General features: G+C 74.1%; 373 protein-coding genes, 8 pseudogenes and 1 riboswitch (2 of these 382 running past the window's edge). Of the genes and pseudogenes, 224 read left to right on the top strand and 157 right to left on the bottom strand.

Annotation, left to right across the window (positions count from 1 at the left end; all coding sequences use genetic code 11):
- The 13 genes and pseudogenes from DMB38_RS03405 to DMB38_RS03345 form a co-directional block, all read left to right on the top strand.
- Positions 1–211, top strand: the final stretch of a protein-coding gene (locus DMB38_RS03405) for a glycosyltransferase family 4 protein (RefSeq protein WP_125933890.1). Its footprint begins 962 nt before the window's first position; the window shows 211 of its 1173 coding nt (coding positions 963–1173); its start codon lies off the left edge, out of view; the stop codon is at positions 209–211.
- A 1-nt stretch (position 212) separates the two neighbouring features.
- Entirely contained in the window at positions 213–767 is a 555-nt protein-coding gene (locus DMB38_RS03400) for a membrane protein (protein ID WP_047014730.1), read from the top strand.
- Between the two features lie 183 nt (positions 768–950).
- Positions 951–1871: a pyridoxal 5'-phosphate synthase lyase subunit PdxS gene (gene pdxS, locus DMB38_RS03395; RefSeq protein WP_101425516.1), complete on the top strand. Its 921-nt coding sequence runs from the start codon at positions 951–953 to the stop codon at positions 1869–1871.
- An 11-nt stretch (positions 1872–1882) separates the two neighbouring features.
- Positions 1883–2476 (top strand): pyridoxal 5'-phosphate synthase glutaminase subunit PdxT, encoded by a 594-nt coding sequence (pdxT, locus tag DMB38_RS03390; protein WP_125933889.1) that lies wholly within the window; start codon positions 1883–1885, stop codon positions 2474–2476.
- 71 nt (positions 2477–2547) lie between these two features.
- Positions 2548–3299, top strand: a pseudogene (locus DMB38_RS03385) (YebC/PmpR family DNA-binding transcriptional regulator).
- Between the two features lie 123 nt (positions 3300–3422).
- Positions 3423–4097: a crossover junction endodeoxyribonuclease RuvC gene (gene ruvC, locus DMB38_RS03380; protein ID WP_125933888.1), complete on the top strand. Its 675-nt coding sequence runs from the start codon at positions 3423–3425 to the stop codon at positions 4095–4097.
- Positions 4094–4717 carry a Holliday junction branch migration protein RuvA gene (gene ruvA, locus DMB38_RS03375; RefSeq protein WP_125933887.1) on the top strand — a complete coding sequence of 208 codons (624 nt, stop codon included), beginning with the start codon at positions 4094–4096 and terminating at the stop codon, positions 4715–4717. The genes ruvC and ruvA overlap by 4 nt, the downstream gene beginning before the upstream one ends.
- A gap of 67 nt (positions 4718–4784) precedes the next feature.
- Entirely contained in the window at positions 4785–5828 is a 1044-nt protein-coding gene (gene ruvB, locus DMB38_RS03370) for a Holliday junction branch migration DNA helicase RuvB (protein WP_125933886.1), read from the top strand.
- 233 nt (positions 5829–6061) lie between these two features.
- The gene (yajC, locus tag DMB38_RS03365; protein ID WP_206337634.1) at positions 6062–6568 is read left to right on the top strand and encodes a preprotein translocase subunit YajC; all 507 of its coding nucleotides are present in this window, start codon (positions 6062–6064) and stop codon (positions 6566–6568) included.
- 160 nt (positions 6569–6728) lie between these two features.
- Positions 6729–8516, top strand: a complete 1788-nt coding sequence (secD, locus tag DMB38_RS03360; protein ID WP_164715916.1) for a protein translocase subunit SecD — start codon at positions 6729–6731, stop codon at positions 8514–8516.
- A gap of 1 nt (position 8517) precedes the next feature.
- Entirely contained in the window at positions 8518–9720 is a 1203-nt protein-coding gene (gene secF / locus DMB38_RS03355) for a protein translocase subunit SecF (RefSeq protein ID WP_125933885.1), read from the top strand.
- The gene (locus DMB38_RS03350; protein ID WP_125933884.1) at positions 9717–10265 is read left to right on the top strand and encodes an adenine phosphoribosyltransferase; all 549 of its coding nucleotides are present in this window, start codon (positions 9717–9719) and stop codon (positions 10263–10265) included. Before secF ends, DMB38_RS03350 begins: the two co-directional genes overlap by 4 nt.
- Positions 10266–10438: 173 nt before the next feature.
- Positions 10439–12937 (top strand): bifunctional (p)ppGpp synthetase/guanosine-3',5'-bis(diphosphate) 3'-pyrophosphohydrolase, encoded by a 2499-nt coding sequence (locus tag DMB38_RS03345; RefSeq protein WP_125933883.1) that lies wholly within the window; start codon positions 10439–10441, stop codon positions 12935–12937.
- Positions 12938–13019: 82 nt separating this feature from the next.
- On the opposite strand, the gene DMB38_RS03340 is transcribed toward DMB38_RS03345, so the two are convergent.
- Both DMB38_RS03340 and DMB38_RS03335 read right to left on the bottom strand, forming a co-directional pair.
- Positions 13020–14249, bottom strand: a complete 1230-nt coding sequence (locus DMB38_RS03340; protein ID WP_125933882.1) for a DUF349 domain-containing protein — start codon at positions 14247–14249, stop codon at positions 13020–13022.
- Positions 14250–14479: 230 nt separating this feature from the next.
- Positions 14480–15334, bottom strand: a complete 855-nt coding sequence (locus tag DMB38_RS03335; protein ID WP_125933881.1) for a peptidylprolyl isomerase — start codon at positions 15332–15334, stop codon at positions 14480–14482.
- A 193-nt stretch (positions 15335–15527) separates the two neighbouring features.
- On the opposite strand from DMB38_RS03335, the gene DMB38_RS03330 reads away from it, so the two are divergent.
- From DMB38_RS03330 to aroQ, 15 genes are all read left to right on the top strand, one after another.
- Positions 15528–16247: an MBL fold metallo-hydrolase gene (locus DMB38_RS03330; protein WP_125933880.1), complete on the top strand. Its 720-nt coding sequence runs from the start codon at positions 15528–15530 to the stop codon at positions 16245–16247.
- The gene (hisS, locus tag DMB38_RS03325; protein WP_125933879.1) at positions 16244–17530 is read left to right on the top strand and encodes a histidine--tRNA ligase; all 1287 of its coding nucleotides are present in this window, start codon (positions 16244–16246) and stop codon (positions 17528–17530) included. The genes DMB38_RS03330 and hisS overlap by 4 nt, the downstream gene beginning before the upstream one ends.
- A gap of 182 nt (positions 17531–17712) precedes the next feature.
- Positions 17713–18354, top strand: a complete 642-nt coding sequence (locus DMB38_RS03320; RefSeq protein WP_125933878.1) for a vitamin K epoxide reductase family protein — start codon at positions 17713–17715, stop codon at positions 18352–18354.
- Between the two features lie 33 nt (positions 18355–18387).
- On the top strand, positions 18388–19776 hold the full coding sequence (locus DMB38_RS03315; protein WP_125933877.1) for a replication-associated recombination protein A: 1389 nt from the start codon (positions 18388–18390) through the stop codon (positions 19774–19776).
- A gap of 162 nt (positions 19777–19938) precedes the next feature.
- Positions 19939–20550, top strand: coding sequence for a 30S ribosomal protein S4 (gene rpsD, locus DMB38_RS03310; protein ID WP_047014713.1), 612 nt, complete (start codon positions 19939–19941; stop codon positions 20548–20550).
- 197 nt (positions 20551–20747) lie between these two features.
- A complete protein-coding gene (locus DMB38_RS03305; RefSeq protein WP_125933876.1) occupies positions 20748–21206 on the top strand; it encodes a DUF948 domain-containing protein in 459 nt (152 codons plus the stop codon).
- Between the two features lie 5 nt (positions 21207–21211).
- Positions 21212–21562, top strand: a complete 351-nt coding sequence (locus tag DMB38_RS03300) for a DUF6167 family protein (protein WP_125933875.1) — start codon at positions 21212–21214, stop codon at positions 21560–21562.
- Entirely contained in the window at positions 21562–24231 is a 2670-nt protein-coding gene (alaS, locus tag DMB38_RS03295) for an alanine--tRNA ligase (protein WP_125933874.1), read from the top strand. The genes DMB38_RS03300 and alaS overlap by 1 nt, the downstream gene beginning before the upstream one ends.
- A gap of 1 nt (position 24232) precedes the next feature.
- Positions 24233–24724: a Holliday junction resolvase RuvX gene (gene ruvX, locus DMB38_RS03290; protein WP_206337633.1), complete on the top strand. Its 492-nt coding sequence runs from the start codon at positions 24233–24235 to the stop codon at positions 24722–24724.
- Positions 24725–24802: 78 nt separating this feature from the next.
- Complete coding sequence (gene mltG / locus DMB38_RS03285) at positions 24803–26446, top strand: endolytic transglycosylase MltG (protein WP_125933873.1); 1644 nt, start codon at positions 24803–24805, stop codon at positions 26444–26446.
- On the top strand, positions 26446–27282 hold the full coding sequence (locus DMB38_RS03280) for a shikimate dehydrogenase (protein WP_125938787.1): 837 nt from the start codon (positions 26446–26448) through the stop codon (positions 27280–27282). The genes mltG and DMB38_RS03280 overlap by 1 nt, the downstream gene beginning before the upstream one ends.
- A gap of 141 nt (positions 27283–27423) precedes the next feature.
- Positions 27424–28608, top strand: coding sequence for a chorismate synthase (gene aroC / locus DMB38_RS03275; RefSeq protein WP_125933872.1), 1185 nt, complete (start codon positions 27424–27426; stop codon positions 28606–28608).
- Positions 28605–29186, top strand: a complete 582-nt coding sequence (locus tag DMB38_RS03270; protein WP_125933871.1) for a shikimate kinase — start codon at positions 28605–28607, stop codon at positions 29184–29186. The genes aroC and DMB38_RS03270 overlap by 4 nt, the downstream gene beginning before the upstream one ends.
- Positions 29183–30310 carry a 3-dehydroquinate synthase gene (aroB, locus tag DMB38_RS03265; RefSeq protein ID WP_125933870.1) on the top strand — a complete coding sequence of 376 codons (1128 nt, stop codon included), beginning with the start codon at positions 29183–29185 and terminating at the stop codon, positions 30308–30310. The genes DMB38_RS03270 and aroB overlap by 4 nt, the downstream gene beginning before the upstream one ends.
- Complete coding sequence (aroQ, locus tag DMB38_RS03260; protein WP_125933869.1) at positions 30307–30747, top strand: type II 3-dehydroquinate dehydratase; 441 nt, start codon at positions 30307–30309, stop codon at positions 30745–30747. Before aroB ends, aroQ begins: the two co-directional genes overlap by 4 nt.
- A gap of 55 nt (positions 30748–30802) precedes the next feature.
- Here the strand turns inward: aroQ and DMB38_RS03255 are convergent, their stop codons facing one another.
- Positions 30803–33175 (bottom strand): protein kinase, encoded by a 2373-nt coding sequence (locus DMB38_RS03255; protein ID WP_125933868.1) that lies wholly within the window; start codon positions 33173–33175, stop codon positions 30803–30805.
- Positions 33172–35751: a serine/threonine-protein kinase gene (locus tag DMB38_RS03250; RefSeq protein WP_125933867.1), complete on the bottom strand. Its 2580-nt coding sequence runs from the start codon at positions 35749–35751 to the stop codon at positions 33172–33174. The genes DMB38_RS03255 and DMB38_RS03250 overlap by 4 nt, the downstream gene beginning before the upstream one ends.
- A gap of 190 nt (positions 35752–35941) precedes the next feature.
- Here DMB38_RS03250 and DMB38_RS03245 point away from each other — a divergent pair, with 190 nt between their 5' ends.
- From DMB38_RS03245 to nusB, 5 genes and pseudogenes are all read left to right on the top strand, one after another.
- A complete protein-coding gene (locus DMB38_RS03245) occupies positions 35942–36157 on the top strand; it encodes a hypothetical protein (RefSeq protein ID WP_240661954.1) in 216 nt (71 codons plus the stop codon).
- Between the two features lie 146 nt (positions 36158–36303).
- Positions 36304–37041, top strand: a complete 738-nt coding sequence (locus tag DMB38_RS03240; RefSeq protein ID WP_078898136.1) for an AAA family ATPase — start codon at positions 36304–36306, stop codon at positions 37039–37041.
- A 133-nt stretch (positions 37042–37174) separates the two neighbouring features.
- Positions 37175–38281, top strand: coding sequence for an aminopeptidase P family protein (locus DMB38_RS03235; RefSeq protein ID WP_125933866.1), 1107 nt, complete (start codon positions 37175–37177; stop codon positions 38279–38281).
- Positions 38282–38347: 66 nt separating this feature from the next.
- Positions 38348–38914, top strand: coding sequence for an elongation factor P (efp, locus tag DMB38_RS03230; RefSeq protein WP_047014700.1), 567 nt, complete (start codon positions 38348–38350; stop codon positions 38912–38914).
- A 1-nt stretch (position 38915) separates the two neighbouring features.
- A pseudogene (nusB, locus tag DMB38_RS36580) lies at positions 38916–39341 on the top strand (transcription antitermination factor NusB); the annotation flags it as partial.
- 364 nt (positions 39342–39705) lie between these two features.
- On the opposite strand, the gene DMB38_RS03220 reads toward nusB, so the two are convergent.
- A complete protein-coding gene (locus tag DMB38_RS03220) occupies positions 39706–40209 on the bottom strand; it encodes a transcriptional regulator (RefSeq protein ID WP_018836716.1) in 504 nt (167 codons plus the stop codon).
- A 227-nt stretch (positions 40210–40436) separates the two neighbouring features.
- Between DMB38_RS03220 and pyrR the strand changes: the two genes are divergently transcribed.
- The 14 genes and pseudogenes from pyrR (at position 40437) to DMB38_RS03150 (ending at position 57132) form a co-directional block, all read left to right on the top strand.
- Positions 40437–40997 carry a bifunctional pyr operon transcriptional regulator/uracil phosphoribosyltransferase PyrR gene (gene pyrR, locus DMB38_RS03215; RefSeq protein WP_047014698.1) on the top strand — a complete coding sequence of 187 codons (561 nt, stop codon included), beginning with the start codon at positions 40437–40439 and terminating at the stop codon, positions 40995–40997.
- A gap of 93 nt (positions 40998–41090) precedes the next feature.
- The gene (locus tag DMB38_RS03210; RefSeq protein WP_125933864.1) at positions 41091–42110 is read left to right on the top strand and encodes an aspartate carbamoyltransferase catalytic subunit; all 1020 of its coding nucleotides are present in this window, start codon (positions 41091–41093) and stop codon (positions 42108–42110) included.
- A complete protein-coding gene (locus tag DMB38_RS03205; protein WP_125933863.1) occupies positions 42107–43402 on the top strand; it encodes a dihydroorotase in 1296 nt (431 codons plus the stop codon). The genes DMB38_RS03210 and DMB38_RS03205 overlap by 4 nt, the downstream gene beginning before the upstream one ends.
- Positions 43399–44004: a hypothetical protein gene (locus DMB38_RS03200; protein ID WP_047014695.1), complete on the top strand. Its 606-nt coding sequence runs from the start codon at positions 43399–43401 to the stop codon at positions 44002–44004. Before DMB38_RS03205 ends, DMB38_RS03200 begins: the two co-directional genes overlap by 4 nt.
- Entirely contained in the window at positions 44001–45170 is a 1170-nt protein-coding gene (gene carA / locus DMB38_RS03195) for a glutamine-hydrolyzing carbamoyl-phosphate synthase small subunit (RefSeq protein WP_125933862.1), read from the top strand. The genes DMB38_RS03200 and carA overlap by 4 nt, the downstream gene beginning before the upstream one ends.
- Positions 45163–48483 (top strand): carbamoyl-phosphate synthase large subunit, encoded by a 3321-nt coding sequence (carB, locus tag DMB38_RS03190; protein WP_047014693.1) that lies wholly within the window; start codon positions 45163–45165, stop codon positions 48481–48483. The genes carA and carB overlap by 8 nt, the downstream gene beginning before the upstream one ends.
- 84 nt (positions 48484–48567) lie before the next feature.
- Positions 48568–49737, top strand: a complete 1170-nt coding sequence (locus tag DMB38_RS03185) for a quinone-dependent dihydroorotate dehydrogenase (protein ID WP_125933861.1) — start codon at positions 48568–48570, stop codon at positions 49735–49737.
- Positions 49734–50585 (top strand): orotidine-5'-phosphate decarboxylase, encoded by an 852-nt coding sequence (gene pyrF, locus DMB38_RS03180; protein WP_125933860.1) that lies wholly within the window; start codon positions 49734–49736, stop codon positions 50583–50585. Before DMB38_RS03185 ends, pyrF begins: the two co-directional genes overlap by 4 nt.
- A gap of 207 nt (positions 50586–50792) precedes the next feature.
- Positions 50793–51116: an integration host factor gene (locus tag DMB38_RS03175; protein ID WP_018836707.1), complete on the top strand. Its 324-nt coding sequence runs from the start codon at positions 50793–50795 to the stop codon at positions 51114–51116.
- A 38-nt stretch (positions 51117–51154) separates the two neighbouring features.
- Entirely contained in the window at positions 51155–51748 is a 594-nt protein-coding gene (gmk, locus tag DMB38_RS03170; protein WP_047014690.1) for a guanylate kinase, read from the top strand.
- Between the two features lie 31 nt (positions 51749–51779).
- On the top strand, positions 51780–52052 hold the full coding sequence (gene rpoZ / locus DMB38_RS03165) for a DNA-directed RNA polymerase subunit omega (protein WP_018836705.1): 273 nt from the start codon (positions 51780–51782) through the stop codon (positions 52050–52052).
- A gap of 90 nt (positions 52053–52142) precedes the next feature.
- A complete protein-coding gene (gene coaBC / locus DMB38_RS03160; protein ID WP_125933859.1) occupies positions 52143–53372 on the top strand; it encodes a bifunctional phosphopantothenoylcysteine decarboxylase/phosphopantothenate--cysteine ligase CoaBC in 1230 nt (409 codons plus the stop codon).
- A gap of 218 nt (positions 53373–53590) precedes the next feature.
- The gene (gene metK / locus DMB38_RS03155; protein ID WP_018836703.1) at positions 53591–54802 is read left to right on the top strand and encodes a methionine adenosyltransferase; all 1212 of its coding nucleotides are present in this window, start codon (positions 53591–53593) and stop codon (positions 54800–54802) included.
- Between the two features lie 198 nt (positions 54803–55000).
- Positions 55001–57132 (top strand): annotated as a pseudogene (locus DMB38_RS03150) (primosomal protein N').
- 329 nt (positions 57133–57461) lie between these two features.
- Here DMB38_RS03150 and DMB38_RS03145 read toward each other — a convergent pair.
- Positions 57462–57974, bottom strand: coding sequence for a hypothetical protein (locus DMB38_RS03145; RefSeq protein WP_047014687.1), 513 nt, complete (start codon positions 57972–57974; stop codon positions 57462–57464).
- Positions 57975–58275: 301 nt separating this feature from the next.
- On the opposite strand from DMB38_RS03145, the gene fmt reads away from it, so the two are divergent.
- From fmt to DMB38_RS03125, 4 genes are all read left to right on the top strand, one after another.
- A complete protein-coding gene (fmt, locus tag DMB38_RS03140) occupies positions 58276–59229 on the top strand; it encodes a methionyl-tRNA formyltransferase (protein ID WP_125933858.1) in 954 nt (317 codons plus the stop codon).
- A 42-nt stretch (positions 59230–59271) separates the two neighbouring features.
- Entirely contained in the window at positions 59272–60690 is a 1419-nt protein-coding gene (locus tag DMB38_RS03135; RefSeq protein WP_125933857.1) for a transcription antitermination factor NusB, read from the top strand.
- Between the two features lie 161 nt (positions 60691–60851).
- Complete coding sequence (gene rpe, locus DMB38_RS03130; protein ID WP_047014684.1) at positions 60852–61541, top strand: ribulose-phosphate 3-epimerase; 690 nt, start codon at positions 60852–60854, stop codon at positions 61539–61541.
- A 167-nt stretch (positions 61542–61708) separates the two neighbouring features.
- A complete protein-coding gene (locus DMB38_RS03125) occupies positions 61709–62698 on the top strand; it encodes a sugar-binding domain-containing protein (protein ID WP_047014683.1) in 990 nt (329 codons plus the stop codon).
- Positions 62699–62791: 93 nt separating this feature from the next.
- Here the strand turns inward: DMB38_RS03125 and DMB38_RS03120 are convergent, their stop codons facing one another.
- Together DMB38_RS03120 and DMB38_RS03115 are read right to left on the bottom strand one after the other, a co-directional pair.
- Entirely contained in the window at positions 62792–65107 is a 2316-nt protein-coding gene (locus tag DMB38_RS03120; protein WP_125933856.1) for a LuxR C-terminal-related transcriptional regulator, read from the bottom strand.
- A complete protein-coding gene (locus DMB38_RS03115) occupies positions 65085–66269 on the bottom strand; it encodes an acyltransferase family protein (RefSeq protein WP_125933855.1) in 1185 nt (394 codons plus the stop codon). The genes DMB38_RS03120 and DMB38_RS03115 overlap by 23 nt, the downstream gene beginning before the upstream one ends.
- Positions 66270–66416: 147 nt before the next feature.
- Here DMB38_RS03115 and DMB38_RS03110 point away from each other — a divergent pair, with 147 nt between their 5' ends.
- Positions 66417–67715: an MFS transporter gene (locus tag DMB38_RS03110; RefSeq protein WP_125933854.1), complete on the top strand. Its 1299-nt coding sequence runs from the start codon at positions 66417–66419 to the stop codon at positions 67713–67715.
- Positions 67716–67771: 56 nt separating this feature from the next.
- Here DMB38_RS03110 and dgoD read toward each other — a convergent pair whose 3' ends face one another.
- The 5 genes from dgoD to DMB38_RS03085 are packed head-to-tail and all read right to left on the bottom strand — an operon-like array spanning position 67772 to position 74130.
- Complete coding sequence (dgoD, locus tag DMB38_RS03105) at positions 67772–68920, bottom strand: galactonate dehydratase (RefSeq protein WP_125933853.1); 1149 nt, start codon at positions 68918–68920, stop codon at positions 67772–67774.
- Between the two features lie 4 nt (positions 68921–68924).
- Entirely contained in the window at positions 68925–69845 is a 921-nt protein-coding gene (locus DMB38_RS03100; protein ID WP_125933852.1) for a carbohydrate ABC transporter permease, read from the bottom strand.
- Complete coding sequence (locus tag DMB38_RS03095; RefSeq protein WP_125933851.1) at positions 69842–70792, bottom strand: sugar ABC transporter permease; 951 nt, start codon at positions 70790–70792, stop codon at positions 69842–69844. The genes DMB38_RS03100 and DMB38_RS03095 overlap by 4 nt, the downstream gene beginning before the upstream one ends.
- Positions 70789–72111 carry an extracellular solute-binding protein gene (locus tag DMB38_RS03090; protein ID WP_125933850.1) on the bottom strand — a complete coding sequence of 441 codons (1323 nt, stop codon included), beginning with the start codon at positions 72109–72111 and terminating at the stop codon, positions 70789–70791. The genes DMB38_RS03095 and DMB38_RS03090 overlap by 4 nt, the downstream gene beginning before the upstream one ends.
- A 24-nt stretch (positions 72112–72135) precedes the next feature.
- The gene (locus tag DMB38_RS03085; RefSeq protein ID WP_125933849.1) at positions 72136–74130 is read right to left on the bottom strand and encodes a beta-galactosidase; all 1995 of its coding nucleotides are present in this window, start codon (positions 74128–74130) and stop codon (positions 72136–72138) included.
- A gap of 100 nt (positions 74131–74230) precedes the next feature.
- On the opposite strand from DMB38_RS03085, the gene DMB38_RS03080 reads away from it, so the two are divergent.
- Complete coding sequence (locus tag DMB38_RS03080; RefSeq protein ID WP_125933848.1) at positions 74231–75022, top strand: SDR family oxidoreductase; 792 nt, start codon at positions 74231–74233, stop codon at positions 75020–75022.
- 64 nt (positions 75023–75086) lie between these two features.
- Positions 75087–75911 carry an FCD domain-containing protein gene (locus tag DMB38_RS03075; protein WP_125933847.1) on the top strand — a complete coding sequence of 275 codons (825 nt, stop codon included), beginning with the start codon at positions 75087–75089 and terminating at the stop codon, positions 75909–75911.
- An 82-nt stretch (positions 75912–75993) separates the two neighbouring features.
- Here DMB38_RS03075 and DMB38_RS03070 read toward each other — a convergent pair whose 3' ends face one another.
- The 4 genes from DMB38_RS03070 to DMB38_RS03055 all read right to left on the bottom strand — a co-directional run bounded on the left by DMB38_RS03070 (position 75994) and on the right by DMB38_RS03055 (position 79264).
- Positions 75994–76893 (bottom strand): LysM peptidoglycan-binding domain-containing protein, encoded by a 900-nt coding sequence (locus DMB38_RS03070; RefSeq protein WP_125933846.1) that lies wholly within the window; start codon positions 76891–76893, stop codon positions 75994–75996.
- Positions 76894–76899: 6 nt separating this feature from the next.
- A riboswitch (cyclic di-AMP (ydaO/yuaA leader) is annotated at positions 76900–77074 on the bottom strand.
- Positions 77075–77177: 103 nt separating this feature from the next.
- On the bottom strand, positions 77178–77822 hold the full coding sequence (locus tag DMB38_RS03065; RefSeq protein WP_125933845.1) for an LLM class flavin-dependent oxidoreductase: 645 nt from the start codon (positions 77820–77822) through the stop codon (positions 77178–77180).
- 332 nt (positions 77823–78154) lie between these two features.
- A complete protein-coding gene (locus tag DMB38_RS03060) occupies positions 78155–78403 on the bottom strand; it encodes a DUF397 domain-containing protein (protein WP_047014672.1) in 249 nt (82 codons plus the stop codon).
- Positions 78404–79264: a helix-turn-helix transcriptional regulator gene (locus DMB38_RS03055; protein ID WP_125933844.1), complete on the bottom strand. Its 861-nt coding sequence runs from the start codon at positions 79262–79264 to the stop codon at positions 78404–78406. It abuts the gene before it with no gap.
- Positions 79265–79499: 235 nt separating this feature from the next.
- Here DMB38_RS03055 and DMB38_RS03050 point away from each other — a divergent pair, with 235 nt between their 5' ends.
- Both DMB38_RS03050 and DMB38_RS03045 read left to right on the top strand, forming a co-directional pair.
- Positions 79500–79952, top strand: a complete 453-nt coding sequence (locus DMB38_RS03050) for an ATP-binding protein (protein WP_240661952.1) — start codon at positions 79500–79502, stop codon at positions 79950–79952.
- Positions 79949–80374, top strand: coding sequence for a hypothetical protein (locus tag DMB38_RS03045; RefSeq protein WP_125933843.1), 426 nt, complete (start codon positions 79949–79951; stop codon positions 80372–80374). Before DMB38_RS03050 ends, DMB38_RS03045 begins: the two co-directional genes overlap by 4 nt.
- A 174-nt stretch (positions 80375–80548) precedes the next feature.
- Here the strand turns inward: DMB38_RS03045 and DMB38_RS03040 are convergent, their stop codons facing one another.
- From DMB38_RS03040 to DMB38_RS03005, 8 genes and pseudogenes are all read right to left on the bottom strand, one after another.
- Complete coding sequence (locus DMB38_RS03040; protein ID WP_125933842.1) at positions 80549–81505, bottom strand: sugar phosphate isomerase/epimerase; 957 nt, start codon at positions 81503–81505, stop codon at positions 80549–80551.
- 91 nt (positions 81506–81596) lie between these two features.
- On the bottom strand, positions 81597–83696 hold the full coding sequence (locus tag DMB38_RS03035) for a PQQ-dependent sugar dehydrogenase (RefSeq protein ID WP_125933841.1): 2100 nt from the start codon (positions 83694–83696) through the stop codon (positions 81597–81599).
- A 323-nt stretch (positions 83697–84019) separates the two neighbouring features.
- Positions 84020–85104, bottom strand: a pseudogene (locus tag DMB38_RS03030) (mechanosensitive ion channel family protein).
- Positions 85105–85514: 410 nt separating this feature from the next.
- Positions 85515–86153 (bottom strand): response regulator transcription factor, encoded by a 639-nt coding sequence (locus tag DMB38_RS03025; protein ID WP_125938784.1) that lies wholly within the window; start codon positions 86151–86153, stop codon positions 85515–85517.
- Positions 86150–87898, bottom strand: coding sequence for a histidine kinase (locus tag DMB38_RS03020; protein WP_240661950.1), 1749 nt, complete (start codon positions 87896–87898; stop codon positions 86150–86152). Before DMB38_RS03020 ends, DMB38_RS03025 begins: the two co-directional genes overlap by 4 nt.
- Positions 87899–88163: 265 nt before the next feature.
- The gene (locus tag DMB38_RS03015) at positions 88164–88793 is read right to left on the bottom strand and encodes a transglycosylase SLT domain-containing protein (RefSeq protein ID WP_125933840.1); all 630 of its coding nucleotides are present in this window, start codon (positions 88791–88793) and stop codon (positions 88164–88166) included.
- 322 nt (positions 88794–89115) lie between these two features.
- Complete coding sequence (locus tag DMB38_RS03010; RefSeq protein ID WP_125933839.1) at positions 89116–90273, bottom strand: winged helix DNA-binding domain-containing protein; 1158 nt, start codon at positions 90271–90273, stop codon at positions 89116–89118.
- Between the two features lie 169 nt (positions 90274–90442).
- On the bottom strand, positions 90443–91336 hold the full coding sequence (locus DMB38_RS03005; RefSeq protein WP_125933838.1) for a universal stress protein: 894 nt from the start codon (positions 91334–91336) through the stop codon (positions 90443–90445).
- A gap of 435 nt (positions 91337–91771) precedes the next feature.
- Here DMB38_RS03005 and DMB38_RS03000 point away from each other — a divergent pair, with 435 nt between their 5' ends.
- Positions 91772–92848 carry a S1 family peptidase gene (locus DMB38_RS03000; protein ID WP_125933837.1) on the top strand — a complete coding sequence of 359 codons (1077 nt, stop codon included), beginning with the start codon at positions 91772–91774 and terminating at the stop codon, positions 92846–92848.
- Positions 92849–92923: 75 nt separating this feature from the next.
- Here DMB38_RS03000 and DMB38_RS02995 read toward each other — a convergent pair whose 3' ends face one another.
- Both DMB38_RS02995 and DMB38_RS02990 read right to left on the bottom strand, forming a co-directional pair.
- The gene (locus DMB38_RS02995) at positions 92924–93715 is read right to left on the bottom strand and encodes a diacylglycerol kinase family protein (RefSeq protein ID WP_125933836.1); all 792 of its coding nucleotides are present in this window, start codon (positions 93713–93715) and stop codon (positions 92924–92926) included.
- Between the two features lie 126 nt (positions 93716–93841).
- The gene (locus DMB38_RS02990) at positions 93842–95449 is read right to left on the bottom strand and encodes an FAD-binding oxidoreductase (protein ID WP_240662666.1); all 1608 of its coding nucleotides are present in this window, start codon (positions 95447–95449) and stop codon (positions 93842–93844) included.
- An 82-nt stretch (positions 95450–95531) separates the two neighbouring features.
- On the opposite strand from DMB38_RS02990, the gene DMB38_RS02985 reads away from it, so the two are divergent.
- Together DMB38_RS02985 and DMB38_RS02980 are read left to right on the top strand one after the other, a co-directional pair.
- Positions 95532–96131, top strand: a complete 600-nt coding sequence (locus DMB38_RS02985; RefSeq protein WP_125933835.1) for a TetR/AcrR family transcriptional regulator — start codon at positions 95532–95534, stop codon at positions 96129–96131.
- Positions 96128–97747 carry a glycerol-3-phosphate dehydrogenase/oxidase gene (locus DMB38_RS02980; RefSeq protein WP_164715914.1) on the top strand — a complete coding sequence of 540 codons (1620 nt, stop codon included), beginning with the start codon at positions 96128–96130 and terminating at the stop codon, positions 97745–97747. The genes DMB38_RS02985 and DMB38_RS02980 overlap by 4 nt, the downstream gene beginning before the upstream one ends.
- Here the strand turns inward: DMB38_RS02980 and DMB38_RS02975 are convergent.
- From DMB38_RS02975 to sucC, 5 genes are all read right to left on the bottom strand, one after another.
- Complete coding sequence (locus tag DMB38_RS02975; protein ID WP_206337629.1) at positions 97731–98552, bottom strand: SGNH/GDSL hydrolase family protein; 822 nt, start codon at positions 98550–98552, stop codon at positions 97731–97733. The genes DMB38_RS02980 and DMB38_RS02975 overlap by 17 nt on opposite strands.
- A 124-nt stretch (positions 98553–98676) precedes the next feature.
- Positions 98677–100212, bottom strand: coding sequence for an aldehyde dehydrogenase family protein (locus DMB38_RS02970; protein WP_125933834.1), 1536 nt, complete (start codon positions 100210–100212; stop codon positions 98677–98679).
- The gene (locus tag DMB38_RS02965; RefSeq protein WP_125933833.1) at positions 100209–100643 is read right to left on the bottom strand and encodes a carbonic anhydrase; all 435 of its coding nucleotides are present in this window, start codon (positions 100641–100643) and stop codon (positions 100209–100211) included. The genes DMB38_RS02970 and DMB38_RS02965 overlap by 4 nt, the downstream gene beginning before the upstream one ends.
- Positions 100640–101515: a succinate--CoA ligase subunit alpha gene (gene sucD, locus DMB38_RS02960; protein WP_125933832.1), complete on the bottom strand. Its 876-nt coding sequence runs from the start codon at positions 101513–101515 to the stop codon at positions 100640–100642. Before sucD ends, DMB38_RS02965 begins: the two co-directional genes overlap by 4 nt.
- A 5-nt stretch (positions 101516–101520) precedes the next feature.
- The gene (gene sucC, locus DMB38_RS02955; protein ID WP_125933831.1) at positions 101521–102654 is read right to left on the bottom strand and encodes an ADP-forming succinate--CoA ligase subunit beta; all 1134 of its coding nucleotides are present in this window, start codon (positions 102652–102654) and stop codon (positions 101521–101523) included.
- Positions 102655–102818: 164 nt separating this feature from the next.
- On the opposite strand from sucC, the gene DMB38_RS02950 reads away from it, so the two are divergent.
- The 4 genes from DMB38_RS02950 (at position 102819) to DMB38_RS02935 (ending at position 109365) form a co-directional block, all read left to right on the top strand.
- A complete protein-coding gene (locus tag DMB38_RS02950) occupies positions 102819–104528 on the top strand; it encodes a thiamine pyrophosphate-binding protein (RefSeq protein ID WP_125933830.1) in 1710 nt (569 codons plus the stop codon).
- Between the two features lie 9 nt (positions 104529–104537).
- Positions 104538–105767, top strand: a complete 1230-nt coding sequence (frc, locus tag DMB38_RS02945; protein ID WP_125933829.1) for a formyl-CoA transferase — start codon at positions 104538–104540, stop codon at positions 105765–105767.
- A gap of 3 nt (positions 105768–105770) precedes the next feature.
- Positions 105771–107909, top strand: a complete 2139-nt coding sequence (locus DMB38_RS02940; RefSeq protein WP_125933828.1) for an acetate--CoA ligase family protein — start codon at positions 105771–105773, stop codon at positions 107907–107909.
- A gap of 70 nt (positions 107910–107979) precedes the next feature.
- The gene (locus tag DMB38_RS02935) at positions 107980–109365 is read left to right on the top strand and encodes an OFA family MFS transporter (protein WP_125933827.1); all 1386 of its coding nucleotides are present in this window, start codon (positions 107980–107982) and stop codon (positions 109363–109365) included.
- Positions 109366–109514: 149 nt separating this feature from the next.
- Here DMB38_RS02935 and DMB38_RS02930 read toward each other — a convergent pair whose 3' ends face one another.
- Positions 109515–110204: a GntR family transcriptional regulator gene (locus DMB38_RS02930; protein ID WP_125933826.1), complete on the bottom strand. Its 690-nt coding sequence runs from the start codon at positions 110202–110204 to the stop codon at positions 109515–109517.
- 127 nt (positions 110205–110331) lie between these two features.
- Entirely contained in the window at positions 110332–111543 is a 1212-nt protein-coding gene (locus DMB38_RS02925) for a molybdopterin molybdotransferase MoeA (protein WP_125933825.1), read from the bottom strand.
- Positions 111544–111694: 151 nt separating this feature from the next.
- On the opposite strand from DMB38_RS02925, the gene DMB38_RS02920 reads away from it, so the two are divergent.
- The 16 genes and pseudogenes from DMB38_RS02920 to DMB38_RS02845 all read left to right on the top strand — a co-directional run bounded on the left by DMB38_RS02920 (position 111695) and on the right by DMB38_RS02845 (position 133051).
- Positions 111695–112744 carry a 2-dehydropantoate 2-reductase gene (locus DMB38_RS02920; RefSeq protein ID WP_125933824.1) on the top strand — a complete coding sequence of 350 codons (1050 nt, stop codon included), beginning with the start codon at positions 111695–111697 and terminating at the stop codon, positions 112742–112744.
- The gene (locus DMB38_RS02915) at positions 112741–114687 is read left to right on the top strand and encodes a molybdopterin-dependent oxidoreductase (RefSeq protein ID WP_125933823.1); all 1947 of its coding nucleotides are present in this window, start codon (positions 112741–112743) and stop codon (positions 114685–114687) included. The genes DMB38_RS02920 and DMB38_RS02915 overlap by 4 nt, the downstream gene beginning before the upstream one ends.
- Positions 114678–116740, top strand: a pseudogene (locus DMB38_RS02910) (NAD(P)H-dependent oxidoreductase subunit E). The gene DMB38_RS02915 and the pseudogene DMB38_RS02910 overlap by 10 nt, the downstream one beginning before the upstream one ends.
- Positions 116737–117609 carry a 2Fe-2S iron-sulfur cluster-binding protein gene (locus DMB38_RS02905; RefSeq protein WP_125933822.1) on the top strand — a complete coding sequence of 291 codons (873 nt, stop codon included), beginning with the start codon at positions 116737–116739 and terminating at the stop codon, positions 117607–117609. Before DMB38_RS02910 ends, DMB38_RS02905 begins: the two are co-directional and overlap by 4 nt.
- 6 nt (positions 117610–117615) lie before the next feature.
- On the top strand, positions 117616–118467 hold the full coding sequence (gene fdhD / locus DMB38_RS02900) for a formate dehydrogenase accessory sulfurtransferase FdhD (RefSeq protein ID WP_125933821.1): 852 nt from the start codon (positions 117616–117618) through the stop codon (positions 118465–118467).
- Between the two features lie 218 nt (positions 118468–118685).
- Positions 118686–119312, top strand: a complete 627-nt coding sequence (locus DMB38_RS02895) for a TetR family transcriptional regulator (RefSeq protein WP_240661948.1) — start codon at positions 118686–118688, stop codon at positions 119310–119312.
- Between the two features lie 164 nt (positions 119313–119476).
- Positions 119477–120397 (top strand): ferritin-like domain-containing protein, encoded by a 921-nt coding sequence (locus DMB38_RS02890; RefSeq protein ID WP_125933820.1) that lies wholly within the window; start codon positions 119477–119479, stop codon positions 120395–120397.
- Positions 120394–121392 carry a TIGR00268 family protein gene (locus tag DMB38_RS02885; RefSeq protein WP_125933819.1) on the top strand — a complete coding sequence of 333 codons (999 nt, stop codon included), beginning with the start codon at positions 120394–120396 and terminating at the stop codon, positions 121390–121392. The genes DMB38_RS02890 and DMB38_RS02885 overlap by 4 nt, the downstream gene beginning before the upstream one ends.
- Entirely contained in the window at positions 121389–122138 is a 750-nt protein-coding gene (gene larB, locus DMB38_RS02880; RefSeq protein WP_125933818.1) for a nickel pincer cofactor biosynthesis protein LarB, read from the top strand. The genes DMB38_RS02885 and larB overlap by 4 nt, the downstream gene beginning before the upstream one ends.
- A 140-nt stretch (positions 122139–122278) precedes the next feature.
- Entirely contained in the window at positions 122279–123535 is a 1257-nt protein-coding gene (gene larC, locus DMB38_RS02875) for a nickel pincer cofactor biosynthesis protein LarC (RefSeq protein WP_240661946.1), read from the top strand.
- 61 nt (positions 123536–123596) lie between these two features.
- Positions 123597–125963, top strand: coding sequence for an HAD-IB family hydrolase (locus tag DMB38_RS02870; RefSeq protein WP_125933817.1), 2367 nt, complete (start codon positions 123597–123599; stop codon positions 125961–125963).
- Positions 125960–127198, top strand: coding sequence for an alcohol dehydrogenase catalytic domain-containing protein (locus DMB38_RS02865; RefSeq protein WP_125933816.1), 1239 nt, complete (start codon positions 125960–125962; stop codon positions 127196–127198). Before DMB38_RS02870 ends, DMB38_RS02865 begins: the two co-directional genes overlap by 4 nt.
- A gap of 131 nt (positions 127199–127329) precedes the next feature.
- On the top strand, positions 127330–128907 hold the full coding sequence (locus tag DMB38_RS02860; RefSeq protein WP_225795263.1) for a lactate racemase domain-containing protein: 1578 nt from the start codon (positions 127330–127332) through the stop codon (positions 128905–128907).
- Complete coding sequence (locus DMB38_RS02855; protein WP_125933815.1) at positions 128904–129932, top strand: lysophospholipid acyltransferase family protein; 1029 nt, start codon at positions 128904–128906, stop codon at positions 129930–129932. The genes DMB38_RS02860 and DMB38_RS02855 overlap by 4 nt, the downstream gene beginning before the upstream one ends.
- Positions 129933–130404: 472 nt before the next feature.
- A complete protein-coding gene (locus DMB38_RS02850) occupies positions 130405–132075 on the top strand; it encodes a bifunctional 3'-5' exonuclease/DNA polymerase (protein WP_125933814.1) in 1671 nt (556 codons plus the stop codon).
- Positions 132076–132232: 157 nt separating this feature from the next.
- On the top strand, positions 132233–133051 hold the full coding sequence (locus DMB38_RS02845; protein ID WP_125938778.1) for a putative protein N(5)-glutamine methyltransferase: 819 nt from the start codon (positions 132233–132235) through the stop codon (positions 133049–133051).
- On the opposite strand, the gene DMB38_RS02840 is transcribed toward DMB38_RS02845, so the two are convergent.
- Positions 133020–134126 (bottom strand): DUF4185 domain-containing protein, encoded by a 1107-nt coding sequence (locus DMB38_RS02840; protein WP_125933813.1) that lies wholly within the window; start codon positions 134124–134126, stop codon positions 133020–133022. The two genes, DMB38_RS02845 and DMB38_RS02840, sit on opposite strands and share 32 nt — an antisense overlap.
- Positions 134127–134368: 242 nt before the next feature.
- Between DMB38_RS02840 and DMB38_RS02835 the strand changes: the two genes are divergently transcribed.
- Positions 134369–134923, top strand: a complete 555-nt coding sequence (locus tag DMB38_RS02835) for a pyridoxamine 5'-phosphate oxidase family protein (protein WP_125933812.1) — start codon at positions 134369–134371, stop codon at positions 134921–134923.
- A 39-nt stretch (positions 134924–134962) separates the two neighbouring features.
- Here DMB38_RS02835 and DMB38_RS02830 read toward each other — a convergent pair whose 3' ends face one another.
- The gene (locus DMB38_RS02830; RefSeq protein WP_125933811.1) at positions 134963–135784 is read right to left on the bottom strand and encodes an SAM-dependent methyltransferase; all 822 of its coding nucleotides are present in this window, start codon (positions 135782–135784) and stop codon (positions 134963–134965) included.
- A gap of 166 nt (positions 135785–135950) precedes the next feature.
- Here DMB38_RS02830 and DMB38_RS02825 point away from each other — a divergent pair, with 166 nt between their 5' ends.
- Entirely contained in the window at positions 135951–136373 is a 423-nt protein-coding gene (locus tag DMB38_RS02825; RefSeq protein WP_240661944.1) for a limonene-1,2-epoxide hydrolase family protein, read from the top strand.
- Positions 136370–137158 carry an SDR family oxidoreductase gene (locus DMB38_RS02820; RefSeq protein WP_125933810.1) on the top strand — a complete coding sequence of 263 codons (789 nt, stop codon included), beginning with the start codon at positions 136370–136372 and terminating at the stop codon, positions 137156–137158. The genes DMB38_RS02825 and DMB38_RS02820 overlap by 4 nt, the downstream gene beginning before the upstream one ends.
- Positions 137159–137261: 103 nt before the next feature.
- Here the strand turns inward: DMB38_RS02820 and DMB38_RS02815 are convergent, their stop codons facing one another.
- Positions 137262–138233 carry an ArsR family transcriptional regulator gene (locus DMB38_RS02815; RefSeq protein ID WP_125933809.1) on the bottom strand — a complete coding sequence of 324 codons (972 nt, stop codon included), beginning with the start codon at positions 138231–138233 and terminating at the stop codon, positions 137262–137264.
- 61 nt (positions 138234–138294) lie between these two features.
- On the opposite strand from DMB38_RS02815, the gene DMB38_RS02810 reads away from it, so the two are divergent.
- Positions 138295–139599: an MFS transporter gene (locus tag DMB38_RS02810; RefSeq protein WP_125933808.1), complete on the top strand. Its 1305-nt coding sequence runs from the start codon at positions 138295–138297 to the stop codon at positions 139597–139599.
- An 82-nt stretch (positions 139600–139681) separates the two neighbouring features.
- Here DMB38_RS02810 and DMB38_RS02805 read toward each other — a convergent pair whose 3' ends face one another.
- Genes DMB38_RS02805 through DMB38_RS02790 form a run of 4 tightly spaced genes read right to left on the bottom strand, consistent with a single transcriptional unit; the run spans position 139682 to position 144245 of the window.
- Positions 139682–141043 (bottom strand): GH1 family beta-glucosidase, encoded by a 1362-nt coding sequence (locus DMB38_RS02805; RefSeq protein ID WP_125938776.1) that lies wholly within the window; start codon positions 141041–141043, stop codon positions 139682–139684.
- 20 nt (positions 141044–141063) lie between these two features.
- The gene (locus DMB38_RS02800; RefSeq protein WP_125933807.1) at positions 141064–141918 is read right to left on the bottom strand and encodes a carbohydrate ABC transporter permease; all 855 of its coding nucleotides are present in this window, start codon (positions 141916–141918) and stop codon (positions 141064–141066) included.
- On the bottom strand, positions 141911–142918 hold the full coding sequence (locus DMB38_RS02795; protein ID WP_125933806.1) for a sugar ABC transporter permease: 1008 nt from the start codon (positions 142916–142918) through the stop codon (positions 141911–141913). Before DMB38_RS02795 ends, DMB38_RS02800 begins: the two co-directional genes overlap by 8 nt.
- A gap of 10 nt (positions 142919–142928) precedes the next feature.
- Positions 142929–144245 carry a sugar ABC transporter substrate-binding protein gene (locus tag DMB38_RS02790; protein ID WP_125933805.1) on the bottom strand — a complete coding sequence of 439 codons (1317 nt, stop codon included), beginning with the start codon at positions 144243–144245 and terminating at the stop codon, positions 142929–142931.
- Positions 144246–144394: 149 nt separating this feature from the next.
- On the opposite strand from DMB38_RS02790, the gene DMB38_RS02785 reads away from it, so the two are divergent.
- Positions 144395–145645, top strand: coding sequence for an ROK family protein (locus DMB38_RS02785; protein WP_125933804.1), 1251 nt, complete (start codon positions 144395–144397; stop codon positions 145643–145645).
- A gap of 93 nt (positions 145646–145738) precedes the next feature.
- Here DMB38_RS02785 and DMB38_RS02780 read toward each other — a convergent pair whose 3' ends face one another.
- A complete protein-coding gene (locus DMB38_RS02780) occupies positions 145739–149194 on the bottom strand; it encodes a ThuA domain-containing protein (protein WP_125933803.1) in 3456 nt (1151 codons plus the stop codon).
- Between the two features lie 279 nt (positions 149195–149473).
- On the opposite strand from DMB38_RS02780, the gene DMB38_RS02775 reads away from it, so the two are divergent.
- Positions 149474–150241, top strand: coding sequence for a class I SAM-dependent methyltransferase (locus DMB38_RS02775; RefSeq protein WP_125933802.1), 768 nt, complete (start codon positions 149474–149476; stop codon positions 150239–150241).
- Between the two features lie 146 nt (positions 150242–150387).
- Here the strand turns inward: DMB38_RS02775 and DMB38_RS02770 are convergent, their stop codons facing one another.
- The 6 genes from DMB38_RS02770 to DMB38_RS02745 form a co-directional block, all read right to left on the bottom strand.
- The gene (locus DMB38_RS02770) at positions 150388–150594 is read right to left on the bottom strand and encodes a DUF5999 family protein (protein WP_101425633.1); all 207 of its coding nucleotides are present in this window, start codon (positions 150592–150594) and stop codon (positions 150388–150390) included.
- Between the two features lie 232 nt (positions 150595–150826).
- On the bottom strand, positions 150827–152293 hold the full coding sequence (locus tag DMB38_RS02765) for an amino acid permease (RefSeq protein WP_125933801.1): 1467 nt from the start codon (positions 152291–152293) through the stop codon (positions 150827–150829).
- A gap of 63 nt (positions 152294–152356) precedes the next feature.
- Positions 152357–154729 carry an alpha-L-fucosidase gene (locus tag DMB38_RS02760; RefSeq protein WP_240661942.1) on the bottom strand — a complete coding sequence of 791 codons (2373 nt, stop codon included), beginning with the start codon at positions 154727–154729 and terminating at the stop codon, positions 152357–152359.
- 254 nt (positions 154730–154983) lie between these two features.
- The gene (locus DMB38_RS02755; RefSeq protein ID WP_125933800.1) at positions 154984–157227 is read right to left on the bottom strand and encodes an MMPL family transporter; all 2244 of its coding nucleotides are present in this window, start codon (positions 157225–157227) and stop codon (positions 154984–154986) included.
- Positions 157228–157335: 108 nt separating this feature from the next.
- The gene (locus DMB38_RS02750; protein ID WP_125933799.1) at positions 157336–157935 is read right to left on the bottom strand and encodes a TetR/AcrR family transcriptional regulator; all 600 of its coding nucleotides are present in this window, start codon (positions 157933–157935) and stop codon (positions 157336–157338) included.
- 98 nt (positions 157936–158033) lie between these two features.
- The gene (locus DMB38_RS02745) at positions 158034–159020 is read right to left on the bottom strand and encodes a DUF3048 domain-containing protein (protein WP_125933798.1); all 987 of its coding nucleotides are present in this window, start codon (positions 159018–159020) and stop codon (positions 158034–158036) included.
- 287 nt (positions 159021–159307) lie between these two features.
- Between DMB38_RS02745 and DMB38_RS02740 the strand changes: the two genes are divergently transcribed.
- The gene (locus tag DMB38_RS02740; protein ID WP_125933797.1) at positions 159308–159496 is read left to right on the top strand and encodes a hypothetical protein; all 189 of its coding nucleotides are present in this window, start codon (positions 159308–159310) and stop codon (positions 159494–159496) included.
- A gap of 37 nt (positions 159497–159533) precedes the next feature.
- On the opposite strand, the gene DMB38_RS02735 is transcribed toward DMB38_RS02740, so the two are convergent.
- The 4 genes from DMB38_RS02735 to DMB38_RS02720 all read right to left on the bottom strand — a co-directional run bounded on the left by DMB38_RS02735 (position 159534) and on the right by DMB38_RS02720 (position 163061).
- On the bottom strand, positions 159534–160946 hold the full coding sequence (locus tag DMB38_RS02735) for an NAD(P)(+) transhydrogenase (Re/Si-specific) subunit beta (RefSeq protein WP_125933796.1): 1413 nt from the start codon (positions 160944–160946) through the stop codon (positions 159534–159536).
- On the bottom strand, positions 160943–161260 hold the full coding sequence (locus tag DMB38_RS02730; protein ID WP_047014626.1) for an NAD(P) transhydrogenase subunit alpha: 318 nt from the start codon (positions 161258–161260) through the stop codon (positions 160943–160945). The genes DMB38_RS02735 and DMB38_RS02730 overlap by 4 nt, the downstream gene beginning before the upstream one ends.
- Positions 161257–162414, bottom strand: a complete 1158-nt coding sequence (locus DMB38_RS02725) for an NAD(P) transhydrogenase subunit alpha (RefSeq protein WP_125933795.1) — start codon at positions 162412–162414, stop codon at positions 161257–161259. The genes DMB38_RS02730 and DMB38_RS02725 overlap by 4 nt, the downstream gene beginning before the upstream one ends.
- A gap of 149 nt (positions 162415–162563) precedes the next feature.
- Positions 162564–163061: a MerR family transcriptional regulator gene (locus tag DMB38_RS02720; RefSeq protein ID WP_240661940.1), complete on the bottom strand. Its 498-nt coding sequence runs from the start codon at positions 163059–163061 to the stop codon at positions 162564–162566.
- 157 nt (positions 163062–163218) lie between these two features.
- Here DMB38_RS02720 and DMB38_RS02715 point away from each other — a divergent pair, with 157 nt between their 5' ends.
- Complete coding sequence (locus tag DMB38_RS02715; RefSeq protein ID WP_206337627.1) at positions 163219–163611, top strand: VOC family protein; 393 nt, start codon at positions 163219–163221, stop codon at positions 163609–163611.
- Between the two features lie 50 nt (positions 163612–163661).
- Here the strand turns inward: DMB38_RS02715 and DMB38_RS02710 are convergent, their stop codons facing one another.
- Positions 163662–164342 carry a helix-turn-helix domain-containing protein gene (locus DMB38_RS02710; protein WP_125933794.1) on the bottom strand — a complete coding sequence of 227 codons (681 nt, stop codon included), beginning with the start codon at positions 164340–164342 and terminating at the stop codon, positions 163662–163664.
- Positions 164343–164370: 28 nt separating this feature from the next.
- Here DMB38_RS02710 and DMB38_RS02705 point away from each other — a divergent pair, with 28 nt between their 5' ends.
- Positions 164371–165240, top strand: coding sequence for a DNA-formamidopyrimidine glycosylase family protein (locus DMB38_RS02705; RefSeq protein WP_125933793.1), 870 nt, complete (start codon positions 164371–164373; stop codon positions 165238–165240).
- 53 nt (positions 165241–165293) lie between these two features.
- On the opposite strand, the gene DMB38_RS02700 is transcribed toward DMB38_RS02705, so the two are convergent.
- Both DMB38_RS02700 and DMB38_RS02695 read right to left on the bottom strand, forming a co-directional pair.
- Positions 165294–165515, bottom strand: coding sequence for a dodecin (locus DMB38_RS02700; RefSeq protein ID WP_125933792.1), 222 nt, complete (start codon positions 165513–165515; stop codon positions 165294–165296).
- Between the two features lie 61 nt (positions 165516–165576).
- Positions 165577–165987: a universal stress protein gene (locus DMB38_RS02695; protein ID WP_240662665.1), complete on the bottom strand. Its 411-nt coding sequence runs from the start codon at positions 165985–165987 to the stop codon at positions 165577–165579.
- Between the two features lie 239 nt (positions 165988–166226).
- Here DMB38_RS02695 and DMB38_RS02690 point away from each other — a divergent pair, with 239 nt between their 5' ends.
- Positions 166227–167771: an MFS transporter gene (locus tag DMB38_RS02690; RefSeq protein ID WP_125933790.1), complete on the top strand. Its 1545-nt coding sequence runs from the start codon at positions 166227–166229 to the stop codon at positions 167769–167771.
- Positions 167772–167834: 63 nt separating this feature from the next.
- Here the strand turns inward: DMB38_RS02690 and DMB38_RS02685 are convergent, their stop codons facing one another.
- Together DMB38_RS02685 and DMB38_RS02680 are read right to left on the bottom strand one after the other, a co-directional pair.
- On the bottom strand, positions 167835–168386 hold the full coding sequence (locus tag DMB38_RS02685) for a dihydrofolate reductase family protein (RefSeq protein WP_125933789.1): 552 nt from the start codon (positions 168384–168386) through the stop codon (positions 167835–167837).
- Positions 168387–168454: 68 nt separating this feature from the next.
- Positions 168455–169159 carry a helix-turn-helix domain-containing protein gene (locus tag DMB38_RS02680; RefSeq protein ID WP_125933788.1) on the bottom strand — a complete coding sequence of 235 codons (705 nt, stop codon included), beginning with the start codon at positions 169157–169159 and terminating at the stop codon, positions 168455–168457.
- Positions 169160–169434: 275 nt separating this feature from the next.
- Here DMB38_RS02680 and DMB38_RS02675 point away from each other — a divergent pair, with 275 nt between their 5' ends.
- Positions 169435–170205 carry a hypothetical protein gene (locus DMB38_RS02675; protein ID WP_125933787.1) on the top strand — a complete coding sequence of 257 codons (771 nt, stop codon included), beginning with the start codon at positions 169435–169437 and terminating at the stop codon, positions 170203–170205.
- A 326-nt stretch (positions 170206–170531) separates the two neighbouring features.
- Entirely contained in the window at positions 170532–174602 is a 4071-nt protein-coding gene (locus DMB38_RS02670) for a discoidin domain-containing protein (RefSeq protein WP_125933786.1), read from the top strand.
- Between the two features lie 450 nt (positions 174603–175052).
- Here the strand turns inward: DMB38_RS02670 and DMB38_RS02665 are convergent, their stop codons facing one another.
- The 5 genes from DMB38_RS02665 to DMB38_RS02645 all read right to left on the bottom strand — a co-directional run bounded on the left by DMB38_RS02665 (position 175053) and on the right by DMB38_RS02645 (position 183755).
- Positions 175053–176006, bottom strand: a complete 954-nt coding sequence (locus DMB38_RS02665) for a pirin family protein (protein ID WP_125933785.1) — start codon at positions 176004–176006, stop codon at positions 175053–175055.
- 169 nt (positions 176007–176175) lie between these two features.
- Positions 176176–177906, bottom strand: a complete 1731-nt coding sequence (locus tag DMB38_RS02660) for a caspase family protein (protein ID WP_125933784.1) — start codon at positions 177904–177906, stop codon at positions 176176–176178.
- Entirely contained in the window at positions 177899–178342 is a 444-nt protein-coding gene (locus tag DMB38_RS02655; RefSeq protein WP_125933783.1) for a hypothetical protein, read from the bottom strand. The genes DMB38_RS02660 and DMB38_RS02655 overlap by 8 nt, the downstream gene beginning before the upstream one ends.
- A gap of 248 nt (positions 178343–178590) precedes the next feature.
- On the bottom strand, positions 178591–181020 hold the full coding sequence (locus tag DMB38_RS02650; protein WP_125933782.1) for an RICIN domain-containing protein: 2430 nt from the start codon (positions 181018–181020) through the stop codon (positions 178591–178593).
- Positions 181021–181169: 149 nt separating this feature from the next.
- Positions 181170–183755, bottom strand: a complete 2586-nt coding sequence (locus DMB38_RS02645; RefSeq protein WP_125938772.1) for a PA14 domain-containing protein — start codon at positions 183753–183755, stop codon at positions 181170–181172.
- Positions 183756–183983: 228 nt separating this feature from the next.
- Here DMB38_RS02645 and DMB38_RS02640 point away from each other — a divergent pair, with 228 nt between their 5' ends.
- From DMB38_RS02640 to DMB38_RS02615, 6 genes are all read left to right on the top strand, one after another.
- Positions 183984–185015: a LacI family DNA-binding transcriptional regulator gene (locus DMB38_RS02640; RefSeq protein ID WP_125933781.1), complete on the top strand. Its 1032-nt coding sequence runs from the start codon at positions 183984–183986 to the stop codon at positions 185013–185015.
- A gap of 242 nt (positions 185016–185257) precedes the next feature.
- On the top strand, positions 185258–186349 hold the full coding sequence (locus DMB38_RS02635) for an ABC transporter substrate-binding protein (protein ID WP_125933780.1): 1092 nt from the start codon (positions 185258–185260) through the stop codon (positions 186347–186349).
- Positions 186350–186354: 5 nt separating this feature from the next.
- A complete protein-coding gene (locus tag DMB38_RS02630) occupies positions 186355–188079 on the top strand; it encodes a sugar ABC transporter ATP-binding protein (protein WP_125933779.1) in 1725 nt (574 codons plus the stop codon).
- On the top strand, positions 188072–189037 hold the full coding sequence (locus DMB38_RS02625; RefSeq protein WP_047014608.1) for an ABC transporter permease: 966 nt from the start codon (positions 188072–188074) through the stop codon (positions 189035–189037). The genes DMB38_RS02630 and DMB38_RS02625 overlap by 8 nt, the downstream gene beginning before the upstream one ends.
- A 118-nt stretch (positions 189038–189155) precedes the next feature.
- Entirely contained in the window at positions 189156–190175 is a 1020-nt protein-coding gene (locus DMB38_RS02620) for an ABC transporter permease (RefSeq protein ID WP_125933778.1), read from the top strand.
- Positions 190176–190413: 238 nt separating this feature from the next.
- Positions 190414–192405, top strand: coding sequence for an N-acetylmuramoyl-L-alanine amidase (locus DMB38_RS02615; RefSeq protein ID WP_125933777.1), 1992 nt, complete (start codon positions 190414–190416; stop codon positions 192403–192405).
- Between the two features lie 93 nt (positions 192406–192498).
- Here the strand turns inward: DMB38_RS02615 and DMB38_RS02610 are convergent, their stop codons facing one another.
- The gene (locus DMB38_RS02610; RefSeq protein ID WP_125933776.1) at positions 192499–193509 is read right to left on the bottom strand and encodes an LCP family protein; all 1011 of its coding nucleotides are present in this window, start codon (positions 193507–193509) and stop codon (positions 192499–192501) included.
- A gap of 268 nt (positions 193510–193777) precedes the next feature.
- Here DMB38_RS02610 and DMB38_RS02605 point away from each other — a divergent pair, with 268 nt between their 5' ends.
- The 5 genes from DMB38_RS02605 (at position 193778) to DMB38_RS02585 (ending at position 199195) form a co-directional block, all read left to right on the top strand.
- Entirely contained in the window at positions 193778–195382 is a 1605-nt protein-coding gene (locus tag DMB38_RS02605; RefSeq protein WP_125933775.1) for an ABC transporter substrate-binding protein, read from the top strand.
- Positions 195383–195402: 20 nt separating this feature from the next.
- Entirely contained in the window at positions 195403–196368 is a 966-nt protein-coding gene (locus tag DMB38_RS02600) for an ABC transporter permease (RefSeq protein ID WP_206337795.1), read from the top strand.
- On the top strand, positions 196361–197308 hold the full coding sequence (locus tag DMB38_RS02595; protein ID WP_125933774.1) for an ABC transporter permease: 948 nt from the start codon (positions 196361–196363) through the stop codon (positions 197306–197308). Before DMB38_RS02600 ends, DMB38_RS02595 begins: the two co-directional genes overlap by 8 nt.
- A 110-nt stretch (positions 197309–197418) precedes the next feature.
- Positions 197419–198432: an ABC transporter ATP-binding protein gene (locus tag DMB38_RS02590; RefSeq protein ID WP_125938770.1), complete on the top strand. Its 1014-nt coding sequence runs from the start codon at positions 197419–197421 to the stop codon at positions 198430–198432.
- A complete protein-coding gene (locus DMB38_RS02585; RefSeq protein ID WP_125933773.1) occupies positions 198422–199195 on the top strand; it encodes an ATP-binding cassette domain-containing protein in 774 nt (257 codons plus the stop codon). The genes DMB38_RS02590 and DMB38_RS02585 overlap by 11 nt, the downstream gene beginning before the upstream one ends.
- Here the strand turns inward: DMB38_RS02585 and DMB38_RS02580 are convergent.
- Both DMB38_RS02580 and DMB38_RS02575 read right to left on the bottom strand, forming a co-directional pair.
- Positions 199161–199889: a haloacid dehalogenase type II gene (locus tag DMB38_RS02580; RefSeq protein WP_125933772.1), complete on the bottom strand. Its 729-nt coding sequence runs from the start codon at positions 199887–199889 to the stop codon at positions 199161–199163. The genes DMB38_RS02585 and DMB38_RS02580 overlap by 35 nt on opposite strands.
- On the bottom strand, positions 199886–200698 hold the full coding sequence (locus tag DMB38_RS02575; RefSeq protein WP_164715913.1) for an SAM-dependent methyltransferase: 813 nt from the start codon (positions 200696–200698) through the stop codon (positions 199886–199888). Before DMB38_RS02575 ends, DMB38_RS02580 begins: the two co-directional genes overlap by 4 nt.
- A gap of 135 nt (positions 200699–200833) precedes the next feature.
- On the opposite strand from DMB38_RS02575, the gene DMB38_RS02570 reads away from it, so the two are divergent.
- The gene (locus tag DMB38_RS02570; RefSeq protein WP_206337625.1) at positions 200834–201682 is read left to right on the top strand and encodes an ATP-binding cassette domain-containing protein; all 849 of its coding nucleotides are present in this window, start codon (positions 200834–200836) and stop codon (positions 201680–201682) included.
- Entirely contained in the window at positions 201679–202350 is a 672-nt protein-coding gene (locus DMB38_RS02565) for an ABC transporter (RefSeq protein ID WP_125933771.1), read from the top strand. Before DMB38_RS02570 ends, DMB38_RS02565 begins: the two co-directional genes overlap by 4 nt.
- A gap of 14 nt (positions 202351–202364) precedes the next feature.
- Here DMB38_RS02565 and DMB38_RS02560 read toward each other — a convergent pair whose 3' ends face one another.
- A complete protein-coding gene (locus DMB38_RS02560; protein ID WP_125933770.1) occupies positions 202365–203567 on the bottom strand; it encodes an anhydro-N-acetylmuramic acid kinase in 1203 nt (400 codons plus the stop codon).
- Positions 203568–203863: 296 nt separating this feature from the next.
- Here DMB38_RS02560 and DMB38_RS02555 point away from each other — a divergent pair, with 296 nt between their 5' ends.
- The 8 genes from DMB38_RS02555 to DMB38_RS02520 all read left to right on the top strand — a co-directional run bounded on the left by DMB38_RS02555 (position 203864) and on the right by DMB38_RS02520 (position 215285).
- Entirely contained in the window at positions 203864–205213 is a 1350-nt protein-coding gene (locus tag DMB38_RS02555) for an extracellular solute-binding protein (RefSeq protein ID WP_125933769.1), read from the top strand.
- Positions 205210–206178 carry a sugar ABC transporter permease gene (locus DMB38_RS02550; protein ID WP_047014596.1) on the top strand — a complete coding sequence of 323 codons (969 nt, stop codon included), beginning with the start codon at positions 205210–205212 and terminating at the stop codon, positions 206176–206178. Before DMB38_RS02555 ends, DMB38_RS02550 begins: the two co-directional genes overlap by 4 nt.
- Positions 206179–206192: 14 nt before the next feature.
- Positions 206193–207005: a carbohydrate ABC transporter permease gene (locus tag DMB38_RS02545; RefSeq protein WP_047014595.1), complete on the top strand. Its 813-nt coding sequence runs from the start codon at positions 206193–206195 to the stop codon at positions 207003–207005.
- A gap of 101 nt (positions 207006–207106) precedes the next feature.
- A complete protein-coding gene (locus DMB38_RS02540; protein WP_125933768.1) occupies positions 207107–210349 on the top strand; it encodes a glycoside hydrolase family 38 C-terminal domain-containing protein in 3243 nt (1080 codons plus the stop codon).
- A gap of 21 nt (positions 210350–210370) precedes the next feature.
- Positions 210371–212083, top strand: coding sequence for a class I mannose-6-phosphate isomerase (locus tag DMB38_RS02535; RefSeq protein WP_125933767.1), 1713 nt, complete (start codon positions 210371–210373; stop codon positions 212081–212083).
- Positions 212080–213321: an ROK family protein gene (locus DMB38_RS02530; protein ID WP_125933766.1), complete on the top strand. Its 1242-nt coding sequence runs from the start codon at positions 212080–212082 to the stop codon at positions 213319–213321. Before DMB38_RS02535 ends, DMB38_RS02530 begins: the two co-directional genes overlap by 4 nt.
- Positions 213318–214379 carry a LacI family DNA-binding transcriptional regulator gene (locus DMB38_RS02525; protein ID WP_125933765.1) on the top strand — a complete coding sequence of 354 codons (1062 nt, stop codon included), beginning with the start codon at positions 213318–213320 and terminating at the stop codon, positions 214377–214379. Before DMB38_RS02530 ends, DMB38_RS02525 begins: the two co-directional genes overlap by 4 nt.
- A gap of 105 nt (positions 214380–214484) precedes the next feature.
- Positions 214485–215285: an IclR family transcriptional regulator gene (locus tag DMB38_RS02520; protein ID WP_047014590.1), complete on the top strand. Its 801-nt coding sequence runs from the start codon at positions 214485–214487 to the stop codon at positions 215283–215285.
- A gap of 145 nt (positions 215286–215430) precedes the next feature.
- Here the strand turns inward: DMB38_RS02520 and DMB38_RS02515 are convergent, their stop codons facing one another.
- Genes DMB38_RS02515 through DMB38_RS02495 form a run of 5 tightly spaced genes read right to left on the bottom strand, consistent with a single transcriptional unit; the run spans position 215431 to position 222072 of the window.
- Positions 215431–217899: a TIM-barrel domain-containing protein gene (locus DMB38_RS02515; RefSeq protein WP_240661938.1), complete on the bottom strand. Its 2469-nt coding sequence runs from the start codon at positions 217897–217899 to the stop codon at positions 215431–215433.
- Between the two features lie 2 nt (positions 217900–217901).
- Positions 217902–219200 carry an extracellular solute-binding protein gene (locus DMB38_RS02510; protein WP_125933764.1) on the bottom strand — a complete coding sequence of 433 codons (1299 nt, stop codon included), beginning with the start codon at positions 219198–219200 and terminating at the stop codon, positions 217902–217904.
- Between the two features lie 60 nt (positions 219201–219260).
- Positions 219261–220202 carry a carbohydrate ABC transporter permease gene (locus DMB38_RS02505; RefSeq protein WP_125933763.1) on the bottom strand — a complete coding sequence of 314 codons (942 nt, stop codon included), beginning with the start codon at positions 220200–220202 and terminating at the stop codon, positions 219261–219263.
- Positions 220199–221173: a sugar ABC transporter permease gene (locus DMB38_RS02500; protein WP_125933762.1), complete on the bottom strand. Its 975-nt coding sequence runs from the start codon at positions 221171–221173 to the stop codon at positions 220199–220201. Before DMB38_RS02500 ends, DMB38_RS02505 begins: the two co-directional genes overlap by 4 nt.
- The gene (locus tag DMB38_RS02495) at positions 221170–222072 is read right to left on the bottom strand and encodes an IclR family transcriptional regulator (RefSeq protein WP_125933761.1); all 903 of its coding nucleotides are present in this window, start codon (positions 222070–222072) and stop codon (positions 221170–221172) included. The genes DMB38_RS02500 and DMB38_RS02495 overlap by 4 nt, the downstream gene beginning before the upstream one ends.
- 263 nt (positions 222073–222335) lie before the next feature.
- Here DMB38_RS02495 and DMB38_RS02490 point away from each other — a divergent pair, with 263 nt between their 5' ends.
- The 4 genes from DMB38_RS02490 (at position 222336) to DMB38_RS02475 (ending at position 231760) form a co-directional block, all read left to right on the top strand.
- Positions 222336–224852, top strand: a complete 2517-nt coding sequence (locus DMB38_RS02490; protein ID WP_240661936.1) for a hypothetical protein — start codon at positions 222336–222338, stop codon at positions 224850–224852.
- A 36-nt stretch (positions 224853–224888) separates the two neighbouring features.
- The gene (locus DMB38_RS02485; protein ID WP_125933759.1) at positions 224889–226109 is read left to right on the top strand and encodes a glycoside hydrolase family 16 protein; all 1221 of its coding nucleotides are present in this window, start codon (positions 224889–224891) and stop codon (positions 226107–226109) included.
- The gene (locus DMB38_RS02480; RefSeq protein ID WP_125933758.1) at positions 226106–228997 is read left to right on the top strand and encodes a glycoside hydrolase family 97 catalytic domain-containing protein; all 2892 of its coding nucleotides are present in this window, start codon (positions 226106–226108) and stop codon (positions 228995–228997) included. The genes DMB38_RS02485 and DMB38_RS02480 overlap by 4 nt, the downstream gene beginning before the upstream one ends.
- Before the next feature lie 147 nt (positions 228998–229144).
- A complete protein-coding gene (locus DMB38_RS02475; protein WP_125933757.1) occupies positions 229145–231760 on the top strand; it encodes a glycoside hydrolase family 2 TIM barrel-domain containing protein in 2616 nt (871 codons plus the stop codon).
- A 216-nt stretch (positions 231761–231976) separates the two neighbouring features.
- Here the strand turns inward: DMB38_RS02475 and DMB38_RS02470 are convergent, their stop codons facing one another.
- The 5 genes from DMB38_RS02470 to DMB38_RS02450 all read right to left on the bottom strand — a co-directional run bounded on the left by DMB38_RS02470 (position 231977) and on the right by DMB38_RS02450 (position 237235).
- A complete protein-coding gene (locus tag DMB38_RS02470; RefSeq protein ID WP_125933756.1) occupies positions 231977–232774 on the bottom strand; it encodes an SDR family oxidoreductase in 798 nt (265 codons plus the stop codon).
- Entirely contained in the window at positions 232771–233685 is a 915-nt protein-coding gene (locus tag DMB38_RS02465) for a dihydrodipicolinate synthase family protein (RefSeq protein ID WP_125933755.1), read from the bottom strand. Before DMB38_RS02465 ends, DMB38_RS02470 begins: the two co-directional genes overlap by 4 nt.
- Positions 233686–233824: 139 nt before the next feature.
- The gene (locus tag DMB38_RS02460; protein ID WP_125933754.1) at positions 233825–235006 is read right to left on the bottom strand and encodes a mandelate racemase/muconate lactonizing enzyme family protein; all 1182 of its coding nucleotides are present in this window, start codon (positions 235004–235006) and stop codon (positions 233825–233827) included.
- Between the two features lie 161 nt (positions 235007–235167).
- The gene (locus DMB38_RS02455) at positions 235168–235755 is read right to left on the bottom strand and encodes a peptidoglycan recognition family protein (RefSeq protein ID WP_047014589.1); all 588 of its coding nucleotides are present in this window, start codon (positions 235753–235755) and stop codon (positions 235168–235170) included.
- A gap of 163 nt (positions 235756–235918) precedes the next feature.
- On the bottom strand, positions 235919–237235 hold the full coding sequence (locus tag DMB38_RS02450; protein ID WP_125933753.1) for an ROK family protein: 1317 nt from the start codon (positions 237233–237235) through the stop codon (positions 235919–235921).
- 241 nt (positions 237236–237476) lie between these two features.
- Between DMB38_RS02450 and DMB38_RS02445 the strand changes: the two genes are divergently transcribed.
- The 4 genes from DMB38_RS02445 (at position 237477) to DMB38_RS02430 (ending at position 242338) form a co-directional block, all read left to right on the top strand.
- The gene (locus DMB38_RS02445) at positions 237477–238964 is read left to right on the top strand and encodes an SLC13 family permease (RefSeq protein ID WP_240661934.1); all 1488 of its coding nucleotides are present in this window, start codon (positions 237477–237479) and stop codon (positions 238962–238964) included.
- Between the two features lie 8 nt (positions 238965–238972).
- Entirely contained in the window at positions 238973–240310 is a 1338-nt protein-coding gene (locus tag DMB38_RS02440; protein WP_240661932.1) for a four-carbon acid sugar kinase family protein, read from the top strand.
- Positions 240311–240449: 139 nt separating this feature from the next.
- Positions 240450–241487 (top strand): 4-hydroxythreonine-4-phosphate dehydrogenase PdxA, encoded by a 1038-nt coding sequence (gene pdxA / locus DMB38_RS02435; protein WP_125933751.1) that lies wholly within the window; start codon positions 240450–240452, stop codon positions 241485–241487.
- Positions 241488–241546: 59 nt separating this feature from the next.
- Positions 241547–242338: a DeoR/GlpR family DNA-binding transcription regulator gene (locus DMB38_RS02430; RefSeq protein WP_125933750.1), complete on the top strand. Its 792-nt coding sequence runs from the start codon at positions 241547–241549 to the stop codon at positions 242336–242338.
- Between the two features lie 99 nt (positions 242339–242437).
- On the opposite strand, the gene xylB is transcribed toward DMB38_RS02430, so the two are convergent.
- The gene (gene xylB, locus DMB38_RS02425; protein WP_125933749.1) at positions 242438–243859 is read right to left on the bottom strand and encodes a xylulokinase; all 1422 of its coding nucleotides are present in this window, start codon (positions 243857–243859) and stop codon (positions 242438–242440) included.
- Between the two features lie 102 nt (positions 243860–243961).
- On the opposite strand from xylB, the gene xylA reads away from it, so the two are divergent.
- The 3 genes from xylA to DMB38_RS02410 all read left to right on the top strand — a co-directional run bounded on the left by xylA (position 243962) and on the right by DMB38_RS02410 (position 246877).
- Positions 243962–245125, top strand: coding sequence for a xylose isomerase (gene xylA, locus DMB38_RS02420; RefSeq protein ID WP_125933748.1), 1164 nt, complete (start codon positions 243962–243964; stop codon positions 245123–245125).
- 355 nt (positions 245126–245480) lie between these two features.
- Positions 245481–245933 carry a hypothetical protein gene (locus tag DMB38_RS02415; RefSeq protein ID WP_240661930.1) on the top strand — a complete coding sequence of 151 codons (453 nt, stop codon included), beginning with the start codon at positions 245481–245483 and terminating at the stop codon, positions 245931–245933.
- 68 nt (positions 245934–246001) lie between these two features.
- Positions 246002–246877 (top strand): hypothetical protein, encoded by an 876-nt coding sequence (locus DMB38_RS02410; RefSeq protein WP_125933747.1) that lies wholly within the window; start codon positions 246002–246004, stop codon positions 246875–246877.
- Between the two features lie 11 nt (positions 246878–246888).
- Here the strand turns inward: DMB38_RS02410 and DMB38_RS02405 are convergent, their stop codons facing one another.
- The 4 genes from DMB38_RS02405 to DMB38_RS02390 all read right to left on the bottom strand — a co-directional run bounded on the left by DMB38_RS02405 (position 246889) and on the right by DMB38_RS02390 (position 250699).
- Positions 246889–247680 (bottom strand): amino acid ABC transporter ATP-binding protein, encoded by a 792-nt coding sequence (locus DMB38_RS02405; protein ID WP_125938764.1) that lies wholly within the window; start codon positions 247678–247680, stop codon positions 246889–246891.
- Between the two features lie 5 nt (positions 247681–247685).
- Positions 247686–248513, bottom strand: coding sequence for an amino acid ABC transporter permease (locus DMB38_RS02400; protein ID WP_125933746.1), 828 nt, complete (start codon positions 248511–248513; stop codon positions 247686–247688).
- Positions 248510–249304, bottom strand: a complete 795-nt coding sequence (locus tag DMB38_RS02395; RefSeq protein ID WP_125933745.1) for a basic amino acid ABC transporter substrate-binding protein — start codon at positions 249302–249304, stop codon at positions 248510–248512. The genes DMB38_RS02400 and DMB38_RS02395 overlap by 4 nt, the downstream gene beginning before the upstream one ends.
- A gap of 132 nt (positions 249305–249436) precedes the next feature.
- Complete coding sequence (locus tag DMB38_RS02390; protein WP_125933744.1) at positions 249437–250699, bottom strand: citrate synthase; 1263 nt, start codon at positions 250697–250699, stop codon at positions 249437–249439.
- 95 nt (positions 250700–250794) lie between these two features.
- On the opposite strand from DMB38_RS02390, the gene DMB38_RS02385 reads away from it, so the two are divergent.
- Positions 250795–251958: a citrate synthase/methylcitrate synthase gene (locus DMB38_RS02385; protein WP_125933743.1), complete on the top strand. Its 1164-nt coding sequence runs from the start codon at positions 250795–250797 to the stop codon at positions 251956–251958.
- 73 nt (positions 251959–252031) lie between these two features.
- Here DMB38_RS02385 and DMB38_RS02380 read toward each other — a convergent pair whose 3' ends face one another.
- A complete protein-coding gene (locus DMB38_RS02380; RefSeq protein ID WP_125933742.1) occupies positions 252032–253180 on the bottom strand; it encodes an alpha/beta hydrolase in 1149 nt (382 codons plus the stop codon).
- Between the two features lie 83 nt (positions 253181–253263).
- On the opposite strand from DMB38_RS02380, the gene DMB38_RS02375 reads away from it, so the two are divergent.
- Positions 253264–254160 carry a LysR family transcriptional regulator gene (locus tag DMB38_RS02375; protein WP_125933741.1) on the top strand — a complete coding sequence of 299 codons (897 nt, stop codon included), beginning with the start codon at positions 253264–253266 and terminating at the stop codon, positions 254158–254160.
- A gap of 214 nt (positions 254161–254374) precedes the next feature.
- Here the strand turns inward: DMB38_RS02375 and DMB38_RS02370 are convergent, their stop codons facing one another.
- Together DMB38_RS02370 and DMB38_RS02365 are read right to left on the bottom strand one after the other, a co-directional pair.
- Positions 254375–255688 carry an SWF or SNF family helicase gene (locus tag DMB38_RS02370; RefSeq protein ID WP_125933740.1) on the bottom strand — a complete coding sequence of 438 codons (1314 nt, stop codon included), beginning with the start codon at positions 255686–255688 and terminating at the stop codon, positions 254375–254377.
- Positions 255685–258585, bottom strand: a complete 2901-nt coding sequence (locus DMB38_RS02365) for a DEAD/DEAH box helicase (RefSeq protein ID WP_125933739.1) — start codon at positions 258583–258585, stop codon at positions 255685–255687. Before DMB38_RS02365 ends, DMB38_RS02370 begins: the two co-directional genes overlap by 4 nt.
- A 241-nt stretch (positions 258586–258826) precedes the next feature.
- On the opposite strand from DMB38_RS02365, the gene DMB38_RS02360 reads away from it, so the two are divergent.
- From DMB38_RS02360 to DMB38_RS02330, 7 genes are all read left to right on the top strand, one after another.
- Complete coding sequence (locus DMB38_RS02360) at positions 258827–259879, top strand: acyl-CoA desaturase (RefSeq protein WP_125933738.1); 1053 nt, start codon at positions 258827–258829, stop codon at positions 259877–259879.
- A 222-nt stretch (positions 259880–260101) separates the two neighbouring features.
- Positions 260102–260284, top strand: coding sequence for a hypothetical protein (locus tag DMB38_RS02355; RefSeq protein ID WP_026276228.1), 183 nt, complete (start codon positions 260102–260104; stop codon positions 260282–260284).
- A gap of 178 nt (positions 260285–260462) precedes the next feature.
- Positions 260463–261242 (top strand): MHYT domain-containing protein, encoded by a 780-nt coding sequence (locus tag DMB38_RS02350; RefSeq protein ID WP_125933737.1) that lies wholly within the window; start codon positions 260463–260465, stop codon positions 261240–261242.
- A 74-nt stretch (positions 261243–261316) separates the two neighbouring features.
- Positions 261317–264400: a nitrate- and nitrite sensing domain-containing protein gene (locus tag DMB38_RS02345; RefSeq protein WP_240661928.1), complete on the top strand. Its 3084-nt coding sequence runs from the start codon at positions 261317–261319 to the stop codon at positions 264398–264400.
- Positions 264397–264834: a roadblock/LC7 domain-containing protein gene (locus DMB38_RS02340; RefSeq protein WP_125933736.1), complete on the top strand. Its 438-nt coding sequence runs from the start codon at positions 264397–264399 to the stop codon at positions 264832–264834. Before DMB38_RS02345 ends, DMB38_RS02340 begins: the two co-directional genes overlap by 4 nt.
- An 18-nt stretch (positions 264835–264852) precedes the next feature.
- On the top strand, positions 264853–265272 hold the full coding sequence (locus tag DMB38_RS02335) for a DUF742 domain-containing protein (RefSeq protein ID WP_101425705.1): 420 nt from the start codon (positions 264853–264855) through the stop codon (positions 265270–265272).
- A complete protein-coding gene (locus DMB38_RS02330) occupies positions 265253–265867 on the top strand; it encodes an ATP/GTP-binding protein (RefSeq protein ID WP_125933735.1) in 615 nt (204 codons plus the stop codon). Before DMB38_RS02335 ends, DMB38_RS02330 begins: the two co-directional genes overlap by 20 nt.
- 21 nt (positions 265868–265888) lie before the next feature.
- Here DMB38_RS02330 and DMB38_RS02325 read toward each other — a convergent pair whose 3' ends face one another.
- Positions 265889–266317 (bottom strand): PPOX class F420-dependent oxidoreductase, encoded by a 429-nt coding sequence (locus tag DMB38_RS02325; protein ID WP_125933734.1) that lies wholly within the window; start codon positions 266315–266317, stop codon positions 265889–265891.
- A 106-nt stretch (positions 266318–266423) separates the two neighbouring features.
- Between DMB38_RS02325 and DMB38_RS02320 the strand changes: the two genes are divergently transcribed.
- Positions 266424–267419, top strand: coding sequence for a DUF6397 family protein (locus DMB38_RS02320; protein WP_125933733.1), 996 nt, complete (start codon positions 266424–266426; stop codon positions 267417–267419).
- 7 nt (positions 267420–267426) lie between these two features.
- Here DMB38_RS02320 and DMB38_RS02315 read toward each other — a convergent pair whose 3' ends face one another.
- The gene (locus DMB38_RS02315; protein WP_125933732.1) at positions 267427–269955 is read right to left on the bottom strand and encodes a DEAD/DEAH box helicase; all 2529 of its coding nucleotides are present in this window, start codon (positions 269953–269955) and stop codon (positions 267427–267429) included.
- Between the two features lie 148 nt (positions 269956–270103).
- Between DMB38_RS02315 and DMB38_RS02310 the strand changes: the two genes are divergently transcribed.
- Positions 270104–270898: a metal-dependent hydrolase gene (locus DMB38_RS02310; RefSeq protein ID WP_125933731.1), complete on the top strand. Its 795-nt coding sequence runs from the start codon at positions 270104–270106 to the stop codon at positions 270896–270898.
- 117 nt (positions 270899–271015) lie between these two features.
- Here the strand turns inward: DMB38_RS02310 and DMB38_RS02305 are convergent, their stop codons facing one another.
- Positions 271016–272797 (bottom strand): ABC transporter ATP-binding protein, encoded by a 1782-nt coding sequence (locus DMB38_RS02305; protein WP_125933730.1) that lies wholly within the window; start codon positions 272795–272797, stop codon positions 271016–271018.
- Entirely contained in the window at positions 272794–274629 is a 1836-nt protein-coding gene (locus DMB38_RS02300; protein WP_125933729.1) for an ABC transporter ATP-binding protein, read from the bottom strand. The genes DMB38_RS02305 and DMB38_RS02300 overlap by 4 nt, the downstream gene beginning before the upstream one ends.
- Positions 274630–274789: 160 nt before the next feature.
- On the opposite strand from DMB38_RS02300, the gene DMB38_RS02295 reads away from it, so the two are divergent.
- Entirely contained in the window at positions 274790–275548 is a 759-nt protein-coding gene (locus tag DMB38_RS02295; protein WP_125933728.1) for a L,D-transpeptidase family protein, read from the top strand.
- A 32-nt stretch (positions 275549–275580) separates the two neighbouring features.
- Here the strand turns inward: DMB38_RS02295 and DMB38_RS02290 are convergent, their stop codons facing one another.
- The 3 genes from DMB38_RS02290 to DMB38_RS02280 form a co-directional block, all read right to left on the bottom strand.
- A complete protein-coding gene (locus tag DMB38_RS02290) occupies positions 275581–277017 on the bottom strand; it encodes a Gfo/Idh/MocA family oxidoreductase (RefSeq protein ID WP_125933727.1) in 1437 nt (478 codons plus the stop codon).
- A gap of 113 nt (positions 277018–277130) precedes the next feature.
- Positions 277131–280094, bottom strand: a complete 2964-nt coding sequence (locus DMB38_RS02285; protein ID WP_125933726.1) for an FAD-binding and (Fe-S)-binding domain-containing protein — start codon at positions 280092–280094, stop codon at positions 277131–277133.
- 12 nt (positions 280095–280106) lie between these two features.
- A complete protein-coding gene (locus tag DMB38_RS02280; protein ID WP_125933725.1) occupies positions 280107–280562 on the bottom strand; it encodes a MarR family transcriptional regulator in 456 nt (151 codons plus the stop codon).
- A 90-nt stretch (positions 280563–280652) separates the two neighbouring features.
- On the opposite strand from DMB38_RS02280, the gene DMB38_RS02275 reads away from it, so the two are divergent.
- The 3 genes from DMB38_RS02275 to DMB38_RS02265 are packed head-to-tail and all read left to right on the top strand — an operon-like array spanning position 280653 to position 283868.
- Entirely contained in the window at positions 280653–282497 is a 1845-nt protein-coding gene (locus DMB38_RS02275; RefSeq protein ID WP_125933724.1) for an ABC transporter ATP-binding protein, read from the top strand.
- A gap of 59 nt (positions 282498–282556) precedes the next feature.
- Complete coding sequence (locus tag DMB38_RS02270) at positions 282557–283072, top strand: O-acetyl-ADP-ribose deacetylase (protein ID WP_125933723.1); 516 nt, start codon at positions 282557–282559, stop codon at positions 283070–283072.
- A gap of 58 nt (positions 283073–283130) precedes the next feature.
- The gene (locus DMB38_RS02265; protein ID WP_125933722.1) at positions 283131–283868 is read left to right on the top strand and encodes a DUF2071 domain-containing protein; all 738 of its coding nucleotides are present in this window, start codon (positions 283131–283133) and stop codon (positions 283866–283868) included.
- 22 nt (positions 283869–283890) lie between these two features.
- On the opposite strand, the gene DMB38_RS02260 is transcribed toward DMB38_RS02265, so the two are convergent.
- A complete protein-coding gene (locus tag DMB38_RS02260; RefSeq protein ID WP_240661926.1) occupies positions 283891–284646 on the bottom strand; it encodes a trypsin-like serine protease in 756 nt (251 codons plus the stop codon).
- Positions 284647–284895: 249 nt separating this feature from the next.
- Positions 284896–285870 carry a helix-turn-helix domain-containing protein gene (locus tag DMB38_RS02255; RefSeq protein ID WP_125933721.1) on the bottom strand — a complete coding sequence of 325 codons (975 nt, stop codon included), beginning with the start codon at positions 285868–285870 and terminating at the stop codon, positions 284896–284898.
- Between the two features lie 89 nt (positions 285871–285959).
- Here DMB38_RS02255 and DMB38_RS02250 point away from each other — a divergent pair, with 89 nt between their 5' ends.
- A complete protein-coding gene (locus DMB38_RS02250; RefSeq protein ID WP_125933720.1) occupies positions 285960–289349 on the top strand; it encodes a S8 family serine peptidase in 3390 nt (1129 codons plus the stop codon).
- A gap of 117 nt (positions 289350–289466) precedes the next feature.
- Positions 289467–290333 (top strand): alpha/beta hydrolase, encoded by an 867-nt coding sequence (locus DMB38_RS02245; RefSeq protein WP_125933719.1) that lies wholly within the window; start codon positions 289467–289469, stop codon positions 290331–290333.
- On the opposite strand, the gene DMB38_RS02240 is transcribed toward DMB38_RS02245, so the two are convergent.
- Positions 290307–290957 (bottom strand): TetR/AcrR family transcriptional regulator, encoded by a 651-nt coding sequence (locus DMB38_RS02240; RefSeq protein WP_125933718.1) that lies wholly within the window; start codon positions 290955–290957, stop codon positions 290307–290309. The two genes, DMB38_RS02245 and DMB38_RS02240, sit on opposite strands and share 27 nt — an antisense overlap.
- Before the next feature lie 107 nt (positions 290958–291064).
- Between DMB38_RS02240 and DMB38_RS36575 the strand changes: the two genes are divergently transcribed.
- Both DMB38_RS36575 and DMB38_RS02235 read left to right on the top strand, forming a co-directional pair.
- A complete protein-coding gene (locus DMB38_RS36575; RefSeq protein WP_240661924.1) occupies positions 291065–291217 on the top strand; it encodes a hypothetical protein in 153 nt (50 codons plus the stop codon).
- Positions 291218–291234: 17 nt separating this feature from the next.
- Positions 291235–291717, top strand: coding sequence for a hypothetical protein (locus DMB38_RS02235; RefSeq protein ID WP_240661922.1), 483 nt, complete (start codon positions 291235–291237; stop codon positions 291715–291717).
- 16 nt (positions 291718–291733) lie between these two features.
- On the opposite strand, the gene DMB38_RS02230 is transcribed toward DMB38_RS02235, so the two are convergent.
- From DMB38_RS02230 to DMB38_RS02185, 10 genes are all read right to left on the bottom strand, one after another.
- Positions 291734–292549: an APH(3') family aminoglycoside O-phosphotransferase gene (locus tag DMB38_RS02230; protein WP_125933716.1), complete on the bottom strand. Its 816-nt coding sequence runs from the start codon at positions 292547–292549 to the stop codon at positions 291734–291736.
- On the bottom strand, positions 292546–292899 hold the full coding sequence (locus tag DMB38_RS02225) for a VOC family protein (protein ID WP_125933715.1): 354 nt from the start codon (positions 292897–292899) through the stop codon (positions 292546–292548). The genes DMB38_RS02230 and DMB38_RS02225 overlap by 4 nt, the downstream gene beginning before the upstream one ends.
- A 75-nt stretch (positions 292900–292974) precedes the next feature.
- Positions 292975–294276 carry a DUF1343 domain-containing protein gene (locus tag DMB38_RS02220; RefSeq protein ID WP_125933714.1) on the bottom strand — a complete coding sequence of 434 codons (1302 nt, stop codon included), beginning with the start codon at positions 294274–294276 and terminating at the stop codon, positions 292975–292977.
- A gap of 96 nt (positions 294277–294372) precedes the next feature.
- Entirely contained in the window at positions 294373–294990 is a 618-nt protein-coding gene (locus DMB38_RS02215; protein WP_240662663.1) for an LUD domain-containing protein, read from the bottom strand.
- 73 nt (positions 294991–295063) lie between these two features.
- On the bottom strand, positions 295064–296527 hold the full coding sequence (locus DMB38_RS02210) for a lactate utilization protein B (protein ID WP_125938761.1): 1464 nt from the start codon (positions 296525–296527) through the stop codon (positions 295064–295066).
- 32 nt (positions 296528–296559) lie between these two features.
- Positions 296560–297276, bottom strand: coding sequence for a (Fe-S)-binding protein (locus DMB38_RS02205; RefSeq protein WP_125933712.1), 717 nt, complete (start codon positions 297274–297276; stop codon positions 296560–296562).
- Positions 297255–298772, bottom strand: a complete 1518-nt coding sequence (locus tag DMB38_RS02200) for a rhamnulokinase family protein (RefSeq protein WP_125933711.1) — start codon at positions 298770–298772, stop codon at positions 297255–297257. Before DMB38_RS02200 ends, DMB38_RS02205 begins: the two co-directional genes overlap by 22 nt.
- The gene (locus DMB38_RS02195; protein ID WP_125933710.1) at positions 298769–300829 is read right to left on the bottom strand and encodes a bifunctional aldolase/short-chain dehydrogenase; all 2061 of its coding nucleotides are present in this window, start codon (positions 300827–300829) and stop codon (positions 298769–298771) included. The genes DMB38_RS02200 and DMB38_RS02195 overlap by 4 nt, the downstream gene beginning before the upstream one ends.
- Entirely contained in the window at positions 300817–301974 is a 1158-nt protein-coding gene (rhaI, locus tag DMB38_RS02190) for an L-rhamnose isomerase (RefSeq protein WP_125933709.1), read from the bottom strand. Before rhaI ends, DMB38_RS02195 begins: the two co-directional genes overlap by 13 nt.
- A 45-nt stretch (positions 301975–302019) precedes the next feature.
- Complete coding sequence (locus DMB38_RS02185) at positions 302020–305205, bottom strand: alpha-L-rhamnosidase (protein ID WP_125933708.1); 3186 nt, start codon at positions 305203–305205, stop codon at positions 302020–302022.
- A gap of 207 nt (positions 305206–305412) precedes the next feature.
- Here DMB38_RS02185 and DMB38_RS02180 point away from each other — a divergent pair, with 207 nt between their 5' ends.
- The 8 genes from DMB38_RS02180 to DMB38_RS02145 all read left to right on the top strand — a co-directional run bounded on the left by DMB38_RS02180 (position 305413) and on the right by DMB38_RS02145 (position 314480).
- A complete protein-coding gene (locus DMB38_RS02180; RefSeq protein WP_125933707.1) occupies positions 305413–306924 on the top strand; it encodes a sugar ABC transporter ATP-binding protein in 1512 nt (503 codons plus the stop codon).
- Positions 306921–307961 carry an ABC transporter permease gene (locus DMB38_RS02175; protein ID WP_125933706.1) on the top strand — a complete coding sequence of 347 codons (1041 nt, stop codon included), beginning with the start codon at positions 306921–306923 and terminating at the stop codon, positions 307959–307961. The genes DMB38_RS02180 and DMB38_RS02175 overlap by 4 nt, the downstream gene beginning before the upstream one ends.
- Positions 307958–308941: an ABC transporter permease gene (locus tag DMB38_RS02170; RefSeq protein WP_125933705.1), complete on the top strand. Its 984-nt coding sequence runs from the start codon at positions 307958–307960 to the stop codon at positions 308939–308941. The genes DMB38_RS02175 and DMB38_RS02170 overlap by 4 nt, the downstream gene beginning before the upstream one ends.
- 97 nt (positions 308942–309038) lie before the next feature.
- Positions 309039–310112: a rhamnose ABC transporter substrate-binding protein gene (gene rhaS, locus DMB38_RS02165; RefSeq protein ID WP_125933704.1), complete on the top strand. Its 1074-nt coding sequence runs from the start codon at positions 309039–309041 to the stop codon at positions 310110–310112.
- The gene (locus DMB38_RS02160) at positions 310112–310447 is read left to right on the top strand and encodes an L-rhamnose mutarotase (protein ID WP_125933703.1); all 336 of its coding nucleotides are present in this window, start codon (positions 310112–310114) and stop codon (positions 310445–310447) included. The genes rhaS and DMB38_RS02160 overlap by 1 nt, the downstream gene beginning before the upstream one ends.
- 9 nt (positions 310448–310456) lie before the next feature.
- Positions 310457–311923 carry a BNR repeat-containing protein gene (locus tag DMB38_RS02155; RefSeq protein ID WP_125933702.1) on the top strand — a complete coding sequence of 489 codons (1467 nt, stop codon included), beginning with the start codon at positions 310457–310459 and terminating at the stop codon, positions 311921–311923.
- A gap of 21 nt (positions 311924–311944) precedes the next feature.
- Entirely contained in the window at positions 311945–313390 is a 1446-nt protein-coding gene (locus tag DMB38_RS02150) for an L-fucose/L-arabinose isomerase family protein (RefSeq protein WP_125933701.1), read from the top strand.
- Between the two features lie 76 nt (positions 313391–313466).
- Complete coding sequence (locus DMB38_RS02145) at positions 313467–314480, top strand: LacI family DNA-binding transcriptional regulator (RefSeq protein WP_047014536.1); 1014 nt, start codon at positions 313467–313469, stop codon at positions 314478–314480.
- Here the strand turns inward: DMB38_RS02145 and DMB38_RS02140 are convergent.
- Positions 314464–315588 carry an NAD(P)-binding domain-containing protein gene (locus DMB38_RS02140; protein ID WP_125933700.1) on the bottom strand — a complete coding sequence of 375 codons (1125 nt, stop codon included), beginning with the start codon at positions 315586–315588 and terminating at the stop codon, positions 314464–314466. The genes DMB38_RS02145 and DMB38_RS02140 overlap by 17 nt on opposite strands.
- A 55-nt stretch (positions 315589–315643) precedes the next feature.
- Here DMB38_RS02140 and DMB38_RS02135 point away from each other — a divergent pair, with 55 nt between their 5' ends.
- From DMB38_RS02135 to DMB38_RS02120, 4 genes are all read left to right on the top strand, one after another.
- Entirely contained in the window at positions 315644–316066 is a 423-nt protein-coding gene (locus tag DMB38_RS02135; protein ID WP_047014534.1) for a secondary thiamine-phosphate synthase enzyme YjbQ, read from the top strand.
- 152 nt (positions 316067–316218) lie between these two features.
- On the top strand, positions 316219–317274 hold the full coding sequence (locus DMB38_RS02130; RefSeq protein WP_240661920.1) for an endonuclease/exonuclease/phosphatase family protein: 1056 nt from the start codon (positions 316219–316221) through the stop codon (positions 317272–317274).
- Positions 317275–317497: 223 nt separating this feature from the next.
- A complete protein-coding gene (locus DMB38_RS02125; RefSeq protein WP_240661919.1) occupies positions 317498–319744 on the top strand; it encodes a PEP/pyruvate-binding domain-containing protein in 2247 nt (748 codons plus the stop codon).
- Positions 319745–319811: 67 nt separating this feature from the next.
- Entirely contained in the window at positions 319812–320699 is an 888-nt protein-coding gene (locus tag DMB38_RS02120) for a hypothetical protein (protein WP_125933698.1), read from the top strand.
- 434 nt (positions 320700–321133) lie between these two features.
- Here the strand turns inward: DMB38_RS02120 and DMB38_RS02115 are convergent, their stop codons facing one another.
- Entirely contained in the window at positions 321134–321820 is a 687-nt protein-coding gene (locus tag DMB38_RS02115) for an HAD family phosphatase (protein WP_125933697.1), read from the bottom strand.
- Between the two features lie 62 nt (positions 321821–321882).
- Complete coding sequence (locus tag DMB38_RS02110; RefSeq protein WP_125933696.1) at positions 321883–322866, bottom strand: right-handed parallel beta-helix repeat-containing protein; 984 nt, start codon at positions 322864–322866, stop codon at positions 321883–321885.
- A 204-nt stretch (positions 322867–323070) separates the two neighbouring features.
- Between DMB38_RS02110 and DMB38_RS02105 the strand changes: the two genes are divergently transcribed.
- On the top strand, positions 323071–324117 hold the full coding sequence (locus tag DMB38_RS02105) for a lactonase family protein (protein ID WP_125933695.1): 1047 nt from the start codon (positions 323071–323073) through the stop codon (positions 324115–324117).
- A 105-nt stretch (positions 324118–324222) separates the two neighbouring features.
- Here the strand turns inward: DMB38_RS02105 and DMB38_RS02100 are convergent, their stop codons facing one another.
- The 5 genes from DMB38_RS02100 to DMB38_RS02080 all read right to left on the bottom strand — a co-directional run bounded on the left by DMB38_RS02100 (position 324223) and on the right by DMB38_RS02080 (position 328879).
- Positions 324223–325128: a hypothetical protein gene (locus DMB38_RS02100; protein WP_206337620.1), complete on the bottom strand. Its 906-nt coding sequence runs from the start codon at positions 325126–325128 to the stop codon at positions 324223–324225.
- A gap of 177 nt (positions 325129–325305) precedes the next feature.
- Positions 325306–326298 (bottom strand): BadF/BadG/BcrA/BcrD ATPase family protein, encoded by a 993-nt coding sequence (locus DMB38_RS02095; protein WP_206337619.1) that lies wholly within the window; start codon positions 326296–326298, stop codon positions 325306–325308.
- A 5-nt stretch (positions 326299–326303) separates the two neighbouring features.
- Positions 326304–326990 (bottom strand): uracil-DNA glycosylase, encoded by a 687-nt coding sequence (locus DMB38_RS02090; RefSeq protein WP_125933694.1) that lies wholly within the window; start codon positions 326988–326990, stop codon positions 326304–326306.
- A 43-nt stretch (positions 326991–327033) separates the two neighbouring features.
- A complete protein-coding gene (locus tag DMB38_RS02085; RefSeq protein WP_125933693.1) occupies positions 327034–328116 on the bottom strand; it encodes an exo-alpha-sialidase in 1083 nt (360 codons plus the stop codon).
- Between the two features lie 106 nt (positions 328117–328222).
- Positions 328223–328879 (bottom strand): DUF305 domain-containing protein, encoded by a 657-nt coding sequence (locus DMB38_RS02080; protein ID WP_125933692.1) that lies wholly within the window; start codon positions 328877–328879, stop codon positions 328223–328225.
- Between the two features lie 184 nt (positions 328880–329063).
- On the opposite strand from DMB38_RS02080, the gene DMB38_RS02075 reads away from it, so the two are divergent.
- Entirely contained in the window at positions 329064–330533 is a 1470-nt protein-coding gene (locus DMB38_RS02075) for a hypothetical protein (RefSeq protein WP_164716179.1), read from the top strand.
- A 90-nt stretch (positions 330534–330623) separates the two neighbouring features.
- Here DMB38_RS02075 and DMB38_RS02070 read toward each other — a convergent pair whose 3' ends face one another.
- Entirely contained in the window at positions 330624–331265 is a 642-nt protein-coding gene (locus DMB38_RS02070) for a TetR/AcrR family transcriptional regulator (protein ID WP_125933691.1), read from the bottom strand.
- Positions 331266–331558: 293 nt separating this feature from the next.
- On the opposite strand from DMB38_RS02070, the gene DMB38_RS02065 reads away from it, so the two are divergent.
- Genes DMB38_RS02065 through DMB38_RS02055 form a run of 3 tightly spaced genes read left to right on the top strand, consistent with a single transcriptional unit; the run spans position 331559 to position 333378 of the window.
- Entirely contained in the window at positions 331559–332047 is a 489-nt protein-coding gene (locus DMB38_RS02065) for a DUF402 domain-containing protein (RefSeq protein ID WP_125933690.1), read from the top strand.
- Position 332048: 1 nt separating this feature from the next.
- Positions 332049–332822, top strand: coding sequence for a nucleotidyltransferase domain-containing protein (locus DMB38_RS02060; protein WP_125933689.1), 774 nt, complete (start codon positions 332049–332051; stop codon positions 332820–332822).
- A 58-nt stretch (positions 332823–332880) separates the two neighbouring features.
- Positions 332881–333378, top strand: coding sequence for a hypothetical protein (locus DMB38_RS02055; RefSeq protein ID WP_125933688.1), 498 nt, complete (start codon positions 332881–332883; stop codon positions 333376–333378).
- 31 nt (positions 333379–333409) lie between these two features.
- Here DMB38_RS02055 and DMB38_RS02050 read toward each other — a convergent pair whose 3' ends face one another.
- From DMB38_RS02050 to DMB38_RS02030, 5 genes are all read right to left on the bottom strand, one after another.
- On the bottom strand, positions 333410–334108 hold the full coding sequence (locus DMB38_RS02050) for an HAD family hydrolase (RefSeq protein ID WP_125933687.1): 699 nt from the start codon (positions 334106–334108) through the stop codon (positions 333410–333412).
- Positions 334105–334794 carry a phosphatase PAP2 family protein gene (locus DMB38_RS02045; protein WP_125933686.1) on the bottom strand — a complete coding sequence of 230 codons (690 nt, stop codon included), beginning with the start codon at positions 334792–334794 and terminating at the stop codon, positions 334105–334107. The genes DMB38_RS02050 and DMB38_RS02045 overlap by 4 nt, the downstream gene beginning before the upstream one ends.
- 10 nt (positions 334795–334804) lie before the next feature.
- Complete coding sequence (locus DMB38_RS02040) at positions 334805–335746, bottom strand: M56 family metallopeptidase (RefSeq protein ID WP_125933685.1); 942 nt, start codon at positions 335744–335746, stop codon at positions 334805–334807.
- A gap of 72 nt (positions 335747–335818) precedes the next feature.
- The gene (locus tag DMB38_RS02035) at positions 335819–336385 is read right to left on the bottom strand and encodes a DUF5134 domain-containing protein (RefSeq protein ID WP_125933684.1); all 567 of its coding nucleotides are present in this window, start codon (positions 336383–336385) and stop codon (positions 335819–335821) included.
- A gap of 168 nt (positions 336386–336553) precedes the next feature.
- On the bottom strand, positions 336554–337237 hold the full coding sequence (locus tag DMB38_RS02030; protein WP_125933683.1) for a glycerophosphodiester phosphodiesterase family protein: 684 nt from the start codon (positions 337235–337237) through the stop codon (positions 336554–336556).
- A gap of 324 nt (positions 337238–337561) precedes the next feature.
- On the opposite strand from DMB38_RS02030, the gene DMB38_RS02025 reads away from it, so the two are divergent.
- The 5 genes from DMB38_RS02025 (at position 337562) to DMB38_RS02005 (ending at position 342349) form a co-directional block, all read left to right on the top strand.
- A complete protein-coding gene (locus DMB38_RS02025; RefSeq protein ID WP_125933682.1) occupies positions 337562–338971 on the top strand; it encodes a DUF6421 family protein in 1410 nt (469 codons plus the stop codon).
- A 41-nt stretch (positions 338972–339012) separates the two neighbouring features.
- The gene (locus tag DMB38_RS02020) at positions 339013–339798 is read left to right on the top strand and encodes an SDR family NAD(P)-dependent oxidoreductase (RefSeq protein WP_164715912.1); all 786 of its coding nucleotides are present in this window, start codon (positions 339013–339015) and stop codon (positions 339796–339798) included.
- On the top strand, positions 339795–340895 hold the full coding sequence (locus DMB38_RS02015) for a low specificity L-threonine aldolase (protein ID WP_125933680.1): 1101 nt from the start codon (positions 339795–339797) through the stop codon (positions 340893–340895). The genes DMB38_RS02020 and DMB38_RS02015 overlap by 4 nt, the downstream gene beginning before the upstream one ends.
- 27 nt (positions 340896–340922) lie before the next feature.
- Entirely contained in the window at positions 340923–341498 is a 576-nt protein-coding gene (locus DMB38_RS02010) for a transglutaminase family protein (RefSeq protein ID WP_125933679.1), read from the top strand.
- Positions 341499–341680: 182 nt separating this feature from the next.
- Positions 341681–342349, top strand: a complete 669-nt coding sequence (locus tag DMB38_RS02005) for a phenylalanine--tRNA ligase beta subunit-related protein (protein WP_125933678.1) — start codon at positions 341681–341683, stop codon at positions 342347–342349.
- A 92-nt stretch (positions 342350–342441) separates the two neighbouring features.
- Here the strand turns inward: DMB38_RS02005 and DMB38_RS02000 are convergent, their stop codons facing one another.
- Positions 342442–343179, bottom strand: a complete 738-nt coding sequence (locus tag DMB38_RS02000) for a lysophospholipid acyltransferase family protein (protein ID WP_125933677.1) — start codon at positions 343177–343179, stop codon at positions 342442–342444.
- Between the two features lie 174 nt (positions 343180–343353).
- Here DMB38_RS02000 and DMB38_RS01995 point away from each other — a divergent pair, with 174 nt between their 5' ends.
- The 4 genes from DMB38_RS01995 to DMB38_RS01980 all read left to right on the top strand — a co-directional run bounded on the left by DMB38_RS01995 (position 343354) and on the right by DMB38_RS01980 (position 346793).
- Positions 343354–343776 (top strand): thioredoxin family protein, encoded by a 423-nt coding sequence (locus DMB38_RS01995; RefSeq protein WP_125933676.1) that lies wholly within the window; start codon positions 343354–343356, stop codon positions 343774–343776.
- Positions 343777–343913: 137 nt separating this feature from the next.
- Positions 343914–344699 (top strand): electron transfer flavoprotein subunit beta/FixA family protein, encoded by a 786-nt coding sequence (locus tag DMB38_RS01990; RefSeq protein WP_047014509.1) that lies wholly within the window; start codon positions 343914–343916, stop codon positions 344697–344699.
- Positions 344700–344759: 60 nt separating this feature from the next.
- Positions 344760–345722: an electron transfer flavoprotein subunit alpha/FixB family protein gene (locus DMB38_RS01985; RefSeq protein WP_125933675.1), complete on the top strand. Its 963-nt coding sequence runs from the start codon at positions 344760–344762 to the stop codon at positions 345720–345722.
- A gap of 162 nt (positions 345723–345884) precedes the next feature.
- Positions 345885–346793, top strand: a complete 909-nt coding sequence (locus DMB38_RS01980) for a hypothetical protein (RefSeq protein ID WP_125933674.1) — start codon at positions 345885–345887, stop codon at positions 346791–346793.
- A 27-nt stretch (positions 346794–346820) separates the two neighbouring features.
- Here DMB38_RS01980 and DMB38_RS01975 read toward each other — a convergent pair whose 3' ends face one another.
- Positions 346821–347273 carry a helix-turn-helix domain-containing protein gene (locus tag DMB38_RS01975; protein ID WP_047014506.1) on the bottom strand — a complete coding sequence of 151 codons (453 nt, stop codon included), beginning with the start codon at positions 347271–347273 and terminating at the stop codon, positions 346821–346823.
- A gap of 92 nt (positions 347274–347365) precedes the next feature.
- Here DMB38_RS01975 and DMB38_RS01970 point away from each other — a divergent pair, with 92 nt between their 5' ends.
- Both DMB38_RS01970 and DMB38_RS01965 read left to right on the top strand, forming a co-directional pair.
- Positions 347366–348604: an MFS transporter gene (locus DMB38_RS01970; RefSeq protein ID WP_206337618.1), complete on the top strand. Its 1239-nt coding sequence runs from the start codon at positions 347366–347368 to the stop codon at positions 348602–348604.
- A gap of 74 nt (positions 348605–348678) precedes the next feature.
- The gene (locus DMB38_RS01965; RefSeq protein WP_125933673.1) at positions 348679–350004 is read left to right on the top strand and encodes an aldolase/citrate lyase family protein; all 1326 of its coding nucleotides are present in this window, start codon (positions 348679–348681) and stop codon (positions 350002–350004) included.
- 192 nt (positions 350005–350196) lie between these two features.
- Here the strand turns inward: DMB38_RS01965 and DMB38_RS01960 are convergent, their stop codons facing one another.
- Positions 350197–351390: a fumarylacetoacetate hydrolase family protein gene (locus DMB38_RS01960; RefSeq protein WP_125933672.1), complete on the bottom strand. Its 1194-nt coding sequence runs from the start codon at positions 351388–351390 to the stop codon at positions 350197–350199.
- A 203-nt stretch (positions 351391–351593) separates the two neighbouring features.
- Positions 351594–352580, bottom strand: coding sequence for a LacI family DNA-binding transcriptional regulator (locus DMB38_RS01955; protein ID WP_164716177.1), 987 nt, complete (start codon positions 352578–352580; stop codon positions 351594–351596).
- Positions 352581–352731: 151 nt separating this feature from the next.
- Between DMB38_RS01955 and DMB38_RS01950 the strand changes: the two genes are divergently transcribed.
- Positions 352732–353706, top strand: a complete 975-nt coding sequence (locus tag DMB38_RS01950; RefSeq protein WP_125933670.1) for an ROK family protein — start codon at positions 352732–352734, stop codon at positions 353704–353706.
- Between the two features lie 143 nt (positions 353707–353849).
- On the opposite strand, the gene DMB38_RS01945 is transcribed toward DMB38_RS01950, so the two are convergent.
- On the bottom strand, positions 353850–355970 hold the full coding sequence (locus DMB38_RS01945; RefSeq protein WP_125933669.1) for an NPCBM/NEW2 domain-containing protein: 2121 nt from the start codon (positions 355968–355970) through the stop codon (positions 353850–353852).
- Between the two features lie 273 nt (positions 355971–356243).
- Here DMB38_RS01945 and DMB38_RS01940 point away from each other — a divergent pair.
- The 6 genes and pseudogenes from DMB38_RS01940 to DMB38_RS01915 all read left to right on the top strand — a co-directional run bounded on the left by DMB38_RS01940 (position 356244) and on the right by DMB38_RS01915 (position 362507).
- Positions 356244–357517: pseudogene (locus DMB38_RS01940) on the top strand (ABC transporter substrate-binding protein).
- Positions 357518–357523: 6 nt separating this feature from the next.
- Positions 357524–358444 carry a sugar ABC transporter permease gene (locus tag DMB38_RS01935; RefSeq protein WP_047014501.1) on the top strand — a complete coding sequence of 307 codons (921 nt, stop codon included), beginning with the start codon at positions 357524–357526 and terminating at the stop codon, positions 358442–358444.
- Positions 358441–359376 carry a carbohydrate ABC transporter permease gene (locus DMB38_RS01930; protein WP_047014500.1) on the top strand — a complete coding sequence of 312 codons (936 nt, stop codon included), beginning with the start codon at positions 358441–358443 and terminating at the stop codon, positions 359374–359376. The genes DMB38_RS01935 and DMB38_RS01930 overlap by 4 nt, the downstream gene beginning before the upstream one ends.
- Before the next feature lie 375 nt (positions 359377–359751).
- Positions 359752–360708, top strand: a complete 957-nt coding sequence (locus DMB38_RS01925; protein WP_125933668.1) for an NUDIX hydrolase — start codon at positions 359752–359754, stop codon at positions 360706–360708.
- A gap of 195 nt (positions 360709–360903) precedes the next feature.
- Positions 360904–361557 (top strand): hypothetical protein, encoded by a 654-nt coding sequence (locus DMB38_RS01920; protein WP_125933667.1) that lies wholly within the window; start codon positions 360904–360906, stop codon positions 361555–361557.
- Positions 361558–361715: 158 nt separating this feature from the next.
- Positions 361716–362507, top strand: a complete 792-nt coding sequence (locus tag DMB38_RS01915) for a class F sortase (protein WP_125933666.1) — start codon at positions 361716–361718, stop codon at positions 362505–362507.
- Positions 362508–362528: 21 nt separating this feature from the next.
- Here the strand turns inward: DMB38_RS01915 and DMB38_RS01910 are convergent, their stop codons facing one another.
- On the bottom strand, positions 362529–363899 hold the full coding sequence (locus tag DMB38_RS01910) for a dipeptidase (protein WP_125933665.1): 1371 nt from the start codon (positions 363897–363899) through the stop codon (positions 362529–362531).
- 158 nt (positions 363900–364057) lie between these two features.
- On the opposite strand from DMB38_RS01910, the gene DMB38_RS01905 reads away from it, so the two are divergent.
- The 3 genes from DMB38_RS01905 to DMB38_RS01895 all read left to right on the top strand — a co-directional run bounded on the left by DMB38_RS01905 (position 364058) and on the right by DMB38_RS01895 (position 367720).
- Positions 364058–365431 carry a geranylgeranyl reductase family protein gene (locus DMB38_RS01905; protein WP_206337617.1) on the top strand — a complete coding sequence of 458 codons (1374 nt, stop codon included), beginning with the start codon at positions 364058–364060 and terminating at the stop codon, positions 365429–365431.
- 280 nt (positions 365432–365711) lie between these two features.
- A complete protein-coding gene (locus DMB38_RS01900) occupies positions 365712–367058 on the top strand; it encodes a sensor histidine kinase (protein ID WP_125933664.1) in 1347 nt (448 codons plus the stop codon).
- Positions 367055–367720, top strand: a complete 666-nt coding sequence (locus DMB38_RS01895; RefSeq protein ID WP_125933663.1) for a response regulator transcription factor — start codon at positions 367055–367057, stop codon at positions 367718–367720. The genes DMB38_RS01900 and DMB38_RS01895 overlap by 4 nt, the downstream gene beginning before the upstream one ends.
- Positions 367721–367777: 57 nt before the next feature.
- Here the strand turns inward: DMB38_RS01895 and DMB38_RS01890 are convergent, their stop codons facing one another.
- Complete coding sequence (locus DMB38_RS01890) at positions 367778–370000, bottom strand: germacradienol/geosmin synthase (protein WP_240661918.1); 2223 nt, start codon at positions 369998–370000, stop codon at positions 367778–367780.
- A 202-nt stretch (positions 370001–370202) separates the two neighbouring features.
- Entirely contained in the window at positions 370203–370883 is a 681-nt protein-coding gene (locus tag DMB38_RS01885) for a response regulator (protein ID WP_125933661.1), read from the bottom strand.
- A gap of 181 nt (positions 370884–371064) precedes the next feature.
- Here DMB38_RS01885 and DMB38_RS01880 point away from each other — a divergent pair, with 181 nt between their 5' ends.
- From DMB38_RS01880 to DMB38_RS01870, 3 genes are read left to right on the top strand one after another with little or no spacing between them, the layout of a single operon-like run.
- A complete protein-coding gene (locus DMB38_RS01880) occupies positions 371065–372060 on the top strand; it encodes a tripartite tricarboxylate transporter substrate binding protein (protein WP_125938754.1) in 996 nt (331 codons plus the stop codon).
- Complete coding sequence (locus tag DMB38_RS01875; RefSeq protein ID WP_125933660.1) at positions 372057–372671, top strand: tripartite tricarboxylate transporter TctB family protein; 615 nt, start codon at positions 372057–372059, stop codon at positions 372669–372671. The genes DMB38_RS01880 and DMB38_RS01875 overlap by 4 nt, the downstream gene beginning before the upstream one ends.
- Before the next feature lies 1 nt (position 372672).
- Positions 372673–374187, top strand: coding sequence for a tripartite tricarboxylate transporter permease (locus DMB38_RS01870; RefSeq protein WP_125933659.1), 1515 nt, complete (start codon positions 372673–372675; stop codon positions 374185–374187).
- Here DMB38_RS01870 and DMB38_RS01865 read toward each other — a convergent pair.
- Positions 374141–374386: a DUF6332 family protein gene (locus DMB38_RS01865; protein ID WP_240661917.1), complete on the bottom strand. Its 246-nt coding sequence runs from the start codon at positions 374384–374386 to the stop codon at positions 374141–374143. The two genes, DMB38_RS01870 and DMB38_RS01865, sit on opposite strands and share 47 nt — an antisense overlap.
- 88 nt (positions 374387–374474) lie before the next feature.
- On the opposite strand from DMB38_RS01865, the gene DMB38_RS01860 reads away from it, so the two are divergent.
- Entirely contained in the window at positions 374475–374870 is a 396-nt protein-coding gene (locus DMB38_RS01860; RefSeq protein ID WP_125933658.1) for a MarR family transcriptional regulator, read from the top strand.
- A gap of 30 nt (positions 374871–374900) precedes the next feature.
- Here the strand turns inward: DMB38_RS01860 and DMB38_RS01855 are convergent, their stop codons facing one another.
- Positions 374901–376148: an MFS transporter gene (locus DMB38_RS01855; RefSeq protein WP_125933657.1), complete on the bottom strand. Its 1248-nt coding sequence runs from the start codon at positions 376146–376148 to the stop codon at positions 374901–374903.
- A gap of 74 nt (positions 376149–376222) precedes the next feature.
- Here DMB38_RS01855 and DMB38_RS01850 point away from each other — a divergent pair, with 74 nt between their 5' ends.
- The 4 genes from DMB38_RS01850 (at position 376223) to DMB38_RS01835 (ending at position 380323) form a co-directional block, all read left to right on the top strand.
- Positions 376223–377449: an ROK family protein gene (locus DMB38_RS01850; RefSeq protein ID WP_125933656.1), complete on the top strand. Its 1227-nt coding sequence runs from the start codon at positions 376223–376225 to the stop codon at positions 377447–377449.
- Between the two features lie 104 nt (positions 377450–377553).
- On the top strand, positions 377554–378096 hold the full coding sequence (locus DMB38_RS01845) for a dihydrofolate reductase family protein (RefSeq protein ID WP_125933655.1): 543 nt from the start codon (positions 377554–377556) through the stop codon (positions 378094–378096).
- 314 nt (positions 378097–378410) lie between these two features.
- Positions 378411–379745, top strand: coding sequence for a transcriptional regulator (locus DMB38_RS01840; protein WP_125933654.1), 1335 nt, complete (start codon positions 378411–378413; stop codon positions 379743–379745).
- 44 nt (positions 379746–379789) lie between these two features.
- A complete protein-coding gene (locus DMB38_RS01835) occupies positions 379790–380323 on the top strand; it encodes an NUDIX hydrolase (protein WP_078898122.1) in 534 nt (177 codons plus the stop codon).
- Between the two features lie 104 nt (positions 380324–380427).
- Here DMB38_RS01835 and DMB38_RS01830 read toward each other — a convergent pair whose 3' ends face one another.
- The gene (locus DMB38_RS01830) at positions 380428–380685 is read right to left on the bottom strand and encodes a hypothetical protein (protein WP_047014484.1); all 258 of its coding nucleotides are present in this window, start codon (positions 380683–380685) and stop codon (positions 380428–380430) included.
- A 321-nt stretch (positions 380686–381006) separates the two neighbouring features.
- Here DMB38_RS01830 and DMB38_RS01825 point away from each other — a divergent pair, with 321 nt between their 5' ends.
- Genes DMB38_RS01825 through DMB38_RS01815 form a run of 3 tightly spaced genes read left to right on the top strand, consistent with a single transcriptional unit; the run spans position 381007 to position 384703 of the window.
- Positions 381007–381327, top strand: a complete 321-nt coding sequence (locus DMB38_RS01825) for an SHOCT domain-containing protein (RefSeq protein WP_125933653.1) — start codon at positions 381007–381009, stop codon at positions 381325–381327.
- Positions 381324–382136, top strand: a complete 813-nt coding sequence (locus DMB38_RS01820) for an ABC transporter ATP-binding protein (protein ID WP_125933652.1) — start codon at positions 381324–381326, stop codon at positions 382134–382136. The genes DMB38_RS01825 and DMB38_RS01820 overlap by 4 nt, the downstream gene beginning before the upstream one ends.
- Positions 382133–384703, top strand: coding sequence for an FtsX-like permease family protein (locus DMB38_RS01815; protein ID WP_125933651.1), 2571 nt, complete (start codon positions 382133–382135; stop codon positions 384701–384703). The genes DMB38_RS01820 and DMB38_RS01815 overlap by 4 nt, the downstream gene beginning before the upstream one ends.
- A gap of 65 nt (positions 384704–384768) precedes the next feature.
- Here DMB38_RS01815 and DMB38_RS01810 read toward each other — a convergent pair whose 3' ends face one another.
- A complete protein-coding gene (locus DMB38_RS01810; protein WP_125933650.1) occupies positions 384769–385098 on the bottom strand; it encodes a hypothetical protein in 330 nt (109 codons plus the stop codon).
- A gap of 152 nt (positions 385099–385250) precedes the next feature.
- On the opposite strand from DMB38_RS01810, the gene DMB38_RS01805 reads away from it, so the two are divergent.
- Positions 385251–386393, top strand: coding sequence for a PLP-dependent cysteine synthase family protein (locus tag DMB38_RS01805; protein ID WP_125933649.1), 1143 nt, complete (start codon positions 385251–385253; stop codon positions 386391–386393).
- Positions 386394–386421: 28 nt separating this feature from the next.
- Here the strand turns inward: DMB38_RS01805 and DMB38_RS01800 are convergent, their stop codons facing one another.
- Positions 386422–387243 (bottom strand): DeoR/GlpR family DNA-binding transcription regulator, encoded by an 822-nt coding sequence (locus DMB38_RS01800; RefSeq protein ID WP_125933648.1) that lies wholly within the window; start codon positions 387241–387243, stop codon positions 386422–386424.
- Positions 387244–387454: 211 nt separating this feature from the next.
- Here DMB38_RS01800 and DMB38_RS01795 point away from each other — a divergent pair, with 211 nt between their 5' ends.
- Positions 387455–389920 (top strand): hypothetical protein, encoded by a 2466-nt coding sequence (locus DMB38_RS01795; protein ID WP_125933647.1) that lies wholly within the window; start codon positions 387455–387457, stop codon positions 389918–389920.
- Here the strand turns inward: DMB38_RS01795 and DMB38_RS01790 are convergent.
- From DMB38_RS01790 to DMB38_RS01780, 3 genes are all read right to left on the bottom strand, one after another.
- Entirely contained in the window at positions 389890–392343 is a 2454-nt protein-coding gene (locus tag DMB38_RS01790; RefSeq protein ID WP_125933646.1) for a right-handed parallel beta-helix repeat-containing protein, read from the bottom strand. The genes DMB38_RS01795 and DMB38_RS01790 overlap by 31 nt on opposite strands.
- A 98-nt stretch (positions 392344–392441) precedes the next feature.
- Entirely contained in the window at positions 392442–393011 is a 570-nt protein-coding gene (locus DMB38_RS01785; protein ID WP_125933645.1) for a DUF6643 family protein, read from the bottom strand.
- 191 nt (positions 393012–393202) lie between these two features.
- A complete protein-coding gene (locus DMB38_RS01780) occupies positions 393203–394357 on the bottom strand; it encodes a glycosyltransferase (protein WP_125933644.1) in 1155 nt (384 codons plus the stop codon).
- A 300-nt stretch (positions 394358–394657) separates the two neighbouring features.
- Between DMB38_RS01780 and DMB38_RS01775 the strand changes: the two are divergent.
- The 3 genes and pseudogenes from DMB38_RS01775 (at position 394658) to DMB38_RS01765 (ending at position 396578) form a co-directional block, all read left to right on the top strand.
- Positions 394658–395457, top strand: a pseudogene (locus DMB38_RS01775) (aspartate/glutamate racemase family protein).
- 44 nt (positions 395458–395501) lie between these two features.
- On the top strand, positions 395502–396032 hold the full coding sequence (locus DMB38_RS01770) for a hypothetical protein (protein ID WP_125933643.1): 531 nt from the start codon (positions 395502–395504) through the stop codon (positions 396030–396032).
- A 57-nt stretch (positions 396033–396089) separates the two neighbouring features.
- Entirely contained in the window at positions 396090–396578 is a 489-nt protein-coding gene (locus DMB38_RS01765) for an NUDIX domain-containing protein (RefSeq protein ID WP_125933642.1), read from the top strand.
- A 79-nt stretch (positions 396579–396657) separates the two neighbouring features.
- Here the strand turns inward: DMB38_RS01765 and DMB38_RS01760 are convergent, their stop codons facing one another.
- The 4 genes from DMB38_RS01760 to dhaK all read right to left on the bottom strand — a co-directional run bounded on the left by DMB38_RS01760 (position 396658) and on the right by dhaK (position 399956).
- Positions 396658–397686 (bottom strand): 2-dehydropantoate 2-reductase, encoded by a 1029-nt coding sequence (locus DMB38_RS01760; protein ID WP_240661916.1) that lies wholly within the window; start codon positions 397684–397686, stop codon positions 396658–396660.
- 179 nt (positions 397687–397865) lie between these two features.
- Positions 397866–398270 (bottom strand): PTS fructose transporter subunit IIA, encoded by a 405-nt coding sequence (locus DMB38_RS01755; RefSeq protein WP_125933641.1) that lies wholly within the window; start codon positions 398268–398270, stop codon positions 397866–397868.
- Positions 398263–398874 carry a dihydroxyacetone kinase subunit DhaL gene (gene dhaL / locus DMB38_RS01750; protein ID WP_206337616.1) on the bottom strand — a complete coding sequence of 204 codons (612 nt, stop codon included), beginning with the start codon at positions 398872–398874 and terminating at the stop codon, positions 398263–398265. Before dhaL ends, DMB38_RS01755 begins: the two co-directional genes overlap by 8 nt.
- Before the next feature lie 89 nt (positions 398875–398963).
- Positions 398964–399956: a dihydroxyacetone kinase subunit DhaK gene (gene dhaK / locus DMB38_RS01745; protein WP_125933639.1), complete on the bottom strand. Its 993-nt coding sequence runs from the start codon at positions 399954–399956 to the stop codon at positions 398964–398966.
- Positions 399957–400228: 272 nt separating this feature from the next.
- Here dhaK and DMB38_RS01740 point away from each other — a divergent pair, with 272 nt between their 5' ends.
- From DMB38_RS01740 to DMB38_RS01725, 4 genes and pseudogenes are all read left to right on the top strand, one after another.
- The gene (locus DMB38_RS01740) at positions 400229–401014 is read left to right on the top strand and encodes a class I SAM-dependent methyltransferase (RefSeq protein ID WP_125933638.1); all 786 of its coding nucleotides are present in this window, start codon (positions 400229–400231) and stop codon (positions 401012–401014) included.
- Between the two features lie 123 nt (positions 401015–401137).
- On the top strand, positions 401138–402052 hold the full coding sequence (locus tag DMB38_RS01735) for an oxygenase MpaB family protein (RefSeq protein WP_125933637.1): 915 nt from the start codon (positions 401138–401140) through the stop codon (positions 402050–402052).
- Positions 402053–402093: 41 nt separating this feature from the next.
- A pseudogene (locus DMB38_RS37425) lies at positions 402094–404810 on the top strand (serine/threonine-protein kinase).
- 453 nt (positions 404811–405263) lie between these two features.
- Complete coding sequence (locus DMB38_RS01725) at positions 405264–406820, top strand: NAD(P)/FAD-dependent oxidoreductase (protein ID WP_125933636.1); 1557 nt, start codon at positions 405264–405266, stop codon at positions 406818–406820.
- 77 nt (positions 406821–406897) lie between these two features.
- Here DMB38_RS01725 and DMB38_RS01720 read toward each other — a convergent pair whose 3' ends face one another.
- The 4 genes from DMB38_RS01720 to DMB38_RS01700 form a co-directional block, all read right to left on the bottom strand.
- Positions 406898–408673 carry a serine hydrolase domain-containing protein gene (locus DMB38_RS01720; protein WP_164715911.1) on the bottom strand — a complete coding sequence of 592 codons (1776 nt, stop codon included), beginning with the start codon at positions 408671–408673 and terminating at the stop codon, positions 406898–406900.
- A gap of 212 nt (positions 408674–408885) precedes the next feature.
- On the bottom strand, positions 408886–409254 hold the full coding sequence (locus tag DMB38_RS01715; protein WP_125933635.1) for a VOC family protein: 369 nt from the start codon (positions 409252–409254) through the stop codon (positions 408886–408888).
- A 23-nt stretch (positions 409255–409277) separates the two neighbouring features.
- The gene (locus DMB38_RS01710; RefSeq protein WP_240661914.1) at positions 409278–409970 is read right to left on the bottom strand and encodes a cytidylate kinase family protein; all 693 of its coding nucleotides are present in this window, start codon (positions 409968–409970) and stop codon (positions 409278–409280) included.
- A 305-nt stretch (positions 409971–410275) separates the two neighbouring features.
- Positions 410276–410680, bottom strand: coding sequence for a type II toxin-antitoxin system PemK/MazF family toxin (locus tag DMB38_RS01700; RefSeq protein ID WP_125933634.1), 405 nt, complete (start codon positions 410678–410680; stop codon positions 410276–410278).
- A gap of 510 nt (positions 410681–411190) precedes the next feature.
- Here DMB38_RS01700 and DMB38_RS01690 point away from each other — a divergent pair.
- A complete protein-coding gene (locus DMB38_RS01690) occupies positions 411191–411457 on the top strand; it encodes a hypothetical protein (RefSeq protein ID WP_125933633.1) in 267 nt (88 codons plus the stop codon).
- A 402-nt stretch (positions 411458–411859) separates the two neighbouring features.
- Entirely contained in the window at positions 411860–412666 is an 807-nt protein-coding gene (locus DMB38_RS01685; RefSeq protein WP_125933632.1) for a hypothetical protein, read from the top strand.
- Positions 412667–412765: 99 nt separating this feature from the next.
- On the opposite strand, the gene DMB38_RS01680 is transcribed toward DMB38_RS01685, so the two are convergent.
- Positions 412766–413416, bottom strand: coding sequence for a phosphotransferase (locus DMB38_RS01680; protein WP_125933631.1), 651 nt, complete (start codon positions 413414–413416; stop codon positions 412766–412768).
- Between the two features lie 82 nt (positions 413417–413498).
- Between DMB38_RS01680 and DMB38_RS01675 the strand changes: the two genes are divergently transcribed.
- Both DMB38_RS01675 and DMB38_RS01670 read left to right on the top strand, forming a co-directional pair.
- Positions 413499–414341 (top strand): endonuclease/exonuclease/phosphatase family protein, encoded by an 843-nt coding sequence (locus DMB38_RS01675; protein ID WP_125933630.1) that lies wholly within the window; start codon positions 413499–413501, stop codon positions 414339–414341.
- Positions 414342–414457: 116 nt separating this feature from the next.
- On the top strand, positions 414458–414697 hold the full coding sequence (locus tag DMB38_RS01670) for a DUF397 domain-containing protein (protein ID WP_027757485.1): 240 nt from the start codon (positions 414458–414460) through the stop codon (positions 414695–414697).
- 75 nt (positions 414698–414772) lie between these two features.
- Here the strand turns inward: DMB38_RS01670 and DMB38_RS01665 are convergent, their stop codons facing one another.
- Both DMB38_RS01665 and DMB38_RS01660 read right to left on the bottom strand, forming a co-directional pair.
- On the bottom strand, positions 414773–415489 hold the full coding sequence (locus DMB38_RS01665) for a leucine-rich repeat domain-containing protein (RefSeq protein WP_125938749.1): 717 nt from the start codon (positions 415487–415489) through the stop codon (positions 414773–414775).
- Positions 415490–415497: 8 nt separating this feature from the next.
- The gene (locus tag DMB38_RS01660; protein WP_125933629.1) at positions 415498–416226 is read right to left on the bottom strand and encodes a maleylpyruvate isomerase family mycothiol-dependent enzyme; all 729 of its coding nucleotides are present in this window, start codon (positions 416224–416226) and stop codon (positions 415498–415500) included.
- A gap of 140 nt (positions 416227–416366) precedes the next feature.
- On the opposite strand from DMB38_RS01660, the gene DMB38_RS01655 reads away from it, so the two are divergent.
- Together DMB38_RS01655 and DMB38_RS01650 are read left to right on the top strand one after the other, a co-directional pair.
- Positions 416367–416870, top strand: coding sequence for a hypothetical protein (locus tag DMB38_RS01655; protein ID WP_047014457.1), 504 nt, complete (start codon positions 416367–416369; stop codon positions 416868–416870).
- A 96-nt stretch (positions 416871–416966) separates the two neighbouring features.
- Positions 416967–419315, top strand: a complete 2349-nt coding sequence (locus DMB38_RS01650) for a glycoside hydrolase family 95 protein (protein ID WP_125933628.1) — start codon at positions 416967–416969, stop codon at positions 419313–419315.
- Here DMB38_RS01650 and DMB38_RS01645 read toward each other — a convergent pair.
- Positions 419300–421186, bottom strand: a complete 1887-nt coding sequence (locus DMB38_RS01645; protein ID WP_125933627.1) for an N-acetylmuramoyl-L-alanine amidase — start codon at positions 421184–421186, stop codon at positions 419300–419302. The two genes, DMB38_RS01650 and DMB38_RS01645, sit on opposite strands and share 16 nt — an antisense overlap.
- A 181-nt stretch (positions 421187–421367) precedes the next feature.
- A complete protein-coding gene (locus tag DMB38_RS01640; protein ID WP_125933626.1) occupies positions 421368–422489 on the bottom strand; it encodes an aminoglycoside phosphotransferase family protein in 1122 nt (373 codons plus the stop codon).
- A gap of 309 nt (positions 422490–422798) precedes the next feature.
- Between DMB38_RS01640 and DMB38_RS01635 the strand changes: the two genes are divergently transcribed.
- Positions 422799–424271, top strand: coding sequence for a hypothetical protein (locus DMB38_RS01635; RefSeq protein ID WP_125933625.1), 1473 nt, complete (start codon positions 422799–422801; stop codon positions 424269–424271).
- A 79-nt stretch (positions 424272–424350) separates the two neighbouring features.
- On the opposite strand, the gene DMB38_RS01630 is transcribed toward DMB38_RS01635, so the two are convergent.
- Positions 424351–425796, bottom strand: coding sequence for a SpoIIE family protein phosphatase (locus DMB38_RS01630; protein WP_125933624.1), 1446 nt, complete (start codon positions 425794–425796; stop codon positions 424351–424353).
- Between the two features lie 287 nt (positions 425797–426083).
- On the opposite strand from DMB38_RS01630, the gene DMB38_RS01625 reads away from it, so the two are divergent.
- The 5 genes from DMB38_RS01625 to DMB38_RS01605 all read left to right on the top strand — a co-directional run bounded on the left by DMB38_RS01625 (position 426084) and on the right by DMB38_RS01605 (position 438492).
- Complete coding sequence (locus tag DMB38_RS01625) at positions 426084–427502, top strand: HEAT repeat domain-containing protein (RefSeq protein WP_125933623.1); 1419 nt, start codon at positions 426084–426086, stop codon at positions 427500–427502.
- Positions 427503–427550: 48 nt separating this feature from the next.
- Complete coding sequence (locus tag DMB38_RS01620; RefSeq protein ID WP_125933622.1) at positions 427551–431171, top strand: hydantoinase B/oxoprolinase family protein; 3621 nt, start codon at positions 427551–427553, stop codon at positions 431169–431171.
- A gap of 87 nt (positions 431172–431258) precedes the next feature.
- Positions 431259–432806 carry a hypothetical protein gene (locus DMB38_RS01615; RefSeq protein ID WP_240661912.1) on the top strand — a complete coding sequence of 516 codons (1548 nt, stop codon included), beginning with the start codon at positions 431259–431261 and terminating at the stop codon, positions 432804–432806.
- On the top strand, positions 432803–433702 hold the full coding sequence (locus DMB38_RS01610; RefSeq protein ID WP_125933620.1) for a hypothetical protein: 900 nt from the start codon (positions 432803–432805) through the stop codon (positions 433700–433702). The genes DMB38_RS01615 and DMB38_RS01610 overlap by 4 nt, the downstream gene beginning before the upstream one ends.
- 38 nt (positions 433703–433740) lie before the next feature.
- Positions 433741–438492, top strand: a complete 4752-nt coding sequence (locus DMB38_RS01605; RefSeq protein WP_125933619.1) for a hypothetical protein — start codon at positions 433741–433743, stop codon at positions 438490–438492.
- Between the two features lie 172 nt (positions 438493–438664).
- Here the strand turns inward: DMB38_RS01605 and DMB38_RS01600 are convergent, their stop codons facing one another.
- Positions 438665–439054: a hypothetical protein gene (locus DMB38_RS01600; RefSeq protein ID WP_047014446.1), complete on the bottom strand. Its 390-nt coding sequence runs from the start codon at positions 439052–439054 to the stop codon at positions 438665–438667.
- A 173-nt stretch (positions 439055–439227) separates the two neighbouring features.
- On the opposite strand from DMB38_RS01600, the gene DMB38_RS01595 reads away from it, so the two are divergent.
- Complete coding sequence (locus DMB38_RS01595) at positions 439228–439650, top strand: roadblock/LC7 domain-containing protein (RefSeq protein WP_047014445.1); 423 nt, start codon at positions 439228–439230, stop codon at positions 439648–439650.
- Between the two features lie 31 nt (positions 439651–439681).
- Here the strand turns inward: DMB38_RS01595 and glpK are convergent, their stop codons facing one another.
- From glpK to DMB38_RS01565, 6 genes are all read right to left on the bottom strand, one after another.
- The gene (glpK, locus tag DMB38_RS01590) at positions 439682–441202 is read right to left on the bottom strand and encodes a glycerol kinase GlpK (RefSeq protein WP_125933618.1); all 1521 of its coding nucleotides are present in this window, start codon (positions 441200–441202) and stop codon (positions 439682–439684) included.
- A 15-nt stretch (positions 441203–441217) separates the two neighbouring features.
- Positions 441218–441952, bottom strand: coding sequence for an MIP/aquaporin family protein (locus tag DMB38_RS01585; protein ID WP_125933617.1), 735 nt, complete (start codon positions 441950–441952; stop codon positions 441218–441220).
- A 305-nt stretch (positions 441953–442257) separates the two neighbouring features.
- Positions 442258–443055 (bottom strand): RNA pseudouridine synthase, encoded by a 798-nt coding sequence (locus DMB38_RS01580; protein WP_240661910.1) that lies wholly within the window; start codon positions 443053–443055, stop codon positions 442258–442260.
- A 30-nt stretch (positions 443056–443085) separates the two neighbouring features.
- Positions 443086–443580 (bottom strand): RNA methyltransferase, encoded by a 495-nt coding sequence (locus DMB38_RS01575; protein ID WP_125933616.1) that lies wholly within the window; start codon positions 443578–443580, stop codon positions 443086–443088.
- A gap of 55 nt (positions 443581–443635) precedes the next feature.
- The gene (locus DMB38_RS01570) at positions 443636–444463 is read right to left on the bottom strand and encodes a M15 family metallopeptidase (RefSeq protein ID WP_125933615.1); all 828 of its coding nucleotides are present in this window, start codon (positions 444461–444463) and stop codon (positions 443636–443638) included.
- A gap of 95 nt (positions 444464–444558) precedes the next feature.
- The gene (locus DMB38_RS01565) at positions 444559–446892 is read right to left on the bottom strand and encodes a TIM-barrel domain-containing protein (RefSeq protein ID WP_125933614.1); all 2334 of its coding nucleotides are present in this window, start codon (positions 446890–446892) and stop codon (positions 444559–444561) included.
- 257 nt (positions 446893–447149) lie between these two features.
- Here DMB38_RS01565 and DMB38_RS01560 point away from each other — a divergent pair, with 257 nt between their 5' ends.
- Entirely contained in the window at positions 447150–449219 is a 2070-nt protein-coding gene (locus DMB38_RS01560) for an acetoacetate--CoA ligase (RefSeq protein WP_125933613.1), read from the top strand.
- Positions 449220–449289: 70 nt separating this feature from the next.
- A complete protein-coding gene (locus DMB38_RS01555) occupies positions 449290–450168 on the top strand; it encodes a hypothetical protein (RefSeq protein ID WP_125933612.1) in 879 nt (292 codons plus the stop codon).
- 116 nt (positions 450169–450284) lie between these two features.
- On the opposite strand, the gene ptsP is transcribed toward DMB38_RS01555, so the two are convergent.
- The gene (gene ptsP / locus DMB38_RS01550) at positions 450285–451955 is read right to left on the bottom strand and encodes a phosphoenolpyruvate--protein phosphotransferase (protein WP_125933611.1); all 1671 of its coding nucleotides are present in this window, start codon (positions 451953–451955) and stop codon (positions 450285–450287) included.
- A gap of 100 nt (positions 451956–452055) precedes the next feature.
- Positions 452056–452505 (bottom strand): PTS glucose transporter subunit IIA, encoded by a 450-nt coding sequence (locus DMB38_RS01545; RefSeq protein ID WP_125933610.1) that lies wholly within the window; start codon positions 452503–452505, stop codon positions 452056–452058.
- Between the two features lie 289 nt (positions 452506–452794).
- Between DMB38_RS01545 and DMB38_RS01540 the strand changes: the two genes are divergently transcribed.
- The 9 genes from DMB38_RS01540 to DMB38_RS01500 form a co-directional block, all read left to right on the top strand.
- Positions 452795–453415: a CDP-alcohol phosphatidyltransferase family protein gene (locus DMB38_RS01540; protein ID WP_125933609.1), complete on the top strand. Its 621-nt coding sequence runs from the start codon at positions 452795–452797 to the stop codon at positions 453413–453415.
- 46 nt (positions 453416–453461) lie between these two features.
- Positions 453462–455969, top strand: coding sequence for a mannose-1-phosphate guanyltransferase (locus tag DMB38_RS01535; RefSeq protein ID WP_125933608.1), 2508 nt, complete (start codon positions 453462–453464; stop codon positions 455967–455969).
- Between the two features lie 81 nt (positions 455970–456050).
- Entirely contained in the window at positions 456051–456944 is an 894-nt protein-coding gene (locus tag DMB38_RS01530) for a DUF881 domain-containing protein (RefSeq protein ID WP_240661908.1), read from the top strand.
- Positions 456941–457273 (top strand): small basic family protein, encoded by a 333-nt coding sequence (locus tag DMB38_RS01525; protein WP_027744874.1) that lies wholly within the window; start codon positions 456941–456943, stop codon positions 457271–457273. The genes DMB38_RS01530 and DMB38_RS01525 overlap by 4 nt, the downstream gene beginning before the upstream one ends.
- A gap of 386 nt (positions 457274–457659) precedes the next feature.
- Positions 457660–458496: a DUF881 domain-containing protein gene (locus DMB38_RS01520; protein ID WP_125933607.1), complete on the top strand. Its 837-nt coding sequence runs from the start codon at positions 457660–457662 to the stop codon at positions 458494–458496.
- 162 nt (positions 458497–458658) lie between these two features.
- On the top strand, positions 458659–459477 hold the full coding sequence (locus tag DMB38_RS01515; RefSeq protein WP_234380846.1) for an FHA domain-containing protein: 819 nt from the start codon (positions 458659–458661) through the stop codon (positions 459475–459477).
- Positions 459478–459510: 33 nt separating this feature from the next.
- A complete protein-coding gene (locus DMB38_RS01510) occupies positions 459511–460233 on the top strand; it encodes a MerR family transcriptional regulator (RefSeq protein WP_125933606.1) in 723 nt (240 codons plus the stop codon).
- Between the two features lie 53 nt (positions 460234–460286).
- Positions 460287–460760: a bifunctional nuclease family protein gene (locus DMB38_RS01505; protein ID WP_026276413.1), complete on the top strand. Its 474-nt coding sequence runs from the start codon at positions 460287–460289 to the stop codon at positions 460758–460760.
- A gap of 210 nt (positions 460761–460970) precedes the next feature.
- On the top strand, positions 460971–461373 hold the 5' portion of the coding sequence (locus DMB38_RS01500; RefSeq protein ID WP_125938746.1) for a MerR family transcriptional regulator. 143 nt of this gene lie beyond the right edge of the window; 403 of the gene's 546 nt are visible here — the first part of the coding sequence; its start codon is at positions 460971–460973; the stop codon falls past the right edge of the window.

Genomic DNA, 461373 nt, shown 5'->3' with positions numbered 1-461373 from the left:
GGCGGCCGGGCTGCTGCTGGACGACACCCGCCGGGCCGAGCTGCGCGAGCGCGGCAGCAGGCACGTACAGCGCTTCGACTGGTCGACGGTCGGCGCGGACGTTCTGGCGGTCTACGAGACGGTGACCCAGGGCGCCGCGTCGGTGGCGGAGGACGAGCGCGCCGGCCGCTGGGCGGCCCGCTTCGGCCCCGCCCGCGACCGGGAGGTATGACGTGTCGACCGCCCTCACCCTGCTGCTCGTCGCCGTCGGGCTCTGCCTGATCGGCGTCTACCTGAGCTGGACCGCCGGCCGGCTCGACCGGCTGCACACCCGCATCGACGCCGCCAAGGCGGCCCTCGACGCCCAACTGCTGCGCCGCGCCTCGGTGGCGCAGGAGCTGGCCACCAGCGGCGTGCTCGACCCGGCCGCCTCGATCGTGCTCTACGAGGCCGCGCACGCCGCCCGGCAGGCGGAGGAGGACCAGCGGGAAGTCGCGGAGAGCGAGCTGAGCCAGGCGCTGCGGGCGGTCTTCGAGGCGCCGGAGCAGGTGGAGGCGGTACGCGGGGCGCCGGGCGGCGAGGAGGCCGTACACGAGCTGGCGGAGGCCGCGCGGCGGGTCCCGATGGCGCGGCGCTTCCACAACGACGCGGTACGGGCGGCGCGGGCGCTGCGCCGGCACCGCAAGGTGCGCTGGTTCCGGCTGGCCGGGCACGCGCCGTTCCCGCTGGCGGTCGAGATGGACGACGAGCCGCCGCCGGCGCTCACCGACCGCGCCCCCGCGGGCTGACCGCCGCCGCCCGCCGGGCGGCCACAGCTTGCCGATTGGCTCTTTCCCGACCCCTCCCGCCTGGGGTTTCCTTGTCGGTGGCGCGCGTTCGGGCCCGGCGTCCGAACGTGTTTACGATGGAAGCAGCGCACCGTACGCCACCCACACACCCACACCGCACCCATCACCGAGCGAGGTTCCACCGTGTCCAGCACGCCCAGCTCCGCCCCCCAGTCGTCGGCTCCCGAGACCGGCACCGCACGCGTCAAGCGCGGCATGGCCGAGCAGCTCAAGGGCGGTGTGATCATGGACGTCGTCACCCCCGAGCAGGCGAAGATCGCCGAGGACGCGGGTGCCGTCGCGGTGATGGCCCTGGAACGGGTGCCCGCCGACATCCGCAAGGACGGCGGCGTGGCGCGGATGTCCGACCCCGACATGATCGAGGGCATCATCGAGGCCGTCTCCATCCCCGTGATGGCCAAGTCCCGCATCGGCCACTTCGTGGAGGCGCAGATCCTCCAGGCGCTCGGCGTGGACTACATCGACGAGTCCGAGGTGCTCACCCCCGCCGACGAGGTCAACCACTCCGACAAGTGGGCCTTCACCACCCCCTTCGTCTGCGGCGCCACCAACCTCGGCGAGGCCCTGCGCCGGATCGCCGAGGGCGCCGCCATGATCCGCTCCAAGGGCGAGGCCGGCACCGGGAACGTCGTCGAGGCCGTCCGCCACCTGCGCCAGATCAAGAACGAGATCGGCGCCCTGCGCGGCCTGGACAGCCACGAGCTGTACGCCGCCGCCAAGGAGCTGCGGGCGCCGTACGAGGTGGTCGCCGAGGTCGCGAAGCTCGGCAAGCTGCCCGTCGTGCTCTTCTCCGCGGGCGGCGTCGCCACCCCCGCCGACGCCGCGCTGATGCGCCAGCTCGGCGCCGAGGGCGTCTTCGTCGGCTCGGGCATCTTCAAGTCCGGCGACCCCGCCAAGCGCGCCGCCGCCATCGTGAAGGCCACCACCTTCTACGACGACCCGAAGGTCGTCGCGGACGCCTCCCGCAACCTCGGCGAGGCCATGGTCGGCATCAACCTCGACACCCTGGACGACGCCGAGCGCTACGCCGGCCGGGGCTGGTGAGGTCGGCAGCCATGGGCACCGCCCCCGCCATCGGCGTCCTCGCCCTCCAGGGCGACGTACGCGAGCACCTGGCCGCCCTCGAAGCGGCCGGCGCGAGCGCCGTGCCGGTCCGCAGGCCGGCGGAGCTGGCGGAGGTCTCCGGCCTGGTCATCCCCGGTGGGGAGTCCACCACGATCTCCAAGCTCGCCGTCGCCTTCGGGCTCCTGGAGCCGCTGCGCGAGCGGGTACGGGCGGGGATGCCCGCGTACGGCTCCTGCGCCGGCATGATCATGCTGGCCGACAAGATCCTCGACCCGCGCTCCGGGCAGGAGACCGTCGGCGGGATCGACATGATCGTGCGCCGCAACGCCTTCGGCAGGCAGAACGAGTCGTTCGAGGTGCCGCTGGAGGTGGCCGGCGTCCCCGGCGGCCCCGTGCACGGCGTCTTCATCCGGGCGCCGTGGGTGGAGTCCACCGGCGCCCGGGTGGAGCGGCTGGCGGAGGTCGGCGGGCATCCCGTCGCGGTCCGGCAGGGTCCGCTGCTGGCGACGTCGTTCCATCCCGAACTCACCGGCGACCACCGCGTGCACGCCCTCTTCGCGGATATGGTGCGCCGGGCGGCCTGACCGGCACCGGTAGGATCGACGAGTTCGTTGCCGGTTAGTCGAATGCGCGGAACGCGGAATGGAGCGGGGCTGTGTCCGGCCACTCTAAGTGGGCAACCACCAAGCACAAGAAGGCCGTGATCGATGCCAAGCGAGGAAAGCTCTTCGCCAAGCTGATCAAGAACGTCGAGGTCGCGGCGCGGCAGGGGGAGCCGACCCCGACGGAAATCCCACGCTGTACGACGCGATCCAGAAGGCCAAGAAGCAGTCCGTCCCGAACAAGAACATCGACAGCGCCGTCAAGCGCGGCGCCGGTCTCGAAGCGGGCGGCGCCGAGTACGAGACGATCATGTACGAGGGCTACGGCCCCAACGGCGTGGCCGTGCTCATCGAGTGCCTGACGGACAACCGCAACCGCGCGGCCTCCGACGTCCGGGTCGCCATGACGCGCAACGGCGGCTCCATGGCCGACCCCGGCTCCGTGTCGTACCTGTTCAACCGCAAGGGCGTGGTGATCGTCCCCAAGGGCGAGCTGAGCGAGGACGACGTGCTGGCCGCGGTGCTGGACGCCGGCGCCGAGGAGGTCAACGACCTGGGCGAGTCCTTCGAGGTGCTCAGCGAGGCCGGCGACATGGTCGCGGTCCGCACCGCGCTGCAGGACGCCGGGATCGACTACGACTCGGCCGAGGCCAACTTCGTCCCCACCATGCAGGTGGAGCTGGACGAGGAGGGCGCCCGCAAGATCTTCCGGCTCATCGACGCCCTGGAGGACAGCGACGACGTCCAGAACGTCTTCGCCAACTTCGACGTCTCCGACGAGGTCATGGAGAAGGCCTCCGCCTGAGCCGCACGCGCACACCGTGAGGGGCCCGCAGGATGGCGACATCCGGCGGGCCCTTCGGCCGCGCTGTCGGTGCCGGCCGGTAGCCTGCACACACGTACGCGGGCAGACGAGAGGGGGCGGCCGGTGCGGGTGCTCGGAGTGGACCCGGGGCTCACGCGGTGCGGCGTGGGCGTCGTGGACGGAGCGGCCGGCCGGGCGCTGCGGATGGTCGCCGTCGGGGTCGTACGGACCCCGTCCGACGCCCCGGCTCCCGAGCGGCTGCTGCTCATCGAGCGCGGCATCGAGGAGTGGCTGGACGCGCAGCGGCCCGACGCCGTCGCCGTCGAGCGGGTCTTCAGCCAGCACAACGTACGCACGGTGATGGGCACCGCCCAGGCCAGCGCCGTCGCCATCCTTTGCGCCGCCCGCCGCGGCCTGCCCGTCGCGCTGCACACCCCCAGCGAAGTCAAGGCCGCCGTCACCGGCTCGGGCCGCGCCGACAAGGCACAGGTCGGCGCCATGGTCACCCGGCTGCTGCGGCTCGACGCCCCGCCCAAGCCGGCCGACGCCGCCGACGCCCTGGCGCTCGCCATCTGCCACCTGTGGCGCGCCCCCGCCCAGGACCGCCTGCTGCGCGCGCGTGCCGCCGGCGCGCCCGCGCGCGCCGCGACGGCCGCCCGCGCCGCCGCCCCCGGCGTGCGGCGCACCGCCCGCCCGGCCGGCCAGAGCGCCGCCGGCCGGGGCGCCCCGCGTACGGACCGCGCGGGCCAGGACCTCCCGGAGCCCCGGGACCGCGAGATCCGGAGAGACCCCGCATGATCGCCTTCGTCAGCGGCCCCGTCGCCGCCCTCGCCCCCGACGCCGCGGTCATCGAGGTGGGCGGCATCGGCATGGCCGTGCAGTGCACGCCCGACACCCTCTCCACGCTGCGCGTCGGCAAGGACGCCCGGCTGGCCACCTCCCTCGTCGTCCGGGAGGACTCCCTCACCCTCTACGGCTTCGCAGACGACGACGAGCGCCAGGTCTTCGAGCTGCTGCAGACCGCCAGCGGCGTCGGCCCCCGGCTGGCCCAGGCCATGCTCGCCGTGCACCGCCCCGACGCGCTCCGCCTCGCCGTCTCCACCGGCGACGAGAAGGCGCTGACGGCCGTCCCCGGCATCGGCAAGAAGGGCGCACAGAAGCTGCTGCTGGAGCTGAAGGACCGGCTCGGCGAGCCGCTGGGCAGCAGCGGCCTCGTCGGCAGGCAGGCGGGCGCCGCCCCGGCCGCCGGCTGGCGCGAGCAGTTGCACGCCGCGCTCACCGGCCTGGGGTACGCGCCACGCGAGGCCGACGAGGCCGTCACCGCCGTCGCCCCGCAGGCGGAGGAGAACGGCGCCGCGCCCCCGCCGCTGCCGCAGTTGCTGCGCGCCGCCCTGCAGACCCTGAACCGCGCCCGATGACGGCGCCCGGCCCCCGGCGCGTACGACACCTCGCACCGGCACCCGAACCACGACGGACGGATCCACGATGACCTGGGAGGACGCCGACCCGCGGCTGGTGGACTCGGCCGCCGACGCCGACGACCGGGCGGTGGAGACCGCACTGCGCCCCAAGGACCTGGCCGAGTTCGTCGGCCAGGAGCGGGTCCGCGAGCAGCTCGACCTGGTGCTGCGCGCCGCCCGCCAGCGCGGCGGCGCCGCCGACCACGTGCTGCTCTCCGGCGCCCCCGGCCTCGGCAAGACCACCCTCGCGATGATCGTCGCCGCCGAGATGGCCGCCCCGATCCGCATCACCTCGGGCCCCGCCATCCAGCACGCCGGCGACCTCGCCGCGATCCTCTCCTCCCTCCAGGAGGGCGAGGTGCTCTTCCTCGACGAGCTGCACCGCATGTCCCGCCCTGCCGAGGAGATGCTCTACATGGCGATGGAGGACCTGCGCGTCGACGTCATCGTCGGCAAGGGCCCCGGCGCCACCGCTATCCCGCTGGAGCTGCCCCCCTTCACCCTGGTCGGCGCCACCACCCGGGCCGGGCTGCTGCCCCCTCCGCTGCGCGACCGCTTCGGCTTCACCGGGCACATGGAGTTCTACTCGCCGGCCGAGCTGGAGCGCGTCCTGCACCGCTCCGCCCACCTCCTCGACGTCGCCGTGGACGCCGCGGGCGCCGCCGAGATCGCCGGCCGCTCCCGCGGCACCCCCCGCATCGCGAACCGCCTGCTGCGCCGGGTGCGGGACTACGCCCAGGTCAAGGCCGACGGCGTGATCACGCGCGAGATCGCCGCCCGCGGCCTGGAGGTCTACGAGGTCGATGACCGCGGCCTCGACCGCCTCGACCGGGCGGTGCTCGGCGCCCTGCTCAAGCTCTTCTCCGGCGGCCCCGTCGGGCTCTCCACGCTGGCCGTGGCGGTGGGGGAGGAGCGGGAGACCGTCGAGGAGGTCGCCGAGCCCTTCCTCGTACGCGAAGGGCTGCTGGCGCGTACGCCCCGCGGCCGCGTCGCCACCCCCGCGGCCTGGGCCCACCTGGGCCTCTCGCCCCCGCAGCCCGGCGGCGGCGTGCAGCAGACCGCGTTCTGAGGGCCGCGCCGCGCCCGCCGCGGCGTGGCGGGGGCCGGCGGCGCGGGCCCCCCGGCGGGTACCCGCGGCGGCGCGGGGAGTCGCCGGTTACGGAACCCGGGTGACATGCTGGGCGTTGTTCACACGGCGGAACTCGCTTAGACTCCGCCGACGCCTTCCGGAATCGGAGGGTACCCCCGCCCCCCAGAACGAGGCCGTGGCGAACGCGGTCCTACGAAGGAAACCCGGACACCGTGGATATCACGATTCTCTTGCCGTTCATCGTGCTCATCGGGGCGATGTTCCTGATGACCCGCTCGGCAAAGAACAAGCAGCGCCAGATGATGAACATGCGGGACCAATTGCAGCCGGGCAGCGGCGTGCGGACCATCGGCGGCATGTACGCCACGGTCAAGGAGGTCCACGAGGACACCATCCTTCTGGAGGTGGCCCCCGGAGTACACGCGATCTACGCGAAGAACTCCATCGGCGCCGTCCTGGACGACGCCGAATACAACCGCATCGTGCACGGCGCTCCGGAGTTCGACGACGAGGACATCACGGCGCCCGACGACGCCTCCTCGCTCACCGGGTCCGCCGACGGCGACGCCGGTGACGAGGACGCCGAGGACCGCAAGGAGACCTCGGACCGCATCGACCTCGACAAGAAGGACGCGGCCGACGACGCCGAAGGCGACGCCGGGACCGCGGACGCGAAGGACGAGGACGAAAAGAAGAACGGCGGCTCCGCCGCGAAGTGACCGCGGCCCTTCGGCGGCGGCCCCGCACCTGGTGCGGCGGCGCCGCCGGCCGCGGTGAACGGGGGACCGGTCACTTTTCGCCTCGCGGCACCGCGGGGCTACACTTCGTGACCGCGCGACGAGCCCCGCCGCGCGGTGTCTGGACAGGAGAATCGAGAAGGTGGCAGCACCCAAGACGGGCCGCAGGTCCCAGGGATCTCACGGCAGGCCCTGGCGCCCCCTGCTGCTGATCCTGACCGCGATCGCCGCGCTCACCGGTGGGATGTTCCTCTCCGGGCACACCACCCCGCGCCTCGGCATCGACCTGGCCGGCGGCACCAGCATCACGCTGGAGGCCAAGCCCCAGCCGGGCGGCGAGAACGCGATCAACTCCACCAACATGGAAACCGCCGTCAACATCATCGAGCGCCGCGTCAACGGCCTCGGGGTGCAGGAGGCGGAGGTCCAGACCCAGGGCGACCGGCACATCATCGTCAACATCCCCAAGGGCACCGACCAGAAGACGGCGCGCGAGCAGGTGGGCACCACCGCGCGGCTCTTCTTCCGCCCCGTGCTGTCGTACGAGGTGAACGAGGCCCCGAAGCCGTCGCCCAGCGCCTCGGAGTCCGGGGACAAGGACAAGGAGAAGGACGCCGACAAGGAGAAGGACGCCTCCTCCTCGCCGTCCCCGTCCGAGAGCGCCTCCGACGAGGCGAGCGACGGCGCGAGCCCGAGCGACGGCGCCACCGAGCAGGGCCGCGCCCTCTCCGAGGGCCTCGCCCAGGCCGACGACTCGCCCAGCCCGACCGAGTCGCAGGCGCCGCCCGCCGAGACGCCCCCGGCCGAGCAGGCGCCCACCGGTCAGATCCCGGCCGACGTGCAGAAGAAGCTGGACGCGCTGGACTGCTCCGACGCCGAGGAGCGCACCAAGATCGGCGAGAACGCCAAGCCGACCGACACCGTCGTCGCGTGCGACAGCGAGGGCGCGTACAAGTACGCGCTCGGCCCGGCCGAGGTCGAGGGCACGGACGTCGACGACGCCTCCGCCACCTACGACGCCCAGCAGGGCTCCGGCTGGATCGTGCAGCTCGAGTTCAACGGCAAGGGCTCCGACAAGTTCGCCGACGTCACCGGCACCCTCGCCGGCCAGGCCCCGCCGAACAACCAGTTCGCGATCGAGCTCGACGGCGAGGTCGTCTCCGCGCCCTCCGTCGACGAGTCGATCACCGGCGGCCGGGCGCAGATCTCCGGCAGCTTCAACCAGGAGTCGGCCGAGGAACTGGCCAACGTCCTGTCGTACGGTGCCCTGCCGCTGTCCTTCGAGGAGTCCGAGGTCACCACCGTCTCGCCGGCCCTCGGCAACGAGCAGCTCCAGGCGGGCCTCATCGCCGGCGCCGTCGGGCTGGGGCTGGTGATCATCTACCTCGTCGCGTACTACCGCGGGCTGGCCCTGGTGGCCGTGGTCAGCCTCATGGTCTCCGCCGCCCTCACGTACACGATCATGGCCCTCCTCGGCCCCGGCATCGGCTTCGCGCTGAATCTCCCGGCGGTCTGCGGCGCGATCGTCGCGATCGGCATCACGGCGGACTCGTTCATCGTCTACTTCGAGCGCATCCGCGACGAGATCCGCGAGGGGCGCACGCTGCGCCCCGCGGTGGAGCGCGGCTGGCCGCGGGCCCGGCGCACCATCCTGGTGTCCGACTTCGTGTCCTTCCTGGCGGCGGCCGTGCTCTTCGCGGTCACCGTCGGCAAGGTGCAGGGCTTCGCCTTCACCCTGGGCCTCACCACGCTCCTCGACGTCGTCGTGGTCTTCCTCTTCACCAAGCCGGTCATGACCATCCTGGCCCGCAAGCGGTTCTTCGCCAGCGGCCATCCCTGGTCCGGGCTCGATCCCAAACGGCTGGGAGCCAGGCCACCGCTGCGCGGGCGCCCGCGCACCGCCGGTCCCGTCAACCCGAAGGAGGTCTGAGATGTCGCGCCTCGGCACCCTCGGCGCCCGCCTCTACCGCGGTGAGGCCGGCTACGACTTCGTCGCCAAGCGGTTCCTCTGGTACGGCGTCTCCGTCCTCATCACGATCATCGCGATCGCGGGCTTCTTCATCCGCGGCCTGAACATGGGCATCGAGTTCGAGGGCGGTGCGGTCTTCACCACCCCGAAGACCGAGACCTCGGTCTCGCAGGCCCAGGAGGTCGCCGAGGAGGCATCGGGGCACCAGGCGATCGTCCAGGAGCTGGGCAGCGGGAAGCTCCGCATCCAGGTCAGCAGCATCGAGACGCAGCAGTCCGACAAGGTCAAGACGGCGCTCGCCGAAGAGCTGAACGTCTCCGCCGAGGACATCAACGACCAGCTCGTCGGGCCCAGTTGGGGCGAGCAGATCGCGAACAAGGCGTGGCAGGGCCTGGCGATCTTCATGGTCCTGGTGGTGATCTACCTCGCCATCGCCTTCGAGTGGCGCATGGCGCTCGCGGCGCTCGTCGCGCTCATCCACGACCTGACGATCACGGTCGGCGTCTACACCATCGTCGGCTTCGAAGTCACCCCGGGCACGGTCATCGGTCTGCTGACCATCCTCGGTTACTCGCTGTACGACACGGTGGTGGTCTTCGACGGGCTCAAGGAGAGCACGAAGGACATCACCAAACAGACGGGCTTCACCTACCGCGAGGCGGCCAACCGCAGCCTCAACGGCACGCTCGTCCGCTCCATCAACACCTCCGTCGTGGCCCTGTTGCCGGTCGCCGGCCTCCTCTTCATCGGCGGCGGCGTGCTCGGCGGCGGGATGCTCAACGACATCGCGCTGTCGCTCTTCGTCGGCCTCGCGGCCGGCGCGTACTCCTCGATCTTCATCGCCACCCCGCTGGTGGTCGACTTCAAGGAGCGCGACCCCGCCATACAGTCCCACAACAAGCGGGTCGCCGCCCGGCGCGCCTCCGACGCCCGCTCCGCCGCCCGCGGCGAGAAGGGGACGGCCGGGCGCGAGGACGGCCCGGGCGCGGCGGCCGTCGAGGACGACGTGCCCGAGGACGACCCCCGCGCCCCCCAGCCCGCGGGCCAGGGCGTCGTCGGGCCCCCGCGGGCCGAGGGCCGCAGGCAGCAGCCGGTGTCCCGGCAGCGCGGCCGTGGCCGCCCCTCCGGCAGCCGCGGCGGCCGGTCGGGGGGCAAGCGGCGGTGAGCGTGCCGGAGGGGACCAGGGAGCTGCTGCTCAGCCGGATCCAGGACGTGCCGGACTACCCGCAGCCAGGCGTGATGTTCAAGGACATCACCCCGCTGCTGGCCGACGCGAAGGCGTTCGCCGTGCTCACGGACGCGCTGACGGAGGTCTGCCGGGAGCAGGGTGCGCAGAAGGTCGTGGGCCTGGAGGCGCGCGGCTTCATCCTGGGCGCGCCGGTCGCGGTGCGCGCGGGGATCGGCTTCGTGCCCGTACGCAAGGCGGGCAAGCTCCCGGGCGCCACCCTCGGGCAGGCGTACGACCTGGAGTACGGCACGGCGGAGATCGAGATACACGCCGACGCCGTGCGGCCCGGCGACCGCGTGCTCGTCATCGACGACGTGCTGGCCACCGGCGGCACCGCGGAGGCGTCGGTGCAGCTCATCCGGCGGGCCGGCGGCTCCGTCACCGGCGTGGCCGTGCTGCTGGAGCTGGGCTTCCTGGCCGGCCGGGCGCGGGTCGAGCAGGCGCTCGCCGGGGCTCCGCTGGACGCGCTCGTCACCGTCTGACCGGCCTGGGACCGGCCCCCGGGAGCCGGGGCCGGTCCTGAAAGCCCGCCCGGCCGGTGTTCTGCCTGGTCGGGGGCCTGGTCAGGCGGTTGCCGGGTGGTGAGGGCGGGACGCCAGATACCATGGCAGTTCCGGGGATCTCCCCGTGGGCCTTCCACCGTCAAGGAGTGCTCTTGCCAGACGAGGCTCATCGGTCCACCGCCGCGCCGCCCGAGAAGCAGCGGCAGCCGGGCGCGGCGGACCGCCCGCTGCCCGCGCGGGCCGCCGAGAACGGCTCGGGACGCCGGACCGCGCCGCCGGAAGGGCGGACGCAGCCGGCCGCCCCGGCGCGCGTCGAGCCCGCCTCGGGGCACGGCGGCGGGCAGGCGGGCCGCGGCGGCTCCCCGAGCCGCGTGCGGGCCCGGCTGGCGCGCCTCGGAGTGCAGCGGCAGAGCCCGTACAACCCGGTGCTGGAGCCGCTGCTGCGGATAGTGCGCGGGAACGACCCCAAGGCCGACACCTCGACGCTGCGCCAGATAGAGCGCGCCTACCAGGTCGCGGAGCGCTGGCACCGCGGCCAGAAGCGCAAGAGCGGCGACCCGTACATCACCCACCCCCTTGCCGTCACCACGATCCTGGCCGAGCTGGGCATGGACCCGGCCACGCTGATGGCCGGCCTGCTGCACGACACGGTCGAGGACACCGAGTACGGCCTCGAGGACCTGCGCCGCGACTTCGGCGACCAGGTGACGCTGCTCGTGGACGGCGTCACCAAGCTGGACAAGGTGAAGTTCGGCGAGGCCGCGCAGGCGGAGACCGTGCGCAAGATGGTCGTCGCCATGGCCAAGGACCCCCGGGTCCTGGTGATCAAGCTCGCCGACCGGCTGCACAACATGCGCACGATGCGCTACCTGCGCCGCGAGAAGCAGGAGCAGAAGGCGCGCGAGACGCTGGAGATCTACGCGCCGCTGGCCCACCGCCTGGGCATGAACACCATCAAGTGGGAGCTGGAGGACCTCGCCTTCGCGATCCTCTACCCGAAGATGTACGACGAGATCGTCCGCCTGGTCGCCGAGCGCGCCCCGAAGCGGGACGAGTACCTGGCCGTCGTCATCGACGAGGTGCAGCAGGACCTGCGCAGCGCCCGGATCAAGGCGACCGTCACCGGCCGCCCGAAGCACTACTACAGCGTCTACCAGAAGATGATCGTGCGCGGCCGCGACTTCGCCGAGATCTACGACCTGGTGGGCATCCGCGTCCTCGTCGACTCCGTCCGCGACTGCTACGCGGCGCTGGGCACCATCCACGCGCGGTGGAACCCCGTCCCCGGACGGTTCAAGGACTACATCGCGATGCCCAAGTTCAACATGTACCAGTCGCTGCACACGACGGTCATCGGGCCCGAGGGCAAGCCCGTCGAGCTGCAGATCCGCACGTTCGACATGCACCGCCGCGCCGAGTACGGCATCGCCGCGCACTGGAAGTACAAGCAGGAGGCCACCGGCGGCGCCGCCCGCCAGCAGGGCGCCGGCACCCGCAGGGGCAGCAAGTCCGAGCAGGTCAACGACATGGCCTGGCTCCGCCAGTTGATCGACTGGCAGAAGGAGACCGAGGACCCCGGCGAGTTCCTGGACGCGCTGCGCTTCGACCTCTCCCGCAACGAGGTCTTCGTCTTCACGCCCAAGGGCGACGTGATCGCCCTGCCCGCCGGCGCCACGCCCGTCGACTTCGCGTACGCGGTGCACACCGAGGTCGGGCACAAGACCATAGGGGCGCGGGTCGGCGGCCGGCTCGTACCGCTGGAGTCCGCGCTCGACAACGGCGACACCGTCGAGGTCTTCACCTCCAAGGCGGCCGGTGCGGGCCCCTCCCGGGACTGGCTGAACTTCGTCAAGTCGCCGCGCGCGCGCAACAAGATCCGCGCCTGGTTCTCCAAGGAGCGCCGGGACGAGGCCATCGAGCAGGGCAAGGACGCCATCGCGCGGGCGATGCGCAAGCAGAACCTGCCGATCCAGCGCATCCTCACCGGCGACTCGCTGGTCACCATCGCGCACGAGATGCGCTACCCCGACATCTCCGCGCTCTACGCGGCGATCGGCGAGGGCCACGTCTCCGCGCAGAACGTGGTGCAGAAGCTGGTCCAGGCGCTCGGCGGCGAGGAGGCGGCCACCGAGGACATCGAGGAGACCGCGCCGCCGCTGCCCGGCAAGACCCGCAAGCGCCGGGCGGTCAACGACCCCGGCGTGATCGTCAAGGGCGTCGACGACGTCTGGGTCAAGCTCTCCCGCTGCTGTACGCCGGTGCCCGGAGACCCGATCATCGGCTTCGTCACCCGCGGCAAGGGCGTCTCCGTGCACCGTGCCGACTGCGTCAACGTCGAGTCGCTGTCGCAGCAGCCCGAGCGGATCATCGAGGTGGAGTGGGCGCCGACGCAGTCGTCGGTCTTCCTCGTCGCCATCCAGGTGGAGGCGCTGGACCGCTCCCGGCTGCTCTCGGACGTCACCCGGGTGCTGTCCGACCAGCACGTGAACATCCTGTCCGCCGCCGTGCAGACCTCCCGCGACCGGGTGGCCACCTCGCGCTTCACGTTCGAGATGGGCGACCCGAAGCACCTGGGGCACGTACTGAAGGCGGTACGGAAGGTGGAGGGCGTCTACGACGTGTACCGCGTCACCTCCGCCCGGAACAACTGAGCGAGCGCACCCGCCGCCGTCCCCGTACGTACGACCGGGGCCCCGCCGTACGGCGGGGCCCCGGTCGTATGCACGGCTCGACTCAGCCGCCGAACTCCCGCAGGCCCTTGAGCGCCTGGTCGAGCAGCGCCTGCCGGCCCTCGAGCTCACGGGCCAGCTTGTCGGCCTTGGCCGTGTTGCCCTGCGCCCGCGCCTGCTCGATCTGCCGGTGCAGCTTGTCGACGGCGTCCTGCAACTGCCCCGTCAGACCCTCGGCGCGCGCCCGCGCCTCCGGGTTCGTACGGCGCCACTCGGCCTCCTCCGCCTCGCCGATGGACCGCTCCACGGCGTGCATCCGGGCCTCGATCTTCGTCCGGGCGTCCCGCGGCACGTGCCCGATGGCCTCCCACCGCTCGTTGATCGAGCGGAAGGCGGCCCTGGCGGCCTTGAGGTCGGTGACCGGCAGCAGCTTCTCCGCCTCCGCGACCAGCTCCTCCTTGCGCGTCAGGTTCTCGCGCTGCTCGTGGTCGCGCTCGGCGAAGACCTCGCTGCGGGCCTGGAAGAAGACGTCCTGCGCGCCGCGGAAGCGGGACCACAGGTCCTCCTCCTGGTCGCGCTGGGCGCGGCCCGCGGCCTTCCAGTCCGCCATCAGCTCGCGGTAGCGGGCGGCCGTCGGCCCCCACTCGCGGGAGCCGGAGAGCGCCTCCGCCTCCTCCACCAGCTTCTCCTTGCGCCGCCTGGCCTCCTCGCGCTGGGCGTCGAGCGAGGCGAAGTGCGCCTTGCGGCGCTTGGAGAACGCCGAGCGCGCGTGGCTGAAGCGGTGCCACAGCTCGTCGTCGCTCCTGCGGTCCAGCCGCGGCAGACCCTTCCAGGTCTCCACCAGCTCCCGCAGCCGCTCACCCGCCGCGCGCCACTGCTCGCTCTGCGCCAGCTCCTCCGCCTCGGCGACCACCGCCTCCTTGGACTCGCGTACTTCCTGCTGGTGCTTGACCTTGGCCGCCTTGCGCTCCTCCTGACGGGCGCCCACGGCCTCCACCAGCCGGTCGAGGCGCGCCGTCAGCGCGTCCAGGTCACCGACCGCGTGCGCGTCCGAGACCTGCGCCCGCAGGTGCTCGATGGCGGTGGTGGCGTCCTTCGTGGACAGGTCGGTGGTCTGCACCCGGCGCTCGAGGAGGCCGATCTCCACGACCAGGCCCTCGTACTTGCGCTTGAAGTAGGCGAGCGCCTCCTCGGCCGAGCCCGCCTGCCAGGAGCCGACGACGCGCTCGCCGTCGGCGGTACGCACGTACACGGTGCCCGTCTCGTCGACCCGGCCCCATGGGTCGCTGCTCACAGCGCCTCCTCACATGACGCCCCGCGGGCCCGGCAGCCCGGCGGCGTCTTCCACAGTTGTCTGCGGCCGGAAAGGGGATGGGGTACCGGATCCGGCCGATCCGGCGGCGGGCGAAAGCGACTGCCGCCGGCACCCCCGCACCTGCACAACGCCAACATAGGCGAACGGCGGGCCGGCTGTCCGCATCCCGCGCGAGACCAATCCCGTAACGACGCGGGGCCGGCCGTGGCTCAGTGGTCGGTCTCCTGCGCCTTGGTGCCCTTGGTGACGGTCGCCTTGTCGATGACCACCGTCGCGTTCGGGGCGGTGTTGCCCGTCTGCGGGTCCTGCGGCTGCGCGCCGGCCTCGGCGATGGTCTTGACCGTGGCCGTGCCCTCGTCGGTGAGCTGACCGAACGGCGTGTAGTTCGGGGGCAGCGGGCTGTCCTGGTAGACGAGGAAGAACTGGCTGCCGCCGGAGTCCTTCTGACCGGTGTTGGCCATCGCCACGGTGCCCGCGGGGTACGTCCCGCCCTTCACCGCCTTGTCCTTGAGGTTCTCGTCCGGGATCGTGTAGCCGGGGCCGCCCTGGCCGGTGCCGGCCGGGTCGCCGCACTGCAGCACGAAGATGCCGGACTCCTGACCGGTCAGCCGGTGGCACGGGCTGTGGTCGAAGTAGCCCTCGTCGGCGAGGAAGCGCATGTTGTTCACGGTGTGCGGCGCCTTGCCCGCGTCCATCTCGATGCCGATGTCGCCACAGGTGGTCGAGAGCGTCATCGTGTAGGTCGCCGAGTCGTCGATGTCGAGCTTCGGCTCCTTCTTCCACGTCTTCTCCGACGGCTTGCCCTTCTCCGGCTTGCCGCAGGGGTCGTGCGCCTTCTCCGGACTCGCGCTGGGCGCCGCGGCGTCGTCCTTCTTCTTGTCGTCGTCGTCCGACCCGAAGCCCGTGGCCGCCGCGACCGTGACGGCGGTGATCACCACCACGAGCGGGGCGGCGATGATCGCCGCGATCTTCCGGTTGTGCTTTCTGCGGTCGGCGCGCCTGCGCTGCTGCCGCTCGTACTTGTCCCGGGCGAGCTGCCGCCTCCGCTGGTCCCTGCTGACCACCGCGTCTTCTCCCTCGAGTCGCTGCCACACGCGTTCGTGGACCGGAATTCCGTGTGCCGTACCGTATATCGATTCGCTGCCGGATGAGGAGCGCCGGTAGTCTCGGTACGGCCGCAATTCCGGGGCCGCCGCCGGCCGCGCGGATCCCGGCGGCGGCACACATCCGACGAGATCCGACAGGTGAAGGACGATCGTGCTCATTGCCGGGTTCCCCGCGGGCGCATGGGGCACCAACTGTTATCTCCTCGCCCCGGCCGCCGGAGAGGAGTGCGTGATCGTCGACCCCGGGCACCGGGCGGCGGACGGCGTCGCGGAGGCCGTCGCCAAGCACCGGCTGAAGCCGGTCGCGGTGGTGCTCACCCACGGGCACCTCGACCACGTCGCCTCGGTGATCCCCGTCTGCGGCGCCCACGACGTGCCCGCCTGGATCCACCCCGCCGACCGGTACATGCTCGCCGACCCGGAGAAGGCGCTCGGCATGGCCGTCGGGGCGCCGCTCCTCGGCGACCTGACCGTGGGGGAGCCGGACGACGTGGCCGAGCTCGCCGACGGCGCCGAGCTGGAGCTGGCCGGGCTGAGCCTCACCGTCGCGCACGCGCCGGGCCATACCAAGGGGTCGGTGACCTTCCGGCTGCCCGAGCAGCAGGATGTGCCGCAGGTCCTCTTCTCGGGCGACCTGCTCTTCGCCGGCTCCATCGGACGCACCGACCTGCCCGGCGGCGACGGCGCCGAGATCCTGGAGTCGCTGGCCCGCGTGTGCCTGCCGCTCGACGACTCGACCGTGGTGCTCCCCGGGCACGGCCCCCAGACGACCATCGGCCGCGAGCGCGCCGGCAACCCCTTCCTGCGGGAGCTGGCCGCCGGCCGGGCGGGCGGCTCTGCCGCCCCGCTCCGCCACCGACGAGGAATGTGACGACACCCTCCGTGAGCACTTCACCGGCCTTCAAGGCCCCCAAGGGCACCTACGACCTCATCCCGCCGCGCTCCGCGGCCTACCTCGCCGTCCGCGAGGCGTTCGCCGCGCCCGTACGCCGCGCCGGCTACGGCTACGTCGAGACCCCCGGCTTCGAGGACGTGCGGCTCTTCGCCCGCGGCGTCGGCGAGTCCACCGACATCGTGACCAAGGAGATGTACACCCTCACCACCAAGGGCGGCGACGAGCTGGCGCTCCGCCCCGAGGGCACCGCCTCCGTGCTGCGCGCGGCGCTGGAGAGCAATCTGCACAAGCAGGGCAACCTGCCGGTGAAGCTCTGGTACTCCGGCTCCTACTACCGCTACGAGCGCCCGCAGAAGGGCCGCTACCGGCACTTCTCCCAGGTCGGCGCGGAGGCCATCGGCGCCGAGGACCCGGCGCTCGACGCCGAGTTGATCGTCCTGGCCGTCGACGGCTACCGCGCGCTGGGGCTGACCGGCTTCCGGCTGCTGCTCAACTCGCTCGGCGACCAGGAGTGCCGGCCCGCGTACCGCACCGCGCTCCAGGACTTCCTCCGCGGTCTCGACCTCGACGAGCCCACCCGCGAGCGGATCGAGATCAACCCGCTGCGGGTGCTCGACGACAAGCGCCCGGAGGTCAGGGCCCAGCTCGACGCCGCGCCGCTCATGCGCGACCACCTGTGCGAGGCGTGCAAGGCGTACCACGAGCAGGTCCGCGAGCTCCTGACCGCCGCGGGCGTCGCGTACGAGGACGACCCCCGGCTGGTCCGCGGCCTCGACTACTACACCCGCACCACCTTCGAGTTCGTCCACGACGGCCTCGGCGCGCAGTCCGCCATCGGCGGCGGCGGCCGGTACGACGGGCTGTCGGAGATGATCGGCGGCCCCGCGCTGCCCTCGGTGGGCTGGGCGCTGGGCGTGGACCGCACGGTGCTGGCGCTGGAGGCCGAGGGCGTGGTGCTGGACCTGCCCGCGACGACCGACGTGTACGCGGCGGCGCTCGGCGAGCAGGCCCGCAGGACGCTCTTCGGGGTGGTCACCGAGCTGCGCAGGGCCGGGATCGCGGCGGACTTCGCGTTCGGCGGCAAGGGGCTGAAGAACGCGATGAAGTCCGCCGACCGCTCCGGCGCGCGCTTCGCGCTGGTGGCGGGGGAGCGGGACCTCGGCGAGGGCGTGGTGCAGCTCAAGGACCTCGGCAGCGGCGAGCAGCGGGCGGTCGGGCTGGCCGAGGTCGTCGGCGAGCTGCGGAAGCTGCTGGCCTGACCCCTGCGGGTGGCGCGGTGACGGGTGGATTTACGCCGGTCGAATGCGCGGTCGGGCATCGTTGACCCCTGCCGGTGGATGGCCGGAGGGTCACCGGCCGATCACCGGTGCACCGGTGCCCGATCGCCCTGCGTTGCGGCACAATGAGGTGCCGCCACCGAGCCGAGCCCACGGAAGCAGAGATGACCACGACCGCAACGAGAACGGCCCCGTCCCAGCACGAGGACCCGCCCGATTCCGGACTGATCGGATCGGGCCGACCGTTCGCCTGGCTGCTGGTGGTCGGCGGCGTGCTGGGTCTGGTCGCGTCCGCGGTGATCACGCACGACAAGATGAAGCTGCTGGAAGACCCGGGCTATGTCTCGGCCTGCAGCCTGAACCCCGTCCTGTCGTGCAACAACATCATGAAGAGCTGGCAGGCGTCGGTGTTCGGGTTCCCGAACCCGTTCGTCGGCTGGATCGCCTTCCCGATGCTCGTCGTGATCGGCGTCGGCCTGCTGTCCGGCGCCACGCACCGCCGCTGGTGGTGGACCGGGCTGTGGGCGGGCTCCCTCTTCGGGGTCGGCTTCGTCACCTTCCTCCAGTACTCGTCGCTCTACAAGATCGGCTCGCTCTGCCTCTGGTGCTCGCTGGTCTGGGCCGTGACGATCCTCATCTTCTGGTACACCACCGTGCACAACGTCAAGACCGGCGTCTTCCCGGTCTCGGCGCGGGTGCGCGAGACGGTGCTGGAGTTCAACTGGGTGGTGCCCGTCCTGTGGTACGGGATCCTGCTCATCCTGATCGGCATCCGCTGGTGGTCGTACTGGAAGACGCTCCTCTGAGCGCTGTCAGTCCCGTGGCATAGGGTCGGAAGCGTGGAGCCCGACCTGTTCACCGCAGCGGCCGAGGAGCGCCAGGAGAAGGATCCCGGCAGCTCCCCGCTGGCCGTCCGGATGCGCCCGCGCAGCCTCGACGAGGTGGTGGGCCAGCAGCATCTGCTCAAGCCCGGCGCGCCGCTGCGCCGGCTCGTCGGCGAGGGCGCCGGGGGCCCGGCGGGCCCGGCGTCCGTGCTGCTGTGGGGTCCGCCGGGCACCGGCAAGACGACCCTGGCGTACGTGGTCAGCCAGGCCACCCAGAAGCGCTTCGTGGAGCTTTCCGCGATCACCGCGGGGGTCAAGGAGGTCCGCGCGGTCATCGAGGGAGCCCGCCGCGCCGCCGGGGGGTACGGCAAGGAGACCGTCCTCTTCCTCGACGAGATCCACCGCTTCAGCAAGGCCCAGCAGGACTCGCTCCTGCCCGCGGTGGAGAACCGCTGGGTGACGCTGATCGCGGCCACCACGGAGAATCCGTACTTCTCGGTGATCTCCCCGCTCCTCTCCCGCTCGCTGCTGCTCACGCTGGAGCCCCTCACCGACGACGACGTGCGCGGGCTGCTGCGCCGGGCGGTCGCCGCCGAGCGCGGGCTGGGCGGCGCGGTGACGCTGCCCGAGGAGTCCGAGGAGCATCTGCTGCGCATCGCCGGCGGCGACGCGCGCCGGGCGCTCACGGCGCTGGAGGCGGCGGCCGGGGCGGCGCTGGCGCAGGGCGAGGCAGAGGTGTCGCTGCCGACGCTGGAGGCGGCCGTGGACCGCGCCGCGGTGGCGTACGACCGGGACGGAGACCAGCACTACGACGTGGCGAGCGCCCTGATCAAGTCCGTGCGCGGCTCGGACGTGGACGCGTCGCTGCACTATCTGGCGCGCATGATCGAGGCGGGCGAGGACCCGCGGTTCATCGCCCGCCGGCTGATGATCTCCGCCAGCGAGGACATCGGCCTCGCCGACTCCTCGGCGCTGCAGACGGCGGTCGCGGCGGCCCAGGCGGTGGCGATGATCGGCTTCCCGGAGGCGGCGCTGACGCTGGCGCACGCCACGGTGGCGCTCGCGCTGGCCCCGAAGTCCAACGCGGTGACGAAGGCCATCGGCGCCGCCATGGACGACGTACGGGCCGGGAAGGCGGGCCCCGTGCCGGCGCATCTGCGGGACGGGCACTACAAGGGCGCGGAGAAGCTGGGGCACGCGCAGGGGTACGTGTATCCGCACGACATACCGGGCGCCATCGCCGCCCAGCAGTACGCCCCCGACGCCCTCGCCGGCCGCAGGTACTACGAGCCGACGCGGTACGGCGCCGAGGCCCGGTACGCCGAGGTGGTCGAGCGGGTGCGGGAGCGGCTGGCGGGCGGGGGCCAGGACGGTCCCGGCCGGGGCGGCGACGGGCGCGACTGACCCGCGGCGCACGGGCGCCCGGCCGTCTGGTGACGCGGATCACGGCGCCCGGTCGCCGGGAATGCCCGAAATCGCGGGCGCGTTTTTCAAGGTGAGAGCGCGAGAGCGCCGGCATCGCTTAAGGTAAGCCTTGCCTAACTTCCTCAAGGAGGACGGAACCACGTGAACCAGCCGCGCCCCAAGGTCCGCAAGTCGCGGGCCCTCGGCATCCCGCTCACCCCGAAGGCCGCCAAGTACTTCGAGAGCCGCCCGTACCCGCCCGGCATGCACGGCCGCGGCCGGAAGCAGACCAGCGACTACAAGGTACGGCTGCTCGAGAAGCAGCGCCTGCGCGCGCAGTACGACATCAGCGAGCGCCAGCTCGTCCGGGCGTACGAGCGCGCCAGCAAGGTGCAGGCCAAGACCGGTGAGGCGCTGATCGTCGAGCTGGAGCGCCGGCTGGACGCGCTGGTCCTCCGCGCGGGCCTGGCCAGGACCGTCTACCAGTCCCGGCAGATGGTCGTCCACGGCCACATCGAGGTCAACGGCCGCAAGGTCGACAAGCCGTCCTTCCGCGTCCGCCCCGACGACGTGGTGAAGGTCCGCGAGCGCAGCCGCGAGAAGTACCCGTTCCAGGTCGCGCGCGAAGGCGGTTACGCGACGGACGGCGAGACCCCCCGCTACCTGGAGGTGAACCTGCCGGCGCTCGCCTTCCGGCTCGACCGGGAACCCAACCGCCGCGAGATCCCGGTCATCTGCGACGAGCAGCTCGTCGTCGAGTACTACGCCCGCTGACGGCCCCGCCCGCCGCGGGGCGCACGGAACGTACGCGGAAGTATGCGCAACGTACAATCCGCTCGCGCAACTCCCCAGTGCACGGGGGCTAATCCGGTACGGGCCTGTCGGTCCGGCGCGATAGGGTCGGAGCCTGCCCTGGCAGCGCAACACCCCGTCGACTCGCCCGGCGAGCAGCCCTGAAGGAGCGGTGCATCGTGTCCGGTGGAGAGGTGGCCGGCATCCTCGTGGCCGTCTTCTGGGCCATCCTGGTCTCGTTCCTGGCCGTGGCCCTCTTCCGGCTCGCCCGCACGCTCCGCGCGGCGGGCGAGTTGGTCACGCGCGTGACCGAGGAGGCCGTCCCGCTGCTCGCGGAGGCAGGCGCCACGGTCCGCTCGGCCAACACGCAGCTCGCCCGGGTCGACGCCATCGCCTCCGACGTGCAGGAGGTCACGGCCAACGCCTCGGCACTCTCCTCCACCGTCTCCACCGCCTTCGGCGGCCCCCTGGTGAAGGTGGCCGCGTTCGGGTACGGGGTGCGCCGCGCGCTCGGCCGGAACCGCGGCCCGGCCGGGGACGACGGCGACGTGATCGTCGGCCGCCCGGTCGGCGGCCCCGCGGGCGCCCGGGTGCCCGCCGCCCGCCGGGGCTTTTCCGCCAGGCGCAGAAAGGGCTGAGCAGCATGTTCCGTCGGACCTTCTGGTTCACGACCGGTGCGGCCACCGGGGTCTGGGCCACCGTCAGGGCGCAGCGCGCGATGCGCCGCGTCTCGCCGGAGGGCATCGCCGCCACGGCGGCCAACCGCGCCGTCGACACCGGCCGCCGCGCCCTGCTCTTCGCCCAGGACGTGCGCGCCGCGATGGCGGAGCGCGAGGACCAGCTCAACGACGCCCTCGGGCTCAGCCCCCGCAGCCGCCCCGCCGAGCTGCCGGGACAGCGGGCCAAGGCACAGCTCGAACGGAAGGCCGCGCGCCGCCGCCCCGGCGACCGCGGCCCGTACCACCGCAATCGCAACCTGAAAGAGGACCACTGATGGAGTCGGCCGAAATCCGCCGCCGCTGGCTGCGCTTCTTCGAAGAGCGTGGGCACACCGTCGTGCCGTCGGCGTCGCTGATCGCCGACGACCCCACGCTGCTCCTCATCAACGCGGGCATGGTCCCCTTCAAGCCGTACTTCCTCGGTGAGGCCACCCCGCCGTACAAGCGCGCCACGAGCGTGCAGAAGTGCATCCGCACCCCGGACATCGACGAGGTCGGCAAGACCACCCGGCACGGCACGTTCTTCCAGATGTGCGGCAACTTCTCCTTCGGCGACTACTTCAAGGAAGGCGCCGCCACCCTCGCCTGGGAGCTGCTCACCAGCTCGCAGGACGCGGGGGGTTACGGTCTCGACCCCGAGCGCCTGTGGATCACGGTCTACGAGGACGACGACGAGGCCGAGCGCATCTGGCGCGACGTCGTCGGCGTGCCCCCGGAGCGCATCCAGCGCCTGGGCAAGGAGGAGAACTACTGGGACATGGGCGTGCCCGGTCCCTGCGGCCCGTGCTCCGAGGTCAACTACGACCGCGGCCCCGAGTTCGGCGAGGCCGGCGGCCCCGCCGTCAACGGCGAGCGCTACGTGGAGATCTGGAACCTGGTCTTCATGCAGTACGTGCGCGGCCCCGGCAAGGGCAAGGACTACCCGATCCTCGGCGACCTGCCCCAGCAGAACATCGACACCGGCCTCGGCCTCGAGCGCCTGGCGATGATCCTGCAGGACGTGCAGAACATGTACGAGATCGACACCTCGCGCGCCGTCATCGACAAGGCCGAGGAGCTGACCGGCGTGCGCTACGGCGCCGCCGGCCACTCGGACGTCTCGCTGCGCGTCGTCTCCGACCACATGCGCGCCTCCGTCATGCTCATCGGCGACGGCGTCACCCCCGGCAACGAGGGCCGGGGCTACGTGCTGCGCCGCATCATGCGCCGCGCCGTGCGCAACATGAAGCTCCTCGGCGCCGACCGCCCCGTCGTCGGCGAGCTGGTCGACGTCGTCATCAGCACCATGGGCGAGCAGTACCCGGAGCTGGTCGCCGACCGCAAGCGCATCGAGTCCGTCGCGCTCGCCGAGGAGGCCCGCTTCCTCAAGACCCTCAAGGCCGGCACCAACGTGCTGGACACCGCCGTCACCGAGGCCAAGTCCGCCGGCTCCGGCGTGCTCCCCGGCGACAAGGCGTTCCTGCTCCACGACACCTGGGGCTTCCCGATCGACCTCACGCTGGAGATGGCCGGCGAGCAGGGCCTGACGGTCGACGAGGACGGCTTCCGCCGGCTGATGAAGGAGCAGCGGGACCGGGCCAAGGCCGACGCCGCTGCCAAGAAGACGGGCCACGCCGACCTGTCCGCGTACCGCGAGGTCGCCGACTCCGCCGGCGCCACCGAGTTCACGGGCTACACGCAGACCGCCGCCGAGTCCACCGTCGTCGGCCTGCTGGTCGGCGGCGTGGCCTCGCCCGCCGCCACCGAGGGCGACGAGGTCGAGGTCATCCTCGACCGCACCCCCTTCTACGCGGAGGGCGGCGGCCAGCTCGCCGACACCGGCCGGATCCGGCTCGGCTCCGGCGCCGTGGTCGAGGTGCGCGACGTGCAGCAGCCGGTGCCCGGCGTCAGCGTTCACAAGGGCGTCGTCCAGGTCGGCGAGGTCACCGTCGGCGAGCCCGCCCAGGCCGCCATCGACGTGAGCCGCCGCCGCGCCATCGCCCGCGCCCACAGCGCCACCCACCTGACCCACCAGGCGCTGCGCGACGCCCTCGGCCCGACCGCCGCCCAGGCGGGCTCGGAGAACGCCCCGGGCCGCTTCCGCTTCGACTTCGGCGCGCCCGCGGCCGTACCGGGCGGCGTCCTCGGCGACGTCGAGCAGAAGATCAACGAGGTGCTCGCCCGCGAACTCGACGTGCACGCCGAGGTCATGTCGATGGAGGACGCCAAGAAGCAGGGCGCGCTGGCCGAGTTCGGCGAGAAGTACGGCGACCGGGTGCGCGTCGTCACCATCGGCGACTTCTCCAAGGAGCTGTGCGGCGGCACCCACGTGCACAACACCGCCCAGCTCGGCCTGGTCAAGCTGCTCGGCGAGTCCTCCATCGGCGCCGGCGTGCGCCGGGTGGAGGCCCTGGTCGGCGTGGACGCGTACAACTTCCTGGCCCGCGAGCACACCGTGGTCCACCAGCTCACCGAGCTGCTGAAGGGCCGCCCGGAGGAGCTGCCCGAGCGGATCTCCGGCATGCTGGCCCGGCTGAAGGACGCGGAGAAGGAGATCGAGAAGTTCCGCGCCGAGAAGGTGCTGCAGGCCGCCGCGGGGCTCGCCGAGGGCGCCAGGGACGTCGGCGGCGTCGCGCTGGTCGCCGCCCGGGTGCCGGACGGCACGGCCGCCGAGGACCTGCGCAAGCTCGTCCTGGACGTACGCGGCCGGATCCCCGGCGACCGTCCGGCCGTCGTGGCCCTCTTCTCCGTCGCGAGCGGCCGTCCGGTCACCGTGATCGCCACCAACGAGGCGGCCCGCGAGCGCGGTCTGAAGGCCGGCGACCTGGTGCGTACGGCCGCCAAGACGCTCGGCGGCGGCGGCGGTGGCAAGCCCGACATCGCCCAGGGCGGCGGGCAGGACCCGCAGGCCGTCGGCGAGGCCGTGGCCGCGGTGGAGCGGGGCGTCGCCCAGGCGGCCGCCTGAGATGGAACCGCCGCCGGAGGGCCGGGTGATCCGCCGCGGGCGCAGGCTCGCGGTGGACGTCGGCGACGCCCGCATCGGGGTCGCGTCCTGCGACCCCGACGGGATCCTCGCCACGCCCGTGGAGACCGTGCCGGGCCGCGACCTGCCGGCGGCGTTCCGCAGGCTGGCCGCGCTCACCGAGGAGTACGAGCCGCTGGAGGTGCTCGTCGGGCTGCCGCGCTCGCTGCACGGTGGCGAGGGCCCGGCGGCCGCCAAGGTCCGCGGTTTCGCGGAGAAGCTGGCGCGCCGCGTCCACCCCGTGCCCGTGCGGCTCGTCGACGAACGCATGTCCACGGTGACGGCCGCGCAGAACCTGCGTGCGGCCGGGAGGTCGAGCCGCAAGGGCCGATCGGTGGTCGACCAGGTGGCGGCCGTCGTCATTCTCCAGAGTGCGCTCGAAGCCGAACGGGCGTCGGGGGTGGCGCCGGGTGAGAGCGTCGAGGCGGCCCTGTGATCGCGATACGGTAACGTTCCGCGCGGACACGGCACCCGTCGTATAAAAGCACCGGCGGCCACGCGGCATAGGGGACTGATGACTGACTACGGCCAAAACCCCGGCTCCCAACCCTGGCAGCCCGACGACGGCCTTTACGGCGGGCAGCAGGAGTGGCCGGGCGGGCAGCCCGGCGCCGGGCACCACCACTACGGGGGACAGCAGCCGCAGCAGCACTACCCGCACCAGCAGCAGTCCTCCTGGGACTCGGGCCAGCACCAGCAGTACCCCGGCGGCTGGGACACCACCGGCGGCGCCGGGATGCCGCTGGCCGACCCCTACGCCGCCCCCGCGCCGCAACCCGACTACTACGGCACGCCGGACGCCTACCCGCCGCCGAACCCGCACCCGCGCCGTCCGCACCCGCAGCAGCAACCGGGCCCGCCGCACCAGCAGCAGGGACCCCCGCAGCACGGGCACCACCAGCCCCCGCAGCACCAGCAGCCCCCGCACCCGGGGCAGGGCGCCCGCCGCAACGGCGGCCGCGAGGACTGGGACCCCGCCTCCCGCCCGCCCGAGCGCGACGACCACCCCTTCTTCGACGGCGACGGAGACGACGACTTCGACGACGGCCCCCGCGAGGGCCGCGGCGGCGGCCGGAGCGCCGGCCGCGGTACGGGCCGCGATCGCCGCGGCGCCAAGCGCCGCAACGGCTGCGCGTGCCTCGTCATCGCCCTCGTGCTGGCCGCGGGCCTCGGCGGCCTCGGCTACCTCGGCTACAACTTCTGGAACGACCGCTTCGGCGCCGCCCCCGACTACGCGGGCGAAGGCCAGGGCACCGTGAACGTCGAGATCCCCGAGGGCGCGAGCATCACGCAGATGGGGAACATCCTCAAGGACAAGGGCGTGGTCAAGAGCGTCCAGGCGTTCGTCGACGCCGCGGGCGACGAGATGCTCCACCCCGGCTCGTACACGCTGCACAAGGGCATGTCGGGCGAGGCCGCGGTGAAGATGATGCTGAACCCGGAGGCCGCCAACCAGCTCGTCATCCCCGAGGGCCGGCGCGCCACCGCCGTCTACGCGATGATCGACGAGCACCTCGGGCTCAAGGAGGACACCACCGCCAAGATCGCCGAGAAGGGCGACCTCGGCCTGCCCGACTGGGCGGAAGGCAACCCCGAGGGCTTCCTGTGGCCGTCGAGCTACTCCGCCGCCGAGGGCACGGACCCCAAGAAGCTGCTGCGCGAGATGGTCAAGCGGGCAAACGCCAAGTACACCGAGCTGGGTCTGGAGGAGAAGGCGGAGAAGGCGGGGCAGACCCCGTACGAGATCGTCACCATCGCCAGCCTCATCGAGGCGGAGGGGCAGTCGAAGGAGGAGTTCGGCAAGGTCTCGCGGGTCATCTACAACCGCATGAAGCCGGACAACACCGCCACCAACGGCATGCTCCAGTTCGACTCCACCATCAACTACGCCAAGGGCGAGTCGAACCTCGACATCTCCAACCAGGACACGCAGTTCGACTCCCCGTACAACACCTACCTCCACGCCGGACTGCCGCCCGGCCCCATCGACAACCCCAGCGAGCGGGCCATCGTGGCGGCCCTGGAGCCGACCCCCGGCGACTGGCTGTACTTCGTCACCGTCAAGCCGGGCGACACGCGCTTCACCGCCAGCAAGGAGAAGCACGACCGCAACGTCGAGGAGTTCAACGAGAACCAGCGCAAGAAGGAGGACGAGTGATCGCGCAGACCCGGCGAGCGGCCGTCCTCGGCTCGCCCATCACCCACTCCCTCTCGCCGGTGCTGCACCGCGCCGCGTACGGCGCACTGGGCCTGACCGGCTGGACGTACGGCCGCTACGAGGTGGACGAGCGGCGGCTCGCCGGCTTCCTCGACAGCCTGGAGGCGGGGGAGTGGGCCGGGCTCTCGCTCACCATGCCGCTCAAGCGCGCGGCGATCCCGCTGCTCGACGAGGTGAGCGCCACGGCCCGGTCGGTCGAGGCGGTCAACACCGTCGTGCTGCACGACGACGGCCGCCGCTTCGGCGACAACACCGACATCCCCGGCATCACCGCGGCGCTGCGCGAACGCGGCATCGAGAAGGTCGAGCGCGCCGCCGTCCTCGGCGCCGGCGCCACCGCCTCCTCCGCGCTCGCCGCCCTCGCCTCCGTCTGCACCGGGGAGGTCACCGCGTACGTGCGCTCCGCCGCCCGCGCGACGGAGATGGAGCAGTGGGGCGAGCGCCTCGGCGTCTCGGTGCGCTGTACGGACTGGTCCCAGGCCGCCGCCGCCTTCGACGCCCCGCTGGTCGTCGCCACCACCCCGGCCGGTGCCACCGACGCCCTCGCGGCCGCGGTCCCGGAGCATCCGGGCGCCCTCTTCGACGTGCTGTACGAGCCGTGGCCCACCCCGCTCGCCGGGGCGTGGGCCGCGCGCGGCGGGACAGTCGTCGGAGGTCTCGACCTGCTGGTGCACCAGGCGGTGCTGCAGGTGGAGCAGATGACGGGCGCCGCGCGCGCTCCGCTGGCGGCCATGCGCGAGGCCGGCGAGGCCGCGCTGCGCGCCCGTACGCCCTGAGGCCCGGCACCGCCTGCGGGCCGGCCGCCGGGGGCGCAAGTGTTTGCCTGTCCAGCCGTCCATTCCGTGGACCTGGACGAGTGCGGGGCCCGGAGCGTGCGAGGATCGGGGCGAGGACTTCGCACTCGTAAGGGAGCACCGTTGAGCAGGTTGCGCTGGCTCACCGCAGGGGAATCGCACGGCCCGGCACTCGTGGCGACACTGGAGGGCCTCCCCGCGGGGGTGCCCGTCACCACCGACCTGGTCGCCGACCACCTCGCCCGCCGCCGGCTGGGGTACGGCCGCGGGGCGCGGATGAAGTTCGAGCGCGACGAGGTCACCTTCATCGGCGGCGTACGCCACGGGCTCACCCTCGGCTCCCCGGTCGCGGTCATGATCGGGAACACCGAGTGGCCCAAGTGGGAGAAGGTCATGGCCGCCGACCCGGTGGACCCGGCCGAGCTGGCGGGCATCGCCCGCAACGCCCCGCTGACCCGCCCGCGCCCCGGCCACGCCGACCTGGCCGGCATGCAGAAGTACGGCTTCGACGAGGCCCGGCCGGTGCTGGAGCGCGCCTCCGCCCGCGAGACCGCGGCCCGGGTGGCACTGGGGGCCGTGGCCCGCTCGTACCTGAAGGAGACCGCCGGCATCGAGGTCGTCTCGCACGTCGTGGAGCTGGGCGGCGCCAAGGCCCCGTACGGCAGCGTCCCCGTCCCGGCCGACGTGGCGCGGCTCGACGCCGACCCGGTGCGCTGCCTGGACGCCGACGCGAGCAAGGCGATGGTCGAGGTGATCGACCAGGCCCACAAGGACGGCGACACCCTGGGCGGCGTCGTCGAGGTCGTCGCGTACGACGTGCCGGTCGGCCTCGGCTCGCACGTGCACTGGGACCGCCGTCTCGACTCCCGGCTGGCCGGGGCGCTCATGGGCATCCAGGCCATCAAGGGCGTCGAGCTGGGCGACGGGTTCGCGCTGGCCCGCGTGCCGGGGTCGCAGGCACACGACGAGATCGTCGGCACCGACGACGGCATCCGCCGCTCCTCCGGCCGTTCCGGCGGCACCGAGGGCGGGCTGAGCACCGGCGAGCTGCTCCGGGTACGCGCCGCGATGAAGCCCATCGCGACCGTGCCGCGGGCGCTGGCGACGGTGGACGTCGCCACCGGCGAGGCCACCAAGGCGCACCACCAGCGCTCCGACGTCTGCGCCGTACCCGCCGCGGGCATCGTGGCGGAGGCGATGGTGGCGCTGGTGCTGGCCGACGCGGTGGCGGAGAAGTTCGGCGGCGACAGCGTCACGGAGACCGCCCGCAACGTCCGCGGCTACCTGGAGAACCTGGCGATCCGATGACCAGCAGCACCGAGGGCCGTGAGCGCCCCGACACCGCATCCGAGCCGGCCGCCGCGGGCGGTACGGACGGCCCCGCCGTCGTGCTCGTCGGCCCGCCCGGCGCCGGCAAGTCCACCGTCGGCGCCGTGCTCGCCGCCCGCCTCGGCACCACCGTCCGCGACACCGACGAGGACATCGAGAAGGCCGCGGGCAAGCCGATCCCCGACATCTTCTACGACGACGGCGAGCCCGCCTTCCGCGCCCTGGAGCGCGCCGCCGTGCGCGCCGCGCTCGCCGAGCACCCCGGCGTGCTGGCCCTCGGCGGCGGCGCCGTCATGGACCCCGGCACCCGGGAGCTGCTCGCCGCGCACCGCGTCGTCTTCCTCGACGTCGAGATGGCCGACGCCGTCAAGCGCGTCGGCCTCGACGCTCCCCGCCCGCTGCTCGCCGTCAACCCGCGCCAGCAGTGGCGCACCCTGATGGAAGAGCGCCGCCCGCACTACACCGAGGTCGCCCGCGCGACCGTCACCACCGCCGGCCGCACGCCGGACGAGGTCGCAGAGCTCGTACTCGCCGCATTGGAGAGCCACCCCGCATGACACCGAGCGCCGAAGGGGCCGAGGTCACCCGCATCCACATCGGCGGCACCGCCGGCACGGAGCCGTACGAGGCCGTCGTCGGCAGGCAGTTGCTCGGCGAGCTGCCGCGGCTGATCGGCGAGCGGGCCAAGCGCGTCGCCGTCCTGGTGCCGGAGGCACTGGCCGAGACCGGCGAGGCACTGCGCGAAGACCTGGCGGGGCAGGGGTACGAGGCCGTCGTCATCCAGGTGCCGAACGCGGAGGAGGCCAAGACCGCCGAGGTCGCCGCGTACTGCTGGCGGGCCCTGGGCCAGTCCGGCTTCACCCGCAGCGACGCCGTGGTCGGCGTCGGCGGCGGCGCCACCACGGACCTCGCCGGGTTCGTGGCCGCGACCTGGCTGCGTGGCGTGCGCTGGGTCGCGGTGCCGACGACCGTGCTGGGCATGGTGGACGCGGCGGTCGGCGGCAAGACCGGCATCAACACCGCGGAGGGCAAGAACCTCGTCGGCGCGTTCCACCCGCCGGCCGGGGTGCTGTGCGACCTCGCCGCGCTGGACTCCCTCGGCGTCCACGACTACGTCTCCGGCCTCGCCGAGGTCATCAAGGCCGGCTTCATCGCCGACCCGGCGATCCTGGAGCTGGTCGAGGCCGACCCGGAGGGCGCCCGCAGCCCCGCGGGCCCGCACACCGCCGAGCTCGTCGAGCGCGCGATCCGGGTCAAGGCCGAGGTGGTCTCGGCGGATCTGAAGGAGTCGGGGCTGCGCGAGATCCTCAACTACGGGCACACCCTCGGCCACGCCATCGAGAAGAACGAGCGCTACAAGTGGCGGCACGGCGCCGCCGTCTCCGTCGGCATGGTCTTCGCCGCCGAGCTGGGCCGGATCGCCGGCCGCCTCGACGACGCCACCGCCGACCGGCACCGCGCGGTGCTGAGCGCCGTCGGGCTGCCCGTGACGTACCGCGGCGACCAGTGGCCCAAGCTGCTGCAGACGATGAAGGTGGACAAGAAGACCCGCGGCGACCTGCTGCGCTTCATCGTCCTCGACGGGCTGGCGAAGCCCGCCGTGCTGGAGGGCCCCGACCCGGCAATGCTGCTCGCCGCGCACGCCGAGATCGCGGCGGACGCGGGGGAGGCGGCCCGATGACGCGCGTGCTGGTGCTCAACGGGCCGAACCTCGGCCGTCTCGGCTCCCGCGAGCCCGACGTCTACGGCGCCACGTCCTACGCCGGGCTCGTCGAGCAGTGCACCGCGCTCGGCAAGGAACTGGGCTTCGAGGTCGAGGTGCGGGAGACCAACGACGAGGGCGAGATGATCCGCTGGCTGCACGAGGCCGCGGACGGCCGGCTGCCCGTGGTGATCAACCCGGGCGCCTTCACGCACTATTCGTACGGGATGCGCGACGCGGCGGCGCAGCGCACGGCGCCGCTGATCGAGGTGCACATCTCCAACCCGCACGCCCGCGAGGCGTTCCGGCACACCTCGGTGATCGCCGCCGTCGCCTCCGGCACGATCGCGGGCTTCGGCATCGGCTCGTACCGGCTGGCGCTGCGCGCGCTGGCGGAGGACCTGGCCGCGTCCTGACCTCCGGCGGTCCGTACGGTACGGGCCGCCGTGCCGGTCCGTACCGTACGGACCGTCAGCCGCCGTCCGGGACGGCGTAACCCTCCGCGCCCGTCGCCCGCCGGCCGACGAACGACACCACGCGGTCGCCGGCCGCGGCCACCCGCCGGTCCGTCGGATCCTCGAACGCGGCGGGCAGCGTGCCGTCGCCCACGACCTCGCCGTCGGCCAGCGCGTACTCCACCAGGTGCACCTCGTCCTCGTCGCTGAACTCGGCCCGCACGGTGACCGTTTCGCCGTCCATCGCCAGGACCGAAGGCGCGCCGAAGGCCACCCCCACGTCCCACCGGACCTTGCCGGTCACGGCGTCCACGGCCGCCAGCCGGTACGGCGCGACCACGCTCGGCGCTTCGGCGGCGACGACCACGGTGTCGCCGTGTGCGCCGATCCACGGGATGTCGGTGTTCTCGTCGCCGCTCAGGCTCAGCTCGCCGAAGGGCGCGGCCACCGGGATCTCGTGGTGGTTCCTGCCGGTCCGGTCGATGACCAGCAGCGCGTTCGCGCTGCCGTCGCCGCCGCGGCCCAGCTCGACCGAGACCGGCTCCGCGGTGAGCGGCCACGACTCCGTGGCGTTGCGGGGGAGTTCGAAGCGCCAGCGCTCCTCGCCGGTGGCCGAGTCCAGCTCCACGACCGTGTTGGGGTTGCCGGCCCGGCCGCAGGTCTCCATCAGCACCGTCGTGCGCGGCCCGGTCAGCGCGTCGGACAGATGGCAGCCGTCGATGCCCTCGGTGCGCTGCCAGCGCTCGTCCCCCGTGCGCGGATCGAAGCCCAGCACCCCCTCCTCGGCGGCGACGACCAGCCGCCCGCCGGACATGCCGAGCGCCGGGCCGCGGGTCGAGGAGCCGCCGGTCTCGCGGTGCCACAGCAGCCGGCCGGTGGCGGTGTCGACGGCGCCGACCACGCCGCAGTCGTCCAGGTCGTCGTCCTCGTCGCCGTAGACGACCGCGCCGATCCCGTCGTACGTGGCGGTGCGGCCGCGGGACGTCTGGCACGCCACCGCCGAGCCCCGCGGCGGCGGCACGGACCAGAGCCGGTCGCCGCTGCCGGGGTCGAGTCCGACGGTGCCGCGGGCGTCGGTGCGGGCGGCGGCGTGCCCGGTGAGCCAGCCGCCGACCAGGGCGGTCCGGTCGCCGGTTCCGCTGACCGGGGCGCGCCAGTCGCGGACCCGGTCGCCCGCGGCGGTGACGTCGGCGGGGGAGTCGGCGGCGGGACCGGAGGGCTCGGGCGCGGCGGTACGGCCGTCGTCCCCGTCGCCGCCGGGGGTACGGGACGAGGAGGAGCCCTGCCCGGCGGCGCCCTGCCCGCCGTCGCTCTCCGGGAGCAGGAGGAACCCGGCGGCCAGCAGCGCGGCCGCCGTCGTCGCCGCCGTGGCGGCGAGGGCCGCGGGCCGGGCCGCCAGCCGGCGTAACCTGCCCGCCCTGCCCGCGCTGCCTCTGGCCGGGGGCGCGGCTGACGCGGGGGAGCGGGGTGGCGCCAGCGGGTACGACGTGGTGGCACCGCTGACCGCCGGCGACTGCTCCGGCGCCGCGCGCTCCGCCGTCCGCTCCGCCGGCTCCGGTTCCGGCGGCTCCGCCGCGCGCGCCGCCGCGATCACCTGTGCCGGCGTCGGCCGGTCCGCCGGCTCGCGGGCCAGGCAGGCCCGTACGAGATCCGCCAACTCGGCCGGCACCCCGGTCAGATCGGGCGTGCCGTGCACCGTCCAGTACGCCAGCGTCGCCGCGGGCGCGTCGCCGTACGGGGGCCGCCCGGTGGCGGCGTACAGCAGCACCGCGCCCAGCGAGTACACGTCGCCCGCCGGGCCCACCGGGCCGTCGCCGACGAGTTGTTCCGGCGACGCGTAGCCGAGGGTGCCGATGGCCATGCCGGTGCCGGTGAGGGCGGTGGCGTCGGCGGCGCGGGCGATGCCGAAGTCGATGACGCGCGGCCCGTCGTCGGCGAGGAGGACGTTCGACGGCTTCAGGTCGCGGTGCACGATCCCGGCGGCGTGCACCACGACGAGCGCTTCGCCGAGCGCCGCCGCCAGCGAGCACAGCCGGCGCGGCGGGAGCGGCCCGTCCGCCGCCACCGCCTGCGCCAGCGAGGGGCCGGGCACGTACTGCGTGGCCAGCCAGGGCGTCGGGTCGTCGGGCCCGGCCGCGACGAGCGGCACGGTGAAGAAGCTCAGCACCCGGCGCGCGGCTTCGGCCTCCTGGCGGAAGCGCGCCCGGAACTCGGGGTCGGCGGCCAGTTCCTCGTGCACCAGCTTGAGCGCCACGTGCCTGCCGTCGTCGGCGCGCGCGAGGTGCACCTCGCCCATGCCGCCCGCGCCGAGGAGCCGCACCAGCCGGTACGGGCCGACGCGCGCGCCGGCGTCCCGCGCGCCCGGCTCCGCCCCCCGCGGCGTACTCATGCGCCCGGCGCGGACAGCAGCGCCATGCCCTCGGTGTCGGTCGGCGAGTCGAAGATGATCACGGTGTCCTCTCGCGCCAGCAGGGCGTCGACGTGGGGAATCTGCAGGGGGAGGGTGCCGCCGGTGTCCGCGGCCCCGTCCGCCAGGGCCAGCCGCAGCAGCGGGATGCGGCCGAGGACCTTCTCCGAGCTGCCCAGGAGCACGCCGTCGTCGCCCACGCCGTAGACGGCGCCGAGGGCGTCGCCCGGCAGGGTGCGGTGCCAGCGCCACGTGCCGGTGCGCGCGTCGTACGCCGCGACGCCGAAGACCGGCCGCGTCTCGGGTCCCGCGGAGTAGGTGGTGACGAGGGTGTCGCGCCACCCGAGCAGTTCCGGGGCGAGCGTCTCGCCGTAGTTGCTCGTGAGGACGGAGCCGAACGGCTGTGTGCCCGCGAGCGGTGCGTGCGCCGTCCCGTCCGGGGCGAAGACCTGGAGCGGCAGCTCGTCGGAGTCCTCCAGGTAGGTCCGTACGGCGACGGGCTCGACCGTCTCGATGTTGCCCCCGGTGACACCCGCGCCCAGCTCGGTCGACCAGCGCACGGTGCCGTCCGCCGCGTTGAGCTGCGCGACGCGCATCCGGCCTGTGCTCGGCTGGTCGGCGCGCCGCCGGTCGTCGCCGCCGCCGTCGCAGAAGGTGATCATGGCGACGCTCGTCCGCCCGGCGGCGGCGTCGCCGAGCGCGCACCCGTCGCCGTCCTCCGGGGTACGCAGCCACACGGGCCTGCCGTCGCCGAGGGCGTAGCCGACGAGGCCGGAGTACGAGCGGACGACGACCCGTTCGCCCACGATGCCGACCGTCGTGCTCACCGCGTCGTCGCCGCCTTTCGGGGGCCGCAGCCCGGTGCGCCAGACGGTCGCGCCGGTGCCGGTGTCGAGGACGGCGAGCCGGTCGCAGCCCTCGCCGGCCTCGGCGGAGGTGCCGTACGCCACGGCGCCCCGGCCGCCGCTCGTGGCCGGCGACATGGCGCACGGCACCAGCCCCTCGGCCGGTGGCGTCGCGGTCCACCGCAGGTCGCCGTCGTCGCGGTCGTAGCCGCGGACGTCGTGCTCGTCGGCCCGCACGACGGTGTCGCCGGCGAGCCAGACGCCGAGCAGGCCGCGGCTCCTGGTCTCGTTGACGCCCTCGCCCGCCGCGGGCTCTTCCGGCCGGTTGTCCCAGGCCACGGACCACTCGCCGGTGGCGAGGGAGACGCCGTCGACGGGGCTGGCGGGCGCGGGCAGGGCGCGATCGCCCCCGGGCCCGGCGGGGTTGGTGACGGGCGACCCGGACGCCGCGGGCCGGCCGCGGCCGTCGGCGCCCGGCGGCGGTCCGCCGCCCGGGTCGTCGCCGTCGCCGCCGCGCAGCAGGGCGGCGGTGAGCACGGCGGTGGCGGCGAGTACCACGGCGCCGGCGAGCACCACGCGCCGCCGCCGGGGGCGGCGGGCGTACCGGAGCGCGTCGGCCGTGGCGGGCGGCCCCGGCAGGGCACGGCTCCCGCCGCCGAGGCCGGGCGGCGGCCCGAAGACTCCCGCGGGCCCGGCGGCTTCCGGCGATGCGGGCACGTGGCGGGGGCGGCCCACGGGCGGCCCGGAGCCGCCGCCGGGCCCGGCGGCATCCCGTACGGTCGCGGCCCCGCCCGCACCGCCGTCCGGCGGCGGCAGGTCCCCGCGGCCGGCCCCCGCGGTGGCCTCGTCCGGTACGGACCCCGCCCCCCGGTCCCGTACCGCGTCCGCCGCGAACGCCCACGACACCCCGCCCGCCGGCCCCGCCTCCGCCGCGACCGCCGCCACCGCAGGACGTCCGCCCGGGTCCTTCGCCAGGCACCCGGCCACCAACTCCCGCAGTCCCTCCGGCACTCCGGCGAGATCCGGCTCCCCGTGCACCGTCCGATAGGCCACCGCGTGCGCCGGACCGTCGCCGAACGGCCGCCGCCCTGTCGCCGCCGTCGCCAGCACCGCGCCCAGCGCGAACACGTCGCAGGCAGGCGTCGAGACGCCCTCCGTCAGGTGCTCGGGCGCCGCGTACCCGGCCGTGCCCATCAGCACGCCGGTCCCCGTCAGCCGCGTGGCGTCCGCCGCCCGGGCCACGCCGAAGTCGATGACGCACGGCCCCGCCGCGCCCACGATCACGTTCGCCGGCTTGAGGTCCCGGTGCACGATCCCCGCCGCGTGGATCGCCCCCAGCGCCGTCGCCAGCGCCGCGGCCAGGGCCCGCAACCGCCCCTCGGCCAGCGGCCCGTGGGCCCGCAGCAGCGCGGCCAGCGTCGGCCCCTCGACGTACGCGGAGGCCAGCCACGGCCGTTCCGCGTCCGGGTCCGCCGCCAGCAGCGCCGCCGTGCAGGGGCTCGCCACCGCCCCCGCCGCGGCCACCTCGCGGGCGAACCGGACGCGGAACTCGGGGTCGCGGGCGAGGAAGGAGTGCACGACCTTCACGGCCGCGGGGCGTCCGGCGGCGTCGCGGGCGAGGAACACCTGTCCCATGCCGCCGCGGCCCAAGGGCCGCACGACACGGTACGGGCCGAACCACCGCCCGCCGTCCGCCTCCTGCCCAGCACCCATGCGCCGCCCCCTTCGCCGGTCCCCGAGTCTCCCCGGATGACTAGAGACGCCCCGTACCGCCATTGGAGTTCCGGATCTTCTTTTCGCCGCGAAGGCGTAACCTCCCGGCGCCCGCCGCGGATAGGAAGTCCGGGACATCTGAGTCCCCGTCAGAAACACTCGTACACACCGACGACGAGGAGAGACAGGAATGCGCGTATGGGCGCGGGTGGCGGTCGCGATGGTCGCGGCGCCGGCGGGAGTGGGACTGCAGGCCGGGGTCGCGACCGCCGACGAGCACTACAACGGCGGCAGCGTCTCGAACGGGTCGAGCTTCGCCCTCCTCCGCACGGGGCAGATCGACGACCCGATGGAGGACGTGCTGGAGCACTTCCTCCTGGTCGGCGGAAAGCACACCTGGGACTAGGCCGGCACGGGGCTCCTGGCAGGATCGTTCCCACCATGGCGGGTCGTGCGGGTACCGTGCGGGGCTAAGGCAGCCCCGGACCGCGGTACGGCCATGACCAGCCGGGCGTCGGTACGTGACGGGTCACAGAGCAGAGGGTGCACGGGATGCAGCACGCAGTGGGGGTTCCGCAGCCGCCCCAGGGCAGACCTGGCCCTGCCGGTCCGCCGCCGCCGGCGGCCGGGCCGCATGACGCGGTGGAGACGACCGGCCACATCAAGCTCCCGGTCGGCGGCCCCGTGGCCCTGCCCAGCCCGCCGCCCGCACCCATGCCGCACGGCGCACCGCCACCGACGGTGGCGGTGCTGCTCATCGGCCCGGCCGGGGCCGGCAAGACCACCGTCGCGCGCTACTGGGCGGACACCCGCAGGGCGCCGACCGCCCACATCAGCCTCGACGACGTACGCGAGTGGGTGCGCGCCGGCTTCGCCGACCCGCAGGCCGGCTGGACCGACCACTCCGAGGCGCAGTACCGTCTCGCCCGCCGCACCTGCGGCTTCGCCGCCCGCAACTACCTGGCCAACGGCATCTCCTGCATCCTCGACGACGCCGTCTTCCCCGACCGCCCCGTGGTCGGCCTCGGCGGCTGGAAGCGGCACGTCGGCCCCGGGCTGCTGCCCGTGGTGCTGCTGCCGGGACTGGAGTCCGTCCTCGCCCGCAACGCCGCGCGCACCGGCAACCGGCGGCTCGCGGACGAGGAGGTGGCCCGCATCCACGGCCGGATGGCCGGCTGGTACGGGTCCGGCCTGCCGATCATCGACAACTCCCACCACGACGTGCCCGCGACCGTACGGATGCTCGACGACGTCGTCGGGCGCAGCCTGGCGAGCCCCCCGGCCTGGTAGCCGGGGCACCCGGCGCGAGGCCCGCCGGGGCCGGCGGACCCCGTACCGACGGCGTGGCGTGCCGCGCCGGGCCCCGTGCCCGTACGGACGCGCTCCGGCGGCCCGGGACCCCGGGCCGCCCTAGGCTCGGATCATGCCCGAGGTACACGCTGCCCGCCGTACCCGGCTGCGCTCCCACTGCGAGGCGGCCGGCGGCGACGCCGTGCTCGTCTCCCGGCCGGCGAACATCACCTACCTCACCGGCTGCGCCCCGCCGGGGGCCGTCCTGCTGCTCGGCGCCGGCGAGGACATCCTCGTACGCCCCGGCGACCCCGCACTGGACCCGGCCGGCGCTCCGCAGCCGGACGACCTGCGGATCCACGCCCTCGGCGGCCCCGAAGGGGACGCCGCCGTCGCGGCCACCGGGCTCGCCGCCGCGAGCGGGGCCACGACGCTGGCCGTCGAGGAGCACCACCTGACCGTGGCCCGGCACCGCGCCCTGGCCTCCGTCGCGCCCCGGCTGGCGCTGATGGACCTCTCCCGCGCCGTGGAGCAGCAGCGCCTCGTCAAGGACGACGAGGAGATCGCCTGCCTGCGGATCGCCGCCGAGATCGGCGACCAGGCGCTGGGCGAGCTGCTGGAGTCCATCCTCGTCGGCCGTACGGAACGGCACCTGGCGCTGGAGCTGGAGCGGCGGCTGGTCGACCACGGCGCCGAGGGGCCGGCGTTCCCCACCGCCGTCGGCACCGGGCCGCACGCCGGCCGCGCCGGGCACGTACCGACCGACCGGCGGGTGGAGGAGGGCGACTTCCTCACCGTCTGCCTGGGCGCGCGCTACCGCGGCTACCGCTGCGAGATCGGCCGCACCTTCGTCGTCGGCACCGCCCCCGACGACTGGCAGATCGAGCTGTACGACCTGGTCTTCGCCGCGCAGCGGGCCGGCCGGGAGGCGCTGACGCCGGGCGCGGAGTACCGCGAGGTGGACCGGGCGGCGCGCCAGGTGCTCACCGCGGCCGGACACGGCGACGGCGTCGGTCCCTTCACCGGCCACGGGGTGGGACTCGAAATCGACGAGGACCCGCGGCTGGCCCCGGGGGCGATGGGTAAACTGGACGCTCGTGTGCCGGTCACCGTCGAGCCGGGAGTCCATCTCCCCGGCCGGGGCGGGGTCCGGATCGACGACACGCTCGTCGTCCGCTCGCCGGCGGACGGCGGTCCCGAGCTACTCACCATCACGACGAAGGAACTGCTCGCGCTCTGACCCCGGCCGGGTCCCGGGCGAACCGGGCCTCCTTCGTCGTCCACGCAGTCCAGGAGATTTCGCGACGTGGCCACCACGAACGACCTCAAGAACGGCTTGGTGCTCAAGCTCGACGGCGACCAGCTCTGGTCCGTCGTCGAGTTCCAGCACGTGAAGCCCGGCAAAGGCCCTGCCTTCGTCCGTACGAAGCTGAAGAACGTGCTCTCCGGCAAGACCGTCGACAAGACGTTCAACGCCGGAGTGAAGGTCGAGACGGCCAACGTCGACCGCAGGGACATGCAGTTCTCGTACAAGGACGGCGAGTACTTCGTCTTCATGGACATGGAGACGTACGACCAGGTCCACATCGACCCCAAGACCGTCGGGGACACCGCCAACTACCTGCTGGAGGGCTTCGACACCACCGTGGCGCTGCACGAGGGCACGCCGCTCTACGTCGAGCTGCCCGCGGCCGTCGAGCTGACCATCGCGCAGACCGACCCGGGGGTGCAGGGTGACCGCTCCACCGGCGGCACCAAGCCGGCCGAGCTGGAGACCGGGTTCTCCATCCAGGTCCCGCTCTTCATCACCACGGGCGAGAAGATCAAGGTCGACACCCGCTCCGGCGAGTACCTCGGCCGCGTGAGCGGCTGACGTGGCCGCACGGAACACGGCGCGCAAGCGCGCGTTCCAGATCATCTTCGAGTCCGACCAGCGCGGCGCGCCCGCGGGGCAGGTGCTGGAGGACTGGATCCGGCTGGGGCGGACCGATCCCCGGCAGCCGCCGGTCGGCGACTTCACCCGGCGGCTGGTCGAGGGCTACGCGGAGCACGCCGCCCGGATCGACGAGCTGCTGAGCTCGTACTCGGTCGGCTGGACCCTGGACCGGATGCCGGTGGTGGACCGCAGCATCCTGCGTCTGGGGGCGTACGAGCTGATCTGGGAGGACGAGACGCCGGACGCGGTGGTGATCGACGAGGCGGTGCAGCTCACCAAGGAGTTCTCCACGGACGACTCCCCGGGCTTCGTCAACGGCCTGCTGGGCCGGCTCCAGGAGCTGAAGCCGCGGCTGCGCAGGGACACGGACGAGGGCCCGGCGGCGGCAGCGGAGGCGGTCCCGGAGCCGGGAGCGGACGCGCTCGGCGCGTCGGCGCCCCGGGCGGACCGGGATGCCGCTGCGGACCCGGGCCGTGACACCGCAGCCGACGGGAGCCGGAGCGCGGCGCGGGACGAGAGCGGCGACGGTACGGCCACCGGGGACTCCGGCGACGCCGCGGCGGAGCAGGTGCCCGGAGCCGCCCCGGCGGAGGACGTGCCGGACGGCGCACGGTCCGACGCCGGCTAGCGCCCCGCGCGCCTCTTACGCGGACTGCCGCCGTCGGCGGACCGGGCCCGGACGGGCCCGGTCCGCCGACGGCGGCACGTTTCTGCAGGTGAGGCGCGGGTCAGGCGTCTTCGTGCACCACGACGGCGCGGCGGGCGTCGGCGTCCAGGACGCCCCAGCCGATGAGCTGCTCGGTCAGCACCGAGGGGGACTGGTCGTAGATCACGGCGAGCGTGCGCAGGTCGTCCTGGCGGATGGAGAGGACCTTGCCGTTGTAGTCCCCGCGCTGGCTCTGGATCGTCGCCGCATAGCGCTGCAGCGGGCCCGCCTTCTCCGCGGGGATCTGGGCCAGGCGCTCCAGGTCCAGCACGAGCTTCGGCGGCGGCTCCGCGGCCCCGCCGGGCGCCGAACCCGGGAGAAGCTCCTGCACCGGCACCCCGTAGAAGTCCGCCAGCTCGGCCAGGCGCTGCACGGTGACCGCACGGTCCCCGCGCTCGTACGACCCGACGACGACGGCCTTCCAGCGCCCCTGGGACTTCTCCTCCACGCCGTGCAGTGAGAGGCCCTGCTGGGTACGGATGCCCCGGAGCTTGGCCCCGAGCTGTTTGGCGTATTCGCTGGACATATGGCTCCCCGGACGACAGTCTGGTAACTCACTGTGAGGTTACGCAGCGTAACTTGGCTTCGTCAAGCGGAAGATTCATCCGGTCGCCACCCATCGGGGTGGTGCGCGCGCGGCGGTGGAGCGGCGGAGCCCCGGCGTCGGTGGTGTCCGGCCGCGCTGTTACGGTAGAGGGGACCTGACGTCCTTTAACGCCCGTCCTGTGAGGCGGGGAAGGGGGTCCTTTTCGTATGGACACGCACAGCCCTGAACCGGCGCGGCCCGTCCTGGAGGCGCCGGACATCCAGCGGGTGCTGACCCGCATCGCGCACGAGATCGTGGAGCGCACCAAAGGCGCCCACGACGTGGTGCTCCTGGGCATCCCGACCCGCGGCGTGTGGCTCGGCCACCGGCTCGCCGCGAAGCTCGAAGAGATCACCGGCAGCAAGTTCGGCCAGTCGGGCGTCGGCTCGCTCGACATCACGATGTACCGCGACGATCTGCGCATGGGCCCGCCCCGCGCGCTCGCCCGCACCGACATCCCCGCGGAGGGGATCGACGGCCGGCTGGTGGTGCTCGTGGACGACGTGCTCTTCTCCGGACGCACGATCCGCGCCGCGCTCGACGCCCTGAACGACATCGGCAGGCCGCGGGCGGTCCAGCTCGCCGTCCTCGTCGACCGGGGCCACCGCGAGCTGCCCATCCGCGCCGACTACGTCGGCAAGAACCTCCCCACGTCGCTGCGGGAGACGGTCCGCGTCCAGCTCACCGAGGAAGACGGCCGCGACGCCGTGCTGCTCGGCTCCAAGTAGGACGCCCGCCCCGCCCGCCGGCCGGCGGGGGCGTACGCCCCCGTGAGCCGCGGCGCGCGACCCGCCGTACCCACGACACCCCGGAGCATCCCAGTGAAGCGCCATCTCATCTCGGCCGCCGACCTGTCCCGCGACGACGCCGTGCTGATCCTCGACACCGCCGAGGAGCTGGCCCGGATCGCGGACCGGCCCATCAAGAAGCTGCCCACCCTGCGCGGCCGCACCGTGGTCAACCTCTTCTACGAGGACTCCACGCGCACCCGCATCTCCTTCGAAGCCGCCGCCAAGCGGCTCTCCGCCGACGTCATCAACTTCTCCGCCAAGGGCTCGTCGGTCTCCAAGGGCGAGTCCCTGAAGGACACCGCCCTGACCCTGGAGGCCATGGGCGCCGACGCCGTCGTCATCCGCCACCACGACTCCGGCGCCCCGCACCGGCTGGCCACCTCCGGCTGGATCAACGGCTCCGTCGTCAACGCGGGCGACGGCACCCACGAGCACCCCACGCAGGCGCTCCTCGACGCCTTCACCATGCGCCGCCACCTGGCGCCCGGCACCGGCGGCGGCCTCGACGGCCGCCGGATCACGGTCGTCGGCGACATCCTGCACAGCCGGGTCGCCCGCTCGAACGTGCTGCTGCTGCACACCCTCGGCGCCGAGGTCACCCTGGTCGCGCCGCCCACGCTGGTGCCGGTCGGCGTGGAGAACTGGCCGTGCGAGGTCTCGTACGACCTGGACGCCGTGCTGCCGAAGTCCGACGGCGTGATGATGCTGCGGGTGCAGCGGGAGCGGATGAACGCCGCGTTCTTCCCCACCGAGCGCGAGTACGCCCGCCGCTACGGCCTCGACGGCGACCGGATGGCGCGCATGCCCGAGCACGCCCTCGTCATGCACCCGGGCCCGATGAACCGCGGCATGGAGATCACCGCCGAGGTCGCCGACTCGCCCCGCTGCACCGCCGTCGAGCAGGTCGCCAACGGCGTCTCCATCCGCATGGCCGTGCTCTACCTGCTGCTCGGCGGCGCGCCGGGCGAGGCCCCCGCCGCAGCCCCGGCCGCCACCCCCGCCGCCACCCCCGCCCCGACCACCGCACGCACCGAGGAGACCGACCGATGAGCAAGACCCTGATCCGCGGCGCGAAGATCCTCGGCGGCGAGGCCCGGGACGTCCTGATCGACGGCGAGACCGTCGCCGAGGTCGCCGAGCCCGGCGTGGCGCTGCCGGCCGGCGGCGCCGAGGTGGTCGAGGCCGCCGGGCACATCCTGCTGCCCGGCCTGGTCGACCTCCACACCCACCTGCGCGAGCCCGGCCGCGAGGACTCCGAGACCGTCCTGACCGGCACCCGCGCCGCCGCGAAGGGCGGCTTCACCGCCGTCCACGCGATGGCCAACACCTTCCCCGTCGCCGACACCGCGGGCGTCGTGGAGCAGGTCTGGCGGCTCGGCCGCGAGTCCGGCTACTGCGACGTGCAGCCGGTCGGCGCCGTCACCGTGGGCCTGGAGGGCAAGCAGCTCGCCGAGCTGGGTGCCATGCACGAGTCCGCGGCCGGCGTCGTGGTCTTCTCCGACGACGGCAAGTGCGTGGACGACGCCGTGATCATGCGCAGGGCGCTGGAGTACGTGAAGGCGTTCGACGGCGTCGTCGCGCAGCACGCGCAGGAGCCGCGGCTGACCGAGGGCGCCCAGATGAACGAGGGCGTCGTCTCCGCCGAGCTGGGCCTCGGCGGCTGGCCCGCCGCGGCCGAGGAGTCGGTCATCGCCCGGGACGTGCTGCTCGCCGCCCACGTCGACTCCCGCGTGCACGTCTGCCACCTGTCCACCGCCGGCTCGGTGGAGATCGTGCGCTGGGCGAAGTCCAAGGGCTGGCGGGTCACCGCCGAGGTCACGCCGCACCACCTGCTCCTCACCGACGAGCTGGTCCGCTCCTACGACCCCGTCTACAAGGTCAACCCGCCGCTGCGCACCGAGACCGACGTACGCGCCCTGCGCGAGGCGCTGGCCGACGGCACCATCGACTGCGTCGCCACCGACCACGCCCCCCACCCGCAGGAGGACAAGGACTGCGAGTGGGCCGCCGCCGCCATGGGCATGGTCGGCCTGGAGACGGCGCTCTCCGTCGTGCAGCAGACGATGGTCGACACCGGGCTGCTCGACTGGCCGGGCGTCGCCGACCGGATGTCCTTCCGCCCCGCCGCCATCGGCCGCCTCGACGGCCACGGCCGCCCCGTCGCCCCCGGCGAGCCCGCCAACCTCACCCTGCTCGATCCGGCCTACCGTGGTCGGGTGGATCCGCACAGCTTCGTCTCCCGCAGCCGCAACACCCCGTACGCGGGCCGCGAGCTGCCCGGCCGGGTCACGCACACCTTCCTGCGCGGCCGGGCCACCCTCGCCGGAGGTGAGCCCGTATGAGGCTCGCCACCCTCCTCGCCGAGGAGCCGCGGTCGCAGCCGGTGACCGACTGGGCGGCGCGCATCGGCTGGGTCGTCGGCCTGATCCTCTTCATCGCGCTCGTCTACTGGCTGATGCGCGAGGGCTGGAAGTGGCGCGGCCAGCTCCAGTCCGGCATTCCGGACCTGCCCGCGATCCCCGAGGAGACCGGGGAGGTACGGCTGGAGCTCACCGGCCGCTACCACGGCACGACCGCCGCCGGGCAGTGGCTCGACCGCATCGTCGCCCACGGCCTGGGCGTACGCAGCCGCGTCGAGCTGACCCTCACCGAGCAGGGCCTGGCGGTCGTACGCCCGGGGGCCGCGGACTTCTTCGTCCCCGCCGCGCACCTGCGCGGCGCCCGGCTCGACAAGGCCATCGCGGGCAAGGTCCTCACCGAGGGCGGCCTGCTGGTGGTCACCTGGGCCCACGGCGGCGCGGAGTACGACTCCGGGTTCCGCTCAGACCACGCCGCCGAGCACGCCGCCTGGGTGGCGGCGCTCGGCGCCCGGACGACCGAGAACGCTCCCGCCGACGCCGCCGCGAGCACCGCAGACAGCACCACCACGGAAGGCACACGATGACCGCAGCCCACCGCGGCCAGGAGAGCCCCGCCGTACTCGTCCTCGAAGACGGCCGCAGCTTCCGCGGCCGCGCCTACGGAGCGACGGGGGAGACCTTCGGCGAAGCCGTGTTCTCCACCGGCATGACCGGCTACCAGGAGACCCTGACCGACCCCTCGTACCACCGCCAGGTCGTCGTCATGACCGCCCCGCACGTCGGCAACACCGGCGTCAACGACGAGGACGCCGAGTCCGCCCGCATCTGGGTCTCCGGCTACGTCGTGCGCGACCCCGCCCGCGTCCCCTCGAGCTGGCGCGCCACCCGCTCCCTCGACGAGGAGCTGCGCCGCCAGGGCGTCGTCGGGATCTCCGGCGTCGACACCCGGGCGATCACCCGGCACCTGCGCGAGCGCGGCGCCATGCGCGTCGGGATCTTCTCCGGCGACCGGATCGCGGACCCGGACGCGATGCTCGCCAGGGTGCGGGTGCAGGAGCAGATGAAGGGCGCGGACCTCGCGCCCGAGGTCGCCACCGACGAGCCGTACGTCGTCCCCGCGATCGGCGCGAAGCGCTTCACCGTCGCCGCCCTCGACCTCGGCATCAAGGGCATGACGCCCCGGCGCATGGCCGAGCGCGGCATCGAGGTGCACGTGCTGCCCGCCACCGCCACGGTCGAGGAGGTCTACGCGACCGGGCCCGACGGCGTGTTCCTCTCCAACGGCCCCGGCGACCCGGCCGCCGCCGACCTCACCGTGGTCCGCGCGGTGCTGGAGCGCGGCACGCCGCTCTTCGGCATCTGCTTCGGCAACCAGCTCCTCGGCCGCGCCCTGGGCTTCGGCACGTACAAGCTGAAGTACGGCCACCGCGGCATCAACCAGCCCGTCCAGGACCGCACCACGGGCCGGGTCGAGGTCACCGCGCACAACCACGGCTTCGCCGTGGACGCCCCCCTGGACGAGATCACCGAGACCCCGTACGGGCGCGCCGAGGTGAGCCACGTGTGCCTCAACGACCGGGTGGTCGAGGGCCTGCGGCTGCTGGACCGGCCGGCGTTCTCCGTCCAGTACCACCCCGAGGCGGCCGCCGGGCCGCACGACGCCGCCTACCTCTTCGACCGCTTCGTCCAGCTCATGGCCGCTCAGCCGGCCCGGACAGCACCGCCAGCACAGGGAGCCCAGCGTGCCTAAGCGCACCGATATCCGGTCCGTCCTGGTCATCGGCTCGGGCCCGATCGTCATCGGCCAGGCCGCCGAGTTCGACTACTCCGGCACCCAGGCGTGCCGCGTGCTCAGGGCCGAGGGCCTGCGCGTCATCCTGGTCAACTCCAACCCGGCGACGATCATGACCGACCCGGAGATCGCCGACGCCACGTACGTCGAGCCGATCACCCCCGAGTTCGTCGAGAAGATCATCGCCCGCGAGCGCCCCGACGCCCTGCTGCCCACCCTCGGCGGGCAGACCGCGCTCAACACCGCGGTCTCGCTGCACGATTCCGGGGTGCTGGAGAAGTACGGCGTGGAGCTGATCGGCGCCAACGTCGAGGCCATCCAGAAGGGCGAGGACCGCGACCAGTTCAAGGAGGTCGTCGCCGAGGTCCGGCGCAAGACCGGGCACGGCGAGTCCGCGCGCTCGGTGATCTGCCACACGATGGACGAGGTGCTGGCGGGCGTCGACGGGCTCGGCGGCTACCCCGTGGTCGTCCGGCCCTCCTTCACCATGGGCGGCGCCGGCTCCGGCTTCGCCCACGACGAGGAGGAACTGCGCCGTATCGCGGGCCAGGGGCTCGCGCTCTCGCCGACGACCGAGGTGCTGCTGGAGGAGTCCATCCTCGGGTGGAAGGAGTACGAGCTGGAGCTGATGCGCGACAAGCACGACAACGTCGTGGTCGTCTGCTCCATCGAGAACCTCGACCCCATGGGCGTGCACACCGGCGACTCCGTGACCGTCGCCCCGTCGATGACGCTCACCGACCGTGAGTACCAGATCCTGCGCGACATCGGCATCGCCGTCATCCGCGAGGTCGGCGTCGACACCGGCGGCTGCAACATCCAGTTCGCGGTCGACCCGGCGGACGGCCGGGTCGTCGTCATCGAGATGAACCCGCGCGTCTCCCGCTCCTCGGCGCTCGCCTCCAAGGCCACCGGCTTCCCGATCGCCAAGATCGCCGCGAAGCTGGCCGTGGGCTACACCCTGGACGAGATCCCCAACGACATCACCCGCGAGACCCCCGCGTCCTTCGAGCCCACGCTCGACTACGTGGTGGTGAAGGTGCCCCGCTTCGCCTTCGAGAAGTTCCCCGCCGCCGACGCGACGCTCACCACCACGATGAAGTCCGTCGGCGAGGCCATGGCCATCGGCCGCAACTTCACCGAGGCGCTGAACAAGGCGCTGCGCTCGGTCGAGAAGAAGGACGCACCCTTCGACTTCGCCGGCCCGCCGCCGGGTCCCGGGGAGAAGGCCGCGCTGCTGGAGAAGGCCGCCGTGCCCACGGACGGCCGGCTGAACACCGTGATGGCCGCGATCCGGGCCGGCGCCACCGAGGCGGAGGTGCACGAGGCGACGCGGATCGACCCGTGGTTCGTCGACCAGTTCTTCCTCATCAAGGAGGTCGCCGACGAACTGGCCGCCGCGGACCACCTCGGCCCGGACCTCCTCGCGTACGCCAAGCGCCACGGCTTCTCCGACGCCCAGATCGCCGGCGTCCGGGGGCTGCGCGAGGACGTGGTGCGCGAGGTGCGGCACGCGCTGGGCGTACGCCCGGTGTACAAGACCGTCGACACCTGCGCCGCCGAGTTCGCGGCCCGTACCCCGTACCTCTACTCCTCGTACGACGAGGAGACCGAGGTCGCCCCGCGCGAGCGGCCCGCGGTGATCATCCTCGGCTCCGGGCCCAACCGCATCGGCCAGGGCATCGAGTTCGACTACTCCTGCGTCCACGCCTCCTTCGCCCTCGGCGAGGCGGGCTACGAGACCGTGATGGTCAACTGCAACCCGGAGACCGTCTCCACCGACTACGACACCTCCGACCGGCTGTACTTCGAGCCGCTGACGCTCGAGGACGTGCTGGAGGTCGTGCACGCCGAGACCCAGGCGGGCCCGGTCGCCGGCGTTCTCGTGCAGTTGGGCGGGCAGACCCCGCTGGGGCTGGCGCAGGCGTTGAAGGACAACGGCGTGCCCGTCGTGGGCACGTCGCCGGAGGCGATCCACGCCGCCGAGGACCGCGGCGTGTTCGGCCGCGTGCTCGCCGAGGCGGGGCTGCCGGCGCCCAAGTACGGCACCGCGTTCTCCTTCGCCGAGGCCAAGAAGATCGCCGCCGGGATCGGCTACCCGGTCATGGTGCGGCCGTCGTACGTGCTCGGCGGGCGCGGCATGGAGATCGTCTACGACGAGCCGTCGCTGGCCGCGTACCTGGAGCGGCACGCCGGGCTCATCTCCGAACACCCCGTCCTCGTCGACCGGTTCCTCGACGACACCATCGAGATCGACGTCGACGCGCTCTACGACGGCCACGAGCTGTACCTCGGGGGCGTCATGGAGCACATCGAGGAAGCCGGCATCCACTCCGGCGACTCCGCCTGCGCGCTGCCCCCCATCACCCTCGGCGGGCACGACATCAAGCGGCTGCGCGCCTCCACCGAGGCCATCGCGCGCGGTGTCGGCGTCCGCGGGCTGATCAACATCCAGTTCGCGCTGGCCGGGGACATCCTCTACGTCCTGGAGGCCAACCCGCGCGCCTCGCGCACCGTCCCCTTCACCTCCAAGGCCACGGCCGTCCCGCTGGCCAAGGCCGCCGCCCGCATCTCCCTCGGCGCCACCGTCGCCGAGCTGCGCGCGGAGGGCATGCTCCCGGCCACCGGCGACGGCGGCACGCTGCCGCTGGACGCGCCGATCTCGGTGAAGGAGGCCGTGCTGCCGTGGACCCGCTTCCGCGACATCCGCGGCCGCGGCGTCGACACCGTGCTCGGCCCGGAGATGCGCTCCACCGGCGAGGTCATGGGCATCGACAGCGTCTTCGGCACGGCGTACGCCAAGTCGCAGGCCGCCGCCTACGGCGCGCTGCCCACCCGGGGCCGCGCGTTCGTCTCGGTCGCCAACCGGGACAAGCGCTCGATGGTCTTCCCGGCCCGCGAGCTGGTCCAGCACGGCTTCGAGCTGCTGGCCACCTCCGGCACCGCGGAGGTGCTCAGGCGCAACGGCATCGCCGCGACCGTCGTACGCAAGCACTCGCAGGGCCCGGGGCCCGACGGCGAGCGCACGATCGTGCAGTTGATCCACGACGGCGCCGTCGACCTCATCGTCAACACGCCGTACGGCACCGGCGGCAGGCTCGACGGGTACGACATCCGTACCGCCGCCGTCGCCCGCGGCGTGCCGTGCCTGACGACCGTCCAGGCGCTGGCCGCCGCCGTCCAGGGCATCGAGGCGCTCACCCGCGGCGAGGTGGGGGTGCGCTCCCTGCAGGAGCACGCCGGGCACCTCACCGAGGCCCGCGCCCGCTAGCCGCCGCCCCCGAGTCGTCCCGTGCCCCCGCCGGTCCGCCACCGGCCGGCGGGGGCACGGCACCCGAAGCAGCCGAAGGTCCTCATGTATCCCTTGCTCTTCCACAGCGTCCTCTCCCGGCTGGACTCCGAGCGGGCCCACCGCCTGGCGTTCGCGGCCATCCGCGCCGCCGCCGCCGCACCCGGCGTGCGCAGCGCGGTCCGCGTCACCGCGGCCCCCCGCCACCCCGAACTCCGCGTCCACGCGCTCGGCATCGACTTCCCCGGCCCCTTCGGGCTCGCCGCGGGCTTCGACAAGAACGCCGTCGGCATCGACGGACTGACCATGCTCGGTTTCGACTTCGTCGAGGTCGGCACCGTCACCGCGCGCGCCCAGCCGGGCAACGAGCCGACCCGGCTCTTCCGGCTGATCCCGGACCGGGCCCTGGTCAACCGGATGGGCTTCAACAACGACGGCTCGGCCGCCGTCGCCGCCCGGCTGGCCCGCCGCCGGTACGGGCAGCGCACCCCGTACCGGCCCAACGCCGTCGTCGGCGTCAACATCGGCAAGACCAAGGCCGTCCCCGAATCGGGTGCCGTCGCCGACTACGTCACCTCCGCGGAACGGCTCGCGGGACACGCCGACTACCTCGTCGTCAACGTCTCTTCGCCGAACACCCCGGGACTGCGCGACCTCCAGGCCGTCGACCACCTGCGCCCGCTGCTCGAAGCGGTCCGCGCCGCCGCCGACCGCGTCGCGGGCGGCACCGCCAGGGCCGCCGCGCCGGGCACCCCCGGGCGCGTACCGCTGCTGGTCAAGATCGCCCCCGACCTCGCGGACGAGGACGTCGACGCGGTCGCAGACCTGGCCGTGGAACTGGGCCTCGACGGCATCATCGCCACCAACACCACCATCGCCCGCGAAGGGCTCGTCACCGCGCGCTCCCGGGTCGAGTCCATCGGCGTCGGCGGCCTGTCGGGGGCGCCGCTGCGGCGCCGCTCCCTGGAGGTGCTGCGCCGCCTCTACGCGCGCGTGGGCGCGCCCGCCGAGCACGGGATCGTGCTCGTCGGCGCCGGCGGCATCGAGACCGCCGAGCACGCCTGGGAACGGATCCTCGCCGGCGCCACCCTCGTCCAGGGCTACAGCGCCTTCGTCTACGAGGGCCCGCTGTGGCCCCGCAGGATCCACCGCGGCCTGGCGGAGCTGCTGGCCGCGTCCCCGTACGCCACTCTCGCCGACGCCGTCGGCGCCGACGCCAGGAAGGCGACCGCATGAGCCCCGAGCCCGCCGAGCCCTTCGGCCGCCGCCTGCACCGGGCGACGGCCGCCCGCGGCCCGCTCTGCGTCGGCATCGACCCGCACGCCGCCCTGCTGGCCCGCTGGGAGCTGCCGGACGATCCGGCGGGTCTGGAGCGGTTCGCGATGACCGCCGTCGAGGCGCTGGCCGACCGCGTCGCCGTGCTCAAGCCGCAGTCCGCGTTCTTCGAGCGCTTCGGCTCCCGCGGCGTCGCCGTGCTGGAGAAGGCGGTCGCGGCGGCGCGGGCGGCCGGGGCGCTGGTCCTCATGGACGCCAAGCGCGGCGACATCGGCTCGACGATGGGCGGCTACGCCGCCGCGTACCTCGGCGAGGACGCCCCGCTGCGCTCCGACGCGCTGACCGTCACCCCTTATCTCGGGTACGAGTCGCTGCGCCCCGCGCTGGACGCCGCCCACGCCGCGGGCGCCGGCCTCTTCGTCGTCACGCTCACCTCCAACCCGGAGGGCGCCGAGGTGCAGCGCGCCGCCGTCCACGGCGCGCACGGCGCACGAACCGTCGCGCAGACGATGCTGGACCACATCGCCGCCGAGAACCGCGGTGCCGAGCCGCTCGGTTCGGTCGGCGCCGTCGTCGGCGCCACTCTCGCCGAAGCCGGCGCCGACCTGGCCGTGGGCGGCCCGCTGCTGGCCCCCGGGATCGGCGCCCAGGGCGCCGCGCCCGCCGACCTTCCGCGGGTCTTCGGGGCCGCGCTGCCCCAAGTCCTGCCCAGCGCAAGCCGGTCGGTGCTGGCGCACGGACCGGATATCCGGAGGCTGCGGTCGGCGGCCGAACAATTGGCCGATGACGTACGGAACATATACCCATAAACCGGGTCATATACCCAGAACTTGCCGCGGAACTTGAGTCTGACCAGGACTTTTCGTCTGTTCTCGCTGACTGGCGCGTTCTCGGCCGCTAGTCTCCGTCATCAGAGCGCGGGCGCCAGCGCGTTGCTCGTTGCTCCGCAGGTGCGGGGCCACTAGGTTCCACACCGTTCCATATCCGATTAGTTCGACATCCGAGGTGACGTAGGCGTGGCTCTTCCGCCCCTTACCCCTGAACAGCGCGCAGCCGCGCTCGAGAAGGCCGCAGCGGCTCGCCGGGAGCGCGCCGAGGTCAAGAATCGGCTGAAGCACTCCGGCGCTTCCCTGCACGACGTCATCAAGCAGGGCCAGGAGAACGACGTCATCGGCAAGATGAAGGTCTCCGCCCTGCTTGAGTCCATGCCCGGCGTGGGCAAGGTGCGTGCCAAGCAGATCATGGAGCGTCTCGGCATCTCCGAGAGCCGTCGGGTGCGCGGTCTGGGCTCCAACCAGATCGCCTCGCTGGAGCGCGAGTTCGGCAGCACCGGTTCCTGACGTTCCGAGGCACTTCCGGAAACCGGGATAATCGCTGCATGAGTACAGCCTTCTCCCGGGGGGCGGCCCCCGTCCCGCCGGCAGATCGTCCGCGGCTGACCGTGCTCTCCGGCCCCTCGGGGGTCGGCAAGAGCACGGTCGTCGCGCATCTGCGCAAGGTCCATCCCGAGGTGTGGCTCTCGGTCTCCGCGACGACCCGCAGACCCCGCCCCGGCGAGCGGCACGGCGTCCAGTACTTCTTCGTCAGCGACGACGAGTTCGACAAGCTCGTCGCCAACGGCGAGCTGCTGGAGTGGGCGGAGTTCTCCGGCAACCGGTACGGGACCCCGCGCGGGCCCGTGCTGGAGCGGCTGGACGCCGGCGAGCCCGTGCTGCTGGAGATCGACCTCCAGGGGGCGCGGCTGGTCCGGGAGAGCATGCCCGACGCGATGCTGGTCTTCCTCGCCCCGCCGAGCTGGGACGAGCTGGTCCGCCGGCTCACCGGGCGCGGCACGGAGCCGCCGGAGGTCATCGAGCGCCGGCTGGCCGCGGCGCGGACCGAGCTGGCGGCCGAGGAGGAGTTCGACACGACCCTTGTCAACACCTCCGTCGAGGACGTCTCCGCCGAGCTGCTAGCCTTGATGCAGGTTTGATTCGTGAAGTTCCACTGGAAGGCTGGATAGGTTGTCCTCTCCCATCACCGCGCCCGAGGGCATCATCAACCCGCCGATCGACGAGCTGCTTGAGGCGACCGACTCCAAGTACAGCCTCGTGATCTACGCGGCGAAGCGCGCGCGGCAGATCAATGCGTACTACTCTCAGCTCGGCGAGGGCCTGCTGGAGTACGTCGGCCCGCTGGTGGACACCCACGTGCACGAGAAGCCGCTGTCCATCGCGCTCCGCGAGATCAACGCGGGTCTGCTGACCTCCGAGGCCACCGAGGGCCCCGCGCAGTAGGCATCCCTCATCCACCGGGCCCGGCAGCGCGGCTGCCGGGCCCGTGGTGTGTCATGGGGGGTGGAGACGACGAGCGGCGGGGAGCGGAGCATGGCGGAAGCGGCGAAGGAAGCGGCACCGGCCGAGGTGGTGCTGGGCGTCAGCGGTGGCATCGCGGCGTACAAGGCGTGCGAGCTGCTGCGGCTCCTCACCGAGTCGGGCCACGCGGTACGGGCCGTGCCCACGGCCGCCGCGCTCCATTTCGTCGGCGAGGCCACCTGGGCGGCGCTCTCCGGCCGCCCCGCCGCCACCGAGACCTGGGCGGACGTGCACGAGGTCCCGCACGTGCGGATCGGCCGCCGGGCCGACCTCGTGGTCGTCGCCCCCGCCACCGCCGACGTGCTCGCCAGGGCCGCCCACGGCCTGGCCGACGACCTGCTGACGAACACCCTGCTCACCGCCTCCTGCCCGGTCGTCTTCGCGCCGGCCATGCACACCGAGATGTGGGAGCACCCCGCCACCCAGGCCAACGTGGCCACGCTGCGCGCCCGCGGCGCCGTCGTCATCGAGCCCGCCGTCGGCCGGCTCACCGGCGCCGACACCGGCAAGGGCCGGCTGCCGGAGCCGGCGGAGATCTTCGAGGTCTGCCGCCGCGCGCTCGCCCGCGGCGCCGGGGGCCTGGCCCCCGACCTCGCCGGCCGGCACGTCGTCGTCAGCGCCGGCGGCACCCGCGAGCCGCTGGACCCCGTGCGCTTCCTCGGCAACCGCTCGTCCGGCCGCCAGGGCTACGCCCTGGCCCGTACCGCCGTGGCCCGCGGCGCCCGGGTCACGCTGCTGGCGGCGAACACCGCGTTGCCCGATCCCGCGGGCGCCGACATCGTGCGCGTGGGCACCACCGTGGAACTCCAGGAGGCCGTGGTGAAGGCCGCGGCCGACGCCGACGCCGTCGTCATGGCCGCGGCCGTCGCCGACTTCCGCCCGGTCGCGTACGCCACCGGCAAGATCAAGAAGAAGGACGACCGCGAGCCGGACCCGATCACCCTCACCCGCAACCCCGACATCCTCGCCGGGATCTCCGCCGCCAGGCCGCGCCCCGGGCAGGTCGTCGTCGGCTTCGCCGCCGAGACCGACGACGTGCTCGCCAACGGCCGCGCCAAGCTCGCCCGCAAGGGCTGCGACCTGCTCGTCGTCAACGAGGTGGGGGAGACCAAGGCGTTCGGCTCCGACGGCAACGAGGCCGTGGTGCTCACCGCCGACGGGCGCGAGGTGCCGGTGCCGTTCGGGCCCAAGGAAGCGCTGGCCGACGTGGTGTGGGACCTCGTGGCGGAACGGTTCGGCTGAGCCGCCCCCGGCCGACACTCCGGCAGATTATTGCTGCTTTCCGGGGGAACTCCTGCGGGAACCTGCTGTTCCCCAGGTCAACGGGCATCCAGGGACCGAGACGGGTTGTCCCTGGAGCGAGACTCCCGGATAAAATGGCCCGCGGGCCCGTCCCGGAAGTGCCCGGCCCGGGTTCCGCAACCGATCAGCCAGCAGCCGCTGCAACCGTGGGGAGCGATGTGTCCCGCCGTCTTTTCACCTCGGAGTCCGTTACCGAGGGCCACCCCGACAAGATCGCTGACCAGATCAGCGACGCCATCCTCGACGCCCTGCTCAAGGACGACCCGCACTCGCGCGTCGCGGTCGAGACGCTGATCACCACCGGCCAGGTGCACGTGGCCGGCGAGGTGACCACCTCCGGTTACGCCGACATCGCGACCCTCGTGCGGAACAAGATCCTGGAGATCGGGTACGACTCGTCGAAGAAGGGTTTCGACGGCGCCTCCTGCGGTGTCTCCGTGTCCATCGGCGCCCAGTCGCCGGACATCGCCCAGGGTGTGGACACCGCGTACGAGAGCCGGGTCGAGGGATCCGGCGGCGACGACCTCGACCTCCAGGGCGCCGGCGACCAGGGCCTGATGTTCGGCTACGCCTGCGACGAGACGCCCGAGCTGATGCCGCTGCCCATCCACCTGGCGCACCGGCTCTCCGCCCGGCTCAGCGAGGTCCGCAAGAACGGGACCATCCCCTACCTGCGCCCCGACGGCAAGACGCAGGTCACCATCGAGTACAACGGCGACAAGGCGGCCCGGCTCGACACCGTCGTCGTCTCCTCGCAGCACGCCTCCGACATCGACCTGGACTCGCTGCTGACGCCCGACATCCGCGAGTTCGTCGTGGAGCCGGAGCTGAAGGCGCTCCTCGACGACGGCATCAAGCTGGACACCGAGGGCTACCGCCTGCTGGTGAACCCCACCGGCCGGTTCGAGATCGGCGGCCCGATGGGCGACGCCGGGCTCACCGGGCGCAAGATCATCATCGACACCTACGGCGGCATGGCCCGCCACGGCGGCGGCGCCTTCTCCGGCAAGGACCCGTCCAAGGTCGACCGCTCCGCCGCGTACGCCATGCGCTGGGTCGCGAAGAACGTCGTGGCCGCAGGGCTGGCTTCGCGCTGCGAGGTGCAGGTGGCGTACGCGATCGGCAAGGCCGAGCCGGTCGGGCTCTTCGTCGAGACCTTCGGCACCGCGACGGTCGACGTCGAGAAGATCGAGAACGCGATCTCCGAGGTCTTCGACCTCCGCCCGGCGGCGCTCATCCGCGACCTGGACCTGCTGCGCCCGATCTACTCCCAGACCGCCGCGTACGGCCACTTCGGCCGCCCGCTGGCCGACTTCACCTGGGAGCGGACCGACCGCGTCGACGCGCTGCGCAAGGCCGCCGGCATCTGAGCGCCCATCCCGCTTCCCCGCGGAGCGCCGTCCGCGCACCGGGCCGCGGTACGCGGACGGCGCGACGACGCATCGAGGTCCCGCGCCGCGCACCGCGGGCCCGTAGGTGATCCGCCGGACGATCCCGGGGCCCCGGACCGCGGTCCGGGGCCTCTGGCCGTCCGGCGGGGTGTCCGCCGCGTCTGGTAGGACGGAGGGGTGAGCAGCGACGACGGCCGGGAGGCGGCACCCGAGGGCGCGGAGCAGCTCGCCCTCATCCGGGAGACCGTGCGCAAGGCCAAGGGCCCCCGCGCCCGCCCGCGCACCTGGCGCGGCGCCGCGCTGGCCCGGGAACTGCCCGTCGCCCGCGTCCTGGTCGACAAGGGCCTGCTCCACCTCGACCGCCTCTTCGACTACGCCGTGCCCGCCGCGATGGACGCCGAGGCGCGCCCCGGCGTCCGCGTCCGCGTCCGCTTCGGCGCCGGCGAGCGCGAGGGGCGCCGCGAGGGCGGCGGGCTGATCAACGGGTACGTGGTCGAGCGCCGCGCCGACAGCGACTTCCCCGGCACCCTCGCGCCCCTCGCCCAGGTCCTCTCGCCCGAGCCCGTCCTGGGGGCGCAGCTCCTGGACCTGTGCCAAGCGGTCGCCGACCGGTACGCCGGAGCCCTCGCCGACGTCGTCCAGCTCGCGCTGCCGCCGCGGATGGCCCGTGCCGAGAAGAAGCCCTCGCCGGAGCCGCTCCCGCCGCCCCCGCCCCCGACGCCGGGAGCTGGGCGCGCTACGCCAACGGACCCGGGCTCCTCGCCGCACTGGCCGGCGGCGGCGCCCCGCGGGCGGTGTGGACGGCGCTGCCGGGACCCGACTGGCCCGACGAGCTGGCCCGCGCGCTCGCCGCCGCCCTCGCCGCCGGCCGCGGCGCCCTCGCCGTGCTGCCCGACGGCCGCGCCGCCGCCCGCGTCGACGAGGCGCTGACCGCCCTCGTCGGGCGCGGCCGGCACGTGCTGCTCACCGCCGACGCCGGGCCCGAGGCCCGCTACCGCCGCTGGCTCGCGGTGAACCGCGGCGCCGTCCGCGGCGTCGTCGGCACCCGGGCCGCCGCCTTCGCGCCCGTACGGGACCTCGGGCTCGCCGCCATCTGGGACGACGCCGACACCTCGCACGCCGACGACCGCGCCCCGCAGCCGCACGCCCGCGAGATCCTGGCCCTGCGCGCCGCCCGCGAGCACACCGGGCTCCTCGTCGGCGGCCACGCGTGCAGCGTCGAGGCCGCCCGCTACGTGGAGAGCGGCTGGGCCCAGCCCGTCGCCGCCGCCCGCGAGACGGTACGGGCCGCCGCGCCGCTCGTCCGCACGGTCGGCGACAGCGAGCAGGCCCGCGACGCGGCGGCCCGCGCCGCCCGGCTGCCGACGCTCGCGTGGCAGGTCGCGCGGGAGGGGCTGCGGGCCGGTCCCGTGCTGGTGCAGGTGCCGCGCCGCGGCTACGCGCCCCGGCTGGCCTGCGCCCGCTGCCGCGCACCCGCGCGCTGCGCCCGCTGCGCGGGCCCGCTGGTCGGCGAGGGCCGCGGGGAGGCGCTGGTGTGCGGCTGGTGCGCGACCCGGGAGCACGCCTGGCGGTGCCCCGAATGCGGCGGCACGCGGCTGCGCGCGCAGGTCGTCGGCGCCCGGCGGACGGCGGAGGAGCTGGGGCGGGCGTTCCCGTCCGTGCCGGTGCGCACGTCGGGGCGCGACCATGTGCTGGCGCGGGTGCCGGACGCCCCGGCGCTGGTCGTCAGCACGCCGGGCGCGGAGCCCGTCGCGGAGGGCGGGTACGCGGCGGCGCTGCTCCTCGACGGCTGGGCGCTGCTGAACCGCCCGGACCTGCGGGCCGGGGAGGAGGCGCTGCGGCGCTGGCTGACCGCCGCGGCGCTGGTCCGCGGCTCCGCCGCGGGCGGGGTCGCGGCGGTCGTCGCGGACCCGGCGCAGCGTCCGGTGCAGGCCCTGGTGCGCTGGGACCCGGCGGGCTTCGCCGGCACCGAGCTGGCGGAGCGCGCGGAGCTGGGCTTCCCGCCGGTGTCCCGGATGGCGGCGGTCTGGGGACCGAAGGAGGCGGTCACGGCGTTCGTCGGCGACGCGGGGCTGCCGCCGTCGACGGAGGTGCTGGGCCCGGTGCCGGTGCCGGAGCCGCCGGGCGGGCGGGGTGCGCCGGGCGGCGGCCCGGCGCCGGGGGAGTCGTGGGAGCGGGTGCTGCTACGTGTCCCGCCGGGCCACGGCGCCGCCCTGGCGGCGGCCCTGAAGGCGGCGCAGGCGTCCCGCATGGCCCGCCGTACGGGCCCGCCCCTGCGCATCCGCATCGACCCCCCGGACATCGGCTGAGCCGGTCCCCGCGGGGGCGGCGGGGTCCGGGAGGATCGGCTGAGCCGGTCCCCGCGGGGGCGGCGGGGTCCGGGAGGAGTGCCGGAAAAGCCGTGCGAGCCGCAGAGGCGCAGGAGGGCACGGGACGCCCGCCGGTGCCACGGGTGGGCCCGCGGCGGCGCGCGGGTCAGGAGTGCGCGCTGCCGGCGCCGCGCCGGACTCCGGGAGCGCGGCGCGGCACTCGACGGGACGCACGAGTGCGGGTCGGCCCCCGTGGCACAGGACGGCAGGGGACTGGCGCGCGCATACGGAGGGGGCAGCCGCCGGCCGCGGGCCCCGGGCGGCCGCGGTCAGGACTGCGTGATCGCCACCGCGTCCGTCTGCTGCGTCGGCGTCGTCGTGCCCGGGGCCGGGCGGGCGGCCGGGACGACCGGGAGCGTGCCCGACGGCAGCCGGGACTCGCCGGTGGGAGCGCCCGCGGCCTCGGCGGAGCCGGCCTCGCGGGGCGCCTGCTGGGCGCGGCGGGTGCCGTAGCGGCGGTGGACCGCCTGCTTGGTGACGCCCAGCGCCGAGCCCACCGCGTCCCAGGAGAAGCCGAGCGAGCGGTCGAAGTCGACGGCCGCGGTCACCAGCGTCTCGACGCTGTCCCGCAGCTCCTGGGCGAGCCGCACCGTGGGCGCCGGGGCCCGCCCGTACACGACGAAGCCCGCGGACGGGCCCGTCCGCCGGGGGCGGTAGACGTTGCCAAGCTGGGCGGTGAGGGTGCGCAGCGCGTCGACCTGCCTGCGCACCCGCTCGATGTCCCGCACCAGGAGCTGCAGGCTCGCCCGCGCCTGGGCGTCGTGGCTTGCGTGGTCGGCCATGGAGAAGCCTCTCGAACCGGCGTCGTTCGGATCGGGCCGCGGAGCGGCCCGTTTCGGTCGTTTTTCACTTTCCTGACTGATGCAACGCGACACTTACTCGGCGGTCACGGGTCGGGGGCGCGCGCTCCGTGCCCGGGAGCGTGCGGCCGACCGCACGCCCCTGGCGTATCCGGACCACGGCGTTCCGCCCGCGCCCGCCCCCGGCCCCGCCTGCACGGGTCCTAGACTTGGCGGCCCCGACGTGGTGCCGCCTACCGCCCCATGTCGCCCCACGCAGCAGCCGAGAGGACCCGCACCGCCCATGAGGCTCGTTTTCGCCGGTACGCCGGAAGTCGCCGTACCCGCCCTCGACGCTCTCCTCGCGTCGGACCGGCACGAGGTCGTCGCCGTCGTCACCCGGCCCGACGCGCCCGCCGGGCGGGGCCGTCGGCTGGTGGCCAGCCCCGTCGCACAGCGCGCCGAGGAGGCCGGCATCGAGGTGCTGAAGCCCGGGCGGCCCAAGGAGCCGGAGTTCCTCGACCGGTTGCGCGCCATCGGCCCCGACTGCTGCCCCGTCGTCGCGTACGGCGCCCTGCTGCCCAAGCCCGCGCTCGACATCCCGGTGCACGGCTGGGTCAACCTGCACTTCTCGCTGCTGCCCGCCTGGCGCGGCGCCGCGCCCGTGCAGCACGCGATCCTCGCCGGCGACGAGGTGACCGGCGCGACCACGTTCCGGATCGAGGAAGGGCTCGACTCCGGGCCGGTGTTCGGGGTCGTCACCGAGCAGGTGCGGCCCACCGACACCAGCGGCGACCTGCTGACCCGGCTGGCCATGGCCGGCTCGGGGCTCCTCGCCGCCACCATGGACGGGATCGAGGACGGCAGCCTCGAGGCCGTGCCGCAGCCCGCCGAGGGCGTGACGTCGGCCCCGAAGATCCAGGTGGCGGACGCGCGGCTGGACTTCGCCGCCCCGGCGCTGCGCGTCGACCGCGTGGTCCGCGGCTGCTCCCCGGCACCCGGCGCCTGGACGACGTTCCGCGGCGAGCGGCTGAAGGTCCGCTCGGTCGCCCCCCTCCCCGAGCGCACCGACCTGGCGCCCGGCGAGCTGGCCGTGGGGAAGTCCGCGGTGCACGTCGGCACCGGTTCGTACGCCGTGGAGCTGCAGTGGGTGCAGCCTCAGGGCAAGCGCCCGATGGCGGCGGCGGACTGGGCGCGCGGGGTGCGCATCGCCTCCGGTGAATGCCTCGGCGACGGGCCGGAGCCCGCCGGGGCGTAGGCTTCCGGTGTACGCAACTGCCAGCCCCGGAGCACATTTCACGTGAGCGACCAGCCGCGCCGTCGCCGGCCCGCCAAGCCCTACCGCAGGCCGCAGAAGGATCCCGTACGGATCCTCGCCTACGACGCGCTCCGCGCGGTCGACGAGCGCGACGCCTACGCCAACCTCGTGCTGCCGCCCATGCTCAGGCAGGCCCGGCAGCGCGACGGCTTCGACGCCAGGGACGCGGCCCTGGCGACCGAGCTGGTCTACGGCACGCTGCGCCGCCAGGGCACGTACGACCGGATCATCGCCGCCTGCGTCGACCGCCCGCTGCGCGAGGTCGACCCCGAGGTGCTCGACGTCCTCAGCCTCGGCGCCCACCAGCTCCTCGGCACCCGCATCCCGCCGCACGCCGCCGTCTCGGCGACGGTCGAGCTGGCGCGCGTCGTCCTGGGCGACGGGCGGGCGCGGTTCGTCAACGCCGTGCTGCGCAAGATCGCCGCCCGCGACCTGGACGGCTGGCTGGCCGAGGTGGCACCGCCCTACGCCGACGACCCCGAGGAACACCTCGCCGTCGTCCACTCCCACCCCCGCTGGATCGTCTCCGCGCTCTGGGACGCGCTCGGCGGCGGCAGGGCCGGGATGGAGGAGCTGCTCACCGCCGACAACGAGCGGCCCGAGGTCACCCTCGTCGCCCGCCCGGGACGGGCCACGCCGGCGGAGCTGAGCGGGCCGGACACGCTGCCGGGGCGCTGGTCCCCGTACGCCGTGCGGCTGGCCGAGGGCGGCGACCCGGGCGCGCTGGACGAGGTGCGCGACGGCCGGGCAGGCGTGCAGGACGAGGGCAGCCAGCTCGTCGCGCTGGCGCTCGCGAACGCCCCGCTGGAGGGCCCCGACACCCGCTGGCTCGACGGCTGCGCGGGCCCCGGCGGCAAGGCGGCGCTGCTCGGGGCGCTGGCCGCGGAGCGCGGCGCGGCGCTGGTGGCGGCCGAGAAGCAGCCGCACCGGGCCCGGCTGGTCGCCCGCGCGCTTGTCGGCAACCCGGGCCCGTACCAGGTCGTCGTCGCCGACGGCACCCGCCCGGCCTGGCGCCCCGGCGGCTTCGACCGCGTCCTCGTGGACGTCCCCTGTACGGGCCTGGGTGCCCTGCGCCGCCGCCCCGAGGCCCGCTGGCGCCGCCGCCCCGAGGACCTGGAGGGCTTCGCGCCGCTCCAGCGGGCGCTGCTGGAGGACGCGCTGCGGGCGGTACGCACCGGGGGCGTCGTCGGCTACGTCACCTGCTCCCCGCACCCCGCCGAGACCCGCGCCGTCGTCGACGACGTGCTGAAGGCGGCCGGCGCCCCCGCCGCCGAGCTGGTCGACGCCCGCCCGCTGCTGCCCGGCGTACCGGAGCTCGGCGAAGGACCCGACATCCAGCTCTGGCCGCACCGCCACGGCACCGACGCGATGTACCTCGCGCTGCTGCGCCGCACCGGCTGACCTTCCGCCCGCGGCTGACCCCCCGCCCGCGTCCGGCCCCCGGCCCCCGGCGGAAGGGCCGGGCGCCGAACCCGACATTCCGGCCCACGCACGGTGAACGGGGAGTGGCAGCACGGGTACCGCGGCCCCGGCCCCGGCGCGGGCATGGCAGGCTGGGGGGCATGGCAGTCCAGATCAACCCCAGCATCCTCTCCGCCGACTTCGCCCGCCTCGCCGAGGAGGCGGACGCGGTGTCGGGCGCCGACTGGCTCCACGTCGACGTCATGGACAACCACTTCGTGCCCAACCTGACGCTCGGCGTCCCGGTCGTCGAGTCGCTGCGCCGGGCCACCGACACCCCGCTGGACTGCCACCTGATGATCGACGAGCCGGACCGCTGGGCCCCCGCGTTCGTGGACGCGGGCGCCGGCTCCGTGACCTTCCACGCCGAGGCGGCCGCGGCGCCGGTGCGCCTGGCGCGCGAGCTGCGCGCCAAGGGGGCGCGGGCCGCGATGGCCCTCAAGCCCGCCACCCCCATCGAGCCGTACGAGGACCTGCTGCCCGAGCTGGACATGCTGCTGGTCATGACCGTGGAGCCGGGCTTCGGCGGCCAGGCGTTCCTGGACATCATGCTGCCCAAGGTGCGCCGCACCCGGGAGCTGATCGCCAAGCACGGCCTGGAGATGTGGCTGCAGGTCGACGGCGGCGTCTCCGCGGAGACCATCGAGCGCTGCGCCGAGGCGGGCGCGGACGTGTTCGTCGCCGGTTCCGCGGTGTACGGGGCCGAGGATCCGGCCGCCGCGGTGCGGGCGCTGCGCGCTCAGGCGCAGGCGGCCGGCGAGGGGGCTCCCTGGGCGACGGGCTGCCACTAGCGCCCGCGCACACCGGCACAAGCCCCGCGCCCGCGGCCCGCGCCCCTTCGGAGCCGACGCCTCCGGGCCCGGATCGTGAAAGTATTGAAGACGGAGCAGCGCCTTCGAGCAGCTCCGCCGGGGAGAGCAAAGGAGATCTCGTGTCGACGGGCCGGACGGCTGCGCGGATGGGACCCGCGGAGCTGGTACAGGCGGCGGCGATGGCCCGCCGCTTCTACCTGGAGGGCAAGTCCAAGATCCAGATCGCCGACGAGTTCGGCGTCAGCCGCTTCAAGGTCGCCCGGGTGCTGGAGACCGCGCTCGAGCGCGACCTCGTACGGATCGAGATCCGCGTCCCCGCCGAGCTCGACGCCGAGCGCTCCGACGCCCTGCGCGCCCGCTTCGGCCTCAGGCACGCCGTCGTCGTGGAGGCGCCGGCCGACGCGGTGCCCGACACCCGCGACCCGGAGAACCTCGGCAGCGTCGCCGCCGACCTCCTCGCCGAGCTGGTCACCGAGGGTGACGTGCTGGGTCTGGCCTGGGGCCGGTCCACGATCAACATGGCGCAGGCGCTGCACCGGCTGCCCCCGTGCACCGTCGTGCAGCTCACCGGCGTCTACGACGCGGGCACCGCGGAGCGCGGCTCCGTGGAGGCCGTGCGCCGCGCCGCGGAGGTCGCCGGCGGCGAGGCCCACCCGATCTACGCGCCGATGCTGCTGCCCGACGCCGCGACCGCCACCGCGCTGCGCAGCCAGACCGGGGTGGCCCGCGCCTTCGAGTACTTCGACAAGGTGACCGTCGCCGCCGTCTCCATCGGCTCCTGGGAGGAGGGCATCTCCGCCATGCACGACATGCTCTCCGAGGAGGAGCGCGCGCACTACGCCTCGCTGGGCGCCGCCGCCGAGATGTCCGCGCACCTCTTCGACGCCGAGGGGCGGCGCATCGGCCGCGACCTGGGGGAGCGGTGCATCACCGTCGAGGCGGACCGGCTGCGCCGGATCCCCGAGGTGGTCGCCATCGCGGGCGGCGCGCGCAAGCGCGAGGCGATCGTGGCGGTGCTGCGCTCGGGGCTGGTCACGAGCCTGGTCACGGACACCGTGGCCGCGGACTACCTGCTGGACGAGGTGGCGCCGGGCCCGCGCCCCGCGCTGGAGCGCGCCGACCCGGACGAGCTGTAGCGCCGCGGAGGCCGTGGCGTACGAGCCGCGCCGCAGGGAGGCCGGCCCGTTCCGTACGACCGGCGCACCTTTCCCGTACGAACCGGGCCGCGGTCATCCGTCCACGGGCGCGTGCAGCGGGCCGGAGAGGACGCCCGGGATCTGCGAGCGCGAGGTGAAGCCGAACTTCGCCAGGATGTGCTCCACGTGCGCGTCCACCGTGCGTTTGGAGATCACCAGCTTCTCGGCGATCTCCCGGTTCGTCAGCCCCCTGGCCACCAGCCCCGCCACCTGCCGCTGCCGCGGCGTGAGCCCGTCGCCCGCGCCCGGCGGCTGCGCCGGTACCGCGGGCGCGGGCGGCGCCGCCTCGTCGGCGAGCGCCAGCGCCACCGCCGCGTTGGTGGGCAGCCGGCCGCCCTCGCGGAACGCGGTGTCGTAGCCGTCGTTGCCCAGCGCCTCGCGGGCCGCGTCCGCCGCGCCGCCGTGCAGGTCGTGCAGGACGCGGATGCCGAACCTGGCCTCCTTCACCGCCCGGCGCCACAGCGCGTCCGCCGCGCCCTGCAGCACGGCCACCCGCTCGAAGTGCCGCAGCTCCGCCGCCCGCCAGGCGAAGCCCTCCAGGAAGTGCGCGACGCCCATCAGGTCGTGCAGCACCGCCTTGGCGCGGATGCCCTGCCTGGCGCACTCGATGCTCTCCAGGTGCTCGCCCTTGAGCCACAGGCCGATGCTCTTGACCCACAGCGCCCAGCCGCGCGACCAGAGCTCGGCCGGGGTGGCCGCGTTGCGCCGGAGGGAGTCCTCGCTGAGCGCGATGCCCTCGCCCGTACCGCCGTTGAGGACGTGGAAGAAGCCCACGATGAACCCGCTCATGAGCAGCCCGGTCTCGTCGCCCTGCTCCGCAAGCTCCCGCCGGGCGGCCTCGAAGCCCTCGGCGACGCCGTCTGTCCGGCCGCGGAAGTAGCGGGAGTGGTGGCGGAAGGTACGGGTCCAGGCGAGGCCCGTGCGGTCGCCGATGCGCAGGGCGATGGCCTCGGCCTCGTCCAGCAGCGCGAAGGTGTCGCCGCGCTCGCCCTGCATGTCCATGAACCAGCAGGTCAGCCAGAGCGCCTTCACCCGCTCCGGGCGGTCCTCGGGGCAGCGGTCCAGGGCGCGGCGGAGCCAGTAGCGGCCCTCGGTGAGCAGCCCGGTGCAGTGCCAGTAGCCCCACAGCAGCGTGGCCATCCGCAGGCCCGCGGAGGGGTCGTCCGGGTCGGCGACGCAGAACTCCAGCGCGACCCGTACGTCCGCCTGGTCGCGGACCATCTCCCGCAGCAGCACCGCCTGCCGGTCGCCGGTCCACTCGGCGTCGAAGAACCGGGCCCGGCGCAGAAAGTGGTCGCGGTGCCGGCGCCGGGTGCGCTCCGCCTCGGCGCCGGGGCCGAGCTGTTCCAGGCCGAACTCCCTGATGGTGTCCAGCATCCGGTAGCGGGTGCCGTGCTCCGACTCCACCCGCAGCACCACGGACTTCTCCACCAGCCCGATCAGCGCGTCGAGCACCCCCTCGACGGGCAGCGCCCCCTCCGCGCCGACCGCCTCGGCGACGTCCAGGCTGAACTCCCCGGCGCACACCGCGAGCCGCGCCCACAGCAGCCGCTCGGGCTCGGTGGACAGCTCGTAGCTCCAGCCGATGGTGGTACGGAGCGTCTGGTGCCGCGGCACGGCGGTGCGCCGGCCGCCGGTGAGCAGTTGGAAGCGGTGGTCGAGCCGGTTGAGCATCTCCTCGGGGGAGAGCACCCGCAGCCGGCTGACGGCCAGTTCGATGGCGAGCGGGATGCCGTCGAGGCGGCGGCAGAGGGCGAGGACGTCGGCGCGGTTGTCGTCGTCGACGGTGAAGCCGGGCACGGCCGCGGCGGCCCGGTCGGTGAACAACTGCAGCGCGTCGTCCGCGGGCCCGGAGTCCGGGACGGCCAGCGGCGGGATCGGCAGGATGTGCTCGCCCGCCACGTCCAGGGGCTGCCTGCTGGTGGCGACGACGTGCAACTGCGGAGCGGCGCGCAGCAGTTCCTCGGTGAGCACGGCGCAGGCGTCGACCAGGTGCTCGCAGGTGTCGAGGATGAGCAGCGCCGTCTTGTCCTTGAGGTACGCGGCGAGCGCGTCCTGCGCCGGCAGCGCGGTCTGCTCCGGCAGGTCGAGCGCGGCGGCGACGGTGTTGGGCAGCAGCCGCGGGTCGGCGAGGGCGGAGAGCGGGACGAGGGTGACGCCGTCGGGGAAGCGGGAGCGCAGCCGGTGCGCGCCGCGCACGGCGGTGCGGGTCTTGCCCACCCCGCCGGGTCCGGTGAGCGTGACCAGGCGGGCCTGCCGCAGACAGGCGTCGAGCAGCGCGAGTTCCTGCCGGCGGCCGACGAAGCTGGTGGCTTCGGCGGGCAGCTCACCGGCGCTGCGGTTCCTCATCGTGGCCCCCCGGAGGTCGGTGACCGGCTGGCGAGGTACAACCGACGGTCGTACAACCGACGACCGTAAGGGGCGCGTGGGCGGGCGTCGGAGCGAGTCCGCGGGATTCAACCGAACGGGGGGCGCGAGAGGGCACACTGCCCGCCGGCCGGAACAGCGGCGCGAGCCGTGGCTCGACCGCCCAGCGCAGCGCCCGGCGTACCGGCGGGGTGCACAGCAGCGCCATGCCCGCGGCGGCGGCGAGGGTGACGGCCACCGGCCCGGCGGGCGTCGAGAGCCACGCGGGCTCGTACCAGCCGCCGTAGCGGGCCCCTTGGGTGGCGAAGGCGTGCAGCAGGTAGCCGTAGAGGGTGCCCGCGCCCAGCACGGTCCACCACAGCCGCCGTCCGGGCACCCAGGCGAGGAAGGCCGCGGCCAGCAGCAGCGAGCAGCAGAAGAGCACGGGTGCGGCGAGCAGTCCGGTGGTCCCGGAGTAGCCGATCTCCTGGGCGGCGGTGCTGCGGTAGAGCCAGCGCCGGTCGGTGTGCGGGCCGAGGAGGTAGGCGGCCACCGGTGCGGCGAGGAGCACCGGGGCGGCCAGGATCCGCGCCTCGCGCCGCCGCAGCAGCCGCAGCCGCTCCGGTGCGCAGGTGAGGCCGAGGACGAAGAACGGCAGGAGCTGGAGGACTCGTTGCAGCTCCAGGTCGTTGCCGATGTCGGGGGTGGCGGTGGCCAGCGCCGCGACCGCCAGCGCCACCGGCAGCGGGTGGCGGAGCACCGTCCACAGCGGCACGGACAGCCGCCAGACGAAGAGCGCGAGCAGGAACCACGTCACGCCCCAGGGGTCGAGCAGGCTGAAGGGGCTCGCGTTGTCGCCGGCGTGGCGGCCGAAGAGCGTGTACGCCGTTTCGAAGACCAGGTACGGCACGGCCAGCCCGGTGATCAGGCCCCGGGCCCGGCGGGGCGAGCCGTCCTGGCCGCGGGAGAAGTAGCCGGAGACGAGGACGAAGAGGGGCATATGGAACGCGTAGACGGTCTCGTAGGCCGCGGCGACCGCCCGGCTGCCGTCCACCAGCGGCTCCCAGGCGTGCCCGCACGCGACGAGCACCACCGCCAGGAACTTGACGTTGTCGAAGTACGGGTCCCGCGGGGTGCCGGGGCTGCCCTTGTCGTTGCCGCTCACCACTCTTCCCTATCATGCCGATAGGAATGCTAGGGAAACTGCCGCGGCCGGTGCCGCGGGCTCCCCCGGACTCCCCGGCCGCCACCCGCACTTCAGGGCGCGCGGACGATCTCGTACAGTGTCGGCCGACCCTGCCGAGGAGCGCGCATGACGGCCGACGCCCGCCGCACGGACCGCGCCCTCGGCGCCCCCGCACCCGTTCCCGGCGGCCCGCCGGGCGGCTCGCGGCGGTGGATGTGGCTCGCCGCCTGGCCCGTCGTGGCCGCGCTCGCCCTGTCCAACGAGCCCGCGCCGCTGTACGTGCTGTGGCAGGGCCGGTTCGGCTTCTCCGCCGCCACGATCACGCTGATCTACGCCGCCTACATCGCCGGCCTGCTGATCACCCTGACGTTCGCCGGCACCCTCGCCGACCGGTACGGCCGCCGGCCGGTGCTGCTGCCGGGGCTGGCGCTGTCGCTCACCGCCACGGTGCTCTTCGCCACCGCGGAGTCGGTCGCCGTGCTGGGCGTGGCGCGGCTGCTCAGCGGCTTCGCGGTGGGCGCGGTGCTGGCGGCGGGGATGGCGGCGGTGGCGGACCTGGCGCCGGCGGGGCAGAAGCAGTTCGGCGGGCTGGTCGCGTCCGCGTCGATGGTCGGCGGGGCGGCGCTGGGGCCGATGCTCGCCGGGGTGCTGGCGGAGACGCTGCCGCACCCCACGAGGCTGGTCTTCGTGGTGCAGACGGGGTTGCTGCTCGTCGCGCTCGCGGTCGTGCTGCGGATGCCGCTGTCCCGGCCGGGGGAGCGGCGCGGGGAGCGGCCGGGCGGGGGAGCGGAGGCCGGGACCGGTGAAGGGAGCGCGGCGGACCCCGCGGCCCGGCGCGCGCGCCGGCTCGTACGCATCCCGTCCGTGCCCCGCCCGCACCGCCGCACGCTGCTGCTGAGCCTCGCCGTCCTCGCCCCGGGCATGACCGCCACCGGCTTCGTGCTCTCCCTCGGCCCGGCCCTGCTGGCCGACTTGCTGGACAGCGACAACCGCGCGCTCGCCGGTGGCATGATCTTCCTGCTCTTCGCGGCGGCGACCGGCGTGCAGTTCGCGGTGCGCACCCTGCGCGTACGCGTCCTCTTCATCCTCGGCGCCGTCCTCACCACCGCCGGCATGGCGGCGCTGGTGCTGGCGACCGCCGTGACCTCGGTGCCGCTGCTGCTGGCCGCCGCGGTGCTGGCCGGGCTCGGCCAGGGGAGCGCGCAGCTCGGCGGGCTCAGCACGCTCAGCGCCCGGATACCGGCCACCCGGCTGGCCGAGGCGAACGCGGCCCTCACCGGCGGCGGTTACCTGATGGCCGGGGTGCTGCCGGTCGCCGCCGGGTACCTCAGCGACGCGGTGGGGCTGACGGCGGGCACCACGGCGTTCGGCATCGCGGTCGCGGTGCTGGTGACGGCCGGCGCGGTGGCGGCGACCCGGCGCTGAGCCGCCGCCCCCGGTGCGTCACCACCCGTGTCACCCCACTCCGCGTGCACGCCACGTCACCACTCCGCGTACGACCCGTCCGGGTGCCGCCACACCGGGTTGTGCCAGGACTCCGCCGTCCCGTCCGCGGCCCGTACCGCCCGCTCGTCGATCTCCACGCCGAGACCGGGCCCGGCCGGCCGCAGCAGGTGCCCGTCGTGGAAGCGGAAGACCTCCGGGTCGGCGACGTAGTCGAGCAGTTCCGCGCCGGTGTTGTAGTGGATGCCGATCGACTGCTCCTGGATGAGGAAGTTCGGCGTGCAGAACGCGAGTTGCAGGCTCGCGGCCAGCGCCAGCGGCCCCAGCGGGCAGTGCGGCGCGATCGCCACGTCGAACGTCTCGGCCAGCGAGGCGATGCGCCGGCACTCCGAGATGCCCCCGGCGTGCGAGAGGTCCGGCTGGAGCACCGCGACGCCCGCCCGCAGCGCCGGCAGCATCTCCGCGCGCGAGAACAGCCGCTCGCCCGTCGCCACCGGCAGCGCCGTCGAGCCGGTGACCCGCTCCAGCAGATGCGTGTGCTCGGGCAGCACCGGCTCCTCCACGAACATCGGCGCGTACGGCTCCAGCACCCCGATCGCCTTGATCGCGCCGGCCGCGGAGAACCGGCCGTGGAAGTCGACGGCGAAGTCCCGCTCCGGGCCGAGCGCGTCGCGCGCGGCCTCCGCGCGCGCGGCGACCCGGCGCAGCTCCGCGACGTTCGGCAGCCGGTCCATCCGCCCGGAGCCGTTCATCTTCACCGCCGTGAAGCCCGCCTCCACCTGCGCGGCGACCTGGTCGCGCACCTCGCCCGGCTCGTCGCCGCCGACCCAGCAGTACGCGCGGGCGCGCTCGCGCACCGGGCCGCCGAGCAACTGGTGCACGGGCGCGCCGAACGCCTTGCCCGCGAGGTCCCACAGCGCCTGGTCGAGACCCGCGACGGCGGAGGAGAGGACCGGACCGCCGCGGTAGAAGGACCCCTTCGTCATGAGCTGCCAGTGGTCCTCGATCCGCAGCGGGTCCGCGCCGAGGAGGAACTGTTCGGCCAGCTCGTGGACGGCGGTGCGGACGGTCGCCGCCCGGCCCTCCACGACCGGCTCGCCCCAGCCCACGAGGCCGTCGTCGGTCTCGATCCGGCAGAACAGCCAGCGCGGCGGCACGGCGAAGGTCTCGACCCGGGTGATCTTCAACTGCTTACTCCTTGACGCTTCCCTCGGTGAGCCCGGTCTGCCAGAAGCGCTGGAGGACGAGCATCGCGACGGCCAGGGGGATGACGGAGACGAAGGCTCCGCCGATGGTGTACTGGGTGAGTTCCGGCACCCGGTCCGCGGCCTGCTGCCAGGTGACCAGCCCGAGCGTGATCGGGTACTTCCGGTCGTCGGAGAGCATCACCAACGGCAGGAAGTAGTTGTTCCAGATGTGCACGAACTGGAAGAGGAAGACGGTCACCAGCGCCGGGGTCATGATCCGCAGCACCAGCGAGAAGAAGATCCGCCCTTCGCCCGCGCCGTCCACCCGCGCCGCCTCCAGCAGGGTGTCGGGCACCGCCGCCTCCGCGTAGATGCGGCACAGGTAGACGCCGAACGGGCTGACGATGCTGGGGATCAGGACGCCCCAGTAGGTGTTGGTGAGCTCCAGCTTGCTGAACATCAGGTACAGCGGCAGCGCCAGCGCCGTCGAGGGCAGCAGCACGCCGGCGAGGACGAACTTGAACACCGCCTCCCGGCCCGCGAAGCGGTACTTGGCGAGCGCGAAGCCGGCCGCGGCGGACAGCAGCGTCGCCAGCACCGCGCCGACGCCCGCGTACAGCAGGGAGTTCAGCATCCAGCGCAGGTAGACATGGCCGTCGTAGCTGAAGACCCGGCTGAGGTTGTCCCACAGCCGCGGGTCGTCGAACCACAGGCCGAAGGAGCCGTAGAGGCTGTCGTTCGACTTGGTGGCCGCGATCACCAGCCAGTAGACCGGCAGCAGGAAGTACAGCGCGGCCGCCGTGAGCACGGCCACCAGGAGGATGCGGCCGGGGCGCGGTGCCCGCCGCGGGCGCGGTGCGGGGGTGGCGGGGGAAGCCCCGGCCACCTCGGTGCCGGTCCTTGTCCGGGTGCCGGTGGCGCTCACCGCTCGCTCCTTTGCTTGCGGGTGACGAGGCTGAGGAATCCGAACGACAGCACCATGGCGACGACGGCGAGGATGACCGACTTGGCCGCCGCCAGATAGAGGTTGGCGTTCGCGAAGGCGTCGAAGTACGCGCTGAGGTTGGGGGTGTAGTCAGTGGTGACGGCCGGGGCGACCTTCTTCAGCACCAGCGGTTCCGCGAAGAGCTGCATCGTGCCGATGATGGAGAACACGGTGGTCAGCACGAGGGCCGGCCGTACCAGCGGGATCTTGATGCGCAGCGCCGTCTGCCACGGCCCGGCGCCGTCGATCCTGGCCGCTTCGTACAGCTCCTGCGGCACGGACTTGAGCTGGGCGATGATGATCAGCATGTTGTATCCGGCGAACTGCCAGACCACGATGTTGGCGATCGACCAGAGCACGTTGTCGTAGCCGAGGAAGTCCGGCTGGAAGCCGAGGTCGCCGAGGACGGAGGTGATCGGGCTCACCCCGGGCACGTACAGGAAGCCCCACAGGATGGTGGCGATCACGCCGGGGATGCCGTACGGCAGGAAGTACGTGGCCCGCAGCAGTCCCGCCCAGCGGTGGGAGACCTGGTCCAGCAGCAGCGCGAGCACCAGCGCGAGCAGCAGCATCACCGGCACCTGCACGATGCCGAAGAGCAGCACCCGGCCGAAGCCGTCCACGAACGTCTCCTGCTGCAGGGCCAGGGAGTAGTTCTCGAAGCCGGCGAAGCCGACGGACGGCTCGCCGAGCCCCATGGGGCCGCTGCGCTCGACCTTCAGCATGCTCTGGTAGACGGCGTAGAGGACCGGCACCACCATCGCGAACAGGTACAGCGCGAGGAACGGGCCGAGGAACGCCCACGCCTTGCGGTCGGGCCGGCCGCCGCGCCGGCCCCGGGCGGCCGTGCCGGACCGTGCCCGGCCGGGTTTCACGGATGTGCTCATCGCGCGCTCCTCGCCTTGAGCCCCTTGGCCTTCAGGTCGTCCACGAACATGCCCTCGGCGTCCTTGAGGGCGTCCGCGAGCGAGCCGTGTCCGGCCAGGACGCGGCCGAAGGCGTCCTGGATGTGCGCGTACGACTGCGTCGTCGTCGGCGCGAAGCGCCAGGAGGTGTCGACGTTGCGGTCGGCGAGCTGGAAGACCTCGTTGTAGCGCTGGCCGCCGAAGAACGGGTCGGGCTTGCCGAGCGCGGAGTCCGCCAGCTCGATCTTCGCCGCGGGCCAGCCGTAGCCCGCGGCGATCAGCAGGTCGATCGCGCCGGGGTCGGTGTTGAGCCAGTGGGCGAACTCCAGCGCCTCCACCGGGTGCCGGCTGCCCTGGAGGATCGCGGTGGCCGAGCCGCCCCAGTTGGACGAGGCGTGCCCGCCGCGCTCCCACTGCGGCAGCTCGGCGACCCGCCACCGGCCCTCGGTGCGCGGCGCGTTGCCGCGGATCAGGGCGTCGTACCACTGCGCGCCCGGCCAGGTGGCGAGTCCTCCCGTCTGCAGCCCCTTGAAGAACGCGGACTGCGCGTCCTGGACGGGCGCGACGAGCCCGTCGGCGAGCATCCCGTCCCAGAAGTCGGCGACCTCGAGCGACTCCGGGCCCGCGAGGTCGACCACCCAGGTGTCGCCCTCGGTGGTCACCCAGTGGGCGCCGCGCTGCCAGGGGAAGGCGGCGAACCACTGGGCGTTGGCGGGCGGGAAGGCGGTGATGAGGGAGCCGCGCTTCTTGATCTTCACCGCGGCGGCCCGGTACTCGTCCCACGTGGCCGGGACCTCGATGTCCCACTTGTCGAAGAGGTCCTGGCGGTAGAAGAGCCCCATCGGGCCCGACGCCTGCGGGATCGCGTAGGTCTTCCCGGCGAACACCCCCTGCTGCCACTGCCAGTCGACGTAGGCGCCCTTCAGCTCGTCGGCGCCGTACTCGCTCAGGTCCGTGAGGCCGTTCACCAGCATGAACTCGGGCAGCGCGTAGTACTCCACCTGCGCCAGGTCGGGCGGGTCGCCCGCGGTGAGGGAGGAGTGCATCTTCTGGTAGCCGCCGGAGGTGTTGGCCGGCACCGTCTGCACGTCGACCCGCACGTCCGGGTTCTGCTCGTTCCACAGCGCCACGGCCTTCTGCAGGGGCACCCAGGTCCAGAAGGTGAGCGTGACCTTCTGCCCCGGCCTGCGCCTGGCCGCCGTGGTCGTACGGGCCGCGCCGACCTCCTCGCCGCAGCCGGCCAGTGCGGGCGCGGCGGCGGCCGCCGCGCCCCACGCCAGGATCTTCCTTCGGGTGGGCATCCGACCTCCTTGTCAGTGCACTCCTCAGGCCCGCAGGACGACGACGCCGCGGGCGGGCAGGTCGACGGAGGCGACCGGTCCCGCCGCCGGGTCCACGCCGTCGCCGGCGACCGCGGGCATCGGCTCGGGCAGGGTGACGGTCGCGGTACCGGCACCGTGGTTGAGCAGGAAGAGGAAGCGCCCCTCCGCGCCCTCCCGCACGGTGGCCTGGACCCCCGCCGGCAGCCCCGGCAGCACCGGCGCCACGCCCGCCCCGGCGCGTACCCGGTCCACCAGGGCGCGCATCACCGCCACCGGCAGCCGGGTGCCCGCGTACCAGGCGACTCCGTCGCCGTACGCGTGCCTGGTGACCGCGGGCCGTCCGGCCAGCTCGCCCGCGCCGAAGGCCGCGACCTCCTCGGCGCCTTCGAGGTCGATCGCCTCGGACCACAGGTCGCCGCTGCCGGTCAGCGTCCCGGTCAGCGGCAGGTGCTGTCCCTCGGCCAGCGGCCAGAACTCCTCGACGCGCAGCCCCAGCACCTCGCGGAGCGGCGCCGGGTAGCCGCCGAGGTGGACGCGGTCGCAGTCGTCGGAGATGCCGGTGAAGTACGAGACGAGCAGGTGGCCACCGGCGCGTACGAACTCCGTCAGCCGGGCGCCCGTCTCCGTGCTCATCAGGTACAGGTTCGGCACCACCACGAGCCGGTACGCGGACAGGTCGCGGTCCGGCGGCACCACGTCGCACTCCACGCCCGCGTCGAAGAACGGCCGGTAGTGGCGGCGCAGCGTCTCGGCGAAGTCCAGGTCCGCGGACGGGTGCGAGCCCTGCTCCAGCGCCCACCAGCTGTGCCAGTCCGCGAGCAGCGCCACCTCCGGGCGCGAGCGGGCGCCGGCGAGCTGCGGCACCGCGGCCAGCTCCCGGCCCAGCGCGCGCACCTCGCGGAAGATCCGGGTGTCGGTGCCGGCGTGCGGCACCATCGCCGAGTGGAACTTCTCGGCGCCGCCGGGGGTCGCCCGCCACTGGAAGTACAGCACCGCGTCCGCGCCCTGCGCGACGGCCTGCCAGCTCCACAGCCGCATCGTGCCGGGCGGCTTGGGGCTGTTGCGGGCCCGCCAGTTGACGGCGCTGGGCGCCTGCTCCATCAGCATCCAGGGGCGCCCGCCGCCCGCCGAGCGGGTCACGTCGAAGGCGAGGGCCGCGCCGACGTGCGTCTCGGGATCGTACGGGTCCTGGTAGAAGTCCAGCGCCTGGACGTCCTCGTGCGCCGCCCAGGCGTACGGGTCGACGGGCTTGTGCAGCGGCATGTGGTTGGTGGTGACGGGCACGTCGGGGGTGATCCGGCGCAGCGCCTCCTTCTCGGCGAGGTAGCACCGCAGCAGCGCGTCGTCGCAGAAGCGGGCGTAGTCCAGCACCTGGGCCGGGTTGGGGAAGGTGGGGGTGGTGCGCGGCGGGAACACCTCCTCGAAGGTGCCGTAGCGCTGGGACCAGAAGGTGGTGGCCCAGGCGGTGTTGAGCGCCTCGACGGTGCCGTAGCGCTCGTGCAGCCAGCGGCGGAAGTCGGCGGCGGAGACGTCGCAGTAGCAGCGGGGGTTGGAGCAGCCGTACTCGTTGCCGATGTGCCAGCTCTCCAGGGCGGGGTGGGTGCCGTAGCGGGTGGCCAGCTCGGTGACCAGGCGCACGGCGTGCTCGCGGTAGACCGGGCTGGAGGGGCAGAAGTGCTGGCGTGAGCCGGGCCACTTGCGGACCCCGTCGGCGTCCTGCGGCAGCACCTCGGGGTGCCGCTCGGTCAGCCACGGCGGCGGGGAGGCGGTCATCGTCGCCAGGCAGACGCGGATGCCGGCGCCGTGCAGGTCGTCCAGCACCCGGCCGAACCAGTCGAAGTCGTACGCGCCGGGCCGCGGTTCGACCAGCGCCCAGGAGAAGATGCCGGCCGTGACCATGGAGACCCCGGCCTCCTTCATCAGCCGGATGTCCTCGGCCCTCACCTCCTCCGGCCAGTGCTCGGGGTTGTAGTCGCCGCCGAAGTGGATGCGCCCCACGCTGCCTCCGCCCCTCTTGCTCAATTCTTAAATTACGAATTAACCTTGGGGAAACGTAGAAGTGCCGCGGCGGATCCGTCAACACCCGGAGCGTGAACTCGTGACAGCAGCCGGAGCCACGCAACTCCCGCACACCGCACGCTTCGACGGCCGCACCGCCGTCGTCACCGGGGCCGCCGCCGGCATCGGCGCGGCCACCGCCCGCCGGCTCGCCGCCGAGGGTGCCGCGGTCGTCGTCGCCGACATCGACGGCGACCGGGCGGAGGCCACGGCCGCGGAGATCCGCGCCGCGGGCGGCACGGCGGCCGCGGCCGCCGCGGACGTGGCGGAGGAGGACGGCTGGGCCCGGATCCTGGCCGCGGCCGCGGACTTCGGGCCCGTCGGCGTCCTCGTCTCCAACGCCGTCGCCGTCGACGTCGCCCCCGCGCACGAGACGTCGCCCGCCTCCTGGCACCGCCAGGTCGACGTCGGGCTGACCGCCGCGTTCCTCGGCTTCCGCGCCTGCCTGCCCGGGCTGCGCGCGCAGCAGGGCGCCCCGGGCGCCGCGGTGCTGGTCTCGTCGGTGCACGCCAGGCACGGCATCCCCGGCCACCCCGCGTACGCCGCCGCCAAGGGCGGGCTGCTGTCGCTCGCCGGCCAACTCGCCGTCGAGTACGGCCCGTCGGTGCGGGTGAACACCGTGCTGCCGGGACCGGTGCTCACCCGGCTCTGGGACCGCGTCCCCGAGGAGGACCGCAGGGCCAGCGCCGCGCAGACCGCCGCGGGGCGGCTGGGCGCGCCGGAGGAGGTGGCCGCCGCCGTCGCCTTCCTCGCCGCGCCCGAGGCGTCCTACGTCACCGGTGCGAGCCTGGTCGTGGACGGCGGCTGGAGCGTCGTAAAGTCATCGGCCTGAGCCGGGGCGCCGCGGGGGCGGCGGAGCACGGGCGGGCGGGGAGCCGAGGGAGGAGCGAGCGGGCATGGCGGGTTACGCGCGCCGCGGGGTGCACGGGCAGACGGTGGAGACCCTCGCGCACCGGGTGCTCGGCGGTGAGATCGCCGAGGGCGCCACCCTCGACCTCGCCGCCCTCCAGGCCGAGCTGGGCGTCAGCCTCACCGCGCTGCGCGAGTCGCTGAAGGTGCTGGCGGCCAAGGGCATGGTCGACGCCCGGCAGAAGCGCGGCACGTTCGTCCGGCCGCGCGCCGACTGGCACCTCCTCGACGCCGACGTGCTGCGGTGGCGCTTCGAGACCGCGGGCAGGCAGCAGGGCGAGGGCGCCGCCGCGCGGGCCGCCTCCCCGCTGCTGCGCGACCTGGACGAGGTGCGCGGGATCGTCGAGCCCGCGGCGGTCCGGCTGGCCGCGGTGCGGCGCACCGACGCGGACCTGGCGGCGCTGGAGGCGGCGCTCACGGCGATGGCCGGGGCGCGGGACGGCGCGGCCGAGGCGGTCGCCGCGGACCTCGCGTTCCACCGCGCCCTGCTGGCCGCCTCGCACAACGAGCTGCTGGAGCGCATGGACCAGGTCCTCGCCAGCGGGCTGGCCGCCCGCGACCGCCTGGTGCACGGCCCCGGACACCACCCGAGCGACCCCGTGCCCGGCCACCGGGCCGTGCTGGCGGCGATACGGGCGCAGGACCCGGACGCCGCGGAGGCGGCCATGCACCGGCTCCTCGCCCAGGCGGCCCGGGACCTGGCCGAGTTGTCCGCCGGTGAGCCCGGCGGTGAGCCCGCCGGGGGTTCCACCGGGGGTTCCGCCGCCGAGCCCGCCGGTGGGTCCGCGGCGGAGCGGGCGGGCGGGGCGTAGCCCGTACGACGAACGCGCCCCGCCGCGCGGACGGATCCGCGCGACGGGGCGAGGGAGACTCCCGCAGGCCAGGGCCCCGGGATCAGTACCAGTTGTTCGCCTGCCAGAAATCCCAGGCGCCGCACGGGCTGCCGTAGCGGTCGTTCATGTAGTCCAGGCCCCACTTGATCTGCGTGACCGGGTTGGTGCGCCAGTCGGCGCCGGCCGAGGCCATCTTGTCGCCCGGCAGCGCCTGCATCAGGCCGTACGCGCCGGAGCTGGGGTTCGTCGCGGTGTGGTCCCAGCCGCTCTCGCGCTCCACGATGCTGCTGAAGCAGGTGAACTGGTCGGCGGGCACGATCTCCCGAGCCGCCGCCTGGATGCCGGACTCGGTGGTCGGGACGCTCGCCTGCGACGCCTCGGTGGCGCCCCCGGAGCCGCCGGAGCCCTCGGACGCCGACGAGCCGTTCGGGTCGATCGACTTGTCGACCTTGCCGCCCTCGGTGTCGACGCGCAGCTCGGTGCCGACCTTCAGCGCGGCCGGGTTGTCGCCGATCGCCTTCTCGTTGTCGACGTACACCCGCTGCCAGCCGCCGGGCACGTCGTACTTCGCGGCGATCTTGGCCAGCGTCTCGCCGGCGCCGACGGTGTGCTCGACGTAACGCTGCTGCTTCTGCTCGGTCTTGGCGGCGGTCTGGTCGGCCTCGGCGGGCTTGCTCGCGGCCTTCCCGTCCCCCAGGTCCAGCTCCTGGCCCGGCAGGATCAGGTGGGGGTTGTCGCCGACGGCTTCCTTGTTGGCCTCGTACAGCCGCTGCCAGTCGGGACCGAATCCGTTGTCCTCTGCGATCTCCGAGAGGGTGTCGCCCTTCTCGACCGTATAGGCGTGCGCGGCGGTCGCCGCGATTCCGCCGGCGACGGGCAGGGCTATGCCCACCCCCGCGGCGGCGGCATAGCGGCGGGTGGAGCGCGACTTGGGCGCGCGCCGGGTGCCGGTTCCGGCCATGTTGGCTCGCTCTTTCTCCGACGCCTGCGAAGTGAGCTGTCGGGTTCGGGCTGGAGTTGCCCGGCCGCGTCGTGCTGTGCGGCTTCACCCCGAGTCGGGGAGTGCGGTGCGGTGCTGCCACCGTGCTCCTGCCGACGGAGAAGTGGTTCCCCCGCTCCTGCCCGAACGGCTGTGGGGACGACGGTTCCGGGCTCCGACGGGCAGGATTCGGCGTACCGGAGCGCGGTGCTCGCGTGTGCGAACGACTCGGACACTAGGAGATCGAACGGCAGATCACAAGCGGATCACGGGGATCCATGCGGACTCTGACGCTCCGTGGTGACGCGCGCACCCGTGGGGCGGTTGGGGCGGGTGTGACGTTCGGCACGCACGCTGAGGCGCAGCGCCTCCAACAGGGGCTGCCCGGCCGGTACGACGAGACCGTGCACCCCGCGCTCCGCGGCGCCGGCGAGCGCGGTCCGCCAGGCGCCGGGACCCGCGGGCACCGCCGCCGGGGTCCAGCGTCCGGCGCCCGGCTCCTCGTAGCCGGGTCCGGCGGGGGCGAGCCGGCGGAAGGCGGGCACCGTCGGTGCGACGGCGCCGAGTTCGGCGCACCGCCGGGAGTCGGCGGCGAGCGCGAGCCGGCCGCCGCTGAGCAGCACCACGGTGGCCAGCGCCCGGGCCAGCAGCGCCGCCTGCGGGACGTTGTCGGGCAGCGCGACGACCAGCCGGGCCCGGCCGGTGGCGGCGGCCAGGGCGGCGGCGAGCGCCAGCACGTCGTGCGCCGGGTCGGGACCGCCGTCCAGCCACAGCGCGTCGGCGCCCGCCGAGTCGTACGCCGCGCACTCCGCCAGCCAGGCCGCGGGCTCCTCCGGCAGCCGGGGGAGCAGCACCCCGACGCGGACCGCCGGCGGTTCCGCGCCGGCGGACGGGGGTGGAGATGCGCTCATCGCGGGGCCTCCCCGGGGCTGACGAGGGCCATCGGGGGCATACCGTACGCCCATACCTTGCGGAAGGCAGCGGTGCGGACACCCACGGTTCATGATTTCTGGAATTTCATCTGCCGTGCCCCCGGGCGCCGTTGCGCGCCCGTACCCCGGCAAACGCCGAGGGAGGGGACCCCCCCGGGGTGTCCCCTCCCTCTCTGTGCTCCCGGCCGGTGGCCCACGTCAGTGCGGGTGGGCCACACCCCCGTTCGCCGGGATGGGCTCGCCGTCCGGCTCGGACGGCGAGTGGACCGGGCGGCGCGGTCGCCGGTGCGCGGGCACCGCGCCTGACGCGGTCACGCCGGGCTCCGCGACAGCAGGAAGTCGGCTTCGCCGGCCTTGGCACCCTCGATGAACGCGTCCATTTCACCGGGGGTGTAGATGAGGGCGGGACCGTCGGGGTGCGCCGAGTGCCGTACCGCTATGCGGCCGTCCCGCAGCTTCATGGCCTCGACGCAGTTGCCGCCGTTGCCGCCGCTCCACGGCTTGTGCCAGCCCTCCGTGCCGAGGTCCGCCGCCGGCATGCCGTTGTAAATGCGTTCCATTCACAGCTCCTTGCGGAAGTCCCGGAGGATTTCCTTCGTGCGTTCTGCCGTCGCCGCCTGGGCCGCCATGTGGTCCAGGGCGGCGAGGTGTGTGGCCACCTCGCGCCGGCCGTCGAGGTAGACGGCGCCGGTGAGGTACTCGGTGTAGATCATGTCCGGCAACTCGGGCATGGCGAACCGGAAGAGGACGAAGGGGCTGTACGTGCCCGGGTGGTGGCCGGTGCGGAACTCCGCCATCTGGAGCGTGACGTTGGGCAGCGAGGCGACGTCGAGGAGCCGGTCGACCTGCGCGCGCATCACTGCGGCGTCGCCCACCGGGCGGCGCAGGACCGTTTCGTCCACGATGACCCAGAAGCGGGGCGCGTCCTCGCGGGTGAGCAGGTCCTGGCGCTTCATGCGGAGCGCGACGTGCCGCTCGATCTCCGCGGGTGCGACCCGGCCGAGGGAGCCGACCTTCAGCACGTGCCGCGCGTAGTCCTCGGTCTGCATCAGACCGGGCACGAAGTGCGGCTCGTACGACCTGATGAGCGACGCCGCGCCCTCCAGGCTCACGTACATGCTGAACCAGTCGGGCAGGATGTCGTGGAAGCGCTGCCACCAGCCGGGCTCGTTGGCCTCCTCGGTGAGCGCGACGAAGGCGTCGATCTCCTCCCGGTCGATGCCGTACGCCTGCAACAGCAGTTGCACGTACGGAACCTTCAGCGCGACCTCGGCGGTCTCCATCCGGCGCACGGTGGCGGGGGCGACGCGCAGGGTCTTCGCGGCTTCCTCGCGCTTGAGCCCGGCCCGCTCGCGCAACTCCTGGAGCCGCTTGCCGAGCACGACCTGCCCCACGGTCGGCGCAGACCGCGGTTCGCTCACGCCATACCTCCCTGTCGGAACTGCCTCAAGCAGTGTGCCACGCCCCGGGCTTGGCGAACACAGTGCAACGGCGACTCTGAAAAATTCACAGTGAGGGTTGCCAAGTGGCGGCGGCAGGGCCATAGTTTGGGATGTGAGCCAGTCCACACAGCCGCATCAGACGGGGGTCGTGACACAGGATCCCGGCTTGCCGGGATTCCGTTCGGGGGCCGGTGCGGTGCGGTGCGGTTTCGAGGTGCCAGGTCGGGCGGACGCCGTTACGGTCGCCCGCCGGCTGGCCCGCGAGCAGATGTGCCGCTGGGGGGTGGAGGGCGAGGTGGGGGAGACCGCCACCCTCGTCCTCTCGGAGCTGGTGACCAACGCACTGCTGCATACGGAGAGTCGGCGCATAGGGTGCGAACTGCGCTGCAGCGCCGACCGCCTGCGGCTGGCCGTCACCGATCAGGGTGTCGAGCCGGGAAGCCTGCGGGTGCAGCGGTCGTCCGCGGACGAGCAGGGTCGGGGGCTCCTGCTCGTCACCGCGGTCAGCAGTAGCTGGGGGGCATACGACGCGCGGCCCGGCCCGGGTCTGGTGGTCTGGGCGGAGCTGCAGCGCGAGGTGCCGGCGGCCGGGGGAGCCGCCGCGCCGCGCGTTTCCGGTTCCCGTACCGGGGCCGGCCCAGCCGCCGGCGAGCGGGCGGCCGGATGATGCGCACCGAGCCCGGCGGCCGGCTCCCGCTGGCCGTACCGGGCGCGGGAGCCGCGGCCCTCGGCTGCGACGCGGTGGGTGTACCGCAGCGGATCGGCTACGACGTCATGGGCCGGCTTCCCCGCGTGGGCTGCGTCTTCGCCGACGGCAGCCGGTGGTGGTGGATCGTGCCGGCCGGCGCGGGTCTCGGCCTGCAGTGGCCGCGGAGCGTGCACTACGCGCCGGGCGCCGATATCTCGGGGGCGGCCGCCGGCACCGGCGGGCCGGCGGCCGTACCCCGGCTGGTGCACCGGCCGGCCGACGGGGTCCCGTACACGCCGCCGATCCCGCTCTTCCTGGCGGTCTGCCGGCGTACGGGCGTCGAGCCCGCCTGGTCCTGCGACGTCGCCCTGGCCGCCGCGGGCCGCAGCGACGCCGCCTGAGCACCCGCGGCGGCCCGGCCGGCGGGCACCTCCTTGTTTCGGTTGCGGGGGAGGAGCCCGCGGCCGGCCCGCCGCGGGAATGACGAACCGCGGGCCGCGCCGCCGGTGGCGGCGCGGGTCCCGCGGATCGTGTCGTTCGTGCGTGCGGTGGCTACCGCGCGGTGCCGGGTTTCCTCAGTCCCGGCTGCGCAGCGCGACCATCGCGTCGTAGCTGGCCTCGGCCGCCCGGATCGAGCCCTGCGGCTCCTGCGGAGCGCGGTCCTGCTCCCAGAAGTACAGCGGCAGCCCCGGCGCCCGCAGCCCGCTGAAGAAGCGGCGGAAGTCCAGCTCGCCCTGGCCGAAGACGACGTCGCGGTACTGGTTCGTCAGCGCCGGGTCCCGCACGCCGTCCTTGACGTGGAAGGCGATGTAGCGCTGCGGGGCGGCGTTGACGTAGTCCAGCGGGTCGAACTCGCCGAGCTGGTCGCGGAACCTCACCGAGGCGCCGAACGCCCAGAGGATGTCCAGCTCCAGGAAGACGTACCGCGGGTCGGTGCCGCTGAGGAAGAGGTCGTGGCGCCGCTTGCCCGGTACATCGGTGACCGGGCCGAACTCGTTGGTGTGGTTGTGCTGGTAGATCTTGAGCCCGTAGCCGCGGGCCACCTCGCCGGACTCGTTGAAGCGGTCGGCGCCGGCCTGGATCTCCGCCGCCGTACGGCCGGGGAAGTCGCTGGCGGTGCCGACGTAGTCCATGCCGAGCGCGGCGGCGTTCTCGAACTCCCGCTCGCGGGTGCTCGCGTTGAGCAGCGCGTCGAGCCCGATGTGGGCGCCGCCGGCGCACAGCCCGTTGTCGTCGAGGAGCTTGCGGAGCTTGGGGACGGTCATGTCCGGCTCGGCCGGCGAGGTGTAGCCGGCGAACTCGATGTGCTTGTAGCCGATCGCGGCCAGCTCGGTGAGCACGGGTGTGAAGCCGCGCTGCTGGATCTGGTCGCGGACGCTGTAGAGCTGCAGGCCGATACGGCCCCGGGGGATCAGGCCGCCGCGGCCGCCGGCGGCGGCGGGGGCCGCGAAGGCCCCGGCGCCCGCGGCCACGGCGGCGGTGCCGGCGGCGGCCCTGAGGAATCCACGGCGGTGCAGGCTGGATTTGCTCATGTCGGATCTCTCCTGCGAAGTTCGGGTGTGGATGTGGTGGGAACCGCGGGGTGGCGTACGTGCGCACGCCACCCCGCGCCGTAGCGGAAGGTCAGCCGACGATCTTCATGACCGCCCGGTCGCTGCCGGTGAGGCCGCCCGGGTCGGTGTACTCGGCGACGAACACGCCGGTGACGTTGCCCTCGGACGGGTCGTGTCCCGCCACGGGCTCGGTCTGGATCGTGCCGGTGCAGCCCGCGGTGGTGCTCTGCGGGTGGCCGTGCGCGTCATGGCCCACGATGTAGTGCACCTGGACCTTGCTGCAGTCGACCTCGGCCTCGTCGGTCACCGTGACCTCGAACTGCACCGCGTCGCCGAAGTGGAACTCCTGCTGGTTGACGGGCTTCACGAGGGTGACGACCGGGGCCTGGTTGCCCACGGTGATGTCGACGTCCTTGTACGCCGCCCGGCCCTTGCTGTCGGTGACCTTCAGGGCCGCCTTGTAGGTGCCGTCCTCGGTGTACGTGTGCGAGGGGCTGACGTCGGTGGAGTCGGTCCTGCCGTCACCGTCGAAGTCCCAGGCGTAGCGCACCGTGTCGCCGTCCGGGTCGGTGGTGCCGGCCGCGGAGAATCCGACGGTCAGCGGCGCGAGGCCCTTCACCGGCGTGGCGGTCAGCGCGGGCTTCGGCGCGTGGTTGCCGGTGCGGCCGATGTAGTCGATCCGCGAGAGCTGCGCGTCCGGGTTCTCGGAGAAGTAGCCGTCGCCGTACTCCAGGACGTAGAGGGCGCCGTCCGGGCCGAACTCCAGGTCCATGGGGTTGTCGACGGGCGGTTGCCCGACGCCCTGGGCGACCGGGTTGATCGCTTCCACGGCGCCGGAGCCATCGAGCCTGAACTCCTTGATGTAGTCCCGGCCCCACTCGGCGAAGAGCGGTGTCCCGTCGTAGTACCGCGGCCAGGCCACGGCCCGGTTCCGCGCCTCGGTCGCCGGGTCGTACTCGTACGCCGGTCCGGCCATCGGGGCGATGCCGCCGGTGCCCAGGCCCGGGAACTCCGCGGACTGGCCGTAGGAGTACCAGACCTCCGGCTGCTCGACCTCGGGCAGCTCGGTGCGGCCCGTGTTGTGCGGCGAGGCGTTCACCGGCTTGGCGCAGTCGAACCGCGCGCCGGAGGTCTTGGTGGCGAAGTCGTAGTCGTTGTACGGCATCTTCGCGGTGGCGCAGTACGGCCAGCCGTAGTTGGCGGGCTCGTCGAGCACCAGCCACTTGCCCTGCCCGGCGGGGCCGCGGGTGTCGCTGGCCGCGCGGGCGTCGGGGGAGTAGTCGGCCACGTAGACGTCGTCGGTCTGCGGGTCGATCTCCATCCGGAACGGGTTGCGCAGGCCCATGGCGTAGATCTCCGGCCGGGTCTTCTCGGTGCCCGGCTTGAAGAGGTTACCCCTGGGTATCGCGTACGAGCCGTCGCCGCGGACCTTGATGCGCAGCACCTTGCCGCGCAGGTCGTTGGTGTTCCCGGAGGTCCGCTGGGCGTCGAACGCCGGGTTGCGGCCGTCTCGTTCGTCGATCGGCGTGTAGCCGTCGGACTCGAACGGGTTGGTGTCGTCACCGGTGGTCAGATAGAGGTTGCCGTCGGAGTCGAAGGCCATGTCGCCGCCGACGTGACAGCAGATGCCGCGGTCCACCGGGACCTGGAGGATCTTCTGCTCGGTAGTGAGATCGAGGGTGTCGCCCTTGAGCTTGTACCGGGAGAGCTGCAGGTGGCCCTTGTAGCGGTCCCAGTCCGCCTGCGTGCCCTGGAAGGGCGCGTCACCCTCGTTGACGGGGGTGTCGGGGTCGTCGACGGGAGTGTCCAGCGGCGGCGAGTAGTAGAGGTAGACCCACTTGTTCTTGCTGAAGTCCGGGTCGATGGCGACGTTCTGCAGCCCCTCCTCGTCGTGCTGGTACACGTCGAGTTCGGCGGCGAGCTTGTTCACGCCGGTGCCCGGGTCGTTGAGCCAGACCTTGCCGGCGCGGGTGACGTGCAGGACTCGCTTGTCCGGCAGGACGGCGAGGTCGAGCGGCTCGCCCGGGCGGTCGTTGAGCGTGATCTTCTCGAAGGCGTTGTCCGGTGGCGGCTGCCCGGCGGCTTGCGGTGCCACCGCGGTCGCGCCGGGCGCGACCAGCAGCGCGGCACTGACCGCGCCGGCGGCCAAAAGGGCCAGTTTACGTAGCATTTCCCCTCCCGGGGGCTGGACGACAAGGCGGCTGGACACGCTCCTGGGTGGTCGGCCCGTTCGCGCCGTCCTTGATCGGCCCGCGCGCTGCGGCTCGTGCGCGGCTTTACGTCCCCCCGCCGTCCATGTTTCCGACATGTGACGGCGGCCGGTTGGAGATTAGACCTCTTTCGACGAAACGCCAATGCCTACGACCAGGATTGGCATCACTTTGTCTTTGGAAAGAGCAAACTAGGGTGCGGTCACGGACGGTCCGGCCCCGCCGGGCGGGGCGGGATCGCCGGGCGGGGCCGTACGGGAGGGGGTGGGAGGGCGCCGCGGGGTCAGCCCGCGGACGGGCCGCCGACGGGCACGTCGGACTCCTTGCGCTGCCGCGGCAGCAGCACCGGGGTGTCCTGGTGCTGCAGGACGATGTTGCGTACGGGGTGGGCGATCTCGATGCCCTCTTCCCGGTAGCGCAGTTGCAGCCGCTTGATGAACTCGTGCTTGATCCGGAACTGGTCGCTGAACTCGAGCGCGCGCAGCACCACGGAGAAGCCGGCGCGCGAGTCGCCGAAGGTGTGGAAGCGGACCACCGGGTCGTGGTCGGGCACGCCGCCCTCGACCGCCGCCATGACCTCGTGCGCCACCTCCACCGTCACCCGCTCGACCAGGTCGAGGTCGCTGGAGAGCGCCACGCCCGCCTGTACGACGATGGACAGCTCCTGCTCGGGGCGGTGGTAGTTGGTCATGATGGTGCTGGCGAGCTGGTCGTTGGGGATGACGACGAGGTTGTCCGACTGGGTGCGGATCACGGTGTTGCGCCAGTTGATGTCGGTGACGTAGCCCTCCTCGCCGCTGCTGAGCCGGATGTAGTCGCCGACCTGCACCGTCTTGGAGGCCAGGATGTGCACCCCGGCGAAGAGGTTGGCGAGGGTGTCCTGCAGCGCCAGCGCCACCGCGAGGCCGCCGACGCCGAGCGCGGTGAGCAGCGGGGCGATCGAGATGCCCAGGGTCTCCAGCAGGATCAGCAGCCCGATCGCCAGTACCGCGATGCGGGTGATGTTCACCAGGATGGTGGCCGAGCCCACCCCCTGGGAGCGGACGCCCATGAGCTGTGCGACCACCCGGGCCGCGGCGACGGTGACCGTCAGGATGAGCACGGCGACGACGATCTGCTCCACCGTGTGCTCGACCGGGCGCTTCAGCGGCAGCGCGGCGGCGGCGATCGAGACGCCGCCGGCCAGCGCGCCCCAGGGGCCATCGTGCGCAGCGCGCCGACGAGGATGTCGTCGCCGGCCCAGCTCGTCCGGGTCGCGCCCTTGCCCAGCCAGCCCAGCAGCACGCGCAGGAGCAGGCCGGCGCCGATGCCGCCGAGTATCGCGGAGCCGGCGACGACCAGATCGTGCAGAGTGAGGGCTCGGTTCACCTTGATACCTGTCTTCGTTCGGGGACGGGGGGCGTCCGGACGCCTGTGCGATCCGGCGCGTTCGCCATCCTGCCGTATCCGGCGGGGCGGTTGGCCCCGCGACCGTAGGAACCGGACGGTCCGGTCCCGTCCGCGCGCGTGGGGCCGCGCCGTTGCGGAGGCGGAAGTTCAGGGTCAGCCCTGAGGCGCGGTGCGCACCACGCGGCTACGGTGGTCGGCACCGGCTCCGCTCCGCGGCGGGCACGCGGGGATGCGCGGGGGACGAACGGGGGCGCGCGTGGGGGATCGCCGCGGAGCGGCGGCCGGTACCGCGGTCCGGGCGCGGCGCGCCGACGCGGCCGCAGCCGGCCGCGTGCGCCGCCGGTCCGGGGCTGCCGCCGCGGGGGTGCGGCCTGCCCCGGCGGGGGCGTTCAGCCGCGCAGATACCTGAGCACGGCCAGCACCCGCCGGTGTCCCGAGTCGTCCGACTCCAGGCCGAGCTTGACGAAGATGTTCCGTACGTGCGTCTCGACGGTCTTGCCGCCGATCACCAGGTCCCGCGCGATGGCGTCGTTGGAGCGCCCCTCCGCCATCAGCGCCAGTACGTCCCGCTCCCGTGCCGTCAGCCCGGCCAGCGGCTCCGCCGCGCGCGGCGACCGCATCAGGTGCGTGACCACCCGCGGGTCCACGACGCTCTGGCCCGCCGCCACCCGGTGCAGCGCCCCGGCCAGCTCGTCCGCGTCGGCGACCCGCTCCTTCAGCAGATAGCCGAAGCCGCGCGGGTCCTCGGTGAGCGCCCGTACGACCGTGCCGGTCTCGACGTACTGCGACAGCAGCAGCACGCCCGTACCCGGATGCCGGGCGCGGATCGCGGCCGCGGCCCGCAGCCCCTCGTCGGTGTGCGTCGGCGGCATCCGGATGTCGAGCAGCACCGCGTCCGGGCGGTGCCGCTCGACCAGGGCGAGCAGCGGGTCCGCGTCGCCGCACTGCGCGGGGACCGCGACGCCCGCGTCGCCCAGCAGCCGGACGATGCCCTCGCGCAGGATCGCGGAGTCCTCGGCGACGATCACTCGCACGGCAGCTCCGCGACCACGCGCGTACCGCCGCCGGGCGGGCTGTGCACCGTGAGGACGCCGCCCACGGCCGAGACCCGGTCGGCCAGCCCGCGCAGCCCGCCGCCGAGGTGGTCGTGCCGGGCGCCGCCGACGCCGTCGTCCACCGCCTCGACGACCAGCCGGCCGTCACGGTGGCGGGCGCTGACGCTGACCGCCCGGGCGCGGGCGTGCTTGGCGGAGTTCGCCAGCGCCTCGCTGACGGTGAAGTACGCGGTGGCCTCGACGTGCGGCGCGAAGCGCCGGTCCTCCGCGGCCACCACCACCGGCAGCTCCGCCCGCCCGGCCAGCTCCCGCAGCGCGGACGCCAGCCCCTCGCGGGTCAGCACCGCCGGGTGGATGCCGTGCGCGAGGCCGCGCAGCTCCTCGACGGCCAGCCGCAGGCTCCGCTCCACGTCCGCGACCGAGCGGCGCAGCTCCTCGTCGGGGTGATCCGCCAGGCCCTTCTCCACCCGGCGGAGCGTCATCAGCGCGAAGACCAGCCGGGCCTGCGCCCCGTCGTGCAGGTCGCGCTCCAGCCGCCGGCGCTCGCTGTCCGCTGCCTCGACGACGCGGGCGCCCGCCGCCCGCGCCTCGGCCTGCAGCCAGACGTTCTCCAGCGCGAGCCGCAGCGCGGCGACCGCCGAGCGCAGCAGCTCCTCGTCCTCCGCGACCGCCGGATCGTGGCGCAGCAGCGCCAGCGGGGCGCCGCCGGCCGCGTCGATCCGGGTGCTGCCCGTCGCGGCCTCCTCGACCGGCTCGCCCGCGGCGTCGACGTACGCGCCGGCCGCGGGCCGCCACACCCCCAGCCGCAGCCCCGGGTCGCCGAGCACCGGCACCAGCGCCTCGCGCAGCCGCCCGGGGTCCGGGTCCCCGCCGACCTCCATCACCAGGCCGCCGACCTCCGCGCGCTGCAAGCGCATGCGGAGCAGCCCGACGAGGAAGGCGAGCGGCACGGCGGTCTGCGCCACGTCCGAGAACACGCCCACGGCGCCCTCGACCGGCTCGCCCGCGGGCACGAGCACCACGAGCACGTCCCAGAGCAGGAAGGAGGTGGCGACCAGGACGGCGAGCCAGGCCGGCAGCAGCGCGCGGCGGCGGGCGACGGAGGCGCGCCGCCAGCGGCGTACGACCGCCACCACCACGGCGAGCGAGACGGCCCAGCCGATGGCGCGGAAGCCGGCGTCGAACGTGGGGAAGAGGTCGCCGAGCGCGGGGGTGAAGAGCGGGTTGGGGCCGCAGTCGCGGCAGGCGAGGTAGGAGCCGCCAGGGTGGGCCGCCGGGTCGAAGGCCAGGGTCCGCAGCAGGCCGCCGGTGGCCACCAGGCCGTAGCCGAGGAGCACTATCCGGCGGGTGGCGGGCGAGCCGGTGCGGCCGTCGGGGTAGGCGAGGACGAGGTGGGCGAGGACGGCCACGTTCAGCCCCTCCCACCAGGCGCCGAGGGCGAAGAGCGGCGGGATCGTGGTGCCCTGGAGGTTGCCGAGGAACCAGGTGACGCCCACCGCGGTCATCAGCGGCCCGGTGGCGTTGGCCGGGCGCCGCCACCAGGCGGCGAGGCCGGCGCCCGCGTAGGCCCAGCCGACGGCGAGGTCGCGCAGGAGGTCGGCGGTGGAGGCGCCGGTACCGGCGTACGCCCAGGCGCCGACGCCGCCGGAGACGACGGCGGCCAGCGCGGCGGCCACCGTCCAGCAGCGCATGACCTGCGTCGGTTCCGGGGAGTGCACGGGCCAACGCTAAGCCATCCGGAGGGGTGCATGTCGCCGCCAGCGGGCCGTCAGACGGCCCTGGCGGGCCGTCTGACCTGGGGCGGAAGCCCGGGGAAGGCGGTAGGGACTACCGGAAGGGTGAATTCCGGTAGTCGGTGTGACGGGGTTACGGAAAGCCGGGACCCCGTCGTCCGGCGGGGGAGAGAGAGTGCCGGACGACGGGGTCCCGGGGATCACGTACGCGCGGGGCGGGCCGCCGCTGGGGGGACGGTGCGCGGCGGGCTCAGTAGGCGCCCCAGACGTTGTCGATCGAGCCGTAACGGTCGGCGGCGTAGTTGCACGCGGCGACGATGTTGGCGACCGGGTCGACGATGTTCTTGGTGGTGCCGGGCACGTGGTAGGCGTCGAATGTGGGCGGGATCACCTGCAGCAGGCCCTGCGAGGGGACGCCGTTGACGGCGTTGATGTCCCAGTTGTTGATCGCCTTGGGGTCGCCGCTGGACTCACGGATGATGTTGCGGTGGATCCCCTCGTATGAGCCGGGTATGTCGTGGCGCTCCATGACGTCCATGGCCTGCTTGATCCACTCGTCCAGGTTCGTGCCCTTCGTCGCGTGCACGGGGGACGAGGGCGACGAGGACGGCGCGGAGGGCTTGGCCGGCGCGGAGGGCTTGGCCGGCGCCGAGGGCTTGGCCGGTGTGGAGGGCTTGGCCGGAGCGGCGGGCTTGGAGGGTGCGGAGGGCTTGGACGGTGCGGAGGCGTGGGCGGAGGCAGGCGTGGCGCTCTGCGGCGCGGCGGCGACGGCCTGCGGCGCGACCGCGCCGGTGAGGGCTACGGCCGCGGCGGCCCAGCCGCCTGCGGCCAGGAGTCGTCGACGGGCGGCGGCGGGGCGCAGAAGGGTGGGAGCAGACATGTGAGCGGGTCTCTTTCCGTGTGCCTACGTGGGGGGACAGCCGCCCGGAGTCGGCAAAACGGGCGACTCGGGAAGTTTTAACGGACACAAACCGGGAATGTCACGCACCCCTGTTACTACCGCCCGTAGTGCGACAAGCCGGAACGGATGCCCCCTCGCTGAGGCACCGGGCGCCCCCGCGCCGGGAGGCGGAGTACGACCGCGCTTCGTATGTGACGCAGCCCATGTGGGTGAGGTCACAAATGAAAGCGGGCGCTACCCGCTAAAACGGACATGTCCGTCTCTTGGTCTGCACCCCGCCACGGGTGCCCGGGGCTGGGCGTCAGCCGGTCAGCTCCTTGGTCATCGGCGCCGGGAAGCTGACCACGAGCCCCTCCTCCGCGAGCCAGCCCTCCAGCCGCTCCGCCTCCGCGGCCACGGCCCTGCGAGCCTCGGCGCCGCGGTCGGCGAGCAGCCGGTGCACCACGGCGCCGTCCCGGCGCTGCGCCCAGGCGCCGATGATCTCGCCGCGCCACCAGACCGTGGGCCCGGCGTTCCCGGCGCTGTCGAAGAGCCTCGTGCGGTGCGCCGGGTCCGTATACCAGTCGCGGTCGCGCCAGCCCATCGTGGCCGGATCGAGGCCCGGCAGCAGCGCCGCCCACGGGCCGGGGTCCGGATCCTCGCCGAGATCGCCCGGCAGGACGTAGCCCACGCCCTCGTCGAGCGCCGCTTCCTCCGCCCCCAGCTCCGCCAGCGCGGCCCTGACCTGGCCCAGCGGCAGCCCGGTCCACCACTTGACGTCCGCGAGCGTCCCCGGCCCGAACGCCGCCAGCCAGCGCCGCACCAGCTCGGCGCGCGCCCGCGCCGGGTCCATCGGCGCCACCGGCGGCGCCACCGCGAAGCGGAACTGCCCCGACGTCCAGCCGCCCAGCGGCCGGGTGCGCCGGATCCGGCCCGCCATGCCCAGCACCCGCATGACCCCGCTGCCGGCCCGGGGGCGCGACTCGTACGGCTTCCCCGGAGAGAGGGTGTACCTCAGGGCCAGCTCCGGCACCGCCGCCGTGACCTCGGCGGCGCTCGCCTCGCCCAGCTCCGCCAGCGCGGCCAGCGCCCGCTCTTCCGCGGCGGCCAGCCACGCCTCGTCGTACTGCGGCCCCGCGGTGGCGAGCTGCTTCACCAGCAGCGCGCGCTCGCGCGCGGCGACGGTCTCGCCGACGGCGAAACGGAAGACGGGCACCAGCTCCGTGGGCACCACCCACAGGGTGCGCCGCATGGCGTGCATGCGCTGCAGCGCCCCCTCCTCGTACAGTGCGCGGTCCAGTGCGGCGAGCGACGGCTCGCGCAGCCGGGCGCGGGCGGACAGCGCGACGGTCGGCGAGTCCGTCGCGTGCAGCCCCGCGAGCGCCTCCGCGACCTCCTCGGGCGACGTGGCGCGGGCCGGGCCGGCGAGCAAGTGGCGGTGCGCGAGCCGGGCGCGGCGCTGCGCGGTGGTGATCACCATGCCGCCACCCTACGGAGCCGGTCTGACACCGGTCCGTACGCGACCGCGGGAGCCGCCCCGGCGCGGGTGCGCCGACCGCCTGCGCCGGGTGGTCACCAGGCGGCGGCACGTTGGGCGGCGTCCGCTTCTGTCCCCTTTTCCGGGACCGCCGGCCGTCCCTCTAGTCCTCCTAGTCCTCCCGGACCACCGCCACCGGGCACGGGGCCAGGTGCAGCACCCCGTGGCTGACCGGGCCCAGTTGTATGCCCGTCGCCCCCGCGCCCGCCGTCGCGTCCGCGAGCGGGGTGCGGCGGGCGCCGAGGACCACCAGGTCCGCCTCTGCCGCCGCCGTCAGCAGCGTGTCCCGCGGCAGGCCCTCCGGCGACTGCCGCTCCAGCGGTACGTCCGGATGGCGCTCCACCGCCGCGCGCACCGCGCGGCCCAGCGCCCACTCCGCCTCCCGCATCCGCGGGTCGGGTGCCCCGCCCAGGGTGTGCGCGTGCGTCGCCACGCCCCGCTCCGGCGAGCGCCACGAGTGCACGGCCGTGACCTTGCAGCCGCGCGCCTGCGCCGCCCGGAACGCGAAGTCGACGGCCGCCGGTTCCGCCCCGTCGTTCCCGGTGCCGAGCACGATCCGGCCGAACTCGCCGCGCCGCGCCGCCTCTTCGCCCCGCACCACCACCACCGGGCAGGCCGCCCGCGCCGCCACCGTCAGCGCCACCGAGCCCAGCGGCAGCGCGTCGTGACCACCGCGGCCCCGGTCGCCGACGACCAGCACCGTGCCCTTCTCGGCCTCGCGCAGCAGCGCCGGCACCGGGTCGCCGGAGAGGAGTTCCGTCTCCACCTCGATGCCCCGGCCCCGTTCGCGGGCGCGGTCCGCCGCGGTCACGAGGACGTGCTCCGCCACGCTCCGGCCGCGCGGCCGGGCGACGGTGAACTCCGGCCACGTGCGCTCGTACGGCTCCCACAGCGGCGCGTACACGATCCGCAGCTCCGCCCCGCGCCGGACCGACTCGGCCACCGCCCAGTCGAGTGCCGCGAGGCTCGCGTCCGAGCCGTCCACCCCTGCCACCAGCTTTCTCATGCCTCCGAGGCTTGCACATCGCGCCCGGCGCGGGCGAGGGGGCGCACTTCCGCTTGACGTCCGGGGCGCGCCCCGCGGGCGCCCTCTGCCGCCGTCGCCGCCGGTGCTTCGGGGGCCGCGGGGGAGCACGGCGCGGGCCGCGCGCCCCGTGTGCGCCGGGCAACTCCGCCCGCGCCCGGGCCCGTCCGGGGCGCCCGCAGAGGCGCCCGCGAAGGGCCCGTACGGCCGGGCTCCTGGACGCGTTCCGTTGCCCCGGCCTCAAGTGATCTGGCACACAAGGAGCGTGGCCTTGTGTGCTACTCACGAGTTAGTCATACTCGGCGAGTTGTCTTGCAGTGATAAATCTGTTCGCTGCTTGGCATGCGCATGTCCAACTAAATCCTCCAAGATCCGCCCCTCACCGGGTGGATCCAACCCCCCATAGGAGGCAGCACGTTGAGGTATCGAGCCATATCCAAGAGCCGGTACGCCCTCGCGGGCGTCGGCGCCGCCGCGCTGATCGCCGGCAGTCTGACACTCGCGACCGCCAACGCCAGCACGAGTGAGCCCGTCGCCGACACGCTGTCGTCGGCCGCCGCGGGCGAACTCGCCGGCACCCTCGTCCAGGACCTCAAGGGCGGGGCAGCAGGGGCGTACTACGACGCCCAGGCGAAGGAACTCGTCGTCAACGTCGTGAACGACGAGGCAGCCGAGCAGGCCGAGGCGGCGGGCGCCCGTGCGCGTACCGTCGACCACACCACGAAGGAGCTCAAGGCCGCGAAGGCGGACCTCACGCAGGGCGCCACCGCCGGCACGTCGCGCGCGCTCGACCCGGTCACCAACCAGGTCGTCGTCACCGCCGACAGCACGGTCACGGGCGCGGAACTGGCCCAGCTCAAGAAGGAGGTCGCGGCGCAGGACGGCAAGGCCGTGCTCAAGCGCACCGCGGGCACGTTCAAGCCGTACATCTCCGGCGGCGACGCCATCTACACCGGCGGCTCCCGCTGCTCGCTCGGCTTCAACGTGACCAAGGGCGGGGAGCCCTACTTCCTCACCGCGGGTCACTGCGTCGAGCTCGGCGGCAGCTCCTGGTCCGAGTCCTCGGGCGGGCCCGTCATCGGCGAGGCCGAGGGCGCGACCTTCCCGGGCAACGACCGGGCGCTCGTCAAGTACACGGCGGACGTCGAGCACCCGAGCGAGGTCGACACCTACGACGGCAGCGCCCAGGAGATCACCGGCGCGCGTGAGGCCACGGTCGGCGAGACCGTGCAGCGCAGCGGCAGCACCACGCAGCTCCACGACGGCAGCGTCGTGGCGCTCGACGTGTCGGTGACCTACCCGGAGGGCACGGTCGACGGTCTGATCCAGACCGACGTCTGCGCCGAGCCCGGCGACAGCGGCGGCGCGCTCTTCGCGGGCAGCGACGCGATCGGCCTCACCTCGGGCGGCAGCGGCGACTGCACCAACGGCGGCGAGACGTTCTTCGAGCCGGTGGTCGCGGCCCTCGACGAGTACGGGGCCACCATCCCGTAACCGGAGCGCTCCACGCACCGGCGCAGCACGTACGACCCGGTCCCCCGGCACCGCGAGGTGCCGGGGGACCGGCCGTCAGCGCAGCACCCGGAGCGCCCCCGGCAGCACCCGCGCCGTCAGCGGCACTCCGGACGAAGGGATGCCGTCGGCGGCGTACGGCATCGGCCGGTCCGCCTCGACCCGCACGCGCCGCCCGCGCAGCGTCTCGCCGCGCGTCCGCGTCGGCCGCCCCGGGCCGCCGCCGAGGACCGCGACGTCCAGTGCGCCGTCGTCGAGCAGGACGCCGGGTCCCGACCCGGGGGCGGCCGGGGCGCCGTGGCAGGGGGCGTTGGCGAGGACGGCGGTGTGGCCGCGCAGCTCGTACGGCGTGCCGTCCACGGTGATCCGGAAGAGCGCCGACCGCCGCGACGCCAGCGCCCGGCCGGGTGCCGTACGGGCCGCGCCCGCGCCGATCCACACCGCGCCGAGCGCGAAGGACGGCGCCTCGCCGTCGACCCGCAGCACGTCCACCGGCCGCGGCTCGCCGTGCAGCAGCAGCTCCGCCAGCTCCTCCGCCGCCCGCGGCAGCCCCAGCGCCCGCGCGACCGCGTTGCGCCCGACCGCACCGGGCACCAGCCCGCACACCGCGTCGCTCTCCGCGAGCGCCCCGGCCACGGTGCCGGCCATCCCGTCGCCGCCGACCGCGAGCACGGTGCGGCCCGCCCCGGCGGCGCGTTGGGCCAGCTCGGCGGCGTGCCCGAACCCCCGGCTGTACTCCGCCTCGACCTGCGCGCCCGCGCCCCGCAGGGCCCGGGCCAGCGGAATGAGCGCGGCCGCCCCGGCGGCCCGGCCGGCGGCGGGATTGACGAGGGCGGTGAAGCGGCGCATGGCGGCCTCCGGTTCGGTGGTGCGTACGACGGTCAGGAGGTCACCGGCGAGCCGGGGGCGGGCGGCCCGCGCGCCGGCCGGACGGCCGTCCCGTACCGGACGGGCCGAGCGGGCGCCGCCGCCCGCTCACTCGTCCGCCCTCGGCAGCAGCACGCCCGGGTTGAGGATGCCCGCCGGGTCCAGCGTCGACTTCACCGCCCGGAGCGCCGCCACGGCCAGGGGGCCGATCTCCCGGGCGTACCACGGGCGGTGGTCCGTGCCCACGCCGTGGTGGTGCGTGATGGTGCCGCCGCACTCCAGGATCGCGTCGCTCGCCGCGCCCTTGGCGCGCTCCCACGCGCCCAGCGGGTCGCCGCCGCGGGCGCCGACCACCGTGAAGTACAGCGACGCACCCGTCTCGTACACGTGCGAGATGTGGCACATCACCAGCGGCGGTGTCCCCGCCGCCGTCAGGGTCTCCGTGAGCGCACCGCGCACCGCCTCGTAGAGCCGGGGCAGCGCCGGCCAGAAGGCCGCCGTCTCCAGCGTCTCCGCGAACGCGCCCGCGTCCAGCAGGGCGTCGCGCAGGTACGGGGCCCGGTAGCGGCCCGCGGCCCAGGACTCGCCCGGCTCCGCGCCCAGCGACTCCCCGCCCGCCGCCCGCAGCACGACCCGCGCCGCCGCGCGGCGGTCCGCCGCCTCGCCCGCCGCGCCCTCGTACCCGGTGACGACCAGGCAGCCGCCCGGCGAGGAGCCGCCCGGCGCGCCGAGGTCCTCCGGGCGCGCCAGGCCCACCATCGTCTCGGTCTCGTCGGACAGCCGCAGCACCGTCGGCAGCGGCCCGTCCTGCGCCAGCGCGCGCAGGGCCGCCGCGCCGGCGTCGAAGGAGCCGAACCGCCAGCCCTCGTACGCCCGCACCTGCGGCAGCGGCCGCACCCGTACGGTCACCGAGGTGATCACCCCGAACGCGCCCTCGGAACCCAGCACCAACTGCCGCAGATCCGGCCCCGCCGCGGAGCGCGGCGCCCGGCCCAGGCGCAGCGTGCCCTCCGGCGTCGCCACCGTCAGGCCCACCACCATCTCGTCGAACCGCCCGTAGCCCGCGGACGCCTGGCCGCTGCCGCGGGTCGCGGCGAAGCCGCCGACGGTCGCCCACTCGAAGGACTGCGGGAAGTGCCCGAGGGTGAACCCCCGCTCGCCGAGCAGCCGTTCGGCCTCCGGCGCGCGCAGGCCCGCCTCCAGCTCCGCGGTGCGCGCGACCTCGTCGAGCGCCGTCAGCCGGTCCAGCCGGCGCAGGTCGAGGGCGACGACGCCGGAGAAGCCGCCCCCGTTTGCGTACGGCGCGAGTCCGCCGGTCACCGACGTGCCGCCGCCGAACGGCACCACCGCCACCCGCCGCTCCGCGCACGCGCGGAGCACCGCCAGTACCTCGTCGTGGCCGCCGGGCAGCACCACCGCGTCCGGCGCGTCCGCGACCTCCCCGGCGCGGATGCGCAGCAGGTCGGGCGTGGACTTGCCGCGGGTGTGCCGCACCCGGCTCGCCGCGTCGGTGCGTACGTGCGCCGCGCCGCCCGCCGCGCCCGCGAGCGCGTCGAGGACGTCCGCGCCGAGCCGCGGCGGCGGCACGTCGAGGTCGGCGAGGGCCACCGGCGGGGATTCCGCGGGCCGTACGCCCAGCAGGTCGCGCAGCAGGTCGCGGACGCCGTCGGGGAGCGGCGCCGCCTGCCCGGGGTCGCCCCACCCGTTCCACAGCATGTCCAACGCGAACCTCCCGTACGGGCCCGGCACCCCGGCCGGAGGGGTTTCCTCCACCGCCATCCTCGTTACACTGTGACAGGTGAAGTCGAAACGTCACAAGCCCTCGCTGGACGACCTCGCGCTCGACGCGCTGCGGGACTGCGTCCTGGCCGTGGGCGTGCGCCGCACCACGCTCACGGACGTGGCCCGCCGCGCGGGCGTGTCGCGGATGACGCTGTACCGGCGCTGGCCCGACGTGCAGTCCCTCGTGGGCGATCTCATGACGCGCGAGTGGATCGGCGTCGCGCGCGGGGCGCTCCCCGCCGCGGACGGCGCGGCGAACGCGCGCGAGGTCCTGGTGGCGGGGCTCACGGAGGGCTCGCGCGCGCTGCGCGCGCACCCGTTGTTCCGCAAAATCCTCGACGTCGACCCCGAACTGCTGCTGCCGTACATGCTCGACCGCCGCGGCGCCAGCCAGGACGTCCTGCTCGACCTGATCGCCGACGACATCCGCAAGGGCCACGCCGACGGCTCCGTACGCGAGGGGCACGCGGTGCGGCAGGCCAGGGCCGCGCTGCTCGTCGTGCAGTCCTTCACCTTCTCCATGCGCACCATGACCGACGAGGACGACCCCGACCTCGGCACCGCCGCGTTCGAGCACGAGCTGCGCGGAGTGCTGGAGAGGATGCTCTCGCCATGACCGTGCAGCCCCCCGGCGGGCCCGCCGGCCCGAGTGCCGCGAGCGCGGCCGACGCCCCCCGGGACTTCTCCCTGAACGCCCGCCGCCGCACCCGCGAGCTGGCCGCGCTGGCGGCCGGCGAGCGCGTCGACCTGCTGGTCGTCGGGCTCGGCGCCACCGGCGCGGGCGTCGCCCTGGACGCCGCCGCGCGCGGTCTCTCCGTCGCCGCGATCGACGCGCACGACCTCGCGTTCGGCACGTCGCGCTGGAGCAGCAAGCTCATCCACGGCGGGCTGCGCTACCTCGCCTCGGGGCAGGTCGGCATCGCCCGCGAGTGCGCGGTGGAGCGCGGCGCGCTGCTGGAGCACATCGCGCCGCACCTCGTGCACGCCCAGCCGTTCGTCATCCCGCTCACCCCGCTCACCACCCGCGCGCAGGCCGCCGTCGCCTGGGCCGGGCTGCGCTCGGGCGACCTGCTGCGCGCCGCCGCGCGCACCTCCCGCGCGGCGCTGCCGGCGCCCCGCCGGCTCTCCGCGGTGGAGACCGGGCAGCTCGTCCCCGGGCTGCGGCGGTACGGGCTGCGCGGCGGGCTGCTCTCCTGGGACGGGCAACTGACCGACGACGCCCGGCTGGTGACGGCCGTCGCGCGGACGGCCGCGGGGTACGGGGCCCGGGTGCTGACCCGGGTCCGTGCGGAGGAGCTGACCGGCACCGGCGCCGTGGCCCGCGACGAGACGACGGGGGAGCGGCTCCGTATCCGCGCCCGCGCGGTGGTCAACGCGGCTGGGGTGTGGGCCGGTTCGCTGGTCCCGGGGGTGCGGCTGCGCCCCTCGCGCGGCACGCATCTGGTGCTGCGCGCCGAGGCGCTGGGGATGGGGAGGCAGCCCGGCGGGGCCGGGGTGCACATCCCGATCCCCGGGGCGACGGGACGGTTCGCGCTGGTGCTGCCGCAGGACGACGGCCGGGTGTACGTGGGGCTCACCGACGAGCCGGCCGGTGGCGAGGTGCCGGACGTGCCGGCGGCGCCGGAGACGGACGTCGGCTTCCTGCTGGACGTGCTGGACTCGGCGCTGGACGTGCCGGTGCGCCGGTCGGACGTCGTCGGCGCCTTCGCCGGGCTGCGCCCGCTGCTGGAGAGCGACGGCAGCACCGCCGACCTCTCCCGCAGGCACGCGATCCTCACCTCCCCGGACGGCGTGGTCACCGTCGTCGGCGGCAAGCTGACGACGTACCGGCGGATGGCGGAGGACGCGGTGGACACGGCCGTGTCCTGCGCGGGACTGACCGCGGGCCCGTGCCGCACCGCCCGGCTGCCGCTCGTCGGCGCCGCGCCCGCGGCGGAGCTGGCCGGGCTCGACGCGCCGCGCCGGCTGGTGCAGCGCTACGGGACGGAGGCGCCCGCGGTGCAGGCGCTGGCCGCCGCCGAGCCGGCGCTCGCCGCGCCGGTCGTCCCGGGGTACCCGGTCACCCGCGCCGAGCTGGTGTGGGCCGTACGCCACGAGGGCGCCCTCGACGAGGCCGACCTGCTGGACCGGCGCACCCGGCTGGGGCTGGTGGCGGCGGAGCGGGCGGCCGCACTGGCGGCCGCCCGCGAGGTGCTGTCCGCGGTGCCCGTGGCGGTCAGGCCAGGGCGTTGAACACGGGGTAGTAGCCGCCGGACTGCCCGGCCGCCGTGGGGTGGTACGAGTCACCGATGGGGAAGGTGACGCTGTGCAGCCATTCGCTGTCCGAGCAGATCTCGTGCCCGGAGAACGCCGGCCGGACGTCGCCGTACGCGAAGCCGTGGTCGGCCGCGCGCTTGGCGGTGACGTCGCTCAGCAGGTCCGAGGCGCCGTTGATGGCGGTCCTGGAGCGCTCGCTGAGGCCGAAGATGCAGCCGCCGTTGAGCTTGTACATCCGCGGGTAGCCGAGCACGACGACCTGCGCGTTGGGGGCGCGGGCGGTGATCGCGTTGTACGCCGCGTCCAGCCGCCCGGGAAGGGTGCCTTCGATATAGGTGCGCGCCTGGTTGATGCGGTTGATACAGGCCGTCTCGCCCTGGAGCACACAGGTGGTCATGGCGTCGGCGAAGCCCGCGTCGTTGCCGCCGATGCTGATGGAGACGAGGGTGGTGCCGGAGTTGAGCGGGCCGAGCTGGTTGTTGATGACGTCGTTGGTACGGGCGCCGGAGCAGGCGGTGAAGGAGAAGGACGCCGGGGCGTGCGCGTTCTTCCACCGCACCGGGTAGGCGTTGTTGCTGCGTTTGCAGTCGCCGCTCGCCGAGTCGTACGAGCCTGCGCCCACTCCGGAGGAGTAGGAGTCGCCGAGCGCCACGTAGTTTTCGGCGTAGGCGCTCGTGCCGGCCGCGCTCTCGGCGGCCTGCGCGGGCACGCTGCCGAGCAGCGCCACTGTGGTGGCGACGAGGAAACCCAGCAGCAGCCGCAAGGGCCGGGCAGTTCTCATGGAACCCCCTGGGGGTGAGGTTGTACCGAGTGGTAACCACACCCTGCCCCCTGAAACCCATGTCCATGCCAAGTTGCAACTGCGCGCCCGTGATGAGCCGTTCAGTCCGTGTGACGCGCGTTCATCAGGGCATGAGCTGATAATCGGGGAAGTTGCCCGGCGGGCGTTCGCCCGCCGGTCCCTCGGTGAAGGCGTGCACCAGCAGGTGCCCGCCGACGAACGCGCCGCGCCACGAGGCGCCGAAGCCGCCGAAGAGCTCGGCCCGGTCCCCGCGCGAACGCGGCGCGTTGCGGCCCTTCTTGAACGCCCGTATCTGCGGCGCCACCCGGTCGTAGAACTCCTGGTCGTCGCAGGAGAGGGTGGCGACCAGGGCGCCGTTGGAGGCGTTCATCGCCGCCAGCAGCTCCGCCTCGGTGTCGACCAGCACGATCGAGTCGACCGGGCCGAACGGCTCCGCGTGGTGCAGCGGCGAGGCCGCCGGCGGGTCCAGCAGCGTCACCGGCGCGGCGTACGCGGAGGTGTCCTGGCCCGGCAGCAGATGCGCGTCCGCGAGCCGCCCCCGGTACAGCGGCACCGCGCCCCGGTCCACCGCGTGCGCCACCAGGTCCGCCAGCTCCTTGGCCTTCGCGGCGCTGATCAGCGGCCCGAAGTCGAGGTCCGGCAGCGGATCTCCGGGCCGCGCCACCGCGAGCGGATGCCCGACGCGTACGGAGCCGACCGCCGGCAGGTACGCCGCCAGGAAGTCGGCGAAGGCGGCGCGCTGGACGACGAACCGGGGGTAGGCGGTGCAGCGCTGCTTGGCGTAGTCGAAGGTGGCGCGCACCTGCGGGGTGAGCGTGGCCCAGCCCGAGTAGTTCCACACCCCCCAGCAGTTCAGCCCCTCCTGCTCCAGCACGTGCGGCTTGTCCAGGTCGGCCAGCGCGGCGGCCACCCGCCCGCCGGTGTCGCGCCCGCCGACGAAGGACACGCAGCCCAGCTCCGGCGCCCGTACCAGCGCCTCGGACAGCTCGCCGCCGCTGCCGGAGACCAGTGTCAGCGGCACGCCCGCGCGCACGGCCAGCGCGCAGGCCAGGGTCAGACACGCCAGGCCGCCGTCGGTCGGGGTCTTGGCGATGGCCGCGTTGCCGGCCAGCGCGCAGACGAGCTTGGCGTGCACGAGCACGCTCATCGGGTAGTTCCAGCTCGCGATGTTGCTGACCGGCCCCGGCAGCGGGGTCCGGCCCGCGAGCATGCCGTCGATCTCCTCGACGTACCAGCGCACGCCGTCCACGGCGCGGTCCACGTCCGCCGTGGCCTGCCGCCACGGCTTGCCGATCTCCCAGACGAGGAGCAGCGCGAGCAGGTCGCGGTGTTCCTCGATGGCGTCGAGGGCCGTCGACACCCGCGCCTTGCGCTCCGCCAGCCGCAGGTGGCGCCAGCTCCTGTGGGCGTCGAGAGCGGTGCGTACCGCGGCGTGCGCGGTGTCCGCGTCCAGCCGGGGCGGCCCCGCGATCGGCGTGCCGTCCACCGGCGAAGCGGCGGGCAGCGGGCGGCCGTCGGCCCGCCAGACGCCGTTCCAGTGGTTGAGCACGCGTTCGTCGCGGAACGCCTCGGGCGCCGCCGCGAGGCAGCGCGCCCAGACGTCCGGCCACGCCGTGCCGGGCTTGAGGATGAGGGTCACGAGGGTGTCTCCGCTCGTCCGGGGCCGATCTCGCGCAGCTCGCCGCCGCGCGTGTAGAGGAAGCCGCGCACCACCTCCCGGTGGGGCAGCCGGTCGCTCGCCGCGAGCCGGCCGAGGCAGCGCACGAGGTCGGCCGCCGGCTCGTCGAGGGCGGCGCAGTCCTCGTGGTGGACGAGCACGATCTCGCGCGTGCCGCCGCGCAGTTGGCTCAGCCGCAGCGAGTCGAGCGCGTCGGGGGTGACGCACCCGCCCGCGTTGCGGATGACGTGGGCGTCGCCCGGCCGCAGCGCGAACATGGCCTCCACGCCCAGCCGGGCGTCCATGCAGGCGAGTACGGCGACCCTGCTGGCCGGTGTCCTGGCCGCCGGATCGAGCGGGGCGAGGGCCGCGCCGCCCCGGCGCCGGGCGAGCAGGTCCTCGGTGCCGGTCATCCCAGCGCCCCGCGGGCCAGCCGCGCCGTCTCCGACGGGGTGGTGCCGACCTTCACGCCGGCGGCCTCCAGGGCTTCCTTCTTCGCCTGGGCCGTGCCCGAGGAGCCGGAGACGATGGCGCCGGCGTGGCCCATGGTCTTGCCCTCGGGGGCGGTGAAGCCCGCGACGTAGCCGACGACGGGCTTGGTCACGTGGGCCTTGATGTAGTCCGCGGCCCGCTCCTCGGCGTCGCCGCCGATCTCGCCGATCATCACGACGAGTTCGGTGTCCGGGTCCGCTTCGAAGGCGCGCAGGCAGTCGATGTGCGTGGTGCCGACGACCGGGTCGCCGCCGATGCCGACACAGGTGGAGAAGCCGAGGTCGCGCAGCTCGTACATCAACTGGTACGTGAGCGTGCCGGACTTCGACACCAGGCCGATGCGGCCGGGGCCGGTGATGTCCGCGGGGATGATGCCGGCGTTGGAGAGGCCGGGGGAGATCAGCCCGGGGCAGTTGGGGCCGACGAGCCGTACGCCCGCGGCCTCGGCGCGGGCCCTGAAGGCGACGGTGTCGTGGACGGGGACGCCCTCGGTGATGACGACGACGAGCCCGACCCCGGCGTCGACCGCCTCGGCCACGGCGTCCTTGACGTACGGCGGCGGCACGAAGACGACGGACACGTCCGCGCCGGTGGCGGCGACGGCCTCCTTGACGGTGCCGTGGACCGGGACCTCGCGGTCGTCGAACGCCACGCTGGTGCCCGCCTTGCGCGGGTTGACGCCGCCGACGACGGCGGTGCCGGACGCCAGCATCCGCCGGGTGTGCCTGCGGCCCTCGGCGCCGGTCATGCCCTGGACGACGACCTTGCTCGCCGCGGTGAGGAAGACTGCCATGGGGATCAGCTCCTTGCCGGTACGGCGGCCGCCCGCGCGGCGGCGCCGTCCATCGTGTCCAGTTGGGTGACCTGGGGGTGCCGGGCGGCGGCGAGGATCTGCCGGCCGCGTTCCGCGCTGTTGCCGTCGAGGCGGACCACCAGCGGGCGGGTCAGCTCGATCCGCTCCAGCGCGCGCACGATGCCGTCGGCGACCGCGTCGCAGGCGGTGATGCCGCCGAAGACGTTGACGAAGACGGACTCGACGTCGGGGTCGGCGAGGATCACGCCGAGCCCGTCGGCCATGACGTCCGCGGAGGCGCCGCCGCCGATGTCGAGGAAGTTGGCGGGCGCGGCGCCGTTCCTGGCGACCACGTCGAGTGTCGACATGACGAGCCCGGCGCCGTTGCCGACGATCCCCACCCGGCCGTCGAGCTTCACGTAGTTGAGCCCCTTCGCGCGCGCCGTCGCCTCCAGCGAACCGGCCTCGTCCGGCACGTCGTACGCCGCGTGCTCCGGGTGCCGGAAGCCGGCGCTGTCGTCCAGCGTCACCTTGCCGTCCAGCGCCAGGACCGTGCCGTCGGCGGTGGTGACCAGCGGGTTGACCTCGACGAGCAGCGCGTCCTCCGCCGCGCACACCTCCCAGAGCGCCACCAGGACGGGCACGGCCGCCGCGGGCAGCCCGCCGGCCGTGGCGATGCGCCGCGCCACGGCCTCGGTGACACCCTCCGCCGGGTCCACCGGGATCCGCGCCAGCGCCTCGGGACGGGCCGCCGCGACCTCCTCGACGTCCATGCCGCCCTCCGCCGAGGCCATGGCCAGGAACGTGCCCGCGGCGCGGTCCAGCAGGTACGCGACGTAGAACTCGCCGGCGACGTCCGCGGTCCTCGCGACCATCACCTTGTCCACCCGGTGGCCCTTGATGTCCATGCCGAGGATGTCCCGCGCCGCGGCCTCGGCCGCCGCCGCGTCCGGGGCGAGCCGCACCCCGCCCGCCTTGCCCCGGCCGCCCGTCTTCACCTGGGCCTTGACCACCGTCCCGCCCCCCAGCACCCGGGCGGCCGCCCGGACCCCCGCCGGGTCGGACGCCACCGCCGCGTCGGGCACGGGAACGCCGTGCCTGCGGAACAACTCCCGCGCCTGGTACTCGAACAGATCCATCTCAAGGGCACCTTCCGTTGGTCGCATCCGACTTGGAGATTTCCGGTGCACGCCCCCTGGACATCGACTCACCGATGCGGGATAACCGTCTGCATACAGTATTCGTGTCCTGTATGCAATGTACAGAGTGACAGCGAACGCACCGGTGAAGGGACTGAACTCCCATGTCCGACGGCACATCCGGCAACCCCGGCACCCCCGGAGACCCCGACCACATCTCCGGCGGCCACCTCGTCGCCAAGGCGCTCAAGTCAGAGGGCGTCGAGGTCATCTACACGCTCTGCGGCGGCCACATCATCGACATCTACGACGGCTGCGTCGACGAGGGCATCGAGGTCGTCGACGTACGGCACGAACAGGTGGCCGCGCACGCCGCCGACGGATACGCCCGGCTGACCGGCAAGCCCGGCTGCGCGGTCGTCACCGCGGGCCCCGGCACCACCGACGCGGTCACCGGCGTGGCCAACGCCCTGCGCGCCGAGAGCCCCATGCTGCTCATCGGCGGCCAAGGGGCCCTGACCCAGCACAAGATGGGCTCGCTCCAGGACCTCCCGCACGTCGACATGATGGCGCCGATCACCAAGTTCGCCGCCACCGTGCCGCACACCGCGCGGGTCGCGGACATGGTCTCCATGGCCTTCCGGGAGTGCTACCACGGCGCCCCCGGGCCGTCCTTCCTGGAGATCCCGCGCGACGTGCTCGACGCCAAGGTCCCGGTGGACCAGGCCCGCATACCGCGCGCCGGCCACTACCGCGCCTCCACCCGCGGCGCCGGCGACCCCGAGGCCATCGAGAAGCTCGCCGACCTCCTCGTGCACGCCGAGAAGCCGGCCGTGCTGCTCGGCAGCCAGGTCTGGACGACCCGCGGCACCGCCGCCGCCATCGACTTCGTACGCGCCCTGAACGTGCCCGCGTACATGAACGGCGCCGGCCGCGGCACCCTGCCGCCCGGCGACCCACACCACTACCAGCTCTCCCGCAGGTACGCCTTCACCGAGGCGGACCTCATCGTCATCGTCGGCACGCCCTTCGACTTCCGGATGGGCTACGGCAGGCGGCTCTCGCCGACCGCGACCGTCGTGCAGATCGACCTCGACTACCGCACGGTCGGCAAGAACCGCGACGTCGACCTCGGCATCGTCGGCGACGCGGGACTCGTCCTCGCCGCCGCCGCGCAGGCCGCGTCCGGCCGCCTCAACGGCGGCGCCGCCAAGCGCAAGGAGTGGCTGGAGGAGCTGCGCACGGTGGAGGAGAAGGCGCGCGCCAAGCGGCTGCCGCAGCTCACCTCCGACGCCTCGCCCATCCACCCGTACCGGCTGGTGAGCGAGATCAACGACTTCCTCACCGAGGACTCCATCTACATCGGCGACGGCGGCGACATCGTCACCTTCTCGGGACAGGTCGTCCAGCCCCGCAGCCCCGGCCACTGGATGGACCCCGGGCCGCTCGGCACCCTCGGCGTCGGCGTGCCGTTCGTGCTCGCCGCCAAGCAGGCCAGGCCCGACAAGGAGGTCGTCACCCTCTTCGGCGACGGCGCCTTCTCGCTCACCGGCTGGGACTTCGAGACCCTCGTCCGCTACGACCTGCCGTTCGTCGGCATCGTCGGCAACAACTCCTCGATGAACCAGATCCGCTACGGCCAGGCCGCCAAGTACGGCGTCGAGCGCGAGCGCGTCGGCAACACCCTGGGCGACGTCCCGTACGACGAGTTCGCCCGCATGCTCGGCGGCCACGGCGAAGAGGTCCGCGACCCCGCCGAGATCGGCCCCGCGCTGCGCCGCGCCCGCGAGTCCGGCAAGCCGTCGCTCGTCAACGTCTGGGTCGACCCGGACGCGTACGCCCCCGGAACCATGAACCAGACCATGTACAAGTGAGGTGACCCCATGACGAAGGCCCTTGAGGGCGTTCGCGTCCTCGATATGACCCACGTCCAGTCCGGGCCCTCCGCCACGCAGTTGCTCGCCTGGCTCGGCGCCGACGTGATCAAGCTGGAGGCGCCCGCGGGCGACATCACCCGCAAGCAACTGCGCGACCTCCCGGACGTCGACAGCCTCTACTTCACGATGCTCAACGGCAACAAGCGCAGCATCACCCTCAACACCAAGACCCCGCGCGGCAAGGAACTCCTCACCGAGCTGGTGCGCCGCAGCGACGTGCTGGTGGAGAACTTCGGCCCCGGCGCCGTCGACCGCATGGGCTTCACCTGGGAGCGGATCCAGGAGATCAACCCGCGCATCGTCTACGCCTCGATCAAGGGCTTCGGCGAGGGCCCGTACACCGACTTCAAGGCGTACGAGGTCGTCGCCCAGGCCATGGGCGGCTCCATGGCCACCACCGGCTTCGAGGAGGGCCCGCCGCTGGCCACCGGCGCGCAGATCGGCGACTCCGGCACCGGCGTGCACACCGTCGCCGGCATCCTCGCCGCGCTCTACCAGCGCACCCGCACCGGCCGCGGCCAGCGCGTCAACGTCGCCATGCAGCACGCCGTGCTCAACCTCTGCCGGGTCAAGCTCCGCGACCAGCAGCGGCTGACGCACGGCCCCCTCGCCGAATACCCCAACGAGGACTTCGGCGACGAGGTGCCGCGCTCCGGCAACGCCTCCGGTGGCGGCCAGCCCGGGTGGGCGGTCCGCTGCGCGCCCGGCGGCCCCAACGACTACGTGTACGTCATCGTCCAGCCCGTCGGCTGGCAGCCGCTCACCGAACTGATCGGCCGCCCCGAACTGGCCGAGGACCCCGAGTGGGCCACGCCCGAGGCGCGGCTGCCGAAGCTCGGCAAGATGTTCCAGCTCATCGAGGAGTGGTCGAGCACCCTGCCCAAGTGGGAGGTGCTGGAGAAGCTCAACGCGCACAACATCCCCTGCGGCCCGATCCTCTCCACCAAGGAGATCATCGAGGACGCCAGCCTGCGGGACAACGGGATCGTCGTTGAGGTCGAGCACCCCGAGCGCGGCACGTACGTCACCGTCGGCAGCCCGCTCCGGCTCTCCGACTCGCCCGCGGCCATCGGCCGCTCCCCGCTCCTCGGCGAGCACAACCACGACATCTACGGCAGCGAACTGGGCCTGACCGCAGCGGACATGGCCGCCCTCAAGACGGACGGAGTGATCTGAGAGATGGACGGCGCCAAGGACACCGCGGCGGTCCGCGAGGTGCTCGCGGAGGTACGCGCCCAGGGCCGCACCGCGCTCACCGCCCCCGAGGCGAAGCGGATCGCGGACGCGTACGGCATCGCCGTGCCCGGCGAGGGACTGGCCGGGGACGTGGAGGAGGCGGTGGCGCTGGCCGACGGCTTCGACGGGCCGGTCGTGCTGAAGATCGTCTCGCCGGACATCGTGCACAAGACCGACGCCGGGGGAGTGGAGGTCGGCCTCGCCGACGCCGCCGCCGTACGCGCGGCGTTCACGCGGATCGTCGCCAACGCCCGCGCGTACGACCCGGCCGCCCGGATCGACGGCGTCCAGGTCCAGCAGCAACTGCCGGCGGGCCGGGAGGTCATCGTCGGGGCCGTCACCGACCCCACCTTCGGCAAGGTCGTCGCGTTCGGCCTCGGCGGGGTGCTGGTCGAGGTGCTGAAGGACGTCACCTTCCGGCTCGCGCCGGTGACCGGGGACGAGGCCGCCGGCATGCTCGACTCCATCCGCGCCGCCGAGGTGCTGCGCGGGGTGCGCGGCGAGCAGGCCGTCGACCGGCGGGCGCTGGCCGGCCAGATCCGCCGGGTCTCCGAACTCGCCGCGGACTTCCCCGAGATCGCGGAGGTCGACCTCAACCCGGTGATCGCCACCCCCGACGGTGCGCTCGCCGCAGACGTGCGGATCCTCCTCGGCGAGGGGGAGCCGGAGGCGCGCCGCCGGTTCGGCCGCGAGGAGATCCTGACGGCGATGAACCGGCTGATGAAGCCGCGCTCCGTGGCCGTCATCGGCGCCTCCAACGAGACCGGCAAGATCGGCAACTCGGTGATGCGCAACCTCGTCGACGGCGGCTTCCCCGGCGACATCCATCCCGTGAACCCCAAGGCCGACGACATCCTGGGGCGCAAGGCGTACAAGACCGTCGCCGACGTGCCGGGCGACGTCGACGTCGCCGTCTTCGCCATCCCCGCGGCGTACGTCCCGGCCGCGCTGGAGGAGGTGGGCCGCAAGGGCGTCCCCAACGCCGTGCTCATCCCCTCGGGCTTCGCCGAGACCGGCGAGCACGAACTCCAGCGCCGGATCGTGGACATCGCCGCCGAGTACGGCGTCCGCATCCTCGGCCCCAACATCTACGGCTACTACTCCACCTGGCAGGACCTCTGCGCCACCTTCTGCACGCCGTACGACGTGAAGGGCGGCGTGGCGCTGACCTCCCAGTCCGGCGGCATCGGCATGGCCATCCTCGGCTTCGCCAGGACCACGAAGACCGGCGTCTCCGCGATCGTCGGCCTCGGCAACAAGTCCGACGTGGACGAGGACGACCTCCTCACCTACTTCGGCGAGGATGAGAACACCACCTGCATCGCGATGCACCTGGAGGACCTGAAGGACGGCCGCGCCTTCGTCGAGGCCGCCCGCGCCACCGTGCCGAAGAAGCCCGTCGTCGTCCTCAAGGCCGGCCGCACCAGCGCCGGTGCGAAGGCCGCGGGCTCCCACACCGGGGCGCTGGCCGGTGACGACGCGGTCTACGACGACGTGCTGCGCCAGGCCGGCGTGATCCGCGCGCCGGGGCTGAACGACATGCTGGAGTACGCCCGCGCGCTGCCCGTGCTGCCCACGCCGCAAGGCGACGACATCGTCGTCATCACCGGCGCCGGCGGCTCCGGGGTACTGCTCTCCGACGCCGTGGTCGACAACGGGCTGCGGCTGATGGAGATCCCGGCCGACCTGGACGAGGCGTTCATGCGGTTCATCCCGCCGTTCGGGGCGGCGGGCAACCCGATCGACATCACCGGCGGCGAGCCGCCGGCCACGTACGAGGCGACGATCCGGCTGGGCCTCACCGACCCGCGCATCCACGCGCTGGTCCTCGGCTACTGGCACACGATCGTCACCCCGCCCATGGTCTTCGCCGAACTCGCCGCCCGGGTGGTGGCGGAGGAGCGGGCCAAGGGCAACGTCAAGCCTGTCGTGGCGTCCCTCGCGGGCGACACGGAGGTCGAGGAGGCGAGCGCGTACCTCTTCGAGCACGGGGTCGTCGCGTACCCGTACACGACCGAGAAGCCGGTCGCCGTACTGGGCGCGAAGTACCGCTGGGCGAGAGCGGCGGGGCTGCTCGCCTGAACCACCCGCACCACCGCAGAGATCAGGACAGGGGGCGCTGACCGGATTCTCGATACAAGGGGTGCAACCCATGACGACAACCGAAGACCGGTCGGTCCTCCCCTACCGGGAGGTGACCGACAGAAACGGCAGGACCTATCGGATAGGCGAGTCCGACGTCGACATCATGGGCCGCAAGCGGAAGTGGATGGTCATCCTTCCGTGGGTGGGCATGATGGGCATCAGCTCGGCGGAGTATGCGTTCGCCTCCGCCGAGGACACGCTCCACACCGCGCACCACTGGGCCAGCGGGCACATCTTCTGGATGATGACCGTGTGGGTGTTCTTCCAGGCCGCGGTCGCCTTCCCGGCCGGGAAGCTGCGCGAGACCGGGAAGCTGCCGGCCCGCTTCGCGATGATGCTGGGCGCCACCGGCACGCTGCTGGGCTATCTCTCCCTGGCGTACGCGCCGCATGTCGTGGTCGCGTACATCGGGTTCAGCATGTTCAGCGGCATGGGCGCCGGCATGGTCTACGCGACCTGCGTCAACATGGTCGGCAAGTGGTACCCGGAGCGTAAGGGCGGCAAGACCGGCTTCGTGAACGGCGGCTTCGCCTACGGTTCGGTGCCCTTCGTGTTCCTCTTCACCGGCTACATGGACCTGACCAACTTCCGCTGGGTGCTGGTCTCGGTCGGGCTCTTCCTCGCGCTGATGGTGGGCACGGCCGGGTTCTTCTTCAAGGACCCGCCGAAGAACTGGTGGCCCGCGGAGGTCGACCCGCTCAATCCGCCGAAGGACCCGCGGGCGGCCCGCTCGCTGAAGATGAACCCGCCCGCGGTCAAGCAGTACAGCCCGCGGGAGGCGTGGAAGACGGGCCGCGTGACGCTGATGTGGTTCTGCCTGGCGTGTACGTCGGGCGTGAACATCTTCGGCATCGCCTTCCAGGTGGACATCGGCGAGGAGGCCGGCTTCGCCGGCGGGATCGTGGCCACGGCCATGTCGCTCAAGGCCGTCGTGAACGGCACCGGACGCGGCGTCATCGGCTGGCTCTCCGACCTCTACGGCCGCAAGCGCTGCCTGATCGTGGTGTGCGTCGTGCTGGGCCTGTCCCAGTACGGCATCCTCTGGTCGGCCGATACGAAGAACCTGCCGCTGTTCCTGGTCTTCTCCTCGATCTCCGGCTTCGGCGGCGGCGCGATCTTCCCCATGTTCGCGGCGCTGACGGCCGACTACTTCGGCGAGAACAACAACGCCTCGAACTACGGCATGGTCTACAGCGCCAAGCTCGTCTCCGGTCTCGGCGCGGGCATGGGCTCCGTGGTCGTCGGCGCGTGGGGGCACTCCGGCGCCTTCCTGCTGGCGGGCTCCATCTCGCTCTTCGCCGGCTTCATGGCGCTGTTCCTCACCCCACCGGGACGGCAGCGGCTGAAGGACATCGAGCCCAACCCGCGGCCGATCAGCAGAGAGACGGACTAGCCCGGCGGCTCCGCCCCGGCGGGGGCGGAACCCGCAAGGAGCGGAGCCCGCATGGACGAGGCCCCGGCCGACCGCTACCCGGCCGGGGCCCAGGGCCTGTCGTCGGTCTCCCGCCCTTCGGGCGAACGACGGGAGACCGACGACAGGCCCTAGCGAGGGTGGTCGTCGTGCTGGCGCTGGTGGTACGAGCGGCGGGTGTGCTCGGTGTGCGCGCGCATGACCTCCTGGGCGCGGGCCTCGTCGCGGTCGTGCACGGCGGCGATCAGCTCGCGGTGCTCGATCCACGACTGGGCGCCGCGCTGCCGGGCCACCGGCGTGTAGTACCAGCGGACGCGGCGCTCGACCTGGGCGGCGAGCTCGGCCAGCACGGCGTTGCCGGCCAGCTCCATGACGTACGCGTGGAAGGCGAGGTTCGCGGCGACGACGGCCTCCAGGTCGTCGGCCGCCACGGCCCGTTCGCCCGTCGCGCACAGCTCCTCCAGCCGGGCGATGCCCTGGCCGGAGGCGTTGGCGGCGGCGAGCCTGGCGGCCTCGGTCTCCAGCAGCGCGCGGACGACCAGGAGCTGGTCGGCCTCGGCGTCGGTCGGCTCGTGCACGTACGCGCCCTGGGCGGGGCGCAGATCGACCCAGCCCTCGGTGTTGAGCCGCTGCAGCGCCTCGCGCACGGGCTGGCGGGAGACGCCGAGGTGGCCGGCCAGTTCGGTCTCGACCAAGTGCTGTCCCGGCGGGAGGGTGCGCGTGATGATCAGCTCGAGAAGGGCCTCGTACACCCGCTCGCGGAGCGGGCCCGGCCGCTCCAGCCGCGGCATCGCCCCCTGGGGCAGTCCCTGGGACAGCATCGATCTCCCCACCCTCTGTCGCCCCCGGCGACAGGTGAATTGGCTTTTGTCTACAGTCTACCGAGAGCGTGGATGAACGATGAGTGGCCCCCGTGGTGAGGAAGTTCACACCATTTGTGGCGCGGTGTCAGCGCGGCAGCCGCAGCAACTCCACCTCGTCCGCCCCGCCCGGCGGCAGCACCGCCACCGCGTCCGCCGCCGCCGCGCCCCAGAGCAGCCCGGGGCGGTCGTGGCCGACCGGGACGGCGCGGGTGCCGTCGAGCGTCACCGGGACGAGCCGGGTGTCGCGCGGGTGCGGGGCCGGCAGGCGGGAGCCCGCGGCGGGGGCGAGCCGGGCGCGCCAGGGCGGCGGGGGAGTGCGGCCCGCCAGCCGTTCCAGGAGCGGCACGAGCAGCGTCAGGCAGGCGGCGAAGGCGGCGTACGGGTTTCCCGGCAGGCCGACGACCGGCGGCCCGCCGCCCGGCAGCCGGGCCAGCAGTTGCGGATGCCCGGGCCGGCAGGCCACCCCGTCGACGAGCACGTCCGCCCCCAAGTCGGCCAGCGCCGGGCGCAGATGGTCGGCGGGACCGCGGGACGAGGCGCCGCACACCGCGACGGCGTCGGCCCCGGCCGCCGCCCGGGTCAGCGCGGCGGTCAGCGGGGGGCGGCCGTCCGGGAGGTACGTCACGGGCTGCGGCGCGCCGCCGGCCCAGGCCACGACGGAGGGCAGCAGCGGTCCCACCGCGTCGCGGACCCGGCCGGCCGGCGGGATGCCGCGGCGCACCAGCTCGTCGCCGGTGACGAGGAGCGCGACGCGGGGGCGGCGGTGCACGGCCACGCGGTCGTACCCGAGGCTCGCGGCGAGCCCCAGTGCCGCCGGGGTCAGCACGGCGCCCGGCGGCAGCACCTCGGCGCCGGCCGGGCACTCCTCGCCGCGCCGCCGCACGTGCCGCCCCGGCCGCACGGCGCCGGCCACCGACGGGCCGGTGCGCAGGGCGTCTTCGTACGGCAGCACCGCTTCGGCGCCCTCGGGCACCCGGGCGCCGGTGGCGACCTCCAGCGCCCGCCCGGCCGCGAGCCGCGCCACCGGCGGCTCCTGTCCGGCCAGCACCCGTCCGGCGACGGTCCACGGACCGGGTCCGGCGACGGCGTAGCCGTCCATCGCGGCGGTGTCGAACGCCGGCAGCGGCGCCCGGGCCGTCAACGGCTCGGCGAGCGCCCGCCCGTGGGCCCGCCGCAGCGGGGTGTCGCGGACGGCGAGCGGGCCGGCCGCGGCCGCGGCGGCGGCGCGCGCCTCCGGCCAGCCCGGCGCGGCGGCGGGCGCGGTACGGGGCGGGGGAGTGGTTCCGAGCGTCGTCATCAGCGGCCTCCCGCGGTTTGCGGCGCGGCCCAACGGGCCGCCGGAGAAGGGGTGCACGACCCTTGACCCCCATGAAAGGCATACTGTAGACAATATTCTGTCGACTAGGAAAGAGCCCCCGCGATCGCATCGCACGCAAGGGAGCCCGCCAGTGAAAGTCGCAGTTGTCGGTGCCGGCGCGATCGGTGCCTACGTCGGAGCAGCGCTCCACCGCGCCGGTGCCGACGTCCATCTCATCGCCCGCGGACCCCATCTGGCCGCCATGCGCCGCGCAGGCGTCAGCGTGCTCAGCCCGCGCGGCGACTTCACCGCCCGCCCCGAGGCGACGGACGACCCGGCGGCCGTAGGCCCCGTCGACTACGTCTTCCTCGGGCTGAAGGCGAACTCGTACGCCACCAGCGGCCCGCTCGTCCACCCGCTGCTGCACGAGCGGACGGCGGTCATCGCCGCCCAGAACGGCATCCCCTGGTGGTACTTCCACGGACTGCCGGGCCCGTACACCGGGCAGCGCATCGAGAGCGTCGACCCCGGCGGCGCCGTCACCCGCACCCTCCCGCCCGAGCGCGCCATCGGCTGCGTCGTCTACGCCGCCACCGAACTCGCCGCGCCCGGCGTCGTACGCCACCTGGAGGGCACCCGCTTCTCCATCGGCGAACCGGACGGCACCGTCAGCCCGCGCTGCCTCGACTTCAGCGCCGCCATGGTGGCCGGCGGGCTCAAGTGCCCGGTCGAGCCCGACCTGCGCAACGACATCTGGATCAAGCTGCTCGGCAACATCTCGTTCAACCCGATCAGCGCGCTCACCCGCGCCACCATGGGCGAGATCGCCGGGCACGACGGCACCCGCGAGCTGGTCACCGCCATGATGCGGGAGACCCTGGAGGTCGCCGCGCGGCTCGGCAGCCGGCCCGGGATCTCCATCGAGCGGCGGCTCGACGGCGCCGCGCGCGTCGGCGACCACAAGACCTCCACCCTCCAGGACCTGGAGCGCGGCAAGCCGCTCGAACTCGACGTGCTGCTGGCCGCCGTGGTCGAGCTGGCCGGCCTCACCGGCGTCCCCGTGCCCACCGTGCGCGCCATCGCCGCGGTCGCGGGACTGCTCGCCGAGACGACGGCCCGCACCCCCGCCGCGGCCGACCGGAGCGATCCGGGCAAAACCAGCGACCCCAGCAGCCAGGACACCGCCAGGAGCGCCTCATGAAGGACCGCAACAGGACCCCGAAGCAGTACCCGCGGCTCACCCACCCGCTCGTCCGCGGCGCGGATGGCGAGCTGCACCGGGCGACCTGGGAGGAGGCGCTGGACGCCGCCGCGCGCGGCTTCGCCGCGACCACCGGCGCGCACGGCCCCGACGCCTTCGGCATGTTCTCCTGCGCCCGCTCCACGAACGAGATGAACTACGTCGCGCAGAAGTTCACCCGCGTCGTCATCGGCACCAACAACGTCGACTCCTGCAACCGCACCTGCCACGCCCCCAGCGTCGCGGGCCTGTCCGCCGTCTTCGGCTCCGGCGGGGGCACCTCCTCGTACGCGGAGGTCGAGGAGACCGACCTGATCGTGATGTGGGGCTCCAACGCCCGCTTCGCGCACCCGATCTTCTTCCAGCACGTGCTGAAGGGCATCCGCAACGGCGCCCGGATGTTCGCCGTCGACCCGCGCCGTACGGGGACCGCCGAGTGGGCCGACCGCTGGCTCGGCCTCGACGTCGGCACCGACATCCCGCTCGCCCACGCCGTGGGCCGCGAGATCATCCACGCCGGGCTCGCCAACACCGCGTTCATCGAACGCGCCACCAGCGGCTACGAGGAGTACGCCGCCGCCGTCGAGCCCTGGACCCCGGCCGCCGCCGAGCAGGTCACCGGCGTCCCCGCCGCGGCGATCCGCGAACTGGCGCACGCGTACGCCACGGCGGAGCGCGCCCAGTTGTGCTGGACCCTCGGCATCACGGAGCACCACAACGCCACCGACAACGTCCGCGCCCTCATCAACCTCGCCCTCCTCACCGGCCACGTCGGCCGCCACGGCAGCGGGCTCCAGCCGCTGCGCGGCCAGAACAACGTCCAGGGCGGCGGCGACATGGGCGCCATTCCCAACCGGCTGCCCGGCTTCCAGGACATCCTGGAGCCGGCGGTGCGGGAGCGCTTCGAGACGGCCTGGGACGTCGTCATCCAGCCCCGCTACGGCCTCAACCTCACCGAGATGCTCGACGGCATCGAACGCGGCACGCTGAAGGCCGTCTACTGCATCGGCGAGAACCCCGCGCAGTCCGAGGCCGACAACGAGCACACCGTGCAGCGGCTGCGCGCCCTCGACCACCTCGTCGTCCAGGACATCTTCCTGACGAAGACCGCCCTGCTCGCCGACGTGGTGCTGCCCGCCTCCGCCGCCTGGTGCGAGACCGAGGGCACCACGACCAACAGCGAACGGCGCGTGCAGCGCGTCCGCAAGGCCGTCCGCCCGCCCGGGGAGGCGCGCGACGACATCGACATCCTCTGCGAGCTGGCCCGGCGGCTGGGCCACGACTGGAAGTACGGCGAGGCCGAGGAGGTCTGGGACGAACTGCGCGCGGTCTCGCCCGACCACCGCGGCATGTCGTACGCGCGGCTGGAGGAGCACCAGGGCATCCAGTGGCCCTGCCCGAGCGAGGACCGGCTGGAGCCGACGTACCTCCACGGCCGCCTCTGGGAGGCCGACCCCGAACGCCGCGGCCCGCGCGCGGCCTTCGGCCCGGTCCTGCACTCCCCGCCGGTGGACCTCCTCGACGACGACTACCCGCTGCGGCTCACCACCGGCCGGCGGCTCGACTCGTACAACACGGGCGTGCAGTCCAGCAGCTTCGCCTCGCCGCTGCGCCGCGGCGAGAACATCGAGCTGTCCCCGGAGGACGCGGCGGCCTACGGCGTCGCCCACGGCGAGGAGGTCCGCGTCACCTCGCGCCGCGGCTCGGTCGTCGCCCCGGTGTGGATCGACGAAGGGCTGCGGCCCGGGCTGGCGTTCATGACGCTGCACTTCCCGGACGAGGTCGACACCAACCAGTTGACGATCGAGGCCACGTGCCCGATCGCGGGCACGGCGGAGTACAAGGCCGCGGCCGTACGCATCGACAAGCTCGCCGACCGGCAGGCGGTGCCGTCGTGGACCTGAAGTACACCGACGCCAAGCCCTCCGACGCCGAACGCGCCGCCGTCGACGAACTGCTGGGCCCGGCCCCGACGGGCTGGGAGGGCGGCGAACGCGACGCGGCGGACCTGCGCTGGGCGAAGGGCGGCCACGAGGCCCGCGACCGCCGCGACCTCCTGCTCCCGGCCCTGCACGCGGTGAACGACCGGGTGGGCTGGATCAGCGAGGGCGCCCTGGACTACATCTGCCGCCGCCTGACGGTCCCCCCGGCGGAGGCGTACGGGGTCGCCACCTTCTACGCGATGTTCTCCCTCCGCCCGCGCCCGGCGACGGTGCTCCACGTCTGCACGGACATCGCGTGCGCGGCGAGGGGTTCGAAGCGCGTGACGGAGTCCCTCACCTCCCGTCTGGGCCCGGCGGGCACCCCCGCGGGCGGCGCGGTATGGCAGGAGAGCCCGTGCCTGGGCCTGTGCGAACGGGCCCCGGCGGCGCTGGTGATACGGGCGGGGGAGGCGCCGGAGGGGGAGGCCGGAAGCTCCGGCGAGGAGGAGGGGGACCCACGCGGGAGCGCGGCGGTGGCGTACGAAGACGCTCCGAGCGAGCCCCTGGGGTCGCAGGGGCGGAGCCTCCGCGGGGGTCCGGGGGCGGAGCCCCGGGGTCTTCGACCGCGCCGGAGGCGCGGGGGGCGGGGGCCGGGGGCGCGGCCCCCGGTTTCGGGAAGGGGCGGGATCGGGGAGCACCCACCACCGCCGTCGTCGCCCCCGCGGCCCCCGACGAGCTCATCCTCGCTGCCCAGGACCCCGCCCGGGCCGACCACGAACCGCCACCCGCCGCCGCCGTCCCCCAAACCGGCGACCCCCGCCTCGTGCTCCTCCGCCGCGTCGGCACCACCGACCCGGCCGACCTCGACGACTACCGCGCCCACGGCGGCTACGCCGCCCTGCGCAACGCCTTCGCCCTCGGTCCCGCCGGCGTCATCCGCGAGGTCACCGACGCCGGCCTCCTCGGCCGCGGCGGCGCCGCCTTCCCCACCGGGCGCAAGTGGCAGGCCACCGCTTCCCAGCCCGTCCGCACCCGCTACCTCGTCTGCAACGCCGACGAGTCCGAGCCCGGCACCTTCAAGGACCGCGTCCTCATGGAAGGCGACCCCTACGCCCTCATCGAGGCCATGACCATCGCCGGCTACGCCGTCGGCGCCCACCGCGGCTACCTCTACCTCCGCGGCGAATACCCCCGCGCCCTCCACCGCCTCGCCCACGCCGCCGACCGCGCCCGCGCCCGCGGCCTCCTCGGCGACGACGTCCTCGGCCAGGGCTACGCCTTCGACATCGAGATCCGCCGCGGCGCCGGCGCGTACATCTGCGGCGAGGAGACCGCGATCTTCAACTCCATCGAGGGCCACCGCGGCGAGCCGCGCACCAAGCCCCCGTTCCCCACCGAACGGGGCCTCTTCGGCAAACCCACCGCCGTCAACAACGTCGAGACCCTCGTCAACGTCCTGCCGATCCTCACCCACGGCGCCGCCGCCTTCGCCGCGACCGGCACCGAGTCCTCCACCGGCACCAAGCTCTTCTGCGTCGCCGGCACCGTCGATCGCCCCGGCGTCTTCGAGGTCCCCTTCGGCGCCACCCTCCGCGACCTCCTCGACCTCGCCGGCGGCGCCCCGGCAGGGCTCCGCGCCGTGCTGCTCGGCGGCGCCGCCGGCGGCTTCGTCCGGCCCGACGAGCTGGACGTGCCGCTCACCTTCGAGGGTGCCCGCGCCGCCGGCGCCACCCTCGGCTCCGGCGTCGTCCTCGTCCTGGACGACACCGTCGACCTGCCCCGCATCCTCATCCGCGTCGCGGAGTTCTTCCGCGACGAGTCCTGCGGCCAGTGCGTACCGTGCCGCGTCGGCACCGTGCGCCAGGAGGAGGCCCTGCACCGCATCGCCGACCTGCGCGGCGCCGCCGCCGCGGCCGACGTCGCGCTGCTGCGCGAGGTGGGCCAGGTCATGCGCGACGCCTCCATCTGCGGTCTCGGCCAGACCGCGTGGAACGCCGTGGAGTCCGCCATCGACCGCCTGGGAGCCTACGAATGAGCAGCGTCCCGCTCGGCCTGCCGCGCCGCCGCGTCGAGTTCGAACTCGACGGCGAGACCGTCCACGCCCTGGAGGGCGACACGATCCTCGACGCCTGCACCGCCGCGGGCAAGGACATCCCCACCCTCTGCTACGGCGACACCCTCACGCCCAAGAACGCCTGCCGGGTCTGCGTCGTGGAGGTGGAGGGTGCCCGTACGCTCGCGCCCGCCTGCTCGCGCCGCGCGGAGCCGGGCATGAAGGTCCGTACGGGCAGCGAGCGGGCCCGGCACAGCCGCAAGCTGGTCCTCGAACTCCTCGCCTCCTCCACCGACTTGTCGACGACGCCGCATGTCGCCGGGTGGATCGAGGAGTACGGCGCGGAGCCCGGCCGGTTCGGTCCGGACGCGGCGACGGTGGGGGACCGCGGCGCGAAGGTCGACAACGACCTCTATGTGCGCGAGTACGGCAAGTGCATCATGTGCTACAAGTGCGTCGACGCCTGCGGCGACCAGTGGCAGAACACCTTCGCCATCGCGGTGGCCGGCCGGGGTTTCGACACGACGATCGCCGTGGAGCACGACGGGCCGCTGCCCGATTCGGCCTGTGTCTACTGCGGCAACTGCATCGAGGTCTGTCCCACCGGGGCGCTGAGCTTCAGGACCGAGTACGAGATGCGCGCGGCCGGCACGTGGGACGAGGACGCGCAGACGGAGACGACGACGGTGTGCGCGTACTGCGGGGTGGGCTGCAACCTCACGCTGCACGTGCAGGACAACCGGATCGTCAAGGTCGGCTCGCCGCACGACAACCCCATCACGCGGGGCAACCTGTGCATCAAGGGCCGGTTCGGCTACCAGCACGTCCAGAACGTCCAGGGTACGGAGTGATCGGCGATGGGTCGGGTGACGGTGCGGCGTCCGGTGGTGCGGGTGCGCGGGGGGCGGGTGGACCGGCGGGCGGACACGCTGGTGGCGGAGGAGCCGCTGGAGATCCGGCTGGGGGGCCGGGCGCTGGCGATCACGATGCGGACGCCGGGTGACGACTTCGCACTGGCGGCGGGTTTCCTGGTCAGCGAGGGGGTGGTGGCCGAGGGCCGGGAGCTGGCCGGGATCACGTACTGCGCGGGGGCGGTGGACGGCGCGGAGGGCGGCAACACGTACAACATCGTGGACGTGCGCCTCGCCCCGGGTGTGCCCGTGCCGGACATCACACTGGAGCGCAACGTCTACACGACGTCGTCCTGCGGCTTGTGCGGGAAGGCGAGCCTGGACGCCGTCCGTACGACGACGCGCTGGCCTCCCGCCGACGAGGGCATGCGTCTCACGCCCGGGGTCCTGGCCGTGCTGCCGGAGCGGCTGCGGGCGGGGCAGCGGGTCTTCGACCGCACCGGAGGGCTGCACGCCGCCGCCCTGTTCACCGAGGACGGAGAGCTGATCGACCTGCGCGAGGACGTGGGGCGGCACAACGCCGTCGACAAGCTGATCGGGCGGGCGTTGCAGCAGGACCGCCTCCCGCTCTCCGGCACCGTGCTGATGGTCTCCGGTCGGGCCTCCTTCGAGCTGGCGCAGAAGGCGGCGATGGCCGGCATCCCCGTCCTGGCCGCGGTCTCCGCGCCCTCCTCCCTGGCCGTCGACCTCGCCGCAGAGACCGGCATGACGCTGGTCGGCTTCCTGCGCGGGGACACCATGAACGTGTACGCAGGCGAACACCGCATCGCCCCGCACCGTACGGTCGCGGGCGTCTGATCGGCCCCGTCGCGTGCGCGGGCGCGGGGCCGGCCGGCGGGGTGCGCCCCCTGCGCCGGCCGGCCCCCGACGCCCGCGCGGCCCTCGCGCCCGCCTCCTCGCCGACGTGCCCTCTTGACCGGAGCTTTGGCCCGCCCCTCTTGTCCCGGCAGGACGTTCACCGAAGACTTGACGCAATGAGCAAAATGCACACCTGCGTTGGAGCGTGAGCGACCACCGTGACCGGGAAGAGAACGCTGGGCCCTCGGGTGCGGCCGCTCGGGCCCCGCCCCGGCCGTCCCGACACCAGGGCGGACATCATCCGGGCCGCCAAGCGCATGTTCGCCCGCGGCTACGGCGCCTGCAGCCTGCGCGCGGTCGCGCGCGAGGCGGGCGTCGACCCGTCCCTCCTCGTCCAGTTCTTCGGCAGCAAGGAAGGGCTGTACCTGGCCGCCATCGCCGACGTGATGCGCCCCGACGACGTGCTCGGGCGGATCATCGGCGACGCCTCCGACGGTCTGGGCGGCCGGCTCGCCGCCTATTACTTCGATCTGTGGGACGACGCCGAGACCAGGTGGCCCTTTCAGGCGATCCTGCTCTCCGCCGCCTCGTACCAGCCCGCCGCCGCCATCCTGCGCGACTTCATCACGCGCGAACTGGTCGCCCGCATCGCCTCCCGCGCCGTCAAGGACCGCGCGGAGCTGCGCGCCGGCCTCGCCGGCTCCCACCTCGTGGGCACCGCGCTGGTGCGGTACGTGGTGCGCTTCGGCCCGCTCGCCGAGTTGCCTCGGCCGGAGTTGGCCGAGATCGTGGGCCGTACCATCGACGGCTATCTCTTCGGACCGCTTCCCGCCGCAGCGAGTTAGCGCGCCGAGTCAACCTCAGGAGTGTCTGCTGCGTCACGGGTGGGGGCAGTGGCGTGCGGGTGAGGCCGCGATCTAGAATCGCGAGCTAACTCAACAGATGTTGATAAAGGGCTTCGTGCCGTGATGGACTCGGCGCAATCGGCGCATCTGCCGGAGGGAGAGCAATGGCCTTCGACATACCGGGCTACATCAACACGGCCGGACGCATCCAGGTCGACGACCTGGATCTCGACGCGTTCGCCGAGCGCCCGCTGTCCGCGGAGGCGCTGCGCTGTCTGCGGTACATGTCGGACGTGGAGAGCCACACGGTCTGCTACCTGCGGGACGTGCTCGTCACCCCCTCACACCGGGATCCGGACGTCACGGCGTTCATGTCGATGTGGGCCTTCGAGGAGTTCTGGCACGGCGAGGCGATCGACTCGGTGCTGCGCGCCCACGGGCAGAAGGCCGACTACGACCACATCCGCGAGGTGCGCGAGGCGCAGGGGCTCAAGGACCGGCTGGCGCCGATCTACCAGTCCATCGCGGCCAACGCCATCGGCGACGACTTCGTCGCCGTGCACATGACGTGGGGTGCCATAAACGAGTGGTCCGCGCACGCCGCGTACGGCAGCCTCATCGAGAAGGAGCAGCACCCCGAGCTCACCAAGCTGCTCGGCCGCATACAGCGTCAGGAGTCCCGCCATCTCGCGTTCTACGCCAGCCAGGCCAAGGAGCGCCTGGAGCGCTCCCAGCGCGCCCGTTCACTGGCCCGCTGGGTGACCGAGCGCTTCTGGCAGCCGGTCGGCTCCACCATCCAGCCCGTGGAGGAGACCCAGTTCGTGCTGCGGCACCTGCTGGGTGACGACGCGGGCGCCGCCGCCGTGCGCAAGATCGACGAGAAGGTGCACAAGCTTCCCGGCATGGCCGGGCTCAACCTGGTCCAGCGCGGCGTCGCGGGCTTCGGCGCCGGCGTGCCGGTCGGCGACGACCTGGGCGCCGCCAAGCGCGGCTCCCGCAAGCGGCTGGTCGCCGGCGCCGCGGTGGTCGCGGGCGCGGCCGGGATCGCCGCCGTACGACGTCGATCGGCGGGCTCACACGCATGACGGACGCCGGCCCCGCCGCGCACCACGGCCCCGCCGCCGACCGGCGCGGGCCCACCGCAACCGCCGCCGGTGACCCCGCGGCCGTCCCCGCACCGGGACCGGCCGCCGCGGACGCCGGCGAGCCGGACGCGGGCGCGGCCGCCGCCGCGCTGCTGGCGGAAGTCGGACGACTCGGCAGCGTCGCGGTGGCATACTCCGGTGGCGTGGATTCCACGGTCGTCCTCGCCGCGGCCGTACGCGCCCTCGGCCCCGGCCGGGCCGTCGCCGTCATCGCCGACTCACCCGCCCTGGCCCGCGGCGAGCTGGCCCTCGCCCGCGAGACGGCGGCGGACCTCGGCGCCGAACTCGTCGTGCTGGACACCGACGAGCTGTCCGTCGCGGGCTATCGCGCCAACGCCGGCGACCGCTGCTACTTCTGCAAGCAGACCGTCCTCGGCCGGGTCTCCGGCTACGCCGCGGAGCACGGCTTCGCGCACGTCGCCACCGGCACCCACCTCGACGACCGCCGCGCCGCCCACCGCCCCGGGCTGCGGGCCGCCAAGGAACTCGCCGCCGCCGAACCGCTGGCCGCCGCCGGACTCGGCAAGGCCGCGGTGCGCGCGGTCGCGCGGGCGTGGGGGCTGCCGGTCGCGGAGAAGCCCGGCATGCCGTGCCTGGCGTCCCGGATCGCGGTGGGCATCACGGTCTCCAAGGACCGGCTGCACCTGGTCGAACGGGCCGAGGAGCGGGTCCGCGAGACGCTGGACGAGCACCGGGTGGGCGCCCGCGACGTCCGCGTACGGCTGCTGAAGCAAGGATTCCGGATCGAGCTGGACGCGCCCGCGCACCGCGAGGTCGCCGCCGCCCACGGCCTCGGCGACACGCTGCTGCGCGAGGTCGCCGCCGTCGGCCCGCTCGGCGAGGGCAGCCTCGCCCCGTACCGTACGGGCGCGGTGAGCACCGCCGCCCGCGCCGCCTCCCGCACCGTCTCTTCCGACGGAGCGCCGACGCGATGAGCGAGCCGCGCGGCAGCGCCCTCGACCCCACCGGCACCCCATCGGAGACGGCGGGGCTGCTGACCGGCGGCGTCGCGGAGGTCGGCGACTTCGCCCGCCTCGACGTGGGCCGGCGGCGGCGCACCGGCGTGCCCGAGGTCGTCTACGCGGACGGCAAGACCCCGCAGCAGACCCTCCAGCTCCTCGCCGAACTGCGCCTCCGCGCACCGGAGTCCCCGGCGCTGGCCACCCGCTGCCCCGAGGAGGTGCTGCGGGACGCGCCCGGCACCTTCGCCGACGAGCCGGTACGGGTCGACACCCGCGCCCGCACCGTCACCGTGGGCCCGCTGCCGGCCCCGCGCGGCACCGTCGCCGTGCTCACCGCCGGCACCAGCGACCTGCCGGTCGCCCGCGAGGCCGTCGCCACCCTCGACGCGCTGGGCACCGGCTCCCGGCTCTACGCCGACGTCGGCGTCGCCGGGCTGTCCCGGCTGCTCTCGGTGCTCGCCGAGGTGCGCGCCGCGGACTGCGCGATCGTCGTCGCGGGCATGGACGGCGCCCTCCCCAGCGTTGTCACCGGACTGCTCACCGCCCCCGTCGTCGGCGTCCCCGCCAGCGTCGGCTACGGCTTCGCCGACGGCGGCCGCGCCGCCGCGGGCGCGATGCTCGCCTCGTGCGCCCCCGGGCTCACGGTCGTCAACATCGACAACGGCTTCGGCGCCGCCGTGCACGCCGCCAAGATCGTGGGGGTACGCGCCGGTGACTGAAGAGCGCAGCGCCCGCCCCGCCTTCGCGTACGACGTCGCTCACACGGGGGAGGGCGCCCCGCGCGCCGGTGTGGCGGCGGAGACGTACGGGAAGGGCTCTCCCACCGATCACGAACGGGACTCGCCGGGGGTGACACACGGTGGCTGAGGGGACGGCCGCGGCCCATCTCGACTGCACCGCCGGGGTGGCCGGCGACATGCTGCTCGGCGCGTTGCTCGACGCCGGTGCGCGCCTGGCCGCCGTACGTGACGCGGTCGCCGCACTCAAGATCGACGGGCTCGACGTGTCCGTGGCGCGCGACCGCCGCGGCGGCTTCGGGTGCCACCGCGTCACCGTCCACCGCCCCGCCGTCCCCGACCACCACCGGCACCTCGCCGACGTCCTCGCCGACCTCGACCGTGCCACGGGCGCCGGACTCGCCCCGCCCGCGGCGGACTTCGCCGCCCGCGTCTTCCGGTTGCTCGCCGAGGCCGAGGGGAAGGCGCACGGCACGACCGCCGAGGAGGTCCACTTCCACGAGGTCGGCGCCTTCGACGCGCTCGCCGACGTGGTCGGCTGCGCCGCCGCCCTCGCCGATCTGGGGCTGCTCGCCCCCGGCGCCGCCGTCACCACCTCCCCGCTCGCCGCCGGCAGCGGGGAAGTCGACTGCGCGCACGGCCGGATGCCCGTCCCCGTACCCGCCGTACTGCACCTGGCCGCCGCCGGCGGCCTCGCGCTGACCGGCGGCGGCCTCGCCGGCGAGCGCACCACGCCCACCGGCGCCGCGCTCGTCGCCGCCCTCGCCGCGCCGGGACCGCTGCCGGACATGGCGGTACGGGCCGTGGGCACCGGCGGCGGCCGCCGCGACACCCCCGACCGCCCCAACATCACCCGTGTCGTCGTCGGCACCCGCACCGCCGCCGCGGCCGGCGGGCCCGCCGAGGGCGAGGTCACCGTCGTGGAGAGCACCGTCGACGACCTCGACCCGCGGCTGTGGCCCTCGGTCCTCGCCGCCCTGCGCGCCGCCGGCGCGTGGGATTGCTGGACCACCGAGACCGTCGGCAGGCACGGCCGCCCCGGCCGCGTCGTCACCGCGCTGTGCGCGGCGGAGGTGCGGCCGGCCGTGGCCGACGCGCTCTTCCGGCACACCACCACGCTCGGCGTCCGCTGGTCCGCCCGCCGGCGCCTGATGCTGCCCCGGCAGAGCGCCGTGGTCGCCGTCGGCCCGCCCGGCGCCGAGCAGCAGATCACCGTCAAGGTCGCGGAAGGACCCGGCGGCGCGCTCACCGTGCAGCCTGAACTGGCCGAAGCGGAGGCCGCCGCGGCCGCGCTGGGCTGGCCCGTACGCGCGGTGTGCGAAGCTGCCGCAGTCCGCTACCGGGGCGACCTGGCGGTGCCGCGGCCCGCCACCGGTTGACGCCGGTCCGCAAGAGAAACAGAGACCGGCACATGCAAGACCAGACCAGGGGAGGGCACGAGTGACGGGGACTTACCGCATCGGGCGACTCGACGACGCGCACGTCCTGCTGACGGGGGCCACCGGCTTCATCGGGCAGGCGCTGCTGGAGCGGCTGCTGTCCGGCCATCCCGGCACCCGCGTCTCGATCGTCGTCCGCCCGCGGGGCAACGGCGGTGCCGCCGACCGCTTCCGCCGCCTGCTGCGCAAGGACGTCTTCCGCACCTGGCGCGAACAGGTCGGCGACGAGGCCGCGTTCGCCGAGGCGGAGCGGCGCGTCACCGTCATCGAGGGGGCCCTCGACAGGCTGGAGGACGTCGAGTTCCCCGCGGACATCGACGTCGCCATCCACTGCGCCTCGTCCGTCTCCTTCGATCCGCCCATCGACGAGGCGTTCCGCAGCAACGTCTCCGGCGCCGTCGCGCTCTACGAGAAGCTGGGCAGGCAGGAGCGCCCGCCGCACATCGTGCACATCTCCACCGCGTACGTCTCCAGCGGCGGCCAGGGCCTCGTCCGGGAGGGCCGGCTCACCCACGACGTCGACTGGCGCGGCGAGCTGGCCCAGGGCCTGGCCGCCCGCGAGGACGTCGAGCGCGCCTCCCGCCGCCCCGAGGTGCTGCGCAAGGCGCTGGAGAAGGCCGGCCGCGACCACGGCAAGGCGGGACCGCAGATCGCCGCCAAGGACGCCGAGGACGCCCGCCGGGCGTGGGTCGAGGAGCGGCTCGTCGAACACGGCGCCACCCGCGCCGAGATCCTCGGCTTCTCCGACGTCTACACCTTCACCAAGGCGATGTCCGAGCGCGCCGTCGAGGAGCTGTGGGCGGGCCGGCCGCTGTCGATCGTGCGGCCCGCGATCGTGGAGAGCGCGCTGCGCCACCCGTACCCCGGCTGGATCGACGGCTTCAAGATGGCCGACCCGCTGATCATCGCGTACGGCAGCGGGCTGCTGCGCGACATGCCGGGGCAGCCGGACACCGTGATGGACGTCGTCCCCGTCGACCTCGTCGTCAACGCCACCCTCGCCGCCGCCGCGGCGCCGCCCGAGGAGGACGCGGGGCCGCACTACTTCCACGTCGGCTCCGGCGCCACCAACCCCCTCACCCTGCGCGACCTCTACAAGCACGTGCACTCCTACTTCCGCCGGGACCCGCTGCCGGAGAGCAGCGGCCGCGGCCACGTCCGGCCGCCGTCGTGGACGTTCCCCGGCGCCGCCCGGGTGGAGTTCGCGCTCGGCGCCGGCGAGCGCGCCGCGAACCTCGCCGACAAGCTCCTCGGCCAACTGCCCGGCACCGAGCGCACCCAGGAGTGGGCGAGCAGGCTGCACAAGGAGAAGCGCTCGCTGGAGACCCTGCGCCGCTACTCCGACCTGTACGGCGTCTACACCCGTACCGCCGTCGTCTACGACGACCGCGAGCTGCGCGCGCTGAACGCCGCGCTGCCCGCCGACCGCGCCGCCGAGCACGGCTTCGACCCGGCCGAGATCGACTGGTACACGTACCTCGAAGAGGTCCACTGCCCCAAGGTCACCGCGCCGCTGCGGGCCAGAACCGGCGGCGGCCGCAAGACCCGCAAGCCCAACCCCGCCGCGCTCCCGTCCGGCGGCGACGTCGCCGCCGGCAGCACGGCCGCCGTCTTCGACCTGGACGGCACGATCATCGCCTCCGACATCGTCGAGTCCTACGTCTGGACCCGGCTGGCGTCGCTGCCGCGCGGGCGCTGGGCCCCCGAGCTGTTCGACCTCGCCCGCAACGCGCCGCGCTACCTGCTCGCGGAGCGGCGCGACCGCGGCGACGTGATGCGCTCCTTCTTCCGCCGCTACGAGGGCGCACGCGCGGAGGAACTGCGCGCCCTGGTCGCGGAGCAGGTCGGCGACGCGCTGCTGCACCGCGTGATGCCCGAGGCCGTACGCCGCATCCGCGCGCACCGGGCCGCGGGACACCGCACCGTGCTCATCACCGGCAGCCTCGACCTGCTCGTGGAGCCGCTGCGGCCGCTCTTCGACGACATCGAGGCCACCCACCTCGCCGAGCACGACGGCATCCTGACCGGCTTCCTGCGCACCCCGCCGATCGTCGGCGAGGGCCGCGCGGCGTGGCTGCAGAGCCACGCTCGCGAGCGGGAACTGAACCTCGGCGCCAGCTTCGGCTACGCCGACAGCTACTCGGACCGGCCGCTGCTGGAGGTCGTGGGCAAGCCGCACGCGGTCAACCCCGACACCCGGCTGTTCCGGCACGCCAAGCGCCACCGCTGGGAGATCGCCCGCTGGGGGACGCACACCGCGAGCCGCTGGGACGCGCTCGCGGGCACCGTGATCAGCCACACCCGGCCGCGTCCCGTACGGGCCCTGCCCGCGGCCGGCCGCACCGCATCCGACGGAGAGGCCCGATGAGCCTGGCGCTTCAGTACCACCGTTCGCCCGCGCGCTTCCTGGCCGCCCGCGGGCTCAGCCGCACCCGCAGCCGCGCCGCCGGCTCGCTGGCCGGCTCGCTCGCGCCGCTGCGGCTCACCCGCGACCGGCGCGAACTGCCCAAGGGCGACGGCTGGACCCGGCTGGCGCCCAGCCTGTCCGGCATCTGCGGCTCGGACCTCGGGATGCTCAACGGCACCGTGTCGCCGTATCTGGCGGCGCTGACGTCCACGCCGTTCGTGCCGGGACACGAGGTCGTCGGCACCACCGTCGACGACCTGCCGACCATCCCGCGCGGCACCCGCGTCGTGCTCGACCCGGTGCTCTCCTGCGCGGTGCGCGGCCTGCCCGAGTGCGACGCCTGCCGCGCCGGGCACACCAACCGCTGCGACCACATCACCTCCGGGCACCTGTCGCCCGGCATGCAGACGGGCTACTGCGCCGACACCGGCGGCGGCTGGGCGCAGCGCATGGTCGCCCACGAGCACCAGCTCCGCCCGGTGCCCGACGACCTGCCGGACGAGCGCGCGGTGCTCGTCGAGCCGCTGGCGTGCGCGATCCACTCGGTGCGCCGGGTGCCGATCGAGCCGGGCGCCTCGGTGCTGGTCATCGGGGCCGGCACGGTGGGGCTGTTCACCGTGCTCGCGCTGCGGCAGCTCACCGAGGCGGGCACCATCCACGTCGTCGCCAAACACGGCCACCAGCGCGAGCGGGCGCTGGCGCTGGGCGCGGACGAGGCCGTCGAGCCGGACCGCGCGCTGCGCGCCGTCCGCCGGATGACCTCGGCGCTCGCCCAGCGTCCCGAGATGGGTGCGGAGTTCCTGCTCGGCGGGGCGGACATCGCGTTCGAGTGCACCGGCGGCGGCGCCGGCCTCGACACCGCGCTGCGTACCGTACGGGCCGGGGGGACGGTCGTCGTGTCCGGCATTCCGGGGGGCGCCGACCTGACCCCGCTCTGGTACCGGGAGCTGAGCCTCGTCGGCGCGTACACGACCAGACGCCGCGAGGACGTCACCCCGGACGACCCGGACGCGGGCCCCGACGGCCGCGCCGGCACCGACTTCGACAAGGCGGTGCAGCTCGCCGCCACCGCGCCCCTGGACGGGTACGTCGAACGCTATGCGCTCCAGCAGTGGCGCCCTGCGCTGGAGCATGCGTTCGCGGCCGGCTCGGCGGGCTCCGTCAAGATCGCCTTTGATCCGACCCTGGACGGCTGACCGGGGACGAATGGCAGGGTAGGGGCCGGTACCGTAGTCGGCCGCCCCCCACCGCCGTACGCAGCCGCCGGGCACCCGACGCCCGCACCGCCGCCCGCTGCAGGCGCCGGCGACCACACTGAGGAGAGAGCGTGAGCAGACCAGGCTTCGTGCTGGAAGTCGACGAACGAACCCCGCCCCTGCTGGTGCACGAGGGCGAGAATTTCCGGCTGGAGCGGCTGCCCCACGGCACCCGGGTGATCTACCCGCCCGACTCGCTGCCCGGCATCCGCGACCTCGACGGGGTCATCCGCCGCGCGCTGCTCGAACCGCACGGCAGCGAACCCCTGCCCGAGCTGCTCTTCGCCGGCATGCGGCTGACGATCGTCTTCGACGACCTGTCGCTCCCGCTGCCGCCGATGCGCCGGCCCGACGTGCGCCAGCGGATCATCGAGCAGGTGCTGGAGATGGCGGCGGCCAAGGGCGTCGACGACGTCGAGCTGATCGCCGCCAACGCCCTGCACCGGCGCATGACGCCGGCGGAGCTGCAGCACGTCGTGGGTGACCGGGTGTTCCGGTCGTTCTTCCCGCAGCACCTCACCAACCACGACGCCGAGGACCGCGACAACCTCGTGCACCTCGGCGACACCGCGGAGGGCGAGGAGGTCGAGATCAACCGGCGGGCGGCCGAGAGCGACCTCGTCGTCTACGTCAACATCACCTCGACGGCGATGAGCGGCGGCCCCAAGTCGGTGTCGGTGGGCCTGGCCAGCTACCGCAGCATCCGCCACCACCACAACGTGCACACGCTGCGGCACTCCCGGTCGTTCAACGACCCGCCGAAGTCGGCCATGCACCACTCGTACAACCGCATGCACGACCTGATCGGCGGCCAGGTCAAGGTGTTCACCGTCGAGACGACGCTGAACAACGACACCTTCCCGTCCGCCACCCGCTTCCTCAACAAGCGCGAGTGGGAGTGGAACTACGGCGACCAGGCCGCCTACCTCGCCTCCCGGCGCGGCAACTCCCTGATGACGCCGTCGATGCGGCGCCGGCTGTGGCACAAGACGGAGGCGCCGTACGGGGTCACGGGCGTGAACGCGGGCGCGCCGAGCGAGGTGCACCCGATCACCCTCCGCAACGTCCACCGCCAGCAGCTCACCGAGGTGCAGGGGCAGGCGGACGTCGCGGTGTACGGCCTGCCGTACATCTGCCCGTACAACGTCAACTCGGTGATGAACCCCATCCTGACGATGTGCCTGGGCCTCGGCTACTTCTTCAACCTGTATCTGAACAAGCCGATCGTGCGCGAGGGCGGCGTCGGGATCTTCTACCACCCGATGCCGAACGAGTTCCACCCCGTGCACCACCCCAGCTACATCGACTTCTACGAAGAGGTGCTGGCCGAGACCACCGACCCGGCGGTCATCGAGGCCAAGTTCGAGAAGCAGTTCGCCACCGACCCGTGGTACACGCACCTCTACCGCAAGAGCTACGCCTACCACGGCGTGCACCCCTTCTACATGTGGTACTGGGGCGCGCACGCGATGCAGCACCTGGGCCAGGTCATCTTCGTCGGCGCGGACCGCAGCGCGGCGTCGCGGCTCGGCGTGCAGTCGGCGTCGACGCTGAACGACGCGCTGCAACTGGCCTCGCAGACGGTGGGCACCAGCCCTTCGATCACGTACCAGCACATGCCGCCGCTGACCCTGGCGTCCGTCCGATGAGCGGCGCGAAGGGCCCGCGCAAGGGCGGCAAGCCGGGCCGGGGGAGCCTCCGCGGCGACCTGGCGATGGTGCGGTCCGGCCGCGACTGGCGCGGCCGGGCCCTGGCCCCGCGCGGCTACCGCACCCCGGGCGGCAGTGCGGCGGGCTTCGGGGCGGGGAAGGCGGAGCAGAAGACGTTCCCCACCGCGTGGGCGCGGACGCCCGCCGCCCGGGCGGTGCGCAACGTCCTGCAGCGCGGGGTGCTCAAGCAGTACGCGTGGGCCAAGACCCGGCCGCAGATCGAGGGCCTGGACCTGCTGGAGTCGCTGCGCGGCCCGGCGATCTTCGTCGCCAACCACTCCAGCCACCTCGACACGCCGCTGATCCTCGGCTCCCTGCCCCGCCGCATCGCCGACCGTACGGCGGTCGGCGCGGCGGCGGACTACTTCTTCACCTCGACGGCGGTCAGCATCACCACCGCGCTGATGTTCAACGCCTTCCCGGTGGACCGCTACGGCTCGCGCCGCGGCGGGGTGTCGCTGCCGGCGGAGCTGATCGACGACGGCTGGAGCCTGCTGCTGTACCCGGAGGGCACGCGGTCGCACGACGGCTGGATGAGCTCGTTCAAGATGGGCGCGTCGCGCCTGTGCGTGAACATGGGCATCCCGGTCGTCCCGGTGGCGGTCCGCGGCACGTTCGCCGCGATGCCCCGCGGCAAGGCCCTGCCCACCCGCACGGGCACGCGCCTGGTGGTCCGCTTCGGCCGCCCCCTGCCTCCGGAGACGGACGAGTCGGTCACGGACTTCCGCGCCCGCATGCTGCGCCACATCGCCGCCCTGTGGGCGGAGGAGGACCTGGGCTGGTACCAGTCGCTCCGCGCGGCGGAAGAGGGCCGCCTGACCCTCCCGGAGGGCCGCACGACGGCGCTCCCGCTGACGTCGACGCCGGTGGAACAGGGGAAGCCGGTGGCGGAGTGGCGGCGCGTCTGGGAGGCGACGAGACCGTCGCTGGGGGACGGCCGCCGGAAGGTGTGGCGGGACGACTGAGGGCTACGGCACCGGGCCGGGACGCAGCCCTGGTGCCGCCCTGGGCGCGAGCGAGTGACCGGTGCCCCCGATGGGTCCCTGGGCGGGGCTCCCGGGTCTTGCCGGATCGCAGCGATGGGATCGCGGGCGGAACGCCGTGGCCGGTCGGCCCCGGAGGCGTGGTCGCGGGGCAGGCCCGGGTTCCAGGGGCGGAGCCCCTGCGTTCTCCGGGCGCCGGAGGCGCGGTAGTGGGGGTCCGGGGCGGCGGCCCCGGGGGCGCAGGGGCGGAGCCCCTGAAGGCCGTCCACCGCGCAGCAGGCGCGGTCGCGGGGTCCGGGGCGGTAGCCCCGGGGGTTCCAGGGGCGGGGCCCCTGATCCCGGGTGCAGCGTCGCAGACGCAACGGCGGAGCCCCGGGTCCGGGAAGGGGCGGGGTCGGGGGACAAACCCCCGCCAAACCCCCCGGTGTCAGTGCGCGGTGGCAGACTCGGGCTCATGCGCTGGGCCATGGCCGACGGACCCCGCGGCGGGGTCATCGTCTGCCCCGTCGACGCCGCAGGCAGCCCTCAGGGCCCCGAACACACCTACCCCCACCCCGCCCACGCCCTCCGCCACCACCCCACCGCCGACCGCTGGATCTGGTCCTCCACCGCCGCGTTCTACCCCCGCCTCCTCGACGCCGGCGAAACCGTCCCCCGCTGCCACGACGTCGAAGCCGCCGAGGCCATCCTCCTCGGCCACGAGGGGATGTGGGGCCTGCCCCGCTCCCTCGCCGCCGCCTGGGCGCGACTTCGCGGACTCCCCGTCCCGGAGGACCCGCCGCCCCGCTCGTTCGCCGGCGAGCCCGAGCCCACCCTCTTCGACGCCGCCCCCGCCCGCCCCCACGGCAGCGACGACCTGCCCGCCCTCCTCGCCGTCCATGCCGCGCAGCAGGACCGCGTCGCCGCCTCCGCCCACCCGCACCGCCTGCGTCTCCTCCTCGCCGCCGAGTCCGCCGGGATGCTCGTCGCCGCCGAGATGCACCACGCCGGCCTGCCCTGGCGCGCCGACGTGCACGACGCCCTCCTCACCGAGCTGCTCGGCGGCCGCTACCCGGGCGGCCTGGAGCCGCCCCGCCTCGCCGCGCTCGCCGACGACGTGTCCCGCGCCTTCGGCGAGCGGGTCCGCCCCGACCTGCCCGCGGAGGTCGTCCGCGCGTTCCGCAAGGCGGGCGTGAGGATCACCTCCACCCGCAAGTGGGAGCTGCAGGACATCGACCACCCCGCCGTCGGCCCGCTGCTGGAGTACAAGAAGCTGTACCGGCTGCACACCGCCCACGGCTGGTCCTGGCTCCAGACCTGGGTGCACGGCGGCCGGTTCCGCCCCGAGTACCTGCCGGGGGGCGCCATGTCGGGACGCTGGACCACGCACGGCGGCGGCGCGCTGCAGATCCCGCGGGTGGTGCGCCGCGCGGTGGTCGCGGACGAGGGCTGGCGGCTGGTGGTCGCCGACGCCGACCAGATGGAGCCGCGGGTGCTGGCGGCCGTCTCGGGTGACGCGGGGCTGATGGCGGCGGCGGACGGCACCAGGGATCTGTACGAGGCGCTGGCCGCCCGGGCGTTCGCGGGCGGGCGCGCGGAGGCGAAGCTGGCGCTGCTGGGCGCGATCTACGGCCAGACCTCCGGCGACGCGCTGACGTACCTGGCGGATCTGCGCCGCCGCTTCCCCGCCGCGGTGGCGTACGTGGACGAGGCCGCCCGCGCCGGCGAGGAGGGCCGGCTCGTCCGCAGCCATCTGGGCCGTACGTGCGCGCCGTCGGAGACGGCGGACGACGGCGAGGCGGGGCTGCCGCAGGAGGACGAGGGGAGCGGGGCGGCGGCCCGCGGGGGCGCCGCGGCGCGGGCGCGGGGCCGCTTCACGCGCAACTTCGTGGTGCAGGCGAGCGCGGCGGAGTGGGCGCTGTGCCTGCTGGCGGCGCTCCGCCAGGAGCTGGCGGGGATGCGGGCGGAGCTGGTGTTCTTCCAGCACGACGAGGTGATCGTGCACTGCCCGGAGGCGGAGGCGCCGGCGGTGGAGAAGGCGCTGGCGGTGGCGTCGGCGCGGGCGGGGGAGGTGATGTTCGGCCAGACGCCGGTGGTGTTCTCGTTCACGACGGCGGTGGTGGAGTGCTACGCGGATGCGAAATAAGGAGGGGCGGAGCGTACGGGCCACGAGGTAGAACGGGTACGTGCCAGAGACCCCGCAGCGGAACGCCCCGCACCACGAACCCGCACGGCACGAACGACGCCCACAGGACCCCGCACCGCCCCAGCCCCCGCCTCACCGGCCCGGCCCTCCGGCCCCGCTGGTGGCCCGCCTCCGCGCCGCCGGCTGCGTCTTCGCCGAGGACGAGGCCCGTCTCCTCCGGGCCGCCGCCTCCACCCCCGCCGAGCTGGACGCCCTCGCCGCCCGCCGCGTCGCCGGGTGGCCGCTGGAACAGGTCCTGGGCCGGGCCGAGTTCTGCGGGCTGCACATCGCCGTCGAGCCCGGCGTGTTCGTACCCCGCAGGCGCAGCGAGTTCCTGGTCCGGCACGCCGCAGAGGCGGCGGTGACCGCCGCCCGCCCCGTCGTGCTCGACCTGTGCTGCGGCTCCGGCGCCATCGGTGCCGCCGTCGCCGCCGCCGTGCCCGGCGCCGAGCTGCACGCCGCCGACGTCGACCCGGCCGCGGTCCGCTGCGCCCGGCGCAACGTCGGGCCGGGCGGCACCGTCTACGAGGGCGACCTGTACGCGCCGCTGCCCGGACACCTCCGCGGCCGCGTCGACGTGCTCGTCGCCAACGCCCCGTACGTGCCCACCGCCGAGGTCCCGTTCCTGCCGCCCGAGGCCCGCGACCACGAGCCGCTGACCGCGCTGGACGGCGGCGCCGACGGGCTCGACGTGCAGCGCCGCGTGATCGCGGCGGCCCCGGAGTGGCTGGCGCCCGGCGGGCTGCTGCTCGTGGAGACGAGCGGGCGGCAGGAGCCCCGTACCTGCGCGGCCGTCGCCGCCGCCGGGCTGACGGCGCACACGGCGGTGTGCGCGGACCTGGCGGCGACGGTCGTCACCGGCCGCGCGCCGCGGGCGGGCGGTGCGCGGCCCGGCGCGGGCCCGGCTACACGAACCCCCGCACCCGGTGCTGCATGACCCGGTACGGCCAGCCTTCCGCGGTGTTCCACTGGCTCACCGCCAGATGCAGGTTGTCCGGCGTCGAGCCGGGGATGACGTAGCCGCCGTACAACTGCGCCACGTGTGAGTCGTCCTCGTTGCCCCACTGCCCGCCCCACACCAGCGTCCGCCGGTGCGCCTCGTACAGGTTGGACGTGGGGGTGTCCATGAGGATGCCGTCGATGCGGTAGTCGGCCTCGTTGAACCACGTGAGGATCCACTTGCCCGCCATCGGCCGCAGGCACATCTCGCCGAAGCGCCCCTCCAGCACCGGCGTCGGCGGATTGCCCCACGCCCAGGCGCCGTTGCGGTAGCCCCACGGCTCGTATGCACCGGGGTCGGCGATCCGGGCCGCCGGTACCCGCTGGAGGATCATCGGCTTGCTGCGGGTGAACTCCGTGGAGAACACGTACACGAAGCCGTCGTTGCCCTCCGCCCAGGTCAGCAACTGGAAGAGCCCGCCGTGCAGGTCGGGGGCGAACTTCGCCCCGGTGTGCACCCAGGTGGCGCCGTTGTCGTCGGAGCGCCAGATCTCCGTCCAGACGACGTTGCCGAGGCCCTTGTTGACCATGGCGTGCAGATACATCGTCGAGCCGATGGTGATGACGTCGGACGGCAGGACGGTGGAGAAGACGGGGTTGTCGTGCTCGTACGCCCACAGTTGCTGCGCCGCCGCCCCGCCCACCGCGCCGGACCAGGTGACGCCCGCGTCGAGGTTCGTGGTCCGCGAGTACAGCGCGACGGGCGAGCGCCACCAGCCGCCGCCGACGCGCGCCTCCTCGAAGGTGTCGCCGAAGACGAAGAGCATCCGGCCGTCCGGCGTACGCACGGGGATGCCCAGGTCGGTGGCCTCCATCCGGTACGCGGTGGTGATCCCGGGCCCGGTGAGGTCCCGGATCTTGGTCACCTCCAGGGCCGCCCCGCCGCGCCCCGCACCCGGGCCGGTCCCGCGGCCCGCGCCCGCCGGCTCCGCCGCCGCCCGGCCGGTCCCCAGCAGCACCCCGCCGCCGACGGCGGCGCCGGCCGCCGTTCTCAGGAACCGCGCCCTGCTCATGGGCGTACCGCGCCCGGCTCCGACTTCGCGATGACTGCCCATGGGCCCTCCCGAAGGTCCCGAGAAATCGATTTCACGAACTCGGCAACAGAGCCTCCCATCGCGTTCCTGGACCGTCAACAACGCCGACACGCCTCCGTGGTGGCGCCGCCCGATGAGTTCCGGCCGCCAGGCTGGTCGACACCGGCAGGGAGAACAGCGCGCGGGAGACCGCCGAAGACCGTGCACCGCAAGGAGTCCGCATGACCGGAACGACATCCCACCAGCCCGAGACGACGCTCGACCCGGCCTTCAGCGGCGCCGGGGCCGCCGCCACCCCATGGCCGGACGCCCGCCGCGAACTGGAGACGGCCGCGACCTTCTGGCTGACGTCCGTACGCCCCGAGGGCCGCCCCCACGTCACCCCGCTGATCGGCGCGTGGCTCGACGGCGCCGTGTACTTCGCCACCGGCGCCGGGGAGCGCAAGGCCCGCAACCTCGCCGCCAACCCGCACTGCGCCGTCAGCACCGGCGGCAGCGCCCTGGACGAAGGGCTCGACGTGGTCGTCGAGGGCGACGCCGCGCAGGTCCGCGACCGCGCCCTGCTCGGCCGGGTCGCGGACGCGTACACCGCCAAGTACGGCCGCCACGTCACTTCGCCCGAGGGCACCTTCCACGGGCTCCCCGAGGCCATCCGCCGCGGCGAGGGCCCGCTGGTCTTCGAGGTCACTCCGCGGGTCGCGTTCGCCTTCGCCAAGGGCGAGCCGTTCGGCCAGACCCGCTACCGTTTCCCCGCCCGGGCGCCCGGCGGAGCCTGAGCCGCGGGCGCTCCGGCGGGGCCTTGCGGGTCCGCCGCGTCACGGCTTGCGGCCGACGCCTCCGGCCATCAGGCGCTCGTAGAGCTTCAGATCCGTGCGGACCGGCTTGTCGGGACGCCAGTGCGGCAGCGAGACCACGCCCGGCTCCAGCAGTTCGAGACCGGTGAAGTAGCTCTCGATCTCGGCGGCGGTGCGGAAGCGGCCGGTGCCGAGGAAGGACAGGAAGGTGTCCTGCAGCGCCCGGGCCTCCTCGCCGACGTCGCAGAAGGCGGTGATCACCAGGTGGCTGCCCGACGGGACCGCGTCCATGTACGCGTCCACGATGCCCTGCGGGTCCTCGTCGTCGTGGAGGTGGTGGAGGATGCCGACGAGCAGGATCGCCACCGGACGGGAGAAGTCGATCAGCCGGCGCACGTCGGGGTGCTCCAGGATCTCCTGCGGGCGCCGCAGGTCGGCGGTGATGACGAAGGTGTCGTCGTTCTCCTGGAGCAGCGCGCGGCCGTGGGCGAGGACGATGGGGTCGTTGTCGACGTAGACCACGCGGGCGCCCGGCAGGTGGCGCTGGGCGACCTGGTGGGTGTTCTCCATGGTCGGCAGCCCGGCGCCGAGGTCGATGAGCTGGTCGATGCCCGCCTCGGCGGTCAGGTAGCGCACCGTGCGGCCCAGCGCCTCGCGGTTGAGCCACGCCAGGTCGTCGATGTGCGGCATGGTCTGCCGCAACTGGTCGGCGACGGCCCGGTCGACCTTGTAGTTGTCCTTGCCGCCGAGCACCACGTCGTAGGCCCGGGCGATGCTGGGCTTGGTGGTGTCGATGTCGCCGGGTCCCGGTTTGGCCGCCCGCCCGTTGCCCTCGTCCTCCACAACAGTCCCTTTCTGCCCGGCTGGTGACGTGAGGGCCGAGCCTATCCGTTGCCGCGGGGCGTCGCACCATGGGGTCAACGACCTTGAGCCATGGGTCGATTGGGGATGGCGAGAAGTACGGTCCCGCCTTGACGGGCGGCGCGGGCGCTCAATAGCGTTCCGGGGCATGCCAGCCCCGAACGAACCCGCCACCGAAGAAGAAGCCCTCGTCGTGCAGTTCTTCGCCGACATGGGCACCACCTACGCCGAGATGGTGCCCGCTTTCCGCCGCCATCTGGCCGACGACTGCGTCTGGGACAACCAGGGGCTGCCGGAGGTCCGCGGCACGGAGCAGATCCTGGGCTTCCTCCAGCAGCTCGTCGACCAGACCGGACTGGAGAGCGTGGGGGGAGAGGTGCTGCGGATCGCGAGCCGGGGCGGCACCGTGCTCACCCAGCGCCACGAGCGCTGGACCGGCAAGGACGGCGCCGTCCTGGTCGAGTCGCTGCCCGTCATGGGCACCTTCGAGGTCGCCGACGGCAAGATCACGTCCTGGCGCGACTACTACGACTCCGCGCTCCTGGCCCACCTGATGGCGGGCGACGCGTGACCGCGCAGACCGGGGAGGACCCGGGCGGGCGGTTCGCGGGCAGGACCGCCGTCGTCGCCGGGGCCAGCGAGGGCATCGGCCTGGCGGTCGCCGCCGGGCTGGTGGCCGGCGGCGCCAACGTCGTCCTGGTGGCCAGGCGCGAGGACGTGCTCGCCGAGGCCACCGCCAAGCTCGGCCCGGCCGCGTCCGGCATCGCCGGCGACGTCGCCGACGAGACGACCGCCGCCCGTGCGGTCGCCCACGCCGTCGACACCCACGGCGGCCTGGACCTGCTGCACTTCAACGCCGGCACGCTGCTGCCCGGCGACATCGCGGGACAGCCGCTCGACCACGTCGACCGCATGCTCGCGGTCAACCTGCGCGGCCCCATCACCTTCGTCCGCGCGGCGGCGCCGGAGCTGGCGAAGCGCCCCGGCGCGGCGGTGACCCTCACGTCGTCGGCCACCGGCCGGCTGCCCGTCCCGGGCCTCGGCGTGTACGGCGCCACCAAGGCGGCGCTGCACTACCTGGTGTCCACCTGGGCCATCGAGCTGGCGCCCAGCGGCATCCGGGTCAACGCCCTCTGCCCCGGCGGCACGTACACGCCGTCGATGTACGAGGCGGCGAAGGCCATCCCGGGGCTGGAGGAGGCCACGATCGCCACCAACCTCGTCAAGCGGATGGCCACCCCGGAGGAGATCGCCCGGCCGGCCCTCACCCTGCTGGACAGCGCGGAGAGCGGGTACGTCACGGGCGCCGTCTGGGACATCGACGGCGGCTACCAGCGCGACCGTTCGGCCGGCTGAGCGCTCCCGGCGGTACGCACGCACCCGTCCCGGACCGCGACGCGGACCGGGACGGCGGGCGGGCCCGTCACGGGCGGCCGCGTACGCCCGTCTCGCGGCGGGCTCAGTCGTCCCGCTGAGCCGCGACCAGCACCTCGCCGGCCGCCGTGCGGTAGTACAGCACCGACCGCCCCGCGCGCCGCCGTCCCACCAGCCGGGCGTCGCGCAGCACCCGCAGGTGCCGCCCCACCGAGCCGAGGCCCTGCCCGGTGAGTGCCACCAACTGCGTCGTGCTCTTCGGGGTGTCCAGCAGCGCCAGCACCGTCGCCCGCCCCGGGCCGAGGAGCCGGCCCAGCGACTCCGCCGGGGCGGCGGTCCCGGTGTCGGCCAGGGCCCCGGCGCAGGGGTAGACGAGCGCGTAGCGGTGCGGTGCCTCCCAGCAGACCCAGCCGGTGCGCGGCACCACGGGCACGAAGAGCAGTTGCGCGCCGGAGACGTCCCGCGGCGGGTAGTCGCGCACGTTTATCTGCAGCCGGCTCGCGCCCAGCCACCGCGTCCCCGGCCGCAGCGCGTCCAGCGCCGCCGCCCAGCCGCCGTGCCCCACCTGCGCGGTGCGCGCGACGATGTCCGCCTCGATGATCCGCCGGCGCCGCGGCCAGTCCGGCAGCACCGTCTCCCGCCAGACCCACTCCATGACCTCCGCCGCCCGGCGCGGCAGGTCGTCGCGGCGCAGCCGCTCCGGCAGCCGGCCGTCGAGGGAGACGGCGACGTCGGCGCGGGCGGCGTCCGGGGGCGTGGCCCGCACCGCCGCCAGCTCCTCCTCGAAGGACACCCCCGCCGCGCCCGTGGGGGTGGGCGTGAGGAAGTCGGCGTTCCATGGCCGCAGGAGCCCCGCCCGGACCAGCTCGTCGGCCACCGGGTCCGCGGCCTGCCGCGCGCGGTACGCGGGCAGGTGGGCGTCGAGCCAGGCGCGCTCCCCGGGGTGCGAGGGAGCGCCGCGGGCGAGCGTCTTCAGGCACGCGAGGGTCTCCGCGAGCGGCGAGACCACGAACCGGCTGCCCGCCAGCGTGTCCGCGTCGACCTGCCACCACCCCATTGCTTTCGCCTCCCGGCGAAACTCTAACCCCCCGGCCGCGATCTCCCCGAGGCTGCCCGGCATGCGCACCTATCGCGAGCTGTTCCGGGCCCCGGAGTTCACACCCCTCTTCGCCGCCTCCTCCCTCCAGGTCGCCGGGCTGACGATCAGCGGCCTGGCGCTCGGCACGCACATCTACGAGCAGACGGGTTCCCCGCTGCTGTCGGCCCTCGCCATGTTCGGCCCCTCGCTCGCCCAGGTGCTCGGCGCGACCCTGCTGCTGTCCGCCGCGGACCGGCTGCCGCCGCGCGGCGCGATGACCGCGCTCGCCCTCGTCTACGCCGCCGCGACCACCGCGCAGGCCGCGCCGGGGCTGCCGGTGTGGGGCGCGTTCGCGATCCTGGTCTGCCTCGGGCTGCTCGCCTCCGTGGGCGGCGGGGTGCGCTACGGGCTGCTCAACGAGATCCTGCCGCGCGACGGCTACCTGCTCGGCAGGTCGGTGGTGAACATGTCCGCCGGCGCCATGCAGATCACCGGCTTCGCGGTCGGCGGCGTGCTCGTGACCGCGCTCTCGCCGCGCGGCACGCTCCTCGTCGCCGCCGCGGCGTTCCTCACCGGTGCCGCCGTCGCCCGCGCCGGGCTCGGCCGCCGGGCGCCGCGCGCGGCGGGGCGGCCCTCGGTCGTGGAGACCTGGCGGGTCAACGGGCTGCTCTGGTCCTCGCGGCACCGCCGCACCCTGTATCTCGCGCTCTGGCTGCCCAACGGCCTCGTCGTCGGCGCCGAGTCGCAGTTCGTGCCGTACGCACCGGACCGCGCCGGCGTCCTGCTGGCCCTCACCGCGCTCGGCATGCTCACCGGCGATGTCCTCGCCGGACGGGTGCTGCCCGCCCGGTGGCGGCCCCGGCTCGGGGTGCCGCTGCTGTTGCTGCTGGCGGTCCCGTACCTGGTCTTCGCGCTGCGCCCGCCGCTGGCGGTGGCCGCGGTGGCGGTCACCCTCGCCTCGGCCGGGTTCGCCGCGAGCCTCGTCCAGCAGGAGCGGCTGATGGCGTTCACGCCTGACGAACTCAGCGGCCAGGCCCTCGGGTTGCACACCTCGGGGATGCTCACCATGCAGGGCGTGGCCGCCGCCCTCGCCGGCGGCATCGCGGAGCTGACCTCGCCGGCGACGGCGATGGCCGCGATGGCGGCGCTCTCGGTCGCCGTCACGCTGGCCCTGACCCCCGGCCTGCGCGCGGCGGGTGCGGCGAGCGCGGCGGGCCGGGCGAGTGCGGACGGTGATGCCGCCACCGCCCCGGCGCGGGAGGACCCGGCCCCGCGTCCGCCCGGTGGCGGGGGCGGGACGCGGGACCGGGAGTCCGGGGTCGGGCCGCGGGCGCCGCGCGCGTGACCGCCCGGGCACGCCGTCGTGGTGGGGGGATGCCGTGCGGGGCACGCGGCGGCGGACCCGGGCGGAGCGTGTGCCGTACGCGCTACGCCGCGCGCCGCGCCGCCGCGCGGTGGCCGCGGATCAGCTCGGCGTAGCGCCGGCCGCTGCCCTTCACGGTGCGCCGCTGGGTGGCGTAGTCGACGTGGACGAGCCCGAAGCGCTTGTCGTAGCCGTACGCCCACTCGAAGTTGTCCAGCAGCGACCAGGCGAAGTACCCCGCCAGCGGCACGCCCCGGCGCACCGCCTCCGCGCAGGCGGCGAGGTGTTCCTCCAGATAGCGGGTGCGCTCCGGGTCGTCGATCTGGCCGTCGGGGCCGACCGCGTCCGGGTAGGCGGCGCCGTTCTCGGTGACGTACAGGCAGCGGGCGCGGTAGTCGTCGGCCATCCGCTCCAGCGTCTTCGTCAGCCCCTCGGCGTGCACCTCCCAGCCCATCGCGGTGCGCCGCACGCCGGGCAGGTCGACCTGGCGCGCGTACGGCAGCGGCCCGTCCGGATCGTCGGCGACGACCTGGCGGAAGTAGTAGTTCAGGCCGAGCCAGTCCAGCGGGGCGGCGATGGTCTCCAGGTCCCCGGGGCGCTCGGGCAGGTCCACGCCGTACAGCCGGCGCATGTCCTCCGGGTAGCCGCGGCCGTGGACGGGGTCCATCCACCAGCGGTTGGTGTGCCCGTCCGCGCGCGCGGCGGCGGCGATGTCCTCGTCGCGGTCGGAGGCCGGCTCGCAGTGCGTGAGGTTGTTGACCAGCCCGATCCGCGCCCCCGGCACCGCGGCGCGCAGCGCCTGGACCGCCAGGCCGTGGCCGAGGTGGAGGTGGTACGAGGCCCGTACCGCCGCCGTGAGATCGGTGAGCCCCGGTGCCATCCGGCCCTCCAGATGGCCGATCCAGGCCGAGCAGAGCGGCTCGTTGAGCGTGGCCCAGTCGGTGATCCGGTCGCCGAGCCGGCGGGCCACCGCGTCCGCGTACGCCGCGAACGCCTCGGCGGTCGCGCGCTCCGCCCAGCCGCCGCGGTCCTGGAGCGACTGCGGCAGGTCCCAGTGGTAGAGCGTGGGGAAGGGCGTGATGCCGGCTTCGAGGAGCGCGTCGGTGAGCCGGTCGTAGAAGGCCAGCCCCGCCTCGTTGACGGGCCCGTCGCCGCCCGGGACGACCCGCGGCCAGGCGATCGAGAAGCGGTACGCCCCGGCGCCCAGCCGGCGCATCAGCGCGATGTCCTCGGGCCAGCGGTGGTAGTGGTCGCAGGCGGTGTCGCCGGTGTCGCCGCCGTCGACCATGCCGGGCGTGTGCGAGAAGGTGTCCCAGATCGACGGGGAGCGCCCGTCCTCGCGTACGGCGCCCTCGATCTGGTACGCGGCGGTGGCCGTGCCCCACACGAAGTCGGACGGGAGGCGGTCGAGGTGCAGGTCGGTCACGGAGTTCCTTTCGGACGTGGTCACTTGACGGCTCCTGCGGTCAGCCCGGCGACGAGGTAGCGCTGGAGCAGCAGGAAGCCGGCGACGACGGGGAGGCTGACGACGAGGGAGGCGGCCATGACCTGGTTCCAGTACACCTCGGTCTGGGTGGCGTACCCCTGCAGCCCGACGGAGAGCGTCCGGGTGACGTCGTTGGTCATGACCGAGGCGAAGAGCACCTCGCCCCAGGCGGTCATGAAGGAGTAGATGGCGACGGCGACGATCCCGGGGACCGCCGCCGGCACCACGACACGGAAGAGCGCCTTCAGCGGCCCGCAGCCGTCGACGAGCGCCGCCTCGTCCAGGTCGCGGGGGATGGAGTCGAGATAGCCGACCAGCATCCAGATCGAGAAGGGCAGGGTGAAGGTCATGTACGTGAGGATCAGGCCGCCGCGGGAGCCGTAGAGGGCGATCCCGGTGGTGTTCCCGATGTTGACGAAGATCAGGAAGAGCGGCAGCAGGAACAGGATGCCGGGGAACATCTGGGTGGACAGCACCGTGACCGTGAAGAGCCGCTTGCCGCGGAAGCGGTAGCGGCTGACCGCGTACGCGGCGAAGACCGCGATGACGACCGAGCAGCCCGTCGCGGCGCCCGCCACGATCAGCGAGTTCAGGAAGTAACGGGCCAGCGGCACCGTGTCCCAGATGTCGAGGTACGGCCGGATGGTCAGCCCGCTGGGGATCCAGCGGAACGCCCCGGTGACGTCCTCCAGCGGCTTCAGCGAACTGCTGAGCATCACGTACACGGGAGTGACCGCGAAGACCGTCAGTAGCGTGAGCACGATCCGCCGGGTCCAGACGAACGACCGCGGCGGCGCGGTGGGGGAGCTATGCACGGGCCGCCTTCCTTCCCCGCGAGGTGAGCAGCAGATAGCCGGCCGTGACGACCAGGAGGAAGAGCAGCAGCAGCACGGACATGGCCGAGCCGGCGCCGAAGTTCCAGGTCACGAAGGACGACTGGTAGATGTGGATGGAGATGATGTCCGCGGACTCCGGTGCCGACTTGCCGAAGAGGATGTACGGCACGTTGAAGTCGTTGAAGGTCCACAGGAACAGCACCAGGACCAGCACCTGGTTGACCGGCCGCAGCGACGGCAGCGTGATCCGGCGGATCTGCTGCCAGATCCCGGCGCCGTCGATCGCGGACGCCTCGTACACCTCGCGCGGGATGTTCTGCAGCGCGGCGGTGAGCACCAGGAAGGCGAACGGCCAGGTGCGCCAGACCGAGACGACGACCAGCGAGACGAACGCGTTGTCGCCGATCAGCCAGAACGTGGGCTGGCCGGTGAGCCCAAGCTGGTCGTGGAGCACGTGGTTCACCAGGCCGTTGTCCCGCTGGAGCATGAAGGACCAGGTGATGACGGCGGTGTAGACGGGCAGCGCGTACGGAGTGAGGAAGAGCGCGCGCAGCAGGCCGCGGCCGCGGAAGGCGTCCTGCATCAGGATCGCCGCGGTGACGCCGAGCAGCCACGAGAGCCCCACCGCGAGCACCGTGAACGCGCAGGTGATGAAGAACGAGCGCAGCAGCGCCTCGCCCACGGGGGCGTCGAAGTCGACGGCGATGCGGAAGTTGTCCAGCCCCGTCCAGGGCGCGGCGCCCCAGTCGCGGATGTAGTGCTGGGTCAGCTCCTTGAAGCTCATCACCACGCCGACGGCCATCGGCACCAGGTGGATCAGCAGCTCGAGCAGGAGCGCGGGCAGGAGCAGGAGGTACGGCAGGGCGCCGCGCCGTACGCGGCCGCGGCCGGTGCGGCGGCGCTTGCGGGCGGCGCCCCGGCCGGCGGGCGGCTTGTCGCCGGGGCCGGCCGGGGGCGTGTCGAGGGCGGTCGCGGTCATCCGGCGCCGCTCACTTCTGCATCTGCTGCTGGGCCTCGGTCAGCCGCTTTTGGACCGATTCCGTGGTCACCTCGTCGCCGGCGGCGGCGTCCGCGAACAGTTCCTTCATCGCGTCGCCGACGAGGGTCTCGAACTGCGCCTCGTCCGGCACCTGCGGCAGCGGCGCGGAGCTGGTGGACAGCACCTCGCGCAGCACGGTCAGGTCGGTGGTGCTGAACGCCTCGTGCTCCTGCGCCTCCTTGACCGGCGGGATGGAGCCGTAGGTCTCGTTGAGGATCTGCTGTTCCTCGGTGGAGGTCATGAACTTCACGAAGTCCAGGGCGCCGTCGAGGTTGTCGGTGTTCTTGAAGACGGCGATGTTGATGCCGGCGACCATGGAGTTGACGTTCCGGCCCTCCGGCGGGTTCTCGCTCTGCATCGGTACGGGCGCGACGCCGTACTCCTCGGGCTTCATGCCGTGCGCCTTGAGCGAGCTGCCGGCGGCCTGCCACAGGAGCATCCCGGCCTTGCCGGTGGCGAGGTCCTTGATCGACTGGTTCTGCGCGTACTCGGCGTTGCCGACCGCGGCGATCTTGTCGTTGGCGAGGAAGTCGACGTACTGCTTGACCGCCGCGACCGCCTCGGGGGTGTCGAACGTCGGGTTGCCCTCGGCGTCGAAGAAGTCCGCGCCGTGCTGCTTGCCGAAGACGAAGGCGTGGTGCGAGTTCTCCACCGGGTTTCCGCCCTCGACGGCGACGCCGTACTTGCCGTCCTTCGTCAGCTTCTTGCCGACGGCGACGAAGTCGTCCCAGGTGGCCGGGGGTTCCTCGATGCCGGCGTCCGCGAACATCTGCTTGTTGTAGTAGAGCGCGTACGCGAGGGAGTACAGCGGCACCGCCGCCGGGTCCTGGCCCTCGGCACCCGCGGCGGCCAGCGCCGAGGGGACGAACCGGTCCCTGCCGCCGATCCGGTCCAGCGTCTTGTCGTCCCACGCCAGCAGTCCGTCGCTCGCCTGCAGCGAGGCGGACCAGGTGTTGCCTATGTTGAGCACGTCGGGACCCTGCCCGGAGGAGGTGGCCGCGAGGATCCGGTCCAGCAGGCTGTCCCAGGGGATGACTTCGAGCTTGACGTCGATGCCCGTCTTCTTCTCGAACTTCTCGATCTCCGGGGTCAGCACCTCCTTGTCGTGCTCCAGGCTGGTGCCCTGGTTGCTCGCCCAGTACGTCAGCTCGTCGGGCTTGTCGTTGCTGCCCTCCGAACCCGTCGAGCTGCCGCCGCCGCAGGCGGCGGCGGTCAGACTGAGGGCGGTGGCGAGTGCGGCGGTCGCCGCCAGGCGGATTCTGCGCATGGGTGGGGCCCCTCTCCGGGCACATGACTTAAGGCTGTGAACGCGGCCCGCGCTTAATTCAGGGCGTGAGTTAAGTAGTGAAAGAAGTCCTCGTCAACCCTTCTCACACGCGTTTCCCGGCACGTATCTTTCCTCCGGGAAGGAGCCACATGGCGAGAAACAACGGCCGTACCGTGCGCGACCTGCGCCGTAGCAACCGCTCCGCGGTACTGCGCCACCTGTACTTCGAAGGGCCGCTGAGCCGCCAGGAGTTGGGCCCGGTCACCGGGCTCAGCTCCGGGTCGATCAGCAACGTCGCCGCGGAGCTGATAGCGGAGGGGGTGCTGGAGGAGGCCGGCGCGGTCGACTCCGACGGCGGCCGCCCCCGCACCCTGCTGCGGGTGGCGCCGCGCTGCGGGCACATCGCCGGCGTCGACGTCGGCGAGACCCGGGTGCGGGTGGAGCTGTTCGACCTCGCCCGTACCGAACTCGCCCGTGCCGAGCGCCCGCTCGCCGACGGCGGCCGGGACGCCGGGCGGGTCGTCGCGCACATCGCCGAGGGGCTGGCCGCCGTGCTCGCCGACGCGGGCGTCGCCGCCGGCGAGCTGCTCGGCGTCGGCCTCGGCGTCCCCGGCATCGTCGACCGCGAACCGGCCCGCGGCGGCGCGGTGGTGTACGCGCAGACCATCGGCTGGGACGCCGTACCCCTGGAGGCGATGCTGCGCACCGCCGCGACCGGCGCGCCCGGCCTGGCGGACGTGCCGTACACCGTGGCCAACGGCGCCAAGACGCTGGGCCAGGCCGAGATGTGGTTCGGCGCGGGCCGCGGCGCGCGCAACGCCGTCATCGCGCTCATCGGCTCCGGCGTCGGGGCCTGCGTCGTCACCGACGGCACCGCCTACGGCGGCTCGTCCAGCGGCGCGGGGGAGTGGGGGCACACCACCATGCGGATACGCGGACGGCGCTGCCGGTGCGGCGCCCGCGGCTGCCTGGAGGCGTACGTCGGCGCGGAGGGGATGCTGCGGCGCTGGCGGGAGGCGGGTGGCGAACCGGTCGCCACGGACGAGGAGTCGGCGCTCGCGGAGCTGATCGCCGCCGACGACCCCGCGGCCCGCGCCGTGCTGGACGAGACCGCCGAATACCTCGGCGCCGGCATCGCCGACCTCGTCAACCTCTTCAACCCGGAGCGCATCGTGCTGTCGGGCTGGGCCGGGCTGCTCGCGGGGCCCCGGCTGCTGCCGGCCGTACGCGGGGCCACGGCCATGTACGCCCTGCGCTACCCGGCGGCGCGCGCGGCGATCGAGATGGGCGAACTCGGCACCGACGCCGTGACGGTCGGCGCCGCGACGCTCCCGCTCAGCCACTTCCTCGACGCAGGCGGCACGGCACACCGCGACACCGCGGCGACCCCGACCCGCTGAAGCCTCCCGGCGCTCCCGCCCGCGCACGAACCGCCACCGGGCGCCGGGTGGGCGGCGGCCGACCGGGCATCCCCGGCCGGCCGCCGCCTGCGGTCAGTTCACCGTCACCTGCACCGCACCGGTCGTCAGGTTCCCGGTGTCGTCCGTGACGGTCAGATGCGCGGTGTACGTCCCCTTCCTGGTGTACGTGTGCGTCGCCGTCGCCGCACCGTCGCCCGTCGCGTTGTCCCCGAAGGTCCAGTGGTACGACGTGGCCGTACGCCCCTCGGGCAGCGTCACCGCGCCCTCGAAGGAGAACTCCGCCGGCGCCGTCGCGCTCTCCGGCGAGGCCGTCACCGTCACCTTCGCCGCCGACTCCTTCTCCGCGCCGCGGCCGTTGAAGTGCAGCCAGTCCAGCGCCATCAGGTCCGGGCTCGACGGCGTCCACGCCGGGTTGGTGAAGACCAGATAGACCTTCTCCACCCCGCCCGGATCGGTGAGCGGCACCGTGGGCGAGACCACCTTGGCGAAGTCCCCGGTGTTCGGGATCGTCGCCTTGCCCAGCAGCTCGCCGTCCGGCGCGTTCGCGCGGAACTCGACGTCGCCGCCGAGCCCGCCGGACGAGGCGCCGACCGTCACCGAGTCGATCCCGCTCGGAGTCCCCGGGTCCAGCACGATCCAGTCGCCGTGCTCGATCTCGCCCAGCCGCTTGCCCCCGGAGGAGTCCTCCCGGGCCAGCGTCTCCACGCCGCCGTTCGCGCCGCCGGTGCCGTTGTGGTGCTCGGCCTCGCGGAACTTCTGCCGCAGGCTCAGCGAGTCGGAGCCCACCAGGCTCGGCACGCCCTCGGCGCCGTCGTCCTCGTACTGCGCGCTGATGCCGTAGTAGAGGTTCTGTCCCGGGCCGTGGCTGTCGCCCGGGTCGGTCTTGAACTCGCCCTCGCAGCCGGTGAGGTTGTCCAGCGGGTGCAGGTGGTCGTCGTGCCCGAGCTGCGTCTGCACCACCACGCGCGAGCAGTCGATGTCAGCGTCCTCCGCGTCGCTCACCTCCACCTTGTACGGAACGGTGTCGCCGAAGTCGAACGCGGTGCCGTCGGCCGGCGTGGTGACCTTCACCTCGGGACGGGTGTTGCCGACGGTGACCTCGTGCACCGCCATCGCCGTACGCTCCGGCGGACCCTCCACCGTCAGCCGGGCGGTGAACCGGCCCTTCTCGGTGTAGGTGTGCGTCGGGTTGGGGTCCGTGGAGTCGGTCGTGCCGTCGCCGTCGAAGTCCCAGGCGTACGTGATCGGGTCGTCGCCCGGCGAGTGCGAGCCCTCAGAGGAGAACTCCACCGTCAGCGGCGCGGGCCCGGAGTCCGCCGACGCCGACAGCTTCGCCACCGGCGGCCGGCCCTCGGCCACGTAGTCGATGCGGTAGATGCCCGCCTTCTCGTTGCTGCCGCCGCGGCCGGTGCCGCTGCCCTCGCCGAAGTCGATGACGTACAGCGAGCCGTCGGGGCCGAAGTCCGCCTCGAAGGGCTGCACCCAGCTCATGTCGGCGAAGATCCCGTTGATCGACTGCAGGTCGCCCTTCTTGGCGGGCGCGAACCGCGGGTCCTCGAACTGCTGGTCCTTCTCCTGGAACGAGAAGGTCTTGAACCACTTGCGGGTCAGCTCGTAGGTGATCCACTTCCCCTCGAAGTACTCGGGGAACTTGTACGGGCTGTCGTTCTCCGGGTCGTAGTCGTAGACCGGGCCGCTCATCGGGCCGCCGCCGCCGGTGCCCAGCTCGGGGAACTCCTGCGAGGCCGAGTACGCGTACCAGACCGTGGCGGGCTGCGCGGGCGGCAGCTCCGTCTTGCCGGTGTTGTTCGGCGAGTCGTTCACGGGCGCCGAGCAGTCGAACTTCTCCCCGGCCTTGCCGGCCGCGAAGTCGTAGTCGTTGAACGGCGTGTTGTTGCCGATGCAGTACGGCCAGCCCTGGTTGCCCGCCTTGGTGATCCGGTTGTACTCCACCGTCCCCTCGGGACCGCGGTTCGGGTCGGCGCTGCGGGCGTCGGGGCCGTAGTCCGCGACCAGCAGGGCGCCGGAGATCGGGTCGGTGGTGATGCGGAACGGGTTGCGGAGGCCCATCGCGTAGATCTCGGGACGGGTCTTCGACTCGCCCTGCTTGAAGAGGTTGCCCTTCGGGATGGTGTAGCTGCCGCCGTTCGTGGGCTTCACGCGCAGCACCTTGCCGCGCAGGTCGTTGGTGTTGCCCGCGGTGCCCTGGGCGTCCCAGGCGCGCCGGCCCTCGCGCTCGTCGATCGGCGCGAAGCCGCTGGACTCGAACGGGTCGGTGTTGTCGCCGGTGGCGACGTAGAGGTTGCCCGCGGCGTCGAAGGTGAGCGAGCCGGCCATGTGCACGTTGGCCCGGCCCTCGCCGCGCCACGTCGGGACCGTCAGCAGCACCTTCTGCGACGCCGGGTCCGCGGTGTTCCCCTTCATGGTGAAGCGGGACAGGTTGATGAGGTTCTTCTCCTTGTCGGAGTGGAGGAGATAGATCCAGTTGTTGCGCGCGAAGTCCGGATCCAGGGTGAGCCCGAGGAGGCCGTCGGACTGGCTGGTCATCTCGGGGGTGTAGTCGAAGTCCAGGGCCGTGGTGACCTGCAGCGTCTCCTGGTCGACGACCTTCAGCTCACCGGTGCGCTGGGCGTAGAAGACCCGCCGGTCGGGGGCGACGGCCAGCTCGAACGGGTCGGCGAGGTCGCTGGTGACCAGCGGGGTGCGCTGGAAGTTGCCGGTCTGGGTGGCCGAGCAGTCGCCGGGCGCGTCGCCCGCGGCCCACCGGATGCCGCCGAGCAGGTGCTTGAGGAAGAGCGGCTCGTCGAAGGCCGAGGCGTCGTGGCCGCCGGCGGTGAACCACGAGCGGCCGCCGTCGTACTTCTGGCACCACGAGAACGGGTGGTCGACGCCCTCGTCCAGTCCGGTGATGCCGTCGCGCACCTTGATCTGCGCGAGGGTGTGCACCTTGCCGGTCGGGTTGGCGCGCCAGTTGTACCACTCCTCGTTGCGCTCCCAGAGCTGGGGCAGGCCCTTGGTGGAGGGGTGGGTGTTGTCCAGCACCTTGATCCGGCCCGTCTGCGGCACGGGGTGCTTGTCGAAGATCGCGCCGACCAGGCCCTCGTACCAGTCCCAGTCGCGCTCGCTGGCCGAGGCGGCGTGCAGGCCGAGCCAGCCCCCGCCGCCCTGGATGTACGACTGCAGCGCGGCCCGCTGGCCGGCGTCGAGCAGGTCGCCGCTCTCCGGCGTGGAGTTGGTGTTGTTGAAGACGACCGCCTCGTAGTTCGCGAGGTTCTCCTCGGTGAACGCGGCCGCGTCGTCGGTCGAGTCGACCTCGAAGCCGTGCTCCTCGCCGAGCTTCTCGACGGCCGCGATGCCCGCCGGGATGGAGTCGTGGTAGAAGTTCGTGACCTTGGAGAAGACCAGGACCCGGAAGCCGGCCTCCTCGTCCTGCGGGGCGGCCGTCGCCGAGGCCGTGCCCAGGAGCAGCGCCAGCAGCGCGGCCAGGACGGCGATGGGTGACAGGGGTGGTCTTGCCAGGCGTCTCATAGTGCTCCCAGTCGTGCCGGAACGCGGGCGCGCCGGAGGGCGGGCCCGTTTCGAGTGGCGTAGAAAGCGCTTGCTGACGGTGCCCTGTCAAAGTAAGCCCTTACCCACAGGTGGTCAACGGTCGTGCGCGGACCGGGAACCGGCCGTCTTCCGGGCGTACGGGAAGGGGCGGAAACCCCACGTGAGCGGAGCGCCGGGACGTCCGGCCACGCGCGGCGCGCCGCCCCGCCCGCGGCGTCGCCGCGAGTTCAAGATCTCGTAGCCGGGTATCCTCACGGAATGGGCGAGGACCTGAGCGCGGCGGCGGCCAAGGGCTGGGCGGTGCGCTGGGAACTCCAGCGGGAGCAGCGGGAGGCCGGTCGCGAGGAGCGGTTCACCGTCGTCGGTGACCTCGTGGAGCTCATCACCGCGGGCCGGGAGCGCCCCGCCGTCCTCGACCTCGGTTGCGGTACGGGCTCGCTGGCTTCCCGGCTCAAGCGCCGGATGCCCGCGCTCGACGTCGTCGCCGCCGACGCCGACCCCGTGCTGCTCGGCCTCGGCCGCCGGATGCACGGCACGCAGGTGCGCTTCGTCGACACGGTGATCGGCGGCATCGGCTGGCAGGACGAGCTGGAGCTGGACCGCCCCCTGGACGCCGCCGTCTCCGCGACCATGCTGCACCGCCTCCCCGAGCGCGTGCTCCTGGAGGTCTACGGCAGGCTGCACACCCTGCTCCGCCCCGGCGGGCTGCTCGTCAACGCCGGCCGGCTGCCGCCGGAGGACGCGGCCGTCGCCGAGCTGGCGGGCGAGGTCGGCAGCCGGCTGGCCGAGCGGCGGCGGATGCCGGGCGGCGAGGAGTGGTCGTCGTGGTGGGACGCGGCGGCCGAGGCGCCCGAGCTGGCCCGGCTCTTCGCCGAGCGGCGCCGCCGCGGCGCGGCCCCCGCGGGGGACAACGGGCTGAGCCTGGCGCGCCACGTGGACCTGCTGCAGAAGGCGGGCTTCGCGGCGGTCGGCACGGTCTGGCAGTGCGGCGACAGGTGCGTGCTGGTCGCGGTCCGCGGCGATTAGCCCCCCGGAGGCGGCGGGCGAGCCGCTGCCGGCGCCGGGCGCGGTGTCGCTGAGCGGCCTGCCGGCCGCGGCCGGCGGCTCGCCGGGCGGGCGGTCCTGAGGGCCGGGCCCGGCGGAAGTCCGGTGGGTGCGTACGGCGGCGGGTCTCAGGCCGCGGTCGTCAGCAGCCCGGGGCGCACCTCGCGCCGCGGCGCGACGACGGCGCCGGTCGGCAGCAGTTCACCCGTGTCGTCGAAGACGATCGTCCCGTTGCACAGCAGGCTCCAGCCCTGCTCGGGGTGGAAGGCCACGGTCTGCGCGGCGTCGCGGTCAGGGCGGTCGGCGGCGGGGCACTCGGGCCGGTGGGAGCACATCGGACACCTCTCGGTCGGGAGGCGGCGGCCCAGCCGGGCCGCCGGTGGCGGTGTGGTTCCGTCTGGAAGGTGAGACCCGGCGGGCGCCGGAAACTCATCGCCCATCCTCAGGAAACCACCGGCGGGTTGAGCCCCGGTCCGTACGCGGTCACAGTCCCGTCTCAGCGCCCGCGGGCGGCAGGACCCGTACCGGCGCGCCGTCAGCGCGTCCGGTACGGGGCCCGCCCCGGCCTCAGCCGCGCGGCTCGTCCCGCTTGTGGAGACCGGGCCCGTCCGCCGCCGCCCGCTCGGCGCGGGCCAGTTCACTGCGGCGGTAGGAGTACGTGAAGTACACGACCATCCCGACCGCGAACCACACGCCGAACCGCAGCCACGTCTCCCACTTCAGGAACGTCACCAGCCAGATCGAGAAGCCGACCCCTATGAGCGGCACGACCGGCATCCCGGGGCAGCGGAACGTCCGCGGCAGATCCGGCTGCCGGTAGCGCAGCACGATCACCGCGACGCACACCACCACGAACGCCAGCAGGATCCCGATGTTCGTCAGCTCCGCGGCCTCCCCGATCTTGAGGAAGCCCGCGATCAGCGCCGAGCCGATGCCCACGATCCACGTCACCCGTGTCGGCACGTGCCGCGTCCGGTGCGTCTTGGCGAACCACTTCGGCAGCAGCCCGTCGCGGCTCATCGAGAACCAGACGCGCGTGACGCCCAGCATGAAGGTGAACATCACCGTGAGGATGCCGATGATCGCCCCCACCGCGATCAGGTTCGCCAGCCAGCCGAGACCCACCGACTCGAACGCTGTGGAGAAGCCGCTCTCCGGGTCGATGCCCTTGTAGTTCTGCATCCCCGTCAGCACCAGCGTCGCGGCCACGTACAGCAGCATCGAGATCGCCAGCGAGTAGAGGATCGCCTTCGGCATGTGCCGCTGCGACTCCTTCGACTCCTCGGCCGCCGTCGACATCGCGTCGTAGCCGAAGACCGCGAAGAACACGGTCGCCGCGCCGGTGAACGCGCCGCCGACGCCGTAGGGGAAGAAGGGGTTGTAGTTGGCGGTGTCGATGTGGAAGACGCCGACCAGGATGACGACGAGCACGACCACGACCTTCAGCACCACCACGACGGTCTCGAAGCGCGCCGCGTTCTTGATCCCGAGGGTCAGCAGGTACGCGACCAGCAGGCACAGCACGACCGCGAAGAGGTCGACCTTGTGCCCTTCGCCGGTGCCCGGGGCGCCGAGCATCCACGCCGGCAGATCGGCGCCCATGTTCTCCATGAGGAAGGAGAAGTAGCCGGAGATGCCGATGGCCACCACCGCGACGATCGCGGTGTACTCCAGCAGCAGATCCCAGCCGATGAACCACCCGGCGAGTTCGCCGAGGACGGCGTAGCCGTACGTGTACGCCGACCCCGCCTTGGGGATCAGGCCGGCGAACTCCGCGTACGACAGGGCCGCCGCCGCGCTCGCCACCCCCGCGATGAGGAAGGAGACGAGCACGGCGGGGCCCGCCGTACCGTTGGCGACCGCGCCGGCGAGCGCGAAGATGCCCGCGCCGATGATGCCGCCGACGCCGATCGCCGTGAGCTGCCACAGCCCGAGGACCCGGGTGAGCTGTTCGCCGCTCCCACCCTCGGTCGCCTCGATGTGCTCGATGGGCTTGCGGCGCAGTACGCCGTCCGTGCTCCAGAGCCCTGCCATGGTGCGTCCTCTCCGTCGAGGCCGTTCGATGACAGTGGAGCACGATGACGGATGAGGTGCCTTTCAGGAAGAGGGGCCGGTGCTCACCTTGAAAACCCAGACGTGCTTCCCGGCCCTGCGGGCCGCCGCCGGCACCTCGACGACCAGCGCGCCGCCGTCGACGTCCCAGTTCAGCGGGCGGTCGCCGTAGCCGAGCATGGTGATCTTGTCGCCGGCCCTGACGGGCACCGGGGCCTCGACGACGAGCCGGGACGAGGGTGCGGCGAGCGAGTGAATGTAGAAGGCGTCGCGCTTCATGGTGAACCGCAGGTCCTCGCCGAGCTGGGCCATGCGCGACCAGTAGGTGGTGCCGTAGATCGCCTCGCCGTTGACGCGCAGCCACTCGCCGGTCTCGCGCAGCCGCCGCTCCATGATCCCGGGGATGGTGCCGTCGGCGCGCGGGCCGATGTCGAGGAGGAAGTTGCCGTTCTTGCTGACGATGTCGACGAGGCTGTGCACGACCTCCTCGGTCGTCATGTACGCATCGTCGGGCGTCTCGGCGTTGTAGCCGTAGGACCGCGGATCGAGGCCGCGGCTGGCCTCCCACTTGGCGACGACGGTGTTCTCGTACACCTCGTACTCGGGCGTGGTGAAGTCGTGCGGGCCGATGCCGGAGCGGTTGTTGACCGTCACCTCGATCGGCCGCGGGCGGTTCTTGGCGTGGTTGAAGAACTCGGCGAGCACCCGGTGGCTGTCGTTGTCGCCGCCGATGTCGCACCACATGATCTCGGTGTCGTACTCGTGGATCAGCTCCAGCATCTGTCCGGCCTGGTAGTCGCGGACGTAGTCCTGGCCCGGGGTGTAGCCGGTGTACGGCACGGGCTCCAGCGTGTACGGGTTGCGAGGGGCGTGGCCGTACCAGGGGTTGTCCGGGTTGAACCACTCCGGCATCGAGAAGTACAGCCCGCAGTGCAGATCGGGGGTGTACCTGCGGGACGCGTCGAAGAGCTCCCTGATCAGGTCGCGGCGCGGGCCCATCGCGACGGAGTTGCGGGTGGAGAGCTTGGTGTCCCAGAGCGCGAAGCCCTCGTGGTGCTTGGAGGTGAGCACGTGGTACTGCGCGCCCGCGTCCCGGAACAGCTCGACCCAGGAGCGCGGGTTGAAGCGCTCAGCCCGGAACATCGGGATGAAGTCGTCGTACGCGAAGTCCTCGCCGTACACCTCCCGATGGTGCGCGTGCGTCGGGTTGTCCGGCTGGTTCATCTGCTGCCAGTACCACTCCGCGTACTGCTTGCCGACCGGCGCCCAGGCGGGCACCGAGTACACCCCCCAGTGGATGAAGATGCCGAACTTGGCGTCGTTGAACCAGTACGGCGCCTGATGGCTGCTCAGCGACGCGTCGGTGGGCTCGAAGTCGGGCACGCCGAGGGTCAGCGGACGGGTGACCTCGGCGGCCGTGCCGCCCCGCCCGGTGGCGACGACACGGCCCTCCTGCACGGTGCCCGGCGCCACACCCGCGCGGTTGCGGATGCCGACCGTGACCCGGGCCTGCTCGCCGGGGCCGAGCCGCGGCACCGCGACGGGCGCGACCGTACGGGCGCCCTCGGTGTCGACGGTGACCGACAGGCCGTCCCGGGCGGCGATCCACACCGCGCCGGCGTTGATGAGCGTCGCCTCGACGGACTGCGCGCCGGAGCGCTCCAGCGAGGCGGTGGTGGAGCGGACGTTGCGCAGCGCGACGGCGCGCCCCTCGGCGACGGGCTGCAGGGAGAGCGCGAAGACGTGCAGCGCCGGCTTGTTGGGCTCGGCCTTGTTGATGACCGGCAGGGTGAGCGCGACCGCCTCGCGCACCGGGTCCAGGCCGAGTTCGACGACGGCGATGGACACCTGGTGCGGATCCTTGGTGCCGTCGGGGGCGTAGCGGTACGGGGCCCTGAGCGAACCGCCGCCGGAGTACCAGTCGGGGGCGGAGAGTCCCGCGGTCGCGGTGCTGCCGTCGGCGTAGTGCACGGTGGCCTCGCCGGAGGCGGTGCCGTACGAGGAGGAGGCGAGGAAGAGCACGCTCAGGTAGTGGCCCGGGGGCAGCTCGATGCGCTGGCCCATGGCGACGACGTTGTCGGGGGCGCCGGCGCCCGAGCCGGGGAAGTCGAAGGGGAAGCCGTCGACCTCGACCGGCCCCGCGGGCAGCTCCTCGCCCGGGTAGGTGTAGCCGCTGCCGTCGAAGTCGCCGCCGCGGGCGTCGGCGGTGTCGACGCCGTCGTTGTCGAAGTGGCCGGTGAGCGGCACCGGTACGGGGTCGGGGACCCGGCCCCAGTCGTCGGCGGTCGCGTTCTCGCCGGCGGCTCCGGCCGGGCCCTGTGGCGCGGCGCCCGCGGCGGTGGGCGCGAGGCCCAGCGCGGAGCCCGCCGCGGTTCCGGCGCCGATCGCCAGCACGTGCCGTCGTGCAAACCCGTTCATCCCGTTCTCCCTCTAGGACCTTGATCCATCCGATGTCTATGGGAGTTGTGTCAGATTCAAGCGCTTGCTGGGGAGGGAACGTAGAGATTCATCGGATGAACGTCAAGGCTCGCCGCAGCGGGCGGCAGCGGGGCGGCAATGGGTAGGACCAAGCGGCACCGGGCGGCAACGCGCCGGGGCCCGGTGGCGCGAACGCCACCGGGCCCCGGTCGGGTTGGTGTGGTCCCGCGGTGCCGGGCACCGCGGGTCGTGCCTCAGCGCACGCCGGTGGGCTCGGGTGCCCGCTCCTCACCGGCCGTCGGCGGCGGCGCGGGGGCCGCGGCGAGCTGCCGGTAGAGCTTCTCGCCCTCCACGTCGACGTTCGGCAGGATTCGGTCCAGCCACTTCGGCAGCCACCAGGCGGACTTGCCGATCAGCGCGAGCACCGCGGGAACGATGGTCATGCGGACCAGGAAGGCGTCGAAGAGGACCGCCACCGCCAGGCCGAAGCCCATCATCTTCACCATGTCGTCGCCCGCGCCGATGAAGCCGGCGAAGACGCTGATCATGATGACCGCGGCCGCCGTGACCACCCGGGCGCCGTACCGGAAGCCGGTGACCACCGCGTCGCCGGCCGACTCCCCGTGCACGTACGCCTCACGCATCCGGCTGACCAGGAAGACCTCGTAGTCCATCGCCAGGCCGAAGACCACGCCGATGAGGAAGATCGGCATCATCGACATGATCGGACCGGTCTCCTCGACCCCGAAGACCCCGGCCAGCCAGCCCCACTGGAAGACCGCGACGACGGCGCCGAGCGCGGCCAGCACGGAGAAGAGGAAGCCGAGCGCGGCCTTCAGCGGCACCAGCACGGAGCGGAACACCAGCATCAGCAGGACGAACGCCAGGCCGACCACCAGCGCCAGATACGGCACCAGCGCGTCGTCGAGCACCTTCGAGAAGTCGATGTTCACCGCGGTGCTGCCGGTGAGGTACAGCTCCGCGCCGGTCTCGTCCTGCAGCGAGGACGACAGGTCGCGGATCTCGCGGACGACCTTCTCGGTGTCGGTGTCGCTCGGTCCGGTGGACGGGGTGACCATGACGGTCGCGGTGTCCCCGGCCTCGTTGAACCCGGCGGGGGAGACGGAGACGACGCCGTCCACGTCGGAGATACGCGCGACGACCTCGTCGGCCGCGTCCTGCGGGTTCGCCGCCTCGGTGGCGTCGATGACGCCGGTGACCGGGCCGTTGAAGCCCGGACCGAACGCCTCGGACAGCATGTCGTACGCCTTGCGCTGCGTGGTGTCCGTCGGCTGGCTGCCCTCGTCGGGCAGGCCCAGCTCCATGCTCGCCACCGGCGCGGCCAGCGCGCCGAGCCCGATGATGGCGGCGACCAGCACCAGGACCGGGCGCTTGAGCACCCCGCGGGCCCAGCGGGTGCCCATGTTCGGCTTGGTCTCGTGGTCGGACGCCTTCGGGGCGCCGGTCTCCGGGTTGGCCTTGCGCACCTTGCGGCCGTAGATCCGCTTGCCCACGATGCCCAGCGCGGCCGGGACCAGCGTGAGCGCGATGAGCACCGCCAGCGCGACCGTACCGGCCGCCGCGAAGCCCATCTTCGTCAGAATCGGGATGTTGACGACCGCCAGGCCCGCCAGCGCGATGATCACGGTGAGGCCGGCGAAGACCACCGCCGAGCCGGCCGTGCCCACGGCGCGGCCCGCAGCCTCCTCGCGGGAGTGGCCGTCCGTCAGCTCCGCGCGGTAGCGGGAGGCGATGAACAGGGCGTAGTCGATGCCGACCGCGAGGCCGATCATCATCGCCAGCGTGGAGGTCGTGGCGGACAGGTCGAGCACGGTCGCCAGCGCGGTGATCGAGGAGATGCCGATGCCGACGCCGATGAGCGCGGTGATGATCGGCAGCCCCGCCGCGACCAGCGAGCCGAAGGTGATCACGAGCACGACCAGCGCGATGCCGACACCGATGATCTCGCCGTTGCCCATGTCGGGCTCGACCATCAGCGCGTCACCGCCGGCCTGGATGTTCAGACCGTCGTCGCGCTCCTTGTCCACCACGTCGGTGATGGCGTCGCGGGTCGAGTCGTCCAGCTCCATGGACGTGACCTTGTAGTCGACGACCGCGTAGGCCGTGGAGCCGTCCTCGCTGACCCCCGCGTTGTCCGCGAACGGGTCGCTGACCTGCTCCACCTGGTTGCCGGCGATGCCGTCGAGCACGCCGTCGACCGCCTCGCGGCTGTCGGCGGCGGTGATCTTCTGGCCGTCGGGTGCCTCGAAGACGATACGGGCCGTCGCGCCGTCGGCGGACTGCCCGGGGAAGCGCTCCTCAAGAAGATCGAACGCCTGCTGTGCCTCGGTGCCCGGCAGCGCGAAGTCGTCCTCGGGCGCGGTGCCCGCCGACGATGCGCCGAACCCGGCGAGGACGAAGAGCAGCAGCCATATCAGCGCCGTGATACCGCGCCGCCGGAAGGCTAGCCGGCCGAGTTTGTATAGGAAGGTGGCCACGAGCAGGTTTCTCCTGATCTCGACGGTGGGTTGTGTTGAACCAGCCCGACGACGAGAGCGGCGTGCGCCAGGTGGAGCCGTGTTCTGTTGTGGTTGGCGAACGACTGGTCAGTTCATATGCAGGGCGGGGAGAATCACTGCGTCGACATAACGGACAAGATAGTCGCTGGTGACCGGCGCGTTCTCGATGAGGGGCCGGGCCAGCATGGCCCCCAGCATCATGTGCGGGACGAACTTCGCGGCGGGGACGTCCGCGGGCAGCTCGCCGCGCGCGACGGCGCGATCGATCAGCTCCTGGAAGGCGGCCAGCTCCGGCTCGATCAGGAGTTGCCGCATGGCCTGCTGCAGTTCCTCGTTGGACTGCTGGGCGAAGGCGACCGCGCGCAGAAGGGCCGAGTCCTTCTCCGCGCTCTGGCATACGCCGCCGGCGAACTGCACGAGGTCTCCGCGCAGCGTGCCGGTGTCGATCCCGGCCGACTTCACCGGCTTGCTGTGCCGGAGCGCCGTGGCGACCAAGTGCGGCTTGGAGTGCCACTGGCGGTAGAGAGTGGCCTTGCTGGACCGCGTACGAGCCGCGACCGCGTCCATGGTGAGGGCCTCGTAGCCGACTTCGCGCAGGTGGTCGAGCACGGCGTCGAAGAGCTCCTGCTCGCGTTCGGCGCTCAGCCGGCTCCGGCGCCCGGTGGTACTGGTGTCCTGCACGACCATCGGGCCCCCTCCCCAGTCAGCGGAACGAAACGGTTTCGTACTCAAAAAATGGTAGCGGCTGTCAGAACCCGTTCGCGCCAATAAGGGTGTGGTTTGCGTCACTCCGTGAAGACGACCCAGACCGGACCGCGCGCGAAGCGCAGCCGGTCGCCGTCCGCGTCGGTGAACTCCGTGCCGCCGCCCGCCGATCCGCGCTCCCAGCGCGCCTCGTACGACCTGCCGCCGCGCAGCACCTCCGCCTTCCCGGCGCCGACGGTCTCGGTGAAGGGGGAGACGTTGCCCGAGCGGTCGCCGAAGCCGGAGCCGTGGATCTTCACATGCTGGACGACGACCGTCGCCGCCGAGAGCCGCCCGCCGGCGGCGGTGGCGGCAGGAGAGCCGTCGAAGGAAACCAGCCAGCGCTTCCCGTCCGCGTCCCAGGTGAAGCCGAAGCTGGCGGCCGGGTAGCGCACGGTGCGCTCGGCGGTGGCCGCGCCGCCCTTCGGCGCCGGGCCGAAGCGGAAGCCGACGTCCCGTGCCCGGTCCGCGTCCGGCGCCGCGGCCAGCGCCCGCTCCGGCCGGACGAAGAGGTTGTGCGGTACGGGCTTCGCCGGGTCGCGCAGGTACGCGTCGGCGGCCGTGCCCGGCGGCACGGGGAACAGGGGTGCCTCGTCGATGACCGGGAGCAGCTTGGACTGCGCCCCGGAGAAGGCGAGCGCGGGCCTGCCGAACTGCTCCAGGAGTTCGAGGTCGGACTCGCGGGCGCTGCGCACCGGGCCGACCCGCTCCGGCAGGTGCGAGGCGTAGACCGCGAGCAGCCGGCTGAGGCCGGCTTCCACCCGTTCGACGTAGACGATGTCCGCGTGCTCCAGGCCCGTCTGCGGGCGGGCGGGCTCGGCGTTGTCGACCTTCACGCCCAGGACCGGTCCGCCGCGTCCCGCCAGTCCGGTGAACGGCGAGCCGTTTCCCTGCTCTTCCCGGGGTTTTCCGGGCTTCTCCGTCGCCTCCTCGGTGCATCCGCCCGCGAGCAGCAGCGGCAGCAGCAGGAGTACGGCCGGCAGGGCCGCGGGCGTACGCAGAAGGCGGGCTATGCCGCTGGTGCCCATGGCGCCCCTTCCCCGGGTGAAATGACCCCGATATGCGGCTGTGGCCTGATTCTAGAATCGATCCGCCGGACCGGATAACGCCGGGCGTCCCCGGCCCCGAGTCGTTACCCTGGGAAAACGGACAGCCCCGCCTGCGGGGAAGGGTTCGACACCTCGGACCGTCCGCGAGCCACGCCGGCGCCACCGCGTCCGAACTGCCCACCCGAACAGCCCGGGGTGTCCGCCGCCGACACCCGCCGCCCGGCCGGGGCGGGCTGACCAGTTCACATGACCCGGAGGAGTGCACCTTGACCACCGAAGCCGCACCGGAACGGCATCCTCAGCCCGCGCCCCGGCCGCACCCGCGCCCGCGCGTGCCCGAGGAGTCCCTGAGCAGCCTGGACGTGTGGGCGCGCTCGGCCCCCATCCGGCTCGCCGGATACGAGGACGACCCGGCCGACACCGCCGAGCTGCACATCCTGCGCGGCATCGACTGATCCGGCCGGGCCGCCCGCGCCCGCACTCCCCGGTGCCCTAGCCGACGAACGTGCGGACCGCCGCCTTCAGGTCGGCGAGCCCCTTCTTGGCGTCGGTGAAGAACATCCCGGTGTTCTCCGCGGTGTAGAGCTCGTTGTCGATGCCCGCGTACCCGTGGCCCATCGACCGCTTGATCACCACCACGCTCTTGGCCCGGTCCACGTCCAGGATCGGCATGCCCGAGATCGCGTTGCCCGGCCGCCGCGCGGCCGGGTTGGTGACGTCGTTGGCGCCGATCACGAGCGCCACGTCCGCCTGCGGGAACTCCGGGTTCGCCTCCTCCATCTCCTTGAGCTGCGGATACGGCACGTTCGCCTCGGCCAGCAGCACGTTCATGTGCCCGGGCATCCGGCCGGCCACCGGGTGGATCGCGTACGTGACCTCCACGCCGTGCTCCTCCAGCAGGTCCGCCAGGTCGCCCAGTTCGTGCTGCGCCTGCGCGGCCGCCAGCCCGTACCCCGGCACGATGACGACCTTGCCGGCGTACGCGAGCTGGATCGCCACGTCGTCGACCGAGACCGGCCGCACCTGCACGTCCCCGTCCGTGCCCACGGCCGCCGCCTCGTCGCCGGTGCCGAAGCCGCCGACGATGATGGCCGGAATCGAGCGGTTCATGGCGTCCGCCATCAGCTTGGTGAGGATCGTGCCCGAAGCGCCGACGAGCGCCCCGGCGATGATCAGCGCCGGCTCGTTGAGCACGAAGCCGGCCATGCCGACCGCGGTGCCGGTGAAGGCGTTGAGCAGCGAGATCACCACGGGCATGTCCGCGCCGCCGATCGGCAGCACCATCGTGACGCCGAACGCCAGCCCCGCGAGCGTCAGCAGCGTCAGCGCCGCGACGCTGCCCGGGTCCACCACCAGCCAGACGCCGGCCCCGGCGAAGACCACGGCGAGCCCGGCGTTCAGCGCCTGGCTGCCCGGCAGGACGATCGGCTTGCCCGGGATCACGCCCTGCAGCTTCCCGGCGGCGATCAGCGAGCCGGAGAAGGTGATGGCGCCGATGAGGATGTCGATGCCGCCCGGCACGGTGGTGCGCGCGCCGAGGTCCTCCGGATGCGCGTGCTGGAGCACTTCGACGATGGCCAGCAGCGCGGCGGCGCCCCCGCCGACCGCGTTGAAGAGGCTCACCAACTGCGGCATCGCGGTCATCTCGACGGTACGGGCCAGATACAGCCCGGCGCCGGAGCCGACGATGGTCGCGGAGAGCAGCACCAGCCAGCCGGTCGCCGTGATGTCGCCGCGCTCCGCCAGCAGCACCGCGGTGGCCACGATCGCCACCGCCATGGCCCCGGCCGAGAGGGTGTTGCCGCGGCGGGCGGTGGCGGGGGAGTTCATCAGCCGCAGGCCGAGCACGAAGCACGCGGCGGCGGCCAGCAGCACGTACCGTACGGCGGTCTCGAGATCGCTCACTTCGCCGCACCTCCCTTGGCGCCGCCCGGCGTGGGCCGGGCACGGAACATGTGGAGCATCCGGTCCGTGACCACGTACCCGCCGACGACGTTCATCGCGCCGAACGCGACGGCGACGAACGCCAGCGCGTACTCCAGCGGCTCGTCGGCCAGGGACGTCACCAGCATCGCGCCGATCAGCACGATCCCGTGGATCGAGTTGGCGCCGGACATCAGCGGCGTGTGCAGCGTCGCCGGCACCTTGCTGATCACTTCGAAGCCGACCAGCACGCTGAGCACGAAGATCGTGACGGCGGTGAGCAGATCGAGGTTCACCGGTTCCCTCCGTTCCGCGGGGCGACCGCGTCGCTGACGACCTCGCCGCCGTGCGCGACGACCACGCCGGCCTGGATGTCGTCGTCGAGGTCGATGCGCACCGCCTCGTCGGCCACCAGGTGCGCCAGCAGCGCGCTGATGTTGCGGGCGTACGCGGTGGAGGCGGCCGTCGCCATCACCGACGGCAGGTTGCCCGCGCCGATCAGCGTGACGCCGCCGGCGAGCACCGCGGTCTTGTCCGGCTCGGAGAGCTCCACGTTGCCGCCGAGTTCGCTGGCGGCCATGTCCACCACCACCGAACCGGGTCGCATCTGCTCCAGCGCCTCGGCCGTGACCATCAGCGGCGGCTTGCGGCCCGGCACCCGGGCGGTGGTGATCACGACGTCGAAGCGGGGCACCGCCGCCGTCAGCGCTGCGAGCTGCGCCCGCTGCTCCTCGTCGGTGAGCACGCGCGCGTAGCCGCCCTCGCCCGCCGCCGAGGCCACGCCCTCCAGCTCCAGGAACTTCGCGCCCAGCGACTCGATCTCACCCTGTGCCGCGGGCCGGACGTCGTACGCGGTGACGATCGCGCCGAGCCGGCGGGCGGTGGCGATGGCCTGCAGCCCGGCGACGCCCGCGCCGAGCACGAGGACGGCGGCGGGCTTCGAGGTGCCCGCCGCCGTGGTCAGCATCGGAAAGTACCGGTCGTAACTGTCGGCGGCGAGCAGCACCGCCTTGTACCCCGCGACGTTGGCCTGGGAGGTGAGCGCGTCCATCGTCTGGGCCCGGCTGAGCGTACGGGGCAGCAGGTCGAGGCTGACGACGGTCACCCCCCGGGCGGCCAGCTCGCCGATGAGGGTGGCCTGGCGGAGCGGGTCGAGCATGCCGATGAGCGTCTGCCCGGAGCGCAGGGCCGCGGCGGTCTCGCGGTCGGGCGGTGCGACGCAGAGCACGACGTCGGCCCGGCGGATCAGCTCGTCCGCGCCGACGACCTCGGCCTCCGCGGCCGTGTAGTCGGCGTCGGTGAACCAGGCGCTCGTGCCCGCGCCGGTCTCGACGAGGACGTCGACACCCGACCGGCGCACACGGGTGACGACTTCGGGGGTGAGGGCGACGCGGCGCTCATCCGGCGCGCGCTCCCTCAGGACCCCCGCGGTGACGGCTTGGGCTCCCATGCTTCTCGCTCCCTCTTGGGCGAATTGCGGGCGACCTCAGGGTGCTGCCCTCGGTGCGCGGTGGGGACACCTCGGGCAGTGGTGATGCGGGTGTGCGTTGGCGGTGCGGTGGTGGCGCGGTGTGCGGTGGTGGTGCCGGGACGGGCACGCTATCGGATAACCGTTCCGTTCGGACCGCCCCGGACGTGCGGTTCCTGCGGATCGCGACCGGCGGACGGGCCGGTCCCGACCGGGAGGTGAGCCAGGCTCTCGCCGGCCGCGAGCCGGCGCACGAGGGCCTGGAAAGTGGGGCAGCGGGTGAAGTCGTGCGCCTCGCACTCCAGCGCGTGGTCGATCATCGCCTTCGACCGCTCGATCTCCCGCATCCGCTCCTGAAGCTCCTCCCGGTGCCGTGACAGCAGCGCGTGCCGGTCGCCGGGGCCCTGCGCGGCGAAGAGCTCGCGCAGTTGCTCCAGGCTGAGCCCGCCGCGCTTGCCGCCGATGATCATGGCGACCCGGGAGACGTGGTCGGAGGTGTAGCGCCGGCGGCCGTTCACGCGCTCCGCCGGGGTGAGCAGGCCCATGGCCTCCCAGTGCCGCAGCACGTGGGCGGCGAGGCCGAAGCGGCCGGCAAGCTCGCCGATGGTCATGGACTCGCCCGACTTCATGTTCACATTAACTTGCAGAGTCGGCGCGGAGTCAAGGGAGGAGACCCGGGTACGGCGTGATGACCGCGGGCACCGTGCCGGCCGAACTGCGCCGGGCGGGTGAGGGCGTCCGATTCGTTCAAGACGCGGGCGCGGGACCGTTCCTAGGGTCGGGGCCATGACCGCACGATTCGACGCCATCGGAATGGTGACCGCCGACATGGCCGCCACCCTCGCCTTCTACCGCCTGCTCGGCCTGGACATCCCCGCCGACGCCGACGGGCAGCCGCACGTCGAGGCGGCGCTCCCCGGCGGGCTGCGCCTGATGTGGGACGCGGAAGAGACGATCAAGTCCTTCGCGCCCGACTTCGAGCCGCCGACCGGGGAGGGGCGCATCGGCCTCGCCTTCCGCTGCGACGGCCCCGCCGACGTGGACGCGACGTACGCGATGCTCACCGAGGCGGGGTACAAGGGCGCCATGGCGCCCTGGGACGCCGAGTGGGGCCAGCGCTACGCGCAGGTGCACGACCCGGACGGCAACGGCGTCGACCTCTTCGCCCCGCTCGGCTGACCGCCGCGCCCGCGGAAGCCAGGGCCGGGGTGCCCGGGCCCGGGTGCAGGTCAGAGCAGCGCCGTCAGCGGCACCCCGGTCAGCGCCCGCATCTCGCGCGCCAGGTGCGCCTGGTCCGCGTACCCGGCCAGCGCCGCCGCCGCGGCCGGCGGCGTGCCCGCCCTGGCCAGCGCCAGCGCGCGGTTCATCCGCAGCACCCGGGCCAGCGTCTTCGGCCCGTACCCGAAGGCCGCGAGGCTCCGCCGGTGCAACTGCCGTTCGCCGAGCCCCACCGCCCCCGCGACCTCGGCCACCGGCCGGCCCGCCGCCAGCGCCGCGACCACCGCCGGCACGTACGGCTCCGGCGGCTCCGCGTCCGCCAGCCGGGCGCGCGCCAGCGCCTCCAGCGCCGCGCCCGGCTCCGCCGCCCCGGCGACCCGCTCCGCCGCGATCCGGGCCCGCCGCTCGCCCCACAGGTCCGCCAGCGGCACCCGCAGGTTCCGCAGCTCGTGCGCGGGCACGCCCAGCACCGCCGGGCCCTGCCCGGGGGCGAAGCGCAGCCCGGTGTACGTGTCGCCCGCGGCCCCGGTGCCGACGTGCGCCACCGTGTCGGGGCCCGCGACGAGCAGCCCGCCGGGCGTGAGGATCAGGTCGGTGCCGCCGTCCGGGAGCACCCGGTACGGGCCCGGGCGGGCGTCCCGGCGGTGCCAGACGACCGCGCCGCCGAGCAGCGCCGGTCTCTCCTCGTACATCACCCCAGGATGCCGCAGACTGGGAGGCATGCCCGAGCTTCCCGAAGTCGAAGCGCTCAGCGGATTCCTCACCGAGCACCTGGTAGGGCGGTACGTCGCCCGGGTGCAGCCGGTCGCGATCAGCGTGCTCAAGACGTACGACCCGCCGCTCACCGCGCTGGAGGGCGCCGAGGTCACGGCCGTCGGGCGGCACGGCAAGTTCCTGGACCTCACGGTCGCCGACGAGCTGCACCTGGTGATCCATCTGGCCCGGGCCGGCTGGCTGCAGTGGAAGGACAAGCTGCCGGCCGCGCCGCCGCGTCCCGGCAGGGGCCCGCTGGCGCTGCGGGTGCGGCTGGCCGAGCCGGAGGGCGCGGGCTTCGACCTCACCGAGGCGGGGACGCAGAAGCGCCTCGCGGTCTACTGCGTACGGGATCCGCGGGACGTGCCCGGCGTCGCCCGGCTGGGGCCCGACCCGCTGGACGCGGCGTTCACGGCGGAGGCGTTCGCGGGGCTGCTGGCGGGCGAGCGGCGGCAGATCAAGGGCGTGCTGCGGGACCAGTCGACGATCGCCGGGATCGGCAACGCGTACTCCGACGAGATCCTGCACGTCGCGAAGCTCTCCCCGTACAAGCTCGCCGCGAACCTCACCGACGAGGAGACCGCCGTGCTCTACGCGGCCATCGGCGACACCCTGCGCGGCGCCGTCGAGCGCTCCCGCGGCGTGGCCGCGGGGCGGCTGAAGGCGGAGAAGAAGAGCGGGCTGCGGGTGCACGGGCGGGCCGGGGAGAAGTGCCCGGTCTGCGGTGACACGATCCGCGAGGTGTCGTTCGCCGACTCGGCGCTGCAGTACTGCCCCACCTGCCAGACCGGCGGCAAGCCGCTGGCCGACCGGAGGATGTCCCGGCTGCTGAAGTGACCGCGGCCGCGGCGGGCTGCCGGCCGCGGGGGGCTGCCGGCCGCGGAGGGCCGTCAGGAGCCGCCCGCGTCCTCCAGCCGGAAGCCCACCTTCAGGCACACCTGCCAGTGCGCCACGGCGCCGTTCTCCAGTTGCCCGCGCACCTGGGTGACCTCGAACCAGTCGAGGTTGCGCAGCGTCTGCGAGGCGCGCGCGACGCCGTTGCGGACGGCGTCGTCGACACCGGTGTGGGAGGAGCCGACGATCTCGGTGACGCGGTACGTGTGATCGCTCATGAACCCACCGTGCCGCAGACCCGCCGGGCCCGCGACACGGACGGCACCCGGCCGGCGGCGGTTACGGCACCACGGTGACCGGCCAGCGGCCCGCCTTGACCAGGCGCACCGCCACCGAGCCGACGAGCCGGTGCCCCGCCTGCTCCGACGCGCCGACGATCACCGCGTCCGCCGTGAGGTCCTGCGCCGCCTGCACCAGCCCCGTGTACGCGTCGCCGTGCAGGGTGTGGAACTCCCAGCGCACGTCGAAGAGCCCGCGCAACTGGGCCACCGTCCGCCGGATCTCCGCCACCAGTTCCTCGGCGACCTCCGCCGTCGTGCCCGCCACCGGCGCGCCGAGCGCCGCCGCGGCGGCCAGCGTCGGCTGCACGTACACCACCGCGAGCAGCGAGCCCTGCCGCCGGGCCAGCCCCGCGGCGTAGGCGGCGGCGCGCCAGGAGGTGTCGGAGCCGTCGACGCCGACGAGGATCACCTTGGGGCCGTCGGTGCCGCGCTCGAAGCCGGACGCGGCCCCGGGCCGGTCGCCCGGGCGGTCGTCCGGGCGCTCCCCGGTGCCGTCCCCGGATCCGCCCGCTGACCTGTTCTCTGACCTGTCGTCGAGGTTGCCCCCGGTGCCGGCTTCGCTCACAACCCGGACGGTACCCGACGCGCCGCACGGCGGGCACGCTCCGGTGCGGTGCGCGCGGCCGGGCGGTGCGGTTGACTGCGGGCATGACGCACTCCCACCCGCCGGCCGGCGCACCCGCGGATCTGCGGCTCGCGCAGCCGGCCGGGCGCTGGCTGCTGACCGCGGTGGTGATCGGCTCGGGCATCACCTTCCTCGACGCCACCGTCGTCAACGTCGCGCTGCCCACCATCGGCGACGAACTCGGCGCCTCCCTCGGCGGTCTGCAGTGGACCGTCAACGGCTACACCCTCACCCTCGCCGCGCTCATCCTCCTCGGCGGCGCCCTCGGCGACCGCTACGGCCGCCGCCGGATCTTCATCTTCGGCACCGTGTGGTTCGCGGTGGCCTCGCTGCTCTGCGCGCTCGCACCCAACGTCGGCATCCTCATCGCCGCCCGCACCCTCCAGGGCATCGGCGGCGCACTGCTGACGCCCGGCTCCCTCGCCCTCATCCAGGCTTCCTTCGCCCCCGAGGACCGGGCCCGCGCGATCGGCGTCTGGTCGGGGCTCGCCGGCATCGCGAGCGCCCTCGGCCCGCTGCTCGGCGGCTGGCTGGTGGAGGCGGCGAGCTGGCGGTGGGTGTTCGCCATCAACGTGCCGCTGGCCGCCGTCGTCGTGGCCGTCGCCGCCCGGCACGTACCCGAGAGCCGCGACGAGACGGCCACGGGACGCTTCGACTGGACCGGCGCCGCGCTCGGCGCGCTGGGCCTGGCGGGCGTGACGTACGCCCTGATCGCCGCGCCCGAGAAGGGCGTCTCGGCGCTGCTGCTGGCCGCGAGCAGCGCCGTGGGGGTGGCGAGCCTCGCGGCGTTCGTGTACGTCCAGCGGCGCAGCGGCCACCCGATGCTGCCCACCGGGATCTTCGGCTCCCGCCAGTTCACCGCGGCGAACCTGGTCACGTTCGTCGTCTACGCCGCCCTCGGCGGGGTGACCTTCTTCCTCGTGCTGGACCTGCAGATCGCCGCCGGCTACTCGCCGATCGCCGCGGGCTCCGCGCTGCTGCCGGTGACGCTCATCATGCTGGCGCTCTCGGAGCGGTCGGGAAAGCTGTCGGAGCGCATCGGGCCGCGCATCCCGATGACGGTCGGCCCGGCGATCTGCGCCGGCGGGCTGCTGCTGATGCTGCGCATCGGCGGCCCCGGCGACAACGTGTCGTACGTACGCGAAGTGCTGCCCGGCGTGGTGCTCTTCGGCTTCGGCCTGGCGACGACGGTCGCGCCGCTCACCGCCACCGTCCTCGGCGCGGTGGAGGACCGGCACTCCGGCATCGCCTCCGGCGTCAACAACGCGGTGGCCCGCGCCGCGGGCCTGCTCGCCGTCGCCGCGCTGCCGCTGGCCGCGGGGCTCTCCGGCAACGACTACCGCAACCCCGGGGCGTTCGGCGACGGCTTCCGCGTCGCGCTGCTCATCTGCGCCGCGCTGCTCGCGGGCGGGGCCGTGCTGTCGTGGCTGACGATCCGCTCGCCGAAGAAGCCGGCGGTGCCGGCGGAACCGCCGTGCCACGTGCACTGCGCGGTGGCGGGCCCGCCACTGCAGTCCCTGATCGAGGACCCGGCCACCACCGACCCCGAGGACCCGGAACGCCCTTAGGCCCCCGGACGCCGGTTCGGAGGCGGTACGGCTCGGCGACTTGAGTGGCCGACGGGACGCCGCTTAGTCGGCCGGTCCGTAGACCAGGTGGAGCACGCCGGAGGCGAACGCCCTGGAGTCGAGCAGCTTCAGGGGGATCCTGGTGTCGCCCTCGTCGAAGAGCCGCTCGCCCTGGCGCACCGCCACGGGGTGGACCAGCAGGTGCAGTTCGTCCAGCAGGCCGTGCGCGAGCAGTTCGCGGATCACGGAGACCGAGCCGCCGATGGAGACGTTCCCGCCGGGCTCCTTCTTGAGCGCGGTCACGCCGGTGACCAGGTCGCCCTGGAGCTTCTCGGAGTTGCGCCAGCTCAGGTCGACCTCGCCGCGGCTGACGACGATCTTGCGGGCGTCACCGAGGATCTTCGCGAACCCGGCGTCCTCGTCGTCGGTCCCCTCCCGCTGCGGCCACGCCTCCGCGAAGCCCTCGTAGGTCTTGCGGCCGTAGAGCATGGTGTCGGACATCAGCCCGCCGACCGCCTCGCCCATCTCGTCGTCGAAGTAGGACATGTGCCACTGGTCGGGCGCCTCCACGACGCCGTCGAGGGAGATGAACAGGCTGGCAACGATCTTTCTCACGAGAGGCTCCAGAAGGCGCGGGGTCGGCGGACGTGCAGTCCGTCGGGACGTTAGCGGCCGCCGGGCCGTCAGGTCTTGTACAGAAGCGCCAGCGGCCGCGCGGGCCGCGGGTCGTTCCGCAACTGTCCCGCGGTCCGGCCGATGAAGCGGCTGAGCGCGTGGGCCAGATGGGGCTCGTCGTAGTAGCCGAGGCGGTGCACCACGTCGTCGGCCGCGGTGCCCTCGCGGAGCAGCACCGCGGCGTGCCGCGCCCGTTCTATCTGCCGGGCGGCGCCGTGGGTGAACCCGGTCGCGGCCTGGAAGCGCCGCTGCGCGGTGCGCGCGGAGACGTCCGGCGTGCCGCCGCGCATCAGGTCGCTGACGAGCGGGTCGCGGGCGAGCACGCCGGCGCGCACCAGCCGGTCCGCGAACGCCTCGGCATCGTCGGGCCCCGGCACCGGCCAGTGGGAGCCCTTCAGCCAGAACGACCTGCGCGTCGCGTCCGGTATGTCCACCCCGCCGTCGACGAGCAGGGGCGCCGGCAGATGCGTCAGCGAGGTGCCCAGCGCGAAGGTGATGCCGAAGAACGCCGCCTCCTCGGGCACCGGCGCCGTGCTCGTCCGCGACTCGGGGCCCGCCACCGCGGCCTGGAACCCGGCGCGCGACTCCCAGAACACCAGGTCCCAGCAGGCCGACGCGACCGCCGTCATCCGGTCGACGCCCTCGCTGCGGCTGCGCCAGACGTACGACACGTACGGCGAGTCCGACACCCGTCCCTCGATCTCCAGCCCCATCGCGCCCCCTCGCGACAACCGGCGCCCCGCGCGGGCGCGCTCCCGCCGTGCAGTCTGGCACGCGCCACCGACACCGGCCCGGCGGCGGAGAGCGGGACGGGCGCGCGGCGGGCGCCCCGGACCGCCTCCGCCGCCGCGAAGCTCCGTGCGGTGTACGGGCGTTGCCCGCGGCGGCGCGCACCTCCCTCTGGAGCAGGGCTTTTATCCCCGCTTTCGCGGCCCGGTGCTTCGATGCGGGCCGCGAACGATCCACCGAGATCCCTGAGGGGGACCCCTTGAGACGTCTCGCCACGGCCCTGGCCGCCGTCCTGGCCGGTACGGCCGCGCTGACGCCGCTCGCCCAGGCCGCCGCGCCCGCGGCCGCACCCGACCCCGCGCCCGCCGGGCCGCAGCGCCCGTACGAACCGGATGTGGAGGGCACCGACAACATCGACACCCTGGACGTCACCGCGACAAGCGGACCCGGGCGGAGCGTGACCGTCGCCTTCGACCGGCGCAGCCGCGCCGCCGAGGGAACGACGCCCGCGGCGGCCCGCCGCTTCGTCTTCCTCTTCGACAGCTCCGTCAGCTTCCGCCCGGAGTCCTTCCCGACCTGCGCCCGCGCCGTCGTCGAAGCCGGCGGCGTGGCCGCCTGCCCGCCCGGCTCCCTCGTCGGCGAGGGCCTCGGCACTTGGCCGGACGGCTCGGAGCACGAGGTGGCCGTCGTCAACACGCGCGTCGACGGCACGCCGGGGGTGCTCGTGGTCATCCCCGGCGCCGGCTCGATCCTGGAGCAGACCTTCGAGCGCGTGGTGGATCCGTACCGCGGCGACTACCGGTGGGCGGCCGACGAGATCCTGCCGCCCAGCCCGGTGCCGCCGGGGGAGCGCGTGGGCACCACCCGCTTCCAGTTGTCGTTCGGCGCGACCCGTGAGGACCGCGGCCGCACCGTCGGCTTCGTCGAGACGACGGCGCGGCCCGGCGACGAGCTGCGGTTCGGGCTGTGGAGCGAGTTCGTCACCGGCCAGGTCGTGCTGCCCACGGCGACGGTGCGGCTACAGCCCTGACCTCCTCCCGGCCGGGGCCTGTATCCCGTACGGGCCCCGGCCGGGGTCCTGGTGTACGCAAGAAGTCACCAAGAAATGTAAGTGAGTTGCGTCCTCGGGCGGATGGCGGGCGGGTCGGCCTCGGTGGCGCGGATGTCTCCAGCTCCGCACGCTGCCAACTCATGCATGTCCGGCCCCTGAAGGCATGCTGTCATGTGCACGCAAGTCGATGCGTTATGGCTGCGTACAGGAACGGGGTCGGTGTCGCGGCCGTAGACTTACCATGATCGTTCTGCAATTCTTCGATATCTCAGCGCAATTAGCTAACTCACAGGTTGGACGACCCCATGAGAAAGCACCGCTCGAGACATCGGCCCACCGTCGCCGCCCTCGCCACCGGACTGCTCCTGTTCGGCCTCCCCGCCCTCCCCGCCGTCGCCGCGGCCGGCTCCGACGCCGCCGCCGGCCGCCCCGCCGCCGCGAGCAGCGCCGCCCCGCGGCACGCCGCGGCGGAGGTCACCGACGGCGACCAGGAAACGTACTGGCAGAGCCGGGGCACCGGCGCACAGTGGGTGCAGACAGACCTCGGCCGGCAGGCGCGCGTCGACGAGGTCGTGCTGCGACTGCCCGCCGACGCCGCCGCGCGCAAGCAGACGCTCGCCGTGCAGGGCAGCGCCGACGGCACCACCTTCCACACCCTCTCCGCCGAGCACACCCGGGCCTTCCGCCCCGCCGCGGACAACACCGTGACCGTGCGCTTCCCCGCCTCCCTCACCCGCTACGTGCGCGTGCAGTTCGCCGGTACCACCGCGGAGCGCCCCGCCCGCCTCGCCGAACTCACCGTGCACACCGCCGCGGACGGCGCCGCCGACCTCGCCGCGGGCCGCCCCCTCCAGGCCAGCAGCCACACCGGCGACCGGACCGCCGACCGGGCCGGCGACGGCGACCGCGACAGCTTCTGGCAGAGCGGGAAGAGCAAGCGCGAGCAGTGGCTGCGGACCGACCTCGGCGCCACCGTCGGCATCGACCGCGCCGTGCTGAAGCTCCCCGAGGGCGGCGCCGCCCGGGTGCAGAACCTCAAGCTCCAGGGCAGCACGGACGGCCGGGAGTTCACCGACCTGACCGCCGCCCGCGACATCGCCTTCGGCGCCGCGGAGGGCCACAGCGCGACCCTCTCCTTCGACACCGCCGTCACCCGCCACGTACGCGTCGTCTTCACCGCCGGCACCGGCAGCGCCCGGCTGGCCGAACTGGAGGTCTACGGTCCGGCCGAGGGTGACACCCGGCCGCCCGGCACCCCCCGCGACCTCACCCGCACCGCGCTGCCCGACGGCCGCGTCCAGCTCGACTGGCGGCCCCCGGCCGGCGGCGCGGACGACGTCGACGGCTACGACGTCTACGCCGACGGCCGGCTGCGCACCGGCGTCGGCGCCGACGTGACGACGTACGTCGACACCCCGGCGCCCGGCGATTCCGTCACGTACCGCGTACGCGCCCGGGACACCGCCGGCAACCAGTCACCCGACAGCGCCAAGGTGACCGTCCGGGCCCGCCCGGCCGCCACCGCCGCCGCCACCGAGCCCGCCGCACCGGACCCCGGCACCGCCGCCGCGACCGCGGCCGCCGCCGATCCCGACCTGGCCGGGGGCAAGCCGATCACCGCCTCCTCCCACGTGCACAACTTCGTCGCGGCCAACGCCAACGACGGCAACCGGGGCACCTACTGGGAAGGCGCCGGCGGGGCCTACCCCGGCACCCTCACCGTCGAACTCGGTGCCAACGCCGACGTCAGCGCCGTCGTCGTCCAGCTCAACCCCGACCCCATCTGGGGCCCGCGCACCCAGACCTTCTCGGTCCTCGGCCGGGAGCAGGACGCCACTTCCTTCACCACCCTCAAGGCCGGCGCCCAGTACGCCTTCGACCCCGCCACCGGCAACAGCGTCACCGTCCCCGTGACCGGCCGCGTCGCCGACCTGCGGCTGTCGTTCACCGCCAACACCGGCGCCCCGGCCGGCCAGGTCGGCGAACTCCAGGTCCTCGGCACCGCCGCGCCCAACCCCGACCTGGAGATCACCGGCCTCACCCCCACCCCCGCGAGCCCCGACGAGACCCAGTCCGTCACCCTCGCCGCGACCGTGCACAACGCCGGCGAGGAGCCCGCGGCGGCCACCGGCGTCGACTTCCTGCTCGGCGGCGAGCCGGCGGGCACCGCCGACGTCGGCACGCTGGCCCCGGGCGGCACACGGACCGTGACCGCGAACACCGGGGCGCACGACGCCGGCGAGTACGCACTCGCCGCCGTCGTCGACCCCGACGACACCGTCGTCGAAGAGGACGAGGGGAACAACGAGTACACCGCCCCCACCCCGCTCCGCGTCTCGCCCGTGCAGAGCAGCGACCTCGTCGCCGCCTCCGTGGACTGGACGCCCAGCTCCGCGACCGGCGGGGAGAGGGTCGACTTCTCGGTCACGCTGAAGAACCAGGGCACCCAGGCGTCGGCGAGCGGCGGTCACCCGATCACCCTCACGCTGCGCAACGCCTCCGGCGGCACGGTCACCACGCTGAACGGCGCCCACAACGGCACCATCGCCGCCGGCGCCACCACCGCCCCGGTCGGCCTGGGCAGTTGGACGGCGGCCAACGGCTCGTACACCGTCGAGGTGACGGTCGCCGCCGACGCCAACGAGGTGCCGGTCAAGCGCGAGAACAACACCAGCACCGAGTCGCTCTTCGTCGGCCGCGGCGCCGACATGCCGTACGACACGTACGAGGCCGAAGACGGCGCCGTGGCCGGCGGCGCGCAGGTCGTCGGCCCGAACCGCACCATCGGCGACGTCGCGGGCGAGGCGTCCGGACGGCGCGCGGTGACCCTCGACCAGACCGGCGAGTCCGTCGAGTTCACCACCAGGGCCAGCACGAACACCCTGGTCACCCGGTTCTCCATCCCCGACGCCCCGGGCGGCGGCGGCATCGACGCCACCCTGAACGTCTACGTCGACGGCACCTTCCACAAGGCCATCAGCCTCACCTCGAAGTACGCCTGGCTGTACGGGGCGGAAGCCGGCCCGGGCAACAACCCCGGCGCCGGGCCCGCGCGGCACATCTACGACGAGGCGAACCTGATGCTGGACAGGACCGTGCCCGCCGGCAGCAAGATCCGGCTGCAGAAGGACGCGGCCAACACCACCAGCTACGCGATCGACTTCGTCAGCCTGGAGCAGGTCGCGCCGAAGGCCAACCCGGACCCGGCCGCGTACACCGTGCCCGCCGGGGTCACCCACCAGGACGTGCAGAACGCCCTGGACCGCGTGCGCATGGACACCACGGGACAGCTCAAGGGCGTCTACCTGCCGCCCGGCGAGTACCAGACGTCGGGCAAGTTCCAGGTGTACGGCAAGCCGGTGCAGGTCGTCGGCGCCGGTCCCTGGTACACCCGCTTCCACGCGCCCTCGGGCCAGCAGAACACCGACGTCGGCTTCCGCGCCGAGCAGGCGGCGGCGGGATCCTCCTTCCGCGGCTTCGCCTACTTCGGCAACTACACCAGCCGTATCGACGGCCCCGGCAAGGTCTTCGACTTCCAGAACGTCTCGGACATCACGATCGACGACATCTGGAATGAGCACATGGTCTGCCTCTACTGGGGCGCGAACACCGACGACATCACCATCGGGAACTCCCGCATCCGCAACTCCTTCGCGGACGCGATCAACATGACGAACGGCAGCACCGGCGCCCACGTCGTCAACAACGAGTCCCGCGCCACCGGCGACGACAGCTTCGCGCTCTTCTCCGCGATCGACGCGGGCGGCTCCGACATGCACAGCAACGTCTACGAGAACCTGACCTCGCTGCTCACCTGGCGGGCCGCGGGCATCGCCGTCTACGGCGGTTACAACAACACCTTCCGCAACATCCGCATCGCCGACACCCTCGTCTACTCCGGAGTCACCGTCAGCTCGCTGGACTTCGGCTACCCGATGAACGGCTTCGGCACCCAGCCGACGACCCTGGAGAACATCACCATCGAACGCTGTGGCGGGCACTTCTGGGGCGCGCAGACCTTCCCCGGCATCTGGCTCTTCTCCGCCTCGAAGGTCTTCCAGGGCATCAGGATCAACAACGTCGACATCACCGACCCGACGTACTCCGGGATCATGTTCCAGACCAACTACGTGGGAGGCCAGCCGCAGTTCCCGATCAAGGACACGATCCTCACCGACATCACGATCTCCGGCGCCCGCAAGAGCGGTGACGCCTTCGACGCCAAGTCCGGCTTCGGCCTGTGGGCGAACGAGATGCCCGAGGCGGGGCAGGGCCCGGCCGTCGGTCAGGCCACGTTCCGCAACCTGACCCTGAGGAACAACGCGCAGGACATCAAGAACACCACGTCCACCTTCACCATCGACATCCAGCCCTGATCCGCGGCCCCTCGCGGACAGGCGCCCCGGCCGGAGCCCGATGCCCGGCCGGGGCAGGCGAATCCGCCGTTCTCGTACCTCATCCGCCTGACCGCCCGCACCTCCGCCACCGCGGGGCGCTGCCCCAGCGGCGCCTCGGCGACGCCGCACGCGGCGCCCCGGTGGCGGGCGGAAGGTTCCGGGAAACGGCACTTCTGACTATTGGGCGCCTTGATCCCGGTTCGCCATGGGGTCCGTGCCCGTGTCCCGGCGCGCGGCGGGCCCCGTATGCCTGAACGGTCATCGACGCAGGTGGCCGGATTCTGACCAGGCGCGGGCGGACCGCTTCGCAAGAGCGCTACTGACGCGTAGTCTTCTGTTCGGGCCCCGTTGTTCCCCCGGCAGCGGGGCCCATGACGTGCCCCGCCGCCGTGCCCGTACGGGTACGGCGGCGGGTGAACAACCGGGCGCTCAGCGCGGCTTGAGCGGCGTCGGCGGCAGCGGCGGCGCCTCCAGCCGGGGACCTTCGTAGCCGTGGACCTCGCCGAAGCCGGTGCCGCTCATCCACTCCGTACGGGCCCGGTCGATCTCGTCGTGGTGGCGGCCCACGAAGTTCCACCACATCACCAGCCGCTCCGCGAACGGCTCGCCGCCCAGCAGCATCAGCGAGCTGTCCACGTCGGCCCGCAGCGGCAGCTCCGTACGGCCGCAGCCCAGGTAGACCATGGACTCCGGGGCGAGGCGCAGCCCGTCGACCTCCGCCTCGCCGGACATCGTCAGCGCCGCGTACTCGTAGTCGGGCTCCACCGGCAGCCGCGCCTCCGTGCCCGCCGCCAGGGTGACGTCCGCACCGACGATCGGCGTGTACGTCGTCCCCGGGGACGCCGCGCCGGCCAGCTCGCCGAGGATCACCGTCGCCGACAGGCCGCCGCCGGCCACGTGCGGCAGCTCCGCGTGGTGCTCGAAGGCGGGCGCGGTGGCCCGGTGGGCGTCGGGGAGCGCGACCCACAGTTGCGCGCCGTGCAGCATCCGCGAGTGGTCGCGCGGCGACTCCTCCGAGTGGGCGATGGCCCGCCCCGCCGTCATCAGCCCCAGCTCCCGCGGCCGCACCGTCTGCAGGCTGCCCAGGCTGTCGCGGTGCAGGACCTCGCCGTCGTGCAGCCAGCTCACGGTCTGCAGCCCGGTGTGCGGATGCGGCGGCACCTGCATCCCGGGCTCGCCCGCGATGTCGTCGGGGCCGTAGTGGTCGACGAAGCACCAGGCGCCGACCATCCGCCGGCCGAGGTTCGGCAGCAGCCGCCGCACCACCGTGCTCTCGCCCAGCGGCATGTGGCGCGCCTCCAGCACCTCGCGCACCGGCTCCGCCGTCACGTCCGCCCGCCCGCCGCAGGCGGCGACCGGGGGCTTCATGTCCAGATTGCTCATGGTGCCCATGGTAGGGAAAGCACCCTTGAACTGCGGTGATGTGAGCATCCTGGCGGGCGCCGTGAGTCGCTGGGACTTCTCGGGGACATTCGGCACCTTGGACGGGCCCCGGGCGATGACCGACGGGTTCCGGGGCCGCACGCGGCACCGGAGCCCACACCCCGTCCGGTCAACGCGCCCTGCCGCGTGGCCACAGCACTCCCTGCGGGGTGCGGACGGCGACCCACTGCCCCTCTGCGGGCAGGCCGATGACATCGACGGGCCGAGGAGTGCCGTCCGGTGCGTCAAAGGGAGGGAGGCCCTGCTTGATGCGGGGGATGTAGGAGTCGAGGAGCGGGATCGACAGGTGGAACTCGGGCTCGCCCTCGGACCGCACCTGCGCGTGTACTTCGGTCGCACGGGCCGGGGGTATCGCGAGCCCTGCCCCTGACGGAGCGTAGTCCTCGTCCACGTTCACGGTCATGAGCATACGAGTGACGGGGAGCACGGGCAGCAGCAGGAAGCGGCGCATGCGGAGAAACGCCCATCGTTCTCTGGCTCTTCGGAAGAAGAGCGTGACTCCCCCCAAGAGGATGACGAAGGCGCAGAGCGTCAGCGGATTGGTGAGGGCACGGCCCAGCCCCGTACTTCCGGCCAGGACGACGGTCGCCACCGCGGCGGCATCGAGCAGGAGCCACCGCAGTGCTGACCAGTGCGATCTGGCGAAGCTCTCGTAGGCTTCGTCCGCGTCGACGAGAGCCGCGTGCGTCCCTCGCGGCTGCGTGGGCTTGGCGGACGTCGGCCAGCCGCCGGTACCGGTGGACCGGCGGAATGCGCGCAGCCGGCTCGCACTCCACCGCACGGTTCCCGACCCGTCGGGCAGGTGGAACAGGGCGTCGCCGTTCTCGCCGGGAGCGCTGCGGACGTGCTTGGGCCGCTTCGACAGCACGGCGGTGACCTCGGTTCCCTCACCGGCCGCGATCAGCCTGTCCCGGTGGATGCTCAGCACCGTCGAGGAGCCGGGTAGGAAGACGTGGACCACGCCGGAGAAGTGGCTCTCGGTCCGCGCGCGGACGGTGCGGCCTCGGGGATCCGTGAACACAGGACGCACGTCCACAGCGGCGGGGGGCGCGGACCTGTCCTCGGTCCCGGCCGAGCCGGGCTCCCGCCGCAGCGGCCTGCGTGCCAGCCACACCTGACCGGCCTGCCCGTCGGTCTTCATGAGCGGCTGCTGATGAAGTGCCCTGAGCCGTGCGTGCACGTAGTGGTAGACGTCGGTGACCGTGACGAAGCCGTCGTGGCCCACGGCTCCGTGGCGCAGCCCGGCGACCAGGTGCTCGGTGAAGAGACTGGGCCTGCGTCCCTGACCGTTCTCGTCTCCGCGGTTCTTGCCGGCGGCGCCGTCGTACGACGTCTCGTTCGGCCCGGAACTGGTCATCACGAACCGTCCGTGTCCGGCGAACTGGGCCGCGGGATCGGCGCCCTTGACCGCGGCGGTGCCGCTGAAGCAGCAGTCGAGGATGAGGATGATGGCCCGTGCGGCGCAGTCGTCCATCAGCTCGTTGACGAACGAGTGCCGCAGCGACCGCGTCCGCAGCCACTCATGGCTGGTGTCCCGGGTGCACAGGTGGAGCCGATTGCGCAGGTCGAGCAGTCCGTGTCCGCTGTAGTAGAGCAGTAACTGGTCCTGCGACGACGCCTGCTGGAAGAAGGTGACCAGGGCTTCCGCCACGGTAGGGGAATCGGCGTCGAGGAGCGGCCGCCCCACCTGCCAGGGCAGTCCCACCGTCGGGTCGGTCAGCGCGGCCCGCAGTTCCGACAGGTCGGCCTCGGGACCCTGCAACGCCCGCAGGTCCGGTTCCTCGGGGAAGACCGCGTTGCCGATCAGGAGAGCACGGTAGGAACGTGCCGGCTCACTCACGCGCGTCGGTGTCCCCGCGCTGCTCTTCTGCCCCGTCTCCGGACAGCTCCGTCGTCGCGTGGCCCGCAGCGCGCAGCCCGTGCTCCAGGGCGGCACACAGGGCGGCGTTGTCCCCGTTCTCGATCGTGACCCTGAACTCCTTGGTCTGGCCGTCTGTCTGCCATTGGACGAACGCGGACCGGTCTCTGTCACGGGACACCCAGGCCCTGATGGCCGCGACGACCGCGGTGGTGACGGCCGGTGTGAGGACGACGACCACCTCCAGGCCACCGCCCTTCGCGCCGGGTGTCTCCCGTGTGTGGAGCGCAAGGCGTTCGGCCGTGTGCGCCAGGTCCTGGTGCAGCAGCCGCGTCTGAGAAAGCCAGCGGTCGTCGTCCGGGGCGAATCGATCGCTCCGGGCTACGACGGACACCTCCAATTCAGGCAGTTCGCGCACCTACGCTCCTCCTGTGAGTCGTGGAGCTTGACAGGCCCCCTCTCACGGTACGTCGGGCAGTACGCCGGAACCAGGGACTCACGTGACCGCTGCCTCCGGCGGGACACCAGGGCGACCGCGGTGACGAACCGGTCACCGCCGGCTCGTCGGACCGCCGTTCCGCGTGCCGCGGGACCTACGCGACCTGCGGGCGCGGGCGGCCGGGGTCCGGTGCAGGACCCGGCCGCCCGCGTGTCAGCCGGCGTGGGTCAGGCCGGGGCCGCGACCAGTCGCCACAGGTGGTCCGCGGTGCCGTTGTCGTCGTACTGCACCACCTGCGCGCTGTTCGACGTCGACATGCCGTCCACGCCGAGCACCTTGCCGCTGTGCTCGTTGCGGATGCGGAACCAGCCGTCCGCGTCGGGCACGATCCGCCACAGGTGGTCAGGGGCGCCGTCGTCCTCGTACTGCACGACGGGCGCGCTGTTCGCCGTCGAGCCGCCGTCGACGGCGAGCACCTTGCCGCTGTGGCCGTTGCGGATCACCAGCAGCCCGTCGCCCCGCTCCAGCAACTGCCAGGAGTGGTCGGACGTGCCCGAGTTGTCGAACTGGTGGACCCGCGCGCCGTCCGACAGCGACATCCGGTCGACGGCCAGCACCTTGCCGCTGTGCTTGTTCTGCACCCGGTGGTGCGGGGGCTGCGGGGTCCACGGCGTGCCGTCCGGGTCGGCCGTCGGGAACGCCGTGATCCGCAGCCGGGCCGCGCCCATCGGGATCAGCGTCACCGTCTCCGGCGCCTCCGTACTGCGGGCCGGGCTCTGCTGCAGCGGCGCGACGACGCGCTGCCGGTCGGCCACCCACTCCGGCAGCCGGCGCGCGGGCGCGGTGATGCGCACAGGGGTGTGCTCGTGGGTGAACGGGTCGCCGGTCAGCGGCCCGTCGTCGCGGTGGAACGCGAGGCCCGCCGGAGCGTCGGGGGCCAGGGCGTAGTTCCACGGGGTGGTGGCGTGCACGGCGACGTGCGGGAAGTCGTCGCTGCCGCCGATGCGCTCGTACGACTCGCCGATGCGCAGCGAGTACGTCAGCGGCCCCCGGTCGACGCTCACCGCGCCGCCGTTGGCGTCCCACACCCGCACCGAGGTGCGCTGCGGCAGCCGCAGCACGACGGTGTCGCCGCTCGCCCAGGTCCGCTTCACCGGGGCGAAGCCCGGCCCCGGAGCCGCCGCCACCGGCCGCCCGTTGACCGTCACCTCCGGCGCGTCGCACCAGCCGGGCACGCGCAGCCGCAGCGTGAAGGGCACCTTGCGGGCGGCGCCGATCCGCAGGGTGACGGTCTCGGTGAACGGGTAGCCGGTCTCCTCGGTGATCGTCACCTCGGTGCCGCGCACCTGGGTGCGCACCTCGCACGGCGCGTACATCGCCGCCGCGAGCCCGCCGTCCGGCGTGCTCAGCCACAGCTCCTCGGTGAAGTACGGCCAGCCCATGCCGTAGTTGTGCGGGCAGCAGCGGTACTGGTCGACGCCCGGCTGGAACGACTGCATCGCGAAGCCGTTCTGGAACTGGCCCTCGTTCTTGCGCACGTCGTCCAGGTCGATCGAGTTGGCGCTCGTCACGTAGTGGACGCCGCGGCCCGCCGGGTCGGTGGCGGCGGACAGCAGGTTGAACGCCAGCTCCTCGCAGCGGTCGGCCCACAGCGCGTCGCCGGTGATCCGGGTGAGCAGCTCGTGGCTGGCCATGAACTCGACGATGCCGCAGGTCTCGAAGCCCTGCCGGGGGTCGCCGAAGCCGGGCCTGGCGTTCTCGTCGCCGGCGAAGCCGCCGCCGGGGAACTGCCCGTACTCCGCGAGGATCCGCTCGTAGCCGCGGTACGTCGCCCGGGTGAGGGCGGCGTCGCCGGCGCGCAGCGCGTACTGCGCGGGCTCCCGGAAGCCCTGGGCGACGTTGACGTTGTGCAGGTCGGGGAAGTTGTCCACCCAGTTCCCGCCCCACCGGTGCATCTTGTCCGTCAGCTCCAGCAGGAAGTCCTCGCCGGTGCGGGCGTGCAGCCAGTACGCGATGTCGATGCCGTCGCCCCACCGCTTGGACACCCAACTGGAGTCGAACGCGCCCTTGCCCTGCGCGTTCATGTACCGCAGGAAGGGCAGCACGAACGGCACGATCCGCTCGTCGCCGGTGAACTCCTCGTGGCTGCGCAGCGCCTGGAGCAGCGGCAGGTACGGCCAGAAGTCGGGGCCGCCGTTGAGCGCGGTGCGCAGCCGGGTGGGGCCGAAGAAGCCGTCGGGCTGCCCGGTGGCGAGGATGGCGTCGATCCAGCGGCGGGCGGTGGCCTGCGCGGCGGCGTCGCCGGTGAGCGCGGCGAGCGAGACATAGCCGCGCAGCCAGTACGTGACCTCCTCCCAGCCGGCGCGGTCGGGGTGCACCCAGCCGGAGCCGTCGTAGTCGAGGAAGTGGGAGATCCGGTCGTAGCGGCCGAAGAGCCCGCCGAGGAGGGTGCCGAGCTGCCCGGCGAGCCAGCCGCGCGCGGTGACGCTGCCGAGGGGCAGCTTGCCGAAGGCGGCGGCCGCGTACGGGGTGGCGGCGGCCCTCCCGGCGGTCGGCCCGTACGCGTGGGCCGGGAGGCCGGTGGCGCCGAGGGCGAGCGCACCGGCCCCGGCGGCGGAGGCGTGCAGGAAGTGGCGGCGGTTCAGCGGAGGAGGCATGTCGGGTCCCTGGGTTCCTGGAAGGTGAGGGGGTGCCTGGTGCCTGGTGCTCGGGGGTGCCCGGCGGTTACCGCCGGGGCACGCGGGGCCCGTCCCCGGTCCCGGCCGCGGCGGGCGCCGCGGCCGGGGTGCGGGGAACGGGTGGTGCGTCAGGAGGCGTCGCAGGTGAGGGTGTTGTCGGCGGCCCCCTCGATCAGCGCCTCATGGGCGGCCCTGATGCGTTCCACATCGGGCTTGAGGACCTTGCGGTCGTAGGTGAGCAGTCCGTTCAGCTCGCCCTCCACATCCGTGATCTGGGTGTAGACGGCGCCGCTGCTGCCGTTGCAGGCGGCGAACCGTTCGACTTCGGCCAGCTTGATGAGGTACTCCTCGGTGTACGCCTCGCGGTCGACGCCCACGTAGGTGTGCCGCACCGGCCAGGCGTGGCCCGGGATGGCCAGCCCGAGGCCGCCGTATTCGCCGCTGACGAGCGCGCGTGTGCCGTCCGGCTTGGGCAGTTGGGCGCTCGGATAGCCGTGGGCGTCGGAGATGTCGCCGTTGCCGCCGTCGACCGCGCCGCAGCAGTTGTGGCCACTCATGTTGTTGACCAGCCGCGTCGGGTCCAGCTCCTTGGCGTAGTCGGCGATACGGGCCTGGTCGTACTGGCCCCAGCCCTCGTTGAACGTCACCCACATGACCACCGACGGGTGGCTGTCGTGCTGCTCGATCATCTCCTTCAGCTCGTGCTCGAACTGGGTGCGGGAGTCTTGCGAGGGCGTCTTGGTGTTCATCGACGGCATGTCCTGCCACACCAGCAGGCCCAGCTTGTCGGCGTGGTAGAACCACCGGTCGGGCTCGACCTTGATGTGCTTGCGCACGGAGTTGAAGCCCATCTCCTTGTGCATCTCGAGGTCGTACTTGAGCGCCTCGTCGGTGGGTGCGGTGTGGATGCCCTCGGGCCAGAAGCCCTGGTCGAGGGTGGCCATGGCGAAGACCGGCTCGCCGTTGAGCGTCATCCGCTGCTGCCCGTCGATCGTCTCGACGCCGACGGTCCGCATGCCGAAGTAGCCGCGCACCTGGTCCGCCGAGGCACCGCGGCCGACCGTCACCTTCAGGTCGTACAGGTGCGGGTCGTCGGGGGACCACAGCTTCGGGTCGGGCACGGGCACGGTCAGCGGCTCGCCGGTCTTCCCGGTGGCGGTGCCGACCTCGCGGCGGCCGTCGTACGCGGTGGCGGTGACCGGCACCCCGTCGCGGACGCCGCGCACCTGGACGGCGGCCTGCTCGCCGGCCACGTCGGAGGTGATCTTCAGGTCCTCGGCGCGGTCGGTGGGCACCGGCTCCATCCACACGGACTGCCAGATGCCGGAGGAGGAGGTGTACCAGATGCCGCTGGGCGACAGCCGCTGCTTGCCCATCGGCGGGTTCTCGCCGTCGGCGGAGTCGGTCGGGTCGTAGACCCCGACGATCAGCTCCTGCTTGCCGCCGCCGCGCAGGGCCTGGGTGACGTCGGCGCTGAACCGGTCGTAGCCGCCCTTGTGGGACGCGACCTGCTTGCCGTTGAGCCAGACGTCGGCCTTCCAGTCGACAGCGTCGAAGTTGAGCTGGAGCCGCTCGCCGCGCTGGCCGACGCCCCAGTCACGCGGCACGGTGAAGGTGCGCTTGTACCACATGCGCTCCTCGTGCCGCTGGACGCCGGACAGCTCGGACTCGACCGGGTAGGGCACGACGATCTTCTCGTCCAGCGTGCGGCCGAACGGCGGGCTCTCGCCCTCCGAGGCGCCGGCGAACTGCCAGGTGCCGTTGAGGCTCTGCCAGTCCTCGCGGGTGAGCTGCGGGCGCGGGTACTCCGGGAGCGGGGCGTCCTCGTCGACGTCGTCGGCCCACTTCGTCCGCAACTGGTACTCGGAGTCGTTCGCCCCCGAGGTCCAGAACTCGCCGATGTCGGAGCCGTCGGCGCCGGTCAGGCCGCCCTCGCCGTCGTAGCGCACGTCGGCGGAGCCGCCCTGGCCGACCACCGGCTCGTCGAGCGGGACGATCAGCCGGGAGGGGTCGTCGGGGTCCAGCTCGGCCGCGGCCCGCGGCCAGTCGGCGCCGCCGATGACGGTCTCCAGATGCTCGTCGAACGTCGCCGGGGGAGCGGCGAGCGGCTGGGCGAAGTCCATGGTCAGCGTGCGGCCGTCGGGCTGCACCGCGACGTCGGTGGGACCGGTGTAGTCGAAGTCCGCGGGGAGCGTGAACGCGGACTGCGGCACGGCCTCCTTCTGGGCGCCGGGCTTGGTCCAGCGCAGGTGGAAGTTCGAGCCGCCGTGGTGCTCGAAGTACTCCACCTTGATGTCGTACGTGCGGCCCGCCTCCAGGGTCACGGGCTGCGAGGTCTGCTCCTTGTCCCAGTCGTCGATCCAGTGGTCGATGACGATCTCGCCGTCCACCCAGAGCCGGAAGCCGTTGTCCGCGCTGACGTGGAAGGTGTGCGCGCCGGAGACCTCGGGGGTGATCCCGCCGGTCCAGCGGACGCTGACATGGTCGGCCTGGCCGGCGCGGGCCGCGAGACGCGGCTCCAGGTTGTCGAAGTCGAGCGACGGGTCGAAGGCGGTGGCCTTCAACTGGTCGAAGTCGAACGCGCCGGGGGCGCTGTGGGTGTAGTACTCGCCCTTGAGGCCGTGGACCTCCGCGGCTGCGCGGGAGTCGGCGGCCTCGGCGGCGGCCGGGCGGTCGGCGCTCGTGGCCGAGAAGCCGGGACCGGCGGGGACCAGGGTCAGGGCGAGTGCCGCGAGGATGGGCGTCGGCCAGCGGAGTAGTCGCCGCCGTACGCGTCTGAGCGAGGGGTGCACGGGTACCTCCGGAAGTCGGAGAATGCGGGTGCTGGGGCTGCCCTTTGCCCCCGGGCGTCTTGTATAACGTTGGAAACAAGGGCAGTTGGCATGACAGCACGCCTCCTGCGTTGTGTCCAGTGCATGACCAAACGGCGTAGGAGGAACGCGTTGAGAGTCAGCCTGAAGGATGTGGCCGAGCGGGCGGGCGTGTCGGTGAAGACCGTCTCGAACGTGGTCAACAACTATCCGCACGTCACGCCGGCGATGCGGGCGCGGGTGCAGCAGGCGATCGACGAGCTGGGTTACCGCCCCAACCTCACCGCCCGCCACCTGCGCAAAGGCCGTACGGGCATCATCGCGCTCGCCGTGCCCGAGCTGGGCAACCCCTACTTCGCCGAGCTGGCGGGACACGTCATCGACGAGGCCGCCCGGCACGACTTCACCGTCCTGCTCGACCACACCCAGGGCCGGCGCGAGCTGGAACTGCTCGTCACCCAGGGCTTCCGGGCCCGGGTGATGGACGGGCTGATCCTCAGCCCGCTGGAGCTGGACACCGAGGACCTGCGCGGCCGGGCCGAGGAGAGCCCGCTGGTGCTCCTCGGCGAGCGGCGCTACGACCTGCCGTACGACCACATCGCGATCGACAACATCGCCGCCGCCCGGCAGGCGGTCGGTCATCTGCTGGACCTCGGACGGCGCCGCATCGCGTTCCTCGGCGCCCGGGAGGACCGCGCCCACCAGCCCGCCCACCTGCGACTTCTCGGCTGGCGGGCGGAGCTGGCGGACCGCGGCGTACCGGTCGACGAGGCGCTGGTGGCGTACACCGAGGGCTGGGAGCGGGCGGACGGCGCGGTGACCATGGCGGCGCTGCTGGACTCCGGGCAGCGGCCGGACGCGGTCTTCGCGTACAACGACCTGATCGCCATCGGCGCGATGCGGGTGATGTCCGAGCGCGGGCTGCGGGTGCCGGAGGACGTGGCGGTGGTCGGATTCGACGACATCACCGAGAGCCGCTACGGGGCCGTCACGCTCACCACCATCGCGCCCGACAAGCGGGCCATCGCCAGGCTCGCGGTGGAGTCCCTCGTCAAGCGTCTCGACGCCGCCCACGGCGACGGCAGCGTGCCCGAGTCGCAGGAGATGCACCCCGCGTTCTCGCTGGTGGAGCGGGAGAGCACGCGCGGCCGCACGAGCGGCTGACCCCCCGTGGAACGCCCCGCCCGGACCACCCCCCGGGCGGGCGCCCCGGCCTGCCCCGCGCCGTGCTGACGGAGCGTCAAGTCCCGTACGGCACACGGGCCTTGGCGATCTTCGCCGGGCAAATCCGTGCTGCGGGAGGTGTTTACAGCGCTCTTCCAACGATGTAAAACATCCCCTGAATTCTTCCGGTCCCGCGCAGCGGCCCGGCCCTCGTACTCCACCGCCCGAATTGGGGTATCACCATGAAGCCGCACGCCCGTACCGCCGCCAGAACACTCCTCGCCGTCGCGCTCAGCGCGAGCCTCGCGCTCGCGGCCGGCTGCGCCAAGTCCGAGGACGACGACGAGGGGAGCACCGGCGCCGCCGCCGGCTCCGAGGAGGCCAAGGGCAGCGAGCAGAAGGTCTCCGGGGGCTCGGGCCCGACCTGTGTGATCGGCGACTACGGCGCCGAGGAGATTGACCTCGCCGGCGCCACCGTCGGCTTCTCGCAGTCCGAGAAGGAAGCCAACCCGTTCCGCATCGCCGAGACCGCCTCGATCAAGGCCGAGGCCGACAAGCGCGGCATCGAACTGCTCACCGCCAACGCCCAGTCGCAGTTCTCCAAGCAGATCAGCGACGTCCAGGACCTCATCGCCAAGGGCGCCGACCTGCTGGTCATCGCCCCGCTGAACTCCGACGGCTGGGACCCGGTGCTGAAGTCCGCGGCGAAGAAGAAGATCCCGATCGTCACCATCGACCGGAAGATCAACGCCGAGCCGTGCAAGGACTACGTGAGCTTCATCGGCTCCGACTTCACCGAGCAGGGCAAGCGGGCCGCGGACAAGATGATCGAGGCCACCGGCGGCAAGGGCGAGATCGCCATCCTGCTCGGTACCCCCGGCAACAACGTCACCACCGAGCGCACCAAGGGCTTCAAGGACCGGATCGCCGAGAAGGCCCCGGACCTGGAGGTCGTCTTCGAGCAGACCGGCGAGTTCGCCCGCGAGAAGGGCCAGCAGGTCACCGAGCAGCTCATCCAGTCCAACCCGGAGATCACCGGGATCTACGCCGAGAACGACGAGATGGGCCTCGGCGCCGTCAACGCGCTCAAGGGCGCGGGCAAGGAGCCCGGCGCCGTCAAGATCGTCACCATCGACGGCACCCGCAACGCCGTCCAGGGCATCGTCGACGGCTGGATCGACTCCGTCATCGAGTCCAACCCGCGCTTCGGCCCGCTGGCCTTCGAGACCCTCGACGCCTTCACCAAGGGCGAGGAGGTCGGCCAGGACATCGTCATCAAGGACAGCGAGTACACCGCCGACAACGCCGAGGCCGACCTCGGCAAGGCGTTCTGACGCCGATGGCCGCAGCGAACGAGCCGCCCGAGCGGCACGGACCGGGCGGGCCCGCCGGGCCCGCCCGGTCCGCCGGGCCGCACCCGGCGGAGCCCCAGGAGGTCACGGACGCCGAGGACGCCGCCCGTGACCGCGCCGACGACACGGCGGAGCGCCCCGCCGTCCTGGCCGTACGCGGCCTGACCAAGCGCTTCCCCGGCGTCCTCGCCCTCGACGGCGTCGACTTCACCGCCCGCGCCGGCGAGGTGCACGCCCTCGTCGGCGAGAACGGCGCCGGGAAGTCCACCCTCATCAAGGTCCTCACCGGCGTCTACCAGCCCGACGAGGGCGAGCTGACCTACCGCGGCGAGCGGGCGTCCTTCGCCACCCCGCTCGCCGCCCAGCAGGCCGGCATCTCGACCATCTACCAAGAGGTCAACCTCATCCCGCTGATGAGCGTGGCCCGCAACCTCCTCCTCGGCCGCGAGCCGCGCCGCCGCGGCGGCCTCATCGACTTCGGCCGCATGCACCGCGAGTCCGAGCGCATGCTCCTCGACTACGGCGTCCGCGTCGACGTCCGCCGTCCGCTGGCCGAACTCGGCGTCGGCGCACAGCAGATGGTCGCCCTCGCCCGCGCCGTCTCCGCGTCCGGCCGCACCGACGTCGTCGTCATGGACGAGCCCACCTCCTCCCTCGAACCCCGCGAGGTCGAGACCCTCTTCGGCGTCATCGGCCGGCTGCGCGCCGACGGCGTCGCCGTCGTCTACGTCAGCCACCGCCTCGACGAGCTCTACGCCGTCTGCGACGCCGTCACCGTGCTCCGCGACGGCCGCGTCGTGCACACCGGACCGCTCGCCGGGCTCGACCGGCTCCGGCTGGTCTCCCTCATGCTCGGCCGGGAGATGGGCGAGGTGCGCGCCGAGGGACTCACCAAGTTCACCGGGGACCACGGCACCGGTGCCGAGCCGGTGCTGCGCGCCGAGGGCCTGACCCGCCGGCACGAGCTGCACGACGTCTCGCTCTCCGTCCGCCCCGGCGAGGTCGTCGGCCTCGGCGGACTCCTGGGCTCGGGACGTACCGAGACCGCCAAGGCCATCGCCGGCGCCCTCCCGCTCGGCGCCGGCCGCGTCACCGTCGCGGGCGCGCCCGTACGCACCGGCTCCACGCCCGCCGCGATCCGCGCCGGCATCAGTCTGCTGCCGGAGGACCGCAAGTCCGAGGGCATCGTGCCGGGGCTCTCGGTCCGCGAGAACATCGCGCTGGCCGCGCTGCCGCGCATGTCCCGCTACGGGCTGGTCTCCGAGGCCCGGATCGACGCCGTCGTCGAGACGTTCGTCAGCCGGCTGCGCATCAAGGCGGCGAGCCCGCACCAGAAGGTCGGCGAACTCTCCGGCGGCAACCAGCAGAAGGTGCTGCTGGCCCGCTGGCTCGCCATGCAGCCCAAGGTGCTGCTGCTGGACGAGCCGACGCGCGGCATCGACGTCGGCGCCAAGGCCGAGGTGCAGAAGCTCGTCGACGAACTCGCCGAGGACGGCCTCGGCGTGCTGCTGATCTCCTCCGACGTGGAGGAGCTGATCGAGGGGTCCGACCGCGTGGTGGTGCTGAGGGACGGCGCCGTCGTCGGCGAGCTGACCGGCGACGACGTCACCGAGGACAGACTCATGGAGGCCATCGCGGCCGCCGCCGAGCCGGGCGGGGACCCGGACCCGGCGCCCCGCGGGGCGGGTGCGGAGGCGGCCGGCCATGGCTGACCTCACGCTGCGCCGCGCGCTGCCCGCCGACCGCGAGCGGGTGCTGCGCTGGCTCCAGGAGTACGGCGTCTACGCGGGCGTCGCGCTCCTGCTCCTCGTCAACATCGCCTTCACCCCCCACTTCCTCTCCGCCGAGAACTTCCGCACCCAGGCCGTCCAGGTCGCCCCCGTCGTCATCGTCGCGCTCGGCATGGCGCTGGCGATCGGCAGCGAGGGCGTCGACCTGTCCGTCGGCTCCGTCATGGCGCTGTCCACCTCGCTGGTCGCGCTCTACATGGGGTACGGGCCGTGGATCGCGCTGATCGTCGCGATCGCCGGCGGGGCCGCGGTCGGCCTGGCCAACGGCTCGCTGATCGCGTTCATCGGGGTCCAGCCCATCGTCGCCACGCTCGCGCTGATGGTCGGCGCCCGGGGTCTCGCGCTGGTGCTGCTGCCGCAGTTGGAGGACATTCGCGACCCCGGCATGGCGACCCTCGGCTCCGGCGAGTTCGCCGGCGTGCCGTACGTGGTGCTCATCGCCGTGGCGCTCGCGCTCGTCGTCGCCTTCGTCGTCCGCCGCACCACCTTCGGCCGCCAGTTGCTCGCCATCGGCGACAGCCGCCCCGCCGCCAGGCTCGCCGGGCTGCCGGTGCGCCGGGTGCTGATCGTGGTGTACGTCGTCTGCGGCGTGCTCGCCGCCGTCGCCGGCTTCCTGGCCACCGCCCGGCTCTCCGCGAGCGACCCCACGTCGCTCGGCAACCTGATGGAGCTGTCGGCCATCACCGCCGTCGTCGTCGGCGGCACCCCGCTCACCGGCGGCCGGGTCCGCATCGGCGGCACGGTGGCGGGCGCGGTGCTCATCCAGTTGCTGACGGCCACCCTGATCAAGCACGACCTGGAGCCGTCGTGGACACAGATCGCCCAGGCCGTGGTGATCATCCTCGCCGTCTACGCGGCCAGGGAGAGGGGGAAGCGGTGATGCCTGTGCGGGGTGGGACCCCGGTCCGCAGCCGGACGGGTGCGGCCGTCGCACCGGGTGGAAGGACCGCGGTCGGCCGCTGCGGCGAGCAGTCCGCGGCCAGGGAGAGGGGGAAGCGGTGACCGTCGTGAAAGACGAACCCGTCGCCGTGGCGTACGGCCCGGAGGAGCCCGCGGGCTCCGGGCGCGGCGAGCGGCTGAGCGCCCTCGCGCAGCAGCACGGCGCGCTGGTCGCGCTCGTCGCCATCGCCGCCGTCGCCTCGCTGTCCTTCGACTCCTTCGCCACCACCGGCAACATCGAGAACATGGCGGTCTCCTCCGCCTTCCTCGCCATCGTCGCCCTCGGGATGACCTTCGTCATCATCACCGGAGGCATCGACCTCTCCGTCGGCTCGGTCTTCGTGCTCGGCGGCGTGCTCGCCGCCTGGGGCTCACGCCACGGCACCCTGGTGGCGCTGCTGCTGCCCCTCGCCGTGTGCGGACTCTTCGGCCTGGTCAACGGGTTGCTCATCGCCCGGCTCCGGCTTGCGCCGTTCATCGTCACGCTCGCCGCCATGCTCGGCGCCCGCGGCGTGATGCTGTCCCTCACCGACGAGGGCGCCGACACCTACCTGGTCGCCGAGGGCTCGTTCTTCGCCGACCTCGGCCAGGGCAAGCTGCTCGGCATCGGCGTCCCGGTGTGGATCACCGCGGCGCTCTTCGTCGCCGGCGGCATCCTGCTCCGCCGCACCCGCTTCGGCCAGCACGTCTACGCCGTCGGCGGCAACGAGGACGCCGCCGCGCTGATGGGCGCGCCCGTGGCCCGTACCAAGACGCTGGTCTACACCCTCAACGGGCTGCTCGCCGGCTTCGCCGGCGCGCTCAACGCCGCCTGGCTCGACTCCGGCGTGACCATCCTCGGCTACGGCATGGAGCTGGAGGCGATCGCCGCGGTCGTCATCGGCGGCACGCTGCTCTCCGGCGGCATGGGCTTCGTCGGCGGCTCGCTCGTCGGCGTGCTGCTGCTGAAGGTGATCCAGAACGTCATCAACCAGATCGGCTCGCTCGACTCCGCCTACCAGCAGGTCGTCAGCGGCGGCTTCCTGGTGGTCGTCGTCATCGCGCAGACCTGGCTCGCCCGGCGCCGCCGGGCCCCCTGACCGGCCGCAGGGCGACCGGGCGGGTTGGCCCGGCGGCCGAACGGCGGCCGGCCGCGGCCCGAGCCGCGGCCGGCCGTCGGCACCGGTCTGGACCAGTGCCGCCGTGCAGATGGGCGGCAGCCGGGCTGACGTGCAACTTTCGTGCCCCTGGGAGGGATTGACGGGTACGTGACCGAGTCGGTACCCCTGTTACGCACCGCACGCGCACGTCCTCGTCCCGACCCCCTGAGGAGTCCCGTTGCCTCCCACCCCAGCCACCCGCCTCCGGGTGAACCTGCGAAGACGACCCTGGGCGACGGCCGCCGTCGCCGCCGGCCTGCTGCTGCCGCTCACCTCGGCGTCCCTCCCGGCCGCCGCCGGCGGCGGCGAGGACGCGGCGGCGCCCGCGACCCGGCAGGCGGCGTACGCCGCGGCGGCCGACGAGTACGGCGTGCCGGAGAGCGTGCTGCTCGGCGTGTCGTACCTGGAGTCCCGCTGGGACACCCACGCCGGCGAGCCGAGCACCGACGCCGGCTACGGCCCCATGCACCTGACCGACGCGCCCACGGTGCTCGCCGAGGACCACCACGGCGGCACCGCCGAGGACCCGCGGGGCGACACCGAACGGCCCGTCGGCGACGAGACGTTCGGCCCCGCGCTCACCACGCTGTACGCGGCCGCCGAGCTGACCGGCACCGACGCGGCGACGCTGCGCGCGAAGCCCGCGGAGAACATCGCCGGCGGCGCCGCGCTGCTGGCCGCGTACCAGGAGGACCTGGGCGCGCCGGCCTCGGCCGACCCGGCCGACTGGTACGGCGCGGTGGCGAAGTACGCGGGCGCCGCGTACGAGCAGGACGCGGCGGCGTTCGCCGACGAGGTCTACGCGACCATCCGCGACGGCGCCGCCCGCACCACCGACGACGGCCACGCCGTCCGGCTGGCCGCCGACCCGTCCGTGGCGCCGCGGCAGCGGTGGCTCGGCGAACTCGGCCTGCCGCGGCTGGCGGACGAGGAAGTGGAGTGCCCGGACCGGCTCGGCTGCGAGTGGATCCCGGCGACGTACCGCCAGACCAACCCGGACAACATCCAGGCGTACGTCAACCACGACAAGGCCGACCGGCCGCGCGACCAGAAGATCGAGTACATCGTCATCCACGACACCGAGGGCCGCTACCCGGGTGTCATCAACATGGTCCAGGACCCCAAGCGCGCGGCGAGCTGGCAGTACACGCTGCGCAGCTCCGACGGCCACATCGCCCAGCACGTCAAGCACAAGGACGTCGCCTGGCAGGCGGGCAACTGGAACATCAACGCCAAGTCCATCGGCCTGGAGCACGAGGGCTTCGCCAAGGACCAGGGCACCTGGTACACCGAGGCGATGATGCGCAGCTCGGCGACGCTGGTGCGCTACCTGGCGGCCAGGTACGACATCCCGCTGGACCGCACGCACATCATCGGCCACGACAACGTGCCCGGCACCACCACGCCGAACATCGCCGGCATGCACTGGGACCCGGGCCCGTACTGGGACTGGGAGCGCTACTTCGAGCTGCTGAAGGCCCCGCTGCGCAGCCCGGGCGGGTTCTCGAAGTCGATGGTGATGATCAAGCCGGACTTCGCGGAGAACAAGCCGCAGTTCACCGGCTGCAGCTACGAGGAGGGCTCCGACCCGAAGGAGCCGTGCCCGCTCGCGCCGTCGTCGTCGGTGATCCTGCACGCGCAGCCCGACGCGGACTCGCCGCTGCTCGCGGACATCGGTCTGCACCCCGACGGCCGGGCCTCCGACATGCACGTCTCGGACATCGGCAGCCGGGCCTCGGCCGGGCAGACGTACGCGGTGGCCGAGCGCAAGGGCGACTGGGTGGCGATCTGGTACCACGGACTCAAGGGCTGGTTCCACAACCCCGCGGGCGCGCGGGTCGCCGACTACACCGCCGGGAAGATCGTCACGCCCAAGCCGGGCAAGGAGTCGGTGCCGGTCTACGGCCGGGCGTACCCGGAACAGGCCGCGTACCCGCCGGAGATCCCGTACCAGCCGATCTCGGCGCACCCGTACGAGTTCAAGGCGGGCCAGGCGTACTCCTACGGCGGCACCGTCCCCGGCGAGTACTACCGCGCCGTGACCTTCGACGGCTCCGCGCCCGGGGACCGCACGGTGGTCCGCGGCAAGACGAAGTACCACATCATCCAGATCGGGCACCGCATCGGCTTCGTCAACGCCGATGACGTGACCGTGCGCCGGGTCCTCTGACCCCTCGCGCACCGCGGCGCCGCCGGTCCCATGCCCGGCGGCGCCGCTCGCGTGCGCGCCCCGCGGTCCGCGGCGCCCCGCGTGCCCACCGCGTCAGTCGCAGTCCATACGGTCGCCGGGGGCGACCCGGCCGGTCCAGTCGAAGCCGCCGCGCGGGCCCCGCTCGTCGCCCGGCGCCAGCGTGCGGTCGGCTGCCAGCCGCCGGAACATCGCGCGGGCGCGCTCGTCGTTCCACTTCACGGCCGAGCCCCACTCGCCCGCCGGGTGGCTGATGCTCTCCAGTGGCACGGTCGCGAACTCCACGTCCCGCAGCCGCAGATGCCGCGCCTGCCGGCCCAGCGCCAGCATGTCGGCGACGCTCGTGCGCGGGCCCGGGCGCAGCCCGCCGGCCACCTCGCCGGCGAGCGCCTCCAGCCGCGGTGGATCCGCCAGGGTGCCCGCTGCCAGGTGCCGTCCGGCGATGCCGGCGACCAGCCGCTGCTGGCGGCGTACGCGGTCGATGTCGCCGTGCCCGCTGTGCCGGGTGCGGACGTACCGCAGCGCCCCGGCGCCGTCGAGGTGGTGCTTCCCTGGTTCGAGGTCGATGCCCGAGTTCTTGTCGCGCATCGGCTCCTTCGTGCACACCGGTGCGCCGCCCAGTGCGTCGACCGCCTGGACGAAACCCTTGAAGCGCGCTTGCAGGTAGTGGTCGATGTCCAGCCCGGTGGCGCGCTCGACGGTGCGCGTCAGCAGTTCCGGACCGCCCTGCCGCAGGGCGGCGTTGATCTTGCCGGAGTGGGCGATGGGTCCCGCGCCGTCGTCGCGCGGCGCGAACGGGACGTAGGAGTCGCGGGGGAGGCTGACGACGCTCGCGCGCCGGCCGTCCGCCGACAGGTGCACGACCATGACGACGTCGGCGCACCGGCAGGCCGTGCCGCCCGCGTGCCACCGGCTCTTCTCCTCCGCCGTCAGCCCGGCGCGCGAGTCGCTGCCGACGACCAGGACGTCGGTGCCCGTGCGGCCCGGCGCGGGCGCGGTGGCGAGCGCCCAGCCGTAGCCGGAGGCGGCGAGCACGGCCAGGCAGGCGCCGCCGGTGAGGGCGCGGGAGAGCGGGGGGAGCGCCATGGGGGGTCCTTCCCGGTGGGGTACGGGACACCGGATGCTACGGGGAGGAATGACCCGGATTATCCGTAAAGACTGCCGTGTCCCGTCCGGGGCCACCCGGTCGACGCAAGGAGCGGGGCCGCTCCTTCCGGCATCCCGTCGCTGACCTCGGCGGACCATGCGCCGCCGGGTGCCCGCGGAGTGGACTCCTCATTGCGCCATGCACCGATCATGGGTTCTAATTGCGAACTGTTCGCAATAACAGTGGACCTTCAACAGGGGAGTGGGCATGTCAGTCCGCGGCATACGCGCAGCGGTCTCGGTCACGGCGGCAGCGGCGGTGCTCGCGGGGGCCGCCGCCTGCTCGAACCCGGACGCCGACGACGACTCCGGCGGCTCCGGCGGGGACGGCGCCACCGCCGTCATCGGCGTCGCCAACGAGCCCGACACCCTCAGCCCGCTCCTCGGCTACGGCAAGGACGGCAACTCCAAGATCTTCGACGGCCTCCTCGCCCGCGACGGCGACATGGAGCTGAAGCCCGCCCTCGCCCGCGCGCTGCCCGAGATCACCGACGGCGGCACCACGTACACGTACGAGCTGCGCGACGACGTGACGTTCAGCGACGGCGAGCCCTTCACCGCCGCCGACGTCGTCTTCACCTACGAGACCATCCTCGACCCCGGCACCAACAACGCCTCCAAGGGCGACCTGGAAGCGGTCGAGAGCGTCGAGGCCAAGGGGGACGACACCGTCGTCTTCACCCTGAAGTACCCCTACGCGCCCTTCGCCGAGCGCACCGTGCTGCCCATCGCGCCCGAGCACGTCGCCGGCAAGGGCGACGTCAACACCGGAGCGTTCAACACCGAGCCCATCGGCACGGGACCGTACGTCCTGGACGGCTGGCGCAAGGGCGAGAAGCTCACCTTCTCCGCCAACCCCGGCTACTGGGGCGGCAAGCCGAAGGTGAAGAAGCTGACCATGGCGATCATCGCCGACGACGACATCCGCGCCACCCGGCTGCGCTCCGGCGACCTCGACGGCGCCATCCTGCCGCCGAACCTCGCCAAGACCTTCGCCGAGGACGACGACAAGCAGACGCTGGCCGCCACCACCGCCGACCACCGCGCCGTCACCCTGCCCACCGACAACCCGGTCACGGGTGACATCGCCATCCGCCGCGCCCTCGACGTGGCCGTCGACCGCGGCGCGATGGTCGACAAGCTGCTGGAGGGCCGGGGCAAGGCCGCGTACGGTCCCGTGCCCACCGACAGCGAGTGGTTCGCCGAGGGCACCGAGCGCCCCTACGACACCGGGCTGGCCGAGAAGATCCTCGACGACGCCGGCTGGCGCGCGGAGGACGGCGGCATCCGCGAGAAGGACGGGCAGCGCGCCTCGTTCACCCTCTACTACCCCTCCGGCGACAAGCTCCGCCAGGAGCACGCCCTCGCCTTCGCCGGCGACGCCAAGAAGGTCGGCATCGAGGCCAAGGTGGAGAGCGGCACGTGGGAGGTCATCGAGCCGCGGATGGGCGAGGACGCCGTGCTCGCCGGCGGCGGCAGCCCCGCCGACCCCGACTTCGACCTCTACCCGATGCTCTTCTCCGAGCTGGCCGGCCAGGGCTTCAACAACATGGCCTCGTACGAGAACCAGGACGTCGACACCGCCCTCGTCGAGGGCCGGGAGAGCGGCGACAAGGCCGAGCGCAAGCGGGCGTACGACAAGGTGCAGCAGGAACTCAGCGAGAACCCGGGCTACGTCTTCCTCACCCACATCGACCACATCTACGTCGTCGCCGACACCTGGCGCGGCCTGACCACCCAGGCCGAGCCGCACGAGCACGGCTTCGGCAGTGGTCCCTGGTGGAACGTCGAGAGCTGGCAGCCCGCGTCGTGACCGGGCTGCCGCTGGCCCCGATGGCGCGGATGGCCGGGCGGCGGCTGCTGTACGCCGTCCCCGTCCTGCTGGCCGTCACCTTCGGGGTGTTCGCCATCGCCGCCGCCTCGCCGTTCGACCCGGTGAAGGCGTATGCGGGCACCGCCGGGTTCAGCGCCTCCGAGGAGGCGCTGGACCAGCTCCGCGACAGCCTCGGCGCCGACGACCCGTTCGTCACCCGCTGGTGGGACTGGCTGACCGCCGTCGTCACCGGCGACCTCGGCCAGTCGACCAGCATGCGCCAGCCGGTCGCCGACGTCATCGGCGAGCGCATCGGCTGGACGGTGCTGCTCTGCGCGGTCGCGTTCGCCGTCGCCATCGTCGCCGGCACGCTCCTCGGCGTGCTCGCCGCCCGCCGCCGCGGCGGGCCGCTCGACCGGGCGGTCACCTCCCTCGCGTACGCGCTGGAGGCGGCGCCGCCGTTCTGGCTCGGGCTGCTCGCCGTCTGGCTCTTCGCGCTCCGGCTCGACGCGCTGCCGGCCGGCGGACTCACCGACACCGGCACGGACGTCGTCACCTTCGGGCAGGTCGCCGAGCACGTGCTGCTGCCCGCGTCGGTGCTCGCGGTCTCGCAGATGCCGTGGTTCGTCCTCTACGTCCGCCAGGGCGTCGGCGACGCGCTCGACGAGGACCCCGTGCGCGGCGCCCGCTCCCGCGGGCTCGCCGAGCGCACCGTGCTGCTGGGGCACGCGCTGCGCTCCGGGCTACTGCCCGTGCTCACCCTGATCGGCACCCGGGTGCCGGAGCTGATCACCGGTGCGCTGCTCATCGAGACCGTCTTCAGCTGGCCGGGCATCGCCGCGGCCACCGTCGAGGCCGCCACGTCCGTCGACTTCCCGCTGCTCGCCGCGCTGACCGTGCTGGCGACGGCGGCGGTGCTCCTCGGCAACCTGCTGTCCGACCTGTTGTACGGACTCGCCGACCCGAGAGTGGGCTTCGATGGCTGAGGCACCCGAGGCACCTGAAGCACCTGAGGCACCGCGGGCGGTACGGAAGCCGGGCGCGTCCGCCGCCGGGCCGCCGGATGCGACCCCCTGGCGCACCCGCGGCACCGGCCGCACGCCGGTGCGCGCGCTGCGCGTCCGCACCTCCGCGGCGGTCGTCGCGCTCGCCGTGCTGGCGGTGCTCGTCATACCGCCGCTGGTCCAGCTCGACCAGCAGGCCGTCGACATCGGCAACAAGCTCGCCGCCCCGTCCCTCTCCCACCTCTTCGGCACCGACGACGTCGGCCGCGACGTGCTGCTGCGCTGCGTCTACGGGCTGCGCGTCTCGCTGCTCGTCGGGGTGGTCGCCGCGCTCGTCGCCACCGTCGTCGGCACCGCGATCGGGGCGCTGGCCGGCGCGCTCGGCGGGCACGTCGACCGGGCCGTGATGCGGCTCGTGGACGTCTTCGCCTCCGTACCGCACCTGCTGCTCGGCATCTTCATCGTCGCGCTCTTCCAGCCCGGGGTGTGGCCGGTCGTCGCTTCCGTCGGGCTGACGCACTGGGTGTCGACCTGCCGCATCGTGCGCGCCGAGGTGCTGTCGCTGCGCGGCCGGCCGTTCGTGGACGCGGCCGTCTCCGGCGGCGCCTCGCGCACCCGGGTCGCGATCCGCCACCTCGTGCCCGGAGTGCTGCCGCAGGCGGGGCTCGCGGCGGTGCTGATGGTGCCGCACGCCATCTGGCACGAGTCCGCGCTGTCGTTCCTCGGCCTCGGGCTGCCGCCGCACCAGGCGAGCCTGGGCGCGATGGTCCAGGGGGCGCGCGGGTCGCTGCTGGCGGGGGACTGGTGGCCCACGCTCTTCCCCGGCCTGTTCATCATCATCCCGACCCTCGCCGTCGCCGGCCTGGCCGGCGCGTGGCGGGAGCGGCTGAACCCGCGCCGCCGATCGGAGCTGACGCTGTGACGGACCGCACGGATCACCGGCTTCACGACAACCATGCCGGCAGCGCTGACCACGACGTCCACGAGGACCGCGAGGACCGCGCCGCCGCGCCGCTGCTGGTCCTCGACCGGATGTCGGTGCGCTTCCGGATGCCCCGCGGCCGGTACGTCGCGGCCGTCACCGACGTCTCCCTCACCCTCGCCCCCGGCGAGTGCGTCGCCCTCGTCGGTGAGAGCGGCTGCGGCAAGTCCGTCCTCGCCTCGGCGCTCCTCGGGCTGCTGCCCGGGAACGCCGAGACCGCGGGCACCGCGCACCTCGGCGAACTGGAGCTGCTGGGCGCAGGGGAGGCGGAGCTGGCCCGCCGGGTACGGGGCCGCCGCGTCGGCCTCATCCCGCAGTCCCCCGCGGCGCACCTCACGCCCGTCAGGACCGTGCGCTCCCAGCTCCAGGAAGTCGTCAGGGAGCTGACGGACACCCGCAAGGCCGGGCTGCGCGCGGCCGCGGAAGAGGCCGCGGAGCGGGCCGCGTTCCCCGCCGACCACCTCGACCGCTACCCGCACGAACTCTCCGGCGGCCTCGCCCAGCGCGCCGCCACCGCCCTCGCCCTCGTCGGCGGCCCGCCGCTGCTCCTCGCCGACGAGCCGACCACCGGGCTCGACCGCGACCTCGTCGAGCGCACCGTCGACGAACTGCGCCGCCAGGTCGACGGCGGGCACGGGCTGTTGATGATCACCCACGACCTGGCCGCCGCGGAGCGGATCGCCGACCGGGTGGCGGTGATGTACGCCGGGCGGATCGTCGAACTCGCCGGCGCCGCCGCCTTCTTCGGTGCCCCCGGGCCCCGGCACCCGTACGCCCGCGGCCTCCTCGACGCCCTCCCGGAACGCGCCTTCACGCCGATCCCGGGGCTGCCGCCGGAGCTGGGCGCGCTGCCGCCGGGCTGCGCGTTCGCGCCGCGGTGCTCGTACGCGACGGCCGCCTGCGCGACGGTGCCCACCCTGACGGCGGGGGCGGCCTGCCACCACCCGCTGGCCGCGGCGACCGTACCGCCGGAGAAGCCCGCGAGCGCCGGGCCGGCGCAGGTGCCGGCGCCACGGACAGGAGAGCCGGGATCACCGCAGCCGGAGGCCGCCGATGCCCGCTGAAGCCCCGCCCCCGCTGCAACTCCGCGCCGTCACCGCCGGATACGACCGCCGCGCCCCCGTCGTCCGCGACGTCTCCTTCACCCTCGCGCCCGGCGAGGCCGCCGGGCTCCTCGGCCCCAGCGGCTGCGGCAAGTCCACCCTCGCCCGCGTCGCCGCGCTGCTGCACCGCCCGGACGCGGGCGAGGTGCTGCTCGACGGCGTGCCCGTACGCGGCTGGCGCCACCGCGCCCCCCGCGCGCAGCGCACCGCCTTCGGCGTCGTCTTCCAGCAGCCCCGCCTCGCCGCCGACCCCCGGCTGACGCTGGCCGCCCTCATCGGCGAGCCGCTGCGCGCCACCGGCCGCCGCGCGGAGGCTCAGGACCGTACAGAGGAACTGGCCGCACTCGTCGGCCTCACCCCCGACCTGCTCGCCCGCCGGCCGCACGAGGTCAGCGACGGCCAGCTCCAACGCGCCTGCCTCGCCCGCGCGCTGGCGCTGCGCCCCCGGATCCTGGTGTGCGACGAGATGACGGCGATGCTCGACGCCTCCACCACCGCGGCCCTCGTCGCGGCGGTGGAGGACTACCGCCGCACCTCGGGTGCCGCGCTGCTGGCCGTGGGGCACGACCGGACGCTGCTGGAGCGCTGGTGCGACCGCACCGTCGCCTGGGAGGAACTGGCCCCGGGGGCGAAGCCCGCGCCGAGTGGCCGATTGCTTTCGCAGGGACGGACGGTGCGTGAAGGCGCCGTTACGGACAGCCCAGCAGATCGGCCAGGCCGGTGAAGTCCCGCGCCGCGACATCGGCCGGCACGTCCGCGTCCGCCCCGCCTCCCGGACCCTTCTCCAGCGGGCGGGAGACGAACGCCGTCCTGAGCCCCGCGCCGCGCGCGCCCGCCAGGTCCCAGCCGTGGCACGCCACCATCAGCAGCTCGCCCGGCGCCACGTCCAGCAGCCGCGCGGCCGTCAGATACGGCGCCGGGTCCGGCTTGTAGAGCTGCGCCAGCTCGGCGGAGAGGATGCAGTCGAACGGCAGCCCCGCCGCCTTCACCAGGTGGGTCAGCAGCGCGAAGCCGCCGTTGGAGAGCGCCGCCACCACGTACCGGCCGCGCAGCCGCGCCAGACCCGCGGCCGCGTCGTCCCAGGCGGGCAGCCGGTGCCAGGCGCGTACCAGCTCGGCGCGGTCGGCGTCGTCGAAGGCGGCGCCGACGCCGTGGCGTTCGAGCAGTTCGTCCAGCGACTCGCGGTGCAGCACGTCGAGATACGCCCACCCCCGCTCGCCGCCGTTGACCCGGCCCATCGACGGCAGGTACATCTCCCGCCACTCGTCGGCGAAGCCGGCGCCGTCCAGCTCCACGCCGCGCCGCGCCGCCAGGTGCGCCACCTGCTCCGCGACGCCCGTGCGCCAGTCGACGGTGGTGCCGAAGACGTCGAACGCGAGGGCCCGTACCGACCCCGGATCGAACTCCGCTTCCGTCACGCGCTTCCCGCCTTCCGTCCCACGCCGCCGAAGAGGTCGAGCGGCTCCGGCTCCCCGCCGCCCTCCGGCCGCCACCGCGGGCACGACACGACACCGGGCGCCACCAGTTCCAGGCCGGTGAAGAAACCTTCTATCTCCTCCGGCGTGCGCAGCACGTACGGCACCGCGCCGCTCCTGTTGTACGCGTCCTGTGCCCGCCTGGCCTCCGGGCGCACCACGCCCGTCCCGTCGTTGAGCGCCAGATGGCTGCCCGCGGGCAGCGCGCCGACCAGCCGCGTCACGATCCGGCGCGCCTCGTCGTAGTCCGCGACGTGCCCCAGGATCCCGCTGAGGATGAGCCCCACCGGCTCGTCGAAGTCCAGCGTCTTCGCCGCGCTCGCCAGCACCGCGTCCGGGTCCTGCACGTCGGCGTTCACGTAGTCGCACATCCCGGTCGGCCGGGAGACCAGCAGGGCGCGGGCGTGCGCGAGGACCATCGGGTCGTTGTCGACGTAGACGACCCGCGCCGACGGGTCCACCGCCTGCGCCACCTCGTGCGTGTTCTGGGCCGTCGGCAGCCCGGTGCCGACGTCGAGGAACTGGCGGATCCCGGCCTCGGCCGCGAGGTAGCGCAGGGTGCGGGCGAGGAAGGCCCGGGAGGCGCGGGCGACGTCGACGATGGCGGGCGAGGCCCGCACGTACGCCTCGCCGGCGAGCCGGTCGACACGGTAGTTGTCGCTGCCGCCGAGCCAGAAGTTCCAGATACGCGCCGACTGCGGCACGGTGGTGTCTATCACCGGCGCTCTTCCGCCGTCATCTGCGTCCCCCATCAGATCTCTCCCACCAGCAGTCGTGCTTGAAGCCACACAAAGTAGTCCAACGGCCCGTGCACCGTAAGCGATCCGGCCACCCGGGCGCACGTCAGTGCGGTCGCCGCGGGCGCGGCCGTGGGATCATCCGGGTCCATGAGGCTGGACGGCGTCGGGCGGCGCTACGGCAGACGCGGCCCCTGGGTGCTGCGCGGGGTCGACCTGCGGGTGCCGGCGGGCGCGCTCGTACGCGTCGAAGGAGCCAACGGCGGCGGCAAGTCGACGCTGCTGCGGCTGCTGGCCGGCATCGACCTGCCCAGCGCCGGGCGCGTCGAGGACCGCCCCGCGCGCACGGCGTACGTGCCGGAGCGCTTCCCCGCCGCCCTGCCGCTGACGGCGCTCGGCTACCTGACGCACCTGGGCCGGGTGCAGGGGCTCCGCGGTGCCGAGGCGCGGCGGCGGGCGGGGGAGTGGCTGGAGCGGTTCGGGGCGGGGGAGTCGGCGCGTACGCCGCTGGACGAACTGTCGAAGGGCGGTAGCCAGAAGGTCGCGGTGGCGCAGGCGTTCCTCGCGGAGCCGGAGCTGCTGGTGCTCGACGAGGCGTGGACCGGGCTGGACACGGGCGCCCGGGCGGAGCTGGACGCGGCGGTGGCCGAGCGGCTGGCGGCGGGCGGGGCGGTGGTGTTCGTCGACCACGACCCGCGGCGGCTGGCGGACGTGCCGTACGCCGCCTACCGCGCCGGCGGCGGGCGGGTCGTCGCCCGGGCCGCGGGCGGAGCCCCGGCGGTGGTGGTCGAGGCGGTCGGGCCGCCGGGCGCGCGCGTGCCCGGCGACCTGCCGGGGGCGCCGCTCTGCGAGGAACTGCCCGGCGGCGGCTGCCGGCTGACGGTGCCCGCCGCGCACTCCGACGCCCTGCTGCGGGTGCTGCTGGGCACACGCCCCGGCTGGCACATCCGCGGCGTGCGCCCCCTGCCGTACGCGCGGGAGGAGGACCCGGCGCCGTGACCGCGCTCGTGCGCTACCAACTCGCCCTGCTCGCCAGGTCGCACCGCTGGCTGCCGCCCCTGCTGGTGTACGCGGCGGCCGTGGCCGTCGGCGTCCAGCCCGGGCAGGCGGTGCTGGACTCGCTCGGGGTGGCCGCGGCGGCGGTGCTGCCGGTCGCCGCGTGGCTGGTGCGGGTCTGCACCGGCATGGAGCCGCCCGCCGCACGGGCCTGCCTGGCCGCGGCCGCGGGCCCGGCGCGGGCCCATCTGGCAAGCCTGGCCGCGGCGTTCGCGGCGGCGTCCGCGCTGGGTGCGGCGGGCGTGGCCTACGTCGTGCTCGTCAGCGACGCGCACGGTTCCGACCGGGCCTCGGAGACCGCCGTCCCGGTCGCGGCGGCGGCGGGCGCGGGACTGCTCGCGACGCTGACCTGCGCGCTGCTGGGGACGGCGGTGGGCGCGCTGTGCAACCGGCCGCTGCTGCGCAGCCGGGCCTGGACGGTGCCGGCGACGCTCGCCGGCGCGGGGGCGGTGCTGGTGGCGGCCGGCTCCCCGGCGAACGCCGCGGTGACCGGCCTGGTCAGCGGCTCCCGCGCGGCGGAGGTGCCGCTGCCGCTGCTGCCCCTGGCGGGTGCCGCCGTCGCGGCGGCGGTGACCGCGGCACTGGCGGCGGCGCTGAGCGCCCGGCGCTGACCGGCCGCCGGCCCTCACACCACCCGCAGCCGCACCGGCGCCTGCGCGGCCGGCTCCGGCAGCCGCAGCGGCCGGGCGCCGGGGGTGATCGAGCCCAGCAGCGCCGCCTCGCGCGCGCCCGTCGCCGACGGGACGGACGCCGGCAGCCCGCACACCGTCAGAAAGCCCAGCAGCGCGAAGAGATACCCCTCCTTGCCCTGCGACGACAGCCCGTGGTCCTCCATCCGCGACACCCGCGCCGGCGCGCACAGCTCCGCCAGCCGCGCCATCAGCGCCGGGTTGCGCACCCCGCCGCCGGAGACGACCAGCTCCTCGACCCCGTACTCCCGGCACGCCGCCGCGGCCAGCTCCGCGGTGAGCTCCGTGACGGTGGCCACCAGGTCGTCCAGCGCGGTCCTCGCGCCCGCCGCGGCCGCCTGCTCGCGCAGGTACGCCCCGTGGAAGAGCTCCTTGCCCGTCGACTTGGGCGCCGGCAGCGCGTAGTACGGCTCGGCCAGCAGCCGGCGCAGCAGCTCCCGGTCCACCGTGCCGCGCCGCGCCCGCGCGCCGTCGGTGTCCATCGTCTCCGCGCCGCCGGTGCCGTCGGCCACGGCCGCGTCGATGAGCGCGTTGGCGGGGCCCAGGTCGTACGCGACGACCTCGCCGGCGCCGCCGCGGACCGTGATGTTGGCGATGCCGCCGAGGTTCAGTGCCCCGCGCCGCGGTCCCGGGCCTTCGCCGAGGAGGAGCAGCGCGTCGAGGGTGGAGGCCAGCGGGGCGCCCTGGCCGCCGCGGGCGATGTCACGCGTGCGGACGTCGGAGACCACCGGCAGCCCGGTGGCCTCGGCGATCCAGGCGGCGCCGCCGAGCTGGAGGGTGCCGCGGGCGCGCCGGCCCTCGACCCAGTGGTAGACGGTCTGGCCGTGCGAGACCACGAGGTCCGCCTGCCCGCCCGCGACCGCGTCGACCGCCTCGGCGGCCACCCGGCCGAAGAACCGGCCCAGTTCGGTGTCGAGCCGGCAGACCTCCGCCATCGTCGTCGCGGCCGGGGGCAGGCAGGCGGCGACGGCGCGGCGCAGCTCGCCGGGGAACGGGGCGCTGTGCAGGCCGCGGGGGTGCAGGAGCAGTTCGTCGCCGGCCAGGCGCAGGTCGCAGACGGCGGCGTCCACGGCGTCGTACGAGGTGCCGCTGAGGAGGCCGACGACGGTGAGCGCGGGTGCGGGGTGCGGGTGGGTCATCGGGCCATTGTCGTCGGCGCGTTCACGGGGGTGCGGGCGGCGTACGGCGGTGGCGTGGAGGTCGCAGGCCCGGCGGCCGGGGGCCGTCCTTGCGCAGAGGCGCGGCGACGGGCCTGCGACCCCGCTCGGCCAGAACTATACATTTCGGGCATTCTGCCGCAAGAAGAAGCGCGGCCCGACTTGTCGGGCCGTCCGCTGAAATTTCACTGCAAGCCCATTGACGTCGGCCGCGGTCGGCCGTCAAGCTCTCTCCACTGCGTGTTAACGATAACACGAGCGACCAAGGGAGCCGCCCGATGTCAGGTCGTCATCCGCCGATCCCCCCACCACCCGCCGACCCCCGCACGACCATCCCCCGCCCCGGCCGCTTCGACCGCCGTACCCTGCTCCGGGTCTCCGCGGCCGGGGCGGCCGCCACCGCCACCGGAGGACTGGCCGCCGCCTGCGGCAGCGCCGCGGGGCAGGGCCCCGGCAAGGTCGCCATCCACGGCGACAACGCCACCTGGGAGGCGCCGCTGCAGGCAGCCGGGAAGGCACTCAAGGCCACCGCAGGACTGCAGCTCGTCCCCGAGGTCATCCCGTCCCTCGAGTCCTTCGAGCAGATCGTCAAGTCCTCGCTCCGCACGAACAAGACCCCCGACCTGCTCAAGTACTGGTCCGGCTACCGGCTGCGCGACCTCGCGCGCACCGGCGGCATCGAGGACCTGTCCGAGCAGTGGGAGTCCGCCGAGTCCCAGGGCTGGGTCGACCCCTCGCTGCGCGAGGCGTTCACCTACGGCGGTCGTGTCTACGGGCTGCCGATGAACCTCGCCTACTGGGTGATCTTCTACAACCCCGAGGTCTTCGCGGAGCACCGCCTGGAGAAGCCCGAGACCTGGGACGACTTCCTCACCGCCTGCACCCGGCTGAAGGACAACGGCATCACCCCGCTGCACGGCACCACGGCCGGCCGCTGGCCCGCGTTCATCTGGTTCCAGGAGATCCTGAGCCGTCAGGATCCCCAGTTCTACGACGACCTGATGAACGGGCGCGAGCGCTACACCGACCCGCGCGCCGAACGGGCGCTGCGCACGATCGCCGGCTTCTTCGACAAGAACTGGTTCACCAGCATGGACGTGGACCACAACAACGCCGCCGCCGCCGTCGTCCACGGCGACATCGGGATGGTCGCCTGCGGCACGTGGCTGGGCGGAGTCTTCGCCGGGGCCGGTGCCAAGCCCGGCAAGACCGTCGACGCCTTCGTCCTGCCCATGGCCGACCCGGCGGCGCGCCCCTGCGTGATCTTCGAGTCCAGCGCCTTCGCGGTCACGGTGAAGGGCCCGGACAAGGAGGAGGCGCTGAAGGCCGCCGGCGGCTGGCTGCACCCCGAGGTCGCCACCGCCTTCGCCCACGGCCTCTCCGACGGCAGCCCCAACCCGAAGGTCGAGCCCGCCAACGCGGTCATCGAGGGCGTCACCCGCCAGTCGAAGGACCTCTGGCTGCTCAACCGGTTCTGGGAACAGGGCCCGCCCGAACTCGTCGAGTCCACCGTGGACGACCTCGCGGGCATGCTCATCGATCCGCACTCGTACCGCAGCGGGCTGCGGACCATGCAGGAGCGCGCCGACGAGGCGTGGAAGGTGTGGCGGGAGGCGGAGAAGTCATGACCGACACCGTGGGCACGGCGGACGCCGCCAAGCCCGTACGCGTCCGCCGCCGCATACCCGTGCGCACCCCGCACCAGGCCGCGAGGAACACGTCCACCCGCCGCCTGGGAGGACCGTTCGCCGGCGTCCCCTGGGCGCTGCCCGCGCTCGCCCTCGTCGGCGTGCTGCTCCTCTATCCCTTCCTCCGCAGCATCTACGGCAGCTTCTTCGAGGACAACGGCTTCACCAGCAGCTTCACCGGCGTCGACAACTACACCCGGCTCGCCGAGGACCCGATCTTCGGCCGCTCGCTGCTCAACACCTTCATGTGGGTCGCCGGCACCCTGCTGCTGCCCGTCGTCGCCGGCCTCGCCATCGCGGTGGCCACCCACCGGATGCGCCGCTTCGGCGGCCTCGCCCAGCTCGTCATCGTGCTGCCGTTCGCGATCTCCGGCGCCGCCACCGCCGCGCTGTGGCGCTTCATGCTCACCACCGACGGCGCGGTCAACGAGATCCTGCGCGGCGTCGGCCTCGACTCCTGGGCGCAGAGCTGGCTGCTGGAGTGGCCGCAGAACACCCTCTCGATGATCGTCGCCAGCACCTGGCAGGCCACGGGACTGAACGTCGTCCTCTTCGCCATCGGCCTGCGCGCCATCCCGCGCGAGACGATCGAGGCCGCCGAGCTGGACGGCGCCACCGGCTGGCGGATGTTCCGCCACATCACGCTGCCGCAGTTGCGCGCCGTGACGGTCGTGGTCGTCGGCATGGCCATCGTCAACAGCCTCAAGGCGTTCGACATGATCTGGGTCCTCACCCAGGGCGGTCCCTCGCGCAGCTCCGAGACGCTGGCGCTGACCATGTACCGCGAGGCGTTCCGCCTCTTCCACGTCGGGTACGGCTCCGCCATCGCGCTCGTGCTCTCCGTGATCGTCGTCGCTTCCTCCTGGCTGTACCTCCGCCGCCAGATGCCCGGTGCCAAGGACTGAGAGGAGACACCGACATGGGACGCCACATGCGCAACCTCTTCGTCGCCGGCTGCGTGCTGCTCTGGCTGCTGCCGCTCTACCTGCTGATCGTCAACGCCCTCACTCCCGCCGAGGAGTACACGGGCTCCGTCGACTGGACCCCGCAGGGCTTCGCGATCTTCGACAACCTCAAGACCGCCTGGGTCGACGCCGGCATCGGCGACGGCTTCGCCAGCTCGATGCTGTACGCCGTCGTCTGCGGCGCGGTGGCCGTGGTGGTCGCGGCGATGGCCGCGTTCGCCGTCATCGTGCTGCCGATACCCAGGCCCGCCCTGTGGTTCTGGGCGATCTTCTCCGGGACGCTCTTCCCGCTGCAGATGTTCCTGGCCCCGCTCTTCGGCATGTACGCCGACGCCAACCTCTACGACACCCGCCTGGGCCTGATGCTCGTCTACGCGGCCTGGGCCATCCCCTTCGCGTTCTTCCTCATCCGCAACCAGATGACGACGATGCCGCCGGAGATCACCGAGGCCGCGATGCTCGACGGCGCATCCATGCGCCGCATCTTCTGGCGCATCCACGTGCCGCTGATGCGCTCCGGGCTGGGCGCCGCGTTCATCTTCCAGTTCACCGCCGTCTGGAACGACCTGCTGTTCGGCATCACGCTCAGCCGCAGCCCCGAGATCCAGCCGGTGATGGCCGCCCTCAACTCCCTCAACCAGGCGTACAGCTCGGCCGGGCCGCCGGTGATCCTCGCCGGCGCGTTCATCGTCTCGCTGCCCACGCTGCTGGTCTTCCTGGTGTTCCGCGGCCTCTTCCTCCGCGGCATCACCGCATCCGCCCGCTGACCGCCCGCCCGCCGACCCATCCGCCCGCCGACCCCTGCCCGGCCCACGAACCCGCCCGCTTCACCGCCCGCGCCGCCGCGGGAGAGTACGGAGACCACCGCATGACCACTCGGGCCCTCGTCAAGACCACCGACTGGGACAACGACCGCATCCGCGACAGCCTGCGCAGCAGCGTCGTCACCGCCGAGGGCAGCCTCGCCGGCACCGCCCTGCGCCTCACCCAGGAGCCGCTGCTCAAGCACGCCGAGGGCGGCGGGCTGCTGCAGAGCCTGCGCGTCGAGGCCGCCGGCGGCCCCCTGCCCGCCGAACTGGCCGCCGGTTCCTCCACCGCCTTCGTCGTACGCACCGAGTCCGGCACGGCGCTGCCCGCCGTGCCGGAAGCGGGCCCCGGCGGGTCCGTACGCCTGCTGCTGCCCGCCGTCGACACCGCCACCCGCGTCACCGTCGGCCTCGCCGCCGACCCCGGTGCCGGTGACGACGCCGGCATCGGCCTGACCCTCACCCCGCAGCGGCAGTGGACCCTCCACCTCGTCCACCACTCCCACCTCGACATCGGCTACACCGACCCCCAGGGCCGCGTCCTCGCCGAGCACCTGTCCTTCCTCGACTCCTGCCTGGAGCTGACCCGCGCCACCGACGACTGGCCCGCCGAGTCCCGGTTCCGCTGGTGCGTGGAGTCCCTCTGGTCCTTCCGGCAGTGGGCCGACGCCCGCCCCGCCGAGCAGGTCGACGAGTTCGTACGGCGCGTCCGCGAGGGCCGCATCGAGCTGACCGCCATGCCGTTCAACCTCCACACCGAGACCTGCTCCACCGACGAGTTGCACGAACTGCTGCGGCTCGCCGACGAGGTGCGCGACGAGCACGGCGTCGAGTTCACCTCCGCGATGCAGACCGACGTGCCCGGCGCCGTCGTCGGCCTCGTGGACGCGCTCGCCGCCGCCGGCGTCAAGTACCTGTCCGTGGCGCACAACTGGGCCGGCCGGTCCGTGCCCCACCTCGTCGGCGGCGAGAAGCTGCCCCGGCTCTTCCGGTGGCGCGCGCCCAGCGGCAACAGCATCCTCGTCTGGGTCACCGACACCCCGCACGGCCTGGCCTACATGGAGGGCCCGCTGCTCGGCTTCGACACCGACTACGACAGCGTCGACGACCTGCTGCCCGCCTATCTGACGTCGCTGGCCAGCAACCCGTACCCGTACCGCGGCGGGATCTTCGGCTGGGCCATGGACCAGGCCGACGTCAAGCGCGAGCCGTACCCGTGGGACATCCTGCACCTGCGCGTGCAGGGCAAGTTCGGCGACAACGCGCCGCCGCGGCGGATCATCGCCGACACCGTCCGCCGCTGGAACGAGACCTGGGCCTACCCGCAGCTCCGGCTCTCCCGCAACGAGGACTTCTTCACCGACGCCGAGGCCCGCCTCGGCGACGAGATCCGCACCTTCGAGGGCGACTGGACCGACTGGTGGGTCGACGGCGTCGGCTCCGGCGCCCGCCCGCTCTCCCTGGCCCGCACCGCGCAGGCCACCGTCGCCGACGCGCAGACCCTCGGCACCTTCGCCGGCATCCTGGGCGCCACGGGCGCCGCCGACGACAGCAGGGACGCGGCCCCCGTCTACGAGGCCGTGTCCCTCTTCGACGAGCACACCTGGGGCGCCGGCGACCCCTGGACCCACGGCGACCACGGCGGCCACAGCGGCGAGGAGCAGTGGCACTGGAAGTACGGGCAGGCGCTGCGTGCGTACGACGACGGCAACTCGCTCCTCGACCGGGCCCGCGCCCGCCTCGGCCAGCGGCTCGCCGGCGCGCCCGACGCCGTGTCGTACCACGTCGTCAACACCTGCTCCTGGGCCCGCACCGACGTCGTGCGGATCTTCCTGCCGGAGAGCAGCGTGCCGCTGGAGCAGCGCGTCGCCGTCCGCGACGCCCGCACCGGCGAGAAGCTGCGGCACGAGGAGCAGGCGCAGGTGAACGACGACCACCGGGACGCGGGCCGGTTCCTGCTGGTGTGCGTCGCCGACGTGCCGCCCGCCGGCTCCGTACGCCTCGACGTCGTCGCCGAAGGCGCCGGCGACGGGACCGGCGACGGCGAGGGCACCGTCCTGAAGGCCGCCACCGGCTGGAACCCCACCGGCGGCTCCGAGAAGGAGGACCCCGCGGAGACCGCCGCCGCCGCGCACGCCCAGGCCGACCCCACGCTGCTGGAGAACGAGGCCCTCGCGGTCCGCGTCGACCTCGCCCGCGCCTGCATCGCCTCCGTCGTCGACAAGACCACGGGACGCGAACTCGTCCGGGGCGCCGATGCGGGCGCAGCCGCCGGCTTCAACGCCTACATCCACGACAGCTACACCACCGCCGGCGGCTTCAACCACAACTCCAGCCGCACCACCGGCTCCGAGCGTCTGGAGCACCTCGGCAACCGCTCCGTCGCCCCGCCCGCCGCGCTCATCGCGCGCACGTCCACCGCCACCGGCGAGACCCTCACCTACGAGACCCGCCCCGCCGGCGCCAACCGGGTGCGCACGACGCTCACGCTGCCGCACGGCGCCGCCCGCCTCGACATCGAGAACCGCGTCGACAAGGACGCCACCCTCGGCAAGGAGAGCGCCTATTTCGCGTTCCCCTTCGCCTTCGAGACGCCCACCGTGCGGATGGAGGCCACCGGCGGCGCCACCGGCACCGGCCTGTCCGTCATCCCCGGCTCCGCGCGGCACATGCGGGCCGTACGCCGCTGGGTGACGCTCGCCGACGACGGGCTCGCCGTCGCCTGGGCCACCCAGGATGCGCCGCTGGTACAGTTCGGGAACATCGCGCTGCCATATGCGCCGTTCCCGAAGACGCTGGGCGAGGACGAGCCCGCCACCGTCTTCTCCTGGATCCACAACAACCTGTGGGACACCAACTTCCCCAGCGAGCAGGGCTTCGAGTTCACCTTCCGCTACAGCCTCGCCTGCGGTACGGACGACGCCGCCCCGCACGGCTCCCTCGGCGCCCGCACCGCCGCGGGCCTCAGCCGCCCGCTGCACGCCGTACGGGCCCGCGCCCCGCACGCCGAGGGCCCCGAGGTCTCCGACGGGCTGGCGTTCGCCGAGGTCGGCGACCCGCGGGTGCGGCTCGTCGGCGCCACCACCCCCGGTGGCGAAGCCGGCGAAGGCGCCGTGCTGCTGCGGCTGCAGTCCTTCGCCGAGGAGCCCGTGGCCTGTCCCGTACGCGCCCTCTTCCCCGTCACCGGGGCCGGGCTCGCCGACTACCTCGGCCGCCCGGGAGACGACCTGCCGGTAACGGACGGGGAGGTCACCGTCGACCTCCCCGCCCTCGGCACGACCGCGGTGCTCTTCCGGCGCCGCTGAACCACATCCGAAGGAGACTGCGTGTACCGGCTCGACCCGCGCTACGCACCCGCCCCGCCGGCCGTCCTCACCACCGGCTGGCGGGCGGTGGCGGCGGAACTCCCCCACGGCCCGGCGGTAGTGGCCGTCGAGGGACCCCCGTCCGCGGACTGGGACGCCCTCGCCGGCCGGCTCCGGCGCGAGCTCACCGCCCGCGGCACCCCCGTGGCACTCCTCGACGTACGGCGCCACTACGCGCCGGCCGACGAGGTCAGACGCCGCACCGAGCGGCCCGAGGACGCCGCCGACCCGCACTACTGCAAGCTCGCCGGGAACCCCCTCGACGACCTCTTCGACACCCCGCCCGCGGCGCGCCGCCCCGACGCCGGGCTGCTGCTCGTCTACGGCCCCGGCGCCGCCGTCGTACCGCACGACCTGCTCTGGTACGCCGACGTGCCCAAGCGCTACGCCGAGGCCGCCGTCACCGCCGGCACCACCGGCGCCAACCTGGGCCTGCCCGGTGAAGCACCCGCCCTCCGGCGGCTGTTCTACGTCGACTGGCCCATGCTCGACCGCCACCGCGACGCGCTGGCCCGCCGCATCGACGGCTGGCTCGACGTCCAGGACCCCGGCCACCCCGTCCACCTCGACGGCGACGGGCTGCGCGGCACCCTCGCCGCGCTCGCCCGCCGGCCCGTACGCACCCGGCCCTACTTCAACTCCACCCCCTGGGGCGGCCACTGGGCCCAGCGCGAGCTGGGCTTCGCCCCCGACGCGCCCAACACCGCCCTCGGCTACGAGCTGATCGCCCCCGAGGCCGGCATCCTGATCGGCACCGGACCGGACGCGCAGGCCGAGGTGCCGTTCCAGCTCATGTGCGTCCTCGCCCCCGAGGACGTGCTCGGCGCCGAGGTGCACGCGCGGTTCGGCACCTCGTTCCCGATCCGCTTCGACTACCTCGACACCGTCGACGGCGGCAACCTGTCGCTGCACTGCCACCCGCGCGAGGCGTACATGCGCGAGCGGTTCGGCTGGCCGTACACCCAGCACGAGACGTACTACATGACGCTCGGCAGCGCCGAGACGAAGGTGTACCTCGGGCTCCGCGAGGACGCCGACACCGGGCAGTTCCGCAAGGAGATCGAGAAGGCGATCACCGACGCGGTGCCGATGGACCCGGAGGACCACGTGCTGGCCTTCCCGGGCGAGAAGGGGCAGTTGTTCATGATCCCCGCCGGTACGCCGCACGCCAGCGGCGCCGGCAACCTCGTCCTGGAGATCAGCGCCACGCCGTACCTCTACAGCCTCCGCTTCTACGACTGGCTGCGGCCCGGCGCCGACGGCAGGCCGCGGCCCATGCCGTACGAGCACGGGCTGGCGAACCTCGAGACCGCGCGGCGCGGCGAGGCGGTGGCCCGGGAGCTGGTGCAGGAACCGCGCGAACTGCGCTCGGGCCCCGGATGGCGCGAGGAACTGCTCGGCGCGCTCGACGAGATGTTCTACGAAGTCAGGAGGTACACCCTGGACGAAGGAGCCGAGGCGGGCGACGACACCGAGGGCCGCTTCCACGTCCTCAACGTGGCCGAGGGCGCCGGCGTCACCGTGCACACCGCGGCCGGCGACATCCACGAGCTGTCGTACGCCGAGACGCTGACCGTGCCCGCGGCGGTCGGCGGCTACCGGCTCGTGGCCACCGCGGGCGGCGGGCCCGTGCGGGTCGTCAAGGCCCTCGTCAGGAAGGCCGCCGAGCATTGATCCCCGTCCTGGAGATCGGCGGCACGCACGTCACCGCCGCGCTGGTCTCCCCGCGGACCGCCGCCGTCGCCACCCGCGTGCGGCGTCCGCTGGACGCGCGGGCCCGCGCCGGGGACATCCTCGGCGCGGTCCTGCGCTGCGCCCGCGCCCTGCCGGCGGCGCCGGCGGGCGCGCGGTGGGGGGTGGCGGTGCCGGGGCCCTTCGACTACGCGACGGGCGTCGCGCTCTTCGCCGGCGTCGGCAAGTTCGAGTCGCTGTACGGGGTGGACGTGCGGGCGGCGCTGCTCGACGGGCTGCCGGGGAGCCCGTCGGGCGTCGCCTTCCGCAACGACGCGCACGCCTTCCTCGCGGGCGAGTGGGCCGCGGGCGCCGCCCGCGGCCACACCCGCGCGGTGGGCATCACCCTGGGCACGGGCGTCGGCTCGGCGTTCCTCGCGGACGGCACGCTCCACACGACCGGCCCGGGGCTGCCGCCGGAGGGCCGGATGGACCTGGCCAGGATCGACGGCAGACCGCTGGAGGAGGTGGTCTCCCGCCGGGCGATCCTCGCCAGGTACTCCGTCGCCGCGGGCGCCGGCGGCGGGACGGTGTGCGGGGGAACCGGCTCCGGGGGAGGACCGGGCTTCGCGACCGGGTCCGGGTCGGCGGGGGAGTACGGCGGGCCGCCGGGAGAGGCCGCGGGCGCCTCCGGCCGGCCGCGCCGCCCGGAGGGAGCGGACGGCGCGATCGCCTCCGCCGGCGCGGAAGCCGCCGTCGACGTGCGCGAGATCGCGGAGCGCGCGCGGGCGGGGGAGGAGCGGGCGCGCCGGGTCCTCGACGCGGCGTTCGGCGCGCTCGGCGCGGAACTGGGGCCGCGGCTGGCGGCGTTCGGCGCCACGGCGCTGGTCGTCGGCGGCTCCATGGCGGAGTCCTGGGACCTGGTCGCCCCACCGCTGACCACCGGCCTGACGGCCGGAGGCTGGCGGCCGGCCGCCGGGACCGAGGTCCACGGCGTACGTGCCGCAGGGGACCCCGGCCGGCCGGAACCCGCCCGCTCGCCGCGGTCCGGCGGCCCGGCGGGAGGCCCGCCGCTTCCCGGCGGGCCCGACGGCACCGCGGAGCCCGGCGGTACACCCGCGGAGACCGGTCCGCAGAACTCCGCGGGGCCGCCCCCGGGTTCCCGGCGGCTGGTACGGGCCCTGCTCGGCGAGGACGCCGGACTGATCGGGGCCGCCGCCGCGGTCGGGGGTGCCGGGTGACGCCGGGGCCCGGCGGCGGGGCCGCTCCGCGGGACGCGCAGCCCACGCTGCGGGACGTCGCGGAACGCGCCGCGGTGAGCGCCATGACGGTCTCGCGCGTGCTGCGCGACGACCCCAAGGTGCTGCCCGCCACCGCCGCCCGCGTCCGCGCCGCCGTCGCCGAACTCGGCTACCGGCGCAACGAGGTCGCCCGCAGCCTCCGCCTCGGCAGCGGCACCGGGCTCGTCGGCCTCGTCGTCACCAACCTCGCCAACCCCTTCTACTCCCGCCTCGCCCTCGGCGTCGACGCCGTCGTCGCCCAGCACGGCCTGAAGGCCGTCATCGGGAACACCGGCCAGGACCCCGGCACCGAACGCAGCCTCGTCGAGGACCTCGTCGCCCGCCGCGTCGACGGCATCGTCGCCGTTCCCGCCGGCGGCGACCAGCGGCACCTGGCCGCCGCCGCGGCCGAGGGCGTGCCCGTCGTGCTGGCGAGCCGGCCGCCCGTGGGGTTCGCCGCCGACCACGTCCTCGTCGACGACTACGGCGGCGCCCGCGCGGCGACCGAGCGGCTGCTGGCCGCCGGGCACCGCCGCATCGGCTTCCTCGGCACCCCGCCCGCCGTCTACACCGGCACCGAGCGACTCCGCGGCTACGCCGCCGCCCTCGCCGCCGCCGGGCTGCCCGCCGACGGCAGGTACATACGGCAGGGGCAGCAGCAGACCGCGGAGGCCGCCGTCGCCGCCGCGGCCCTCCTCGCCCTGCCCGAGCCCCCGACCGCGCTCTTCTGCTCCAACAACCGCAACACCATCGGCGCCTTCCGCGCCATCCGCGAGGCCGGCACCGCCACCGCCCTCGCCGGGTTCGACGACTTCGAGATGGCCGACACCCTCGGACTGCCGCTCACCCTCGTCGCGTACGACACCGACGAACTCGGCCGCGAGGCCGGCCGCCTGCTCCTCGCCCGCCTCGGCGAACGCGCCGGCACCGGCCCTCGCGTGGGCGCCGCCCCCGCCCCGCCGGAGCGCAGGACCATGGTCCCGACCACCCTCGTCTCCTACGGCACCCCCGACCCGTAACGGGTTCCGCGCACCCGGGCCCTACCGTCCATGTAACATCCGCTATCTGGATGAGCCATCTTCCCGCCAGGGGAACGGGGGCCGGGACCGGGAACGGAGGTCGCGATGGCGGCAACGGGAGGCACCGCGTCGGGCACGCAGAGCGTGGAGCGCGCCCTGTCACTGCTGTCGTACTTCACCGACGAGCAGCCGGAGCGCCGCATCGCCGAGCTGGTCGAGCTGAGCGGTCTCGGCCAGTCCACCGTCTCCCGGCTCGTGGCCGCCCTGGAGTCGCTCGGCTATCTCGTCCGGGACGAGCGCAGCGGCCTGCACCGCATCGGCCCCAAGGTCGTCGAACTCGCCGGCGTCGCGCTCAACCAGTCCAGCGTCCACCGCGCCGCCCGCCAGGTCGCCCAGAACCTCGCCCACGAACTCGGCCTCGGTGCCAACGTCGCGGAACGCCACGGCGACCGCATGTTCTACCTCTGCCACTTCGAAGGCCCCCTCGCCCCGCGGACCTTCACCCTCACCGGCCGCTCCGCCCCGCTGCACGCCACCGCCATGGGCAAGGCGCTGCTCTCCGGGCTCGCCGAGGACGAGGTCCGCGACCTCATGGGCCCCGACTACCCCGCGTACACCCGCAGGACCATCACCGGCCTCCCCGGACTGCTCGACGCCCTCGCCGAGACCCGCGCCCGGGGCTACGCCACCGAGGTCGAAGAGCTGGCCTTCGGCCGCGCCTGCCTCGCCGCGCCCGTACGCGACCGCTCCGGCGCGGTCGTCGCCGCGCTGTCCGTCTCCGGCTCGCTCTCCGCCATGGACCTGACCGCCCGCCAGGACACGCTCGCCGCCAGGACCGTCGAGTACGCCGACCAGATCTCCACCGGCCTCGGCTACCTCGCCCACGCCCGCCCCGCCGCGCTCTGAACCCGCCCACCCCGCACGCCGGTACGGCCGTTCCGCACCTCAGGACAGAGGTGAGCCCGGTCCCGGGGTGCGGGCCTCGGGACCGGGCTCCGGCGGCGTCGGCCGAACCCTCGACGGCGACGACCGCCCGCTCACGTGCGCACGCTCATGACCTCCCGCCCACCAGCCGGTAGTCGTGCCCCGCGCGCAGCGGGAACGCGACCGCGCCGGTGACGGGGTCCACGGAGAAGCCGACCGCGCGGCCGGTGGTCGTGTCCAGCACCTTCAGCGACTCCGGGTGCCAGCCGGCGTTCGCGTTCACGATCCGCGACGTGCGCTTCCCGTCACCGTAGCTGTACACCGAATCCCGCGTCACCGGGAATACCTGCGCCAGAAGCCGCGCCGAGGAACCCGCCTCCGCCCGGCGCACCAGCACGCCCTTCCCGCCCACGAACGCCGGCACGTCGCCCCCGGCCACCCGGTGGTCCGTGAGCGTCACCGGGCCCTGGTGCCGCTCACCGGTGTTGACGTCGATCCACGTCCCCGCCGGCAAGTAGACGTCCCGCCCGGTCGCCGTCGCGAAGTCCGCTCCCCACACCGGGGCGGCCAGCAGCGACTCCCCGAGCATCCACTGGTAGTTCCGGGTCGACTCGTCGACCAGCCCGTACGTCCGCTCGTCCCGCGGATACGCCAGGTGCAGCGGCGTCATCGCGTACGGGAAGCCGGAGGCGTGCCCGTCGAGGACCGCGTCGTAGATGTACGGATGCAGCGAGTCGTGCCACAGCGCCAGCTTCCTGGTGTCCGCGGCCACGTCGTCGCCGAACCGCCACGGCTGCACGCCGAAGCCGAGCACCGGGGTGAGTGCGTTGAACTGCACGTTGCGGGCGAAGTAGGCGCGGTACGCCGGGTCCGTCGGCTCCGCCTTGCCCGGGGTGCCGCCGACGAAGTCCGGGTAGAGGTTGCCGTGGCCGCTGGCGGCGAGGTTCAGCAGGTTCACCGGCATCCGGTCGGGGTCCTCGTGGTACACCGCGCCCGTGCCGTAGATCGTGTCGTTGATCCGCGCCCAGTCACCGGGCAGCGCATAGGCGGTGTTGCGCACCATCACCGCGTCCCCGGCGTCGTGGAGCGCCTTCAGCAGCGCGTTCCAGTTGCCGTCGCGCCACAGGTCGGGGCTGTAGAGCATGGTGTCCTCCTTCCAGCCGTCCACGCCCCACTTGCGGGTCTGCGCCACGTACCAGTCGACGGCCTCCGGATTCCGGCCGTCCAGCACGTACGACGCGCCGGAGGGGAATTGCGCCCGGCTGACCTTCACCGGCTCGCCATCCGCGCCGGCCAGCAGATACCCGCGGCGCCTGGCCTCCTCCATGAACCCGGCGTCGGTGACCGGGTTGTGGTTGCCGCCGTCGTCCCGCGCGGCCTTGAAGTTGTTGCGCGCGCCGAGGAGGAGCGCCACGTCGTTCTCCGCGAAGAGCCGCTTCAGCGCATCCGGGTCCGGGTAGCGGGGGTTGGGCAGGCCGTCGTCGCGGCCCTCCTCCGCGGTGTCGTCCCACATCCCGAAGGAGTTCGTGGTGCCCTCCGCCGGATTGCCGCGCTCGCCCGGCCAGAAGCCGGAGCCGACGACGCCCCAGCCCAGCGGATAGCCGTGGTCGAGGAAGTCGCGCACCGTCTCCTCCACCGACGACTGATACGTGTTCCAGCCCAGCGCCCCGTACGCCTCCCAGCCCAGTTCGAACATCCGCGGCCGCGGCCGGACGTCCGCGTAGCCGGCGGCGTGCCGCGCCCGGCGGTAGTCGGCGTAGAGCTGCTTGACGTCCGTGCCGAGGAAGTAGTGCAGCCCGTCGACGCCCGCGGCGCCCGCCACCCCCAGCCGGTTCTCCGTCTCCGTCAGGCCGACGCGCTTCTGCCCCTCCGCGAACAGCACCTCGGCGAAGCTCTGCCGGGGAAAGACCGCGAAGGTGGAGACGAAGCGCTTGCAGGAGCCCTGGTTGGTGACGTTGTCCAGGACCAGCCCGGTCAGCTCCGCCCGCGGGCGCGCCTCCACCTTGCCGCTGCACGGCGTCCCGGTCTCCGGGCGCCCGTCCCCGAACGAGCCGTGGTCGCCGAGCCCGTAGGCCGGGCCGACGTGCCCCGTGCGCAGGTCGACCGTGCTCGACGCGGGCAGCCCGGTCACCGCCACGCCCACCGCGCGGGCCCGCGGACGCAGCACGACGCGTGCCGAGCCGCCGCCGGCCAGCCGCACGTCCAGCACCGCCGCCGACCGGCCCGCCGTGACGAGCCGGGCGGACTCCGCGTCCGCGAACTCCGCGTCCCCCGGGCCCTTCACCCGCAGCCCGGACACGGCGTGCGGCGGCGCCACGGCCGTGCCGTCGCGCCGCTCGAAGCCGTAGCGGAACCCGTCCTCCGCGATCGTCATCCGGTACGTCGCGCCCGTGACGACCAGGCCGCGCCCCCGCTCGGCGACCCGGTACCCGGCCGGGCTCCCCGCGGAACCCGCCACCCCCGGGACCCCCGCGCCGCGCCCCGCGTCCGCCGGCTGCGCGGCCTGCGCGGGCGGCAGCAGCGCCGGGAGCAGCGCGAGCGGCAGCGCCGGCAGCAGCGTACGGCGCACGGCGCGCGCTCCGGCACTTGCGCGCACGCTCACTCCTCGATCAGGCGGGCGACGTCCTCGCCGGCCGTCCGCATCGCGTCCTTCGCCGAGGAGTCGCCCACCAGCACCGCCTGCACCTGCTTGGCGACCGCCTCCTCGATCTGCGCGTTGTTCGCGTACGTCCAGAACGGGCCCGGCGTCGCCGTCGCGGTGATCTTCTCGGTCCAGTCCGCGGTGAACGTGTCCGACGCCACCTCGGGAGCCGCGAGGCCCTCCGCCGTCGTCGGCGGCAGCGCCAGCTTCCCGAAGTAGTCGACGACCGTGGCCTGGTCGGAGGTGGTGTGCACGGCGAAGTCCGTCGCCGCCGCGGAACCCTCGCCCTTCGTCACCACGATGACGTGGCCCCACAGCAGCGCCTGCGGGTCGTCCCCCTTCTTCAGCACCGGCCGCGGCACCGCGACCATCGCCTCCGCCAGCGACTCGTCCGCGGCCTCCGCCAGCGTCGCGCCCTTGCCGACCAGCGCGTCGTCGTAGAAGCCGACCTTGCCCTGCGCGAAGAGCGCGCGGGCGTCGAAGCGGTCCACCGCCTTGGCGATCAGCTTCTCGTCGTAGAGCTTCTTGAACCACTCCACGGCGTCCACCGACGCGTCGTCGCCGATCGCCACCTCGCCGTCCGCCATGATCGGGCAGCCGAAGGTCTGCATCCACGGGAAGATGTCCTTGAGCTGCTCCACCTTCGTCGCCGCCGCGTACGGCGTCACCCCGCCGCCCAGGACCTTCAGCGCCCGCAGCGCGTCCTCGAACTCCGCGATCGTGCCCGGCAGCCGGCGGATCCCGGCCTCGTCCAGCAGCTTCTGGTTGCCGATCAGCCCGATGGAGCCCGTCGTCCACGGCAGCCCGTACTGCACCCCCTCGTACTGCCCGCTCTTCAGCGCCACGTCCGTGTAGCCCGCGCCGGCCGCCGCGTCCCCCAGGTCCAGCAGCGTGCCCATCTGCGCCACCGCCGCCAGCCACGCGATGTCCAACTGCACCGCGCCACTGATCTCCCCGCTGCTCAGCTTCAGCGTCAACTGCTTCAGATACTCGTTGTACGGATACTCCGTCGTGGAGACCTCCACCTTCCCGGCCTTCTCCCAGGCGGTGATGATCCCCTCCACGACGGGCTTGCTGGCCTCCTCGTTGAGGGCCCAGGAGGTGAAGCCGAACTTCTTGGCGTCGGCGTCGCCGCCGTCGCCCGAGCCGCCCCCGGAGGGGGCGCAGGCGGCGAGGGCGCCGGGCACGGCGAGCCCGAGGGTGCCCAGGCCCAGCAGTCTGAGGGTGTCGCGGCGTGGAAGTGCGTGGCGGGACATGCCGACTCCTTGGAGGTTGGGAAGCGTGGCGCGGTACGGGACCGGGCGCGGCGGCGCCGGTCAGCTCTTGACGGCTCCGGCGGTCAGCCCGCCGACGAGGTACCGCTGCAGGAACATGAACGCGACGACCACCGGCACCGAGACGATCAGCGACGCCGCCATCAGCGCCGGCCAGGCCGTCTGGAACTCGCCGATGTAGGTGTTCACCAGGCCCGGCGGCAGCGTCATCGTGCCGTCGCCCGACAGCGTCAGCGCGAAGATGAAGTCGTTCCAGCCGCGGACGAAGGCGAACAGACCGGCCGCGACCATCCCCGGCGCGGCCAGCGGTGCGACGATGCTGTGCAGGGTGCGCCAGCGGGACGCGCCGTCGATGGCCGCCGCCTCCAGCAGCGCGTCGGGCACCGTGTCGAAGATGCCCTTCAGCATCCACACGCACAGCGGCATGGTGAAGGTGGTGAAGGAGAGGATCAGCGCCGTGTACGTGCCGAGGAGGCCGAACTGGCGGAAGACCGCGTACAGCGTGATCAGCAGCAGCGCCTGCGGGAACATCTGCGAGGCGAGCACGAAGTTCATCAGCGACTTGCGGCCGCGGTAGCGGAACTTGGAGAACGAGTAGCCCATGTACGTCGAGACCACCACGCTCAGCACCGCGGTGATCCCGGCCACGATCACGCTGTTGACCATGTAGTCGAAGAGCTTGTCGTTCTCCGCGAACGCCCGGAAGTGCGCGAACGTGATCTCGGTGGGGAAGAACCGCGGCGGGAAGCGGAACGCCTGGCCCGGCGGGCTGAGCGCGGTGACCAGCATCCAGTACATCGGCAGCAGGCCGAACAGCCCGATGACGCCGACCGCGGCCCACGCGGCGACGGAGGAGCGGACCTGGTCGGGACGGCGGCGGGGCCTTCGGGGACCCGGGCGGCGCCCGGCGGGGGTCCCGGGCGGACCGGCGGACGGCGCCTTGGGGGAGGTGCCGTCGGCGGTGGTGAACTGGGCGGTGGTCACGAGTGCTTGTCCTCCCGCTCGGAGGTCTTGAGGTACACCCCGACGAGGACCAGGAGCAGCAGCATCCACAACCCGCCGAGCGCGGCCGCGTGGCCGAGGTCGAAGCCCTTGAACGCGTCCTGGTAGACGGCGACCGCGAAGGTCTCCGTGGCCCCGGCGGGGCCGCCGCCGGTGAGGACGTAGATGGTGTCGAAGTGCTGGAAGTTCCAGATGAACTCCAGCAGGAGCACGATCGCGGCGACGCCCCGTACTCCCGGCCAGGTGACGGCGCGGAACCGGCGCACCGCCCCCGCTCCGTCCACGGCCGCCGCCTCGTGCAGCTCGCGCGGCACGGTCTGCAGCCCGGCCAGCATCATGACCATCATCCACGGGAAGCTCGCCCAGGTCTTGGTGACGATCACCGCGACCATCGCCGTGGTCGGCTCACCGAGCCACGACACGCTCTCCTCGATGAAGCCCAGCTCCAGCAACGCGCCGTTGAGGACCCCGTAGTTCGCATTGAAGATCCACATCCAGAGGAACGACACCACGACGCCGGGGATCACCCAGGGGAAGAGGAAGAGCCCGCGCAGGAACCCGCTGCCCTTCAGCCCGGTGTTCAGCGCCAGCGCGAGTGCGAACCCGACCGCGAACGGCGCGAGGGTGGCGCCGACGGTGAAGACGAGGGTGTTCTCCAGCACCGGCCAGAAGTCGCGGTCGAGCACGTCGGCGTAGTTGTCCAGGCCGACGAACGTACGCCCCGGCAGCCGCAGGTCCTGGTCGAAGAAGCCGGTGACGAGGGAGGCGACGAGCGGATAGAACACGATCGCCGCGAAGAGCGCCAGGCCCGGGACGGTGAGGAGGAAGGCGAAGGTGCCGTTCGACAGCCGCTGCCCCTCGCGCCCGGCCGGCCGGGGAGCGCGAGCCGGCGCGGGGGAGGCGGCCGGCGGCGCGGGGGCCGCCTGCTTCGGCGAGGCGGACGGGGGCGTCACGGCCGGCTCCTCTCGGGCTCGCGCGGATGGCCCTGCCCGTTGCCGTTGCCGTTGCCGGGTCCGTTCCCGGACCCGGGCCCGTGGCCGCGGCCGTCGCCGGTCCTGGCGGGCGGCGGCGCGGCGCGCGGGCCGACGTAACCGAGGCCGACGCTCACGGAGTCGGCGGCCTCGACCGCGGCGCGGGACAACTCCTCCTCGCGCCGGTCGAGGGCGACGGTGGAGAGCGGCCCGGAGATGGAGATGGCGGCGACGATGTCGCCGGAGCGGTCCCGGATCGGCGCGGCCACGCAGGAGCGGCCGTGCGCCAGCTCCTCGACCTCGGTGGCGTAGCCGCGGCGGGCGACGGCCTCCAGCTCGGCGTCGAGCGCGGCGTGCGAGGTGAGGGTCGCCTGCGTGTAGCCGGGCAGCGCGCCCTCGGGAAGCAGTTCGCGGCGGCGCTGCGGGGCGAGACCCAGCAGCAGGCACTTGCCGAGCCCGGTGGCGTGCAGCGGCTTGCGCTGGCCGGTGAGCACGGTGGACCTCGGGGCCAGTTTGCCCTCGAAGTTGAGCAGGTAGAAGAGCGCGGCGCCGTGCCGGATGGCGACGTTGGCGCCGAGGCCGAGGCGGGCGGCGAGCTCCTGCGCGAGCTGGCGCGCCTCGCGGTGGACGGGGTGGTGGTTGACGGCGACGCCGCCCAGGGTGATGGGGGCGGTGCCGAGGCGGTACAGGCCGCTGACGGCGTCACGTTCGACGTAGTCCAGCGACTCCAGGGTGGCCAGCAGCCGGGAGGTGGTCGAGGTGCCGAGGCCGGTGATGCGTACGACGTCGGAGACCCGCAGCTCCGGGTGGCCGTTCTGGAAGACGGCGAGCACGGCCACCGCGCGCTCCACGCTCTGGTTGTTGCCCTGATCCGATGCCATCCGCGACTCCAGTGAATCTGCTTTGCAACATGCGGGATCGTTGCCCACATATTGCGACGGCGTCAACCCTTGTGGCCGGGCTTCTGCGGCAACGGCCCCGATCCGGGCCGGTGATGACGACCGGTTTTCTCGTGCGGCGGGGGTTGACGGTCGTGCAGCATGTGGACACTCTTCCTGCATTACGGATGTCAGTTGCACCAGTGGGGAGCGTGTCATCGATGCCCAGCCGCCGGAGCTTCGTCAAGGCCGCGGGAGTCACCGCCGTGGCAACGTCAGCCCAGGCAGGCGCGGTTGCCGCCGCCGCGGACCGGGACGCGGGCCCGGACACCCTGCACCTCGACGGCGACCGCGTCCGCCTCACCTGGGGCCGCACCGACAACGGCTGGCGCGCCGTCCAGGTGCGCCTCCGCACCCGCCGCGGCTGGCGCGAACTCCCCGGCCCCCTCGGCGAGTACGGCCTCACCCACCACGCCGGCGCGGAACCGCCGGACGCCCAGCAGGTCCGCCGCGAGGAGGCCGGCACCCACCATGCCTTCCTCCCCGCCGAAGCCGCCGCCGAAGACGGCGCCGTCGTCTTCCGCCACACCCACCCCCTCGGCACCCTCGAAGCCCGCTGGCGCATCGACGGCCGCCACCCCCACGACGTCCGCGTCACCCTCACCTGGACCGCCGCCCAGGACGGCTGGGTCAGCCTGCGCACCCCCACCCTGTGCGCCCTGCCCGAGCAGGACCTCGCCTTCGGCTGCGTCCCCGGCGGCTGGTACGGCCACGAGGCCAACCCCGACCTGCGCATGGCCGCCGAGTACGGCCACGGCCTGCCCGCCGTGCCGCACCTCTTCTACGACGACCTCGCCACCACCCTCGCTCCGGTCCTCAGCACCACCGAAGGGCTCACCCTCGCCGCCGTCGCCGAACCCGGCATGGCCCGCGACCCGTACGCCGCCGACCGCGTCACCCACCGCGACGTCCGCCTGGCCCTGTCCACCCGCGACCGCGCGGGACGCCTCACCCCGCACCTCGCCCGGCCCATCCTCGGCCGCGCCGACTCCCGCTGCACCGCGGGCGACCGCAGGGTCCTCGACTTCCGCTTCACCCTCACCGACACCGACTGGTTCGAGGCGCTGCGGCACGCCGCCACCGACGTCTACGGCTTCGGCAGGTACCTCGAACTCGCCGCCAACAAGCACGCCCTCACCGAGCGCCTGGCCCGCATCCAGGCCACGTACATCGCCGACCCGGTGCTGTCCCAGTGGCTCACCGACGAGTACGAGGGCACCACCATCGGCGCGCAGAAGTACAACGGCTTCGTCCAGGGCGCCGAGAACGACGCCATGAAGAACTCCGACATCGGCGCCATGTGGGGCCTTGCCGCCGCCACCTCCGACGGGCTGCTGGAACGCGACCGGCTGCCGTACGTACGCGCCTTCAAGCTCGCCCAGCAGCAGACGTCCGACGGCCACTACCGCGGCGCGCTCAAGGGCCAGTACTACCTCTTCAAGTCGGACCGCTTCGTCGAGGAGGGCAATCCCGACGCCGACATCGCCGACTACGTCGAGCCGCTGGCCACCGCGTACTACGTCGTCACCGACCTCGCGCACATCCTCCTCTTCCAGCCCGGCGACGCCGAGCTGAAGGGCCGCATCAGGCTCGCCGCCGACCACCTCGCCGACGCCCAGAAGCCCGACGGCTCCTGGGAGGTGGCCACCGACAAGGAGCCGCCGTACGCGGTCACCTACCCGCACCTGACCGAGGACCTGCGGCCCACCTGGTACGGGCTGCTCGTCGCCCACCACGCCCTCGGCGACCGGCGCTACCTCGACGGCGCCGTGCGCGGCGCCGACTGGTACGTGACCCACGCCGTCGAGCGCGCCCGCTACCTCGGCTCCACCGGCGACTCCGGCTTCCGCATGGACCTGTCCCTCTCCCAGGGCATCCAGGGCCTGCTCGACCTCGCGGACGCCACCGGCGAGCGCCGCTACCGCGACGCCGCCATCGAGGTCGCCCGCCTCCACACCACCTGGATCTACACCCACCCCGCCCCGTCCACCGAGCCGCGCACCCGGGCCGGCGCCACCTACGAGGCATGGCAGCTCACCCAACTCGGCCTGCAGAAGGAGCAGAACGACAGCGCCCCCGGCAACGGCCCCATCCTGCTCTCCAGCTTCGCCGGCACCTATCTGCGCGTACACCGCCTCACCGGCGACCCGCTCTTCCGCGACATGGCCCGCGCCGCCGCACTCGGCCGCGACGCCTTCGTCGCCGAGGCACCGGGCGTGCACTCGTACTACTGGGTGAGCTTCACCGGCGGCATCGGCTCCTTCCCGCACCACGCCTGGTGGCAGATCGGCTGGATCCTGGACTACCTCCTGGAGGAGGTACGCACCCGCAGCGGCGACCGGATCAGCTTCCCCCGCGGCTACTTCACCCCCAAGGTCGGCGGTCAGCTCACCTACGGCTTCGCCCCGGGCCGCGTCCACGGCACCCCCGCGACGCTGCGCATCCCGCCGCGCCTGCTCACCGCCGACACCCCGCACGCCGAGACCCTCGGCGCGCTGGCCACCGACGGCGGCCGGCTCTTCGCGCTGGTGCTGAACAGCAGCGCCCGGCCGCTGACCGCCACCGTGACCGCCGACCCGGCGCTGGCGCACCCGGACGGGCCGCGCACCATCACCGGCATCCGCGCCGTCTCCGGCCGCCTCACCGCCGCCGACGCGCCGCGCTTCACCGTGGCGCTGAAGCCCCACGGCATCGCGGTCGTCGCGCTCGACCTCGCCGAGTAGCCGGCCCGTACGCCGACTCGACCGGAAGGACGTCAGATGCCCCGCGCCACCCCCCTCGCCGCGGCGCTCGCCGCCGCCACCGCCCTGCCCCTGCTCGCGTTCGCGCCGCCCGCCGCCGCGGCCCCCGCGGCCCCGGGGGCCGCGGCGGCGGAACGGGCCGCGGCCCCCGCCGCGGGGCCGCCCGGGACCGGCTGGACCCAGGTCTTCGGCGACGAGTTCGGCGCCGCTGCCGTCGACACCGCTACGTGGAACTTCCGCACCGACGTGAAGGCCAACAGCGCCCAGCGCCCGCAGAACGTCACCCAGTCCGGCGGCGCGCTGCACATCGCGCTGAAGAAGGAGGACCACGCGGGCAAGCAGTTCACCGGCGGCGGCGTCATCTCCAGGAAGCACCTGCGCTACGGCTACTACGAGACCCGCGCCAGGATCAACGACGGCGCCGGCTGGCACACCGCCTTCTGGCTCCAGGCCGGCGACGGCAGCACCACCTTCCCGGCCGAACAGCGCACCGAGATCGACGGCTTCGAGACCGACTCGGTCAGTCCGTCGAAGACCTCGCACAACGTGCACGGCTGGGTGGGCAGCGGCGTCCACGGCCCGGTCACCTACGGCTCCGGGACGTACGACACCGGTCTCGACCTCCGGCAGTGGCACACCTACGGCATCGACTGGTCGGAGAGCGGCGCGAAGTTCTTCATCGACGGCGTCCTGAAGTACACGGCCCCGTACACCCCCGGCCAGTGGATGCACGACTACACCGCCGTCTGGCTCACCAGCATCGCCACCGGCGCGCTGCCCGACGCCGGCAAACTGCCCTCCGCGGTCTCCTTCGACTACGTCCGCTACTGGCAGCGCGACTACTACGTCGACAACGACGGCGCCGCCGCCTACGGCTACTCCACCACCGGCACCTGGCAGCCCAGCGCGCTCACCGGCTGGACCAGGGACTCGCCCGTCTCCTACGGCTGCGCGGCGGGCGCCGAGGCGACGTGGCGGCCCCGGCTGCGGGCGGCCGGCTCGTACGAGGTGTTCATCCGCAAGTCCGTCTCCGCCACCGGCGGCGACCCGGCGGCGAAGGTGACCCTGGACAACGCCGGCGCCGTCACCACCCGCACGCTCGACGAGCGCTCCGGCAGCCCCGGCTGGGTCTCGCTGGGCACGCAGCCGTACCAGGCGGGCGAGAGCGCGTCGGTGTCGCTCACGGCGAGCGGCACGGGCTGTGCGCACGCCGACGCGGTGAAGTTCGTCCGCCGATGAGGCCGGGAGCCGCGCTGCTGACGGCGCTCGCCGCACTCCTCGCGCTCGTGCTCCTCGTCCCGGCGGCGCCGGCTCCCGCCGCGCCCGCGGGTCCCGCCGGGACGGGGCCGTCACCGGCGGCCGGGAGCTGGACGGTCACCGCCCCCGGCGGCCGGTCCGCCGCCACGCTGGAGCGGCTCGACGACGGCGCTCTGCGGCTGTCCGTGAGCCGCGACGGGCGCACCGTGCTGCGGCCCGCACCCGTCGGAATCACCGCCGCCCACGGCGACTTCACCCGCGGCCTCACCCTGCGCGGGACCGGCAGCCGCCGGATCGCCGAGCGCTACGACACCGTCGTAGGCAAGCGGCTCCACCACCGCGCCGACGCCGTCGAGCACACCTTCCGGTTCGAGAACGCGGACGGCGGCCGGATGACGCTCCTCGTCCGCGCCGACGACGACGGCATCGCCTACCGCTACGTGCTGCCGCACGAAGGCCCCGTCACCGTCACCGCCGAGGCGTCCGCCTTCGCGCCGCCGCCGGACGCCACCGCGTGGCTCGCGCCGTACGGGGTGACGTACGCGCAGCGGCCGTTCGAGGCGGCGGTCGCCGGCGTGCCGGACGGCGCGTACGCCTACCCGCCGCTGTTCCGCACCGCGCCCGGCACGTACGCGCTCGTCACCGAGGCCGACGCGGACGGCCGGTACGGCGGCACCCGGCTCACCCGCCGCGACGGCGCCTTCGCCGTCACCCTCCCCGACGCCGGCGGTGAGACCGCGCCCGGACCGCTGGCCACCCCCTGGCGGGTGGCGGTCGTCGGCGACCTCGCCGGCATCGTCGAGTCCGATCTCGTGCAGGACCTCGCCCCGCCCTCGCGCGTCGCCGACACCTCGTGGATCGAACCGGGCGCCGCCGCCTGGTCCTGGTGGTCCGACTCCGCCAGCCCGCACAGCCTCGCGGCACAGAAGGAGTACGTCGACCAGGCGGTCCGGCAGGGCTGGGAATACGTGCTCGTCGACGAGGGCTGGGACGCCGCGTGGGTGCCCGGCCTCGTCGCGTACGCCCGCGCCCGCGGTGTCGGCGTGTGGCTGTGGAGCCGCTGGAACGACCTGGAGACGCAGGAGCAGCGGGACGCGAAACTTCCGCTGTGGAAGTCCTGGGGCATCAGCGGCGTGAAGCTCGACTTCATGGACTCCGACAGCCAGGAGCGGCTGGCCTGGTACGACGCCGTGCTCGCCGACACCGCGCGGCTGCGGCTCCTGGTCAACTTCCACGGCGCCACGCTGCCCCGGGGCATCGAGCGCACCTGGCCGCATGTGCTGACGGTGGAGGCGGTCGCGGGCGCCGAGCTGTACAAGATCGACCCGAAGCGCATCGGCCCGGACGTGAACGCCACCTACCCCTTCACGCGCAACGCCGTGGGCACGATGGACTACACCCCGGTCACCTTCTCCGCCGCGGACCGGCACACCAGCGACGCGCACGAACTGGCGCTGGCCGTGGTGTACGAGTCGGGGGTGCAGCACTTCGCCGACAGCCCCGAGTCGTACGCCCGGCACCCGGAGGCGGAGGACCTGCTCGCGTCGGTGCCGGCGGTGTGGGACGAGACCCGGCTGCTCGACGGCGAGCCGGGGGAACGGGCGGTGCTCGCGCGGCGCAGCGGGGACGCGTGGTACCTCGGCGGGATCGCGGCGGGGAACCGGGCGCAGACCGTGGACTTCCGGCTCGGGATGCTGCCGCCGGGGCGGCACCTGCTGGAACTGTTCCGGGACACGGACACGGACACGGACGGCGGCCGCGGCGGCATCGCCGTCGAGCGGCGCACGGTCGCCCGCGGCGACCGGCTGGCCGTGCCGCTCGCGGCCGACGGCGGCTTCGCCGCCCGCGTCTGCCCCGCGCGGACGGGGCGTACGACCTGCGGTCGCGGCCCCACCGACGCGCGGCTGACGGCCGACCCCGATGGCGTCCTCGCCGCGCCCGGCCGGACCGTCCCGGTCACCGCCGGCTTCACCGCCCCGCCGGACGCCCCGGCCCGGAACGTCGTTCTCGACGCGGTGGCGCCGGACGGCTGGCGGCTCTCCGCACCCGACGGACCCACCCGGGCCCGTACCCTGCCCCCGGGCCGCACCCTCACCGCCACCTGGCGGGCCACCCCGCCGTCCGGCGCCGCCCTGCGCTCGTACGAGGTCGTCACGCGCGCCCGCTACGACGCCGTGGACGTGCCGCGTGAGCACGCCCGGCGGCTCCTCGTCGACCCGGCCGAAGTCGTGCTGCCGCCGCCCGGGCTCTCGCACGTCGAAGCCGACGCGGGCCACGCGCTGACGCTCTCGTGGATCCACGCCTCCGCCACCTCGGCGTACGTCGAGTGGCGGCGGGAGGGGGACGCGGAGTGGAGCCGTACGGACGCCGCCTTCGACGGCGTACGCCACCGCGCCACGGTCGGCCCGTTCGAGGAAGGGCTGGTGGACCTGGAGTACCGCATCGTCGCGGGCGACGACGTCTCGCCCGCGTACACCGCGAGGCTCGTCGACCCCGCCGCCGTGACCGTGGTCGACGACGGCGCCGCCGGGCACACGGAGAACGGACGCTGGCTGGGCAGCAGCGTCACGGGCTGGGACGGCGGCCGGACGCGCTACACCGGCACCGCGGGAGACACCGCCACCTGGCGCGCGGAACTGCCGGACGGACTGTACGAGGTGGCCGCGTACGTGCCCGCGCACGACAACTCCACCGCGGCGGCGTCGTACGCGGTGGGGGAGCGGACCACCGGGGTGGACCAGCGGGCGGCGGGCGGCACCTGGGCCGGCCTCGGCCGCCACCGGCCGGACGCCGGCGCGCTGGCCGTCCGGCTCACCGCGGGGCCCGGCTTCACCCGCGCCGACGCCGTCCGGTTCATCCGGGTCGACTGACCGCACAGCCGGCCGGCCGCCCGGCGCACCGGATCACGCCCTCGCGGCCTTCGGATGCCCGAACCGCAGGGCAGAGAACTCAACCGCGCTCCGCGATACCTGCCCGTAGTCCGCGACAGAACCGCACCACGGAAAGGAATCCCACTCATGCGCAGACTCCTGCGCGCCGCCCTTGCCGCCGCGCTCTGCGGGGCGATCACCGCCACCGCGCTGTCCGCGGCGGCCGACGAGCGGGCCCCCGCGCACGCGGCCGCCACCGTGCCCGCCGCGGACGCCGAGGGACCGGGCCACCAGATACCCGCCGGGCAGCGCACCACCGACCTCGGCGGCACCTGGCGCTTCACCACCGACCCGGCCGCCGGCCCCGGCGACTGGGACGCGATGCCCGTTCCCGGCAACTGGGACCAGCACGACGCGTACGCCGAGCACCAGGGCGACGCCTGGTACCGGCGCACGTTCGACACCCCGCCGCTCCACTCCGGCGAGGTCGCCAGGCTGCGCTTCGAGGCCGTCAACTACACCGCCACCGTCACCCTCAACGGCCGGGAACTCGGCACCCACACCGGCGGCTACACGCCCTTCGAGTTCGAGGTCGGCGACCTGCTGAAGCGCGACGGCACCCCCAACACCCTGACGGTGCGGGCGAACAACGACTACGCCGTCGGCGCCACCTGGCCCTGGGGCGGCATCTCCCGCCCCGTCACGCTCACCGTCGACCCGGCGGTGCGCATCGAGCGGCAGCACATCGTCGCCGAACCCGACCTCGACGCCGGCACCGCGGCCGTGACCACCGAGGTCACCGTCTCCAACGCCGGCGGCACCGAGCGCACGGTGCGCGTCGACGGCGCACTCACCGACACCCGCGGCCGGCCGCTGCCCGCGGGCGTCCTGCGCGGCCGGGACGTCGCCGTGCCGGCCGGCGGGACGCGCACGGTGGAGCTGGCGGCCCGGCTGCCGCGCGGCTCGTACGGGCTGTGGTCGACCGACGACCCCCGCCTGTACCGCGCCACCGTCGCGCTGCGGCAGCAGGGCAGCCCCGGCTACGCGGTCTCGGACCGGTTCGGCATCCGCAGGATCGACATCGTGCCCGACGGGTTGCTGCTCAACGGCGAACGGGTGCGCACCGCCGGGTTCAACCGGGTGCCCGGGGACCGGGTGCACGGCGCCACCGAGCCGATGTCCGTCGTACGCGCCGAGATCGACCGCATGAAGGAAGCGGGCGCCACCATGACCCGCATCCACCACGTGCCGCAGTCGCCCGACCTGCTCGACTATCTCGACGAGGCCGGGATGCTCAACATCGGCGAGATCTCCGTGTGGGGCAAGGACGCCTCGCTCGACCCCGGGCGCTGGCGGCCGGAGCTGCGCGAGATGGTGCGGCGGGACGCCAACCACGCCTCGATCGTCGCCTGGTCGGTCGCCAACGAGATCGCCGGGAACACGGAGAAGGGGCGGCACTTCGTCAAGTCGATGATCGACTACACCCGGGAGGAGCTGGACGACTCCCGTCCGCTGACGTACGTCAGCAACACCTTCAGCGACATCGAAGGACCGGAGGACGAGGCGCTGCAGTACGCCGACTTCCTCTCCGTGAACATGTACGGCGGCTTCACCGACCGGGTGCGGGCGCTGCGCGAGCACTTCCCGGACAAGCCGGTGTTCGTCAGCGAGTTCAGCGCCGACGGCTACACCTTCACGCCGGAGCGGGAGAGCGTGGAGTTCGCGTCGAAGAGCGACGGCGCCATCCCGGCACAGCTCTCCGCGCTGCGGTGGGTCATCGGCGTTTCCCGCTGGACCTTCGACGACTACCGCAGCCGCTACTCCGGCACCTCGCCCAACCAGTTGCGCGGCTGGGGCGTGCAGACCGACTGGGGCGGGCTGAAGCGCAACTACGACCAGATGCGCGCCGCGTACGCCCCCGTGGCCGGACTGGACGTCGCGGCGGCGGACGGCGGCAGCGAGATCACCGTCACCCCGCGAGCGGCCGGTGAGCTGCCCAGCCACATCCTGCGCGGATACCGGCTCAGGTGGAAGGCCCTTGCGGCGGACGGCTCGACGGTGGCGCAGCGCAGCACCCCGCTGCCGCGGATCAGCCCCGGGGACGAGCCGCTCACCCGGCCGGTGGCCTGGGACGGCGGCGGTGCCGCGGGCGAGGCGGTCACCGAACAGGTCGGGCTCCTCGACCCGCAGGGGTACGAAGTGGCGGTCGCCGACCGGGACCTGGCGGCGCCGGCGGCACCGGAGGTCACGCAGACGGTGGCGGCGGCCGGAGCGGTCCGCGCCGGGTTCACGCACGTCGCCGGCGCCGACTCGTACCGCGTCGAGGCACAGGCGGCGGCCGGCGGGGCGGTGCGTTCGACGCTGGTCCACAAGGACGACCACGGCGACGTCACCGGGCTGGCCGACGGCACGGCGCACCGGGTGCGTGTGGTGGCGGTGAGCGGGGCGGGCGAGACGGCCTCGGAGTGGACGGAGGTGACGCCGCGGGCCGGGGCCGGTGCGCTGCCGCCGGACCCGCAGTCGCTGGAGCCGGTCGCCGGCGGCGCGGTCTTCCAGTGGCGCGGCGTCGCGGCCGACGACGCGTACGAACTGGAGGTCACAGACGCCGCGGGCGAGCCGGTCCGCTCCTGGACCACCCGGCTCCGCGGCTTCAGCCGCATCGAGGAGCAGGCGGCGGGGACGGACATCCGGGTACGCGTCCGCAGCGTCCGCGGCGGTGCGACGAGCGCATGGTCGGAGTGGACGCAGGTGTCAACGGGCTGAGCGGGGAGACCCGTTGCGGTGTCCCGGCCCGTACCCGGAGGGGGCGGGCCGGGACACACGGGTGCCGCAACGCGGTGCCGACTCCCGTAAGACGGGACTGGACCCCGGCATACGAGCAGGGAATCCGCTACTTCAGCGGCACCGGCACGGTGCAGCGGAGCGATCCCCGCAGGGGAGTCCGGCCCCCTGTGGGGCGACGCGCCCGCGGGATCCCGGCTACAGGAAGCGCTCCCGGAGGTCCGGGCGGAGCCAGGCGGCGGGGGAGGAGATGCTGAGGCCGCCGTCCACCGGCAGCACCGCCCCCGTGATGAACGAGGCCGCGGGCGAGGCCAGGAAGTGCACGGCCGCCGCGACCTCCGGCGGCGTGCCGGTACGGCCCAGGGGGTAGCCCTCGGCGACGTGCGCCAGCGGCGGGGTGCCGATCATGCCGGGCGCCACCGCGTTGACGCGGACGCCCCGCGGGCCGTAGTCGAGGGCGAGTTGGCGCACCAGCCCCTCGACGCCCGCCTTCGCCGCCGCGTAGCCGGGCAGTCCGGGGGCGGCGAGGAAGGCGTTCACCGAGGTGACGGCGACGATGGCGGAGCCGGCCGGGAGCAGGGGGAGCGCCGCGCGGGCGACGTAGAACGCCGTGTCCAGGGTGGCGGACTGGGCCAGCCGCCACTGGGCGTCGGTGGTCTCGGCGGCCCGCGCCACCGGCTGCGCCGCCGCCGCCAGCACCACGACGTCGAGCCGCCCCAGCGCCTCCGCCGCCGACGTCACGCACCGGGCGGCCCCGGCCGGATCCGCGCAGTCGGCGGCGGTGTACGCGGCGTACGGCGGGTGCGCGCAGTCCGTCAGCCCGCAGCCCGCGACCCGGTCGCCGCCCTCCGCGAACGCGTCGGCCACCGCGCGCCCGATCGCCGAGTCGCCCCCGACGACGAGCACCCCGCGCGCCCGCCCGCTCCCGCCGGGCGCCGCCGCGCCCCAATCCCCGCCCGTGCCCGTGCCCGTGCCTTCGGCCGGTACCCCGCTCACCGCGCCCCGCCCGGGGCCACCGGCGGCAGCGCCAGCCGCCCCAGGATGCCGTCCAACTGCCCCCGCAGCGCCTCCGTCAGCCCCTTCGCCGGCAGCCGCACCGCCGCGGAGTCGATCAGCCCGCGCCGTACCAGCACCTCCTTGTGCACCGCCCAGGCGAACCCCGCCTGCATGCCGAACCGGATCAGCGGCAGCAGCCGCTCGTACGCCCCGTGCGCCTCGTCCGTCCGCCCCGCGGCCCAGGCGTCCAGCACCGGCCGCAGCGCGTCGGTGAACTCGCACGCCGGCATCGTCCCCACCGCGCCCGCCGCCAGCTCCTCCAGGAGGAAGAAGGCGTTCTGCCCGCCGAGCACGTCGAACCCGTCCGGGGCCGCCGCCGCCGTCTCCGCGATCTTCGGCACGGTCGGCGCCGACTCGACCTTCACCGAGGCGACCCCTTCGAGCTTGCCGAACTCCGTGATCAGCGGCACCGGCATCGCCACCCCCGTCGTCGCGGCGGCGTCCTGCACCATGACCGGCGCCCCGGCGCGTTCGCCGAGCGCGCCGTAGAAGTCGACGAGCTGCTGCGGGGCGGGCTTCGCGAGGTACGGCGGCAGCACCATCAGCGCGTCCGCGCCGCCCGCGACGGCCTGTCCGCACTGCTCCAGCGCCGTCGCCAGGCTCGTCGGGCTCACCCCGGCCACCACCGGCACGGCACCGGCGACCACGTCCCGCACGTCGGCGAGGACGGCGTCCCGGTCGGCGGCGGTGAGCGCGAAGCCCTCGCTGGCCATGCCGAAGACCGCCACCCCGTCGGCGCCCGCGAGCAACTGGAACGCGGTGAGCCGGCGCAGCGAGGTGCGGTCGAGGCTCCCGTCCGGATGGAAGGGGGTCGCGAGGACGGGGACGAGACCTCGTACGGGCCGGCTCATGCTGGGGTCCTTTCGTTCGCCCGGCCGGCTCGCGCCGTGCGGCGCGGCGGTGGCGCCTCGCCGGGGCGGGCCGGGTCGGGGTGCGGTGTGCGGGGCGGGGGTTCCGGGCGGCGGCCGGGCGGGCCGGTCCCGGCGTCCCTCACCCGGTGATCTCCTGGGCGTGCCGTACGACGAACTCCGCGTCCACCTCCACGCCCAGTCCCGGCCCCGCGGGCAGTGGGATGCCGGTGTCCGGACCGCCGGCGAGCGGGGTGCGCAGGATGCGGCTCGCGACCTGCCAGGTGGTGGGCTGGTACTCGAAGTACGGCATGGCGGCGACCGCGGCGGCGAAGTGCAGCCCCGCGGCGGTGGCGAGGCCGAGGCCCGTGGAGTGGTGCGGGGCGACGGGGACGTGGTGGGCGGCGGCCAGCTCGGCGATGGCCATCGCCTCGGTGAGGCCCGTGCGCCCGGCGTCGGGCTGGGCCAGGGCCAGGGCGCGGCGGCCGAGCCAGTGGGCGAACTCGTAGCGGTTGCGCAGGGCTTCGCCGACCGCGACCGGGAGGTCGAGGCGGCGCTGGAGGTCGCGGTGGCCCTCGACGTCCTCGGGGGCCAGCGGCGCCTCCAGGAAGAGCACGCGGTGGCGGCGCTGCAACTCCCGGCCGAGGCGGGCGGCTTCCGCGGGCCCGTACGCCCAGTGCGCGTCGACGGCGACGCGCAGCCGCTCGTCGGCGGCGAGCACGGCGTCGACGGTGGCGAGGTCGGCCTCGACGCCGCGGCCGAGGTGGAGCTTGATCCGGTACGCGCCGCGCCCGGCCCACTCGGCGGCGAGCTTCGCGCGCTCGGCGTCGGTGTCGCGGGGCAGCCCGGAGACGTAGGCGGGCTGGACCGTGCGGAAGGCGCCGCCCAGCAGCTCGGCGACGGGCAGTCCCGCGCGGCGTCCGGCGAGGTCCCACAGGGCGACGTCGACGGCGGCGAGGGCGTCGGCCTGATGGCCCGTCAGGTGGCCGCGCTCGCGCATCAGGTCGCGCAGCCGGTGCCAGGCGGGGCGTACAGCGCCGGCGGGGGCGCCGAGCAGCGCGGGGCGCAGCAGGGTGGCGACGGCCTGTCCCGGCACCTCGGGGCCGACGGGCGCGAGCGCCTCGCCCCAGCCCTCGGCGCCGTCGTCGGCGACGACGCGGACGAGCAGGGTCTCGAAGCGGGCGGAGTACAGGCTGCGCCAGGGCTCGCGCACCACGTACCCGCGCTCCTCGGTGAGGTCGCTGCCGTCGTCGAGCCGGCCCAGATACGCCTCGTCGTGCGGCAACTTGAGCGCGTAGACGCGGACATCGGCGATGCGGGCCATGCTCACCATCCCTGCTTCGGCAACGGGCTCAGGCGATGGCAGATTCCCACATCATGCAAGCGATATGCAAGAAGTGCATTGGCCTTTACGGAAAAGGGGACCCGGTGAGCGGCAACACCCCTGAGCCGCCCACCGGGTGCTCGTGGGCCCGGCGCCGCGCGTCAGGCGGCCCGTACCAGCCCCATGTACTTCGTCCAGTCCCAGTTGGGGCCGGGGTCGGTGTGGGTGGCGCCGGGGACCTCGTTGTGGCCGATGATGCGGTCGCGGGTGCGCGGGATGCCGTAGCGGGTGCAGATCGCCGCGGTCAGTTGTGCCGACCGCCGGTACATCACGTCCGTGAACCAGGCCGGCTTGTCCACCCAGCCCTCGTGCTCGATGCCGATGCTGCGGGTGTTGTAGTTCCAGTTGCCGGCGTGCCAGGCGATGTCCTTCTCCCGGACGAGCTGGGCGATGTAGCCGTCGGCCGAGGCGATGAGGTAGTGCGAGGAGACGTCGCGGCTGGGGTTCTGGAAGATGTCCACGGCGTCCTGGAAGTACTCCTGGGTCACGTGCACGACCACGAAGTCCACCGGGTACGCGGTCGGGCGGCTGGAGACCGTGTAGTTGGACCGGTCCGCCGGTATCCAGTGCGTCGGGGGGTACTGCGCCGCCTGCGCGGGGGTGGCGGCGAGGCCGCCGAGGCCGGCCGCGGCGGCGGTGGCGGCGGCGCCCTGGATGAGCCGCCTGCGGGGGAGGTTCGCGAAGTCCATGGGGCTCCTGACAGCGGAGGGACATTTGCGCGTACATGACAGTCCGGAAACCATCATGAGGACACGTCGGGCCCGCTGCCAAGACATGGCCGGATATGCCAATGGGCGTACCAAAGGCGGTGGTCGGGGCGGCGGTACGCGAGAGGCGCCCGGTGCGCGCGGGTCAGCCGGCGGCGACCGCGCCCGGCGCCTCCATGACGGCGTCGACCTCGCTCAGCGCGGCTCCGAGCAGCGGCCCCTCGGCGCCGAGCGCCGAGACGGTCAGCCGTACGGTACGGGCCGGGTCGGCGAGCCGGCGGCCCAGCTCGCGTTCGACCGCGGGCACCACCCAGGGCCCGAGTCCGGCGAGCGCGCCGCCCAGCACGACGGTCTCCGGGTCGAGGAGGTTCACGGCGCCGGCGAGCGCGATGCCCAGCGCACCGCCCGCCTCGCGCAGCGCCGTCCGCACCAGGGCGTCGCCGTCCGCGGCGCGGGCGGCGAGCATGGCGATCCGCGCGCCGGGGCCCGGGTATGCGGCGCGGGCCCCCGCCGGGTCGATGCCCGAGGCCCGCAGCACGGCCTCCTCGCCGGCGTACTGCTCCAGGCACCCGCGTCCGCCGCAGGCGCACGGCCGGCCCTGGGGGCGTACCGGCACATGGCCCAGCTCCCCGGCGAACCCGTGTGCCCCGCGCAGCAGTTCGCCGTCCATGACGACGGCGGCGCCGATGCCGATCTCGGCGGAGACGAAGAGGAAGTTCCGCCCGGGCCCGGGGGAGCCGTGGTCCCCGGCCGGAAGCGCGGCGTCCTGCCGGTCCCCGGGATCGAGAGCGGGACCCGGGCCGGGCTCCCCGTCCGCGCCGGTGCCCGGCGGCTTTGCCGCGGTGCGCTCCAGGCGCTGTTCCGCGAGCGCGCCGAGGTTGGCCTCGTTGCCGACGCGGGCGGGCGGGGCGGCCGGGAGGAGCGGGCCGAGGTCGACGCCCTGCCAGCCGAGGTTGGGGGCCCGTACGACGGTCGATTCGTCGCGCGCGATGAGACCCGGGACGGCGACCGTCAGCCCGGTCGGCGTCAGGCCCTCGCCCCGTACCTCCGCCACGACCTCCTCGATCAGCCCGGCGAGCCGCGCCAGCACCGGCCCCGGCGGGTGGTCCCGGTTCGCGGCGTCGGCGGCGACCCGGGCCCGTACCCGGCCGCGCAGGTCCACCGCGCAGACCGCGAGGTGGTCCACGCCGATCTCGGCGCCGAGGCCGCAGGGCCCGCGGTCGTTGAGCGCGAGCGCGCTGCCGGGGCGGCCCACCGTGCCGGGGCGGCCGGGCCCCAGCTCCACCAGGAGCCCCGCCCGCAGCAGTTCGTCCACGACGGCCGCGACCCCCGCCCGCGTCATTCCGATCCGCGCCGCCACGGCCGCGCGCGACAGCGGGCCCCCGGCGGCCACGGCGCGCAGGGCCAGGGACAGGTTCCGCTGCCGCAGCGCCTGCTGCGTGCGGGGAGAGGGCGCCGACACGGGCGACTCCTTCAGGCGGTGAACGGGCCGTGAACGGCGGTGATGACCGTCACGTCGGGCTCGGGCACGACGACCCTACGGCCTCGGGGCGCCGTACCGGAGCATGGCGGACAGGCTCAACCCCACTAGTTGCGCGAAGTGCGCAGAAAATCTTGGTCGTACTGCTTGTTTCGCGCAGGTTACGCGTGCATGATGTGCCTGTCCGAACGGACGTCCACAGCAAAGTCGGAGGAGGATCGGCGTGGATCTTCAGCTCTTGGCGGCACTCGTGCTCGGTATCGCCACGATCATCGTCATCGTGCTGCGCACCAGGCTCGACGCCTTCGTCGCACTGCTCGTCGCCTCGCTGGTGACGGGCTTCGTCGCGGGCGCGCCCGCCACGGAAACCCTCGATTCGATCACCGCCGGCTTCGGCTCGACGCTCGGGTCCATCGGCATCGTGATCGGCCTGGGCGTGGGCCTGGGCAAGATCCTGGAGGTCTCCGGCGCCGCGGACGCGCTGGCCAGGGCGTTCGTCAGGGCGTTCGGCAAGGGCCGCGAGCCGTGGGCGATGGGCACGACCGGCGCGGTCGTCTCGATCCCGGTCTTCTGCGACTCCGGCTACGTGATCATGAACCCGCTGGCCCGCTCCATAGCCCGCGTGAAGCGCGCAGGTTACGTGACGCTCGCGCTCGCGCTGGGCTGCGGCATGACGCTCACCCACCACCTGGTGCCGCCGACGCCGGGCCCGCTGGGCGTGGCCGGCATCCTCGGCGCCGAGCTGGGCGCCCTGGTGCTGGCGGGCCTGGCCTTCTCCGCCGTCCTGCTGCCCATCGTGATCGCGTACGCGCGCTGGATGGGGCCGAAGCTGGAGAGCGAGGTCTCGGACGAGGTCCGCGAGGCCGTGTACGGCAAGGCCGCGGTCGCCGCCGGCGCCGGTCCGGGCTCCGCGGGAGCGCCGGCCGGCCTGTCCGAGAGCGGCTTCGCGGACGAGCCGGAGCCGGAGCGCGACCCGGCGGCCGCCCTCGGCACCCCGCCGCCCGGCGCCAAGCCGCACCGGATGAGCCCGGGCCTGGCCACCCTGCCGCTGCTGGTGCCGCTCCTGCTCATCATCGCCAACACCGTGGCCTCCGCCATCGACCAGAACCGCCAGGGCGCGGTCGGCTCCGACGACTACGAGCCCTCGGCCCTGCCGAAGGCCCTCGCCTTCATCGGCAGCCCCGTCGTGGCGCTCCTCATCGGCATCGTGCTCGCGGTCTACGTGCTGCTGCCCCGCTGGACGACCCGTTCCCAGGTCGGCGGCTGGCTCTCCGAGGCGGCCGCGTCCGCCGGGCTCATCATCCTCATCACCGGCGCGGGCGGTGCGCTCGGCCAGGTGCTGCGCGACACCGGCGTGGGCGACGAGCTGGCCGAGGCCATCTCGTCCTGGAGCCTGCCGGGTGTGCTGGTGCCGTTCCTCATCGCCTCGCTGGTGCGGGTCGCCCAGGGCTCCGGCACGGTGGCGATGATCACCGCCGCGTCCGTCACCGCACCGCTCATCGACGGCCTCGGGGTATCCGCGCTGCTTGCCGCCCTGGCCTGCTGTGCCGGCTCGATGGTCTTCAGCTACTTCAACGACTCCTACTTCTGGGTCGTCACCCGCTTCACCGGTCTCGACGGGATCGCGGCCATCCGCGGCTGGTCGGGCATCACCACCGCCGTGTGGCTCGGCTCCCTGCCGCTGCTGCTGGTCGCGAGCACGTTCATATGAGCGGGCCGGTGAGGGCGCGTCCGGCCGGCCGGCGAGCGGCCGTGCTGGTGGCCGCGGACGACCTGACGGGTGCGAACGCCACGGCGGCGGGCTTCGCCCGGGCCGGGCTGCGCGCCGTGACCGTCGGCGCCGACCAGGGTCCCGGCGTCCTCGCCGGGCTCGCCGAGCGGTTCGACGCCGTGGTGGTGAGCACCGACAGCCGGCACTGCCCGCCCGCGGAGGCGGCGCGCCGGGTGACCTACGCCGTACGGGCCGGCTGGCCGGCCGAACTGGTCAGCAACCGCGTCGACTCCACCCTCCGCGGCAACGTCGGCGCCTCCACCGAAGCCCTGCTGGCGGCCGTGCACGCGGCCTCCGGCCGGCGGGCCGTGGCCCTGTGCGCTCCCGCCCACCCCGAGGCGGGCCGGCACACCGTGCAGGGCACCCAACTCCTCGACGGCGTCCGGCTGGAGGAGACGGAGCTGGCGCGCGACCCCCGTTCGCCCGTGCCCACCTCGGACATCGCGGAGCTGCTGCGCCGCCAGGCGGACCTGCGGATCGCCCGCGTGCCGCTGTCGGTGGTCACCGCCGAGGCCGGGACGCTCCAGGCCCATCTGGACAAGGTCGTCGCCGAGGGCGCGGAGGTGGTCGTCGCCGACGCGCTGACCGTCGAGCACCTGGAGCGCACGGCCGCGGCGGCCGTCGCCGCCGGCGGCGACGAGATCGTGTGGACCGGCGTCGACTCCGGGCCCGGCTCCGTGGCGCTGGCCCGCGCGCTCGGCATCACCGGCCGCGCCGCGGGCTTCCCGGTGCTCGCCGTCTCGGGCTCCGCCACCGCGCTGACCCGCACCCAGCTCGCCCGGCTGCGGGCCGTCGAGCCGGTGCGCGTCGTCCGTCCCGTCACCGCTCCCGGCTCGCCCGTCCCCGAGCCCGCCGCCACCGCCGAGGCGCTGGCGGCGGAGCTGGCCGCCGCGGGCCCGGGCGAGGTGGTGCTGCTCGCGACCGTGCTGGAGGACGCCGACGTCGTCGCCCTCGACCCCGCGGACGCGGCGCGGCTCCCGGCGGAGCTGGCCCGCACGGTCCGTACCGCCCTGGAACGGCAGCCCGTCGACGGCCTCTTCGCCACCGGCGGCGACGTCTCCGCCGCCCTCTTCGCCGCGCTCGGTGCGGCCGGGCTCGACGTCGAGGACGAACTGGAGCCGCTGGCGGTCGCCGGCAGCTTCGTCGGCGGCGACTGGGCCGGGCTCCCGGTCGTCACCAAGGGCGGCCTGATCGGCGGCGCCGACACCACCGTCGCCTGCGTCGCCCATCTGCGCCGCGCCGCTGCCGCCGCCCGGCGGCACGTTCCGGCCGCCGGGAGACGTTGACCCCGTGAAGCCGGCCACCCCGGGGACACTGTGAACCCGTGAAGCCCGTGCACACCGACCGGCCCGAGGAGTTCGGGCCGACCGCACCCCACCGTACGGCGAGCGCACCGCGCCGCCGCACCACGAGGAGGAACCACCGATGACCCGCCCCGTCCTCGCCGTCACCCTGGGCGACCCCGTCGGGATCGGCCCGGAGATCACGGCCCGCACCCTGGCCGAGGTCGCCGGGCAGACCGGGCACCACGGCATCGCCGTCGGCGACGCCGAGGCGCTGCGCCGCGGCGCCCGCGCCGCCGGCCTCGACACCGAGGTGCGCACGGTGAGCGGCTTCGACGCCGAACCCGCGGGCCCCGGCGTCATCGACGTCTTCGACACCGGCGAACTCGGCACGGACGTACCGGAGTGGGGCAAGGTCGACGCCCGCGCGGGCCGCGCCGCCGTCACGGCCATCGAGGTCGCCACCCGCGCCGCGCTCGACGGCAAGGTCTCCGGGATCGTCACGGGCCCCATCAACAAGGAGGCCATCTGGAAGGCCGGCTCGAAGCACCTCGGCCACACCGAGATGCTCGGCGAGCTGACCGGCGTGACCCGCCAGGACACCATGTTCGTCGTGCGCAACACCGCGGCCGAAGGCCACCACCTGCGCATCTTCTTCACCACCCGGCACGTCGCGCTGCGCACCGCGCTCGACCAGATCACCGCGGAGCGCGTCGGCAGGTCGATCCGCGAGGCGGTCACCGCGCTGCAGGTCTTCGGCACCGAGGCGCCCCGGCTGGCGGTCGCCGCGATCAACCCGCACGGCGGCGAGAACGGCGCGTTCGGCGACGAGGAGATCGTGCACATCGCCCCCGCCGTGGAGGCGGCGCGCGCCGAGGGCCTGGACGTCAGCGGGCCCGTCCCCGCGGACTCCGTCTTCCACCAGGGCCTCGTCGGCCGCTACGACGGCGTGCTCTCCCACTTCCACGACCAGGGCCACATCCCCGCCAAGACCTACGACTTCGACGGCACCATCTCCGTCACCGTCGGGCTGCCGATCCTGCGCACGTCCGTCGACCACGGCACGGCCTTCGATATCGCGGGCACCGGCCGCGCCGATCACGGCACAATGCTGTCGGCGTATCTCGCGGGCGTGGACTACAGCCCGTTCGCGGAGCGGATCCGCCGGACGTACGGCTGACCCACCCCGCCCGCCGCGGGACCCGCCGCGGCGGGCGGACACGACAGACGGAGGCACGTGTGGCCCACCCGACGGCGCGACGCGGCACGCGCGAGCGGCACGAAGCCCTGCTGCGGCTGCTCCGCGAAGGCACCACGCAGGTGGAGGAGCTGGCCGCGGCGCTCGCCGTGTCGCCGTCGACCGTACGGCGCGACCTGGGCCGGCTCACCGAGGGCGGCCGGGTGACGCGCACCTACGGCGGTGCGGTGGTGCCCGAGGCGTTCCCCGAGCGGCCGGTGGGGGAGAGCGCGCTCGTCCGGCTGCACGCGAAGGCCGCGATCGCGGAGGCCGCGCTCGCGCTGGTGCCGGAGAGCGGCGCGGTGTTCGTCGACGCGGGCACCACGTGCGCGGCGCTGGCCCGCCAGTTGCTCGATGCCGACGTGCACGCGGGCGGCAGCGTCGTGGTCACCCGCGGCCTGGAGACCGCGCAACTGCTCGCCGGGGCGCCCGACATCGACGTGGTGATGCTCGGCGGCAGCGTGCGCCCGCTCAGCCACGGGCTGGTCGGCCCGCTCACCGACCTGGCACTGGACCGGCTGTCGTTCTCGGTGGCGTTCCTCGGCGCCGACGCGGTCGACCCCGAACGCGGCGTCGGCGAGCCGACGCTGGAGGAGACCGCGGTGAAGGAGCGCGTCGCCGCCCGGGCACACCGGGTCGTGGTCCTCGCCGACGCGACGAAGCTGGCCGTCGACGACGCCCCGGCGTGGACCCGGCTGCCACGGGGCTGGACGCTGGTGACCGACGCGGAGGCGCCGGAGGACCTGGCGGAACGCTGCGCGGCGGCGGGCGTGACGCTCGTCCGCGCGGGCTGACCCGCCGCGCCGCTACGCGGCCGCCCTCCCGGCGTACGCGGCGCGGGCCGGCGCGCGGACACCGGCAGGCCCGAGCCGCCGCCCCCGGTCCGTAGGCCCTCAGTCCGCCCGGCGCAGCAGCGCGCCCGCGTCCGCGAGCACCGCGCCGATCCGCTCCAGGGTAGCGTCGTCCCGCTCCAGCGGCTCGTACGTGCGCCCCTCCGCCGTGGACCAGCGCCTGGCCACCGCCGCCGGGTCCTCGTCCAGCAGCAGCCCCGCCGCCTGCGCCGCCGCGCCGAGGGCGACCAGCTCCTGGGCCCGCGGCACCTGCACCGCCCGCCCCGACAGCCGCCGCACCGTCTCCCGCCACGCGGCGCCCTGCGCCCCGCCGCCGATGAGCAGCAGCGGCGCGTCCGGGTCGGCATCGGGCCCCGAGACCTCCGCCAGCGCCGTCAGCAGCGCGTGCACCGCGCCGTCGTACGCGGCCTGGAGCACCTGCCCGGGAGTGGTGTCGTGGCGCAGCCCGTGGACGAGGCCGGAGGCGTGCGGCAGGTCGGGGGTGCGCTCGCCGTCGAGGAAGGGCAGCACGACGGCCGTGCCGCCGGGCCGCACCTCCTCGCGGTAGCGGCCGAGGAGCGCGGCGATCCGGTCCACGGCCTGGGTGCAGTTGAGGGTGCAGGCCAGCGGCAGCCAGTCGCCGCGCGCGTCGGCGAAGCCCGCGACGGTGCCGGTGGGGTCGGCGGGGCGGTGCCGGGAGACGGCGTAGACGGTGCCGGAGGTGCCGAGGCTGAGCACCGGCTGCCCGGCGGCGAGGCCCAGGCCCAGGGCGGCGGCCATGTTGTCGCCGGTGCCGGGGGCGACGAGGGCGCCGCGGGGTACGGGCAGTCCTTCGGCGTGTACGGTGCCGGCCGCCTCGCCCGGCCGCACCACGCGCGGCAGCCGGTCGGGGGAGAGGCCGACGTGCTCCAGCGTCGCGCTGTCGTACGCCTCCGTCGCGGCGTCCCACCAGCCGGTGCCCGAGGCGTCGCCGCGATCGGTGACGGCCTCGCCGGTGAGCCGCTCGGTGAGGTAGTCGTGCGGCAGCCGGACGGCCGCGGTGGCGGCGGCGGACTCAGGCTCCTGCTCGGCGAGCCAGGCCCACTTGGTGACGGTGAAGGAGGCGGCCGGCACGCTGCCGGTGCGCTCCGCCCAGCCCTTCGGCCCGCCGAGCTCCGTGACCAGCCGGTCGCGCTGCGCGGCGGAGCGCACGTCGTTCCAGAGCAGCGCGGGACGTACCGGACGCCCGCCGGCGTCCAGCGTCACCAGCCCGTGCTGCTGCGCGCCCACCGAGATGGCCGCCGCCTCCCGGGCCGGGGGGCCGCAGGCGGCCAGGGCGGCGCCGAGCGCCTCCCACCACTGCTCCGGATCGCTCTCCCGCCGGCCGCCGGTGCTGACGACGTGCGCGGCCTGGCCGTGCGCCACCACCTGCCCGGTCTCGCTGTCGACGACCAGCGCCTTGGTGGACTGCGTCGAACTGTCGACGCCGATGACGAGGGGCCCCATGCTGTGTCCTCCGCGACTCGTGGGCCGGCTCTTCCCTCCGACCCGGTCGGCATCCTATTTTGTAAAGCGGCCTTACGAAATAGATCCGCCGAAGGAGCCGTCATGTCGTATACCCCGACCCCCGAGGACAAGTTCAGCTTCGGTCTGTGGACCGTCGGCTGGCAGGGCCGCGATCCCTTCGGCGACGCGACCCGCGAGCCGCTCGACCCGGTCGAGAGCGTCCGCCGACTGGCGGATCTCGGGGCGTACGGGGTCACGTTCCACGACGACGACCTCATCCCCTTCGGCGCCTCGGAGACGGAGCGCGAGTCGCACGTCAAGCGCTTCCGGCAGGCGCTCGACGCCACCGGCATGGCCGTCCCGATGGCCACCACCAACCTCTTCACCCACCCCGTCTTCAAGGACGGCGGCTTCACCGCCAACGACCGCGACGTGCGCCGCTACGCGCTCCGCAAGACCATCCGCAACATCGACCTCGCGGTGGAGCTGGGCGCGCGGATCTACGTCGCGTGGGGCGGGCGCGAGGGCGCGGAGTCCGGCGGTGCGAAGGAAGTGCGCGCCGCGCTCGACCGGATGAAGGAGGCGTTCGACCTCCTCGGCGAGTACGTCACCGGCCAGGGCTACGACCTGAAGTTCGCCATCGAGCCCAAGCCCAACGAGCCGCGCGGCGACATCCTGCTCCCCACCGTCGGGCACGCGCTGGCCTTCATCGAGCGGCTGGAGCGGCCCGAGCTGTACGGCGTCAACCCCGAAGTCGGCCACGAGCAGATGGCCGGGCTCAACTACCCGCACGCCATCGCCCAGGCGCTGTGGTCGGGCAAGCTGTTCCACCTGGACCTGAACGGCCAGAACGGCATCAAGTACGACCAGGACCTGCGCTTCGGCGCCGGCGACCTGCGCGCGGCGTTCTGGCTCGTGGACCTGCTGGAGACCGGCGGCTACACCGGCCCGCGGCACTTCGACTTCAAGCCGCCGCGCACCGAGGACAAGGAGGGGGTGTGGGCGTCGGCCGCGGGCTGCATGCGCAACTACCTCATCCTCAAGGAGCGCGCCGCGGCCTTCCGCGCCGACCCCGCGGTGCAGGAGGCGCTCCGCGCCTCGCGGCTGGACGAGCTGGCGCAGCCCACCGCGGACGACTCCGGCCTCGCCGGGCTGCTCGCGGACCGCAGCGCGTACGAGGACTTCGACCCGGAGGCGGCGGCGCAGCGCGGGATGGCCTTCGAGCACCTGGACCAGCTCGCGATGGACCACCTCCTGGGCGTCTGACGCCGCAGGGACAGACCACGTCCTGGACGTCCGACGCCGCAGGACGGCGTACGGGCCGCGCCGCCGGGGATCCCGGCGACCGGCCCGTACGCTCCCGGATCCCGGTAAGTCACCGCACGTCCCCCGCACACCCGCCCCAGGGTAGGCCGCCCCTCCGACAGAGGCCGCGTGCACGCCCGCCGGCGGCAGGCAGGCGGGCCCCGGCCCGGCGGCCATCGGCCATCGGCCGGGTACGGGCCCTCACGCCGTCCGCAGGGCGGGCCCCGGCCCTCTGACCGGCGGCGGAGTGTCGCAACCCTGTCACGAGCCCGCCGGAGCCATCCCTTCCGCCGCCACCGCGGGCGAAGCTGGGGCCATGAGTTACCCGCCGCCCGCAGACGCCCCGCCGCCGGACCACACACCCCCGCTCGGCAGCAGCACGCAGCACTGGCCCGCCCCGCCCCCGCCGCCCGACGGCGGCGGCAGGAAGCGGTGGCTCGCGGCGGCCGCGGCGGTCGTGGTGCTCGCCGGCGGCGTCGGTCTGACGTACGCGCTCGTCAGCGGCGGTGACGACGACGAGGGGACGTGCGCCTGCAAGCCGCCGCCCAGCGAGAGCCCGTCCGCCGGTCCCGACGACCCCAAGATCCCCGACGACATCCCGACCGAGCTGCTGCCCAGCGGCCTGGACCCCGAGGACCTGCCCAGCGGGCTGAACCCGGAGGACATCCCGACCGAGCTGCTGCCCAGCGGCCTCGACCTCGACGACCTGCCCAGCGGCCTCAGCCCCGAGGACATCCCCACGGAGCTGCTGCCGGAAGGGATCTCCTAGGGCACAGGCCCCAGGCCGCCGCGGTCCGCCGCAAGGTCGCGCCGCCGGCCGCCGTAGGATCGCTCACCATGACGACCCGGGCGGAGACCGTACGGCGAGCCGAGCGGCACGAGTTGACGTACGGCGGGCGCCGCCGGCGCTTCCTCCTGCTGCGGCCGGAGCCCGGCCCGCGCGAGCGCCCCGCGCCGCTCGTCGTCGACCTGCACCCCAGCGGCCTCGGCCCCGCCGCCCAGCTCCGCGGCAGCGGCCTCGGCGAGCTGGCCGCGCACGGATACGCCGTCGCCGCACCCCAGGGAGCGCTGCCCTATCAGGGCGGCTGGGCCTGGTCCCTGCCCGGGGTGCCGCTGGCGGGGGAGGAGCGGATACGGGACGAGGCCGCCGGCGTCGACGACGTCGCCTTCCTCGCCGCGCTGCTCGACACCCTCGACGGCATGCTCCCGCTCGACCCCGCCCGCCGCCACCTCTCCGGTTTCTCCGGCGGCGCCCGGCTCGCGAGCCACGCTGCCGTCGCCTTCGGCGACCGCCTCGCGTCCGTCGCCTGCGTCGGGGGCGTACGCCGCCCGGGCGGCCCCGGCGACGCCGCACCGCCGCTGCTCGCCGTACACGGGCTGCGGGACGCCACCAACCCGTACCGCGGCGCGGCCGACCCCCGCTGGGACGAGCCCGTGCCGGACGCCGTCGCACGCTGGGCCGGGGCCGCGGGCTGCGCGGCGGAGCCGGTACGGACCGAATCCGCGCCCGGCGTCACGGAGTTCCGCCACCGCGACGCCGCGGGCCGCGAGCCCGTACGCCTCGTCGCCGTCGCGTCCCTGGGCCACGCCTGGCCGGGCACGCCCGACCCGCTGCTCGGCGGGCACGCCGACGGCTCGGGCAGCGACGCGTACGACGCCTCGGCGGCCGTACGCGGCTTCTTCGGCGAGTTCGGCGGCGCACGGGCCGCCTGAGCCCGTACGCCCTACAGCTCCGCGACCTCCGCCGCCGCCGGGTCCAGCACCCGCGCCAGGAACGTCCGCGTCCGCCGGTGCTGCGGGTTGCCGATCACCTGCTCCGGCACGCCCTGCTCCACGATGGCGCCCTCGTCCATGAAGACCACCCGGTCCGCCACCTCCCGCGCGAAGCTCATCTCGTGCGTGACCACCAGCATCGTCATGCCCTCGTCCGCGAGGTGCCGCATCACCGCGAGCACGTCGCCGACCAGCTCGGGGTCGAGCGCGGACGTCGGCTCGTCGAAGAGCATCAGCTCCGGCTCCATCGACAGCGCCCGCGCGATCGCCACCCGCTGCTGCTGCCCGCCGGACAACTGCGCCGGGTACGACGTCTCCTTCTCGGTGAGCCCCACCCGCACCAGGTTGGCCCGCGCGACCTCCTCCGCCTCCGGCCGGCTGCGCCCGAGCACCCGCCGCTGCGCGATGGTGAGGTTGTCCAGCACCGTCAGATGCGGGAAGAGGTTGAACGACTGGAAGACCATGCCGATCCGGCGCCGCACCCGGTCGATGTCGACGTCCGGGTCGGTGACTTCGGCGCCGGCCACGGTGATCCGCCCCGCGCTCGGCTCCTCCAGCATGTTCACGCAGCGCAGCAGCGTCGACTTGCCGGAACCCGAGGGCCCGATGACGCACACCACCTCGCCGCGCGCGACCGTCAGGTCGATGCCGCCGAGCACCTCCAGGTCGCCGAAGGACTTGTGCAGCCCCTCGACGCTGATGGCCGGCGCTCCCTGGGCGGCCGTGCCCCCCGTCTTGTCCACCGTGGTCACCGCGCCTTCGCCGCCTTCGCCTCTAGCCGCCGGACGAGCTGCCCGAGGGGGATGGTGATGATGAGGTAGCACAGCCCCGCGACGAGGATCGGCGTCAGGCTCAGATTGTCGTTGAGCGCGTCGCGACCGAACTTCGTCAGCTCCTGCTCGTCCACGGTCAGCCCCAGCACATAGACGAGCGAGGAGTCCTTGGTGAGCAGGATCAGCTCGTTCGTCAGCGGCGGCAGCACGATGCGGAACGCCTGCGGGATCACGATCGTGATCATCGCCCGCGTCTGCGACATGCCCAGCGACCTGGCCGCTTCCACCTGCCCCTTCGGCACGGCCTGGATGCCCGCGCGGATGGTCTCCGCCATGTACGCGGCACCGACCAGGCCGAGCGCGAGCATCGTGGTGAGCAGCAGGTTGATGTTCACCTTGAAGGCCAGCGGCACGCCGTAGCCCAGGGCGATGAAGACCAGCAGCGCGGGCACGCCGCGGAAGAGTTCGATGTACGCGGTCGCCAGCCACCGGTTCGGCGGCACGGACGACAGCTTCATCAGCGCCAGCAGCAGCCCGAGTCCCAGCCCGAACACGAAGCCGAGCGCCGTGTACGTGACCGTGTTGACGAGCGCGGTCGTGATGACGTCGGGGAACTGGTTCTCCGCGACGTCGAGGTTGAAGAACGCATCCTTGACCTCGCCCCAGTCGGCCAGCAGGCCGATCGCGACGGCCGCGGCGAGCAGCACCCCGTACTGCGCGCCGCGCGCCAGCCGCACCCGCTGGCGCCGCGTCAGGGACCGGCTCCCCGCGGGCTTGCTGCCGGGATTGTCGGGCTCTTTCACTGGGGCGCCTCGCCGAACCACTTCTGGTAGATCTTGTCGTACGTGCCGTCGTCCTTCGCCTTCGCGAGAACGTCGTTGATCACCTTCAGCAGTTCCTCGTTGTCCTTGCCGACGCCGATGCCGTACTGCTCGCCGGTGTCGAACTCGGTGGAGACCTCGAAGTCCGGCCGGTCCTTCACCCAGTCGTAGAGCACGCCGTTGTCGTTGATCGCGGCCGGGATCTGGCCGCCCTCCAGCGCCTGCAACTGCAGCCCGAGGTCCTCGTAGTCCTTCACCTCGACGCCCTCGGCGTTCTCCTGCGCGTACATCTGGCCCGTGGTGTCCATCTGCACGCCGAGGCGCTTGCCCTTCAGCGCCTCCAGCGAGTCGAGCCCCGAGCCCTTCTTCGTCGCGAGCGCCTGCGTGGCGTCGAAGTACGGGTCGGAGAAGGCGAACTTCTTCTTCCGCTCGTCCGTGATGGTCATGCCGGCCGCGGAGAGGTCGCACTTGTTGGAGGCGAACACCGCGCCGGACTCGATGCCTTCGAAGGGCGTGTCGATGACTTCCTGCTTGACGTCCAGCTCTTTCGCGACGAGGTCGATCAGCTCGATGTCGAAGCCGACGATGTCGCCGCTCTTCTTGTCCTGGTATTCGAAGGGCTCGTACGGCAGTCCGGTGCAGTTGAGCAGCTTCCCGTTCTCGACGAGCGATACCTCACCGCTCTGCCCGGACTTCTCGGTGCTGCTGCACCCGGCGAGGAGCACGGCCGCCGCGCCGATGGCTATGAGCGGCAGCGGGGGGCGGTACGACACGATGCCTCCTGGGCAGGTCGGCGCAATGGATGTGCTGCTGGGACTGCGATCCTGCCACCGGTCTACGCGCGTGTCGCCGCCCCGGTCATTGCGAGCATGTAACGGAGCGGTTCACATGATGCGTAACGCTCCCTATGGGAGGGGTTGTTCGGGGGGCGGACCGGTGTAGCGGCCGCTCGGACGCATGCGCAGGGGGCGCTCGGCGTATTCCTCCAGCGCATGCGCGACCCATCCGGCCGTACGCGCCACCGCGAACACCGTCTCGCCCGCCTCCGCCGGCATGCCGGCCGACACCGACAGCACGGCCAGCGCCAGATCGACGTTCGGCCGTACGGGCACGTCCCTCGCGGTGATCTCGGCGACCTCCCGGGCGGCGGCCAGCGCCGCGGCGGCCCGCGGGATCCCGTCCAGGAGCGCGAACAGTACCTCGGCGCGCGGGTCTTCGCCCGCGTACAGCCGGTGCCCCAGGCCCGGGACGCGCCGCCCGGCGCGCAGGTGGTCGGAGACCACGGCGGCGGCGCTGCCGCGCGCCAGCGCCTCGGTGAGCATGCGGTGCGCGAGGCCGCTCGCGGCGCCGTGCAGCGGGCCGTCGAGGGCGCCGAGCCCGGTGGTGACGACGGCGTACGGGTGCGCGCGGGCGGAGGCGGCGACGCGGGCGGCGAGGGTGGAGGCCGCCAGGTCGTGGTCGATGAGCAGGGTGAGCGCGGTGTCCAGGCAGCGTACGGAGCCGGCGTCGGGCGGCAGCGCCGTCAGGCGCGCCCACAGCCGGCGGGCCACGGGCGCGTCCGGGGCGTGCGCGGGGCCGGCCGGGGGGAGCGCGGTGGCCATGGTGGCGACCAGGCCGCGGGCGGTGGCGCGGACGGCGTCGTCCGCGAGGTCGAAGCGCAGCGGGTCGGCCGCCGCGGCGGCGACCACGGCGGCCCGCAGCCGGTCGACGGGACCGGCGTGGGCGGGGAGCGCGGCGACGGCGGCGGTCGCGGCGGCCAGCAGCCCGGGCGGTGCGGTGAAGCGGACGCCGGGGGTGAGCCGGCCGGTCCACAGCCAATCGGCGACCTCCTCGTAGCCGTACGCGGCGGCCAGGGCGGTGGCGTCGACGCCGCGGAAGAAGTAGCGGTCGCGCCCGATGAGCGTGATGCCCGTACGGACCGGGGTGCCGGCAGGCATCTCGCCGTCCTCCCCGGCGGCGGGGGCGGTGGCCACGGCGGCGTGCGGGCGGCGGTGGCGGCGCGCCAGGGCGCCGACCTCGCGGGCGTCGAAGAGGCTGCCGCGGCCCCCGGGCGCCTTGCGGCTGCTCAGCAGGCCGCGGCTGACGTAGGCGTACACGGTCTCGGGCTTCACGCCCAGCCGCTCGGCGGCCTCGCGGGTGGTGAGCTCGTCCCGCGTCTCCTCGGCCATCGTCTCCTCCCCCTTCCATATTGATTCAATCAAGATTGACAGCTATTGAATCAAGGGTGGACAGTCGAATCAATAGAGGAGAGAGGAAGACCGGCATGGCCACAACCAGGGCCGACGCCCCGGCCCCCGCCCCGCGGGGGCTCAGCGGCGTCGTCGTCACCGAGACCCGGCTGGGCGACGTACGCGGACGCGAGGGCTTCTACCACTACCGCCAGTACTCCGCGGTGGACCTCGCCCGCGAGCGCACCTTCGAGGACGTCTGGCACCTGATGTTCGAGGGCGAGCTGCCGGACGCCGCGCAGCGGGCCGCGTTCACCGCGCGCACCGCCGCGCTGCGCCACCTGCCGGCGGACCTGCGCGACGCGCTGCCGGGCATCGCCCGCTCCAGCGTGCTCGCGGGCCCGCTCGCCGGGCTGCGCACCGCGCTCTCCCAGGCGGGCGCGGCGGCGGACTTCCGGCCGCTGTACGACCTGACGCCGACCCAGCGCCGCGAGAACGCGCTCGCCGCGTGCGCGAGGGTGCCCACGCTGCTGACCGCGCTGCACCGCATCGGGCAGGGGCAGGAGCCCGTCGAGCCACGCGACGACCTGCCGTACGCGGCCAACTACCTGTACATGCTCACCGGCGAGGAACCGGACCCCGCCCGCGCGCGGGCGATCGAGGCGTACCTGATCTCCACCGTCGACCACGGCTTCAACGCCTCGACCTTCACCGCCCGGACGATCGCGTCCACCGGCGCGGACCTGGCGGCGTGCCTCGTCGGCGCGATCGGCGCGCTCTCCGGGCCGCTGCACGGCGGGGCGCCGAGCCGCGCGCTGGACGCGCTCGACGCCATCGGCACGCCGGACCGCATCGACCCCTGGATCCGCGAACGGGTGCTGGCGGGCGAGCGGATCATGGGCTTCGGCCACGCGGTCTACCGCACGGAGGACCCGCGCTCGCGGCTGCTGCGGGGGTACGCGGAGTCGTTCGGCGGGCCGCTGGCGGAGTTCGCGGTCGAGGTCGAGCGGCGGGTGGTGGAGATACTCGCGGAGCTGAAGCCGGGGCGGGAGCTGCACACGAACGTGGAGTTCTACGCGGGCGTGGTGATGGAGCAGTGCGGGCTGCCGCGGGACATGTTCACGCCGACGTTCGCGGCGGCGCGGGTGGTGGGCTGGAGCGCGAACGTCCTGGAGCAGGCGGAGGACCCCAAGATCATCCGCCCGGCGGCCCGTTACGTGGGGCCCCCGCCGCCGCAGCCGGTCCCGCGGGCGGCCTGAGCGCCGGGCGCGCCCGCGCCGCCGCGGCCCCGCCGCGGATGGCGGTCGACGCGGGCGCTCCCCCGGGCGGTCGTCAGCCGGAGAGGAAGTCCCGTACCTCCGCCAGCAGCCGGTCGCGGCCGAAGCCGGGCCGCTCCAGGTGGAGGTAGTGGGACGCGCCGGGCAGCGTACGCACCCGGGCCTCCGCGGCGCGGGTGAGGTGGCGGCCGAGCAGTTCGGCGTCCTCGGGCCGGGACCAGAAGTCGTCCTCGCCGCGGAGCACGAGGGTCCGGGCGCGGATGAGGCCGGCGTCGTAGAACTGCCGCCCCTGCGCGAGGTAGAAGGCGTCGACGAGTGGCCCGGTCGGGTTGCGGAAGGCCGGCGGGGCGGGTTGGCCGCCGGGTGGTGTTGCGCTCCCGTCCGGGGGGCCGTGGCGCAGGGCGGCCTCGCGGTACGCGGCGCGCACCGCCGGGTCGCGGCGGACGTCGGGGTCCTGGCCGGCGGGCAGCCCGGTGTCCCAGCGGGCGGTGAGCGAATCGGCGGTGACCGCGCGCCAGCCGGGCTGGGGCAGCGGTTCGCCCGGCCGGCCGGGGTCCGCCAGCTCGCCCTGCAGCGGCCAGTGGCTCGTGCCCGAATAGAGGGTGTTGAGCACGACGAGGTCCGTGATCAGGTCGGTGTGGAGCGCGGCGTACATTCCCAGCCAGTGCCCGCCGGTCGCCCAGCCGAGAGCGGCGAGCCGCCGGGAGCGGTGGCGGAGGCGGAGGAAGGCGACGGCGGTGCCGATGTCGGCGAGAGCGGTGTCGGAGCGGACCTGCGGCTCGGCGCCCGCGGCGGGGGTGCGCATGCCGGGCGGCAGGTCGGAGCGGCCGAAGCCGCGCAGGTCCATGGCGTAGACGGGGCGGTCGGTGGCCCGTACGAGGTCGGCGGCGAGGGAGCCGCCGGGCACGGGCAGGTCGAACGCGGACGTGCCGTCCGGGCGGGCGCCGTGCACGAGGAGCAGCGGCGCGCCGCGCGGGGGGCGGCCGGGGGTGGTGACCTCGCGGAGGAAGATGCGGACGCCGTCGGCGCCGCGGGTCGTGAGGTCCCGGCGGGCGAGGCCGTCGTCGTAGCCGCGGACGGCTGCGGTGCGGTCCGCGGCGGCGGTACGGGTGCTCGCCGCGGCGGTGGGCCGGGGCGCGGCGGTGGCGGTGAGGCCGGCGAGGCCGGCGGCGGCGCCGGTGCTGAGGAAGTGTCGTCTCCGCATGCCGGTGACCGTAGGCGGGGCCCGTGAGACGAACAATCTATCTCTGTCTATGAATTGATCGTCGACGCTTATAACGTGAGGTCATGGAGTTGCGCCAGCTACGGTATTTCGTCGCCGTCGCCGAGGAGTTGCACTTCGGGCGGGCGGCGGGCCGGCTGGGCATCGCCCAGCCCGCGCTCTCCCAGCAGATACGGAAGCTGGAGACGGACCTCGGCGTGGAACTGCTGACCCGCAACCGGCGCCGGGTCGCGCTGAGTCCGGCGGGAGCGGCGTTCCTGCCGGAGGCGCGGGAGACGGTCGCCCGGGCCGCGCGGGCGGCCCGCGTGGCGCGGCGCACGGCGGCCGGCGAACTCGGGCGGCTCGCGCTGGGGTTCGTCGGCTCGGCGACGGACGAACTGCTGCCGCGTGCGATGCCGGTGCTGCGGACGCGGTACCCGGACCTGGAGATCACGCTGCGCGAGTCGACGAGCGCCGAGCAGGTGGCCGCGCTCGCGCGCGGTGAACTGGACCTCGGCCTTCTCCGCCCGCCGTCGCCGCTCCCGGCGGGCCTGCGCACGCGGCTGCTCACGCGGGAGCCGCTGGTCGCGGCGCTCCCCGTGGGCCACCGCCTCACCCGGCTGCCCCGCCTCACAGCGGCGGACCTGCGGGGCGAGCCGTTCGTCCGCTTCCCGCGGGCCAAGGGCGCGTGGATGTACGACCTCATCACCGACTACTGCCGCGGTGACGGCGGCCCGCCGCCGGAGGTGGCACAGGAGGCGGTGATGATGCAGACGATCACGGCGCTGGTGGCGGCGGGCACGGGCGTCGCGCTGGTACCCGCCTCCCAGCGCACGCTGGCCCGCCCGGGGGTGGCGTTCCGCCGCCTGGCGGCGGCCCCGCTCCTGGATCTGGTCGCGGCCTGGCCGGAGTCCGGCGCCGGCCCGGCGCGGGGTGCGGTGGTGGAGGTCCTGGCGACCGCGTGCGGGAGCCGCGGGGCGTGAGGCCCCGCGGCACGGGCGGCGTACCGGCCGCGCCGCCCGCCGCAGGCGGCGGCGAGGCCCGCCTGCGGCGAGGCCCGCCTGCGGCGAGGCCCGCCTGCGGCGAGGCCCGCCTGCGGCGAGGCCCGCCTGCGGCGAGGCCCGCCTGCGGCGAGGCCCGCCTGCGGCGAGGCCCGCCTGCGGCGAGGCCCGCCTGCGGCGAGGCCCGCCTGCGGCGTCAGGCGTCTTCCAGGACCGTGGCCAGGGCTGCCGCCGGGTCCGGGGCCGGGGGGCCCGCCGGGGTCCAGGTGGTGCCCTCCTTGCGGTACGGCCACCAGCGGCCGTCGGGGCCGTAGCGGAGCTGGGCGCCGCGGCCCACCGCCGTCCAGCGGGTGCCCGTGGCGCGGAGGCGGGGGCGGGTGTCCGGGTCCCAGGCGGCGGCCAACTGGTCCGTGGCGCGGGCCAGGGCCGCCGGGTCCGGGGTCCAGTCGTCCTCCAGCACCGCGAGGCCCGCGGCGCCGCCGTGGCGCCAGGCCCGTACCGCACGCTCCATGCCGCCCCGGTCCCGCCCGCTGCCCCGCGCCAGCCGGACGGCGATCCGCGCCGCCGCGCCGCCCGCGTCGGCGTACGAACCGTCTCCCGGGCCCGCGGACTTCGCCGTCGCCGCCATCCGTACCGCGTCCTGCGACTCCGTCAGCTCCGGCGGCAGCGGCGCCCCCGCGTGGTCCGGCGCCAGGGCGTCGGCCAGCAGTCGGCGGGCCCGGACCGCCGTGTCCGTGACCAGGAACTCCAGCGCCGCCACGTCCAGTCCCGCCGCCGGCTCCGCGCCGCCGGTGAGCACCGGGGGCGTCCCCGCCTCCGCGACCGGCCCCACGGCGGGCGGCAAGGGGCGCGGCGGCGCCGCGTACGCCTCGTCCGCCCGTACCCCCGCGGTCACCGAAGGGACCGCGGACCCCGCGGACCCCGCCTCCCGCTCCGCCCGCGCCGCGCTCCGCTCCTGGAGGTCCGCCAGCAGCCGCGCCTCGCCCCGCCCCCGCATCAGCAGCAGCACGAACGGGTCCGCGTCCAGCAGCCGCGCCACCAGGTAGCTGAGCGCCGCCGTGTGCTCGCAGTGGTCCCACTCCCCGCAGCCGCACTCCGGCTGCAGGTCGCCGATCCCCGGCAGCAGCGACACCCCGGCCGCCGCCGCGTCCTCGTCCAGCTCCGGCGGCATGTCCCGGTCGAGCAGCGCCGCGATGTGTCCCGCGCGGTCGGCGATCGTGTCCAGCAGCCGCTCCCAGTCGGCGTCGTCGAGCTGCTGCACCAGCACGTCGGTGCGGTACGGCGTACGGTCCGCGCCCAGCACCCGCGCCGTGAGCCGCCCCGGCCGCACCGCGACCGCGCCCACCGCGCCCGCGCGCGCGTGCTTGCGCCCGCGGCGCAGCAGCGTGCCGTCCAGCACCGTGTCCTCCAGCGCCTTCTGCCAGGCCCGCCCCCACCACGTGTGGGCGAACCCGCGCCCCTGGCTCGGCGGCAGCGCCTCGAAGGTCAGCTCCTCCCGCTCCGTCATCACTCGCCCCCTCGCGGCCCGGCCAGCCGGACCAGCTCCGCCAGTTGCCCGTCGGACAGTTCGGTGATCGCCGCCTCGCCGGCGCCGCCGAGTACGGCGTCCGCGAGGCCCTGCTTGTGCTGCAGCATCTGCGCGATGCGGTCCTCGATCGTGCCCTCGGCGACCAGCCGGTGCACCTGCACGGGCTGCGTCTGCCCGATGCGGTACGCGCGGTCGGTGGCCTGCGCCTCGACGGCGGGGTTCCACCAGCGGTCGTAGTGCACGACGTGTCCCGCGCGGGTGAGGTTGAGGCCCGTGCCGGCGGCCTTCAGCGAGAGCAGGAAGACCGGCACCTCGCCGTCCTGGAAGCGCCGTACCAGCTCCTCGCGCTCGGGCACCGGGGTGCCGCCGTGCAGCAGTTGGGCGGGGACGCCGCGGGCCGCGAGATGGGTCCCGAGCAGCCGGGCCATCCGCACGTACTGGGTGAAGACCAGCACGCTGCCGCCCTCGGCGAGGATCACGTCCAGCAGTTCGTCGAGGAGTTCGAGCTTCCCCGAGCGGCCGGGGATGCGCGGGTCGTCCTCCTTCAGATACTGCGCGGGGTGGTTGCAGATCTGCTTAAGCGCCGTCATCAGCTTCAGGATCAGCCCGCGTCTGGCCATCGCGTCCGCCTCGGCGATCGCCGCGAGCGTCTCGCGCACCACCGCCTCGTACAGCCCGGCCTGTTCCACCGTCAGCGCCACCGCCCGGTCGGTCTCGGTCTTGCGCGGCAGCTCCGGCGCGATGCCCGGGTCGGACTTGCGGCGGCGGAGCAGGAAGGGGCGGACGAGCCGGGCGAGCCGCTCGGCGGCGTCGCCGTCTCCTTCACTCCCCCCGGGCCACCCTGCGCCTGATTCCGCGGCGTCCGCGTAGCGCGTACGGAACCTCCGCAGCGGGCCCAGCAGTCCGGGCGTCGTCCAGTCGAGGATCGCCCACAGCTCGGAGAGGTTGTTCTCCACCGGCGTGCCGGTCAGCGCGACCCGTGCCCGGGAGGGGATGGTGCGCAGCGCCTTCGCGGTCGCGGAGAAGGGGTTCTTGACGTGCTGCGCCTCGTCGGCGACGACGAGCGACCAGCCCGCCTCCGCCAGCCGCCCGGCGTCGAGCCGCATCGTCCCGTACGTCGTGAGCACGAACTCGCCGTCCGCCAGCGCCTCCAGCGACCGCCCGCCGCCGTGGAAGCGGCGCACGGGGGTGCCGGGCGCGAAGCGCTCGATCTCGCGCTGCCAGTTGCCGAGCAGCGACGCCGGGCAGACCACCAGCGTCGGGCCCGCGGTCTCCTCCCGCTCCTGGCGGTCGAGGTGCAGGGAGATGAGAGTGATGGTCTTGCCCAGGCCCATGTCGTCGGCGAGGCAGCCGCCGAGGCCGAGCGAGGTCATGCGGCGCAGCCAGCCGAGCCCGCGCAACTGGTAGTCGCGGAGGGTCGCGGCGAGGGCGGCGGGCGGGGCGGTCGGCTCGCTCTGCTCCTCGGGGTCCGCGATGCGCTTGCGCAGTGTGTCGAGCCAGCCGCTCGCGGCGACCTCGACCCGCCCGCCGGGCACGGCCGGGTCGTCGATCTCCCCGGTGAGCGCCGCGCCGAGGGCGTCGACGGGAGTCAGGTCGGCGTCCTTGCGGTCCAGTGCCCGGCGTACGGACTCGGGGTCGACCAGCACCCAGCGGTCGCGCAGCCGCACCACCGGGCGGGCCGCCTCGGCGAGCCGGTCCAGCTCGGCGCGGGTCAGCTCCACGTCGCCGACCGCGTAGCGCCAGCCGAAGGCGACGAGGGCGTCGGCGGAGAGGTAGGACGGGCCGGGGCGGCGGCCGTCCGGGTCGTCGGCGGGGCCGACGACGGCGCGGGCGGTGAGGTGCCGGGTCAGGTCGCGGGGCCAGTGGATCTCCACGCCGGCGGCGGCCAGGTCGCGGGCACCTGGGCCGAGGAGGGCGGCGAGGTCGTCGTCGCCGAGGTCGACGGCGTCGGGCACGGCGGCCGAGAGCAGCGGGGTGAGCGCGTCCCAGGCGTGGGCGGCGCGGCGGAGGGTGAGCAGGGCCTGCATGCGGGCACCGGGGCCGAAGTGGGCCGCGGTGCCGGCCCACACGTCGGCGGCGTCGGCGAGGAGGGTGGGATCGGAGGTGCCGTGGAGCTGGACGACGGCCCGGAAGGCGGGGCGGTCGCCGGTGGTGTCCATGTCGACGCGGAGCGAGACCCGTACCCCGGCGTCGTGCCCGGCGGCGACGTCGTCGGCCCAGGCGCGCTGCTCGGGGACGTGCCGCGGCTCGGGCGCGGCGAAGGCCCGGCCGCCGGCGGCCAGGACGGCGGCGGGGGAGCGGGGGAGGCCGTCGGCGACGGCGTCGAGGAAGGCGCGGAGCAGGTGCTCGGGGCCGGGGAGGAGCACGGGGTCCGTGTCCGATGCGCCGTCCCGCGGCTGCGGCGCCGCGTGCGCCTCCGGCGGCATCGCGGCCGCCAGCTCCCGCAGCTCCCGTACGTCGTCCTCGCCCAGCGGGCCGCAGCGCCAGGCGTCGTACGCGCCCTCGCTCAGCCCCGGCAGCAGCTTGCCGCGGGCGGCGAGGCGCAGCGCCAGCAGCGCGGCGGTGCCCCAGAAGACGGCGGCCGGGTGCACGCCGTCGGCGCCGGCGGCGTGCGCGGCCCGTGCACGGGTGAGCACGGGCAGCGCGTCCGCGGCGGGCAGCAGCAGCGCCGGCACCTCGCGGGTGCCGCCGCCCGGTCCTGCGACGGTCAGCGCGGCGCGGGTGCCGCGGGGGTGGTCGGGCGGGCCTGCGGCGGGGCCGGGCCCCTGGCCGTGGGTCCGGTCGTCGTCCGGGAGCCAGAAGGCCATCCGGCCGGTGCGGGCGGGGTCGGCGGGGAGGAAAAGGGCGGCGCAGCGGGAGAGCAGGGGAAGGGCGGTCACGTACGGACGCACTCCTCAAGTTTGACTACCGGGCGGTCGAGGGTACCCCAGGCCCCGCGGCCCCGGACGGCGCCGCGGAGTGATCAACTTCACTTTTCCGCATGCGGTGCCGCGGGGGGTGTATCTGGCACTACCTTGTGCCGGGTGGATTGCACCCGGGCGTTCCGGGTGCTGACGTCACCGCGCCGAGCTCTCCGGTTCCGTAGCGTCGAGGTCCTCGCACCGAGAGACCGGAGGCGCCATGCCGCAAGCCACTGTCACGCCGGCCCCCAAGGGGGCGGCAACCGCCAGGAGTTCGGAGTTCACGCCGCTGTTGCGGGAGGTGAAGGCCGCCGGACTGCTGCGCAGGCGGCGCGGCTGGTACGGGTTCAGCATCGCGGTCACGCTGCTGTCGCTCGCCGCCACCGGCGTCGGCATCCACCTCCTCGGCAACACCTGGTGGACCCTCTTCCTCGCGGTTCCGGCCGCGGTGTTCAGCACCCGTACCGCCTTCATCGGCCACGACTCCGGCCACGCGCAGATAGCCGGCACCCGCAAGGCCAACCGCGCGCTCGGGCTCTTCCACGGCAACCTGCTGATCGGCATGAGCTACCACTGGTGGACGGACAAGCACAACCGCCACCACGCCAACCCCAACCACATCGACAAGGACCCCGACGTCGGCGTCGGCGCGCTGGTGTGGACCCAGCGCCAGGCCGCGCAGCGCGAGGGCTTCGCGCGCTGGCTCACCCGTCACCAGGCCGCCCTGTTCTTCCCGATGCTGCTCCTCGAGGGCATCGCGCTGAAGGTGTCGAGCTGGCAGGACCTGCGCCGGCAGGACAAGGGCGAGCGCCGCCTCGAAGCCCTGCTCCTCGGCCTCCACGTGCTCGGCTACGCCGCCCTGCTGCTGACCGCCATGTCGCCGGGCAAGGCCGTGGTCTTCGCGCTCGTGCAGCACGCGGTCTTCGGCCTGCACCTGGGGATGTGCTTTGCGCCCAACCACAAGGGCATGGAGATGCCCGAGACGGGCGACGACGACTGGGGCCACCTGCGCCGCCAGGTGCTCACCTCCCGCAACGTGCGCGGCGGGGCCGTCACCGACTGGCTCATGGGCGGCCTGAACTACCAGATCGAGCACCACCTCTTCCCCAACATGCCCCGCCCCCACCTGCGCCGCGTCCAGCCGCTGGTACGGGCGCACTGCGCGGCGCTCGGGCTGCCGTACGCGCAGACCAGCGCGGTCGAGTCGTACCGGCTGGCGCTGGAGCACATGCACGAGGTCGGCGAGCCGCTGCGCACCCCCGACGTCCCGTAGGGGGCGCACGCTCTGCCCTCCCTGCCGCCCCCCCGGGGCGGGACCGCCTCCCGCCCCGTCATGGCGCACCTCCCGTCCGTAACGGGGAACCCGTCCCGTAATGGGTCCCTCATCCACATGTATGACGCCCTCCGGCTCCGGTCATGGGATAAAGGAACCGGGGGAGCGGCGCGGCCGTTCCCCAGTCGAGGGCGGTGTGCCGCCGCTGTAGGAGGCAGGAAGATGACGAATCGAGGGAAGGTCGCGGCCGGCGGGGTGGCGGTCGGCTTGCTGCTGTGGTGGTTGACCTCGTTCTGGATCGCCGTGCTGGTGATCGTCGGTGTGCCGGTGGCCGCCTATCTGGCGCTCGACCCCGGGCAGCGCCGCAGGCTCAAGAGGGTGACACGCAAGGAGCTCGGGCGCTGACCGTGCGCCCCTCCCGGGGAGGCACACGGCCGATGAGGCATATGCCGTAAGAAATGTGCCAGGGATGTGCCTCTTCGGGCGTTGCCCTGGTCGATCGAGGCAATGACTCTGTCAAATTCAGTCAGGTTTGGCATGCGCCCCGGTCGTGCGCCCCCAACCGGACTAGCGTCCCTGAGACATGGGACACCTCGACCACGCAGCCTACGGGTGGCTGACACCCGTTCTCTCCTACGCGATGGCGTGCATCGGCGCCGGGCTCGGGCTGCGCTGCACCGTCCAGGCGCTGGCGGCCCCCACCGCCCGCTCCCGGCGCAACTGGCTGCTCACCGCCGCGTCCGCCACCGGGACCGGCATATGGACGATGCACTTCATCGCCATGCTGGGCTTCACCGTCAGCGGCACCGAGATCCGCTACGACATCCCGCGGACGGTCCTCAGCCTCGTGGTCGCCATGGCCGTCGCCGGCGCCGGCGTCTTCGCCCTCGGCCGCCTCCGGGCCCGCGGCCCGGCCCTGCTGGTCGCCGGGCTCGCCATCGGGCTCGGCGTGGCCGCCATGCACTACCTCGGGATGTCCGCCGTCCGCCTGCACGGCTCGATCTCCTACGACCTCGCGGCCGTGGTGCTCTCCGTCCTCATCGCCGTCGCCACGGCCACCGCCGCGCTGTGGGCCGCGCTCACCATCCGCTCCCCGCTTGCCGTGACCCTCGCCTCCCTCGTCATGGGGGCGGCGGTGACGAGCATGCACTACACCGGGATGGCCGCCGTGTCCGTGTCCGTGATGCCCTCGCCCGAAGCCCTGGCCGGGGCGACCGCCACCCAGTTCGTCTTTCCCCTGACCGTGGGTCTCGGCTCGTACCTCTTCCTCACCTCGGCTTTCGTCGCGCTCACCCCGACCGCCGCGGAGCGCGCCGCCACCGTCTCCGCCCAGCGCCTGACCCGAGCGCCCGGCGCCGTCTAGCCGGCCGCGCCGCGCCCGCACACCGGCCGGACGGACCCCGCGGGGCAGGCCCCGCCAACCGATATGAGGTGGACATGCGAACCCCGGACAGCACCCCGCCGAGCGGCCCGTCCGGTACGCCGTCCGCACCTCGGGCCGAGCCGCCCGCCGACCACGGGACGGGCGGGACGGCGCCACCCGTGCCCGTGCCCGCGCCCGTGCGCGGCCGGCGGGCGCACGCGGGACCGCCCGCCGACGAGTCCGGGCCGCCGCCGGGGCCGAGCGCTTGGGAACGGGCGTACCTGCCGGACGGACCGGGCGCGGCGGGCCGCGGGGAAGCGGAGGGCTCCGGAGGTGTGGACGCGGGGGGTGCACGGAAGGCGCCGGCGTCCGGACACCGCGGACGGCGCCGCCGGTTCGGGCCCCGTACCGTACGCGCGCGCGTCATCTGCCTGCTGACCGTGCCGGTCGTCTCCCTCATAGCGCTCTGGGGCTACGCCACCGTCGGCACCGCGCAGGACGTCTCCCGCCTGCGCCAGATCGAGCAGGTCGAGACCGAGGTGCGGCAGCCCCTTGCCGCCGCCGTCGCCGCGCTCCAGGACGAACGGCGCGCCGCCGCAAGCCATCTCGCCGGCCCCGGCGGTGACAGCCGCGGCGCCTACGGTGCGGCCACCGTCCGCACCGACCGGGCCGTCGACCGGTTGCGGCTCGACGGCAGCCACACCGTCGCCGAGGGCGCCGACCTGCCCCGGGACGTCACCCGGCGGCTCGACGGCTTCGTCACGGGCACGGAGTCGCTGGGCCGGCTGCGTACCCGGGTGGAGGCCCGTACGACCGATTGGACGCGAACGTACGACGAGTACACCGCGGCCGTCGACCGCGCCTTCGGCGTCTCCGGCGCACTGACCGGCATCCAGGGCGCCGAGGGGGCGTCCGAGGCCCGGGTGCTGCACGAGTTCGGCCGGGCCGGCGAGATGCTCGCCCGCGAGGACGCGCTCCTGGCCGCCGGGCAGGTGCGCGGGTCGCTCAGCGCCGCGCACCACCGCGCCTTCGCCGACGCCGCGTCCGCCCGCGCCGCCCTGGAGGAGGGCTCGGCCGCCGACCTCGGCGGCGGTGAGGCGGAGGTGTGGCGGCAGGCCCGGGAGAGCGAGGCGTACCGCACCCTCGGCGAGCTGGAGGACGCCGTGGCCGCCGCGGACTCCGGCACCGCCGCCGTCGAGGCCGCCCCCGCGCGCGACTGGGAGGGCCCGTACGCGGACGTGGCCGGCGCCGTCCGCGCCGTCGGACGGGAGCACGCCGCGGAGGCCGACCGCACCGACCCCTTCACCGACGGCATGCTCACCCCCTCCGGCGCCGCGGCCGTCCTGGGCCTCGCCGCCGTGGCCGCGGCTCTCCTCATCTCCGTACGGATAGGCCGCGGGCTGATCGTCGAACTCGTCGGCCTGCGCAACTCGGCCCTCGAACTCGCCCGCCGCAAGCTGCCGCACGCGATGCACCGGCTGCGCGCCGGACAGGAGATCGACATCGCCGGCGAGGCCCCCAGGGGCGACCCGGGCGACGACGAGATCGCCCAGGTCGGCGAGGCGCTGACCACCGTGCACCGGGCGGCGCTGCGCGCCGCCGTCGAGCGGGCCGAGCTGGCGAGCGGCATCTCCGGGGTGTTCGTCAACCTCGCCCGCCGCAGCCAGGTGCTCGTCCACCGCCAGCTCGCGCTGCTGGACAGCATGGAGCGGCGCGCCGAGGATCCCGAGGAACTGGACGACCTCTTCCGGCTCGACCACCTCACGACCCGCATGCGGCGGCACGCCGAGAGCCTGATCATCCTCTCCGGCGCGGCCCCGGGCCGCGCGTGGCGGATGCCGGTGCCGCTGCAGAGCGTGGTACGGGCCGCGGTCTCGGAGGTGGAGGACTACGCGCGCGTGGAGGTGCGGGCGCTGTCGGACGTGGCCGTGGTGGGCGCGGCGGTGGCCGACCTGACGCACCTGCTGGCGGAGCTGGTGGAGAACGCCGCGCAGTTCTCGCCGCCGCACACCAAGGTGCGGGTGTACGGCGAGCAGGTCGGCAAGGGATACGCGATCGAGGTCGAGGACCGCGGCCTGGGCATGGGCAAGGAGGCGCTGGCCGCGGCGAACCGGCGGATCCGGGAGTCGGAGGCGCTGGACCTCTTCGACAGCGACCGGCTGGGGCTGTTCGTGGTGAGCCGGCTGGCGGCGCGGCACGGGATCCAGGTCAGTCTGCGGGAGTCGGCGTACGGGGGGACGACGGTGGTGGTGCTGCTGCCGACGGCGCTGCTGGAGGCGGCGGTCGAGGGGGCGGTGGACCCGGGAGCGGGGGTGCGGGGCGCGGCGGCGCGGCCGTTCCCGGGAGGGCTGGTGCCCGGTGGATCCGGCGGTTCCGGGGTGGCGGGGCCGGCGGGTGGTGCGAGGGTTCCGGGGCTGCCCGGGGTGCCGGTGCGGAACGGGGCGGACGGTGGCGGCTCCGGCGCGCACGGGGCGGAGAACGGGGCGCCGGTCGCGGAGAACGGGCTGCCGGAGCGGCGGGCCGGGCGGGCGCTGCCGGGGCCGTGGCGCGCGGGGCCCGGGGCCGGGGGGCCGGCCGTCGGGCCGGTGGGGGAGCGGCCGGTGCTGGCGTCGCGGGAGGACGTGGTGCTGCTGCGGGCCCGGCTCGGTGTGGATCCGGCGGATGGGACGGCGGACGGTGCGGACGGTGCGGAGGGCGGGGACGGCGCGGGGGTGGCGGTGGAGGACGGCGGGCTCTTCGGCGGGTCCGGCACGTACGCGGGGCGGGCCGGGCAGGAGGCGGCCGCCGTCCAGGCCCCCGGGGACGTCACGGAGCTGCCCAGGCGCGTACGGCAGGCCAGCATGGCGCCGCAGTTGCGGCTGGAGCCCGGCTCCGGCGACGGCGGCACGCACACCGGGGACACCGGGGACGTCGCGGAGGACGTCACGGACACCGGCGCCGGGGCCGCCGGAGCGCGCGGGGAGTCCGGTGCCGCGGGCCGCCCCGCACCGCGGGAGCGCACGCCGGAAGAGGCGCGCGCTCGCATGGCCGCGTACCGCAGCGGCTGGTTACGCGGCGGAGGCCTGCCCGCCGGCCGTACCTACGGCGGTGAACCGGGCGCCGGGCGCCCGGAGCCGGACGAGACCGCGCACACGTCGAGGGAAGGGGAAAGCCCATGATCGAGCCGGACACGGTGCACACCCAGAGATCCGGGGGACTCGACTGGCTGCTGGACGACCTCGTCGGGCGCGTCGCCGACGTGCGCCACGCCGTGGTGCTCTCCGGCGACGGCCTCGCGGTCGGCAGCTCCAGAACGCTCTCCCGCGAGGACGCCGAGCACCTGGCGGCGGTCGCGTCCGGCTTCCACAGTCTCGCCAAGGGCGCCGGGCGGCACTTCCGCGCGGGCGGCGTACGGCAGACGATGGTCGAGATGGACGACGGCTTCCTCTTCGTGGCCGCGGCCGGGGACGGTTCCTGTCTTGCCGTATTCAGCGCCGCGACGGCGGACATGGGCCTCGTCGCGTACGAAATGGCCCGCCTGGTCGCACGGGTGGGCGAACATCTATACACCGCCCCGCGAACGGCCGCAGCGAAGCCGCGGAATCCGGGCTGAGCACGGCGGTGACACGTTATGACTGAAGATATGAGTGGCACCCCTCCGCACCACGGCAGTCACTGGTACGACGCCGAGGCCGGTCCGCTGGTCCGCCCGTACGCGATGACCGGCGGCCGGACCCGGCCGGTGACGACCACCGTGCGGTTCGACCTCATCGCGCTCATCGACCTGGAGGAAGAGGCGCTGGAGGCCGCGGGGAAGGAGGCCGAGACGTTCGGACCCGAACACCGGGCGCTCATCGACCTCTGCCGGATCGAGACCCAGTCCGTCGCCGAACTGGCGGCGGAGACCGATCTGCCGGTGGGGGTCGTGCGGGTGCTCCTCGGCGATCTGGTCGAACTCGGCTGCGTACGGGTGAGCAGGCCCGTACCGCCGGCGCAGCTTCCCGACGAGATGATCCTGAGAGAAGTGATCGATGGACTCCGCGCCCTCTGACCGCAGGGTCGACGACGCGCTGGCGCTGAAGATCCTCATCGCCGGCGGCTTCGGGGTGGGCAAGACCACCCTGGTCGGTTCCGTCAGCGAGATCCGTCCGCTCCGCACCGAGGAGCAGTTGAGCGAGGTCGGCACCGCCGTCGACGACACCGGCGGCGTGGACGAGAAGACCACGACGACCGTGGCGATGGACTTCGGCAGGATCACCATCCGCGCCGGACTCGCGGTCTATCTGTTCGGCACGCCGGGGCAGGACCGCTTCTGGTTCCTCTGGGACGAGCTGGCCACCGGCGCGCTGGGCGCGGTGGTGCTGGCGGACACCCGCAGGCTGCAGGACTGCTTCCCGGCGGTGGACTACTTCGAGCACCGCAGCATCCCGTTCATCGTCGCGGTGAACTGCTTTCCCGAGTCGCGCAGTTTCGGCGCCCACGAGGTCGCCCGTGCCCTCGACCTCGACCAGGGCACTCCCGTCGTGCTGTGCGACGCGCGCGACCGCGACTCGGGGAAGGAGGTGCTGATCAGGCTGGTCGAGTACGCCGGGCGGGTGCACACCGCCCGGCTGCTCGACACGGTCGGCACGGAGCCGGTGGGGTGAGCGGGCCCGGGGTGCCGGGGGTCACCCGGCCACGCCGGCCTCGGAGACCACCTTGTCGATGGTGACGCGGACGAGGAGTTCGCCGGGGACGGCGTTGCGCGCGCCGTAGGTCTCGGCCAGTTCCCTGTCGACGTAGCGGGCGGCGATGACCGTGGCCCAGCGGCGCATCTCGTCCAGGTCGTCGCTGAGCCTCGCGCGGCCGGAGAGCACGGCGAACGAGTACGGATAGCGCTCGTCGTCGACGCAGAGGGTGGCGCGGCCGTCGCGCGCGAGGTTGCGGCCCTTGACGCTGCCGGCGCCGGTGTTGAAGACGAAGTCGTCGCCGTCGAGCACGAACCAGATCGGGGCCACGTGGGGGCTGCCGTCGGCGCGGACGGTGGCCAGCTTGCCGGTGCGGGTGCCTGCGGAGACGAAGGTGCGCCACTCTTCGCCGGTCATCTTCTCGCCCATGCGAGCAGGTTATCCACAGGGGGAGGCGGGACGGGGAGCGACGCGCTAGTCTCGTCACTGAGAGTAATCGGGATGGCGCTTTCGGGCGACGACGGGGGAGATGGCCATGGTGGTAAGGACCGGGGCGGGCGCGCGGACGGCCGGCGCGGCGGGCGAGCGGGCGGAGCTGCTGACGTTCGGCCGGGCGGCGGCGGAGCTGGGGCTGCTGCCGCGCGAGTTGGAGCTGGCGGTGCAGCTCGGGCTGGTGCCGACGGAGCCGCCGCAGCGGGCCGGCGGGCGGCGCCGGGTGGCCCGGGCCGAGGTGGCGCGGCTGCGGGCGGAGGACGGCGCCGGGGGCGCCGGCGGTGCCGGCGCGGCGGCTGCGCTGCGTGAGCGGCTACGGCTGGTGGGGACGGTCGCGGGTGCGGAGGAGCTGGGCATCTCCTCCGTCCGCTTCACGCGGCTGGCGCGGGCGGGGTGCTTCGCGCCCGCGCGGTTCTATGTGAACCGGTACCGGGTCGTGGTCTGGCTGTATCTCGCGACGGAGGTGGAGCGGTTCGGGGAGCGGGAGCCGGGGCTGCTGCGCGGACCGTTGCCGCCGGCGATGCGGGCGGAGCTGGCCGAGGGCGCGGACGCCCGGGCCCGCGGGTGGCGGCAGCGGCGGGTGGAGCAGTTGCTGTCGGAGCGGGTGGACCCGTGGGAGCGGGCGGGCGCGTACGCGGCGGTGCTGAGCGACGCGGAGCTGGCGGAGGAGGTGCCCGACGCCGGGGAGCGGGCGCGCGTCGTGGAGCACCGGGCGGAGCTGGTTGCCCCGGCGCGCGGCGGTAGCGAGACGGCCCGCAGGGCGGCGGAGGGCGTGCTGCTGGCGGAGACCGACGCGGAGGCCCTGGGCTACCGGCTGGGACTGGCGGTGGAGCTCCAGGCCGCGCGCGCCAGCTACGCCACCCCGGGCCCGGCCTTGCCTCCGGAAGCGTCCCCGGCACCGCTCCCCGCCCCGTGCGCGGCTCCGCCGCCCCCCGGCGGCGCCCCGCCCGCGCGCCCGGCGGGAGCCACCCGACCACGCCGCGGCAGCCTCAACTGGCTGCGCCGGGGCCGCCGGCGCCGTACGGGCCTGCCGCGCTGACGGCAGGTCAGCCGGCCGCCCGGCTCAGCGGGCCGACGTCGGTGACGCGGAGGACGGCCTGGGCCTCGGCGTCGGAGGCGGTGAGGTCCACCTCCGCGGAGATGCCCCAGTCGTGGTCGCCCTCCGGGTCCGCGAAGGTCTGGCGGACACGCCAGAGGGCGTGCTCCGGGTCCTCCTCGATCCGCAGCAGCCGCGGCCCGCGGGCGTCGGGACCGGTGCCGATGTCCTCGTACTCCTCCCAGTACGCGTCCAGGGCCTCGCCCCAGCGCTCCGCGTCCCAGCCGGACTCCTCGTCCAGCGCGCCCAGTTCGTCCGCGTCGTCGAGCGCCGCCAGCTCCACCCGGCGGAACAGCGCGTTGCGCACGAGGACGCGGAAGGCGCGCGCGTTGGCGGTCACCGGGCGCACCTGGTCGGCGTGCTCCATGGCCTGCTCGGCGGTCTCCTCCGCCGGGTTGGCCAGTTGCTCCCACTCGTCCAGCAGGCTGGAGTCGACCTGGCGGACCATCTCGCCGAGCCAGGCGACGATGTCCTCGAAGTCCTCGGACTTCCGCTCGTCCGGCACGGTGTGGTCCAGCGCCTTGTACGCGCTGGCCAGGTAGCGCAGCACGATGCCCTCGGTGCGGGCCAGCTCATAGAAGGAGACGAACTCGCCGAAGGTCATGGCCCGTTCGTACATGTCACGGATGACCGACTTGGGAGAGAGGGGGTGGTCGCCGACCCACGGGTGGCTCTTGCGGTACAGCCCGTAGGCGTGGGACAGCAGCTCCTCCAGCGGCTTGGGGTAGCTGACGTCCATCAGCCGCTCCATCCGCTCCTCGTACTCGACGCCGTCCGCCTTCATCTCCGCGACCGCCTCGCCGCGCGCCTTGTTCTGCTGGGCGGCGAGGATCTGCCGGGGGTCGTCGAGGGTGGACTCCACGACGGAGACCATGTCGAGCGCGTAGGAGGGGGACTCGGGGTCGAGGAGGTCGAACGACGCCAGCGCGAAGGTCGACAGCGGCTGCTGGAGGGCGAAGTCCTGCTGCAGGTCGACGGTGAGCCGCACGATGCGCCCCTGCGCGTCCGGCTCGTCGAGCTGCTCGACCACACCGCCGTCGAGGAGGGAGCGGTAGATCGCGATGGCGCGGCGGATGTGCCGGAGCTGCTTCTTGCGCGGCTCGTGGTTGTCCTCCAGCAGCCGGCGCATGGCGGTGAAGGCGTTGCCCGGGCGGGCGATGACGGACAGCAGCATGGCGTGGGTGACGCGGAAGCGGGAGGTGAGCGGTTCGGGATCGGCGGCGATGAGCTTCTCGAAGGTGTTCTGCGACCAGTTGACGAAGCCCTCGGGCGGCTTCTTGCGCACCACCTTGCGGCGCTTCTTCGGATCGTCGCCCGCCTTGGCGAGCGCCTTCTCGTTCTCCACGACGTGCTCCGGTGCCTGCGCCACCACCAGCCCGGAGGTGTCGAAGCCGGCCCGCCCGGCCCGGCCGGCGATCTGGTGGAACTCGCGTGCCCGCAGGGTGCGCACCCGGCTGCCGTCGTACTTGGTGAGCGCGGTGAAGAGCACCGTGCGGATGGGCACGTTGACGCCGACGCCGAGGGTGTCGGTGCCGCAGATGACCTTCAGCAGCCCGGCCTGCGCCAGCTTCTCCACCAGCCGCCGGTACTTGGGCAGCATCCCGGCGTGGTGGACGCCGATGCCGTGCCGGACGTAGCGGGAGAGCTGCTTGCCGAACCGGGTGGTGAAGCGGAAGTTGCCGATGAGGGCGGCGATCTCGTCCTTCTCCGCGCGGGTCGACATGTTGATGCTCATCAGCGCCTGCGCCCGCTCCACCGCCTGCGCCTGGGTGAAGTGCACGATGTAGACGGGCGCCTGCCGGTTCTCCAGCAGCTCCGTGAGGGTCTCGGTGAGCGGGGTGGTGCGGTACTCGTACGACAGCGGGACGGGCCGGGTCGCCGAGCGGACCACCGAGGTGGACCGGCCGGTGCGCCGGGTCAGGTCCTCCTCGAAGCGGGAGACGTCGCCGAGCGTCGCGGACATGAGCACGAACTGCGCCTGCGGCAGCTCCAGCAGCGGGATCTGCCACGCCCAGCCTCGGTCCGGCTCGGCGTAGAAGTGGAACTCGTCCATCACCACCTGGCCGATGTCGGCGTCCTTGCCGTCGCGCAGCGCGATGGACGCCAGCACCTCGGCGGTGCAGCAGATGACGGGTGCGTCGGCGTTGACGGAGGCGTCGCCGGTGAGCATGCCGACGTTCTCCGTGCCGAAGATCTTGCACAGGTCGAAGAACTTCTCCGACACCAGCGCCTTGATCGGCGCGGTGTAGAACGAGACCTCGTCCCGGGCCAGCGCCGCGAAGTGCGCCCCGGCCGCGACCAGCGACTTCCCGGAGCCGGTGGGGGTGGACAGAATCAGGTTCGAGCCGGAGACGACCTCGATCAGAGCCTCTTCCTGCGCCGGATAGAGGGAGATGCCCCGCTCCTCGGTCCAGGAGGAGAACGCCTCGAAGAGGTCGTCGGGGTCGGCGGTGGGCGGCATCTGATCGATTAGGGTCACCCGACCATACTGCCCTCCACCGCCCCGGAAGTGTGAACCCCCGGTACGTCTGAAGATCACCCGCGCTAGGCTGTGCCGCCGACGGGCGGAGCCTGTGGGGCCAACGGCCGTTCACCACACGGGCGGACGAGGGGCGGGGGAGTTTTTCATGATGGGTCCAGCGCACTCGCTTTCGGGGGCGGCGGCGTGGCTGGGGGTGGGCGCGGCGGCCACCGCGACGGGCCACGAGATGCCCTGGCCGGTGCTCGCCGTCGGCGCCCTCATCTGCGCCGGGGCGGCCCTCGCCCCGGACCTGGATCACAAGTCCGCGACGATCTCCCGCGCCTTCGGCCCGCTGTCCCGCATCCTCTGCGAGGTCATCGACAAGCTCTCCGCCAGTGTCTACAAGGCGACGAAGAAACGCGGCGACCCCCGCCGCTCGGGCGGCCACCGCACCCTGACGCACACCTGGCTCTGGGCGGTCCTGGTCGGCGCCGGCTTCTCCGCGCTCGCGGTCCTCGGCGGCCGGTGGGCGGTCCTCGGGATCCTCTTCGTCCACATGGTGCTGGCCATCGAGGGCCTGCTGTGGCGGGCCGCCCGGGTCTCCAGCGACGTCCTCGTGTGGCTCCTCGGCGCCACCAGCGCCTGGATCCTCGCCGCCGTCCTCGACCGGCCCGGCAACGGCTCCGACTGGCTCTTCACCGAGCCAGGCCAGGAGTACCTGTGGCTGGGCCTGCCCATCGTCCTCGGCGCCCTCGTCCACGACCTCGGCGACGCCCTCACCGTCTCCGGCTGCCCGGTCCTGTGGCCGATCCCGGTGGGCCGCCGGCGCTGGTACCCGATCGGGCCGCCGGACTTCATGCGCTTCCGCGCCGGAAGCTGGATCGAGCTGAAGATACTGATGCCGGCCTTCATGCTCGCCGGCACCGCCGGCGGGCTCACCGCGATGGGCGTCATCGGCTGACGACGCCCCGGCCGGGTCCACGGAAGGGCGGCCGGCCGGGGCGCGACGAGGGGACCGCGGCGCGAGGGACGGGGCGTACCCGGGGCGCGCGGTCCAGGACGCCGTCCGGCGGGCCGGTCAGCCGTGCCAGGAGCGCCAGAGGGCGGCGTAGGCGCCGTCTGCCGCGACCAGTTCGTCGTGGCTGCCGAGTTCGCTGATGCGGCCCTCCTCGACCACCGCGATGACGTCCGCGTCGTGCGCGGTGTGCAGGCGGTGGGCGATGGCCACGACCGTGCGGCCGTCCAGGACCTTCGCCAGCGACCGCTCCAGGTGCCGCGCCGCCCGCGGGTCGAGCAGCGACGTCGCCTCGTCGAGGACCAGCGTGTGCGGGTCGGCCAGCACCAGCCGGGCGAGCGCGATCTGCTGCGCCTGCGCCGGGGTGAGGGCCGTGCCGCCCGAGCCGACCTCGGTGTCGAGGCCGTCGTCCAGCGCCCGGGACCACTCGCCCGCGTCGACCGCGCCCAGCGCCGCCCACAGCTCCGCGTCGCTCGCCTCGGTACGTGCCAGGCGCAGGTTGTCGCGGAGCGAGCCGACGAAGACGTGGTGCTCCTGGTTGACCAGCGCAACGTGCTCGCGCACCCGCTCGGCCGGCATCCGCGCCAGCTCCGCGCCGCCGAGCCGGATCTCGCCGCGCCGCGGCGAGTAGATCCCGGCCAGCAGCCGCCCCAGCGTCGACTTGCCCGCGCCCGAGGGCCCGACCAGCGCCAGCCGGCTGCCCGGCCGCAACCGCAGCGAGACGCCGTGCAGCACGTCCGCCCCCGCGCGGTAGCCGAAGCGGACCTCGTCGGCGTGGACGTCCCGGCCGCCGGGCCGCACGGCCGCGTCGCCGGGCTCCTCCTCGATGTCCCGTACGCCCACCAGCCGGGCCAGCGACACCTGGGCCACCTGGAGTTCGTCGTACCAGCGCAGGATCATGCCCACCGGCTCGGTGAGCATCTGCGCGAGCAGCGCGCCCGTCGTCAGCTCGCCGACGCTCATCCAGCCCTGGAAGACGAACGCGCCGCCGATCAGCAGCACGGAGCCGACCACGACGACGTGCGTGGCGTTGAAGACGGGGAAGAACATGCAGCGCAGATAGAGCGTGTACCGCTCCCACGCCACCCATTCCTTCACCCGCCGGTCCGAGAGCGCGACGCGGCGCGCGCCCAGCCGGTGCGCCTCCACCGTGCGCCCCGCGTCCACCGTCTCGGAGAGCGCCGCGGCCACGGCGGCGTACCCCGCGGCCTCCGAGCGGTACGCGCTCGGCGCCCGCCTGAAGTACCAGCGGCAGCCCGCGAGCAGCACCGGCGCGGCCAGCACCACCGCCACCGCCAGCGGCGGCGCCATCACCACCATGCCGCCGAGCACCAGCCCGACCCACACCACGGCGATCGTCAACTGCGGTACGGCCTCGCGCATCGCGTTCGCCAGCCGGTCGATGTCCGTGGTGATACGGGACAGCAGATCGCCGGTCCCGGCCCGCTCCAGCACGCCCGGGGGCAGGCCCACGGACCGCACGAGGAAGTCCTCGCGCAGGTCCGCGAGCATCCGCTCGCCCAGCATCGCGCCGCGCAGCCGCACCAGCCGGATGAAGAACGCCTGGATCGCCAGCGCGATCGAGAACAGCACCACCGCGCGGGTCAGATGGAGGTCCTCGACCCCCGCGGACAGGTCCTCGACCAGCCCGCCCAGCAGGTACGGCCCGGCCATGGAGGCGATGACGGCGATCGCGTTGACGGCGATCAGCAGGAGGAACGCCGTCCGGTGCCGGCGCAGCAGCTCCGCCACGTAGCCGCGCACGGTCGCGGGCGCGCCCACCGGCAGGGTGGTCGCGGTGCGCGGCGCGGCCGGGTCGTACTCCGGCGGTCGCACGCCGATCATGCGGTCTCCTCCATCATCTGCGGCACGCCGCCCTCGCCGCGTACGGCAGGATCGCCTTCCGGTACGCGGCCGGCCTGCTTCTCGTCGTCCGTCTCCCGGGTGACCACGGCGCGGTACGCGACGTCGCCGTGGAGCAGTTCGCGGTGCGGCCCCTCGGCCAGCACCGTGCCGTCCTGCACGAACACCACCGTGTCCGCCCGGTCCAGCAGCAGCGGGCTGGAGGTGAACACCACCGTCGTACGGCCCGCGCGGATCTCCCGCAGGCTCTCGGCGATGCGCGCCTCGGTGTGCGAGTCGACCGCCGACGTCGGCTCGTCCAGCACCAGCACCTCCGGGTCGGCCACCAGCGACCGCGCCAGCGCCAGTCGCTGGCGCTGGCCGCCGGAGAGCGACCGGCCGCGCTCGGTGATCGGCGCGCCCATCGGCGCCCCGTCGCCGTCCGGCGCCGCGGCCGCCGCCTGCGCCAGCGCGGTGAGCACGTCGCCGCACTGCGCGGCGGCCAGCGCCGCGGCGGGCTTGACCGATCCCGACGCGGGTACGTCCAGCAGGTCGGCCAGCGTCCCGGAGAGCAGCATCGGGTCCTTGTCCTGTACCAGCACCGCCGCCCGCGCCCCCGCGAGCGGCACGTCGTCCAGCTCCACGCCGCCGAGCCGCACCGACGGCAGCTCGCCCGGCTCCGCCGGGTGCCCCCCGAGCCGGTCGGCGAGCCGCCCCGCGGCGTCCGGGTCGCCGCACACCACGGCGGTGAGCCGGCCGGCCGCGGCGCGCAGCCCGGTCGCCGGGTCGTGCAGCTCGCCGCCGAGCGGGCCGTGATCGCTGCCGGTGCCGCCGGTCGTGGTGCGGGCGAGCCCGAGGACGCGGGCGGCGCGCTTGGCGGAGGGACGGGAGAAGGAGTACGCCATCGCCAGCTCGGCGAAGTGGTGCATCGGGAAGAGCAGGAACGTCACCGCCCCGTAGACCGTGACCAGCTCGCCGACCGTGATCGTCCCGTTCCGCACGAGCCCCACCCCGTGCCCGACGACGACCACCAGCAGCACCCCCGGCAGCGCCACCTGCACGGCGTGGATCAGCGCCCACATCCGCGCGCTGCGCACCGCCGCGGTCCGCACCTTCTGCGACGCCTCCCGGTAGCGGTCGAGGAAGAGCTCCTCGCCGCCGATGCCGCGCAGCACCCGCAGCCCCGCCACGGTGTCCGCGGCCAGCTCGGTCGCCCGGCCGGCCTTGGCCCGCTGGTCGTCGGCGCGGCGGGTGGCGTACGGCAGCAGCGGCAGCGGCGCGAGCGCCAGCACGGGCAGCGCGACGGCGACGAGGAGGCCCAGCTCCGGCGCGTAGACGACGAGGCCCGCGGTGACGGCGAGGGCGGTGAAGAGCGCGGCGGTGAACCGGGAGAACGACTCGACGAACCAGCCGATCTTCTCCACGTCGCCCGTGCTCACCGCGACCACCTCGCCGGCCGCGACTCGCCGGGTGAGGATCGAGCCCAGGTCGGCGGCCTTGCGGGCCAGCAACTGCTGGACCCGGGAGGCGGCGGTGATCCAGTTGGTGACGGCCGCGCGGTGCAGCATGCTGTCGCCGAGCGCCATCAGCGCGCCGAACGCGATCAGCAGCGCGCCGGCGACCGCGAGCCGCCCGCCGTTCCGGTCCACGACCGCCTGCACGGCCATGCCCACGGCCAGCGGCATCGCGCCGAGGGGCAGCATCCACACCAGGCCCCAGAGCAGCGCGGCCACCTGGCCGCCGAGCTGCATGCGGCCGAGCCAGACGAGGAAGTGGCGGCCGGATCGGACGTCGGGGTCACCGGGGTCCGTGTGCGGCAGGTCGCGCAACTGCATGGCATCCCAAAATGGTCGTCTCGGGTGTGGGTGAGCCGTGCAAGGCTGGCGGTTTGCGGGCGGGTTTTCAACCGGTTTTCCCCCGCGCCGTGGCCATCGCGCCACGGCCCGCGGGGGGCCGCCCGGCAGGGTGCGGGACGCGGCGTGTGACGATGGGTGTATGCGTGCGTACGGGACGAGCGGGCGGCTGCCGCGCCGGACGGCCGCCGCGGCGGTGGGGCTGATTCTGCTGGCGGGCTGCGGCACTTCGGGCGGCGACGGCGGTGACGGCGGAGGTACGGGCGGTACGGGCAAGGCCGCGGCCACCGGCGGCGCGAGCGCGTCGCCGGCCACCCCGCCCGGCGACATCCCCGGCGTCGGCGCCCGGCTGAACGGGAAGGTGCCCGCGGACTCCCGCCAGGCCGTCGCCGTCTACGGCGAGGGCCCCGACTCGGCCGACGCCACCGTCGTCCTCTACGAGAAGCGCGGCGGGGACTGGCAGCGCCGGGAGAGCTGGCCCGCGCACAACGGCAAGAAGGGCTGGACCCCCGACCACCGCGAGGGCGACAAGCGCAGCCCCGTGGGGGTGTTCACGCTCTCCGACGCCGGCGGCGTCCTCGCCGACCCGGGCGCGAAGCTCCCGTACCAGCAGAGCCCGGCCTTCGCCGCGCCCCACTACTGGCCCGAGACGCACTGGAACGACTTCGACCTCGTCATCGCCATCGACTACAACCGCGTGCGGGGCACCTCGCCGCTCGACCCGACGCGCCCGCAGGGACAGGGGAAGGGCGGCTCGATCTGGTTCCACATGGACCACGGCAGCGGCACGTCCGGGTGCGTCAGCATCTCCAAGTCCGGGATGACGACGCTGCTGCGCACCCTGGACCCGCGGAAGGACCCGGTCGCCGTGATGGGCGACCGGGCCTCCCTGGCCGGCTAGCGGCGCGCCGCGCCGCGGCCGTAAGCCGGCGCTCACGCCTCGTCGGGCTTCTCCGAGTCGACGCCGGAGCGCTTGTCCTTCCACCCGCCGCGGGTGAAGTCCGGGATCTGCTGCGGCCTGCCGCCCGCCTTGATCGACTCGTGGCTGAGGGGCACCGGCGCGGTCCAGGTCACGGCGTCGTAGACGTCGAAGTCCGGTACCAGGCCGAGGCGCATGCACTGCATCAGCCGGAAGATCATGATGTAGTCCATGCCGCCGTGGCCGCCGGGCGGGTTGGAGTGCTCCTTCCACAGCCAGTGGTCGTACTCCGCGAAGTCACCGAAGCTGTGCCACCGGTCGTCGGTGTGCATCGGCTCCAGGTAGATGCGCGGCTCGTAGTCCTCGAAGACGCCCTTCGTGCCGCCGAGGGAGTTGATCCGGCTGTACGGGTGCGGGGTGGAGACGTCGTGCTCCAGCCGGATGACGCGGCCCTTGGCCGTCTGCAGCACGCTGAAGGTGCGGTCGCTGCCGATGTACGTCTCCTTCCAGCTCGGGTCGCCGGCGGGCATGTGCTCCTCGCGGTACTCGGCGAGGCCCAGGGCCGGGGTGCCGAAGCTGGAGATCTGCGTGACGCGGTCGCCGCGGTTGACGTCCATGTAGTTGGCCGTCGGGCCGAAGCCGTGGTTGGGGTAGAGGTCGCCGCGCAGACGGGTGTGCCACAGCCGGCGCCACGGGCCCTCGTAGTAGTCGGGGTCGAACATCAGCCCGCGCAGGTCGTGGTTGTACGCGCCGGCGGCGTGCAGCAGTTCGCCGAAGAGCCCGGCGTGCGCCATGCGCAGCACCCGCATCTCGTTCTTGCCGTACGCGCAGTTCTCCAACTGCATGCAGTGCCTGCGGGTGCGCTCGGAGAGATCGACGAGCTCCCACAGCTCCTTCACGGTCATCGCGATGGGGCACTCGACACCGACGTGCTTGCCGTTCGTCATGGCCGCCCTGGCCATCTCGAAGTGCCAGTCCCAGGGGGTGGCGACGTAGACGAAGTCGATGTCGCCGCGGGCGCAGAGCTGCTCGAAGTCGTGGTCGCCCTTGGTGTACGTGGCGGGCGCCGGCTGGCCGGCGGCGACGACCTTCTTCGCGGCCCGCTCCACCTTGTCCACGACCGGGTCGCAGAGCGCGGTCACCCGGACGCCCGGCTGGGCCAGGAACAGGTCGATCATGCCGCCGCCGCGGTTGCCGAGGCCCACGATCCCGACCCGCACGGTGGTGTGGGTCTCGAAGGGCACGCCGATCATCGTCCTGCCGCTCCGCGGCGGCACAGCCGGCGCCGCGGCTTCACCGGCCGCGCCCGCGTCTGCCGCCTGGGCCTGGGAGGCGCCGAAGGCCCCCAGGCCGAGCCCTGCACCGGCGATGCCCGCCGAGCGCAGAACCGAACGGCGGGAGTAGCCGTCGTCGGAATCGCCGGATCTCGGGGTGGCGTTCTCCTCGCGCATGCGTCCTCCGGAAGGTGTGCGGAAGGTTCGCCGCCACCCTCGCCGGACCCGCGCGTGCCGACAAGAGGTCTGCACCACTGAGGAGTTGGACTTACCGCCCGGGCCGGATGGACTTATCCGCGGCGCCCCCGGACCCCCGCGGGGCGGGTGGCGCGCTCCAGCTCCAGCAGTACGGAGCGGTACGAGCGGCCGGTGGCCCGGTCCATGCCGATCTCGCACATCCGGTTCGCCGACAGGTGCGCGTCGTACTCCCGGGCGGTGACCTCCGCGGCCTCGCGCGCGGTCGCGGACGCGGTCAGCTCCTTGTGCAGCAGGCCGCGGTCGCCGGCGAAGGCGCAGCAGGCCGCGTCGTCCGGCACGACGACCTCCTCCGCGACCGCCTCGGCCAGCGCGGTGAGCCGGCCGGTATTGCCCAGGTGGCGCATCGAGCAGGTCGGGTGGACCACGGCGGAGGCGGTCTTGCGCTCGACCGTCAGATGGGGCAGCAGCTCGTCGGCGGCCCAGTCGAGCGAGTCCACGACGGTGAGCTGCGCGTGCAGCTTGCGGCTCGCCTCCGTCAGATACGGCACCACCTCGTGCGCGAGGCCCAGGGTGCAGGACGAGGCGTCGACGACGACCGGCAGCCGGGCGCCGTCGGTCCACCGCCAGGCGGCCTCGACGATGCGGTTGGCCATCAGCCGGGTGCCGTCGTCGTAGCCCTTGGAGTGCCAGATGGTGGAGCAGCAGGTGCCGGTGACGTCGCCGGGGATCCACACGGGCCGCCCGGCGCGGGCGGAGACGGCGACGACGGCCTCCGCGAGGTTCGGTCCGCGCGCGTCGTCCGGGCCGCCGAAGATGCGGTTGACGCACGCCGGGAAGTAGACGGCGGCGGCGCCCTCGCGGGCGGTGCCGGGCAGCCGGCGCGCGGCCGGAGCGGGGATCTCCGGCAGCCACTCGGGTACGAGGTCGGGGCGCACCGCGCGGCGCGCGAGCCGGGTCGCCGCGCCCGGCACCCGGTCGCCGAGCCGGTGCGCGACGGCGACGGCCAGCCGGGCGGCCCGTTCGACCTGGCGGAAGCGGCGGGCGGTGCCGGCGGCGGCGCGCTCCTCGCGGGCGGAGTGCCGGGTATGCCGGAAGTCCTTCATCATCTGCCCGGTGTCGATGCCGACGGGGCAGTCCAGGGCGCACGTGGAGTCGCCGGCGCAGGTGTCGACGGCGTCGTACCCGTACGCCTGGAGAAGGCTGCCGGTGACCGGCGCGTCCGGCGGCTGGCGCAGCATCTCCCGGCGCAGCACGATGCGTTGCCGCGGGGTGGTGGTCAGGTCGCCGCTGGGGCAGGTGGGTTCGCAGAAGCCGCACTCGATGCACGGGTCGGCGACGTCCTCGATCCGCGGGATGGTCTTCAGCCCGCGCAGGTGCGCCTGCGGGTCGCGGTCGAGCAGCACCCGCGGGGCGAGGATGCCGTGCGGGTCGATCAGCTCCTTGATCCGCCACATCAGCCCGGTGGCCCGCTCGCCCCACTCCAGCGCGAGGAACGGGGCGATGTTGCGGCCGGTGGCGTGCTCGGCCTTCAGCGAGCCGTCGAAGCGCTCGACGGTCAGCCGGCAGAAGTCGTCCATGAAGGCCGCGTACCGCTCGACGTCGGCGGGCTCCGCGGCGTCGAAGGCGAGGAGGAAGTGCAGGTTGCCGTGGGCGGCGTGGCCGGCGACGGCGGCGTCGAAGCCGTGCCGCGCCTGGAGTCCGAGCAGCGCCTCGCAGGCTTCGGCCAGCCGGCCGGGCGGGACGGCGAAGTCCTCGGTGATGAGGGTCGTACCGGCCGGGCGGGAGCCGCCGACGGCGGTGACGAACGCCTTGCGCGCCTTCCAGTAGCCGCCGATGCGGCCCGGGTCGCGGGTGAACGCGTTGCCCTCGGCCGCCACGGACCCGACCGGCGCCACGAGGTCGAGCCCCGCCAGCACCCCGGCCGCCGCCTCCTCGTACGCCTCCCGCGCCGCCTCGTCCGGCGCCCGGAACTCCACCAGCAGCGCCGCCGTCTCCTTCGGCAGCTCCGCCCAGTCGGCGGGCACCCCGGCGACGCTCACCGAGGCGCGCAGCGTGTTGCCGTCCATCAGCTCCACGGCCCGCGCTCCGGCGGCGTTGAACGCCGGCACCGCGGCCGCGGCGGCCTGGAGGGTGGGGAAGAACAGCAGCGCCGTGGAGGTGTGCCGGTCCAGCGGCAGCGTGTCGAAGACGGTGTCGGCGATGAAGCCGAGCGTGCCCTCGGAGCCGACCATCAGCCCGCGCAGTATCCGCACGGGGGTGGCGCCGTCGAGGAAGGCGTCGAGCCGGTAGCCGTTGGTGTTCTTGATCTCGTACTTGGCGCGGATGCGGGCGGTCAGCTCCGCGTCCGCCTCGATCTCGGCCTTGAGCGCGAGCAGCCCGCTGCACAGCTCCGGCTCGGCGGCGGCCAGGCGTTCGTCGGCGTCGGGCGCGGCGGTGTCCACGACGGTGCCGGAGGGCAGCACGAAGGTCAGCGAGGCGAGCGTGCGGTACGAGTTGCGCGTGGTGCCCGCCGTCATGCCCGAGGCGTTGTTGGCGACGACGCCGCCGAGGGTGCAGGCGATGGCGCTGGCCGGGTCGGGGCCGAGGACGCGGCCGTGCCTGGCGAGGGTGGCGTTGGCCCGTACGACGGTGGTGCCGGGGCCGATGCGGGCGCGCGCCGCGGCGTCGTCGAGCACCTCGACGCCCGCCCAGTGGCGGCGGACGTCGACGAGGATGTCCTCGCCCTGCGCCTGGCCGTTCAGCGATGTGCCCGCCGCCCGGAAGACCAGCTTCCGGCCGTGCTCGTGGGCGAACCGGAAGAGCGCCGAGACGTCCGCGACCGTCTCGGCGACGGCCACCGCCCGCGGCACGAACCGGTACGGGCTGGCGTCCGAGGCGTACCGCACCAGGTCCGAGGCGCCCGTCAGCACCTTCTCCGCGCCCAGCAGCGCCGTCAGCTCCCCGCGCAGCGGCTCCGGCGTGCCCGCGGCGAGGTCGTCGGCGACCCGGTCGGGCGCGGGCGCCGCCGCTCCGCGGCCGGGGCGCAGGGCCGAGGGCTTGGGCTGGAGCAGCGGCATGGAACGGACTCCTCAGCAGGGGTGGCCGTGCGGGTCGACCAGGGGGGCGATGAGCCCGAGCAGTTTTTCACGCTGCTGTTCCGACAGCGGCTCCAGCACGTCCGCGGCGGCGGCCAGGCGGGCCCGGTGCAGCTCGGCGAGCGCCGTGCGCCCGGCCGCGGTGGTCTCGATCCGGATCACCCGCCGGTTGGCCGGGTCGGGCACGCGCCGGACCAGGCCGCCCGCCTCCAGCGCGTCGACGTGCGTGGTGACCGCGCGGGGGACGACGCCCAGGCGCTCGGCGAGGTCGGCCATCCGCGGCGGCTCCTCGTGGCGCTCCAGGGTGCGCAGCAGCCGGGACTGGGCGGGCGTGATGCCCAGCGGCTTGAAGTGGTGCTTCTGCGCGTAGTGGATCCGGCGGGTGAGCAGCAGGAGCTGCTCCGCCAACTGGCCGGTCACGTCTGCGGGGGGCGGGGGCGACTGGGACACGCTCCGAGGGTAGCAGGAGCATATTCATTGTGCATATAGGTAACAATGAGCTACCCTCCTATAAGGTCGTCACACTCTTCTAGGAGGCCCATGCCGCACGATCCACTCGACGGGTGGTCACCCCCGCCCTCCGATCCGGAGCAGCCCGCCCAGGTGCGCCGGATCCTCGCGCTCTTCCGTCCGTACCGCGGCCGCCTCGCCGTGGTCGGGCTGCTGGTGGCCGCGTCCTCGCTGGTCTCGGTCGCCTCGCCGTTCCTGCTCCGCGAGGTCGTCGACACCGCACTGCCCGAGGGCCGCACCGGGCTGCTCAGCCTGCTCGCGCTCGGCATGGTCGGCGTCGCGGTGCTCGGCGGCGTCTTCGGCGTGCTCCAGACACTCATCTCCACCACCGTCGGCCAGCGCGTCATGCACGACCTGCGCACCGCCGTCTACGCCCAGTTGCAGCGCATGCCGCTGGCGTTCTTCACCCGCACCCGCACCGGCGAGGTGCAATCCCGCATCGCCAACGACATCGGCGGCATGCAGGCCACCGTCACCACCACCGCGACCTCGCTGGTCTCCAACCTCACCAGCGTCGTCGCCACCGTCGTCGCCATGCTCGCGCTCGACTGGCGGCTGACCGTCGTCTCGCTGCTCCTGCTGCCGCTCTTCGTCTGGATCGCCCGCCGCGTCGGCCGCGAGCGCAAGAAGATCACCTCGCAGCGGCAGAAGCAGATGGCCGCCATGGCCGCGGGCGTGACCGAGTCGCTGTCGGTGAGCGGCATCATGCTCGGCCGCACCATGGGCCGCTCCGACAGCCTCACCCGCGGCTTCGCCGACGAGTCGGAGAGCCTGGTGGACCTGGAGGTACGGGCCAACATGGCGGGCCGCTGGCGGATGGCCACCATCGGCGTCGTCATGGCCGCCATGCCGGCGGTCATCTACTGGACCGCGGGCCTGGCCTCCGGCACCGGCGGGCAGGCCGTGTCCATCGGCACCGTCGTCGCCTTCGTCTCGCTCCAGCAGGGCCTCTTCCGGCCCACCGTCAGCCTGCTCTCGACCGGCGTGCAGATGCAGACCTCGCTCGCCCTCTTCCAGCGCATCTTCGAGTACCTCGACCTGCCCGTCGACATCGCCGAGCCCGAGCACCCGGTGCGGCTGGCGAAGCCCCGCGGCGAGGTGCGCTTCGAGAAGGTCGACTTCGCGTACGAGGCGGGACAGCCGACGCTGCGCGACGTCGAGCTCACCGTGCCCGCCGGCAGCAGCCTGGCGATCGTCGGCCCCACGGGCGCCGGCAAGTCCACCCTGGGCTACCTGGTGCCGCGGCTGTACGACGTCACCGGCGGCCGGGTCACCCTCGACGGCACCGACGTGCGCGACCTCGACTTCGACTCGCTCGCCCGCGCGGTCGGCGTCGTCGCCCAGGAGACGTACCTCTTCCACGCCTCCGTCGCCGACAACCTGCGCTTCGCCCGCCCGGACGCGACCGACGCCGAGATCGAGGCCGCCGCCCGCGCCGCGCAGATCCACGACCACATCGCCGCCCTGCCCGACGGCTACGACACCCTCGTCGGCGAGCGCGGCTACCGCTTCTCCGGCGGCGAGAAGCAGCGCCTGGCCCTCGCCCGCACCATCCTGCGCGACCCGCCGGTGCTCGTCCTCGACGAGGCGACCAGCGCCCTGGACACCCGCACGGAGCGCGCGGTGCAGGAGGCGGTCGACGCACTGGCCGCGGGCCGTACGACGATCACCATCGCGCACCGGCTCTCGACGATCCGCGACGCCGACCAGATCGCGGTCCTGCACGACGGCCGGATCGCCGAACTCGGCACGCACGAGAAGCTGATGGCCGCCGGCGGCCGGTACGCGGCGCTGGTCCGCCGCGACCTCGACGCGGACGCGAGCGCGGTCGCGGGGGGCGAGCCGGTGGCGGAGGGCGCGTCGGTCACCGTCTGAGCCGCCGTACGGGCCGGGGCGCCCGGCCGCCGGCCCGGTGCCCGTACTACGGTGGCGCCATGGGTGTGCTCACGGCCGTGCGCGGCGACATCACCGAGCAGCAAGTCGACGCGGTGGTCAACGCCGCCAACTCCTCGCTGCTGGGCGGCGGGGGCGTCGACGGCGCCATCCACCGCAGGGGCGGCAAGAGCATCGTCGAGGAGTGCCGCGAACTGCGCGCCTCCGCCTACCCGGACGGCCTCCCGGCCGGCCGCGCGGTGGCCACCGCCGCCGGGCTGCTGCCGGCCCGCTGGGTGATCCACACCGTCGGCCCGGTGTGGACGCGGAGCGAGGACCGCTCGGCCCAACTGGCCTCCTGCTACCGCGAGTCGCTGGCCGTCGCCCGCGAACTGGGCGCCCGCACGGTCGCGTTCCCCGCCGTCTCCACCGGCGCGTTCGGCTGGCCGCTGGACGACGCGGCCCGGATCGCGGTGGCCGCCGTCCAGGAGGCCGTCGACAAGCGGGCCTTCGACGAGGTGCGCTTCGTCCTCTTCGACACCCGGGCCCACGAGACGTTCGCCCGGCACCTCGGCTGACCCGGCTCGCGGCGCGCCCACCCGGGCCGCACCGCGCCGGCACTGCGATGCTGGCACCGTGCAGAAGCCCGAGCCCGTCACCCCCGACGCCCCGCACGCCCCGCGGTTCCCGCTCCTCACCCAGGAGTGGCTGGACCTGACGTTCGTCCACTGGGCCGTCGAGCCGGACGCGGTGGCGCGGCTGCTGCCGCGCGGGACCGTGCCGGACACGCACGACGGGGTCGCGTACGCCGGGCTCGTCGCGTTCCGGATGCACCGCGTCGGGTGGCTGCGGCTGCCCGCGGTGCCGTACCTCGGCTCCTTCCCCGAGACCAACGTGCGCCTGTACTCGGTCGACGGCCGCGGGCGGCGCGGGGTCGTGTTCCGGTCGCTGGACGCCGCCCGGCTGGTCCCCGTGGTGCTGGGCCGGCTCGGCTTCGGGCTTCCGTACGTCTGGTCGCGGATGGCCGTCCGCCGGGCCGGTGACACGGTCGTCTACACCAGCTCGCGCCGCCGGCCGGGCCCGCGCGGCGCGTACAGCCGCCTGACCGTGCGTCCGGGCGCACGGATCGGCGAGCCGAGCGCGCTGGAGCACTTCCTCACCGCGCGCTGGGGGCTGCACACCGCCTTCTTCGGCGGTACCGCCTACCTGCCCAACGAGCATCCCCGCTGGCCGCTGCACCGCGCGGAGCTGGTGCGGTGCGAGGAGAACCTGGTCGCGGCGGCGGGCCTGCCCGCGCCCGCCGGCGACCCGGTCAGCGTCCTGTACTCGCCGGGCGTCCAGGTGCGCTTCGGCCGCCCACGGCGCGCCTCGTGACCGGCCGGCCGTGGCGGCCGGGTCAGGCGCCGCCGACGATGGCGTCGATCCGGGACTTCACCGACGTCACGTCCCCGTAGATCGCGGGCGAGACGGCGCACGTGCCCGCCGTACCGCGGCTCGTGGCGCCGACGAGCCGCCAGTCGCCGGGCCCGCCGACGACCGCCGGGCCGCCGGAGTCGCCGTAGCACGCGCCCCGGCCGCCGCCGCCGTTCACGCACAGCTCGTACGCGCCCTGGATGCCCGCGCAGGACGAGTCGGCCAGGACCGTGGTGTCGAGCTGCCGCAGCCCGGCCGGCGGGGCGCCGCAGCCGCGGGTCGGACAGGTCTGGCCCCAGCCGATCAGCCGGGTCGCCGAGCCGGCGGGCGCGGAGGCGGCGATGGGCACGGGCGTCTTCGTCGAGGGGGTGCCGAGCCGCAGCAGGGTCATGTCGGCGGCGAGCTGGCGGCGTTCGACGACGCGGCGGACCTCGCCGCCCGCGGTGCGGTCGGTGGTGCCGATCCGCACCTGGTACGGGGTGCCGCAGTGCGCGGCGGTGACGACCCAGCTCGGGTGAACCAGGCTGCCGCCGCAGGTGTGGCCGCCCGACGCGCTCTGCAGCGAGGCCATGAAGGAGTACGTCTCGGAAGCCGGCTGGCCGCCGACGATCTGCGTCGTGGGCGGGGGCGTGGGCTCCGGGCCGCCGGCGGCCGCGGCCGCGCCCGACATCGACAGAATGGCCACGACGGCGGTGGTTAACCCGCCGAGCCGCATGATGGTGCGCACTCGTCCGTTCATTCGCGGTTTCCTCCCATGGGGACTCCGTCGCGGGTACGCCGGAGGGGAATCGCCAGAGCGTAAACACGAGTTCAGCGGGAGGTAAACAGGGCGGTGGGTGAAACGGGAATTCACCAAACCGGAAATCACCGCGCTGAGCTGCGAGTTCGTCATCCGGAAATCGTGGTTCCGGGCTCGGTCGCGGAAATCGCTTACATCACGCGGCGATATGGCCATGGGGTAATGCGAGGCGCCGGCGAGCGGCGGTGATTACTCCCGCCGGCCGTGCGCTTCCGGGTCGGGAAGCCAGCCGCGGCGCTGTGCCAGGATTCCCGCCTGGAAGCGGGTACGGGCGCCGAGTTCGTCCAGCAGCTCCGCCACCCGCCGGGTGACCGTCCGCGGGCTCACGCCCAGCTGCCGGGCGATCGCCTCGTCCTTGACTCCTGCCGCCAGCAACGTGAGCAGCCCCAGGTCCGAGCATGAAGGACGGTCCTGTGCGGGTCGCGGCAGCAGCGGCGCGGCCTGCTGCCACAGCAGCTCGAAGAGGCTCACCAGCGCGTCCAGCAGCGCGCACGGGCGGATCACCAACGCGCTGTCCACCTGGTCGTCGAGCGCGATCGGCAGCAGCGCCACCGCGCGGTCCGCGAGCGCCAGCTTCATCGGCACCTGCGGATGGACCCGCGACTGCTCGCCGTTGGCCGCCGCGCGCCGCGCCGCGGCCAGCGCGCCGGGGTACTCCAGCGACTCCGGGGCGTAGATGCCCCGTACCACCACCTGCTCGTGCAGCCGCGCCGTCACGCCCTCCTCCGAGGGCGTCACGTCCGCCGCGTACGGCGGCCGGTCGAAGACCAGCAGCTCCCGCTCGCAGCCGCGGACGAGCTGGCCGAAGCGCTCCGCGATGGCCTGCCGGCCGGTGAGGATCTCCAGCAGCTCGTCCGGCTGCCGGCCCGTGCTCAGCGTCGCCGCCAGCGTCCGCGCGTTCCGCTGCAGCTCGCCCAGCTCCCGGCGGCGCCGCGCGACGAGCAGGTCGACGGCGGTGTCGGGGCGGGTGGCCAGCAGCCGGACCGGCCGCCCGGGCAGCCGGCTGACCAGGCCCACCTCCTCCAGCTCCGTGACGCTGCGCCGGGTGGCGCGCTCGGAGCGCCTCAGCTCCCCGGCGAGCTGGGCGACGGTGCGGCCGGGCGCCGCGAGCAGCGCGCGGTAGACGGACTCGGCGTACGGCGGTATCCCCAGGGCCTCAAGCATCCGGCCATGGTGGCTACTTGTGGACGTGGCGACAAGACGCCACGAAGATTCGTTCCGCCGCGCAGGTCCGCCGGGGTAAGACCGGGATCATGTCCTCCAGACGGCTCTCTCCGCACGTCCGCGCCGCCGTGACGGCCCTCCTCCTCGGCGGGCTGACGCTCCCGGCCCTGTCGGCCACGCCGGCCGCGGCCGGCCCTCCGCCCCTCGCCGCGCCGCCCGCGGGCGGCGCCGCTCCCTCCGCCTCCGCCACGGTCACCCTCGTCACCGGCGACGAGGTCACCCTCGACGCCCTCGCCGCGGACGGTCCCCCCGCCGTCTCCGTCACCCCGCGGGCGGGCTCCGGCAGCCGCTCCTTCACCACCCTGCGCGACGGCGACGACGTCTACGTCGTCCCGGACGACGCCGCGGGACTCGTCCCCGAGGTGCTCGACCTCGAACTCTTCAACGTCACCGCCCTCGTCGAGATGGGCTACGACGACGCCTCCACCCGTGCGCTCCCGCTGATCGTGCAGGGCCCCCGCCCGCTTGCCGCGGCCGGCGACGCCGCCCGCGAGGACGCCCTGCCGCTGCCCGCCCTCGACGCCGTCGCCGTCGAGCTGCCCAAGAAGCGCGCCGGCACCTTCGCCGCGACCCTCGCCCGGCCCGCGGACCCGGCCGCGGCCGGGGTGCGCCGGGTATGGCTGGACCGCAGCCTTCAGGCCGCGGAACTCGACGGCAACCTCAGCCAGATCGGCGCCCCCGAGGTCTGGGACGCCGGGCTGAGCGGCGCCGGCGTGGACGTCGCCGTGCTCGACTCCGGTGTCGACGCCGACCACCCCGACCTGCGCGGCAGGGTCGCCGGCGCCGTCGACTTCACCGGCGAGGGCACCACGGAGGACCGCAACGGCCACGGCACCCACGTCGCCTCCCTCGTCGCGGGGAGCGGCGCCGCGTCCGGCGGCGCCCGCAAGGGCGTCGCGTACGGCGCCCGGCTGCTGTCCGGCCGGGTCCTGGACGGCGAGGGCCAGGGCCGGGCGTCCTGGGTCATCGCCGGGATGCAGTGGGCCACCGAGCAGGGTGCCGACGTGGTCAACCTCAGCCTCGGCGGCACCGCGCCCGAGCACCCCGAGAACGATCCCGTCGCCCGCGCGCTCGACACCCTGGCCGCCGAGACCGGCACCCTCTTCGTCGTCGCCGCGGGCAACTCGGGGCCGTACTCCGGCACCATCGGCAGCCCGGGAGTCGCGGAGAGCGCGCTGACCGTGGGGGCCGTGGACGCCGGCGGCGGTACGCCCCGGTTCACCAGCATCGGGCCGACGACCGGCGCGTACCTCTCCAAGCCCGACCTGGCCGCCCCGGGCGTCGCCGTCACCGGCGCCCGCGCGGGCGGCGGCACCGCCGATCCGTACACGGAGATGAGCGGCACCTCGCAGGCCACCCCGCACGTCGCGGGCGCCGCCGCGCTGCTGCTGGAGAAGCACCCCGACTGGGACTGGCGGCGCCTGAAGACCGCGCTCATGACCACCGCGGACGGCGACGCCGCCGCACCCCGGCCGCACGCGGCCGGCGCCGGCGTCCTCGACCTGCCGGGCGCCGCGAACGAGACCCTCCGACTCGACCGCGGCAACGTCGACTTCGGCTACCTGCGTTACCCGGAGGGCGAGCGCCCCGCGTCGATCGAGGTGACCCTCACCAACAACGGCACCGAGCCCCGCGCGATCTCCCTCACCGACCTCGCCACCGAGCGCGCCGGCGCCCCCCTCGCCGACGACGCCGTGACGGTGACGCCCGCCGCCGTGACCCTCGCACCCGGCGCCACCGAGCGGGTGACGGTCACGCTGACGCCCGAGGGCGTCGCGCCCGGCGTCTACTCCGGCGCCGTCGTCCTCACCGAGAGCGGGCACGACACCGTCACCCTGCCGCTCAGCTTCTACCTCGAACCGCCCCGCCACGACGTGGACCTGACCGTCCTCGACCGGAACGGCCGGCCCTGGGCGGGCGGCAGCCTGTGGCTGCTCAACATGGAGGAGACGTACCCCGAGACCGGCGGCGGCTTCCGCACCGTCCATCTGGACGAGAACGGCCGCGCCACCGCCCGCATGCTGCCGGGGCCGCTGTCGATGCTGGCGAAGGTGGAGACCCCCGCCGCGGACGGCGAACCCGCCACCGTCGCGTTCGCCGGCTCGCCCGAGGTCATGCTCGACGGCGACATGGCGTACACCATCGACGCCCGCAAGGCCCTGCCGCTGCGCCCCGCGACCGTCGAGGGCGCGGACACCAGGGTGCGGCACGCCTCCGTCCACTACGCCCGCCACGACGAGTCCGGCACCGGCGGGATGGACGAGGGGATCTACGCGACCGGCGAGGAGATCGAGCAGGGCCGGGTCTTCCTCCAGCCCACCGAGCCGGTACGGCACGGCACCTCGGCGTTCGCGACCCGCTGGCGGCTGGAGGCCGACGGCGGGCCGCGCGGGCGGCAGGCCGACGTCTACGAACTGGTGCTCGGCCAGGGCAGGACGATCCCCGACCCGCCGCGCTACCGCGTCACCCGCGCCGAGGCGCGTCAACTGGCCCGCGTCGAGGCCGACTACCGCTCGCTGCACGGCCGCGCCGAGACGTACACCGAATCGCGCGAGGCGCGCCCCGCCGGCATCGAGACCGCCCTCGTCCACGAGTACCCGCTCGACGTGCCGCAGCGCCGCGTCGAGATGGTCACCGCGCGGCCGGACGTCAGGTGGCGCCACTGCGTCCTCGGCCCCGAGCCGGCGCTCCCGCGGCTGTGCGCGCCGACGCTGCCGTACGAGCGGGGGGAGAGCGCGGCGCCGGTCTGGTACGGCGCCCCGGCCCCGGCGGTCATCGCCGGGCTGCACTACGGTGACCAGCTCGACCTGCCGGTGTCGCTCAGCGACGGCGAACACCAGGGCTCGATCTGGAACATCGCGACCGCCGGGAACGAGAGCCTGCGGCTCTTCCGCGACGGCAGGGAGATACCGGCCCGCCCCGGCACCAGCTACTTCCCCGTCACGCCCGAACCCGCCACGTACCGGCTGGAGCACACCTCGCGCCCCGACCGCGACGCGCTGCCCATCGGCGGCGAGACGCGCACGAGCTGGACCTTCCCGGCCCGCGGTCCCGCGGATCCGCTGGTGGGACAGGAGCGGGTACGGCTGCTGGGCGTCGACTACGCGCCCCGCACCGACCGCGACGGAGCCGTCCCCGCGCACCGGCCGCTCACCGTCGGCCTGCGGCTCACCTCCACCGCGGGCCCGGAGGACGCGATCAGGACCGAGCGCGGCAGCGTGCGGTTCTGGGCCTCCACCGACGGCGGCGAGCGCTGGCACGAGGCGCTGGTGCTCCCCGGGCGGGACGGTGAACTGACCGCGCTGGTGGCGGGGGTGTGGCCGCGGCCGGGCCAGGAGGTGTCCGTACGGGTGCGCGGTACGGCCGCCGAGGGCCGGGCGATCGAGCAGACGATCATCGACGCCTACCGCGCCGGCTGAGCCGCCGCGCCGGCCCCGGCGGTCCGCCGGGGCCGGCGCGCGCACGCCGCCCGCCGCTCGCCTCCCCTCCGTTCACGGCCCTCAAAACTGAGCGAACGGTCGTGCTATCTTCTCTCCATGAAGCCTGTCGTCACCGCGCTCATGGGCAAGGTCCTCAACGCCACCGCCGCCGTCTCCCCGGGCCTCGCGGGCCGCGGCGCCCTCGTCCTCTACCGCCACCCGCGCTCCGACCGCGCCTTCGACGACGCCGAACGCCGGCTGCTCGCGGGCGCGTTCACCGGCAGCCTCACCGTGGCCGGCAAGAACGTGGTCACGTACTGCTGGGGCGACGGCGAGCGGCCCGTGCTGCTCGTGCACGGCTGGCGCTCCCGGGCCACGCACTTCGCCCCGTACATCGCGGCGCTGCGCGCCGCCGGCTACACGCCCGTCGCGTTCGACGCCCCCGCCCACGGCGCCTCGGAAGGGCGCCGCACCACCGTGCTGGAGTACCGCGAGATCATCGCCCGGCTGTACGAGGAGCACGGCCGGTTCGAGGCCGTCGTCGCGCACTCCCTCGGCGGCTCCGCCGCCTTCCTCGCGCTGCGCGGCGCCGCCGCCGCGGACCGCCTCGTGGTGATCTCCGGCGTCGCCGACTTCGACCACGTCGTCGACGTGTTCTGCGCAGGGCTCGGCCTCGGGCCCCGGGTGAAGACCGCGCTGCGGCGGCGCATCGAGACCGACATGTTCCCCGGCGAGCACGACCTGTGGCGGCGCTTCGACGTCACGTACCGCCCGGCCGGGATCACCCTGCCGATCCTGCTCGTCCACGACGAGAAGGACCGCATGGTCGCCGCCGCGCAGGCGGACAAGACCGCGGCGGCCTACGGCGGGCAGGTCAGGCAGCACCGCACCAGCGGCCTCGGGCACCGGCGGATCCTCGCGGATCCCGGCGTGGTGCGCACGGCGCTGGAGTTCGTCTCAGCAGGGGAGCGCGTCCGGGACTGAGTCCGGCTCCGCGGCCGCCGCGCGCAGCCGCGCCACGACGGCGGAGGCGGCCAGGTCGTACGCATCCTGCGCGCCGTGCAGCAGCGACAGCAGGTTGGCGTGCTCCAGGAGCGCGATCAGCTCGAACGCGAGCCGGCCCGGGCCGGTGTCCGGCCGCAACTCCCCGGCGGCGCGGGCCTCCTCGACGGTCCGCTCCACGTACGCCGCCCAGTCGCGGTGCGCCGCCGCCACCGCGTCGTGCACGGCGCCGCTGCGGGAGGCGAACTCGGCCGCCGCGCCGTAGAAGAAGCAGCCGCCGGGGAAGACGCGCTCGCGCGAGTAGCGCAGCCAGTGGGAGCAGAGCGACAGCAGCCTGCCGACTCCCGGCGGCTGGTCCTGTACGGGCCCGACCACGGTCTTGGCGAACACGGCGCCCGCGGCCCGCACCGTCGCGAGCTGCAGCTCCTCCTTGGAGCCGAAGAGCGCGAAGACGCCGCTCTTGCTCAGCCCCAGCTCGTTCGCGATCCGGCCCAGCGACAGGCCCTCCAGGCCCTCCACCGAGGCGATGTCCATCGTCCGCCGCAGCACGAGCCGGCGCGTGTGATTGCCGCGCTCGACCCGCCCGTCCACCCGCGTACCGGCCACTCCGCTCGCCTCCTTTACCTACCGGCCAGTCTACTGACCAGTGGCGTCCCCGCCCCCGGCGGAAAGGGCGGGGTCCGTTGCGGGCGGCAGGCGCCACACTGGTCGGTATGGGTGAGACGCGAACCGCGATCGAGGAGCTGACGGGGCTGTGGTTCTCCAGCGGCGACGAGGACGGGCCGATACCCACGCGCACGACCGGACACCGCGCGACGGGGCCCCGCGCGAGCCGGCGCCGCGCGGCCCGCGGGGTTCGCGGCTGATCCTCACCGGCGCCGTCGTGTCCGGGCTGCTGCTGGTCAGCGGGGTCTGGGCGGTGCTGGGGGACTCGCAGCGGAGCTTGGGCGTGCCGGTGCCCGGCGCGGAGCTGGTGCACTTCGCATCCGGTCACGGGTACGAGCCGGTGCGTACCGTGCTGCGCTCGCGCGCGGACGTCGCCGACTTCGCGCAGCGGTACCCGGCGGCGGCGAAGAGCGCGCGGGGCCCCGGCGGGCCGGGCCGGCGGGACTTCACGACCGAGGCGCTGGTCGCCTTCGCGTGGCGCACCGGGTGCACCCGCGCCGGCTCCGCCGACCTGCGCAGTTCCGAGGAGCGCGGGCTGTTCGCGGAGCCGGCCGACACCACTTCGTACCGGAAGTGCGCGGAGCCCTTCGATGCGCTCGCCGTCTTCGCGGTGCCGCGGGAGCGGGCGCCGCACGACGTCGAGCTGGCGGGCGAGCCGCCGGACCCGCCGGGACCCACCGGGGCGCCGGAGGAGCGGTGACGCGGATGACGGGGCGTCAGAAGAACTCGTCGAGCAAGGTGTAGAACTCCGTCCGCGCCGGGTCGACGCGCACATCCCCCTCGCCGGCCGCGCGGTACGTGCGCAGGAACAGCTCGGCGGCCGCCGGGCCGTGCTGCGGATTGAGGTCCTCGTCGGAGAAGCTGCGGACGGCCAGCGCGAGGTCCAGGTGCCGGTCGGCGACGCCCAGGCGGCCCAGGTCGATGACGCCGGAGACTTCCAGCGTCGCCGGGTCGACCAGCACGTTCGGCGCGCACAGGTCGCCGTGGCAGACGACGAGCTCCTCGACGGCGGGGCGGGTGCGCTCCAGCTCGGCGAAGAGGCCGGCGGCGCTCCGGCCCCGCCGGCCGTCGTCGAAGTCCTCCTCGTCCACCAGCCCGGCGGCGACCGCAGCCCCCGCCAGCGGCACCGTCACCGACAGGTCGCGGACGAACGGGCAGTCGGCGACGGGCAGTTCGTGCAGCCGCCGGGTGAACCGGGCCAGCGCCTCGACGGCCCCCGCCCGCAGGTCCGCCGGCCACGGCTCGGCCAGGGACCGCCCGGGCCGCGCCCGCGTCACCAGCCACGTGGTCCCGTCCGCCGCGCCTGCGTCGAGCACCTCGGGCGCGGGCAGCCCCTGGGCGTGCAGCCACCGGGTGCACGCCGCTTCATGCCGCAGATCGGCCCCGGGCTCTGCGTGCCCGTCCCCGGCCGCCGCCGTCTTCACGAACAGCTCGCCCGGCCCGGTGAGCCGCCAGACGCCCGCGCCCGACATGCCGTCGGTCACCGGCTGCCAGTCGTACGACGCGTAGCGGGCCCGCAGTGTGGCCGTCACCGCTCCTCTTCGAAGACGCAGAACTCGTTGCCCTCGGGGTCGGCCATGACCGTCCAGTCGATCTCGTCGTCACGCCGGCGGACCAGCGTCGCGCCCAGCGCCTCCATCTCCGCCGGCACACCCCAGACGTCCAGGTGCATCCGGTTCTTCACCGTCTTCGCCTCCGGGACGGGATTGATCCAGATCAGCGGGCCCCGCCCGGCCGGGTCGTGGATGGGCACCGGCCACTCGGCGGGCCACTCCTCGCCTGTGTCCTGCCGGCGGGCGTAGCCCAGGGCGGTGCACCACCAGTCGGCGAGCGCCTGGTGGTCCCGGGCGTCCAGCGCGAGATCCTTGAAGCGTGCGGGCATACGGGCGATCCTAACCCCCGTTCCGCGGGCCGCCGGGGCCCGCCGCGGGGCGGGTCCCCGGGAGCCGGGCGTCCCTCAGCGGTAGAGCAGGTAGCGCCGGCGGCGGCGGGTGAATTCGGCCAGCTCGTCCTTCCAGGCGGCCACGACGTCGGCCACGTCCCGGCCCTCGTCGATCATCGTGCGCATCCGCGGCGAGCCCGACAGCTTGTCGATCCAGAAGGGCCGCTGCGGGTCCCAGCTGTCCTGCCGCCAGGCGAACTCCGGGTAGCGCGCGGCCTCCACGAGCATCGCCACCGCGGCCGTCACCGGCTCGTAGCGGCGCCGGTCGGTGACGTGCACCTGCACGCCCGCGCACGTCGCGCCCACGTGCTTGCCGAACGTCGGCACGAAGTACGCCTCGCGGAACTCCACCCCGGGCAGCCCGCGGGCGTTGAGCCGGTCGCTGTAGTGGTAGTCCAGGTAGGGCGCGCCGATCCACTCGAACGGGCGCGTGGTGCCGCGGCCCTCGGAGAGGTTGGTGCCCTCGAAGAAGCAGGTGCCCGCGTACGCCAGCGCCGTGTCGGCGGTCGGCATGTTCGGGGAGGGCGGCACCCAGGGCAGGTCGCCGTCCTGCGCGTACGACTCGGGGTCCCAGCCCCGTACCCGTACGACCTCCAGCTCCACCCGGCCGCCCGCGCCCTCGTCGGGCAGCAGTTCGCCGTTGAAGTAGCCGGCCAGCTCGCCGACGGTCATGCCGTGCTGCTGGACGATGGGCTTGAGGCCCACCCCCGAGGTGAAGCCCGGGGTCATCATCGCGCCGTCGGCGCGGCGGCCGATCGGGTTGGGGCGGTCGAGGACGACGAAGGCGGCCCCGGTCTCGCGGGCGGCGACCATCGCGTTGTACATGGTCCAGATGTACGTGTAGAAGCGTGCGCCGACGTCCTGGATGTCGAACACGATGGTGTCCGCGCCCGCCTTGCCGAACAGCTCGGCCATCTTCGCGGCGTTCGCGCCGTACGCGTCGTAGACCGTCAGCCCGGTGCGCGGGTCGATGGTCTCCGGCTCGGCCTCCCCGGCCTGCGCGCTGCCGCGGAAGCCGTGTTCCGGGCCGAAGACACCGGCGATGTCGAGGGTGCCGGAGGCGTGCATGGAGTCGACGACGTGGCGGGTGTCGCGGAGGATGCCGGTCGGGTTGCTGACGATGCCCAGCCGGCGGCCGCGCAGCACGGACCAGCCCTCTGCGGCGGCGGCGTCGGCGCCGGTCTGCAGCGCGGCGGGGCGCCCGCCCGCGCGGGCGCGCGCGGCGGCCGGCGCGGCGCCGGCGAGCAGGGGAACGGCCGCGCCTGCGGCGGTGCCCGTCAGGAGCGTACGGCGGGACGGTGCGGAAGGTCTCGGCATGGCGCAGAAGCTAACCGACCGCGGGGGAGGGGAACAGGGTCCCGGCGGGTTGCCAGTGGTGTACAACTCTGGTGGCGGGAGGCGACTGAGGGGATGTCAGCCCGTCACCAGCACGACCTCCAGCGTCCGCGGCCCGTGCACGCCCTCCACCCGGTCCAGCTCGATGTCGCTGGTCGCCGAGGGGCCCGAGATCCAGGTCTGCGGCCGGGCCGGGTCCAGCCGCTCCATGGCCTGCGGCAGCGAGTCCACCACCTGCTCCGGGACCCGCACCACGCACACGTGGTGGTCGGGGATGAGGGTGATCCGCCGCCTGCCCTGCCCGGCGCCGGAGTCCAGCACGATCGTGCCGGTCTCCGCGACGGCCAGCGCGCAGCCCGTCAGCACGCTGTCGACCGCGTCCAGGTCCCGGGCGGTGCTCGCGGCCGTGTCGCGGACGCGGGTGGCAGCGACCGCCGCGGTCCAGGCGGGCGGCAGCCCGTCCGGCACGAGCAGGGTGCGGGTGCCGCGCCCGGCGAACAGCCGCGCCAGCAGCGCCGGAAGCTCCCCGGCGTCCGTGCGGTGCACGAGGGCCCGGTAGTCGGCGAGGTTCTCCGCGAGCAGGTCCGCGGACTCGGCGGGGGAGCGGTCACCGTGCACGCGCAGGTAGTCGCGCGGCACCGCCGGCGCGGGCGTGCCCGCGGTGTCGCGGGTCGCGGCCCGTACCCGCGCGAGGATCGTCTCCCTGCTGCTGCTCACCGCGCACTCCTCCCGCTCCGCGTCCCACGACCGGCCCGTACGGTACGGCCCGTCACGATCCCGCTCCGCGGGTGCGCTGCCACCAGGCGCGGAACGACTCCTTCGGCACCGGCGGCAGGTCCCGCGTCGCCGACCACGCCTTCCCGGGCCCCGGCAGCCGGCGCGGGTGCAGCCGCCGGGTGCCGGTCGCGGCGCGCAGCGCGGCGCCGTAGACGCGCGGATGATCCATCGTCCAGCGCGCCGCGCGCATCGCCGCCCGCTCCGCTGCGTGTCCCTTCGCCGGCTTGATCACGGCCTTCGTGCCGCGCACCGTGTACGCGCCGCCCTCGGCGACCCGCGTGCGCAGGTGCACGAGCACCTCGGGGATGTCGATGGCGACCGGGCACACCTCGTAGCACGCGCCGCACAGCGTCGAGGCGTACGGCAGCGAGGCGTCCAGCGCGCTTGCCGTGCCGCGGAGCTGGGGGGTGAGGATCGCCCCGATCGGGCCCGGGTAGGCGGAGCCGTACGCGTGCCCGCCTGCGCGCTCGTAGACCGGGCAGACGTTGAGACACGCCGAGCATCTGATGCACCGCAGCGCCTGGCGTCCCACCTGGTCGGACAGCGTGTCGGTGCGTCCGTTGTCCAGCAGCACGAGGTGGAAGTCGCGCGGTCCGTCTCCCTCGGCGGGGCCGGTCCAGGTGCTCGTGTACGGGTTCATCCGCTCGGCGGTCGAGGAGCGCGGCAGCAGTTGGAGGAAGACCTCCAGGTCCCGCCAGCTCGGCACGATCTTCTCGATGCCGACGACGGAGATGAGCGTCTCCGGCAGCGTCAGGCACATCCTGCCGTTGCCCTCGGACTCCAGCACCACCATCGTGCCGGTCTCGGCGACCATGAAGTTCGCGCCGGAGACGGCGACCCTGGCGTCGAGGAACTTCTCCCGCAGGTGCAGCCGCGCCGCCTCGGCCAGCTCCGCGGGCCGGTCGCCGAGCCCGGCGGGCGCGGGGCGGCCCCAGTCGGCCATGCGGTCGCGGAAGATGTCGCGGATCTCGCCGCGGTTCTTGTGGATGGCGGGGACCAGGATGTGCGACGGCAGGTCCTCGCCGAGCTGCACGATCAGCTCGGCGAGGTCGGTCTCGTACGCGCGGATGCCGGCCTCCGCCAGCGCCTCGGTGAGCCCGATCTCCTGCGTGGCCATCGACTTGACCTTGACGACCTCGTCGGCGCCGGTCTCCCGGACCAGCCGGGTGACGATCGCGTTGGCCTCCGCGGCGTCGACGGCCCAGTGCACGTGCCCGCCCGCGGCGGTCACCGCCGCCTCCAACTGCTCCAGATAGCGGTCCAGGTGGCGCAGCGTGTCGTCCTTGATGGCGGCGCCCGCGGCGCGCAGCCGGTCCCAGTCGGCGAGTTCGGCGACGGCCGCCGCGCGCTTGCCGCGGATGGTGCGCGTCGCGTGGGTGAGGTTGGCGCGCAGGGTGGCGTCTGCGGTGGCCGCGGCGGCGGCCTGGGGGAAGGCCGCCGGGCGGGTACGGGGCATGCCCAGGAACGTACGGGCCGCTCGGGTCTCGCTCACCACACGTCCCCTTCCGTGCTCGCCAGGATCTCCGCGATGTGCACCGGCCGTACCGGCGAGCCGCGGCGCGCCAGCGTGCCGCCGATGTGCATGAGGCAGGAGTTGTCCGCCGCGCACACCGCCTGCGCGCCCGACTCCTCCACGTGCCGCGCCTTGTCGGCGCCCATCGCCGCCGAGACCGCGGGGTTCTTCAGCGCGAACGTACCGCCGAACCCGCAGCACTCGTCCGCGCCCTCCAGCTCGTGCAGGGTCAGCCCCTTCACCTGCTCCAGCAGGTGCCGCGGCCGGTCGCCGAGACGGAGCACGCGCAGGCCGTGACAGGTCGGATGATAGGTGACCGTGTGTGGGTAGTACGCGCCGACGTCGGTCACGTCGAGGACGTCGGTGAGGAACTCCGTCAGCTCGTACGTGCGCGGGGCGACGGCCGCAGCGGCGGGCTCGCCGATCCGCGGGTAGTTGTCGCGGACCATCGCCGCGCACGAGCCGGACGGCGAGACCACGTATTCGTAGTCCGCGAAGACGTCCGCGTAGCGACGGGCGAGCGGCCGGGTCTCACCCGGATAACCGGTGTTGAACTGGGCCTGCCCGCAGCAGGACTGTGCGAGCGGGAAGTCGACCGTCACCCCCAGCCGCTCCAGCAGGGCCACGACCGCACGCCCGGTGCGCGGGTAGAGCGTGTCGTTGACACATGTCACGAAGAGCGCAACGCGCATTCCGCTTCCTCCCAGGCCGATCCGCCGCCGCCGGGTTCATACTCCCGCAGCGGCTGCGTTCTGTGAAGCAGAGATCGGAGGTCTGGCAGGGTCCCGTCGATCACGCCGGCCGCCCGCGCCTGGACGAGGACGTTGCCGAGGGCCGCCGCCTCCACCGGACCCGCGACCACCGGCAGCCCGCAGGCGTCCGCCGTCAGCCGGCACAGCAGCCCGTTGCGCGCGCCGCCGCCGACCACGTGCACCACCCGTACCGTACGCCCCGAGAGCCGCTGCGCGTCGGCCACCGCGCGGCGGTGCGCCAGGGCGAGGGAGTCCAGCACGCAGCGCACGGTCTCCGCCGCGGACCGCGGCTCCGGCCGCCCCGCCCGCCGGCACGCGGCCGCGATCCGCTCCGGCATCCGGCCCGGGGCGAGGAACGCCGGGTCGCCGGCGTCCACGTACGAGCGCAGCGGGGGCGCCGCGGCGGCGCCGGCGAGCAGGGCGTCCAGCTCGTAGGTGTGCCCCTCGGCGTCCCAGGCGCGCAGGCACTCCTGGAGCAGCCACAGGCCCATGATGTTGCGCAGGTAGCGGACGGTGCCGTCCACGCCCAGCTCGTTGGTGAAGTTGGCGGCGCGGCTCTCCTCGGTGAGTACGGGCGCGGGCAGTTCGACGCCCGCCAGAGACCAGGTGCCGGTGGCGATGTACGCGAAGTCCGCGTCCCGCGCCGGCACGCCGACGACGGCCGAGGCGGTGTCGTGCGAGCCGACCGCGGTCACCGGCACCGGCCCGGTCAGGCCCGTCTCCTCCAGCACCGCGGGCAGCAACTCGCCCGCCGGGTCGCCGGGGCGGCGCAGCGGCGGGAAGAGCCCGAGGTCGACGCCCGCGGCCTCGGCGACGCGGCGGGAGAACGCGCCGGTGCGCGGGTCGACCAGCGCCGTGGTGGAGGCGTTGGTCAGCTCGGTGCCGGCCTCGCCGGTCAGCCAGTACGCGACGAGGTCGGGAATGAGCAGCAGTCGCCGGGCCGCGGCCAGCGCGGGGGTGCCGCGGGCGGCGAGGAGCTGGTAGACGGTGTTGAACGGCAGGTGCTGCAGGCCCGTCGCCCGGTACAGCTCCGCCGCCGGCAGTACCGCGGCCAGTTTCGCCGCCATGCCCTCGGTGCGGGCGTCGCGGTAGTGCACCGGGTTGCCGATCAGCGCGCCGGAGGCGTCGAGCAGGCCGTAGTCGACGGCCCAGGAGTCGACGCCCACGCTGGCGAGCCGGCCCCCGGAACGCCGGCCGGCCGCGCGCAGTCCTTCCAGCACGCCCGCGTAGAGCGCGAGGACGTCCCAGTGGAGCGTCCCGGCCAGCCGGACCGGCCGGTTGGGGAACCGGTGCACCTCCTCGATGTGCAGCTCGCCGCCGCCGGCCCGGCCGAGCATCACGCGCCCGCTGGCGGCGCCGAGGTCCACGGCCGCGAACGGCAGCGAGTCCCCGCCGGCCCCGCCGCCGCCCGTGCCCGGCCCGTACGCCCCGCTCACCGCAGGAACGCGGCGGCGACGCCCGCGTCCACGGGGATGTGCAGCCCGGTCGTGTGGCTCAGCTCGCCCGCCGTGAGCGCGAACACCGCGTTCGCCACGTGCTCCGGCAGCACCTCGCGCTTCAGCAGCGTCCGCTGCGCGTAGAACTCGCCGAGCTTCTCCTCCGGCACCCCGTACACCGCCGCCCGCTTGGCGCCCCAGCCGCCGGCGAAGATGCCGGAGCCGCGCACGACGCCGTCGGGGTTGATGCCGTTGACGCGTACGCCCAGCTCGCCCAGCTCCGCGGCCAGCAGCCGCACCTGGTGCGCCTGGTCGGCCTTGGCGGCCCCGTACGCGATGTTGTTCGGACCGGCGAACACGCCGTTCTTGGAGGCGATGTAGACGATGTCGCCGCCCATGCCCTGGGCGGCCAGCACCCGCGCCGCCTCGCGGGAGACGAGGAACGAGCCGCGCGCCATGATGGCGTGCTGGGTGTCCCAGTCCGCCGCGGTGGTCTCCGCCAGCGGCTTGGAGACCGAGATCCCGGCGTTGTTGACGACGAGGTCCACGCCGCCGAACGCGAGCACCGCGGCCCGGAACGCCGCCGCGATCCGCTCCTCGTCCGTGACGTCCACCGGTACCGCGACCGCCTTGTCGGGACCGCCCAGTTCCGTGGCGACCGCCTCCGCGCCGGCCGCGTCCCGGTCGGCGACGACGACGCACGCGCCCTCCGCCGCCAGCCGCCGGGCGATGGCCCGCCCGATGCCCGAGCCCGCGCCCGTGACCAGCGCCACCCGGGTGGCCAGCGGCTTCGGCGGCGGCATGCGGCGCAGCTTGGCCTCCTCCAGCTCCCAGTACTCGATACGGAACTTCTCCGCCTCGGCGATGGGGGCGTACGTGGACACCGCCTCGGCGCCGCGCATCACGTTGATCGCGTTGACGTAGAACTCGCCCGCCACCCGGGCCGTCTGCTTGTCCTTGCCGAAGCTGAACATCCCCACGCCGGGCACCAGGACGATCGCCGGGTCGGCGCCGCGCATGGCCGGCGAGTCCGGGTCGGCGTGGCGCTCGTAGTAGGCGCGGTAGTCCTCGCGGTACGCCGCGTGCAGCTCCCGGAGCCGGGCGACCGCCTCCGCCGCCGGCGCGTCCGGCGGCAGGTCGAGGACGAGCGGCCGGACCTTGGTGCGCAGGAAGTGGTCCGGGCAGGAGGTGCCGAGTGCGGCCAGCCGCGGGTGGGCCTCGCGCGCCAGGAAGTCCAGCACGGCCTCGCCGTCGGTGAAGTGCCCGACCTGCGGCCGGTCGGCCGAGGCCAGCCCGCGGACGACCGGCGCCAGCACGGCGGCCCGCGCCCGGCGTTCGGCCTCCGGCAGCGGCCCGTAGCCCTCCAGGAGCGGGCCGAAGGGCTCGGGCCGCCCCTGCTCGGCGAGGAACCGCTCGGCGGTGCGGATGATCTCCAGCGAGTTGCGCTCGCACTCCGCGGAGTCCGCCCCCCACGCCGTGATGCCGTGGCCGCCGAGGATCACGCCGATCGCCTCGGGGTGCGCCTCGTGCACCGCGGCGATGTCCAGGCCCAGCTGGAAGCCGGGCCGCCGCCACGGCACCCACACCACGCGCTCGCCGAAGCACCGCCGGGTCAGCTCCTCGCCGTCCGCGGCGCAGGCCAGGGCGATGCCGGAGTCGGGGTGGAGGTGGTCGACGTGCGCGGCGCCGACCAGGGCGTGCATGGCGGTGTCGATCGAGGGCGGGGCGCCGCCCCTGCCGTGCAGGCAGTAGTCGAACGCGCCCACCATCTCGTCCTCGCGGTCCACCCCCGGGTACGTGCCGGTCAGCGCGCGCAGCCGGTCGAGGCGCAGCACCGCCAGGCCCGCGGCGGTGAGCGTGCCGAGGTCGCCGCCGGAGCCCTTGACCCACATCAGTTCCACGTCGCCCCCGGTCACCGGGTCCTTCGCGGTGCCCTTCGCGGAGGCGTTGCCGCCCGCGTAGTTGGTGTTGCGCGGGTCCGCCCCCAGCCTGTGCGCCCGCGCCAGCAGGTCCGCCACCGGGTCGTACGCGCCGGTCACCCCGCTCACGCGCCCCACCCGGCCTGCGTGCCGCCGACCCGTTCCGCGACGATCCGCTCGGCCCACCCCGAGCGCCGGTACGCGGCCATCGGGTCCGGGTCGAGCCCCATCTCCTCGCGCACCTCGGCCAGGAGCGGCCGCACGTCGGTGTTGTAGGCGTCCATCAGCACGGCGTTGGCGGCCAGCACGTCGCCCTCGCGCTGCGCGGCGGCCAGCGCCTCGCGGTCGACGAGCAGCGCCTTGGCGGTGGCCTCCTGGACGTTCATCACCGAGCGGATGATCGCGGGGATCTTCGGCTCGATGTTGTGGCACTGGTCGAGCATGAAGGCGACGCCGGGGCCGAGCCCCCCGCCGCGTACCACCTCGTACATGAGGCGGAACAACTGGAACGGGTCGGCCGCGCCGACCATCAGGTCGTCGTCGGCGTAGAAGCGGGAGTTGAAGTCGAAGCCGCCGAGCTTCCCCTCCCGCAGCAGCACCGCGACGATGAACTCGATGTTGGTGCCCGGCGCGTGGTGCCCGGTGTCCACGACCACCTGCGCCCGGTCGCCCAGGCGCAGGCAGTGCGCGTACGCCGTGCCCCAGTCCGGCACGTCCATGTGGTAGAACGCCGGCTCGAAGAGCTTGTACTCCAGCAGCATCCGCTGCCCCTCGCCCAGCCGCTCGTAGACCGCGGCCAGCGCCTCGGCGAGCCGGTCCTGGCGCTCGCGCAGGTCGTCCTGGCCGGGGTAGTTGGTGCCGTCGGAGAACCACAGCTTCAGGTCCCGCGAGCCGGTGGCGTCCATGATATCGACGCACTCCATCAGGTGCGCCAGCGCCTTGCGCCGCACCGCCGGGTCGGGGTGGGTGACCGAGCCCAGCTTGTAGTCGTCGTCCTGGAAGACGTTGGCGTTGATGGCGCCGAGCCTGAGCCCGCGCTCCTTCGCGTACGCCGCGAGCGCCGCGTAGCCGTCGGCGCCCTCCACCCGGTCCCACGGGATGTGCAGCGCCACGGACGGCGCCACCCCGGTGTGCTCGTGCACCCGGGCGGCGTCGTCCAGCTTCTCCTGGGGCGTGCGCGGCACCCCCGGCTGCGCGAAGACCTTGAAGCGTGTGCCTGAGTTGCCGTACGCCCAGGAGGGTGTCTCGACTGCCTGGGACTTGAGTGCCGCTTTCACGGTCATCGCGAAGCCTTTCCGCGCGGGGTGTCGCTGTCGTGTGGGGTGTGGTCAGTTGGCGAAGCGGTGCGTGCCCGCGTCCGCGGCGAAGACGGCGCAGCCGTCCTCCGTCCGCAGGAAGCGGGCGCGGCCGTGGGTAACGTCCGCCGCGGCCCGGGCCGGGACCCAGACCTCGGCGGTGGTGTTGAAGGGGAGCGTCACGTCCAGCCGCAGCCGGCCGTCGCGCACCTGCCAGTCGGTGGTGACGGGGCCGTAGAGCGTGCTGAGCCGGCCGCGCGCCCGGTCGACCTGGCCGCCGGGGCGGGGCCGGATCAGCAGCTTGCGGAAGCCCGGTTCCGCGGGGGCGATCCCGGTGATGTGGCGGTACATCCACTCGCCGACGCAGCCGTAGGCGTAGTGGTTGAAGGAGTTCATGCCCGCGTCCTGGAACGAGCCGTCGGGCTTGATGGAGTCCCAGCGCTCCCACATGGTGGTGGCGCCGTTGGCGATCTGGTAGCCCCAGCCGGGGAAGGTGTCCTGGTGCAGCAGCCGGTACGCGACGTCGGTGTGCCCCGTGGCCGTCAGCACCGGCAGCAGCCGGGGGGTGCCGAGGAAGCCGGTGGACAGGTGCCAGTCGCGGGCCTCGACGAGCGCGACGAGCCGGTCGGCGGCGGGCTTGCGGGCGTCCTCGGGGAGCAGGTCCATGGAGAGCGCCAGCACGTACGCGGTCTGCGTGTCGCCCTTGATCCGGGCGCCGCCTTCGGAGACGTACGCGGCCGTGAACGCCTCGCGCACGGCGCGGAAGAGCGTGTCGTACGGGGCCGGGTCGCGGCCGAGGACGCGGGCGATCCGGGCGACGAGGTCGGCGCTGTGCGCGAAGTACGCGGTGCCGATGACGTCCTTGGGGGTCTCGTCCTGCGTGTTGAGCCAGTCGCCGTAGCCCGCGGCGGGGCGGAGGTGGCCGTTGCTGTTGCGCTTCAGGTACTCCAGCCACTCCAGCATCGAGGACCACGACTGCTCCAGCACCCGGGTGTCGCCGTACGCCTGATACAGCGCCCACGGGACCGTCGTGCCGGCGTCGCCCCAGCCGGCGACGCCCTTGCCGACGGGCCCGATCCACGGGGCGACGTCGGGGTACGCGCCGTCGTCGTCCTGGTCGTCGCGGAGGTCGTAGAGCCACTTGGTGAGGAAGCGGGCGGACTCCATCGTGTACGCCGCGGTGGGCGCGAAGACGTTGATGTCGCCGGTCCAGCCGAGGCGTTCGTCGCGGGCGGGGGTGTCGGTGGGCACGGAGAGGAAGTTGCCGCGCTGGCCCCAGGTGATGTTGGAGTGCAGCCGGTTGAGCGTCGGCACGTTGGTCTCGAACTCCATCGTGAACGGCGCGGCGGTGTGCATGACCCGGCCGGTGACCGCGGTCTTCTGCGGCCGTCCCGGGTAGCCGGTGACCTCGACGTAGCGGAAGCCGTGGAAGGTGAACTTCGGCTCGTAGACCTCGCCGCCGTCCGCGCCGCTCAGGGTGTACGTGTCGGTGGCGCGGGCGGTGCGCAGGTTGGCGGTGTACAGGGTGCCGTCGGGGTTGAGGACTTCGGCGTGGCGCAGCGTGACGACCGTGCCGGCCTTGCCCGTCACCCGCAGCCGCACGGCGCCGACCATGTTCTGGCCGAGGTCGAAGACGAACACCCCGGGCGCGGGCTCGGTGACCGTCCGCGCGGGCAGCTCGCTCTCCACCCGGGTCGGCGCGTCGACCTGCGCGACGATCGCCGTGCCGCCTCCGTCGGCGGCCTCGGCGGGCCGCCAGCCGGAGTCGTCGAAGCCGGGCGAGGTCCAGCCGGGGGTCTCCAGCCGGGCGTCGTGGTCCTCGCCGGCCATCAGGTCCGCGGCGGTGACGGGGCCGCCGGCGCCGCGCCAGCCGGTGTCCGACAGGATCCGCTCGACGCCGCCGTCGGCGTACGTGACCTCCAACTGCGCGAGCAGCGCCGGGCGTTCGCCGTAGTGGTGCGGGCCGAACCAGCCGAGGTTGCCCGCGTACCAGCCGGCGGCCAGGTCGACGCCGATGGCGTTGGCGCCGGGCCGCAGCAGGCTCGTGACGTCGTACGTCTGGTACTGCACCCGCTTGTGGTAGTCGGTCCAGCCGGGTGCGAGCACGTCCTCGCCGACCCGGCGGCCGTTGAGGTGCGCCTCGTACAGCCCGAGGGCCGTGGCGTACAGCCGCGCGCGGACGATGCGCCGCGTGGGCAGCCGGAACTCGTGCCGCAGCCGGGCCGCGGGCAGCGAGACGGGCACGGCGACCTCGCCCCACGGGCCCGCGCCCCAGGGGGCGAGGACCTTGGCGGCCTCCCAGCCGGAGTCGTCGAAGTCCGGCGCGGTCCAGCCGGCGGCCGGCTCGGCGTCGGCGGACTTCCAGTCGCCGTCGGTGACCAGGGTGGTCACGCCGTCGGCGGTGGTCAGTTCGAGCGCGCCGAGCAGCCCGGCGGGGCCGACGGCGCCGTTGGTGGCGGAGACCGCGATCACGGCGGTGCCCGCGGTGAGCAGCCCCGTCACGTCCACGACGTCGGGGCGGTTCCAGGCGGTGCCGGAGGAGACCTCGGTGCCGTCGACGTACGTGGTGTGGCGGTCGTCCGCGGCCACGGCGAGCCGGGCCCGGGTGACGCCCTCGGGGACGGCGAGCCGGGCGCGGAACCAGCGGGTCTCGGCGGGGGCGCTGCTCGCCGGGTCGCCCTCGGGGAACCAGATCCACGAGGAGCCGGTGATGTCGGGCGCGTCGGCCGGGAGGTCGGGCGCGGCGATCCAGCTCGCGTCCCACTCCTCGCCGCGCAGCCCGGTCTCCCACCAGGTGGGCTCGCTCCAGTCGGAGGCGGTGCCGTCCTGGTCCCAGACGCGGACCGTCCAGTGGTAGCGGGTACGGGGCCGCAACTCCGGACCCCCGTACGGCACGAGGACGGAGTCGCCGGATTCGACCTTGCCGCTGTCCCACACGTCGGGGTCGCTCAGCTTCTGCTGCGTGGTGGCCACCTTGATGTGGTACGCGCTCTGCGTCCCGCCCGGCGCGCCGGACTCCACGGGCCAGCTCAGCCGCGGCCGGTCGACGTCGAGACCGAGGGGCCGGCCGGCGTACTCGACGGTCGGCCGGGTCACCTCCGCCTCCCGGACCGCATCACTCCCGGCGACCGTGGCAGCGCGGGCGGCGGGTGCGGCGCCGGTGGCGGCGGCGGTGCCCAGGGCGGTGGCGGTGCCGAGGAGTCGACGTCTGCTGATCACGGGGTCCTCCGGGGGACGGCGCGAGCATGAATCGTTTCAGATCACGAAGTTAGGGAGGCGCCGAGAGGGTGTCAAGGGGCCGCGGGGAACTTGACATTGCCCGGAAAGTTTCCATGTCTGACCCATTGACGTGCCTGTTGGGGGAGGTCTAGCTTCCGTGAAAACTCATTGAAACCTTTCATGATGCCGACCGCAACGGTGCTGACCATGACAGAAGTGCCCGTCCTGGCCGCGCGCGGCCTGAGCAAGTCCTTCGGGGCCGTACGCGCCCTGCAGGACGTCTCCCTCACGCTGCACGCCGGCGAGGCGCACGCCCTCGCCGGCGAGAACGGCGCGGGGAAGTCCACCCTCATCAAGACCCTCGCCGGCGTGCACCGCCCCGACGCCGGCCGACTGCTGCTCGACGACGCCCCGGTGGCCTTCCACGGACCTGCCGACGCCCGCGACGCGGGCATCGCCGTGATCTACCAGGAACCCACGCTCTTCCCCGACCTGTCCATCGCCGAGAACATCTTCATGGGCCGCCAGCCCCGCCGCACCCTGCGCCGCATCGACCGCGCCGCGGTCCACGACGCCACCGCCGCGCTCATGCGCCGCCTCGGCGTCGACCTCGACCCCGACCGCCCGGCGCGCGGCCTGTCCATCGCCGACCAGCAGATCGTGGAGATCGCCAAGGCGCTGTCGTTCGACGCCCGCGTCCTGATCATGGACGAGCCCACGGCCGCCCTCACCGGCAGCGAGACCGCCCGCCTCTTCGCCGTCGTCGAGGCGCTGCGCGCCGAGGGCGCCGCGGTGCTGTTCATCTCCCACCGGCTGGACGAGATCTTCCGGCTCTGCCGCCGCGTCACCACGCTGCGCGACGGCCGCTGGATCGCTACCGACGAGGTCGCCGCGCTCACCGAGGACGACCTGGTACGCCGCATGGTCGGCCGCGACCTGGACGAGCTGTACCCCAAGCAGGACGCGGAACTGGGCGAGACCGCGCTGTCCGTACGGCGCCTCACCCGCGAAGGCGTCTTCCACGACGTCTCCTTCGACGTCCGCCGCGGTGAGATCGTCGCGCTCGCCGGACTCGTCGGCGCCGGCCGCAGCGAGGTCGTCCAGGCCGCGTTCGGCGTCGACACCCCCGACGCCGGCGAGGTGCACGTGGCCGGCCGCCCGCTGCGCCGGGGCTCGCCCACGGCCGCCATGGACGCGGGCGTCGCCCTCGTCCCCGAGGACCGGCGGCAGCGCGGCCTGGTCATGGAGATGTCCATCGAGCGCAACATCGGCCTCACCGGACTCGGCCGCCTCGGCTCCGCCGGGCTCGTCAAGCGGACGCTGGAGCGCGGCCGGGCCGCCGACTGGGCGGCGAAGCTGCGGCTGAAGTACGGCCGGCTCTCCGACGACGTCGGCGTGCTCTCCGGCGGCAACCAGCAGAAGGTCGTCCTCGCCAAGTGGCTCGCCACCGAGCCCTCGGTGCTCATCGTGGACGAGCCGACCCGCGGCATCGACGTCGGCACCAAGGCCGAGGTGCACCGGCTGCTCTCCGAACTGGCCGCCGGCGGCCTGGCCGTCCTCATGGTCTCCTCCGACCTGCCGGAAGTCCTCGGCATGGCCGACCGCGTGCTCGTCATGCACGAGGGCCGCCTCGTCGCCGAGATCCCGCGGGCCGAGGCGACGGAGGAGTCGGTCATGACCGCCGCGACCGGCCGCGGCGCCAGGGAGGCGGCGGCATGAGCGCGACCGTACAGAAGACGGAACCCGCCCCCGCGGGCGGCGACGTGCGCTCCGCGCGCTCGCTGACCGACATGATCTTCCGCGCCCGCGAACTCTCCATCGGCGGCGCCCTCGTCCTGCTGATCCTCTGCACCTGGATCGCCAACCCCAGCTTCCTGGACGACCAGGGCGTCAAGGACCTGCTGCTCAACTCGTCCATCCTGGTGCTGCTCGCCGTCGGCCAGTCCGTCGTCGTCATCACCCGCAACATCGACCTCTCGGTCGGCTCCGTCGTCGGCCTCACCGCCTTCGCCTGCGGCGACTTCGTCTCCGGCACCGACCACAGCGCGTTCACCGTCGTCCTCCTCGGCATCGCGCTGGGCACCGTGTGCGGACTGGTCAGCGGGCTGCTGGTGAGCTTCGGCAAGGTGCCCGCGCTGGTCGTGACCCTCGGCATGCTCTACGTCATCCAGGGCCTGGACTACTGGTGGGCGGGCGGCGAGCAGATCAACGCCGCCAACCTCCCCGACGACGTCCTCTCCCTCGGCACCGGCAGCGTCCTCGGCATCCCGTACCTGCCGCTGATCACCGCCGCCGTCCTCGCCGCCACGGCGTACTACCTGCGCGCCTACACCGGCGGCCGGGAGCTGTACGCCATCGGCTCCAACCCCGAGGCCGCCCGCCTCGCCGGCATCCCCATCCGCCGCCGCGTGCTCGGCGCGTACGCCTTCTCCGGCGCCATCGCCGGCTTCGCCGGCGCGCTCTGGCTCGCCCGCTTCGGCACCGTCGTCGCCGACGCCGCCAACGGCTGGGAGCTGACCGTCGTCAGCGCCGTCGTCGTCGGCGGTGTCGCCATCACCGGCGGCGTCGGCTCCGTGTGGGGCGCCGCGCTCGGCGCCGCGCTGCTCACCACCATCGGCAGCGCGCTGGTCGTGCTCAAGGTCAGCTCCTTCTGGCAGCAGGCCATCACCGGCGTGCTGCTGCTCGCCGCCATCACCACCGACCGCATCGTGCAGCGGCGCACCACCAGCGCGCTGCGGAAGAGGAGGCGGCAGTGAAGTCGCTCGGCACCTACCTGCGGTGGGACACCGCCGTCGGCATCCTGCTGATCGCGGTGTTCCTGGCCGGCACCTCGTCCACCGACGGCTTCGCCTCCACGGGCAACATGTCCGCCGCGCTGAACGACACCGCCGAGATCGCCCTCATCGCGCTGCCGATGACGCTGCTCGTCGTCGCGGGCCAGGTCGACCTGTCGGTCGCCTCCATGCTCGGCCTCTCCAGCGCGCTCGCGGGCTCCCTCTGGGACGCGGGGTACGCCTTCGAGCTCATCGTGCCCGTCTGCCTGCTCGCCGGCGCGGCGGGCGGGCTGCTCAACGGGTGGCTCGTCACCCGCGTCGGGCTGCCGCCGCTGGCCGTCACCATCGGCACGCTCACGCTCTACCGGGGCCTGGCCTCGGTGGTCCTCGGCGACAAGGCCGTCGCGGGCTTCCCCGACACCTACTCCCAGTGGGCCTCCTCCACCGAGACCGTGCCGGGCACCTTCGTGCCGTACCCCATCGCGCTCTTCGCGGTGCTCGCCGTGCTCGCCGCCGTGCTGCTGCACATGACCGGCTTCGGCCGGTCGCTGTACGCCATCGGCGCCCAGGAGGACGCCGCCTGGTTCGCCGGCATCCGCGTCAAGCGCATCAAACTCGCGCTCTTCGTCGTCTCCGGCCTGATGGCGTCCTTCGCCGGCATCGTCTACACCCTCCGCTACGGCAGCGCCCGCGCCGACAACGGCCTCGGCCTCGAACTCGTCGTCATCGCCTCCGTGCTCCTCGGCGGCGTCGACTTCAACGGCGGCAAGGGCACCCTCGGCGGCGCCGTGGCCGGGGTGCTCCTCATCGGCCTGCTCAACAACCTCCTCACCCTCAACGACGTGGCCAACGAGATCCGCGTGATCGTCACCGGGCTGCTGCTCATCGCCTCCGTACTCGCCCCGCGCGCGATCTCCACGCTCGCGGAGCGCCGCAACCGCCGCCTCGCCGCAACCCCCTGACCTCGTACTCCGACCCTCGATCCCCCCAGCCCCCCCGTCCCCCCGATCTGCCTCAGCTCCGCGGACCCGCGGAACCGAACGCGAAAGGTTCACCCGCATGCGTAACAAGAGCCGCACCCTCGCCGCGACAGCCGCGCTGTGCGCCCTCACCCTGGCGGTCGGCGCCTGCTCGGGCACCACGAAGGACGACGCGGAGAACGACGCCAAGGAGCAGGCGTCCGACGCCACCGCGAACCCGGACGCGCCCCTGAAGAAGGGGCTGAAGATCGCGTTCCTGCCCAAGCAGATCAACAACCCGTACGAGCAGATCGTCGACGAGGCGGGCATCGAGGCGAGCGCCGAGTTCGACGCCGAGGCCAAGGAGGTCGGGCCCTCGGACGCCAAGGCGTCCTCGCAGGTCTCGTACATCAACACCCTCGTCCAGCAGCGCCAGGACGCCATCCTCATCGCCGCCAACGACCCCAACGCGGTCTGCGGCCCGCTGAAGACGGCCATGCAGCAGGACATCAAGGTCGTCGCCTACGACTCCGACACCGCGAAGGACTGCCGCCAGCTCTTCATCAACCAGGCCAGCTCCGAGGAGATCGGCCGCAGCCAGGTGCAGCGCATCGCGGAACAGCTCGACTACAAGGGCGAGATCGCCATCCTCTCGGCGACGCAGAACGCGACGAACCAGAACACCTGGATCGACTTCATGAAGGACGAGCTGAAGAAGCCCGAGTACAAGGACATGAAACTGGTCAAGGTCGCCTACGGCGACGACGACGACCAGAAGTCCTTCCAGGAGACCCAGGGCCTGCTCAAGGCGTACCCCGACCTGAAGGGCATCATCTCGCCCACCACGGTCGGCATCGCCGCCGCCGCCCGCTACATCAGCACCTCCGACTACAAGGGCGACGTCGTGCTCAACGGCCTCGGCACGCCGAACCAGATGCGCAAGTTCATCAAGGACGGCACCGTCGAGGAGTTCTCCCTCTGGGACCCCAAGGACCTCGGCTACCTCGGCGCCTACGCCGCCGCCGCGCTGGCCTCGGGCCAGATCACCGGCAAGGAGGGCGAGACGTTCGAGGCCGGCCGGCTCGGCGAGTACACCGTCGGCAAGGATGGCGAGATCATCCTCGGCCCGCCGACCGTGTTCGACGAGAAGAACATCGACGAGTACGACTTCTGATGGCCGGCGCGGAACAGCGCCGCGTCTGCTTCCTGCTGAAGGTGCGCGCCGACCGGCTGGCGGAGTACCGCGAGCGGCACGCGGCCGTCTGGCCGGACATGCTCGCCGCGCTCTCCGCCGCCGGCTGGCGCAACTACTCGCTCTTCCTGCGCGACGACGGCCTCCTCGTCGGCTATCTGGAGACCCCGGACTTCGCCGCCGCCCAGGCCGCGATGGCCGCGAGCGAGGTCAACGCGCGCTGGCAGGCCGAGATGGCCCCGTTCTTCGAGGCGCTCGACGGCGCCGCGCCGGACACGGCCGTACGCCCCCTGACAGAGGTCTTCCACCTCGACTGAGGACCCCCCATGAGACTGCTCTCCCGCACGTTCGTGAAGCCCGCGCTCCTCGCCGCCGCGCTGCTGCTCACGGCGACCGCCCTCCCGGCCGCCGCGGCGGACGCGCGGCCCGCCGCGGCGCCGGGGCCGCCCCCGGCGCCCGGCCCGTCGCTGACCCGGATCGCCGACACCGAACTCGACCCGGAGGCCGTCTACTTCGTCTCGTTCGACGGCCTGGTCAACAACAGCTCGTTCACGAAGAACGGCATCCTCACCCACAAGCGGCACCAGTACGCGGCCTGGTACACCGCCGACCGCAGCGCCGTCGTCGCCCGCCGGGCGCTCGGCGACCGGGAGTGGGAGACCGTCACCCTGGACCACCGGCTGAAGTACGACGACTCCCACAACGTCATCTCCCTCGGCGTCTCCGCCGCCGACGGCCGGCTCCACGTCAACATGGACTCGCACGCCGACGGGTTCTTCTACCTCAAGTCCGCGCCCGGGCTGATGAACCGGCCGGAGGCGCACGACTGGACGGCGGACGCCTTCGGGCCCGTGCAGACCTCGCTGGACGGGCTCCCGCTCACCGACCGCTTCACCTACCCCCAGTTCGTCGCCACCCCCGCCGGCGGGCTGCTGCTCAGCTACCGCGACGGCGTCTCCGGCAACGGCCGCAACGCGCTGGCCGCGTACGACGGGCAGCGATGGCGGGCGCTCGGCCAGTGGTCGGGCTCCACCGGCACGTACACGACGGAACACGGCAGCAGCTCCGCCCGCAACATGTACCTGCACGGCATCGACTACGGCCCGGACGGCACCCTGCACGCCTTCTACACCTGGCGCGAGCAGAACACCGCCGTCATGTGCGCCCCCGGCGGCCTCAGCAACCACGACACCGGCTACGTCCGCTCCACCGACGACGGCCGCACCTGGACCAACGCCGCGGGCGAGGCCGTCGGCACCACCGGCGGCCCCGACCTCGTCGCCTCCGACGACCCCGGCACCGTCGCCGACCCGCTGAGCGCCGACCACGCGCTGATGAACCAGGAGCACCAGGCCACCGACTCCGCCGGCCGCCCGCACGCCCTCATCAGCTACGTCCCCGGCCGCTTCGGCCAGTGCTCCACGGACTACGTCGCCGACCGCAAGGCGAACGCCCGCACCTTCCACCTCCACCGCGACGACGCCGGCCGCTGGCACAAGACCGAACTCCCGGTGCCCCTGGCGTCCAGCCAGCGCTCCAAGCTCGCCTTCGACCGCTACGACAACGCCTACGCCGTGCTGCCCTACGGCCGGATCGCCGCCGCCTCCGCCGCCTCCGGGTGGACCGACTGGAAGCTCCTTTTCGACGGCGCGGACCTCGACGCCTTCGGTGAGGTGAACCTCGACGAGACCCGGCTCGCCCAGGACGGCGTCCTGTCCTTCATGTACCAGCAGAAGTCCACCGGCACCACGCCCTCACCGCTGCGCACCGTGGACTTCGCCCTGCCCCGCTAGGCGCGACCGCAAGGAGCCACCATGACGACCGCACGCATCCCCGCCACCGCCCGCCGTCCCCGCGTCGGCCTGGTCGCCGGCGGACTCGGCGCGTACTGGCCGCAGTTCCCCGACCTGCTGCCGCAGCTCAAGCGCTCCGCCGCCCGGGTGGCCGAGCGGATGGCGGGGTTCGACGCCGAGGTCGTCGACGCCGGCTTCATCTCCGACGCCCCCGAGGGCGCCGCCGCGGCGGAGAAGCTGCGCGCCGCGGACTGCGACCTGATCGTCGGCTTCCTCACCACGTACATGACCGCGACGATGCTCGTCCCCGTCGCCCAGCGCAGCGGCGCGCCCGTGCTGCTGATCAACCTGCAGCCCACCGAGGCGATGGACCACGCGAGCTTCGACACCGGCCAGTGGCTCGCCTACTGCGGTGCCTGCCCGCTGCCCGAGATGGCCAACGCCTTCGAGCGCTGCGGCGTCCCCTTCCGCTCGGTCTCCGGCCATCTTCAGGACGAGCGGGCGTGGGCCAGGATCGGCCGCTGGATCCGGGCGGCGGGGGTGCGGGCCGTGCTGCGCGGCGGCCGGCACGGGCTGATGGGCCACCTCTATCCGGGCATGTACGACGTCTCCACCGACCTCACCATGGTCACCGCGAACCTCGGCGGCCACGTCGAGGTGCTGGAATTCGACGACCTGCGGGTACGGGCCGAGAAGGCCGGCGACGCCGAGGTGGCGGAGAAGCTCGCCGAGACCCGCGAGGTCTTCGACCTCGACGCGACCGTCGACCCCGACGACCTGGCCTGGGCGGCGCGGGTGTCGGTGGGCCTCGACCGGCTCGCCGCCGACTTCGACCTCGACTCCCTCGCGTACTACCACCGCGGCCTCGACGGCGAGACGCACGAGCGGCTGGGCGCCGGCATGATCCTCGGCGCCTCCCTGCTCACCGCCCGCGGCATCCCCGCCGCGGGCGAGTACGAGCTGCGGACCTCGCTCGCCATGCTCGTCGCCGACCGGTTCGGCGCCGGCGGCTCCTTCACCGAGATGCAGGCGCTCAACTTCCGCGACGGCGTCGTGGAGATGGGCCACGACGGGCCCGGGCACCTGGCGATCAGCGAGGGCCGGCCGCTCCTGCGCGGCCTCGGCGTCTACCACGGCAAGCGCGGCTGGGGCGTGTCCGTGGAGTTCGACGTACGGCACGGGCCGGTCACCGCCGTCGGCCTCGGCCAGACCCGCGACGGGCGCTACCGGCTCATCGCCTCCACCGGCACCGTCACGCCGGGACCGCTGCTGGCCATCGGCAACACCACCTCCCGCGTCGACTTCGGCCGGGATCCGGGCGAGTGGTGCGACGAGTGGAGCGCGAGCGGAGTCGGCCACCACTGGGCGCTGGCCACCGGCCACCTGCTGCCGGAGCTGCGGGCGCTCGCGGACCTCGCCGGGCTGGACCTGGTGGAGGTTGCGGGGAGTGGCGAGGGTGATGCGTAGCATGAGCGACGGGCCGCGGCCGGGGCGCGCCGCGTACGACCGGCTGGACGGCTGAAGGGGAACGCGCGTGGGGCGCATGGTGGGCATCAAGGACGTCGCGCGGCACGCGGGCGTCTCCGTCGGCACCGTGTCGAACGTCATCAACCGGCCGGACAGCGTGGCCGCCGCCACCCGCGAGCGGGTGCAGGCGGCGATCGACCGGCTCGGCTACGTACGCAGCGAGTCGGCGCGGCAACTGCGCGCCGGGCGCAGCCGCATCATCGCGCTGCTCGTCCTCGACATGACCAACCCGTTCTTCGTCGACGTCGCCACCGGCGCGGAGCGCGCCGCGCGCGAGGCGGGACTCGGCGTGATGCTGTGCAACAGCGCGCAGAGCCCCGCCGAGGAGGCCGAGTACCTGGGCCTCTTCGCCGAGCAGCGGGTGCGCGGCGTGCTGGTCACCCCGGCCGACACCAGCGGGCGCACGCTGGAGTCCTTCGGCCGGCACGGCATCCCGTACGTCTTCGTGGACCGCACCGTCGCCAGCGCCGACGCCTGCTCGGTCTCGCTGGACGACGTCCAGGGCGGCGTGCTCGCCGCCCGTCACCTGATCGGCGCAGGCCACGGCTCCCTGGTCTACGTCAGCGGCCCCATGCAGCTCCCGCAGTGCCAGGACCGCCACACCGGGGCTCTGGCCGCCCTCGCCGAGGAGGGGCTCGGTCCTGAGGCGCTCATCCACGTCGAGACCGAGCAGATGGACGTCGCCGCGGGCCGGGACGCCGGGGCCAGGCTGCTGGGCATGTCGCCGCGCCCGTCGGCGGTCTTCTGCGCCAACGACCTCCTCGCGCTCGGCGTGCTCCAGACCCTCTTCGCGGCGGGCGTCTCGGTGCCCGGCGACATCGCGCTCGTCGGCTACGACGACATCGAGTTCGCCGCCGCGGCGGCGGTGCCCCTCACCTCGGTGCGCCAGCCGGCGCACCGGATGGGCCGGGAGGCCGCGGAGCTGCTCATCGAGGAGACGGAACGGGGCGTGGAGGACCACGACCACCAGCGGATCGTGCTCCAGCCCGAGCTGGTGGTCCGCAGCTCCAGCCTCAGACAGCAGCGCTGACGGCGCCTGGCTCCGCGGGTACGGGCCCGGGGCCACGGCCGGGCGTGCCGGCCAGGAGCCGGGTCAGCTCGCGGACCGCCGCGCGGCCGGCGCGGTTGGCGCCGATGGTGCTCGCCGACGGGCCGTAGCCCACGAGGTGGATCCGCGGGTCGCGGGCCGCGCGGGTGCCGTCCATGCGGATGCCGCCGCCCGGCTCGCGGAGCCGCAGCGGGGCCAGGTGGTCGACGGCGGCGCGGAAGCCCGTGGCCCACAGGATCGCGTCCGCGCGGAAGACCGTCCCGTCCGCCCAGGCCACGCCGTCCGGCGTGATCCGCTCGAACATCGGCCGCCGCACCAGCACGCCGGCCGCCCGCGCGGCGCGTACCTCGTCCGTCAGCGCCAGACCGGTCTCGCCGACCACGCTCTTCGGCGGCAGCCCGGCCCGTACCCGCTCGTCGACCCTGGCGACCACCGCGCGGCCCCAGTCCTCGGTGAACGGTCCCTGCCGCCACACCGGCGGCCGGCGTGTCACCCAGGCGGTCTCCGCCGCGGTCCCCGCCAGCTCCAGCAGGTGCTGCGTGCCGGAGGCGCCGCCGCCGACGACCACCACGCGCTGCCCGGCGAAGTCCTGCGGGCCGCGGTACTGCGCCGTGTGGAGCTGCCGGCCGCGGAACGTCTCCTGGCCCGGGTAGCGCGGCCAGAACGGCCGGTCCCAGGTGCCCGTGGCGTTGACCAGCGCCTGCGCCGACCACGTGCCCGCGTCCGTCACCACCTGTAGCCGCCCGGTCTCCGGACCGGCGCCCTCGCGCACCTCGGCGACGTTCACCGGCCGGCGCACGGGCAGCTCGAAGGCGCGTTCGTACGCGCCGAAGTACTCGGCGACGACCTCCGCGGCCGGCCGGGTCCCGTCCGCCTCGGCGGCGGCCAGCGCCATACCGGGCAGGTCGTGCACGCGGTGCGCCTTGCCGTACGTGAGCGTCGGCCACCGGAACTGCCACGCGCCGCCGGGCCCGGGGGAGTGGTCCAGGACGACGAAGTCCAGGCCCGCGCGGCGCAGGAAGTACGCCGCCGACAGCCCGGCCTGCCCCGAGCCGATCACCACCACCTGCGTCCGTACGATGCCGCTCATGTGTGCGCCAACGCCCGTGGCGGCACGGATCTTCCCCATGCGCGATGCTGGCCCCATGACCGACGTCTTCACCACCCACGCGCTGCGGATCACCACGGGGTCCGGCGAGACCGTGCACGACCTCACCGCGGAGTGCGACGCCTTCCTGCGTGAGGCGGCCGACGGCCGCGACGGGCTGCTCAACGTCTTCGTCCCGCACGCCACCGCGGGCATCGCGCTCATCGAGACGGGCGCGGGCAGCGACGACGACCTCCTCGCCGCGCTGCACGACCTGCTGCCCGCCGACGACCGCTGGAACCACCGGCACGGCAGCCCGGGACACGGCCGCGACCACGTGCTGCCCGCGCTGGTGCCGCCGCACGCCACGCTGCCGGTGATCGGCGGCCGGCTGGAGCTGGGCACCTGGCAGTCGGTGGTGCTGGTCGACACCAACCGCGACAACCCGCAGCGCAGCGTGCGGCTGTCCTTCCTCGGCTGAGCGCGGGCCGCCTGACGGGGCGTAGCGCAAAGGAGGTCGTCTGGTGCCGATCCACTTCCGATGACACCATTCCCAGCGATCACCTGCGCTCCATCTCTCCCATCCGCCGTGCGCCGCAAGGCTGTTCGCGGCCGAGAAGGAAGGACGCTCCCATGCTGCGACGCAGGGCACACGCCGTCTTGCCGGCACTGCTGCTCACCGTGGCCGCCGCGGCGCCGGCCGCCGCCGGTCCCGCACCGGCGGCGGCTCCGTCCAGGCCCGCTTCCGGCGCACCGGTCGGATTCCTCACGTACAACATCTGCGGCAACAGCCCGAACACCGCGGACTGCTCCGCGACCCGCGAGGTGGAGAAGAGACGCGACGCGGTCGTCGCGCACGCCCGCGCGGAGAAGAGCGACTTCGTCTTCCTCCAGGAGGTCTGCTCGCAGCAGTTCGCGACGATAGGCCGGGCCCTGAAGGGCGACGGCTACGACGGGCACTTCGCCGAGACCTTCCGGCGGCCCGGCGTGTGCGACGTGAAGGAACCGGACGGCACGGTCACCAAGGGCGTATACGGCATCGCCGTCTACGCCAAGGGGCCGATCACCCCCGGCGAGGCCGTCACGATCGACCCCGACGACGACTACACCCGGCAGCACTCCGGCCCGGAGGCATGGCACGCGGCGTGCGTCGAGGCGGAGATCCGGGGCCGGAAGACCCGCGGCTGCTCGGTCCACCTCTACCCGCAGTACGACGGCAAGCCGCCGGACATCAACGCCAGGCAGGCCGCCAACCTGGCCGCCCACCCGTGGCTCGACGCCGGCACTCCGGTGGTGCTGGGCGGCGACTTCAACCCGCTGCACCGCACCGGCACGATCCCCGACCGCACCACCAGCCCGCGCTCCACCGACCTCGACCCCTTCTACCGGCCCGAGCTGGGCGGCAGCGGCCGGCTCATCGAGGTCGACGAGACCGACGCGGCCCGCTTCGACGCCACCTGCAAGGCCGCCACGCCGCGGCCCCGCGCCTGCCGCTCGGGAGAACCCACGCACCTCCGCCAGTCGGCGGAGGTCAAGGAGGCGAAGCTCGACTACATCTTCGTGGACCGGGACCACTTCGGGAACGTCAGGGGCGACGCGCTGCCGCGCGACAGCGAGATCTCGGACCATTACGCGCTCGTCGGCTCCGCCACCGTCAGGCACGACGACGGCGACGACGAACAGCGGTAGCCCGCGCGGCCGGGTCCACTCGGGGACTTCCCTGAGGAATACCTCCGGCCGCTCGCGGCATACTGATTCGTAAGCAACCCGGTCGAACCCGCCGGGTCGCCGCGGCGGTTCCCCGTTGACTGCCCCGCGACGGCCCGGCCGGCTCCCTCCGCTACCCGGGACCGAGTCGGGCGTGCGGCCCCCGCAAGGGGCGCGCGCACGAGGGGCGGAGGTGGAGCCGCTGATGGCGACCGAAGCGGAGCGGACGGCGGGCGCGGCGGACGCGCAGCCCGCGGCACGGGCGGCACGCGCGGCGGATGCGGATCGCGCGGCGCGCGCCGCGCGTACGGAACGGGCCGCGGGCGGGGCGTGGCCGGCGGTGCTTCCGCTGCACGCAGAACCCGCCCGGGACCCCGGCAGCGCCGGGGCCAAGGCCGCCAACCTGGCCCGCGCCGCCGCCGCGGGGCTGCCCGTCCTCCCGGGCTTCGTGCTCACCGACCCCGCCCTCGCCCCCGGCGCCCCCGCGGGACCCGGCGCGCTGCGCGCCGCCTGGCGGGACCTGAGCGAGGGCGGGCGGCGGCCGCTGATCGTACGGTCCTCCTCCGCGTACGAGGACGCCGCGGACTCCTCGATGGCCGGCTGGTACGAGACCGTGCCGGACGTCCGCGGCTGGGACGACTTCGCCGCCGCCGTCCGCCGGGTGCTCGACTCCGCCGCCCGCGGGCTCGTCGGCCCCGCCGCCGCGCCCCGCGAGGCGCCGCTGCGCGCCGGGACGCCCGGGCGTATGGCGGTCCTGGTGCAGCCGATGCTGCGGGCCGCGGCCGGCGGCGTGATGTTCGGCGCCGACCCCGTCGCGGGACGCCACGACCGGCTGCTGGTCAGCGCCGTCGACGGCGTCCCCGGCGCCCTCGTCGACGGCACCGCGCAGGGCGTGCGCTACCAGCTCACCCGGCGCGGCCGGCGGGTCGCCGCCGACCCCGCGGAGCCGCCGGGCGCGCGCCTCCTCGGCCGCGGCCGTCTTGCCCGGCTGGCGTCGCTGGCCCGGCGCGCGGAGCGGGTCTTCGGCGGGCCGCAGGACGTCGAGTTCGGCTTCGACGCCGACGGGCGGCTGTGGCTCTTCCAGTCCCGGCCGATCACGGCGATGCCGCCGCGCCCGCCGCGTACCGCCCGGCTGCTGGGCCCGGGTCCTGTCGCCGAGACCTTCCCCGCGGTGCTCCAGCCGCTGGAGGAGGACCTGTGGGTCGCGCCCATGTCGCACGGCCTCACCGTCGCCCTCGACATCGCCGGCACCGCGCCCCGGCGGCACCTGCGCGCGCTGCCCGCTGTCACCACCGTCGACGGCCGGGCCGCCGCCGACCTGCGGCTGCTCGGCGCGGTCAAGTCCCCCCATCCGGTACGGGACTTCATGAACCCGCTGCGCGGCGCCCGGCTCCTCGGCGCGGCCTGGCGCACGGGGCGGCTGCGCACCGCGCTGCCCGTGCTCGCGCGCGACCTCATGGCCGAGGTCGACGAGCAGCTCGCCGGGCTGCCCGAGCCGGCCGCGATGGCCGGTGGCCGGCTGCTCGACGCCGCGGGCTGGGGCCGTACCGTCCTCTCCGCGCTGCACGCCCAGGAGTCGCTGGCCGGCGCGCTGCCCGGCGCGGGCACCGGGGCCACCGCGGCGGGGGAGGCGCTGGCCGTGCTGGCGGAGGTGCCGCGGCAGGAGGCGGGCCACGACGACGCCGAGCTGATCGCCCGGCACCCGGTGCTGCTGGCGCTGCTGCCGCCGGCGCTCGGCGCGGCGCCCGCGCTGCCCGTACGCACCCGGTGGAGCGGGGTGCCGCGCGGGGTGGGCGCGTTACCGGTGCGGGAGGGGCTGCGGCTGCGGATCCGGTGGGTGCAGGAGATGCAGAGCCGGGTCGTCGCGGAGCTGGCGGAGCGGCTGGCGGCGGCGGGTGCGCTGGACGACGCGGCGCGGGTGGCGCTGCTGCGCTGGCCCGAGCTGGTCGCGCTCGCGGACGGCAGGGGACTGCCGCGGGACTTCGCGGAGCGGCTGCCGCGGCCGGAGCGGCTGGGGCTGCCCGCGGCGTTCCGGCTGGCCGGCGGGCGGCCGGTGGCGGAGCCGCAGGATCCGGCGGGCGCCGGGCCGGCGGCGGGCGGCGGGCAGGGCGCGGGCGGCGGCAGCGGCGCGGGGGTGGCCTGGGACGGTGCGGGGGAGCGGCCGGAGCGGGCGGTGCTGGTGGTGCCGGTGCTCGACCCGGGGCTCGCGCCGCAGCTCGCCGGGCTCGCCGGGCTGGTCGCGGAGACCGGCAGCGCGCTGTCGCACCTGGCGGTGCTGGCCCGTGAGTTCGGGGTGCCGACGGCCGTGGGCGTACCGGGGGCGGTGGGGCGCTTCCCGCCGGGTACGGCGCTGGCGGTGGACGGCACGACGGGTGCGGTGACGGCCGCCGGGGGCGAGGCACGTACCGGCGGCGACTCGGCCCACGGGGACAGCCGCGAGGCGGCGGCGTGACCGGCGGACGCGGCTGCCGGGACGGCCGCGTGCCCGACCGTACGCGCACCACGGCGGGGGAGGCGGCGTGAAGTACGCGGGCTATGTTTTCGGCGGGCTCTCCGGCACCGCCGCCGGGGGCTACTTCGTGCTCTACCTCTACCGCTGGGAGTGGCAGCGCGCGCTCATCAGCGGCGTGCTGCTGCTGGCCGTCGAGGTGCTGCTCGTCGGCATCGTCCTGCACGCCCGGGTCTCCCGGCTCCGCCGCGAGGTCGCCGAAGGACGCGACCGCACCGAGGAGATCCTGCGCGGCCTGGAGCGCGCCAGGCCCGAGCCGTCGCCGCGGTTCCGCTGGCTGGAGGCCCGGCGCCCTGACGGCACGCACCGCACGTACGTCTTCGTGCCCGTGCTGATGGCCGCGGGGGCGGTGATGTCGGCCGCCGCCTGGGCGGTGCAGAAGCTCGCCTCCGCCACCGGCCGCCCCGCGGACCGCCGCACGGCCGCCCGGCTCGCGGGACTGGCGGCGCCGCCCGGCGGCGTGGGCCGCGCGGAGCCGCTGGAGTCCCGCCCCGCGGTACGGCGCCCACCCCGGGTCCGCACGTTCGTCGTCGCCGTACTGGCCCTGGCCGCCCTGGTGTTCGGCGTCGACCGGCTCGCGGACGCCACCCAGACCCGGCCCCGGGAGCGGCTCACCGCGGCGGCGACGACGGTCGTCTTCGAAGTCGCGGTGCGCGGCTCCGCCGACGCGGCGGCGGGCCGGATGGCCGCGCGCGACCTGTGGGAGAGCTGCCGCCGCGCGACCCGCGTCCCGGCGCGCCATGCCCCGCTGAGCCGGCTGGAGGGCGACCTCTGGGTAGGCAGCGTGCGCCCGGCGCTCGGCGACCACGACCGCATGCGGCTGCGCGGCTGCCTGGACGACGCCACCGCCGAGCGCACCACGGCGAAGGTTCTGGGCGACGGCCAAGTCGGCGGCTGAACACGCGCGGGCAATTCGGGAAATCCTCCGCCGGTTCCGTCCTCTTCCCTCGCCGAACGCCCCGGGGAAAGGCTCCGGTCGACTGACAAGTTCCCCGGCGTCGGCATCGGCACTGCAAGGCCAAGTACGGCGCCGTCCCGCCGTTCAGCGCGGTCCGGCACGTCTGCGGCAGCCGCCGGGTCACTCCTGGGGCGGCGTGCACTTCTCGAAGACGGCGGAGCGGTCCATCCCGTTCGGCGAGCGGTTCGGGGATCCGGCCTACGAGTTCGTGCAGCGGCACGTCAGGGGCGAGGCGGCGGAGGACCGACCCGGGCCACCGGGACGCGGGGAGCGCGGGGCGGTGCGGAACCACGGCACCGCCCCGTGCCCGGCCGCCGTGCGCCCCGCGTCCGCGCGGTACGCCCGGCCCGTACGCCCCGGCGCGCGGCCGCGGGTCACGCTCCGCCCGTCACCCACGCGAACGCCCGCTCCGCCGAGAACTCCCGCTGCCCGCCCCGGAACACCAGCCCCGCACCCGACCCGACCGCCTCGTCCGCCTGCTCCGGCAGATACGGCACCGCCACGCACCGCATCCCGGCCCGGCGCGCGGCCTCCCACCCCGGCGGCGCGTCCTCCACCACCGCGCAGTCCTCCGGCCGTGCGCCCAGCCGCCGGGCGGCCTCCAGGAACACGTCGGGCTCCGGCTTGCCGCGCTCGACCTCCTCCGCCGAGACCAGCGTGGGGAAGAGCCCGTCGAGCCCCGCCGCGGGCAGCACCGCCTCGATGGCGGCGCGCGAGGAGCCGGACGCGACGGCGATCGGGCTCCCGGTCGCGCGCAGCATCTCGGCGAACGTCCGCATCTGCGGATACGCGTGGGTCGACGCCCGCGCCAGTTGCAGATACACGGCGTTCTTCTCCGCCATCAGCTCCGCCACCGGCGCCGCCAGCGCGTACCGCTCCCGCAGCGTGCGCATCGTCTCCAGGGTGCCGACGCCCAGGAAACCCGCGTGCTCCTCCCAAGTGAAGCCCGTGACGCCGTGCTGTTCGAGCACACGGCGCCCGGCCTCGTAGTAGTTGGGTTCGCTGTCGACGAGGGTGCCGTCGAGGTCGAAGACGACGGCGGTGGTACCGGTGGCGCTCATACGGCAAGCATGCCAAGCCCGGCATGAAGCGGACGCCCCGGGTCCGTCGGCCGGGGCGGCTCTCAGCCGGTGACCGGGACGCCGGGGTTGACCAGGCCGCGCCCGCCGCTGACGGTGTTGCTGACGGAGACGGTCACGGGGCAGTTCAGCGCGTCGTAGTTGGTGACGTCGATGGCGTACCGGTCGGGGCCCGTCGCGCCGCCGAGGTCGGACCTGTTGCCGCGGAACGTGGCGTTGCAGCCCCAGCCGTCCTGCACCTCGTGGGTCTGGTAGCCGTCGTTGGTGGTGCCGCGGCCGGTGTTCTCCGCCACCAGCACGTCGTTGCCCTTGATGTCGACCCACGAGTCGTCGTAGTTCGCGCCCGTCAGGCCGCTGCCGTCGAAGGTGTTGCCGATGATCCTGGCGCCGGTGGTGCCCTCCTTGATGTCCACGTTCTCGCCGCCGACGCCGGGGCCGATCGTGTTGCCCTCGATGAGGATGCGGTCGCTGCGGTCGCCGGTGCCGCCCGCGCTGCCGACGTAGACGCCCTCGCCCATGCCGCGGCCGTTCCGGCCGGTGTCGTGGATCCGGGAGTCGGTGATCGAGCCGTCGGAGCTGGAGTTGCGGAAGTGCACGGCCTCCATGTCCAGGCCGTGCACGGTGACGGAGGCGATGTCCACGTGGCCGGCGGCGTCCATCACGATGCCCTTCTGGCCGCCGGTGACCGTGAACCCGGTCAGATTCCAGTACGAGGCACCGTCCAGGTGCAGCCCGTAGCCGCCGCCGGCGACCAGCACGGCGCCGGCGGAGCCGGTGAGGGTGGCGGGCGCGGCACCGCTGCCGGAGGCGGTGATGTCGAAGTTGCCGCGGTACGTGCCGTCCACCATACGGATGGTGTCGCCCGGTCCCGCCGCGGCGAGGGCCGCCTCCAACTCGTCGGCCGTGGACACGTCGACCACCTCGGCGGCGTCCGCGGGCCGGGCGGCGGCAGCCGTCTGGAAGCCGCCCAGCAGGGCGGCGGCGGACACCAGGGCAGCCGCGATACGGGTGCGGTGCGCTCCGTGCATGCTCGGTCTCCTCGTGTGGGGGGAACTCACGGTGCGCGGCCCCTGCGCGGACCACATTGTGCTGCACATCCCCCCGATGCGGTACGGGCCCGGCGGGGCGGGCCCGGCGGGGAGCGCGGGGGTGAGGGAGACCGCCGGACGGCCGGGAGATCGTCGGGTAGGGTCGCCCGGACCGGCTCCGGACCTGCTGGAAGGGGAAAGCGCATGGGTGAATCGGTTCTGCGGGCTTGCGTCGGCTCGTTCTCCAGTGGCGGCGGCGCCGGGATCACCGTCGCCGACGTCGTCCCCGGCACGGGTGCCCTCATTCCGCGGCACTCGACCGACGCGCTGCGCGACCCCTCGTTCCTCGCCGTCGCCGACGGCGGCCTGCTGTACGCCGTGAGCGAGACCGAGGGCGGCACCGTGGCCGCGTTCCGGCTCGCCGACGACAAGCCCGAGCCCGCCGGCGACCCGGTGCCCGTCAGCGGCGACCACCCCACCCACCTCGCGCTCGCCGGCGGCCACGTCCTGACCGCCAACTACACCTCCGGCAGCTTCAGCACGGTGACCGTCAACCGCGACGGCACCCTCGCGGGGCCCGCCGCGCTGCTGCAGCACGAGGGCAGCGGCCCGGTCGCCGAGCGGCAGGAGGGCCCGCACGCCCACCAGGTGGTCCCCGACCCGACCGGCCGCTGGGTCCTCGGCGTCGACCTCGGCACCGATTCCGTGCTCGTCTGCGCCCTCGACGCCGACCGCGGCGCCCTGCGGCTCAACCACGAGGTGCCGCTCCGCCCCGGCACCGGCCCGCGCCACCTGGCCTTCCACCCGGACGGACACCGCGTCTACGTCGCCTGCGAGCTGGAGCCCGTCGTCACCGTCTGCTCCTGGGACGCCGCCACCGGCACCCTCGAACCGCTCGCCGAGGCCCCGCTGCTGACGGACGAGTCGGCCGCGGCGGACGAGACCCCGTACGCCTCCGGCATCGCCGTCTCCCCGGACGGCCGCTTCTGCTGGACCGCCGTCCGCGGCCCCGACGTCGTCGCCACCCTCGCGCTCGGCGACGACGGCGGCGTCCGCGGCCTCGTCTCGAACGTCCCCTGCGGCGGCACCTGGCCGCGGGACCTCGCGATCGACCCGGGCGGCCGGCACCTCTACGCGGCCAACGAGCGCTCCGGGGACGTCACGTGGTTCGACATCGACAGCGAGAGCGGCACCCCGCGGCGCTCCGGCTCGGCCGCGCTGCCGGCGGCGTCGTGCGTCGTGTTCGCCTGACCCGGGCGCGGCGGCCGTCCCCCACCCCGGGCGCGCGGACGCGGTCCTGAAGCAGCGGAGCCGCCGGCGTGCGCCGGCGGCTCCGGACGATGTCCTGCGGGTACGTCAGCGCAGCGGCGACCCGGCGGGCTGCGGCGCGATGCCCAGCGTCGTCGTGTACTGCGTCAGCGCCAGTTGCCCCACCGACGGGTACGGGCCCAGCGGCTCCGCCGCCTCGCACGCCGCCTCCTCGGCCGCGGTGGCCAGCATCCCCGCGGGCAGCTCGGGGCCCAGCGCGTACGGCGCGAGCGCGAGCCGGGCGGAGCCCGAACTCCGCAGCGACTCCGCGACCTTGGCCACGGCGCCCGGCTGGTCCAGCGCCGCCGCCATCACCGGCACCGCCAGCCGCGCCGAGAGCAGCATGCCCGTCACGCCCGCCGCCTGCACGGCCTCCTCGCCGCCCACGGCACCGAGGATGATGCCGTCCGCGGCGGTCGCGACCGTGAAGAGCCGCGCGCGGTCCGCGCGGGCGAGGCCCGCCTCGGAAAGACGCACGTGCAGCGCCTCGGCGAGCAGCGGGTGCGGCCCGAGGACGTCGGTGAGCTCGACCGCCGTCCCGCTCGTCGCGACCGCGTCGCGCAGCCGGTCCAGCAGCACCGGGTCGGGGCCCGCGAGCAGCGGCACCACGACGGCCACAGGCACGTCCTCCGCCACCTCCAGCGTCCCGGCCTCGGCGTGGGCGGCGCGCTGCGCCGCGGCCTGCGCGAGGACCGCCGTCAGCGGCGGGAACTCCTCGTTCTCGCCCTCGACGTAGGCCACCCGGCCGTCGAGCCCGGGAAGGTCGGAGCGGGCGATGCTGAGCACCTCCTCCGCCATGCCGCGAATCTCCGCGGACGGCGCCCCGGGCACGGCCAGGACCAGCGCCGGCGCGCCCTCGGGCGCGCTCGGCCGCTCCGGCTTACGGTGCCGCCCCGGCTGACGGCGGGGCATACGTACGGGCAGACCGGCTGCGTGTCCATCGGCAGAGCTCATGGCGCCGCATGCTAACGCCTCACCGCGGTCCGCCACATGCCCGGGGTCGCCATTCGCCCGGGTGCGTGACCGCGGGAGCACACCGGCGGACAGGCGGTGACCGCGCTCGTACGGACCGTCCCCGCGCCGTTACGCGCGGTCCCCGCGCCCGCGCCGCCCGCGGCCCGGAAAAGCGGTCTACCAGACGTCGAGCATGCCCCGCTCCACCGGCAGCAGCAGCTCGCCGGCCGCCAGCGCGGCGGCGATCCGCAGCGACCCCGCCAGCGGCGTCGCCGTCGCGGTCGACACCCGGGCGCGCGGCAGCCGCACCGCGAGTTCCGCGCGCAGCGGCGCGAGCAGCGGCTCCCCGATGCCGAAGAGCCCGCCCGTGAGCGCGACCGCGCTGCCGGGGTCCGCCGGGCAGACCGCGACGGCCGCGGCGGCGATGTGCTCGCCCGCCTCGGTGAGGATGCCGGCGGCGACCGGGTCGTGCGGCGCGCAGCGCGCGACCTCCGGCGCGAACGAGGCCAGCACCGCCGGGCGGTCGGGCCGCGGGTAGAGCAGGCCCGGCATCTGCGTGCCGGTGCCGAACACCGTCTCCATCCGGGCCAGCAGCGCCGCGGAGCCCCCGCGGCGGCCGTCGAACGCCCGCATCGCCGCCTCCAGACCCGCCCGCCCGATCCACGCGCCGCCACCGCAGTCGCCGAGCAGGTGCCCCCAGCCGTCGGCCCGCCGCCACCCCGCGGCGTCGAGCCCGGTGCCGACCGCGATCATGCCGGTGCCGGCGGCGACGACGGCGCCGGGGTGCTGACCGATGGCGCCCGCGTACGCGGTGACGCCGTCGGCGGCGAGCGCCAGGTGCCGTACGCCGAGGGCGTCCGCCAGGGCGTGCGGCAGCCGGGCGCGCAGGTCGGCGCCGAGGGAGGCCATGCCGGCGGCGCCGACGCACACGGCCTCGAACGACTCGGCCCCCGCGGCGCTCCGCAGCCGGTGCGCGGCGGGCAGCAGCTTGCCGAGGAGGTCGTCGGCGTCGATCCCGTTGTCCCCGGTGGCGACGGGCCCCGCGGTCTCCACGGTCGCGTCGCCCTCCGCCGGTTCGCCGCCGTCCGCGGGGACGGCCGCCGCGGCGATGCGCAGCCCCGAGCCGCCGGAGTCGATGCCGAGCACCCATCGGGCCGTAGCGCTGGTCATGGCGGCTATCCGTTCGTCGGCAGCGTCCAGTCCACCGGCTCCGCGCCCTGCTTCTGCAGCAGCTCGTTGGCCCGGCTGAAGGGGCGGGAGCCGAAGAAGCCGCGGTCGGCGGACATGGGGGAGGGGTGGGCGGACTCGATGGCGGGGTAGTCGCTGAGCATGGGGCGCAGGTTGCGCGCGTCGCGGCCCCACAGGATCGCCACCAGCGGCCGGCCGCGGGCGGCGAGCGCCCGGATGGCCTGCTCGGTGACCTGCTCCCAGCCCTTGCCGCGGTGCGCGGCGGGGCGCCTGGGCGCGGTGGTGAGCGCCCTGTTGAGCAGCAGCACGCCCTGCGTGGTCCAGGGCGTGAGGTCGCCGTTGGCGGGGCGGGGGTGGCCCAGGTCGTCGTGCAGCTCGCGGAAGATGTTCTCCAGGCTGCCGGGCAGCGGGCGCACGTCCGGGGCGACGGAGAAGCTGAGGCCCACGGCGTGACCCGGGGTGGGGTACGGGTCCTGGCCGACGATGAGCACCCGCACGTCGTCGAACGGCTGCTGGAAGGCCCGTAGCACGTTCGGTCCCGCGGGCAGATATGTTCGCCCCGCCGCGACCTCCGCGCGGAGGAAGTCGCCCATGGCGGCGATCTGTTGGGCGACCGGTTCCAGGGCCTTGGCCCAGCCGGCTTCGACGATGTCGGGGAGAGGACGTCCAGCCATGGCCGGTCACTCTACTGGCTCCACGGGCCCCACCCGCCACGTCTCAGACAGCCGCCGCCCGTACGCACAGCACGTCCGGCAGGTGCGCGGCGAGCTGCGTCCAGCTCTCCCCTTCGTCGGCGCTGGCGAAGACCTCCCCGTTGCGGTTGCCGAAGTACACCCCCGCGGGGTCGGCGTCGTCGGTGCACAGCGCGTCCCGGAGCACCGTGCCGTAGTGGTCCTCCGCCGGCAGCCCCGCCGACAGCGGCTCCCAGGTCGCCCCGGCGTCCGACGTGCGGTAGACCCGGCAGCGGTTCCCGGCGGGCACCCGGTCGGCGTCGGCGGTGATGGGGAAGAGGTATGCGGTGTCCCCGCGCGAGGGGTGCGCGGCGACGGCGAAGCCGAAGTCCGACGGCAGTCCCGCGCCGATGTCGGTCCAGGTGGCCCCGGCGTCGTCGCTGCGGTAGACACCCCAGTGGTTCTGCAGGTAGAGCCGGTCCGGGTCGACGGCGTCCCGCGCGACCTTGTGCACGCACTGGCCGAACTCCGGGAACCTCTCCGGCTGGAAGACGACCTGCACGCCGGAGTTCGACGGGGCCCAGCTCGCCCCGCCGTCCACCGTGCGGTACACCCCGCCGGCGGAGACGGCGACCGTCACGGACCGGGCGTCCCGCGGATCGGTGACCACCGTGTGCACGGCGAGCCCGCCGCCGCCCGGCTCCCACTTCTCCCGCGTCGGGTGGTCCCACAGCGACCGCATCAGCTCGAACGTCTCGCCGCCGTCCTCGGACCGGAAGAGGCCGCCGGGCTCCGTGCCCGCGTACACCACACCGGGGGCCTCGGCCCCCGCGGGCTGCAACTGCCAGACCCGCTCCAGCGAAGTGCCGGTGTCCTTCGGGTACTTCACCGGCTGCCGTCCGGGCTCCTCCCACGTCGCACCGAGGTCGTCGGAGTGGAAGACCGACGGGCCCCAGTGGCTGCTGTCGCCCCCGGCGAGCACCCGGGGTGCCGCGCCGCGGGTGTCGATGCCCACCGAATAGATCGCCTGGGCCTTGAAGTGCGGTCCGTCCAGCTCCCACGCGCCGCCCCGGCGCCGTCCCAGGAACAGCCCCTTGCGCGTTCCGACCGCCAGCACCACGTCCTGCATAGGGTCCACCTCCGTGCGACCGTGCGACCTCGTCGTCGACTACGGGTCAGTCTGCACCCGGCCACTGACAACGCCCCCGGGACGCGCGGAACCGCAGGCCGGGGAGCTACGCCAGCTTCTCCATCCGGCCGATCTCGCTGAGCTGCTGCGCGATCACGCCGGTCGCCAACTGCTCGACGTACTCGTTGTTGCCCTTGCCGAGCACCTCCTCGGCCATCTCCACCGCGCCCTCGTGGTGGGCGATCATCAGCTTGAGGAACAGCGCGTCGAACTCCTCGCCGCGCGCCGCCCGCAGCCGGTCGAGGTCCGCCTCGCTCGCCATCCCGGGCATCCCTTCGTGCCCGCCCGCGTGCCCGCCGTCGTGGCCTTCCTCCCCGCCGCCGCCCGGGTTCTCCTCCAGCCACGCCTCCATCACCGCGATCTCCGGCTGCTGCCCGGCGGCGATCCGCTCGGCGATCCCGCGCACGCCCTCGGCGCCCGCGCGCTTCTCGGCGAGGCCGGTCATCACGATCGCCTGTCCGTGATGCTCGATCATGTCGCGCATGTACGTGGTGTCCGCCGCGTTGGGCCGGTCGTCGCCGCGCGCCTCCTCGACCTGGTCCGCGGGGATCTTGCTTGCCTCTTCGCCCGGCTTCCCGGGCGCGATGACGGACGCCTTGCCGCCGTCCCCGGCGTCGTCGGACGAGCCGCCACCGGTGCAGCCGGCAAGCAGCAGGGCGGCGGTGAGCGGAACGACTGAGGCGAGCGCGCGAGGGTGCCGCAAGGTGACCTCCGTACAGGTGGTTCCGGCGAGTTGCCAGGTAGGTCTAGCACGAGCAGGTGCCGACAGGACCAAAAGTTTGCATTACAACTGTGTTTCCGTCTGTTGTGATGTACATGCTTGGCGAGATACTGCCTTGATTTCAACTGCCGAAGAGGCACCACTGGGAGGGAATCACGTGACGTCGTTGCACAGATCACGTACGCGGCGCAGAGGTCTGGCCGCGGCCGCGGCCCTGATCGGGCTCGTGGGGTCGCTGCTGACCGCCGGCACCGCGGCCGCGGTGCCGGGTCCGGGCGATGGGCCGAACGCCCCGAAGAAGCTCAGCAGCAGTGAACGTTCGCAGGCGCAGGAAGCCATCGAGCGCGGTGACGTGCCGGGCGTGGACGAGATCGACAAGAGCGACAACATCGAGCACGTCGCCCACCTCGACAAGGGTGCCCTGCAGGGCACCAACTCGGACATCGCCTTCCAGGGCCGTTACGCCTTCGCGGGCAACTACGACGGCTTCGTCATCTACGACATCGCCGATCCGAAGAGCCCCGAGGTCGTCAGCGAGGTGCTCTGCCCCGGCTCGCAGAACGACGTGTCGGTCTCCGGCGACCTGCTGTTCCTGTCCACCGACTCGTCGCGCAGCGACGACTCCTGCAACAGCACCACCCAGCCCGCCACGGAGAAGGACTCCTGGGAGGGCATGAAGGTCTTCGACATCAGCGACAAGCGCAACCCCGAGTACGTCGCCGCCGTCGAGACCGCCTGCGGCTCGCACACGCACACGCTGGTGCCCGAGCGCAAGAACGTCTACATCTACGTCTCCTCGTACTCGCCCAGCGCCACCTTCCCCGACTGCCAGCCGCCGCACGACGGCATCTCCATAGTCAAGGTGCCGCGGTCCGCTCCGGAGCGCTCGGAGGTCATCGACTTCCCGGTGCTCTTCCCCGACGGCGGCAACCCGGGCAGCCCCGGCAAGTCGGCCACCACCGGCTGCCACGACATCACCGCCTTCCCCAAGCTCGACCTCGCGGCCGGCGCCTGCATGGGCGACGGCATCCTGATGGACATCTCCGACCCGGCGGCGCCGGAAGTCATCGATCAGGTGAGTGACTACGAGAACTTCGCGTTCTGGCACTCGGCGACGTTCAGCAAGGACGGCCAGAAGGTCGTCTTCACCGACGAGCTGGGCGGCGGCGGCGCCGCGACCTGCAACGAGGAGATCGGCCCGAAGCAGGGCGCGAACGGGATCTACGACCTCAAGCAGCGCGGCACGAAGTCCGAACTCATCTTCCGCAGCTACTACAAGATCCCGCGGCACCAGGCGGACACCGAGAACTGCGTCGCGCACAACGGCTCGCTGGTCCCGGTGGCCGGCGGCCGCGACATCATGGTGCAGGCCTGGTACCAGGGCGGCGTCTCCGTGTGGGACTTCACCGACTCCCGCAACCCCAAGGAGATCGGGTACTTCGAGCGCGGCCCGCTCTCGGACACCTCCCTGGTCACCGGCGGTTCCTGGTCCGCGTACTACTACAACGGCTATGTCTACTCCAACGACATCGCCAAGGGCCTGGACGTCCTGAAGATCAACGACCGGCGCACGGACAGCGCGCGCTGGGTGCGGCTGCCCGAGCTGAACACGCAGACGCAGCCGGACTACCGCTGATCCGCGGGCACCGCTGACCGGCACGTCGCCGGCCGGCTCCGGTCCGTGTTCCATCCGGTCCGCGTACCCGGCGGTGGCCGCTTCCCGCGGCTACCGCCGGTGCGCGGCCCGCACCGGCGTCCCGTCGAAGGGCTCCACGCCCTCCGGCGGGACGCCGAGGTGCCAGTCCAGCCCGTAGCGCCGGAACAGCTCGCCGCGCAGCCGGTCGAGCGGCATCGGCACCCCCGGCAGCAGCAGCGCGAAGACCGCGCCCATGAGCTGGGCGCGCAGCATCGGGTACTCGGTGTCCGGGTGGGGCGAGCCCCAGCACGCCACGGTGTCGCGGAGGAGGACCGCGAGCCGCTGCTGCTCCGCACACTGGATGAAGCCGTCCGCCTGCAGAATGCCCGCCATGTGGTGGCGCATGAGCACGGGGTGGTCCTGCGAGAGGCCCAGGATCGCGTCGATGGCCCGGGCCATCCGCTCCTGCCCGTCCTCCGTGTGGGACGGGCGCTCCAGGGCGGCCCCGAGCGTAAGATGCATCAGCCGGTGGACGGCCGACTGCACCAACTGGCGTTTGCCGGGAAAGTAGTACGAGACCAGACCGCGCGCGGAACCCGCGCGTTCCGCGATGTCTCCCAAGGTCGTGCCCTCGAAGCCCCGTTCGTCGACCAGCTCCACCGTGGCTTGCAGCAGACGCTCCCGGGAACGGCGTCGGAGTTCTTCATTGACTGCGGGCCTGCGGGGGGACATCCTGTAACTCCTGCCTTCACTGGCTGAGAGCCAGTATACTCGGCAAGGCTTCCGGTACTGAGGCGAGCACGCCCGGTGCCGGGAGGAGTGGTGGGCTCGGGCGATGCGGGGGATCGCCTGAGCCCACCATGCCTCGGCGCGGAAATTTCTCGTTCCGCCGGGAACCCGGAGCCTCCGCCGGCCGTTTGACGGTGTGAGGCCCCGCGCTCCCCCGTCGCGGGGCCTCACCAATTGCCGCGGCCGGCCGGCCCGCCCAGGTACCGTGCCCGGGGGACGCGTACGGGAGGAAGGGCATGCTGACACCGGGCCGCGAGGTCGAGGTCACGCTGATCAAGCAGCTCAGGCCGGGCCTGAGCTACCCCGCGGTGGTCGTCCGCGACGACGGCAACCACGCGGTGGTGCGGGCCCCCTGGGCCGGCCCGAAGGAGCGCGACGCGGGGTACGTGCGGTTCGAGCAGGGCGACGTGTGGACCGAGCACTTCTGGCGCGATCGCTGGTATTCGGTGAAGGAGATCCGGGCCGCCGACGGCCGCATCAAGGGCTGGTACTGCGACGTGGCCAGGCCCGCCCGCGTCGAGGAGGACCGGGTCACGGTGCACGACCTGGAGCTCGACCTCTGGCTCTCCGGCGACCGGCAGACACTTCTCCGGCTCGACGAGGACGAGTTCGTCGCCAGCGGCCTGCCCGAGCGCGACCCCGGCACCGCCGCCCGCGCCCGCGCCGCGCTCGACGAGCTGGAGGAGCTGGCCCGCACCGGCCTCGACGAGCTGCTGGCCGCCTGACATGGCCCCGCGCGACGCCGCCGGGCCGCTCCTCGACCGCTTCCTCGCCGCCCTGCGCGCCGCCGTGCCGCTGGAGGCGCTCTGGGCCCACGGCTCGCTCGCCCTCGGGGACTACCGCCCGTACCGCAGCGACCTCGACCTCATCGCCGTCGTCCACCATGACGTCGGCGCCGACCCCGCCGCCCGCGGGCGGCTGGAGGCGCTGCACCGCAGGCTCCACCGCGAGGTGCCCCTCGCCGCCAAGCTGCACTGCTCGTACATGGCCCTGGACCGCCTCGCCGGGGCCGGCCTCGATCACCTCACCTGGGCCCACGCCGAGTTGTTCAGCCGCCCCGTCACCCCGGTCACCAGGCGCGAGCTGCACACCGGCGCGCTGGTGCTGCACGGTCCCGGTCCTTCCGAACTGCTCCCGCCGCTGCCGGACGCGGAGTTGACGGCGTTCATCCGCAAGGACCTTGCGGAGTACTGGCTGCCCGCCACCGCCTCGCGGCGGCGGTGGCTGCGCGACGTGTGGGTCGACCTCGGCCCGGTCACCGTCGCCCGGGCCGGCGTCACCCTGCGCGAGGGCCGTCTGATCACCAAGGGCGAGGCCCTCGACGTCCTCGCCGCCACCGGCGCCCCGGCCGCCCTGGTCGACGACATCCGCGACCGCCGCTACGCGGAACACCCGGCCCGCACCGCCCCGCTCTGGCGGCTGCGCCGCGCCACCCTGGCCCGCGACTACGTCCGCTCCCGCATCCCCGTCACCCTCGCGGACCCCGGCACCGCTCCTTGACAGGAGGGCGTACGGAGTCCACTGTTCCGTGCACTTCCCCACCCCGAACGGGAGTCGCATGGCTGTCTACATCTGCTCGCTCATCGTCGACGAACCGCAGGTCATACCCGCCGACGGCGAGTACCACATCGTCCGCTTCCCCTACGGCGCCCGCGAGTCGTTCGACGCCCACGGCATGCACCAGGCGGCCCAGCCGGACGGCAAGCGGTCCTCGTACCCGGACCGCCGCTCCGGCCTGATCTGGCCGAGCCGGGAGGGCTGGGGGTCGCTGACCGCGATGGTGTACTGGGAGAAGGGCGACTACACCGAGGTCCGGGACCGGTTCGTCCGCGACCCTCTCGGCCTGGCCGGCGGCTACGACGCCACCGCGACCGAGGACCACGCCGGCACGCCCGGCGGCGAGTACCGCCACAAGCACCACGAGATCTTCGTCCGGCCGCGCACCCCGCTGGCGTTCCTCGTCCGCCACAACGGCTCCCGGAGCGCGCGCATCATCCACGCGCAGTTCAAGCTGGCCATCCATCCGGCCGCCGAGATGCCGGCCGCCGGAAGCTGAACCCCCGCGCGGGCGGCGGCCGTATGCGCCCTCAGCCGGCGAGCCCCAGCACCGGCCTCAGTCCGTCCGGGCGTTCGGCGGCGGGCAGGTGGTCCACCGGGAAGTAGCCGCACCCCAGTGCCGTGGCGCCGCCGTCGGCGCGGCGGTCGTCGCCGACCATCAGCACGTCCTCCGGCGCCCGCCCGACCGCCTCGCACGCCACCCGGAACAGCCGTGCGTCCGGCTTCTGCACCCCGTGCTCGTAGGAGAGCGTGTACGCGTCCACGTACGCGTCGAGTCCGTGCGCGCGGAACACCGGCCGCAGGTCCCAGCCGATGTTGCTCACCACTCCCACCCGCACCCGGCGCTCCCGCAGCCCGCGCAGCACGGCCGCCGCGTCGGGGTACGGGTCCCACGCCGCCGGCGCCATGTGCCGCTCGTACAGCGCCTCGTAGATCCCTTCGGGCCACGGCAGCGGGACCAGCCGGGCCAGGCCCGTGTACGCGGCCCGGTGCCGCTCAGCGCTCCGGTCCCGGGTCCGCCACAGCTCCGCCAGCGACTCCGGTACGCGCTCGGGGAAACTGCCGCCCGGCAGCGCCCCCGCCCGCTCCAGCGCGGCCGCGTACCGCGCGACCGCGGCGTCGTCGGCGGTCACCCCCGAGGCGTCGAGCGTCGCGCGCAGCCAGCGCGCCGGGGGCTCGATGCGGAAGAGCGTCCCGGAGAAGTCGAAGAGCACGGCCTTCGGGCTCATCCGCGCACCTCCGACCGCTCGGCGCGCGGGGACCGTTCCACCGCGCCGTACGCCACCGCCGCGATCGCCGCGATGGCCGCGCCCATCAGGGCGCCGCCGATCACGTCGCTCATCCAGTGCACCCCGAGCCACACCCGGGTGAAGCACACGCCCGCCACCGACACGGCCGCCGCCGTCCACGCGGCGTACCGCAGGCCGGCCGGCACGCCGGGCACGCGGCTCAGCACCCACAGCAGCAGGCCGCTGACGAGCGCGACGGTCATCGCGTGTCCCGAGGGGAAGGCGGCGTGCGAGGCGGAGTCCACCGGGTGGGCCCACGCCGGCCGGTCCCGGCCGACCCCCGCCTTCAGGGCGTACTGCAGCACCCAGCCCACCGCGACCGCGCCGGCCAGCCACAGCGGCAGCAGCCGCGCGCCGCGCCACAGCAGCCAGAAGATCACGGCCAGCATCAGCAGCCGCATGGTCGCGGGGTCCCAGACCCAGTCGGTCATGATCCGGTTCGCCTTCGTCCAGCCGGAGTGGGTCAGGGCGGCGGAGTGCAGGCGGTCGGCGGCGCTGCGGTCGGCGTCCATCAGCGGCTGCCAGGTGGCGGCCACCAGCACCGTGAGCAGGACGCTCAGCAGCGTGAGGACGGCGGCGGTGAGGCGCAGGACGGGGGAGGTGTGGCGAGGCACGGCGGCTGTCACGCCGCCGACCCTACGCGAGCGCGCTGAGGCCGGGGCCGAAAGCGACCAGCAGTGGTACGGCGGGCGCCGCCAGCGCGGCGACGGTCAGCCGCAGCCGGCGGGCCGGGGTGAACCGCGGTGCCGCCGCGAGCAGCCGGTCGACGCGCTGCGGGAGATGGGCGTGGTGGCCGTGGCCGGGCCCGGGGCCGAACACGCCGCGTTCCTCGTTCAGTTCGACCAGCGCGGTGGCGAACGTCATCCGCCCGAAGCGGCGCGAGGCGACGTCGTCGGCGGCCAGCTCGCAGAGCCGGTGCACCTCATCGCGGAAGGCCCGGAAGACCGGGAAGCTCGGGACGCCCGCGAGCGCGCCCGCGCAGTGCTGGAGCCAGTGGTGGCGGGCCCGGCTGTGCCCCTGCTCGTGCGCGAGCACCGCGTCGAGCTGGCGCTTCTTCAGCCGGCGCAGCGCGGCCGTGGTGATGATGAGCTGGGCGGCCTGCCCGCCGGGCAGCCACCAGGCGTCCGGGCGCTCGCCCTCCAGCACCACCAGCCGCTCGGCGCCGGTGTCCTCGCCGGGCAGCAGCGGCGCCCGGCGGCGCAGTTCCTCGCGGCGCCGGCGGCGCTGCACCCGTGCGGTACGGACCTCGCGTACGAACATCACGGCCGTCCACAGCCCGCCCGCCGCCAGCCCCACGGCGAGCACCGCGGCCCAGGTGGCGCCGGTGGCGTCGCCGTACGCGTCCCGCACCGCTGCGGGCGCCGGGGCGAAGACCCCGCTGTGCACCTGCGCCCAGGCCACGGCGGCGCTCAGCGACATGGCCAGTCCGCAGCAGAGCAGCACGGCGGCCACGACGCACTGCCACACCCAGAGCGCGAGCACCGGCTCGCGATCCGCCCACGCGGCGCGGGTCAGCAGCCGGGGCGCGACCGCGGCGACGAGGACGGCGAAGGCGAGCAGCGTGAGCGGGATCACCATGTGATCAGCGTACGGAGCCGGGGCGCCGGCCGGTACGTGTGTGCCCGTGAAGTGACGGACGACACCGGGGAGTCAGAGGGCGAGGAGCATCGCGACCATGCCCGCCCCCATGCAGACCCGGCACGCACCGGCCAGCTCGGGCCGCCCGGCCCACCCCCCGCCGGCCCCGGCCCCGGCCGGGACCGGCCCCCGCGGACCCCCTGCTCCCGCGGCGACCGGCCTCAGCCCCCCGTACAGCACATACAGCACGTAGTACGCCAGCAGTCCGGCGGTGACGGCCGGCAGCCCGGCGGCGGCGCCGTGCCCGCCGTGGTCCGCCGCGCCCATGGCCACCGCCATGTACACCATCGCCAGCGCGCCGATCGCGTGGTGCAGGTGGTGCCCCGCGGCACGCAGCGGCAGCACGGCCCGTACGAACGCGGCCCCGAAGACCGTCGCGAAGGCACCCGCCGTCCAGGCCGCGGGCCCCGGCAGCCCCGCGGGCAGCGCCATCGCCGCCATCCCCAGACCCATGAGCGCGTCCCCCGCGGCGCCACGCCGCTCCTCGGCGGCGACGGCCCGCATCCGTAGCAGACACAGCCCGGCGACGCCCGCGCACAGCGCGGTCAGCAGCAGGCCGGCGAGCGGCGGTCCGTGCACCCGGGCCCCCTCGGACGACGACGGCGGCGGCCCCGCGGCACGACTGCGGGGGGCCGGGGGTGCCGGCCCGGGGCCGCAGGGCGCTTTGACGGAAGGCTGCCCTCGCGACCGCGCCCGCACGCGAGCGCACAGGCGCAAGGGGCGGGCGCAGGGGGAGCGCGCCGCGGCTCAGGCCGTGAAGCGCACCGAGTGCTTCATCCCGGGGAAGTCCGTCACGACGCCCTGCAGCCGCAGGCCGCGGGCGAGCTTCAGCTCCTCGGGGGTGTTGACCGTCCAGGCGATGACCTGCAGCCCGGCGTCGTGCGCGCGGTCGGCCAGCTCCAGCGTGAGCCGGCGGATGTTCAGCGACAGCATGACCGCGCCGACCTCGCGGGCGCGGTCGACCACCCCGACCCCGTAGTGGCTGGCGACCAGCACCCGCGGCACGTCGGGCAGGAGCTGCCGCATCTCGGCCAGCGCCTCGTCGTGGAACGAGAGCACCTCGACGCGGCCGACGAGGTCGTGCGCGGTCATCGCGCCGGCGAGGGCCTTCGCCGCGGCGACGTCCTTGATCTCGACCTGGAGCCGGCCCTTCACCGCCTCGACCACCTCGTCGAAGGTCGGTACGCGCTCGCCCTGGCCGGCGTCCAGCTCGCGCAGTTCGGCGAGCGTGAAGTCGGCGATGGGGCCCTCGCCGTCCGTCGTGCGGTCCACGTCGGGGTCGTGCATGACGACCAGGTGGCCGTCCTTGCTCAGGTGCACGTCGAGCTCGATGGCGTCCATGCCCTCGCGATCCGCGCGGACGAAGGAGCGGATCGTGTTCTCCGGCTCGACGCCCATCAACCCGCGGTGACCGATGGTCAGAAATGACACTGCGCTCTCGCCCTCCGTCGGCGGTCCGTCACAGACTGGCGCAAAGCCTAGGCCAATTCGGGGAGATCGACACCGGTCGTGCGGGGGTCGGCACGGCGGGTCGTGGGCGGGGTCGCCCGGTCGTGGGCGGGCCGCCCCGAGCTGCCGCTCCGGTACCCATAAGGCATGGGGGACGGGAAGGGCCAGGGGTTAAACCTCTGTTCGCCGGAAGATTTACGTTCCGTGCCCGTGGTCTGCGCAAGGTTTCCCGGGGGCCCGCTTGAGGGAGGTCCTGGTGCCGGGATACGGTGGGGAAACAGGAAGTTCTTGACGTAGGAGTGGTCCATGACGGAAATTCTTGCTTCTGCAACCGCGGAAGGTGATGTTCTGTCCGCCGCGGGCGGACCGCGCGTAGTCGAGCACCCCGCCTGGGCGCGGCTCAAGGCGGCCGTCGAGGAGATCCGCCCCTGGCAGGCCAAGGACGGTTCGATCGACTTCGAGGCCGAGGGCGCCCCGGCGCGTCCCGCCGTCGAGGACGCGGTCGAGCGCGCCGCCGCCGCGGTACGGGAGCTGTCCCCGCTGGTGCCGCACGACGCCGCGTACCACGACGCCGTCGTCGCCGACCTGCGCCGCTGGGCCGCCGGCGGGTTCGGCGTACCCGACTTCCTGGACTCGGTGCTCGCCTTCCACCCCGCGGAGCACCGCGCCGACGGGCTGCAGCACCTCGTGGTCTTCCCCATGTACACCCAGAACGGCAACCCGGACCGCAACATCGAGGCCGTCGTCATCCGCGTCGTCTGGCCCGGCTGGCTCGCCGAGCTGGAGCGCACCCGCTACGACAACCCCATGTTCCTCGGCATCACCTTCGAGGACTTCACCGCCGGGTACGACACGAACTCCGCCGTGCTCTTCCCCGAGACCATCGCCATGCGCGAGGTCCCCCCGCGCTTCACCTGGGGCGCCATCTTCTGCGACCGCGAGGCGGCCCGCTTCCGCCGCGTCAGCGCCGCCGCCGTCGAGGCCACGGGGCTGGAGCTGCCCGAGGAGGCCCGCGGCCTCCTCACCGACCAGGACCGCGCGCAGCAGACGTTCGTGCTCTGGGACATGGTCCACGACCGCACGCACAGCCACGGCGACCTGCCGTTCGACCCCTTCATGATCAAGCAGCGGCAGCCGTTCTGGATGTACGGCATAGAGGAGCTGCGCTGCGACCTCACCGCCTTCCACGAGGCCGGCAAGCTCGCCGCCGACGGCTTCCCGCAGGGCCGCGACGTGCAGTACACGGTGCTCATGGACCGGCTGTTCCGCTTCCCCGTCACCGGCGAGCGCAACCGCAACTACGACGGCCTCGGCGGTCAGCTCCTCTTCGCGTACCTGCACAAGCACGACGCGCTGCGCTGGACCGACAACCGGCTGTCCGTCGACTGGGACCTGGCCCGCGAGGTCACGGGACGGCTGCGCAACGAGATCGAGACGCTGTACCGCGAGGGCATCGACCGCCCGAAGCTGGTCCACTGGTTCAAGGCGTACGACCTGGTGTCCACCTACCTGGCCCCGCACCCCGGCTCCACCTGGGCCAAGGGTCCCGACGCCCTCGACCTGACGAAGCCGCCGCGGAAACTCGTGGACGACGTGCTGCCCGACGAGTTTCCCCTCAGCATGTTCTATGAGGCCCTTGCCAAGAAGCTGCGCAAGGTGATCGAGTCGACGCGGGGCATCACGGCCGAGACCGCGGAACTGGCGGACGCCGCGTGACGGACCCCGCGGTCGGCAGGGCAGCGGAGGAGGAGATCGTCATGAGCCCCGGGGCAAACGGCAGGAACGGAAAGAGCGGCCCGCTGAAGGGCGCCGTCGTGGCCGTGGCGGGAGCGGGCGGGCCCGCGGGCAGGGCGGCGCTCTGCCGGCTCGCCAGGGCCGGCGCCGTCCTCGTCGGCTGCGACGCGGACGCCGAGCGGCTGGCCGAGTCCGTCAACGCGGCACGGGCCGCAGGCGGCGACTCGGCGCAGATCACCGGCGACACCATCGACCTGCTCGACCTGCACGCCGCCCACGCGTGGGCCGAGCGCCTCGAGAAGGACTACGGCCGCGTCGACGGCCTGGTCCACCTCGTCGGCGGCTGGCGCGGCTCGCGCTCCTTCGCCACCACCGACCTCGCCGACTGGACCGTCCTGCACGACCTGCTCCTGCGCACCGTGCAGCACACGTCACTCGCCTTCGACGAGCCGCTGCGCCGCAGCGACCGCGGCCGCTACGTCCTCGTCAGCGCCGCCGGCGCCAGCCAGCCCACCGCGGGCAACGCCGCGTACGCCGCCGCCAAGGCCGGCGCCGAGGCGTGGACGCTGGCCATGGCCGACGGCTTCCGCAAGGCCGGGGAGGCCGAAGGGCTGGACGGGCCCGCCGGGGCGGCCGTCATCCTGGTGGTCAAGGCGCTGGTGAACGACGCGATGCGGAAAGCCAAGCCGAACGCCAAGTTCGCCGGCTTCACCGACGTGGACGACCTTGCCGACAGCATCGCGGAGGTCTGGGACCGGCCCGCGCAAGAACTGAACGGGACCCGCCTGTGGCTCACCGCCCAGCCATGACCACGACGACCACGGGAGCCGCGGGACAGGCTCCGCGCACCGACGCCAAGCGCCGCCACGACCCGGCGGCGCGCGGCTTCGCCAGCGACAACTACGCCGGCGCGCACCCGGAGATCCTCGCCGCGCTCGCCCTCGCCAACGGCGGCCACCAGGTCAGCTACGGCGAGGACGACTACACCGCCCACCTGCAGCACGTCTTCCGCGGCCACTTCGGCATGGACGCCGACGTCTACCCGGTCTTCAACGGCACCGGCGCCAACGTCGTCGCGCTCCAGGCCGTCACCGACCGCTGGGGCGCGGTGATCTGCGCGGACACCGCGCACATCCACGTCGACGAGTGCGGCGCCCCCGAGCGCGTCGGCGGGCTGAAGCTGCTCACCGTACCGACGCCGGACGGCAAGCTCACCCCCGAGCTGATCGACCGCGAGGCGCGCGGCTGGGACGACGAGCACCGCGCCATGCCGCAGGTCGTCTCGATCACCCAGGCCACCGAGTACGGGACGGTCTACACCCCCGACGAGATCCGCGCCGTCTGCGACCACGCGCACCGCCGCGGCATGCGCGTCCACCTGGACGGCGCCCGGATAGCCAACGCGGCGGCGAGCCTGGACGTGCCGATGCGCGCGTTCACCAACGTCGCCGGCGTCGACATCCTCTCCTTCGGCGGCACGAAGAACGGCATGCTCCTCGGCGAGGCCGTCGTCGTGCTCGACCCCGGCGCCGTACGCGCGATGAAGCACCTGCGCAAGCTCTCGATGCAGCTCGCGTCCAAGATGCGCTTCGTCTCCGCCCAGTTCGAGGCCCTGCTCGCCAAGGACCTGTGGCTGCGCAACGCCCGCCACGCCAACGCGATGGCCGCCCGCCTCGCCGACGGCGTCCGCGGCATCGACGGCGTCGAGGTGCTGCACCCCGTGCAGGCCAACGGCGTCTTCGCCCGGCTGCCGCACGACGTGTCGCTGGCGCTGCAGAAGGACTTCCGCTTCTACTTCTGGGACGAGGCGGACGGCGTGGTGCGCTGGATGTGCTCCTTCGACACCACGGAGGAGGACGTCGACACCTTCGTCGCCGCGATCGCGGAGGAAATGCGGAGGACGTAACCGCCGCATGCCTATACGCTCCCCTGCATGGAACTCCAGCAGGAGCGGCCCGACCTGTCCGCGTACCTCGCCGCCGACGCGGTCGTCGACCACGAACACCCGCTCGTGGCCGGGACCGCGTACCGGCTGCGCGAGGTCGCGGAGGCGCCGGAGGCGTACGCCAAGGGGGCCTACGAGTTCATACGGGACACGATCCCGCACTCCAACGACGCCGGGGACCTCCGCGTCACCTGCCGCGCCTCGGACGTGCTGAAGGCCCGTACCGGGATCTGCTACGCCAAGGCCCACGCCCTCGTCGCCCTGCTGCGCGCCCAGGGCATACCGGCCGGCTTCTGCTACCAGCACCTCGGCGTGCTGCACGGCCTGGTCGCGCTCCGGCTGCCCGGACGCGACTGGATCCGCCAGGACCCCCGCGGCAACAAGCCGGGCGTGGACGCGCAGTTCCGCCTCGACCGCGAGCAACTGGCCTTCGTCCCCGACCCGTCCGCGGGCGAGCGCGATGACCCGCTGGTCCGCGCGACGCCCCATCCGGCTACGCTCGAAGCGCTCCGCGCGGCCACGGACCGCCGCCACCTGGACCGCATCCTCCCCACCGCCCTGTGACCCCGCGCCATCAATCTGCAAACCCCCACACAACCCCTCACACCCGCCCAAGGGTAGGCCGCCCCACTGACAAAGCCGCCGCCCGCCGCGCCCCCGCGGGCCCGCCTCCCGTACCGTGCGTACGCCCCGGCACCACCGCGGCCCACCGACCCCCAGCCCGCGCCGACCCGCAGAAGGACCGCATGACCCTCCGCACCCACGTCGCCGACGACGTACGCGCCCTCGCCCCCGGTTTCGCCCACGTCGCCGTCGTCGCCCGCGGCCTCGTCGGCGGCCCCAGCGACGCCGCCGGCGCCGCGCTCCTCGACGACGCCGCCCGCCAACTCGCCGCACGCCTCGGCGGCACCCCGCCGCAGCAGGACCCGCACATGCAGGCGTGGCGGGCCGCGTACGCCGCCTTCGGCGCCAAGCCGTCCAAGTTCCGCAACTCCGCCGAGGCGCTCGCCCGCCGCGCCCTCGGCGACGCCGGCCTGCCGCGCATCAACCGGCTGGTGGACATCTACAACGCCGTCAGCGTCGCCCATCTCGTCCCCGTCGGCGGCGAGGACACCGACCACATCGACGGCGACATGCACCTCATCCGCGCCACCGGCGAGGAGCGCTTCGACGAGGAGCACCCCGACCCCGGCGAGGTCGTCTGGCGCGACGGCACGGGCGTCACCTGCCGCCGCTGGAACTGGCGCCAGGGCGTGCGCACCCGGCTCACCGAGGACTCCACGAACGCGCTCTTCCTGCTGGAGCGGCAGGAGCCGATGACGTACGGTGAGCTGACCGCCGCGGCGGAGGAGCTGGCCGAGGCGCTGCAGAAGAGTTCGCCCGGCGCCGAGATCGAGATCCGCGACCCGGCCTGAGGCCCGCCGCCACCCTGAACCTCACCCTCGACCTGACGTCGGGATCGAGGGTGAGGGTACGGCAGGCCGGGGCCGGGTCGAGGCCCCGCCGCTCAGACCCCCGGCACCGGCGCGCTGCCGCCCAGGTGCGCCGGCTGCCACCAGTCGTCCCCCGGCTCCCGCGGGCGGTCCGGGTACGCGTGCTGCGCCGCCTCCAGCAGCTCCTGGATCCGGCCCTTGAGCCGCTCCGTCAGCTTCTCCGCGTCCTCGTGCGCCCCCTCGGCAGGCGCGTCCGCCACCCCGTCCCCGGTCGGCACCGGCGCGCCCAGGCGCAGCGTGATCGGCAGGTGGTTCCGCCCGAAGTCGCGCGACCGGCCCTTGGTCCAGATCCGCTGCGTCCCCCACACCGCCATCGGCAGCAGCGGCACTCCCGCCTGCTGCGCCAGCCGCGCGGCGCCCGACTTGAACGACTTCAGCGTGAACGACTGCGAGATCGTCGCCTCGGGGAAGACGCCGACGACCTCGCCGGAGCGCAGCGCCCGTAGCGCGTGTGCGAACGCCTGCCCGCCCTGCGCTCGGTCGACCGGGATGTGCTTCATCGCGCGCAGCAGCGGTCCCGAGACGCGGTGGCGGAAGACCGACTCCTTGGTCATGAAGCGCACGAAGCGCTTCGCGGGCCGGGCCGCGTAGCCGCAGAAGACGAAGTCCAGGTAACTGATGTGGTTGCTCACCAGGACGGCGCCGCCGCGGCGCGGCACGTGCTCCTGGCCCTTCAGGTCGATCCGCAGGTCCATCGCCTTGAAGGCGGTCTTGCAGATGCCGACGACGGGCGGGTAGACGAGGTCTGCCATGCCGGGCTGGTCCCTTCTCCGGCCCGGAGGGTCAGGAGCTCCCGGCGGAAGTTACGCGTGCGTAGGTGCGTACACCCCGATCGTGCACGACGTGTGCGCCCCGCGCCAGACCCACCCCTTCGGCGTGACGGGATCTTGTCATTGACCCCGCGGCGGTGCTGCATGCTGGAATGCATGGCGGACGGCACGACGGAACGGGCGGCGGCGGAACGGGCAGGCGCCGAGCAGCCGGTGGAGCGGCTGACGGCGGCGGACCTCGACGTGCGGGAGCTGGGGGAGCGGGCCACGCTCGTGCAGTTCTCCAGCGCCTTCTGCCGCCCCTGCGCGGCCACGCGGCGCATCCTCGCGGACGTGGCGGGAATGGTCGCGGGCGTGGCGTACGCGGACGTGGACGCCGAGAGCCATCTCGGGCTCGTCCGCAGGCTGGAGGTGACGCGGACGCCGACGGTGCTCGTGCTGGACGCGGACGGCCGGGTGGTGCGCCGCGCGGCGGGCCTGCCGCGCAAGGCCGACGTCATCGCCGCGCTGGGTGCGGCGATCACGGGGGAGCAGGGGCGGGCGGAACGGGTAGGAAATGTCACAGCCGGGCGACCTTGAGCGAAGGGCGCCCGCACGGGTTTACTGGCGAGTAATAAACTGGACGGCGACCACCGGATCCGCCCGGTGGCAGCCGTCGATGGCGCCTATGCTGCCAGCACGGCAGTGTCTCGATACGAAGCGGTAGGAGAGCCGGCGTGAGCTTGAGGATCGTTGTCTGTGTGAAGTACGTGCCCGACGCCACCGGCGACCGGCACTTCTCCGATGACCTGACCACCGACCGCGAGGCCGTCGACGGCCTGCTGTCGGAGCTGGACGAGTACGCGGTCGAACAGGCCCTGCAGATCTCCGAGGCAGCCGACGACGCGGAGATCACGGTGCTGACCGTGGGCCCCGAGGACGCGCGCGACGCGCTGCGCAAGGGCCTGTCCATGGGCGCCGACAAGGCCGTGCACGTCGAGGACGACGAGCTGCACGGCACCGACGTCATGGGCACCTCGCTCGTTCTGGCCAAGGCCGTCGAGCACGTCGGCTACGACCTCGTCGTCTGCGGCATGGCCTCCACCGACGGCACCATGGGCGTGCTGCCCGCGATCCTCGCCGAGCGCCTGGGCGTGCCCCAGGTGACCCAGCTCTCCGCCGTCGCCGTCGCCGACGGCAAGGTGACCGGCCGCCGCGACGGCGACGCCGCGAGCGAGCAGTTGGAGGCGGCGCTGCCGGCCGTCGTGTCCGTGACCGACCAGTCGGGCGAGGCCCGTTACCCGTCGTTCAAGGGCATCATGGCGGCGAAGAAGAAGCCGGTGGAGACCCTGGACCTGGACGATCTGGGCATCGACGCCGGGGACGTCGGCCTGGCGGGCGCCTGGACGAAGGTCGAGGACGCCACGAAGCGCCCGGAGCGTACCGCCGGCACGGTCGTCAAGGACGAGGGCGAGGGCGGCAAGCAGCTCGCCGAGTTCCTCGCGGGCCAGAAGTTCATCTGAGTCCCCGCACCCCCTTCGCCGTTCCGCCTTCCGCCCTCGTATCGCAGGAGAACGAGATCCATGACTGAAGTCCTCGTCTACGTCGACCACGTCGACGGCGCCGTGCGCAAGCCGACGCTCGAGCTGCTGACCCTCGCCCGCCGCATCGGCGACCCGGTCGCCGTCCACCTGGGCCCCGGCGTCGACGCCGCGGCGCCCGTGCTCGCCGAGCACGGCGCGGTGCGCGTGCTGACGGCCGACGCCGCCGAGTTCGCCGACTACCTCGTCGTACCGAAGGTCGACGCGCTGAAGGCCGCGTACGACGCGGTGCAGCCGGCCGCCGTGCTGCTGCCGTCGTCGGTGGAGTGCAAGGAGATCGGCGCCCGGCTCGCGGTGCGGATCGGCTCCGGCATCATCACCGACGCCGTGGACGTCGAGGCCGGTGACGACAGCCCGGTCACCACGCAGGCCGTGTTCGCCGCGGCGTTCACCACCCGCTCACGCGTCTCGCGCGGCACCCCCGTCATCACCGTCAAGCCCAACTCCGCCGCGCCCGAGACCGCCCCCGTCGAGAGCGCCGTGGAGCAGTTGACGTTCGGCTTCGGCGAGTCCGCGGCCGGCACGAAGGTGGTGGGCCGGACCCCGCGCGAGTCGACGGGCCGTCCCGACCTGACCGAGGCGGCGATCGTCGTCTCCGGCGGCCGCGGCGTCAACGGCGCGGAGAACTTCCGCATCATCGAGGAGCTGGCCGACTCCCTCGGCGCGGCCGTCGGCGCCTCCCGGGCGGCGGTGGACGCGGGCTGGTACCCGCACTCGCACCAGGTCGGCCAGACCGGCAAGACCGTCTCGCCGCAGCTCTACATCGCGGCCGGCATCTCCGGCGCGATCCAGCACCGGGCCGGCATGCAGACGTCGAAGACGATCGTGGCCGTGAACAAGGACAACGAGGCGCCGATCTTCGACCTCGTGGACTACGGCGTCGTCGGCGACCTCTTCGCGGTCGTCCCGCAGCTCACCGAGGAGGTCAAGGCCCGCAAGGGCTGAGCGCGGCGGGCGCGGCGAGGCGCGCCCGCGGTGCTCACTGCCGTTCGGAAGGGCCCGCGGTCGGTGCCGCGGGCCCTTCCGCGTGCGCGGAGCCGTCGCGGACGGGAGGCACCGCGGTCGTGCCGTGGTGGGGGGTGTGCGGCGCGTGGGAGGATGCGGCGCATGAGCGGGAGCGGTGGCACGAGCCCGTACGCCTGGCTGCCGCGGGGTGCACGGGAGTGGAGCCCGCCGTACGGCGGGCTGCCGGGCACCTGGCCGCGGTTCACGGCGGCGTACGCCCTGCTGGTGCTGCTGCGGATCACCGGGGACGTGCCGGTGCCGTGGCTGCTCGGAGCGGCGGCCGTCGTGGGTGCGGCGAGCGTGGCGGGGTACTGGCTGCGGCGGCGCGGGTTCCGGCCGCGGGGCGGCGGTTGGGTGGTCGCCGGGCCGGGTGCGGCGTCGCTGGTGGTGCCGGGCGGTGCGGCGGGGGCGGCGGTGCGTACGACGGTCGCGGGCGGGGGCCGGGTCCTGGGCGGGGCGGAGGCGGCGGCCGCGCTGCGCGGGGCGGCGGCGCTGCTGCGCGCGGCGGACCGGGACGCGGGGCTGCTGACGGCGGTCGCGGCGGGGCCCGGGCGGGACGGCGGTGCGCTGTACGTCGTGTACGACGAGGCGTCCGCGTTCGTGCTCCGGGCCGGCGCCCCCGGCGCGTCCCGCGCGGACCGGCCGGGCGGGAAGCCGGACCGGGGCACGGGCGCCCGGCAGCGGGCGCTCCTCGCGGACCTGGCCGGGGAGTTGGGCGCGGAGGTGCCGCCGGGTGACGACCCGGGCGGCTCGGGTGGTGTGGACGGCGCGGGCGCCCCCGGTGACGTACCGGACGAGCTGACTCCGGCCGGGCGCGCCGCCGCGTCCCTGGCGGCGACGGCCGCCGCGGCCGCCGGAACCCCGCTGCCGGGCACGGATCCCGACGTACGCCCCCTGCCCTGGCCGCCGCACCGCACCGCCGCCGCGACGGCGGACGGCGCGCTGCGCCTGCTGACGTTCGCGGTGCCGGTCGCGCTCTGGCTCGCCTGGCTCGCGGGCGCCTGGTCCTGAGGTCCCGGGGACGGTCCCGCCCGCGGATCACCCGGTGGAGACCTTGCGTACCTCGGTCTCGCCGGGACCCAGCCGCCGCCCGTCCGCCGATAGCACCTCCAGCCCGCGCAGGCGCCGTCCCTCCCGCCGGTCGAGCAGCTCCGAATGCGGTTCGCCGGGCGCGAAGGCGTTCTCCTCGCCCCACTGCCGCAGCGCCACGATGACGGGGAAGAGCGCCTCGCCCTTCGGCGTCAGCACGTACTCGCGGTAGGCGCTGCCGTCCGAGGCGGGGACGGAGGCGAGGACGCCGCCGTCGACGAGGGTGCGCAGCCGCGCGGTGAGGATGTTCTTCGCCACCCCGAGGCTGCGCTGGAACTCCCCGAACCGCCTGCTGCCGTCGAAGGCGTCCCGCACGATGAGCAGCGACCACCAGTCGCCGATCGCGTCCACCGAGCGGGCGACGGGGCATTCGCTGTCGTCGAAGCGCGTCCTGGCCACCATGGCTGTCCCCTCTCGAAGTCGGTTGCAACATGCTACCAAGCCGGGCTACCGTCTCGCTGGTAGCAAGATGAAACCAGATCGAGGGAGTGCCTATGCCCGGCAGTGCCGACGCCGCGACCCGTCCTGTCGCGGCCCGCAGCGAGGAGAAACCCGCCCTGTCCCGGGGCGTCGTCATGCTCTTCGCCGTCGCCTGCGGTACCGCGGTGGCCAACGTCTACTTCTCCCAGCCGCTCCTGGTGGCCATGGGCGACGACCTCGCCATGAGCCCGGCGCTCGTCGGCGGCATCGTCACCCTCACGCACGTCGGATACGGGCTCGGGCTCTTCCTCCTCGTGCCGCTCGGCGACATGGCCGACCGCAGACGGCTCGTCGTGGCCCAACTCCTGCTCCTGGTGGTGGCCCTGACCGTGGTGGCGGCCGCGCCCACCGCGGCGGTGCTCCTCGCGGGGATGGCCGCGATGGGGCTGCTCGCGGTCGTCACGCAGACCCTGGTGGCCTTCGCCGCGTCGCTGGCCCCGCCCGCCGCGCGCGGCCGGGTCGTCGGGCTGGTCACCGGCGGCGTGGTCGTCGGCATCCTGCTCGCCCGTACCGTCTCCGGCGTCCTGGCCGATCTCGCGGGCTGGCGCTCCGTCTACCTCGCCTCCGCCTCGCTCACCGCCCTGCTCGCCCTGGTCCTGCACCGCGTGCTGCCGCGGCACGGCGGCACCCCGCCGGCGACCCTGCGCTACGGGCAACTCCTGCGCTCCACCGTCACCTTGTTCGTACGGGAACCGCTGCTGCGGCTCCGCGCGCTCTTCGGGCTCCTGGTCTTCGCCGCGTTCAGCACCCTGTGGAGCAGCGTCGCGCTGCCGCTCAGCGAGGAGCCGTACTCCCTGTCGCACAGCGCCATCGGGATGCTGGGCCTGATCGGCGTCGTCGGCGCCCTGGCCGCGTCCGCGGCGGGCCGCCTGAACGACCGCGGGCTCTCCGGGCGGACCACGGGCGCCGCCCTGGCGCTGCTCGCCGTCTCGTGGCTGCCGCTGGCCTTCACGGGCAGCTCGCTGTGGGCGCTGGTCGCGGGGGTGATCCTGCTCGACCTCGCCGTGCAGGCGGTCCACGTCACCAACCAGACCCTGATCTACGCGCTCCGCCCCGACGCCGGCAGCCGCCTCATCGGCGGCTACATGGTCTTCTACTCGGTCGGCAGCGCCACCGGCGCCATCGCCGCGACCTCGCTCTACGCGGCGGCCGGATGGGGCGCCGTCTGCGCGCTGGGCGCCGGGTTCAGCGGGCTGGGGTTCGTGCTGTGGGTGGCGACCCGGCGCGGCGTGGCGGCGGCTCGCGGGGGGTGAGCGCTGTCCGTTGACGGTTCGCGGACGCCCGGATACGTTCGCCTTCAACGTTTTGTTGAACACCGGGAGGGTGCATGGTGGCGCAGGACGACCCGGCCGCGACGTCGATCGGCGCCCCCGTACGGGCCCGGATCGCCGCCGCCCTCGCCCCCGTCGACGCCGAACTCGCCCGCCGGTACCCCGGCGACCCCGGCACCCGCCAGCCCGTGCACACCGTCTACGTCCCCGCCGACGCCTTCGGCGCCCGTACCGTACGGGAGTGGGGCCGCCAGGCCCTCGACACCCTCGACGCGCACGCGCCGGACGCCGGCGTGCTGGCCGCCGCGCTCGGGCTGCCGGCGGGGGCGGCGGCCGAGGTCTACGACCGGGTGCGCGCCAAGCTCGCGCGCGAGCCGGTCGAGGACCTGCGCGTCGACTTCGAGGACGGCTACGGGCCGCGCCCCGACGACGAGGAGGACGCCGCGGCGGTGGCCGCCGCCCGGCTCATCGCGGAGGCCGCCGCCGGCGGCGGGGCCCCGCCGTACGCCGGCATCCGCGCCAAGTGCCTGGAGGCCGCCGTCCGCGACCGCGGCATCCGCACGCTCGACCTCTTCCTCACCGCGCTGCTGCGGGCGGGCGGCGGCGCGCTGCCGGACGGGCTGGTGCTGACGCTGCCGAAGGTCACGTACCCGGAGCAGGTGAGCGCGATGGCGGCGCTGCTGGGGGAGTTCGAGCGGGTGCACGGGCTCGCGGCGGGGCGGCTCGGCTTCGAGATCCAGATCGAGACGACGCAGGCGATCCTCGGCGCGGACGGCCGCGCCACGGTCGCGCGGATGATCGACGCGGCGGGCGGGCGGGCGACGGGGCTGCACTACGGCACGTTCGACTACAGCGCGGCGTGCGGGGTGAGCGCGGCGCACCAGTCGATGGACCACCCGGTGGCGGACCACGCGAAGGCCGTGATGCAGGCGGCCGCGGCGGGCACGGGCGTGCGGCTCTCCGACGGCTCGACGAACGTGCTGCCGGTGGGCGGCACGGCGCAGGTGCACGCGGCCTGGCGGCTGCACTACGGCCTGGTGCGGCGGTCGTTGGCGCGCGCGTACTACCAGGGCTGGGACATGCACCCGGGCCACCTGCCGACGCGGTACGCGGCGGTGTACGCGTTCTACCGCGAGGGCCTGGACGCGGCGTGCGCCAGGCTGACCGCGTACGCGGGGCGTCTGGGCGGGGCGGGGGACGGTGGCGGGGCCGGTGCGGGTGCGGGTGCGGTACTGGACGAGCCCGCGACGGCGCGGGCGCTGAGCGGCTTCCTCCTGCGGGGCCTGGACTGCGGGGCGGTGGACGAGGCGGAGGTCGCGGACCGAACGGGCCTGGGGCGTACGGAACTCGACGCGCTGGCGGGCCGTCCGCCGCGGGGGTGAGGGCGGGGCGCGGCCGGGGGCGGGTGCCTGGCCGGCCGGCCCGCCGTGGGCGAGGCGTGCGTGTCAGCGGGGCGGCCTACCCTGGGGCGGGCGTGCGGGGAGACGGGGAAATGCCGGATGCCGGGGCGCCGTCGGGGGACATCCTGAGGCGTCAGGGCGTTTCACGGCGGCCAGGCGTATCCGCGTACGGCGTCAAGGCGTCGCCGTCCCCAGCAGGCCGCGGTGGGCGAGGTTGGCGTACAGGGCGCGGATGCCCGCCTCCCACGGGGGTGCCTGCTCGCTCGTGGTGACGGTGTTGCGGAGGGCGCCGAGAAGAGGCGTCGATATCTCCACCAGGTCGCCCTCGCGGTGGGTGAAGCCGCTGCCCGGGGCGCCGCGGTCGGCGGTGGGCGCGAAGAGCGTGCCGGTGAACAGCACGACGCCGTCCGGGTATTGATGGCGGCGGTTCACGGCCTGGGCGACCAGGGTCTCCAGTGGGCGGCTGATGCGCGCCATGTCGGACGAGTCGCGCAGGACGAAGCCGTCCTCACCCCGCACCGACAGGGCGATCGTCGCGTCGCGTACGGAGTCGACGGTGAAGGCGTCGTCGGTGAGGCGGACGAACGGGCCGAGGGCGGTGGAGGCGTTGTTGTCCTTCGCCTGGGGCAGCAGCAGGGCGCTGCGGCCCTCGACGTCGCGGAGGTTCACGTCGTTGCCGAGGGTGACGCCCGCGATGCGGCCGTCGGAGGTGACGACGAGGACCAACTCGGGCTCGGGGTTGTTCCATTGGGAGACCTCGGCCACGCCGATCCGCGCCCCGTACCCCACCGCCGACAGCACCGGGCCCTTGGTGAAGATCTCCGCGTCCGGCCCGAGCCCCACCTCCAGGTACTGCGACCACAGCCCCTGCTCCCGCAGCCACGCCAGCAGCTCGACGGCCTCCGGGCTGCCGGCCCGTACCGTCTCCAGCCGGGTACCGAGGCGCGCGCCGATGCGCGCCCGGATCTCGTCCGCCGCGGCGGCGACACCGCCCGCGCGCTCCTCGATGACCCGCTCCATCATGCTGTCCGCGAACGTCACCCCGGCCGCCTTGAGCACCTGCAGATCCACCGGCGCCAGCAGCCGCGCCCGGCCCGCGTCCCCGGCGGCGGTGGCCGCCAGCACCTCGCCCAGCGGCCAGTTCCGCCCACCGGCCGCCCCGCGGACGCGTGCGGCGGCGTCGGGGTGCTCCAGCAGATCCGAGACGGTCGGCCCGAGATCGGTGACGTCGACGAGAAGGCCGCCGCGCACGGTGACCAGACTCGGGCCGCCGTCGGCGGGGTCGAGCAGGCGGCCGACCAGCAGGGCGGCGTCCGCGTCGGCGGGCAGGACGGTGGCGGGGGCGGAGGAGATCTCACGGGAGGCCATGGGGGTTCCGGCCTTTCTGTGCGCGTGGCGGCGGTGCTCGTACGGACTTCGCATGATGATCGGAACACACCCGCAGGGGAAGGGGGAGCCCCCTCGTCACCACTTCCTCCGGGTCACCATGCCGAGGCTCGGCCCGTATCCGAAACGGCGCCTCCGCCGCGGCGAAGCCCGCGAAAGCGGGCCCGGGGCACCGCACCCGAGCGTCAGAGCACCGGCGGCTGTTCGCCCGAGCCGCGGGTGATCAGGCGGGTCGGCAGGACCAGCCGGTCCGGGTCGCCCACCGCGCCGTCCAGGCGCTGGAAGAGCCGGGCCGCCGCGCGGCGGCCCAGTTCCGCCGGGTCCTGGGCGACGACGGTGATCCCGGGGGAGAGCAGGTCGGCCAACTCGAAGTCGTCGAAGCCGACCAGCGCCGCCGTCCGGCCGCCGGCCGTCAGCGTCCGCACGGCCGTGACGGTGACCCGGTTGTTGCCCGTGAAGAGGGCCGTCACCGGCTCGGGCCCCGAGGTCATCCGTACGCACTCCGCAGCCACCCGCGCCGGCTCCGTGCTGCCCGGCGACGTCCACCCCGCGGCGACCGGCAGCCCGGCGTCCGCCATCGCCGCCCGGTAGCCGCGCAGCCGTTCGGCGGCGGTGTGGATGCCCGGGTGGTCGCCGATGAAGCCGATCCGGCGGTGCCCGTGGCCGACGAGGTGCTCGACCGCCCTGCGGGCGCCGCCGTAGTTGTCGGACAGCACGGTGTCGGCGCTGATCCGCCCCGGCGGCCGGTCGACGAAGACGGCGGCCACGCCCGCGGCCAGCTCCGGCTCCAGATAGCGGTGGTCGGTGCTCGCCGGCACGACCACCAGACCGTCCACGCGCCGCGCGCAGAGCGCGAGCACCAGTTCCTCCTCGCGCGCGGGGTCCTCGCCGCTGGAGCCGTGGATGAGCAGCGAGCCGTGCGCGCGGGCGACCTCCTCGACGGCCCCGCTGAGGGGCGCGTAGAACGGGTCGGCCAGGTCCTCCAGGACCAGCCCGACGGTGGCGGTGCGGCCCTTGCGCAGGATGCGGGCGCTGTCATTGCGGCGGAAGCCGAGCGCGTCGATGGCCTCCCGTACCCGCCGCTCGGTCTCCTGGGTGACGCCGGGCTCGCCGTTCACCACCCGCGAGACGGTCTTGAGGCCGACACCCGCGCGGGCGGCGACGTCCTTCATCGTCGGACGGCTGCCGTAGCGCGGCCGCTGCGGGCCGGGGAGGTGATCGGACACGCGCCTGATGATAGGGGCTAGACAACGTTGTCACGCTCCGGGCAGACTGTCCGCGCACCGCATCCGCCGCCCGCCCCGGCCCCCAGGAGACGCCACGATGGTCGCCGCCCAGCCGACCGAACTCGTCGCCGCGCTCGACATCGGCGGTACGAAGACGGCCGCGGCCCTGGTCGACGTCGGCGGCCGGCTCGTCGCCCGGGCCCAGCGGCCCACGCCCGCCGCCGCGGACGGCGCGACCATCGCCGCCGCCGTCACCGGCGTGCTGCGCGACCTGGCCGCCGCCGACCCCGCGGGGTGGGCCCGCGCGACCGCCGTGGGCATCGGCAGCGCGGGACCCGTGGACGCCTCGGTGGGCACCGTCAGCCCCGTCAACATTCCCGGCTGGCGCGACTACCCGCTGGTGGCCGCCGTCAGCGAGGCCGCCGGCGGGCTGCCCGTGGTGCTCGTCGGCGACGGCGTCGCCATGGCCGCCGCCGAGCACTGGCAGGGCGCTGCCCGCGGCCGGTCCGCGGCGCTGTGCATGGTCGTCTCCACCGGCGTCGGCGGCGGGCTCGTCCTCGACGGGCGCCCCTACCCGGGACCCACCGGCAACTCGGGGCACATCGGCCACATTTCCGTCGACCTCGACGGCGACCCGTGCCCCTGCGGCGGCCGCGGGTGCGTGGAGCGGATCGCCTCGGGGCCGAACATCGCCCGCCGCGCCCTCGCCGCCGGCTGGACCCCGGGTCCGGACGGTGACGACACCGCCGCCGGCGTCGCCGCCGCGGCCCGCGCCGGCGACCCCGTGGCGCTGGCCTCCTTCGACCGGGCCGCCAAGGCCCTGGCCGCGGGCATCGCCGCCACCGCGACGCTGGTCGAGATCGAGGCCGCGGTGATCGGCGGCGGCGTGGCGGCGGCCGGGGAGCTGCTCTTCGCGCCGGTACGGCAGCACCTCAAGGCGTACGCCGCGCTCTCGTACGCCGCCGAGGTGGCGGTGGTCCCGGCGCATCTCGGTACGGACGCGGGTCTGATCGGCGCCGCCGCCGTGGCGGCGCAGAAGCTGGGCCTGCGGCGGTTCACCGCGCCCGGCTGACGGCCGGGTGCGGTACGGGGCAGCGGCCCGGCGCGTACGGCAGCGGGTGCTGCCGGGCCGGTGCCCCGCGGGCGGGTGCGGCGCCGCGTGCGTCAGGCGCGGCGGCGCACCCGCCCTTCTTCACGGCCGTACGCGACGGGGCGTCAGCAGGTGAACGTCGCGTCCGCCCAGTCGCCGTGGTCGTGGTTCACGCCGTCGCCGCCGTCGGTGACGACCAGCCGTACGGTCTGCGCACCGCCGACGTCCGCGGAGAGCGGCTGCGCCGCCTCGTCGCCCGTCAGCACGCCGGAGTCCGCGACCTTGGCGCCGTCCGCCCAGACCTCGAAGGACACCGAGCCGTTGGTCCCGGTCTCGTCGTCCACCCCGACCTGGGCGCTGAACGTCTCGCACTCCTCACCGGTGTAGAACCCGACGTCGCTGGCGGCGTGGACGCCCAGGCCCTTGGCGTACGTCTGGCCGCCGATGGTGAGGGGCTTGCCGTCGCCCGCCGGCTGCTCGCCGACGCTGGTGTCCCGCTCCACCGGACCCCAGCCGTTGCCGGCCTCCAGCCACTCCCAGTCGCTCGCGTACGTCGTCCCCGCAGGTGGGCTCGCGACCACGTACGCCGCGCCCGCCGAGGTGAGCGACACCGTCTGGCCGGACGGTGCCGTATAGCCGGCGGAGAGCGGGAACTCCTGGCGGCCGGTGCCGGCGCCCGCGGGGGCGGTGACCCGCCAGGTGGTGGTCAGCTTCCCGCCCGGCTTGAGCTGCTTCGCCGTGGTGGGGGAGTCGGTCTCCACCCGCCAGCCCGCCGGGGCGTCGAAGGCGACGGTGACGTTCCTCGCCGGGGTGACGCCGGTGTTGCGGAACGTCGTCGTCACCTCGGCCTCGCCGCCCGCCTCGACGTACGGCGTGGCGTCGGTGCCGAACTCGGCGGCCGGCGGGTAGGCGCCGGCGCCCTCACCGGGCCAGACGCGGTACATCACGGTCCCGTGCGCGGGCACCGACGCGGAGATCTCGCCGCCGGTGTTGTAGTCCGCGTGCTGCCACAGGTCGCGCAGCCGGTAGCCCTCCGCGGCCGGCAGGCCCACGGCCTCGGCGGTGGTGGAGATGCGCTGCGGCGCGTTCGACTCGTTGAAGAGCGCCACGGCGCGGCTGCCGTCCGCCATCTCCTTGGCGACGACCCACCGGCCGCCCTCGGAGGTGACCACGGCGCCCTGCTTGCCCAGCGGGTCCTGGTCGACGGCGATGACGTCCCTGTTCTCCAGGATCTCGAACGTCGCCTCGTCCGCGGAGCGCAGGTCGGAGCCGATGAGCAGCGGCGCCGCCATGATGGACCACATCGAGAAGTGGGTGCGGTACTCGGTGTCGGTCATGCCGCCGTTGCCGACCTCCAGCATGTCCGGGTCGTTCCAGTGGCCGGGTCCCGCGTACTCGGCGAGCGGCAGGTTCTGCTTCATGATGCCGAGCATGCTGGACCAGTTGTCGCTGATGTCACCGGTCGTACGCCACAGGTGCCCGACGTCCGCGGCCCACTCCCACGGCTTGTTCTGGCCCCACTCGCAGATGCTGTAGACGATGGGCCGGCCGGTGGTCTCGGAGGCGGCCTTCAGCGCGTCGCGCATCTTGGTGTACCGCTGGATGGCGTCGACGCCCTGGTTGTTGCAGTTGTCGTACTTGAGGTAGTCGATGCCCCACTCCGCGAACTGCATCGCGTCGCTCTCCTCGTGCCCGAGGGCACCGGGGAAGCCGGCGGAGTTGCAGGTCTTGGTGCCGGCGCTGGTGTAGATGCCGATCTTCAGGCCCTTGGAGTGGACGTAGTCGGCGACGGCCTTGATCCCGTCGGGGAAGCGCACGGGGTCGGGGACGAGCTTGCCGTTCGCGTCGCGCTGGGGGAGGGCCCAGCAGTCGTCGAGGTTCACGTACTCGTAGCCGGCGTCCTTCAGGCCGCGCTCGACGAAGATGTCGGCGATGCCCTTGACCATCTCGTGGTCGAACTCCGCCCGGCAGTGGGTGGAGTTCCAGTTGTTGAAGCCCATCGGCGGGGTCTTCGCCAGCCCGTCGGGCAGCCGCACCGCGGGCTGCGCCGCCGGCTGGGCCTCGGACCGGGCATCGGGCTGTGCCGCCGGCTTCGCGGCGGCGGTCGCGCTCTGCGTCTGGGCTCCCGTGGGCGCCGCCGCGGCCGGCGCGGTGAGGACCGCGCACAGTGCGACCGCTCCCGCGGCACCGATCACCGCGCGCGCGTACGGTCTGGCGGCTCTTCGTGCGGATGGCAGTTTCCGCATCGGATCCACTCCTCTGGGTGGGGGTGCTGCGAACGTGTTGGGTCATGGACGCGTCACACGAGCGTTTACGGTAGAGCTTGTTCGCTTCTGTCGGAAGAGATGCGGTAACAGTTGGCTGACACTCGGTCAAAACCCTTGACAGTGCCCGTAGGTGGAGGTGTGATCCCACAATCTTCGTTCGGTTGTGTTTGGTTAACACTCCACGGAAGGGGAGCGATGAGCGCCTCATCTTCTGCCAGCAGGACTGTAGGCCGCCCCACCACCGCACCACCGATGACGCGCCGGAGTCTGCTGCGAGGAGCCGCTCTCGGCGCCGGCGCCGTCACCCTCCCGACCCTCCTCGCCGCCTGCGGAAGCGGCCCGGGCGGGGACGGCAAGACCGTGACACTGGGGTCGAACGCCTCCGACGAGGTGCCCCGCAAGGCGTTCCAGGACGCGTTCGACCTGTTTGAGAAGAACTCGAAGAAGAAGGTCGAGGTCAACACCGTCGACCACAACACGTTCCAGGAGAACATCAACCGCTACCTGCAGGGCCAGCCGGACGACGTCTTCATGTGGTTCGCCGGCTACCGCATGCAGTTCTTCGCGGAGCGCGGGCTGCTCACGGAGATCAGCGACCTGTGGAAGGGCTTCGACGGGTTCTCCGGCGCGCTGAAGGACCAGTCCACCGGCGCCGACGGCAAGCAGTACTTCGTGCCGTTCTACTACTACCCGTGGGCGGTCTTCTACCGGAAGAGCGTCTTCGAGCAGGGCGGCTACGAGATACCGACGACCTTCGACCAGTACACCGCCCTGGCCAAGCAGATGCAGAAGGACGGCCTGGTCCCGTTCGCCTTCGGCGACAAGGACGGCTGGCCGGCCATGGGCACGTTCGACTATCTCGACATGCGCGCCAACGGGTACGAGTTCCACAAGTCGCTGATGGCCGGCGAGGAGTCCTGGACCGACCCCCGGGTGCGCGAGGTCTTCGACCTGTGGCGCGGCCTCATGCCGTACCACGACGAGGGCGCCAACGGCCGCACCTGGCAGGAGGCCGCGCAGTCGCTGGCGCAGAAGAAGACCGGCATGGCCGTGCTCGGCCTGCCGCACCCCGGCCAGCAGTTCGCCGAGGCGGACCGCGAGGACCTCGACTTCTTCCCGTTCCCCGAGATATCCCCGAGCACGGGCAGGACGCGGTCGAGGCACCCATCGACGGCTTCCTCATGTCCTCCAAGGTCAAGAACGAGGAAGGCGCACGGGAACTGCTGAAGTTCCTCGCCACCCCGGCCGCCGAGGACGCGTATCTGAAGTCCGACCCCAACAACGTCGCCGTGCACTCGGGCGCCGACACCTCCGCCTACTCGACGCTGCAGAAGAAGGCGGCGGAGATGGTCTCGAACGCCAAACAGATATCCCAGTTCCTCGACCGGGACACCCGCCCCGACTTCGCCTCGACGGTCATGATCAAGGCGCTCCAGGACTTCATCGACGACCCGGACGACATCGACGGCCTGCTCAAGGGCATCGAGAGCCAGAAGAAGACCATCTTCGCCGAGGGCCAGGAGTAGCCCGCCGTGCCGCTCGTCAACCACGCGCGGCGCACCCGACGGCGGGGTCCGAGGCGGTTCACCGCCCGCGACCTCGCCGTCATCGGCGTGCTGCTGGGCTTCGCCATCCTGCTGGACCTCTTCATCATCTGGGGGCCGACCGTCGCCTCCATCACCCTCTCCTTCTCCTCCTGGGACGGTCTCTCCGACCTGAGCTGGGTCGGCGGCGACAACTACGACACGCTCGCCGGCGGCGACTACCCGCCGTTCTGGCCGGCGGTGCGCAACAACCTGCTGTGGATCGCGTTCCTGGGGCTGGTCGCCACGCCCTTCGGGCTGCTGCTCGCGGTCGTCATCGACCGCGGGGTGCGCTTCTCGCGCTTCTACCAGTCCACGATCTATCTGCCGGTGGTGCTCTCCCTCGCCGTCGTCGGCTTCATCGCCCAACTGATCTTCTCCCGCGACCAGGGTGCGCTGAACGCCATCCTGGGCAACGAGAACAACCCCACCGACTGGCTCGGCGACCGCGACCTCAACATCTGGATGGTGCTGCTGGCCGCCGGCTGGCGGCACACCGGCTACGTGATGATCCTCTACCTGGCCGGACTCAAGGCGGTGGCGCCCGAGCTGAAGGAGGCCGCCGCCATCGACGGCGCGAACGAGCGGCAGACCTTCCTGCGCGTGGTCTTCCCCACGATGCGGCCGGTCAACGTCGTCGTCCTCGTCATCACCGTCATCGAGGCGCTACGCGCCTTCGACATCGTCTACGCCATCAACAAGGGCAGAAACGGCCTGGAACTGCTCTCCGTGCTCGTCACCGACAACATCATCGGCGAGGCCAGCCGCATCGGCTTCGGCTCCGCCATCGCCGTGGTGCTGCTCACCGTCTCCCTGGGATTCATCGTGACGTACCTGGTGCAGGAGATGCGCGGAGAGGAGCACCGATGACCGCGGACATACCCACCGCGACCACGCCGCGCCCCGCCGCGGCACCGGCCGGGAAGCCGGACCGGGAGGCCGGGAAGCGGCCGCGCCGCGGCCGGTTCGGCGTGCACATCTTCCTCGGCGGGGTCTCGCTGGCCTTCCTCGCCCCGCTGCTGCTCGCCGTCTACGCCTCGCTGCGCCCGTACGAGGAGACCGCGGAGCACGGCTACTTCTCCTTCCCCCGCAAGCTGTCCTTCGACTACTACCGGCAGGCGTTCTCCGACTCGGAGATGAGCAAGTACTTCGTCAACTCGCTCATCATCGCGGTGCCCGGCGTGCTGATCGTGCTCTTCCTGGCGTCGTTCGCCGCTTTCGTGCTGGCCCGGCTGCGCATCCGCGGCGGCTTCTTCCTGCTCATCCTCTTCACCGCGGGCAACCTGCTGCCGCAGCAGGTCATCGTCACCCCGCTGTACGTGATGTTCAACCGCATCGAGCTGCCGTACTGGATGTCCGAGTCGATGACGATGTACGACTCGTACTGGGCCGTCATCTCCGTCAACGTCGGCTTCCAGCTCGGCTTCTGCGTCTTCGTGCTGGCGAACTTCATGCGGGCGCTGCCCACCGAGATCCTGGAGGCCGCGGTCGTCGACGGCGCCGGGGTGTGGACCCAGTACTGGCGGATCACCCTGCCCCTGTGCCGCCCGGCGCTGGCGGCGCTGGGGACGCTGCAGTTCACCTGGATGTACAACGACTTCCTGTGGGCGCTGGTCTTCATCTCCGACGGCGACAAGCTCCCGATCACCTCGGCGCTCAACAACCTGCGCGGGCAGTTCTTCACCGACTACAACCTGCTCGCCGCCGGATCCGTGCTGGTCGCGCTGCCGACGATCATCGTCTTCCTGCTACTGCAGCGGCACTTCATCGCCGGTCTCACGCTCGGCTCGACCAAGGGGTGAGGCGGCCGGGAAAGCGGACGGCGGCCCGCCGGAGAGGGGCTACGGCGGCCCGGGGGGAGCCGTCGGTCAGCCCATCTGACCTCCGGACCGGGCCGCCGAACCCGGCCCGCGCGAAGCGGGCAGGCGGGCGCCATCCTGCCTGGTGGGCGCGGTGCGGTGGAGGGGCCGAACGGCCCCCAGCCGGACCCCGTCCGGCCCGGTTGGGCCCGGCGTGACCGCGTACGGGCCGGCCGGTCGCCGGCTTCGTCCGCGACCCGGCGTCATTGCGCCGGGTTACGGCGGTGTGACGTAGCCCTGCGGCCAAACTCTTCGCACGGAGTTTCCCCGGGAGCGGGTAGCGGGCAACTCTCTGGGGGCGGCTGAGAGGGGGAACATGTGATCGTCTGGCTGAACGGTGCATGGGATACGGGTCTGCGCCGCGTCGCGCACGAGCTGGTGGAGCTGACGCCGGGGAGCATTCTCTACGACCCGGAGCTGACGGGCGGACAACTGCGCGCGCTGCTGCCGCAGAAGCGCCTGGACGAGGTCGGCGACGAGCAGGAGCTGCCGGCGTGGCGCCGGCTGGTGGTCGAGACGGCGGCGGCGCTGCTGGCGGAGGCGGACGGTCCGCTCGTGGTGCCGGCGGCGCTGTGGCGCGAGGAGCACCGCGACGAGATCTTCGGCAGGCTGGCCTCGCGCGGCTTCGAAGTGCGCCATTTGCTGGTCTCGTTTGACGAAACGATCCTGCACGCCGGACCCTTCCCGCACTGGCTCACCGGCGACGCCCACCTCGTCGACGCCGCAGGTCAGAGCGCACGCGAGGCCGCCGAGGAGATCGCCTCCTGCCTCCGCGCGGGGGCCGGATACTGCGACATCGTGCAGAACTCCGAGCCCACCGGCGAGACGCTCGCCGCCGGCGTGCTGCTCTTCGACGAGGACGACCGGGTGCTCCTCGTCGACCCCACGTACAAGCCGGGCTGGGAGTTCCCCGGCGGCGTCGTCGAGGCCGGCGAGGCGCCGGCGCGCGGCGGCGTCCGGGAGGTGGCGGAGGAGCTGGGGCTGCGCCTGCGGCGGGCGCCGCGGCTGCTGGTGGTGGACTGGGAGCCGCCACGGCCGCCCGAGTACGGCGGGCTGCGGCTGCTCTACGACGGCGGGCGGCTGGGCCCCGCGGAGGCGGCCGGCGTGCTGCTGCCGGGTCCCGAGCTGCGCGCCTGGCGGTTCGTCACGGAGGACGAGGCGGGCGGGCTGCTGCCGTCGGTGCGCTTCAGCCGGCTGCGCTGGGCGCTGCGGGCCCGGCGGCGGGGGGCGGCCGTCTATCTGGAGGGCGGGGCGCCGGTCGCGGACGGGGCGTAGCCCGAGGGGGAACGCGAGGGCGCGAGGGGCGCGAGGGACGTGGCGGGACGGCGGGGTGGCCGTGGCAACCCTATTGGCCCTGCTCTTGCCCCATTCGGCAGTTTTTGAGTGCGTGTCACCCGCTCCGGCTGCATAGCGTCTCTGCTAGCGGCGGCCCACGCCGTCGCGTCCCCCCACTTCAGGAGCGAACGACCGATGCGGATCATATCCACGGCGCTGGCAGCCGCGGCCGTCGGTGCCGTCGCCGCCGGCCTCACGGCCACGGTGGCGACGGCACAGGGCAACGACGACAACATCACCTCCTTCGGCTTCACCGTCGCCCCCAAGACCGTCAAGCCGGGCGGCAGGGTCGAGCTGACCGTGACCGACTGCGACAAGGAAGCCACGGCCTCGTCGGCGGTCTTCGACAAGACGACCCTCGGCACGGGCGGCGGCACCCAGAGCGCCCAGGCGATGGTCGACCTCGACGCCAAGCCGGGCGCCTCGTTCGAGGTGACGTTCACCTGCGGCGCCGAGTCCGGCACCACCCCGCTGACCATCGCGGGCACCGGTGGCGGCAAGTCGGAGACCGGCTCCACGTCCAGGCCGCGCGAGGAGCAGGGCAAGGAGGCGACCCGGTCGGCGCTGCCGGCGCGGCCCGGCAAGGAGGGCGCGGAGCCCGCCGGGCCGGGCAAGGAAGCGGTCCGCCCCGCAGAGCCGGTGAAGCCGGTGAAGCCGGCCCGCGGCGGCCTCGGCGGCTCGCAGGAGGACCACGTCGTGATGCTCTCCGGTGGCGCCGGGCTGACCGCCGCGGGTGCGTTCGGCGGGGCCCTGCTGCTACGGCGCCGGGAGACGCCCGGCCGCGACTGACCCCGCGGCGCAGGCACCGGTCCGCATCGCGCGTGCCGCCCCGCGGCCCCAGGGCCGCGGGGCGCACGACGCGGGCCGTACCCGACGTCCCGTACCAGTCCCGCACAGCTCTCCGCGCACCTTCCCGCGTGGCTCCCCGGGCAGAAACGGTCCGCACCATGCACGAGCAACGCACCATCGACCCCTACGCCGCGATGCCCTACGGCATGACCCCGCACGGCACGCCGCCCCATGACACGGCCGGGTACGGCGCCGCGCCGAACGGCACCGCGCCCGGCGGCCCGCCCCCGGACCCCGGCGGCGACGGCGGAGGCGGCGGGTCCGTGGCCGGCGCGCTGCGCAGAAGGTTCGCCGCGGGCGTCGTCATCTGCGTGATGCTCCTGGGCATCGGGATGATCCACACCGCGCTCACCGGCGGCTTCGGTCCGCCGCAGCCCTCCGCGGAGAGCGCGCTGGCGGACGACGGCCCGCCCGCGCACCCGCCGCTGGCCGCCTCGCGGCCGGCCACGATCCGGATCCCCGCCATCGGCGTCGACGCGCCGCTCACCGGCGTCGGCCTCGACCCCGACGGCTGGCTCGCCGCGCCGCCTCCCGGCGTCCGCAACCTCGCCGGCTGGTACCGGGACGCGGCCACCCCCGGCGCGACCGGCACCGCCGTCGTCACCGGGCACGTCGACGACGCGGCCGGGCCCGCCGTCTTCTACCGCCTCGGCGGCCTGAAACGCGGCGACATCGTCAAGGTCGACCGGGAGGACGGCCGCACGGCGGAGTTCACCGTCTACGCCGTCGAGGTCTTCGACGCCGCCGACTTCCCCAGCCGGCGCGTCTACGGTGACACCGACCGGGCCGAACTGCGCGTGCTCACCTGCGGCGGCCGCTACCGCGAGGGGGACGACCCCGGCTACGAGGGCAACGTCGTCGTCTTCGCCCGGCTCACGGACGTCGCCTGACGGCCGCGCCGGGCCGCGGACTCAGTCCGCGCGCCCGGCCGCGTACCGGTGCAGGAACAGCGCCTCCGCGAACGACAGCCGCTCCAGCTCCTCCGGCGACACGCTCTCGTTCACCGCGTGGATCTGCGCCTCCGGCTCGGAGAGCCCGATCAGCAGGATCTCCGCCCGCGGGTACAGCTCGGCCAGGGTGTTGCACAGCGGGATCGTGCCGCCCTGACCGGCGACCTGCATCTCCTCGCCCGGGTACGCCGCACGCAGCGCCTCGGCCATCGCGCGGTACGCGGGGCTGGTGACGTCGGCGCGGAACGGCTCGCCCGAGCCGTACGACTCGGTGGTCACCTTGACGCCCCAGGGCGCGTGCGCCTCGAAGTGCGCCGTCAGGCGCTCCGTCGCCTCCGCCGAGTCGTGGCCCGGCGGCAGCCGCAGGCTCACCAGCGCCGCGGCGGTGGCCTGCACCGACGGCGTGGCCCCGGCCACCGAGGGGACGTCCATCCCGATGACGGTGACCGCGGGGCTCGCCCAGATGCGGTCCGCGACGCTGCCCGTGCCGATCAGCTCCACGCCGTCCAGCACCTTCGCGTCGCGGCGGAAGGTTTCCTCCGGGTACGCCAGGCCGTCCCACCGGGAGCCGGGCGCCAGGCCGTCGACCGTGGTCGAGCCGTCGGGTCCGCGCAGCGAGTCGAGTATCCGGATGAGCGCGGCGAGGGCGTCGGGGGCGGCGCCGCCGAACTGGCCCGAGTGCAGGTTCCCCGCCAGCGCGTCCACCTGCACGCGCAGCATCGTCATGCCGCGCAGCGTGGCCGTGACCGTGGGCAGCCCGACGCGGAAGTTGCCCACGTCGCCGATGACGATCGTGTCGGCGGCCAGCAACTCCGGGTGCTGCTCGGCGTACTGCTGCAGACCGCCGGTGCCCTGCTCCTCCGAGCCCTCCACGATGACCTTGACCGAGACCGGCACGCCGCCGTTCTCGCGCAGCGCGCGGAGCGCGGTCAGATGCATGAGGACGCCGCCCTTGCAGTCCGCGGCGCCGCGCCCGTACCACCGGCCGTCGCGCTCGGTCAGCTCGAACGGCGGGCTGAGCCACGCCGATTCGTCGAGCGGCGGCTGTACGTCGTAGTGGGCGTAGAGCAGCACCGTGGGGGCGCCGGCCGGCCCCGGCAGGTACCCGTACACCGAACGGGTGCCGTCCGGGGTGTCGAGCAGCCGCACGTCGGTGAAGCCCTCGGCGGTGAGCGCGTCGGTGATCCAGCGGGCGGCGGCGTCGGACTCGGTCGCCGGGAAGCGCTCCGGATCGATGAGCGCGACCGAGCGGAAGGAGACCAGCTCGGCCAGTTCGGTACGGGCGCGCGGCAGCAGTCCGGCGACGGTGCCGGCGAGCCGATCGGTGTCCATGGGAACGCTCCTCGGGCGAACTGCGTTGTGTCCTGCGGTGTCGGGTCCCGGAATCGGGGCGAGCGGTGACGATCATCGCACAGCGGTGCGTCGTTCTAGGATGCGGCAGGTGGGCGCCCCCGGGTGGGGGAGGCCGGGAACAGGAGCAGAGAGCCAACGTGACCAGCGAGAACGAGGCGGGCAACGAAGCGGGCGAAGCGGCGGAGGGCCGCTCGCCGGGCGACGCACGGGGCGCGGCCGGGGAGGCGGCGCCGGACGAAGGGCCCGCGAAGACGCCGCCGGTGGTGCCCGGGGCCCAGGCCGGTGCCGGGGCCGGCGGGGCGGCCCGCGGTGAGCCGGAGGTCTGGGACGTCGTGGTGATCGGCGCAGGTCCCGCCGGTGCCTCCGCGGCGTACGCCGCCGCCGGACAGGGCCGCAGCGTCCTCCTCCTGGAACGCTCGGAACTGCCCCGCTACAAGACCTGCGGCGGCGGCATCATCGGGCTGTCCCGCGAGGCGCTCCCCGACGGGGTCGAACTGCCGCTGCGCGACCGCGTCAACGCCGTGACGTTCACGATGCGCGGCCGGCTCGGCCGCACGCGCCGCTCCCGCCGCACGCTGTTCGGGCTCGTCAACCGCGCCGAGCTGGACGCCCGGCTCGCCGAGGCCGCGCAGGCCGCGGGGGCGCGGCTGCGTACCGGCGTGACCGTCGCGCGGGTCGAGCAGCACGGGCCGGACGTGCCGGACCGGCGCACGGTGGCCGTGCACCTGTCGGGCGGCGAGAAGGTGCTGGCCCGCGCCGTGGTCGGCGCGGACGGCAGCGCGGGGCGGACCAGCAGCCACGTCGGGGTGGAGCTGGAGCAGGTGGACCTGGGTCTGGAGGCGGAGATCCCGGTGCCGCCGGAGGTCGCCGACGACTGGCGCGGCCGGGTGCTCATCGACTGGGGCCCGCTGCCCGGGAGTTACGGCTGGGTCTTCCCCAAGGGGGACACGCTGACGGTCGGAGTGATCTCCGCCCGCGGCGACGGCGCCGCGACGAAGCGCTATCTGGAGGAGTTCACCGCCCGGCTCGGTCTTGCGGGCTTCGAGCCGAGCCTGTCGTCCGGGCACCTCACGCGCTGCCGCGCGCACAACTCGCCGCTCTCCCGCGGCCGGGTCGTCGTCTGCGGCGACGCCGCGGGACTGCTGGAGCCGTGGACCCGGGAGGGCATCTCGTACGCGCTGCGCTCCGGCCGGCTCGCAGGGGAGTGGGCGGTGCGGATCGCCGAGGCGCAGGACGCGGTGGACGCGCGGCGCCAGGCGCTCAACTACGCGTTCGCCGTGAAGGCGGGCCTGGGCGTGGAGATGGCGGTCGGGCGGCGGATGCTGGCGGCCTTCGAGCGGCACCCCGGGGTGTTCCACGCGGCGCTCGCCGGATTCCGGCCGGCCTGGCACATGTTCACGAAGGTCACGCAGGGGTCGACGACGCTCGGCGAGATCGTCCGCACCCACCCGGTGGCCCACCGGGCGCTGTGGCTGCTGGACCGGAAGAGCGCGGTCAACGGGTCTCGCTGAGGCGGAAGGCCGGGTGGTCGGGGGCGGCGGCGAGCAGCTCCTCGTCGGTGAAGGTGCGCACCTTGTGGCCGACGCGCCTGCGCACCCCCGCCGGGCAGCCGCCCCCTCCGCGGGACCGTCCCCAGGACCGCCGCGGGGCCGCCACCCCCAGGCACCTCCGGCCCCCGCCCCCCGCAACCACCGGCCTCACCCCCGCTGAGCAGGTACTCCACCGGGAGTACGCCGGGTGTCCGCGTACGGCTGACGCCCGCGGGCCCCGGTGCCGGTTAGCGTTTCAGCCATGCGACGCGGAGGACCCCCGTGGCGGGGGCGGGACGACGAGGCCGGCGGCCGGCGATGGCCGGGGGCCCCGTCCGGCGGCCCCCATGCCCCCGGCGGCCCGCACACCGCCCCCGACGACAACGACGGCCGCCCGCTGCCCGGCATGCTCCGCTGGCTGCCCAGCCGCGACCGCCTCCCCTGGCGCTCCACCCTCTTCCTGACGTTCTTCATGGTCGTCGGCACCCGCGGCGCCGCCCAGGCCACCGACCGCGTCGACCCCTTCCCCGGCGCCATCGGCTTCCTCCTCGCCGCCGCCGTGCTCCTCCTGCTGCGCCACCGCTACCCGCGCACCGCCGCCTTCGGCACCGTCGCCGTCTGCCTCGGCTATCTGGCCACGGGCTTCCCGTACGGGCCGATCTTCCTCAGCGCCGCCGTCGCCTGCTTCGCCGCCATCTCCGTGGGGGAGCGGCACGCCGTCTGGGGGGCGCTCGGGCTGCTCTTCGCCGGCCACATCGCGTACACCTCCGTCCTCTACCGCTGGCTGCCGCCGAGCGACGACGGCGGCGGCCACTGGGGGCAGGTGCTGTTCGTCATCGCCTGGGTGCTGGCGGTGGTCGCCGGCGGCGAGTTGATGCGGACGCGCCGCGAGCAGTGGGCCGCCGCCAGGGCCGAGCGCGAGGAGGCCAAGCGCCGCCGCGCCGACGAGGAGCGGCTGCGCATCGCCCGCGAGCTGCACGACGTGCTGGCGCACAGCATCTCCGTCATCAACATCCAGGCGGGCGTGGGCCTCGCGCTCCTCGACCAGCAGCCCGAGAAGGCCCGCGAGGCGCTGACCACCATCAAGTCCGCCAGCAAGGAAGCCCTCGGCGAGGTGCGCCAGGTGCTCGACGCGCTGCGCACCCCCGGCGGCGCCCCGCGCTCGCCCGCCCCCGGCCTCGACCGGCTCGGCGAGCTGAAGGAGCAGGCCGCCGCGGCCGGCCTCTCCGTGGACATCGCCGTCGAGGGCACGCGGGCCGCGCTGCCGCCGGGTACGGAGCTGGCCGCGTTCCGCATCGTCCAGGAGGCGCTGACCAACGTCGTCCGCCACTCCGGCTCGCGTACCGCCCGCGTCCTGGTCCGCCACGCGCCCGGCGAGCTGGAGCTGCAGATCGACGACGAAGGACCCGCCACGGCGAGCGGCCTTACCGGCGGCGGCAACGGCCTGGTCGGCATGCGCGAGCGCGCCTCCGCGCTCGGCGGCACCGTCGAGGCCGCCACCCGCGCCGACGGCGGCTTCCGGGTGCGGGCCCGTATCCCGCTCCCGGCGGATACCGTGAACGACGGCCGCGAGACCCCTCGCCGCCACACCCCAGAGGAGCGCCAGTGATCCGCGTGATGCTCGCCGACGACCAGGTGCTCGTACGGGCCGGCTTCGGCGCCCTCCTCGACGCCCAGCAGGACGTGGAGGTGTGCGGCGAGGCGGCGGACGGCGAGCAGGCCGTGGCCCTCGTCCGCGAAGAGCGCCCGGACGTCGTCCTCATGGACATCCGCATGCCGGTCCTCGACGGGCTGGAGGCCACCCGCCGGATCACCGGCGACCCGGACCTGGCGGGCGTCAAGGTCGTCATGCTCACCACCTTCGAGCTGGACGAGTACGTCTTCGAGGCGATCCGCTCCGGCGCCTCCGGCTTCCTGGTCAAGGACACCGAGCCGGAGGAACTGGTGCGCGCGGTACGGGCCGTGGTCGAGGGCGACGCACTGCTCTCCCCGGGGGTCACCCGCCGGCTGATCTCCGAGTTCGCCGCCCGCTCCAAGGAGCCCGCGGCGGCCGCGGCGCTCGACGAGCTGACCGAGCGGGAGCGGGAGGTCATGGCGCTGGTGGGCATGGGCCTGTCGAACGAGGAGATCGCCCGCCGGCTGGTCGTCAGCCCCCTGACGGCCAAGACGCACGTGAGCCGGACCATGGTCAAGCTCGGCGTACGGGACCGGGCGCAACTGGTGGTGCAGGCGTACGAGTCGGGGCTGGTCCGCCCCGGCTGGCTCGGCTGACCGGGGCCGGCCCTCCGGCCCGTACCCGGCCAGGCCCCGCCCGCTCCGCCGGGGCCCTCACGCCCCGGCCCACGCCCCCGGCCGCGCCGCCGCCGTGCCCAGCCCCGCCGGCGCCCCGCCCGGCAGCCCGGGACCGCCCGCGTCCTCCGCCAGCTCCGCGGCCCCGTACCGGCGCACGTGCAGGTGCCAGTTGAGGATGCCGGCCATCCAGTTCTGCAGGTCGCGCACGTGGTCCGCCACCGCCGCGCGCACCTCCTCGGACGCTTCCAGGTCCGCGTACAGCACCGGCAGCCCGGCCGCGACCACGTGCTCGAACTCCCGCATCCGTCCCGCCACGAGGTCGTGCACGATCCGCACCGCGGCCGGGTAGCCGACACCGAAGAAGTTCTCGACGACCAGCACTCCGTTGTGGAGGTCGCCCTCGTACTCGATCTCCTTCTGGTACGAGAACAGGTCGTTGAGCAGGCACGCGTAGTCCACGGCGGAGTTCTCCAGCGCTCGCACCGGCCCGCTCTCGTAGACCTCGGCGGGCACGGCGGTCCCGCGGCGCAGCCGGCAGAGGTACATCGTCATGGCGGAGCCGAACGCCGCCCGGCGCATCTCGATGTAGTCCACGGGGTCCGGGATGCGGTTCTGCGCACGGTTGGACAGCTCCCACAGCCAGGCGTCGAGCATGACGTCCACCGTCGCGCGGAAGCGTGCGCGCTCCTCCGGCGGCATGGGCCCGGCCGTCCGCCGCCACACGTCGGCGAGCCCGCGTTCCAGCGCGTTCGCCGGAGGCGCCACCGGCGTCCCGTCGTCCACCGGCATGCACAGCTTCAGCCGGTCGTTCGAGGCCTGCGCGCCGGCCAGGTCGCCGGTGCGGCCGAAGACGGCCGGGTAGTAGTCGTCCCCGTAGGTGCCCCAGGCCAGCCACTGCGAGGCCAGGTCCAGCTCCTCCGCGTCGGCGTCCGGGTGCAGCCCGGCGGCGCAGAGCGGGAAGTCGTAGCCGCGCAGCCGCGGGCCGTCCCAGACGTGCGAGCCCGGTACCCCGGGCTGGGGCTGGAGGAAGCCCATGCGGCGGGCCCAGGCGACCGTCCGGATCCGGGCCGCGTCGAGGTGCGGCGAGAGGCGCAGCCCGTACGGCATCGGCAGCTCCGGCACCAGTGACGGGCCGACCCGCCGGTACGGTACGTGCGCGTACCGGCGCAGCCGCGTCGCCCCGGTCGCGGTGAACAGCCCGCGCACGTCCGCCCCGGGCTCCGCGGGCGCGTACGGCAGGGCGGGCGGTCCTGCGGCGGCCCCCTCGTTCATGTACCGGCTCGAGCGCAGGTGCCACTCGTGGCCGCCCGACTGCCAGTCCTGCAGCCCCTTCGCATACGCCACCACCCGCGCGCATTCGGCAGGCGTCAGCTCCTCCTCGGCGAAGAGCAGGGGCAGTTCGGTGAGCGCGGTGTGCTCGAACTGCTGCACCCGGGACGTCAGCAGGTCGTTGACGTGCTCGGCGGCCTCCTGCGTACCGCAGCCGAGGAACGTCTCCATCACCAGCACGCCGTTGCTCAGCTCGCCCTCCTCCTCGACCTCGCGCTGGTACGAGAAGAGGTCGTTGCGCAGGTGCACGGCGTCGGAGAAGGTGTCCCGCAGCACGAGCAGCGGCCGGGACGCGGCCACCCGGTCGGGCACCTCCGCCGATGCCGCGTACTCCACCAGCCCCGCGGACCACGGCGCCCCGCCGACCTTGCGGCGCATCTCGACGTACTCGACGGGGTTGGCCACCCGTCCCTCGTCGATGTTGGCCAGCTCCCACAGCGACTCGTCGAGCAGGTTGACCGTGCTCCGCGCGAACCGCCGCCGCCAGCCCGCCGACATCGCGGGCACGGTCCGCGCCCACAGGTCCGCGAGCCCCGCCTCCACCGGGTTGCGCGGCTCCGGCATGTCCGCGCCGGAGGGTTCCAGCGGCATGAACGCGGGCAGCCGGTCGAGGTACGCCTTGGCGCCGGCCCGGTCGCGGTCGCGCTTGAACGCCTCCACGAAGTGGTCGTCGAAGAAGAACACCCACACGTACCAGTCGGTGACCAGCGACAGCACGTCCGCCGAGCACTCGGGGTGGGTGTACGCGCAGAGCAGCGCGTAGTCGTGCGCGTCGAGGTCGGCGGTGGACCAGATGCCCGAGCCCTCCAGCATCCCCATCCCGCGCGCCCACGCCCGCGAGTGCCCCCGCGCCTGCTCGACGTGCGGGTTGAGCCGCGCGGGCCACGGCAGATAGAAGGTCGGCAGTTCGAACGGCTGCTTAGGCGGCATCCGCCCCTCCCCGGGTTCGTTCGCGTCCAGCGCCGGGGGCAGCACTACCCCCGGCGCCGCCCCGGCACCCCGGGAAGCACCCGAAGGGGTGACGCACGGAGCATGCGTGCGGGTCGGGTACGGGTCGTATACAGCGCTCCCCGCGGCCGTACGGGCCGGGCGTGCGCGCCCTCGCGCCGGCGCGCGGCCGCCTGCGTATGCTTCAGCCGGCCCAGCGGTAGCGGTGCTCGGGCCGCCCCGTGCCGCCGTACTTCAGCGTCAGCTCGGCCCGCCCGGAGTCGGCGAAGTGCTCCAGGTAGCGCCGGGCGGCCACCCGGGAGACGGCCGCCGCTTCCGCGCACTCGCTGGCCGAGAGCCCCTCGGGGTGCTCGCGCAGCACCCGCTCCACCAGCTCGGCGGTGCGCGCGTTGAGCCCCTTGGGCAGCGCGCCCGAGACCGTGGGGCGGGCGCTGAAGAGGCGGTCGACGTGGGCCTGCTGGACCCCGCCGGTGTCGTCGAGCGCGTCGAGCCGCGCCCGGGTGGCGGCGAAGTGGCGCAACTGCTCCTGGAGTGCGGCCTGGCTGAACGGCTTGATCACGTAGTGCAGCGCGCCGCCGTGCAGCGCGCCGCGGATGGTTTCGGCGTCACGGGACGCGGTGATCATGAGTACGTCGGTGTCCGCGTGCTCACCCGCGCGCAGCCGCCGCAGCACCCCGATGCCGTCCATGTCCGGCAGATAGACGTCGAGCAGCACCAAGTCGGGGCGGAGCCGCGCCACGGCGCGCAGCGCCTCCGCGCCGCTGTGCGCGACGCCGGCCACCTCGAAGCCCTCGGTCGCCGCGACGTAGCGGCTGTGCAGCTTGGCCACCATGAAGTCGTCGTCGACCACCAGTACCCGGATCACGGCGGTCAGGCTAGCGCTCCGGGGCCGTCCGCGCCGGGACCAGAACGACCAGAAGTTTCCTTGCGTTCACAAGCGCGACACATGGGGACCGCGGCGGGAGCATGTGGCGACATCTTGACCCCAGTGATCATCCACGGCTCCGCGGAGCCGGCTCCTCGACGAAGAGGCGGTGACCCGAACCGTGCGTCTGCCGACCACTCTACGCACCCCGTTCGCGCTCGCGGCGGCGGCGCTGCTGGTGCTCCTCGGCCCGCCGCTCATCACGGAGGGGGACGGCGCGGCGAGCGGCAGCCGGATCCCCGGCCTGGAGCTGATGGTGCCCAACACCCCCGGCGGCGGCTACGACATCACCGCTAGGACCATCGCCAGGAACATCGAGGAGGCGGACCTCGGCAGCAACGTCGAGGTCTTCAACCTCCCCGGCGCCGGCGGCACCGTCGGCCTCTCCCGGCTGGTGAACGAGCACGGCAACGGCAAGCTCGCGATGTCCATGGGGCTCGGGGTGAGCGGCGCGGTCCGTACGAATACCACCGACCACACGCTTGCCGACACCACCCCCATCGCGCGGGTGACCGAGGAGCCCGACATCGTCGTGGTCCCCGCGGACTCCCCGTACCAGACGTTCGAGGACCTGCTGGCCGACTGGAAAGCCTCCCCGGGCAAGACCCCGGTCGGCGGCGGCTCGTCCCCCGGCGGCCCGGACCACCTGGCACCGATGCTGATGGCCCGGGCCGCCGGGATCGTGCCCAAGGAGGTCAACTACGTCCCGTACGACGGCGGCGGCGAGCTGCTCGCGTCGATCCTCGGCGGCAAGGTCGCCTTCGGCGTCTCCGGCGTCGGCGAGTACCTCGACCAGATCGACGCGGGCGACCTGCGGGTGCTCGCGGTCACCAGCGGTGAGCGGCACCCGGGTCTGGACGCGCCGACGCTGCGCGAGACGGGCATCGACGTGGCGTTCACCAACTGGCGCGGCTTCGTCGCCCCGCCGGGGCTGTCCGACACCGAACGCAAGAACCTCATCCACCTCTTCGAGAAGCTGCACGACACCGACGAGTGGCGGCAGTCGCTGAAGACGAACGGCTGGACCGACGCCTTCCTCACCGGCGAGAAGTTCGGCGACTACCTCGACGCGCAGGACCGGCGCGTGGTCTCGGTGCTGAAGGAGCTGGGCCTGTGACGAACGAGCCGAAGACGAACGAGCCGGCGGCGGACGGGACCCGTGCTCCCGCGGCACCGCCGGACGGCAAGGACGGACCGGACGGCACGCCCGCCCCCGCCGGCGGCCCCGGCGGCCCGCTCGCCCTGCTGCGCGGCAAGTCCGAACTCGGCGTCTGCCTCCTGCTGCTGGCCCTCGGCGTGCTGGTGCTCATCGACGCGCTGACCATGGACACCGACTACGCCCAGCGCGGCCCGGTCGGCCCCGAGGCCGTCCCCACGGTCATCGGCATCGCCCTCCTCGTCGTCGCCGCCCTCCTCGCCGTCGACGTGCTGCGCGGCGGCAAGGGCGAGGCCGAGGGCGGCGAGGACATCGACCTGGACGCGCCCTCCGAGTGGCGCACCGTGCTGCTGCTCGCCGGGGTCTTCCTCGCCTCCGCCTTCCTCATCGGCGAGGTCGGCTTCCCCATCGCCGGCGCGCTGCTGTTCTGGGGCGCGGCCTACGCGCTGGGCAGCCGGGCGTTCGCCACCGACCCGCTCGTGGCCGCCGTGCTGTCGGTGGTCACGTACACCGTCTTCAACAACCTGCTGGGCGTCCCGCTGCCCGGCGGACCCCTCATGGAGGTGCTGTGAGATGGACTCCTTCACCTCTCTCATCGACGGCTTCGGCACCGCGCTGACGCCCGCCCACCTCCTCTGGGCCGCCGTCGGCGTCCTCCTCGGCACCGCGATCGGCGTCCTGCCCGGCATCGGCCCGGCGATGGCCGTCGCGCTGCTGCTCCCCGTGACGTACGGTCTCGAGCCCACCGCCGCGCTCATCATGTTCGCCGGCATCTACTACGGCGGCATGTTCGGCGGCTCCACCACCTCGATCCTGCTCAACACACCGGGGGAGAGCGCCGCGGTGGTCGCGGCCATCGAGGGCCATCCGATGGCCAAGTCGGGCCGCGGCCCGCAGGCGCTGGCCGCCGCGGCGATCGGGCACTTCGCGGGCGGCATGATCGGCACGATCCTGCTGGTCGCGCTCGCCCCGGTGATCGCCGACCTGGCCGTCGACATCGGCGCGCCTGACTACTTCGCCCTCATGGTCCTCGCGTTCATCGCGGTCACCTCCGTGCTGGGCCGCTCCCGCATCCGCGGCTTCGCCTCGCTGCTCATCGGGCTCACCATCGGCCTGGTCGGACTCGACCAGATGACCGGCCAGGAGCGACTGACGTTCGGCTCGCTGCAGCTCGCCGACGGCATCGACGTCATCATCGTGGCGGTCGGCCTCTTCGCGGTCGGCGAGGCGCTGTGGGTGGCCGCCCGGCTGCGCTCGGGCAACCAGGGCCCGATACCCGTCGGCCGGCCGTGGCTGGCCCGCTCCGACGTGCGGCGCACCTGGCGGCCGTGGCTGCGCGGGCCGGCGATCGGGTTCCCGTTCGGGGCGATCCCGGCGGGCGGCGCGGAGATCCCCACCTTCCTGTCGTACGTGACGGAGAAGAAGCTGTCGAAGCACAAGGACGAGTTCGGCAAGGGCGCCATCGAGGGCGTCGCGGGGCCGGAGTCGGCGGCGTCCGCCTCCGCGGCCGGCACGCTGGTGTCGATGCTCACGCTGGGCCTGCCGACGACGGCGACCGCCGCCGTGATGCTGGCCGCGTTCCAGCAGTACGGCATCCAGCCGGGCCCGCTGCTCTTCGACCGCGAACCCGACCTCGTGTGGGGCCTGATCGCGTCGCTCTTCGTCGGGATGTTCCTGCTGCTGCTCATCAACCTGCCGCTGGCGCCGGTCTGGGCCAAGCTGCTGCGCATCCCGCGGCCCTATCTCTACGCGGGCATCCTCTTCTTCGCGGCGGTCGGCGCCTACGCCGTCAGCGGCGAGGCGGCGGACCTGGTCATCCTGCTGGTGATCGGCCTGATCGGGCTCGGCATGCGGCGCTACGGGCTGCCGGTGCTGCCGGCGATCATCGGCGTCATCCTGGGCCCGGCCGCCGAGCAGCAGATGCGCCGGGCGCTCCAGCTCAGCGACGGCAGCCTGAGCGGCCTCGTCAACACCCCGTTCGCGGTCACGCTCTACGCCGTCATCGCGCTGATCCTGCTCTGGCCCCTGGTCAGGCGGCTGCTCACCAGCGACGCAGGACGAGCGCGACGCGGATCACGAACACCGTAGCCCCGGCCGCCTTCGCGGCCGTCAGTACCCCCACCCTTGCGTCGCCGCGCACCGCGTCGAAGAAGAGCGCGGGCGCGGCGACCGCGAGGAACACCGCACCCGCCAGCAGTGCCGCCGTGACGGCCGCGTACACGATCTCGACGGTGAGTGCGTCCCGTTGGCTCTGCGTCCTCGGTCCCCGCATTTCCAGCCCCCTCATGCCCCGAACTCTATCCCCGAAGCGCCGTGTTCAATCCGTTGCACACCGGCCGTCACATCCCGCTCACGGGCTGGTACGGTGCCATGCCATGGCAACGGGGAGCGCCGAAGGCGCGGTCGTTTCTCAATGGCGGGAGATCCGCGCGGTGCACGCGCGTGCGGTGGGCGAGTTGGACCGTGAGCTGCATCGATACGGCATCGGGGCCAGCGACTTCGAGGTGCTGGACGTGCTCCTCGGCATGGCGAACTCGGGTGACAGGGCGAGCCTGCGGGTGCAGGAGCTGGCGGACCGGGTGCACCTGAGCCAGAGCGCGCTGTCCCGCCTCGTCGGCAGGCTGGAGAAGCACGGTCTGGTGACCCGCGGCATGTGCCCCGAGGACCGCAGAGGCGTGCAGGTGTGCGTCACCGACGCGGGCCGCAGGCTGCACGCCGAGGCGCTGCCGGTGCAGCGGGCGGTGCTCGCCCGCACCGTCGGCATCAGATGACCGGCAGGCCCTGCCCCCGGGCCCGGCTCCTCACGTCCCGCGCGGGCGCCCGCCGTTCTGCACGGCCTGCATCGCGTACGCGATGAGCGCCGCCGCCCCGGCGAGCAGTGCCACCGTGCTCAGCGCGGCGCGCAGCGAGAACCAGTCGGCGAGGAAGCCGATCGCCGGCGGCCCGAGGAGCATGCCGCCGTACCCGAGCGTGGACGCGGCGGCGACGCCGTTCGGGCCCGCCAGTTCGCCGGCGCGGCCGATGGCTATGGGGAATATGTTGGCCAGGCCGAGCCCGGTGAGGGCGAAGCCGGCCAGCGCGCCCCAGACGTACGGGGAGAAGGAGCCGAGCAGCATGCCCACGCAGGCAGTGGCGCCGCCGGCGACCAGGGCGCGGTTCTGGCCGAGCCGCAGCAGCAGCGCGGTGCCGGAGAGCCGCCCCGCGGTCATGGCGAGGGCGAAGACGGAGTAGCCGGCGGCGGCCAGTCCCGGCCCCGCGTCCAGGGACTCCTTCAGGTGCAGCGCGCTCCAGTCGGCCATGGCGCCCTCGCCGTACGCGGTGCACAGCGCGACGAGCCCGAGCACGGCGACGAGCAGCCGGGTGCGCCCGGCGGGCCGCTCCGCCGCGGCCGGCCCGCTGTCCGCTGCGGCGTCGGATCCGGACGGGTCAGGGACATCCGCCCGGTCCGCGTCCTCCGGCGCGGGCGGCCGCTCCGGGGCCGGCAGGGCGAGGAGCGCGGGCCCGGCGAAGGCGGTGACGGCGAGCCCGAGCAGCGCGAGGAGCAGCAGGTGCCGGGTGGGGGAGAGGTGCCCCGCGACGAGCGCGCCGAGCCCGGCGCCGAGCATCCCGCCGAGGCTGAACGCCGCGTGGAAGCTGGGCATCACGGGCCGCCGCAGGGCGGCCACCAGGTCGACGGCCGCGCTGTTCATGGCGACGCTGATGGAGCCGAACGCGGCGCCGAAGACCACCAGGACGAGGCCGAGCGCGAGCGCGGAACGGGTCAGCGGCGGCAGCACCACGCCGGCCGACAGCAGCGCGGCCGTGCCCACGGTGACCGCGTGCGCGCCGTAGCGGCGGATGAGCCCCCCGGTGAGCACCATGGTCGCCACCCCGCCCGCGGACACGCCGAGCAGCGCGAGACCCAGCGCGCTGGGCGAGGCGCCGGTCTGGTCCTTGATGTCCGGGATCCGGACGACCCAGCCGGCGAAGACGAAGCCGTCGAGGGCGAAGAAGACGGTCAGGACGGTACGGAGACGGGCGAGCTGGGCTCCGGCGGGGCCGCGGGGCACGGCGGTGCCGCGCAGTGACCGGGGGAGCGCCGCCCGTATTTTGTTTAGCGTCGGCACAAAGACAGAATAGAAGCGTGACGCCGACTCGTACAAGGCCCGCGCGACCCGAGAGAGGCCGGAGCGCGCTGGGGCCCGCGCTGGAGCTCGTCCACACCGGCCGGGCGCCGACCCGCGCCGTGCTCACCGCGGAACTGGGCGTGACCCGCGCCACCGCGGGCGCCGTCGCGGCGGAGCTGGCGGCGCTGGGCCTGATCACCGTGGACTCCCGGCCCGCCGCCGCCGGACACCAGGGCCGGCCCTCGCACGGCCTGTCCGTCAACCCCGAGGGCCCCGTCGTGCTCGCCGCGCAGGTGCACGCGGACGGCTTCCGCGCCGCGCTCGTCGGGCTCGGCGGCCGCATCGTCGCCACCGCCCCCGGCTGCGGTACGGTCCCGGCCGACCCCGCACACGTACTCGCCGCCGTCGTCGAGGAGGGCGCCAAGCTGCTGCGCGCCACCGGGCGGACCTGCGTGGGCGCCGGCCTCGCCGTACCGTCCGCGGTCGCGGAACCGGACGGCGAAGCGCTCAACCCGCTGCACCTCGCCTGGCCCGCGGGCGCGCCCGTACGCCGCATCTTCCACGACTGCCTGACCGCCTCCGGCATCGAGTTCGCCGCCGCCCCGCGGGCGTTCACCGGCAACGACGTCAACCTCGCCGCCCTGGCGGAACACCGCCACGGCGCGGGGCGCGGCTCCGCGCACCTGCTGTGCGTCGCCACCGGCCACCGCGGCGTCGGCGGGGCGCTCGTCCTCGACGGGCGGCTGCACACCGGCAGCGCCGGGCTGGCGCTGGAGGTCGGCCACCTGACCGTCAACCCCGACGAGGGCCTGCCCTGCCACTGCGGCAGCCGCGGCTGCCTGGACGTCGAGACCGACCCGCTGGCGCTTCTGACGGCCGCCAGCCGCGCGCCCGGCCCCGAGGTCTCGCTGCTCCAGCAGGCCCGCGAGCTGGTACGCGACGAGCACGCGGACCCGGCGGTCGCCGCCGCCGTCGACCTGGTCGTGGACCGCCTCGGCCTCGGCCTCGCGGGCCTCGTCAACATCCTCAACCCCGACCGCATCATCCTCGGCGGCCTGCACCAGGTGCTGCTGGCCGCCGCGCCCGAGCGGCTGCGCGCGCGGGTGGCGGACCGCAGCCTGTGGGGGCGCAGCGGCGGCGTCCCGGTGCTGGAGTGCACGCTCGACCACAACAGCCTGGTCGGTGCCGCGGAACTCGCCTGGCAGCCGGTGCTCGACGACCCCCTCGGCGTCCTGGCGGGGTGAGGACGGGCGGGGCCGCCCCGCCGCGTACCGATGACTTCCGGGCCGCCCGCCGGTCTCACCCTGCAGACTCGGCAGTCCGCAGACCACCGGAGGAAAGGCGCCCCATGGCGAAGCTGCTGTACTCGGCGACCATGTCGCTCGACGGATTCATCGCGGGACCGGGCGGCGACATGTCCTGGCTCGCCGGCCACCTCGGGGACAACCCCACGGTCGACGGGCTCGTCCCGCGGGTCGGCTCGATCCTCTCGGGCGCGCGCAGCTTCTTCGGCGACGACCCGCACCGCGGCACGGAGAACGAGGGCGAGGCGTTCGGCGGCGGCTGGGAGGGGCAGCAGTTCGTGCTCACCCACCACCCGCCGGCCGAGCCCGTCCCCGGCGTCACCTTCGGCGCGGACCTCGACACCGCCGTCACCGCCGCCAAGGCCGCCGCGGGCGACGGCTACGTGAACGTCATCGGCGCCGACGTCGCCCGCCAGTGCATCGAGGCGGGCCTGCTGGACGAGGTGCTGGTCTTCACCGCGCCGGTGTTCCTCGGCGACGGCGTCCGGCTCTTCGACCGCCCCGGCGGCACCCGGGTCCTGCTGGAGCAGGTACAGGTGTCCGCCCTGCGGCACTGCACGGGGATCTGGCTGCGCGTCGTCGGCTGAGCGGCCGGTACGCCCGCCCGCCGCCCCGGTCGCGGGCTGCCGCGGGCCGGACCGCCGTCCGGTCCCCAGCGCCCGCGCCGGTGGGGGGTTGCCGCCCGCCCGGCCGGCCGGGTGCCGGGTCCGGCACGGCGGGCGGGGCGGCTACGGAACCGCCGCCAGGCTGCGGGGAAGCGAGCGGACCCGATGCCGCACAGTCAACTCGCCACCCGTGGCCACCGGGAGGGCGCACACGCCACGACTGCGGGCGCGCACTTCACACCCCGTGTGAAAGGCCCTCGGTTACGCTGGCGAACACCCTGCTCGCAGGAGGGCACATGGAGCCCAACACCCTGCTCGACGCGGCGCTCGACGAAGCCGGGATCTCCCACGCCGGGCTTGCCGCGCACGTCAACCGGGCCGGTGCGGCCCGCGGACTGCGGCTGCGCTACGAGCACACCGCCGTGGCCCGCTGGCTCAAGGGCCAGCGACCACGCGGCCAGGTGCCCGACCTCATCTGCGAAGTGCTGGCCGAACGGCTCGACCGCCCGGTCACGTTGGACGACATCGGCTTCGGCGCCGCCGGCGGCCCCTCGGCCGCCGCACCGCTCGCCCGCTTCGTCGAGCGCGCCACCGCCCTGTGGCGCTCCGACGAGCAGCAGCACCCGCACGTCGTCAGCGCCCGCGCGCTCACCGGCACCCCCGCCGTCATCCCGGTGTGGGAGTGGGAGAACCCGCCCGAGGACGGTGACGTCTCCCGCAGCGGACCCGTGCACGTCAGCGAGGCCGACGTCACCACCCTCCAGGCCGCCCGCGCCCACTACGAGCAGATGTACCGCAAGGCCGGCGGCATGGCGACCCGCGCCCGCGTCGTGCGCTTCCTCAACTCCGAGGCGGCGCCGCTGCTTCGCGGGTCGTACGGCGACGACGTCGGCCGCCGGCTGCACCGGGCCACCGGCGGCCTCGTCGCCGTCGCGGGCATCTGCGCGTACGACTCGGACGCCCTCGGCCTCTCCCAGCGCTACTTCCACCAGGCGCTGCGGCTGGCCAAGGCCAGCGGGGACCGCGGCTTCGGCGCGTACGTCATCGCCATGCTCGTCAACCAGTCACTGTTCCTCAGGGAGTACCGCCAGGCGGTCGCGTTCGCGGAGGCCGCGCTGCGGGCCGCCGACCAGGACGTCAGTCCCGCCCTGGCGGCCGATCTGTACGCGATGCAGGCCAAGGCGTACGCCTTCCTCGGCGACCGCTCGGGCACCCTGGCCTGCATCCGTCGCGCCGAGTCCGCCGCCGGGCGGATCAGCGCACGCCAGGAGCCGGCCGAGACGGACTACGTCCAGCCGGGTCTGGTCAACGTGCAGGTCGCCGAGGCGCTCTTACGCATCGGGGACCTGCGCGCCGCCCGCGAACAGGCGGCGACCGCCGTGCACCGGCCGGCCCACGACCGGGGCCGGGTGCACCGGCTGGCGATTCTGAGCCACGTCGAACTGCGTCAGGGGGACGCCGAGGAGGCGGCGCAGGCGGCGCTGGAAATGGCAAGAGCGGCCAGAGGGATGGAGTCGCAGCGGCTGCGGGACAGGTTGCGCGCGGTCCGTCGCCATCTGACCGAGACCGGCGGAGGAGGGACCGCCGAGGCGGCGGAGCTGATCGACGCAGCGTTGCGCGTTCCGCTCTGACGCGGGGGCCGCCACCGCCACTGGACGGCGACAAGGGGGACTACGTGCGATGGAGGAATCTCAGGGAGCACACCGTGTACGAAAACCGCTGGTTCCGCGTCAACCTGGCCGACGTGGAACTCCCGGACGGGCGCCACCTTGATCACTACCTGATCCGCCTGCGACCCGTCGCCGTGGCGACCGCGGTCAACGAGGCGAACGAGGTGCTGCTGCTCTGGCGGCACCGTTTCATCACCGACGTCTACGGATGGGAGCTGGCCGCCGGGGTGGTGGAGGACGGGGAGGACCCCGAGACCGCCGCCGCCCGCGAGATGGAGGAGGAGACCGGCTGGCGGCCCGGCCCGCTCACGCACCTGATGACCGTCGAGCCGTCCAACGGCCTGACGGACGCCCGGCACCTCATCTACTACGCCACGGAGGCGGTGCAGATCGGCGACCCCGAGGACGACTTCGAGTCCGACAGACGCGAGTGGGTGCCGCTGAAGGGGGTGCCCGACATGGTCGGCCGCGGGGAGGTGCCCGCCGCGAACATGGCCGCGGCGCTGCTGATGCTCCATCACCTCCGCCTCGGCGCCTGATCCCCGCGCCCCGTCCGCGCGGGCGGGCGACCCGCGGCCGCACCGGTCCGCCGGTCCCGCCACTGCGGGACCGGCGGGCGGTGCTCGCCGGCCGGGTCCGCCGTTCAGCGGCCCAGGGCCTGCCATAACGCCAGTGCCATCGCCCCCGCGCCGGTGAGCGCGGCGATCGACGGCAGTGGCCAGCGCGAGTGCTCCAGCGAGGTGACGCGTGCCGTCAGCTCGTCGATCTCACGCTCCATCTGCTGACTGCGCTGCGACAGCAGTGCGAGCCGTCCGTCGATGCGGGCCAGGCCCACGTCGAGGGAGCGCCGGATCTCGGCGAGCTCGGACACGACCGCACTCGTGTCGGTTTCGGTGGCCACGGTCTGCTCTCCTTCGTCCCGTCCGTGCCCCGTGTCCGCTTCCATGGAAGCGTTACCAGGGGGGCGCGCGGCAGCGTGTGGAGGGTGCATATGCACGTGCCCCGGGTGCGCCCCGTGTGAATAAGTCACGCACGGTGACGGACGCCGGCGTACGGACCGGCGCACGCCCTCCGCGGACGGCGGCCGGAAGCAGCCGGAGACGGCCCGCATACTCCGCCGGGAGCAGGCCAGGTGCCGCTGGCCGTACGACGACCCGGACCCCCTCCCGGCGGGAGTCTCGATGGTGTCGGCACCACAGAAACCATCGAGGAGTGAAGAACGATGAACACCCTGGCGCACTGGAACGACGGCGGACCCGGACCGTGGATCCTGCTCTTCCCGCTCATGTGGGCCCTGGTCCTCGGCGGCCTGTTCTTCTTCGCCCGCCGCGTCGTCCGGCGCGGCCGCGGCGCCCCCTGGCAGCGGTTCCGCGGCGGCCCGGACGGACCGGGCGCCTCCGGCTACGGCGAGCAGTCGCCGATCGCGGTCCTCGGCCGGCGCTTCGCGGCCGGTGAGATCGACGAGGACGAGTACTGGCGCCGGCTCTCCGTGCTGAACGAGGAGTTCGGCCGCCGCGGCGAGGGCAAGGGCGGTGCGGCATGACATCCGCGGCCACCGCCCCCGTACGCACCGGCGCGGCCGCCCGCGTCGTCGACGCGGTCAAGGTCTACGGCAGCGGCGACACCGAGGTCCGGGCGCTCGACGGCGTCGGTGTCGCCTTCCCGGCCGGGCGGTTCACGGCCATCATGGGCCCCTCGGGGTCCGGGAAGTCCACGCTGATGCACTGCGCGGCCGGCCTCGACACGCTCACCGCGGGGGCCGCCTTCATCGGCGACACCGAGCTGGGCGCGCTCGACGACAAGCGGCTGACGATGCTGCGCCGCGACCGGATCGGCTTCGTCTTCCAGGCGTTCAACCTGCTGCCGACGCTGACCGTCGCGGAGAACATCACGCTGCCGATGGACCTCGCGGGCCGCCGCGGCGACCCCGCCTGGATCGACTCGCTCATCGACGTGGTCGGCCTGCGCGACCGGCTGCACCACCGGCCCGCCGAGCTGTCCGGCGGCCAGCAGCAGCGCGTCGCCGTGGCCCGCGCCTTCGCCGGTCGCCCCGACGTCGTCTTCGCCGACGAGCCCACCGGCAACCTCGACTCGCGCTCCGGCGCCGAGGTCCTGGGCCTGCTCGCCGGCACCGTGCGCGAGCTGGGCCGCACCGTCGTCATGGTCACCCACGACCCGGTCGCCGCGGCCTACGCCGACGAGGTGGTCTTCCTCGCCGACGGCCGGCTCGTCGACCGCATGGCCGCGCCCACCGCGGACCGCGTACTGGACCGCATGCAGCGCTTCGTGGGCGAGAGCCCCCGTACGGCACGTTCCCTGGACACCACCGCGGAGAGGAAGAGCCCGTCATGAGCGGCACCCGCGCGTCGCTGCGGCTGAGCATGGCCGGACTGCGCACGCACAAGCGGCGGTTCGCCGGCACGTTCTTCGCCGTGCTCCTCGGCGTCGCGTTCCTCGGGGGCACCCTCGTCATGGGGGACACCCTCAGGTCCAGCTTCGACGCCATGTTCGGCCGCGCCACCAGCGGTACGGACGCGGTGGTGCGCGGCGACGACATGATCACCACCCCCGGCGAGTCGTTCGGCACCCGCAGGACCGTCCCCACGGAACTGGCGGACGAGATCGCGCGGATGCCGGGCGTCGCCGCGGCCGAGCCCCGCATCGAGGGCCCCGGCCAGCTTCTCGGCAAGGACGGCGAGCCGGTGGGCGGCGGGGGCCCTCCGACCCTGGCCGGCAACTGGATCGCCGACGAGGAGCTGAACTCGTACCAGATCGACGAGGGCCGCGCGCCCGAGCGCTCCGGTGAGGCGGTGATCAACCGGGGCGCCGCGAAGGACGCCGGCCTGGGCGTCGGCGACACCACGACCGTGCGCACCCCCGACCCGCTCGAGGTGACGATCGTCGGCATCTCCACCTTCGGCGGCGAGGACGGCATGGGCCAGACCAGCTTCACGGCGCTGACCCGGGCCGACGCGGAGAAGTACCTGACCGCCGAGCCCGGCCGGGCCACCAGCATCCAGGTCCGCGCGGACCCGGGAGAGAGCCAGGCCGCGCTGGTCGAGGCCCTGGCCCCGGCGCTTCCCGACGGCATCGAGGCCGTCACCGGGCAGGAGGTCACCGAGGAGAACCAGGACCAGATCGCGGGCCAGTTCCTCAGCGGCTTCACCGCCGGACTGCTCGGCTTCGCGGGCGTGGCCATGCTGGTCGCCACGTTCAGCATCTACAACACCTTCGCGATCGTCGTGGCCCAGCGCACCCGCGACAACGCCCTGCTGCGGGCGCTCGGCGCCACCCGGCGCCAGGTCGTCGGCCAGACCATGGCCGAGGCCCTGGTCGTCGCCGTGCTCGCCTCGCTCGTCGGCCTCGCCGGCGGCGTGGGGATCGCGGCCGGGCTCCAGGCGCTCTTCCCTGCGGTCGGATTCCCGTTCCCCGACGGCGACTTGGTGATCAGCGGGCTGTCGCTTGCGCTGCCGTTCGCCACCGGCGTCGTGGTGTGCCTGGCCTCCGCGCTGGCGCCCGCCGTCCGCGCCGGCCGCACGTCGCCGCTCGCGGCGCTCCGCGAGACCGCCGTGGACGACGCGGGCTCCTCCCGGGTACGTGCCCTCGTCGGCGGCGTGCTCACCGCCGCGGGCGCCGTGCTGACCGTGTACGGGGCTGTGCCCGGCGGGGCCTCGTCTGACCCCTCGGTGATGCTGACGGTCCTCGGCGCGGTCGTCACGCTCGCCGCGTTCGTGGTGCTGGGTCCGGTGGCGTCCTCGTACGCCGTACGGATCCTCGGCGCCCCGCTGCGCCGCATGAACGGCCGCCTGGCCCGCCGCAACGCGCTGCGCAGCCCGAAGCGCACCGCGGCGACGGCGACCGCGCTGATGATTGGCGTCGCCGTGGTGTCGCTGTTCACGGTCTTCGGCGCCTCGCTGAAGTCGACGATGGACCAGACCGTCTCGCGCGCCTTCGCCGGCGACGTGGCGGTGCGGGTGCCGGCGTTCGGGCCGGAGAGCGGCGCGCTGAGCCCGAAGGTCGCCCCGGCGGTGGCGGAGCTGCCGGAGGTGGAGCACGCGCTCGGCCTGGGCAGCGGCGTGGCCCGGGTCGACGGCGACGGCAGGGCGCTGACGGTCACGGATCCCGGGCGGATGGGCGACGTGCTGGACCTCGGCACGGTCCGGGGCAGCCTGACGGATCTGGGCACGGACGGGGTCGCGGTCTCCAGGAGCGAGGCGGACGACCACGGCTGGCAGGTCGGCAGCACCGCGCGGTTCACTTTCACCGACGGCGAGAAGCGGCCGTTCACCGTACGGGCCGTCTACGACCAGGCGGACCTGGCCGGGGACTACGTCCTCACCCGCGAGGCGTGGGAGCCGCACCGCATGCAGGACTCCGACTCGCTGGTCGCCGTCGCCTTCAAGGCCGGCGTGGCCGAGGCGGACGGCAAGGCGGCGGTGGAGAAGGTCGCCGAGCGGTACGGCAACCCGGAGGTGCAGACGCGCGACGAGTTCGCCGAGTCCTCGGCGGCGGGCGTCGACATGATGCTGACGCTGGTGTACGCGCTCCTGGCGCTCGCCGTGCTCATCGCGCTGCTGGGCATCGCCAACACCCTGACCCTCGCCGTGCACGAGCGGACCCGCGAACTGGGCCTGCTCCGCGCGGTCGGCCAGACCCGGGCGCAGCTCCGCGCGATGGTCCGCTGGGAGTCGGTGCTCGTCGCCGCCTTCGGCACGGCGGGCGGCCTGACGCTCGGCGCGTTCCTCGGCTGGGCCATGACGAAGGCCACCGACTCCTCCGGCGACGGGGTGTTCACGGTGCCGCCGCTGCAGTTGGCGATCGTCGCCCTGGTCGGCCTCACGGCAGGCGCCCTCGCGGCCTGGCGTCCGTCCCGCCGCGCAGCCCGGCTGGACGTCCTGGGCGCGATAGCGACGGAGTGACCGGCGCAGACCCGCCGCGACCGGCCCGTCCGGCTCCCCGGGGAGTGGGACGGGCCGTCGTCACGTCAGCCGAAGTCCGGCCTGCCGCGGGCGGCGCGTACCGCTTCGAGGAAGCGGCCCGCCGCCTTCTCGCCCGACTCCTCCTGCTTGCCCTGCTCGCCCGTGAGCGTCAGGACGTACTGCCTGCCGTTGACCGACGCCACCGCCCGGTCGCCGCGGCCGAACCACGGGCGGGCCGCGCGCACCTCCTCGACCGGGGCGCTGTCGATCTGGGTGCCGTAGCTGGTCAGCAACTCCAGCCGGCCGTCCTTGATGTGCACCTGTCCCGCCCGGGTCAGCGAGCGCAACCAGCGCCCTATCCGAACCCCGCGAGCCGTGTACTCCGTCTCCGCCACGCCGACCCTCCTCGGCTCCCCCACAGCGCTCCCCCTGGAGCGATGAGCGCGCATGGGCGGCACCGCCCCGCGACAAGGAGGCGGCACCAGCACTCCTGCCAGTGTGCCCACGACCGGCCGAGGTGGCCAGAGGCCCCGCATATGATCGGGTGGTGACCGCCAGCGCACACCCCCCGGCCGCCGCGCCCGGCGGCGCCCTCCCCACCCTCGACGTCGACCGCAGCGACCCCGCGGCCCGCGCCTGGCTCAAGGAGGCCGTGCGCAAGGTGCAGGCCGACGCCAACCGCACCGCCGACACCCATCTGCTCCGCTTCCCGCTGCCCGAGCGCTGGGGCATCGACCTGTACCTCAAGGACGAGTCGACCCACCCCACCGGCAGTCTCAAGCACCGCCTCGCGCGCTCCCTCTTCCTCTACGGCCTCTGCAACGGTTGGATCCGCCCCGGCAAGCCCGTCATCGAGGCGTCCTCCGGCTCGACCGCCGTCTCCGAGGCGTACTTCGCCGACCTCATCGGCGTGCCCTTCATCGCCGTGATGCCGCGTACCACCAGCAGCGAGAAGACCCGCCTCATCGAGTTCCACGGCGGCACCTGCCATCTGGTGGACGACCCGCGGACGGTGTACGAGGTGTCCGCCCAGCTCGCCGAGGAGACCGGCGGCCACTACATGGACCAGTTCACCTACGCCGAGCGGGCGACGGACTGGCGCGGCAACAACAACATCGCCGAGTCGATCTACACCCAGCTCCGCCTGGAGCGCTTCCCCGAGCCCGCCTGGATCGTCGCCACCGCGGGCACCGGCGGCACGTCGGCCACCATCGCCCGCTACGTGCGCTACCTCCAGTACGACACCCGCGTCTGCGTCGCCGACCCGGAGAACTCCTGCTTCTTCGCCGGCTGGGAGAGCGGCGACCCCGGCGTCACCGTCGACCGCGGCTCGCGCATCGAGGGCATCGGCCGCCCCCGCATGGAGCCCAGCTTCCTGCCCGCGGCCATCGACCGGATGATGAAGGTCCCCGACGCGGCCACCGTCGCCGCCGTACGCGCCCTGGAGCGGGCCATCGGCCGCCGCGCGGGCGGCTCGACGGGCACCGGGCTGTGGAGCGCGCTGCGGATCGTCGGGGAGATGGTCGCGGCAGGCCGCAACGGCAGCGTGGTCACCCTGATCTGCGACCCGGGCGACCGCTACCTCGACAAGTACTACTCCGACGACTGGCTCGCGGAGCAGGGCCTCGACATCGGCCCGTACGCCGCGCACCTCGACGCCTTCCTCACCACCGGCCGCTGGACCTGCTGAGGACCCGGGCGCCCGGCGGCGCCCCGGCTCAGCCCTCCGCCGGCTCCTGCGGCTCGCCCGCGACCACGACCTCCGGCAGGTGCTCCGCCATCTCCGCCCGCGCCTCGGGACGCACCCCCGGGTCCGTCACCAGCGCGTCCACCGCGTCCAGCGAGGCGAAGGAACTCAGGCCCACCGTGCCCCACTTGGTGTGGTCCGCGACCACCACGACGCGCCGCGCCGCGCGCACCAGATGCCGGTTCGTCTCCGCCTCCGCCAGGTTCGGCGTGGAGAGGCCCGCCTGCACCGATATCCCGTGCACACCGATGAACAGCACGTCGAAGTGGAGCGTGCGGATCGCCTGGTCCGTGACCGGGCCGACCAGCGAGTCCGACGGCGTCCGCACCCCGCCGGTGAGCACCACCGTCGCGCCGCGCGCCCCCGGCTGCTGCGCCGCGTAGAACACGTCGGCCACGCGCACCGAGTTGGTCACCACCGTCAGGTCCGGGACCTCCACCAGATGCCGCGCCAGCGCGAACGTCGTCGTCCCGCCGGAGAGCGCGATGGCCGCGCCCGGCGCCACCATCTGCGCCGCCGCGCGGGCGATCTCCTCCTTCGCGCCCGTCTCCCGGGAGGACTTGGCCTCGAAGCCCGGCTCGTGCGTGCTCGCCTCGGCCAGCGGCACCGCACCGCCGTGCACCTTCTCCACGACCCCCTGGCGCGCCAGCGCGTCGAGGTCGCGCCTGATGGTCATGTCCGAGACGTTCAGCCGGCGCGTCAGCTCGTTCACCCGCACCCCGCCGCGGCGCCGGACCTCGTCCAGGATGAGGGCCCGGCGCTGCTCCGCGAGCAGGTTCTGGTTGTCGCTCACGCCGTACGCCCTTCGTCCCGGGGTCGCTTGTCCGGGTCATCCTCCCACGCGGGTACGTCACCCGGCCGCGGATGTCCGCCCGCCGGGGGACCCCGGGAACCCCCGCGTCACGATTCTGCTTCGCCTCCCGCGCGGGAAGCTGCACCGGACGGCCGATCCCGGGATGCTGGACACCGGTAGTGACCGCAGGACGGTACGGGGGGCGAGAGGCATGCAGCCGGAAGCGCTGAGCGCCAAGGTGCGCACACCGCCGGGCGGGACGGACGGGTCCGAGGGCACCGCGCCGCAGCCGGCGCTGGAACTGCTGGTCCACGGCGTCGGCGGGGCCACCCCGCAGGAGATGCTGGGGGACCCGCGCACGGAGCTGGTCACCGGCGACCGCACGGCCGGCATCCACCGCCGTACGGAGGACGTGCGGACAGAGGAGCCGGCGGGGGAGGAACGCGGCGAAGACGGCGGATCCCGTACCGAGCCGGTGCAGGAGGCGTACTGCTGGTCGAACCTGACCTCGGGCAACGGCGCCCGCGCGCTGTGGCTCGTCCTCCTCCCCTTCATGATCGCCAACCTCGCGCACTGGATGCGCCCCGCCGCCCCGTCCCGGCACGGCGCGCACCGGGCGTACGACGTCCTCGTGCGGATCTTCGCGCTCACGCTCACCGTCCAGCTCGTGCTGGCCGCCGGCGAGGTGACGCTCGACCTGCTGGCCTGGCAGTGCGCGGGCAGCACCCACTGCGTCGCGGACAAGTCCTGGCTCGGCTTCATGTCCGCCGAGTCCGGCGGCTGGTTCGGCGGGCCCGGCCGGCGGCTCGCGCTGGCCGCGCTGGTGCCCGTGCTGCTGACGGCCCTGCTGTGGTGGCTGTCGCGGCGCACCTGGAGCATCTACGAGTCGGCCAAGCCCTCGCCGCGCGCGGGCGCCCCCGGCACCACCGGTGAGCAGCCGGCGCTCTCGCTGCCCGGCTTCTGGTACGGGCGCCGCCTGGTGGCCCGGCTGCGCGCCGCGCACACCGCCACCGGGCTGCTCGCCGTCGCCTCCGCGCTCATCGCCGTCACCGCCGCGGCCGACGACGGCACCGGCGGCGGGCTCCGGGCCACCGGCTGGGTCCTCGGCGCCCTGACCGCCGCCGGCTGGATCGCCGTCGTCGCCCTGGTGTGCCGCTCGGGCCGTACGGAGGCGGAGCCGGACATGGGCGAGGACCGCCGCGCCGTACGGGCCCTGCCCCTCGCCGCGCTCGCGCTGCTGGCGGCGGTGCTCGTGCACACCGCCTGGTCCCGGCCCGGCTGGGTCTCCACCGGCCGGCTGCCCGGCACGTCGGTCTTCGGCGGCCTCGCCGTGGCCCAGGGCGTGCTCGCCGCCGGGCTCGCGATCACCGGCCTCCTGCTCCAGCGCCGCGCCACCGGCGAGCCGCCCGCGCTGCGCGGCCTCGGCGGCGCCTGCGTGGCGCTGCTGGCCAGCGCGGTGGCCGGGGTCTTCTCCGGCGGCGTCGCCCAGCGCGTCGCCGACTGGCTGGACCGCGGCGCCACCCCCGGCGAGAACGGCCCGCTCGCGGGACCGCCCGTGGTGCTCTCCTGGCAGGCCACGGCGATACCGCTGATCGCCCTCCTCGTGCTGCTGCTGGCGCTGGCCGGCGGCTGGCGGATGTGGGTGCTGCGCCGCCGGATCGCCACCGAGGTCGCCGGGCTCTACCCCACCGAGCACCGCTACACCGGGGACAACGACCCGCGCACCGGCCGCATCGCGGGCGCCATCGCCCGCGCCCGGCTCACCGACGACGCGCCGCCCGCGCTCGGCGCCGCCGCGCTCGCCACCCTGATCCTCGGCGCGGGCGCCGTCCTCGGCGCCTGGTTCACCGACGAGGTGCCCGGCAAGGCCGCCCGCGGCGCCCCCGGACCGCTGCCGGGGCTGGCGCAGACCGGGCAGGCGCTCGGCTCCTGGATGATGGGCGCCGGGGTCATCCTGCTGCTGGCCATGGGCCGGCAGGCGTACCGGGATCCCAAGTCGCGCCGTACGGTCGGGATCCTCTGGGACGTCGGCACCTTCTGGCCGCGCGCCGCCCACCCCTTCGCACCCCCCTGCTACGCCGAGCGCGCCGTGCCCGACCTCGCCTGGCGGACCAGCACCTGGACCAGCCGCACCGGCGGCTGCCTGGTCATCTCCGGGCACTCCCAGGGAAGCGTGCTCGCCGCCGCCGCGGTCTGGCAGCTCGACCCGGACATCCGCGGCCGGGTCGCGCTGCTGACGTACGGGTCACCGCTGCGCCGGCTCTACGGGCGCTGGTTCCCCGCCTACTTCGGCGACCGGGCGCTGGCGGAACTCGACGACCAGACGCACGCCTGGCGCAACCTGTGGCGGCTGACGGACCCCATCGGCGGCCCGGTGCGGCCCACGCCGCCGGACGGGCGGCCCAGCGACGTCGACCGCAAGCCGCTCAAGGACCCGCTCGCCTTCGAGCGCACGCCGGAACACCCGCTGCCCGCCGCGATCAACGCCCACTCCGACTACCAGGCCGACCCGGCGTTCGCCGTCGAGCGCGCCGAGCTGATCGCCCGCATCTCCGTCGCCCCCGCCGCGCCCGTGGAGGAGTGGCCGCGGCAGGTGCCGCGGCCCGCGGGGGAGCCGGACGCGGAGACCGCGGAGGGCGCGGCGGCTCAGGGCAGGACGGGGATGTCGTCCGGGTAGAGGAGCGTCAGTTCGTCGGTCGTGGGGTCCGGAAGCTGGGCCACGCGGCCGGCGTGCCGCTCCACCATCGCCTCGAACGTCTGCCGCGCGGTACGGCCGTTGCCGAAGCCGGCGCCCTTGGGGATCACGGTGAAGTACTTCAGCAGCGCCTCGTCCGTACCGTCACCCAGCCGGTACTCGTGCTCCTCGGCCTGCTGCGTGACTATCCGCAGCAGTTCCTCCGCGGTGTAGTCGCCGAAGGTGATGGTGCGGGAGAAGCGCGAGGCCACCCCGGGGTTGACGGCGAGGAACCGCTCCATCTCCGTCGTGTAGCCGGCGGCGATCACCACGACCGACTCGCGGTGGTCCTCCATCAGCTTCACCAGCGTGTCGATGGCCTCGCGGCCGAAGTCGCGGCCGGAGTCCTCGGGCGCCAGCGCGTACGCCTCGTCGATGAAGAGCACGCCGCCGTGGGCGCGTTCGAACGCCTGCTGGGTGCGGATCGCGGTCGAGCCGATGTGCTCGCCGACCAGGTCGACCCGGGAGACCTCCACGAGGTGCCCGCGCTCCAGCACGCCCAGCGACGAGAGGATCTCGCCGTACATCCGCGCCACGGTCGTCTTGCCGGTGCCGGGGGAGCCGGTGAAGACCAGGTGGCGGCGGACCGAGGCGGCCTTCAGACCCGCCTGCCGGCGCCGCCGGCCGACCTCGATCATGTCGGTGAGCGCCCGCACCTCGCGCTTGACGTTCTCCAGCCCGACCAGCGCGTCCAGTTCCGCCAGCACCTCCCGGGCGGGCCGGGCCGCGGGCTGCGCCTCGGCGGCCGGCCGTACGGCACCCGCCGCGCCCGCCTGCTGCGGCGCGAACGCGCCCAGCAGGCCGTCCGGTTCCGGCTCGGTGCGGGCGGCGGGCACGGTGGGGCGGGCGCTGGCCATCTCCGCGCTCTCGTCGCTCGTGCAGTCCTCCACGACGGGGCCGCCGCCGGAGCCCTCGGGGGCGGACGGGCCCGCGTCCGCGAACTCGTACCCGCCGCGCGCGCAGCGCTCCGTACGGCAGCGGGTGAGGGCCGAACGGCAGCCGTCGATGACATGGAAGCCGTACCCCAGGCTCCCGGTGACGCGGCAGCCGGTGAACGAGCCGCGCCCCGCCGCCGAGACGAAGACCCCGGCCTCCGTGGGCGAGGTGATCGTGCAGCCCTCGACCGCCGGGTCGGCGCCCTTGGTGACGATGATCCCCGAGGCGACCGAGTCGACCGTGGTGTCCCGCACCGTGCCGCCGCTGCCGTGGTCGCGGAACCACGCGCCGGTCGCCGCGTCCCGGATCCGGCACTGCTCCAGCGCCACCGTGGCGCCGTCGCTCACCGACACCGCCGTGCCGCGGATCTGCGCGAGGTCGGTGTCCGTGGCCTCGACCGACGAGCCGCGGTCGAGGACCACGAGCGCGTCGGGCACGTCGTGCACCCGGCAGGACGTGAACGACGCCGCCGCACCGTCGCTCACCCACACCGCGGGATAGTCGCCGGTGCTGTCGTGGACCTCGCACTGCGCCGCCTCGGCGCGCGTGCCCGCGTCCCACACCGACAGGCCGTTGCGCCCGAACCGGCGCACGGTGACCCGCGCCAGCCTCGCCTGCGCGCGCGAGCGGAGGTCCACGGCGTTCTCCGGGACGTCGTGGACCTCGCAGTCGGTGAGCTTGACGACGGCCTCGGTGTCGAGCGAGATGCCGTCCCCCGAGGTGCGGTGCACCGTGCAGTCCGTCAGCTCCCCGGAGGCGCGGGACGTCAACTGCACGCCGGCGCCCTTGATCTCGTAGACCTCGCAGCCCACCGCCTCGACCGTGCTGCCCTCACCGGTGAGCAGCAGCCCCGCGCCGCCCGCGTGGTGGATGCGGCACTGCGACAGGTGGGCGCTCGAACCGCCGCGCACCGCGATGCCGCTGCGCCCGGCGGCCAGCACCTCGCAGTTCTCCAGCGCGCCGCCGGACCCGTCGGCGAACGTGACCCCCGTGCCGGCCGGGTTGTCGACGGCGCAGCGGCGGACCGTGGGCCGGGCGTCGCCGCGGACCTCGATGCCCGCGGCGGAGCGGGTGACGACCCGCAGCCCGGTCAGCTCCGGCCGGCCCGACTCGACGAGCACCGCCGGGACCGCCGCGTCCTCCCCCTCGACGTGCAGCCCCTCGACCACCGCGGACGCCCGGACGGTCAGCGCCACGCCGTCGGCCGGCGCGATGCGGACGGAGCCGACGGCGCCGCCCGGACCGCGCAGCGTCACCGCCCGCTCCAGCACGACGTTCTCCCGGTACGTGCCCGGGGCCAGCGACAGCACGTCGCCGTCGCCCGCGGCCTCCAGGGCCGCCGCGAGCGACCCGTACTCCCCGGTGCGCCGGCGCCATCGCCCGGTCCTTACGGAGCCGGTGTGCGTGACCTGGACGGAGCCCTGTGCCATGTCCTGCTCTGCCCCCACCTCGTGCGTCGGCTTGGCTGAGGCACCACCGTAGCGCGCGCGGCGAGGTCGGCCGGCCACTGTTCAGGGCCGGCCGGTGCTCAGTAGCGCTGTCCGTCCTGGTAGTACGGCCTGGCGTACTGATCCGCATACGTCTGCGGGGACGCCGGCCGGGCGGGCTGGGCCGGCTGCGGCGGCGCGGGCCGCGGAGCGACGGGGCGCATCGCCTCGTACCCGGGGGGCGCCGACTGCTGCTGCGGGCGCGGCTGTTGCTGCGGACGCGGCTGTTGCGGCTGGGGGCGCTGCTGCTCGTACCCCTGGTCCCAGCGGGCGGGCTGGGGCTGCTGCGGGACGAACGGCTGCGGCGGGGCCGGCTGGGGCGCGGCCTGGTGGCCGTACACCGTCGGCTGCGGGGTGTGCGCGAGGTGCGTCCCGTGCGGCTGGTGGGGGTGCGGCGCGGGAGCGGGCGCGGGCGCCGGCACCGGGGCGGGCGGCAGGGCGGCGCGGGGCGCGGGCAGGGCCGGCAGGTGAGGGCCGGAGTCGTACGAAGGGACCCGGATCGGGGCGATCTGGGGAGTACCCCGCTCTTCGACCAGACTGTCGTAGATCGGGGTGTCGGGGAAAGCAGGCGCGGCATAGTAGCCACTGCCGTACGGGCGGGGGGAGGTCATACCCCATAAGTTAAGCCCACGATGTGGTCGTTGGGGAGACCGATAAGAAGGTTGTTTTGCGGGTTCCAAGTGACCGACCCTTGTCAATGCGTGTCAACGCGGGCAAATCTGGCTTCTCGACGTGTTGAGATTCTGTAAAGAGCAGGTGGACGGGGGGAGTTGGGCTACTCGTGCGTACGTACGCGTGCGGTTCACGCATACGTACGCCCCTTCCACGCGGCCCCCTTGCCGCGGTGGTGCCGTACGGCCGAATCCACCGTCATGAGCAGATACAGCCCCGCCGTGAACGGCAGCAGCGCGGACGCCCACGGCGGCTGTCCGTAGTACCGCAGCACGGGCAGGTACGTCCCCGCCATCACCGCCCACGCGAGCGCCCCCGCGACGGCGACGGCGGGCGCGCCGCCCAGCATCCCGGCGGCCACCGCCAGCGGCGGCACGAGGTACACCAGGGCGAGCCCGCCCACGGCGGCGGCCAGCAGCAGCGGGCTGTGCCGGAGTTGGGCGTAGGCGCTGCGCGAGACCATCCCCCACAGCTCGGCGAGCCGCGGGTACGGCCGCACGCTGTCGACCCGCTCGGCGAGCCCCAGCCAGATCCGGCCGCCGGTGCGCTTCACCTCCCGCGCCACGGACACGTCGTCGATGAGCGCGCCGCGCACCGCCTCGGGGATCCCCGCCCGGCGGGCGGCGTCGGCCCTGAGCAGGACGCAGCCGCCGGCCGCGGCCGCGGTCCTGCCGCCGGCGCGGTTGACCCAGCGGAACGGGTAGAGCTGGGCGAAGAAGTACACGAACGCCGGCACGACCAGCCGCTCCCAGCCGGTGGCGGTACGCAGCCGGGCCATCTGCGACACGAGGTCGTACCCCCCGGCCTCGGCGGCGGCGACCAGCTCCCGCAGGCTCTCGGGCCGGTGGGCGATGTCGGCGTCGGTGAGCAGCAGATACTCGGCGTCGGCCCGGTACGCCTGCTCGATCCCGTGCCGCAGCGCCCAGAGCTTCCCGGTCCACCCCTCCGGGGGCTCACCGGGGGAGGAGACGGTGAGCGGAAGGGCGCGGTCCCCGGCCTTCTCCGCGAGCGCGCGGGCGGTCTCGGCGGTGCCGTCGGTGCTGCCGTCGTCGACGAGGAACACCCGGGCCTCTCCCGGATACGCCTGCGCCAGCAGGGAGGGCAGGCTGTCGGGCAGCACGGCGGCCTCGTCCCGCGCGGGCACGACGACCGCCACGGAGGGCCACTGCGCGGGCGGCGGCCGCAGCGGCAACCGCACGTCGGTCCGCCAGAAGAGCCCCTGCCCGAGCAGCAACCAGCCCCAGGCGGCGAGCGAGAACAGGACGATCCACGCCAGCAGAGTCACGGCCCAAGTCTCCCGCGGCGCCGCTCGCCGGGCGAGCACCACGGGGCGAGTCGCGGCGGACGCGGTGCGGCAGCGGGGGATGAAGGGCGCACGGCGCCACTCTGCGCTCCGGCCCGGCCCGGAGGACCCGATACGCCCCGCGCCGCCGGTCGCCCCGCCGCCCCTGCTCCGCCGGCCACCGCGGGCCGCCGCGTCACTCGCCCGCCGGGTCCGCACGTCGTCGGGAGGGCCGCGATCGGGGCGGCTCCACCCCGTGTGACCGGGGGCCGCCTTTCTGCCGGAGGCACTAAAGTGACCGGCGTGAAGATCGCGCTTGTGGATTCCGGGCTCGGGCTTCTGCCCGCCGCCGCCGCCGTGCGGCGGTTGCGGCCCGATGCCGAGCTCGTGCTCTCCTCCGACCCCGACGGCATGCCCTGGGGCCCCGGGAGCCCGGGGACCTGGGGGAGCGGGTGCTCGCGTGCGCGCGGGCCGCCGTCGCGTACGGGCCCGACGCGCTCGTCGTCGCCTGCAACACCGCCTCCGTGCACGCCCTGCCCGCGCTCCGCGCCGAGCTGGAGCCCGCGCTGCCCGTCGTCGGCACCGTGCCCGCCGTGAAGCCCGCCGCCGCGGGCGGCGGCCCGCTGGCGGTCTGGGCGACGCCCGCCACCACGGGCAGCGAGTACCAGCGCCGGCTCATCCGCGACTTCGCCGGCGGTGCCGCCGCCACCGAGGTGCCCTGCCCCGGCCTCGCCGACGCCGTCGAGCACGGCGACGAGGCCGCCGTCGACGCCGCCATCGCCGCGGCCGCCGCCTGCACCCCCCGCGACGTCACTGCCGTCGTCCTCGGCTGCACCCACTACGAACTCGTCGGCGAACGCATCCGCGCCGCCGTCCGGCAGCCCGCCGCACCGCCCCCCGCGCTGTACGGCTCCGCCGGTGCCGTCGCCGGGCAGGTGCTGCGCCGTATCGGCGCCGCCCCCGCCCCCGCCGCGGCGCCCTCCGGCGAGCTCACCGTCCTCCTCTCCGGCCGCCCCGGCGCCCTGCCGCCCGCCGCCCTCGGGTACGCGGAGGGGCGGCTGCTGGCGGGCGCTCCGGCCCGCTCCGGGGCCGTACCCGGATAGCCGCCGCACTGCCGCCGCCGCCCGGCAGGCGTACCCTCGGGGTCATGAAGGACGACCGCCCCCGTGTGTGGACCGGGCGGGCCACGAGCCGCGTGCAGTGGCTTCTCGCCCTGATCGGTGCTGCCTGCATGGCCCTCGGCATCGAGCTGGCCGTCGCCGCGCCCTGGACCGGCGGGCTCGCCCCGCTGGTCATGTCCGTCGTCGGCTGCATCGCCGCGGGACTGCTCGTCCTGGCCGGCACCCTCGCCTTCGTGCACGTGGCGGTGAGCGTCGACGACCAGGCCCTGGAGATCCGCTGCGGCCACTTCGGGCTGCCGCGCCGCCGCATCCCGCTGACCGAGGTGCTCGCCGCCGACTTCGAGCCCCGCGTCACGCCCCGCCACTGGGGCGGCTGGGGCTACCGCTGGCGCCCCGGCAAGGGCACCGCCGTGGTCGTGCGCCGCGGCGAGGGACTGGTGCTGCGGCTCGCGAACGACCACGACTTCACGATCACCGTCGACAACGCGGAAGAGGCCGTGCGCGCCATCCGCGGCCGCCTGCGCCACCCCCTCACCGGCGGCACCGCCGAGGCGTAGTCCGCCGGTCACACGGCGTTTCCCGGCCGCCCGCGGGGTCCGTTTACGCTTACGACCATGGCGACACCCGACTTCATCCGCGAGCTGCGCGCGACCGCCGGCCAGCAACTGCTCTTCCTCCCCGGCATCAGCGCCGTCGTCGTCGACGACGGCCGGGTGCTGCTCCACCGGCGCGCCGACACGGGCCGGTGGAGCATCATCGGCGGTATCCCGGAGCCGGGCGAGCAGCCGGCGCAGACGGCGGTCCGCGAGGTGCGCGAGGAGACGGGCGTCGTGTGCACGGTGGAGCGGGTCGTGGGCGTCGAGGCGCTGGACCCGATCCAGTACCCGAACGGCGACAAGTGCCAGTTCATGGACATCACGCTGCGCTGCCGCGCGACGGGCGGCGAGGCCCGGGTCAACGACGACGAGGGGCTGGAGGTCGGCTGGTTCGCCCCGGACGCGCTGCCGCCGGACCTGGAGGACTTCGCCCGCCACCGGATCCGGCTGGCGCTCGCGGACGGACCGACCTGGTTCGCGGAGGCGGCGGCGACACCGGGCGCGTAGCACCGCGCAGAACGCTGCCCACGCCCCTCAGGCCGCCCGCCGGGCCCCTGTCCCAGCTCTCCGCGCCCCCTCACCGCTCTCAGCCCCCGGCGCCGCCCGTCACCGCCGTCAGCTCCGCGAGCAGCTCCGGACCGCTCCAGTGGCGCCGCTCGCCCGGCTTGCTGGACTCCGCCTCCAGGATCAGCTCCGCCAGCCGCGCGTTCGCCGGTGCCCGCAGGCCGTGGCGCGCCGCCAGCCCCATCACCTCGCCCTGCAGCGTGTCGATCTCCGTGGGGCGGCCCTGCTGGAGGTCGTCCCACATCGACGAGCGGGCCTGTTCGTCCACGCGCAGCGTCGCCGCCGCCAGCCGGCGGAAGAGCCAGTCGGGCAGGCGCAGGACCAGCGGCATGAGGCCCGGCGGCACCGGGCCCAGGCGGGCGGGGGCCAGGTTCGCCGCGCGGAAGGAGGCCAGCGCCTCGCGCTGGCAGAGGGCCAGGCAGGCGCGGTACGCGCGCTGCCCCAACTGCTCCCGCAGCGGCAGCCCGGAGAGTGCGTTGATCGCGTTGTTGAGGTTCATCAGCAGCTTCGCGTGCTGGACGTCGGGCATGTCGTCGCGCTGCTCGATCTCCAGCCCCGCCTGCGTCATCGCCACCACCAGCGGAGCCGAGCGCTCGCCCCCGTCGACCATCAGCACGCCCGCCGTCCCCTGGTGGAACACGCCGGGGGCCGCCTGCACCACGTTGTACGGGACCATGCCCGTGACCACCGCCCGCCCCGGCAGTCCCTGGCTCAGCACCGCCGGGTTGCGCAACCCGTTCTGGAAGCTGACGACCGTCGCGCCGGGGGCCAGGTGCCCGGCCAGTTCGCGGGCGGCCTGGGCGGTGGCCGCGGACTTCACGGTGACCAGGACGTAGTCCGCCCCCGCGGCGGCCTGCGGCCCGGTCGCCAGGCGTATCTCGGCCGGTGGGACGCGGCGGTCCGCCCGCCCGCCGCCGGTGAGCAGCAGGCCGCGGGAGCGCAGTACGTCCATCGCCGCCGGCCGGCCGACTAAGGTCACGTCGGCCACTTCCGCCAGCATGCCGCCCAGATGGCAGCCGATGCTGCCCGCGCCGAACACGGCTATCTTCACGGTCCCGCCCCTTCGTTCCCGGCGGCGCCTCCGCGCGCACGCCGACTCCGGCGGCGCACGCCGGCGCCGCTACCACCTTCGACTGCCTTCCCCGCCGCGAGCGCTCCCATCCGCCACCGCCGACGGGATCCCGCGGCACACGTCTGCCCCGGCCGCCCCAGGGGCCGCCGCGGGCCCGCTCAGACCTTGCGGTACCCGTACGCCTCCTGCGCCGCCGCCTCCACCGCGTCCAGGTCCGCCCCCGTCGACGCCGTGACCACCGCCGCCACCGCGCCCTCCACGAACGGCGCGTCCAGCAGCCGCGCTCCCGCCGGCAACTCCTCGTCCTCCACCAGCGACTTCACCGTCAGCACCGCGCTGCCGAGGTCCACCAGCAACCCGACGCCCGCGCCCCGGTCCGCCGCCCGTGCCGCCGCCGCGATGCGGTCCGCGTCCGTGCCGAAGCCGCCGTCCGCCGTGCCGCCCGCGTGCTCGACGGCCACGGTGTCCACGCCCGCCAGCGCCACCGCCATCCGGGCCACCGACTCGGCGACCGCGGCGCTGTGCGCGACGAGCACGAGGCCGACCAGCGGGCCCTCAGCCACCGGACACCGCCTCCACCGTGTCGGCCAGCGCGCCGACCAGCAGCGCCGACGACGTCGCGCCCGGGTCCTGGTGGCCGATGCTGCGCTCGCCGAGGTACGAGGCCCGGCCCTTGCGGGCCCGCAGCGGGATGGTGTCCTCCGCGCCCTTGTCGGCCGCCGCGCGCGCCGCGCCGTAGCCGTCGCCGAGCGCCGCCACGGCCGGGGTCAGCGCGTCGAGCATCGTCTTGTCGCCGGGCGCCGCGCCGCCGAGTTTGGCGACCGCGCCCACCCCCTCGTCCAGCGCCGCGCGCAGCGCCGCGTCCGTGACCTCGGCGTCGTCGCCGAGGGCCTTCCCGGTGGCGCGCAGCAGCGTGCCGTACAGCGGTCCTGAGGCGCCGCCGACCTTCGAGATCAACTGCCGCCCGGAGAGCACCAGCACCGCACCCGGCGTCTGCGGCGGCTCCTCCTCCAGCGCCGCGCGCACGGCGGTGAAGCCGCGCTTCAGGTTGGCGCCGTGGTCGGCGTCGCCGATCGCCGAGTCCAGCTCGGTGAGGCGGTCGGCCTCCCGGTCGACGGCCGCCGCGGTGGTGAGCATCCAGCGGCGGAAGAATTCCGCGTCGAGCACGTGCCGCATCCCTTCTCGTACCTGCTTGTGCACACTCCGTCGGACCTGCCGCCACGGGACCGGTGTGCGGGCCCCCATACCGCGGGACCTCACATCCCCCAGCGCAGCCCCGGCGTCCGCACGGGCGCGTCCCAGAGGCGCAGCAGCTCCTCGTCCGCCTGGCACAGCGTCAGCGAGACCCCCGCCATGTCCAGCGACGTCACATAGTTCCCGACGAGCGTACGGGCCGACGACACGCCCCGCTCCGTCAGCGCTCGCTGCACCTCCGCGTTGAAGCCGTACAACTCGATCAGCGGGGTCGCGCCCATGCCGTTGACCAGCGCCAGCACCGGTCCTGAGGGCCGCAGGTCCTCCAGTACGGCGTCCACGGTCACGTCGGCGATCTCGCGCGACGTCATCATCGGCCGCCGCTCGCGGCCCGGTTCGCCGTGGATGCCGATGCCCAGCTCCAGCTCGCCGTCCGGCAGGTCGAACGTGGGGCTGCCCTTGGCCGGCGTCGTGACCGCGCTCAGCGCGATGCCGAAGCTGCGCGAGGACTCCACGACCTTGCGGGCCAGCGCCTCCACCCGCTCCAGCGGCGCGCCCTCGTCGGCCGCCGCCCCGGCGATCTTCTCGACGAAGAGCGTCGCGCCGACACCGCGCCGGCCCGCCGTGTAGAGGCTGTCGGTCACCGCCACGTCGTCGTCCACGAGCACCTTCGCGACCTGGATGCCCTCGTCCTGGGCGAGGTCGGCGGCCATGTCGAAGTTCAGCACGTCGCCGGTGTAGTTCTTCACGATGAACAGCACGCCCCGGCCGGCGTCCACGGCCGCCGCGGCGCGCGTCATCTGGTCGGGGACGGGCGAGGTGAAGATCTCGCCGGCGCACGCCGCGTCCAGCATCCCGGGGCCGACGAAGCCGGCGTGCAGCGGCTCGTGCCCCGAGCCGCCGCCGGAGACCAGACCGACCTTGTCGGTGACGGGCGCGTCCCGCCGCACCACCACCCGGTTCTCGACGTCGACCGTCAGATCGGGGTGGGCGGCGGCCATGCCGCGCAGGGCGTCCGGCACCACGGTCTCCGGCACGTTGATGAGCATTCGCATGGGTACCTCCGGTGGCGTTCGCGCCCGGTGACGATCGGCTCTGGCTTGCCCAGTATCACGGCACCGGCGGTCCCGGTCACTCCCTGGGCAGGCGTCGGAGGTACACCCGGACGGGAGGTTTGGCGGCCATCGCCCGAACGGACGCTCGTCGGTGCGGCCCGCTTGCGCATGCGTGTTCGGCACCTAGACTCTGCGGCCACCGTCCGGCCCGTACGACTGACGTCCCTCATCCGTCCCACGCTCGTTCCACCGCAATTCACCAGGGGTGCACCTTGCCGCGGAAGAACCTGACAGCAAACCGGACAACCCTCACCCACCGCGTCCGCTACGCCGCCCGCCACCCGGACCGCGTCCCCCGCTACCTCGCCCGTGCCGGCCGCGACGCCTGGCTGCGGCTGCGCCACCCCCGCGACCACGTCGCGTACTACCGCGCCGTGATGCGCTCCGACTCCGCCGCCGACCCGGAGGCGGCCGTGGGCAGCAAGTCGCACGACCGCTGGCTGGCGCTGGGCAAGATGCAGTTCGACTACCTCGTGGAGCACGGGCTGCGGCCGGGCGACCGCATGCTGGAGATCGGCTGCGGCAACCTGCGGGCCGGCTGGCGCTTCATCGACTACCTGGAGCGCGGCCGCTACTACGGCCTCGACATCTCCCCGGACATCCTCTTCGCCGCCCAGGACACCATCGTGCGGCACGAACTGCAGGACAAGCTGCCGCGCCTGACGCCCGTACGCGACCTGACCTTCGCCTTCCTCCCGGCCGCGCACTTCCGCGTCGTCCACGCGCACAGCGTCTTCTCGCACTCCCCGCCGGACGTCATCGACGAATGCCTCGCGCATGTCGGCCGCGTGCTGCGGCCCGACGGCTGGTTCGACTTCACCTTCGACCGCACGGAGACCGAGGAACACCACGTGCTGCGGGAGGACTTCTACTACCGCACCGAGACCCTGGTGGCGCTGGCGGAGAAGCACGGGCTGAGGGCGGAGTTCATGGCGGACTGGGAGAAGCTGCCGCACGGCCAGTCCAAGATCCGCGTACGCCCCCCGGCCGCCGCCTGACCCCTCACGCCCCGGTCGCCCGTACGAACCGGGCCGGGACCCGGACTCCGGCGTACGCGCCCGGCGGGCGACAATGGACCCGGCGCACGGCGGGCGCCCGCGCGCCGTTGGGGAGGGGTCCGTATGGGCGTGCCCGAAGGGGAGCCGGATCCGGGGCTGTTCGGGCCCGCGTCCGTGACCTGGCAGTTGCACAGCGACCCGGTGATGTGGATCGCCGGAGTCCGCGCGCTCTACCTCCAGGCGCTGCACCCGCGCGCCGTCCGCGGCGTCATGCAGAACTCCGACTTCCGCGCCGACGCCTGGGGCCGGCTCATGCGCACCGCCGCCTTCGTCGGCACTGTCACCTACGCCGCCGCCCCCGCCGCGGAACGCGCCGGCGCGCGCGTGCGGGGCATCCACCGCCGGCTGCGCGCCGTCGACCCCGTGACCGGCGAGAGCTACCGCGTGGACGAGCCCGCGCTGCTGCTCTGGGTGCACTGCGCCGAGGTCGGCTCCTACCTCGACGTCGCCCGCCGCTCCGGCCTGACGATCCCCGACGCGTACGCCGACGCCTACCTGCGCGAACAGCGCACCGCCGCCCGCCTCGTCGGCCTCGACCCGCTCACCGTCCCCGGCGACACCGCCGCCCTCGCCGCGTACTTCTCCGACGTGACCCCGGAACTGGCGGCCACCCCCGAGGCCGCCGACGTCGACGACTTCCTGCGCCGCCCGCCCGTCAACGCGCTCCTCGTCCCCGCCCGCCGCCTGCTCTGGCGCCGGGTCGCCGGCCTCGCGTACGCGACGCTGCCGACGGTCGCGCACGAACTCTACGGCCGCCCCGCGCCCCCGCCCGCCGTGGTCGACCGCCGGCTGCGCGCGACCGCCGCGCTGCTGCGCGCCGTCCCCGCCGGGCTGCGCTGGCGGCTCCCGCCGCGAAACATACTGAAAGCCATGGACCGCCTCGGTCCCGCATCGCGGCCCTCGCCTTCCACGCTCATACGAACGGCAGCCATACTGGACGAGTCGGGGGATAAGGCCACGGGTAACAGCCACGAGTGACGACGAGGCGGCGGCAGCGACAGCGGGGGCGGCAGGGGGAGATGGCGGAGACCAGGCTGATCCAGGGCCGCTACCGGCTGCTCGAACTCCTCGGCCGCGGCGGCATGGGCGAGGTCTGGCAGGCCCGCGACGAGTCCCTGGGCCGCCGCGTGGCCGTCAAGTGCCTGAAGCCCGCGGGCCAGCACCGCCAGGGGCATCCGCTGTCCACGGCGATACAGGAACGCTTCCGCCGCGAGGCCCGCGTCGCGGCGCTGCTCCAGCACCGCGGCGTCACCGTCGTGCACGACTTCGGCGAGGACGAGGGCGTGCTGTACCTCGTCATGGAGCTGCTGCAGGGCCGCAACCTCAGCCAGTTGCTGGAGGCGGGCGGACACCGGCCGCTGCCTGTCGAGGAGATCATCGACATCGCGGAGCAGGTCGCGGCGGCGCTCGCGTACACCCATGACCAGGGGGTCGTGCACCGGGACCTGAAGCCCGCGAACATCATGCGCCTCGGCGACGGCACGGTGAAGATCCTCGACTTCGGCATCGCGCGCCTCGCGCACGACATCGGCTTCACCTCGCGCCTGACCGGCGCGGGGGGCATGGCCATGGGCACGCCGCACTACATGTCGCCGGAGCAGATCTCCGGCGGCGGGGGCATCGACCACCGCAGCGACTTGTATTCGCTGGGCTGCGTGCTGTACGAACTCGCCACCGGCGTCCCCCCGTTCGACATGGACGACGCCTGGGCGATCCTCGTCGGCCACCGTGACACTCCGCCGGAACCGCTGCGCACGCACCGCCCGGAGATCCCGGAGCCGCTGGAGCGGGTGGTGCTCGACCTGCTGGCGAAGGCCCCGGAGGACAGGCCCGCGAACGCGGGCGAGTTGTCGGCGCGGCTGCGCGGGAGCCGCGCGGCGGCGGAGGCCGCGGGCCGGGGCAACGGGTCGGGGCAGGGGAGCGGGGAGCACGGAAGCCGCCGGGAGAGCGGGGAGGACGGGCAGGCCCGGGAGAAGGGCGCGACCCCGGGGGAGAGCCGCGGGAGCGGGGAGGCCGGGTTGCCGGCGTGGACGGCCGGCCTCACGGCGGGCGCCCGCTCCGTACGCGCGCCCCGCGAGACCCCGGCGCACGGCCGCCCGGAGGACGCGCTGCTCCGCACCTGGCCCCCGGCGAACGGCACGCCCCCGCCCACGTGGCCGGAGCGGGGCACCGGCCCGGGCATCCCCACGAACGGCACCTACGGCCCGGGCGGCGGCACGCCGAGCCCGGCCGCCGCCTACGCCCCCGGCCCACCCCCGCCGTACGGCCCGGGCCCAGGTGGGGCGTACGGCGAGCCCGCGGCCGGTGCCGGTCCCTCCGGCGATCCCGCCCACGGCTCCGCCGCGGTGCACCACCCGGGCGGCGCCCCCGGCGCCGGACACGGCCCCGGCGCGCCCGCGCCCGGTTCCGGTCACGGCCCCGCCGGGCCGTACGGATCCGGCGGCACCCCGAGCGTGCATGGGCCCCTCCCCGACGGCTCCGGTGCCCCCACCGGGCATCACCCCTTCTCCCACGCGCCCCCCTCCTTCCACACCCCGCCCCACTCCACCCACCCGCCGCACCCCTACGCGCCGCCCACCACCCAGCCCGGCCGGCCCCCCACCCCCAGCACGTCCTCGACGCCTTCGCCGGGCGCCACGACGCCGCCGTCAGCCTCGCCCGCCTCGGCCGGTGGGAGGAAGCCGCCGCCGCCCACCGCGCCCTCGCCGCCGAACGTGCGGCCGCGCTCGGCGGCGACCACCCGGACACCCTCTCCTCCCGCCACCAGACCGGCCTGTGTCTCGCCCGGCTGGGCCGCACGGCCGAGGCGCTGGAGGAGTTCAGGACCGCGGCCGCGGGCAGGGAGCGGCGGCTCGGCCGGGAGCACGTCGACACCCTCGCCGTCCGGCAGGAGACCGCGTACGCCCTCGGGCAACTCAACCGGCACGCCGAGGCGCTGGAGGTCTACGGCGGGGTGCTCGCGGACCGCGAGCGGACCATGGGCTACGAACACCCCGACACCCTGCGCTGCCGCCACAACCTCGCGTACACGCTCAGCCGCCTCGGCCGCTACGAGGAGTCCTACCGCGTCGCCAGCGAGGTCACCGCCGTCCGCACCCGGGTGCTCGGCGCCGACCACCCCGACACCCTCGTCACCCGCTACGAGGTCGGCCACGCGCTCGGCAGCCTCGGCCACTGGGAGCAGGCCCTCGCGACGTACCGCGAGGTCGCCGCCGCCCGCGCCACCACCCTCGGCCGCGACCACCCCGACACCCAGGCCGCGCGGTACGAGGCGGGCATCTGCCTGGGCCGCCTCGGGCGCCACGAGGAAGCCCTCGGCCACTACGAGACCCTCATCGCCGACCGCACCCAGACCCTCGGCACCCGCCACCCCGAGACGCTCCGCGCCCGCCACATCCGCTGCGTCACCCTCGGCCGCCTCGGCCGCTGGCAGGAGGCCCTGACGGAGGCCCGCGAGGTGACGGCGGTACGCGAACGGGCCCTCGGCCCCGAGCACGCCGACACCCTCGCGGGCCGCCGCGAGATCGCCGTCGCGCTGGGCTGGCTGAACCGCTGGGCGGAGGCGCTGACCGTCCACCGCGAGGTCGCCCGCGCCCGCGAACGCACCCTGGGCGCGGCCCACTCGGAGACCCTGTCGAGCCGCCACGACGAGGCCCACTGCCTGGAGCAACTGGGCCGCACGGCGGAGGCGGCGGAGGTCTACCGCCTGGCGGCCTCCCGCCGCGCGTCCGGCTGAGACAGGGGGGCGGCCGGCGGTACGGAAGGGGGCACGGGGCAGGCGCGGCCCGCCCCGGCCGCGGGCGCTGCGGCTGCGCGCCGGGCCGCGGCGGATGCCCCCCTGGGCGGGCCTCCGCGCAGCGACCCTCACGCCGCATGCCTGACCGCCCCGGCCGTGCCGCTCCGTCCCGCCGCCGCTCCGGCACATTCCGGGGCGCCGCGCCCGGCCGATGCGCCTCCGCCTTCTCCGTCCCCGCCGCTCCACGCACGGGCCGTAGCGGCCCGGCCGACGCAGCGGGCCCCGTGCTTCGCACCGCCGCCCGCTCTCGTACCCCCGCGGCCCCCGTCCGACGAGCCCTCAGCCGCGCAACCCTCTCCACGACGTACCCCCGGCACCCGCCCTCCCGGTCGCCGCCCGCAGGGCGCCCCGTGTCCCCCTGGCCCGTCGCGATCTTCCGTGTTACGAAGAGCCATGTCCCTCCGTAGCAGCTACGACGCCGTCATCGTCGGCGGCGGTCACAACGGGCTCGTCGCCGCCGCCTACCTCGCCCGTGCCGGGCGGTCCGTGCTCGTGCTCGAGCGTCTGGACCACACCGGCGGCGCCGCCGTCTCCGCCCGTACGTTCCCCGGCGTCGACGCCCGGCTGTCGCGCTACTCGTACCTCGTCAGCCTCCTGCCCCACACCATCGTCGACGACCTCGGGCTCGCCTTCGGCGTGCGCAAGCGCGCCGTCTCCTCCTACACTCCCGCCGTCCGCGCCGGCCGGCCCACCGGGCTCCTCGTCGAGACCGACCCCGGCTCCGCCACCCGGCAGTCCTTCGCCGCCCTGACCGGCGGTGACCACGAGTTCGACGCCTGGCAGCGGTTCTACGGCATGACGCAGGACGTCGCCCGGCGCGTCTTCCCCACCCTCACCGAGCCCCTGCCCACCCGCGGCGAACTGCGCGCCCGGATCGGCGACGACGATGCCTGGCGCGCGCTCTTCGAACGGCCCCTGGGCGAGACCCTGGAGGAGACCTTCGCCGACGACCTCGTGCGCGGCGTCGTGCTCACCGACGGGCTCATCGGCACCTTCGCCTCCGCCCACGACCCGTCCCTCGCCCAGAACCGCTGCTTCCTCTACCACGTCATCGGCGGCGGCACCGGCGACTGGGACGTCCCTGTCGGCGGCATGGGCGCCTTCACCGACGCCCTGGCGACCGCCGTCCGCTCGGCGGGTGCGGAGATCGCCACCGGGCACGAGGCCGTCGCCGTGGACACGGACGGCGAGCAGGCGGAGGTCACGTACCGGAACGCGGAGGGCGAGGGGACCGTCGCCGCGCGCACCGTCCTCGTCGGCGCCTCACCCACGGCCCTCGCCGAACTCCTCGGCGAGGACCCGCCGCACCCCGCCCCCGAGGGCGCGCAGCTCAAGGTGAACATGCTGCTGCGGCGCCTCCCGCGGCTGCGCGACGAGCGCGTGGACCCCCGGCAGGCATTCGCCGGTACGTTCCACGTCGCCGAGGGCTACGCGGATCTCGAAACTTCCTACCGGGAGGCCGCCGCCGGCGGGCTGCCGCAGGCGCCGCCGTCCGAGATCTACTGCCACTCGCTGACCGACCCGTCGATCCTCGCCGACGACCTGGTCCGCGACGGCTACCAGACCCTCACCCTCTTCGGCCTCCACACCCCCGCCCGCCTCTTCGCCGCCGACAACGACGCCGCCCGGGACGAGTTGCTGCGCGCCACCCTCGCCCAGCTCGACGCGCACCTCGCCGAGCCGCTGGCCGACTGCCTCGCCACCGACGCCGAAGGCCGCCCCTGCATCGAGGCGAAGACCCCGCTCGACCTGGAGCGCGACCTGCGGCTCCCGGGCGGCAACATCTTCCACCGCGAGCTGGCGTTCCCGTACGCGACGGAGGAGACGGGCCGCTGGGGCGTGGAGACGCGGCACGCGAACGTGCTGCTGTGCGGGGCGGGTGCGGTGCGCGGCGGGGGAGTGAGCGGGATCCCTGGCCACAACGCGGCGATGGCGGCGCTGGGCCGGTAGGGCGGGGCGCGCCCCGATGCGGTGACGCGGCGGGTGCGGAGGGCCGCCGAACGGCCCTCGCCCCCGCCCCCCGGCGCTCAGTCCGCCGACGCGGTCCAGCCGTCCGTCTCCACCCGCTCCGCGTCCCCCCGCCGCCCGTCGTCGAAGAGCACCCGGCGTCCGTCCGTGACCCGTACGTCGTCCACGTACACCCCGCGACCCACGTACTGCCGGTCCGTCACATACCGCCACCGCAGCCGCACCGGCCGCCCGCGCCACGCGCCCAGCTCCGCCGACGCCCGGTGCCACACCCGCCCGGACCACCCGTCCGCCGTGCCGTCCGCGTGCTCCCGCACACCCCCGCCCCGCGGGCGGCGGGTCGTGAACGGCACCGGCTCCCAGCTCCCGGCGTCGTCCGCCGACGCCTCCAGGTACACCTTGTCCCACTGCGGCTCGGTGTCCCACCACAGTGCGAACTCCAGCGCCGCCGCGGCGTCCCGCACCGTCACCTCGGGGAGCGTCAGCGTCGACGTCTTCTGACTCGCCGTCCCGCTGAACCACGCCGTGCGCCCGTCCTCCGGCCGCACCGCCACCGCACGCGCCAGGTTCGTCCCCGCCGCCGCGCGCGGCGCGCTGCCGCTGCGCCAACTGCGCACCGGATGGACGGAGTTGCCGAGGAGGACGAGGAAGGTGTCGGTCGTCGGGTCGATGACCAGCGCGGTGCCGGTGAAGCCGGTGTGCCCGGCGGACTCCGGGGTGGCCATGGCGCCCATGAACCAGTGCTGGTACAGCTCGAAGCCGAGCCCGTGCTCGTCACCCGGGAAGTCGGTGTTGAAGTCGGTGAACATCAGCTCCACCGACTCCCGCTCCAGGATCCTCGTCCGCCCGTACGCCCCGCCGTTGAGCAGCGTCCGGCAGAGGATCGCCAGGTCCCACGCGGTGGAGAACAGCCCGGCGTGCCCGGCGACGCCGCCGAAGGAGTACGCGTTCTCGTCGTGCACCTCCCCCCGCACCATCCCGCGGTCCAGCCCCGACCACGGCTTGCGCGCGTCCTCGGTGGCGGCGATGCGGGGGAGCCAGGCGGCGGGCGGGTTGTAGCGCGTGTGCTCCAGGCCGAGGGGTCCGGTGATCTCGTCGGCGAGGAGGCGGTCGAGGGTCTTGCCCGTGATCTTCTCCAGCACGAGCTGGAGGCTGATCAGGTTGAGGTCCGAGTACAGGTACTTGGTCCCGGGCGGGTTGACCGGCGCCTCCCGCCACAGCCGGGCGAGCTTCGCGTCCCATGTCGGCTCGGCGTAGAGCGGGATCCAGGAGGTGAAACCGGAGGTGTGGGTGAGCAGTTGAAGGATGGTGACGTCCTGCTTGCCCGCGGCGCCGAACTCCGGGAGATAGGAGGCCACGGGCGCTTCGAGCGTGAGAGCACCGCGTTCGATCTGCTGCACGGCGAGGAGCGAGGTGAAAAGCTTGGAGACGGAGGCGAGATCGAAGACGGTGTCCATCGACATGTCGACCTGTTGCCCGGGCGGCAGCTCGACCCCCGTGTCGGTCGCCTCGTCGTACCGCTCGTAGCGCACGGCCTTCCCGATCGCCCGCTCCAACGCGACCGTCCGCCCGCGCCCGGCGAGGATGACGGCCCCCGCGTACCACGGATACTTCGGCGAAGGACCGAGGAACGTCTCGGCATCGGCCACCAGTTGCCGCAGGTGCGGCTCCAGCAACCCGGCCCGCCCACCACTCCCGCGCCGCAGCTCTGGCGCGCCGGACGATGCCTCTGCGGCGTGAGCGGGGAGTCCGGTGGAGCCGGGGACCACGAAGAGCGCACCTCCAGTAGCAACGACACCGGCGGCGAAGCGCCGCCGGCCCAACTGACCCGTCATGATCCCAACCCCTCCTGAAAGAATCCTTCCGAACGCGCGGGAACGGTGAAACTTTCTGCCAGGCGGTTCGGCCTGTCAAGACCGGCGCAGAGGGCGCTGGGGAGGAACGGGTTCTTCGCCCGGAAGCCCCCTGGAGTGGATCGAGTCCGCGGCGAGTTCGGCGACGTCTGAGCCGAGGCGGGTGGCTTCCCGGCCACCCGCCCGGCGGCACCTCACTCCGGTACGAGGCAGAACGGATGGCCCGCCGGATCCTCGTAGACGCCCCAATCGCCCTCGTCGCGCAGGACCTTCGCGCCGTTGGCCAGCGCGTCGCGCTCGGCCGCCGCTACGTCGTCGACGGCGATGTCGAGGTGGAACTGCTGCGGGTGGGCCGGGTCCGGCCAGCGGGGCGGCCGGTGGTCATGGGCCCGCTGGAAGCCCAGCACCCCGCCGTCCGGCAGGTGCAAGGTCGACCAGTCGTCATCGAGGGACCAACGCGGGTCCGCCCGGTCGACTTCCCCGCCGAGAAGGGCTTGGTAGAACGCGGCGAGCTCCCGTGGCCGCGGACAGTCCAGCACGATGCACTGCAAACTGCGCGTCATCGTCCGACCCTACAAGCCCGTATTCACTGCGGCCGGACTTCCCAGCTCGGCCGTTGGAGCTCTTCGTTGTACACGATGACGTCGGCGTGTTCGGCGGGGCGGGCTGCGGCGAAATAGAGCTGCTGGGCGGGGATGTAACGGTCGCGCCAGGACCGTTCGACGTCGGCGGCGGATCCGGCGGACGCCGTACGTCGTACCCGGGCGCGGACAACCGTCTCCTCGAAGGGGACGGACACGAAGATGCGCAGGTCCCACCGGTCGAGGAGTTCAGGACGCAGGAGGAAGACACCGTCGAAGACGAGCACGGCGTCGGCGGGGGCGGTCATCGCCGGCGGGGACAGCGCGGTGTCGGTGTCACTGTCGTAGACCGAGGGCTGGAACCGTCGGTCTCCGCCCGGGCCCAGCGGATCGAGCAGGACCCGGCACAGCGCCGCGCGATCGTGGGCGTCGAAGTAGCAGCCTTCGGCGGAGTACCGGCCGCGCCGGTAGCGCTGGGCGCGGGGGACGAGGAAGTCGTCGACGGTCGCGCGGATGACCTCGCGGCCCTGCCCGCGCAGGGCGACGGCCAACTCGTCGGCGAGCGTGGTCTTCCCGGCGGCGGGCGGCCCGTCGACGGCGACCCGCACGGGATGCGCGCTCGCGACGGCCCCGACCGCCTCGCTCAGCAGACGGATGAACTCGCCCCGGGCGCCTTGGCCTCTAGCTGCCTCTCTCACGCTGTCCCTGTCTGTGTGTGACGGGCATAGGTTCACCGGGTCGATGGCGGCCTGCCCCCCGCCTGCTCCCATAGTTCTGGCAGCCGATCGGCGTACTGCTCAGCCGACTTCGCGCCCGTGGGAAGGTCAGTGTCGGGACCGATCGGACGCCACAGGCGTGCCGCCACTTCGCACAGCAGGTTGTGGCGGCTTGCAGGGTCGGCGACGATGTCGTACATCGGAGCGCCCAGGCGCTCCAGCAGAAGGGCCTTGCAATCATCTCGCCCGAGAGCCCATGCCGTTGCGGGCGTCGGCTCCTTCGCCGGCTACCCGAGTTCACCGCGACGGAGGGCGTCCCTTATCCCGCTGAGCTTGGCGGTCGCTGCCGGAGTCACCTCCTGTGTTTGTTCAGCGAGTCGGAAGGCATCGTCGATCTCGCTGAGCTTCCTGGAGGACAGGACGGCCGCCCGCTCTATCAGGTCGTCCCGGGACACGGTGGTCAGCCACGTGCACGGGGTGAAGCCTGGACGCGGGAACGCGAGCCGCAGCACGCCTTCGAGAGGCAGTCCTTCACCGGCGCCGACCGTCACTTCGATGCCCAGACCACTGATGTCGTGGCCCGCCGGAGCGACGACCTGCATCACCTGGAAGCCGGACGCGTCGTCTCCTGACAGCAGTACGACCAACCTCCGCTCGTCGAACTGGACCCACCAGACTTCGCCACGTTGCACAAGCCCTCCGATACACAGGACGGCAGACGGACGCTGCGCGACCTGACGCGGTGTGGAGACGGGTGCGGCCACCGTTGATCATCGGTGTGTGAAGAGAAACGATTATGCGGTGGCCTCAGGTCACAGCGTAGACCCTGCCCGCCGGCAGGAGGCGTTCGAGGGCCTGAGGAGCCGGATGACGGGACGCCGATCCGGCGTGACCGGCGGGCCGCCGGGCGATGCGCACACCGCCGGCCCTGTCATAGCCACTTCTTGGTCGCCGCGGTTTCGCGTTCTTCCGGACTTCCGCAACTGCCGGATTTCCGCGACCGCGTCTCGACGCGGGTCGCACATCACCGGAGATCCTTGCATTGTCGCCGCGCACCGGCGCTGCCCCAAGGAACCTGTGGAATTTGGGGATTCGTAGGCCGGGCGAGTGATCAAAGGGTGGATTTCCTCACGTATCGATCTTGGACATGGTTCTCTACCGTATCTGCCCGTTTCCGAGGGCAGCACAACGAAGGAGAGAACATGCGCAACGTCAGGAAGATCGCAGGGGTGGCCGTGGCCACGTGCGGAATCCTCTTCGCCACGGTCGGCGTGGCCGGCGCCAGCAACGGTAAGGGGACCGAGGCGAACAACATCCCCGTGCTCAGCAACATCGACGAGTTCGACTGGGAGAACTCGCCCTTCTGCGGTTTCCAGATCAAGACCAAGGAGAGCGCGCAGGAGACGTCGTGCCCGGTGGTCACCCTGGAGAACAGCCCCAACAGCGTGGTCGTCCTGTTCCCCAACTGAGGACCACAGGCGGATAGCGCGAGGGAGCACCCCAATAGCAGAACAGCCAGAGGATCTAGTGATCACACTGTTACGACCCTCTGATCTCCGTGCGCATCCTCATCCGCCGTGCCTGGACCACCCGCTGCTGGGACGGTCGCCCCATCCGGCGACCATGACCCCATGCCTGTCTGCGCGGCCTCTTGAGCCCGCGTAAAAGCGGATCGCGGTAAACACTCTCGGGCGGCTTTCCGTCCGGGAGTGTTTCGTTTTCGGAGCTCGTAAGAGGATCGTGATCCCCTTCATCCCGGGGCGAACGTCCATGAACTCGGCCGCGATCGCGAGGCGGCGGTTCCTCTGCTGCGCACTTCGGGGCAATAACCTGGAAGACCTCTGAATCCAGGCGAAAGGTGTGGACGCGGCATGGGCGACGGCCGGCTCACCCTCACCATGGTCGACACCGCGCGGGTGCCGCCGCTGCTGGCCCTGGCGGCCCTGGTGGTCACCTTCCTCGTCACCCGCGGTATCACCCGCATGATCCGCGCCGGTCGGGGACCTTTCCGGAACGTCGACCCCGGCGGGATGCACATCCACCACGTGGTGCCGGGGGTCGTTCTCATGGTGATCGGGGGCTTCGGCGCGGTCTTCGTGGAGGGAGGCGTGGTCGCCGAGTCCGTGGTCGCCGTCGTGTTCGGCATGGGCACGGGTCTGGTGCTCGACGAGTTCGCCCTCATCGTCCACCTGCACGACGTCTACTGGAGCGAGCAGGGCCGTGCCTCGGTCGAGGTCACCGTGCTGACGACCGTGGTCGTCGGCATGGTGCTGATCGGCTCGTCCCCCTTCGACGTGGACGACCAAGGAGGACTGCAGGAGCAAGGGGCGCTCCTGTGGTCGGTCAACATCGTCGTCGGCGCCCTCATCGCCGTGGTCTCCTTCGCCAAGGGCAAGTTCCGTATGGGCGTGCTCGGCGTGGTCATCCCCCTGGTCGGAGCGGTCGGCGCGATCCGCCTGGCCCGCCCCGCATCGCCCTGGGCGCACCGCTTCTACGCCCGCCGGCCGCACAAGCTCGCCCGCGCCACCCGCCGCGCGGCCCGTCACGACGCCCGCTGGAGCGGCCTGCGCACCCGCTTCCAGAACGCCATCGCCGGCGCCCCCAGCCCGCCCCAGCAGCAAGGCCCGGACCGGGACCGGGACCGGGACCGGGACGACTCTCCCCCGCCGCCCGAGTGATCCCCCGTGTGAAGTTCTTCTTGTGTTTGCGGGAGGAGACAGGCCGGGGCGTCACTGTGCCGTCCGCCCAACGTCCCCTCACCGCAAGGGGTTGGGAAATCACCCGCCCAGCGCCCGTCGCAGGCGGTCGGCCTCGGCCGGAGTGAGGTTGGGGTCGGAGAGGCGGGCGGGGAGGGCCTGGGCGTAGCCCGGGGTGGGGTCGGTGGCGGTGGTGCGGAGCAGGGCCCGGAGGAGGATGCGTACGGCCAGGGACTCACCGGGGCCGGGATCCACGCCGCGCAGGACGCACACCGTCATCGCCACGTCGCACGCCGGCTCGCCCGCGGCCGCGTTGCACCAGTCAATGACGTACGGGCCGCGCGCGGTGAGGACCACGTTCTCCGGGTGCAGATCGAGGTGGAGCACCCGGTCGCCGCTCCCGGACGCGGCGGAGGGCGGCAGGAACTCCGGGGCGGGCACGGTGTGCAGCCGGTCGTGGAGCCGGGCGAGCATCCGGCCGTAGGCGGTGCAGCGCCAGGGGCTGCGGCGCAGCGCGGCGGCCATGGTCGGGCCTTCGAGGCGTTGCATCACGAGGTCCGTGGCGTTCGCGTCGTACACGTGCGGCACGGGGAAGCCCCGCTCGCCGAGGTACGTCATCAGCCGGGCCTCCGCGGCCGCCTTGCGCGGGCCGCCCCCGCGGTAGCGCCTCAGCACGCGGTCCTCGACCAGCGCGTACACGTCCGCGTCTCGTCCCCGCCCGATCAGCTCCATCCGCGTGACTCTCGCACATCATTCCGGGCCCGTAGAGATAGCCTCTGATCACAAAGTCGGCCCGTGGTTGGGATACGAACGCATGATCCGCGTCATGACCTGGAATCTCTGGTGGCGCTTCGGGCCGTGGCAGGAGCGGAGCAAGGCCATCCTCGAGACCCTCCGCGACGAACGCCCCGACGTCGTCGGGCTGCAGGAGGTCTGGGGCCGGGGCGCCGACAACCAGGCGGGGTGGCTCGCCAGCGAACTGGGCATGCACTGGGCCTGGGCGCCGTCACCCGAACCCGGCCGCTGGCAGCGGCGTATCGACGATCCCACGGTCGAGGTCGGCAACGCCGTGCTCTCCCGCTGGCCGATCACCGAGCAGGACACCGCCGTGCTGCCCGCGGGCGAGGAGGAGCCGGACGGGCAGCAGGCACTGTACGCGCGCGTGGCCGCGCCCGGGGGCGTGACGGTGCCGTTCTTCACCACCCACCTGATCTCCTATCCGTACGCTTCCGCCACCCGCACCGCGCAGGTGTCGGCGCTGGCCCGGTTCGTGCACGAGCGGCGCGGGGACGGCGACTTCCCGCCGGTGGTGACCGGCGACTTCAACGCCGAGCCCGACTCCGACGAGATGCGGCTGCTCTGCGGCACGAAGACCGCGCCCGCCGTCCGGGGGCAGGTCCTCCTCGACGCCTGGCGCTACGCCCATCCGACCGCGGTCGGCGCGACCTGGGACCTCGCCAACCCGTACGCGGCGCGGACCCTGGAGTGGCACACGCGGATCGACTACGTGCTGGTGGGGCCGCCGGGACCGGTGGGGGAGGGGCACGTACGGGACGTGCGGCGGGCGGGGGACGGGCCCGTCGACGGGGTGTGGCCCTCGGATCACTGCGCGGTCGTCGCGGACCTGGCCACCGAGGCCGGAGGACCCGCCGGCTGAACCGCGGGAAACCGGGGCCCCTACCACCTTTCCCGGTCCCCCTATCGTGGCCTGTTCCGCCGCCCGTCGTCGTGGATACCCTGGCTGCGGACGACGCTCACCGGGAGGAGCAGGACGTGGCCAACAGCACCACTCAGCAGCCGGCGGCGGGCAGCGGGAAACCGCAGCTCGATCTCACAGGCGCCACGTGGCAGTCGAGCAGCCAGGGGGTGGGGGACGTCGAGATCGCGTTCGTGGAGGGATACATCGCCATGCGCGACGGGCGGAACCCGGAAGGGCCGGCGCTGATCTTCACCCCGGGGGAGTGGCGTGCCTTCGTCCTCGGCGCCCGTGACGGCGAGTTCGACCTGACCTGACGCCGCCCCCGCATGCCGGATCCGGGACCCCCGGCGTGAGCAGAACCGTCCGTCACGCCGGCGGTCCCCGTCCCGTCACACCAGCACGACGCAGCCCCGCTCGCGCAGCGCGACGAGCGGGGCTTCGGTGCCTTCGACCTCGTTCCAGCGCAGGTCCAGCTTCTCCAGCGCGGGCATGTGCGCCACCCACGGCGGGATGTCGCGGATCTTGTTGGCCCGCAGGTCCAGGCGGCGCAGCATCGGCAGCTCCGCCAGTACGTCCGGCACCTCCGGCAGCGCGTTCTCGCGCAACTCCAGCTCGCGCAGCTCGCCGAGGCCCGCCATCGAGTCGGGCAGCGAACCGAGCGCGTTGCCGCGCAGCCACAACTCGCGCAGGGCGCTCAGCCGCCCGATCGACTCCGGCAGGAAGGCCGGCCCGCTCGTCCCGCACTCCTGCGCGCGCAGCTCCACCAGGCCCGCCATGTCGCCCACCTCCTCGGGCAGGGCACGCAGCGGGTTCGAGCCGACGTTCAGGTAACCGAGCGCGTGGAGCCGGCCGAGCGCGGCGGGGAGCACGGTCAGGTGGTTGTGGTGCAGGTACAGGCAGCCGCTGAGGGCCGTCAGCTCCCCGATGGCCTCGGGCACCGCGACGAGTGCGTTGTGCCCGAGGTCCAGGGTGTGCAGCCGGGTCAGGGCGGCGATGTCGTCCGGGACGTGCGTCAGCGCGTTCTCGGCCAGGACGAGCACTTCGGCGTCCGTCTCCTGCCACACGTGCGGCGGTACGGCGCTGAGGCCGGCCCGCCACAGGTTCACGACTCGGGTCACGGCCAGGGCCCCAAGTCGGGGAGCCGGCCGTCGAGCCGATGGTGCGGCTCGCGGCCCGCGAGCCACGAGGCGAGGTCCGTGAGCCGGCCCCTCACCACCGGGGCGCGACCGGCCGAGTCGTCACCGCCGCCGGTGCCTCCGGCGCCGAACGTGTGCCGTACGGGGCCGTCCGATTCGACCAGCGTCAGCCCCGCGGGCACGCGCGGCGCGAGGAAGTCGAAGAGGTGCAGGCACAACTCGCGCGGCCAGGCCGCCGAGCAGGTCTCCAGTTTCGCGTCCGCGGTGTGCACCTCCAGCTCGCGCCACCAGCAGTACAGGGCGCCCAGCAGGTCGCCGTCGCGATAGCGCACCGGGCGGTCCCAGTCCGCGTCTCCCACCGACCCCCAGACGGCCTCCGCCTCCGCCAGGGTGGCCGTGACCGCCGCGGTCAACTCCGCGGCGCTCCGTACCGCACCGGCCTCGATGCCCGCGTCGCGGGCCGGCCGGCCGCCGTCGTACACCTCGATCAGCTCGCCCTTCAGGGCGTACCGCGCCTGGCGCGTCTGCGCCCGGCAGATGCCTTCGATGTGCGACAGCACGTGCGCGCGCGTCCAGCCCGGCAGTCTGGACGATTCGCGCTCCTTTCCCTCGGTGAGCTCTGCCAGCGAGATGCGCAGCCGTTCGTGCCCGTCCAGCACGTACGCCCACACCTCCGGTCCCCGCAGCAAGCCCCCGGCTTCCGCCATCCGACCCCTCCTCTGTCGTCGACGGGGAGACACTACTCGCGTAGCACCGGGTGTACGCCTCTTCCGGCAATGCCGCATCGGCAACGTGGGGGAGGCCGCCCCGGCGGCCGGCGGTGCCGCGGGACCCGTACGATTGGTCCATGGCATTTCTCCGCCGCCGCAGCAGCGCCGCCAAGCCCGCGGGCCCGGACTTCGACGTCCTGGCCATGGACCCGGGCGACTGGCCCGGCGACCTCGGCGCCGGCCTGCTGCCCGGACCCGACGGGACCTGCCAGGGCGTCTTCCTGCGGTACGACCTCTTCGGCGGCCGCGGCCCCGCGATGATCATCGGGAACCTGCCCGAGGGCTCGCCCGCGCGCGACGTGCCGGAGGGCCAGCCGCCCTTCGAGGTGGCGCAACTGCTGCTGGCGCTGGAGCACGAGGAGCCGGTGACCGTCACGGAGGTCGAGGACGCGCCCGTGATGCAGGGCGACAATCTGCTGATCGTGCGGAGGCTGAAGCTCTCCGAGAGCCGCGTCTCATGCGTGCAGTTCGACCGCAGTGACAACGTCCTCGTCACCATCGCCGCGTGGGACCGGCCGATCTCCGAGGACCTGTACGCCCTGCTCAAGCCGCTGCCCGCGGAGCTGTTCCAGCAGGGCTGAAATCCGCCCCCCTCTCGCCTCGTCCCTCCCACCGGCAACGTCCGGCGTTGCGCGATGTCTTGTCATGCAGTCATCGGACCTCTAGCGTGACGCGTCATGACTGAGGGGATCTCACGAAGAACCACTGTCAAGTCCGCTATCGGCGCCGCAGGCGCGATAGGCATGGGACCGGCCGTCTTCTCCGGGGAGGCGTTCGCTTCCGAGTCCGTTGATTCCTCCGATGAATTGAGCCTCTGGTACGACAAGCCCGCCGCCGACTGGGAGCGCGAATCGCTGCCGCTGGGCAACGGGGCCCTGGGCGTCGGGGTGTTCGGCACGCTCGCCTCCGAGCAACTCACCCTGAACGAGAAGACGCTGTGGACCGGCGGCCCCGGCTCCCCCGGCTACGACTTCGGCAACTGGACCGAACCACGGCCGGGCGCGCTGGAGGCGGTGCAGGACCGGATCGACGCCGAGGGGCGGCTCAGCCCCGAGACCGTCGCCGCGGAGCTGGGCCAGCCCAAGCACGGCTTCGGCGCGTACCAGGTACTCGGCCACCTCCGGCTCGACCTGCCCGCCGCCCCGGGCGCCCCGGACGCCTCCTACCGCCGCGGGCTCGACCTGCGGCGGGCGGTGGCCACCGTCGCGTACGAGCACGAGGGCGCCCGGCACCTGCGGGAGTTCTTCGTCTCGTACCCGGATGGCGTGGCCGTGGGCAGGCTGAGCGCGGACCGCCCCGGGCGGGTGGCGTTCACCCTGCGCTATACCTCGCCGCGCAACGACTACACCGCCACCGCGAGCGGCGACCGGCTCACGATCCGCGGCGCTCTCCAGGACAACGGGCTGGTCTTCGGTACGCAGATCCGCCTGGTCACCGAGGGCGGCAAGGTCACGGCCGGGGACGGCACGCTGACCGTGACCGGCGCCGACGCGGCCTGGTTCGTGCTGGCCGCCGGGACCGACTACGCCGACACCTACCCCGACTACCGCGCCGCCGACCCGCACGAGCGGGTCACGCGCGCCGTCGACCGGGCGGCCCGCTCCCCGTACGCCAAGCTGGTGCAGCGCCATGTCGCTGACCACGGCGAGCTGTTCGACCGCGTCGCGCTCGACGTCGGCGGGCAGGCGCCGGACGTACCGACGAACGCACTGCTGGCGGGGTACGGCGGCGGTTCTGCGGCCGACCGGGCGCTGGAGGCGCTCTTCTTCCAGTACGGGCGCTACCTGCTCATCGCCTCCTCGCGGCCCGGGTCGACGCCGGCGAATCTCCAGGGCGTGTGGAACAACGTCACCAACCCGCCGTGGAGCGCTGACTACCACGTCAACATCAACCTCCAGATGAACTACTGGCCCGCCGAGATCACCAACCTCGCCGAGACCACCGTCCCGTACGACGAGTTCGTGGAAGCCCTGCGCGCCCCCGGCCGCGTCAGCGCGAAGGAACTCTTCGGCAGCGACGGGTGGGTGGTGCACAACGAGACCAACCCGTACGGCTTCACCGGCGTGCACAACTGGGCGACCGCCTTCTGGTTCCCGGAGGCTGCGGCCTGGCTGACGCAGCAGATGTACGAGCACTACCGCTTCGACGGCTCGACGGACTACCTGCGGAACACCGCGTACCCGGTGATGAAGGAGGCCGCCGAGTTCTGGCTCGCCAACCTGCGCACCGACCCGCGCGACGGCAAGCTGGTGGTCACCCCCAGCTACTCACCCGAGCAGGGCGACTTCACCGCCGGGGCGTCGATGTCGCAGCAGATCGTGTACGACCTGCTCACCTCCACGCTCGAAGCCGCCCGCACGCTGGGCGACGACCGGGCGTTCCGCGGGCGGCTGGAGCGGGCGCTGCGGGACCTGGACCCGGGGCTGCGGATCGGGTCCTGGGGGCAGTTGCAGGAGTGGAAGGCGGACCTGGACGACCAGAACAACGACCACCGGCACGTCTCCCACCTCTTCGCCCTGCACCCCGGGCGGCAGATCGAAGTGGGCAGTCAGTGGGCGGAGGCGGCGAAGGTGTCGCTCACCGCGCGCGGCGACGGCGGTACCGGCTGGAGCAAAGCCTGGAAGATCAACTTCTGGGCCCGGCTGACCGACGGCGACCACGCGCACAAGATGCTCGGCGAGCAGTTGAAGTCGTCCACCCTGCCGAACCTCTGGGACACCCACCCGCCCTTCCAGATCGACGGCAACTTCGGCGCCACCTCCGGCATCGCCGAAATGCTCCTCCAGAGCCAGCACGGCCCCATCGAGGTGCTGCCCGCCCTTCCGGCCGCCTGGCCCTCGGGTTCCGTACGCGGCCTGCGCGCCCGCGGCGGCGCCACGCTCGACATCACGTGGGACGAAGGCCGGGCGACCCGCATCGTGCTGCACGCGAACCGCACGCGGCGGCTCACCCTGCGCAGCGATCTCCTCCCCGGCGGGGAGGAGATCGTCAACGCGCGCGCGGGGCGCAGCTACACGTTCGGCTGACCGTCGCTCCGGGGCCGCACCACCGTCACGTCCGCCGCCCTCACGTACCCGATCCGGTGGCCCACCTGGATCTGGTGCCACAGGGTGCGGCCCCGGATCACGCGGCTCGCGGTGCCCGTCTCGTCGGTGAGGCCCGGGGCATGGAAGTACTCGCCGGGCATGGTGTCGCCGACGGCGTAGCGCTGGCCGGGGCGCAGTTCGTACGGCAGGGGCCGGGACTCCTCGGGCTCGACGCCCTCGGGGTACGCGGACGCCTCGGGCAGCGCCCGGCCGTAGACCCGGACCGGGCCGGCGCCGGGGCGCGGGCTGAGGGTGGCGCCGTCGTCCGGGAGGGCCGTGGGGGCGGCGGCGGGGTTGTGGAACCACGCCTTGCGGCCCAGGTACCAGATCGCCGTCCAGTCGCCGCGGCGGCCGGCGACGGCGAACTGCTGGCCCGTCGAGGCGCGGGCTCCGGTGTCGTTGACGCCCGTGGAGGCGGGCGCGTCACCGTGCAGCCCGGGGTCGCCGACCAACGGGGCGCCCGAGGCGGGACGGGTGTGGAGGCGGACGGCACCGGAGCCGTGGGGCGGGCAGGGGGCGGCGGCGTCCTTCGTGCAGGCGGTGTACTCGGGGCGGTGGGCGGCGTAGTCGGGGCGGATCGTCACGATCCCGCCGTCGGTCCGCGCGGCCGGCTCCAGCGGGGCGCCGAGCAGGTCGAAGTAGTGCGCCCAGTCCCAGTACGGGCCGGGGTCGGTGTGCATGTCGGGTACGTGCTCCGGGTCGGGGGCGGGGACGTTGTCGTGGCCGATGATGTGGTGCCGGTTCAGCGGCACGTCGTACTCCTGCGCCAGATGGCGCACCAGCCGGGCCGACGAGCGGTACATCGCCTCCGTGAACCAGGCGTCCGGATCGGTCAGCCGCGCCTCGTGCTCCAGGCCGATGGACTGGGAGTTGACCTGCCAGTTGCCCGCGTGCCAGGCGACGTCACCGGTGCGTACGTGCTGGGCGACATGGCCGTCGGAGGAGCGCAGGGTGTAGTGCCAGGAGACGTACTCGGGGTCCTGCACGGCCCGGACGGAGCCGTCGTAACCGCCCTCCGTGTCGTGCACGACGATGTAGCGGACCCGCTGGTCGTGGGGGCGGCGGGCCTTGTCGTGGTTGCCGTAGTCGGGCTTGCCGTCCTTGCCGTCGTAGACCTCGTACGGCGCGGGCAGCCACTCGCAGGCCAGCTCGCGGGGGCAGTCGGTCACATCGGGGGCGGCCCGGTGGGCGGCGGGGGCGGCCGCGGTACGGGCGGCGGTACGGGCCGAGGCGTCCGCCGGGAGCGTGACGGTCTCGCCGGAGTCGGTGGTACGGCGCACGCCCGCGCGCAGCACCGCGTACACCTCGTCCGCGAACACCCGTGCCGTCGCCGCGTCCCCGGCCTGCGCGTACGCCGCCACCGCCGGGTACCACCCCGCCGCCCCGCCGGCGCGCGCCGCGCCCAGCCGGCGGCCGTGGTCGGCGAGCAGTGCCGCGCCGCCGCGCACGTTGGCGCCGGGGTCGCTCCGCAGCCGGGCCGCCGGGATCCCCGACAGCCGCGCCGCCCGCTGCACCGTCTGCGTACCCCGCCCGCCGCTCTCGCCCGTCGCCGCGCGCAGGTCCGTCAGATGCATCGGCCCGTAGCCGCCCGCCACGCTCGGCGCCCCGCCGTGCGCGTCCCAGCGCGACTCCAGGTACGCCACCCCCAGCAGCACGCTCTCCGGCACCCCGTACTGCCGCGCGGCCGCCGCGAACGACTCCTGGAGCCCACCGGCCCCGGAGCGCGCACTGCCCGCCGCGGGCGAGCCCGCGGCGAGCAGCGGCAGGAGGACGGCGGTGGCGGCGGCGCAGCGCGCGAGACGTCCTGGCACGTGGTCCTCCGAGGTGCGTGGGCGAACGATCACCCAGCACTATCGGCAGACTGACAGACCGTCAATCATCTGTATGGCGAGTCGCCGCACGTCAGGCAGTTGCGCGGAACCGCGACCCGCGGCCCCCTCCCCCCGGCGAGAGGGCGGGGTGGCGCTGTCACGGCGCGCCACCCCGCCGGGCTCACCGTGTTCCGACCGCCGCCCGCACCGCGCGGCGCGCCATCTGCACGTCGTCGTGGAGCCGGCGCAGCAGCAGCCGGTGCTCCTCCCCGGCGCTCATCCCGCTGTGCACGCCGACGGGCGGCGCCGGGTCCCTCATCGCGCGCTGCACGGCGGCCTCGTACGTACGGACCTCCCGTACCAGCACCAGCATCAGGTTGACCAGGAACCCGTCCCGGTGAACCGTTCCGCCTGCCTGGGCGAGCTGGCTGATCTGCCTGCGCGCGGGCGAGCCCTCGCCCAGCACGGCCCAGAGCGTCGCCAGGTCGTACCCCGGGAGGTACCAGCCGGCCTGCTCCCAGTCCACGAGCACCGGGCCCGCGGGCGACAGCAGCACGTTCGACAGCAGCGCGTCGCCGTGGCAGAACTGCAGGTGCCCCGGGCCGATGCCGTGCAGCAGCGTCTGCAGGTCGCCCATGTCGCGGTCGGTCAGCAGGCCGAGCTCGTGGAACCGGCCGAGCTGCGCGCCGTAGTCCAGCGGTGCGCCGAACGCCCCGGCGGGGGGCCGCCACATCCCGATCCGTACCAGCGCGGCGAGCGTCGCGCGCACGTCGGCGTGTGGCGGGACCTCCAGCGGATGCCGCTGGAGGGCGGCGGCGCGGCCGGGGGTGCGCTCGATGACGAGCGTGCAGCTCTCCGGATCGGCGGCGATGAGCCGCGGCACCCGCACGGGCGGCCGGGCCCGGACGAACGTACGGTAGGCAGCTATTTCCTGCTGGAGCTTCTCCACCCGCGCGGCCGACTGGTCGACCAGGCACTTCGCCACCGCCGTGGTCCGCCCGGCGGAGCCGACCAGCAGCACCGTGCGGCTGCTGCGGCGCAGCACCTGCACGGGGTGGAAGTCGGGGACGACGCGGTGCACGGAGTCGACGGCGGCGCGCAGGAGCGCGCCGTGCGGACCGGTCAGGTCGAGCCGGCCGCTGACGGGACGGCGTGCGGTGGCGGGAAGCTGTCGCAGGCGTGCGCCGGCGGCCGGCGCGCGGCCCGGGTCGAGGAACGGCGCGCCGCCGGCCGCGGTCCGGTGCGGGGCCGGGGGGCGTACCGTACGGACGGGTGCGGACACGGATGCCGATGCTGCGTACATGGGCGAGACAGATCCCTTCAGGCACGGGCCGGTTGCGCGCCGCGGGCCACCGTCCGCTGCCGTACCCTCCCTGGTCACTCGTCCGGGTGACCGGCTGGGGGTCCGGCTCCGGCCGCTGAGCCCGGGATATGCGGGTAGACAGTGCGGCTGGCATGTGCCCCGATCTCCGGGGCCGGTTGGCGCAGTCATAGCCCACACCGCTATACGGGTGGCACACCATCTGGCGGACCCTGGCGAACCCTGGCGAATGCTCGCCGGGCCTTCGGCCCGTCGGTACTGTCAAGTGAGCCGAGACCCTGGGGGCTTGACGTGAGCAAGGGACCCAACACCAGGCTCGCCGACCTGTTCGGGATGACCGGCTGGTCGAAGGGCGAGCTGGCGAGGCTGGTCAATCGGCAGGCGGCGGCCACCGGCCACCCCCAGCTCTCGACCGACACCTCGCGGGTGCGGCGCTGGATCGAGACGGGCGAGATCCCGCGCGAGCCGGTGCCCAAGGTGCTGGCGGTCCTCTTCACCGAGCGACTCGGCCGTGTCGTGACCACCGAGGATCTCGGTTTCGAACGGGCCGGAGGGCCCGGGCGGGTCCGGCGGCAGTCCGATGACGCACTGCCCTGGGCACCCGAGCGGACGGCCGAGGTCCTCACCGAATTCACGGGAATGGATCTCATGCTCAATCGACGCGGCCTGGTGGGCGCGGGAACGGCGCTCGCGGCCGGCTCCGCCCTGACCAGTTCCCTGCACGAGTGGCTGCACTCCGATCCCGCCGCCCCGGGCACCGCCGCCGGGAGCGGCACCCTCACCGTCGAGCCGGCGCGCTACGGCAGATACGAGGCGACGCCGGTCGGCGCTCAGGAGGTCGACGCGCTGGAACGTTCCGTCGAGGTGTTCCGCGCCTGGGACGCCGAGCGCGGCGGCGGCCTGCAGCGCAAAGCCGTCGTGGGCCAGCTCAACGAGGTCGGCGGCATGCTCGCGTACCGGCACCCGGAGCCGCTGCAGAGCCGGCTGTGGGGCGTCGCGGCGAACCTCGCCGTGCTGGCCGGCTGGATGTCGCACGACGTGGGCCTGGAGCCCACCGCCCAGCGGTACTTCGTCATCGCCGCGCACGCCGCGCGCGAGGGCGGCGACCGGCCGCGCGCCGCGGAGGCGCTGTCGCGCGCCGCCCGCCAGATGATCCACCTGGGCCGGCCGGACGACGCGCTGGAGCTGATCGGACTGGCCAAGTCCGGGACGGGAACCGGGACCCACCCGCGTACGCGCTCGATGCTCCACACCATCGAGGCGTGGGCGCAGGCGGCGAAGGGCCGCACGGGGGCGGTGCAGCGCACGCTGGGCGAGGCGGAGGACCTGTTCGCCGCCGACGGGACGGACGCGGCGGCGCCCACCTGGATGCAGCTCTTCGACGAGGCCGACCTGCACGGCATGCAGGCCCTGGCCTATCGCACCCTCGCCGAACACGACCCGTCCGCGGCGCTCCGCGCCCGCGAGCACGGCGAACTGGCCCTCGCCAAGCGGCCGGACGGGCGCCAGCGCTCCCAGATCCTCGACTACGTGTCCCTGGCCGCGGCGGGCTTCCTCGCCGACGACCCGGACCGGGGCGAGGACTACGCCCGGCTCGCGCTGGAGCGCATCGGCGAGAACTCCTCGCACCGCACCTGGGACCGGTTACGGGAGACGTACCGGCTCACCGCGCCGTTCTCGGACGATCCGGTGGTCAAGGCGCTGCGCGAGGAGATGAGCGAGACGCTGGCCAAGGCGCCGAAGGGGCGCAAGAGCCCCATCTGACGGCGGCTCCGGCGCTGCCGGAGGCTGCCGTACGGGGACGGGTGGGGAGTGACGGGCCGGGCCGCCGGGGCGCGGTGGCTCAGCCCGTCACCCTGGCCACGAGCACGCAGGCGTCGTCCCCGCGGCGTCCGCCGCCGAACTCCTCGACGACGGCGCGCAGGCACTCCTGCGCACCGGGTGCGGCGGCGAGCCGCGGGGCGAGCGCGAGCAGCCGCTCGCGGGCCGGCTCCGGGCTGCGGGCGCCGAGGCCCGCGGTATGCAGCAGAAGCAGGTCGCCGGGCTGTAAGACCTCGCTGACCTGCGCGTACGACGTGTCCGCGGTGGCGCCGAGCAGCACGCCCTCGGGGGCGGTCAGGGGACGGCCCGTGCCGTCGCGGAAGAGCAGCGGCGAGACGTGCGCGGCGCGGGCCCAGCGCAGGGTACGCGCCGCCGGGTCGTAGCGGCAGCAGACCGTGCCGACGAGCACAGGCTGCGCCGACACCTCCAGCAGCTCGTTGGCCCGGCCGAGGAGCGCGGCGGGATCCGCACCGCCGAGGGCCATGCCGCGCAGGGCGCCGAGGAGCATCGTCATCCCGGCTGCGGCCGGGACGCCGCGGCCGGCGACGTCGCCGACGCCGAGGAGGGTGTCGCCGCCGGGCAGCGGCAGCGCGTCGTACCAGACGCCGCTGACAGGGGTGTCGGCGGCGGCCGGAAAGTGATGTCCGGCCACGGTCAACGCGGCCGGGTCGCCGGCCGGCAGGTGGACGGCGCCGCGCCACGGCGGCAGCACCGACTCGTGCAGCTCCCGGGCGATGCGCCGCTCGGCCGCCGCGAAGTGCCGCTCGCGCTGGAGCGCGGACTCCGACTCCCGCACCGCCTGGCGGCTGCGGCGCAGCTCGGTGACGTCGCGCACGACCGTCCACATCGACTCGGTCGCGCCCCCGGCGTCCAGGACGGGCTCGCCGACGACGTGCAGGGTGCGCGGCGCCCCGTCCGGGCGGCGGATGCGGAACTCGCCGTCGATCGGCTTGCCGTCGACCAGGCAGTCCGTGACCATCGCGGTCAGCCGCGGCTGGTCGGCGGGGTCGAACCAGGACGGCAGCTCGTCCAGCGAGAGCGGGCCGTCGCCGGGGTCCCTGCCGAAGATGTCGAAGAGTTCGTCCGACCAGTCGACGATGTCCGAAAGCAGATGCCACTCCGCACTGCCCACCCGGGGCTGCGGCCGGTCCAGCGGGTCGGCGGGGAACACCCCCGCCGGTCCTTCGCCGTCCTCGCGGTCCGCGTCGACCGGGTGACCGGCGCGTAACTGCCCCAGCTGGACCGTCAGGGAGTCGAGCTGCCGAGCGGCGAGGTCGCACAGCGCGCGCTGCCAGCGCAGCTCGGCTTCCTCGGCGTCCCCCGCGGCGGCGATCGTCTCCCGCCGTACCGCCTCCAGGCTGCCGCGCAGCCGGGCGATCTGGGCGAGAAGGGTGGCCACGGGGCTGCGTTCCGGCTGCTGGGGTGCGTGCGGGCCCGCGGCGCGGGGGAGTCGTGAGGCGGCGGCCATGGCGTGATCTCCGATACCTTCCGGCCCGGGCTCCGGCGTCGTTGCCGGCCTGCGGTTCGCCGTTACGACTGTGGCACAGGCGGCGACGCTGCGTAAGGCGTTTCGCGAGACCCGAGCAGATGCTTGTGGCATATGCCCAGCGGCCGGTTCACGACCGCACTTCACCCGACCTCCGCACTCCAGTAAGCTGCCGCGGCAATGGAGCCGGCAGCCGGTCGGTGGCCCGGTCTGTCCGTTCCGCGGAAAATTCCGTTGCCAGCGGTCCCACCACCCCGGATGCTGACGTCATGTTCGAGCCAGCCATAGCGCCCAGCGGCACCCTCCTCGGCCTCCTCCAGCGAGGCCGGGGCGACGGGACCCTGCACGCACTCGCCGCGCCGAGGGCAGAAGCCCTCCAGGCGCTGTACGAGTGCGTGATCGACGACCCCAGGCACGACTGGCAGGTGGAGAACCGCTCGCTCTATTACGCCCGGCTCTGCCTGGAGCTGGACGCCCCCGTGGACGCCCTCGCCGACCACCTCTTCGCCCCCGACGACGTGCTGCGCCCCGACGAGCAGCGCACCGGGCTCACCCTCTCCGTCCTCGGCCACCTCGCCTCGTACGGCCGTGACGACGCCCTGAAGCTCCTCCGCCGCTACGCCGCCGCCGGCGGCTGCTGGCAGTGGGCGCTCGACGAGCTCGCGCTGCGTGACGACGACGCCGGGCTGCGCGCCCTGGCCCCGCACGTGCTGGCCCGCTTCCCGCGCACCCCCGAGGGCGAGCGCGAGCTGGCCGCGGAGATGCGCGGCGCGTTCGAGCCCCGGCCCTGGCGGCTGTGGGCCGAGGACCCCGAGCTGGGCGCCCGGGTGCGCGCGGCGCAGGAGCAGGAGAGTTTCGACCGCTGGCAGCGCCAGCTCCGCTCCCGCGGCCCGCGGCCCGGCTGGAGCGTGGCCGAGATCCTCCGGTGGGCGCAGGACGGCCTGGAGCAGTACCCGGCGCAGCCCCGGCACGCCGCCGCGGCCCGCTGCCTCGCCGCCGTCGCCGGGCCCGAGGACCGGCCGGAACTGCTCGCCGCGGCCCGCGCCGGAGGCGACGGCGCCCGCGCCGCCGCCGTCGCGCACCTCGCGGCGACCGGCGACCCCGAGACGTACGACCTCATCGAAGCCGCCGCCTGCGGTCCTTCCGAGATCCTCGCCGAGGCCGCGCTCGCCACCTTCGGCCGGATGTGCTCCACCGCCGCCCTCGGCACCGCCCGCAGTTGGGCGGGCCGCGAGGACGCGCTCGGCACCGCGGCCGGGGTGATGCTCGCCCGCCGGGGAGCCGCGCGCGACGCCCGTGCCGTACGGGCCGTGCTGCTGCGCCGCGTGCGCGACGGGGGGCCCGACGCGCCGGAGTTGTGCGATCTCGTCGCCGGCGCGGGCCGGCTGGCGATCGCCTCCGCGGCGCCCGTGCTGCGGCACATCTACCGCGAGACGGGCAGCTCGCAGCTCCGCGGAGTCACCGCCCGCGCGCTGGCCGCCACCGACCCGTCGTTCCCCGCCTCCTTCGCCGTCGAGTGCCTGTGGGACTGCGAGGACACCACCCGCGAGATCGGCGCCCGGCACGCCGAGACCGCCGACGCCCGTGTCGTCGCCCGGCTGCGCAGCCTGGCCGCCGACCCGGCGGAGGACGGCGACGTGCAGAGCACCGTGCGCACCCGCATCACCCCCGACGGCGCCGCCGGCTGACCCGTCACGCGTCCTTCACGTACGGTCGCACCCTGCGACAATGAGCGCATGACGGCGCCCTGGCAGTTCTGGATCGACCGCGGCGGCACGTTCACCGACGTGGTGGGCAGACGACCGGACGGCACCCTCGTCGCCCGCAAGCTCCTCTCGCACGACCCCGGGCGCTACGGCGCCCACGACGACGCCGCGGTCGCGGGCGTGCGGCTGCTGCTCGGGCTCGGGCCGGACGAGCCGGTGCCCGCGGAGCGCGTCGAGGTGGTCAAGATGGGCACCACCGTCGCCACCAACGCACTCCTCGAACGGAAGGGCGAGCCGACGGTCCTCGTGGTCACCGAGGGGTTCCGGGACGCGCTGCGGATCGCGTACCAGAACCGGCCGCTCCTCTTCGAGCGCCGCATCCTCAAGCCGGAGGCGCTGTACGAGCGGGTGATCGAGGTACCCGAGCGCGTCGGCGCCCACGGCGAGGTCGTCCGCGCGCTGGACCTCGATGCCGCTCGGGCGGCGCTGGCGGACGCGTACCGCGACGGGTACCGCAGTGCGGCCGTCGTCCTGGTGCACGGCTACCGCTACGCGGATCACGAGCGGGCCGTCGCCGAGGAGGCCCGCCGGGCGGGCTTCACGCAGATCAGTTGCGGCCACGAGGTCAGCCCGCTGATGAAGCTCGTGCCGCGCGGCGACACGACCGTCGTCGACGCCTACCTGTCGCCTATCCTGCGCCGGTACGTCGACCGCGTGGCCAGCGAACTGCCCGGCATCCGGCTGCAGTTCATGCAGTCCAACGGCGGCCTGCGCGAGGCCACGCACTTCCGCGGCAAGGACGCCGTGCTCTCCGGGCCCGCGGGCGGGGTCGTCGGCATGGTCCGCTCCTCGGCGGAGGCGGGCCACGACCGCGTCATCGGCTTCGACATGGGCGGCACGTCCACCGACGTGTCGCATTACGCGGGCGAGTTCGAGCGCGACTTCGACACGCGGGTGGCGGGCGTACGGATGCGCGCGCCGATGCTCAGCATCCACACCGTGGCCGCCGGCGGCGGCTCCGTCCTGCACTTCGACGGCCGCCGCTACCGGGTGGGCCCCGACTCCGCGGGCGCCGTCCCCGGGCCCGCCTGCTACCGCCGCGGCGGGCCGCTGACCGTCACCGACGCCAACGTCATGCTCGGCCGCGTGCAGCCGCAGCACTTCCCCGCCGTCTTCGGCCCCGGCGGCGACCAGCCGCTCGACGGCGACGCGGTGCGGCGGGCGTTCACCGAGCTGGCCGAGACGTCCGCCGCGGCCACCGGCGACCGGCGCTCGCCGGAGGAGGTGGCGGCCGGGTTCCTCGACATCGCCGTGCTCAACATGGCCAACGCCGTGAAGAAGATCTCCGTGCAGCGCGGCCACGACGTCACCCGCTACGCGCTCACCAGCTTCGGCGGTGCCGGGGGCCAGCACGCCTGCGCCGTCGCCGACGTGCTCGGCATCTCCACCGTCGTCGTCCCGCCGCACCCGGGGGTGCTCTCCGCGTACGGCATCGGGGTCGCCGCGGCGACGGCGATGCGGGAGCAGGCCGTGGAGGCGGAACTGACCGGCGAGTCGATGCCGCGGATCCGCCAGGTCTGCGCGGAGCTGGCGGAACGGGCCGCGGCGGACCTCACGGACGAGGGCATCCCGGCCGCCGCGGTGGACACCGCGGCGCGGGTGCACCTGCGGTACGCGGGCACCGACTCGGCGATCGCCGTACCGCTGGCGGCGGAGGCGGAGATGCGGGCGGAGTTCACCGCCGTGCACCGCAGGCGGTTCGCGTTCACGATGGACAAGCCGATCGTCGCCGAGGCCGCGTCCGTGGAGGCCGCCGCCGAGCAGGCCCCCACCACGCGGGAGGAGGTCGGCGAGGCCGCCCGCACCGGGGGCGCGCCGCAACCCGCCGACTGCGTACGGATCTTCACCGACGGGCAGTGGCGCGAGGCCGGGCTGTTCCAGCGCGCGGAACTGCGCGCCGACGACACCGTCACCGGACCCGCGATCATCGCCGAGGAGGGCTCCACCACCGTCGTCGACCCCGGCTGGCAGGCCGCCGTGCACCACCGCGGCCACCTCACGCTCACCCGCGTCCGGCCGCGGCCCGCGACACAGGCGGTCGGCACGGGCGTGGACCCCGTGATGCTGGAGGTCTTCAACAGCCTCTTCATGGCGATCGCCGAACAGATGGGCGTACGGCTGGAAAGCACCGCCCACTCCGTCAACATCAAGGAACGGCTCGACTTCTCCTGCGCCCTCTTCGACGCCGAGGGCAACCTGATCTCCAACGCGCCCCACATGCCGGTGCACCTGGGGTCGATGGGGGAGTCCATCAAAGAGGTGCTGCGGCGCAACCGGGACGGCGGCCACGGGCTGCGGCCGGGTGATGTCTACGCGATCAACGACCCGTACCACGGCGGCACCCATCTGCCGGACGTCACCGTCGTCACGCCCGTCTTCGACGATGCAGGGCGGCAACTGCTCTTCCTCGTCGCCTCCCGCGGCCACCACGCCGAGATCGGCGGCATCACGCCCGGATCGATGCCCGCGTTCAGCCGCACGATCCAGGAGGAGGGCGTCCTCTTCGACAACTGGCTGCTCGTCCGCGACGGCGAACTGCGCGAGGCCGAGACGCGCCGGCTGCTGACATCCGGCCCGTACCCCTCGCGCGCGCCCGACGCCAACCTCGCCGACCTGCGCGCCCAGATCGCCGCGAACAACAAGGGCATCGACGAACTGCGCCGCATGATCGGCATGTTCGGCCTGGACGTCGTGCAGGCATACATGGGGCACGTGCAGGACAATGCCGAGGAGTCCGTGCGGCGCGTCATCGCCGCCCTCGGGGACGGCACGTACCGCTACGAGACCGACGCCGGCGCGGTCATCGAGGTCGCCGTGCGCGTCGACCGCGACGCGCGCGGCGCGGTGGTCGACTTCACCGGCACCTCGCCGCAGCAGCCGGGCAACGCCAACGCGCCCAGCTCCGTCGTCATGGCCGCCGTGCTCTACGTCTTCCGCACCCTGGTCGCCGAGGACATCCCCCTCAACAGCGGCTGCCTGAAGCCCCTGGACGTGCGCATCCCGCCCGGCTCGATGCTGGCGCCGGAGTTCCCCGCGGCCACCGTCGCCGGGAACGTCGAGACCTCCCAGGCCGTGACGGGCGCGCTGTACGCGGCGCTCGGCGTACAGGCCGAGGGCTCCGGGACGATGAACAACGTCACCTTCGGCAACGACAAGGCGCAGTACTACGAAACCGTCGCCTCCGGCTCCGGCGCGGGCGACGGCTTCGCCGGCGCCGACGTCGTGCAGACCCACATGACCAACTCCCGCCTCACCGACCCCGAGGTGCTGGAGTGGCGCTACCCGGTGCGCGTCGAGGAGTTCGCCGTACGGGACGGCAGCGGCGGCCGGGGCCGCTGGGAGGGCGGCCGCGGCGCGGTCCGGCGCATCCGGTTCCTGGAGCCGATGACGGTGACGCTGCTGACGGGCCACCGCCGGGTGGCCCCGTACGGGATGGCGGGCGGCGCACCCGGCGCACTCGGCCACAACGCCATGGAGCGCGCGGACGGCACCGTCGAGCCGCTGGAGGGCTGCGACACGGTGGAGGCGGCCGCGGGGGACGCGCTGGTGGTCGAGACCCCGGGCGGCGGCGGCTACGGCGAACCGGAGTGAGCGACCGCGGAGTCCCGGCGTCGCGGGGCTCAGGCCGCCGCCCCTCCGGGCCGTCCGGGCCGGCGGCCGGTCGTGCCGTTTCGGCCGATGTCGGTGGCACCGCCTAATCTGTCCGTCGTGACTGCTCCGACCACCGCGACGCCCGCGCCCGGCGCGCCGCGGCCCGCTCCGGGCCCCGCCGCCGACGAGGGGCTGGCCCGCCGGCTGCGCGCCCTGGCGTGCACGGCTCCGCTGCACGACCTGGACGCCCGCAAGGCGATGCTCGCCGGCGAGTTCGGGGTGTACGCGATGGCGGAGGTGGCCCTCTCCGCCATCGATCTGGTCACCCTGCAGATGGACTTCGACACCGGCGCCGAGCCCGACGAGGTCATCGCCCGGCTGCTGCCGCGCGTCGCCGCCCAGGCGCCGCTGCGCCCTCGCGCCGAGCACGAGCGGGTGGCGCACTGGGTTCTGGACAGCCTCGTCAACGTCGGCAGCGTCGACCGCGGCTTCCGCGCGGTGTACGGCACCTTCGGCCACGACGGCGCGTACGTGCGCAGGGAGTACGACTTCAAGCTCCTCGAAGAGGTCCCGGGACCCGGCGGCGCCGTCTATCTGCGGACCACCGACGAGGCGGTCAACGTGCTGGTGGGCGCCCTCGACACCGACGTCACCAGCGCGCAGATCGCCGCCGAGGTCAAGCTCGAGGTCCTCATCAGCCGCGGCCGGCTCGCCGACGCCCAGCTCGCCGCCGAGCAGGCCCGTTACCGCACCGTGCAGTACGCCGAGACGCTGCGCCGCGCCCTGGAGGCCACCCGGCGCAACGTGCGCGCGGTCGACTGGCTGCAGACCGTCCCGGCGATGATCGACGAGGCGCTGGACCACGTCGCCGACCGGTACCGGCACGAGAACGCCATCCTCACCAACATCCGCCGCGCCCGCGACGAGGCGGAAGACCCCGACCACAAGCGCCGCGCCGCGGAGCTGGTCGACATCGTGAAGGACTGCATCCGCCGCCACACCCAGCTCCAGACCCGGCTGCTGGACGCCGGCCCGCTGTTCCGCGCCGAGCAGGACCGGCAGGCGTTCGCACCGCCCGCCGCCCGCACCGGCGTCGACCTCTACGGCCAGCTCCTCGCCCCCGTGCTGCCGCTGCCCGTCTCCGCCGCCCACCGCGTCACCGACGCCTTCTTCGCCCGCGGCACCGGGCTGCGCGCCCCGCACGCCGTACGCCTCGCCGACCTCGCGGAGCTGCTGCTGACGCCCCCGCTGGAACGGGCCCACCTGGGCGCCGAGATGCCCGAGCCCGACCTCGTCGCCACCCCGGACGACAGCCGGTTCAGCGAGGAGCAGCTCGCCGCCGCGGGCGAGCTGCTCGACCTGCCGCCGGACGCGCCGCGCCGGCTGTCGGGGCTGCTCGCCGACGCCCGCCGCCGCGACCCCGAGCTGCCGTATCTCGTCGCCCTCCTCGCGGTGCACGCCGCGGGCCCCGCGGTGGGGACGGCGTACCGGCAGGGTGACGAGCGGCTGCTCTTCGCCGTGGACGACGGGACGCAGATGGAGGACGCCGAGTTCGGCGGCGCCGACCTCATCGTCGGCACGGCACTGCTGGACGCCGCCGGGATGGCGGCGGGCCGGACGGAGGCCGCCTCGTGATCCACGACCCCGCGACCGCCCCCGGGACGGCCGCCGCGACCGGGGGCGCCGACGGCCACCCGCCCGCGGTCACCCCGGCCGACGCCGCCGACGCCGCCCGCCTGGTCTCCTTCGGCCTCCAGCCCAAGCTGCTGCCCGCCCGCGACCTGGAGTACGGAGAACTGCTCCGGCGCTACCGGGAAGAGCCGCCCTTCGCCCGCCTCGCCGACGCCGTCGCCACCGGCCTCGGCCTCGTCGTGCTGGAGGTCTCGACCCGTACGGGCATGGCCGTCACCGCCGCCGAGGACTCCGTCTTCGCCGTCCGCATGGGCGACTACGCCCGCCGAGCCGCCACCGACTCCGCCGACCGCTTCCTCCACGGCCTGGCCCATCTCGCCGTCGCCGCCATGGCGTTCCCGCGCCCCGAGGACCTGGCGGACGACGGCTACATCGGCCGCGTCAGCGTCAACGGCGTCGACGCCTTCGTCCGCCAGGCGTGCCGCCGCCTGGAGGAGCGCGCAGAGGAAGCCGCCGAGAACACCGACCCGGCCGAGGGCGAGCGCGGCCTGGAGGCCGCCTGGCGGGTGTACGCGCGCCGCAGCGCCACCGGCGCCACGAAGGACGCCCGCCGGCTCGCCGGCTCCACCACCGGCATCATCGGCAAGGCGATGGCGTTCCTCACCGACTCCGGCTTCCTCCAGCGCACGTCGGACGACGCCGGCGGCACCTACCGCACCACCGCCCGCTACCAGTTGCAGGTGCGGGACATGGCCGGCGGCGCGGCCATGTCCGAACTGCTGGAGCTGGGCGTCGTGCCCGTCGCCGACGGCAGCGCGACCCTGGTGCCCGCCGCCGACGACGGCGAGATCGCCGGCGGCGCGCTGCCGTTCTTCCCCAGCCAGCACGAGCGGGCCTGACGGCCGGTCGAGACGTCACGAGCGAAGGCCGCAATCGCATGTACGAGCTGTCCCGCATCCGCCTCTACTCCATCGGACCCGCCGGTGCGCGGTACGCCGACACCGTGCTCGACCTGCGCGGCGTCGGCGCCGAGGTGCCCCAGCCCGCGCCCGCCCAGGGCGATTTCTTCGCCGCCGAGCCCACCGGGCCGCCGCGCCGGCCCGCGCCCGCGGGCGTGCTCTTCCTGGAGAACGGCGGCGGCAAGTCCGTCCTGCTCAAGCTCATCTTCTCCGTGATGCTTCCCGGCCATCGCAACACCCTGGGCGGCGCCAGCTCCGGCGTGCTGCGCAAGTTCCTGCTCGCCGACGACACCGGGCACGTCGCGCTGGAGTGGCAGCACACCGTCACCGGCGAGCAGATCGTCGTCGGCAAGGTGAGCGAGTGGCGCGGCCGGCAGGTCTCCGGCGACCCCCGGAAGTTCGCCGAGGCGTGGTACTCGTTCCGTCCCGGGCCCGGGATGAGCCTGGACGCGCTGCCGGTCGCCGAGTCCGCGGCGGTGCGCCCCGCCGCCGAAGGCGCCTCGGGCGCGCGCGGGCGGCGCCGCACCATGAAGGGCTTCCGGGACGTACTGACCGAGGCCGGCAAGGCGTACCCGCACCTGGACGTGGCGTGGGAGGAGATCCACGAGCGGTGGAACGAGCACCTGACGCGCCTCGGCCTCGACCCGGAACTCTTCCGCTACCAGCGGGAGATGAACGCCGACGAGGGCGAGGCCGCCGGGCTGTTCGCGGTGAAGAACGACTCCGACTTCACCCACCTGCTGCTCCGCGCCGTCACCGACACCCGCGACACCGACGGTCTCGCCGACCTCGTCCACGGCTTCGCGCACAAGCTGGGCCGCCGCGCGGAACTGACCGCGGAACGCGACTTCACCGCCGGCTCGCTCGACCTTCTCGAGCACATCGTCGCGGGCGCGGAGCAGCGCGCCCGCGCTCGCGACATCCTGGGCGGCGCCGAGCGCCGGGCCCGGGCGCTGGCCGCACGGCTCACGGCGCGGGCCGACGCGGAGCGCGCCCGGGCGGCGGAGCTGGCCGGGCAGGAGCGGACGGCCGCGGAGCGGGTCACGGCAGCGGAGTCGTCCCGGCGCGACAGTGAACTGATCGCCGCGGAGCTGGCGTACCGGCACGCGTCGCTGGCGCTGGCCGCCGCGGAGAAGAGCGCGGCGGGCAAGCGCCGCGAGCTGACCGACGCCCGTACGCTGCACGCCGCCTGGCAGGCCGCGGAGGCGGTGCTGCGGCACCGCGCCGCCGCCGACCGCGCGGCGCGCGTCTCCGCCGCCATCCGCGAGGCCGAGCGCGACGCCGCCCCGGCGCTGGCCGCCCGCGCGACGGCGGCCACCGGGCTCGTACGCGCGCTGCACGCAGCCGCCCGCGACGGCGAGACGCTGGCGGCGGAGCAGGAGGAGCGCTCGGCCCGCCTCCAGCAGGAGTCGGAGACGGCGCACGCCGACGCGGTCGCCGCCGCCACCCGGGCGCAGCGCGCCCGCAGCGAGACCGACCACCTGCGCCAGCGGCTCGCGGAGGTCGCGCAGGAGACGGCGGAGGCGGTACGGGCCGGCTGGCTCGACACCGACCCCGCCGCCCCCGACACGGACCCGGCCCGCGCGGCCCTCGTCGCCGGGGACGCCGAGAAGGCGGCGGTCGCCGCCTGGGACGAGGCCCGCGAAGCGGCCCGTACGGCGGCGGACCAAGCGCGCGAGACGGCGGCGGACCTGGCCCGCGCCGAGCTGGCGGCGGCCCGCGCCACGGACGCGGCGGAGGCGGCCGAGGCGGCGTACGGCACGGAGCGCCGTGCGGCGGAGTCGCTGGCGGGGGAGCGGCGGCTGGTGGAACTGCTGGGCCTGCCGGAGGCGGAGGGCGAGGGCGGAGAGCAACGGGCGCTGAGCGCCGTGGAGTTCGACCGCGCGGCCGACGAGCTGCGGACGCTGCTCGACGCGCGGGTCACGGACGACGAGCGGCGGCTCTTCGACCTGCGCACCGCCGCCGGGGACGACGCCCGGATCCTCGCAGCCCTCGGCGACGGCGGGCTGCTGCCGCCCGGTCCCGACGTGCTGGCCGTCGTCGACTGCCTCGGCGAGCACGGCATTCCCGCGCTGCCCGGCTGGCGTTACCTCGCGCAGGCCGTCGACCCGGCCGACCACGCCGCCGTGCTCGACGCCCGCCCGGAGCTGGTCGACGGGGTCGTCATCACCGACCCGGACACCCACGCGCGCGCCCGCGAGGTGCTGCGCGAAGCGGCGCTGCTGCCCCGCTCGGCCCTCGCCGTGGGCACGGCCGCCGCGCTCCTGGCGCCGCCGCCCACCGGGGAGCGCGACGGCGGCGTGTTCCTCGTGCCGCCCAACCCGGCGATGCACGACGAGCGCGCCGCCGACGAGGAACGCCACGCCCTGCGCGCCCGCGCCGCCGACCGCGACGAGCAGATCCGCGTCCTGGCCGCCCGCCTGGCGGCCGACCGGACGCTGGCGGCCCGGCTGGCTTCGTGGCGTACGGGCTGCCCCGCCGGCCGGCTGGCGGAACTGGCCGCCGCCGCGGAGTCGGCCCGTACGGCATCGGCCGCGGCGGACGAGACGCTGACCCGCGCCCGCGCCGGGGCCGAGGACGCCGCGGCCGCCGCCGAGGAGACCGCGCGGGCCCGCGAGGAGCGCCAGGACCAGGCCCAGCGCGCGCGCCGCAGCGCCGACGCGCTCGCGGGCCTGGCCCACCGCCTCCGCGAACGCTCCGGCTGGCAGGCCCGCCTCCGCGAACTCGCCGACGAGGCCCTGGAGTACGAAGCCCGGGCCGCCGACTGCACCGCCCGCGCCCGCGCCGCCGACGAGGACCGCCGCGACGCCCAGCGCGCCGCCGACGACGCCCGCCGTACGGCGCGCGCCCTTCGCGCGGAGCGCGCGGAGATCGCGGGCGTGGCCGAGGAACTGGAGGCCGAGGCGGCGGACGAGGCCGCCGAGGCCGGAGGCGGACCGTCACCCGGGACGCTCCAGGAGCCGGACACGGCGGCGGACGGCGACACCGGCCCCGCCGAGGGCGCGGCCTCCCGGCCCGAGGGCGGCGCGCGGCGCCGGGCCCGGCTCGCCCAGGCCGCCGCCGCCGACGCGGCCCGTGCCTCGCTGCCCGCGCTGCGGGAGGCGTACCGGGCCGCCTCCCAGGTCTACGAGAAGGTCGGCGTCGGAGCCGATCTCCGCGCCGAGCAGGCGCGGGCCGAGAGCGAGGAGTCCGCCGCGCTGGCGGAGCTGAACCGGCTCAGCAACAAGGTCCGTACGCGCGCCGCCACCCTCCTCGCCGGGCCCGACGGCGCCGACGCGCCGTCGCGACAGGCCGCCGCCGCCCGCGCCGAGTCCGTCGTGCACCTGCTGGAGTCCCGCTCCGCCGCCGCCAGCGAGACCCTGGGCCGGCTGCGCGGCGACGCGGAGCGGCTCGCGCCCGCGGCGGGCGAGGCGCACACCGAGCTGCCCGAGGACCTCGTGCCGGACGGCGCCGAGCAGGCCCAGGCGCTGCTGCGGTCCGCCGCCGCCACCGCCGCCGGGCGCGCCGACGAACTCGCCGCCGCCACCGAGGCGCACGCCGGGCTGCGCCGCGCCTGCGCCGCCGCCGAGGACGCCGCCGGCGCCTTCGCCGAGACCGCCGCCATGCTGCGCGACCTGCTCCGCGGCCCCGCCGCGGGCGAGGAGCAGGACGACGCGGGCGACGCGGAGCCGTTCCCCGGCGGGCTGGACGGCGCCCGGCAGGCCGCCGCCGAGTCCCGCCGCTCGCTGCGCGGCTGCGCCGCGGACCTGGCGACCGCCGAGTCCGCCCTGCGCGACGCGTGCGACGTCCTCGTACGGCACGCCAACTCCACCCGCTACGAGCAGGTCCGCACCCCCGCCCGGCAGCAGATCCGCGAACTGCCCGCCGCCGCCCTCCCCGAGCACGCCGCCGCCTGGGCCGCGGCCTTCGCGCCCCGGCTGCGCGTACTCACCGACGAGCTGGCGCAGTTGGAGCGGAACCGCGACGGCATCGTCGACCGGCTGCGCGGCCTGGTCGAGTCCGGCCTTGCCACGCTCCGCGCCGCGCAGCGGCTGTCCCGGCTGCCGGAGGGGCTGGGGGAGTGGTCCGGGCAGGAATTCCTGCGTATCCGCTTCGAGGACCCCGACCAGGCGACCCTTTCCGAGCGCCTGGGCGAGGTCATCGACGAGGCCACGCGCGCGGCCGTACGCAAGAACAGCGACCTGCGCCGCGACGGCACGACCCTCCTCCTGCGCGGCGTGGACGCCGCGATGGCGCCCAAGGGCGTGGCGGTGGAGATCCTCAAGCCGGACGCGGTGCTGCGCGCGGAGCGGGTGCCCGTCGGGCAGATGGGCGACGTGTTCTCCGGCGGCCAACTGCTCACCGCAGCCATCGCGCTGTACTGCACGATGGCCGCCCTCCGCGGCAACGACCGCGGCGACGACCGGCACCACCACGCGGGCACGCTCTTCCTCGACAACCCCATCGGCCGCGCCAACGCCACGTATCTGCTGGAGCTGCAACGCGCCGTGGCCGATGCCCTCGGCGTGCAGCTCCTCTACACCACGGGCCTCTTCGACACCACGGCGCTCGCGGAGTTCCCCCTGGTGATCCGGCTGCGCAACGACGCGGACCTGCGCGCGGGCCTGAAGTACATCACCGTCGAGGAACACCTGCGCCCCGGACTGCCGGCCCAGCGGGACGGGGAGGAGCCCTCGGTCGGCGAGGTGACGGCCACCCGCATCTTCCGCCGCCCGCCCGCGGCCACGTAGCGGCTGCCCCTTCGGGTACGGAGCCGGGCGCCGGACTCGGCGGCCCGGCTCCACCGACTCCTGCCGGCAGAAGCGTTGTTGGCGGATGCAACGACAACAAGCCGATATCGCCCGGGGGGCGATCGGATCCGGTCACCGTACGGGGCACGGCGGCGCCGCGGGACCGGCCGGGTCAGACTCCCGCGGCCACCGCTCCGGGCGGCCGGCCGCGCTGGGTACGGCGGCCGCCGCGGCGCTCCCTGCGGGCGCGGCGGGCGGCGCTGCTGGGCCGCGACTCCACCCCGTACCGCTGCTTCCACACCTGCCGTGTCACCCACACGTCCAGCACGCCCCAGGTCGCGACCACGGTGCTCACGACCGTGCTCAGCAGCAGTGGAAAGGCCGGCCACGACCCGCTGACGGTGAACAGCAGCGCGGCCATCGCCTGGCTCAGGGTCACGGCCACGATGATCACGGCGCGTACGGCCGCCGTCCGCACCGGGTCGGGAAGCCTCGGTGTACCGACCGGCTCCTCGACCCAGAGCGGCGATTCGGGGCGCCGCAGCTCCTCCTCCGCAGCCATCAGGTTCCTCTCCCGCTCGACTGCCGGGTGCCCAGGGTCACTGCCCCGCACGCGGGGTGACGAAAGCCCCGGGTACCCATGTTCACACGTTCCGATGTGTCAACGTTCGAAGGGGGCTACGAGTTGCCGGGGCGACGGTAGTAGGCTCTGCCGACTGGGGAAGGGACGCGGGCATGGTTGTGCAGGGTGGGAACAGACGGCACCCGGCCGGGGGCCGGTTGAACTGGCTGCTCGACGATCTGGTGGGGCGGCTGGCGAGCGTGCGGATGGCGCTGGTGCTGTCCTCCGACGGGTTGCCGATGAGTGTCTCCGAGGACGTGAGCAGGGAGGACTCCGAGCATCTGGCGGCGGTCGCCTCCGGCATCCACGGTCTGGCCAAGGGCGTGGGCACGCACTTCGAGGCGGGATCCGTACGGCAGACGCTCGTGGAGCTGGACGACGCGTTCCTCTTCGTCACCGCGGCGGGCGACGGCAGTTGCCTCGCGGTGATGGCCGCGTCGGACGCCGACATCGGGCAGATCGCGTACGAGATGACGCTGCTGGTCAAGCGGGTCGGCGAGCACTTGGCGGCGGCGCCGCGGGGCAGCAGGTCCTGACGGCGGACGGCCGCGCCGCGGCGCCGCTGCGTCAGCCTGCGCCGTCCTCCTGGTCGTCCTGCCAGCCGAAGCTGCGCTCGACGGCCTTGCGCCAGTTGCGGTACTCGCGTTCCCGCGTGCCCTCGTCCATGTGCGGCGTCCACTCGGTGTCGCGCTTCCAGTGGGAGCGCAGCTCGTCCTGGTCCCGCCACACGCCCGTGGCCAGGCCCGCGGCGTAGGCGGCGCCGAGGCAGGTGGTCTCGGAGATCACCGGCCGCATCACGGGCACGCCGAGGACGTCCGCCTGGTGCTGCATCAGCAGATTGTTGGCGGTCATCCCTCCGTCCACCTTCAGGTCCGTCAGCCGTACCCCCGAGTCCTCGTACATCGCGTCGACGACCTCGCGCGTCTGCCAGCTCGTCGCCTCCAGCACGGCGCGCGCCAGGTGCGCCTTGGTGACGTACCGGGTGAGGCCGGTGACGACGCCGCGCGCGTCGCCGCGCCAGTACGGGGCGAACAGCCCGGAGAACGCTGGGACGATGTACGCGCCGCCGTTGTCGTCCACGCTCGCCGCCAGCGTCTCGATCTCCTCGGCGGCGGAGATGATGCCGAGCTGGTCGCGGAACCACTGCACCAGGGCCCCGGTGATGGCGATGGACCCCTCCAGGCAGTAGACGGGCGCCTCGCCGCCGATCTGGTAGCCCATGGTGGTGAGCAGCCCGCTCTTCGACGGCACCGGCCGGGTCCCGGTGTTGAGCAGGAGGAAGCTGCCCGTGCCGTACGTGTTCTTGGCCTCGCCGACGCCGTAGCAGGTCTGGCCGAAGATCGCCGCCTGCTGGTCGCCCAGGGCGGAGGCCACGGGCACGCCGCCGAGCTGTCCCGTGCAGGTGCCGTAGACCTCGGCGGAGGAGCGGATCTCCGGCAGCATCGCGGCCGGGAGGTCCATGGCCGACAGGATGGACTCGTCCCACTGGTGGGTCTCGATGTTCATCAGCATGGTGCGGGAGGCGTTGGTGACGTCGGTGACGTGGACGCCGCCGTCCACGCCGCCGGTGAGGTTGTAGATCAGCCAGGAATCGACGGTGCCGAAGGCGATCTCGCCGTTCTCCGCGCGGCGGCGCAGGCCGGGCACGTTGTCGAGCAGCCAGGCGGCCTTGGGGCCTGAGAAGTAGCTGGCGAGCGGCAGCCCGGTGCGGTCGCGGAAGCGGTCCTGGCCGTCCTCGCCGCCGAGTTCCGTGCACAGCGCGGCGGTGCGGGTGTCCTGCCAGACGATGGCGTTGTGTACCGGCTTGCCGGTGGCCCGGTCCCACAGCACGGTCGTCTCGCGCTGGTTGGTGATGCCCACGGCGCTCAGCTCGTCGGCCCGCAGCCCCGCCTTGGCCAGTGCCCCGGCGACCACGGCCTGGGTCTTGGCCCAGATCTCGGTGGCGTCGTGTTCCACCCAGCCGGGCCTGGGGAAGATCTGGCGGTGCTCGCGCTGGTCGACGGCGACGATGGCGCCGTTCTGGTCGAAGACGATGCAGCGGCTCGATGTGGTGCCCTGGTCGATGGCGGCGACGTACTTGTCCGTCATGACGTCCCCTTGCTGCTAGAAGGCGAGTTTGTAGATCAGCGCGCTCAGCACGCCGCCGATCAGCGGGCCGGCCACGGGTATCCAGGCGTAGTTCCACTCGCTGGTGCCCTTGTTGGGTATCGGCAGCAGCGCGTGGGCGATACGGGGACCCAGGTCGCGGGCCGGGTTGATGGCGTAGCCCGTGGGGCCGCCGAGCGACAGGCCGATGCCGACGACGAGCAGCGCGACGACGAGCACCTGGGTGCCGGACTCGGCCAGCCCTTCGGTGAGGCCGAAGGCGAGGATCGGCAGGACGAGGCCGACGGTGGCGATGATCTCGGTGACGAGGTTCTGCCACGGCTGGTAGATCTCCGGGCGGGTGGAGAAAATGCCGAGCGTCTCGACGGACGTCTCGCGGTTCGCGTTGCGGGCGAACTGGCCGTAGTAGACGAGCCAGGCGAGGACGGCGCCGATGATCGCGCCGAGCATCTGCGAGGCGATGTACAGCGGCACCTTCCCCCAGTTCTCGTTGCTCTCGACGGCCACGCCGAGGGTCACGGCCGGGTTGATGTGCCCGCCGGACAGCGGCGCGGCGGTGTAGGCGCCGGCCAGCACGGCGAAGCCCCACCCGAAGGCGATGACGACCCAGCCGGATGCTTTGGCCTTCGATTTCTCCAGGGTGACGGCGGCGCAGACGCCCGCGCCGAACAGGATCAGAATGGCGGTGCCGATCACTTCACCGGCGAAGATGTCCCCATTGGGATAGTCCACTGCGGCTCCTCGATCAACCACCGGGATCGCCGTCCCGGCCGAGACGAAGGGTGCGTTCTTCCCTGGCTGTTGCCATGACGTCGAGCGCCGGCAGGGGAGAGAGGTCCACACCCCGACCGGCGTCGCTGCGAGCGCGCGTCAGCGAGGCGTATCGCCGGTGGGAGACAGAGCGGCGGGGGCCGTCGTGCGGCGATGCCCGACTGACATCCGGCAGTGTTCACCTGCCCTGATGGAGCGTCAAGACACTGGACACGACGGCCTCAAATGTATTTTCGACACCGCTGGTCGGGGCCGGACCGCGCGCGTCACGCCGGGCGGAGGAGCCGCGCGCCGTCGCGGAGCAGGCGGTCGATCGCGTCCGGGGTCAGCGTGCCGGCCAGCGGCTCCCAGAAGCCGCCGTCCGGTTCCGCGACCACGTCGACGCGGCTGCCGTCGCGCCAGGAGGCGTCGAAGCCCAGCCGCCAGGAGTGCAGATGCGTCCGCAGGCCCGCCGCCGCGGCGGTCTTGTCGAAGAGCGGGTCGCCCAGGATCGGGTGGCCGATCCAGGCGAGGTGGACGCGGATCTGATGGCGCCTGCCGGTGACCGGGCGGGCGATCAGCACCGAGTGCCCACCGTCGCTCCAGAGCGTCCGGAAATGGGTGGTCGACGGGTAGTTCTTCCCGTCGAGTACGTCCTCCTCCGCGACCCACCAGCGGCCGTCCGCCTCGTCGGCCCGGATCGCCTCGCGCGCCGCGGCGATACGCACCCTGTTCTTGCGCCCGACGCCGAGCGGCAGCTCGATCGTCCCCCGGCCGGGCAGCCCGGTGGTGCCGGTGACGACCAGATACGCCTTGTCGACGGTCCGCTTGTTGAACTGCCGGGTCAGGCCGCCGTGCGTGGCCAGGTCCTTGGCGAAGAGGACGACGCCTGAGGTGACCTTGTCGACGCGATGGGCCGGATAGAGCTGCTCTCCGGCCTCCGCGGCGAGTTCCACGAGATCGGTGCCGTGCCGTTCACCCATCACGGAAATCCCGGCGGGTTTGTTCAGCACCAGAACGGACTCGTCCTCCAGGAGAACGGAAGCGTCGCGGATCTCCCGCCAACTCGGCACCGTCATCTGCATGTCTCTCATCGAATTCGGGCGGGTTCCGGATCAGCCTTCGGGGTACTGCTTGCAGTACTCGTACAGCGCCATGGCCGTCGCGGTCGCGACATTGTAGCTGTGCGGCATTCCCCAGACGGGAATCTCGACGCAGTCGTCGACGAACTTCAACTCCTCCTCGGTGAGGCCGAGCCGCTCGTTTCCGACGGCGAGGGCCGTTTTCCGGGGGAAGGAAAAGCTGTGCAGATTGTGGGAGTTGGTCGTCTGCTCCAGGCCGACGACCCGGTATCCGGCCGCGCGGAGATCCTTCAGCACCGGCGGCAGGGTCCTGCGGACCTCGATCGTGACGTGGTCCGTGCTGTCCCGGGCGACCTCGGGGTCGACTTTCGCGTTTCCGCACGCGATGACCCTGGTGATTCCGCAGCATCCCGCGGTGCGCACGATGCTGGACAGATTGGCGCGGGTGCGCAGAGGAGCACATGCCACGACGATTTCACGCTCTCTGGTGAGCGTGGCCGGCGGCCGATGCCGAATGTGGTCGAACATAATCGGCCCAGTCTACAAGGGTGGACCGGGCCGGCAGGCCGCCGGCCGCGCTCCGTCAGCGTCCGTCGCCGGACAGCGAGCGGCGGTGGACCGGGAAGTCGAAGTACGTGTCCGGGAACGGCTCTCCCGCGAGAGCGAAGTGCCACCACTCGTACGCGTAGTTCACGAAGCCCGCCGCCTCCAGACCGTCCTTGAGCCGCAGCCGGTTCGCGCGCTGCTCGCCCTGGATCCGCTCGTCCAGCGTGTGGCTGAGAGTGTCGAAGCAGTCGTAGCCTGTGCCCATATCGAGGGAATTGTCGGGGAAGCGCTCCTCCTGCGGGGCCGCGCAGTCGACGAGCGGCTCGCCCGGCACGTACGGACGGGTCTTCCCGGCCGGCAGCTTCACCAGGGTGAGGTCCACGACGCTGCCGCGGCTGTGGCCGGAGCGGGCGGCGATGTAGCCGTCCTCGAAGAGCCGGGACTTGTCGACGCGCGGGTAGAACTCGTCCTTCATCCGCTGGTCGCCCAGGTCCTCGGCCCAGGAGACGAACTGGTCCACGGCGCGCTGCGGGCGGTAGCAGTCGTAGACCTTCAGGGTGTAGCCGTCCCGGAGGAACGCCCGCTGCGCCTTCCTCAGCGCCCGGGCGGCGTCCTCGGTGAGGATGCACATCGGCTTGCGGTAGCCGTCGATGCGCTCGCCGGTGAAGTTGTGCGGGGTGACGTAGCGGATGTCGTGCAGGATCGTCGGGTCCACGTCGGAGAGCGCGACGAACTCCTTCGGAGCCTTCGGCTCCGGCTTCGCGGCGGCCGGGGGTGCCGCGGTGGCCGTGACGGCGAGGGCTGCGGCGGCGGCCAGGACGGCGAGCCGGGACAGGGGGCGCGCGAGGGCGGCTTTCATGGGCATGGCCCTTTCACTATCGCAGCGGGCGCGCGCGGGGAAGGGGACGGCGCGGGGCTGTCCGGGTGTACGGAACGGGGCGGCCCGCCCCGTACGGGCTGCTACTCGCCCCGTACCCGCACCGGCAGGTCCGGCTCCGCGCCGTCCTCGCGCCGCACCGTCGTCCCGCCCGCCCACCGCGTCACGTACCGCTCCAGCCGCGGCGCCTCCCAGCCGTCACCGTCGTCCCGTACGACCACGCCGCCGCCCGTGACGCCGGGCGGCGGCGCCCAGACCTCCAGCTCCGTACCGCCGTCCGCCCCCGCCACCGGCAGCACCGCGCCCGCGCGGGCCAGCACCGGCACCCGGGCGAGCGGCGCCTCCAGCTCCACGGTGCCCGGGCCCGTCAGGGCGCGGCCCGTCGCGGTGTCGTACCAGTGCCCCAACGGCAGCCGCACCGCGCGGCGGCGGGCTCCCGCGGCCAGCACCGGGGCCACCAGCAGCGCGTCGCCGAGCAGAAAGGCGTCCTCCGTCTCGCGCAGCGCCCGGTCCGCCGGGTCGTACCACCACAGCGGGCGGACGAAAGGCGCGCCGCTGCGTTCCGCGAGGCGGGCGAGCGTCGCGAGATACGGGCGCAGGCGCTCCCGCTCGCGCAGCGCCGCGCCGGCGTGCTCCAGCACCTCGGGCCCGAACTCCCACGGCTCGCGCCGCCCGGCGCCGGGCGCGCAGTGGGTGCGGAACAGCGGCAGGTACGAGCCGAGCTGGAGCCAGCGCAGATACAGCTCGGGATCCGGCCGGCCGCTGAACCCGCCGATGTCCGGGCCCGAGTAGGGCACCCCGCACAGGCCCAGGCCGATGACGAGCGCCAGCGACGCGGACAGGCCGGGCCAGCCGGTCGCCGCGTCGCCCGACCAGGTGCCGCCGTAGCGCTGGAGGCCCGCCCACCCGGAGCGGGAGAAGAGGAACGGGCGGCGGTCGGGCTGCAGTCCGGTCAGCGCGCCGTACGCGGCGCGGGCCATCTGCAGGGCGTAGACGTTGTGCGCCTCGCGGTGGTCGCCGCCGCGGCCCTCCAGGGCGTGCCGGGCCGAGCGGGGCAGGGTCTTCTCGCCGAAGGCGGTGAAGGACGCGGGCTCGTTCATGTCGTGCCAGAAGCCGGTGAAGCCCTGCTGCAGCCGCTCCGCGTAGAGCCCGCCCCACCACTTGCGCGCCCGCGGGTCGGTGAAGTCGGGGAAGACCGCGTCGCCCGGCCACACCACGCCGCGTACGGGGCGGCCGCGCGCGTCCCGTACGAAGGCGTCGGCGGCCACGCCCGCGTCGTACACCGGATAGCCCGGCTCGGCCTTCACGCCCGGGTCGACGACCGAGACCATGCGCACGCCGTCTGCGGCCAGCTCGCGGGCCAGCCGGGGCAGGTCGGGGAAGCGGTGCGGGTCGGCGGTGAAGACGCGGTGGCCGTCGTAGTGGTCGATGTCCAGGTGCACCGCGGCGAGCGGCAGACCGCGCTCGCGGTAGCCGCGCACCACGCGGCGTACGCCCTCGGCGCCGCCGAAGTCGCGGCGCGCATGCTGGTAGCCCAGCGCCCAAGCGGGCGGGACGGCGGGGGCACCGGTGAGCGCCGTCCAGCTCTGCAGGACGCGGGCGGGGGTGCCGGCCATCACCCAGTAGCGCAGCGGCCCGCCTGCCATGCGCATCTCGACGCGGCCCGGCCGGTCGTGACCGGAGCCCGCGCCCTCCGCGCCGCGGTGCAGTTCGACGCTGCCGTCCCAGGAGTTGTCGTGGAACAGCAGATGGCAGCCGGCGTCGGAGATGACGAACAGCACGGGCATCGTCAGGGACAGCGGGTCGTCGCCGGGGGCGAAGGCGCCGCCCGGGTCGCTGTTCCACAGCCGGTAGCGGCCGTCCGGCAGCGAGGGGCCCGCGGCGCGGCCGCCGAGGCCGAAGAACCGGGCGTCGGGGCCGACGTGGGCGCGCTGCACCCAGCGCCGCACCTCCTCGCGCACCTCGTCCTCCGGGGCGCCGGCCGGCGACTCCCACCAGCGCGGCGGCTGCTCCCGGCGCAGCACCACGCCCGCCGGCGTACGCACCTCCACCGCCCCGCGCCGCGACACCGCCACCGTGACCCGCTCCGACACCACCCGCCAGCCGCCGCCCGCCGCGTCCGGTTCGAGCTCTACGCGCGCGTCCGTCTCCGGCGCGCGGGCGAGCGCGTACGACGGCTCCGGCTCCGCGCCGTCCCAGCCGCAGAAGACCGCGCCGGTCGTCGTCACCCGCAGTTGCAGCGCGGAGCGGGCGAAGCGGATCACGCCTCCGCCCGGCGCCGGCTCGGCCCCGGTCGCGAGCCCCGGCACCCGGGCCCGCTCCGCGCGGCGGCGGGGGAGCGCGGCGGCGTCGGCCCGCCGGTTCCGCACGGCGGCACGCAGGGCGCGGGCACGCCGGGTGAGGGCGGAGGGATCCATGCTGATCAGCCTGCCATCGCACACCACGGCGGGCGAGAGAGTTCAACCGCTGTTCACCGGGAGTGCGGTCGTGAGCCCCCACGCGGGGTCGTACGACGGTACGGACGGGTCGTACTGGTGCCGCTTTCGATCACGTGGCATCGTCTCACCGGAGCACCGGCCACCCTCGCCGGGCGCTCCGTGCGCGCCGCGGCCGCCCCACCGGGCCGGCGGCGGCGCAGTCCCTCATGCGGATGCCGTACCACGGGAGTCACGCCATGCCGAGCCAGCCGCCCACCGAACCGTCCGCGCCGTCCGTGCCGTCCGCGGGCTCCGCCGCGCCCGAGCCGCCCGCGGCGCTGTGGCGGCCCGGCCCCGAGCGCGTCGACGACGCGCAACTCACCCGCTTCCACCGCTGGGCCGCGGAGCACCACGGCGCGCCGGCGCCGGTACCCGGCGACCCGGAGGCGAACTACGCGGCGCTGCACCGCTGGTCCGTGGCGCCGGACGGCGGCCTGGAGCGGTTCTGGCGGGCGGCGGCCGAGTGGTTCGGCGTCCGGTTCTCCAGCCCGTACGAGACGGTCCTCGCGGACGCCTCGATGCCGGGCGCCTCATGGTTCCCCGGCGCCCGGCTCAACTACGCGGAGCACGCGCTGCGCGACGCCGGCACCGCCGCGGGACCCGCGCTGCTGCACGTCGCCGAGGGCGCCGGGCCCCAGCCCGTGAGCCGGGCGGAGCTGCGGGCGCAGGTCGGCTCGCTGGCGGCGGAGCTGCGCCGGCTCGGCGTACGGCCCGGGGACCGCGTGGGCGCGTACCTGCCGAACATCCCGCAGGCCGTCGTCGCGCTGCTGGCGACCGCCGCCGTCGGCGCCGTGTGGACCTCCTGCTCACCGGACTTCGGCGCCCGCAGCGTCCTGGACCGCTTCCGCCAGGTGGAGCCGGTGGTGCTCGTCACCGTCGACGGCTACCGCTACGGCGGCAAGGAGCACGACCGCCGCGAGACCGTCGCCGAACTGCGCCGCGAACTGCCCACCCTGCGCGCCGTCGTGCACGTCCCGCTGCTCGGCACGGCCCCGCCCGAGGGCGCGCTGGAGTGGGACGCGCTGGTGGCCACGGGCGTGGAACCGGTCTTCGAGCAGGTGCCGTTCGACCACCCGCTGTGGGTCCTGTACTCCTCCGGCACCACAGGACTGCCCAAGGCGATCGTGCAGTCCCAGGGCGGCATCCTGCTGGAGCACCTGAAGCAGCTCGCGCTGCACTGCGACCTCGGCCCGGGCGACCGCTTCTTCTGGTACACCTCCACCGGCTGGATGATGTGGAACTTCCTCGTCTCCGGCCTCCTGGTGGGCGCCACCGTGATCACCTACGACGGCAGCCCCGGCCATCCGGACGTCGCGGCGCAGTGGCGGGTCGCGGAGCGCACGGAGGCGACGTTCTTCGGCACCTCCGCGGCGTACGTCATGGCATGCCGCAAGGCGGACGTGCACCCGGGGCGCGACCTGGACCTGACGCGGGTGCGGTGCGTGGCCACGACGGGCTCTCCGCTGCCGCCGGACGGATTCCGCTGGATCCACGACGAGTTCCACCGGGCGGGACCCGCGGGGCCCGCGGACATGTGGATCGCGTCGGTCAGCGGCGGCACGGACGTGTGCAGTTGCTTCGCCGGCGCGGTGCCGACGCTGCCGGTGCACATCGGCGAGCTGCAGGCGGCGTGCCTGGCCACGGACCTCCAGGCGTGGGATCCGGCGGGTGAGCCGGTGACGGACGAGGTGGGGGAGCTGGTGGTGACGCAGCCGATGCCGTCGATGCCCGTACGGTTCTGGAACGACCCGGACGGCGAGCGCTACCGGGACAGCTACTTCTCCACGTACCCCGGCGTGTGGCGGCACGGCGACTGGATCACGCTCACGTCGCGCGGCTCGGTCGTCATCCACGGGCGCTCCGACTCGACGCTGAACCGGCAGGGCGTGCGGATGGGTTCCGCGGACATCTACGAGGTGGTGGAGCGGCTGCCGGAGGTGCGGGAGTCCCTTGTCATCGGCGTGGAGCAGCCGGACGGCGGCTACTGGATGCCGCTCTTCGTCCAACTGACCACGGATGCACGGCTGGACGACGGCCTGCGGGACCGGATCCGCGCCGCGCTCCGCGAGGAGCTTTCGCCGCGGCACGTGCCGGACGAGGTGATCGAGGTGGAGGGCGTGCCGCACACGCTGACCGGCAAGCGGCTGGAGGTGCCGGTGAAGCGGATGCTGCAGGGCACGCCGCTGGAGAAGGCGGTCAATCCGGGGTCGGTGGACCGGGTGGACCTGCTGAGGTTCTACGAGCGGCTGGCGCGGTCCCGGAGCTGAACCCGCGGGGATTGTCAGACCCCTCGATTACGGTGCGTAGTGATCGGTTGCGTTCCGTAGAGGGGGAGTCATGGTGCGTGCGAGGACGGATGCCCGGCTGCTGCGCCGGGAGATGCCGGGTGCGGTGGGGCTGCTGGCGGATGCGGCGGACTTCGCGGCGATGCGGCGGTATGCGAGCTTTCTCTTCGACGACCACGCGGCGTATCTGCGGCAGGTCGAGGGCGTCCTGCGGGCCCGGGCGACGCAGGGGGCGTACACGACGGTGGCGCTCTTCGACCCGCCGGGCTTCGCCCGCTTCTGCGCGGAACGTGGCCTGGAGCCGGACTCCCCGGCGAGCCGCTGCCGCTACGTGGCGGAGTCCGCCGCCCGCGGCCCGGCCGTGGCGTACGGGGGCCAGCCGATGGACCGCCTGGTGCCCCAACTTCTCGACGCGGCGGCCCGCAGCCGCTCCCGCGAGCGCGCGGCGACGCTGCTGGCGGCGGCGGGCCGCTGCGAGGATTGCGGCGAGCACCGGGCCGATGCGGCACTGGCCCGCGCGGGCCTGCTGGTCGACCGGCTGACGGAGGCCCTGGGCCCGGGTGCGCAGCACGTGGTGGCGACGGTCCGCTCGGCGGGCTTCCCGCTCGTCGCGGTGGCCCGCAGCGCGGACCCGCCGGACCCGCCGCGCCTCCGCCCGCCGGACGGCGAGGCGCTGCGGCTCGTGCTGGCGGCGGGCATCGCCACGTCGGGCACGGGCGGGGTGGTGGCCCGTACGACGGGGGCGGACGGCGGGGAGTCGGTCCGGGGCTGGCGGCTGCGGGACGGCTGGCTGGCCCCGTTGACGGAGAAGGAGGTCTACGCGGCGTACTGCACCAACGCGAGAACGGGCGCCCCCCTGCCCCCGGAACCCGGCGTCACCTACGGCGCGGGCACCCCGCTGCCCCGCCCGGAGAAGGGCTGCCACCGATGACGGCGGGATGGAGGCGGTGGCCGTTCGCGAGCCGCCGGGGCCCGGAGGGCCGCGCCGTGCGGGGTCCGGGGCGGCAGCCCCCGGTTTCGGGAGGGGGCGGGGTCGGGGAACGGCCCCTACTCGCCCGACAGGACCGCCCGCGCGGCCTCCCTGGCCTCCTCCGCCGTGTCCGCCGCCCGCGCCGCCGACGCCGCGCGCTCGCACTGTGCCAGCGTGTGCTTCGCCAGCGTCGCCCGGACGTATGGGATCGCCGCCGCGCCCATCGACAGCGACGTCACCCCCAGCCCCGTCAGCACGCACGCCAGCAGCGGATCCGACGCCGCCTCGCCGCACACCCCGCAGCTCTTGCCCTCCGCCTTGGCGCCCTCCGCCGCGAAGGACACCAGGTCCAGCAGCGCCGGCTGCCACGGGTCCTGGAGCCGCGACACCGCCCCCACCTCCCGGTCGGCGGCAAAGGCGTACTGCGCCAGGTCGTTCGTGCCCAGCGACAGGAACTCGACCTCCTGGAGGATCGCCCGCGCCCGCAGCGCCGCCGCCGGGATCTCCACCATCGCCCCGGCCTTCGCCGGCAGCCCGGCGGACCGGCACGCCGCCGCGAAGTCCGCGGCATCCTGCCGGTCCGCCACCATCGGCGCCATCACTTCGAGGTACACCGGCAGCCCGGCCGCCGCCTTGGAGAGCGCGGTGAGCTGGGTGCGCAGCACGTCGGGGTGGGCCAGGAGGGACCGCAGCCCGCGGACGCCGAGCGCCGGGTTCGGCTCGTCGGCCGGGGTGAGGAACTCCAGCGGCTTGTCGGCGCCCGCGTCCAGGACGCGTACGACGACGCGCCCCTCCGGGAACGCCTCCAGCACCCGGCGGTACGCGGTGATCTGCGCCTGCTCCGACGGCGCCGTCCTGCTGTCGTCCAGGAACAGGAACTCCGTGCGGAACAGGCCCACGCCCTCCGCGCCCGCCGCGACGGCCGCCGGCACGTCCGCCGGGCCGCCGATGTTCGCCAGCAGCGGCACCTTGTGCCCGTCGGAGGTCGCCCCGGGGCCGGAGGCCGCCGCCAGCGCCGCCTTGCGCTCGGCCGCCATCTGCTCCATCTCCGCCCGCTTCTCGGGACCGGGTGCGACGAACACCTCGCCGGTCGAGCCGTCGACGGCCACGACGGTCCCTTCCGCCAGTTCGACGGCGCCCGGCAGCGCCACCACCGCGGGCACGCCGAGCGCGCGGGCGAGGATCGCGCTGTGGCTCGTCGGCCCGCCCTCCTCGGTGACGAAGCCGAGGACGAGCGAGGGGTCGAGGAGCGCGGTGTCGGCGGGCGCGAGGTCGCGGGCGATCAGCACGTACGGCTCGTCGCTGTCCGGCACCCCCGGCATCGGCACGCCCAGCAGCCGGGCGACGATCCGGTTGCGCACGTCGTCCAGGTCGGCGACCCGCCCGGCCATGTACTCCCCGGCTCCGGCGAGCAGTTCGCGGTACGCCGCGAAGGCGTCGTACGCCGCGCGCTCCGCGGAGGAGCCGACGGCGATCCGCCGCTCCACGTCCGCCGCCAGCTCCGGGTCCTGCGCGATCATGGCCTGCGCTTCCAGCACGGCCTGCGCCTCGCCGCCGGCCAGGTTGCCGCGCGCCACCAGATCGGCGGCCACCGCCTCCACGGCCTTGCGCACCCGCTCCTGCTCGCGCGGCGCCTCCGCCGCGGGAATCTGCTTCGCCGGCGGTTCGAGCACCGCCGTGCCCATGTGCCGTGCCTCGCCGATCGCCACCCCGTGGCTCACGCCGACGCCTTGCAGGGTCGTCTCCATGTCACCAGTCTTCCGCAAGTGCGCGGCGGCGTCCCGCCGCGGCTGTCGTACGCGCACGGGCCGCGGCGCCGGGGCCCGCCGATCGGTCGGCTCCGCCTCGTCACTCCCAGGTGAACAGCGCCTCGCCGGCCTTGACCTCCCCGTCCTCCGCCACCGCGGACAGCGCGCCCTCGGCCGCCTCCAGCGCCACCACCGGCGAGATCGGCGACTTCCCGGCCTCCTCGACGGCGACGGTGTCCCAGCGGACGACGGGCTGCCCGCGCTCGACCCGGTCGCCCTTGGCGACGAGCAGTTCGAAGCCCTCGCCGTTGAGCTGCACGGTGTCGATGCCGAGGTGGGTGAGCACCCCGTGCCCCTCGTCGTCCACGACGACGAAGACGTGCGGGTGCAGGGAGAGCACCAGGCCGCCGATCGGCGCGACCGCCTCGGAAGTCCCGCGCTCGGGATCCACGGCGGTGCCGGGACCGACCATCCCCCCGGAGAAGACCGGGTCGGGCACGGCGGCGAGCCCGATGGCGCGGCCGGTGAGCGGGGACGAGACTTGGGTCATGCCGGGGCCTCCAGAAAACAGCGGGGGGTCGGCGCCGCCCGCGTCCGTGGGGTCCGCGCCGCTCCTGAAGCGTAACCAATCGGAATTTGCTATTCCGCGCGGAGGGGAGCCGGCCGCGCCCAGCCCTCTCCCGCCCTCCGGGCAGCCCGCGGAACCGCCCCCCGCGCGGCCCGGTGCCCAGCCTCCCGAACCGGCCTGGGCGCGGGCCCGTTCCCGCCGACGGGTAAGGTCAGAGCGCATCGTCGGCGCGTCTGGCGGCACCGGCGGGAACGGACGGGGAGGCACGCGGGTGGAGGCCCAGGAGACGGCTGAGTCGAAGGACCGGATCTTCACCGTCCCCAATCTCCTGAGCATGTCCCGGCTCGTCCTGGTGCCGGTCTTCCTGTGGCTCATCCTCTGGCCGGAGTTCGGCGGCCCGAACGCCGACGGCTGGGCGCTGGCGATCCTCGCCTTCAGCGGCGTCAGCGACTACCTCGACGGCAAGCTGGCCCGGCGCTGGAACCAGGTCTCGAACCTGGGCCGCATCCTGGACCCGGCCGCCGACCGCCTCTACATCCTGGCCACCCTCACCGGCCTGACCTGGCGCGGGATCCTCCCGCTGTGGCTCACCATCCTGCTGCTCTCCCGCGACGCGATCGTCGGGGTGGCCGTCTGGCTGCTCGGCCGGCACGGCTACCCGCCGCCCCAGGTGAACTTCCTCGGCAAGTCCGCCACCTTCTGCCTGATGTACGCCTTCCCGTTGCTCCTCCTCAGTGACGCAAGTGGATGGGTGTCGTCACTCTCTGCTATTTTCGGATGGGCGTTCGCCGGCTGGGGTACAGCGCTGTACTGGTGGGCCGGCGGCCTCTACCTCATCCAGGTGCGCCGTCTCATCCGAGAGGACGCCCGCGCGGACACCACCCCCGACTAGGCGGCAGCCGCATCGCCGTCTCACGTCCAAGGAGGACGCTTCCGATATGAAGGCCGTCGTGATGGCTGGGGGCGAAGGCACACGCCTGCGCCCCATGACCGCGAGCATGCCCAAGCCCCTGCTGCCGGTGGTGAACCGGCCGATCATGGAGCACGTCCTGCGGCTGCTCAAACGCCACGGGCTGACGGAGACGGTGGTGACCGTCCAGTTCCTCGCCTCCCTGGTGCGGAACTACTTCGGGGACGGCGAGGAGCTCGGCATGGAGCTCACGTACGCCAACGAGGACCGTCCGCTGGGCACCGCGGGCAGCGTGAAGAACGCCGAGGAGGCCCTGAAGGACGACTCGTTCCTGGTCATCTCCGGCGACGCGCTCACCGACTTCGACCTCACCGACCTGATCGCGTTCCACCGCGAGAAGGGCGCGCTCGTCACCGTCTGCCTCACCCGGGTCCCCAACCCGCTGGAGTTCGGCATCACCATCGTCGACGAGGAGGGCAAGGTCGAGCGCTTCCTGGAGAAGCCCACGTGGGGCCAGGTCTTCTCCGACACCGTCAACACCGGCATCTACGTGATGGAGCCCGAGGTCTTCGACTACGTCGAGGCCGACACCTCCGTCGACTGGTCGGGCGACGTCTTCCCGCAGTTGATGAAGGACGGCAAGCCCATCTACGGCTACGTGGCGGAGGGCTACTGGGAGGACGTCGGCACCCACGAGAGCTACGTGAAGGCCCAGGCCGACGTGCTGGAGGGCAAGGTCGACCTCGATCTCGACGGCTTCGAGATCTCGCCCGGCGTCTGGGTCGCCGAGGGCGCCGAGGTGCACCCCGAGGCCGTCCTGCGCGGCCCGCTCTACATCGGCGACTACGCCAAGGTCGAGCAGGGCGCCGAGGTCCGCGAGCACTCGGTCCTCGGCTCCAACGTCGTCGTCAAGCAGGGCGCCTTCCTGCACCGCGCCGTCGTCCACGACAACGTCTACATCGGCGGCCACACCAACCTCCGCGGCTGCGTCATCGGCAAGAACACCGACGTCATGCGCGCCGCGCGGATCGAGGACGGCGCCGTCATCGGCGACGAGTGCCTGATCGGCGAAGAATCGATCATCCAGGGCAATGTGCGCGTCTACCCCTTCAAGACCATCGAAGCGGGCGCCTTCGTCAACACCTCGGTGATCTGGGAGTCGCGCGGTCAGGCCCACCTCTTCGGCGCCCGCGGCGTCTCCGGCATCCTCAACGTCGAGATCACCCCCGAGCTCGCCGTGCGGCTGGCGGGCGCGTACGCGACCACGCTGAAGAAGGGCTCCAGCGTCACCACCGCCCGCGACCACTCCCGCGGCGCCCGGGCGCTCAAGCGCGCGGTGATCTCCGCGCTCCAGGCCAGCGCCATAGACGTACGGGACCTGGAGAACGTGCCGCTGCCCGTGGCCCGGCAGCAGACCGCGCGCGGCAGCGCCGGCGGCATCATGATCCGCACCACCCCGGGCGTACAGGATTCCGTCGACATCATGTTCCTCGACGAGCGCGGCGCCGACCTCTCGCAGGCCGCGCAGCGCAAGCTCGACCGCGTCTACGCCCGCCAGGAGTACCGCCGCGCGTTCCCCGGCGAGATCGGCGACCTGAGCTTCCCCGCCAGTGTCTTCGACTCCTACACCGGCTCCCTGCTGCGCGCGGTGGACACCGCGGGCATCGCCGAGGCCGGCCTCAAGGTCGTCGTGGACGCCTCGCACGGCAGCGCCGGCCTGGTGCTCCCGAGCCTCCTCGGCCGCCTCGGCGTGGACGCGCTCACCATCAACCCGGGCCTGGACGAGTCCCGGCCGACCGAGACACCGCAGTCGCGCCGCGCCGGCCTCGTCCGCCTCGGCGAGATCGTGTCCTCCGCGCGGGCCGCCTTCGGCGTGCGCTTCGACCCGGTCGGCGAGCGCATCTCGCTGGTCGACGAGAAGGGCCGGATCGTCGAGGACGACCGGGCGCTGCTGGTCATGCTCGACCTGGTCGCGGCGGAACGGCGCAGCGGCCGGGTGGCGTTGCCGGTGACGACGACGCGTATCGCCGAGCAGGTGGCCGCGTACCACGGCACACAGGTGGAGTGGACCACGACCTCGCCTGACGACCTGGCGCGGGTGGCGCGGATGGACGACGCCGTCTTCGGCGGCGACGGCCGCGGCGGGTTCATCATCCCGGAGTTCTCCTCCGTCTTCGACGGCGCGGCCGCCTTCGCCCGGCTCACCGGCCTGGTCGCACGCACGCAGCTCACCCTCAGCCAGATCGACGCCCGCATCCCGCAGGCGTACGTGCTCTGCCGCGATCTCGCGACCCCGTGGGCCGTCAAGGGGATGGTCATGCGCCGGGTGGTGGAGGCCGCGGGCTCCCGCGAGGTCGACACCACCGACGGCGTACGGGTCGTGGAGCCCGACGGCCGCTGGGTGCTGGTGCTGCCGGACCGCGCCGAGGCGGTCACGCACCTGTGGGCCGAGGGACCCGACCAGGCGTCCGCCGAAGCCCTGCTCGACGAGTGGGCTGCAGTTGTCGACGGGAGCGGCGACGGGAGCGGCGACTGACGCGGGCACAGCGGAGCGAGAGTTCACCCAACCCAGGGGTCGCGGCACCATAGGGGCTCCCGGCGTGCAACGATGTCCGGCATGCCGCAGCAGCCCCCCGAACGGAGCAGTGCACCGGCACGCCCCCGTCCGGACGCCTCCATGTCGCTGCTGACCCGGCTGATGGATCACAGCCTGGACGACGGGTACGCCGAGGCCGCCGCGCGCCACGGTGCCCGCCCGCGCGGCGAGCGGCTTCCGCAGCGCCTGCGCGGGCGGGCCTGGCTCGCCGCCGGCCTGGTGCTCACCGCCCTCGTCCTCACCGTCGGAGCCGCCGAGGCGCGGATCGAGGCACCCGACCTCGCCCGGGAGCGCGAGGAGCTGATCGAGCGGGTCGAGGACAGGACCGCCGCGGCGGACGACCTCGACCGCGCGGTCGAGCACCTGCACGGCGAGGTGGCCGACCGGCAGCGCGAGGCGCTGGAGGAGAACGGCAGCGACCAGGCGGCGCTGCTCGCGCTGCTGGCCGGCGCCGCCGAGGCCCGGGGCCCCGGCGTACGCCTCGTGGTGGACGACGCCGCCGACGCGGGCACCGGCGCGACCGGCGGCCCGCGCAGCTCCACGAGCTTCGCCGACGACGGCCGGGTGCGCGACCGCGACCTGCAGCGCATCGTCAACGGCCTCTGGCTCGCCGGCGCCGAGGCCGTCTCCGTCAACGGCCGCCGGCTCACCGCCCTGTCCGCGATCCGCGCGGCCGGCGACGCCATCCTCGTCGACAACCGCCCGCTGGCACCGCCGTACACGGTGCTCGCCATCGGCGACGGCGAAGCCCTCCTGGAGCGGTTCCGGGAGAACGCCGACGGCCACTACCTGGACGTACTCCGGGACAACTACGGCATCAGGGCCGGGGTCTCCGCACGCGACGACCTCCGGCTGCCGGCCGCCACCGGCCTGTCCCTACGCCACGCAGAACCGAAGGAGAACAACCCCTCGTGATCGCCGTACTGGGCCTTGTCGCGGGCATCGTCATGGGCCTCGTGGTCCAGCCCGTGGTGCCGGCGGGCCTGGAGCCGTACCTGCCCATCGCCGTCGTCGCCGCGCTCGACGCGGTCTTCGGAGCGCTGCGGGCCATGCTCGACGGGATCTTCGACGACAAGGTCTTCGTGGTGTCGTTCCTGTCGAACGTCGTCGTGGCCGCGCTGATCGTCTTCCTCGGCGACAAGCTGGGCGTCGGCGCGCAGCTCTCCACGGGCGTCGTGGTCGTCCTCGGAATCCGGATCTTCTCCAACGCCGCCGCCATCCGGCGGCACGTCTTCCAGGCGTGATGCCCGTGTCCGACGAGACTCCGCCGAAGTCCCCGCGCCCGGGCGACCCGCCCGCCGCCTATCCGCAGGGCACGCCGGGCGTACCGCCCGCGCCGCCCACACCGCCGCGCCCGCCCGCGCCCCGGCACCAGCCGCCGCGGCACGCCTCGCGCGAGCACCCGCCGCCGCGCCACTCGCGCGACCAGCCGCCGCGCAAGCCGCCACCGCAGCGGCCGGAGCCGCCGCAGCAGCGGTCCGAGGGGCCGCAGCCGCCCGTACAGCGGCCGCCGGCCCAGCAGCCGCCCCGGAAGCCCCCGGCGCAACAGCCTCCGGGTCAGCAGCAGCCTCCCGGGCAGCCGCGCCCCTCCGGGCAGCCGCGCCCCCCGGCGCCGCAGCAGCGTCCGCCCATGCAGCGGCGGCCACCCGCGCCGCAGCTCCCCGGCCCTCCCTCGCCGCCCGAGCGCACCGCGCCCGCCGAGCGCTCCGCGCCTGACGAGCCGCCCGCCCCGCCCGAGCCGGAGCTCGGCGCCGGCCGGCGCCGCCTGGTCGACGCCGTGTGGCCGCTCCGGCTGACCCGCTCGCAACTGATCGTCGCCCTGCTGCTGTTCGTCCTCGGCCTCGGCCTGGCCATCCAGGTCCGCTCCACAGGGGAGTCCAGCGCGCTGCGCGGCGCCCGCCAGGAGGACCTGGTACGGATCCTCGACGAGCTGGACGACCGCACCCAGCGCCTCGAAGACGAGCGGGAGCGGCTGGAGGACCAGAAGGCGGAGCTGGAGAACAGCTCCGACCAGGCGGAGGAGGCGCGCCGCCAGACCGAGGCCAAGGAGCGCCAGCTCGGCGTGCTGGCCGGCACGGTCGCCGCCGAGGGCCCCGGCATCGAGATCACCGTCCGTGGCCCCGAGGGCGCCGTCGAGGCGGACATGCTGCTGGACACGATCCAGGAGCTGCGCGCGGCCGGCGCCGAGGCGATCCAGATCAACGGCGTACGCGTGGTCGCGGGCACGCACTTCGCGGACGCCGGCGAGAGCGACGTGGCGATCGACGGCCGCCGGGTCTCCCAGCCGTACGTCTTCCGCGTGATCGGCCGGGCCGAGGATCTGGAGCCCGCGCTGAACATCCCCGGTGGGGTGGTTCAGACCATGGAGGAGGAGCAGGCTACGGTGTCCATCGAGCCCCGGGACACGGTCCTCGTGGACGCCTTGCGGCGGGAGAAGCGGCCTGACTACGCTCGGTCGTCGTCGTGACCTCAAGGTTACGGGGGGTCGACGCATCGGCTGCGGTCGCGTAAGGGAAACTGTCCGGGGGTTGTGGACGTTCAGTGAATGTCCGGTGCCGCTGATGCGCGTGTCGAGTGACCTGCTCGTACACGGGCCTGTCCGACGGTCAAGGGGAAATCGCCCGTGAAGTTGTTCGCTAAGTTGTTCGGGAGGGGCTCGGCGGATCGGCCGGGCCGGCACCGCGCCGCGTCCCAGGGCGGCGAGGCCGGCGAGCGCGCCTTGTACCGGGATCAGGCGCCTCCGCCGCCCGGCGACATTTCGGGTGGTCAGGGCGAGTCTTATGTTGACCCTGCCGCGTCGGGCCGCATAGGTTTCGGGGAACCATCAACCTCAAGTGCGGGTGGAGGGTTCGCCCCCGGCTCGCATCCGCCCGACGCCGCTGCGGGCGCTCCGCAGCAGGAGGCACAGTCCATGGACCTGCCGGTATGCAACAGGTGCGGGGCCCGGAACGCCCAGGCGAGCCGGTTCTGCTCCAACTGCGGCGCCCCGCTGCGGGCCGGTGTGGCCGAGCGTCCCTCGGAGACCACCACCACGATCTCCATCTCGGGCATCGAGGCATACGAGGCCGAGGTCGCCAGCGGCGGGCAGACGCTGCCGCCGCTGTCGCCCGAGGCGCAGGCGGCCGTCGACGCGCTGCCGCCCGGCTCCGCGCTCCTCGTCGTCCGCCGCGGCCCCAACTCCGGGGCGCGCTTCCTGCTGGACAGCGAGCTGACCACCGTCGGGCGCCACCCGCAGAGCGACATCTTCCTGGACGACGTCACGGTCTCCCGGCGGCACGTGGAGTTCCGCCGGACCCCTGACGGCCGGTTCTCGGTCGCCGACGTCGGCAGCCTCAACGGCACGTACGTCAACCGCGAGCGGATCGACGAGTTCGAGCTGACCAGCGGGGACGAGGTGCAGATCGGAAAGTTCCGGCTGGTGTTCTTCGCCAGCCGGCGCACCGCCTGACGGCGGGGAGCACACGACCACGGGACGGAAGCGATGGGCGACACCCCGAGGGGCGGCACCGCCGCTCCGGAAGCGGACCGGCCGGACCGACGCCGGGCGCGCGACCGGCAGTTGAGCATCGGGGGCGTCCTCGCCGTGCTCCGCGAGGAATTTCCCGAGGTCACCATCTCCAAGATCCGCTTCCTGGAGTCGGAGGGCCTGGTGGAGCCGCAGCGCTCGCCGGGCGGCTATCGCAAGTTCGGCGCCGCGGACGTCGAGCGGCTGGCCCGGATCCTGCGCATGCAGCGGGATCACTACCTGCCGCTCAAGGTCATCCGTGAGCAGTTGGACGCCGACCCCGTGGCCGGCGCCGGGACCGGGGCCTCCGCCGTCGCGGGGGTCCCGCACGATCCCCGTATCGACCGGGAGACGCTGCTGCGCACCGCCGCCGTCGGCGAGGACGAGCTGGCGTCCTGGGAAGAATTCGGTCTGGTCGCCCCGGACGCCGACGGGCTCTACGACGCGGACGCGGCCGCGGTCGCCCGCCTGGTGGCCGAGCTGGGGAGCTACGGGGTGCAGGCGCGCCACCTGCGCGGCCTCAAGGCCGCCGCGGACCGCGAGGCCGGCCTCGTCGAACAGGTCATCGGCCCGCTGCGGCGGCACCGCAGCCCGCAGACGCGGGCCCACGCGGAATCCACCGCCGAACGGCTGATCGAGCTGTCCGCGCGGCTGCACACGACCCTCGTACGGTCCTCACTGCGGGTCGCCGGCAACTGACCGGTCCCGTGCTCGACTACCCAAAACCGCCGGGGTCGGCCTAGGGTTGCTGTGTGAACGAGCTCGACGTTGTGGGTGTCCGGGTGGAAATGCCCTCGAACCAACCGATCGTTCTCCTGCGTGAAGTGGGCGGCGACCGGTACCTCCCCATCTGGATCGGTCCTGGGGAGGCGACGGCGATCGCCTTCGCGCAGCAGGGCATGACCCCCGCGCGCCCGCTGACCCATGACCTGTTCAAGAACGTGCTGGACGCGGTCGGCCAGGAGCTGTCCGAGGTCCGGATCACCGACCTGCGGGAGGGCGTGTTCTACGCCGAGCTGGTCTTCTCCGGCGGCGCCGAGGTGAGCGCTCGCCCCTCCGATGCGATCGCGCTGGCGCTGCGTACCGGCACGCCGATCTACGGCAGCGAGGGCGTGCTCAACGACGCGGGGATCTCGATCCCGGACGAGCAGGAGGACGAGGTGGAGAAGTTCCGCGAGTTCCTCGACCAGATCACGCCCGAGGACTTCGGTACGAACCCCCAGTGAGAGGCGCCCCCCGGTAGCCCGCGCGGGCCTACCGTACGGGCGCCGTCGGCAAACCACCCGTAGGGTGATGAGCACCCGGCGTGCCCCGTGTGGCGTTCGTTGACGCGCCCGGGGCGACTGCCTACCGTCGGGTGGCAGGTCAGGGAGCGGGAGGTCGGCGTGGTGGTCACGGACGGCGGGAGATGGGCCGGCGGGGGCGGAGCGGTGCCGCTGTACGGGCGCGGCGCGGAGCCCGCGAGGCGGCCGCAGGCCGCGTCCGCGGCCCCGGACGAGGTCGGCTACCGGGGACCCGCGGCGTGCGCCGCGGCCGGCATCACGTACCGCCAGCTCGACTACTGGGCCCGTACGGGCCTGGTGGAGCCGAGCGTCCGGGCGAACGGCTCGGGTGCCCAGCGGCTCTACGGCTCCCACGACGTCGTCGTCCTCAAGATCGTCAAGCGGCTGCTGGACGCCGGGGTCTCGCTGCAGAGCATCAGGACGGCCGTGCGCCACCTGCGCGCCGCGGAACCGGCCGACCTGCGGCGGATGACCCTCATCAGCGACGGCGCCACGGTCTACGAGTGCACGTCATCCGACGAGGTCGTCGAACTGCTCCAGGGCGGCCAGGGGATCT

Source organism: Streptomyces sp. WAC 06738 (genome assembly GCF_003945505.1).
In the GTDB taxonomy this organism is placed as follows: domain Bacteria; phylum Actinomycetota; class Actinomycetes; order Streptomycetales; family Streptomycetaceae; genus Streptomyces.
Note: the sequence above shows the minus strand (reverse complement) of the source record. Positions and strands in the feature narration are given on the sequence as shown.

Excerpts from the sequence above, each read along its gene's own strand:
- pdxT (WP_125933889.1), top strand. The coding sequence starts at position 1,883 with ATGGGCACCGCCCCCGCCATCGGCGTCCTCGCCCTCCAGGGCGACGTA.
- ruvA (WP_125933887.1), top strand. The coding sequence starts at position 4,094 with ATGATCGCCTTCGTCAGCGGCCCCGTCGCCGCCCTCGCCCCCGACGCC.
- ruvB (WP_125933886.1), top strand. The coding sequence starts at position 4,785 with ATGACCTGGGAGGACGCCGACCCGCGGCTGGTGGACTCGGCCGCCGAC.
- secF (WP_125933885.1), top strand. The coding sequence starts at position 8,518 with ATGTCGCGCCTCGGCACCCTCGGCGCCCGCCTCTACCGCGGTGAGGCC.
- DMB38_RS03320 (WP_125933878.1), top strand. The coding sequence starts at position 17,713 with ATGACCACGACCGCAACGAGAACGGCCCCGTCCCAGCACGAGGACCCG.
- DMB38_RS03300 (WP_125933875.1), top strand. The coding sequence starts at position 21,212 with ATGTTCCGTCGGACCTTCTGGTTCACGACCGGTGCGGCCACCGGGGTC.
- alaS (WP_125933874.1), top strand. The coding sequence starts at position 21,562 with ATGGAGTCGGCCGAAATCCGCCGCCGCTGGCTGCGCTTCTTCGAAGAG.
- ruvX (WP_206337633.1), top strand. The coding sequence starts at position 24,233 with ATGGAACCGCCGCCGGAGGGCCGGGTGATCCGCCGCGGGCGCAGGCTC.
- mltG (WP_125933873.1), top strand. The coding sequence starts at position 24,803 with ATGACTGACTACGGCCAAAACCCCGGCTCCCAACCCTGGCAGCCCGAC.
- DMB38_RS03270 (WP_125933871.1), top strand. The coding sequence starts at position 28,605 with ATGACCAGCAGCACCGAGGGCCGTGAGCGCCCCGACACCGCATCCGAG.
- aroB (WP_125933870.1), top strand. The coding sequence starts at position 29,183 with ATGACACCGAGCGCCGAAGGGGCCGAGGTCACCCGCATCCACATCGGC.
- aroQ (WP_125933869.1), top strand. The coding sequence starts at position 30,307 with ATGACGCGCGTGCTGGTGCTCAACGGGCCGAACCTCGGCCGTCTCGGC.
- DMB38_RS03255 (WP_125933868.1), bottom strand. The coding sequence starts at position 33,175 with ATGAGTACGCCGCGGGGGGCGGAGCCGGGCGCGCGGGACGCCGGCGCG.
- DMB38_RS03250 (WP_125933867.1), bottom strand. The coding sequence starts at position 35,751 with ATGGGTGCTGGGCAGGAGGCGGACGGCGGGCGGTGGTTCGGCCCGTAC.
- DMB38_RS03245 (WP_240661954.1), top strand. The coding sequence starts at position 35,942 with ATGCGCGTATGGGCGCGGGTGGCGGTCGCGATGGTCGCGGCGCCGGCG.
- DMB38_RS03240 (WP_078898136.1), top strand. The coding sequence starts at position 36,304 with ATGCAGCACGCAGTGGGGGTTCCGCAGCCGCCCCAGGGCAGACCTGGC.
- DMB38_RS03235 (WP_125933866.1), top strand. The coding sequence starts at position 37,175 with ATGCCCGAGGTACACGCTGCCCGCCGTACCCGGCTGCGCTCCCACTGC.
- DMB38_RS03220 (WP_018836716.1), bottom strand. The coding sequence starts at position 40,209 with ATGTCCAGCGAATACGCCAAACAGCTCGGGGCCAAGCTCCGGGGCATC.
- pyrR (WP_047014698.1), top strand. The coding sequence starts at position 40,437 with ATGGACACGCACAGCCCTGAACCGGCGCGGCCCGTCCTGGAGGCGCCG.
- DMB38_RS03205 (WP_125933863.1), top strand. The coding sequence starts at position 42,107 with ATGAGCAAGACCCTGATCCGCGGCGCGAAGATCCTCGGCGGCGAGGCC.
- DMB38_RS03200 (WP_047014695.1), top strand. The coding sequence starts at position 43,399 with ATGAGGCTCGCCACCCTCCTCGCCGAGGAGCCGCGGTCGCAGCCGGTG.
- carA (WP_125933862.1), top strand. The coding sequence starts at position 44,001 with ATGACCGCAGCCCACCGCGGCCAGGAGAGCCCCGCCGTACTCGTCCTC.
- DMB38_RS03185 (WP_125933861.1), top strand. The coding sequence starts at position 48,568 with ATGTATCCCTTGCTCTTCCACAGCGTCCTCTCCCGGCTGGACTCCGAG.
- pyrF (WP_125933860.1), top strand. The coding sequence starts at position 49,734 with ATGAGCCCCGAGCCCGCCGAGCCCTTCGGCCGCCGCCTGCACCGGGCG.
- gmk (WP_047014690.1), top strand. The coding sequence starts at position 51,155 with ATGAGTACAGCCTTCTCCCGGGGGGCGGCCCCCGTCCCGCCGGCAGAT.
- coaBC (WP_125933859.1), top strand. The coding sequence starts at position 52,143 with ATGGCGGAAGCGGCGAAGGAAGCGGCACCGGCCGAGGTGGTGCTGGGC.
- DMB38_RS03145 (WP_047014687.1), bottom strand. The coding sequence starts at position 57,974 with ATGGCCGACCACGCAAGCCACGACGCCCAGGCGCGGGCGAGCCTGCAG.
- fmt (WP_125933858.1), top strand. The coding sequence starts at position 58,276 with ATGAGGCTCGTTTTCGCCGGTACGCCGGAAGTCGCCGTACCCGCCCTC.
- rpe (WP_047014684.1), top strand. The coding sequence starts at position 60,852 with ATGGCAGTCCAGATCAACCCCAGCATCCTCTCCGCCGACTTCGCCCGC.
- DMB38_RS03125 (WP_047014683.1), top strand. The coding sequence starts at position 61,709 with ATGGGACCCGCGGAGCTGGTACAGGCGGCGGCGATGGCCCGCCGCTTC.
- DMB38_RS03120 (WP_125933856.1), bottom strand. The coding sequence starts at position 65,107 with ATGAGGAACCGCAGCGCCGGTGAGCTGCCCGCCGAAGCCACCAGCTTC.
- DMB38_RS03110 (WP_125933854.1), top strand. The coding sequence starts at position 66,417 with ATGACGGCCGACGCCCGCCGCACGGACCGCGCCCTCGGCGCCCCCGCA.
- DMB38_RS03095 (WP_125933851.1), bottom strand. The coding sequence starts at position 70,792 with ATGAGCACATCCGTGAAACCCGGCCGGGCACGGTCCGGCACGGCCGCC.
- DMB38_RS03090 (WP_125933850.1), bottom strand. The coding sequence starts at position 72,111 with ATGCCCACCCGAAGGAAGATCCTGGCGTGGGGCGCGGCGGCCGCCGCC.
- DMB38_RS03075 (WP_125933847.1), top strand. The coding sequence starts at position 75,087 with ATGGCGGGTTACGCGCGCCGCGGGGTGCACGGGCAGACGGTGGAGACC.
- DMB38_RS03070 (WP_125933846.1), bottom strand. The coding sequence starts at position 76,893 with ATGGCCGGAACCGGCACCCGGCGCGCGCCCAAGTCGCGCTCCACCCGC.
- DMB38_RS03065 (WP_125933845.1), bottom strand. The coding sequence starts at position 77,822 with ATGAGCGCATCTCCACCCCCGTCCGCCGGCGCGGAACCGCCGGCGGTC.
- DMB38_RS03060 (WP_047014672.1), bottom strand. The coding sequence starts at position 78,403 with ATGGAACGCATTTACAACGGCATGCCGGCGGCGGACCTCGGCACGGAG.
- DMB38_RS03045 (WP_125933843.1), top strand. The coding sequence starts at position 79,949 with ATGATGCGCACCGAGCCCGGCGGCCGGCTCCCGCTGGCCGTACCGGGC.
- DMB38_RS03040 (WP_125933842.1), bottom strand. The coding sequence starts at position 81,505 with ATGAGCAAATCCAGCCTGCACCGCCGTGGATTCCTCAGGGCCGCCGCC.
- DMB38_RS03035 (WP_125933841.1), bottom strand. The coding sequence starts at position 83,696 with ATGCTACGTAAACTGGCCCTTTTGGCCGCCGGCGCGGTCAGTGCCGCG.
- DMB38_RS03015 (WP_125933840.1), bottom strand. The coding sequence starts at position 88,793 with ATGTCTGCTCCCACCCTTCTGCGCCCCGCCGCCGCCCGTCGACGACTC.
- DMB38_RS03010 (WP_125933839.1), bottom strand. The coding sequence starts at position 90,273 with ATGGTGATCACCACCGCGCAGCGCCGCGCCCGGCTCGCGCACCGCCAC.
- DMB38_RS03005 (WP_125933838.1), bottom strand. The coding sequence starts at position 91,336 with ATGAGAAAGCTGGTGGCAGGGGTGGACGGCTCGGACGCGAGCCTCGCG.
- DMB38_RS02995 (WP_125933836.1), bottom strand. The coding sequence starts at position 93,715 with ATGCGCCGCTTCACCGCCCTCGTCAATCCCGCCGCCGGCCGGGCCGCC.
- DMB38_RS02990 (WP_240662666.1), bottom strand. The coding sequence starts at position 95,449 with ATGCTGTGGAACGGGTGGGGCGACCCCGGGCAGGCGGCGCCGCTCCCC.
- DMB38_RS02980 (WP_164715914.1), top strand. The coding sequence starts at position 96,128 with ATGACCGTGCAGCCCCCCGGCGGGCCCGCCGGCCCGAGTGCCGCGAGC.
- DMB38_RS02975 (WP_206337629.1), bottom strand. The coding sequence starts at position 98,552 with ATGAGAACTGCCCGGCCCTTGCGGCTGCTGCTGGGTTTCCTCGTCGCC.
- DMB38_RS02965 (WP_125933833.1), bottom strand. The coding sequence starts at position 100,643 with ATGACCGGCACCGAGGACCTGCTCGCCCGGCGCCGGGGCGGCGCGGCC.
- sucD (WP_125933832.1), bottom strand. The coding sequence starts at position 101,515 with ATGGCAGTCTTCCTCACCGCGGCGAGCAAGGTCGTCGTCCAGGGCATG.
- sucC (WP_125933831.1), bottom strand. The coding sequence starts at position 102,654 with ATGGATCTGTTCGAGTACCAGGCGCGGGAGTTGTTCCGCAGGCACGGC.
- DMB38_RS02950 (WP_125933830.1), top strand. The coding sequence starts at position 102,819 with ATGTCCGACGGCACATCCGGCAACCCCGGCACCCCCGGAGACCCCGAC.
- frc (WP_125933829.1), top strand. The coding sequence starts at position 104,538 with ATGACGAAGGCCCTTGAGGGCGTTCGCGTCCTCGATATGACCCACGTC.
- DMB38_RS02940 (WP_125933828.1), top strand. The coding sequence starts at position 105,771 with ATGGACGGCGCCAAGGACACCGCGGCGGTCCGCGAGGTGCTCGCGGAG.
- DMB38_RS02935 (WP_125933827.1), top strand. The coding sequence starts at position 107,980 with ATGACGACAACCGAAGACCGGTCGGTCCTCCCCTACCGGGAGGTGACC.
- DMB38_RS02930 (WP_125933826.1), bottom strand. The coding sequence starts at position 110,204 with ATGCTGTCCCAGGGACTGCCCCAGGGGGCGATGCCGCGGCTGGAGCGG.
- DMB38_RS02925 (WP_125933825.1), bottom strand. The coding sequence starts at position 111,543 with ATGACGACGCTCGGAACCACTCCCCCGCCCCGTACCGCGCCCGCCGCC.
- DMB38_RS02915 (WP_125933823.1), top strand. The coding sequence starts at position 112,741 with ATGAAGGACCGCAACAGGACCCCGAAGCAGTACCCGCGGCTCACCCAC.
- DMB38_RS02905 (WP_125933822.1), top strand. The coding sequence starts at position 116,737 with ATGAGCAGCGTCCCGCTCGGCCTGCCGCGCCGCCGCGTCGAGTTCGAA.
- fdhD (WP_125933821.1), top strand. The coding sequence starts at position 117,616 with ATGGGTCGGGTGACGGTGCGGCGTCCGGTGGTGCGGGTGCGCGGGGGG.
- DMB38_RS02890 (WP_125933820.1), top strand. The coding sequence starts at position 119,477 with ATGGCCTTCGACATACCGGGCTACATCAACACGGCCGGACGCATCCAG.
- DMB38_RS02885 (WP_125933819.1), top strand. The coding sequence starts at position 120,394 with ATGACGGACGCCGGCCCCGCCGCGCACCACGGCCCCGCCGCCGACCGG.
- larB (WP_125933818.1), top strand. The coding sequence starts at position 121,389 with ATGAGCGAGCCGCGCGGCAGCGCCCTCGACCCCACCGGCACCCCATCG.
- DMB38_RS02865 (WP_125933816.1), top strand. The coding sequence starts at position 125,960 with ATGAGCCTGGCGCTTCAGTACCACCGTTCGCCCGCGCGCTTCCTGGCC.
- DMB38_RS02855 (WP_125933815.1), top strand. The coding sequence starts at position 128,904 with ATGAGCGGCGCGAAGGGCCCGCGCAAGGGCGGCAAGCCGGGCCGGGGG.
- DMB38_RS02850 (WP_125933814.1), top strand. The coding sequence starts at position 130,405 with ATGCGCTGGGCCATGGCCGACGGACCCCGCGGCGGGGTCATCGTCTGC.
- DMB38_RS02840 (WP_125933813.1), bottom strand. The coding sequence starts at position 134,126 with ATGAGCAGGGCGCGGTTCCTGAGAACGGCGGCCGGCGCCGCCGTCGGC.
- DMB38_RS02835 (WP_125933812.1), top strand. The coding sequence starts at position 134,369 with ATGACCGGAACGACATCCCACCAGCCCGAGACGACGCTCGACCCGGCC.
- DMB38_RS02825 (WP_240661944.1), top strand. The coding sequence starts at position 135,951 with ATGCCAGCCCCGAACGAACCCGCCACCGAAGAAGAAGCCCTCGTCGTG.
- DMB38_RS02815 (WP_125933809.1), bottom strand. The coding sequence starts at position 138,233 with ATGGGGTGGTGGCAGGTCGACGCGGACACGCTGGCGGGCAGCCGGTTC.
- DMB38_RS02810 (WP_125933808.1), top strand. The coding sequence starts at position 138,295 with ATGCGCACCTATCGCGAGCTGTTCCGGGCCCCGGAGTTCACACCCCTC.
- DMB38_RS02795 (WP_125933806.1), bottom strand. The coding sequence starts at position 142,918 with ATGACCGCGACCGCCCTCGACACGCCCCCGGCCGGCCCCGGCGACAAG.
- DMB38_RS02790 (WP_125933805.1), bottom strand. The coding sequence starts at position 144,245 with ATGCGCAGAATCCGCCTGGCGGCGACCGCCGCACTCGCCACCGCCCTC.
- DMB38_RS02785 (WP_125933804.1), top strand. The coding sequence starts at position 144,395 with ATGGCGAGAAACAACGGCCGTACCGTGCGCGACCTGCGCCGTAGCAAC.
- DMB38_RS02780 (WP_125933803.1), bottom strand. The coding sequence starts at position 149,194 with ATGAGACGCCTGGCAAGACCACCCCTGTCACCCATCGCCGTCCTGGCC.
- DMB38_RS02775 (WP_125933802.1), top strand. The coding sequence starts at position 149,474 with ATGGGCGAGGACCTGAGCGCGGCGGCGGCCAAGGGCTGGGCGGTGCGC.
- DMB38_RS02770 (WP_101425633.1), bottom strand. The coding sequence starts at position 150,594 with ATGTGCTCCCACCGGCCCGAGTGCCCCGCCGCCGACCGCCCTGACCGC.
- DMB38_RS02765 (WP_125933801.1), bottom strand. The coding sequence starts at position 152,293 with ATGGCAGGGCTCTGGAGCACGGACGGCGTACTGCGCCGCAAGCCCATC.
- DMB38_RS02760 (WP_240661942.1), bottom strand. The coding sequence starts at position 154,729 with ATGAACGGGTTTGCACGACGGCACGTGCTGGCGATCGGCGCCGGAACC.
- DMB38_RS02750 (WP_125933799.1), bottom strand. The coding sequence starts at position 157,935 with ATGGTCGTGCAGGACACCAGTACCACCGGGCGCCGGAGCCGGCTGAGC.
- DMB38_RS02745 (WP_125933798.1), bottom strand. The coding sequence starts at position 159,020 with ATGGGCACCAGCGGCATAGCCCGCCTTCTGCGTACGCCCGCGGCCCTG.
- DMB38_RS02725 (WP_125933795.1), bottom strand. The coding sequence starts at position 162,414 with ATGGGAGCCCAAGCCGTCACCGCGGGGGTCCTGAGGGAGCGCGCGCCG.
- DMB38_RS02720 (WP_240661940.1), bottom strand. The coding sequence starts at position 163,061 with ATGAAGTCGGGCGAGTCCATGACCATCGGCGAGCTTGCCGGCCGCTTC.
- DMB38_RS02715 (WP_206337627.1), top strand. The coding sequence starts at position 163,219 with ATGACCGCACGATTCGACGCCATCGGAATGGTGACCGCCGACATGGCC.
- DMB38_RS02710 (WP_125933794.1), bottom strand. The coding sequence starts at position 164,342 with ATGTACGAGGAGAGACCGGCGCTGCTCGGCGGCGCGGTCGTCTGGCAC.
- DMB38_RS02705 (WP_125933793.1), top strand. The coding sequence starts at position 164,371 with ATGCCCGAGCTTCCCGAAGTCGAAGCGCTCAGCGGATTCCTCACCGAG.
- DMB38_RS02700 (WP_125933792.1), bottom strand. The coding sequence starts at position 165,515 with ATGAGCGATCACACGTACCGCGTCACCGAGATCGTCGGCTCCTCCCAC.
- DMB38_RS02690 (WP_125933790.1), top strand. The coding sequence starts at position 166,227 with ATGACGCACTCCCACCCGCCGGCCGGCGCACCCGCGGATCTGCGGCTC.
- DMB38_RS02680 (WP_125933788.1), bottom strand. The coding sequence starts at position 169,159 with ATGGGGCTGGAGATCGAGGGACGGGTGTCGGACTCGCCGTACGTGTCG.
- DMB38_RS02670 (WP_125933786.1), top strand. The coding sequence starts at position 170,532 with ATGAGAAAGCACCGCTCGAGACATCGGCCCACCGTCGCCGCCCTCGCC.
- DMB38_RS02665 (WP_125933785.1), bottom strand. The coding sequence starts at position 176,006 with ATGAGCAATCTGGACATGAAGCCCCCGGTCGCCGCCTGCGGCGGGCGG.
- DMB38_RS02650 (WP_125933782.1), bottom strand. The coding sequence starts at position 181,020 with ATGCCTCCTCCGCTGAACCGCCGCCACTTCCTGCACGCCTCCGCCGCC.
- DMB38_RS02635 (WP_125933780.1), top strand. The coding sequence starts at position 185,258 with ATGAAGCCGCACGCCCGTACCGCCGCCAGAACACTCCTCGCCGTCGCG.
- DMB38_RS02630 (WP_125933779.1), top strand. The coding sequence starts at position 186,355 with ATGGCCGCAGCGAACGAGCCGCCCGAGCGGCACGGACCGGGCGGGCCC.
- DMB38_RS02625 (WP_047014608.1), top strand. The coding sequence starts at position 188,072 with ATGGCTGACCTCACGCTGCGCCGCGCGCTGCCCGCCGACCGCGAGCGG.
- DMB38_RS02610 (WP_125933776.1), bottom strand. The coding sequence starts at position 193,509 with ATGGCGCTCCCCCCGCTCTCCCGCGCCCTCACCGGCGGCGCCTGCCTG.
- DMB38_RS02605 (WP_125933775.1), top strand. The coding sequence starts at position 193,778 with ATGTCAGTCCGCGGCATACGCGCAGCGGTCTCGGTCACGGCGGCAGCG.
- DMB38_RS02600 (WP_206337795.1), top strand. The coding sequence starts at position 195,403 with ATGGCGCGGATGGCCGGGCGGCGGCTGCTGTACGCCGTCCCCGTCCTG.
- DMB38_RS02595 (WP_125933774.1), top strand. The coding sequence starts at position 196,361 with ATGGCTGAGGCACCCGAGGCACCTGAAGCACCTGAGGCACCGCGGGCG.
- DMB38_RS02590 (WP_125938770.1), top strand. The coding sequence starts at position 197,419 with ATGTCGGTGCGCTTCCGGATGCCCCGCGGCCGGTACGTCGCGGCCGTC.
- DMB38_RS02585 (WP_125933773.1), top strand. The coding sequence starts at position 198,422 with ATGCCCGCTGAAGCCCCGCCCCCGCTGCAACTCCGCGCCGTCACCGCC.
- DMB38_RS02575 (WP_164715913.1), bottom strand. The coding sequence starts at position 200,698 with ATGGGGGACGCAGATGACGGCGGAAGAGCGCCGGTGATAGACACCACC.
- DMB38_RS02570 (WP_206337625.1), top strand. The coding sequence starts at position 200,834 with ATGAGGCTGGACGGCGTCGGGCGGCGCTACGGCAGACGCGGCCCCTGG.
- DMB38_RS02560 (WP_125933770.1), bottom strand. The coding sequence starts at position 203,567 with ATGACCCACCCGCACCCCGCACCCGCGCTCACCGTCGTCGGCCTCCTC.
- DMB38_RS02555 (WP_125933769.1), top strand. The coding sequence starts at position 203,864 with ATGTCAGGTCGTCATCCGCCGATCCCCCCACCACCCGCCGACCCCCGC.
- DMB38_RS02550 (WP_047014596.1), top strand. The coding sequence starts at position 205,210 with ATGACCGACACCGTGGGCACGGCGGACGCCGCCAAGCCCGTACGCGTC.
- DMB38_RS02545 (WP_047014595.1), top strand. The coding sequence starts at position 206,193 with ATGGGACGCCACATGCGCAACCTCTTCGTCGCCGGCTGCGTGCTGCTC.
- DMB38_RS02540 (WP_125933768.1), top strand. The coding sequence starts at position 207,107 with ATGACCACTCGGGCCCTCGTCAAGACCACCGACTGGGACAACGACCGC.
- DMB38_RS02520 (WP_047014590.1), top strand. The coding sequence starts at position 214,485 with ATGGCGGCAACGGGAGGCACCGCGTCGGGCACGCAGAGCGTGGAGCGC.
- DMB38_RS02510 (WP_125933764.1), bottom strand. The coding sequence starts at position 219,200 with ATGTCCCGCCACGCACTTCCACGCCGCGACACCCTCAGACTGCTGGGC.
- DMB38_RS02495 (WP_125933761.1), bottom strand. The coding sequence starts at position 222,072 with ATGGCATCGGATCAGGGCAACAACCAGAGCGTGGAGCGCGCGGTGGCC.
- DMB38_RS02485 (WP_125933759.1), top strand. The coding sequence starts at position 224,889 with ATGCCCCGCGCCACCCCCCTCGCCGCGGCGCTCGCCGCCGCCACCGCC.
- DMB38_RS02480 (WP_125933758.1), top strand. The coding sequence starts at position 226,106 with ATGAGGCCGGGAGCCGCGCTGCTGACGGCGCTCGCCGCACTCCTCGCG.
- DMB38_RS02475 (WP_125933757.1), top strand. The coding sequence starts at position 229,145 with ATGCGCAGACTCCTGCGCGCCGCCCTTGCCGCCGCGCTCTGCGGGGCG.
- DMB38_RS02465 (WP_125933755.1), bottom strand. The coding sequence starts at position 233,685 with ATGAGCCGGCCCGTACGAGGTCTCGTCCCCGTCCTCGCGACCCCCTTC.
- DMB38_RS02460 (WP_125933754.1), bottom strand. The coding sequence starts at position 235,006 with ATGGCCCGCATCGCCGATGTCCGCGTCTACGCGCTCAAGTTGCCGCAC.
- DMB38_RS02455 (WP_047014589.1), bottom strand. The coding sequence starts at position 235,755 with ATGGACTTCGCGAACCTCCCCCGCAGGCGGCTCATCCAGGGCGCCGCC.
- pdxA (WP_125933751.1), top strand. The coding sequence starts at position 240,450 with ATGACCCGCCCCGTCCTCGCCGTCACCCTGGGCGACCCCGTCGGGATC.
- xylB (WP_125933749.1), bottom strand. The coding sequence starts at position 243,859 with ATGGGGCCCCTCGTCATCGGCGTCGACAGTTCGACGCAGTCCACCAAG.
- xylA (WP_125933748.1), top strand. The coding sequence starts at position 243,962 with ATGTCGTATACCCCGACCCCCGAGGACAAGTTCAGCTTCGGTCTGTGG.
- DMB38_RS02415 (WP_240661930.1), top strand. The coding sequence starts at position 245,481 with ATGAGTTACCCGCCGCCCGCAGACGCCCCGCCGCCGGACCACACACCC.
- DMB38_RS02410 (WP_125933747.1), top strand. The coding sequence starts at position 246,002 with ATGACGACCCGGGCGGAGACCGTACGGCGAGCCGAGCGGCACGAGTTG.
- DMB38_RS02390 (WP_125933744.1), bottom strand. The coding sequence starts at position 250,699 with ATGGCCGAGGAGACGCGGGACGAGCTCACCACCCGCGAGGCCGCCGAG.
- DMB38_RS02385 (WP_125933743.1), top strand. The coding sequence starts at position 250,795 with ATGGCCACAACCAGGGCCGACGCCCCGGCCCCCGCCCCGCGGGGGCTC.
- DMB38_RS02380 (WP_125933742.1), bottom strand. The coding sequence starts at position 253,180 with ATGCGGAGACGACACTTCCTCAGCACCGGCGCCGCCGCCGGCCTCGCC.
- DMB38_RS02375 (WP_125933741.1), top strand. The coding sequence starts at position 253,264 with ATGGAGTTGCGCCAGCTACGGTATTTCGTCGCCGTCGCCGAGGAGTTG.
- DMB38_RS02360 (WP_125933738.1), top strand. The coding sequence starts at position 258,827 with ATGCCGCAAGCCACTGTCACGCCGGCCCCCAAGGGGGCGGCAACCGCC.
- DMB38_RS02355 (WP_026276228.1), top strand. The coding sequence starts at position 260,102 with ATGACGAATCGAGGGAAGGTCGCGGCCGGCGGGGTGGCGGTCGGCTTG.
- DMB38_RS02350 (WP_125933737.1), top strand. The coding sequence starts at position 260,463 with ATGGGACACCTCGACCACGCAGCCTACGGGTGGCTGACACCCGTTCTC.
- DMB38_RS02345 (WP_240661928.1), top strand. The coding sequence starts at position 261,317 with ATGCGAACCCCGGACAGCACCCCGCCGAGCGGCCCGTCCGGTACGCCG.
- DMB38_RS02340 (WP_125933736.1), top strand. The coding sequence starts at position 264,397 with ATGATCGAGCCGGACACGGTGCACACCCAGAGATCCGGGGGACTCGAC.
- DMB38_RS02335 (WP_101425705.1), top strand. The coding sequence starts at position 264,853 with ATGACTGAAGATATGAGTGGCACCCCTCCGCACCACGGCAGTCACTGG.
- DMB38_RS02330 (WP_125933735.1), top strand. The coding sequence starts at position 265,253 with ATGGACTCCGCGCCCTCTGACCGCAGGGTCGACGACGCGCTGGCGCTG.
- DMB38_RS02325 (WP_125933734.1), bottom strand. The coding sequence starts at position 266,317 with ATGGGCGAGAAGATGACCGGCGAAGAGTGGCGCACCTTCGTCTCCGCA.
- DMB38_RS02320 (WP_125933733.1), top strand. The coding sequence starts at position 266,424 with ATGGTGGTAAGGACCGGGGCGGGCGCGCGGACGGCCGGCGCGGCGGGC.
- DMB38_RS02310 (WP_125933731.1), top strand. The coding sequence starts at position 270,104 with ATGATGGGTCCAGCGCACTCGCTTTCGGGGGCGGCGGCGTGGCTGGGG.
- DMB38_RS02305 (WP_125933730.1), bottom strand. The coding sequence starts at position 272,797 with ATGATCGGCGTGCGACCGCCGGAGTACGACCCGGCCGCGCCGCGCACC.
- DMB38_RS02300 (WP_125933729.1), bottom strand. The coding sequence starts at position 274,629 with ATGCAGTTGCGCGACCTGCCGCACACGGACCCCGGTGACCCCGACGTC.
- DMB38_RS02295 (WP_125933728.1), top strand. The coding sequence starts at position 274,790 with ATGCGTGCGTACGGGACGAGCGGGCGGCTGCCGCGCCGGACGGCCGCC.
- DMB38_RS02290 (WP_125933727.1), bottom strand. The coding sequence starts at position 277,017 with ATGCGCGAGGAGAACGCCACCCCGAGATCCGGCGATTCCGACGACGGC.
- DMB38_RS02285 (WP_125933726.1), bottom strand. The coding sequence starts at position 280,094 with ATGCCGCTGCTCCAGCCCAAGCCCTCGGCCCTGCGCCCCGGCCGCGGA.
- DMB38_RS02275 (WP_125933724.1), top strand. The coding sequence starts at position 280,653 with ATGCCGCACGATCCACTCGACGGGTGGTCACCCCCGCCCTCCGATCCG.
- DMB38_RS02270 (WP_125933723.1), top strand. The coding sequence starts at position 282,557 with ATGGGTGTGCTCACGGCCGTGCGCGGCGACATCACCGAGCAGCAAGTC.
- DMB38_RS02260 (WP_240661926.1), bottom strand. The coding sequence starts at position 284,646 with ATGAACGGACGAGTGCGCACCATCATGCGGCTCGGCGGGTTAACCACC.
- DMB38_RS02255 (WP_125933721.1), bottom strand. The coding sequence starts at position 285,870 with ATGCTTGAGGCCCTGGGGATACCGCCGTACGCCGAGTCCGTCTACCGC.
- DMB38_RS02250 (WP_125933720.1), top strand. The coding sequence starts at position 285,960 with ATGTCCTCCAGACGGCTCTCTCCGCACGTCCGCGCCGCCGTGACGGCC.
- DMB38_RS02245 (WP_125933719.1), top strand. The coding sequence starts at position 289,467 with ATGAAGCCTGTCGTCACCGCGCTCATGGGCAAGGTCCTCAACGCCACC.
- DMB38_RS36575 (WP_240661924.1), top strand. The coding sequence starts at position 291,065 with ATGGGTGAGACGCGAACCGCGATCGAGGAGCTGACGGGGCTGTGGTTC.
- DMB38_RS02225 (WP_125933715.1), bottom strand. The coding sequence starts at position 292,899 with ATGCCCGCACGCTTCAAGGATCTCGCGCTGGACGCCCGGGACCACCAG.
- DMB38_RS02220 (WP_125933714.1), bottom strand. The coding sequence starts at position 294,276 with ATGCCGAGACCTTCCGCACCGTCCCGCCGTACGCTCCTGACGGGCACC.
- DMB38_RS02210 (WP_125938761.1), bottom strand. The coding sequence starts at position 296,527 with ATGCCCCGTACCCGCCCGGCGGCCTTCCCCCAGGCCGCCGCCGCGGCC.
- DMB38_RS02205 (WP_125933712.1), bottom strand. The coding sequence starts at position 297,276 with ATGCGCGTTGCGCTCTTCGTGACATGTGTCAACGACACGCTCTACCCG.
- rhaI (WP_125933709.1), bottom strand. The coding sequence starts at position 301,974 with ATGACCGTGAAAGCGGCACTCAAGTCCCAGGCAGTCGAGACACCCTCC.
- DMB38_RS02180 (WP_125933707.1), top strand. The coding sequence starts at position 305,413 with ATGACAGAAGTGCCCGTCCTGGCCGCGCGCGGCCTGAGCAAGTCCTTC.
- DMB38_RS02175 (WP_125933706.1), top strand. The coding sequence starts at position 306,921 with ATGAGCGCGACCGTACAGAAGACGGAACCCGCCCCCGCGGGCGGCGAC.
- rhaS (WP_125933704.1), top strand. The coding sequence starts at position 309,039 with ATGCGTAACAAGAGCCGCACCCTCGCCGCGACAGCCGCGCTGTGCGCC.
- DMB38_RS02160 (WP_125933703.1), top strand. The coding sequence starts at position 310,112 with ATGGCCGGCGCGGAACAGCGCCGCGTCTGCTTCCTGCTGAAGGTGCGC.
- DMB38_RS02155 (WP_125933702.1), top strand. The coding sequence starts at position 310,457 with ATGAGACTGCTCTCCCGCACGTTCGTGAAGCCCGCGCTCCTCGCCGCC.
- DMB38_RS02150 (WP_125933701.1), top strand. The coding sequence starts at position 311,945 with ATGACGACCGCACGCATCCCCGCCACCGCCCGCCGTCCCCGCGTCGGC.
- DMB38_RS02145 (WP_047014536.1), top strand. The coding sequence starts at position 313,467 with ATGGTGGGCATCAAGGACGTCGCGCGGCACGCGGGCGTCTCCGTCGGC.
- DMB38_RS02140 (WP_125933700.1), bottom strand. The coding sequence starts at position 315,588 with ATGAGCGGCATCGTACGGACGCAGGTGGTGGTGATCGGCTCGGGGCAG.
- DMB38_RS02135 (WP_047014534.1), top strand. The coding sequence starts at position 315,644 with ATGACCGACGTCTTCACCACCCACGCGCTGCGGATCACCACGGGGTCC.
- DMB38_RS02130 (WP_240661920.1), top strand. The coding sequence starts at position 316,219 with ATGCTGCGACGCAGGGCACACGCCGTCTTGCCGGCACTGCTGCTCACC.
- DMB38_RS02125 (WP_240661919.1), top strand. The coding sequence starts at position 317,498 with ATGGCGACCGAAGCGGAGCGGACGGCGGGCGCGGCGGACGCGCAGCCC.
- DMB38_RS02115 (WP_125933697.1), bottom strand. The coding sequence starts at position 321,820 with ATGAGCGCCACCGGTACCACCGCCGTCGTCTTCGACCTCGACGGCACC.
- DMB38_RS02110 (WP_125933696.1), bottom strand. The coding sequence starts at position 322,866 with ATGCACGGAGCGCACCGCACCCGTATCGCGGCTGCCCTGGTGTCCGCC.
- DMB38_RS02105 (WP_125933695.1), top strand. The coding sequence starts at position 323,071 with ATGGGTGAATCGGTTCTGCGGGCTTGCGTCGGCTCGTTCTCCAGTGGC.
- DMB38_RS02100 (WP_206337620.1), bottom strand. The coding sequence starts at position 325,128 with ATGAGCTCTGCCGATGGACACGCAGCCGGTCTGCCCGTACGTATGCCC.
- DMB38_RS02095 (WP_206337619.1), bottom strand. The coding sequence starts at position 326,298 with ATGACCAGCGCTACGGCCCGATGGGTGCTCGGCATCGACTCCGGCGGC.
- DMB38_RS02090 (WP_125933694.1), bottom strand. The coding sequence starts at position 326,990 with ATGGCTGGACGTCCTCTCCCCGACATCGTCGAAGCCGGCTGGGCCAAG.
- DMB38_RS02085 (WP_125933693.1), bottom strand. The coding sequence starts at position 328,116 with ATGCAGGACGTGGTGCTGGCGGTCGGAACGCGCAAGGGGCTGTTCCTG.
- DMB38_RS02070 (WP_125933691.1), bottom strand. The coding sequence starts at position 331,265 with ATGTCCCCCCGCAGGCCCGCAGTCAATGAAGAACTCCGACGCCGTTCC.
- DMB38_RS02065 (WP_125933690.1), top strand. The coding sequence starts at position 331,559 with ATGCTGACACCGGGCCGCGAGGTCGAGGTCACGCTGATCAAGCAGCTC.
- DMB38_RS02060 (WP_125933689.1), top strand. The coding sequence starts at position 332,049 with ATGGCCCCGCGCGACGCCGCCGGGCCGCTCCTCGACCGCTTCCTCGCC.
- DMB38_RS02055 (WP_125933688.1), top strand. The coding sequence starts at position 332,881 with ATGGCTGTCTACATCTGCTCGCTCATCGTCGACGAACCGCAGGTCATA.
- DMB38_RS02050 (WP_125933687.1), bottom strand. The coding sequence starts at position 334,108 with ATGAGCCCGAAGGCCGTGCTCTTCGACTTCTCCGGGACGCTCTTCCGC.
- DMB38_RS02040 (WP_125933685.1), bottom strand. The coding sequence starts at position 335,746 with ATGGTGATCCCGCTCACGCTGCTCGCCTTCGCCGTCCTCGTCGCCGCG.
- DMB38_RS02025 (WP_125933682.1), top strand. The coding sequence starts at position 337,562 with ATGACGGAAATTCTTGCTTCTGCAACCGCGGAAGGTGATGTTCTGTCC.
- DMB38_RS02020 (WP_164715912.1), top strand. The coding sequence starts at position 339,013 with ATGAGCCCCGGGGCAAACGGCAGGAACGGAAAGAGCGGCCCGCTGAAG.
- DMB38_RS02015 (WP_125933680.1), top strand. The coding sequence starts at position 339,795 with ATGACCACGACGACCACGGGAGCCGCGGGACAGGCTCCGCGCACCGAC.
- DMB38_RS02010 (WP_125933679.1), top strand. The coding sequence starts at position 340,923 with ATGGAACTCCAGCAGGAGCGGCCCGACCTGTCCGCGTACCTCGCCGCC.
- DMB38_RS02005 (WP_125933678.1), top strand. The coding sequence starts at position 341,681 with ATGACCCTCCGCACCCACGTCGCCGACGACGTACGCGCCCTCGCCCCC.
- DMB38_RS02000 (WP_125933677.1), bottom strand. The coding sequence starts at position 343,179 with ATGGCAGACCTCGTCTACCCGCCCGTCGTCGGCATCTGCAAGACCGCC.
- DMB38_RS01995 (WP_125933676.1), top strand. The coding sequence starts at position 343,354 with ATGGCGGACGGCACGACGGAACGGGCGGCGGCGGAACGGGCAGGCGCC.
- DMB38_RS01985 (WP_125933675.1), top strand. The coding sequence starts at position 344,760 with ATGACTGAAGTCCTCGTCTACGTCGACCACGTCGACGGCGCCGTGCGC.
- DMB38_RS01980 (WP_125933674.1), top strand. The coding sequence starts at position 345,885 with ATGAGCGGGAGCGGTGGCACGAGCCCGTACGCCTGGCTGCCGCGGGGT.
- DMB38_RS01975 (WP_047014506.1), bottom strand. The coding sequence starts at position 347,273 with ATGGTGGCCAGGACGCGCTTCGACGACAGCGAATGCCCCGTCGCCCGC.
- DMB38_RS01970 (WP_206337618.1), top strand. The coding sequence starts at position 347,366 with ATGCCCGGCAGTGCCGACGCCGCGACCCGTCCTGTCGCGGCCCGCAGC.
- DMB38_RS01965 (WP_125933673.1), top strand. The coding sequence starts at position 348,679 with ATGGTGGCGCAGGACGACCCGGCCGCGACGTCGATCGGCGCCCCCGTA.
- DMB38_RS01960 (WP_125933672.1), bottom strand. The coding sequence starts at position 351,390 with ATGGCCTCCCGTGAGATCTCCTCCGCCCCCGCCACCGTCCTGCCCGCC.
- DMB38_RS01955 (WP_164716177.1), bottom strand. The coding sequence starts at position 352,580 with ATGAAGGACGTCGCCGCCCGCGCGGGTGTCGGCCTCAAGACCGTCTCG.
- DMB38_RS01950 (WP_125933670.1), top strand. The coding sequence starts at position 352,732 with ATGGTCGCCGCCCAGCCGACCGAACTCGTCGCCGCGCTCGACATCGGC.
- DMB38_RS01945 (WP_125933669.1), bottom strand. The coding sequence starts at position 355,970 with ATGCGGAAACTGCCATCCGCACGAAGAGCCGCCAGACCGTACGCGCGC.
- DMB38_RS01930 (WP_047014500.1), top strand. The coding sequence starts at position 358,441 with ATGACCGCGGACATACCCACCGCGACCACGCCGCGCCCCGCCGCGGCA.
- DMB38_RS01920 (WP_125933667.1), top strand. The coding sequence starts at position 360,904 with ATGCGGATCATATCCACGGCGCTGGCAGCCGCGGCCGTCGGTGCCGTC.
- DMB38_RS01915 (WP_125933666.1), top strand. The coding sequence starts at position 361,716 with ATGCACGAGCAACGCACCATCGACCCCTACGCCGCGATGCCCTACGGC.
- DMB38_RS01910 (WP_125933665.1), bottom strand. The coding sequence starts at position 363,899 with ATGGACACCGATCGGCTCGCCGGCACCGTCGCCGGACTGCTGCCGCGC.
- DMB38_RS01900 (WP_125933664.1), top strand. The coding sequence starts at position 365,712 with ATGCGACGCGGAGGACCCCCGTGGCGGGGGCGGGACGACGAGGCCGGC.
- DMB38_RS01890 (WP_240661918.1), bottom strand. The coding sequence starts at position 370,000 with ATGCCGCCTAAGCAGCCGTTCGAACTGCCGACCTTCTATCTGCCGTGG.
- DMB38_RS01870 (WP_125933659.1), top strand. The coding sequence starts at position 372,673 with ATGGACTCCTTCACCTCTCTCATCGACGGCTTCGGCACCGCGCTGACG.
- DMB38_RS01865 (WP_240661917.1), bottom strand. The coding sequence starts at position 374,386 with ATGAGGGGGCTGGAAATGCGGGGACCGAGGACGCAGAGCCAACGGGAC.
- DMB38_RS01860 (WP_125933658.1), top strand. The coding sequence starts at position 374,475 with ATGGCAACGGGGAGCGCCGAAGGCGCGGTCGTTTCTCAATGGCGGGAG.
- DMB38_RS01845 (WP_125933655.1), top strand. The coding sequence starts at position 377,554 with ATGGCGAAGCTGCTGTACTCGGCGACCATGTCGCTCGACGGATTCATC.
- DMB38_RS01840 (WP_125933654.1), top strand. The coding sequence starts at position 378,411 with ATGGAGCCCAACACCCTGCTCGACGCGGCGCTCGACGAAGCCGGGATC.
- DMB38_RS01825 (WP_125933653.1), top strand. The coding sequence starts at position 381,007 with ATGAACACCCTGGCGCACTGGAACGACGGCGGACCCGGACCGTGGATC.
- DMB38_RS01820 (WP_125933652.1), top strand. The coding sequence starts at position 381,324 with ATGACATCCGCGGCCACCGCCCCCGTACGCACCGGCGCGGCCGCCCGC.
- DMB38_RS01815 (WP_125933651.1), top strand. The coding sequence starts at position 382,133 with ATGAGCGGCACCCGCGCGTCGCTGCGGCTGAGCATGGCCGGACTGCGC.
- DMB38_RS01795 (WP_125933647.1), top strand. The coding sequence starts at position 387,455 with ATGCAGCCGGAAGCGCTGAGCGCCAAGGTGCGCACACCGCCGGGCGGG.
- DMB38_RS01790 (WP_125933646.1), bottom strand. The coding sequence starts at position 392,343 with ATGGCACAGGGCTCCGTCCAGGTCACGCACACCGGCTCCGTAAGGACC.
- DMB38_RS01785 (WP_125933645.1), bottom strand. The coding sequence starts at position 393,011 with ATGACCTCCCCCCGCCCGTACGGCAGTGGCTACTATGCCGCGCCTGCT.
- DMB38_RS01770 (WP_125933643.1), top strand. The coding sequence starts at position 395,502 with ATGAAGGACGACCGCCCCCGTGTGTGGACCGGGCGGGCCACGAGCCGC.
- DMB38_RS01765 (WP_125933642.1), top strand. The coding sequence starts at position 396,090 with ATGGCGACACCCGACTTCATCCGCGAGCTGCGCGCGACCGCCGGCCAG.
- dhaK (WP_125933639.1), bottom strand. The coding sequence starts at position 399,956 with ATGCGAATGCTCATCAACGTGCCGGAGACCGTGGTGCCGGACGCCCTG.
- DMB38_RS01735 (WP_125933637.1), top strand. The coding sequence starts at position 401,138 with ATGGGCGTGCCCGAAGGGGAGCCGGATCCGGGGCTGTTCGGGCCCGCG.
- DMB38_RS01725 (WP_125933636.1), top strand. The coding sequence starts at position 405,264 with ATGTCCCTCCGTAGCAGCTACGACGCCGTCATCGTCGGCGGCGGTCAC.
- DMB38_RS01720 (WP_164715911.1), bottom strand. The coding sequence starts at position 408,673 with ATGACGGGTCAGTTGGGCCGGCGGCGCTTCGCCGCCGGTGTCGTTGCT.
- DMB38_RS01715 (WP_125933635.1), bottom strand. The coding sequence starts at position 409,254 with ATGACGCGCAGTTTGCAGTGCATCGTGCTGGACTGTCCGCGGCCACGG.
- DMB38_RS01690 (WP_125933633.1), top strand. The coding sequence starts at position 411,191 with ATGCGCAACGTCAGGAAGATCGCAGGGGTGGCCGTGGCCACGTGCGGA.
- DMB38_RS01685 (WP_125933632.1), top strand. The coding sequence starts at position 411,860 with ATGGGCGACGGCCGGCTCACCCTCACCATGGTCGACACCGCGCGGGTG.
- DMB38_RS01680 (WP_125933631.1), bottom strand. The coding sequence starts at position 413,416 with ATGGAGCTGATCGGGCGGGGACGAGACGCGGACGTGTACGCGCTGGTC.
- DMB38_RS01675 (WP_125933630.1), top strand. The coding sequence starts at position 413,499 with ATGATCCGCGTCATGACCTGGAATCTCTGGTGGCGCTTCGGGCCGTGG.
- DMB38_RS01660 (WP_125933629.1), bottom strand. The coding sequence starts at position 416,226 with ATGGCGGAAGCCGGGGGCTTGCTGCGGGGACCGGAGGTGTGGGCGTAC.
- DMB38_RS01655 (WP_047014457.1), top strand. The coding sequence starts at position 416,367 with ATGGCATTTCTCCGCCGCCGCAGCAGCGCCGCCAAGCCCGCGGGCCCG.
- DMB38_RS01650 (WP_125933628.1), top strand. The coding sequence starts at position 416,967 with ATGACTGAGGGGATCTCACGAAGAACCACTGTCAAGTCCGCTATCGGC.
- DMB38_RS01640 (WP_125933626.1), bottom strand. The coding sequence starts at position 422,489 with ATGTACGCAGCATCGGCATCCGTGTCCGCACCCGTCCGTACGGTACGC.
- DMB38_RS01630 (WP_125933624.1), bottom strand. The coding sequence starts at position 425,796 with ATGGCCGCCGCCTCACGACTCCCCCGCGCCGCGGGCCCGCACGCACCC.
- DMB38_RS01625 (WP_125933623.1), top strand. The coding sequence starts at position 426,084 with ATGTTCGAGCCAGCCATAGCGCCCAGCGGCACCCTCCTCGGCCTCCTC.
- DMB38_RS01620 (WP_125933622.1), top strand. The coding sequence starts at position 427,551 with ATGACGGCGCCCTGGCAGTTCTGGATCGACCGCGGCGGCACGTTCACC.
- DMB38_RS01615 (WP_240661912.1), top strand. The coding sequence starts at position 431,259 with ATGTCGGTGGCACCGCCTAATCTGTCCGTCGTGACTGCTCCGACCACC.
- DMB38_RS01605 (WP_125933619.1), top strand. The coding sequence starts at position 433,741 with ATGTACGAGCTGTCCCGCATCCGCCTCTACTCCATCGGACCCGCCGGT.
- DMB38_RS01600 (WP_047014446.1), bottom strand. The coding sequence starts at position 439,054 with ATGGCTGCGGAGGAGGAGCTGCGGCGCCCCGAATCGCCGCTCTGGGTC.
- DMB38_RS01595 (WP_047014445.1), top strand. The coding sequence starts at position 439,228 with ATGGTTGTGCAGGGTGGGAACAGACGGCACCCGGCCGGGGGCCGGTTG.
- glpK (WP_125933618.1), bottom strand. The coding sequence starts at position 441,202 with ATGACGGACAAGTACGTCGCCGCCATCGACCAGGGCACCACATCGAGC.
- DMB38_RS01580 (WP_240661910.1), bottom strand. The coding sequence starts at position 443,055 with ATGCAGATGACGGTGCCGAGTTGGCGGGAGATCCGCGACGCTTCCGTT.
- DMB38_RS01575 (WP_125933616.1), bottom strand. The coding sequence starts at position 443,580 with ATGTTCGACCACATTCGGCATCGGCCGCCGGCCACGCTCACCAGAGAG.
- DMB38_RS01570 (WP_125933615.1), bottom strand. The coding sequence starts at position 444,463 with ATGCCCATGAAAGCCGCCCTCGCGCGCCCCCTGTCCCGGCTCGCCGTC.
- DMB38_RS01565 (WP_125933614.1), bottom strand. The coding sequence starts at position 446,892 with ATGGATCCCTCCGCCCTCACCCGGCGTGCCCGCGCCCTGCGTGCCGCC.
- DMB38_RS01560 (WP_125933613.1), top strand. The coding sequence starts at position 447,150 with ATGCCGAGCCAGCCGCCCACCGAACCGTCCGCGCCGTCCGTGCCGTCC.
- DMB38_RS01555 (WP_125933612.1), top strand. The coding sequence starts at position 449,290 with ATGGTGCGTGCGAGGACGGATGCCCGGCTGCTGCGCCGGGAGATGCCG.
- ptsP (WP_125933611.1), bottom strand. The coding sequence starts at position 451,955 with ATGGAGACGACCCTGCAAGGCGTCGGCGTGAGCCACGGGGTGGCGATC.
- DMB38_RS01545 (WP_125933610.1), bottom strand. The coding sequence starts at position 452,505 with ATGACCCAAGTCTCGTCCCCGCTCACCGGCCGCGCCATCGGGCTCGCC.
- DMB38_RS01535 (WP_125933608.1), top strand. The coding sequence starts at position 453,462 with ATGAAGGCCGTCGTGATGGCTGGGGGCGAAGGCACACGCCTGCGCCCC.
- DMB38_RS01530 (WP_240661908.1), top strand. The coding sequence starts at position 456,051 with ATGCCGCAGCAGCCCCCCGAACGGAGCAGTGCACCGGCACGCCCCCGT.
- DMB38_RS01520 (WP_125933607.1), top strand. The coding sequence starts at position 457,660 with ATGCAGCGGCGGCCACCCGCGCCGCAGCTCCCCGGCCCTCCCTCGCCG.
- DMB38_RS01510 (WP_125933606.1), top strand. The coding sequence starts at position 459,511 with ATGGGCGACACCCCGAGGGGCGGCACCGCCGCTCCGGAAGCGGACCGG.